The following is a 445,276-nucleotide window of genomic DNA, read 5'->3' on the forward strand; positions in this document are numbered from 1 at the left end:
TCCCCGAGCCCCTGCCCCTTGCGGCGCACTCCTTGCCCGCGGCCCGGCGGGGGCTCGTCGCACCGTTCTCCCCCAGCGCTTCGACTGGGGGTACCCCACGCGCCCCTGGGTGGGTGCCTCTTGCTGTTCCGTTGACAGTTGCGGTCCGCTGTGGCTTGTCGCGCAGTTCCCCGCGCCCCTTTTGGCCTGCGTCCTCCTGCGTCCGGGCGTTTGCCCCTGGCAGGGGCTGGGCCTCTGCGCAGAGGGCACGCGTTTTCCAGGGGCGCGGGGAACTGCGCGAGCAACCCACCACCTGGCCGCAGGCAGGCAACCCCACCGCGAGGGGCAATCACCCAGGGGCGCGTGGGGGTACCCCCAGGCGAAGCGCTGGGGGAGAACGGAGCGAAGGGGGCCGGGGCGGAGCCCGGGGGATCAGAAGCCGCGACGTACGTACGTCTGGCGCGCCTCGTCGAGGCGCCTCGCCCGGCGCCGCCGCTCCGCGGCAAGCTCGTCGACGGCGTGCCGCACCCCGGTGAGGACCGTGGCGACCGGCCCGGGTCGCGGCTCGGGCACGGGCGGCGGTCCTGAGATGCCGATCGTGGAGGCCAGCGCGAGCAGCGTCGGATCGTCGGCGGCCCAGCGGTGGGCCGCCCGCCGCCGCCCGGGGGAGTCGGCGAGCACCATCCGGCTGGTGCGCAGCACGAGGAAGCGGCGCCGCTCCTCCCGCCCGAGCAGCCCGTCGGCCTCAAGGGCGGCGAGATACGTGTCGGAGAGCCCCCGGCCCCTGCGCCACAGCCAGTCCTCGACGGTCTCGCCGTCGGCGACGGGGGCGAGCGCCGCCACGGCCAGGTCGAGCTGCGGGTCGCCGGCGTCCTGCCGTCCGGTGGGCAGCACGAAGTCACCGTCGAGGGTGGCCGCGCCGAGGCCGAGCAGGTCGATCAGCTCGGCCCCGGCCAGCGCCAGCGACAGGTCGCCGCGCTCCAGCGACCGGGTCGACGGCATGTCCATGGCCACGAAAAGCAGGTCTCGTGCGGTGGTCATCCGGGGGCGCTCCACAAAGCGTCAGTCCACTGGGGGCTTCGGTCCACAGGGCGTGAGCCCACGGGTGTCAGTGCAGGCGGCTCTGCCAGTCGCCGGGCACCCGCTCGGCGGGGCCGGGGGTGGACTGGGACACCGGGTGGCTCAGCGGCGGCGCCAGGTCGGGGCCGTCCTCGACGTAGCTCTCGGTGGCGTAGTTCCAGAACCAGTTCTCGCCGGGTTCGTACGACCTGATCACCGGGTGGCCGCTGGCGGCGGCGTGCGCGGCGGCGTGCTGCGAGGGGGAGCTGTCGCAGCAGCCGACGTGCCCGCAGCCGGCGCACCTGCGCAGGTGGAGCCACCAGCCGCCCGCCTTGTCGCAGTCCGCGCAGCCTTCGCCGCTCGGCGGGACGGACGGGTCGATCCCGGGGGATTCGTGGGTGCTCATTCGGCGGCCTCCTCGGCGTCGGGGTTGCTTGCGGTGAGCGGCAGCCTGACCCGGAATCGGGTGTTGCCCGGCTGCGACTCGACGTCCAGATCGCCGTGGTGCTTGTTGACCACGATCCGCCAGGAGATGTCGAGCCCGAGCCCGGTGCCCTGGCCCACCGGCTTGGTGGTGAAGAACGGCTCGAAGATCCGCTGCCGGATCTCCGCCGGGACCCCGGGACCGGTGTCCTGGAAGTCCACCACCAGCCTGCCGTGGTCCCGCGAGGTGCGCACGGTGAGTGTGCCCACCCCGTCCATCGCCGACACCGCGTTGTCGATCAGGTTGGTCCACACCTGGTTCAGCTCGCCCGGGTAGGCGGGGATGCGGGGCAGCGTGTGGTCGAACTCCTTGACCACCGTCACCTCGGACCCGATCTTCCCGGCCAGCATCTGCAGGGTGCTGTCGAGCAGCTCGTGGATGTCGACCACCTGGAAGGGCGCGCGGTCCAGCTGCGAATACTGCCGCGCGGCGTTGACCAGGCCGGACACCCGGGAGGTGGAGTCCTCGATCTCGTTCATCAGCAGCTCGGTCTCGACGGTGTAGTTCAGCCACCGCACCGCGCTCTCCAGCATCTCGGTCTCCACCGCCGCCGCGACCTGCTCCAGCCACTCCTCGTCCAGGCCCGCCTGGACGAAGGCCGGTGCGAGGTCCCAGCCGCCGGCGATGCCGTGGCCGTCCAGCCAGTCGGCGACCGCGTCCTCCTGGTCGGCGGCCTCCATCGGGCTGAGCTCCTGCGCCTTGGCGATCCGCTCGACGGCCCGCTCCTGCACCCCGATGAGGGTGTCCAGGTCGGCCTGCCGCAGACGCCCGCCGGCCAGCACCTTGAGCTTGTGGCGCATGCCGGCCACCCGGTCGCGCAGCGCCGAGGTGGCGCGCAGCGCGGCGGCGGCCGGGTTGTTCAGCTCGTGCGTCAGACCCGCCGACAGCGAGCCCAGCGCGAGCAGCCGCTCGCGCTGGCTGACGACCTGCTGGAAGGTCTGGTTGCCGAAGAACAGCCCTTCGAGCAGGTGCACGGCCATCGGGAACCAGTCCCGCATGATCCGCGCGAAGTCGTCGGCGGCCAGGACGAAGAAGCGGGACGGCTCGGTGACCCGCAGCGAGTTGGTGTAGAGCTGCGGGACCTGGTCGCCCAGATACGCCTGGAAGGCCCCGGCGTAGACGCCCCGCTGCGAGGTCCTGTTGACCTCGATGTCATCGGTGCCGACCCGCCGCGAGGTCACGACGGTGCCTTCGAGCAGCACGTAGAAGCAGGCCGCGGCCTCGCCCTCGGCGTAGACCGGGCCGGCCTCCACGGCCTCGATCCGGCCGGAGCCGCACAGCCGGCCCAGCTGCTCGGGTGTCAGGTGCTCGAACAGGAACAGCGACCGCAGTTCCTCCGGGTTGCACGGCAGCGTCGAGGCGGTCACGGTCCCTCCAGACGTGAGGTGCTCACAGCCCCTCCAGATAGCGGTGTACGAGCATGACGGCCATCGCGCCCTCGCCGACCGCGGACGCCACCCGCTTGGCGGACTCCGAGCGGACGTCGCCGGCCGCGAAGACCCCGGGCACGCTGGTCTCCAGGTGGTAGGGCGGCCGGTCGGGCTCCCAGCCGGCCGGGCGCTCGCCCTCGCCGGCCAGGTCCGGCCCGGTCAGCACGAAGCCGTGCCCGTCCCTGCGGACCACGCCTTCCAGCCAGTCGGTTCGCGGCGCGGCCCCGATGAACACGAACAACCGCTGGGCGTCGACCATTTCCTCGGCGCCGCTCGCGGACTCCCGCAGCGTCAGGCTCTCCAGGTGGTCCTCGCCGTGCGCGCCCGAGACGACCGTGCCGGTGCGGACGCTGATGGTGGGGATCGCGGCGATCTGCTGGATCAGGTAGTGCGACATGGACGCCTCCAGCGACGCCCCGCGTACCAGCAGCGTCACCGACTTGGCGCCCCGCGACAGGTAGACCGCGGCCTGCCCGGCGGAATTCGCCCCGCCGACGATGTAGACGTCCTGGCCCTCGCAGCCCGCGGCCTCGGTCAGCGCCGAGCCGTAGTAGATGCCGCGGCCGGTCAGCTCGGCGAGCCCCGGCACGTCCAGCAGCCGGTAGGCCACCCCGGTGGTGAGGATGATGCTCTGCGCCGAGACCGAGCTGCCGTCGGCGAACCGTACGGTACGGGCAGGGCCGCTGACCTCCAGGCCGGTGACCTCGCAGGCGGTGAGCAGCTCGGCGCCGAAACGGGTCGCCTGGCGGCGGGCCCGGTCGGTGAGCTGGGCGCCGGAGACGCCGTCGGGGAAGCCGAGGTAGTTCTCGATCCTGGCGCTCTGCCCGGCCTGGCCGCCGGTCGCGGTGCGCTCGACCAGGACGGTGTTCAGCCCCTCGGAGGCGCCGTAGACGGCCGCGCCGAGCCCGGCGGGTCCCGCGCCGATCACCACCAGGTCGTAGAACTCCTCCGCCGGGGTGGTCGCCAGACCCACCTGGGCGGCCAGATCCTGGTCCGACGGCTCGACCAGCACCTCGCCGCCGGGGGCGATCACCAGCGGCAGCCGCATCCCGTCGTGCCCGGCGGCGTCCAGCAGCCGCCGGCCCTCGGACTGGTCGGACAGGTACCAGCGGTAAGGGACCTGGTTGCGGGCCAGGAATTCCCTGACCTTGGACGACCGGGCCGACCAGCGGTGACCGATGACCTTGGTCTCCGGCACCGGGCGGTGGTCGGAGGCCAGCCAGCTCTCCAGCAGGTCGTCGACGACCGGGTAGAGCTTCTCCTCCGGCGGGTCCCACGGCTTGAGCAGGTAGTGGTCCAGGTCGACCACGTTGATCGCGTCGATCGCCGCACCGGTGTCGGCGTAGGCGGTGAGCAGGATCCGCCGGGCGCCCGGATAGACGTCCATGGCCTGCTCGAGGAATTCGATGCCGTTCATCTGCGGCATCCGGTAGTCCGCGAGGATCACCGCGACCAGGTCGCCGCGCAGCTTCATCTGCCGCAGCGCGTCGAGCGCCGAGTCGCCGGACTCGGCGCGCACCACCCGGTAGCGCTCGCCGTACCGCCGCCGCAGGTCGCGGGCGACGGCGCGGGAGACTCCCGGGTCGTCGTCGACGGTCAGGAGCACGGCCCGCCGTGTGCTGTCCGATGCTGTCATGGGCATCCCCGTCCCCATCCGCTGCCTGCCCGTTTCGCTCCGTGCAGGTCCGCCGTTCAGCCTAGTGGCCCGATGCGGCGTCCGCAGTTCGCAGCGTGCCCGGTGTGCGCGATGATCGCGCAAGGCGTAGCGAAAACGCGCTGCGGCACGGGGTCCGACGCGGCGGGGACGGGTGGAGCGCGGCGACTTGCGTTGGAGCGCACTTCAGCTCCTAGCCTCGACAGCATGACCACGCCACAGACACCACAGAAACCGATCGGCTCGGGCTTCGGCGCCCACAGCACCGCGGACGACGTGCTGCGCGGCATCGACCTGTCGGGAAAGCTCGCGCTCGTCACCGGCGGCTACTCCGGTATCGGCCTGGAGACCACCCGGGCACTGGCCAAGGCCGGCGCCCACGTGGTGGTGCCGGCCCGCCGCCCCGAGACCGCCGCCGATGCGCTCGCCGGTATCGAGGGCGTCGAGGTGGAGCAGCTGGACCTGGCCGACCTCGACAGCGTCCGCGACTTCGCCGACCGCTTCCTCGCCACCGGCCGCGACATCGACATCGTCATCAACAGCGCCGGCGTCATGGCCTGTCCCGAGACCCGGGTCGGACCCGGCTGGGAGGCGCAGTTCGCCACCAACCACCTCGGCCACTACGCCCTGGTCAACCGGCTCTGGCCGGCGATCGAGCGGGGCGGCGCCCGGGTGGTGGCGGTGTCCTCCGGCGGCCACCACAACTCGCCGATCCGCTGGGACGACATCCAGTTCGAGCACGGCTACGACAAGTGGCAGGCCTACGGGCAGGCCAAGACCGCCAATGTGCTCTTCGCCCGGCAGCTCGACGCGCTCGCCCGCGACCGTGGCGTACGCGCCTTCGCGCTGCACCCCGGCGGCATCCTCACCCCGCTCCAGCGGCACCTTCCCAAGGCCGAGATGGTCGAGCGCGGCTGGATCGACGAGGACGGCAAGCCGCTGAACCCGGCCGGCTTCAAGTCCACCCAGGAGGGCGCGGCCACCCAGGTCTGGGCGGCGACCGCGCCCGCGCTCGACGGCCTCGGCGGTGTCTACCTGGAGGACTGCGAGATCGCCGAGCCCGGCTCCGCCGACGGCACCCGCAGCGGAGTGCGCGACTACGCGATCGACCCCGACCAGGCGTCCCGCCTGTGGTCCCTGTCGGCGCGGCTCACCGGCGTCGACGCCTTCGCGGCCTGAAACCGCGGCCGCGGCCGCGCGTGAGAGACCGGCGCCCCGGGGCCGCGACCCCGGGGCGCTGGCGCGATCGGGTGAAGGGCGCGCAGGTCGGCCCGGCCGGTGGCCGGTGCGGCGGGCGGGGCGGCGGATGCTGGGGAGGACAGACGTCCGCGCCCGGCCGCGGACCCTCACGCGCCCGGCGCCGCCTTCCGCGGCACGGTGCCACGACGCCACCGGAGGCCCACCCTGCTGGTGCTCTGCGTGATCTTCGCGCTCCTCGGGGCGGCGAGCAACGCGACCGGTACGGTGCTGCAGCGCAAGGCCGCGCTGACCGTGCCGGCCAAGGACGCGCTCAAGGTGCGGCTGGTGATGGACCTGGTCAAGCAGCCGGTGTGGCTGCTGGGCATCTGCGGCGTGGCGGGCGCGGCGCTCTTCCAGGCCCTGGCCCTGGTGACCGGCCCGCTGGCGCTGGCACAGCCCGTCTTCATCCTGGAGCTGCCCTTCGCGCTGCTGATCGCCCTCCCCGTGCTGCACCGCAGCCTGCCCACGTCGGGCTGGTACGCGGTCGGCTGCATGGTGGCGGGCCTGGTGCTCGCGCTGGCCAGCGCCGCGCCCACCGGGGGCTCCTCGCAGGCGTCGATGGCCCGCTGGATCCCGGCGGTGGTGGCCTGCGTCGCGGGGACCGCCGTCGCGGTCGGTCTGGCCAGGCACCGGCCGTCGGGCGCGGTACGGGCGGCGCTGCTCGGGTCGGCCGCCGCCGTGGCCAACGCGCTGACCGCCGCCTTGCTGAAGTCGGCCGCCGACACCTTCTCCGACAAGGGCTTCGGCGCCTTCCTGGCCACCTGGCAGACGTACGGCTTCGTGGTGGCCGGGGTGACGGCGGTCTTCCTGCTGGAGAACGCGCTGCAGGCCGGACCCATCGCGGCCTCGCAACCGGCGCTGACCCTCGGTGACGCGACCGTCAGCCTGCTGCTGGGCGTCGCCGTCTACGACGAGCACATCCGCACCGGCTGGTGGCTCGTGCCGGAGCTGGCCGGGATCGGGCTGATCATCAGCGGCACCCTCTACCTGTCCCGGGCGGTGCCGCTGACCCGCGAGCTGGGCAACTGAGCGGGGCCGCCCGCGCGCGGGCGGGGGCGGAGCAGATCCGCGGGCACCGCCGGACCCCTCCGACCGGCGATGCCCGCGCGCTCGCGCGGCGGTCGGCTCAGCCCGCCCCACTGAGGATCTGGAAGGGCCGCAGCGCCAGCCGCACCACGGAACCTGCCACCTCGTCCGCTGCCGTCGTCCGGCACCGGACGCCCCAGCAGGTCGGTCACCGCGCCGCCCGGCTAACCCGGGAGTGAGAACCGCCCGCACCCGGCGGCCGTGGGCCTCGTAGGGGCGTACCACCACGTCGCCCGAGCGGTCGTCGGCCGGCCTGACCGCCGAGACCACCGCCCCGCGGGGAGACGACCGCTGCCGCTCCGTCGCGGTCGCGCTGTCCGTGCCCGGCGGGAGCGGCGTGGCCCGGGTCGACGCGGACCGGCTCGCGGACACCGCGGGCGAGCTGCGCGCGGGCTTCGAGGCCGTGGCGGCCGGCCGCCTCGACGACGCCGGCGAGGCGCTCAACGCCCTGCTGCCGGCGAACGGCGCCAGGCCCCAGCTGGACCGGGGGCCGGACGGCCGCCGGCAGGTCCACTTCCACGGCCGCGAGGACTCCTTCGCGGTGGGCTGGGGCGCCGCCTGCGCCACCGGCCTGGCCATGCTCCTCGGCGGCGACCTCGCCGACCGCCTCGGTGTCTGCTCGGCCCCGGCCTGCGACCGTGTCTACGTCGACACCTCGCGCAGCGCCGCCCGCCGGTTCTGCTCGACGGCCTGCCAGAACCGCACCAAGGCGGCCGCCTTCAGGGCGCGGCACCCTCGCTGAGGGCCGCGCCCGGGGCGGGCGGGGTCAGGACGGGGTGACCTCGTCGCGGGACTCGGTCGCCCAGAGCGTGTGGAAGGTGCCGGGGCGGTCGGCGCGGAGGTAGGTGTGGGCGCCGAAGTAGTCGCGCTGGCCCTGGATGAGCGCGGCGGGCAGGCGCTCCGCGCGCAGGCTGTCGTAGTAGGCGAGCGCGGCGGCGAAACCCGGGGTGGGGATGCCCAGCTCCGCCGCCGTGCTGACGACGCGGCGCCAGGCGCTCTGCGCGCTCAGCAGCGCCTCGCTGAAGTGCTCGTCGATGAGCAGCGTCGGCAGGTCGCCCCTGGCGTCGAAGGCCGCCCTGATGCGGTCGAGGAAAGCGGCCCTGATGATGCAGCCGGCCCGCCAGATCGCCGCGACGCGGCCCTGGTCGACATCCCAGCCGTATTCGGCGCTGCCGGCCGCGATCTGGTGGAAGCCCTGCGCGTAGGCGACGATCTTCGACGCGTAGAGCGCCTGCTCGACGTCCTCGGCGAAGCGGTCGTAGGCCGCGCTGTCCAGCACGGTCGGTGTCGGGCCCGGCAGGCCGCGCGCGGCCTCCCGCAGGTCGGCGTGCCCGGAGACGGCCCGCGCGAAGACCGCCTCGGCGATGCCGCTGACCGGCACCCCGAGGTCGAGCGCGGTCTGCACCGTCCAGCGCCCGGTGCCCTTCTGCTCGGCCTGGTCGAGCACGATGTCCACGAACGGCTTGCCGGTGTCCGCGTCGGTGTGCGCGAGCACCTGCGCGGTGATCTCGATCAGGTACGAGTCGAGGCGCCCCTGGTTCCAGCCGCGGAAGACCTCCGCGATCCGCTCGGGCGGCAGGTCGAGCGCGTGCCGCAGCAGGTCGTAGGACTCGGCGATGAGCTGCATGTCGGCGTATTCGATGCCGTTGTGCACCATCTTGACGAAGTGCCCGGCGCCGTCGGGGCCGATGTGGGTCACGCACGGCGAGCCGTCGTCGGCCTTGGCCGCGATGGCCTCCAGCATCGGCGCGAGGGCCTGGTAGGACTCCGCCGAGCCGCCCGGCATGATGCTCGGGCCGTGCAGCGCCCCCTCCTCGCCGCCGGACACGCCGGCGCCGACGAAGTGGATGCCGCGCTCGCGCAGCTCCTTCTCCCTGCGCCGGGTGTCGGCGAAGTGCGCGTTGCCCGCGTCCACGATGATGTCGCCGGGCTCCAGCAGCGGCGCGAACTCCGAGATCACCGCGTCGGTCGGATCGCCCGCCTTGACCATGACGATGATCCGCCGCGGCCGCTCCAGCGACGCGACGAAGTCCTCGGCGCTCTCTGACGGCACGAAGGTGCCCTCGCTCCCGAACTCCTCGACCAGCGCGCGGGTGCGGGCCGCCGTGCGGTTGTGGACCGCGGTGGCGTAGCCGTGCCTGGCCAGGTTGCGGGCGAGGTTGCGGCCCATCACCGCGAGACCGGTCACCCCGATCTGCGCCTTGCCGGGCGGCGTCCCGCCACCCGGTCCCTTGCTGTTCTGCGCCGCCTGGTCTGCGGAGGCCATGGGTCCACCCTTTGTCGTGTCGCCGGATGCGTGCCGCGGAGGTGTTGCAGACTGCTCCCTGCCCACGATTATGGCGGACAAATCACCGCGAAACGGAAAGGCTCGGCGCGGCGCCCCCGGCGTACCGCTCAGCGCGCGGCGATCAGCAGCGTCTGCAGGATCCGCCCGCACTCGCCCGCCGGATCGTGCAGCTCGCCCTGCGCCAGGCCCGAGCCGCCCGCCGCCGCTGCGGTCGCCGACCGCAGGCACATCCACTCGCCGACCGGGTCGCGGTGCAGCACCAGCGTCACGTCGGTGTTGATGACGAGGTCCCCGCGGTGGTCCAGCTCGAAGCCCACCGCCCAGCTGCTGTCCGCCAGAGTCAGCGCCCGGGTCAGCGGCGTGTCCTCCTCGCCCGCCACCAGCGGGATCCGCTGCCGCGCCCAGGCCGTGCCCGGCCCCGGAGTGTCGAAGCCCGGCTCGGCGGCACCGGGCGCACCCGGCGGGAAGCGCCACTCCATCGCGGACACGTAGCCGTCCAGATGGGCCCCGGCCATCGCCTGCGGCGGCTGCGGACCGGGCAGCGGCGGTACGGGCGCCAGCGGGCTCAGCGCCGGGGTGTGGTCGGGGGCCGCCACAAGACGCCACGCCCTGGCCAGCAGCACCGTCCTGCCGCCCGAGGTGATCCGTCCTTCGAGCAGTTCGGTGCGCCCGCCGGCGCGTATCGTCTCGACCTCCACGTGGAGGTCGCCGACCGGCACCGGGCGCGGCAGGTCGATCGTCACCCGGGCGATCCGCGTCCCTGGCCTGGCCCCGTGGCGTTCCATCACCCGGCCGACCAGCGCGGACGGCGGGCCCGCGTGCTGCGCCTCGGAACTCCACGGCCCCGCGGTCGCCGGGCCGCTCTCGTACCGCCCGCCGCCCAGACTCCGGTAGAACGCCTCACTGGTCACGCGCGCCTCCGCGGCCGGGGATGGTAGGGCGCGCCGATCGTAGCGAGCCGCCCAGGCGGTACGGCGCGCGGTGCGGTCCGAGCGGACCGTTCCGGTAGGCGGGCGTCCGCCCACCGCGGTACGGGCCCGGCGTGCCCCGGCCGGGGAGCCCACCGCGCTACTCGGCCGGGCGCGTCAAGCGGTCGCCTCCGCCCGTGCGGCCAGCGCCAGGACGCGCTGGGCGCCGGCCACCACCGCCGGGTCGACGAAGCGGCCGTCGGGCAGCGCCAGCGCGCCCGGGGACGCGTCGGCCGCCGCCACCGTCTCCCGGGCCGCAGCGATCTCCGGCGCCGACGGCAGATACGCCCGCTCGATCACCGGGAGCTGGCGCGGGTGGATCGCGGCCCGGCCGAGGAAGCCCAGGGAGCGGCCGCGCCGGCAGGACGCGGCGAGCCCCGGCAGGTCGCGGACGTCGGGGTAGACCGACTGGGCCGGCGGCGCGAGCCCCGCGGCCCGCGCCGCGACCACCGTACGGACCCGGGGCCACACCAGCGCCTCCTCGTCCGCGAGCCCCAGGTCGGCCCGCAGGTCGGCCTCGCCCAGCGCGATACCCTCGACGGCCGGGTCGGCGGACGCGATCGCGAAGGCGTTCTCCACCCCGAGCGCGGACTCCAGCAGCGGATACAGCCCGGGTACGTCCCCTGCCTCGCGCAGCATCCGCACCACCCGGGCGACGTCCCCCGGCGAGCAGACCTTCGGCAGCCGCAGCCCGCCGAGGCCCGGCAGCCCGGCGAGCGCCGCCAGGTCAGCGGCGAACAGCGGGCCGTCCAGGGCGTTCACCCGGACATGCACCGCCGCCGGGCCCGCGACCGGATCGGCGAGCAGCTCGGCGGTCGCGGCCCTCGCGTAGTCCTTGCGGTCGGGGCCGACCGCGTCCTCCAGGTCGACCAGCACGACGTCCGCCCCGGACCGCAGCGCCTTGGCCACCACGTCGGGCCGGTCGCCCGGCGCGTACAGCCAGGTCAAGGCGATGGGAGCGACCGGGGGGCGGCGCCGGAGGCCCGCGTCCGGGCCGCTCCCCGGCGCGGGCACGGCGGCGCGGACCTGGCGGCTCACAGCGCGCCCTCCTCGCGCAGCGCGGCGATCTGCGGTGCGGTCAGGCCGAGTTCGGCCAGCACCTCCGCGGTGTCGGCGCCGTGCGGGCGGCCCGTCCAGCGGATCGCACCGGGGGTGGCCGACAGCCGGAAGAGCACGTTCTGCATCCGCAACTGCCCCAGGTCCTCGTCCTCGACCCGCGCCACCGTGCCCAGCGCGCGGAACTGCGGGTCGGCCACCACGTCGCGCACGTCGTAGACCGGAGCGACGGCGGCCTGCGCCGACTCGAAGGCGGCCACCACCTCCTCCCGGTCGTGCCGGCCGATCCAGTCGCCCACCACCTTGTCGATCTCCTCGGCGTGCGCCGCGCGCCCGGTGCCGGTCGCGAACCACGGCTCGTCGGTGAATTCCGGGTGCCCGACGAGCCGCAGCACCCGCTCGGCCACCGACTGCGCCGACGACGACACCGCGAGCCAGCAGCCGTCGGCGGTGCGATAGGTGTTGCGGGGAGCGTTGTTGGCCGAGCGGTTGCCCATCCTGGGCTGGACGTAGCCGAGTTGGTCGTACCAGAGCAGCTGCGGGCCGAGCACCGCGAGCATCGGCTCGATGATCGCCATGTCCACCACCTGCCCGGCGCCGGTGCGGTCGCGGCCGGCGAGCGCCGCCATCACCGCGTAGGCCGTCGCCAGCCCCGCCACCGCGTCGGCCAGGCCGAACGGCGGCAGCGTCGGCGGCCCGTCCGGCTCGCCGGTCGTCGCGGCGAAGCCGCTCATCGCCTCGGCGAGGGTGCCGAAACCCGGGCGGTCGGCATACGGCCCGAACTGTCCGAAGGCGGTGACCCGGGCCAGCACCAGCCGCGGGTTGGCGGCGGACAGCTCCGGCCAGCCGAGGCCCCACTTCTCCAGGGTGCCGGGGCGGAAGTTCTCGATGACCACGTCGGCGGACGCGGCCAGCTTGAGCAGCACGTCGCGCCCGCCGGGCGTGGACAGGTCGACGGTGACATTGCGCTTGTTGCGGCCGAGGTGCTTCCACCACAGGCCGACGCCGTTCTTCCCCGGGCCGTGGCCGCGGGACGGGTCGGGCTTGCGCGGGTGCTCGACCTTGATCACGTCGGCACCGAAGTCGCCGAGCAGGGTGGCGGCGCCGGGCCCGGCGAAGAGCGTGGCCAGGTCGAGCACCCGCATACCGGCCAGCGGGCCGGACGGCGGATCGGCGGCATCTGACGGGGCGGAGGGTGCCGCGTCCTGCGGATGCGGATGGTGCATGGGACCTACCTCTGTTCCGATGTGCGTGAGGGTCGTCTTTTCTACGGTTTCGGGTGCGCGGCGGCCGCGCGGGCGTCGATGGCCGCGCGGTCCGGCATCGAGGAGGAGGCACCGGGGCGCTCCACGGACAGCGCCGACGCGGCGGTCGCCCAGCCGAGCGCGTCGGCGGTCGCCCGGCCCTCGCCGAGCGCCACCGCCAGCGCCCCGACGAAGGTGTCGCCCGCCGCGGTGGTGTCCACCACGTCCGCCGCGAGCGCGGGCACGGCGAGCGGCTCCCGGCCGCGCGCCGCGTGCAGGCAGCCCGCCGCGCCCAGCGTGATCACCACCTCGGGCACTGCGTCGAGCAGCGCGCGGGCCGCCGCACGCGGATCGCGCTCGCCGCTGAGCGCGGCGGCCTCGTGCTCGTTCGGCACCAACAGGTCGGTGACAGCCAGCAGTTCGTCCGGCAGCGGCTGCGCGGGGGCGGGCGTGAGGACGGTCCGCACGCCCTGGGCCCTGGCCGACCGCGCCCCGGCGAGCACGCCCGCCAGCGGGAGTTCGAGCTGCAGCAGCAGCGCACCGGCGGCGCCGATCACCGCCTCGTCCTCCGGTGTCAGTGCCGTCACCGTGCCGTTGGCGCCGGGCACCACCACGATCGCGTTGTGCCCTTCGCCGTCCACCACGATCTGCGCGATGCCGCTGGGTCCCGGCGCGGTACGCAACTGGCCGGTGCCGACGCCCGCGTCCGCCAGCGCGGCACGCAGCCGCCCGCCGAAGTCGTCGTCGCCGACCGCGCCGATCATCGCGACGGCGCCGCCCGCCCGCGCGGCGGCGATGGCCTGGTTGGCGCCCTTGCCGCCGGCGACCGTGCGGAAGGACTCCCCGGTCACGGTCTCCCCGCGGGCCGGCGCGACCTTCACATAGGCGACCAGGTCCATGTTGGCGCTGCCCAGGACCGCGATCCCGGCCGGTCGTGGGGGCGGTGCTGTCATGAGCTGCCTTCCTGCGGGAGGACCGCGAGCGCGGCGGTGCGCCGGGCGAGCGTGTCGAAGCCGATGCCGTCGAGGCCGCCGACCGTGGTCGACAGCCGGTTCTTCAGCGGGTCGGTCCACCGGCCCGGCAGCGCCGCGGGCGAGCCCGCGAGCAGCCCGGCGACGGAGCCGGCCGTCGCGCCGTTCGAGTCGGTGTCCCAACCCCCCGACACCGCGCGGGTGATGGAGCCCGTGAAGTCGCCGTCCGCGTGGGTGAGGGCGGCGGCGAGCAGGCTCGCGTTCGGCAGGACGTGCACCCAGTGGTGGTCGCCGTAGGCGGAATGCAGCGCGTCCACCACGTCCGCGAAGCCCTCGGCCTCACCGGTCGGCTCCGCACGGGCCGCCGCCACCCCGAACCGCACCGCCCGCGCCAGCCGCGACCCCGCGGGCACCACGTCGAGCCCGGCGGCCAGGCACGCGTGGACGTCGGCGCCGCCGCCCGCCGCCCCGGCGATCACCGCGGCGGCGAACATCGCCCCGTAGACGCCGTTCGAGGTGTGCGTCAGCGCCGCGTCCCGCCACACCTGGTCCGCGGCGGCGGCCGGATCGCCGGGATGCGTCCAGCCGTGGACGTCGGCCCTGATGAGCGCGCCGATCCACTCGCGGAAGGGATTGCGCCGGGTGGCGGTCAGCGGCGGCTCGACCCCGTCCAGCAGATTGCGGTAGGCGACCCGCTCGGCGGTGAAGGTCCGCCCGGCGGGCAGCTCGTCCAGCCACAGCCGCGCCACGTCGGCGGTGCGGAAGCCGTGGCCGTGCCGCTCCAGCAACAGCAGCCCGAGCAGCGGGTAGTTGAGGTCGTCGTCCTCCGGCATCCCGCTGATGTTCTCGGCCAGCGAGGTGCCCGCGCTGCGGCGGTTCCACGGATGCCGCCCGGAGACGGCCGGGTCGAGCCCGACTCCGGTGAACCAGCCGTCCAGCGGCCAATTCCCGGTCCCGCGCGCGATCTCCCTGATCCCGCCGAGCGTCAGCTTCTCCACCGGCTTCCCGAGCAGGCACCCGGCGGCCCGCCCGAGCCACCCGGCTTCCAGCCGGTCGGCCAGCACATTTTGGTTGCCGCGTGCGGTCGTCTGAGCCACCGCTCCCGCTGCCGCGGTGTGCCCGCCACCCCGAGTCCCGGGACCGGTGGGCGGCGCCCCCGCGTGCGACCCCTTCGACGCCGAACCGTCCGGCTCGGGCCGGACGGCGTGCTCCACCGCAGGCAGGGGCGTCGCGTCCGGTCCTCCGGTGCCGCCCGGTCGGGCCGACCACGCCGGGGCGAGCGCGTGGATCGCCGTCAGCTCCGTCGGCTCGGCCGTGTCCAACAGGCCCGGCATCAAGGCCAGTTCGTCAAGCAGCCGCTCGGCCAGTGCGCGCAGCGCCGGAGCGGTCGGGCCGGGGGAGGCGCCCGCGCGGGGCGGGGCGAGGTGGCCGCCCGCGGACAGCCACCGGCGGCGCACCTCGGCCGGGTCGCGGCCGTCCTCCGCCGCCTGGCGCAATTCGTGGCCGAGCAGGTCCTCCGGCTGGACCCAGGTCAGCCGTACGTCCCCGGCGGGCAGCGTCATCGCACCCCCGCCAGGGCCGTGAACGCCGTCTCATGGGCCCGGCGCCGCTCGGTGTCCCGGGCGAAGACCTCCCGGGTGACGGCGGTCAACTCCGCGGCGGGGGCGTGGAGATCGAGGCGGCTGGCCCGGCCCACCTCGGCGCTCCACCCCGCGGGCACCGACCCGGTGCCGCCGAGCACTCCGGCGATCGCCCCGCTCATGGTGGCGATCGAGTCGCAGTCCCGCCCGTAGTTCACCGAGCCGAGCACCGCGGCCTCGTAGTCGCCGCCGCCGACCAGCAACATGCCCAGCGCGACGGGGAGTTCCTCGATGGCGTGCAGCCGCGACGGGCGCCGGGCACCGAGCGAGGGCTCGCGGTAGCGCGGCCCCACCGTGTCGAAGGGCGCGACCGCCTCCCGCAGCGGCCCGAGCGCCCCCTCCCAGTCGTCGCAGGACGCGGCCCGCTCGCACACCGCCTCGATCGCCGCCCGCGTACCGTCCTTGGCCAGCGCCAGCGCCGCGTCCACCACGCTCGACGCGGTCGCGTCCGGCACGAAGGCCGCCGCCACGGCCGCGGCGAAGACACCCGCCGCCTCGCGCCCGTAGGACGACTGGTGCGGCGCCGCCACCTCCAGCGCCTCCGCGTAAGCCGCCGCGGGGTTGCCGGCGTTGACCACGCCGACCGGCGCCATGTACATCGCCGCACCGCAGTTGACGATGTTGCCGACACCCGCCTCCCGCGGGTCCACGTGCCCGTAGTGCAGCCGGGCCACGATCCACTTCTCGGCCAGGAAGATCCGCTGCAAGGGCAGCGCCTCCGCCTCCAGCTCAGGTATCCACCGGGGCGTGCCGATCAGGTCGGGCACCAGGTGCTCGGCGATGCTGTACGCGTCCAGGTGGTCGCGCACCTTCGCGTAGACCCTGACCAGCGCGTGCGTCATCAGGGTGTCGTCGGTGACGTGGCCGTCGCCCTTGTGGTAGGGAGCGATGGGCCGCGCGGTGCGCCAGTCCTCGTGGAAGGGGCCGACGATGCCGCGCACCCGGCCGCCGTGCCGTTCGGCGATCTGCTCCGGCGTCCAGCCCTCGACCGGGCCGCCCAGCGCGTCCCCGACGGCGGCGCCGGCGAGGCAGCCCGCGACGCGGTCCTCAAGCGTCAGTTTCATGGATTCCGAGTCCTCCTGGTCGTTCCTGGGCGGTGAAGGACGGCTCCACGGCGGTCAGCCGTCCGGCCAGCTCCACGAGATCGAGCCCGGCCAGCCGCGGCAGCGCGCAGCCGGCCAGGGTCCTGCACGCGGCCCGCCAGGAGGCGGGCAGGGAGCGCGCGCCGCCGAGCGCGCCGGCCAGCGCGCCCGCCAGCGCGGGCGCGGAGTCCGCGACCCGCGACAGGCACGCGGCGGCGGGCACCGCCTCGTCCACGGCGCCGTCACTGGCCAGGACCAGCGCGAGGGCGACCGGCACGGTGTCGGCGGCGGCGATGCCGTAGCTGTAGACGTGGTCGATGATCTGGTGTTCCAGCAGCGGGACCAGGCCGAACGCCCGCCCGTGGACGCCGTCGCCCGCCGCACCGGCCGTCCGGGCCAGGGCCACCGCGTGCTGCGCATTGCGCGCGATCTCCGAGCCGGGCGGCAACTGGCCCAGGGCCGCGGCCACGCAGTCCTGCGTCGGGGCGCCGGCCAGTGCGAGCGCGACGGCGGCGGCCATCGCGCGGGCGCCGTGCACCCCGTCCTCGTCCTGGGTGTAGCGCGCGTCGTATTCGGCGAGGTCCGCGGCCGCAGCCGGGTCGCCGGGGTGGACGACGGCGAGCACGCAGGCCCGCCCGCAGGCGGCGTCGTCGAAGAAGTGCGGGTTGTCGTGCCCGGTGGCGGGCGGGCGCAGGCCGGTGGCGAGATTGCCGAGCCCCGCGCGTACCGAGATCCTGGCCCGCAGCGGGATCACCGCTGACTCGACCTCGGGCGCGCGGGCGGCCGCCGTGGAGATCTCGGCGGCCAGCGACATCCAGGCCAGGTCCACCGCGGCGCGCACCCGCCGGTCGCGGCTCAGGTCGCTGAGCGGCGCCCCGCGCGAGGCGAGCACCGCCTCCGCGGTGAAGGCCGCCCACTCGGCGTCGTCGGAAGGGCCGAGCCGCAGCGGCTCGGGGGGCTGGTTGAGGGCGATCGGCACGGGCAGCGTGGTCGTCTCGTTCTGCTCGGCGAAGGTGTCCAGCTCACGCGTCAGCCGCCGTGTCCACTCGGGCATCCGCGCCGCCCGGTGCCGTGCCGCCGGCCATCCGGCGGCATCCCCGGCGGCGAGCCCCAGCAGCAGCCCTTCGACCCGTGACCGTGCCTCGCCGTCTCCCGGCCGCCCTGCGCGGCCGCTCAGCAGGCCGGCGGCCGCTCGCCCCACGGCGGGGTGCCGCGGCGGCGGCGCTTCGGTGGTGCGCGGGGCCGGGGCGGGGCGGCGGGGCGCCACCGGGCCGCTCGGGGGCTGGGTTGGTGTCGCGTCGGCGGTACAGGGTTGCTGGGTCATGAGGCGGCCCGCCCCGCTGTGGCGTGGCCGGGCTCGGCGGGGGAGAGCAGGTCGGCGATGTCGTGGACGTGATAGCCGGCCATAGCGGGAAGGCAGCTGCCGCGGACCGCTCTGACGGCCCGTGACCAGCGGTGCGGGATGGCCGAGCAGCCGCCGAGCGTACCGGCGAGTGCGCCCGCGACCGCGGCCGTGGTGTCGGCGTCCCTGCCCATGTTCACCGCCGTGAGCACCGAGCCGGTGAAGTCGCCCCCGGCCAGGGCGAAGGCGCCGAAGGCCAGGCCCACCGCCTCGGGCGCCAGGTCGGTCCACGGGTAGCCGCCGATGACGACCGCGGCACGCAGCGCCCGCTCCCGGTCGAGCACCGTCAGGCCGGGGTCGAGCCTGACCCGGCGGGCCACCGTCACCGCCCGCCGCAGCGAGCGGGCGGTCCAGGAGTCCTCGGGCACCACGGACAGCGCCGCGGTGATCACCGCGGCGCAGTCCCCGCCGCCCATCGCCGCCGCGACGCCTGCCGCGACGGCCTGCCCGCCGTAGATCCCCTCTCCCTCATGGCTGACCGTGCCGTCGATGGCCACCAGCCGTGCGGCCTCGGCGGGCCGCCCGGCGGCGAAGACCCCGCAGGGCGCGGCCCGCATCGCGAGCCCGTCGCTCCACGCGTGCCGGTGCTGTGCGGTGATCGGCGAGGCCAGGCCCCGGCGGAGGTTCTCCAGGGTGCCGCGCTCGCTGAAGCCCGCGCCCTTGAAGGGGCCTTCGTCGCGGTCGGCGATCCACACGTGCCAGGCCGTCTCGACGTCGCCCGTGGTCAGGGCGGAGCCGTGCCGGGCCAGCAGCAGGCCGGACAGGATCGCGTATTCGGTGTCGTCGGTGCCCGCCGGGTCGTCGGTGACGAAGTCCTCGATACGGCCCCAGCGCTTGCGGATCGCCGACGGTTTCATGTTCTCGGCTGGCGCCCCCAGCGCGTCACCGACGGCGAGGCCGGTCAGTGCGCCGCGCGCGTGGTCGCGCGGTGAGCCGGGTGCGGGGGCGGGTCGGCGGGCGCCGTGGGGCGGGGGCGACGGGGTCAGATATGGGCCGGAGGTGTCGGGTGAGGCGGGAGTTGTGCTCATGCCGTGCCATTTCCTGGTGAGTCCTGCTGTGTGGTGCGTGCGTCCGCCGTGTTCCTGCGCGACCGGGGGGGCGGTCGCGGCAGCAGGCGGTACGCGGCTGCTGGCATGTCGTCGGCTCCTTGTCGTGGCTGCGGGATCGGGGGCGGGCGGCTGCGCCGGTGGCGCCTCAGGTGCGGTAGCGGTCGAAGACCCGGTTGCCGTCGCGCACCAGCTTCTTGCGCAGCGAGTCCAGGCCGATGCCGCCGCTGAAGAACTGCTGCAGGGCGGGGGTGGCGACCTTGTCCGACCACTCGGGATAGCCGCGCCTGCCCAGCGCGGGGGAGGCCACCAGATGCGCGGCCACCGACATGCCCGTGCTCCAGCCGAGCTTGTCCGTGGTCAGCGACGGATCGCGCAGCGCCTCGGTGGCGGTCGGGGCCATCCAGTCGCCCCTGGCCAGCTCCACCAGCGGGCCGGTCTGCGTCATGAAGTCGATGAAGGCCGCGGCCTCCGCCTTGTGCCCGCAGTCCTTGGACACCGACAGCGTCTGCGGGCTGACGCCCTGCGCGCGCCCGCCGTCCGGGGCGCCGGCGCCGACGGGCAGCGGCAGGGTGACCCAGTCGAAGCGGGCGGGCGCCTGCTGCTGTATCTGCTGCCGGTAGGACAGGTTGAGCGGCAGCATCGCGTAGCGCCCCGCGAAGAAGCCGGGCAGCGTGTCGCCGCCGCTCATGCCCAGCGCGCTTGCCGGCGCCGACCTGTCCGTGCCGACCTGGCGGCGTACCAGCTCGGCGAAGGCCGAGTCCGCCTGGTCCAGGCGGACTTCGGTGCCCCCGTCGTCCTTGCGGTAGAGGATCCTGCCGCCGGTGGTCAGCGAGAGATTCAGCGTCACGCTGACCGGTGAACTCATCGGCCAGGCCACGCCGTAGCGCTCGCCGGCTCCGCCGGGGCGCGACAGCTCCTTGGCGATGTCCTCGAACTCGTCCCACGTCCACGGCTTCGCGGCGTCCGGCAGTTCGATGCCCGCCTCGGCCAGGAGCGTGCGGTTGGCGATCAGCACCCGCGGCTCCTGCAGGAAGGGCACGCCGTACAGCCCCCCGTCGAAGCGGGCCATGTCCCAGGCGGCGGACGGGATACGGCTCTGTGCCGCCGCGGGCAGCAGGCGCGTCAGGTCGGCGAGGTAGCCGCCGGAACCGAAGTCGGTGAGGTCGTTGCCCTCGTCGTGGATGATGTCGGGCGCCGCGCCGCCCTCGAAGGACGTGAGCAGCTGGTCGTGGACGTCGTCCCAACTGCCCTGCACATAGCGGACCCGCACCTCGGGGTGCGCGGAATTCCACTGCGCCACCAGCGCCTTGTTGGCCTTGACCGACTCCTCCTGCCAGGCCAGCGACAGGAAGTCCAGGGTGGGCGCACCGGAGGCGGCCGACGAGCCGCAGCCGGACAGCAGGGCGGCGGAACCAGCGGCGGCGGCGGTCGCGGCGGCGCCGGTGAGCAGGCCGCGGCGGCGCATCAGCCCTTCACCGCCCCGGACAGCATCCCGCTGACCAGGCGCTTTTGCAGCAGCGCGAAGAAGACCAGGCTGGGGATGGTGGCGAGCAGCGACGCGGCGGCCAGCGGGCCGAGGTCCGCGGCGCCCTCGGCACCGGTGAAATGGGTGAGGATCACGGACATCGTCTGCTTCTCCGGCGACTTGAGCAGGACCAGGGCGAAGAAGAACTCGTTCCAGGCGGTGACGAAGGCGAACATCAGGGTCGCGATCAGCCCGGGAGCCAGCAGCGGAAGGACCACGCTGCGCAGCGTCCGCAGCCGCCCGCAGCCGTCGATCGCGGCGGCCTCCTCCAGCGACACGGGTACCGCTCTGACGTAGCTCTGCAGCATCCACAGCACGAAGGGGAGCGTCCACACCACGTAAACGACGACCAGACCGGGGCGGGAGTCGATCAGGTGCAGATTTTTGAGCACCATGAACAACGGGATGATGATCAGCACCAGCGGGAACATCTGGCTGACCAGGATCCAGCCGGTGCCGGCCCGGCTGACCGCGCCCTTGAACCGCACCATCGCGTAGGCGGCGGGCACCGCGACCGCCACCGAGACGATCGCGGCGGCCCCGGCCACCAGCAGGCTGTTGAGCGCCGCGTGCAGCAGCGGCTGCTCGTCGAGCGCGGTACGGAAATTGCCCAGCGTCGGATGCCGCGGCAGCCAGGTCGGGTCGACGGAGCCCAGCTCCCTGGGCGACTTGAAGGCGGTGGAGATCAGCCACAGCAGCGGGAAGGCCAGGAAGACGAGATAGCACAGCAGCGCCGCGTACTGCCCGGTCCGGCCCGCGCGGCGGCGCAATGCCCGCCGGACGGGGCTCGGTCGGGGCAGGGGGACGGGCCGCGGGGCGGCCTGCTCGGAGGCGGGTACGGCGGAGCTCACTGGTCGGCCTCCTTGAGACGGTTGCGCAGGAAGACGGTGAGCAGCACGGCGATCACCGCGACCATCACCAGGCCCATGGCCGCCGCATAGCCGAACTGCCCGTAGCGGAAGGCCTCCTCGTAGGCGAAGAGGGTCGGCAGCCGGGTCTTGCCGCCGGGGCCGCCGCTGGTCAGCACGTACACCAGGCCGAAGGAGTTGAAATTCCAGATGAAGTTGAGCGCGGTGATGGACAGCACCACCGGCTTGAGCGTCGGCCAGGTCACGGTGGTGAAGCGGCGCCAGGCCCCTGCTCCGTCGATGGCGGCCGCCTCGTGCAATTCCAGCGGTACGTTCTGCAGGCCGGCCAGCAGCACCACGGTGGTCTGCGGCATGCCGAACCACACGCCCACCACGATCACCGCGGGCAGCGCGAGCGACAGGCCGGACAGCCAGTCGGTGTGCCCGGACGACAGGTGCAGGTGCCGCAGCGTGTTGTTGAGGATGCCCGCGTCCGGGTTGTAGACCAGCCGCCACATGATGCCGACCACGACCTCCGGCATCGCCCACGGCACCAGCGCCAGGGTGCGGGCCAGCCAGCGGAAGCGCAGGTTCTGGTCGAGCAGCAGCGCCAGGCCCAGCGCCAGCAGCAGTTGCAGGGCGGTCACGCAGACCGCCCAGATCAGGCCGATCCTGAACGAGTCCCAGAACAGCGAGTCGAGCCGCAGGTCCGCGAAATTGCGCACGCCGGTGAAGGACGTGGAGCGGGTGACGCCCGACTGGGCGTCGGTGAAGGCCAGCGAGATGCCGTAGAGCAGCGGTCCGACGCTCAGCACCAGCACGGGTATCAGCGCGGGCAGCAGCAGGAACCAGGCGTCCCGGTCCAGGCCGAGCATCCGGCGGCGGGCGGCCGCCGTACGCGGCGGGGGAGTGCCGGCGCCCGGCCGGGGCTGGGCCGCCGTGGCGGCGGTCATGACGCGCCCGCCGCGACAGCGGCGCCCGCGGACCTGATCCGCGCGCCGGTGGTCGACTCGCGAACCACGAGCCGGGGTGCGACCGTCTCGCAGCGCACCTCGTGGTCGCCGCCGTCGAGCCGGGCGACCAGCATCTCGGCGGCGAGCCTGCCCCTTTCCGCCGACCCCAGGTCCACGCTGGTCAGCGCCGGATGGCCGGCCCTGGCCAGCTCGCTGTCGTCCATCCCCACCACCGCCAGGTCGTCGGGTATGCGCAGGTCCCGGTCGTGCGCGGCATGGGCGGCGCCCAGCGCCAGCTGGTCGTTGGCGCAGAAGACGCTGTCGATGCCCGGGTGCGCGTCCAGCAGCCGGTGGGCGGCCAGCGCGCCGGCCTCGATGCCGAAGTCGGTGGTCACGGTGAGCGCCGGGTCGGGTACGAGGCCGGCCTCGCGCAGCGCCGTCTCGTAGCCGATCCTGCGGTTGCGCCCGGGGACGGTGTCCGACGGGCCGTTGATGAAGGCGATCCGCCGCCGGCCGCGCTCCATCAGGTGCCGCACCGCGAGCAGGGTGCCCGACACAGAGTCGGCCCGCACGCTGTCGACCGCGGCCGCGCCGGGCAGCGACCCGATGACCACCACCGGGCGGGCGGCGCGCGCCAGCACCTCCAGATGCGCGTCGGTCACCCGTATCGGACACAGGATCAGCCCGTCGCTGGTCCTGTCGGCGAGGCTGCGCACGACGTCCAGCTCGTCCTCGGCGACGGCGTCGGTGGAGTGCAGCAGCAGCCGGTATCCCAGCGGCTTGGTGACGGCCTGTATCTGCCGGACCATCGAGACATAGGCCGGGTTGCCCACGTCGGGCATGGCGAAGGTCAGCTGCCGTGTACGCCCGCCCTTGAGGGACCTGGCCACCCCGTTGGGCACGTAGCCCAGTTCGGCCGCGGCCTGCTCGACCCGCCGGACAGTGTTGGGACGAGCCCCGTGACCATTGAGAACGCGCGAGACCGAGGCGATCGACACTCCCGCCCGCACGGCGATCGTCTCCACGGTGGGCGGTCCGCCCGAAGTCGTCATGGTGGTCCCCTTGCTGGCCGGCGGCAAACTGTAAACGTTTACAGAACGATCCTTTTCCCGCCCCTCACGGGAGCAGCAGTTTCCGCAATGTTGCGCGGACGTTTCACTGACGGTCAATCAATTGTGACCTAGATCACCACCCGGAGGGAAGCGTTCGGGGAAATCTTGTCCGGAGCGCGATCTTCGGAGCGCCTCGGCCGAGCCTGTCCGCGGCGCGATGTGCGCCGCGGACGACGGGGGTCACCGGACCGGGGCGAGGCCTGCGGCGGCGACCAGGCCGGCGACCGCCCGCGACTCGGCGTCCGTCAGCGGCAGCAACGGCGCCTGGGTGTGGGCGTGCCTGATCACCCCGCGGGCGACCAGCGCGGCCTTGAAGGCGCCGAGCGCGCCCGACATCCGGCCCACCCGGCCGCGGTCGGCGACCTCGATGATGCCGAACAGCTCGGTCAGCCGCCGCTGTTCGGCCCGCGCGGCAGCGGCGTCACCGGACCGCGCGGCCTCGTAGAGCCTCACGTAGCCGTGCGGGTCGACATTGCCCAGGCCGGGCACGATGCCGTCGGCGCCGCGCACCATCGCCAGGTCCGCCAGCGTCTCGGAGCCGGTGAGGCAGCCCGCGCCGCTGCCCGCCGTCAGGTCCAACACCCGCTGGAAGGACTCCAGGTCGCCCGAGGAGTCCTTGACCGCCGCGATCACCTCGGCCTGCGCCAGCTCGCCGAGCAGCGCGGGCGGGAGCTTGTAGCCGACGTTCGACGGGATGTCGTAGGCCACGACGGGCAGTTCGAGCGCCGCGTGCAGCAGCTCGTAGTGCGCCCTGACCTCGGCCTCGCCGACCCCGACGTAGAAGGGCGCGGTCACCACCACCGCGTCGGCCCCCAGCGCCTGGGCGCGCCGGGCGTGTTCGAGCACCCGCCGGGTGCCGGTGTCGATCGCGCCGGCCAGCACCGGGACCTGCCCGGCGGCGGTGGCGACGACCGTACGCAGCGCGGTGTCCCGCGCCGTGTCGGTGAGTTGGGCGATCTCCCCGGTCGATCCGCCGACGAAGAGGCCGTGCACCCCGGCGTCGAGCAGGAAGCCGGCGAGGCGTTCGAGCGAGGCGGTGTCCACCTCCCCGTCCTCGGTCAGCGGGGTGCACAGGGGAGGGACGACTCCGTGGAACATCCAGACCTTCTCACTCGCCGGGGACGCGGTCGCTGCGGATTTTCCGGGAACTGTAGAGGCGCCCACCTCTCCGCCGCGCCCTGCGCGCGGGCGGCACGTCGAAGCCGGTCCGCAGCCGCGGCCGCGGACCGGGTCTTACGCACGCGGGCCGGTATTCCGACGCGGGGCGCGGTCGAGACCCGGCTCCCGGGTATGTACCGCGGCTCGTGATAGCCCCGGTCGTCCGCCGAGCCGCGGCAGTCCGGGCCCGCGGTGACCGGGTGGTGGATCACCGGTCCACCACGAGCCCCCACCCGCGATACTCGACGCCAGCGGTGTGCCGGGGAAGCCCGGGTGCCGCGCCCGGCCGACCGGAGGAGCGCCCCGCATGGACACCCCGACCCGTGACCCGAGCGGCGCCCGCCGCGCGCTACGGGCACTGCCGGCCAGGCTGCGGGCCAAGGACCCGGGGCTGGCCGCCACCCGCAGGGCCGCCCGCGGCGCCATCGTGATGCCCGCGCTGTTCGCGCTGTGCAGCGAGGGCATCGGCTCGCCCGCCATGGCCGGCTTCGCCGCCTTCGGCGCCTTCTCGATGCTGCTGCTCGTCGACTTCAGCGGGCCCGTGGTGCAGCGGCTGCGCGCCCACGCCGCCCTCGCCGTCGCCTGGGCGGGGATGATCTGCCTGGGCACCGCGGTCTCCCGGGTGACCTGGCTGAGCGTGGCCATCATGGTCGTGATCGGCTTCCTGGTGCTCTTCTCCGGCATCGTCAGCTCCGTGCTGGCCGGCGCCACGACCGCGCTGCTGCTCGGCTTCATCCTGCCGGTGTCGCTGGCCGCCCCGATGTCCGCGCTGCCCGACCGGCTTGCGGGCGCCGGACTCGCCGCCGCCGCCTCGATGCTCGCCGTCACCCTGCTGTGGCCGCGCCCCTCCACCGACCCGCTGAGCGCGCCCGCCGCCGCCGTCTGCAGGGCGGTCGCCCTACGGCTGCGCGTGGACGCCGCCCTGGTGCTCGGCCCGGACGTACCCACCGCCGAGGACTGCGAGGCCGCGACCGCGGGCGCCGCCGGCGCCGCGGAACGGCTCCGCCGCGCCTTCGACTCCACGCCCTACCGCCCCACCGGCCTGTCCACCGGGGCCCGCGCCCTGGTCCGGCTGGTCGACGAGCTGACCTGGCTGACCGCGATCGTCGCCCACAGCGGCACCCCGCAGGACACCGCCCGCGGCCACGTGGCCGCGCCCTGCCTGGCCAAGCGGGCCGCCGCGCACGCCCTGGACGAGGCCGCCGACCTGCTGGAGGGCCGGCACACCGACCCCGCACCGCTGCGCGCCGCCGTCGAGGAGCTGCGCAAGGCGCTGGACGCCACGGAGCACGACGCCACCACCCGGCTGCCGGGCGGGCACGCCGTGCCCGACGGCGACCAGGAGGTCACCGACTTCCTCAGCTCGCTCGACGTCTCCTTCCGCGCCCAGGAACTGGGCTTCGCCGTCCTGCAGATCGCCGCCAACGTCGACCTCGCCGCCGCCGCCGACCGCCGCGGCTGGGCCGACCGGCTGCTCGGCCGCGAGCCCGGCGGCCTGGCCCACCCGCTCGCCGCCGCCCGCGAGCGCGCCGCCGCGCACGTCGACCCGCACTCGGTGTGGCTGCACAACAGCGTCCGCGGCGCCGTCGGCCTCGGCCTCGCGATTGCCCTCACCGACGTGACCACCGTCCAGCACTCCTTCTGGGTGGTGCTCGGCGCCCTGTCCGTACTGCGCTCCAACGCCCTGAACACCGGCCAGAACGCGATAAGGGGGCTGGCCGGCACGGTCGCCGGCTCGATCGTCGGAGCGGCGCTGCTCCAACTCATCGGCCACAACAGCGTCCTGCTCTGGTTCCTGCTGCCGCTCGCCGTCCTGATCGCCGGTGTCGCACCGGCCGCGATCTCCTTCGCCGCGGGCCAGGCCGCCTTCACCGTCACCCTGGTGATCCTCTTCAACATCGGCCAGATCCCCGACTGGCACGTCGGCCTCTTCCGCGTCGAGGACATCGCGCTCGGCTGCGCGGTCAGCATCGTGGTCGGCCTCTTCTTCTGGCCGCGCGGCGCCTCCGCGGCAGTGGGCAAGGCCCTGGCGGAGGCGTACGCCGACAGCGCCGACTACCTGGCAGGAGCCGTCGACTACGCGGTCGGCTGCTGCACCGCGGGCCCGGAACCGGCCGCGGTCCCGCTGGCCGCCGGGCGGCAGGCCGCCGCCGCGGCCCGGCGGCTCGACGACGCCTTCCGCAGCTACCTTGCCGAGCGCGGACCCAAGCCCGTACCGCTCGCGGAGATGACCACGCTCGTCACCGGCGTCGTGGGCCTGCGGCTCGCCGCGGACGCGGTGCTCGGCATGTGGCAGCGGGCGGGCGACGCCCACAGCGATTCCGAGCGGGCCGCGGCACGCTCCGAACTGCTGTCCGGCGCCGACCGCGTCTCGGCCTGGTACCACGGCCTCGCCGACGGCCTCGACGGCCGCCACCCGGTCCCCGCCCCCCTCCCGCAGGACCTCGCGGCCGACGGCCGCCTCGTCGAGGCGGTCCACCGCGACCTGCGCGACGAACGCGGCCGGGCGACCGCGACAGCCGTCCGCATCATATGGACCGGCGACCACCTCGACGCGGCCCGCCGCCTCCAGACCTCCCTGGCGACGGCAGCCCACGCCCTGCCCTGAACGACCGCCTCCGACAGCCCGCCGGTTCACGCGGCCCGCACCGCACGCCTGAACGGTCGCCTCCCGGGCCGTCGTGGCCGGGGCGGCGGGCTCCGGCCCTGCGGCCGGTCCTGGCCAGACGTCGGGCTGCCCGGGGCATGGCGCCGGCCGTGGGCTTCGGCGCGGCTGACTGTGCTGGGGACGGCCCACGGCCTTGACCCGAACGGCCGGCCCAGGCCCGGCCGGGGCCCGTCATGGCTCGGGCGGGCCGCCCCGGTGCGCCTGCCCGGCGCGGTGCGACGCGCCCGCGGAGGGCGGCGCGGGGGACGGTCCCGGCGGTCGGTCCCGGTCGGCGGGACTTTCCCTCCCGTCCTTACGCCGTGTCGAGTGGTCCCGGCCCCGCCCGTGCGGCGAGAGTCGACCGTGGCGGGCCGTTCCCGCCGCCGTACCGCCGCTGCGAGCTGCGAGGTCGCCGATGTCCGACAGGCTCCGAGTACGGGTCCGCCCGCTGCCCGCCGGGACCGCCACGGGCGCGGCCGCCCGGCCCGGCGCACTCGGCTGGGTGGTGGCGGTCTGCGCCGCCTTCGTCGTCGCCCAGCTGGTGCTCGCCGTGCCCGGCTCGGGGCTGGGCTGGGACGAGACCGTCTACACCAGCCAGGTCTCCGCCCACGTACCCGCCGCGTTCTTCAGCGCGCCCAGAGCCCGCGGCATCTCCCTGCTCGCCGCACCCGTCGCGGCACTGACCTCCTCCACCGCCGCCCTGCGCGTCTACCTCGCCCTGCTGTCCGGCGCCGGACTCCTCGTCGCGCTGCGCGTGTGGCGCCCGCTGCTGCCCGCCCGGACGCTCGCGCTCGCCGGCGGCCTGCTCGCCGGGCTGTGGATCACCCTGCTCTACGGGTCCCAGGTGATGCCCAACCTCTGGAGCGCCTACGGAGGCCTGGCCGCCGTAGGCTGCATGCTGCGCGCGGCCCGCGACCGCACCGACCGCGCCGCCCTCGTCGGGCTGGCGGCCGGGGTGGCACTGGTCGGCCTGATGAGGCCGCCGGACGCGGTGTGGCTGGTGCTGCCGCTGGCCGGCGCCGCCCTGACCGTCCGGTGCTGGCGCCGTCCCGCGCTGCTCGCGGTGCTGGCGGCGGGCCTGCTCGCGGGCTGCGCGGAGTGGGTGGCCGAGGCGTACGTACGCTACGGCGGCCCCGCCGCCAGGCTGCACCGCTCCAGCGCGATCGAGGGCGGCCTCGGCCTGCACTTCGCCGTGGACGACCATGTCCGCGCGCTGGACGGCCGCACACTGTGCCGCCCGTGCGACGTCCCGTGGCGGCACCGCGCGACCGCCGCGTGGTGGTTCGCGCTTCCCCTGCTCGCCGCAGGCGGCGCCGCGGCGGCCTGGCGCGGCCGCCGGGCCACGGTCTGGCTGCCGCTGCTGACCGCGGCCTTCCTCGCCGCCCCGTATCTCTTCACGGTGGGCTACGCCGCTCCCCGGTTCCTGCTGCCCGCCTACGCGCTGCTGGCGATCCCGGTGGCCGAGTGCCTGTGGTGGGCGGCCGGCCGCGATACGGGCCGGCTGCGTCCCGCCGTGACCGCCGTCATCGCCGTCGCCCTGTGCGGCCACCTCGCGATCCAGGGAAGCGTCCTGCTCACCGCGGTCGACAGCAACCGGCGCGCGCGGGGTGGATACGACGCCGTCGCCGCCGGGCTGCACGCGAACGGTGTGCGGCCGCCGTGCGTGCTCTCCGGGGACTCGGCGATTCCCGCCGCCTTCTACACCGGCTGCGCCTCCCGCGAGACGGCGGGCGCCGACCGCAGCATCACGGCGGCCGGACTGCTGGCGGCCGCCCGCCACCGGCCGGTCGCGGTCCTGGTCGCGCCAGGCGGCCGCCCGCCCGCTTTCGCCCGGCACTGGCGCTCGGCGGCACTGCCCGGCTTCCGCGCCTACTTCGCCCGGTGACCCCGGCCGCTCGGCGCACGACCCGGCTCCGTACCGCCCCACCGGTGGCCGACGGCGGCGCGGCCTGGTTCGCTGGTAGCCAGGGCACCCACGCATGGAGCGAGGCCAGGCCATGACAACGACAGACGAATCGCGCCGGCACATCCGGCAGCTCCGCGCCCAGGCGGACAAGCTCACCGAGGACGCCGAGCACGCGGCCAACACCGCGGAGCGCACCCGACTCGAGCGGAGAGCGGAGCAGTTGGAGTCGGACAGCGACCAGGAGAGCATGATGGCGGCCGGGGACATCTACCCTGCGCAATAACCACGCCCGCCTGCCCGATCGCGAGGACGACGCCTGATGAGCGACCGCCTGATGAGCGACCAGCCGCCACCGCACCTGCCCACCGCGTTCGGGAACTACCAGAACGACATCTATCTGCGCGCCCTCGGCGGCGTCCTGCCGGATCTGCCGATGACGTTCGCCGAGCTGGAGGCCCGCGCGGCCGAGGCGATGCCGCCGTCGCTGGTGTCGTACGTCGCGGGCGGAGCGGGCGACGAGGCCACGCAGCGGGCGAATACCGACGCCTTCGCCCGCTGGGGCCTCTACCCGCGGATGTTCGTCGGCGCCCGGGAGCGCGACCTGTCCGTCGAGCTTTTCGGTACGACCTGGCCGTCGCCCCTCTTCATGGCGCCGGTCGGGGTGATCGGGCTGTGCGCGCAGGACGGCCACGGCGACCTCGCCACGGCACGGGCCGCGGCCAGGACCGGCGTGCCGATGATCGCCTCGACGCTGACCGTCGACCCGCTGGAGGACGTGGCCGCGGAGCTGGGCGGCACCCCCGGCTTCTTCCAGCTCTACACGCCGACCGACCGCGACCTGGCGGAGAGCCTGGTCCACCGGGCCGAGCGCGCGGGCTACACGGCGATCGTCGTCACCCTCGACACCTGGGTCACCGGCTGGCGCCCGCGCGACCTGGCCACCGGCAACTTCCCCCAGCTGCGCGGCCACTGCCTGGCCAACTACTTCACCGACCCGGTCTTCCGCCGCCTGCTCGGCAAGGACCCGGCGGACGACCCGCAGGGCGCCGTACTCCTCTGGACACAGCTGTTCGGCAATCCCCTGACCTGGGACGACCTCAGCTGGCTGCGGTCGGTGACGAAGCTGCCGCTGATCGTCAAGGGCATCTGCCACCCCGACGACGCCCGCCGCGCCAAGGACGGCGGCGTCGACGGCGTCTACTGCTCCAACCACGGCGGGCGCCAGGCCAACGGCGGCCTGCCGGCCCTGACCGTGCTGCCCGACATCGTCGCCGCGGCGGACGGGCTGCCGGTGTTCTTCGACTCCGGCGTGCGGTCGGGCGCCGACCTGGTCAAGGCGCTCGCGCTGGGGGCGACCGCCGTGGGTATCGGCCGCCCGTACGCGTACGGCTGCGCGCTCGGCGGCACCGACGGCGTCGTCCACGTACTGAAGACCGTGCTGGCCGAGGCCGACCTGATCATGGCCGTCGACGGCTACCCGACCCGCGCCGACCTCACTCCGGCCGCCCTGCGCCCGCTGCCGTGAGGCACCCGCGGCCGTCGCGGGGGGATTGTCAGTGCCGGATGCGACGCTGATCGACATGACCACCTGGAATCTGCTGGACCTCGACCGGGCCCTGCGCGCGTCCTGGGCCGCCGACACCTGCTCGCCCGACGACGTGCGCCGGGAGCAGTGGCGCCCGGACAACCCCTCGCGGGGCCACTGCGACATCAGCACGCTGCTCGTCCACGACCTCTTCGGCGGCGACCTGATGGTCGGCGAGGTCCACCTCGACGGTGAGCAGCACGGCTTCCACTGGTGGAACACGCTGCCCAGCGGCATAGAACTCGACGTGACCGCGGAGCAGTTCCGGCACGGCCAGCGGGTGACCGGCGCCAGGGCCGTCACCCGCCCGCAGGGGCCGCTGCGGCACCGCTGGGAGGAGTATCTGCTGCTGCGCGAGCGCGTCGCCCTGCACCTCGGCCCGCTGCCCGCACCCGGCGCCATGGTCCACCCGGCGGGCGAAGCGACCGGGCAGATGTCGATTGCCGGTCCTTCCCGTTCGTCGGAAAGCTGACGGGGGCCGCACCGCGCCCCCGCGGACCACCGAGGAAGGACAGACGGCCATGGCGCGCTATCTGCTGCTCATCCATGACAACGAGGCCGACTACGAGGCGGCCGACGACACCGCCCGCCGGGCACTCGACGAGGCGCACGCGGCCTTCAGCCGCGAGCACAAGGACGTGGTCGTGGCCGCCGAGCACCTCCAGCAGACGTCGACGGCGACAGTGGTGCGCGAGGACGGCGCGGGCGGCCACCTCGTGACGGACGGCCCCTACGCCGAGACCAAGGAGGCACTGGGCGGCTACTACATCATCGACGTGTCCGACCTCGACGCCGCGCTCGCCGTCGCGAAGCGGCTGCCGTACTTCGGCAGGACGGGAGAGGCGGCGGTGGAGGTCCGGCCGCTGCACTGACCCGGACCGCCCTTCGTGGGGCGTGCCCCGAGCCCGGCGGCGGCTCGCGTCGCCGTCCGTGAAGGGTGAAAGGAGGCCTGCCCGTGTCCGCCGACCCGTCGCCCCGCGGCCCCGGGCAGGCCGCCGCGGCCCGAGCCGTCGCCGACGCGCACCGCGGCCAGTGGGCCTTCGTGCTGGCCGCGACGGTCCGGGTCACCCGTGACCTGGACCTCGCCGAGGAGTGCGTGCAGGACGCCTATGCCAAGGCCCTGGTGGCATGGGCGTCCAGCGGCATCCCGGCCCGGCCGGGCGCCTGGCTGACCACCACGGCCCGCAACCGCGCGGTGGACGTCATCCGCCGCGACGCCTTCTTCCGTACGGCGCTGCCGCTGCTCGCCGACGACGACGAGACGGTGACCGGCCCGGCCGACGGCGAGGACATCCCCGACGAGCGGCTGCGGCTGATCTTCACCTGCTGCCACCCCGCCCTCGCCCCGCAGGACCGGGTGGCGCTGACGCTGCGGCTGGTCTGCGGGCTGACGACCGCGGAGACCGCGCGTGCGTTCCTGGTCGGCGAGACCGCCATGGCGGCCAGGATCACCCGGGCGAAGAAGAAGATCACCGCGGCCCGTATCCCGTACCGCATCCCGGACTCGGGGGATCTTCCCGAGCGGATCGACGCGGTGCTGACCGTGGTCGACCTGCTCTTCACCACCGGCCATGTCGCCCCCGACGGGCCGGAACTGCTGCGCACCGACCTGATCGCCAGGGCCGCCGGACTGGCCAGGATGCTCGGCGACCTCCTGCCCGGCGACGCCGAAGTCGCCGGCCTGCGCGCCCTGATCCTGCTCACCGACGCGCGCCGGCCGGCCCGGATCGACGCGGAGGGCGCCCCGGTGCTGCTGGCCGACCAGGACCGCGGCCGGTGGGACCGCGCGGCCATCGCCGAAGGCCTGGTGCTGGTCCGCCGGGCGCTGCGCCGCCGCCCGCCGGGCCCGTTCGCGCTGCGGGCGGCGATAGCGGCGGTCCACGCGGAGGCGCCCTCCTGGGAGGCGACGGACTGGCCGGAGATCGTCGGACTGTACGACCTGCTGCTGCGCCGCCGCCCCACCCCCGTCGCCGCCCTGAACCGCGCGGTCGCCATCGGCTTCGCCCACGGCCCCGCGGCGGGCCTCGCCGCCCTGTCCGACCTCGCCGAGGAGCCGCGGCTGGCCGGCTACCCCTACGCGTCCGTCGCCCGCGCCGAATTCCTGCACCGCCTCGGCTGCCGGGCAGCCGCCGCCGGCGCCTACCGGGAGGCGCTCCAGCACACGTCGAACACGGTCGAGCGGGACTTCCTGCTCACCAGGATCACGGCGCTGGAGGCCGAGCAACCGGGCTGAGCCTGTGCCGGCCCGCTCAGCGGCTCAGTCCGCGACCTGCCGCGCGAAGCGGTCCTGCGCCGCCTCACCGCTGGTGCTGAACGCCCGGCCGATCGCCTCCCACGACACCAGCCCCCTGCGCGCGGCCCTGGCCGCCCCCGCGCTGTACTGCGGCGCCGCGCTCTCGACCCGCGCCGCGATACGCAGCGCGGTGACCGGCTGACGCTCCGACAGCTCCTCGATCCGCCGCTGAAGCGCACCCAGCAACTGCTCCACGTCATAGGGCACCAGCCCCTCGGCCGCCGTGGCATGCCGCTCCCAGTCCGCGAAGGGACCGGTCTCCGCCTCGTACCCCTCGGTCGCCTCGTCGTCCCCGAAGTCGACAGGATGCGTCACACCCCCACGCCACCCGCACTCACAGGCCCCCCTGACCCCCACCGCCCGCGGCCCGTCCGCCCCGTTGTACCCCCACCACGGCATACGCCCCCCACCCCGCGCCGCAGGCTCCCCACCATCCGCGAGCACCGCCCCCACATACCCCTCATGCCGCCCACTCTCGTCGACCCAGCTCATGCCTCAGCCCTTCGCCGCCGGAACGTGCGTCCACCCTCCCCAACACACCGTCAGGACGTCAAGGAAAACCTGACAAATCCGATCGAACGTGGATGCTGTCCGCGTTCATCTCTTCGACCCGTGTGCCGGCGCCGGCCCGAGGAGCCGTGACGTCACGTGGTGCAGCGACCCGCCCGTTCGTACGGTGAAGGTCGTGGGCGGCACACTGCGCGTGGTGTTGAGCAGTGCGAAGAAGGCCGAAGCGTAGAGCGACGGGTCGGTGCCCGGGAGGCGGGCAGTTCTGCTCGCAGGCCGCCGCGGTGCACCACCACGCAGGTGTGCGGCGCGGTGGCGTAGACAGCCGGCGAGCAGCCGGGGCGGCGGTCGAGCACTTCCGCCGCCCAGTAGGCAGGCGGTCCCAGCCGCGGGTCGGCGGGGTCGCCGTGCCGCCGGACGATGTCGGCGAGGTCGAGGGTGCGCGGGTGGACGGCGGTGGCCTTCACCGGCGGCTCGGGGAGCCTCTACGGCGCCGCACTCGGCGCGCTGCTGCTGACGTCCGTCAACAGCGTGCTGCCCTCGATCGGCGTCAGCTCCGTATGGGTCCAGGCCATCGACGGCACCCTGCTGCTGCTCGCCATCGCCGTGGACCGGGTCGTCGCACTGCGGTCGCCGCGGTGCGCCCCCGGGCAGACCTGCACGGCCGGTGACATGGGCACCTTCATGATCGGCCAGGACAGCTCCGTGGTCCTCGGCAAACCGACCGTCTTCGACAAGTCCAACATCGGCCGGTTCACTTTCTGACCCGGCCGCCCAGGAAAGGAACGTTGATGAAACGCGTCTGCTTTCTGCTCAAGATCCGACAGGAACCCCTTGCCGAGTACCGCGAACGGCATGCGGAGGTCTGGCCGGAGATGCGGGCCGCACCGACTGCGACAGGTTGGCACAATTACTCCCTCTTCCTGCGGGACGACGGCTTGCTGGTCGGCTATCTGGAGACCGAGGATTCGAGCAGGCGCGGGCCGCGATGGACCGCACCGAGGCCAATGCCCGCTGGCAGGCGGAAATGGCGGACTTCTTCGAAGAATTGGACGGGGCCGCGCCCGATGCGGCTATGGTTCCGCTCAGCGAGGTCTTCCACCTCGCCTGAACAAGGGCGCCTCAACAACCGCGCCTGAACGGCTCCGCCTGAACGACCCCCGCTCGATCGGCCCGCCTGGACGGACCTCGCCTGATCGAGGTGAAGCGATTCATTCCCCGATTCTAGGGGCCTGCCGAGATGGTGCCCTGTTCTGCGGTGCAGGGGCGGGCCCGTATGATTGAATAGATTCAATTTCCAGTCGGGGGAGCGGGGACGGAGCGTGGCATCCATGGTGGGTATCAAAGACGTGGCGCGGCAGGCCGGCGTCTCGGTGGGCACCGTCTCCAATGTGATCAACCGGCCCGATCTGGTGGCCGAGGAGACCAGGACGCGGGTGCAGTCGGTCATCGCCAGGCTCGGCTACGTCCGCAGCGAGTCCGCCCGCCAGCTCAGAGCCGGCGCGAGCCGCATCATGGCGCTGCTGGTCCTCGACATGGGCAACCCCTTCTTCGTGGCCGTCGCCAGCGGCGCCGAGCGCACCGCGCGGGCGGCCGGCCTCGGCGTGATGGTCTGCAACAGCGCGCAGAGCGTCAGCGAGGAGCTGGAATACCTCTCGCTCTTCGCCGAGCAGCGGGTCCGCGGCGTCCTGGTCACCCCCGCCGACCCGACCGGCCGCAGCCTCGACGGCCTGCGCAGCCAGGGCATCCCCTTCGTGCTGGTCGACCGCGTCTCGGCCGACCCGTCGGTCTGCTCGGTGTCGGTGGACGACGTGGCCGGCGGTCGGCTCGCCGTGCAGCACCTCATCACGGCCGGCCACCGGTCGATCGTCTACGTCGGCGGCCCGCCCGAGGTCACCCAGGTCCACGACCGCAAGGCCGGCGCGCTCGCCGCCCTCGCGGAGGCCGGACTCCCCGCCTCCTCGCTGACCGAAATCTCCGCCGAGCGCCTCGACGTCGCCGCCGGGCGGGACGCCGGATCGCGCCTGCTGGGCCTCGGCCACCGCCCCACCGCGGTCTTCTGCGCGAACGACCTGCTGGCGCTCGGCGTCCTCCAGGCGATGTTCGCGGCCCGGATCAGCGTCCCCGACGAGATGGCGATCGTCGGCTACGACGACATCGAATTCGCCGCGGCCGCCGCCGTCCCCCTCACCTCGGTACGCCAGCCCGCCGTCTCCATGGGCCGCCTCGCCGCCGAGATGCTGCTGGAGGAGACGGTCGGCGACCCGGCCGACCACCACCACCGCCAGACCGTCCTGCAGCCGGAACTGGTCGTCCGCGGCTCCAGCCTCCCCAGCCGCTGACAGGCCCGTCTGTACGGGCGTCACCGCAGGGACAGGTCCTCGGGGACCCCTGCGGCCCGCGGCTCGTTGCGCCGCAGCGCCACGACGGCCATGTCGTCGTTCAGGCCCGCCGACGCGTAGGCCCTGAGGTCGGCGGTCACCGCGTCCACCAACCGCTCCGGGCGGTGGTCTGCCCACGCGGCGGCGCGTTCCAGCAGCGGGTAGAAGTCACCCTTGCCGTCGCGGGCCTCGGTGACCCCGTCGGTGTACAGCAGCAGCCGGTCGCCCGGTGCGAAGTCGAACGTGGTCGGGGTGTAGCCGCCGTCGGCGAGCGCCCCCAGCCCCAGCGGCGGCGCGGGCTCCGCGGTGTCCAGAGCGGTGACCGCGCCCTGGTGGAAGAGCAGCGGCGGCAGGTGGCCGCAGCTGACCACGCGCACGTACGGCTCGTCGTCGGGGATCTCGATGACGGCCGCGGTCACGAACCGCTCCGCGGTCTCGGGTGAGGCGGCGGCGTCCCACCCCTCGTTCATGCCCCAGCGGACGCTGCCCTCCAGTGACGCGACCAGCTCCGGCAGCGGCGACTGGCGGTGCGCGGCGGCGCGGAAGGCCCCAAGGACCAGCTCGGTGTCGCCGACCGACCCCATGCCCTTGCCGCGCACGTCGCCGATGAGCAGCCGCGTGGAGTCCGCGGTGCGGGCCACCGCGTAGAGGTCCCCGCCGACCGGTGTCCCGACGTCGGCGGCCCGGTAGGCGGACGCGATCGACACCGGCCCCGCCCGCCGCGGCAGCGGACGCAGCACGGCCTCCGACACCCGTCTCAGCCCGGCCACCTCATGGCGCCGCCGCTCCAGCAGCCGGCTGATCATGATCAGCAGTACCGAGAGCCCCACCAGGCTGCACAGCTCCAGCAGCACGTTCTCGGTGGTGAGGGACATCCGCTCGGCCCCGGCCGCGATCAGCGCCAGCACCGCGAGCCCGGCCGTCAGCGTCGCCCGCCGGGCCCCGAGGAAGACGGCCGCCAGCGCGACCGGGAGCACCAGGGCGTGCGCGAGGTGGATGTTCGGCGGCACGAGCGCGTCCACGACCGGCACCAGCACGATCAGCACGGCGGCCAACGCGGTCCAGACGCGATCACGCGTGCTCGCGTTCTTCCACAGCGTCTGATGCCAGTGCCCGGCGTGCATGGGACCCCCTTCGGTGCCCTTGCCTCAATTGCGCTGGTCAGCGTTACAACCATCATAAAATATTCCAAACCGGTCACCTCTATGGTGCGCGGGCGATCCGCCCGGGGGGATCGAAGCGCACTCCGCGATCCGATCGGCGCGCCATGCCGCGACTGCCGCGGAGAAGGATGCCGCACCCCTTGTCGTTCGGCATTGCCGGGCGCGAAAGCGCCGGCCGGAATGTCCCGAGAGGGCGACGACTCCTCCGCGGCCGGCCGGAAGCGCGGGAAACGCCGATATGCTTCCGGTCCGAGGACGGGACACCCGGGTGAGGGGTGGGGGATGCAGATCAACCCGCGCCAGCAGCTGCTGGATATCTGGCAGGCGATTTCACGCCACTCATTCGAGGGTGGCGAATGGGACTGGGGTGAGTGGGGAGGTCGCAGCAGTGTCGCGGACGCCGAGCGACTGCTGTGCCTGATGTATCCGGCCACGGAAATCCCCGACTTCCGGCTCGACGACCCGGACACCACCCAACGCGATGTGCAGACCGCGCTGAAGGGCGCCGGCGGCCGGGTGGAGATCCCCGCGAAGCTGGTGCGCATCCTCGCCGAGTTCATGCGCACCTACACCGCGGAGGACAAGCGGCCCAGCTTCGCGGGCGGATATTACTTCGAGGCGTGCGACCCCGATGAGGAGCTCACCGAGGAGCAGCGCCAACTGGGCGTCGTCGACTCGTTCTCGATGTCGATCACCCTGTGCCTGGCCACCCTCGGCTTCCTCAAGGTCTACCAGGGCAAGACCCGGCGCGGCGAGGTGCGAACGCTCATCGAAGACCTCAGGGCCGCCACCGAGACCCGGCTCACCGCGGCGATGGTGAGCCTGCTGCGCTCCTTCACCGTCAACGTCTTCGACCCGGACGAACCGCAGGGGCGCGTCCTGTGCGGCATGCTCGGTGAGGGACGGATCTCCGAACGCGTCGTCGCGGCGCGCTTCCAGCGCCGTTTCGAGGCGCTGCGCGCCACTATCGTCGAGAGCCTGGTGCTCGGCGTCGACATCGCGGACCGCCTCAAGGACGAGAACCTGCTCTTCGAGTGCGGATGGGCCTGGAGCCTGGTGGAGGATTCCCCGCCGGTCGACACCACCGACCCCATCGGCCCGCAGCCCGCCGGCGTCGCCCGGCCGACCCCGTACCTCCACTTCACCGTCGTCGCCCTCGACGGCATCCAGGACCTGTTCTCCGACCGCACCCTCACTCTCGGCCTGCTCACCCCTGAACAGCTGCGGCTCGCCGAGGCGTTACGCCTGCGGTGGGAGATCACCCAGCAGTACTGGTCCGGCATCGCCCGCTTCGCCGACACCGCCTGGCCGCTTGAGGACATCCCCTGGCGCACCACCGGCCAGCGCCTGGAGTCCGAGTACTTCTCCCTCTCGGTGGCCTCCATCCTGGTCCACGACCTGGTCCGCCGCCGCGCCACCGACGACGACCTCACCCGTACCGTCGCGGTGATGGAACGGCTCGCCGAGCGCGGCCGGATCATCAGCCGGATGACCGGCGAGGACAGAGCGGTCGCCCTGCATGTTCCGGGCCTGCGGTTGCCGCTCCAGGGCAGCAGCGACACCGGCCCCCCGATGCAGTGGACGGTGGCCGACTTCTCCGCCCAGTTGCTCAAGCGGAGCATCCAACTCTGCGCGCTGTCACGGAACATGTCCTCCCACGACCGGCTGCTCATGCTGGCCGAGCGCATTCTGGACCACGTGTGGAAGCGGCGTATCCGCGACGGCGAGGGCGTCGGCCTCTGGGACAACGTCCAGGCCGTCTACCCGGACGTGCCGGCCAGGCAGGGACCGCTGTCCTGGAACGTCACTGAACGCGTCGTCGAGTGCATGGTGGCGGGCCGCCGGCTCTATGCCCAGCCGCCCATCCGCAGCGCCGAACTGGCCGCGCACGCCTCCTCGCTGCTCAGCGAGGCGACCCACCTGCTGGGCAACGAACACCTCGAACCCACCTCGAGCCAGGACACGTCCCGCGCTCTGGCCCTCAGATCGGTCGAGGTCAGGCTCTCCCGGGCACGTGAGATCGCCGACCGGCAGCCCGGCACGGCGGTGGCACTCACCATGGAGGTTCTCCGTGAGCTGGACAGCCTGGCGCTCGCCAGGCACACCGCCTCCTGGGGAGGGTGAGTGGTGCTCGTCTTCGCCGCCTCGGACAAGGGCGGCACCGGCCGTTCGGTCACCAGCGCCAACATCGCCTTCCGCCGCGCGCTGGCGGGGGACGACGTCTGCTATCTGGACTTCGACTTCGGCTCGTCGACCGCCGCGGCCGTCTTCGACCTGGCGGGTGTCATCGGCGGCGTCGACCAGGGCGGGCTGCACTCCTACCTCCAGGGGGCGGTGAACGAGCCGGTCCGGCTCGACATCTGGGCGCACACCGAGCGCCAGGTGCTCCGCACCCGGCCGGCGGGCTCCGGCAGCTGCGTCTTCCTCCCCGGCGACCGCGGCGGCGGTGAGTTCGCCGTCGTCAAGGAGACCGTGAGCCGCTGCGTCGACCTCTTCCTGCGGCTCAACAGCGAGTTCGACGTCGTGATGGTCGACCTCAGCGCCGGCCGCAGCTACGCCGTCGACATGGTGCTGGAGGCCACCGCACGGCCCGAACTGCGAGGCGTCGACGTCCGGTGGCTCGTCCATCACCGCTGGACCCGGCAGCACGTTATCGCGGCCTCCGGGCTTGTCTTCGGCCCGCGCGGCATCCTCGCCGGCGGCGTCGCCCGCGGCCTCGACGAGGAGGACCTGAGGGGCAGCATTCGCTTCGTGCGGGCCGCGGTGCCCGACCCCGAGACGCCGCCGTGGTCGTCGATGCCCGTCGCCCAGTCCGCGTGGATGCGCAAGTGCGACCAGGACCTCGACCGGCTCGCCGCCGACCGCGGCGTCGGCCGCACGGCGATCATCGGCTCGATACCGCTCGAACCCGTCCTGCAGTGGCGTGAACAGCTCATCACCGACGAGGACGTGCTTTCCAGCCGGATAGCCAACCCGGAGACCTTACAGGCATTCCAGGATCTGGCCGAGAAGCTCACCGAAGACAGCGCGTGGGGGGTGTCGTGACCAAAACCGGCACCGGCGCCGTCTTCAGGGAGACGACCGCGGAAGCCCGCACCCAGGCAGTGCCGCTCGCCCATATGTCGCTGGAGGTCGGCCACTTCTACATGGAGGACTTCGAGGTCGGCCCCGAGCGGCTGCGCGAGCACTTCGCGCAGGTGCGGCCGTGGACCGACGCCGTGCGCGCCCTCGCCAAGGCCGGCGGGCGCAAACCCCGGTTGAGCACCTGCGTCCTGGTGGACGACTACTCCTCCCGCTTCTCCACCCCCGCCGAGCTCCTTCCCCTCCTGCTCGCCGAGGCCGAACGGGCCGGGGTCGTCATCGACTACCTGGCCCGCGAGTCCGGCTGCGCCGTCGCCGACGGCGTCCCCGTCGCCGAGGAGGTCCAGGCCCGCCTCGTCGAGTCGCCGCCACCGGGCAGTGACGGCTCCCGGCCGCCGGTCGGCCAGACCGGCTGGCTCGCCAACGGCCGCCGAACCCCTGATACGCAGACCACGGAGGCGATGGCCGGCGCCGCCGTCTGGCAGCCGCCTGCCGAGACGGCCGCCCGCCGGCACTCGGTCTTCCTCGACGCCGAACTGTGGGACGAGCGCGACGGCGTGCGCGTCTGGTCGTGTCCTTTCCTGGCCGTCGTCTGGCAGCTGGCCCGGCTCGGCCTGCTTCGCCACTTCGGCGGGCCCGTGCTCCAGCCTCTGCCCTGGCCGGGCGGTGCGGACTTCCCGCGGGACTGGGACTCGCTGCCACCGCTGATCCGGCTCAACCCCTTCGCCGCGCCCTTCTCGGCCTATCGCACCTGCTCCGTCCTGCCGTCCCGTCTCCTGCCCGTCGAGCATGCGGTACGCGTCGTCCTCGACCAGGTGGACGCCGACCCGCAGGCTCTCGCCCAAGTCGCCGTGCGCGCGTTGGGGGAGGGCCTCCCGGTACCCGAGGAGATCGCCGACCGCATCTCCTACGTCTTCTACCCGGCGCCCTGACGTGGCCGTGCCCGCGGACCCCGGACAGCCCACCGGGGAGAGCACGGAGCCGGCACTGATCTGCGGAGAGGTGCGCACCTGCCTGCTGCAGCACTCCCAGGCGCTGCCCGGACGCGGAGCCGCCGATCTCCTGGGGCTACGGGCGGGCGAGCGCGTTCTGCGCTCCGAGCGGCCCAACGCGTACGCCCAGTCACCCGACCTGCTGACCGGCGTGGACTGCCACCTGCCCGCCGCCTCCGGCGCCAAGGTGCGGGCCGTCGGCACCGTCACCGCCCGCGCCATGCTCACCGGGGGTCGGCTGCTCCAGGCCGACGCCTTCTGCGCGGCCGTCGCCGACGGCCCCGACCAGCGCCGCCCCTGGGGCCGTTACCTCAGCCGCCCCGGCGTCGTCGAGCCCTTCGGCAAGCTGCCCGAGCGGGACGTCACCGAGGGCTGCCTCAGCGGCGCCCGCCGCCCCGGCGACCTCGACCTGGGAGCGATTGCCGACCGCACGCTCAGCCTGGTGCTACGGGACCCGGCACTCGACAAGCGGGCGCCTTTCAAGGCCCAGGTCACCTGGCTGCGCTGGGTGGCGCTACGGGCGCCGGCGGGCGAGGGCCCGTCCCTGGAGAGCTTCACCGTGGCCGAGAACGGACTGCGGACGGTGGAGCTTCGGCTGCCGCCGGGAATGTCCGCAGCCGCCGCAGCGAGGTTCTGCGAGAACCTCAGCCTGCACGACTGGCTGCTCACGACCCTCATCAGGATGGTCGAGCGCAGCCGGCTGGGTTCGGTCGACGGGCGGGACGCCCTGGCGGCGCTGCGACCTGCCGTCGACCACCTGATACATCTGTGGATGCCGGCAGCACGTGTCGACCAGGCCCTCTGCCCGCTGTGGGAGACGTTGGAACGGGAACCGGGATTCACCAGGCAGTGGCACATACTGGTGCAACGGGTCAGGGACCAGCTGGCCGTGCAGGCCGCCGCCCAAATCTCGGCCCGGACCGTCCGCTGAGGGGGCGTGGTATGCAACAGGGAGCGGTGCGGCACGCGGCTGAGGACGATCTGGCGGCTGTCGCGGACCTTGAGGCGCGTGCCTTCCCCGGCCTGAACTATCCCTACTTCGCGCTGCGTGAGATGTTCGATGTCCACGGCCACCACATGCTCGTCGCCGGCGATCCCGGAGTGCTGCACGGCTACGCGCTCCTGGCCAGCGGTCGCAACGGCCAGTCGTGGCTGCTCTCGCTCGCGGTCGATCTCGCCCACAGGCGCCAGGGCCACGGGCGGCGGCTGCTCGACGCGGTGCTGAGCCTCGCGGACGACGGCGGACTCGGTGCCGTTCGGCTGACCGTGGCACCGGACAACCACCCCGCTCTGCGCCTGTATCACGAGTCGGGCTTCTGTCTCGCCGAGCGCCGCCGTGACTACCTCGGTCCGGGCCACGACCGTCTGGTGATGGTCCGCGCGGCGCCCGGCAGGCCCTAGACCACCGGCTCATTCAGCCGGCAGCCGGGCAGTCACCGCGGCACCCAGCGCCCGCGCCCGGGCGTCGGTGTAACCCCGCAGAAGGCCGACGGCCTCACGCCGGTGCGACGCCGCAGCGAGCGCATTGCCGGTCCGGTCCAGAGCGGCGGCCAGATTCTCCAGTGCACCTGCCACCCGCCAGTCGTCACCCAACTCCCGGAACCCCGCGATCGCGAGGCGGTGGAAGTCCACTGCCTCCTGCGGCCGGTCCATCGCCTGGTAGGCCAGCCCGGTCGTGTCGAGCGCCGCCCCCTCCATCGTCCGGTCACCCAGTAGCCGTCCGATCGACGCGGCGCGCTGGAGCGCGGCCAGCCCCTCCTCCGCCCGGCCCGCCGCGAGGCAGATCCGCCCGAATTCCGTCTCGCACTGGCCTTGGTAGATGACGTTGCGTGTCTCTACGCCATGTGCAGCGCTTGGCCGATGTGCTCTTCCGCGTCGGTCAGGCGATCTGTCTCCCGGTCGATCGTCGCCTCGACCCAGAGGCACTCCGAACGGGCTCCGGGGCTCTCGTTCTCGAGCAGTTCCTGCAGGGTGGCAGCGATGCACTCACGGGCCTCACTGTGGAAGCCGGATTCGAGCAGCGCCTCGGCGCGGCCGATGAGTCCCCACACGATCCACAGGCGCAGCCGCAGCCCTCGGGCGATGTCCAAGGCTTCCTGGTAGGACTCCAGGGCTTCGTCGAGTCGGCGCCCCTGCCGCAGGGCGTGCCCGAGCATCACCAGGGCGGCGATCGTCTGCCACGCGTCGCCGGCCTGCCGCGCGGCTGCCAGCGCGGCACGGCTCTGCTCGACGGCCTCCGCGAGACGGTAGGCCTGCCGGTGGGCGATGCTCATGCCGGTGAGGGTCACGGCCTGGCCGAGCAGGTCCCCGGACCGTTGGGCGGACAGCAGCGCTTGGTCGGCCATCGGCAGCCAGCCCTGCACGGGATGCCGGTCCAGGAAAGGCGTGCGCAACAGGGCCGGCAACTTCCACGCGACCTCGTGGAGGCCGGCCTCGGCCGCTGTCCTGCTGACCGCCACCATGTTGTCGGTCTCCACGGTGAACCAGGTCATGGCCCGGTCGTAGTCCGAGACGTCCGGAATCCCCGGCAGGTCGCCCCGCGCCGCATGCACGTGCCAGTCGTCGGCATATTGTGCGTCGTGCACCGCGGCGGCGGCCGCCATCGTCTCCAGATACCACTCGCACAGACGCCGTACCGCGGCTTCTCGGTTTTCCGGCGTCTCGTCGTTCACCGCCTGCTCGAAGGCGAAGGCCCTGAGCAGGTCGTGGAATTGAAAGCGGTCGTAGGCGGACGCGGAGATCAGGTGCGCGCCGGCCAGCGAGTCGAGCAGCCGCCGCGCGGCGACGGTGGAGACGCCTGCCAGCGCGGTAGCGGCGTGGACCGAGAAATCCGCCCCGGGGTGCAGCCCGAGCAGCCGGAACATGCGGGCGGCGTCGGCGCTCAAGGCGCGGTAGGACCAGGCGAACACGGTGTGCACCGCGTCGGCGTCGTCCTCGTCGTCCGCCGACAGGGCCAGCCAGAGGGAGGACTCGTCCTGCAGATCGCTGATCAGCTCGCTGAGCGGCATGTGCGGCCGGGCCGCCGCCCGCTCGGCTGCGATGCGCAGCGCCAGCGGAAGGCAGGAGCACAAGCGGGCGAGTTGGACCAGTTCGGTCTCGGGGTCCGGCCCGCGGTGCCCCCCGGTACTGTCGCGGAGCAGCTGAACGGCCTCGTCCTCCGCGAGGACGTCGAGGTCCAGCCGTTGGGCACCGTCACGGGCCACCAGCCCGGACAGGCGGTCCCGGCTGGTCACCAGCACCATGCAGGAAGGGGTACCGGGCAGCAGAAGGCGCACCTGGCGAACAGCCGCGGCGTTGTCCAGCACGATGAGCATGCGTCGGCCGGCGAGCAGCGACCGGTAGATCGCGGCCTTGTCCTCCGGGTCGTCGGGGATCGCTCCCGGAGCGACCTCCAGTGCGCGCAGGAAACGCTCCAGCGCCTGGTCGGCCGTGACGGGCGGCCCCGCGTCGTAGCCCCGTAAGTTCACGTAGAGCTGGCCGTCGGGGAAGCGGTCCCTGACCTGGTGAGCCCAGTGCGTCGCCAGCGCGGTCTTGCCGACGCCGGCGGTGCCGGCGATGGTCGAGATCACCACGGTCTGCGACCCGTCGGTCCGGCGGGCCAGGATGGCGTCGAGGCTGTCCAGGGAGGCCTCCCTCCCGACGAACCCCCTCACGTCTGCCGGCAGTTGCTGTGGGTGGGACTCGTGCGCCGGGTTCGCGTGGTGGAAGTGGATGCCGCCGGTGATGTCGCGCGCTTGGACCACGTCCCAGGCGTTCCCTGACAACTCGGAGTGGGTCGTTCCTGAGCGGTCGAGGTTCTGTTCGTCCCTCCCCTCGGGGCCCTCCATCGGCACGGCCTCCCGGTCGCGATTAGCTGCCCACCGCCCATACGGCGCATCCCCCGGTCGATCAGCTGCCGCACCCATCAGCGGCAGGGCCCATGGTAATTGACGGAGCGTCCGACCGCCCGGGATCCGGGTGACTAAGCTGAAGCGGTGGCTTTCTCGGTGGATCCTGAGGTCATCGTTGTCGGGTGCGGGGTGTCGGGCCTGACGACCGCACTGGTGCTGTCGGAGGCGGGACGAGCGGTCACCGTGGTATCCGACCGCGAGCCTCGGCGTACGACCTCGGCGGTTGCCGGGGCCCTGTGGGGGCCGTACGTCTTCGATGACGCCCGGGTCCTGGACTGGAGCCTGGGCAGCCTGCCTGACCTGGCCGAGATCGCCGTCGACCCGCGCTCTGGCGTGCGTTTCACCCAGGGGATCGAGGCGTCGCGCGAGCCGGCGGAAGCCCCCGCCTGGCTGCGTTCGATGAGCGGATTCGCCACGTGCGGCCCCCCTGAACTGCCCCCCGGCTTCGGATGGGGGTGGACGTACCGGGCTCCGGTCTTCGACATGCCGCTCTACCTGGACTACCTGATGGGCCGGCTGGCGGACTCCGGGGCCACCGTCCATGTGCTCGACAGTCCGTTGCGCCACCTGGACCAGGTGCTGGACACCGCTCCGATAGTGGTCAACTGCGCCGGGCTGGGGGCCAGGGACCTGGTCGGCGACCAGGAGGTGACGCCCAACTGGGGCCAGTTGGTGATCACGGACAATCCCGGGGTCGAGGGTTTCTTCTCGGACTTTCCGGAAAGCGAGGACCCCACCTACTGGATCGCACACCCCGACCACGTCGTCCTGGGCGGGATCGTCAGACAGGGCAGAAGCGACCTGCGGCCGGACCCGGAGGCCGCCGAGCGGATCGTGGCGCGGTGCGCCGCTGTCCTGCCCGCGCTCGGCCGCGCCCAGGTCAGGGGGATCCGGGTCGGGCTACGACCGGTACGGCCGCGCGTGCGGTTGGAAAGCGGCAGCCACAACGGCGCTCTAGTGGTGCACAACTACGGCCACGGAGGCTCGGGCGTCACGCTGTCATGGGGTTGTGCGCGGCAGGTCCAGTCCCTGATCGGCTGACGAGAGGAACGCCATGCCCTTGTCCTTGCCACTGGACGCCGAGCGCTACCACCCGGATCCGCGGGAGCCCGTCGACCGCTGGTTCCAGACGGCCAGCGCCTCCAACGTCCGCACCACGACGGCTGTTGTCGCCGACCTCGTCAGCCCCCCGTGCAGCGCCCTCGTGGACCCGTTCGCCGGCGGGGGGAGTTCGGCGATGGCGGCCCGGCTGATGAATCTGCCGTTCTTCGGTATCGAGATCGACCCTGTCCTGGCCTGTGTCGCCTTGGCGAAGAGCCGGGCCACCGTGCGCCATGCGCGGTTGCTGCGGCACCTGCCGCCCGTCCACGACCTCGACAGCCTGCTCTCGGTGCTGGAGGCACTGCCCGGGTGCGGCACCGCCGACGACGTGGCCGTCGCGTCCTGCCTGGCGGTCGTGATGGGACTGCGTGCCTCGCGTGGCAGTCCGCTCGGACACGCCGAGGTCACCGGCGATCTCGTGCGCCACCAGCCCCCCGCCGCGAGCGGCCGGCTGCTGTGCGCGGACGCGACAGCGCCTTCCGGCTGGCTCGATCTGCCGATACCGGAAGAGGGCGCCGTGCTCTACACCTCTCCGCAGTTCGGGCAGCGGTCCCCGCTGCTCGACGCCCCGCCGCGGCTGGTCACAGCCGCCCGTGGCGCTCTCGCCGCAGCCGGGGCCGACCGCGGGCCGGCCGCGGCTCAGCCGGACGCGGGCTTCGCCGAGACCACTGTGGCCATGCTGAGCCGGGCGGCCGCGAAGGTGCGTCGGGCGACGGTGGTCATCGAGCACGAGCCTGACGACGACGGGCGTGACGCGACCGGGGAGGTTCTGGAACACGCCGCTGCGGCCATCCCAGGACGGGTGCACGACGCGCGAGTCATCGTCTGCGGACAGTTCACCTGGCGCGGACCGCTGTCCCTCATCGTCTTCGACCTGCGGTGAGGACGCGATCACATCAACGGCGGGCAGCGATCCGCCGTGCCGGCGCCGCACGCCACAGGAGGACATATGAAGGAAAAGCTCACGGTCCTGGTCACGGGAACCGCCGCAGTGCCGCCGGAAGCTCGTACCCTGATCGCCGACCGCGGGTTCACACTGCGGGAGGTCACCGGCAACCACCTGGACGCCGACGACCTGCACGCGGCGCTCGACGGAGTCTCCGGTTATCTGATCGGCGGATACGAGGAGCCGGCGCCCGGACACTTCGAACGGGCGGCGGCACTGCAAGCCGTGGCGTTCGTCGGCACGGACTTCGTAAGCTACGTGCCGGGCTGGCGCAAGGCGTACGAACTGGGGATAGCCTTCGCGAACACGCCCGGGGAAAATGCCGCCTCGGTCGCCGAGTTCACCGTCCTGCTCGCGCTCACTTTGGCCCGCCCGTTCACCGACGCCATCGTGCGCGTCCCGCACGCCGCAGCCGAACCGACAGCCGGGGGCTCCCCTTCCGAGGGCCGTGAACTGGGTGGGCGCACGCTGGGCGTGGTCGGAGCGGGAAGGATCGGCGCACGAGTCGCCAGGATCGCCCAGGGCCTCGGCATGCGCGTCCTGTACACGTCCCCGCGGCGCAACCAGGCGCTCGAGGCCGCCACGGGCATCGAGTACACAGGCCTCGACGGTCTCCTCTCCCGGTCCGACGTGGTCAGCCTGCACCGGCCGGGACCCGCTGCCGGTGAACCGCCGCTGCTCGGCAGGCAGGAGTTGGCAAGGTGCAAGGACGGCGCCCTGCTGGTGAACACGGGCCATCACGATCTCATCGACCCCGTGGCGCTCGCGTGGGCGATCGAGCACAAGGGCCTCCGCGCCGCAGCCGACGGCCTCGGCCCCGGCGATGCCTGGGCCGCGCTCACCGCGCTCGGTCCGGAAAGCTTCCTGGCCGTCCCCCAGATGGGCTTCCTCACCCGGGACGCGGGGCTGCGGGCCGGCCTGCGCGCGGCCACCGCGGTGTGCGACGTGCTGTCAGGGATCGGTTCTCCTGACGTCACCAATCCCGACTTCCGCGAACGCCGGCAAGCCGTGGAACGCGGCGACTGATCCCGGGCGGATCACCGGAACCGGCGGAGCGACCGGACTCAGCAGGGCGCGAACGGCAGGACCTGATACGGAGCGCCCGCCCCCGCACCCGTGGAACGCTCCGGCAGGGACATGGCGTACATCCTGTGCAGCCATCTGTCGTGGCCGTCCCAGCGCGGCGCGAAGGCCGTGCGACCGTGGACGACCCGCGCGTTGTCCAGGACCAGCAGGTCACCGGGACGCAGCCGCACCGTTTCTGTGACCTCGTCCAACGCCCCCGACAGGGCCCGCAGGGCCCGGAGCGCCGAAGGGCCGTCAGGCTCCAGAAGGTCGCGATCGTAGGCGAGCCGGGGATCGGCGGGAGGACCGTCGACGACCAGCACGCGCGCCTGCGGGCCGGATCCGTCCGGGTGCCGGAAGGCCAGGTCCGTGCCACACGCGAGGCGGTTCTCGCGGAGGAATTCCTGCGCGGCGGCCTCGACCAGCGGCAGGGCGGCGTTGGCCGCGGCCACGGTCGTCCCCGCGGCGCCGTCATGATCCGCGCGTGAGCACGCGAGCAGCAGGAAGTCGGGCCGCCACCGGTGGTAGGCCATCTCCGTGTGCACGGTCAGTGGAGTCGTCGAGCTCTGTGACGACAGCGGACGGGCGCCCGGCGACGGACAGATGTCCTGAAGCAGGCTGCCCGAGTACAGCTCGCTGTAGGCGGTGGGCAAGCCCATCCTCGCGCATATCGCCAGGAGCCAGCCCTCCATGGCCAGCAGGGGGCGGTCGGCCGGAGCGGGCGTGCTTCGCGGTGTACCCGGCAGCAGGCCGGGCGTGAAGGGAAGATCCGTCAGGTGAAGGTAACCGCGGCCGTCCCGTCCCGCGCTCAGCGCGTCCAGACGCTCCAGAAGCGGGCCCGGCAGCTCGGCGGCCACCATCGCCGCGGCGTGGACGGCCTCCGCGAGGTCGCGACGCGGCATGGTGGGCAGCGTCGCGTGCAGGTCTTCGAGCCTGCCGCGCCATCTCCGGCACGACATACGCACAGAACGCCCGGTGTCCATCCCCGCTCCCACGCCGCCTGTCCGATGTGGGCCGGGATCAGGCTTTTGCGGCCTGGGCTGTCAGGGAGTCGTAGAAGAGGCAGCGGGCGTCGAGCGCCGCACTGACGCCGTACTCGATGTCCGCTCTGTTCGACTCGTCTTCGGCACCAATGTCGATCAGTGACTCGAGGAGCTCGGTGTGCCGAGTGTCGGCTTTCATGTTCTCGGCGAAGTACGAGAGGTCGGCCGACGGGAAAGCAGTACGGACGGCGGCTTCGAGCGGGCGGAATTCGGCAAGCGACAGGTACTCGTTCGCGTAGCAGAAGGCTCCGACACCCCGCCAGACGCTCGATGTCGTCAGTTCCCGCTGCGTCGTGAGGAACGCGGTCGTTCCCTCGGTCGGGAGGCTGTCGAGCTGGTCCCTGCCGACCCCCATCGATCCGAGCAGGTTGTCGAGCAGCACGGCGTGGGCCCGGTCGGAATCGCCCTCACCGAACTCCTCCCAGAGATTCTCGGCGAGCACCGTCCTCATCCGGAAGTCATCGGCGTAGGAGATCAGCAATCCGATGGACCTGGGGAAGGCATAGGACACGTGGCGCTCCTGGAGTCCCCAAGCCACGAGGTGCTCGCGATCGGCCCCGCCGGCGGCCACTCGCGCGAGGAAGGGATGCTGGAGCACCCGGTGCTTATCTACGAATCGCCGCAGGTTTTCCGACGCTGCGCGCATGAATGCCCTCGCTTCTGCTTGATTGGCGTCAGTTCGCATCGCCCCGGTGAGGCAGTCATCAGCTCAACCTTGCGTCGACCGGGACCGGCCCTCGACGTCGGGCGGAGGAGGAGGGGAGGCGGTGGTGAAGGACAAGCCGGAGAAGTCCCGGCCCAGCAACACCTGCCCGTACTGGTTGCCGCCGCTTATCACGTTGTGGACGTCACCATCACCGGTGCGCACCAGCTTCGCCTGCTGATGCCACAGCCGCAGCTCGGAGGAGAATTCCGGATCCACTGCGGCACGCACCGCCAACGCGGTGCTCAGTATGTGCGCACGCTCCAGGTCCCCGGGCGCTTCCTGCAGGCGGACCACTTCCGCCTCTCCGGTGCTGACCGCCGGCGCCTGGGCGGATCCGTCCTGCCCGCGCCTGAACGGTCGACGTACCAGTGTGGTCAGCCCGACCCATGCCTGGCGCCCCAGCTCACCGCCGGCGCCACCCGCCAGCGCCGCGAGCAATGCCACCGAAACCGGATCCACGCGCCCACCGTCCTCGGTGTCCGATGCGTCACCACGACTGACCACTGTACGGGCCTGGCGAACCCCCGTAGGCGGGAATAGCCGAACTTCCGCGTATTTGCGGGCCCGCGATTCCGGGGGACCCGGCGGGAGCCGTTGCCGGGGAGGGCCCGGGGGGCCGGGCCTCAGGCGTCGTTGCCGACGCCGCGGCCGGGGGCGCTCATGTCGCCCGTCGCGGGCGTGCCGTCCGCGAGGCCGTAGCGCAGGTGGACCGTGCCGTTCTTGCCGGCTGCCGGCGGTTCGAGGAGGGTGAGGTTCGCGGGCACCGCGCCGGCCAGGTCCGGGCCGAGCTGGTGGGATCCGGCCCACGACAGGTCGGGTTTGCCGCGGGAGGCCACGTATTTCGGGACGCTGTTGAAGAGCGTGGCGATCCCGCCGTCCTCCGCGGGTGGTTCCGCTCAGCCCTTCCCCGCGGGGGGATCGGCGTAGGTGCCGTGGAGCATCCCGGTGGCCTGGCCGACCTCGATGAGGTAGCCGTCCGGGTCGCGGAGGTAGCACCGCACTTCGGCCTTGCGGTCGATGGGCGGGGTCAGGAAGCGGGCGCCTTTTGCGCTCCACTCCTCGTAGCAGGCCTGGATGTCGGCGACGCGGAGGTTGAGGAAGCTGGTGGCGGTCGAGGGGTCGGTGGGCGGGTGGAGGGTGACGTCGGGCTTGTCGGGGGTGGGGCCGCCGCCGGGGTTCATGATGATCCACCCGTTGGCGAGCTTGACGATGCAGGGATTCTCGGCGAGTACGACCTCGCCGCCGAGCACGTCGGTGTAGAAGGCCCGCGCGCGGGCCACGTCGGCCACCGTCAGGAAGTGGGTGAGGACCAGCCCGGTTTCAGGGGCCGGAAGGTCGTCATGGGGCATGGCGCTCCTCCGAACGAGCGGGGGCGGATGGGTGGGCCGAGCGGGGCGGACGGATGGGCACGGCTCCAGGCCTGCCGGGCGGACCCCGTTCAGGGTGTGCCGCCCAGCAGCCGCTGCATGGAGGCCAGGTCCTCGTCCACCTCCTCGCGTCGCGCCCGCGGGCCGCACGCGCGCAGCAGGCGCGAGAAGTCGTCGGCCGCGTCGATGATGCGCTCTCCCAGGGAGGATCCCGACTCGTGGCCGAAGTCGCCGGTGGCGGCGTAGACCGCCCGCGGGGAGACGATCGCGTGCAGGTAGGTGAACATCGGGCGCAGCGCGTGTTCGAGGACCAGCGAGTGCCGCTCGGTCCCGCCGGTGGCGCCGATGAGGACGGGCATGTCCGAGAGCGTGTGCTCCGGCAGGACGTCGAAGAAGGACTTGAACAGTCCGCTGAAGGAGGCGTTGAAGGCGGGGGTGACGGCGATGACGCCGTCGGCGCCGGCGACGGCGTCGAAGGCGGACTCCAGTTCCTCCCGGGTGAAGCCGGTCAGCATCGCGTCCATGACGGGGTGGCCCAGGGGGCGCAGCTCCACGAACGTCGTGTCCGCCTGCTGCCCCTCCTGCCGGAGGTCGCCGGCCACCGCTGTCGCCAGCCGGTCCGCGAGGAGCCGTGTCGAGGACGGCTCGCGCAGACCGCCCGTGATGATCGTCAGCTTCATCCGGCTTTCGCACCCTCTTCCCTGTCGGACTGCGGCTGCTGGTCGGCCCCGCGGGCACGCAGCAGGGATTCGTGGGTCGGCGCCGGCGGGACGTCGGCCGGCCTGCCGACGGCGAATTCCCTGCGCAGGACCGGGACCACCTCCTCGCCCAGCAGGTCGAGTTGTTCGAGCACCGTCTTGAGGGGGAGGCCGGCGTGGTCGACGAGGAAGAGCTGGCGCTGGTAGTCGCCGACGTAGTCGCGGAAGCCCAGCGTCTTCTCGATGACCTGGGCCGGCGACCCGACCGTCAGCGGTGTCAGCGACGTGAAGTCCTCCAGCGACGGGCCGTGTCCGTAGACCGGGGCGTTGTCGAAATACGGGCGGAACTCGCTGACCGCGTCCTGGCTGTTGCGCCGCATGAAGACCTGCCCGCCCAGGCCCACGATGGCCTGCTCGGGCCTGCCGTGGCCGTAGTGCTCGAACCGCTTGCGGTACAGCTCGACCATCGACTGCGTGTGGGAGGGGGGCCAGAAGATGTGGTTGGCGAAGAAGCCGTCCCCGAAGTGGGCCGCCAGCTCCGCCACCTCCGGGGTGCGGATGGCCGCGTGCCAGACGAAGGGCGGGACGTCGTCCAGCGGCCGCGGCACGAGCGTGAAGCCCTGGAGGGAGGACCGCAGCTTGCCTTCGTAGTCCACCACCTCCTCGCGCCACAGGCGGCGCAGCAGGCCGTAGTGGGCCACGGTCAGCGGGACGGCCTGGCGGATGTCCTGCCCGAACCACGGGTAGACGGGGCCGGTGTTGCCGCGGCCGAGCATGATGTCGGTGCGGCCGCCCGACAGGTGCTGCAGGACGCTGAAGTCCTCGGCGATCTTGACCGGGTCGTTGGTGGTGATCAGCGTGGTCGACGTGGACAGGACCAGGCGTTCGGTCTGCGCGGCGATGTAGCCGAGCAGCGTGGTCGGCGAGGACGGTACGAAGGGCGGGTTGTGGTGCTCGCCGGTGGCGAAGACGTCGAGGCCGACCTCCTCCGCCTTGCGCGCGATCGCGACGGTGGCCTGGATGCGCTCCGCCTCTGTGGGGGTCGCCCCCGTCGTCGGGTCGGGTGTGACGTCACCGACGGTGAAGATCCCGAACTGCATTCCCACTTCGGACGAGTCCATGAAGAACTCCCTGTGGCTCTGGTGCGGGCTCAGCCAATTTTCTCATCCGCCCGCGCAATGCGCAGAAGGCACTCACCTCACCCGGGCCCTCACAGGAGGTGACCGGGGACACGCTCAGCGGGCCGCCGTGATCGGCAGGTAGACCGGCCGCCACATCGCGGCCCTGACGCGGTTCTCGATGCCCTCGTCGACCGCCGTGCGGGCGACACCGTCCCGGGCGGCGGCGCGGGCCACGGCGACGGCCACCGAGACGGAGGTCTCGTGCAGCTGGTCGATGAGCGGGAGGATCGAGGCTCCCGCGGCGGCGGTGTCGGTCTGCTCCGCGACGGCGTGCGCGGCCGCCGCGAGCATGCCGTCGGTGACCCGCAGGGCGCCGGCGACGATGGCGCCCAGGCCCAGGCCGGGGAAGACGAGCGCGTTGTTGGCCTGGCCGATCCGGAAGGTGACGCCGTCGTGCTCGACCGGGCCGAACGGGCTGCCGGTGGCGATCAGGGCGCGGCCGCCCGTCCAGGCCAGCAGGTCGGCGGGGACGGCCTCGGCCAGCCGCGTCGGGTTGGACATGGGCAGGATGATCGGGCGCGGTGCGTGCGCGGCCATCGTCCGTACGATCTCCTCGGTGAAGGCGCCGCCCTGCCCCGAGGTGCCGATCAGGATCGTGGGGCGCACCCGGCGTACGGTCTCGGCCAGCGGGATGCCGCCGATACGCCCGTCCTGCTGCCAGCCGGCGACCTCGGCGGCGCGGCGGGCGTAGCCGAGCTGGAAGTCGCGCAGACCGCTCTGGCCCTCGGTGAGCAGGCCGTGGCGGTCGACGGCCCAGATGCGCTCCGTGGCCCGCGGCCGGGTCAGCCCCTCGGCCACCAGGGCGTCCCTCAACTGGTCGGCGACGCCGATGCCGGCCGTGCCGGCGCCGAAGACCACGACGCGGTGTTCGGGCAGCGGCACACCGCCGGCTGCGACGCCGGACAGGACGGCGGCGAGGTTGACCGCCCCGGTGCCCTGGATGTCGTCGTTGAAGGTGAAGACCTCGTCGCGGTAGCGCTCCAGGACGCGGCGGGCGTTGGCCGGGCCGAAGTCCTCCCAGTGCAGCAGGGCACCGGGGAAGAGCTTCGTCGCGGCGGTGACGTAGGCGTCGATGAAGGCGTCGTACGTGGCCACGTCGACGCGCTCGTGCCGGTTGCCCAGGTAGAGGGGGTCGTGCAGCAGCTCCGTACGGCCGGTGCCGACGTCCAGCATCACCGGCAGGGTGCGGCGCGGGTCGATGCCCGCGGCGGCGGTGTAGACCGCGAGCTTGCCCACCGCGATGTCGATACCGCCCACACCCCAGTCGCCGATGCCGAGGATCGCCTCGCCGTCGGTGGCGACGATCAGGTCCACGTCGCCGGCCCCCAGACCGGACGCGCGCAGCGAGCGTTCGATGACCTCGGGGGCGTCCACCGACAGGTAGACGCCGCGGGGCCGCCGGTATTCGTAGCTGTAGCGCTCGATCGCCTCGCCGACCGTCGGGGTGTAGACGATCGGCAGCATCTCCGCCAGGTGGTCCCCGATCAGCCGGTAGAAGAGGACGCTGTTCCGGTCGTGCAGCGCGGTCAGGTAGACGTTCTTCGCCAGGTCGCTCGGCTGGGCGCCGTACTGCTGGTAGGCGCGGTCCACCTGCTGGTCCAGCGTCAGCACCTGCGGCGGCACCAGTCCCACCAGGTCCAGGTCCCTGCGCTCCTGGTGGGTGAAGGCGGTGCCGCGGTTCAGCAGCGGATTGCTCAGCACCGCCCGCCGCCGCGCGGTGGTCTCGATACGGTCCTGCGCCGGGTCCGGCTGGTTCGCCACGATGGGCTCCTCTCGGGTGGGCCCCGACTCGCCCGCGCCGTCCGCACTCCGCGACGCGGGCCAGATCCCCCGAGGACCCGGCGGCTGCTGCGCACGCCGACCTGACCTGGCGCTACGAGGAGGGCGGTGTCAGGACGGAGTCGATGAGGTAGACCGTCGCATTGCGGGTCTTGATGTTGCCGCAGACGATGTTCGCGGTGTTGTTGACCTTGAAGGTGGTCCCCGACCCGGACGTGGTGAGGTTGGCGCCCTCCAGCGTCTTGAAGGAGCCGTGGGGCAGTTCCGCGGGTGTGATCCGCTTGCCGTTCACCACGTGGTAGCCGAGGACCTTCTTCAGCTGGGACGTGTTGGTGAGCAGCGACGCCAGCTTGGAGGCCGACAGCTTCTTGAACGCCGCATTCGTCGGCGCGAAGACCGTGGCGTCCTTCGCCGAGTTGAGGGTGTCGAACAGGCCGGCCCGTTTGAGCCCCGCGACCAGGGTGGCCAGCTGCGGGTTCGTGGCCGCGGCCGTGGCCACGTCGGCCTGGGCCATCACCGCCGCGCTGCCGGAGCAGCCGCTGCCGAAGGTCCCGTCGGAGGTGGTGGGGCTCGGCGAGGCGGCCCCCGGGCCGGAAGCGGCAGGAGCGGCGGTGGCGGTGGCGATCCCGCTCAGCGACAGGGGTACGGCGACGGCGGCCGCGGTCAGCACCACGGCGACTCGGCGGGGGATGCGGGTCTGCGTCATGTCGATTCCTCATTTCCGCTGTGGGACTGCGGGCACGCGGCAATCGGGAGGCAGGGCTGTCGGGGAGCCGGCCCGGGGGAGAGGTCCGGGGCCGGACGGGAAGGGGGGAGTGGGGAGGCCGGCGGAGGGCGCCGGCTCACGTGATCCCTTCGAGAGTGGCAGCGCCCTGCTGAGCACGCACCTTTTGCCCGGGTCATATTCGTACACAGGTTCGATAACATGGCGGGGCAGGCGCCTGGGCGCCCCCCGGCCGACGGCTCGCACAGGGCGCGCAGGGCGTCCACGGCGATGCGGGCGGCCGTGCCGACGGCGGCGGGAAGCGTGGCGGCGGTGTCGGGGGTGCGGGTGAAGACCGCGACGGCGTAGCGGCCGCCGTCGGGATACTCCACGACGCCGACCTCGTGGCGCAGCGTCGGCAAGGTGCCGGTCTTGCCCGCGCCGCGGACGTCGTCGAAGGGGAAACCGGAGGCCAGCCGGTGCGGCCAGACCTGGAGGGCCAGCAGGCGGCGGATGGCGGCACCGTGCTCCGGCGCGCACGCCTCGTCGCGCCACACGGCGCCCAGCAGGGCGGTCATCTCCCCGGGGGTGCTCCCATTGGGGCCGGCCGGGTCGAGCGCCCACAGGCGGTTGACGACACGCGGGTCCGCGAGCGCCTGGGCGCCGCCGGGGCCGGCGTCCTCGCGGATGGAGGTGAGGATCTCGCCGAAGGTGTGGACCGCGCGGGTGCGGGTCAGCCCCAGGCGGGCGGTGCCGTGGTTGACGGCTTCCAGGCCGACGCGCGCCAGCAGCACGTCCGCGGCGGCGTTGTCGCTGACCGCCGCCATCAGGTACGCGATGTCGAGCAGGGACATACGGACCGGGTCGAGCATGGCCGCAAGCCCGGTGGGCCCCGGGGTGCGGCCGGCCGGCGGGCACTCGGTCTGCTCTGCCAGGTCGAGGCGGCCGCCGGCGGACGCCTGGTGGAGGGCGACCGGCAGGCAGAGTTTGTGGACGCTGCCGGTGCACACCTCCTGGTCGCCGCCGGCGTCGGCCTGCGGGCCGGAGTCGATGTCGCGGGAGTGCAGCCAGCCGGTGACGGCGGCGTCGGCGAAGGCGGCCCGGATACGTTGGCAGGGGGTCGGTCGCCGCCAACCCCGCCGACCCCTCCTGACGCCGGCGGGCCGTGGCGCCCGCCCGCCGGGGCGAGGGCTTCGAGGAGTGCCGGAAGGCGACCGAGGGCTCAACGCGCAGGCGGGCGGCTCCGCGCGGCCGCGGCCGCCCTCCCTGCCGGCGCCGGGCCGCCACGACCGCCCCGCGCGGGGTTCGCTAGCGTGGCGGGATGACACGACGTGGGGGGAGGCTCGCGGCTGCCGCGGGCATCGTGGGCTGTACGGCGATGCTGCTGGCCGGCTGCGGGACGGCGACCGCCTCGGGCGGCGACACGAGCGCGACCCGGCTCGGCTACACCGAGCACGCGGGGGCCGTGGAATTCGCGGCGCAGGACTACGGCAGCACCAAGGGCTACGTGGCTCCCGGCCAGGGCCTGCGGCAGCTCGTACCGCTCGGCGACTGCGCCCTGGGCGTGGGGACGTTCAACAACGGCTACCGCTACGCGAACGTCAACTGGACCGGCTCGGACGGCTGCACCACCTTCTCGATCACCCCGCCCCCGGGAACCGCCGAGGAGAGCGACAAGCCCTACTCGATGCGCACCGGCTGGACCGGCGGCGGCCTCCAGGCGGACGTGGCCGTGCCGTGGCCGGACGGCTCGCTGATCGGCGTCGGCGGCGGGCTGACCCGCCGCAAGCCCGACGGCGAACTGGTCCCGCTCGCCGAGCTGCCGCTGACCTTCAACACCCACCCCGAGCACGAGACCGACGACGACGCCTCGGTGAATGCCGCGATCCGGGTCGGCGACCGGCTGCTGGTCGGCGGCGGCGAATACGTCGCCAGGGTCGAGTCGCCGTACGTCTTCGCGTCCGACGACCAGGGCGCCACCGTCCACCGCGTGCCGCTCCCCGCCGCGGGCGAGCCCGCGCACACCCCCGTCGGCGGCTTCGCCGCCCACGGCACCGACGTCGTCGCCTTCGGCGCCGCCGCCACCAATTCCTACGACTTCCACACCTCCGACGGCACCCTGCCCTTCTGGCACAGCACGGACGGCGGCACGCACTGGACCGCGGGCACCGTCACCGCGACCCCGCCCGGCACGCAGGTGCACAGCGTGCTGTACGCCGCCGGCCGGTGGTACGCGGTGGGCGGCTACGCGCGGACCGGCGACGTCTACGACTCCCTGCCGCTGGTGCTGACCAGCACCGACGGCGCCCGCTGGACGCGCGCCGACACCGCGGCGATGGGCGCGGGCGAGATCGTCGCGGCGACGGTGGACGGCGCGGGCCGCCCGGTGCTGGTCGGCACGGCCGCGCAGCACAAGGCGAAGCCGGAGTCCCCGACGGTGAGATGCGGTGCGATGTGGGTCGGCGACGGCACCGCGTCGACCGCGCACTGGAAGCGCGGCGGCCTCGGCTGCGGCGAGGACTGGCCGACCACCGCCGCCACGCTGGCCGACGGCCGCGTGCTGATCGCGGGCAACCGCGACCTGTGGGTCTCCGCCGGCCCGCACGCGAAGTCCGCGGCCGGCTGAAGGCCCTCCGCGGCGGGGATCCCCGGCCGCGCGTGCGACCCGGCGGTTCAGTCCAGCGTCGCGTAGACGATGAGGTTGTCCACCGGGTGGCCGTGGGCGTCGAAGGCACCGTCGCAGGTGATCAGCCGCAGGGCGTGGTCAGCGGTGGGGCCGTAGACCTCCTGCGTCGGGAAGGACTTCTTGCTGACGCTCTCGACGGCCGTGACGGTGAAGTGCGCCGCCTGCCCGCCGGCGTTGGTGACGGCGATGTCGGCGCCCTTGGCGATGTCCTTCAGGTCGTGGAAGACGGCCTTGCCGAAGCGCGTGGAATTGTGGCCGACGATGACGGCAGGCCCGGCTTCACCCGGCACCGGGCCGCCGGTGTACCAGCCGGCGGTCATCCCCTTGTCGGGCGGCGGGACTTCGAGGGTGCCGTCCGCCTGGAGACCGAGCTTCATCAGGGGCGCGGAGATCCCGATCGAGGGGATGGCGACCTTGACGGGTGCCGGGGGCTGCCGGACCGGAGCGGTGGTCGCGGCTCTGCCCGCGGCGACGGCGGCGGCAGTGGAGGGCGGTGCCGGCGGGGCCGTCGGAGCGGTCGTGCCGGAGGGCGCCGACGAGCAGCCGGCGAGCACGGTGAGGACCGCGAGGGCGAGGCCTGCGGCGGCCGGCCGGGCGAGCGGGCGCCGTACCTGAGGCGGAGCGGAGGACACAACGGGCTCCAGAACTGGGCGGGTTGGGGACGCGGTGGCGCCGCCCTGCCGAGGGCGGCGCCACTGTCGTGCCGGGGTGGACGCCGTGTCAGCCCTGACGCCGGTCGGCGGAGCGGCGGCGCAGGACGACGGTGCCGGCGCCCGCGAGCAGGAGCGCGCCGGCCGCGGCCGTCACGAGGGTGCTGACATCGCTGCCGCTGTTCGCGGCCGGCGCCTCGCCCGCGGCGACGGCGCCTCGCGGGACCGCCTTGGCTGCCCTGGCCGCCGCGTCGTCCTTGGCCTTCTGCACGGCGGCCTGGTCGCGCGACGTCGCGGGCGCCGCGGACTGCGCCTTGGCCTTGGCGGCCCTGGCCTTGTCCGCGGCGGCCTTGTCACGCGCCGTCGGCGCCGAGGCCGAAGGAGTCGGCGCGGGCGAGGCGATCGCCGCGGCCGCGGGGACGAGGAGCGCGCCGGACGCGACGGCGGTCAGGACCGCGACGCGCAGGCGGAGGTGGTGGGGCATGTGCGACTCCAGTTCCAGCCCGGCGAGTGGTGGGCGGATGCCGGACGGCACCCGCTTCCGGGCGTGGCCCCACACTGGCAACCGGGTGTGAGGAAGTTGTCAGGAAGTCATGCTGATCGCATCAGGGCCGCCGGCCGGCCGCCGGCAGCCGTACGGTGAAGACCGAGCCCTGCCCCGCGACGCTCACCACACTCGCCGTGCCGCCGTGGGCCTCGGCGAGCTTGAGGACGATCGCCAGGCCGAGGCCGCTGCCCCCGGTGCTGCGGGTGCGCGACTTCTCCGCCCGCCAGAAGCGGTCGAAGACGTGCGGGACGTCCTGCTCCGGGATGCCGCTGCCGGTGTCGGCCACCTCCACGGCCACCACCTTCCCCTCGATTTTGCGCGGACGGTCCGCCTCCTTCACTTCGTCCGCGGAATCGGTGACGTACGCCCGCAGCGTCACCGTGCCGCCGGGCGGTGTGTGGCGTACGGCGTTGGAGACCAGATTGCTCACGGCCTGGCGCAGCCGGACCGGGTCGGCGTCGAAAAGCGGCGGCCGCGGCTCCCCGGGCGCCCCCGCGGAGACCGCGAGCGAGACGCCCGCCGCCTCGGCCCGCGCCTGGTGCGCCGCTGCGACCTGGCCGAGGAGGTCGTCGATGAGTACGGCTTCCGGGTGCAGGCGCAGCGTGCCCGCGTCGGCCGCCGCCAGGTCCTGCAGGTCGTCGATGATGTGCTGCAACTGCACCGCCTCCTCCAGCAGCGACGCGACGAACGCCGGGTCCGGCTCGGCCAGGCCGTCCTGCGCCGCCTCCAGCCAGCCGCGGATGTTGCTCAGCGGGGTGCGCAGCTCGTGGGCGATGTCGCTGACCATGGCCTTGCGCTGCTCTTCGAGGCGGGAGCGGTGCAGGGCCATGTCGTTGAAGGTCGCCGCCAGCCGTCCTATCTCGTTGTCGGCCCCGACGGGCACGGGCGCCGACTCCAGCCCCTGCCGCATCCGCTGGGCGGCGCCGGTGAGCGCGTGCAGGGGGCGTACCAGCCGGACACCGGCGATCACCGAGACCCCGATGGTGAGCAGCAGCACGAGCGCGGTGGCCCCCGCGATCCGGGCGGTGTTCGACGGCGACAGGTCGAACCCGGGCACGCTGACCGCGGCGGGGGAGTCGATGAACAGCAGCGCGGGCGCCGCGACATAGGCGGTGAGCTGTTCGCGGCGCGCGCTGTCGACACAGGAGGCGATGGCCCGGTCGTCCGCGCTGGCATGGGCGGCGGGTACGGGCTCCGCGAGCGGTCCCGCGCGCCCGTCGGAGTCGCCCGCCGCTCTCGCCTTGGCCGCCCTCGCGGTTGCCGCCTGCTGGTCCGCGGCCCTCTTCTTCACCAGGTCCGCTCGGGCATCGGATGCGGGCACCGCGCTCGGCTGCCCGCCGGTGGCGGGCTGCCCGTATCCCCGGTCCCAGGACAGGTCGGGGTTCAGCTTCAGCGTCACGCCCGTACGGCCCTGGCGCTTCATGCAGGCGTCGGCGAGCAGGCCGAGGGAGAGCAGGGCCTTCTTCTCGGTCGCCGTGGGTGCGTCCGTCGCGGAATTCCGGCACTTGTCGGCCTGGACGGCGTCGGCGGAGTCGCTGACGAAGCTGATACGGGGACGCCCGCTCGCGCCCTGGACGATGTCCGCCGCGATGCCCATGCGGCTCAGGCAGTCCACGCTCTCCGCGGCGGTCCGCCGCAGTTGGGCGCGTTCCTTCGCGGGGAGCAGGAACGGGCCGACCGCGCGCGGATCGACGCGGTCCGCGCCGGTCGAGTCCGCGTCGGGCACCAGCGCGGTGTCGACGGACAGCGGGTCGACGACCGCGGAGGACTGCGCAGGCAAGGGGACGGCCGTGGAACCGCCGGAGCGGCCGGCGGCCGAGTCGAAGAGCGGACGCCGGTCCTGGGTGGTCAGCGCGATCCGGCGCTGCGACTGCCGGGCCAGCGCCAGGACCGTGTCGCCGACGCCGTCCCAGCCGGGGTGGGTGGCCGCGTATCCCAGCAGGACGTTGTAGATGTTGGCGTCGGCACTGAGGCTCTGGCTCTCCTCCTGGCGGATCGCGCCGGAGGTCGTCTGCACGGCGAGCCACGCGGTGGCGGCGACCGAGCACAGGGCCACCAGGGCCGAGACGGTCAGCAGCCGGCCGAGCAGGCTCCTGCGCAGCGGCAGCCGCACCCGCGCCCGCGTGTCACGACGACGCACGGGGCACGTTCCTGGCGGGGTCCGTCAGCTTGTAGCCGACGCCGAAGACGGTGAGCAGCCGCGCCGGCCGCCGCGGTACGGGCTCGATCTTCTTGCGCAGATGCATGATGTGCACATCGACGCTGCGGTCGCTGATGTACTTCTCGAAGCCGTGCAGTTCCTCCAGCAGGCGCTGCCTGCTGAAGACCCGGTCGGGCTCGGCCGCCATCGCGGCGAGGATCCGGAATTCGCCGGGCGTGCAGTCGACCGGGGCGCCGCCCACCGACACCTCGTGCCGGACCGGATCGACTCTCAGCGCGCCGACCGACAGTGCCTCGTCCTCGGCGGCGGCGGGCGCGGGTCCGGCGGACCCGCGGTGGCGGCGCAGCAGCGTACGGACCCTGGCCATCAGCTCGCGGGGGCTGAACGGCTTGGTCATGTAGTCGTCGGCGCCGAGGTCGAGGCCGAGCAGCAGGTCGTCCTCGGTGCTGCGGGCGGTGAGGATCAGCACCGGCACCTCCCGGCGCTCGGCGCGCAGGATCCGCACGACGTCGAGACCGTCTGCCCTGGGCATCATCACATCGAGCAGGAGCAGGTCGGGCTCCCTGCGCCGGAGCCCGTCGAGAGCGGCCCTGCCGTCCTCGACGACGGTGACCGCGTGCCCCTCGTACTCGAGGTACCGGCGTATCAGTTCGGCCTGCTTCGCGTCGTCCTCGGCCACCATGATGTCTGCGCACACGCGGTCGAGGGTAGCCGCGCGCACGGCCGTGCCCGGCGGCGGCGGGCATCGCCCTCCGGCGTCAGCCCCGGCCGTCGGCCCGGTAGCGGCCCGGGGTCGTGCCGATGATGTCGGTGAAGGCCGCGATGAAACTGCTGGGGTTGGCCCATCCGCACGCGGAGGCGGTCCGGGTGGTGTCGTGGCCTTCGGCGAGGAGCACGAGCGCGTGGTGGACGCGCAGTTGCGTGCGCCACTCGTAGAAGGTCATGCCGAGTTCGTCGCGGAAGAGCCGGCTGAGGGTGCGGCTGCCGGCGCCGATCGCCTTCCCGAGCTCGGCCAGGGTGGAGTTGTCCGCCGGCGACCCGTACAGCATCCGGGCGACGGCCCGCAGCCGGTCGTCCCGCGGCTCCGGCAGGTGCAGCGGCTGCTCGTGCGCCTCGCGGAGCTCGTCGACGAGGACCCGGAGGAGGCGGGTGCGCGCGGAGCGGCTGTAACCGGGGTCGGCGCCCTCGTGGTTGCGGGGGCCGGTCAGGGCGAGCAGGACCTCGCGGGCGAGGCCGGAGGCCAGGAAGACGGCGGGGTGGTCGGGTACGAGCCGGGCGAGGGACGGCGCGAGGAAGACGATGCGCATGTCGGTGTCGCCGTGGGCGCGGTGGTGGTGCGTGAACCCGGCGGGCGTCCAGGCGACCCGGTTGGCGGGGACGATCGATGTGCCGCGCTCGGTGCGGACCGCCAGGACACCGGCGGCCGCGTAGACCAGGTGTCCCCGCGCGTGCGACTGCGCCGCGCTCGCTCCGCCGGACTGCCACAGGTGACGGCCGCCGGACGGCCACACATATGACGTCGGACCGGCGGCCGGGCGAGGTTGGCGGGGAAAAGGCATCAGTTGGCATTCTAGCGGTAGCACGCCACACCCCGGTCCGGTGAGACTTTCCCCGTACGGAGCGGTCCCCGGCCGCGCGAAGCGCCCGACCGCACCGCATGCCGTGGAGGCGCCCGCCTCCACGACGCGGCTCGGGAGAAGCCGAGACAAGGAGAGACACATGGCGACGTTCGTCCTCGTGCCCGGTGCGTGGAAGGGCTCCTGGTCCTACGAGGCGGTGGTCCCGCTGCTGGAGCGTGCCGGCCACACCGTCCACGCCCTGACCCTGACCGGTCTGCGGCCGGACGACGACAGCGCGGCGGTCGCGACCGCCAACCTCGACACGCACGCGGGCGACGTCCTGCGGCACCTCGACCGCCACCGCGTCACCGGCGCGACGCTGGTCGGACACAGCTACGCCGGGATGGTGATCGCCGCCGCCGCGGACCGCGCCGGCGGCCGGATCACGCGGCTGGTGCATCTCGACGCCTACGTACCGCGCGACGGCGAATCGTGCTGGTCGTCGACGAACGAGCACTTCCGGGAGGTCTTCGCGACCGGCGCCGCGGCCACCGGCTACGCCGTCAGGCCGCCGGACGGCGGCGATCCCCGCCGCCGTCCCCACCCGCTGGCCGCGTTCCTGCAGACGATCCGGCTCACGGGCGCGGTCGCCCGGGTCCCGCGCCGGGAGTTCGTCCACTGCTCGGGATGGGAGGACCGGACGCCGTTCGCCGCACTGCGCAAGCGGCTTGAGGCCGATCCCGAGTGGCTGGTCCACGACCTCCCGACCGGCCACGACGCGATGCACGAGGCCCCGGAGGCGGTCGCCGCGATTCTGCTGGGCGAATGAGCCGCGAACGGTGGGCCCCCACCGGCCGACCGAGGCGTCAGCGTTCACGCCTTGGTGAAGTCCGTGGCCGGGTCCGCCGCGTCGATCGGCCGCGCAGGCCGGACGGTCACAGGGGTCACAGGGGCATGTCACGCAGTGTCTGCCGCGCCACCTGCTGCGCCGCGGGCGCGATCTCGGCGTCGATCGCCGCCGCCTGCGCCGCGTCGAGGGTGACCGAGGGGGCGATACCGCTCGCGGTCCCCAGCAGCAGCGCGCGGCGAAGATGCGTGGGCGGATGGGTCGCGTCGGTGCTGTGGCCGCGCAGTTCGGCGACCCGGCGCAGCCGCTCCCGCTCACGCGCGGGGATATTCCGCGCGTGGTCGGCGAGGCGGACCCACAAGCCCGCCGCCACGGCCTGCGGATCGCTGCCGCGGGTCCTGGTACGGGCCAGCACCGCCTGGCGGCGCAACTCCCGGTCGACCGAGTCGGCCAGCAGCAGTTCGTCGGTGGACTCCGCCGCCGCGGCGCCCGATCCGACCTGGGCGCCGATCAAGTCGGCCCGGTATTCGGCACGTTGGGACGCCCGCAGGGTGAAGTGGTCGAGCAGGTAGAGCAGTCCGAGCACGAGAAGCCACGGCGGGATCATGATCAGGTCGGCGATGACCTGAACGACGGGGCGGCCGCGCTGTCCGCTCGGCCGCAGTACGTGGTGCCAGGTGCCGAGGGTGGCGAGCGCGGTGCCGACGACCAGGCCGCGGCGCTGGTCGCCGTTGGCGTAGTGCCCGAACTCGTGCCCGAGCAGGGCGACGCGCTGCTGCGGTCCGAGCATGTGCCACAGCGGCAGGCCGAGCACCAGGAGCCGGCGCCGGCGCAGCCCGTATTCGGTCACGCCCGCGTTCACGGCGGCGTCAAGCACCACGACGTCCACCGGGCGGGTACCGGCCTCCGCGGCGATCCGGTCGAGCAGCGCGTAAAGTCCGGGCGCCCCGGTCCGGTCGAGCGTGACGGCGTCCTTCGGCAGCCGCCCGAGCCGTGGCCGCAGCGACACGACCACCAGCAGCAGAACGGCGCCCAGCAGCACCTGGAGGGCGAAGGCCCCGCCCGTCATGATCAGCAGGGCCCCGGCGACCGCGACGGCGACGGTACTCAGATGCACCGCCCAGGCCAGGGCGTGCGCGGCGATCCCGGAGGCGTCCAGGCGCGGGGCGCCCGGCCCGCTGCGGGCCAGTTCGGCGTACAGCTGCTCGCCGTAGCGGGTGGCGATCCGGTGCCGACGGCCCTGGAGTCGGCCCTGCGGCGGGTCGGGCGGCAGCGGGTCGGTGTTCCAGCCGCAAGCCGCGCACCACACCACGAACCGCGGATCGGCGGGCGTCACCCGGCCGCATCCGGGGCACTCCCGTTCCGGTACGCCCGGTCTGTCCGCCCGTGCGACTGCGGCGTCTTGGCTCATGCGCCCCCCCAGGGCCGATGTTCCCCAGTGCCCGACAAGGCCCGCGGATCGCCGCAGCCTACCGCCCGGCCCGGGAGCCGCCGGCGCCGCTCCGGACGGACGCCCTGGCGCATGTGAGACGTGGCGCTTTCGTGCCGGCGGGACGCCATTCCCTTCGGCCGCCGTCGGCCGGTAGGACCGGCGCATGACCTCCCCCATACCTCCCCGCAGACCTGGTCGGCGGGCAGCCACGACAACGGCCGCCGCCCTCTTCGCCGTTCTCGCGACGCTGACCGGGCCCGCCGGACCGGCGACGGCCGACACCACCCGGGCAGCCCCGGCGTCCGCGGCCCCCGCGGCGGGCACCCAGCACACCGTCACCCTGCTCACCGGCGACGTTGTCCAAGTGTCCGACCCCGGCAAGGGTCACCGGACCGTCGACATCACCCGCTCGCACGGCGCCACCGGAGGCGTAAGGACCGATACAGCTCGGCTGGATCGCCGCCCGCGAGGGCCGGGCCTGAGGCGCCCCCGGCTTTTGCGTCTTGTCGCCGGGAGGGCCGCGCCATAAAGTGTGGCCGCAGTCATATGATCTTGTTCGGACCCCGCCTCGTTCCAGGAGTGCACAATGCTCGCTGCCCGCGCAGAGGTTTCCGCCGCCCGCCCGAGCCGGAGGTCCGCCCGCACCAGAATCCTGGGCACCGCGGTGGCGTTCCTCGCGGTGACCTCCTTCGCTCTGACGACCGAGAACACCGCCGCTGCCGCGCCCGCGTCCACGGGCGGCCACGGCGCCGCGGGCCAGGGCGACCCGTACTTCCCGCTCGCGGGGAACGGCGGCTACACCACCCGGCACTACGACCTGGGCCTCGCCTACGACCCGGCCACGAAGCGGCTGGACGGCACCGAGAAGATCACCGCACGCGCCACCCGGCAGCTCACGAGGTTCGACCTCGACCTGTCAGGGCTGACGGTGCGCGGCGTGCGGGTGAACGGGCGGACGGCCCGGTGGGCGCGTGCGGGACAGGAACTCGTCATCACACCCGCGAAGCGGCTCAGGAAGGGGGAGAGCTTCACGGTCGACGTCTCCTACGGCGGGATACCCGAGGACGTCACGGACCCGGACGGCTCCCCCGACGGCTGGATCGCGACCGACGACGGCGCCTTCGTCGCGGGTGAGCCGCAGGGCGCCATGTCCTGGTTCGCCGCCGACAACCACCCGCTGGACAAGGCGTCGTACACCTTCGACATCACCGTGCCGGCCGGATACACCGCCGTCGCCAACGGCGTGCTGACGTCACAGCGGACCAAGGGCGGCAGGACCACCTTCCACTGGTCCGAGGCCCAGCCCATGGCCGCCTACCTCGCCACCGCCACCATCGGGAAATTCGACGTCCAGCGGTACACCACCGCCTCGGGCATCCCCGTCTACAACGCGGTGGACCCCCGCGAGGCGGCCGACGCCGCACCGGCACTCGCCCGCATCCCGGCGATCCTCGACTGGGAGAGCAAGCTCTTCGGCCCCTACCCCTTCTCGGCGGCCGGCGCGATCGTCGACCACGCCCCGGACGTGGGCTACGCCCTGGAGACGCAGACCCGGCCCCTCTACGACAGCGCGCCGGACGTCGACACGATCGTCCACGAGGACGCGCACCAGTGGTTCGGCGACTCCGTGAGCCTGACCAGCTGGCAGGACATCTGGCTCAACGAGGGCTTCGCCACCTACGCGGAATGGCTGTGGGAGGAGCAGCACGGCGGCGAGACCGCCCAGGCGACCTTCGACGGCTACTACGCCCGCCCGGCCACCAGCAGCCTGTGGGCCTTCCCGACCGCGGACCCCGGCGAGGGCGCGAACATCTTCGCCTCGCCCGTCTACACGCGCGGCGCGATGACCCTGCAGAAGCTGCGTACGGCCGTCGGCGACGCCCACTTCTTCACCATCCTGAAGGCCTGGGCCGGCAGCCACCGCTACGGCAACGGAACCACCGCCCAGTTCACGGCCCTCAGCGAGAAGGTCTCCGGCAAGAACCTCGCCCCCCTCTTCCACACCTGGCTCTTCACGGCGGGCAAGCCCACCCAGCCCTGACCGCGGTCGACCCGCCGATCGCCGGCCCGGCCCGAGTCCCTCGCGCCGCGGCCGGCGATCGGTGGAGGGCGACCTGGCGTAGCAGCTCGGGGATCACCTCCGCGTGGCGGCCGAGGCTCTGTTCTTGCGGCCCGCCCAGGGGAGCGGCAACGCCTTCGACGCGCATTTCGAAGGGACCGAGCAGGAGGAATTCCGTCAGAACAGTCATACGCGCTCTTCCTTGCCGCCTGCGCTGACCGCCTGAATGCCGCTCCGATCCGGCGGGCCGGACGCGATGTCCTGATGGAACGTCAACCGCGTGTGAACACAGGGTTGTTCACCGGTCCGGGCACCGGTCGCGACCACTACAATCGCGCCGTGACCATTCGCCTGTACGACACCAGCGCACGCCGGATTCGCGACTTCGTCCCGCTCACCCCGGGCTGTGTCTCGATCTACCTGTGTGGCGCCACCGTGCAGGCGGCGCCACACATCGGGCACATCAGGTCGGGGCTGAATTTCGACATTCTGCGCCGGTGGCTGGCCTATCGCGGCAACGAGGTGACGCTCATTCACAACGTCACCGACATCGACGACAAAATCATCATCAAATCGGCAGCGCAGGAGCGCCCCTGGTGGGCGATCGGGTACGAGAACGAGCGCGCGTTCGCCGACAGCTACGCGGTCCTCGGCTGCCTGCCGCCGTCGAACGCGCCGCGGGCGACAGCCCATGTGCCCGAGATGGTCGAGATGATGCGCGTCCTGATCGAGCGGGGCCACGCCTATGTCGCCGAGGGCAACGTCTACTTCGACGTGCGGTCCTTCCCCGGCTACCTGGAGCTGTCCAACCAGGAGATGGACAACCTGCGCCAGCCCGGGAGCGACGGCGAGGCCGGCAAGCGGAACTCCCGCGACTTCGCGATGTGGAAGGCCGTCAAGCCGGGCGAGCCGTCCTGGGAGACGCCGTGGGGGCGCGGGCGGCCCGGCTGGCACCTGGAGTGCTCGGTCATGGCGCACAAGTACCTGGGCCGCGCCTTCGACATCCACGGCGGCGGCATCGAGCTGGTCTTCCCGCACCACGAGAACGAGATCGCCCAGTCGAAGGCCTACGGCGACGACTTCGCCAACTACTGGGTCCACCACGGCTGGGTCACCATGAGCGGCGAGAAGATGAGCAAGTCGATCGGCAATTCCGTGCTGGTCTCGGAGATGGTGCAGCGCTGGCGCCCGATCGTGCTGCGCTACTACCTGGGCACCCCGCACTACCGGTCGATGATCGAGTACAGCGGGCAGGCCCTGGGCGAGGCCGAGGCGGCCTTCTCGCGGATCGAGGGCTTCCTGCAGCGGGCCGTCGAGAAGGCCGGGCCCGTGGAGCCCGCGGCGGAGGTGCCGCCGGCCTTCGCCGAGGCGATGGACGACGACCTGGGCGTCCCGCAGGCGCTCGCCGTGGTGCACACCGCCGTCCGGCAGGGCAACAGCGCGCTCACCGCCGGCGACAAGGAGGCCGCGGCCGCGCGGGCGTCCGAGGTCCGGGCGATGCTCGGAGTGCTCGGCCTGGACCCGCTCGACCCGCGCTGGGCCCTGGAGGACCGCGGCGGCGACGTCTACCCGGTGGTGGACTCGCTCGTCGGACTGGCGCTCGAACAGCGGCAGGCCGCGCGGGCCCGCAAGGACTACGCGACGGCCGACGCGATCCGCGACCAGCTCCTCCAGGCGGGCCTGGAGATCGAGGACACGCCCACCGGCTCCCGCTGGACCCGGCGCGGCTGACCGCACGGGAAGGGCCTTCGCATGGTCACGCCGACCGGCGGCCTCCGTAGGAGGCGACCAGCGCGTCCGCCACGGCCGCCGCGTCCGCGTCGGCCACGTCCGCGGGGTATTCCGGCAGCAGGTCGTCCCACACGACCATCCACGACCCGAACAGCTGGGACTGCCCCTCGGGGCGGGCGAAGAACCAGACGTGCAGGTGGGCGCCACCGTCCCCGATGCGGTAGACGTGGGCCCGCGCGACGTGCGGCAGCGCCTGCACATGGCGGGCGAGGTGGGTGGTGAGCACCCCCAGTTCCGCGGCCAGTTCGTCGGGCAGGTCCGCCAGGTCGAAGTGGTCGCGCGGATGCAGCATCAGCACCAGCGGCACACCGACCCCGGTGATCCGGGTGAGCCGCCAGCGGTCGTCGAACCAGATCCCCTCGTCCCGGCCGCGGCAGGAGGCGCAGTCCGACGGGTCCTCGCCGTGCCGCGCGGCTTCGGGCAGCACCGGCGGGCGCAGCGGCGCGACACGCAGCCCGTCCGCCTCGAAGGGACTGATGTCCCACCCCGCCATGCGGGCCAGCGGAAGCCGTCCCTCACCGTCCGCGGCGTTCCGTGCGTGGGCGTAGAACTCGTCAGGTCGCAAAGCCATGGCCGAACCCTACTGGCACGTGACGGCACCGCCGCGGGCGGTGCGTCCCCGGTCGTCGCGCCGGCCGTCGGGGCGTCGCCCGCGGGGTCAGGGCACGAGGACGATCTTGCCGCGGGTGTGGCGGCGTGCCAGCTCCCGGTAGGCGTCCTTGACCCGCTCCAGCGGATACGTCGCCGCGATCGGGATCGTCAGCCGGCCCGAGACGACGAGGTCGGCCAGTTCGCCGAGCACCTCCGTCGAGGTGGCGGCGCTGCTGCCCTCGGTCTTGGCGCCGTATTTCCTGGCGGCGTCGACGGCGATGACCGTGTCGATCCGCTCGGGCGCGACGCCGAGGGCGACGGCGAGTTCGACGTATTCAGGGCCGAACAGGTCGATGAAGGCGTCGATCCCGCCGGGCGCGGCCGCGCGCAGCCGGTCCTCCAGGCCGTCGCCGTAGGCGACCGGGGTGGCGCCCAGCGACCTGAGGTGGTCGCCGCTCGCGGCCGAGCCGATGCCGAGGACGGTGGCGTCCTTGAGGCGCAGCAGCTGCGTCGTCACCGTGCCGACCCCGCCGGCCGCCGCCGACACCGCGACGGTGTCGCCGGGGCCCGCGCCGACGGCCCGGACGGCGGCGTAGGCGGTGCAGCCGACGACGTAGAGGGACCCGGCCACCTCCCAGCTCATCGCGCCCGGTTTGCGGATCAGCTGCCCGGCGGGGACCGCGATGTGGTCGGCGTGGCTGGCGCGGTCGTCGGACCACCCCAGCACCTCGTCGCCCACGGCGAAGTCCGTCACACCGGGGCCGACGTCGCTGACCACGCCGGCCAGGTCGCTGCCCTCCCCGGAGGGGAAGGTGGCGGGGAACACATCCGCCAGTGCGCCGGTCCGGATCGCCATCTCGCCGGGGTTGACGGACGCCGCCCGCATCCGGACCACGACCTCGCCCTCGGCGGGCGTCGGGACATCGACCTCCGCGACGTAAAGGACGTCGAGGTCGCCGTAGCCGTCGAAGCGGACGGCCCGCGAGCGCCGGGAGCCCGCCTGCGCGCCGCTCACGACCGCACCGGCGTCGGAATGTGGGTCATCGTGCCCTCCTGGGCGCTCCGGCTGCGGAACCTGGTCGGCGTCGGCCGGCGCCCGTCCGCGATCCTCCGCGTCGGCGCCGCTCCTCCACCGTCACCCCCGCGATGCCGGGTTGCCACCGCGACCCGGCCAATCGGCGCAGCGGGTTCAGCGCGGCGGGGTCGTCACCCGTTCGGCGGCAGCGGCTCGGCTACCGCCGGCTCGTCCTCGGCGCGTACGCCACGGCGACCAGGACCGCGCCCACGGCGAGCAGCAGGACCGAGTGGATCCGCCAGCTGGCGACGACCAGCACACCGCCGGCCCCCCAGACCCTGGGGTGCCGCACCCTGCGTCCGCGCCACTGGGACGGCACACGTCCGAGGACCAGCGCGTGGAGCCCGAGGAGGGCCACGGCGACGGCCGTGACGAACATCCCGACGTGCACGGCCACGACCACCGCGTCGCCCATCGCCCGCCCCTCCCCGCCTCGATCCGCCACCGGGCCCGCATCGGGTCGTCCGACGAGGGAGTCCGAGGGCAGGGTCAGCGTACTGGCGCACCGCGCCCGCCGGTTGCCCGCCCCACAGGTCGGCGGCCGGCTCCCGCACCGGGGGCGGCTCCCGCGATCACGCTGATTCCCGCCGGCATGATCACGAGGGCCGCGCTGTCCACCGGACGACCGGTTCCGGCGAGCCGGACCCGAGGACCCGCGGGGGTCGTCAGGGCGTCGGCTTGTCGATCCCGAAGCCGTCGAGGGTCGCGTACCGGCCCGAGAGCGTGCCCACCACGATCGTGTGCAGGCCCGCCGGGAGCGTGGCGCTGGTACGTGCCGCGGCCTGCGGGGTGCCGACGTGGACCGCCACGCCTGCGGAGGGCTTCGACGTGGCTCCGTCCTTGTCGGACCGCGTGGCGGTCAGCGTGTGCCGGCCGGGCGCGAGGGGCTCACGGGCGGTCGGATCGAAGCCTCGCCGACGCGCGCGGTGCGGGGGCGGAGGACCATGAGCGAGTCCTCCGCGGCGGCCACCATGGCGAAGGGGAAGCGGTCGAGTTCGAGGCAGAGGGCGACGTCGTCGGGATGGGCTCCCCGGCGTACGCCCGTCGCCAGCTCGGCCGCGGCGCGCGACCCGCGGGCGCGGCGGAGGAAGTCCGCTGCGTCGGTCGCCGGTTCGGTGGTCCTCCGGGCGATGTACTGGGCGCACGCCAGGTCCTCGTCGGCGCGTCCGTCCTCTCCGGTGACCACGAAGGTGACGCTGTCCGAGCCGCGCGCCCGCAGGAGCCGAGCCGTCGCCTCCGCCACCACGAAGCCGGCGCACAGCACCAGCGACGCCTCCTTGACCGCCAGGGCGCCGACCGTCCCCGAGGTGGTCTTCTGCACGACGGTCCGCCCGCCGAGGTCGGCGGACCGCAGCAGGCCGGGCGAGTTGACGGCGTCGAACCCGGGCGCGGGCGGACCGTCCTTGAGCGCCGCCCAACCCGGGTGGCGGGCCTTGAGCGCGAGGGCTTCGTCCAGCGACTCGGCGAGGACGATCTTCTCCGCCCCCTGGGCGAAGCACCAGGCGGCCACCGTGAAGGCACGCATGACGTCGACCACGACCGCCACGGACGGGGCTTCGGCCAGCTCGGGGATACCGAGGAATCGGGCGTCCATCCGACCATGATCGCGCACGCCCGCCCCGAGGACGGAGCCGGTCACCCCCTCACGTGGACGGCTCGGAGGGCCGCACCGCCGCGACTACGAGGCCTGGCCTTCGCTGTCCTCGGGGGTGTGGTCGGACAGGCTGCCCCGGCCCTCGCGGCTGACGGCGGTGCCCGGCCGGGCGGCGATCTCGGGGTATCCCCGGAGGGCGCCCCGGCCGCCGCGCGGCAGCGCTCACGCGCTGCTCGCCTCGGCCGGTAGGGGCGCGACCGGTGCGGGTGCGGGGCGGCGCGACCAGCGGGTCGCGATCACCGCGCAGACCGCGAGCTGCATCTGGTGGAAGAGCATCAGCGGCAGGATCGCCAGGCCCGCCCGCGGGCCGAAGAGGGCTGCGGCCATGGGCAGTCCGGTCGCCAGGCTCTTCTTCGAGCCGCAGAAGACGATCGCGATGCGGTCCTCCTCGGCGAAGCGGAGCCGCCGTGCGGCGGTGGAGGTGGCGGTGAGCGCGAGCGCCAGCATGCCGGCCTCCAGGAACAGCAGGACGGCGAGCCGCGGCACGGTGACCTGGTGCCAGATGCCCTCGGCCATGCCCTTGCTGAAGGCCGTGTAGACCACCAGCAGGATCGACAGCCGGTCGAGCCGGCCCAGGACCTTCTTGTGCCGGCTGATGAAGCCGATGGTCCAGCGGCGCAGCAACTGCCCGGCGAGGAAGGGCGCGACCAGCTGGGTGCCGAGCGCCGCCAGCCCGTCGGCGGAGAAGCGCACGGTGGAGCCGATCAGCCACGCCGCGAGCAGCGGGGTGAGCAGCATGCCGAGCAGGCTGGAGTACGTGCCCGCGCAGATGGCCGCGGCGATGTTGCCGCGTGCGGTGGACGTGAACGCGATCGACGACTGGACGGTCGAGGGCACCACGCACAGGAACAGCAGCCCGGTGCAGAGCTGCGGGGTGAGCAGGCCGGCCGCCCCCACCGCCAGGCCGAGCAGCGGGAAGAGGACGAAGGTCGCGGCGACGACCACCAGGTGCAGCCGCCACCCGCGCAGCCCGTCCAGTGCCTCGCGGGCCGACAGCCGGCTGCCGTAGAGGAAGAAGAGCAGGCCGATGGCGATGTCGGCGGCGTCGCCCGCCGCGACGGCCGCGCCGCCCTCGGCGGGCAGCAGCGCGGCCAGCCCGACCGTCGCGGCGAGCGCTACGACGTACGGATCGACGACCCGCCCGACCGCCCGCAACCCGCGCCGGAATGCGCCGGCCGGTGGCGGACCCGCACCCGGCGGTCCACCGCGCGGACCCGAACTCCCGCTCGCCGCTGTGGGACTCGCCGCCCGCGCGGCGGAAATCCGGCTCCTCGCGCCCGGGTTCTCAGCCCGTCGGCTCGAACTCCCGCCCCGCGGGCCGGGTTCCCCGGTCCGCGGGGTCGGGCTCTCGCCCTGGTCGGGGCGGTGCGGTGGCAGGTCGGGGTGCGGGTCTGCCACCGGCCGTTCGCCCGCGGGCGCCGGGGTGGGGGCGGCCGGGTGGGGCCGGGCGCGGAGCCGCAGCCGCGGCCGGGGCCGCCCGTACGGCGACCGGGGCGTTACGGACACCTCAGTCGTCTCCTTCCGATGTCGTCTGCTGCGCCGCGTCCGCCGGGGGAGCGGACGGTTCGCGGGTGACGTCGACGTCGCCGCCGTCACCGTCGTGGTCACTGCCGGCCGTCCCCTGGCTGCCCAGCTGCGTGTTGAGGGTGCGGTCCACTTCGAGCCAGGAGTCGGCGTTGGAGTTGTCGATGATCACCAGCCCGTTGTTCGAGCCGTGCGACGGCGCCGGCGGCTCCGCCTCCCCCTGGTCGCCGCAGCCGCAGCCGGCCGCCGTCTCCGCGACCGCGGCCTGAAGGCTGCCGCAGCCGGCCAGCACGCCGGCGGCCAGCACCGCCGCGACGCCCACCCGGCGGACCGCCGTGAGCCCGTACGGCCTCTCATACGCTCCCGGCCGCCGGACATGCCTGCCCATGGCGCTGTACGCCCGGCTCAGACGGCGACGGGTCGGCGGTCGGGCGCCGGCGAGGTGTGCGGTACGGAACCGTGGTGGTGCCGGCTGATGTTGCGCTCCAGCAGCTGCGTGGAGCTGGCCACGCCGACCGCGCCCGTGCCGCGCACCTCGGGCAGCCGGCCGTCGGCGTCCTTGAGGTCGGTCAGCGCGCTGTCGATCGCGGTGTGCGCTGCGAAAAGGCACGGCGTGCTGTAAATGGCGACGTCCACACCGAGGTCGGTCAGCTCGGACAGCGACAGCCGCGGCGACTTGCCGCCGGCGATCTGGTTGAAGAGCAGCGGCTTGTCGCCGATGACCTTGCGGATCCGGTGCACCCATTCCACGCTGCGCACGCCGTCGACCAGCACGACGTCGGCGTCCGTCTCGGCCAGCGCGGCGGCCCTGCGCAGGATCTCCTCGTCCTCGGTCGCGTCGGTACGCGCCACCACGACCAGGTCCGTGCGGCTGGCGAGCACCAGCTCCAGCTTCTCCAGATACTCGTCGAGCGGCAGCGTGAGCTTGCCGTCGGCGTGCCCGCAGCGCCGGGGCCGCTTCTGGTCCTCCAGGATCACGCCCGAGGCGCCGGCCCGCTCCAGCCGCTGCACGACGTGGCAGGCGACCTCCGGGTCCACGTAGCCGTCGTCGATGTCGACCAGCATGTGGTGGGTGGGAAATGCCAGCCGCAGCCGCTCGGCAAAGGCGACCATGTCGGGCCAGGCGATGAAGCCGATGTCGGGAAGTCCGTAGTAGGACGCGGCGAAGCCGAATCCGGAGACGAAGAAGCCGTTGTAGTGCTGGGCGGCGATGGAGGCCGAATACATGTCGTAGATCCCGATGAGCGGGGTGGTCTCCGCTGACGTGATCTCGTTCCGCAGCGCGGTTCCGTACTGCACGCGTTCTCCCTGGTGAAGGCAAGGCATGGCAAGGGCATGGGCGCACGGCATATGCCGACGCTTTGCCTAGCTTTGCCGAAACTTGGCTGCCAGGACAACTTCACATGGGTGTCTCAGCCCATTCGGACTATTCCTCGATGCCAGGCGCGCGTCGCATCCGATCATCACAATTCCGATGGTCGGAAACTCGACCCCCCGGGCGGGTCTGAGAATTTCGCGGCGATTTCGCCGTCGTGAATTCCGCCGTCCGGCGGGACTACTCCGTCGTCCGGGACGGGACAGCCTGGTCCCGCCGGCCGGCTCTCCGGCGGGGCGCACCGGTGAGGGCGTCGATCGCGTCCCCGATCGCCGACCGCAGGTCGTCGACGTCGGCTGATGCCAGCGGCTCGACGGGGGCCATGGAGCGCAGCGCGATCACGCCGCTGAAAAGGGCGAGCACCAGTTGGGCGCGCATCCGGGCGTCGCGCCCGGGTTCCCTCGCCTTCTCGCCGGGCGCGGCCCCGCCGGCCGCGATGATCCGGGCGACCGCGTTGTCCATGGCCTGGGTGCGCAGGCCCTGGATCTCCTTGTCGGCGCTGCTGTCCCGCAGCAGCAGGAGCATGGGGTGGCCGCCGAACTCGGGCCACGCGTCGGGGCGGAGGCCGTCGAGGAAGTCCTCGACGATGTCGCCCCGGGCGGGCCGGCTGTCGGCCACCGGGTCCGGTGACGCGGCCACGACCGCTTGGAAGAGGCCCTGCTTGCCGCCGAAGTAGCGGTTGATCAGCATGAGGTTGACACCAGCGTCGTCGGCGACGTCGCGCGTGGTCGTGCGGTCGTAGCCCAGGGCGGCGAAGCGCCGTCGGGCCGCCTGCAGCAGGGCCTGGCGCGTTGCCTCGGCGTTCCGCGGACGCGGGGTGGCAGACGGGGGCGTGTCCATGCGACCATCTTGCCTTATGTAATCGGGCGATTGACTGCCCCTGCCCGTCCGTTCGCAGGCTCCGAACGCACATGCTCCGAACGCACATGCTCCGAACGCAATCAGATGACTGCCTCACTGGGGACCGCAGGAGGACTGATGACCGAGACGCCGGCCCACCCGGAAAGCCGTTCGCCGGGCGACCACGGCGACGAGGAGGGCGCGGGACTGGGGACGAACCTCCAGATCGTCGCGGTGGGGCTGGGGGCTCTTGCCGCCGCCCTGGCCCAGACGCTCATCATCCCGGTCCTTCCCGAGTTGACGACCTCCCTGCACACATCCACCGGAAACGCGCAGTGGCTGCTGACCTCGACGCTGCTCGTCGCCGCGGTCTCGGTGCCGGTGATGGGCCGGCTGGCCGACATGTTCGGCCGCCGCCTGGTGCTGCTGCTCAGCCTCGGCGGACTCGCCGTCGGGTCGGTCATCGACGCACTGACGTCGAACCTCGGGGTGATGCTCGCCGGCCGGGCGGTGGCCGGCCTGTCCGCCGCGGCGATCCCGCTCGGCATCAGCCTGCTCGCCGTCGTGCTGCCGAAGAATCGCCGCGGCTCGGCGACGGCGCTGGTGAGCGCGATGCTCGGCATCGGCAGTGCGCTCGGCCTGCCGCTGGCCGGCCTGATCGGCGACAACGCGGACTACCACATCCTGTACTGGATCGGAGCCGGCGGCGCGGTGATCAGCGGTGTCCTGATCTTCGCCCTGGTCACCGAGCCGGTGAGCGCGCGTGAGCGGCGGATCGACTGGGCGGGCATCACCCTGCTCACGGCGGGCCTGGGCTGCCTGGTCCTGGGCATCTCCCAGGGCAGCGCCTGGGGATGGAGCTCGGCCCGCGTCCTCACCTTGTTCGCCGCCGCCGTCGTGGCGCTCACCGCCCTGACCCGCGTGGAGCCCCGGGTGGCCAACCCGCTGATCGACATGTCCGCGCTCCGGCGCCCGGCCATCGCGCTGACGAACGTCGCCGCGCTGTTCGTGGGCTTCGCGCTGTTCGCCAGCTTCGTGGGCACCACTTTGTATGTGCAGGCTCCGAAGGCCACCGGCTACGGCTTCGGCTCGTCGATCCTCACGGCCGGACTGTGCCTGCTGCCCAGCGGGGTCCTCATGCTGCTGCTGGCACCGCTGGCGGCGAAAGTCATCAGCCAGTGGGGGCCGGCCCGCGTGCTGGCCCTCGGCGCACTGGTGATCGCCGCCGGGCTGGTCTACCGCATCATCGCGGTCGACGCCCTGTGGCAGGTGGTCGTCGGCAGCTCGATCGTCGGAGCGGGCACCGGGGTCGGATACGCCGCCCTGCCCGCACTGATCAACGCCCACACCCCGACGGCGCAACTCGCCGCCGCCAACGGCATCAACGCCCTCGCCCGGAGCCTGGGCAGCTCCCTCGCCAGCGCGGTGGGCGGGGCCCTGCTGTCCGCCATCACCATGAACGTCGGCGGGCACGACCTACCCTCCCTCACCGGCTACCGCGTCCTGTTCGCCGTCTGCGCGGCAGCGGCGGCCGCCGCTGCGTTGATCGGGCTCGTGGTCTCGACCGGCTCCTCCCCTTCTCCCACCCGTCCCGCCGGTAAGAACCTGCCGGAGGTCGGTGCCACCGTGGGAGGTTCCCGGCCGGCCGAGTGAGGGCGGCGCACCGGTCCGCTCGGCCGCGCCCGCGGTCGAAGGAGCGGGCTGCCCGGCGACCCGCTGACCGATTCATGAACCCGGACATGTCCAGGGAGTACAACAACCCCTACGCGAACTGGCGCGAGGACGGCGCGCGGGACATCCACGCGAAGATGGCCGCGCTGCCGGACGTCCGGGGAACCGGCACGCAGCTCGCGCCGTACCTGACGGACGGGTCCGGTCGGCTGCACGTCTTCGGCATCGGGCTGGACAGCGACCAGACCGGCTCCTGAGCCGGGCCCGTCGAATCGCCGTCCACCCGCGCCTCGCGCGCGGACGGCTTTCCGCCGAGCCGAACAGGGAAGCATCGGAAGGTGGACGATTTCGAGAACCCACCGCTTGCGGCCGACGACCGCGGCAACGCCTTGCTCTCCTTCACACGGGGGAGCGAGGGAAAACCGCCAGGCGACGCCCCGCTGCCGGCAGCGCTCGTCGCCCTCTGGCACGCCGGTCGGGTCCTCATGGTCTTCGACCGCTACCGCCAGACCTGGGAGCTTCCCGGCGGGCGCATCGAAGAGGGCGAGTCCCTCCGCCAGGCGGCCGCACGCGAACTGTTCGAGGAGAGCGGGCACGAGCCTGACGGGCCGTTGCGGTTCGTCGGCTACGCGAAGTCCGTGCTGGCGCCCGACCGGCGAACCGAGTACGCGGCGCTGTTCACAGGGCACTGCGCCGGGGTCCGTGACTTCCGGGCCAACGAGGAGATCGCAGCCATCCACTGGTGGGATCTCCTCGAACCGCTTCCCGGACGCCTCCAGCCCATGGACGCCTGTCTCGCCGAACTCACACGCTGAACTCAGGTGTTTCCCGCGCGCCCCAGCGCCGTGTGGCGTTGGTGCAGGACACGGCCGAGGACCGCGCCGCCGTAGACGACGAAGCCGACGCCGGTGAGCCAGGACTGGACGACCAGGATCGTGCCCACCGGCCCGTAGCTCACGGCGTTCGAGGCGATCAGCGGGGAGAAGACGAGGCCGGAGAAGATCCGCAGACCGATCAGGCCCACTGTCGTGGCGAGTGCCCCCGGCAGCAGGGCCCGCCAGCTCACGCGTCCGACGAGCAGGAATCGCTGGGACCACCAGAAGAAGGCCAGGGAGACGGCGATGCTGGCCACGACCCCGGCGGCCTGCTCGTCACCGGACGTGCCGTGTCCGAGCGCCGCGACCGCGACCAGCAGGAAGCCGACGAATGCCGCGAGCCAGATGACATGGCGCCACAGGGAGTGCCAGTGGGCCGCCTTGAGGCCCCACGCCTTCTCGTATCCCGTCTGGAGCGCCGTCCCGAAGGTGAGGCCGAACGCGGCGAGCACGGCGAGGCCGAACGCCGTGGTGCGGCGCAGCGCCTGCACGGGATTGACGACCACCTCGGCGACGAGTGCCTGCGACGAGGGCGACAGGCCCAGGACGCGCCCCAGGAATTTTCCCGCTCCCAGGCCGCTCTGGGGGTCGACCGCCCCGACCAGGGTCACCAGGGGCAGCAGCGTGAGCAGACTGAGGGCGGCGAAGCTCAGCGCCCGGGACATCAGCTCCATCTCGACGCCTCGCCGCACCACCAGCGCGGCGGAGGACGAGTCCCAGCGCCTCTTCCACCGGCGCCATCGGCGTCCTCGTCCGGATGTGGCTTCGTCCTCGTGGCTCACCCCCTCTTCCTATCCCGTTGCCCGTCCCCGTTCCCCCCGTCGACACGACGACCCGACCGCGGAATTCACCGACGCGGTCCTTGCCGCCCGCCCTGTCCCGTCCGCCGGCGTCGGCTGACCGCCGCGGCCACCATGGGCCGGGCGGCGGCGGGAGGCCGCTCGGGCCATCCGAGCACGTCGCACGCGAGGCGGCCCGCCTGCTCTACCGCGGCACGGCGGGGACCGGCCGCTCGACCACCGCTCGGGCCCGCCGCCGGGCCGACGTCCACCAGTGGGGTCGGGCCGCGGCCTTCTCCCGTACGGGCATGGGCTCCGGCACCGTACGGACCGCCGCCGGCGGCGCCGCGGCCAGGGCAGCCGACGCGCACCAGGACGCCGCCTGCGCGGCCGGCGGGCGCTGCTCCGGGTCCTTGGCCAGCATCGCCAGCAGGCAGCGCTCGACGCCGGGCGGAGTTCCCGGGCGCAGGGCGCTCGGCGGGACCGGCGGGGTCTCGACATGCCGGCGCAGCGCCGCCACCGCACTGTGCTCGTCGAAAGGCGGCCGCCCGGTGAGGAGTTCGTAGAGGACGCAGCCGAGCGCGTAGACGTCGCTCGCGGGCCCGGCCGCCTGCCCGCGGGCGCGTTCCGGGGCGAGGTAGAGGCTGGTGCCGAGGACCTGGCCGGTCAGGGTCAGGGGGACCGCGGACTCGTCCAGCAGCCGCGCTATGCCGAAGTCGGCGATCTTGACGGTGCCGTCCTCCGCCAGGAGGAGGTTGGACGGCTTGATGTCCCGGTGGACGACACCGTGCAGGTGGGCGGCGGCCAGCCCGCCGGCCACCTGCGCTCCGATGCCGAGCACCCGGGCGGGGTCCATCGGGCCGTGGGCGGCGAGTTCCTCCCCCAGGTCGGGGCCGTCCACCAGTTCCATGATCAGGTAGGCCGCGTCGCCGTCGACCTCGTAGTCGTAGATGGTGACGGCATGCGGGTCCTCCACCCGGGCGGCCGCCCGGGCCTCGACGCGGAAGCGCTCGCGGGCCACCTCGTCGGACGCCGCGAACGGCAGGATCTTCACCGCGAGGCTGCGGTGCAGGAGCTCGTCATGGGCCCGGTAGACCTGCCCCATCCCGCCGCGCCCCAGCGGGGCTTCCAACCGGTACCGTTCCGCGAGCAACACAGAGGTCCCTCCTCCGCCGCCTCAGATGCCGGCGCAAGTGGGGCCGGCGCTGCACGTATGCCCATCCCGTGCCGCCGGCCGAGCGCCCGTCCCATGGCGGGTACCCCGAAGGCGGGCACGTATGGGCTGTACTTCTGGAGCGCCCGTTCGGGCGCTCGCCCCGGGCGCCGGAGCTTGCCGGGTCACCCGTCCGGGCTCTCCGCCGCCTCCGTCCGGCGACGGACCCCGCGTCCCGCCGCCGGGCGGCTCCTTCGTCGCGGAACAAGTCGCCCGGTGCGGTCCGTTATTAGGCTGTGTGAAGCGATTTGTCACCGATCCTGGAGTCCTCATGGCGAAGAAGTCCTCCGTGCCCCCCTTCAACCGCGAAAGCGCCGCCGAGAAAGTACGTGAGGCGGAGGACGGCTGGAATTCCCGCGATCCCGCGAGGGTGTCCCTCGTCTACACGCCGGACAGCCGCTGGCGCAACAGGCACGAATTCATCAACGGCCGCGCGGAGATCGTCGACTTCCTCACCCGCAAGTGGGCCACGGAGCTGGACTACCGCCTCATCAAGGAACTCTGGGCTTTCGACGGCAACCGCATCGCGGTGCGGTTCGCGTACGAGTGGCACGACGCGCAGGGCAACTGGTTCCGGAGCTACGGCAACGAGAACTGGGAATTCGACGCCGAGGGGCAGATGCGGCGGCGCATCGCCTCGATCAACGATCTCCCCATCGAGGAGGCCGAGCGCAAATACCACTGGCCCCTCGGAACGCGCCCCGCGGGGCACCCAGGCCTGTCCGACCTCGGCCTGTGACGGGATTCCCTCGCGTCAGCCCACCACGAAGGGAAAGCCGTCGGTGCGCTGCCCCTGGGTGACTGACGGCTTGAGCCCGGACTGCACCGCCATGTTGGTGACGAGGGACATCATCACCTCCGGTGCGTTGTCAGCCATGGTGCGCCCGTTGCGGGCGGCGAAGCCGAAGGTGGCGGGAGTGCCGACGACGTAGGACAGCACGTCGGGGAAGAGCTGCCGGGCCACGATCCGGCCGTACCCTTCGGGATCGGCGGACGTCCCGGTGGCCGCCACGACGGCGGCGACCTGGCCGGCGACGGTCTGGCCCGCGGCGGCCAGGTCCTCGGAGGGGTGCCGGGTGTTGGCGGGATTGGAGAAGTCGGTGTCGCCCGGCCAGAAGATCGGCCACATCATCGGGTGACCACCGCGGTTGATCTGCCGCCACCCACCCGCGTCGGTGGCCAGCTTGGTCGTGCACCACACACCCGTGCGGGCGCCGGGACGCAGCTGCGGGTGCTCGTGCGGGATCTCCAGCACGATGGTTTCCACGGAGGTGCCGGCGAAGGTGTTCTCCGCCTTCCGCGGCTGCCACTGCGAGAGATCCACCGCGGTGCCCTTCGCCACCGCCCCGTTGACGATGGCGAGCAGGGACAGGTCGACGTAGAAGGAGTCCGCGACCCGCCCGGCCCACAGACGCATGCCTCCCGCACCGGCCGTCTCACCCGTGCGCCCTCGCAGCACCAGCTCGCCGTCGGCGGAGTCGTCCCGCGCGGAGTCGCCGGTCAGGGAGTGCAGACGCAGGTCCTGCCGTCCGTCCGCGGCCGGTCCGCTGAAGGACACCCGGTAGGTCAGGGCCTCGAAGTCCGCGCCGTCGAAGTGCACCTTGAACTCGTAGCGCGCCTCCGGGTGGAAGCCCGGCTCGGCGTAGACGCCGGTGATGTTCGAGTTGACGTCCATGATGAGGACCGTGCTGCCCTCGCCGGGAAAGACATACAGGTCGTCGATGTACAGCTGGCCGTTGCGCGCCGCCAGGGGAGTGTCGAGGTGATGCGACACGAGTGATCCTTTCTGTCCTGTCTCGGGTCCACGAGGGACGGCTCCGCGCGATGCGCTGCGCGGCTTCCGGGTCGGACGGCATGCCGCCCGACCGGGGCCGTTCCGTCGCGGGCCTGTCTGCGCTCAGTGAGAGCATCTCCGATTTGCCAGCGTTTCGCCCCTTGGGCTTCGCGTGCTCAGACGGCCTTCGGCACGGTGCCGGCGCCCTTGTGGCCGCCGTTCGCCGGCCGCGACGGATGCGGCTCCACCGCGCCAGGGCGCCGGGCCGCCGATAAAGTGGGGACCACGTGTTTCGCCTCGGCGCGGACGCCCTGAGCGGCGCCCGGCGCTCCGATGGGGAGAGGTGGCGGCGGCCATGGCCGGACAGTTCAGCTACCGGCGGATCTATGAGGACCCCTCGTCGCAGGGCGGCAAGCGCGTCCTCGTGGACCGGGTGTGGCCACGGGGGATGAGCAAGGAACGGGCCCACCTGGACGAGTGGCTCCGCGACGTCGCACCGTCGACGGACCTGCGCCGCTGGTATCACCACGACCCCGAGCTCTTCCCGGACTTCCGCGACCGCTACATCGCCGAGCTGAAAGCCGCCGATCGCCGGCCGGCCGTGGAGCACCTGCGTGACCTCGCCGCCGAGGACAAGGTCACCCTGCTCACCGCCACGAAAGACGTGGACCGCAGTGAGGCCGCCGTCCTCGCCGAGTGGCTGGACACCGCCGGGACCGCGAGCCGCTGAGCCCGGCAAGGGGCCCCCGCCGGGTGGCCGGCGCGGACATCGCGAGCTCCGGGAGAGGAGTGGCGGGATGAAGGCGGTAGGAGTTTTCGAGTACGGCGGCCCCGAGGCGCTGCAGGCTCCAGCCGTCGCGGCGTGGCACTGAGCATCCGCTGGGCGATGGGGCCGCACAGGCGGCGCAGCTCGTTGAAGCCGCGCGCGTGGTGTCGGTGAGCTGGCGGATCACGACACGGACCACTTGTCGCCGACGCGTTCGAGCAGGCTGCGGATGAGGTCACGGCCCTGCTCGCACAGAGCGGCGTCCGTGGTGCCCGGTTCCGTGAGCGGCTGCGTCATGCCTACTACGTATACGGGAGTAACCGGGTACGACACGGACAAGGCGCCCACCCGCCGGGCGGCCCAGGGGTTCCCCTGGCGATACCTGCGCTCGGCAAAGTGCCTTTTGCCGCTTTACTCCGGCGGCACCGGAGCCCGTGTCTGAACACGATGTATGGTTGCTCGCGTACGAAGCCTTGGCGGAAGCGGCGCGAGGGACGTCGGCGGCCAAGAAGACCCCTTTGAAGGCAGGACACAGCTATGACGCTGACAACCACGTCGTTCGGCACGCGCGCCACCGCCGCGGAGGTGCTCGACGGAGTCGACCTGAGCGGACGCCGGATGATCGTCACCGGAGGCGCCTCCGGCCTCGGCACCGAGACGGTGCGCGCACTCGCCGGTGCGGGAGCGCAGGTGACCGTCGCCACCCGGAATCCCGCTGCCGCGGATCCGCTCGTCGAGGAATTCCCGGGCACGAGGGCCGTCGCACTCGACCTCGCCGACCTGGCTTCGGTCCGTGCCTTCTGCGACGCCTGGAGCGGCCCGGTCGACGGGCTCATCGCCAATGCCGGCGTGATGATGCTCCCGACCCGTCAGGTCAACGCGCAGGGCTGGGAGATGCAGCTCGCCACCAACTACCTCGGCCACTTCGCCCTGGCCGTGGGCCTGCGCACCGCGCTTCAGGCGGCCGAGAAGCCGCGCGTGGTCGTGGTCAGCTCCGGCGCCCAGCTGCGGGTGGGGTTCGACTTCGACGACCCGCAGTTCGAGCGACGCGCCTACGACCCGTTCGTCGCCTACGCTCAGTCGAAGACCGCCGGGGTGCTGCTCACCGTCGGGATAAGCCGCCGGTGGGCCGAGCACGGCATCACCGCCAACGCCTGCACGCCGGGCTGGATCCACACCAACCTGGCACGCCACGTCGCCCCGGCGACCATGCAGGCCCTCGGCGTCATGGACGCGGACGGCGAGCTCGTCACCCCCGACTACTACAAGACCCCCGCCCAGGGTGCCGCCACCACGGTGCTGCTCGCCGCGTCGCCGCTGCTCGACGGCGTGACCGGCCGCTATTTCGACGACAACCAGGAATCGGAGGTCGTCGACGGGGGCCCCGACGCGACCGCGGGCGTCGCGAAGTGGTCGGTCGACCCCGCCACCGCGGACCGGCTGTGGGAGTACGCCCTCCCCGTGGTGGCCTGACCTGGCGAAGCCGGTGCACAATCGCCGGGCGGGCGGATGTCCGGCGGAGGTCGGGCGGAGATCCGGTCCGTGCACACAGACGAGCTGGAAGGTGCCTGATGAGACCCGTCACCCGACGCCAGGCCGACCATCATGCCGCGCGTTCGGCGGCGACCCGGGCGCAGGTACTGGCCGCCCTTGAGCGGCTGCTCGATTCCGGCGAGGCCTTCTCCGAGATCAGCGTCGCGCAGATCCTGCAGGAGGCCGACGTGTCACGGGCCACGTTCTACGCGCACTTCCAGAGCAAGTCGGACGTCCTGGTGCGGCTCACCGGCGATCTGCGGGAGTCACTGCTGGCGCTGGCACAGCAGTGGGACCCGGCCGCCGAGCAGGACGGGGCCGACCGCTTCGCCCGGCTCTTCGGAGAGATGATCACCTTCCACCGGGCCCACCAAGGCGTGCTCACCGCGGTCCGGGAGGCGGCGTCCTACGACTCCGCGGTGAGCGATTTCTACACCGCCGACCTCGAAGGCTTCGACGAGTCGGTGCTGCGGACCCTGCTCTCGGAGCAGGCCGCCGGCTCGACCGCGGCCGACCTCGACCCGGTGTCCGCGAGCCGGATCATCGTCTGGGGAGGCGCCCAGGCGATGGCCCACCACATCCGTGTCGACGACGGCAGCGGTGACGCCGCTTTCGCCCAGGAGCTCGCCCGGATCTGGTGGTACGGCGCCTACCGTCGCCCCACCGGGGCCTGACACAGCATTTCCTCGGCCGTGGCTGTTGAAGCCGGCAGACGTGCCGTACCGGTGGTCCTCCCGCAGCCGCCGACCGGAGAGCGGCGCAATCGGGTGAGGCCGGACGACACGGAAAGCCGTTTCGGTTGACGGGGCAATCGGGTTCATAGGCTGCCCTTCTGCAATTCCGAGCACAGGAGCCGGCCCATGGCAGGACTCGCCTACTCCGTCTATGTCGCACCGTCCAAGCCGGCGGTCTCGGACGACCTTCCGCCCGGTGAGGACCAGAGGATGTGGTCTCCCACCGCGTCCACGCTCATCTACGGTGAGCGGGACGCGGTGTTGGTGGACCCTCTGATGACCATCGACGAGTCCCGCCTGCTCGCCGACTGGGTCGTCGAACAGCGCAGGAACGTGACAGCCGTCTTCGTCACCCACGCGCACGGGGACCATTTCTTCGGTGCGCCGTCGATCCTCGAACGCTTTCCGCAGGCCAAACTCGTGGCGGCGAAAGGCGTGGCCGAATTCATGGGCGCCCAGTGGGGCCCCAAGTGGTTCGACGCCTTCTGGGGACCGCGTTTCCCCGGCCAGATCTCCGACCGGCACGTCGTCGCCGAGCCGCTCGAGGACGGAACCATCGACCTCGAAGGCGAGCAGCTTCGGGCCATCGAACTCGGCCACACCGACACCGACGGCACCAGCGCACTGCACGTCCCGTCACTCGGCCTGGTGGTGGCAGGCGACGCCGTCTACGGCCAGGTCCACATGTACCTCGCCGAGTCCAAGGGCGCCGGACGCGACAGCTGGCTCAAGGCGTTGGACACGATCGCCGCACTCGACCCGACGTCCGTGGTGTCGGGCCACAAGCGGGACGGAGACCCGGACAGCCCGGAGGACGTCGAGCTGACCCGCCGCTACATCCTGGACTTCGCGTCCGCGGCCGAGAAGGCGAAGGATTTCAACGAGCTGTACGACACGATGCTCAGCCTCTACCCCGACCGCGTGAACCGCGGCGTGCTGTGGAACTCGGCGAAGGGCGCGCTGGCCTGACCCCACCGGCCGCCGGCCGTCCGGTTCAGAGCAGCGAGCCGAGCTGGTGGTCGTCGAGCCGGTGCAGCGTGGCGGCTATGGCGGGGAAGTCCGGGACCGTCCACGTGTCGTACGTCGACAGCACCAGCACGACGCCGTCCCGGCGTTCGGCACAGCCGCTGAAGGAGCCACCGTCCGCCGGCTCGGTGAGCGTCCACGCGTCCTTCCCGGCCGGGCTGCAGAGCGCGTTCCACCGCGGCGAAGCAGACCTTCGTCCGCATATGGTGGAAGCATGCCGCCGCCAGGGGAGCCGCCGATCAGCGATTCCGTTCCCGGGCGCGTCCCCGTCGAGGATCTCGTCCCCATGACACTGCTGCCCGCCCGCACCTGGAGCCACGAGGAGTGGACGCGCATAGGAACGGGTTTCCTGGGGCGGACCACTGACGACAAGTGGGACGTCCTCGTCGACGGGCTGGTCGCCATCGTGCGTCGGGCGGGGCACGTCTTCTACCGGGCGGCGTTCGAGCCCGTCGACGGCGGCCGCTGGAGGATCGGCTCGGCTTGGGCCGCCGCCGCCGACGACCGGCGCGACCGCGGCCCCGGCGCCGCGTACGCGATCGACCAGTACAACGGTGTGATGCTGGAGTGGCTGATCACCGGCATCGTGCTCCGCGAGGCCGACGAGGGGCTGTACCGCCGCCTGGAGACCGTCATCGATCAGGGCCACCGGCTGGTCCTGCACACCACGCTCGGTCTGCGCAGCACCCTCTGACGAGGCGCCGCCGTGCCTCTTCCCTACGGCGTCCACCGGTGCTCAAGTCCGGTGCCGCACAGGGTCGTCGGTCGTTGTCCCCCTGTATCCGTCAGCCTGGTCATGGGCGTCGAGCAGCAGCCTTCGCCGGAGAAATGGCCGCGCCTGTAGCGCTGTGCACGGGGGAAGAGGAAGTCGTCGACGGTCGCGCAGCATCTGGCCGCGCGTCCGCGACCTCCTTGCGCGCACGGCGCCGGCCGACGAAAACCGTGGTCAGGCGCAGGCTACGAGGTTGGCATTCGCCGGGTGGCGGCGGTTATCCTGCACCGCTGCCGTCGGGCGCAGCTTCATTCCTGGGGGGGAATCATCTAGTGCGACGCTTTCATGCTTTTTCGGGTGCGCTCGTAGTGCTGGCGGGTTGTGCGGGGTGCGGGGGCTGGTCGGACGACGCCCTGCCGCCCGAGGCAACAGCCCCGCCGGTGTCGGCCGCCTACCAGGACGCTGTCCGCTCTGCGGTTGCCGCGAGCAGGAAGACCAGCGAGCGGATCACCGAGACCATCGTGATCACCGGCAACGGTTCCACCTACACCCTCAGCGTCACCGGCAGCTTCGACATGGCCGCGGACAAGGGCGCCATCACCGTGCGCCTGCCCGGTGGGGGCATCGACCACATGGACGAGGTGTTCGACGGCCCCTCCGTCTACCTGCGGGGCTTGTCGAACGTGCGCCAGAAGTGGGTCAAGACCGCGCGCGGCGAGGCGCTGGCCCACTACCTGCTGCGCGCGCCGCTCAACGACCCGGAGTTCGTACTCCAGCAGATCGCCGCGATGAGCCAGGTGTCGAAGGGAGCCCCGGCCACGATCGAGGGCGCCGCCACCACGCACTACTCCGGCATGCTCGGCCAGGCCCCGCTGACACTGCGCATCGCGCCGACCATACGGGAGGACGTGACCGCGATGAGCGGCGACCTCGGGGGGACGGACGCGGACGTCTGGATCGATCCGTCCGGCCGCGTGGTCCGCACCCGTACGTTCATCAACCTGGAGAACACGAGCGTGACCGTCACGATGACCCTGTCCGACATAGGACGCCCGGTGACGGTGGCCGTGCCCACAGCCGAGGTAGCCGCTCCCGCCACATCGATCAGCGGCATCCTCCCGGGATGAAAGGCACGTGGGCGAAGCTCGTTCCGCTCCACGCGCCCAACGGTGGCCGCGCCGTTGCTCCAGCCGGTTGAAGCGGGTCACGGCGCCGTGCCCGTACGCGGCGCGGGGTCAGGTCTTCCGGTCGGATGTCCCCTCGGCGGCGGGCTGCCGCACGTTGGGCGGACCCGTGGTGACGTCGACGAGCGCGACCACGAGGGCGAGCGCGGCCAGACCGGCCGAGGTGATCAGGCCGGCCTCGAGCCCGGCGGCCCAGTCGGGGCGGGCACCGCCGACCTTGGAGAAGAAGACGGAGCCGACAGCGGCGATGCCCGCCGCAGAACCGATCCGCTGGGCCGTCTGGAGGACGCCGCCGGCGCTGCCGGCCCGCTCCACCGGGACCTCGCTGAGCGTCAGCGTCTGGTTCGGCGAGATCACCAGGCCGCTGCCGACACCGGCGAACAGCAGCGGCAGCGCGGTGACCAGGCCCACGGACCGGCCGCTGTCCTGGTGGACGGCCACCACCGTGCCGACCAGTCCGATGACCACCATGCCCAGTCCCACCGCGACCAGCGGGCGGCCGATCCGCGTCACGACGCGCCCGCCGATCGCGGCCGCGGCGCCCGAGCCCAGGGCGAAGGGCGTGATGGCCGCGCCTGCCTCCAGCGCGGAGTACCTCATCCCGTTCTGGAGGAAGAGCGTCATGACGAAGAAGATCGAGGTGAAGCCGGCGAAGTACAGGAGGGAGAGCAGGGTGCCGAGGCCGTACGAGCGCCGGCGGAACAGCGCCAGGTTCACCAGCGGCTCGTGCCGGCGGCCGTAGCGCCGCTCCCAGGCCGCGAAGCCGCCAAGGACGGCCAGGGCCAGGGGAATCAGGGCCCACTTCTGCGGACCCGGCCACTCCTGTTGCTGGACGAACGGCAGGAGCAGCACCACGGTCCCGAGGCCCAGCAGCACCACGCCGACCGGATCGAGATCGCTGCGGGCGCGTTCGGCGTCGTCCCGCTGCGGCGGGCCCGGGAGCAGCCGGTGGGCCGGCGGCAGCAGCACGAGGCCGATCGGCAGATTCACGTAGAAGACCCAGCGCCAGCCCTCGTGTGCCCCGAACAGCTGGATCAGCAGCCCGCCGAGCAGCGGCCCCACGGCGGTGGACACCCCGATCGTGGCGCCGAGCAGTCCGAACGCCCGCCCGCGTTCCGCGCCGCGGAACATCTGCTGGATGAACCCGGAGACCTGCGGTACGAGGATGCCGCCTGCCACCCCCTGGACGAGCCGCGCGGCCACCAGCCACGCCTCGTTCTGTGCCGCGCCGGCCAGCGAGCTGGCCACGGTGAACACCACGAGTCCCACCATGAACACGCTCCGCCGCCCGCGGACGTCGCCGAGCCGTCCGGCCGGCACCAGCGCCAGACCGAACGTGAGGGCGTAGCCGGAGAGCACCCACTGCAGGCCGCTCTGTGACGCACCGATGCCGGTGCGGATCGACGGCAGTGCCACATTGACGATGCTCACGTCCAGCAGCGTCATGAAACTCGCGGTGAGGCAGACCGCCAGGGCACGCCATCGCGCGGACGCGTCCTGCACGGCCGAGTCACGCTGCGGAGACGTACGAGCCAGGCGCACGGATGCATGTCCTTTCCCCGGGCGAAGGACGGTCCATCACGATTGCACGGCCACGCCCCCTCCGCCCGCAGGCACGCGTCCGACCAGGGCTCGGGTGCCCGGTCGGGCGGCGATCACGCGTCGCGAGGGTGCGGGCGCCGCCTCGTGCGGCGCCACTGTCGCCGTCCGGTCGCCTGCCGAGGGACGTCGGGTCCGGCGGTTCCGTTCTCCTGGGCTTCGCGGGAGTTCCAGCGCGGATGCGCACGGCGCGTCGTCCAGCGCACGGAAGCAGACGATGTCCTGCGGCCTGCTCGGCTCGCCGACCGGCAGCACAGGGCCGAGCACCAACGCCCCATCCCCGGCGAGTCCTTATGTCGGCATGGATGCGTAAATGCGACCAGGAACTCGACCGACCGGCGGCCGACCAGAATGTGGGGTACTCCGTCGTTGTCGGTTCCGTGCCCCTGGAACCCGTGTTGCAATGGGACGAGCAGCTCATCACCCATGAGGACGTGATGTCCGGCCAGGTCGCCAAGCCGAACGGGTCGGGCTCGCCGTCGACTACCCAGTCCTGACCGCTTACGGACGGGCGTACACGCGCACCGTTCCACCGGGGGAGATGACGACACGTGGCCGGATCGCACGACCCGACGGTTTCCACGGCATCCACCGTTCTGCCGCGTGTACCACGGATCTTACCCAAGACGCTGATCACCGCGCTGGTCGGGGGAGCCAGCTACCTGGTCGCCGGCGTCACCGACCAGCCCGAGGCCAGGAAGCTGACCGCCTCGATCCTCCTCGGCGGCGCGGCACTGGTCATCCAGTACATGGCGGACTTCGAAAGCCGGCTCGGTTCCGTCGAGCGGACGCTCGCGTCGCACAACCTCGAGATGAAGGAACTGGTCGCCGACACCTTCGCGCGCATCAACGAGGCCACCGAACTCTTCGACCTGGTTGACCGATCGGCGCTGCCGCCCGACGGAGTGGGCCGACTGGTCCGCAACGCCACCCACGTCGGTTCGGACGCACCGGCGATCATGCGGGCATTCGCCCGCGAGAAGATCAGCAGACTCACCGACCTGATGGAGAACCTCAACCAGAGACTTGTCGACTACGAGGGCGAGGACCACGACTGGATCCTTGCCCTCACAGGGTGCGCCGCCACGACCATCGATGCCGTCAGCACCTCGAACGACCGAGACTTCTGGCCCAGCGAATCCGGCCAGCGCTACCTGCGGGCGCAGCGGGACGCGATCAACCACCAGGGGGTACGTATCCGGCGGCTGTTCATCATCGATGAACCGGAGGACAACACTCCCGAACTCGGCCAGCTCTGTGATGACCAGCAGAGCCTCGGTATCGAAGTTCGGGTGCTGGCGCTGTCCGAACTGTCACCCATCGCCCGGATGGACGAGACGAACGACTTCATCGTCTTCGACGAGTCCGTCTCCTACGAGTCCGTCTCCTACGAGGTAGGTTCCGACCTTCGCGGACCCAATACCAGGACGGTCATGGACCTGCGCTCCGACCGTGTCGCCAAACGGGTGCAGCGATTCAGGACGCTCTGGGAGGCCGGCCAGTAGCGTCCGCTCCACCGACTCGCCTGGACGCAGCCGACACGTCAAATCTACTGCCGGGTCGGCACACCATCGAGGAAACGCCGCGGCGAACACCGCGAGCACTCGCGTTGGCTGATGGCTCACCACGAGCAGGCAGCGCAAGCCGGCGGGAAGGGAGTTGACGTCGACCTGCGGCGCCGAGTAAAGGCTGCGGACCGGTCTTGCGTCACCGGCCGCCAGCGGCACGGGACCCCCGACGCACGCGGGGCCGCTGGGGCAGTTGGACCTGGCGTGCGCCGGAGTGCGCCCCCAGCGCTTCGCCAACTGCCCCGAACACAAGGGCGGATAGGCGCCTGATCCCTATCATTGGGGAATGAATCTCTGGCCCGCCGAGACGCCGACGCCAGAAGACGCTCATGGCCACGGCGCGCGTCACGCGGACATCGACGGGAACACCTTCGACCCCGAAGCGCACGTGGGCTACAACTACTCGTCCCTGCGCCAGGACGACGCGACGATCGTCGGCACCGTGCGGGACCACTTCATCCAGCACTTCCACGGAAACCGCAGTGCTCAGTCGGCTGGAATCGACGTGGGTACCGGCGCCGGCCTCTACCCGGCGCCGGTCCTGCACCACCGCTGGGCCCGGCAACACCTCTTGCCGGCAGCGGAGTTGGTCTGCGGCGGCAGTCGCGGCATCCCGGCCGGCGGCGTCGCCCGTGGCCTGGACGGTGAACGGCTGCGCGGAGCGCTGCGCTTGCCGCGGGTGGCGGTGCCCGATCCCGAGTCGCCGCCGTGGGCGCTGCTGCCGACGGGGCAGGCGGCCTGGACGCGCGACCGCATCGCGAACTTCGCGCGGGTGCGGCCGTGGGCCGACGCGGCAAGGGCGGCGGCGGTCGCGGCCGGATCGGGTGAGCGCGCAGATTCTGCCTCGGACAAGCGCGCGGGCGGTTCGGGCGGAGGGCGGCCGAGGATCAGCACCTGCTTACTCATTGACGACTACTTCGGTCGACTGGGGGCTCCGGCGGAACTGGTGCCGCAGCTGATTGCCGAGGCTGCGAGGGCCGGGTTCACCATCGACTACCCGGCCCGTGAATCCGGCCGCGTGGTGGCGGAGGGGAACGACCACGCCGAAGGGCTGATGCGGCGGCTAGTCGACGCACCGCCGCCGTACGCGGCCGGCGCGGGCCCCCGGCCGCCGGCCCGCGAGACGGGCCGGCTCAGCAACGGCGAGTACCCGGCCGCCGTCGAGGTCAGGGAGGCGATGACTCCCGTGCGTCGGCGGCAGCCGCCCACCGAGACCGAGGCACATCGACATTCGGTGTTCCTGGACGTCGAGCTTTGGGACGACGGGTTCGGGGACGGCGGCCGGGGCGGCGGCGGCGACCGTGGTGCAGGCACACACCATGAACGCCCCTGCGGCGAAGGGGACTCCCGGGCCTGGCCCTGCTCCTTCCTCGCCGCCGCCCGGCAGTTGACCCGGCTCGGGCTGCTGCGCGACCACGGACGTGGCCGCCGTGTACGACGCCTCCGCGCCCGACGAGGACCGAAACGCGAGCTGGGACACAGACCGAGACGTGGCTGGGGGCACGGAACCAGGAGTGGGCCAAGCCGTGGCACCGGCGCTGCTCCGCGGCGAGGTGCACACCCGGCTGCTGCCCTCTTCCCGTCCGCCTGTAGCCGCCGCCGGACTGCTCGCGCTGCGACCGGACGAGAGGGTTCGACTGTCGGAACGCCCCATCCGCTACGCGGCCTCGCCGGACGTCCTGACCGGCGTCGACGTCCGGCCGCCCGCCGACGAAACTTCGTACGTACGGGCTGTCGGCACGTTGGCGGCCCGTGCCGTCCTCACCGGAGGACGGGTGCTCCAGACCTCTGCCCGCTTCGGTTGCCCGGCGGCCGGCCCTGGCCGCCGCCAACCGTGGGACCACTACCCGACGCGGCCCGGCATCGTCGAACCGCTCAGTCCGCTGTGGCCGGTGCTGGAACGCAGCCCCGGTTTCAGTCGGCAGTGGCAGATCCTCGTCCAGCGGCTCAGGGACCAGTCGGCGCTCGACGCCATCCGGGACGGGACGCGCCGAGCCCACCGGCCCGAACATAGGCACGCCCATCGAACCGCCCCTGGGCACGCCCACGCAAGAACCCGTCGACGAGCCCACCGTCACGCACATCGAGGGAGCCATGAGTCGCACACGTCCGATACCCGCGGTCCTGCTGAAAGTCCTGGTCACGGTCAGCCTCGGCGTCGTGTCCTATGTGCTCACCAATCTCGCCGACCAGCCCGAGATATGGCAGATCACCATCTCTGTCCTGATCGGCGGAGCCAGCCTGATCGTGCAGTATCTCGCCGACTTCGAACGGCAGCTGACCGACCACACGCAGGAAGTGAAAACTCTCGTCGGGGACGGACTGACCGGTTTCAACGACGCCACGAGGTTGTTCGCCAAGTTGGAGGAGTCGCCGATCGGTTCCGCGGAGGTCAGGCAACTTGTCGCCACAGTAGGCGAGTTCGGCTCCGGTCAGCCGGACCTCGTCTACAAGTTCGGCCAGGCGGAGATCGCCAGGCTCACTGCCTTCCTGGTCGGCCTGAAGGCGAATCACGCCGACTACCCGGGCGAGGACCGCGACTGGCTGCTCAACCTGACGCGCTGCGCCGCCATCTCCGTCGACGCCGTGAGCACATCGGTGGACCGCGACTTCTGGGACACCGATCTCGGCCGGCACTACGAGTCCGCACAGGAGGCCGCGGTCCGGCGCGGAGTGCCTGTCCGGCGGCTGTTCATCGTCAAGACGCCAGTGGAGATCGACGCCGCGCTCACTGAGGTGCGGGACCGGCAGAAGTCCATCGGCATCGACGTACGCGTCCTGGTGCTGACGGCCGCCGAGCGGCGCGACTCGCTGAAGAATTTCATCGTCTTCGACGGCGCGATCGGCTACGAGTCCTCGATGGAGGACGGCGACCAGCCGCGGATCTACGAGACCAGCCTGGCGGTCGGCGACCGCGCGGGGGAGCGGGTGCGGAGGTTCGAGGTGCTCTGGGCGAAGGGGGAGTAGTGCCGGGTAAGCCGCGGGTGGACGACCACGCGGTCACGCTCTGGGCCGCCGCGCTCGGCGGGGGCGGGACGGTCGCCGGCTCCCTGGTCGGGCATGACGCGTACGCCAGCTTCCCGGCCAGGTCGAGATCGTGCGCGTCGTGCTCACGTACGCCCACCTGGCCGCCGAGCGGACGCTGGATCGCGCGACCTTCCGTTCCGCCGCCCGCGCCGGTCTCCACCCCCGCCCTGACCGGGAGATGCATAAAGAATTAATATAAAACTGCTATACTCCAGTCATGAGTCGCCGAGACGCCGCGCACGGCGCTTCCGATGCCATCGGGTCAGCCCTCTACGGTCTGGCCACCAGGGCCGTGAGACGCCTTCCCCGCGACATGAGCCTGACGTCCGCCGCCACCTTGGCCACCCTGGACAAGACCGGCCCGCGACGGATCACCGATCTGGCGGTGGCCGAGGGCGTCACCCAGCCCGCGATGACCGTCCTGGTCCGGGTGATGGAGGAATCCGGGCTGGTCGAGCGGAAGGGCGATCCGTCCGACAAACGGGTCACACTGGTGTGCCTGACCGAGTCCGGCGCGTCGTACGTCCAGGCGCGACGCCAGGCGGGCGTCGCCGCGTACGCGCGGTTGATCGACGAACTCACCGGTGACGAGGCCGAGGCCTTGGCGGCAGCCCTCCCGGCGCTGCTGCATCTGGCGGAGCTCGAAAGCCACGCCCGAGAGACGTCGGACCGGTGACCGCGGCCGAGGCCCACGACCAGCCCGCGAGCACTGCCTTGACACGTTACGAGGCACGCCTGCTGGTCCCCGCCCTGATGTTCATCGCCCTGGTCGTGGCGGCGGTCGCCAGCCTCGGGACACCGCTCATCACCAGCGTGGCGACCACCTTCCACGTCTCCCTCGACAGCGCCCAGTGGACGCTGACCATCGCCCTGCTCAGCGGCGCCGTCGCCACACCCGTCCTCGGCAGGCTCGGAGCCGGTCCGCACCGGCGGGCCACGATTCTCGCCACGCTGGCGATCGTCGTCGTCGGCAGCGCGCTCACCGTGCTGCCGCTGCCGTTCGCCTGGCTGCTCGTGGGCAGAGCTGCCCAAGGCGTCGGACTCGGCCTCACGCCGCTGATGATGGGCGTGGCCCGCGACCATCTTCCCGAGGAGCGCAGCGCGGCCACGATCGCCCTGATCTCCGTGGTCTCCATCATCGGAGCCGGCGTCGGCTACCCGCTGGCCGCGCTGCTCGCCGAGTTCGGCGGACTGCGGGCCGCCTACGGCCTCGGCCTGCTCGTCACCGCCATCGCCTTCGTGACCGCGTGGCGCTCCATGCCGGCATCTCCCGAAGGCCGCTCCGCTCACGTGAACGTGGCCGGTGCGCTCGTCCTGGCGGGCGGACTGCTCCTCGTCCTGTTCCTGGCCGGCGAGAGGGGCCTGTGGAGCCGACACCTCGCTGTGGCGGTGACCCTTGCCGTCGCCGCCGTACTCCTGCTCTGCGTCTGGACCGTTTCCGAACTGCGAACCAAGACGCCCCTGGTCGACGTCCGGGCGGTACGGCACCCGGCGGTCGCCGGGGCGAACATCGCCATGTTCGTCGGCGGGAGCGGTATGTACCTCCTGCTCACGCTCATCACCCGCTACGCGCAGACGCCGCACAGCGCCGGCTACGGCTTCGGACTGACCACCTTCGTGGCGGGGCTGGTCCTCATTCCTTTCTCCGCGCTGGGGTTCCTCGCAGGCAAGCTCACGCCGCGGATCCGGATGCGGATCGACGGCCCCCTGCTCCTGGCCGGCAGCGCCGCCATCGTCGGCGGCGGGTTCGTCCTGTTCGCCACCGCCCGGTCCAACCTGGCCGAACTGCTCGCGGCCATGGGCGTGCTGGGGTTCGGCGTCGGCAGCTTCTCGGCCGCCATGCCCGGCGTCATCCTGGCCGTCACCCCCAAGAGCGAGACGTCGAGCGCCATGAGCTTCAACTACGTCGTCCGCAGCGTCGGGTACTCCCTGGGCAGCGCCATCGGCGGTCTGGTCCTGGCCGCCGGCACCGCCACGGGCCGCCTCTTCCCGAACGACGACGCCTACACGACGGCGGCGCTGGTCGGCGTCGCCGCGATGGCGGTCACGACGATGGCCGCCCTCGCCCTCGCCCGCCGACGCTCACCCGAGACCAATCCGATCACCGCCCCAGTCGGTGTGCCGGGCCCGGGTCGGTCGAGTCGAACGGGAAGCTGAGGATCGAAACCGTCCGACTTCGACGCCGTCTCCGTCGGCTCGCTGACCCACAGCGCGCCGGCCATCGATCTGAGCATGCTTCCGAGCAACAAGTCCGAACACAGGAGGTACCGTGGCCAAGGGCTATTGGGTCAGCGCCTACCGCACCATCGTGGACCCCGAGAAGCTGGCTGCCTACAACAAGCTGGCAGGTCCAGCTGTCGAGGCCGCCGGCGGGCGGCTGCTCGCCCGCGGCAGCCGGGTCGTCGCACACGACGCCGGAATCGCCGAGCGCACCGTCCTGATCGAGTTCGACAGCTTCGACCAAGCGGTCGCCGCACACGCGAGTGCGGCCTACCAGGAGGCGCTGGCCGCACTCGCTGACGGCGTCGAGCGCGACTTCCGCATCATCGAAGGCCTCGACTGACGATCGAGGCTGCGTCGGCGACGAACACGGTGCCGACCCCGGGGATCACCCCGGCTCGTCTTCGCGCCGCACCGCCGCGAACAGCGCCAGGCCAGTGGCATTGATGTCCAGTCCGGCGACGGTCCCCGGCGGCGCGGCGGCGCGGCGGCACGGCGGCAGGGACGTCGGCCTCGTGTCGCCGGGGGTGCGTGCGACGAGGTTCCAGCGGCCGACGTGGGTCAGGGGGCGGCGTAGCGGTTCGGGGTCGCGATCTGGGCGGTCCCAACAGTGGGCGGAGTTAACGGACGGCGTCGGTGACGGTGTCGCTGCGGTCTCGCGTCTGCTGGGGGCGGTCACCACGCACACGCCACAGGCCGGCGCCGTAGGCGGGTCTGTCCAGCGACTGGTGTAACTGGGTTTGTGTGGGTTAGCGGCGGCCGATGTATTCCGGTGGTCTTCGCAGGCACAAGGCTTAAGAACCGAACGAAAGCTCCGCACTTGTAGGAGCGCTATAGCTCCGTACGGCGTGTCGGAACCGGGCAGGTGGGCGCCGGCCTCGGCAGTCGGTGTGGCGCCCAAGGGGCGGGCCGAGTGCGCCGCCGCTGTCAGCCGTGGGGCGGCAGCTGCCCGAGCTGGTGGTCGGCGACGCTCAGAGCCTCGTCGACCAAGCGGCGGATGTGGCCGTGACGGAGGGCGTAGACGACGTGCCGGCCGTCCTTGCGGGTGGCCACCAGACCGGCCAAGCGAAGGCGGGCCAGATGCTGGCTCACCGAGGTCCTGGTCGCACCGCCCGCGGCCTCCGTCAGCGTTGTCACGTCCGCTTCGCCCTCACCGAGGCGGCCGAGCAGCAGCAGCCGGGTGCGGTCGGCCAGCAGCCCGAGCACCTCAACTGCGACACCGAGGCGGTCGCTTTCATCGAGCTGTTGCGCATCATGCGCACCTGAAAACTGCATGCGTGCATCCATATGCACATGATGGTTGAATGGGCGGTGGGAGTCCAGTCCTACCCGCACTGCAGCTGAAAGGGGACGCCGTGAGCGATGACCCGCACAGCCACGACCACCCTCATGGCCACGCCCACGCGAACGGTCGTGGTGACGGCGCCGGAAGCCGGTCTACGCACAGCCACGGCGCCCACCCGCACGGAGGGCATGCCCGCGAGGACCACGGGCATGACCACGGCCACGGCGCGGGCCGGTGGTCCCGCCTGCGCCACCAGGTCTCGCACTTCGTGACGCCGCACAGCCACGAGGCGATGGACAAGGTCGACTCCGCCTTGGAGACCTCCCGCGAGGGCCTGCGCACTCTGTGGCTCTCGCTCGGCATCCTCGGGCTGACCACCGTCGTCCAGGCCGTCGTCGTCGCCGTCTCCGGCTCCGTGGCACTGCTGGGCGACACCATCCACAACGCCGCCGACGCCCTGACGGCCGTCCCGCTCGGCGTCGCCTTCCTGCTCGGCCGCAAGGCCGCGACCCGCCGCTACACCTACGGCTACGGCCGGGCGGAGGACCTGGCCGGCATCGCCATCGTGCTGACCATCGCGGCCTCCTCCGCCCTGGCCGCCTATGAAGCGGTCGACAGGCTCCTGCATCCCCGCGACGTCACCCATTTGTGGGCTGTGGCCATCGCCGCCGTCGTCGGATTCATCGGCAACGAATGGGTCGCCCGGTACCGCATCCGCACCGGACGGAGGATCGGTTCGGCCGCGCTGGTCGCCGACGGCCTGCACGCCCGCACCGACGGCTTCACCTCCCTGGCGGTGCTCTTCGGCGCGGGCGGGGTCGCGATCGGCTGGCGCTGGGCCGACCCCGTGATCGGCCTGTTCATCACCGCGGCGATCGTGATGGTCCTCAAGGACGCCGCACGCGAGGTCTACCGGCGGCTCATGGACTCCGTCGACCCCGAACTCGTCGAGTCCGCGGAGAAGGCGCTGCGCCACGTGGAAGGCGTACGGGACGTCGGGCAGGTCCGCATGCGCTGGATCGGCCACGCGCTGCGGGCCGAGACCGACATCGCCGTCGACCCGCGGCTGACCGTGGAGGCGGCCCACGCCATCGCCGCCGAGGCTGAGCACGCGCTGATCCACGCCATCCCGCGGCTGACCGCTGCGACCGTGCACACCGACCCGTCCGCTGTCGGCGGCGCGCACGCCGTCCTCGCTCACCACGACGGCCGGTGACCGGCCGGGCGGCTCCGGCCTGAGTACGGCGCACAGGGTGTCGGGCCCGGCTCAGGGCAGGGAGGGCTCCGCGTCCCAGGTCGCGGTTCCGGCTCCGGCCGGGGTGTCGACATCGCCGAGGCGGAGGTGCTCGATGTGGTGGACGGCCTGATCGAGCAGAGCGGCGACGTGGTCGTCGTGGAGTGCGTAGACGACGGAGCGGCCCTGGCGGGTGCCGGTGACCAGGCCGAGGTTGCGCAGCAGGCGCAGCTGGTGGGAGCAAGCGGACTGCTCCTGGCCGACGGCGGCGGCCAGTTCGGTGGCGGCGCAGGGGCCTTCGCGCAGCCGGGCCAGGATCAGCAGCCGCGAGGGTGTCGACAGCGCCTGGAGCGTGGTGGCGACCTGGGCGGCGTTCGCCGTCGTCAGGCGGGTGCGCGGCGGCTCGCCGCTGTCGGGGGTGCTCGCTCCGTGGCCCATGGCACCATCCTACGAAATGAACGCATGAACGACTCTTCAAGTGATCCTGTTACGGTGGATCGGTTGCCCCCTCCGCTGTGAAGGAACCGCTGCCGCCATGTCTTATCCCGCCACTCGGCTTCTCCCGCAGGCGTCGAGCCGTACGCCTGCCGCGGCCCCGCGCCGCCGTACCCGGGTCCTCGCGCTGGCCGAGGCCCGCTGGGCCGCCGCGGCGCTGGTGCTGTTCCTGGTCGCGCTGCCGCTGCAGCTGACCGGCGCCCCGGCGTGGGCCTGGGGGCCGCTGTACGCGCTCGCGTACGCCACCGGGGGATGGGAGCCGGGCTGGGCAGGACTCCAGGCGCTGAAGGACAGGACCTTGGACGTGGACCTGCTGATGATCGTCGCCGCGCTCGGCGCCGCGGCGATCGGGCAGGTCATGGACGGCGCCCTGCTGATCGTCATCTTCGCCACCTCCGGCGCGCTGGAGGCGCTGGCCACCGCCCGCACCCAGGACGCCGTACGCGGCCTGCTGGACCTCGCGCCCGCCACCGCCACCCGCCTGGCGGACGACGGTACCGAGCAGGCCGTCGAGACCGCCCGGCTCGCGGTCGGCGACACCCTCCTGGTCCGCCCCGGGGAGCGCGTCGGCGCCGACGGCCGCGTCCTGGACGGTGCGAGCGAGGTTGACCAGGCCACCATCACCGGTGAGCCCCTGCCCGTGGCCAAGCAGCCCGGCGACGAGGTCTTCGCCGGCACCCTCAACGGCACCGGGGCGCTGCGGATCAAGGTGGAACGGGACCCGTCGGACTCGGTCATCGCCCGGATCGTGGCCATGGTCGAGGAAGCCTCGCAGACCAAGGCGCCCACGCAGCTGTTCATCGAGAAGGTCGAGCAGCGCTACAGCCTCGGCATGATCGCCGCCACCCTCGCGGTCTTCCTCGTCCCGCTCGCGTTCGGCGCGGGCGTGACCGGGGCGCTACTGCGCGCGATGACGTTCATGATCGTCGCATCGCCGTGCGCGGTGGTCCTCGCGACCATGCCGCCGCTGCTGTCCGCGATCGCCAACGCCGGACGGCACGGAGTGCTGATCAAGTCCGCCGTGGTCATGGAGCGGCTCGGGCAGGTCGACGCCGTCGCGTTGGACAAGACCGGCACCCTCACCGAGGGCACCCCTCGCCTGGCCGCGATCCGCCCGCTGGCCGGGAGCGGCCTGGACGAGGACGAACTGCTGGCGCTTGCCGCGGCTGCCGAGCACTCCAGCGAGCACCCGCTGGCCCGCGCCGTCGTGGCCGCCGCCCGCGAGCGCGGTCTCGCCGTGCCGGCGGCACGCGACTTCGCCTCCACCCCCGGCGTGGGCGTGACCGCCACCGTCGACGGCCGCACCGTCGTGGTCGGTACTCCGGCCCGGCTTCCGGCAGCGTCCGACGCTGACGGCGCCCGCGCTGCGGCCGTCGCAGGTGAATTGGAGGGCGGCGGGCACACCGCTGTCCTCGTCCGGCGCGACGGCCGCTTCCTCGGCGTGCTCGGGCTCGCCGACCGTCTGCGGCCCGACGCCGCCGACACCGTCACCGCGCTCGGCCGGCTCGCCGATGCCCCTCCGATGCTGCTGACCGGCGACAACCCGCGGGCGGCCGCCCGGCTCGCCGCCGAGGTCGGCATCACGGACGTACGCGCCGGGCTGCTCCCGCAGGACAAGGTCACAGCGGTACGGGAGCTGGAACTGGCCGGCCGCAAGGTGCTCGTCGTCGGCGACGGTGTCAACGACGCCCCCGCCCTGGCTGCCGCCCACACCGGCATCGCCATGGGCCGCACCGGCTCCGATCTGGCACTGGAGACCGCCGACGCCGTCGTCGTCCGCGACGAGCTCGCCACCGTTCCCACCGCCATCGCCCTCTCCCGGCGGGCTCGCGGCCTCGTCGTCCAGAACCTCGTGATCGCGGGCCTGTTCATCTCCGGACTCGTCATCTGGGACCTCGCCGGGCACCTGCCGCTGCCGCTGGGTGTCGCAGGCCATGAGGGCTCCACCGTCATCGTCGGCCTCAACGGGCTGCGCCTGCTCGCCGACGGCGCCTGGCGCCGCGCCCACGCCGGCATCAGCCGCTGAGCCGGGTCAGCGCGGGACGATGCCGTTCTCATAGGCGTAGATGACCGCCTGGATGCGGTCGCGCAGCCCCAGCTTCGCCAGCACGCGCTTGACGTGGGTGCGGATGGTCGATTCCTCGATGGTCAGCGCCGCGGCGATCTCGCGGTTGGACAACCCCTGCGCGAGGAGGTGGAGCACTTCGCGCTCGCGCGGGGTGAGGTCGACCAGCGGCGCTGTCGAAGACAGGTCCTGGGCGGGTTGGGCGGCGAGGCGTTCGATGACGCGGCGGGTCACGGACGGCGAGAGCAGGCAGTCGCCGTCGGCGACGGTGTGGACGGCGGCGATGAGTTCCTCGGGGCGGGCGCGTTTGAGCAGGAAGCCGGACGCGCCGGCACGCAGCGCTCCGAAGACGTAGTCGTCCTGCTCGAAGGTGGTGAGCATCAGCACCTTCGTCTCCGGGGCGGTGCCGACGAGTTCGCGGGTCGCCGTGATGCCGTCGGTGTCGGGCATGCGGACGTCCATGAGGATGACATCCGGGTCCAGGCGGCGTGCCTCGGTGACGGCTTCGCGCCCTGTGGCGGCCTGACCGACGACGGTGATGGTGCCGTCCACGGTGAGCAGTTCGATCAGGCCTGCGCGCATCAGGTGGTCGTCGTCGGCGACGAGGACACGGGTCACCACGGGCGGCCGGTGTACGGGAGGAGGGCGGACAGAACGTACACGCGGCCGGTCGCGCGGGTGCTCAGCTTCCCGCCCAGGGACTGAGCCGCTCGCGCATGCCGATCAGCCCGTGGCCGCCGCCGGGTGTCGTTCGGGCCGCTGCCGGCGCGACGGCGTTGCTGACGGTCAGGTGGAGCGCGTCGTCGAGGTAGGCCAGTTCGATGCGGATGGCGCCGGTGCCGTAGCGGGTGGCGTTGGTGAGCGCCTCCTGGACGATGCGGTAGGTGCCGTGCTCGACCGGTACGGCCAGCGGCTGCCGCTGCCTGGTGCGGGTCATCTCGATCGTGTGGCCGCCGGCGCGGTGCTGGGCGACCAGCGCGTCCAGGGCGGCCAGGCCGGGCGGTGCCTCCACGGCGGTGCCGTCCGAGCGCAGCGCGCCGACGAAGTGGTCGATGTCGGCCACGGTCTGGCGGGCGAGTTCCTCGATCGCGACGAGCGCGGCGAGGTCGCGGTCGGGGTCCCGGTCGCGGCGCAGCCGGGCGGCGCCGGCGCGTACGGTGATCACGTTCAGCGCGTGCGCGGCCGAGTCGTGGAGGTCGCGGGCTATGCGGGCCCGCTCCTCGGCGACGGCCAGCTCCCGCTCCCGTACGGCCGCCTGTTCGGCGCGGGCGGCGCGGTCGGCGAACTCGGCCAGTTGCGCGCGGCGCAGGCGGGTGCGCTCGCCGGCGAACCAGGCGACGGTGAAGGCGAGCGTGGCGTGGAAGAGGTCGGCGTAGTTGAACGTGGCCGCCGCGGTGGCGGCGAGGTAGGCGGTCAGCAGGCTCGCGACGGCGGTCATGCCCGCAGGGGTCCACGCCGGTGATCCACGGTTGTCGCCGCGTCGGCTGACCAGGACGTAGAGCGCCGCTGCCAGGCCGACCGGGAGCCAGACCGTCACGCCCCACACGGCGAAGGCGACGCTGGCGGCGGCGGACGCGAGGAAAACGGCCCAGGGACTTCGGCGCCGGGCGGCCAGCGGTGCCGCCGTGGCGCAGGCCAGCACAGCGCGGGGTAGGTCGAGCGGCTGCCGGGCGGCCTCCGCCGGGTCCAGGCCGCTCAGGGTGAGCGCCAGCAGCGCCCCCGCGACCGCGACCGCCACAGCGATGTCGGCCACCTCGGCCCGCGGGAACGCACCCGTGCGCGACGTGGCAGCGGACCGGGCCCGCGCCCGGGTGCGGGGTGCGCTGATCGACATGACCACGAGGCGAGACTATCCCCGCCGCGCCGTCGGAGAGTCCCCCCGGCGGGGGAGAAGGGTCCTCGAAACGTCCACGGTGGATCTCGTCCTGGCAGGTGTTTCGCGGGTGCCGGACCCCGCCTAGCGTCAGGGGACGTGCTGACACCCACTATTTCACCGCTTGCGGCGTCCGAGATGACCAAGCCGGTGCACCTGATCTTCATCGGCGTCCTCGTCCTGGCCGTCGCGGTCTGGGCCCTTGTCTCCTGGCTCCGCCGCGATCGGGACCAGGACGGGCGATGACCGAGTACCGCGACACCGCAGCCCACACCGATCCGGTCACGGTCCGCGGACTGACCAAACGCTACCGGTCGACGACGGCCGTGGACGATGTCTCGTTCACCCTTGCCGCCGGGACGGTCACCGGCTTCCTCGGGCCCAACGGCGCCGGAAAGTCGACGACCTTGCGGATACTGCTCGGCCTCGCGACGCCGACGTCCGGCACCGCGCTGGTCTTCGGACGGCCGTACGCCCAACTCACCTCGCCGACTGAGACGGTGGGCGCCGTCCTGGAGTCGAACGACTTCCACCCGGCGCGCAGCGGCCGAACCCACCTGCGCACGCTGGCGCTTGCCGCCGGGATCGGCTGGGACCAAGTCGACGACGTGCTCGCCCGCGTGGAGCTGACCGCCGCCGCGACCCGCCCGGTCGGCGGCTACTCCCTCGGCATGCGGCAGCGGCTCGGCCTGGCCGCGGCCCTGCTCGGCGAGCCGCGGCTGCTCGTCCTGGACGAGCCGATCAACGGCTTGGACCCGGCAGGGGTGCGCTGGCTGCGCACCGTGCTGCGGGACTTCGCCGCCGACGGCGGCACCGTCCTCGTCTCCAGCCACGTCCTGGCAGAGGTCGGGCAGAGCGTCGACCGCGTCCTGATCATCGCGGGCGGCCGGCTGCTGGCCGACGCCCCCGTCGAGGAGATCGCGGGCGCCGAAGGCCGGACCCTCGAAGACGCCTACCTGCGGCTCACCGAGGGAGTCACGTCATGAAGAACCAACTCCGTTCCGAGGCGTACAAGATGGCCACCACCCGCGGCAACGCCGGATTGGCCGCAGCCATGCTCGGCCTGGTCGGGCTCGCCATCCTGGTGCACGTCCTCAGCCTGTCCGCCCAGGACCTGGCCACCCGTTCACAGCAGCTCAGCCTCTTCATCGACGTCGGTGTCAACCTCGCAGCCCTGTTCGCCGCGCTCGTCGGCGCGCTGGCCGTCACCGGCGAATACCGCACCCGCACCATCCGCCCGACCCTGCTCGCGCAACCGCGGCGCGCGACCGTCATCACCGCCAAGGCCGCCTGCGTGCTGGTCGCGGGAGCGGTGACCGGCCTGCTCAGCGCCGGCGCCGCCGCGGGCATCGGCAGCATCGCGCTCGCCGGCCGCGGCTTCACCAACCGCCTCACCGCCGCAGACATCACCCAGCTCCTCACCGGTGCCGCGGGCGGCGGCGCGCTGTGGGCGGCGATCGGGCTCGGCGTCGGCGCGGCCATCCGCGCGCAAGTCCCCGCGGTGGTCGGCCTGTTCGCCTGGGTGCTCTTCGTCGAGAACACCCTCGTCGAGATCCCCCGTGTCGAACGCTTCGCCCCCGGAGCCCTCGCCAAGTCCCTCGCCGGCCAGACCGACGACGGCATCCTCGCCTCCGGTGCTCTCGCCGCCCTCCTGCTCCTCGCCTACGCGGCTGTCGCGACCGGCATCGCACTGCGGTCCACAGCACGCCGCGACCTCGCCTGAGGCGGCGACCTCCCCTCCCGTCAGGCGGGGACCCACTGACGGCGGGGGGGCGATTGCGGGCACGCGTCGGCCGCGCTTCTGCGACCGATTCGGTACCCACCACGGGACGAATCACGCGTCCGAGTACCTTTCCTCGTCGCCCCCGTGCTCGCTCCGCCCCGGTAGGCGCCACGGCCACCTGGCGGGGCCACTCGGACGCGGCGGCACAGTCGGCAGAAGTGTCTGCTCGGGCTGCAGCCGGCGGGACAACCTTCGGCCTCCACCCGAGCAACTTGGGAGAGCCGCGAGGGAGGTCGAGCGTGCCAGCATCTGAGCCGACAGAAGGCAAGCTTGAACGCAACAAGCACCGTCCTTTACCAAGGCGTGCGGGTTTACGGCGCGGTCGACCCCGTAGGCCGCAACCCCAGTGCGTGAATTATCCGAGGCATACGAGTAAGTCGGGTCGATCCACCAGCGAGCAGATTTACTCCCTTTCCCCACTTCGAAAGCGTGGATTCAGTGAGCATTCGCAAATTCGTTTCCGCCCGCAGCGCCGCCGTCGTCGCCGCGGCCGCGATGGCATCCATCGCCGCGACGGCTCTTCCGGCCTCCGCCCACGAAGCGGTCATGCTCACCGCGCAGGACCGCCTCCCGTGGGTGGCGCCCCTGGTGCTCCAGGGCACGGACCCTATGGGCCTGTATGGCACGGTGGACGTCTCCGGCGACGTGCGCTCCGCGCAGCTGCACTTCACCGCAGGCGAGGAGGTCAGCATCGCCCTGGTCATCCCGGACGAGGCGCCCGAGAACACCCTCACCAAGAGCCAGCTGCCCACCATCACGCTGATAGACCCGCAGCTGCACGTCACCGAGATCACCCCCGAACTGCGCATCCCGATCGTCGACGACGACAGCGGCAACAACTTCATCATCCTGGCCAGCTACGACACCACTGCGGTCACCGGCACCTACTCGGTGGTCGTGTCCGCCCACGCCCCGGAGCGCTTCGCGCTGTCCACCGGCATCGAGGACACCGGCTTCCACGGCCTCGCCCGCGCCACCGTCGCCGACGAGGACGCGGTCCAGGAGTGGTACGACACCCCGGCTGTCGCCCCGCACCACCACGGCTGACAGCGGGTAACGAGCGGCCACCGGTCGCCGGACCCCGACGTACGGCCGCGCCGCGGTCCGCAATCCGCCAAATGGATGCGGACCGCGGGGTGCTCACCATCGCTTCCGAGCAGTAACTGATCGTTTCAGAATGAGATCCCGTGACAGAGCAGGCCGAACATTGGCACGGGAGGTCGATGGCCACTAGGTTCGCGTCGTCGAAGGTAAAGCGGCTGGATTTCGGGAGCAGTGCGTGTCCTCGTTGCATGAGTTGCAGGCCCTGCTCGGCGAGCCCGGCCGCCGCCAATCGACCCCGGACGGCTGGAACGATGTCGAGCAACACGTAGGCTCCGCTCTGCCCGGTGACTTCAAAGCATTCCTGGACGCCTACGGCAGCGGGGTCATCTCCGGCGAGCTCGTCGTCTTCCACCCACGTGGGTCAAGCCCGTTGCTGGAGCGCATGCTCAAGACCCACAAGCGCTTCACGGAGCGCCGGGCCAGGAGTCTCGACCGGGGCGACTTCGAGCATGTCCCGTACCCCTTCCACCCCGAGGCCGGCGGACTGATCTCGTGGGGATACGACTACAGCGGCGACGAGCACTTCTTCCTCCCCTGCGATCGGGATCCGGATCGATGGAAGATCGTCACGATGGCCCACGAAGAGGGTTGCGAGACGTTCGACGGCCCGTTCGCGAGCTTCGTCCTCGCGTTCGTGCGGCGGCTGCTCGATGTCGACCAGCACCACGGCATCGAACCAGAGGCCTTGGAGTTCCTGGAGCCGGAAGACCTGAAGGAACTGGCTGCGGCCGGGGAGATCGGCCCCGTTCAGCCGAGCTTCGAGCCGTTCTGACCTTGCGCGCTGCTCAAGGCGGAGTGATGTCACTCAGTCTTTGCTGCCCCGGCGGCACAATGAACTATTGAGGCGTCTGAGGCAGATGATGCAGCATGCGAGTTCAAGCAGGGCCTGGTGGAGGTCCGCCCTACGTTCTTAGCGGGTCCGGAGTCGTTTGAACTGGTGGAGCCAGGCGAAGGTGCGCTCGACGACCCAGCGGGTTTTGCCCAGGCCGGAACCATGGGCGACGCCGCGTCGGGCGATGAGGGGTTTGATGCCACGTTTCCACAGCAGGCGGCGGTACTTGTCGTAGTCGTAGCCCCGGTCGGCGAAGAGCCGTTTCGGTCTGTTGCGGGGGCGACCCCGCTTTCTCCGTATCGGCGGGACGGCGTCCAGAAGCGGTATGAGCTGGGTGACGTCGTGCCGGTTGCCGCTGGTCACCGAGACGGCGATCGGGGTGCCGTGCCGGTCGACGATCACATGGTGCTTGGACCCGGGACGGCCGCGGTCGACGGGCGAGGGCCCGACGTGATCCCCCCTTTGAGTGCCCGGATATGGGAGCCGTCGATCGCGCAATCGTCCATCTCCAGCTGCCCCCGCTGCGCAGCTCGGCAAGCAGCGTCCGGTGCAGAGTCGGCCAGACGCCCGCTTCGGTCCAGTCACGCAGCCGGCGCCAGCTGGTCACTCCCGAACAGCCCACCACCTGGGCCGGGACATCACGCCAGGCCACACCCTTGTGCAGTACGTAGACGATGCCAGCCAAAGCCACCCGGTCGGACACCCGCAGCCGCCCGGGATGGCGATGCCTGCGCGTCGGTGCTGACGGCAGCAACGGCGCTATGCGCTCCCAGAGTTCATCCGGCACGAGATCAGCAGCCACCCACCAGAGGGTGCCGACGCAGGTCGCCCCATGCGAGCCGACACGCCGATCTCATTCTGAAACGATCAGTAAATGCCGGGCGAAAGCGCCTCGATGGCCACGCCGCAGGAGCGTGACAACAACGTCTGGCGTGACCCTTCTCCGAGATGGCCATGCACGGGCCGGAGTGCGGCCGGACGCCTTCGGACGACGACGCAGGCCGCAGACGGCGAGTCGTGGACCGGTGCCCATGCGGAACCTGTCCGCGTGGGGTGCCGGCCTCATAGCGATGGTGGGGGGATGCTGTCCCTATGCGGCGGCGCTCTTGGCCGGGCCGTGGTTCAACGGCTCAATTGCCCGCAGTCATCCGGATGACAGCCCCCTTGTCGGAGGACGACAATCCTGACGCGCGAAGCATTTGGCGCCTCCGGTGGCCAGCCGGTGGCCGGACGCCTTTGGACGGCGTAACACGGGGCAGCATAGGTCAACAAGCCGCACCTGCTCTGATCAGGCAGAACAGCACCCGGCGCCACGACCTGGCACCATTTAACACGAAGGCTCACGGTCTCATAATGCGTAGGTCTCGGGTTCGAATCCCGAAGGCGGCTCCACGGTGAACCCCAGGTCAGGCCTCTGACCTGGGGTTTTTTCTATTCCTTGACCGTGGGAAGTTGGTGCGAGGGGGCCTTTCGACCTACGCATTACGGTGCGTTGGTTGCTCCTTTGCCTGTGGGGACGACTGAGGGAAACTCGTGGATGCCCCGGCTCTGTGACCTGCGCCTTCTTCGTGTTGTGCTGCTCCTGGCGATACGGGAGGTAACGCGTGAGTCGGCCAGGGGAGCGCATCGGGACATGGCAGGGACAGGGGTGAACCCTGTTGGGCATTGCCGGGTGTTGTCAGGGGAGTTGTGTCGACGGTGGGGGAGCGGTGGTCGGCTGCTCCCCTTCGGTTCTCGGACGGGAGGGTAGTGCCTTCCCCGGCCGGTTCAGCGGAGAGAGTCTCCACCCCGCCGGTTCGTCGGAATGTGACAAGAGAGCCGAAGCGGGTGCGTCGCTGCCATGTGATGGCGGTCGGATGAGGTGAGGCGTGCGGTCATGCGCTGGTCGCGGCGGCGACGGCACCCGACACGGCGGATACGGTCGCGGCGGCTGATGTCAGGTCGGTGCTGCCGGGTACGCCTGTCGGCCGGTCGGAGACCACGACGTAGTGGGGACTGTCAGCTGCCGCGTTTCGGCCTGCGGGCCGCAGGCTGTTGCCGACGGTGATGATTACGGTGCAGCGCATCTGCGCCAGTGAGCCTTTTCCAACCTGCTGACGTGGCTGCGCACTTGGGGTGACAACGAAGCGAAGCCCCTGGTAGATGGGTTGTCGACCAAGAGAACCGTGTCCACCAGAGGCTTCGCATGCTTGTCTACCCGTCCGGCGTGGACGTGTCCAGTTCCGCCCTCCGCTTCCTTGCAGATCAGTTGCGGCGGCACCGCCGTGCCATCAACTCCCGCTGGCGACGGCTGACCGCCGGCCGCCAAGCCCTTCTCACCCTCGCCCACCTGCGCGTCGGACACACCTACGCCCAGCTCGCCACCGGGTTCGGCGTGGGGACCACGACGGCATACCGCTATGTCGCCGAGGCCGTCGACCTCCTGGCCGTCCTCGCTCCCACCCTGGCCGATGCCGTCCGCACCGCCTCGACGAAGGCGTTCGTGCTCCTGGACGGCACGCTCCTGCCGATCGACCGCACCGCCGCGGACCGGCCCTTCTACTCCGGGAAACACAAGAAACACGGCATGAACGTGCAGGTCCTCACCGATCCGTTCGGCCGACTGCTATGGGCCTCGCCGGCCCTGCCCGGAGCCGTCCACGACATCCGAGCGGCCCGCGAGCACGGCATCATCGACGCCCTCGATCGGGCCCACGTCACCTGCTGGGCCGACAAGGGCTACCGCGGCGCCGGCGGCACGGTCCGCATCCCGTACTGGGGGCGATGGGAGACACTCTCCCCGGGACAGAAGGCGGTGAACCGCTCCCACGCGAAGATCCGTGCCCTCGTCGAGCAGGCCATGGCGACCCTCAAGAGCTGGCGGCTCCTGCGCAAACTCCGGTGCTCCACCACCCGGATCACCGCCCTCATCCAGGCCGTCCTCGCCCTGCATCTGGCCAGCTCAGACCGATGATGGAAAAGGCTCAGTGTCCCGAGGTAGGCCTCGGCCGTGACCCCGGTGGGCAGGGTGAACCGCTGCGCTGTCAGGCGTCTGTTCCGCCCGGCGGCTTTGCGTACACCCGCCCAGACGCGGTCGGCTGTCACGGTGTCCCTGGTGTTCCCGGTGAGCAGGCATGCCCGCGGCTGTACGTCGATGGTGGACACCGCCTGGGGCGCCTGCCCGTGGGCGTCGTCCGCGCCCGTGGTGACGATCGCGAGTGCGCCGGCACCCGCGACGGCAAGGCAGCTTGTGGCTATCGCCATGGGCCACCGGCCGGGTCGTCTCATTGTTCGCCTTTCATGGATTCATTGTGGCTGATTGGTGTTAACCGTCAGTTTCCCTGTGAGTCATATCGGTTTGGGAAATCGCTGTTTCTGTCGGGCGGTCAGATTTTCGCTGTCGTGAAGATATTGTGATGGGACTTTCGCAGAGGTTACATTGCACCGCCTCGTATGCCGCCCTGCCTGGCCGCGCGTGGCCCTTTTGTTGATGTGCGTTCCGGTAAGGGTGGGGTGGGGTCGTGCGGCGGGTTGTGCGCTGGCATTGTTGGGCTGTCGTGGTGTCCGTGGTGCTCGCTTTCTGGGCTCAGGACGGGATGGCCTTCGCTGCGTCCCAGCAGACCGAGTCGGTGGGTACCGGGCTGTCCCGCCTGTTCACATGGCTGGGTGGGGCGGACGGTTCCGGTCCGGGCTCGGCAACAGGGTCGGCTGACCGCGTCCATCGTGCGCCGCAGACCGCCGGGCACCCGAGCGGTAAGGCTGCAGGCCGTTCCAATGGTGAACTTGCTGCTTCCACCGACCTGCACACCTCTGCGGACACCGGCCCATCCGGCACGACCTGGCGCGGCTTCGACGCACGCACGTCCAAGCGGGCGGCGGCGAAATCCGGTGCGAGCTTCGACTACTTCGACAACGCGGATGGCACATACACCCGTCGTGTGTCGCAGGGCGTGGTCAATTACCAGGATGCTGTGGGCCATTGGCAGCCGACAGACACGACCCTGAAAGCCGCCAGCGACGGGCGTCTCCAGGAGGGGGCGAACTCCCTCGGAGTGTCCTTCGCGTCGCAAGTGGTCGGTGGCGCGGACCGATTCTCCGCAACAACCCTTTCCGCGGCGACCGCATCTGTCGAAGCGCAGGCCGACACCGGGCCCGACGCTCCGCTCGCGACGATGACCATCCCGTCGGCACCGGTGCCGGAGTCCGTGTCGTGGTCGCTGTCGGGGGCGAGCAGCGTCAGCGCGTCGGTATCGGGTTCGACGGCAGAGTACGACGGGATTTTGCCGGATACGAACGTCCTCTTGGAGGCGAACGGCGACGGCATCAAGGAGTCGCTGGTCCTGAATTCGGCTGCGGCGCCCACGACCTGGGTGTTCCCGATGACGCTGACCGGTCTTTCGCTGTCGACGGCGGCCGACGGCACGGTGGAGCTGGTGGATGACGCCGGCACCGTGGTGGCCTCGCTGCCCAAGGCGTACGCTTTCGACGCGTCGGTGGACCCGGTCTCCGGTGAGCACCGTGAGAACTGGTCGGTGAGCTACGAGATCATCACCGTGGCCGGCGCTCCTGCGATACGGATGACCCTGGACCCGGCTTGGCTGCACGACCCGGCTTTGAAGTTCCCGGTGACGGTGGACCCGACGTTGACGTTGTCGACGTCCGGTCAGACGGACACCACATATGTGGAATACCCGTACGACGAGGACTTCTCCTCGGCGTCGGTCCTGAAAGTGGGGACTTACGACGGCGGTGCGCACATCGGGCAGTCGTTCATCAAGGTCCCTGGCCTGCCGGTGAACAACGGGTACCACATCACCGCGGCGAAGCTGGCGCTGTTCGACATCTGGGCGGCCACCTGCGGGTCGAGTACGTCCTACCAGGTGTTCCCGGTCGCCTCTTCCTGGAGTGTGACGGGCAGTAAGTCGTGGTCCGACCGACCGCCCACGGCGGCGGCGATCGGCACCTGGACCGGGACCGCGTCGTCCACCGTGTGCGCCAACAGCTCCCTGGATTCCGGCACCGGCCAGTGGCAGTACGTACAGATGTCGACCGGTTACTTCCAGAACATCGCGATGGGGCAGACCCCGAACAACGGGCTGTCGGTCTTCGCCTCGGGCACCGACTCGACCAGTTGGAAGCAGTTCGACTCCGACCACGTTTCCGGCTACGCCCCCATCGTCGAGCTCACCTATGCGCCGGACAAGGCGGCGGACATCTCCCGTATGTATCCGGTGACCGGCTTCACCTCCTCGACACTCACCCCACAGCTCCAGGCCCGTGTCACCGACTCCGACAGCTGGCCCGCCGCGTCGCCCACCGTCAACTTCGCGCTGTACGACGCAGCGGGCACCCAACTGGCGTCGTCCGGCTACACCTCGTCCCAGCACTGGGATGTTCCGGTGGGAACGTTGAACTGGGATACGTCGTACTACTGGACGGTGTCGGCGTACGACGGCTGGACGACGAAGACCAGCAGTACGCAGACGTTCTCCACCGCCGTCGCCCAACCCCTGGTGGCCTCCCGACTCGCGCAGAACTCCGGCCACGGCTACGACGAGGAGGCGGGCAACTTCACCACCAGCGCCACCGATGCCAAGGTCGCCACTGTGGGTCCGCCGCTTCAGGTGGACCGGGCCTACAACTCGCTGGACGTTCGTACCTCCGGCGCGTTCGGAGCGGGCTGGTCATCGCTGGCCGATATGCGCGTCCAGCCTGACGACGACGGCTCAGGAGGCGTCGTCGTAACGGGTGCCGACGGCCGCCAGCAGCGTTTCGGCCGCAACAGCTCGGAGCTGCACCAGATCGCAGGTGTGGGTGACCAGACCGGTGACGGTGTGGACGACGCGGTCGCCGTCGACCAGACGACGGGAAAGCTGTGGCTGTACAAGGGCCCCGACTACTCGGCGCTGACCCGGGGGCTGATCGGCAGCGGCGGCTGGAACGGCATGAAGTGGCTGACCGGCGGTGACATCACGGGAGACGGCATCGGCGACGTGATCGCGGCGCGCACCTCGGACGGCACCTTGTGGCTGTACCCGGGCAAGGCAGGCGGTGGTCTGAACACCGCCGTGAAGATCGGCAGCGGCGGCTGGAACGGCATGGCCAACCTCGCGCTGACCGCGCCGCTGAAGGGCGACGGCAGGAAGGACCTGGTCGCCGCCGAGACGTCCAGCAGCAAGCTGTACGCGTATCCGGTCCTGGGCGGCGGCACGCTCGACACCCGGCTCGAGATCGGCGACGGCGGCTGGAACGGCATGGCCGAGCTGATGGGCGGAGACTTCAACGGCGACGGTCGCGGTGACGTCGCCGCCGTCGAGATATCCACCGGCCTGCTCTGGCTCTACCCCGGTACGGGGTCGGGCGCGCTGGCCGCCCGGGTGCAGCTCGGCCCCGGCTGGAACAGCATGGTGGACCTGGCGCCGGTCGACGGCATCAGCGGCGACGCCACCACGGACTTCCTGGCCACGCAGAAGTCCAGCGGTATCCGGTTCCTTTACCACTCGGGTGCCTCGTTCAGCGCCGGCCATTCGTACAACACGAAGACCGCGACGGGAATGGCCGTCTACACCGCGGCCGCGGGGGAGTTCGGGACGTTCGGCCCGCTGCCGGGCAGCAACGCGGGCTGGGCGCTGCTGGACACGTCGGGCACGACCTACACTTTCGGACAGGCCTCGGGCACGTCCTGGAAGCCCACCAAGGTCAGCGACAGGTACGGTCGCAGCCTGACTCTGGCGTACGACAGCTCCGCTGAGCTGAAGCAGGTCCAGAGCTCGGTGTCGCATCGCTCCTTGTACTTCACGTGGACGACTCCGCCTCAGGCTTCGCACCCGCATGTGGCCACGGTGACCACCGACGCCGCCACTGGCGGCGACGCGGCTACTGCGGCACTGTGGACCTACGGCTACACCCGGGACGACCTGACGTCGGTGTGCCCGCCGTCCGCCACGGCCCCCGCGACCGCCTCGGACGACTGCTACGCCTACACCTACGCTGCTGGATCGAACTACCCCGCTGCCGCCCTCGACGCCGGCCCGCGCTCGTACTGGCGGCTGGACGACCCGGCAGGCAGCGGTACCACAGCGTCTTCGGTGCTGGCCAACGAGCAGACCGACGCCGGTGTCGGCACCAAGGTGACGCTCGGCGGTCAGACCGGCCCGCTGACAGGTTCGTCGGCCACCGCGGCGACTTTTGCCGGTGCGGGCTACGTCACGGTGCCTGCGGCCCCCTTGCACGCCAGCACCAGCCGTGCGGTGTCCCTGTGGTTCAAGACGTCGGGCAAGGGCGTCCTCATCGGTGACCAGGAGGTTTCGACCGCGGGCGCGACCGTGGCCACCCACACCTATGCGCCAGTGCTGTACGTGGGATCGGACGGGAAACTGCACGGACACTGGTGGAGCGCCGCCAGTTCGGGCACCGCAGACTTCGGATCGGTCTCCACCGTCAACAACAACACCTGGCACCACGCGGTGCTGTCATCGGACGGCAGCGTCCAGGCGCTGTACCTGGACGGCACGCAGCAGGACACCCTCGCCGGCGCCCCGGACGACCAGCGCAACGCGATCACCTACATTGGCGCAGGTTTCGCCCAGGGATGGCTGAACGCCCCTGCGGACGTCAGCTATTTCACCGGCTCGATCTCGGACGTCGCCTTCTACGACCACCCGCTGACCGCCACCCAGGTCACCGACCTGCGCACCAGCGGAACGAGCAGCGCATCGTTCCTGACCCGGGCGGCCAACCCGTCAGGGCGGGTCACCGCCGAAGTGACCTACGACACGGCCGCGGACCGGCTGACGTCGGTCACCGATGAGAACGGCGGTACGTACACGCTGGGCCGCCCCGTCGTCACCGGCTCCAGCGCGGTCTTCCGCTCCGCCGTTCTCGGCGCCGACCCGGTCGGGTACTGGCCGCTAGGTGACGACCCAGGTTCCTCGGACGCCGACGACGACGTCAACGGCGGTGACGGGGCCTACGACGACACCACGCTGGGGGTCGCGGGACCCTTCTCCGCAGGCGACGCCACCGCGCCGACCGCCGCCACCTTCAACGGAGTCGACTCCTCGGTGCTGCTCCCGCAGGACCTGGGCTCCGCGGCCGCGGCCACCGCTGAGATGTGGTTCAAGACCACCAAGCCGAACGGCATCCTGCTGGGCTCCGCCTCCGAGCCGCTGGGCAGCGACACGCTCGGCGAACCGCTGCTGTGGATCGGCAGCGACGGGAAACTGTACGGAGGCTGGTTCACCAGCGCCGGCACCCCGCAACTGGCAACCACCTCCACCGTGACCAACGGCGCCTGGCACCACGTCGTCCTGACCGGCACAGCGACCAAGCAGGCCCTCTACCTCGACGGGACACTGGTCAAGAGCGCCGACTTCGCCGGCACCCTCGGCGTACTCGACTACCAATACCTCGGCGCCGGCCGAACCGGCACCGGCTTCCACGCGCTGCCGGACCGCACCGACGTGTACTTCTCCGGCCAGCTCGCCCAGGCCGCCCTCTACGCCACAGCTCTGACGTCGGCCCAGGTCACCGACCAGTGGAAGGCCTACCACGCCTCCTCAGGCACCATCGCGACCGAGACGGTCCAGGTGACCGGTCCGGGCACGGGCATCGAGTCCAGCCAGTACGACCTGTCCCACGGCGGACGGATACTCTCCAGCACCGACGGCGACGACGGCACCACTTCGTACGGCTACGACACCGGCGGCTTCGTGCACACCGTCACCGACCCGCAAGGGGATGTGACCACGACCGGACACGACTCCCGGGGCAACGCGGTCTCCCGGACCACCTGCCAGGACAAGTCCGCAGCCAAGTGCTCGACGTCCTTCTTCACCTACTACCTCAACACGACGTCCGCCGACGATCCCCGCAACGACGAGATGCTGACCTCGTCGGACGGCCGCTCGGCGGACGCCGGGGACACGACCTACCGCACGACGTACACCTACGACGCAGGCGGCAACAAGCTCACCGAGAAGACTCCCGCTGTCGCGGGGCACACCGACGGCCTGATATCCCATCGGACGTACACCACGAGCAGCACCGCCGGTTACCTGCCGGGGACCACCGCCCCGGCCGGACTGCTGGCCACCACCACGACCCCGGGCGGTGCGCAGACCTCGTACGTCTACTACGCCAACGGCGACCTCGCCCAGGTGACCTCACCGTCAGGGCTGCGGACGGCGTACGTCTACGACCAGCTCGGCCGCGCCCTGACCACGACCGTCACCGGCACCGGCGTCGACAACGTCACCAGCGACACCTACGACGCCTCCGGCAGGGTGCTGACGCAGACCGCCCCACCCGTCACCGACCAGGTCAACGGTGCCGTCGTGCACACGCAGCAGACCACGTACACCTACGACCCGGACGGCAACACCCTCACCACGACCGTGTCGGACACCACCGGCGGTGACACCGCCCGTACGGCGACCAACACGTACAACGCGCACGGGCAGCTGGACACCGCGACCGACCCGATGGGTCACGTGACCCGCTACACCTACGACGCCTACGGCAACCAGGCCACCAAGACCGAACCCGGCGGTCGACACTACACGTTCACCTACGACGCGGAAGCGCGGTTGCTGACCACCACCCTGGACAACTACACGGGCTCGGCTGCGACACCTGCCACTCCGGCGGCGCAACTGCTGGAGCAGCGCACCTACCGCCCCGACGGCCGACTCGACACCGTCACCGACGCCATCGGCGTCACCACCACCTACGACTACTACGACAACGGCCTGACCAAGCAGATCACCGACATCGGTGCGTCCGGCACGGCATACGTCGACGAGCAGGACACCTACGACGCGGCCGGGAACCTCACGGAACAGCTGTCGAAGAACGGCACGCTGACGACGCGGCACACCGTCGACGCCGCCAACCGCCTGCTGACCGAGACCGCGGACCCCTCCGGCACCGGGCGCACCACCGCCTACACCTACGACGCGGACTCCCACCTACTCACCGAGGCGACCACCGATGCCGCCGGTGACCCGCCCCAGCAGTGGACCTACACCTACGACACCGCGGGCGACAAGCTCACCGCGGCCCAGCGGGCCGACGCCACCACGACCCTGACCACCACGTGGACGTACGACCAACGCGGTCTGGCCACCACGATGACCGACCCGCGGCAGAACACCTACACCTACACCTACGACGAGGCCGGCCGACCCGCGCAGACCGTCGCGCCCGCGATCACTGTCACCTCACCCGTCGACGGCAGCACCAGCACCGCCGCGCCGACCACCCTGACCGGCTACGACACCTTCGGCGAACAGACCGAGACCGAGGACGCCCGCGGCAACATCACCGTGACCGCCTACGACGCCGACGGCCGCAAGACCGCCACCACGCTGCCCTCGTACACTCCGGCCGGCGCCACGGACCCCCTGCCGGCGACCACCACCTGGACCTGGGACAGCGACGGGAACCTGACCGCCCAGACCGACGCAGCAGGCCACACCACCGACTACGCCTACGACCAGCTCGGCGACCAGGTCTCCCAGACCAACCCCGCCATCCCCGTCGCCGGGACCATGACCCGCGGCACCTGGACCAGCACCTACGACCTGGCGGGAAACCAGCTCACCCAGCAATCGCCGTACGGGGCCGTCACCCACGCCACTTACGACGACCTCGGCCGCTCCCAGAGCACCTGGAGCTACGTCTACCTCTCGCAGGACGCCGCCACCAAGGTGCAGTCCACCACCTCGTACAGCCCGGCCGGTGAGATCGCCGCCACCACCTCGGCCACCGGTCTGACGCAGTCCGCCACCTACGACGCCCTCGGCCGGACACTCTCGACCGCCGACACCAGCGGCCACACCACCCGCTACACCTACGACCTGAACGACAACACGCTCTCGACGGCTCTGCCCGACGGCAGCGGGCAGCGTACGGCCTACGACGCCGCGGGACGCAAGACCGCCACCGCGGACCTTGACACCGACGGCACCGTGCTCCGCACCACCAGCGCCACCTACGACGCCGACAGCAACCTGCTGAGCACCACCAACGCCCTGCACACCACCGAGACCTACACCTATGACGCCCTCGGTGACCTGCTCACCCAGACCGAACCGGTCGCCGCCGGGCACGCGATCACCACCGGCTACGGCTACGACGCGGCCGGCGAGAAGACCGCCTACACCAACGGCAACGGCAACACGACGTACTACACATACACCCCCTGGGGACTGCCCGATGCCAAGGTCGTCCCGGCCACCAGCACCTACACCAGCCCGGCGGACCGGACCACCACCCAGGCCTACGACGCTCTCGGCCAGGTGACGTCCAGCACATTGCCCGGCGGGGTGACCCTCACCACCACCTACGACGCACTCGGCGACGTCACCGGCCAGAGCGGTACCGGCGCCGACGCCCCCACCGCGGCGCGTACCTTCAGCTACTCCCTCGACCAGAACCTGGTCGCCACGACAGCCGGCTCCGCGCAGGAGACCTACGACACCAACGCACTCGGCCAACTGCTCGGCGCCGCGGGCCAGGCCGGCGCCAGCTCCTTCACCTACAACCCCGACGGCGCCATGCTCAGCCGCACCGACGCCGCGGGCACCAGCACCTACACCTACGACACCGACGGCCGCCAGGCCACCACCGCAGACCCGGCCACCGGCGCCACCCTCGCCTACCACTACAACAGCCTTTCCCAGCCCACCAGCGTCACCCTGGGCAGCGGACGCGACACCCGCACCTTCGGCTACGACACCCTGCACCGGTTGAAGTCCGACACCCTGAGCGGCCCCACCGGCACGCAGGTCGCCGCCGTCAGCTACGGCTACGACGACGCCGACCAGCTCACCACCCGCACCACTTCCGGTTTCGCGGGCGCCGGCACCAGCAGCTACGGCTACGACCAAGCCGGCCGCCTCACCTCCTGGACCAGCACACCCACCGGAGGAACCGCGACCACCACGCCGTACCGCTACGACGACGACGGCAACCGCACCACCGCGGGGACGAGCACCTTCACCTACGACGCCCGCGACCAGCTCACCTTCGACGGCACCACCAGCTATGGCTACACCGCACGCGGCACGATGACCGGCTCGACGGTCACCACGACGGGCTTCACCACGACCTCGACATTCGACGCGTACGGTCAGCAGGCAACCGTGGGTAGCACCGCGTACGCCTACGACGCCCTGGGCCGCACCACCACCGCCGCCGGTACGCCGCTGGCCTACTCCGGCCAGGACAACACCCTCGCCGCCGACTCCACAAGCACCTACACCCACGACTCCGCCGGCGCCCTCACTGCCGTCGCAGGCACCGCCACCCCCGCGACCCTGGCCTTCACCGATGTCCACACCGACTTGGTCGGCCAATACGCCCCCGACGGCACGACGCTGACCGGCTCCGCGGCCTACGACCCCTGGGGTGCTCCGATCGCGGCCAGCACCCTGACCGGCAGCGTCGGCTACCAGAGCGAACACACCGACCCGACCACCGGCCAGGTCAACATGCACGCCCGCTGGTACACCCCCACCACCGGCACCTTCACCTCCACCGACACCATCGACAACCCCGCCACCGGCACCTCCGTCAACGCCAACCCCTTCACCTACGGCAACGACAGCCCCCTCATAGGTACCGACCCCTCGGGACACGGCATCAACTGGGGGGACCTGGGGAAGTTCGCAGTGTTGGAGAACCCCTGGGCCGACGCCGCCGAGGTCTTCTGGAACGCCTGGACCGCCGGCTCGAACAGCATCAAGAGCTCCGACTGCACCGGATACGGGGCCGCGTTCTGCGCCATGAACTCGTCAGCGGTCACGCACAACCCCATCTACACGAACCCGGTCTACTACAACCCCGACGAAGGCGATTCCACCCATCACGGTGGCGGGGGCAGGCCCACCCACCACGGTGGTGGCGGCAGCCCCTCCCACCACCACGGCGGCGGTGGGCCCAGCGCCGCTGAGCGAGCAGCAGCAGCGGCTCGCGCGGCCGAACGCGCAGCCGCGGAGGCACGCGCCCGCGCAGAGGCCATCCGACGGCACGCCGTCGCCCTCACCGCATCCATCGGCAAGTCCACCCTCACCGCCACCTCCGCAGCCGTCGCCCAAGCACCGGCCGCAGCGATCAACATCGCCGGCGCCAGCACCTTCCTCAACAACGCCGCCTTCGCCGTCGCGGCGGGAGCAACCACAGCCGCGGTCTGCGCGACCATCGGGTGCAAACTCCCGAAGGACTCCCTCAACCAGAACTGTTCTGCCGGAACCAGTGAAGGTTGGCAGTTTCCCCTACCGCTTGATGCGCAAGATCGCGCGACCGGCGTGCTGGCCTGTGTCACCGGTAAGAGTCTCCGACCTTCGGGAACATCTCCGGTGACAGGATCCGCGAGGGCAACGCTTTCGGGATACAGTAAATCTCAGGATTACGTTGATAATGTGATGGGTCTCGACCCGGCTAAGGTGGTGAACGCTTGCCATTTGCTCGCGGACACGCTTGGGGGGTCGGGTACAGATCAGAGAAATCTGGCAACGTGCTTCAGGGGCGTGAATACTAACGACCGAAGCGCAGGCAGTCACGGGGGCAACAACATGGTAACCATGGAAAAGAGAGTGAAAAAGGCGGCGCTTGCTGGGCAGAGTGTTACCTATTTGGTAGTGCCACTGTACCGCAATGCGTCCAGTAAGGTACCTTACCGCTTCCTTCTTTCCGCGCGCGGCTACTATTCGAGCGGTGTCCCCGGGTTGCGTTCGACGATGAAGATCGACAATACGTACGGTCCGACGGGTGTAAATATGGGTTACGTCATAAAGTAGAAGGGTGAATTCTGGCATGAAAGACCGTGCTGCGGCTTCTGGGTGTTCCCCGGAATTGACGGAGCTGATGAGGCTGGTTACCCCGCCAGCTTCTGGCGGAATCCGATTGGATTGGGGTCGGGCCGTGCGAGAGTATGGTCACGGATTTCCTCGTGACTATATGGATTTTATGAGTGTGTACGGGGAGGGAGTCTTCGATGACTTCGTGTCGGTGAATGCTCCCTTCCCGGACGCCTACCCCGACGACCCCGACTCCAGTGTCCGAGGCGCAACGGCGAACGCCCGACTCATGGGAGAGGAGGATGAGTATGACGCTTCAGAGTTGCTGGTCGGGTGGGCGGACACGGTGGATGCAAATGTGCTGTGTTGGCGGATGACCGGCCCGGATCCGGATCGATGGACCACGGTGATCTTCGGCGCCGGTGATCCGTGGACCGAATTGGACTGCGGCATGGTCGAATTGCTCTGTCGTTGGGCCACCAATCGCATTCCATATTTCGGGGTTGCCCAGATGGAACTTCCATACCAAGGCAGTCGATTCCTGCGCAGCCGCGACATTAAAAGTCTTCGCCGTCAGGGTGTTGATGCGTGGGGGGGCGATCCGGCGACCTAAAAATGATCTGCTGGGCGTTACGTTTCCGTCGCGCAAGAAGGAGTGCGAGTGGTTTTGAAAAATTTGCTCCAGCTTGTCGCACCGCCAACCGCCACTAATTATGCGGTCGACTGGAGACGAGTAGCCCATGAATATAGGCATGGCTTCCCGAGGGATTATGTCGAATACGCTGACCGATATGGTGAAGGCGTCTTTGATGGATTCCTCAATGTGTTTCTCCCGTTTTCTGAGACGTACTTGAACGACCCTTCGAGTGAAGTTCGCGGAATAACAGCCGATGTGCGGCTGTCCTGCCTGATCGCGCGGCTCACGGGGGAGGTCGCGGGTGTGCGCAGTGGCGTGCGGGATGTGTACTGCGAGCCGGATGAGCTGGTCGGGTGGGGGCTCACGGTGGAGTCCGATGTGCTGTGCTGGCGGATGACGGACAGTGATCCGGACCGGTGGACCACAGTTGTCTGGAGGAGGCAGGTGCCCCCGCCGGCTTCGTGGATCGAGCTGGACTTCGGCATGGGGGAGCTGCTGTCTTGTTGGGCCGGCGATGACATTCCTGGCTTCGGGGTGTCCCAGTTGGGCCGGCCGTACCGTGGCAGCCGGTTTCTGCGGTTCGGTGATGAGCGCCGGATGCGTGCCCAGGGTATGGATCCGTGGGGTCCGGATCCCGTGGGCTGAGAGCGGGGCCGGGGGCGTCGTATCCATGAGCGTGAGGGTGCTCGTCGAGTTGGGGCGAGTGGGAGGTGGAGTGGCGTGAGCGGCCACAAGGGGCGGCTGGCGGGGGTATTTTCGGCGGCCGGTGGGGTGGCGGTCGTGCTGGTGGCGTTCCAGCAGGACGGGTCGGGGGCGGTGCTGCTCGGGATCCTGGGCGGGTTGGCGGTGATGGTCGCCGTGCAGCCGGTGGGGGCGCTGGTCGGACTGGCGGTTGTGGTGGCGGGTGGTGGTCGGGTGGGGCGGGTGGTGGTGGGGTCAGGTCCTCGGGTCGGGGCTGTGGTGGTGGGGCGGGCAGTGGTGGATGTGCGGTGGGTGCCGGTCGTCGTGGGGTTTCGGCTGCGTCGGGCGTCGGCCGGTCGCGTGGGGCTGGGGTTTCGTAGGTTCGCCGCGGTGTCGGGGCCGGTTGTGGCGGCGATGGTGCTGGTCTTGGTCGTACCGGCTCCGTACGGCTGGGCGGTCGGGGTCGGGGGCGGATTCGCACTGCTGGCACTGCTGTTCACTCCGGGGGCGGCCCCTCGAGGGTACGCATCTGCAGCGTGAGGGGTCAGAGGAAGATGCCGGTGCAGCCGAGGGAATAGCTGCCCGGCCGGGGGCAGAAGGCCAGGCCGTGGGGGGTTGGCGCAATGCACACGGGTAGGGCGCTCCAGGGTTGGCAGAGGCTACGTATGGTTGGGATGGCAGATTTCTGGTGCGGTGTTTGTCCGCTTGCTACAGCCGCGTTGCCAGGGGAATCGGTGTCAGCGGCTGGCGTACTCGTGGAGCGAGCAGTCGTCCCTCGGTCCGCGGGTGTCGGATGGCCTGGCCGACTCGACGCTGGTTCTATGACGTTGCTGCCGGTGCTCCGAGAACGCTGCAAGGGGAGCGCGAGGGGAGCGCGGACGCCTTTGGACGCGGCAGTATGAGACGGCATCAGGGGATCGGGCACGTGTCTCTTGACCAGCCAAAACAGGATCCGGCGGCACTCCGTGGCATGGTGCGTCACGAACGCTCGCGTACTCGTAATGCGTAGGTCTCGGGTTCGAATCCCGAAGGCGGCTCACCAAAACCCCAGGTGTGAAAGCGCGCAAGACCTGAGCGACTGACGGCGGCGGAGCCGCCCCGCTTCCCACCCCACGACGAGAGGGGCAGCACCCCCAAAGGTGCCCCTTCGCGTCACCCCCGGCCCGAGAGCGTTGGCGACAGCTTCCAGCCCAAGGACATTCGCGTCCTTGACCAGTTACGACATCGTGCGGCTCGATCAGCTCGTTCGCCAACTCGGTTGCGTCCGAGCCTGTGAGAACGCGGTGGATCACAAGGCTCGGGTCCGATTGCGGTGCTTCGCTCAGTGCGTCCGCGCCTTCTCCGCCAACGATGATCAGGTGGAACAGTCCGGCCTTGGCAGCGGCTTTGCCGACCTGCTGATGCCGGTACAAGGCTTCTGGTCCCCGTTCCGCCATGCGTTCGAGGACCGCCAGCCTTCGATGACCGACGCCGATGTCGGCCAGCCACTTCTTGCCCAGTCCGGGATGCCGCCCATGCCGGCCACGACGTCGACGACAAGCTGCTCGGACCACCCCCGCCTGCGCGGGGAGAACGGTAGCGCGCCGACTTGATGACGGCCATGGTGCTTCAGCTCACTCATCGGGCTGTCCAGATGTCGCAAAAACGGCCGTGCGGCTCGCAGCCCCGAGACAGCGTGGACCTATGGAATCGATCCTTGGGACACTCATCGCGGTAATCGGAACGCTCGCGGGCGCCGTTGTATCGACGCTTGTCCAGTCCCGCCAGAACAGGGCATCTGACGAGCGGGCCTCCTCTCAGCAGGTCCGACAGGAGCGGCTCGCCGCCTACAGCGGATTCGCGACGGCCATCGCCACCCTCCGAGGTGCAGAGATCCAGCGGTGGATAGCCAAACACGACCATGGCGCCGACTCTGCGGCGTACGCGGAGGCCAAGGCAGAGAACTTCCGAGCTCGTACGGCGGCACGCAGTGCTCTCACCCAGGTACAACTGCTGATAGAGGATGAAGAATTGCTCGCCGCGGGCCGCCGCACGCTGGGGGTGACCATCATCATCCACGAAGGGAGCGAGGTCGCCCTCATGCAGGAAGACGCCGACGCGTCACGGCACGGACTTGATGTCTTCCTTTCCCTTGCGTCTCGTAAAGGGGGGATCTTGCGGCCAGCACCTATGCCCATGGCCGGATAGTGATCACGTGCCGGTGAGTGCGAGTACCCAGTCCCTGTCGTGGCGCAGGCCACCGCCGGTCTACTGCCGCAACCGCTGCTCACCAATGCCGCGCTGCTGTCCGCGCTCGCCCGCCTCGATCCCGGCGCCGGCGTCGACCAGCTGGCGTACGCGGCCCGCCGAGTGTTCCTCACCCGCGCCGCTGGAGGGACGTCACGAGCGCCGACCGCAGTGTCGCGGCGTGGGTGACGGTGTCAGCCGCTGGGACCCGGGTGGAGACGCTAACGGTCGGCGGCCGGGTCCACGTCGACGTCCGGGCGCCGCTCGGAGAGCTGGAGCCGGAAGACGAGTTCGACGACTACAAACCGGTCTGCGACTGCCCCAGGGTTCCGAGCGACTGGTGTCAGGCGTGCGCTGGTTGCGCGGCCTGCGGGAGTGCACCCACCGCCAGGGCCGGGCGTAACGCTGACGGAGAGTGAGCGTTACACCAGCCCGAGAGCCAGGCGCCGCGCGTTTTTCACATCGCCCAACACCTGACATCGAACAAACAGCAGATCAGCGCGGCTCTCGTTACACCACCACCGCGCCGACGTAGTGGCCAGGAAGTGTCCGCTTCTCGTGCTGATCTGGCTCCCAGAAGGCCGATTAGGCTCCATCCGTGCAGAACGTGCCAGTGTCACGTCCCGTTGATCTCACCGAATGTGAGCACCTGAGTCACCTTGTCGGGGCAGACCTGGGCGGCCGTCATGCCGCTCTGCGGCCGCCATTCCTGATATCGGGTTGGTGGTACTACCCAAGTCGATGCTGGACCTCAGCCATCCCGCTCTGACACGTTTTTGAAGTCGCCCCGCGAGGTGCGGCCGACTCCTCCTCCAAGGGAGAGTCGCGCCGTCTTGCTGTCCGATGGCGCCCGACTCCCCGGAAGGGGTGGAGGTCCCCGCGACCACGCGACGGGCCTGGACACCGGGGCCCGGCTGGGCCTCCTTGAGCCGAAGGGCCGGCGATGACCGGACAGATAGACCTCGCCTTCCTCGTCTTCCTGATGCTGAGCGGCGCCGCGGTGTACGGGGCGTACCGCAATGAACGGCTGGGAGCCGCCCTGATGGTCGGCATGGGCGTCATGACACTGCTGTACCTGGTGGTGGCCAACTCCAGCCCGGCCCCCCAGCCGGTTGCACCCCCTTCCCCAGCCATCACCACAGACCACCCCCGCCTGCGCGGGGAGAACTCGACACCGGCTGCCGTGCCGAGTGCGATCTGCGGACCACCCCCGCCTGCGCGGGGAGAACCCGTGGGTGGTGACGATGTTGACGCCGACGACCGGACCACCCCCGCCTGCGCGGGGAGAACCTCGGCGGTCACTCCCTGGCCGTGAACGCGTACGGACCACCCCCCGCTGCGCGGGGAGAACGACGAGGACGTGCAGGAACTCGTCAGCATGATCGGACCACCCCCGCCTGCGCGGGGAGAACGAGGAGTCGTGGACGATTCCGCACTCCTGGGACGGACCACCCCCGCCTGCGCGGGGAGAACGCGATGGTCTCGACATTGACGTGGTCGGTCTGCGGACCACCCCCGCCTGCGCGGGGAGAACCAGTCCACCTTCTTCGCCGCAGCGGTGGTCGGCGGACCACCCGCCTGCGCGGGGAGAACGCCGACGCGCCACAGCGCTCGCCCGACGTGAGCGGACCACCCCCGCCTGCGCGGGGAGAACTCGGCGGTCTGGTTGCGGTAGGCCCACAGATCCGGACCACCCCCGCCTGCGCGGGGAGAACGCCGTCGTCCAGCGGGCTGGCAGTGCCGGATCCGGACCACCCCCGCCTGCGCGGGGAGAACACCCCGGACCGTGGCGCGGTCGCGGGGTACTCCGGACCACCCCCGCCTGCGCGGGGAGAACCGGCCGCCCTGCTGCTCTTGGCCGCCGCAGGCCGGACCACCCCGCCTGCGCGGGGAGAACTGAAGTCGCCGTGGGGCACCAAGACGATCAGCCGGACCACCCCCGCCTGCGCGGGGAGAACCCCTCTACCACCTGCGGGTTTAGAGAGGGTTTGCAATCCCTTGACTCGGCAACCGCAGGCTCATGAGATGAGTCTGGCAGAAGCCGGAGCACATACGTTGAGGGGGCAGTACGGGGAGGGCCTGAGGGGTGTGCGCGGTGTTGCTGTTGCCACTGAATGACCGTCGAGTCTCCAGCCCCGAACGGCTCCCGCGGAAGGCTCGGGCTCGCTGGAGCGTCGTGTCAGGGACGGTGCCGGCGCCGGCTTTCGCCAGGGACTTTTCAGGGACTTTCAGCTCTGTCGGAGGGACTTCCGAGGGACTTTTTGCTCCACAAGCCTGGGAGGCTCCGACAGAGCTGAAAGACGAGAAGGGGTCTGGTGCAGGGCTGCGGGATCAGCACTCGATGACGTTGATCGCGAGGCCGCCGCGGGCGGTCTCCTTGTATTTGACCTTCAAGGGGTCGCGGAGCCACGGGTCACCTCAGCTCGAGCTGAAGTGCCCCGTCGCGGCGCTGCGAACGGGGAGCAGAGGCAGTGGTCTTTGCGCGAGCGGAGATTGCCCGTCATGCGTAGAAGCCGGTCGACGGTTGGCGCTGGTGCTCTCTGGGCGAGTGGAGGCGGTCCAGTGATTGTTCCGGGAAGGGCCCAGCGTGGTTTTGTGCGAGTGTGCGACCTTCAGTCCCCCTGACAGTTGGCTGTGCGCCGGGTGCTCGGTGACCGTCATCCCTGCGGATCTGCGGCCCTTTATCGGGATTCGGCGGCTCGTCCAAATCCGCTGTGAAGATGCACGGTGCTGGCCATCCGGGCGGATCTGCTTGGAGCGGGTCGACGAAGTAGGGGAGATGCTCATGCCGACGGCGCAGTTTATGGACGCCAAAGAGACGGCCGAGTACTTGAACATGTCGGTCCAGTGGGTGTATCGCGAGGCGCCGCGGGTGGGGTTGGTGCCGTACAAGTTCGGGAGGGGGATGAATGCGAAGATCCAGTTCAAGGTTTCCGAGGTACAGGCATGGGTCAGGCAGCGGCGGACTGCCGGCTGATCTCGTGGTGCCGACGGGCCCTCTTTCCTTGGCTAGGGCAGGAGGGCCCGCCCTTGGTTATGCGGCCAGGCCGAGGTCCAGGATCTTGGCGGCCTTGTTGATCGAGCCGGGCATCAGGTGGCGGTAGATCCTGAAGGTGATGTCGAGGCTCCGGTGGCCCATCCACTCGGCGACGTCGGTGATGGGTATGCCGTGGGAGAGGCAGTTCGAGGCGAAGAAGTGGCGGAAGCCGTAGAGGGTCATGCCGTCAGGAACCTCGACGGCTCCGGACTTCTTGATGCGCTGCCACTGGTTGGACAGGCAATAGTACGGATACGGCTGGCCGGAGTCGCGCGGGTGGCGCAGCAGGTACCCGTCTACGGTGCTGTGGGTGTCCGCGTACTGCTGGATGGATTTGCGGACCCTGGCGGGCAGGGGGACGTCCCGGTACTCGCCCGTCTTGCGGTGCTTGAGCCTGGCGTAGGTGTTGGTGGTCTGGTTGACCTGCTCGCGGACGCGGTAGGTGGCGTCGGCGACGATGTTGTCGAGGTGGACCGCGGCTGCTTCGCCGTTGCGCAGGCCGCAGCCGCTCATAAGCTCGGCGATCAGGCCGAAGGCGTCATCGCCTACCGTGCGCAGACCATCGAGCTGGGCCAGGGACGGGATCACCGCACGGCTCGGGTCGTATTGCGGGGGCTGGACGCCGTCCAGTGGGCTGTCGTCGTAGAGGCCGAGCCGGTGGGCGTCGAGAAGGATCGCCTTGAGCTTGTCGAAGGTGTTGGACTGTGTCGCCAGACCTACGCCGCTTCGCTCCATGGACTGGATGAAGGCGTCGACGACTTTGTGGTCGAAGCTGCTCATCCGGCGGCTCGCGAACGCCGGCAGCAGGTGGTGTTTGAGGAGGGAGTCCAGGTGCCGAAGTGAGCCGTCGGCGAGGTGGCGCTGACCAGCGCGCCACTCGGCCGCGAAGTCGGCGAACTGCATGGGGCCGTACTTGCGGATGCGTTCTGCCTTGCTCCGGTTGTGGGTCTGCGACTTCTTGGCGCGGAAGATGTCGGTGAGCCGCTCGATGGCGGCGTCCTGGCTGGTGAAGCCGGATTCCTCGACCTGTTTGCCGGAGGCGTCGCGGCACCTGATCTTGTAGGTGTGGGGGCACTTCGACCAGCGCGAGGCGGGGTGCTCGCACTCCTTGAAGAACGCGCCCATTCCATGGGGCAGTGCCTTGGTGGCCATCTCTGTTCGACTCCTCGGCGTCCAGTGCTGACGTTTTGCTGACCGCCGAGGGTGGTTCACCCTCCTGAGCTGGGAAGAGTCCCCAACTGTGTGGTATGTGGTGGAACTTCATAGGGAGATCCGCGCCCTTTATCAGAATTCCGCGGTGGGCCCAAACCGCGGGTGATCCCCCATGGTGCGTGTTCAACACTGCTACTTGGGGAGGTCAATGTGGAGCGTCGCGGGGCAGCGGATTCCATGAGTTCGGCGGGTACACGCACGTCACAGGTGGCGGAAGAGGTGCCGGTGTGCAACTCCGCTGGCAGTTCTGGTGATGCCGAATGGATTGACGGGTTTCTCAGTTGTGCCCCTGATCTCGAGGACGTGGAGGTGGCGCAGTTGCGTTGGATGATCTATCGCTTGGCGTCCTGAGGCCGCCTGGTGGCCCCCTGCGCCAGGGGGCCACCAGGGGGTCAGGCCGCGATTTCCTGCGGGCTCCTCCAGGTGGGGTGCAGGCGTTCGCGGAGGCGCTGGGTGCGGGTACTTCCGGGGGTATTGGCTGGTGGCAGGACGGTCACTGCGTGGAGGTAGCGGCGCAGGAGGGCGCGGCGCTGGTTGACCGTGCCTTTGCGCCAATCCGATGCTTCGACAGTGTGTGTGCTCGGGCGGCGAGAGGAATCGGCTGCTGCCAGGGCGTCCTGGAGGCCGGATATCTTCCGGTTGATTGCGGCGACCAGGTGGAAGAAGTCCTCTTCGGTCAGACCGGTCTCGGCGAGGTTGCCGGTTGTCCAGCGGTCGACCAGGTTCTGCTTGCGGGTGAGCTCACCGGCCAGGGTGGCTTGGAGGTCGGTGAGGATGTCGGCGTGTGCGGGGGCGCTGTCCTGTGGTGCGGGACTGGTCAGGAGCTGGGTGAAGTAGGCGGTCATGGCCTCTTCGACGGCCTTCTCGGCGGGTTCGGCGCTGATGGAGGTGCTCGCGCATCCGCCGTGTGCGGAGGGCGGGCAGCGGTAGGTGCGGCGGTTCTCCCTGGGGGAGCGGTGGCCGACCAGGCCGCGTTGGCATTTGCCGCAGCGCAGGATGCCTGAGAGCAGGTACTTGGCGGAGACGGCGGGCCGATTGCTTCCGGCTGGGATGCCGGCGTTCTGGCGGCGCAGTTGCAGCTCGAACTGGACCTGGGACCACTGGCGGGGGTCGATGATGCGGTCCCAGCTGCCGAGGAGCGGGTGGCCGTTGTCGTCGAACAGGACGCGGGACCAGCCGTCCCAGTCGGTGGCGGGGTCGACGCGGTGCTTGCCGCCGTAGGAGACCATGCCGGCGCAGCGGGGGTTGCGCAACATCTTGTTGATCATGGTCGAAGACCAGGTGCGAGCCTCGGGCGGTGGGACATCACGCCGGTTGAGGTCGGTGGCCATGCTGTAAGCGGTCTCGCCCAGGAGGCAGCCCGCAAAGATGCCCTCGACGACGGCCGCCTCCACGTCGAGCAGCCTGCCCTTGTTCACCCCCCCCTGCGGATCCAGCCGTAGGCGATGCGGCCCTGGATCCTGCCCTGCTGGGCCGCGGCCAGGTGCATGCGGGCGACACGGCGGGAAGTGTCCTCGGAGGATTTCAGGGCCATCACGCACATCATGCGGGCCATGTGCCGGTCGTTGTCGTTGATCAGATTCATTCGGCCGCCGGTGGCACCGATCGCGGGCCGCTGGACGTATTCGATGATGTCGATCAGGTCTTCGAGGTCGCGTGGCTGGCGGACCAGGCGGTCCAGGTCGTAGAAGACGACCCCGTCGATGACCCCGGCTGCCAGGTCGGCCAGCAGTTGGCGGAACTTGGGCCGGATGACCACCCAGTCGATCGAGCCGTCGGGACGGACGACCTTGCGTTTCTTGAACGCCGAGGTGTCGTTCTCCCGGTAGACCTTCGCGAACCGGCTCCACCGCAAGCGATGCCGGGTGTCCTCGGCGTCGTCGCTCTGCCGGTCGACACCTGCCTCCAGGCCGAAGCGGTTCGAGGAGATCCGCACGTACGCCCCGGGCCGCTTGGGAACGTAGGCGGACAGCTGGTCGAACAGGTTGAGGGTGACGCCGCGGCCTCGTGTCTGCGGCGGGATCGCCAGGTCGTCCCACGGGGACAGGATCGTGGTCATGAGTTCAGCTCCGGGTACTCGTGCCGTCCGGCGCCGGGCAGGCTTTCCGCGGGCGCGGGGTTCGGCGGTGCCGCGATCCGCTGTGGGGCTTCGCGGGGCCGTGTGGATACTGGGGCCATGCGAATCGATTTCGACCCGGCCGAGCTGGACCGCAACACCTTCTACCGGCTGCTCACCGCGACGGTCGTGCCGCGGCCGATCGCCTGGGTGTCCACGACCTCGGCGGCGGGGACCGACAACCTCGCCCCGCACAGCTTCTTCTCGGTGTCCTGCGTGAGTCCGCCGGTGGTGCAGTTCACCTCGGTGGGGCGGAAGGACTCGGTGCGCAATGTCGAGGAGACCGGGCAGTTCGTGGTCAACCTCGCGCCCGAGCACCTGTTCGAGGAGATCAACGCGACCGGGACCGAATTCCCGCACGGGGTCAGCGAGTTCGACGAGGTCGGGATCGCCAGGGAGCCGAGCCTGCGGGTCAAGCCGCCGCGGGTCGCCGCGTCGCCGGTCGCGTTGGAGTGCGAACTGCACAGCACGGTCAGGCTGGGGGACTCCACCGTCGTCTTCGGGCGGGTCGTCCACGCGGCCGTGTCCGAGGCCGTGCTGACCGACGGGCACCCGGATGTGCACAAGCTGCGGCCGCTGGCCCGGCTGGGCAAGGACGAGTGGAGCACCCTCGGCGAGGTGCTGGAGATCAAGCGGATCTCCGTGCAGGAGTGGCAGGAAGGCCGTCGTCGCTGACCTCGGGGGCCGGCGCGGTCGCGTCGGCCGCGGTACGGGAACGGGCGCGCGCGCCGCGGGCGACCACCGCCGCGGCCACGCCCGTCACCCCCAGGAAGCCCAGCGCCAGCAGGAAGACCGGTGAGGTCGGGGAGGCGGCGCGGCTGCCGGCCACCACGTAGGCGGCGGTGTTCGCGGCGCTGCCCGCCGCTGTCGCGGTGAGGAAGGGCAGCAGCCGGATACGGGAGACCGCCGCCGCGTAGTTCGCGGCGGCGAAGGGCACGCCGGGGAAGAGCCGCAGCGCGAGCGTGCTGCGGAAGCCGTGCCGGCTCAACTGCCGGTCCAGCGACAGCGCGACCCGGCCGCGCAGCAGCGGGCGCAGCGCGTCCCGGCCGAGGAAGCGTCCGAGCAGGAAGGCCAGGCCGGCGCCGAGCACCGTGCCGCCGATCGCGGCGGGCAGCCCGGCGTGGATGCCGTAGAGGGCCCCGGCCGCGGCATTGAGCAGCGGGCGGGGCACGAAGGCGACGGTGCACAGGCCGTACGCGACGGCGAAAAGCAGCACCGCCGTACCGCCCGAGGTGTGCGGCTGCCAGCCGTGCGCGGTCATCAGCCGCTGCGGGTGCCAGGCCAGCACCGCCGCTCCGGCCGCCGCAAGCAGCAGCACGAGCACCGCGAACCTGGCCCACGGCGACAGCAGGGCGCGTGAGCAGCGGACGGCGAAGGCTACGCGGTGCGGCACCCCGGGAGCCTAACGCGATCCGACGCGCGAAGGTGCCGCGGGAGCCCCGAGGGCCGGCCGCCCGCGCCGTCACGGCCGGGCTGCGTCCGCACCGCGATCGACCGCCGGTGCTCGTACGGTGGCGCTGCCACGTGCCGCCGGCGCCCTACGCCCCCTCCGCCGTCGCCGACTCCCGCCCCTCGACCGGAACCGGCTGCGGAACCGGCTGCGGAACCGGCTGCGGAACGGAAACCGGCGCCGCGGCCACCGCACCGGACGGCGTACCCCGGTCCAGGACCCCCGCCGTGATCGCCACCGCCAGTCCCACCACCGTGAGCACCGCGCCGACCAGCGCGGGGGAGGTCCAGCCCCAGCCGGCGGAGATGGCGGCGCCGCCGAGCCAGGCGCCGCCGGCGTTCGCGAGGTTGAAGGCGGAGTGGTTGGAGGCGGAGGCGAGGGTGGGAGCGCGGCGGGCCTTGTTCATCACCAGCATCTGGAGCGGGGTGGTGGTCATGAAGCCGACGGCGCCCAGCACCAGGACGGCGACAGGGGCGGTCACCTTGGACTGGGCGGCGTAGTGGAAGCCGACCAGGACGACGGCGAGCGCGGCCAGCGAGCCGTAGAGGGTGGGTCGCAGGGCCCGGTCGGTGAGGGGGCCGGCGGCGAGCGCGCCGAGGGTCATGCCGATGCCGAACAGCGCGAGCAGGATCGTCACGGTGGCGTCGGAGTAACCGGTGACCTCGGTCATCATCGAGGCGAGGTAGCTGTAGACGGCGAAGACCCCGGCGAAGCCGAACACCGCGGTCAGCAGGCCGAGCAGCACCTGCGGTTCGCGCAGCGCCCGCAGTTCCCTGACGAGCCCGGGCGGCTCCTCCTCCGCCTGCCGCGGCACCAGCAGGGCGAGCGCGGCCAGCGAGAGCAGGCCGATCACGGTCACCACCAGGAAGGTGGCCCGCCAGCCCAGGTGCTGGCCGAGCAGGGTGGCGGCGGGCACGCCGACGATGTTCGCGATCGTCAGGCCGAGGAACATCGCGGCGACCGCCCGCGCCCTGCGGTCCTCCGCGACCAGCCGGGACGCCACGACCGCGCCGACGCCGAAGAAGGCGCCGTGCGGCAGCCCGGCGAGGAAGCGACCGGCCAGCAGCGTGCCGTAGCCGGGGGCGACGGCGGAGGCGGCGTTGCCGACGGTGAAGAGCGCCATCAGCAGCAGGAGCATCCGCTTGCGCGGGATCCGCGCGCCGAGCCCGGTGAGCAGCGGGGCGCCGACGACGACGCCGATCGCGTACGCGGACACCAGATAGCCTGCGGTGGGTACCGACGTGCCGAGGTCGTCGGCGACGTCGGGCAGCAGGCCCATCATCATGAATTCCGTGGTGCCGATACCGAAGGCGCTCACCGCGAGGGCGAGGATGGCCAGGGGCATGGAGCTTCCTTCGAACGGGTCGGGCTGCGGGTGGGGCTGCGGCGGGCGGGGCCCGAGACGGACGGGGACGGGACGGCGGGCCGCCGCTCGGGCGGGCGTCTAAGTTCACCGACGGAACAAATCCTCTCACCTCGCGGAACCCCCCACGTCACCGGCAGGTGACGACCACCCGACATCCGGGCGTCGCCCGTATCGCAGAAGTCCGCATGCGCGACGACGGGCCCGTCCAACCGCCCCGGCCCCTAAAACCCTTCGACGCGGCCCGGCCCGCCCGCCATGATCGGGGCATGTTCCGGCTCGCCTTCCTCGCAGACGCCACCGCAGCAGCGGTCGCGTCGAAGGCTGCCTGCGCCGCCCCGGCCGCATCCGCCGCCCAGGCGCTCCGGAACGCATCCTTCGACGGCGCCCGACGCTGACCCTCCCCGGACCGACGTCCGATGGGACCCCGCACGGGGAGGGTCGGCCAGGCCCAGGGGTCCACGACAGAACTCGGCGTCCCAGGAGGAGACACCGTCATGTCCAAGCAGGCGTACGTCCGCAGCAAGCCGCATCTGAACATCGGCACCATGGGTCATGTCGACCACGGCAAGACCACCCTCACGGCGGCCATCACCAAGGTCCTCGCCGACCGGGGCAGAGGCACCTTCGTGCCGTTCGACCGGATCGACCGGGCGCCTGAGGAGGCGGCCCGCGGCATCACCATCAGCATCGCGCACGTCGAGTACGAGACCGCCACCCGGCACTACGCCCACGTGGACATGCCGGGCCACGCCGACTACGTCAAGAACATGATCATCGGTGCGGCCCAGCTGGACGGCGCGATCCTGGTCGTCTCGGCGCTCGACGGCGTCATGCCGCAGACCGCGGAGCATGTGCTGCTCGCCCGGCAGATCGGGGTGCGGCACATCGTCGTGGCGCTGAACAAGGCGGACGCCGGCGACCCCGAGCTGACCGACCTGGTGGAGCTGGAGGTGCGCGAGCTGCTCACCGCGCACGGCTACCCCGGCGAGGAGCTGCCGGTCGTGCGGGTCTCCGGGCTGCGCGCGCTGGAGGGCGACCCGCGCTGGACGGCCGCGACCGGCGAGCTGCTGGACGCGATCGACGCCTACGTGCCGGTGCCGGTGCGCTACACGCGGGCGCCGTTCCTGGTGTCGGTGGAGAACGTCATGACCATCACCGGGCGCGGCACCGTCGTGACCGGCGCGGTCGAGCGCGGGACGGTGGCGCCCGGCGACCGGGTGCAGCTGCACACGGCCGCGGGGGAGGTGCTGACCAGCGTGGTCACCGGACTTGAGACCTTCGGCAGGCCGATGGACTCGGCGCAGGCCGGTGACAACGTGGCGCTGCTGCTGCGCGGTGTGCAGCGCGGCCAGGTGCGGCGCGGCGACATCGTCGCGGCGCCGGACAGCGTCGCACCGCACCGCCGCTTCACCGCGCGCGTCTACATCGTGCCCGCGGCGGAGGGCGGCCGGCACACCCCGGTCGCCACCGGCTACCGGCCGCAGTTCTACATCCGCACCGCGGACGTGGTCGGCGACGTCGACCTCGGCCCGGCCGGGATGGCGCTGCCCGGTGACACGGCCGACGTCACCGTCGACCTCGGCCGCGCGCTGCCGCTGGAGCCGGGGCTCGGCTTCGCCATCCGCGAGGGCGGGCGCACGGTCGGCGCGGGCACGGTGACCGCGCTGCTCTGAGCCCTGCCGCTGCCCGGTACGTTGTCACGTACCGGGCAGCGGCAGGCCGATCACGCGGGCGGGCGACAATGGCCCGGTGAACGAGGACGAGGACCGGCCGGAGCCGGACGACGAGCGGGTGCCGGTGGTGCGGAACGTCGACTTCGGGACGGCCAGGCTGCTGCCCGACGTCGACCGCGACCGGGCCTGGCTGCTCACCGTCGACGGCGCGCCGCAGTCGTACGTGGACCTCGACGCCCCGCGGCACCTGGAGTTCGAGTACGTGCGGCGTATCGCTTACGCCGTCGAGGCCGCCTTCGGCCCGGGGGAGCCGCTGGACGCGGTGCACCTCGGCGGCGGGGCGATGACGCTGGCGCGCTGGCTCGCCGTCGAGCGGCCCGGCTCGCGCCAGCAGGTCGTCGAGGCGGACCGGCGGCTGGCCGCGCTGGTCGCGGAGGTCCTGCCCTTGCCCGACCCCGCGGTGACCGTGGACGTCGCCGACGCGCGGGCCTGGCTGGCGGACGCGGGCGCCGCGGGTGCGGACCTCGTGGTGGCCGACGTCTTCGGCGGCTCCCGGGTGCCCGCCGCGCTGACGTCGGTGGAATTCGTACGCGACGCGCTGCGCGTGCTGCGCCCGGACGGCGTCTACCTGGCCAACATCGCCGACGCCGCGCCCTTCGCCTTCCTGCGCTCGCAACTGGCCACCGTACGGGCGGCGCTGGCGGAAGGCGGCGACCTGTGCCTGATGGCGGAACCCGGGGTGCTGCGCGGCCGCCGCTACGGCAACGCGGTGCTGGTCGCGAGCCGCCGCCCGCTGCCGGTCGAGGAGCTGTCCCGGCTGTGCGCCGGCGACGCCTTCCCGGCCCGCGTCGTCCACGGCTCCGACCTGTCCCGCATGACCGGCGGCGCCCGCCCGGTCGACGACGCCTCTGCGACGGCCTCACCCCCGCCGCCGGAGGGCGCCTTCACGGTCGGCTGACCGGCCTCGGAACGTAGGGTGCCTGCGGACCTGGCGTCATGCCGCCGGGTCGGCCGCCACCGGGGTACGCACCTCCGGCGCGGCCGCCCGGTGCGGCCTGCGTTCCATCCGGCGGACGTCGGGCAGCAGCAGGACCGCGGCCGTCAGCAGGACGATCAGGCCCGCCGAGCCCCACAGCGCCCGGGTGCGGCCGAAGAGCGAGGCGGCCGGGCCTGCCAGGGCCAGGGCGACCGGGGTCAGCCCGACCGAGCCCATCCAGTCGAAGCCCGCGACCCGGGACATCAGGTCCTCGGGGATCTCCTGGTGCATGGCGAGCATCCAGTTGACCGCGAAGACCTCGATCGCCACCCCGCAGGCGAACATCACCGCGGCCAGCGCCCAGGCCGGCAGCACCAGCGCCAGCGCGACCGCGGGCAGGGCCGCCGGGAAGACGCAGAGCGTGCCCACGAGCAGGATGCGGCGCGGCCGCCAGCGCATCATCAGCACCGCGCCCACCGCCGTGCCCGCCCCGGCCGCGGCCAGCGCCAGGCCCCAGGGTCCGGCGCCGCCGAGGCGGTCCCTGGAGACCAGCGGCCCGTAGACCGCCTCGACCGCGGTGAACATGCCGTTCACGACGGCGAACTGCACCACGATGCTCCACAGCCAGGACGTGGACGCCACCACCTGCCAGCCCTCGCGCAGTTCACGCAGCATGCCGCCGGCCTTCGGCTCCCTGGGGGTGTGCGCGACGTCGATGCGGGACCGCATCGCCGCGGCCACGGCGAAGCCCGCCGCGTCGACCGCCAGCACCCAGCCGGCCCCGAACGCGGCGACCAGCGCGCCGCCCAGCGCGGCGCCGCCGATCCCCGCCGCGTTCGTCGCCAGCCGGTAGACGGAGATGGCCGGGCCCGCGCTCGCCGGCTCGACGGTGGACAGGACCAGGCCCTGGGCGGCGGGGGTGAAGAAGGCCACCGCGCCGCCGCCGACCGCGGTCAGCGCGGCCATCTGCCACAGCGTGGCGTGCCCGGTCAGCACGAGGACGGCGAAGAGCGCCTGCGAGCCGGCGTTGACCGCGTTGGAGACGGCCATCACGCGCTGCCGCGGCAGCCGGTCCGCGACCGCGCCGCCGACCAGCAGCAGCACCACCATCGCCAGGGTGCGGGCGGCGGCCACCAGGCCGACGTCGGTGGCGCTGCCGCCGGACTCGATGACCGCGAAGGCCGCGGCGATGGTGGCGCCGGAATTGCCGATGCCGGTGACGAACGACGCCCCCACCAGCAACCGGAAATTCCGCCCCGCCCAGGGCGGAAGGCGCAGCGGGCGGGCGTGGTCGTGTTCTGCCATCAGGGGACTATCGCCGACGCCCGGCGGACTGCCAAGCGGATTAGGCGGCGGCCGAAGAGCGCAAGGCCGCCGCCGCAGACCGTACGGCCGCCGCCGTCTACTTGCTCATCGGGCGGATGGAACTCTTGATCCTGTCGATCACGGCCTGCGTGATCTGGTCGGGCACGCCCTGCCGGGCCCACAGCACCCACACCACGGGCGTCGGCTTGGCCTGCGCCGGGTCGAGCCAGGCCACGGTGTAGGCGATGCCGTCCGAGGCGCACTTCTCGGTCTTGGGCACCGAGGTCATGGTGGCCTGCGCCTGCCAGCCGGTGATGCCGTAGGCATTGTGGAAGGCCTTGCTGTTCAGCGGCTTGGAGACGGTGCCCTTGCCCTTCTCCTGGAAGGCCCACTTCGCCCAGGCCCTGGCCTCGTTCTCGGCGGCGGCCTGGAGGCTCGACGCCCCGGCGCCGCCCTTGGTGCCGGAGCCGGCGTCGGCGACGTCGTTGTCGCCGACCTTGCAGGCGGTCTCCTTGTAGTACGCGGGCGCGCCGACGGCGACCTGCACCTTGCCGGAGTCGTCGGCGAAGCCGACGGTCATGCTCTCGCTGCCCACCGTCCAGTCCGGCGGCACGTCGAAGACCGAGTTGCGCTCCTGGCGCTTGACCGCCTGCCAGCCGGGGACGACCGGCGAGACGTCGGTCGAGCCCTGCGGGCCGCGCGGGTCGTCGCCGCCGGTGGCCCCCGGTTCCTGGGTGCCGGTCGCGGTCGGCGTGGGATCGGCCGTCGGGGACGCGGGCGAGGTGGCCGTGGCGGGCGGGGTGGTGGTGTCCTGCGCGTCGGTCTTCTTGTCGCCGCCGGAGACCAGGACCACCGTGACCGCGGCGGCGGCTGTCACCGCGAGGGCCGCGCCGATGGCGACCCAGACGGTCGTCTTGCCGCGGCCGCCGGGCGGGCGGGCGCCGTCGGGACCGCCGGGCACCGGGGGACCCCAGTTCTGCGGGGCGGGGTAGCCGGTGGGCGGCCGGCCGGACGCCTGGTAGCCAGGCTGACCGTACGGTGCGGGCTGACCGTACGGCGACGGCTGCCCGTAGCCCTGCGCGGGGGGGCCGGGCGGCTGGGCCGGCGGCTGCTGCCCGGGTTGGGGATAGCCGTAGCCGGGCTGCTGATATCCGGGCTGTTGATAACCGGGCTGGGCGTACGGATTGGGCGGCTGCCCGTAAGGTCCCTGCGGTTGCTGAGGCGTATTGCCCGATGGATTCTGCTGTGCCCCGGACTGTCCCCCGGGCTGCTGCTCTCCTGGCCACATGGCTGGAAACACTAGGGGAGCGGTGCGGCAGGTTCCATGCCGGACCGTCCTACTGACTGGTAACATGCGGGCATGTCCGAGACTCTGCCCTCGATCGGCGAACTCCTGACGGCCACCGTGCCGATGGTCCGCACCCTGCGTCTGGAATACCTGGAGACCACGGCGGAGCGTGCGGTGCTCGCGCTGCCCGACGACCCCGATTACCACAACCATGTCGCGGGGCCGCACGCCGGCGCGATGTTCACCCTCGCCGAGTCCGCCAGCGGCGCCGTCGTGCTCGCCGCCTTCGGCGACCAGCTCGGCAGGGCCGTGCCCCTGCCGGTGCGCGCGGAGATCGGCTGGACCAAGCTGGCCAAGGGCGGCCTCACCGCCACCGCCGTGCTGGGCCGCCCGGCCGCCGAGGTCGTCGCGGAGCTGGACGCGGGCATCCGGCCGGAATTCCCCGTCGAGGTGTCCGTGCGGCGCGCGGACGGCGCCGAGACCTCGCACATGACGATCGTCTGGACACTGCGCCCCAACAGCTGAAGGACCGCCGCGGCCGGGCCGCCCGGCGGCCACGACGGGCCGGAATGCATTGTCCGGCCCGTCGGTTAGTCTTCCTGGGTGGTGCGCCGTGTGCGCGCCACCAGACCGCTGTTGTGGGGAGGGACCGGCTGTGCACGTCCAGGACTGGCTCAACGACATCCCACCGGTCGCCGTGTACCTGATAGTGGGTCTGGTGATCGGCCTGGAGAGCCTGGGCATCCCGCTGCCCGGCGAGATCGTGCTCATGACGGCCGCCCTGATGTCCTCGCAGGGGCACGCCAACCCCTGGCTGGTCGCGGTGTGCGCGATCGTCGGCGCCGTCGGCGGCGACTCCATCGGCTATGCCATCGGCCGCAAGGGCGGCAAGCCGCTGCTGGACAAGCTCGGCAGACGCTTCCCCTCGCACTTCTCACCCGGCCACGTGGCCACCGCCGAGCGCTCCTTCCAGCGCTGGGGCATGTGGGCGGTCTTCTTCGGCCGCTTCGTCGCCCTGCTGCGGATCTTCGCCGGGCCGCTGGCCGGCGTGCTGAAGATGCCCTACGGCCGGTTCCTGACCGCCAACGCGCTCGGCGGCATCGTCTGGGCCGGCGGAATAACCGCCGTCATCTACTACGTCGGCCAGGTCGCGGAGCCCTGGCTCAAGCGGTTCGGCTACGTCGGACTCGGCATCGCGGTGGTCTTCGGCATCGGCTCCCTGGTGCTCGTCAAGCGCCGCGCGGCCAAGATGCAGGCCGAGATGGAAGAAGCCCCGGCGGAGGACGTCGAAGTGGCGGTCGCGCAGGGCGAGTGACCTGGCCCACAACCGCCGCCGTCAGCCCCGCCTACCGCCGACCCGCCGCATCGGTCACGCCTCCACGCCGGTCCGCCGCTGTCCTCCGGCACCGTATACGGTGACTGTGTGCCCAGGAATGAGAACGTGTTCCTCTCGACGGCCGCCGCTGTGACCGCGGCCGCGAGCTCCGCCACGGCCTGGCGGCGGCGGTCGGCCTCGCGTCTGGTGCACCGGGCCCGGCGCTGGGCGCAGAACGCGGGCGCGGTCACCGCGGAGCGCCCCGGGCTGCTGCACTTCGGCCGGATCGGCCCCGGCACCCGGCTCGCCCACCCGCTGGGCACCGTCTTCGGTGAGCGCTGGATCCACCTCGGCGACTACTGCATCATCGGCGAGCAGGTCACCCTCACCGTCGGCCTGATGCCCACCGACGCCCTGCCGGACGACGACCCCGGCACCGGCTTCGGCCCGGACCCGGTGCTGCGGCTCGGTGACGGCGTCGTGCTCGGCCGCGGCAGCCATGTGGTGGCGCTCGCCCCGATCGTGCTCGGCGAGAAGGTCTACTGCGGCCCGTACGTCTATCTGACCAGCATCAACCACTCCTACGACGACATCGCCCGGCCGATCGGCGAGCAGTGGCCGCGCACCGCGCCGGTCGAGATCGGCGCGGGCAGCTGGCTCGGGGCGGGCTGCGTGGTCCTGCCCGGCGCCCGCCTCGGCAGGAACGTGGTGGTCGCGGCCGGCGCCGTCGTGCGTGGTGACGTCCCGGACTTCGCGGTGGTCGCGGGCGCGCCGGCCAGGATCGTACGCCGCTGGGACGAGGACACGTCGGACTGGCAGCCGCCGCTGCGCACCCCGGCGCCCATCCCCTTCCCGGCCGAGGCCTCTCCCGAACAGCTGCTGGACACCGGGGAGTTCGAACAGCAGGCCTGACGGCTGGTACGAGACGGGCCGCCCGGTTTGTTAGATTCGGCGCATGCGCGCCCCGATCGGACACTTCGACGACGCCCTGCCCGCCACCGAGCGCCGGGACCTGCTGCCGCCACCCGTGGCCGCGGCGGTCACCGCCGAGATGATCCACGTGGACACCGACCCGGCGAAGGCCGACACCGCTGTCTTCGTGGAGGCCTACGGCGAGGACCTGCTGCGGCACTCCGCGAACTGCGTGGTCGTGGCCGGCAAGCGCGGACAGGACACCACCCTCGCCGCCTGCGTGGTGCTGTCCACCACCCGCGTCGACGTCAACGGCGCGGTGCGCCGCCACCTCGGCGCCCGCAAGGCGTCCTTCGCCTCGATGGACGCGGCCGTCGGCGGCACCGGCATGGAATACGGCGGCATCACCCCGGTCGGCCTGCCCGCGGACTGGCCGCTGCTCGTGGACCCGGCGGTGGTGGACACCCCGTGGGTGCTGGTCGGCAGCGGCGCCCGCCGCGGCAAACTCATCATGCCCGGCAAGGCGCTGGCCGCACTGCCGGGCGTGGTCGTGCTCGAAGGCCTCGGGATCTGAGCGGGGTCCCGCCGCCGGGTCAGCCCAGCCGGGGGATCTCGATCGCGGGGCAGCGGTCCATCACCATGTCCAGGCCCGCGTCCCGTGTGCGCTCGTACGCCGCCTCGTCGACCACGCCGAGCTGGAACCACACCGCCTTCGCACCCGCCGCGACCGCCTCGTCGGCGACCGCGCCCGCGAGGTGGGAGTTGACGAAGACGTCCACCACGTCCACCGGGAAGGGGATGTCGGCGAGCGAGGCGTAGCCCTGCTCGCCGTGCACCGCCTCCGCCTTCGGGTGGACCGGCACGACCCGTTTGCCGAACCGCTGGAGCACCGCGGCGACGCCGTACGCCGCCCGCGAGGTGTTGTTGGACAGGCCGACCACCGCCCAGGTGTCGCCCGTGTGGAGCAGGATCTTCCGCACTGCCGCCGCGTCGCCGTACACGCCGTCCTCCGCACTCTCGTCCTGCCACGCCTTTTCTGAGCAAACCGGCGGACGGCCGCCGCCATTCCCCCAGCCCTTAGGGTGGAACGATGGTCGACCGGTATCTGGCGGTGGCGCGCGCGGGCGTCCACGAGAGCGAGATCAAGCGCTCCCGCTTCCTGTGCACCCTCGCCCCTGCCGCCGACGAGGCGGCCGCGCAGGCCGTCATCCGCGACGTACGCCGGGCGCACCCCGCGGCGACGCACAACTGCTTCGCGTACGTCATCGGCCCCGACGGGCGGCTGCACCGGGCGAGCGACGACGGCGAGCCGGGCGGCACCGCGGGCACCCCGATGCTCCAGGTGCTGCTCGGCCGGGAGGTGCGCGACACCGTCGCCGTCGTCACCCGCTACTACGGCGGCGTCCAGCTCGGCGCGGGCGGCCTGGCCCGCGCCTACGGCGGGGCGGTGTCGGCCGCGCTGGACGAGATCGGCACCGTGGAGAGGCGCCGCCTCACCCTGCTGACCGTCACCGTCGACCACGCGCGGGCCGGGCGGCTGGAGAACGACCTGCGTTCGGCGGGCCACGTCCTGCGCGATGTCGGCTACGGCGCCCGGGTGACCCTCGCCCTCGGTGTGCCGGAGGGCGAGGTCGCCGCCTTCAGGTCCTGGCTGGCCGACGTGACCTCGGGGGCCGCGGCCTGCGAGACCGGCGGCAGCGCCTACGTGGACGCGTGAGCGCCACGGGGCCCCGCCGTCACCAGCGCGGCGACTTCCGCTCGTACGCCGGGTCGATCCGCCGCATGTAGCCGGTGTCGTCCCGCTCGCGCAGCCCGCAGCGGACGTAGCTCTCGTGCAGCCGGCCCAGCGCGTCGCGGTCCAGCTCCACGCCGAGGCCCGGCGCGGTCGGCACCCGCACCGCGCCGCCGGTGAACTCCAGCGCGCCGGGCACCACGACCTCCTCGGACTTCCACGGCCAGTGGGTGTCGCAGGCGTAGGTCAGGTTCGGGGTGGCGGCGGCCAGATGCGTCATCGCGGCCAGGCTGACACCCAGATGGGAGTTGGAGTGCATGGAAAGGCCCAGGTCGAACGTCCGGCAGATGCCGGCGAGCAGCAGTGAGCGCTGCAGGCCGCCCCAGTAGTGGTGGTCGGACAGCACGACCTGCACCGATTCGCGCGCCACCGCGGAGGACAGCTCGTCGAAGGCGACCACGCACATGTTGGTCGCCAGCGGCATCGGCGCCCGGCGGGCCACCTCCGCCATGGCCTGCTGGCCGGGTGTCGGGTCCTCCAGGTACTCCAGGACGCCGTCCAGCTCGCCGGCGACCTTGACCGAGGTCTCCACCGTCCAGGCCGCGTTGGGGTCCAGCCGCAGCGGCACCCCGGGGAAGGCCTTGTGCAGCGCCCGTATCGCCTCGACCTCCTCCTCGGGCGGCATCACGCCGCCTTTGAGCTTGATCGCGCCGAAGCCGTACTCCTCGGTCATCCGCCGCGCCTGCGCCACGATCGCGTCCGGGTCGAGCGCCTCGCCCCACTCGTCGGGCTCGGCGCCGGGGTGGCCGGCCCACTTGTAGAACAGATACGCGCTGAAGGGCACACTGTCGCGCACCGCGCCGCCGAGCAGGTCGCTGACCGGCAGCCCGGCGGCCTTGCCCTGGATGTCCAGGCAGGCGACCTCGAAGGGGGCGAAGACCCGGTCGGCGGTGCTGCTGCCGGTGATCATCCCGGTCAGGCCGTGGCCGTCGGCGCCGGTGTCGCCGTTCAGCGCCTCGGAGATCCTGCGGTGCATCCCGCCGAGGGTGTGCACGTCCATGCCGGTGACGATCTCGACGGCCGCCCGCAGCCGCCGCAGGTGCCCCTCGTCGGCGTAGGTCTCGCCGAGGCCGGCGATGCCCTGGTCGGTGTGGACCTCGACGATCGCCCGCAGCGCGTACGGCTCGTGGACGCCGACCGCGTTGAGCAGCGCCGGGTCGCGGAAGGCGACCGGGGTGATGTCGGCCCCGGTGATACGGATGCCGCCGCTCATCGGTCGGCCTCCGCGGCGCAGATCGCCCGGCCCGCCGCGACGATCCTGGCCAGCTCCGCCAGATCCGCCGGTGTCGGGTCGGTCAGGGGCGGCCGTACGCCGCCGACGTCCAGGCCGCCCTGCCGCACCGCCGCCTTGACCAGGGCGATCGCGTAGCCCGGTGTGCGCTCCCGCAGCGCGATCAGCGGGTGGAAGAATCCGGCGAGCAGCCGCTGCACGGCCTTGTCGTCGCCGGTCGCCACCGCCTTGTGGAAGGCCAGCGAGATGTCCGGGGCGAAGCAGAAGACCGCGGAGGAGTAGAGCTCCACGCCGATGCCGCGGTAGGCGGGCACGGTCCCCTCGGCGGTGGGCATGCCGTTGAAGAACTGGAAGTCCTTGCCGCTCGCCGCCGTCTCGGCGCGGACCGCGGTCACGATCCGTGACAGCAGGTCGAGGTCGCCGAGGCCGTCCTTGAAGCCGACCACCCGCGGCAGCCGCGCCACTTCGAGGGCCGACGCCACGTCGAAGCGGGCGCCGTCGCGCTGGTAGACGATCACCGGCAGCCCGGTGGCCCCGGCCACCCGCGTCACGTACGCCACCAGGCCGGCCGGCGGGCCCTGCACCAGATACGGCGGCATGAGCAGCAGCCCGTCGGCCCCGGCGTCCGCGGCGGCCTTCGCGAACTGCCGGGCGAGCGGCAGCGGTCCGCCGGCCCCGGCGAAGACCGGCACCAGGCCGCCGGCGGCGGCGACCGCTGTGCGCACCACGCCGGCGTACTCCCGCGGCTCCAGCGCGTGGAATTCGCCGGTCCCGCACGCGACGAAGACACCGCCGGCCCCGGCGGCGACTCCCTGCCGTACGTGTTCCGAAAGAATCGGAAGATCAACCGAATCTTCTGCGGTGAACGGGGTCACCGGGAAGAAGAGCACGCCGTCGAGCACGGAAGCCTCACATGTCCATGTACATGAACGCACATCATGAATGCGAATACCCCTGGACTGTAGGGCGCACCCGCTAACCGGTCAATGGCCAGGCGGGATCGGCGCCGCCATCCGCCCGCGGGGCCGGAGGCGGCGTCGCGGACCGAATGCGGCCGCGAGCGGCGGGACATCGGAGCGACGGTCGTCCAAAGGGCCGTCGAATCCGGTGATTCGCGCGGAATGCGCGTCGAGTTGGCGGCAAGGGGGAGCGGCAATTTTCGATACCTCCGACGAAAGGTTCGACACCGCCGATATGCCGGGCCCCGGCCCGGCAGGACACCGCCACCGCCTACAATCCGGATCACCGCGGACATCGGGAGCGCCGGGGAGCGGCACCGGGGAACGTCGGGGAAACGGCATCGAGGAACGGCGAGGACGAGCGTGCACGTCGGGGCGGCCGAGTGAGACTGCTGCACACGTCGGACTGGCACCTGGGCCGGTCCTTCCACCGGGTGAGCCTGCTCGACGCCCAGCGCGCCTTCCTCGACCACCTGGTCACGACCGTCCGCGACCAGGACGTCGACGCCGTCCTGGTCGCAGGCGACATCTACGACCGGGCCGTACCGCCGCTGGCCGCCGTCGAGCTGTACGACAGCGCGCTGCACGCCCTCGCCGATCTCGGCGTGCCCACCGTGATGATCTCCGGCAACCACGACTCGGCCCGCCGGCTCGGCGTCGGCGCCGGCCTGATGGACCGGGCCGGCATCCACCTGCGCACCGCCCCGGCCGGCTGCGACCGGCCCGTCGTCCTGCACGACACGCACGGCGACGTGGCCGTCTACGGGCTGCCGTACCTCGAACCCACCCTGGTCCGCGACGAGTTCGGCGCCGACCGGGCCGACCACAGCGCGGTCCTGGGCGCCGCGGCCGACCGGATCCGCGCCGACCTCGCGGCCCGGCCCGCGGGCACCCGCAGCGTCGTCCTCGCCCACGCCTTCGTCACCGGCGCCGCCCCCTGCGACAGCGAGCGCGACATCACCGCGGGCGGCGTCGCCTCCGTGCCCGCGGCGCTCTTCGACGGCATCGACTACACCGCGCTCGGCCATCTGCACGGCTGCCAGACCGTCACGGAGCGTATCCGCTACTCGGGCTCGCCGCTCGCCTACTCCTTCTCCGAGCAGCACCACCGCAAGAGCATGTGGCTGATCGACCTCGGAGCGGGCGGCGAGATCGCCGCCGAGCGCGTCGACACGCCCGTCCCGCGCCGGCTCGCCCGGCTGCGCGGACGGCTCGACGACCTGCTCGCCGACCCCGCGCACGAACCGCACACCGACGCCTGGGTCGAGGCCACCCTCACCGATCCCGTACGCCCCTACGAGCCGATGGCCGCGCTCGCGAAGCGCTTCCCGCACATCCTCAGCCTCGGCTTCGACCCCGAGGACCGCGGCGACGACCCCGCGGCCTCCTACGCCCGCCGGCTCGCCGGGCGCGCCGACCAGCAGATCGCCGAGGACTTCGTCGCCCACGTCCGCGGCAGCGAACCCGACCCGCACGAGCGGCTGGTACTGCGCGAGGCCTTCGACGCGGTGCGCGCCGCCGCGGTCACGGCGGAACGCGACTGATGCGGCTGCACCGGCTCCGGCTCACCGCCTTCGGCCCCTTCGCCGCCGAGCAGGACGTCGACTTCGACGCGCTGTCCGCCGCCGGCCTGTTCCTGCTGCACGGCCCCACCGGCGGCGGCAAGACCTCCGTCCTCGACGCGGTCTGCTTCGCCCTCTACGGCCAGGTGCCCGGCGCTCGGCCCGCGACCCGGCTGCGCAGCGACCACGCGGCACCCGGCACGGCGACCGAGGTGGTGCTCGAACTCACCCTCGCCGGGCGGCGCCTGGAGATCACCCGGCGGCCCGAGCAGCCGCGGGCCAAGAAGCGCGGCACCGGGGTGACCACCGAGAAGGCCGTCACCCTGCTGCGCGAGCGGCGCGACGGGCAGTGGCACGCCATGTCCAAGTCCCACCAGGAGATCGGCGAGGAGATCAGGCAGCTGGTCGGGATGAGCTGCGAGCAGTTCTGCCAGGTGGTGCTGCTGCCGCAGGGCGAGTTCGCCACCTTCCTGCGGGCCGGCGCCACCGAGCGCGCCGCGCTGCTCGGCCGGCTCTTCGACACCCGCCGCTTCAAATCGGTCGAGCACCGGCTGCGGGACCGCAAGCAGGAGGCCGCACAGCGACTCGTCGCGGGCGACCGGGAGATCGAGGGGCTCGCCGCCCGTATGCGCCAGGCCGCCGGCGACACCGGTACGGACGCGGCACCCGCACAGCCCGCGGAATTCCTGGCGTACGCCGCCGTGCTGCGCTGCACCGCCCGCGAGCAGTACGACATCGCCCGCACGGCTGTCGACCGGGCCGAGATGTCCCACGCGACCGCGGAAGCCGCCGCCGCACAGGCCCGCGAGCTGTACGCGCTCCAGCAGCGCCATGCCCAGGCCACCGCCCGCGCCGCCACCCTCGCCGCCGAGCGCCCCAGCCGCACCGCGGCCCGCACCACCTTGTCCCGCGCCCAACGCGCCACCACGGTCGACCCGGCCCTCACCCACCGCGACAAGGCAGCCACCCACCACGAGGACTCCCTGTCCCTGGAAGGCGAGGCCGCGGCGGCTCTGGCCGCAGCGGGCGAGCCTCTCCTGGACCTGCGGCCGTCCGACGCGGCCGGCGCCGCCATGCCGGTGTCCTGGCCGACCGGCGGGGTCACGACGGCGGGTTCCGTCCCTGCGCAGGCGGCAGGCGCCGCGGACGCGCGGGTCCGGCCGAGGTCGGCGGCCTCGGAGCGCGGCGGTTCGGCGGGCACGACGGGCGCGCTGGAGTCCGGCGCCGGGGCCGTACCTGCGCAGGCGGCAGGCAACGCGGGGGAGCGGCCGACTTCGGCCGACTCGCAGCGCAGGCCTTCAGCCGGTGCGGCGGACCCGCTGGAGCCCGGGGCCGTCATCGGGCGCTCCGCGCCCTCGCAGGCGGCCGTACCGGCGCAAGGGGCGGGCGCCGCGGTGTCGCGGTCCGAGGCGCAAGGGCAGGCTCGGGTCGAGGTGCTGGTCGGGCGGGCCGGGGAATTGCGGGAGGTGGTCGGGGGGCTCGTGGCCGCGGAGGAGGTCGAGGCGCGGGTGCGGGAGGTCGGGGCGCGCAGGGAGCTGCTGGAGCGCGAGGAGCGGGCCGACGACGAGGCCGTACGGGACGCGGGCGGCTGGCTGGGCGAATGGCCGCGGATGCGGGCCGGGTTGCAGGCGCGGCTCGACACCGCGCTGGAGGCCGCCGCACGTGCCGGTGAGCTGGCCGGCGAGTCGGAACGGGCTCGGGCGCGGCGGGACGCGGCCGTCCAACGGGACGCCCTGGTGCAGGAGTTGGCGCAGGCGGAGCAGACCTCCAGGGACGCGCGGGACCGGGCGGGGGACGCGCGCGAGGCGTGGCAGGACCTCAGGGAGAGCCGGATCTCCGGTATCGCGGCCGAGTTGGCCGCCGAGCTGGCCGACGGCGAGCCCTGCCGGGTGTGCGGTTCCGCCGCGCACCCGGCGCCCGCCCGCCCCGCAGAGGACCGCGTCACCCGCGCCGACGAGGACGCCGCCTACGCCGACTTCCAGCGCCGGTCCGCCGACCACGACGCGGCGCGCGAGGCGGTCACCCGGCTGCGTACCGGACTTGACGCGGCCACCGCCACCGCGGGCGACACCCCTCGGGACGAACTGGCCGCCGCCCACCGCGTGGCGGAGGCGGCACACGCCGAAGCCGCACGCGCGGCGGCGACCGTACCCGAGGCCAGGGCCGCGCTGGCACGCGCCGAGGAGGAGCGCGACCGGCGCACCGCACAGCAGCAGGACGCGCTCCACCGCACTGCCGCCCGCACCTCGCGCCGCGAGGAACTCGACCAGCAGTACGAGCAGTTGAGCGGCGAACTGACCAGGGCGCGGGACGGCCACCCCAGCGTCGCCGCCCGCAGGCACCGGCTGACCGCCGCCATCGCGCTGCTGGACCGCGCGGCCCACGTGGTCAGGGAGCGCATCGACAGCGAACAGCGCCTCGCCGAGGCCGAGTCGGCGCTCGCCGCGGCCGCCGCCCGCGCCGGCTTCGACTCGGCGGAGGAGGCCGCGGCCGCCCTGCTGCCGCCGCCCCGGCTGTGGGAGGCCGAACGCCAGGTGGCGGCCTGGGACAAGGAGGAGGCCGCGGCCGAGGCCGACCTCGCGGCGCCGCAGCCCGCGGCGGCCGCGGCGCTGCCCGCCGCGGACCCGGCCGCCGCACAGGCCGCGCTGGACGCCGCCAACCAGCGGCTGCGCCAGGCGTCCGCCGCCGAGTCCGCCGCCGCCACCCGCCGCGCCGAACTCGACCGGCTGGGCGGCGAGGCGACCGCCGCCGTACGCGAACTCGCCCCGGCCCGCGCCGCGTACGACCGGATCGCCCGGCTGTCCGATCTGGCCTCGGCCACCTCCGCCGAGAACCAGTACCGCATGGAGCTGGAGACCTACGTCCTGGCCGCCCGCCTCGAAGAGGTCGCCGCGGCGGCCGGGTTGCGGTTGCAGCGCATGTCGGGCGGCCGCTACACCCTCGTCCACAGCGACGCCCGCGGCGGCGGCAGGACCAAGTCGGGCCTCGGCCTGATGGTGGTCGACGCCTGGACCGGCACCGAGCGGGACACCTCCACGCTGTCCGGCGGCGAGACCTTCTTCGCCTCGCTCGCGCTCGCCCTGGGCCTCGCCGACGTCGTCACCGACGAGGCGGGCGGCATGCGCCTGGACACCCTCTTCATCGACGAGGGCTTCGGCAGCCTCGACGAGCAGACCCTCGACGAGGTCCTCGACGTCCTCGACGGGCTGCGCGAACGCGACCGCGCGGTCGGCATCGTGAGCCACGTGGGCGACCTGCGGGACCGCATCCCCGCCCAACTCCACATCACCAAGGGCCGGGACGGCTCCGCCGTGCGGCAGCGCACCGGCTGAGCGCCGCAGCAGCGAAGGCACCTCAAGGAACGAGCACCTCACAGCACCAGCGGACGGCGCTCCAGCGGCGAGGAGTAGACGATGCTGGTGGTGACCGCGCCGAGCCCGGAGATCCGGCCGGTCGTCTCCTCCAGATGCCGCATCGAGCGCGCGGCGACCTTCATCACGAAGCAGTCGTCCCCGGTGACGTGATGCGCTTCGAGCACCTCGGGCGTGCTCGCCAACAGGTCGTGGAAGGGCTTGTAGTTGCCGGTCGGATAGCGCAGCCGCACCATCGCCAGGATCGGCAGCCCGATGCGCTCGTGGTCGATCACTGCCGAATAGCCGGTGATCACCCCCGCCTCCTCCAGCCGCCGCACCCGCTCGGTGACGGCGCTCGGCGACATCGCGACCGTACGCGCCAGCTCGGCGAAACTGGCGCGGCCGTCCCTCTGCAGGGCTTCCAGCAGCCGCCAGTCGGTGGCGTCCAGGGAATAAGCGGTCATCCTCGATGGATACCAGGGGAAAGCCCGGCGGATCAAGCCGGAGCCCGGGGAATCCCACTTCCCGGCCGCATCCGGCGACCATAGATTCTCAGCCATGACCACACACCACCCCGCACCCGCCGTGACCAGCGCGAACCCCGTCCTGCGGGTGCCGCCGGCCGCCCCCGCCGACGCAGCCGCCTACTTCACGGCGAGCCTCGCCTTCCACACCGACGTCTCCGACGTCGCCGCCGCCCTCGAAGCGGCGGAAGGCGGCGGCGACCCCGGGTTCGTCCTGGTCGACACCCGCAGCACGGAGGCATGGGACCAGGGCCGCATCCCCGGCGCCGTCCACCTGCCCACCGCCCGGATCCCGCAGCTCGCCGGCGTCTTCCTCGACCACGCCGTCCCCGTCGTCGTCCACTGCTGGGGCCCCGGCTGCAACGGCGCCACGCGCGCGGCCGCCGCACTGGCCGGGCTCGGCTACCAGGTCAAGGAGATGCTCGGCGGGATCGAATACTGGATCCGCGAGGGCTTCGGCTACCGGACGGCCGAAGGTCCGGCCCGCCGCGACCCCGACGCCCTGACCGCGCCGCTCGCCGCCGACGCGTGCGGCTGCTGACGGCGGGCGTACGCGGACGCCCCCCGGGCCGGACCGCGCGCGGCGCGGCCCGGGGGGCCGATCGCGCTGCGGGTCAGGCCGACAGCCGCCGCAGCTCGTACGCCCACAATTCGCCGCGGTCGGCGACCCGTTGGAAGCCGATGCGGGTCAGCACCGCCTGGGACGCGGCATTCCCGGGCTCCGTCGTGGCCCGCACGAGGTCCACCTCGGGCTGGCCCAGGGCCCATTGGCACAGCGCGCGCGCCGCGTCGGTGGCCCACCCGGCGCCGCGGCCCGAGGCGGACAGGTCGTAGCCGATCTCGACCGTGCCGCCGTCCGGCGGCCCGTGGAAGCCGGCGCCGCCGAGCGCCGTGCCGTCGACGGTGCGCTGGATCGCGAAGACCCCCCAGCCGGGCCGGTAGAGGCCCGCTGTGGCCGCCGCGACCGTCATCGAGGCCGCACCGATCGTGCCCTCGCCCGGTACCCCGTCGATCCAGGTCAGCCCGGCCGGTTTGCCGTCGGCCAACTGCGCCGCGTCCTGCGGCAACTGCTCGCGCAGCGTCAGCCTGCCCTGGGTCAGGACCAGCCGGCCGCCGTCGAGGGAAGCGTGCAGGGTCATCTGGCTGTACCGCCTTGTCGGGGGAGTTCAGGTGGGGGACGGGTGGCGCCGCGCCCGGGCGGGGCGCGGCGCGGGCGTGACCCGGGCTACAGCGCGGAAATCTCGTCGACCAGGTCGTCCAGGCCGAGCGAGCCGAGCGACAGCGCCGCCATGTGCCACGCCTTCGCGTCGAAGGCGTCGCCGTGCGCGGCGCGCGCCGCCTCCCGGCCCACCAGCCAGGCCCTCTCGCCGAGCTTGTAGCCGATCGCCTGGGCGGGAATGCCCAGGTAGCGGATGATCTCGCTCTCGATGAACGCGGGCTGCCTGCCGCTGTGCCGGCCGAAGAACTCCTGCGCCAGCTCCGGCGTCCAGGTCTCACCCGGGTGGAAGGGCGACTCCGCGGGGATCTCCAGGCCGACGTGCATGCCGATGTCGATGATCACCCGCACCGCGCGCATCATCTGCGCGTCCAGGTAGCCCAGCCGCCGCTCCGGGTCGGAGAGGAAGCCCAGCTCGTCCATCAGCCGCTCGGCATACAGCGCCCAGCCCTCGGCATTGGAGCTGACCAGGCCGACGCTGGCCTGGTAGCGGGAGAGGTCGCCCGCCACGTGCGCCCACTGGGCGAGCTGTAGGTGATGCCCGGGTACCCCCTCGTGATACCAGGTCGACACCAGGTCGAAGACCGGGAAGCGGGTGCGGCCCATCGTCGGCAGCCAGGTGCGGCCCGGCCGGGAGAAGTCCTCGGAGGGCGAGGTGTAATACGGCGCCGCCGCGCCACCGGGCGGCGCGATGCGCGCCTCGACCACCTTGACCCGGTCCGCCAGGTCGAAGTGCGTGCCGTCGAGCGCCTCGATCGCCTCGTCCATCAGGTCCTGCAACCAGGCCCGCACCTCCTCCACGCCCTCGATGGCCTGGCCGTGCTCGTCGAGGTGGGCCAGCACCTCCCAGGGGTCCTTCCCCGGCAGGATCTTCGCCGCCTCGCCGAGCATCTCCGCGTGCAGCCGGTGGTATTCCGACCAGCCGTACGCGTAGGCCTCGTCCAGGTCCAGGTCGGTGCCGTTCCACATCCGCGACCAGGTCGCGTACCGCTCGCGGCCCACCGTCTCCGGAGCGCCCTCGGCCGCGGGGGCGTAGGTGTCGCGCAGCCAGTCGCGCAGTTCGAGATAGGCGGCGGTCGCCTCGGCGGCGGCCGCGTCCAGCTCGGCGCGCTGCTCCCGCGGTCCGTCCGCGACCAGGCTCGCGAACCAGCTGCCCGAGCCGTCCTCGCCCGCCCACTCGGCGAACTGCGTGAGCATCGTCGCGACCTGCCGCGGCCCGCCGTACAGCTTGCGCGCCAGGCCCTCGGCCAGCGAGGCACGGTAGCCGGCCAGCGCGCCCGGCACCGCCCGCAGCCGGGCGGCCAGGTCCGCGAAGTGCTCCGGGGTCTCGGTCGGCATCAGCGCGAAGACCTCGCGGATGTGGTGCGCGGGGGTGTTGATGTTGCTCACCGACCGCAGGTGCTCGTCCGCCGCGTGCACCGCCAGCTCGGCCGTCAGGCGCTCGCGCAGCAGCCGCGCGCAGCGCCGCTCGGCGTCGCTGTCGCCCCCGGGCACCGACTCGGACTCCGCGAGCCGGTCCAGGGTGGTACGGGCCAGCGCGGCGAGCGCGTCAGCGCCGGCCGGCGAGAAGTCGGGCAGCCGCCGGGCCGTACCGGGCACACCGAGGTAGGTGCCGAGCGTCGGGTCGAGAGCGACGAGGTCGTCGACGTAGGCGTCGGCGACCTGGCGGGGCAGGGAGGAAGCGGTGAGAGTGGACATGCGGCCATCCTCGTACGAGACCGGGCGCCGCGTCACCATCATTGTGACGTTCGCCCCTGACATCGGCGTGTCGCCGGACGGCCGGCGCTCGGCCCGTTCTCAGCCGGGCGGCAGCAGCGGGCCGCAGTCCCACTCCTGGAAGATCAGCCGGGTCTCCACCCGCGCCACCTCGGGCCGCGCGGTGAACTCGTCCACCACCAGCCGCTGGAGGTCGCCGGTCCCGGTCACCGCGACCTGCACCAGGAAGTCGTCGGGACCGGTCAGGTGGAACAGCGCGCGGGTCTCGGGCAGCCCGCGGATCCGCTCGACGAAAGGGTCGATGAGGTCCCTGCGGTGCGGCCGCACCTGAACCAGCAGCAGCGCCTCAAGGCCGCGCCCCAGCTTCGCCGGGTCGAGCCGCAGCCGCTGCCCCAGGATGACCCCGCTGCGGCGCAGCCTGGCCACCCGGTCGAGACACGTCGACGGCGCCACACCGACCGCCGCCGCCAGGTCGCGGTAGGTCGTCCGGGCGTCGTTCTGCAGCAGCCGGAGTATGTGCAGGTCGACCGGATCGAGTACGACGGAATCGGACATCGGCCGAACGTAGCACGGGGGTCGGCCTCCGTGGACCGGCGGCCGTTCAGGCTGGACGGCATGGAGACCACACAGCGCAGGGCGCTGGCCACAGAAGCGGTGCACGCAGGCCGCGACGACCTCGCGGCGCTCGGAGTGCACGCCGTGCCGCTCGACCTGTCCACCACCTACCCCTCCTACGACAGCAGGGACGAGGCCCGGCGCATCGACGCCTTCGCCGCCACCGGCGCCCGCCTCGACGGACCGCCGGTCTACGCCCGGGTCGACAATCCCACCACCGCCCGCTTCGAGACCGCCCTCGCCCGCCTGGAGGGCACGCAGACCGCGGTCGCCTTCGCCAGCGGCATGGCCGCGCTCACCGCCTGCCTGCTCGCCAGGTCGGCCCTCGGGCTGCGGCATGTCGTCGCGGTACGCCCGCTGTACGGCTCAAGCGACCACCTGCTCAGCAGCGGCCTGCTGGGCACGGAGGTGACCTGGACCGACCCCGCCGGCATCGCTGAGGCGATCCGCCCCGACACCGGCCTGGTGGTCGTCGAGACCCCGGCCAACCCGACGCTCGCGGAGGTCGACCTGCGGGCGGTCGCCCACGAATGCGGCTCGGTGCCGCTGCTGGCCGACAACACCTTCGCCACCCCGGTGCTCCAGCGCCCCGCCGAATCCGGCGCCCGCATCGTGCTGCACAGCGCCACGAAGTATCTCGGCGGCCACGGTGACGTCCTCGGCGGCGCCGTGGCCTGCGACGAGGAATTCGCCGGCGCCCTGCGCCAAGTCCGGTTCGCCACCGGCGCGGTGCTGCACCCGCTGGCCGGATACCTCCTGCTGCGCGGCCTGTCCACGCTGCCGATACGTATGCGCGCCGCGTCCGCGACCGCGGCGACGCTGGCCGCCAGGCTGGCCGCCGACCCCCGCGTGAGCGCGGTGCACTACCCGCGGATCGGCGGCGCGATGGTGTCCTTCGAGGTACGCGGCGACCCGCACGAGGTGATCGCCGGGGTCCGGCTGATCACCCCGGCCGTCAGCCTCGGCAGCGTCGACACGCTGATCCAGCACCCCGCCTCGATCAGCCACCGCGTGGTCCCGGCCCCCGACCGCGCCAGCGCCGGCGTCTCCGACCGCCTCCTCCGCCTCTCGGTAGGCCTCGAAGACCCCGACGACCTCTGGCACGACCTCTCCACCGCCCTCCCCGCCGCGGTCAGCGGCGGGCAGCAGTCCACGGAAGCGCGGCCGTCGACGGCAAGGTCGCGGTGACGACGAGGGTGCCGTCCTCGACCTGGTAGTCGAGCGGGAGCCCCAGCTCCCGCATCGTCGCCACCATCCCCGTATTGGTCGACCGGGTCACCGCGTAGACGCTCTCGCGCCCCGCCTCCGCCGCCAGCTCCACCAGCTTGCGCAGCAGTACCCCTCCGATGCCGCGACGCTGCCACCCGTCCTCGACCAGCAGCGCGACCTCGTTCTCGTCGCCGTCCCACAGCAGGTGGCCCAGGGCCACCAGGCGGCCGGATGCGGTCTCGACGGCCAGCGACCGGCCGAAACGCGGGCTGAGCAGGTGGGCGAGGTAGCGGTCGGCGTCCTCGGCGGGGCCGTGGTAGCGCAGCGCCAGCGTGTCGGGGGAGCAGCGGTCGTGCATCGCCAGCGCGGCCGTACGGTCCTCGGGACCGGCCCGGCGCACCGTCAGCTCGTTGCCTTCCGGCAGTGTCACGGCGTGGCGGCTGCCGGGCACCCGTACGCCGAGCCTGGCGTCCAGCTCCACCAGGGCGCGGGCCCTGGCGAATTCGGTCGGGGTGAAGGGCAGGTGGTCGCGCTGCACGGTGATCGTGCCGCCCGACGGGTCGGCCAGCCGCATGACGGTGTCCTCCAGGGTGTCCTGCACCGGCTCCCCGCCGGCTGCTGCCGGGGTGGACCTGATGGTGCAACGCCCGAACAACTGCCGCAGTGCCAGCGGAAGTTCCGCCGCGTCCAGGGCGGTGCGGGTGGCGAGGGTCAGCATCCGGGTCGGGGTGTCGACCAGGTCGTGCGCGTCGGCGCGCTCCAGCCAGGTGTCGGTGCCGCCCGCGTCGGCGACGGTCAGCACCAGTGCCGCGGCCGGCAGCGCCGCCGGCGCCCGCAGCAGGAACTCGTCGACGGTGCCCTCGGCCAGCGGGTGGGTCTGCAGCGTGACGATGTCGACGCGGCTGCCGGCCAGCGCCGTGCACACCGCCCCGAGGCTGCCCGGGGTGTCCCGCACGGTGGTGCGCAGCCGCCACAGCGTCGGCTCCGCGTCTTCCGGCCGACCGGTGTCCTCGGCGGGCACCCCCGGTGCGGCGGCGGCCGCGGCGCGGTGGCCGGAACGCCGGCTCCACCACACGTGCGCGGCGGCCGCGGCGAGCAGCGCCGCCGCCGACGTCATGAGCAGCAGACCGCCGTCCGGGCCGTGGTTCACCAGGTCGGCGATGAGGTCGGCCGTGGCCATCGCGGCGAAGAGCGCGGCCACTTCGGCGAGGTCGCGGCCCCAGTGACGGCGCCGGGTTGCGGCCCGAACAGGAGGCGCGGGAGTCGTATGAGGCATACGCCTACAATGGCGAACTCGTGTTGCGTGATCACGAACATGCCGTGACCAGACGGTAAAGGGCGGATCTTCTCGGTTACCTTACCTTTTCAACGTCTTTGGCGTCCGTTGCCGGTACGAAACCGACCGCCACGCCCGTGCGGCCCGTCTGCTTCAGGCCGCGCAGACGTGGATGTGCCCCGCCTGGGGGAATTTCGGCGGGTGCGGCTCCAGGTCGCCCCACAGCGTGAAGCCGGACTTCTCCGCGACCCGGCAGGACGCCGTGTTGAGCACCGCGTGCAGCAGTTCCAGGCGGGTCAGCGCCGGCCCGCCCGCGTCACCGCCGAGCGCCCAGCGGGTCACCGCGCCCACCGCCAGGGGCGCGATGCCCCGGCCGCGTACGGCAGCCGCCGTCCAGTAGCCGATCTCCGCGGACGGAGCCCCCTCGAACTTCCGCTTGACCGTCACATGCCCGACCGGCCGCTCACCGTCCTGCTCGACCACCGCGAAGCTGTAGCGCAGCCCGGTCTCCCAGGCCTGCGCCTGCTGGTCGATCCACTCGCCGGCCGCCGCCGTGCTGTCGAGGGTGGTCATCAGCCAGCGCCGCATACCGGGATCCTGGTGCTCGGCCGCCAGCGCCTCCGCGTCCTGCGCGGCCCACGCGCGCAGCAGCAGTCCCGGCCTGCCCCCTTGCGCGGGGACGGTGAGTTCGACGGTCATCTGTGGCCTCCCATGTCTCGTCCGCCAATCTACGTGCATCGCGCACCGGTCATCGCACCAGGAGGCGTACCGCACGGGTGATCGCCTCCGGCGTCAGGTGCGCGTAACCCACCACAAGACGGACCCGGCCGTCGCCCTCGCCGGGCGGCCGCGGGGACGTGCGGTAGTGCGACAGCGGCCGGACGGCGACGCCGGCGCGGGCAGCGGCGGCGAGGAAGGCCGGCTCGGGCCCGTAGCGCTCGGGGAGGGTGACGATCGCGTGCAGCCCGGCCGCGATGCCGCTCACCTCGGCGCCGGGTGCGCAGCGCGCGAGCGCGCCGACCAGCGCGTCCCTGCGCGCCCGGTAGAGCCGCTGGCAGCGCCGCAGTTGGCGGTCGTACGCGCCGGAGGCCAGGAAGTCGGCGAGCGCCGCCTGCTCGGTCACCGAGTGCCCGAGGTCCATCGTCCGCTTGCGCTCCGCCGCCTCCGCGACGATGTCCCGCGGCCCGACCAGCCAGCCCAGTCGCAACCCGGGCGCCAGCGACTTGCTCGCGGAGCCGGTGTAGACGACATGTCCGGGCGCGAGCCCCTGGAGGGCGCCCACGGGCTGCCGGTCGTAGCGGAAGTCGCCGTCGTAGTCGTCCTCGACGACCACCCCGCCGCAGTCCCGCGCCCAGTCGGCGAGCGCGGCCCGCCGGGCGGCGGAGTAGGCCACGCCGGACGGGAACTGGTGGCAGGGCGTGACCACCGCGGACCGCACGCCGGTGGCGGCCAGCGCCGTGACCGACAGCCCCTCCGCGTCCACCGGGACCGCTACCGCGGTCAGCCCGGTCGCGGCCAGCAGCGCGGTGTGCTCGGGGCTGCCGGGGTCCTCGACGGCGGTCGTCCGCTGCCCGCGGGCGTGCAGGACATGCCCGAGCAGGGTGTGCGCCTGGGCCACCCCGGCGGTGACCACCACCTGGTCGGGCTCGGCGGCCACGCCGCGCCGCCGCCCGAGCAGCGCGGCGAGCGCCGCCCGCAGTTCGGGCAGGCCGCGCGGGTCGGGATAGCCGAAGGCGCGGTGCGGGAGCGCGGTCATCACCCGCCGGTGCGCCGCCGACCAGGCGGCCCGCGGGAAGAGCGCGAGGTCCGGCAGCCCCGGCCGCAGGTCGTCGGGGCCGCCCCGGTCGTCGGCGGCGAAGGCGCCGGCGGGCGGCGACACCGGCCCCTGCCGCACGTCGGCCACCCAGGTGCCCGCGCCCTGCCGGCTGGTCAGATACCCCTCGGCGGTGAGCTGCGCGTATGCGTCGGTGACCATCCCCCTGGACACCCCGAGGTCGGCTGCCAGCTCCCGGCTCGACGGCAACTGCGTCCCGGCGCCCAACCGCCCCACCCGCACGGCTTCCCGCAGCCCGGCCTGCAGGACCCGCCCCCGCCCCCGCCCGACCCCGAGATCGACCAGCACCTCCCAGGCGGGCCCCGACCCGCCCCCGCCCGCGTGCCGCGGCGCCGGAGCCGCTTCCGCACCTTCCACCCGCGCCGCAGGGCGTACCGTCGCCGTACTGGTCCGCTTCACTCCCATGGGATTGGACCTTAAACCGGACCACTCCCGCTCCCTAGCGTTGCCGCATGACGTCCTCCTCCTCGCATCGGGCCGGGATCGGTCTCGCCGCACTCGCCTGTGTCCTTGTCGGCGCGTCCTTCACCGCGGGCGCCGCGCTCGTCGGGTATCCGCATGCCGGCGGGCAGGCCGTCCGCTACGGCGTGGCGTGTGCGCTGCTGGCGTGGCCCGCACGGCGGGCCGGGGCGCGGGTGCGGCTCGGGGGGCTGCGGGGGAGGCAGTGGGCGCTGGCGGCGGCGGTCGCCGGCGTCGGCATGGTCGGGTTCAACCTGTCGGTGCTGGCCGCCGAGCGCACCGCCCAACCCGCCGTGCCCGGGGTGCTCGTGGGGTGCGCCCCGGTCGTCGTGGCGGTGCTGGTGCCGCTCGCGGCGGGGCGGCGGCCGACGTCCGCGGGCGCGGCGGGGGCGGTGATGGTCGCGGGCGGCGCCTTCGTCGTCCAGGGGTGGGGCGGGACGGACGCGTCCGGGCTGCTGTGGTCGGTGGCCGCGCTCGGCGGCGAAGTGGGCTTCGCGCTGCTCGCCGCGCCCCTGGTGGCCCCGCTGGGGCCGCTGGTCCTGTCCGCGTGCGTGTGCGGGCTGGCCGCCGCCGAGGCGGCGGCGCTCGGCGTGGCCCTGGAAGGCACGGCGGCGCTGCGCGTGCCGACCGGGGCGGAGGCGGCGGCGCTCGGGTGGCAGGCGGTCGTGGCCACCGTCATCGGGTTCGTGTGCTGGTACGCCGGCATGCAGCGGCTCGGCGCGGAACGCGCCACCCTCTTCTCCGGCCTGATCCCGGTGTCGGCGGCGCTGACCGCCCCGCTGGTCGCGCTCGGCACCTTCGGCGCGGCCCAGCTCGCCGGCAGCGCCCTGGTCGCGGCGGGCGTCGTGGTCGGCGTCGCAGGCCGTGCGAGCCGGCGTGCGAGCCGCCGCCCGGGGCCGCCGCGGGAGCCGGTCGCGGGGCCGGCCGAGCGTGCGGCCCGACCGGCCCCCGCGCGCCGCTGAGGCCGGCTCGGGGGAACTGTCCGGCGGCGGGAACTCCGGCGGGATGGGGGGAGTTGTGACAGTACGGGCCGGTGCGCGGCACTGGCCCGGCCAACTGCCCCGACCGGGCGCCCCCGTCCCGGTCGGGGCGCCCGCTCCCCTCCTCAGGCGAAGGCGGCGCGGGCGGCCCTGGACGCGCGCAGGGCACGGGCCGCCGGCGTCCGTGCCCTACTTCACGCCCAGCACCTGCTGCAGCGGGTCGATGGCGAAGTAGGCCAGGAAGCACACCGACACACCCCACACCAGCGGATGCACCTCCCGGACCTTGCCGAGCGCCACCTTGATGACGACGAAGGACAGGAAGCCCGCCCCGATGCCGTTGGTGATGCTGTAGGTGAAGGGCATCGCGGCGATCGTCAGGAAGGCCGGGATCGCGATGTCGTACTGCGTCCAGTCGATGTTGCGCACCTGCGCCATCAGCAGGAAGCCGACCGCGACCAGCGCGGGCGCCGCCGCCTGCGAGGGCACCACGGCGGCCAGCGGTGACAGGAAGAGCGCCACCGCGAAGAGCGCCCCTGTCACGACGCTGGCGAGCCCGGTACGCGCACCCTCGCCGACGCCCGCCGCGGACTCGACGTAGGCGGTGGCGGACGAGGCGGACGCCCCGCCGCCGGCGACGGCGGCGGCGCCGTCTATGAAGAGCACCCGGCCGATGTTCGGCACCCTGCCCTTGTCGTCGAGCAGCCCGGCCTCGCTGGATATGCCGACGATCGTGCCCATGGCGTCGAAGAAGTCGGAAAGCACCAGCGTGAAGACGAACAGCGACGCGGTGACCACCCCCGCCTCCGAGAAGCCGCCGAAGAGGCTGAAGTGGCCGATCAGCCCGAAGTCCGGGGTGGCGACGATGTCGTCCGGCACCTTGGGCGCGGTCAGCCCCCACGCGCCGGCCGGCAGGTCGGCGACCTTGTTGACGATGATCGCCACGATCGTCATCACCACGATGCTGATCAGGATCGCGCCCCTGACCCGGCGGGCGACCAGGGCGACCGTCAGCAGCACACCCAGGCAGAACACCAGCACCGGCCAGCCGGTGAGCGTGCCGGTGCCGCCGAGCTGCACCGGCACGGTGGTCTTGGCCGCGTCCGGGATGCGGCTGGCGAAACCGGCGTCGATGAAGCCGATGAAGGCGATGAAGAGGCCGATGCCGACACTGATCGCCTGCTTGATCGGCAACGGGATGGCGTTCATGATCGCCTCGCGCAGCCCGGTGGCGACCAGGACGCAGATCAGCAGGCCTTCGAGCACCACCAGGCCCATCGCGTCCGGCCAGCTCATCTTCGGCGCGAGCTGGAAGGCGACCACGGCGTTCAGCCCGAGCCCGGCCGCCACGGCGAGCGGCAGATTGCCGCCGACGCCCATGATCGCGGTCATCACCGCGGCCACCAGCGCGGTGGCGGTGACCAGTTGGGTGGTCGACAGGTGGTGCCCGAACTTGTCCGTCGCGCCGGACAGGATGATCGGATTGAGCACGAGGATGTACGCCATCGTGAAGAAGGTGGCGAAACCTCCGCGTATCTCCCGTCCCGGTGTCGAACCGCGCTCCGATATACGGAAGTAGCGGTCCAGCGCGTTGCCTCCGGGTGGCGGTGCGGACACCGGCTTGTCGGTGTCCACGACGGGTCCTGGCATGGTGCTCCTCTGGTGGTGCGTATCAGGCGTGACGAGTCGGGCGTTGCGTGTCGGGTGCTGCGGATCCGGTGCCGTGGACCCGTGTGCGAAGCGGTCCCGCGGCGGTGCCGCGTACGTGCTCCCGCGGGCTGGGCACACGGATTGTCCTCGCCCGCGGGCCCGAGCGGGTTTCCGTGGCGTTACCCGGTATCACCGTCGGGTTTCAGCCATGCTCAGGTCAACACTTGCGACACGCCCGTCCGCGAGACACGCCCGTCTCGCGGCTACAGGCCGCCGGCGATCCGCAGCACCGCGCCCGTCGTGTACGACGCCTCCGCCGACAGCAGCCAGGCCACCGCGCCCGCGATCTCCTCGGGCTGGCCGGGGCGCCGCATCGGCACCCGCTCGGGATTGCGCCACGGCCGCTGCGGGTCGCCCATGGAGGCGTGGATGTCGGTGACCACCATCCCCGGCTGCACCGAGTTGACGCGCACCCCGTCGGGGCCCAGCTCCTTGGACAGCCCCACCGTCAGCGCGTCCACCGCCGACTTGCTCGCCGCGTAGTGCACGTACTCGCCGGGGCTGCCCAGGGTGGCGCCGCCCGAGGAGATGTTCACGATCGCGCCGCCGTCGCCGCCGTAACGGGTCGACATCTCCAGCGCCGCCCGCCGGGCGCACAGCAGCGCGCCCATCAGGTTGACGTCCACCACCCGGCGCATCACCTCGACCGGCGTCTCGGTGAAGCGGCCCAGCGGCCCGGTGATCCCGGCGTTGTTCACCAGCCCGGTGACCGGGCCCAGTTGCTCCTTGACCGCGTCGAAATAGGCGTCGACCTGGTCCGCGTCGCTGGTGTCGACCTGGAAGAGCAGGCACTCGCCGCCCTGTTCGCGGATCCGCCGGGCGACGTCCTCGGCCGCGTCCTTGGCGCGCTCGTAGCCGATGCCGACCCGGTGACCCGCGGCGGCCAGCCGCAGCGACACCGCCGCCCCGATGCCGCGACTGCCGCCGGTGACCAGCGTGACCTCGCCCATCGACCATCCGCTCCTTCGTGCCTGACGTGCCGTGCAGTGGCGTCGGGGTGCCGACGGCCGCTGCCGCTGCGGCCGTCCGCGGCCGCCCCCCGATGATCACGAACGCTATCGCAGCAGTCCGTCACCATCGCGTGAACGGCACACGTATCCGCTTCCTGCGGGCCTGCGCGGTTTGAGGATTGGTCTTGACCAAGCTCGGCGCCCGGCTCTATCGTCCCTAGTAGTGCAAGGACCTTTAATAAAGACTGGTTAGGAAACAAGGCTGAACAAGCCTTGAGCCGATTGTGAGGACAGGGTGGGGACCACGCAGCTCGAATCGGTGCCTGAGCCGAAGTACTGGCACCTCAAGACCGTGCTGAACGACGCCCTCGACTCCGAGTTCGAGGTCGGTGAGATCCTGCCGAACGAGCGGGACCTGGCCGCCCGCTTCGGTGTCGCGCGGGCGACGCTCCGGCAGGCGCTGGAGCAGTTGGAGCTGGAAGGCCGGCTGCAGCGCCGCCGCGGTGTCGGCACCACCGTGGCTCCGCCGCGGATGGGTGTCTCCGTCGGCCCGTCGGCCAACAGCTGGCCCGGCGCGGGCCCCGACGCCTGGGAGACCGTCGGCTGCGTCGAGGCCGTCGCGCCCGCCGCGGTCGCGGCCCTGCTCGGCACCGGCCCCGACGAGGCCGTGCACACCATCCGCCGGGCCCGCGTGATGCGCGGCCAGCCGGTGGCCGCCGAGCTGCTGTACGTCCCGCCGGCGTCCGTGCCCGGCCTGCCCGGCGACCTGTCGCCGGCGGCCCACGCGCCCGCCGTGCTGCGCGAGCTGCACACCCTGGAGCTGGAGGGCGAGGACCGCGCCGTCGAGCTGGGCTCGGCCCGCGCGGACGACGCCAAGCAGCTGGACCGGCTGCCGGGCGCCCCCGTGCTCGTCGTCACCTCGCGCTACTACGCCGGGGGACGGGTCGCCGCCGCGTCGGTGTCCACCTACCGCGCCGACACCTGCCGGCTGACCTTCGGCGACGCCGGCGCGTTCGAGGTCACGCACCACCAGCGGGAGACGCGCCGGGCCTCCTGACCCGGCACCGCACGTCAGAAGAAGGCCCGCCCCGTGAGGGGACGGGCCTTCTTCCGTCGAACCGTACGCGCGTACGTCCTACGGCCGGCGCCGCGCCATCGACGTCTGCTCCACCGCGAAGAGCTGCTGCTCGACGTGGTCCAGCGCCAACCGCAGCGCGCCCGTGGCGATCGCCTCCTGGCCCAGCGCCGACAGCGTCACCTTCGGCGGGCGCAGGCAGTAGCGGGTCAGCTCGGCCCGCAGCGGTTCCAGCACGCCGTCCAGGCCCGCCGCCCAGCCGCCGATCACCACCAGCTCCGGGTCGATCGCCAGCACCAGCGCCGCCACGTCGTGCACCAGCCGCCCCAGGAACCGCTCGACGGCATCCTTGGCCTGCGCGTCGCCCCGCTTGGCCAGCGCGAAGACCCGCTCGACGGCGGGCTCGTCCAGCGGGTGCAGCGGCTCGTCGGTGGTGGACAGCAGATGCTCGGGGGTGACCTCGCGGCCCAGCAGGTGCAGCGCGCCGATCTCGCCCGCGGCGCCGCCGAAACCGCGGTGCAGCCGCCCGCCGATCAGCGAGCCGGCCCCCGGGCTGAGCCCGGCCAGCACGAAGACCACGTCGTCGGTGCCGACCGCCACACCCTTCCAGTGCTCGGCCACCGCCGCGACGTTCGCGTCGTTCTCCACCAGCACCGGACAGCGGAAGGAGCGCTGCAACCGCTCGCCCAGCGGCAGCCCGGTCCAGCCGGGCAGCGCCGTGCCCAGCCGCACCTCGCCGTGGGCCTCCACGATCCCGGGGCTGCCGACCCCGACGGCCCACAGGGTGCTGCGCGCCACCCCTGCCTTGCGCAGCAGTTCCGCGACCGTGCCGCGGACCCGGTCGAGCCGGTCGTCGGCGGACGCCGCCTCGTCCACGTCCCGCCCGTGCGAACCCAGCACCTGGCCGCTCAGGTCGGACAGCACCACCCGCACCTGGTGCGCGCCGATCTCGATGCCCAGCAGGTGCCCCGCCTCGGCGTGGAAGCGGAAGCGCCGGGCCGGCCGGCCCTGCTTGCGCGCGTCACCGGCCTCCGGGCCGACCTCGACCACCAGGTCGGACTCGGTCAGCCCCTCGATGACGCCCTCGACGGTGGGACGGGACAGGCCGGTGCTGTGGACCAGCTCGGTGAGGGTGGGAGTCTGCGCCCCGCGCAGGGCATCGAGGACGACCGCGGAGTTGATCCGCCTGAGCAGGGACGGATCCCCGCCGGTGAGTCGCCCCACGTATGTCCTCCCAGACTGTGCCTGTGTGTGGCGGATCGTACCCGGCGCGGGGGCTCGCGGCGAGTGCGGTCCCGTTACGTTTGTGCTGCGCCGGCGCGGTCCCCGCCGGCCGGCCGCCACCGGCCGTACAGACGTGCTGTCAGCCGCCCTGCCTGGGCGGTCCGAAGGCGGCCGAGCGCAGCCTGCCGAATTCCTCGGCGAGCGCCGCGGGCGTCCAGTGGGCGTTGAGGCCGCTGGGGCTGGGCAGCGCCCAGATCCTGGTCGCGCCGAGCGTGCGCTGCTGCGGGCCGACCTGCGCGTGCTTGTCCGCGAAGGCCACCCGGTAGGCGGTCACGCCGAGGATCGCCAGCCACGCGGGCCGGTGCAGGGCGATCTTCGCGGTGAGCAGCCGGCCGCCCTCGACCAGCTCCTCGGTGCTCAGCTCGTCGGCCCGTGCGGTGGCCCGCGCGGCCACGTTGGTCACCCCCAGCCCGAGGCCCAGCAGCTGCTCCTGCTCGGCCGGTGCGAAGCGCCGCGGGGTGAAGCCCGAGACGTGCAGCGCCGGCCAGAACCGGTTGCCGGGACGGGCGAAGTGATGGCCCGTCCACGCCGACATCAGGCCCGGGTTGATCCCGCAGAAGACCACCCGCAGGCCGCCCGTGAGCAGGTCGTCGAGCCTGCGGTCACGGGCCGCCGTCAGCTGTTCGGGCGTCAGAGGATCGCCCCCGGGCGGTACGCGGCCGCCTGCGGGTGCGCCTTGGCGACGTCCTCGATCCGCCGCACCACCTCGACGACCTGCCCGGCCGCGGCGCCGGTGAAGGACAGCCGGTCGGCCATCAGCGCGTCCAGCTGCGCGCGGTCCAGCGGGATCCGCTCGTCGGCCGCGAGCCGGTCGAGCAGCTCGTTGCGCTCGGTGCCCTGCTCGCGCATCGCCAGCGCGGACGCCACCGCGTTCTCCTTGATCGCCTCGTGGGCGATCTCCCGGCCGACCCCGGCGCGCACCGCGCCCATCAGCACCTTCGTCGTCGCCAGGAACGGCAGGTAGCGGTCCAGCTCGCGCGCCACGACCGCGGGGAAGGCGCCGAATTCGTCCAGCACCGTCAGGAAGGTCTCCAGCAGGCCGTCGAAGGCGAAGAAGGCGTCGGGCAGCGCGACCCTGCGCACCACCGAGCACGACACGTCGCCCTCGTTCCACTGGTCGCCGGCGAGCTCGCCGGTCATCGAGGCGTAGCCGCGCAGGATGACCATCAGCCCGTTGACCCGCTCGCAGGAGCGGGTGTTCATCTTGTGCGGCATCGCCGACGAGCCGACCTGGCCCGGTTTGAAGCCCTCGGTGACCAGCTCGTGCCCGGCCATCAGCCGGATCGTCTTGGCCAGCGACGACGGGGCCGCCGCGAGCTGCACCAGCGCGGTCACCACGTCGTAGTCCAGCGAGCGGGGGTAGACCTGGCCGACCGAGGTGAAGGCCCGCGAGAAGCCCAGGTGCGCGGCGATCCGCTGCTCAAGCTCGGCGAGCTTGTCGCTGTCGCCGCCCAGCAGGTCCAGCATGTCCTGCGCGGTGCCGACCGGGCCCTTGATGCCGCGCAGCGGATAGCGGCCCAGCAGGTCCTCGACCCGCTCGTACGCCACCAGCAGCTCGTCGGCCGCCGTCGCGAACCGCTTGCCCAGTGTGGTGGCCTGCGCCGCCACATTGTGCGAGCGCCCGGCCATCACCAGCTCGGCATACTGCCCCGCCAGCTGCCCCAGCCGGGCCAGAACGGCGACCGTGCGGTCCCGCACGTGGTCGAGCGAGAGCCGGATCTGCAGCTGCTCGACATTCTCGGTCAGGTCGCGGGAGGTCATGCCCTTGTGGATCTGCTCGTGCCCGGCGAGCGCGTTGAACTCCTCGATCCTGGCCTTCACATCGTGCCGGGTGACCTTCTCGCGCTCAGCGATCGAGGCCAGGTCGACCTCTTCGAGGACCCGCTCGTAGTCGGCGACGGCCTGCTCGGGCACGTCGATCCCGAGGTCCTTCTGCGCCCGCAGCACCGCCAGCCACAGCCGGCGTTCCAGCACCACCTTCTGCTCGGGGGACCACAGGGCGGCCAGCTCGGTGGAGGCATAGCGACCGGCGAGGACGTTCGGGATACGCGGCTTGGATGTCACGTGTGCAGATCTTACCGGGCGTCCACGGGGGTCCGTGGCGTCCGCACCGCACGCGGGAGCCCTGGTCAGGGGCCGGGCGCCCGACCTCACGCCACGCGGTCCGTGGGACGCCTGCGAGTGGCGGTACGACGACTGCCGGGCAAGGGGGATGGCGGTGGTCGCGCCGGGTCAGCCGCCCACCTCGTAGGGCACCGGGTCCGCTTCGTAGGGCAGCAGGTCCGGGCGTTTGGCCGGGCGGCCGTCGCCCGAGGAGCGGCCGGTCAGCCTGCGGCCGATCCACGGCAGCAGGTGGCGGCGGGTGAAGCGCAGGTCGGCGGTGCGGCGGGCGGCCCAGCCGGGGAGGACCGCGGGCGGCAGCGGGAGCGCCCAGTCCGCCTCCGCGGGCAGGCCGAGCGCCTGCCAGACCGCCTCGGCGACCCGCTCGTGGCCTTCCGCGGTCAGGTGCAGCCGGTCGTCGGCCCACATCCGCCGGTCGCCGAGCACCTCGGCGCCGTAGAGGTCCACCACGATCGCGCCGTGCCGCTCCGCCAGGTCGTCGAGATGAGCGAACAGCTGCTCCATACGCGGCAGGAACCGCGTCGCGACCGGGCCGCGGCGGGCCGGGCTGCGCATCAGCACCAGCTGCCGGCAGGACGGCGCCAGGCGGGCCGCAGCGCTCTCCAGGTGCGCGCACACCGCGTCCACGTCGCAGCCGGGCCGCAGCACGTCGTTGAGGCCGCCGACCAGCGTGACCAGGTCCGCGCCCATGGCCGCGGCGGCGTCCACCTGGTCCTCGGCGATCTGCCGGATCAGCTTGCCGCGCACCGCGAGGTTCGCGTACCTGAAGCCGTCCCCCGAGCCGGGCAGCGCGGCCAGCCGCGCGGCGAGCAGATCGGCCCATCCGCGGTAGCTGCCGTCGGCCAGCAGGTCCGACATTCCCTCGGTGAAGGAGTCGCCGACGGCGACGAAACTGGTGTAGGTGAGATCGTTCTCCATCGCCCGGCGATCCTATCCGCAGGCCTGCCGGCGCCGGGCGGGCACGCCCTAACCGACGAGCGTCTGGGTGCCGAGCACGCCGAGCAGCGCCAGCCGCTCGGCGTCCTGGGTGCCGGGCTCCGCCGTGTAGACCATGATCCGCAGATCGCTGCCCTCGACGTGCAGCAGGTCGCAGTCCAGGGTCAGCACACCCAGCTGCGGGTGGTCGACCGTCTTGTGCGACCCGTCGTGCTCGGAGACCGCACGGGAGTCCCACAGCCGCGCGAACAGCTCGCTGCCCGCCCGCAGCTCCGCGATCAGCCGCCGCAGCCGCTGGTCCGCCGGATAGCGCGCGGCGGTCGCGCGCAGCCCGGCGACCTGCGAGATCCGCAGTGAGGCGAGGGTCTCGTCCGTGTGGACGGTACGGGTGGACGAGCCGAGGAAGGTACGCCACACCGCGTTGCGCTCCCTGCCGTGGAACTCGCCCATCAGCGCCGTGAACAGCGGATTGGCCAGCAGCAGCGTCCAGGCCGCGTCCGAGACCGCGACCGGCGTCCCCGACAGCCGGTCCAGCAGGCGCTGCACGCTCGCCGGGATGAAGGCGGGCACCGTGCCCCGGCCCGGCGGCACGAGGCCGGCGGCGTGGAAGAGCTGCTCGCGCTCGGCCCCCGACAGCCGCAGCGCCCGGCCCAGCGCCTCCACGACCTGCTCCGAGGGATTGGCCGAGCGGCCCTGTTCGAGCCGGGTGATGTAGTCCACCGAGATCCCGGCGAGCAGCGCCAGCTCCTCGCGGCGCAGCCCGGCCGCGCGCCGGTGGCCGCCGACCGTCAGCCCCGCCGTCTCCGGCGCGACCCGGTCCCGCCAGCGTCGCAGCATGTGCCCGAAATCCGTGGTCGCCATGACACCACTCTCGCACCGCCGCCTGCCGCCCGTCCTGGTACTGCCGGTCCCAGGAAGCCCAGGGGCCTGGCCGCCCGCAGACGGCGGCGCCAGCCTGGAGGCATGACAACGACACTGATCACCGGAGCGAACAAGGGCCTCGGCCACGAGACCGCCCGCCGCCTGGTGGCCGCGGGCCACACCGTCTACCTCGGCAGCCGGGACGCAGAGCGCGGCCGGCTGGCCGCCGAGCGGCTGGGTGCGCGGGCGGTCCTGCTCGACGTCACCGACGACGCGTCGGTGGCGGCCGCGGCGAAGGCGATCGAGGCGGACGGCGGCCTCGACGTACTGGTCAACAACGCCGGCATCCAGCGCGAGATGGCCGCCGACGGCACCGTGGCCGGCGCTGCGGACCTGACGGCCGACATGATGCGCGCGACCTTCGAGACGAACGTCTTCGGCACGGTCCGCGTCACCCACGCCTTCCTGCCGCTGCTGCGGCGCTCCGCGGCCCCCGTCGTGGTCAACGTCAGCAGCGGCCTGGCCTCGCTCACCCTGCTCTCCGCCCCCGGCACCCACGCGTACGACTACCCGGGCGTCGCCTACCCGGCGTCCAAGACCGCGGTGAACATGCTCACCGTGCAATACGCCAAGGCCTTCCCCGGCTTCCGGATCAACGCGGTGGAGCCCGGCTTCACCAGGACCGACCTGAACGGCAACACCGGCGTCCAGACCGTCGAGGAGGGCGCCGAGATCATCGTACGGATGGCGCAGCTCGGCCCCGAAGGACCGACCGGCGGCTACTTCACCGCCGAGGGCGCCCTGCCCTGGTGACCCGCCCTACGCGGGGCCGGGCCCGACCAGCTGCTTGAGCACGTCCTCCATGGTGACCAGGCCCACCCCGCGCCCGTCGGCGTCCACCACCGCCGCCAGATGCGCGCTGGCCGCCCGCATCGCGGTGAGGACGTCGTCCAGCGGGGTCGCCGCGCCGACCCGGGTGACGGGCCGCAGCGCCGTACGGGGGAAGGCGGCCTCGCGCGGCTCCGCGTCCAGGGCGTCCTTCACGTGCAGATAGCCCAGCACGCGCCCGTCCCCGTCCGCCACCGGGAAGCGCGAGAAACCCGAGCTGGCCGCCAGCGCCTCAAGGCCCCCCGGGGTGATGCCCAGCGGGGCGCGTACGACCCGGTCGGCCGGCAGCACGATCTCGCCGACCGGGCGGCGGCCCAGCTCCAGCGCGTCCCGCAGCCGCTCGGCGGCCCGCTCGTCGAGCAGCCCGGCGGCGCCGGCGTCCCCGACCATCCGCGCCAGCTCGTCGTCGGAGAAGACCGCGGCCACCTCGGTGCGCGGCTCGACCCGCAGCAGCCGCAGCAGCCCGTTCGCCAGCGCGTTGATCCCGAAGATCACCGGCTTCAGCGCCCGGGTGAAGGCCACCAGCGGCGGCCCCAGCAGCAGCGCGAAGCGCACCGGGTCGGCCAGCGCGACGTTCTTCGGCACCATCTCGCCGAAGAGCATGTGCAGATACGTCGCCAGCGCCAGCGACACCACGAAAGCGATCACATGGATCGCCCCGTCGGGCAGGCCCACCCCGTGCAGCACCGGCTCCAGCAGATGGGCGATGGCCGGCTCCGCGACGATGCCGAGCACCAGGGTGCAGGCGGTGATGCCGAGCTGGGCCGCGGCCAGCAGCGGCGCCAGGTGCTCAAGGCCCCACAGCACCCGCCCGGCCCGGTGGTCGCCCGCCTCCGCTCCCGCCTCGACCTGGCCGCGCCGCACCGAGATCATCGCGAATTCGGCGCCGACGAAGAAGGCGTTCACCACCAGGGTGAGCAGCCCGACGAGCAACTGGACCACGGTCATGCGTGCGGCTCCCGCCGCCCGGCCGGCGGCGACACCAGCCGCACCCGCGCCGCCCGGTGCCCCGCGTCGTCGGTGACCTCGACCAGCCAGCCCGCGAGCCGCACGGCGTCGCCGGTCACCGGGATCCGGCCGAGCCGCTCAGCGATCAGCCCCGCCAGCGTCTCGTACGGCCCGTCGGGCACCTGCAGGCCGATCCGCCGCAGCTGGTCCTCGGTACGGGTCGCGCCGTCCGCGTCGTAGAACCGCCGGCCGTCCGGCTCCTCCCTCACGAAGAGCAGGTCGGGCGGCTGCTGCGGGTCGTGCTCGTCGGTGACCTCGCCGACGACCTCCTCGACGATGTCCTCCAGCGTCGCCACACCCGCCGTACCGCCGTATTCGTCGATGACCACCGCCATCGACCGCGACTCCGACAGCTGGTCGAGCAGCCGGTCCACCGTCAGCGACTCGGGCACCAGCAGCGCGTCCCGCAGCAGTCGCGTCACGGGGGTGCGGGCGCGCCGGTCGGCAGGCACCGCCAGCACGTCCTTGATGTGCACGGTGCCGATCACCGCGTCGAGGGTGCCGCGGTAGACCGGGAAGCGGGACAGTCCGGTGGCCCGGGTGGCGTTCGCCACGTCGGCGGCGGTCGCCAGCGCCTCCAGCGCGGTCACCTGGACCCGGGGCGTCATCACGTTCTCCGCGGTCAGGTCGGCCAGGCTCAGGGTGCGGACGAACAGTTCCGCGGAGTCCGGCTCCAGGGTGCCGGCCTGCGCCGAATGCCGGGCCATCGCCGCCAGCTCCTGCGGGCCGCGGGCCGACGCCAGCTCCTCGGCCGGCTCCAGGCCCATGCGCCGCAGCACCCGGTTCGCGGTGTTGTTCAGATGGTGGATCAGCGGCCCGAAGGCCGCGGTGAAGGTGCGCTGCGGCGCCGCGACGGCCTTGGCGACCGGCAGCGGCCGGGAGATCGCCCAGTTCTTCGGCACCAGCTCGCCGACCACCATCAGCACGACCGTGGACAGCCCCGTACCCAGCACCAGCGCGAGCGGCGACACCGTGGACGACGGCACTCCTGCCGAGCGCAGCGGCCCGCGCAGCAGTTCGGCGATCGACCCGCGGGACAGCATGCCGATGATCAGCCCGGTCACCGTGATGCCCAGCTGCGCGCCCGACAGCTGGATCGTCAGCGACCGCACCCCGGCCAGCGCCGCCGCGGCCCCCCGCTCACCGCGCTCGGCGGCCCGCTCCAGCTCACCGCGCTCGATCGTGGTCAGCGAGAACTCCGCCGCGACGAAGACGCCGCAGGCGAGACTGAGGAGCAGGGCCACGAGCAGGAGCAGCGCTTCGGTCATCGGACACCTCGGTCCCATGTTCCGTCAGCCGCCGTCCACCCGCACGCAGTACGCGCCATCGTCGGCCATACGGAATCCGATCAGCCCCGGGCACCCGGGCCCAAGGGCCGTCCGGCGATGCCCGCCGGGCCTCAGCGCAGCGGCTTCGTCCAGCGCCGCCACTGCGGCTCGGGCGCGTAACCCGCGGCCCGCCAGGCGTGCTGCGCCCGCTCGTTGCGCTCCAGCACCATCGCGTCGCCCCGGCGGCCGCCCAGCACGGCGAAACGCGCCTCCGCCGCGTCCAGCAGCGCCCGCGCCACACCCTGGCGCCGGGCGCCGGGGTGCACGGCCAGCCGGTAGAGGTGGCACCGCCAGCCGTCGAAGCCGGCGATCACCGTGCCCACCAGCTCGCCGTCGCGCTCGGCGAGCAGCAGCGCACCCGGGTCCGTGCCGACCAGCCGGGCGAAGCCGGCCTCGTCGTCGCTGATGCTGGTGCCCTCGGCGGCCACCCGCCAGAAGGCCAGGACGGCGGCGGCGTCGGCGGGCCCCGCCGCCCTGATGGGAGGACTGGTCATGCCCGCATCCCACCACCGCCCCGCCGCCCGCAGCCCGGAATTCCGCGATACGAGACGGCCGGACGCTCCGCCCGCGGGCAGCGCCCTTGCCGCTACTAGCGGATCGGCGCTAGCTTGGAGGCATGGCGAAGACCCAGTTGAACGTGCGGGTGGACGAAGCCACCGCCGAGACCGCACGGGAGCGCGCCTCGCAGCGCGGCATCAGCGTGAACCGCTACATCGAGGAACTGGTCCAGCGGGACGAAGGCGAGAACGGTCGGGCCTTCGTCCAGGCCGCGGCCGACTTCATGAGGCAGTACGAGGAGGTCTTCGCCGAGGAATTCGGCACCCGGGAGGAAAACCGGGGTGAAGGCACCCGTTGAGCCTGCGCATCGATCTGGCCTGGCTGCTCATGGTCGCCGAGCACAACACCCCCGGCGACCCCCAGGTCACCGACTGGGGCGCCCTGGTGGCCGCGGTCGCCCGGCACGACGCCGAGATATTCGGCCTGCCCGTCTACGCCGACGACCACACCCGCGCCGCCGCCCTGCTCCAGCTGCTGCTGCACGTCCCCGCCCTGGAGCGCTCCAACGCGCTCTTCGCCAGTGCCGTCGCCTACGCCTACCTGGTGGCCGGCGGCCTGTACGTCACCACCACACCCGAACAGGTCCGCGACCTGGCCCGGCTGGTCAAGGACGGCACGGTGAGCGTCCACCGCATCGCCGAGGAGCTGCGCGCCTGGACCGTCACCGCCTGACCCGCGGCCGGCAGCCGCCACCAGGACCCGTAGCCAGGCCGGGACCTACCCGCCGTACGCCGGCGGTGCGTAGGCCGCCGCGAAGGCCGCCGCGTCCCACGTACCGCCCAGCTGCGGCGCCAGCCAGTCCGGCGCCGTGGCACGGAAGGCGGCCGGGGACAGCGCCGCCACCGCCTGCGGCAGCGCGCCGAGCAGCGGCGCCCCCACGATCTCCGGCAGGTCGGTGATGTTGCAGCGCTCCGCGAGGTCGGGGTCGCCGCGCCAGCTGCCGAAGATCACCCCGGCGCAGCTGATCTTCCGGCTCTCCAGCGCCTCCGCCGTCAGCGCCCCGCCGTTGAGCGTGCCCAGCCCCGGCGGCGCCACCAGCAGCACCCTGGCCCGCAGCATCCGGGCCGCGTCCGCCAGCGTCGAGCCCTTCGCGTCGTAGCGCACCAGCAGCCCGCCCGCGCCCTCCACCAGCACCACGTCGTGGACCGCCGCGAGCTTCGCGGCGGCCTCGGCGATCTCGTCCGGGCCGAGCGTCGGCAGCCCGGACCGCGCGGCGGCGGTGGCCGGCGCCAGCGGCTCGGGATAGCGGGCCAGCTCCACCGCCGTCACCGGGCCGGCCAGCCGGGCCACCTCGGCCGCGTCACCCGGCTCGCCCTCGGCGACCCCGGTCTGCGCGGGCTTGAGCACCGCCACGCTCAGCCCCTGCGCCAGGGACGCGGCGGCCACCGCGGCGGTCGCCATCGTCTTGCCGACCTCGGTGCCCGTACCGGTGATGACCACGATGGCCATAGGTGTCGCTCCGTTCCTCGTCGTCGTGCGTGCCCGCCGCGCAGGGCGCCCCGGGAACCATGCCCATCCCTGCCGCGCTCACGCAGCCAGCGCGGCGTCCCTGACGCCGGCGCAGATCCGCGCCAGGTCCTCGTCCCCGGTCACATACGGCGGCATCGTGTAGACCAGGTCGCGGAAGGGCCGCAGCCACACCCCGGCCCGCACCGCGGCCGCGGTCGCCGCCGCCATGTCCACGGGGCGGTCGAGCTGGACCACGCCGATCGCGCCGAGCACCCGCACGTCGCGCACCCCCGGAAGCGGGGCGACCTCCGCCAGGCCGTCCCGCAGCCCGGCCTCGATCCGCTTGACCTCCAGAGCCCAGTCCTGGCCGAGCAGCACGTCGAGCGACGCGTTGGCGACGGCCGCGGCCAGCGGATTGCCCATGAAGGTCGGCCCGTGCGCGAGCACCGGCACCTCGCCGCGGGAGATCCCCTCGGCGACCCGGCTGGTGCACAGCGCGGCCGCCATCGTCAGATACCCGCCGGTCAGCGCCTTGCCGACACACATCACATCCGGGCTGACCCCGGCGTGCCCGGCCGCGAACAGCTCGCCCGTACGCCCGAAGCCGGTGGCGATCTCGTCGAAGACCAGCAGCACGTCGTGCTCGTCGCACGCCTCCCGCAGCACCCGCAGATACCCGGGGGAGTGGAAGGACATACCGCCCGCGCCCTGCACGACCGGCTCCACGACCACCGCGGCCAGCTCGGCGGCGTGCCGGCCGATCAGCTCCCGCAGATGCGCCGCGTACCGCGGGTCGGGGTCGGCGTCGAAGCCGGGCGGCGGCGCGTCGGCGAAGACCTGTTCAGGCAGCACCCCCGACCACAGCTGGTGCATGCCGCCGTCCGGGTCGCACACCGACATCGGCTGCCAGGTGTCGCCGTGGTAGCCGCCGCGCCAGGTCAGCAGCCGCCGCTTGGCCGGCCGGCCGAGCGAGCGCCAGAACTGCAGGCACATCTTGACCGCGACCTCCACCGACACCGAACCCGAGTCGGCCAGGAAGACATGCCGCAGCGGCTCCGGCGTGATCTCCACCAGCCGGGCCGCCAGGCGGACGGCCGGCTCGTGCGTCAGCCCGCCGAACATCACATGGCTCATCCGGCCCAGCTGGTCGCGCGCCGCCGCGTCCAGCACCGGGTGCCGGTAGCCGTGGATCGCGGACCACCACGACGACATCCCGTCGACCAGCTCGGTACGCCCCTGCGCCGGCGCCGCCAGCCGCAGCCGCACCCCCGACGCCGACTCGACCACCAGCGGCTCCTGGCGGCCGGGCATCGGGCCGTACGGATGCCAGACGTGCTGCCGGTCGAGGCCGAGCAGCACGTCCGGCGGCAGCGGGGCGGCCGCCGCGTAGGGCTCAGGCATTGGGCGGCAGATCCGTTCCCGCACCGCGGCGGCGCACCGCGACCAGGTCCGTACGCGCGACCTGGTCCGTACGCGCCGCCGGTACGGCCCCGGTGTCCGCGTCGTCGTGGCAGGCGCCCCCGCCGCCGCAACCGCCCCCGTCCGTACCGCACACCCCGGCCCCCCGGTGCGCCGGCAGCGTCACTGTGTCCGCGCCCTCCACCTCGAAGCCCGCGTCCGCGATCATGTCGAGGTCGGCCTGGCCCGCCTGGCCCTCGCTGGTCAGGTAGTCGCCCAGGAAGATCGAGTTGGCCAGGTGCAGCGCCAGCGGCTGCATCGTCCGCAGGTGCACCTCGCGGCCGCCCGCGAGCCGCACCTCCACGTCCGGGCAGACGAACCTGACCATCGCCAGGATCCGCAGGCACCGCTGCGGGGTGAGATTCCACTCCTTCGCCAGCGGGGTGCCCTCGAAGGGGATCAGGAAATTCACCGGCACCGAGTCGGGGTCCAGCCCGCGCAGCCCGAAGACCACGTCCACCAGGTCCTCGTCGGTCTCACCCATGCCCGCGATCAGCCCGGAGCACGCGGAAAGACCCGCCGCCTGCGCCTGCTGCACGGTGTCCACCCGATCGGCGTACGTATGGGTGGTGGTGATCGAACCGTAGGTGCCCTCCGAGGTGTTGAGGTTGTGGTTGTACGCGTCCGCGCCCGCCGCCCGCAGCCGGTCGGCCTGGCCGCCGGACAGCAGCCCCAGGCACGCGCACACCTCGACGCCCTCGTTCTGGTCCTTGATCGCCGCGATGGTCTCCGAGACCCGGTCCACGTCCCGGTCGGTCGGGCCGCGCCCGCTGGCCACCAGGCAGACCCGCTTGGCGCCGCCCGCCACCCCGGCGCTCGCCGCGGCGGCCGCCTGGTCGGGCTTGAGCCACGTGTACTTCAGGATGCCCGCCTGCGACCCGAGCCGCTGCGAGCAGTAGGAGCAGTCCTCGGGACACAGCCCCGACTTGAGATTGACCAGGTAGTTCAACTTCACCCTGCGGCCGAACCAGTGGCGGCGCACGCGGCCCGCCGCGGCCACCACGTCCAGCAGGTCATCGTCGGAGCTCGCCAGTACGGCCAGCGCCTCTTCACGGCTGGGCAGCTCGCGCCGCAGCCCCTTGTCCACCAGTGCGGTCAGCAGATCCATGGAGGGATCCTCGCCTACCGGACGCCCCGCGGCCAATGACGGACCGCACAACAGCGGTGGCCCGTGGTGTGTGCATCACCACACCCTGTGCACGATTGCGGGCCTATACGTTGCAGGTGGACGCGGTCGGCCCGCCCGCCGCCCGACCGCCACGACCCCCGGGGACCGCAGTGAACAGCACACCGCCCGCCGCACCGCACGACCCCTTCGGGTGGATCGCGGAGCACACCGCCGTACGCGCCGCCGCCGGACTGCACCGCGAACTGCGCCCCAGGCCCGCGCAGTCGCCGCTGACCGACCTCGCGGGCAACGACTACCTCGGCCTGAGCCGCCACCCCGAGGTCACCAGGGCCGGCGCCGACGCGTGCCTGATCTGGGGCGCCGGCGCCACCGGCTCCCGGCTGGTCACCGGCAGCACCGCGCTGCACGCCGAACTCGAAGCGGAGATCGCCGACTTCACCGGCTTCGAAGCCGCACTGGTGATGGCGTCCGGCTACGCCGCCAACCTCGCGGCCGTCACCGCGCTCACCGCCCAGGGCACCCTGCTGGTCTCCGACGCCGCCAACCACGCCTCGCTCATCGACGGCTGCCGGCTGTCGAGGGCCCGCACCGAGGTCGTGCCGCACGCCGACCCCGAGGCCGTGCGCAAGGCGCTCGCCGGGCACACCGGACGGGCGGTCGTCGTCAGCGACTCGGTCTTCTCCGTCGACGGCGACGCGGCCCCGCTCGCCGAACTCGCCGCCGCCGCCCGCGACAGCGGCGCCGCACTCCTGGTCGACGACGCCCACGGCCTCGGCGTCCTCGGCGACGGCGGCCGCGGCGCCCTGCACGCGGCCGGCCTCGCCGGGGCGCCCGACGTGGTGTGCACGGCGACCCTCTCCAAGTCGCTCGGCGCCCAGGGCGGTGTCGTCCTCGGCCCGGCCGCGGTCATCGACCACCTGGTCAACGCGGCCCGCACCTTCATCTTCGACACCGGCCTGGCCCCCGCCGCGGCCGGCGCCGCTCTGGGCGCACTGCGCCTCCTGCGCCGCGACCCCGGCCGGCCGGCCCGCGCCCTCGCCGCGGCCCGCACCTTCCACCGGCTGTTCACCGAGGCCGGCCTCGACGCGACCGCGCCCGACGCCTGCGTCGTCTCCGTCCGCGCCCCGTCGCCCGCCGCGGCAGTCGCCTGGGCCGCCGCGTGCCGCTCCGCGGGCCTGGCCGTCGGCTGCTTCCGCCCCCCGTCCGTCCCGGACGGCATCTCCCGCCTCCGCGTGACCGCCAACGCCAACCTGACCGACGGGCAGATCGCCGCGTCGGCGGCCACGATCATCGCCTCCGCCCCACGCCCGACCTAGCACCCCCCGGGCGCCCCGGGGCGCTGCCCCCTGCGGTGCGTTGCCTGCCTGCGGCCCGGTGGGGGCTTGTCGCGCAGTTCCCCGCGCCCCTTTGGGCCCGCGTCCTCCTGGGCCCAGGGCGTTGGCCCCTGGCAGGGGCTGGGCTCTGCGCAGGGGGCACGCGTTTTTCAGGGGCGCGGGGAACGGCGCGCTCAGTCCCCACGCGGCCGCAGGCAGGCAGCGCACCGCAAGGGGCAGGGCATCAGGGGCGCGGGGAACTGCGCGAAAAGCCCACCACCGGGCCGCGGGTGAGCAACGCCACCGCAAGTGGCACCCACCCAGGGGCGCGGGGAACTGCGCGGCCGGCCACCCACACAGCGCACGTGTGGAGTCCGTAACAGCACCCCGCAGGGAGTGGCGGGGAACTGCGCGACCCACCCCACCGGGGGAGGGTCCCGCAGCTCGCCGGCAGGGCAAGGCAGGGGAGGGGGAACCCCTCAGAGGGATCGCAGGGCTCCGTCCGCGAGGGCGTGGACGAAGGAGGTCCACGCGGCCGTGGGGAAGAGCAGCGCGGGACCCGCGACGTCCTTGGAGTCGCGAACCGCGACCCGCCCGGAGGGCAACGCGGCGGCCTCCACACAGTTGTTCGCCGCGGTGCTGTGGCTACTGCGCAGCCAGGCCACGCCCACGAGCGTCGTACTGGATGAAATGTGCCGGGACGGCGACGGGGACGGGGACAGCGCGGTCATAGTGCCTCCTTCTTGGGCCGCGGCATCCGCGAGAACTCGGAACCGATTCCAGCGATCATCGCAGCCGATTCCGCACAGGGAAGCGCACGATCACGCAATCGGGCGAACGCGGCGGCGTAAGCGGTGATGTCCTCTTTCCGATCGACACAGAGACTACTCGTCAGATGGTCAAGAACAACCACATCCAGATCAGCAATGCGCGGAAAGGAGAAGATGATGAAAGACCCGGTCACCCCTATGTGCCCGCCCGCGGCAAATGGCAGCACATGCAGGGACACCTGCGGGAGCTCGGCGGCCTCGGCCAGGCTCCGCAGCTGACCGGCCATCACCTCGGCGCCGCCGACCTCGCGGCGCAGCACCGCCTCATCGAGCACCGCGGTCAGTTCCAGCGGCGGGTCCTGGTGCAGCACCGCCTGCCGGGCGATGCGCACGTCCACCAACGCGTCCACCTCGCGCCGCCCGAGGTGCGGCATGACGTCCACGGTCAGCGCGTGCGCGTAGGCCGGGGTCTGGAGCAACCCTGGCACCACGCTGGTCTCCATGGACCTGGCCCGGCACGCCCCTGTCTCCAGGCTGATGAAGTCGCGGTATTCGACCGGCAGCACCTCGCGGAAGTCGTGCCACCAGCCGCGCTGGTGGCCGTAGCCCGCCAGCGTGCGCAGCAGGTCGCGGACGTCGCGGTCGCGTACCGCGTAGACGTCGAGCAGCAGGTTGACGTCCTCGGCCCGCACGCTGCTGCGGCCGGTCTCGATCCGGCTGACCTTCGACTGGTTCCAGCCGGCCCGGTCCGCGGCCTCGCCGCTGGTCAGTCCGGCGAGATCACGCAGCCGGCGCAGCTCGGCCCCGAGTCTGCGCCTGCGTACGGCAGGCACTCTTTCCATCGTTTCTCGCTCCTCCTCGGTGTTCGGCATGCCGCCCCGCACGCCGCCCTATTCACCCGATACGACAGTGTGCCGACCAAATGCGCTCTCACGTAGCAGAGTTCACCGTTTTGAGCGACAGATATATGCAGACACCTGTGGAACGCCCGTATTGGCGGCACGATGAGTGTCATTCTGGCGCGAACCCGACGTAAGCGCGGCGGCCCAATTCCCGGCCGTCCCGCTCCGGCGCAGGTGCGCACCGGAGCCAGGTCACGGCGGGAAAGGGAAGCGTCGCCATGGCAGATCTTCAGGAAGCATCCGTCACCCTGCCGAGCGACCCGGCGTCGGTGACGACGGCCAGGCGCTATGTGTGCGGTGTGCTCGCCGAGTGGGGGCTGCCGGCCGGGGCGCCGGCCGTCGACGCCGTACGCCTCATCGTGTCGGAGCTGGCCACCAACGCGGTCCTGCACACCTCGGGGCTGTCGCCGACCTTCACCGTCGACGTACGGCTCGAACGGTCCGAGCAGCTGCACATCGGCGTCACCGACAGCCACCCGCGCTGGCCGCGGCAGGAGGTCGCGGCGGTGCAGCAGGACAACGGCCGCGGGATGGTGATCGTCCGGCACCTCGCCGCGGAGTCCGGCGGCAGCCTCCAGGTCACGCCGACCGACGACGGGGGCAAGACCGTGTGGATCATGCTGCCGTGGGCGGTCCCGGTCGGCTGAGCAGCGGGCCTGGCGGCCGGACGGCGGGCGGGTGGCGCCGGTCGGCGGCCGTCGCAGGGCGGTCCGGAGGCCGGTCTGGGATGGGCCGTACGCGGAAACAGGAAGCCTTCACGGAATCCTCACACTCGAACGCGGTGCAGGTCGGCGGGTGTCCGGGCGGCAGGAGTCGACGGCCAGGCCGTTCACGTCACTTCACCAACTGTTGACACATCCGTAGTGGGGGCGGAACATCCGAGCGCGGGAGAGCGCTCTCCCGAATCCCTCAGGAGGGCCGGGGCCGCGCATCCCGGCGTGTGGGCTGTCATGCCCATTACATCCCCCACCGCGCACAGAGGAGGTTTCCATGCCACGGAGGCCGAGAAAGATCCCCGGGCTGCTCGTCGCCCTCGCGCTGGTCACGGTCGGCGGCGGCGCGCTGCTGACCGCGAACGCGTCGGCGAACACGCCGGCTGCCGCGGTCCCGCGGAAGGCGCCGGCGGCGGCCGGGCAGGCGATGGCGGAGATGCCGGGCATGGCGGTGTCGAACCAGACGTCCGGCGACGATCCGGACGGTGACGGCTACATCATGGCCAACCCGCCGGTGACCGGCGTGACGCCCTCGACGTACGACCCGCCGCACGCGTACTTCCACGAGTTCCAGGCCAAGTGCGCGCCGGACCACACCGCCCCCGACGACCCGATCGTCTACCCGGGCCAGCCCGGCAAGTCCCACGACCACACCTTCATGGGCAACACCAGCACCAACGCCGGCTCCACGACGGCCTCGCTGGACGCGGCCGGCGGGACGGCGTGCCTGGCGCCGGGCGACAAGTCGGCCTACTGGATGCCGAGTCTGCTCAACGGCACCCAGAAGATCCTGCCCGTCGGACCGCAGACGATCTACTACAAGTCGTCGGTCAACGACTACACCTCGGTGCGGCCGTTCCCCAAGGGCCTGCGGTTCGTGGTCGGCAGCCCGGTGCAGACCCAGGACGAGTTCAAGAACCTCAAGGGCACCGTCGAGGGTTGGGAGTGTGGGACCAGCTACCACAACTGGGACATCCCGGTGAGCTGCCCCAACACCCCCGACACGCAGCTGAACATCCGCCTCCAGGCGCCCAGTTGCTGGGACGGCATCCACCTGGACACCCCTGACCACAAGAGCCACATGGCCTACCCGGTCGCCACAGGGGCGAACCAGAACGTCTGCCCGGCCGACCACCCGGTCGCGCTGCCGATGATCGAGTTCAAGATGGCCTGGCCGGTCAACGGCAACACGTCGCAGGTGCACCTGTCCAGCGGCGCGGGCTTCTCCTTCCACTACGACTTCTTCGCCGACTGGGACACCGCGACCCAGGCCGCGATGGTCGCCCACTGCGTCAACGGCGGCCTGCAGTGCGACGCGCACGGCTACGACCAGTCGCAGCCCGGCAAGGGTGCCGTACTCGACAGCAACTACCAGCTCGTCCACTGACCCGCCCTGGGCGCTCTCCCGGGCGGGTTCTCTCGACCCCTCTGGGAGAGCGCTCTCCCAGGTCATCCGGTGCGCGCGCCCGCCTTCGCCTCGGGCCGCGCACCGGCGCATCGGCGCAGGGGGGCACCGGCGCGCCGGCCGGGGTCACACCCGGCCGTACCACACACTCCTGGTCCAGATGTGCTCCAGCCTGACCCGCGCGCCGGTCCTCGGCGCGTGCCAGATCTCGCCGCCGCCCGCGTAGATCCCCACGTGGTAGACCGAGGACCTCGACGAACCGGAGTGGAAGAACACCAGGTCGCCCACCCGGCGTGCGGACGCCGTGATGTGCATGGTGCTGCCGTACTGGGCCGCGGCGGTGCGCGGCAGCTTCCTTCCCGCCTGCCCGAACGAATACAGCGTCAGGCCCGAGCAGTCGAAGCGGTTGGGGCCGGTCGCGCCCCACTGGTAGGGCGAACCCTGCTTGGAGGCCGCCACACCGAGGGCCTTCGCGGCCAGTGTGGTGGCGGCTCCCGCCTGCTGTGCGGCGCCCGGCAGCAGCACCGGTGCGGTCACTGCCGCGGCGGTGAGCACGGACGCGGCCCCGATCCGGGACAGCCGTGCGGACAATGCGATAGGCGCGGTCATGCGCAACCCTTCGTCGTCAGCCTGCGAAGGATGACCTGTCGGGTTCGAGCAGGCGAAGATGCCCGGCCGCATGCAGCGGCTTCACCCCAAGAGGCGGCCCGTACGTGCTCCGGGTCCGTCCCGTCGTGCCTGGGTCCTCCGCTCCCGCCGTTGCACTCGTGTCGACCTGGCATCCGCACGCCGACGGGATTCGGCTTCCGCGCGGACCGCCCAGCCACGGCGGCGGGGGCTTGTCGTCACCACGGATCGTGACGCACGCCGCACGCCGGCACCTGCCGGGAAACGCCAGGTGTGAGTCTCGTCACATTGCTACCGGCCGGGTGACGGCGCTGGGCCTTTCGGGTGGTTCGCGCTTTCGGCAGCCCTTGTGACCTGCGCGCTTGCCGACCGGCGGCAAACGGGCACGCAACCGCGCCGCCGGTCGGCGCCGGGTTGCCGATCCGCCAACGGGCTGAACCGATGTTCGGCCGAATCGGGGTCGGCCGCACCGCTGAGTGACGAGAACGGCCGCCGGCCCCGTCCGGCCGACCCCGCTCGATCACCGCGCGGCCGGCGGCGTCCCCGGCTCGGGCGGCACCGCCGCCAGCGACGACCGGCGTTCGCCGTCGAGCACCCGCAGTGCCCGCCCCAGCGTGGCGTGGTGAAGATCCGTCTCGCCGCGCATATGCATCACCGTCAGCGCCTCCCGCAGCGCCACCGCCCTGCCCACCAGCGCCTGGGCGGCCCGCAGGGCCGCGTAGGTGTCCGTCGTGCGCGACGGGTTGATCCGGCCGAGCAGGTCAACGACCTCCAGATAGCAGTCGATCAGCTCGCCCTCGGAGCGGGTGAGCGCCGGCAGCGGCGGAATCTCCGGCACCACGGGGCCTCACCGCAGGCCGTAGGCGGGGCCGTTGGCCTTGCGGCTGGTGGTCAGCCGGTCCACCAGGCCGTAGGCGACGGCGGATTCGGCGTCGAAGACCTTGTCGCGTTCGATGTCGGTGCGGATCCGGTCGACGTCCTGGCCGGTGTGGCGGGTCAGCAGCGTCTCCAACCGCTCGCGGGTGCGGAGGAGTTCGTTGGCCTGGATCTCCAGGTCGGACACGTCGCCCTGCACCACGTCGCCCAGCGACGGCTGGTGGATCAGGATCCGCGCCCCCGGGGTGATCATGCGCTTGCCCGGGGCGCCCGCCGCCAGCAGCACCGCGGCCGCCGACGCCGCCTGCCCGATGCACACGGTCGCGACGTCGCAGGTGACGAACTGCATCGTGTCGTAGATCGCGGTCATCGCGGAGAAGGAGCCGCCGGGGGAGTTGACGTACAGGTGGATGTCCTGGTCCGGGGAAGCGCTCTCCAAGTGGATGAGCTGGGCCATCACGTCGTTGGCCGAGGTGTCGTCGATCGGGGTGCCCAGGAAGACGATCCGCTCCTGGAGCAGCTTGGAGTACGGATCCATGGTGCGGACGCCGTTGCTGCTGCGCTCGGTGAACTCCGGCAGCACGTAGCGGGCGGTCGGTCGGAACATGGCAAGCACCTCCTTACGTTCAAAATGTACAGGACGTACATCTCGTTATGATGGGGAGCATGACCCATGACGTCCCGGTGACACAAGCGCGTGCGGAGCTCGCCGACCTCATCAACCGCGTGGTCTACGGCGGCGAACAGGTGGTGCTGACCCGGCACGGCAAGCCGCTCGTCGCCCTGGTCTCCGCCGCTGACCTGCAACGACTGCGCCAGCTCGACGAGCAGGCCGAGGAGCAGGTGGTCAGCACGGTGTCCACCGTGGGCACCCGGGCGTCCGCCACGGGCGAACGCCGCAGGTTCGGCATCGCCGCCGAGCACCGCGGGCCGGACGCGGGCGACCGCCGCCGGTGACGGCCCTTCCGGCGCAGCGCGACCGACGCCCGTAACAGCCGTTAACGCGGGCGAAACGCCGCCGAACTAATCTCACGGCCCAGGCACGAGACTGTGAGGTGCGGCTGTGCGATTGACCCCCCATGAGCAGGAACGCCTGCTCATCCATGTCGCGGCAGACGTGGCAGAGCGGCGGCGCGCCCGCGGCCTGCGGCTGAACCACCCCGAGTCCGTCGCGCTGATCACCGCCCACATCCTGGAGGGCGCCCGCGACGGCCGCAGCGTCGCCGAGCTCATGGAGTCCGGCCGCGGCGTCCTGACCCGCGACGACGTCATGGAGGGCATCCCCGAGATGATCCACGACGTCCAGGTCGAGGCGACTTTTCCCGACGGCACCAAGCTCGTCACCGTCCACGAGCCGATCGTCTGAGGGGGCGGCATGATTCCCGGAGAAATCGTCCACGCCGACGCGCCGGTCGTACTCAACACCGGCCGTCCGGTGACCACGATCGCGGTGGTCAACACCGCCGACCGCCCGGTGCAGGTCGGCTCCCATTACCACTTCGCCGAAGCCAACCCCGGCCTGAGCTTCGACCGCGCCGCCGCCCGCGGGCAGCGGCTGAACATCGCCGCGGGCACCGCCGTACGCTTCGAGCCCGGCATCCCCGCGGAAGTCGAACTGGTGCCGATCGCCGGCGCCCGGGTGGTCGCGGGCCTGCGCGGCGAGACCGGGGGAGCCCTCGATGGCTGAGCTGACCCGCCCCGTCTACGCCGACCTGTACGGCCCCACCACCGGCGACCGCATCCGGCTCGCCGACACCGACCTGCTGATCGAGGTCGAACGCGACCTCGCGGGCGGCCCGGACCTCGCCGGGGACGAAGCCGTCTTCGGCGGCGGCAAGGTCATCCGCGAGTCCATGGGCCAGGGCCGCGCCACCCGCGCCGAGGGCGCGCCCGACACAGTGATCACCGGGGCGGTCGTCCTGGACCACTGGGGCATCGTCAAGGCCGACGTCGGCCTGCGGGACGGCCGGATCACCGCGCTGGGCAAGGCCGGCAATCCCGACACCATGGACGGCGTCCACCCCGACCTGGTCATCGGCCCGGAGACCGAGGTCATCGCCGGCAACGGCAGGATCCTCACCGCGGGGACCATCGACGCCCACGTCCACTTCATCTCGCCGACGCTGATGGACGAGGCCCTGGCCTCCGGCGTGACCACCGTGCTCGGCGGCGGCACGGGCCCCGCCGAGGGCACCAAGGCCACCACCATCACGCCGGGCGGCTGGCACCTGGCGCGGATGTTCGCCGCGCTGGAGGCGTATCCGGTCAATGTCGGGCTGCTCGGCAAGGGCAACACCGTCAACCCGGCCGCCCTGCACGCCCAGTTGCGGGCCGGGGCACTCGGCTTCAAGATCCACGAGGACTGGGGCGCGACGCCCGCCGCGATCGACGCGTGCCTCACGGTGTGCGAGCAGACCGGGGCGCAACTCGCCCTGCACACCGACACGCTGAACGAAGCGGGCTTCGTCGAGGACACCCTGGCCGCCATCGCGGGCCGCGGCGTCCACGCCTACCACACCGAAGGCGCGGGCGGCGGGCACGCGCCCGACATCATCAGCGTCGTCTCGCACCCCAACGTGCTGCCGTCGTCCACCAACCCCACCCGGCCGCACACCGTCAACACCGTCGAGGAGCACCTCGACATGCTGATGGTCTGCCACCACCTCAACCCGGCCGTACCTGAAGACCTCGCCTTCGCCGAGTCCCGCATCCGGCCGTCCACCATCGCCGCCGAGGACGTCCTGCACGACCTCGGCGCGATCAGCATCATCAGCTCCGACTCGCAGGCCATGGGCCGGATAGGCGAGATCGCGCTGCGCACCTGGCAGACCGCTCACGTGATGAAGCGCCGCCGCGGCGCACTGCCCGGCGACGGCGCCGCCGACAACCACCGGGCGCGGCGGTACGTCGCGAAATACACCATCAACCCGGCCGTCGCCCAGGGCCTCGACCACGAGATCGGCTCCGTCGAGCCGGGCAAACTCGCGGACCTCGTCCTGTGGAACCCCGCCTTCTTCGGCGTCAAGCCCGACCTCGTCCTCAAGGGCGGCCAGATCGCCTACGCCCAGATGGGCGACGCGAACGCCTCCATCCCCACCCCCCAACCCGTCCTTCCGCGACCGATGTTCGGCGCCATCGGCGCCGCGCCCGCCGCGAACTCCCTCAACTTCGTGAGCCCGTCGGCCCTCGAAGCCGACCTGCCCGAACGCCTCGGCCTCGGCAAGCACTTCACCGCGGCGGGCGACACCCGGGCGGTCACGAAGGCCGACATGCGGGAGAACACCGCCCTGCCCGACGTCAAGGTCGACCCCGACACCTTCACGGTCCGCATCGACGGCGAGGTCGTGGAACCGGCCCCGGCGGCCGAACTGCCCATGGCCCAGCGGTACTTCCTCTTCTGAGGGCCCGGACGATGACGGATCTCACCGAACGCGTCCTCGACGCCGGCCACTTCGGCGCCGGTCCGGACGCCGGGCCGAGCACGGCCGCGGCTGCCCGTGACTGCGGGACGGGCGCCGGCGCGGACGAGGCGCCCGCGGCCGGCTCCGGGGCGCTGGCCGCCCTCCTGCTGCTGTCGGACGGGCGCTTCCCTGCCGGGGGGCACGCGCACTCCGGGGGAGCCGAGGCGGCCGTCGCGGACGGAAGGGTCCGTGACGCGGCGGGGCTCGCGGACTTCTGCCGCGGGCGGCTGCACACCGCAGGACTGGTCGCCGCCGCACTGGCCGCGGCGGCGACCGCCGGGCTCGACCCGCTCGTGCTCGACGACGCCGCGGACGCCCGCACGCCCTCGGCGGCCTTGCGCACGGTCTCCCGGCGGCTCGGGCGGCAGCTCGTGCGGGCGGCACGCGCCACCTGGCCGTCCGACGAGATCGACCGGCTCGCCGCCGCCCGGCCGCGCGGCGCCCACCAGCCGGTCGTGCTCGGCCTGACCGCGCGGGCCGCGGGCCTGCGGCCACTGGACGCCGCCTACGCGGCCGCGTACGAATCCGTCGCGGGACCGGCCACCGCCGCGGTCCGGCTGCTCAGCCTCGACCCCTTCCACGCCGCCGCGGTCCTCGCCCGGCTCGCCCCGCAGATCGACACCACCGCCCGCGCCGCCGCCGATGCCGCCGCCGACGCCCTGACCCACGGCCCCACCGCCCTGCCCGCCGCCTCCGCCCCGCTGCTCGACATCAGCGCGGAGCACCACGCGGCATGGCCGGTACGGCTGTTCGCCTCCTGACCGACGGAGCCCGACATGCACCGTGACCACCCCGAGGTCTTCCCCGAGCGCTATGCGCACTCCTCCGCCGAGGTGCGCCCCGACGGCCGCCGCCGGGCCCTGCGGATCGGACTCGGCGGACCCGTCGGCTCCGGCAAGACCGCCACGGTCGCCGCGCTGTGCCGGACGCTGCGCGACCGGCTCGCCATCGGGGTGGTCACCAACGACATCTACACCCGCGAGGACGCCGAATTCCTGCTGCGCAACGCGGTGCTGCCGCCCGAGCGGATCATCGGCGTCGAGACCGGTGCCTGCCCGCACACCGCGATCCGCGACGACATCTCCGCGAACCTCGAAGCCGTCGAGGACCTGGAGGACGCCGTCGGGCCGCTCGACCTCGTGCTCGTCGAGTCCGGCGGCGACAACCTCACCGCGACCTTCTCCAAGGGGCTGGTCGACGCGCAGATCTTCGTGATCGACGTGGCCGGCGGCGACGACATCCCCCGCAAGGGCGGCCCCGGCGTCACCACCGCCGACCTGCTGGTCGTCAACAAGACCGACCTGGCGCCGCACGTCGGCGCCGACCTCGAAAGGATGGCGCGCGACGCCGCCGCCCAGCGCGGATCCCTGCCGGTGGTCTTCACCTCCGTCACCCGCGGCGACGGCATCGCGCCCGTCGCCGCGTGGATCGGCGAGCGCCTGACGGCCTGGACCGCATGACGGTCACCGCGGCCGCCCGCATCGGGGCGGTACGCGACCGCGCCGGCCGTACGGTCCTCCCGGTGCTGGCGGGCGCGGGCCCGCTCGCCCTGCGCAGGACCCGCGCCGCACGCGAGGGCTGGGCCCGCGTCACCGTCGTCGGCGCCATGAGCGCGCCGCTCGGCGGTGACCGGCTGCGTATCGACGTCGACGTCGCCGCCGGGGCCCGGCTCACCGTCGGCTCGGCCGCCGCCACCGTCTCGCTCCCGGACCACGCGGGGCGTCCCGCCTTCTACGACGTCCGGCTGACCGTCGCGGACGGGGCGGAGCTGTGCTGGCTGCCCGAACCGGTGATCGCCGCGTGCGGCAGCGACCTGCGCATGCACACGCGGGTCCGGCTGGGCGCCGGGGCGCGGCTGGTGCTGCGGGAGGAGCTGGTGCTCGGGCGGCACGGTGAGGCCCCCGGGGGTCTTTCGAGTCGGCTCACCGTCGAGCACGACGGTCGTACGCTGCTCGACCAGGAGCTTGCCTTCGGGCCCGGGGCCGCGCCGGGTTGGGACGGGCCGGCCGTTCTCGGCCGGCACCGCACCCTGAGCCAGCTCCTCCTCGTCCCCCCGCCCGACCTCCCCCCCGCCCTCCCCCTCCCCCCGCTGACCTCCCTCACCCCCCTGGCAGGCCCCGCCCTCCTCCTGACCTCCACATCCCCCCGCCCGACCTTCACCCAAACGACCCGTGCGCTCTGCGAGGTGCCGTAACGGCCTCCACGGTGCGGCTGCCCGCGCCCCTGAAAAACGCGTGCCCTCGTGCGCAGAGGCGAGCCCCTGCCAGGGGCGAGCGCCGGGCGTAGGAGGACGCAGGCCACAAGGGGCGCGGGGAACTGCGCGCCCGGCCGAAGAGGTGGGAAAGATGCGAACGCCACCGCAAGTGGCACCCACCCAGGGGCGCGGGGAACTGCGCGCACAGGCCCCACCGGGCCGCAGGCAAGGGACGTACCGCGAGGGGCAGGGCCCCAGGGGCGCGGGGAACTGCGCGACAAGCCCCCGCCGGGCCGCAGGTGGGAGCGGAAACCTCAGCGGCGCGCCCCGGGCGCGAAGGCCGCCGCCAGGCTCGTGGCGGCCCCGGTGGCGACAAGCTCCACCCGGTGGACAGCAGGCGGCTCGGTGAGCGCCACCGCGAGGGACCCGGCGGCGGAGAAGGACCCCAGCCGGGCGACCGCGGTGAAGGTGCGCAGCAGATGCGGGTCCACGACGATCAGTATCGCTGATGTGGTGACCAGAATGAATCGTTGGACGTGATGTCGGCGCCAGGGTCACGATGAGCGCCATGACGACGAAGCCCCGTACCGCCACCGCCAGTATCGCGCTGGTGGGCGACCGCTCACCGGCCGTCCGCGCCCACCAGCGCGTGCCCGGCCTGCTCGCGGCGCTCAGGCGCCGCCACGGGCTGCCGCTCGACGCGTACTGGATTCCCACCGAGGACGCCCGATCACCGGGCGCCGTCCGGGGTTTCGACGCGGTGTGGCTGCTGCCCGGCAGCCCGTACCACAGCGAGGCGGGCGCGCTCGAAGCGGTGCGCACGGCCCGCGAGACCGGTATCCCCTTCCTCGGCACCTGCGGCGGCTTCCAGCACGCGCTGCTGGAATTCGCCCGCACCGTCTGCGGTCTGACGGCCGCCCGCCACGCGGAGGCGGATCCGCGGAGCGGTCCCGGGGAGGCCGACGACCTGCTGATCGCGCCGCTGGCCTGCTCCCTCGCCGGCCACGAGGGCCGGCTGACCACCCTGCCCGGCAGCCTCGCGGAGCGGCTGCTCGGCAGCCGGGAGACCATCGAGCGCTTCCAGTGCGCCTACGGTCCCGTCCCCGCGCTGCTGCCGCGGCTGGCCGAGTCCGGGCTGCGCTTCACCGGGCACGACGACGAGGGGGCGCCCAGGATCGCCGAGCTGCCCGGCCACCCCTTCTACCTGGCCACGCTCTTCCAGCCGGAGCTGGCGGGGGACGGCACGGACCCGCATCCGTTCATCACGGCGCTCGCCGAGGCCGCCGTCACCCATGCGGGCGAGGCCAACTTCCCGGCGAAATCACGCTTTGATGAAGAATCACCCGCGTGGCCTGTTCACAGCAGCCACACAGGGGAAAGGATTCGCACCTCATCACTGTGACAACCGTGGTCACAAGCCACGGTCCAGAGGGGGAGGTTCGACGTGAGACGCACGATCGTGCTCGTCTCCACCGGCGCCCTGATCGCGGGCGCCATCGCCGCGGCACCGGTCGCCACCGCGGGGGCCGCCGGCGCGCACCACCCGAGGGCGGTGACCGTGCCGGAGGCCGTCGGCGAGGCCATCGCCGCGGTCAACGCCCGGCGCACCGGCATCCAGTGGGACGCGTGTCCCGCCGGCTGGGGCCTGGCGGCACCGGTCCAGTGCGGCTGGGTGACCGTACCCGTCGACTACCGCAAACCGTACGGCGCCACCATCAAGCTCGCCGTGGACCGCGCCGCAAGCACCGGTACGGCCCAGGAGCGGCAGGGCGCGCTGGTCTACAACCCGGGCGGCCCCGGCGGCTCCGGCCTGCGCTTCCCGGTGCGCAGCACCACCGCGGCCCCGCTGTGGACGAAGACCGCCAAGGCGTACGACTTCATCGGCTTCGACCCGCGCGGTGTCGGCCACTCGGCGCCGATCTCCTGCGAGGACCCGACCGCGTACGTCTCCGCGCCGAAGGCCGACCCGGTGCCTGACACCGACGCGGACAAGCGGGCGCAGCGCAAGCTGGCCGCCGAATACGCCCAGGGCTGCCTGGAGCGCACCGGCGCCGCGATGCTCTCCCAGATGACGACCCCCAACACCGCCCGCGACCTGGACGTCATCAGGGCGGCGCTGCGCGAGGACCGGCTCAACTACCTGGGCGTGTCCTACGGCACCTACCTCGGCTCGGTCTATGCCACGCTCTTCCCGACCCGCGTCCGGCGGATGATCATCGACAGCGTGGTCGACCCGTCGCGCGACCAGGTCTGGTACCAGAACAACCTCGACCAGGACGTGGCCTTCCAGGCCCGCTGGGCGGACTGGGAGGCCTGGGTCGCGAAGTACGACTCCGTCTACCACCTGGGCAGCACCGTCGCCCAGGTCCAGGCGAAGTGGGTGGCCCTGCGGGCGGCGACCAAGGCGCATCCGATCGGCGGCGTCGTCGGCCCCAACGAGCTGCTGAACTTCTTCACCAACGCCCCCTACTACGACTCCACCTGGGCCACCGTCGCCGGCGTGTGGAGCAGGTACGCGGCAGGTGACACCCAGGCGATGCTGGACGCGGCGGCCCCCGACCTGTCCGACACCGCGGGCAACGCCACCGCGGAGAACGGCACCGCGGTCTACACGGCGGTGGAGTGCACCGACGCGAAGTGGCCCACCAGCTGGCAGAAGTGGGACCGCGACAACACCAGGCTGAACGCGGACTACCCGCTGCTGACCTGGTCCAACGCCTGGCTGAACCTGCCGTGCGCCACCTGGCCGGTGCGGCAGCAGACCCCGGTGGACGTCCGCTCGCACCACGGCCTGCCCGGTGTGCTGATCGTGCAGAGCACCAACGACGCGGCGACCCCGTATCCCGGCGCGCTGGAGACCCACCGCCGGCTGGCCGGCTCCCGGCTGATCACCGAGCAGGGCGCGGGCTCGCACGGCGTCACCAACCTGGTGAACCCGTGCATCAACTCCCGTGTGGACGACTACCTGCTGCACGGCACGCTCGACCGGCACGACGTGGTCTGCGGACCGCACGCCACCCCCGTGCCGTAGCCGCACGCGTCTGACGTACGACGGGCCGCCGCCCGCACCCGATCCACGGGTGCGGGCGGCGGCGTCGTGCCGGGGACGGGACAGTGGCGGCGTGGGGCTACTTGCGGCGCAGCCGCGCCGCCACGCCCTTCTGCTGGACCTGCTCGGCCTTCACGTCACCGGCGTAGCGGTCCACGTACTCCTGGCCCGACATCGCCAGCAGCTCGTACATGATCTCGTCGGTCACCGCCCGCACCACCTCCCGCCGGTCCTCCATGCCGTAGAAGCGGCTGAAGTCCAGCGGGGCGCCGAAGCGGATGGTGACGCGGCCGATCCGCGGGATCTTCCGGCCGGGCGGCTGCAGCTCGAAAGTGCCGAGCATCGCGCACGGCACGACCGGCGCGTGCGCCCGCAGCGCCATCACCGCCACGCCCGTCCTGCCGCGGTAGAGGCGCCCGTCGTGCGAGCGGGTGCCCTCGGGGTAGATGCCCAGCAGCTCACCGCGGCCCAGGACGCCCAGCGCCGCGTCGATCGCCGACTGCGAGGCCTTGCCGCCCGAGCGGTCCACCGGGATCTGGCCCACCCCGCGGAAGAAGGCGGCGGTCAGCCGACCCTTGAGCCCGGGGCCCGTGAAGTATTCGGCCTTCGCCAGGAAGGTGATCCGGCGGGGCAGGATCGCCGGCATCACGAAGTGGTCGGAGAAGGACAGGTGGTTGCCGGCGATGATGGCCGCGCCGGTCTCCGGGATGTTCTCGATGCCCTCGATCCGCGGCCGGAAGAACAGCCGGAGCAAAGGCCCGAGAATCACGTACTTGAGCACCCGGTAGAACACGGGCCGCCTCCCCCTCGACAGGTCCCGGTGCGCCCGGGCCGCGCTGCGCCGGTCCACCCGCGCCCCGGCAGAGTAGTGCCCGCCCACCGGCCGCGACCAGCGCGCGGCGGTCACGGCGGGGACGGGCAACCCGTGCGGGGGATCTCAGCCGCGGCCGCGGGCTTCGAGGGAGGCCAGATACGCGTTGTAGGCCACGAGTTCCGCGTCGCCGTCCCGATCGGCGGCCCGGTCCTGGCGGCGGGCCTGCCGCTGCTCGGAGGTGTACCACTGGAAGAGCAGTGCCACGAGCACGATCACCGACGGGATCTCGCTGAAGGCCCAGGCGATACCGCCCGCCGCGGTCTGGTCGTTCAGCGCGTCGACGCCCAGCGACGCCGCCGGGTGCTTGAAGGTGGTCACCAGCGGCTCGCTGGCCATCATCACCGCGATGCCGAAGAAGGCGTGGAAGGGCATGCCGGCGAAGAGCTCCAGCATCCGCATCACGTAGCCGGGCCGGTGCGGGCCCGGGTCGACGCCCATGATCGGCCAGAAGAAGAGCAGGCCCACCGCGAGGAAGTGCACCATCATCGCCAGGTGCCCGGCCTCGCTGCGCATCAGGAAGTCGAAGAGCGGCGAGAAGTACAGCGCGTACAGGCTGGCGATGAACAGCGGGATGGTGAAGGCCGGATGCGTGACGATCCGCAGGTACCTGCTGTGCAGCAGCTTCACCAGCAGCTCGCGCGGCCCGGTCCTGCCCCGGCCGGCCGTCGGCAGGGCCCGCAGCGCCAGCGTCACCGGGGCGCCGAGCAGCAGCAGGATCGGCGAGAGCATGCTGAGGATCATGTGCTGCACCATGTGCACGCTGAAGAGGACCATGCCGTAGTCGTTGAGCCGGGTGCACATCGTCACGCCGATGGTCAGCACCCCGAGCGCGAACGCCGCCGTACGCCCCACCGGCCAGCGGTCGCCGCGCCGGTGCAGCCGCAGCACGGCCACGCCGTAGAGCACGAGCAGCAGCACACAGCCGACCAGGAAGAACGGGTCGCCGGTGCTGAAGGCCAGGCCCCGGCCGAGGGTGAACGGCGGCAGGTCCATGTGCATGCCGCCACCGCCGTGGTCCATCAGTCACTCCTCGCTCGCGTCGACCGGCAGCAGGCCGATTCGACCGTTGTGCCCGCTCCAGAGTAGGACCGCCCCCGTCCGGCGGTCCGGGCGGGGGCGGCTGCGTGCCCGGCGGGGCGGCGCTGTCGAGGTCAGCGGCTCACAGGACGCACTCGGCCTCGGTGTAGCGGTCGGCCGGGACGGTCTTGAGGTGCTGCACCGCGTCGGCGAGCGGCACCAGGGTGATGTCGGTGCCGCGCAGCGCGGTCATCATGCCGAACCGGCCGTGGTGGACGGCCTCGACGGCGTGCCAGCCGAAGCGGGTGGCCAGCACCCGGTCGTACGCGGTGGGTGTGCCGCCGCGCTGCACATGGCCGAGGATCACCGGGCGGGCCTCCTTGCCCAGGCGCTCCTCCAGCTCGACCGACAGCTGGTTGGCGACACCGCTGAAGCGCTCGTGGCCGTAGACGTCGGTGGCGCCGGAGGAGAACTCCATGGTGCCCTCGCGCGGCTTGGCGCCCTCGGACACCACCACTATGGCGAACTTCTTGCCCGCCTCGAAGCGCTTGCCGACCAGTGCGGCCAGCTCGGCGACGTCGAAGGGCCGCTCGGGCACCACGATGGCGTGCGCGCCCGCGGCCATGCCCGAGTGGAGCGCGATCCATCCGGTGTGCCGCCCCATGACCTCCACGATCAGCACCCGCTGGTGCGACTCCGCGGTGGTCTTGAGCCGGTCGAGCGCCTCGGTGGCGACCGTCACGGCGGTGTCGAAGCCGAAGGTGACGTCGGTGGAGGAGATGTCGTTGTCGATGGTCTTGGGCACCCCGACGATCGGCAGGCCCGCGTCCGACAGCAGCCGGGCCGCCTTGAGGGTGCCCTCACCGCCGATCGGGATGATCGCGTCGAGGCCCAGGTCCGCGACATGGCCCTTGGCCTGCTCCACGCCGCCGCGCAGATGCGCGGGCTGGACCCGGGACGAGCCGAGGATGGTGCCGCCGCGGGCCAGGATGCCGCTCACCGCGTCCAGGTCGAGCTTGCGGTAGTCGCATTCGAGCAGCCCCTTCCATCCGTCGTGGAAGCCGATGACCTCGTCATTGTGGTCCACGACGGCGCGGTGCACCACGGACCGGATGACGGCGTTCAGCCCGGGGCAGTCGCCGCCGCTGGTCAGTACACCAATACGCATGCTCTCGCTACTCCCGCAACTCGACCGGACGGCCGGACCCCGTCGTCCGGATGGATCTCCGCAAGCTTACCGAGCCGCGAGGGCACGCCTCCACGCCGACCGCACTGCGGACACCTGACGATTACCCGAATTCCGTGCGACGGACGCGCAGCGTGACGCCCGGCCGCTCAGGCGGGCTGTACGGCGGCCGAGATCCGCTCGGCCCGCAGCGCGTCGTACCACTGGTCGTCCACCGGCGGCAGCGCGTTCACATCGAGCGCCAGCTTGATCAGCAGGTCCGCGATGTGCGGATTGCGGGCCATCACCGGGCCGTGCATGTACGTGCCGAAGACGGTGTCGTTGAACGCGCCCTCGGTGCCGTCACCGGTGCCGTTGCCCCTGCCGACCCGCAGCCGGGCCAGCGGCCGGGCGGTCGGGCCGAGGTGGGTGATGCCCTGGTGGTTCTCGAATCCGGTCAGCGGCGGCAGGCCGAGCTGCGGGTCGATGTCGGCGAGCACGTCGCCGACGCACCGGTCGCCCTCGCCCCGGGTGCTGACCACGTCCAGCAGGCCGAGGCCCGGCTCGGGGCGGCCGAGGTCGTTGATGAACTCGTGGCCGAGGATCTGGTAGCCGGCGCACACCGAGAAGACGATCGCGCCGTTGGCGACCGCCCGGTTCAACCCGCCGTCGCGGCGCAGCCGTTCGGCCGCCAGCCGCTGCGGGCGGTCCTCGCCGCCGCCGATCAGGTAGATGTCGCCCGAGGTCGGGATGGCGTGGTCGGAGCGGACGTCCACCCGGGTCACCGGCACCCGGCGCTGCGTCGCCCTGCGCTCCACCACCAGCGCGTTGCCCTGGTCGCCGTAGGTGCTCAGCAGGTCGGGGTAGACCCACACCAGGCGCAGGCTGGACTCACTCATACGTGCTTCTCCTTGTCGGTCGGCAGCGGCGGGGGCTGCGGGCGTACGGTCGCCCGCGGGGTGCCCGGGGTCAGTTGCCGACGCGGCGGCGCAGGTCCTGGAAGGCGGTGTAGTTGGCGATCGCCTCGATCCGGCCGGGCGGCGCGGACCGTACCGCCTCGTCGAGGTTGGCGCAGACCTTGAACTGCAGGCCGGCCACCTCCAGCCGGACCGCCAGGTCGAGCTTGCGGTCGCCGATCACCATGATCGGGTGCCCGGCCAGCCGAGGGTAGTCCACGTCCCACAGCCAGGAGGTGTCGGTGCCGTCGGCGCCGCGCGCGTTCACCGAGAGGATCACCGGGGTGGGCGGGCCGTCGATCAGCGAGAAGGTCTCCAGCCAGCCCGCCGGGTTCTTCGCCAGCAGCAGCCGCAGGTCGCGCTGCAGGAAGGACACCACGTCGTAGCGCCCGGCGACCGCCTGCACCTTGAACATCCGCTCCAGCGCGACCTTGGGGTCGATGCCGAAGGCGGCGGCCACCGCGGCGGACACGGCCGCGTTGGACTTGTTGGCCCGGCCGGGCAGTTGGAGGTGGATCGGCCAGGCGACGCCGTAGGGGTCGATGACGTGGTCGCCGGACAGCGCCCAGGTCGGGGTGGGGCGGCGGAAGCCGCACTCGCCGCAGTACCAGTCGTCGTCCGGGCGCTGCAGCACACCGCCGCAGGACGGGCAGGACCAGGCGTCGTCCTTCCACGACTGGCCGGCCGCCACCCACACCACGGTGGGGCTGGAGGAGGCGGCCCAGGTGATGAGCGGGTCGTCCGCGTTGGCGATGATGATCGCCTCGGAGCCGGCCAGGCCCTCGCGCCACTTCTCGGCGAGCATCCTGGTCTCCGCGGCCCGGTCGAGCTGGTCGCGCGACAGGTTCAGCAGCGCGATGGCCTTGGGGGCGACGTCCCTGGCGACACCGGCCAGGTACTTCTCGTCCACCTCGATCACGCCGAAGCGGGCGTCGGAGCCGCCGGCCAGCGCGGAGGTGATACCGGCGGGCATGTTGGCACCGAGCGCGTTGGAGACCACCGGGCCGCCGGCCCGCAGCGCCTCGGCGAGCAGCCGGGTGGTGGTCGTCTTGCCGTTGGTGGCGGACACCAGCACCACGTCGAGGTGCCGGGCGAGCCTGGCCAGCAGGTCGGGGTCGAAGCGCAGCGCGACCTTGCCGCCGATCACCGACCCGCTGCCCTTGCCCGCCGCGCGGGAAACCGCCGCCGCCGCCCTGCCCGCCGTCACGGCCAGCTTCGCCCGTGGCGACAGCGGCTCCGAATTGCCTGCCATCGTCTGCTTCCTCCTCGACTCCGGCCGCGATGCCGCCTGCGGCGGCCGGGTTTTCCGTCCCCCGGGCGGCCGCTGCGGCGGCCGGCAAGTTCCGGTCGAGGTCAGCCTATCGACTCCGGGCCGCGGAAGGGCACCGCGGCGCCTGCCGGCGCCCCGGTGGCCACCCTGCCCGGCCGCCCGCCGCGGCCCGCGGTCACAGCCCCCGGCTGCCCGCCCGGTCGCCGGTCTCGGCGAGGCGTCCCCACAGCAGGTCGGCGAGGTGGCGTACCAGCAGGTCCCGCGACAGCGGGCGCTCGCCGAGCCACCAGTCGCCGGCCGCGTACATCATCCCGACGATGCCGTGCCCCCAGACCCGGGCCACCTGGCGGGTGTCGGGGCCGAGGTCGAGGCGCTCGGCTATCACCTCGCCGAGGTCCTCGCCCATCCGGCGGAGCAGCGGTACGGAGTGCCGTCCGACGTCGAAGCCCTTCTCGTCGGAGGGGGTCTCGGCGGGGTGCATCAGGAAGCGGTAGACCTGCGGGCGGGTCTCGATGGCCGAGAGGTAGGCGTGCAGCGTCGCCTCGACCCGGTCCCTGCGGTCGCCGGGGGAGTCCAGTGCGGTGCGCAGGGTGGCCAGCAGGGCGTCGGTGTGCCGCTTGGCCAGCGCCCGGTACAGGCCGCTCTTGTCGCCGAAGTGCCGGTAGAGGATGGGCTTGGTGATCCCGGCCTCGGCCGCGATGGCGTTCATCGACGCCTCGGGGCCGTCCCGCAGCACCACGCGCTCGGCGGCTTCGAGCAGTTCGGTACGCCGCCGCTGCGTGGCCGCCCGCTGGTCCTCGCGCTGGCCGGTCTCCACCGCGCCTCCCGCTTGTTCGATTGCCGGTGGTCTGCGCAACGTAACACCCCCGGCTCGGGCGCTCACGCGGAGTTTGGCGAGTTGACATCGCTTACCCGACGGTAACAGACTGCTGTTACCGCAAGTAACTAGCATGTGGAGGGGACGATGGGCGACTTCACGCTCGATCTCAACGATGACCAGCGGTCGGTGCGCGACTGGATCCACGGCTTCGCCGCCGACGTGATGCGCCCGGCCGCGGCCGAATGGGACGAACGCGAGGAGACCCCGTGGCCCATCATCCAGGAGGCGGCCAAGATCGGCCTGTACTCGCTGGACTTCTACGCCCAGCAGTTCTTCGACCCGACCGGTCTCGGCATCCCCGTGACGATGGAGGAGCTGTTCTGGGGTGACGCCGGCATCGCCCTGTCCATCGTCGGCACCGGCCTGGCCGCGGTCGGCGTGCTGGCCAACGGGACCGAGGAGCAGATCGGCACCTGGGTCCCGCAGATGTACGGCGACGCCGACGACGTCAAGCTCGCCGCCTTCTGCTCCTCCGAGCCCGACGCCGGCTCCGACGTGGGCGCCATGCGCACCCGCGCGGTCCATGACGAGGCCACCGGGGAGTGGGTGCTCAACGGCACCAAGACCTGGGCCACCAACGGCGGTATCGCGAACGTGCACGTCGTCGTCGCGGTGGTCGACCCCGACCTCGGCACCCGGGGCCACGCGTCCTTCATCGTGCCGCCCGGCACCCCGGGCCTGTCGCAGGGCCAGAAGTTCAAGAAGCACGGCATCCGCGCCTCGCACACCGCCGAGGTGGTCCTGGAGGACGTCCGGATCCCCGGTGACTGCCTGCTCGGCGGCAAGGACAAGCTCGACGAGCGGCTGGCCCGGGTCCGCGAGCGCGCGGCGGCCGGCGGCGGCGTGGGGGAATCCCCGGCCGAAGGCCGGGGGAGGGTGAAGAACGCGGCGATGGCCACCTTCGAGGCCTCCCGGCCCGCGGTCGGCGCGATGGCGGTGGGCACCGCCAGGGCCGCCTACGAGTACGCCCTCGAATACGCCACCGGGCGCGAGCAGTTCGGCCGCCCGATCATCGACAACCAGGGCGTCGCCTTCCAGCTCGCCGACATGCGCACGCAGATCGACGCGGCCCGGCTGCTGGTGTGGCGGGCGTCCTGGATGGCGACCGCGGGCAAGCCCTTCACCTCCGCCGAGGGGTCGATGTCCAAGCTCTTCGCCAGCGAGACCGCCAAGAAGGTCACCGCCCAGGCCGTCCAGATCCTCGGCGGCAACGGCTACACCCGCGAATACCCGGTCGAGCGCATGCACCGCGACAGCGCCATCTACACGATCTTCGAGGGCACCAGCGAGATCCAGCGGCTGGTGATCGCCAGGACGCTGTCCGGCGTCCCGATCCGCTGACCCCGGCGCGGCCCGCCGGCGCCCCGGCCGGGTGCGGCGGGCCGCGCGGCCGTCACTTGTCGTTGCCGTAGCCGCGCAGCAGGAACCAGGCCATGAGCGCCACACCGACCACCGTGGCGACGATGACCGTACGCATCACCGGCCCCGGTCCCGCCGAGTCCGACATCGCCAGGTTCGTCACGTCATGGATCGCGCCGATGTGCATGGGAAGGCTCCTTCTGGTCCGGCCCACCACCCTAGACCCCCGCCCCGGCCGCCGGCCGGGGGCACCCCCGTGCCGCGCCGACTATCGCGGCGCGGGCCCCGCCGCGCCGTCCGCCGGGTGGCGCCGGCCCGCCGACCTGGGGCGCAGCGCCTCGGCCAGCTCGTCCAGCGTGTCGACGAGCAGCTCGGCGCCGCGGCGTACGACCCGGTCGCCCGCCGGGTCCGACGGCCAGCCGCCCAGCTCGGCGCGCAGCGCCTTCCAGTCCGGCGCCCTGCGCGCCCTGACCTCGCCGGCCGCCGCCTCGGTGGTCTTCCGCAGCGCCGCCGCGAAGACCGCCGCCTCCGGCACCGGCGCCGCGTCCTTGGACGGCTGGTGCGCCTCCATCACCAGTCCCACCCGGCCCACCGCCGACAGCGCTGCGTCCGCGTCCCGCACGGCGCTGCGCGACAGGCCGCGGTGCCGCACCGGCTCCGCGTCGGCCCTGGTCACGGCCTGGTCCCAGGCGGCGCCGGCGGCCCGCAGGTCGAGCAGCGCCCGGCGCACCGCACCGGGACGCCGCCGCGACGGATCGGCGTGCGCCTCCATCACCGCCGCCGCATAGCCGGCCGTCGCCTCGATCCACTCCGCCAGCCGGTCCCGCAGCCGCGGCGTCTCCCACGCCGGGAAGACCGCGTAGGCCGCCATCGCCAGCAGCCCGCCCAGCAGCGTCAGCAGCACCCGGTCGCGCACCGTCTGCTCCAGCTGTGTACCGCCCATGCCGAGCAGGAAGACCACATAGGCGCCCACGCAGGCCTGCGCGACCACGTAACCGCTGCGCATCAGCAGATACATCAGCCCGATGCTGACCACCGCGAGCGCCGCGAAGGCATCGGTGCCGGGGTGCGCGACCTGGGTGATCGCGGTGGCCAGCGCGACACCCACCAGCGACCCGGCGAAGCGCGCCACCCCGCGCTCGTAGGTCTGCGTGAAGTCCGGCCGCATCACCATCACCGCCGCCAGCGGCGCCCAGTAGCCGTGCCCCAGCGGCAGCGCGGTGCCCAGCAGATAGCCGACCGCGGACACCGCGGAGACCCGCAGCGCGTGCCGGAAGACCGGCGCGTCCCAGCGCACCTGGCGGCGTACCGTACGCACCGCGGTCGGCAGCAGCTCGCCCACCGACGGGCGCAGCAGCAGCGCGGTGCCCGTCGCGTCGGAGGGCCCCGAGCCCTCCGCCCGCTCCACGGCCGCGCTCAGCAGCGACACCAGCCGGGTCGCCGACCTGCGGGCGGCGCCGGTCAGGTCCGCGCCCGGAGCGTCGGCCCGCAGCAGCGAGTCGGCCCGCTCCGGCACCCTTACCGCGTCGCCGTTCCTGATGGCCCTGGCCACCGCGTCCAGCACGGTCGCCGCCACCGCGAGCACCTCGCGCGCCCGGTCGCGCTCCGGGCCCTCGGCCGCGGCGCCCACCGTCGGGTCGGCCAGCGACGCGAGCACCGGGCGGATCCGCTCGGCCAGCACCCGGTTTCCGTGCAGCTCCTCGGGCCGCCGCCTGGCCTGCCGCGCGGTCACCACGGCCGCGCTGCGGGCGGCCATCAGCGCCGCGGCGTCGAAGGGCGCCGTCGGGTCCTGCCGCAGCCGCCGTGCGTAGTCCGCCTCGGCCGCGAAGGCGTCGGCCAGCGCGTCGCGCTGCGCGCCCCAGCGGCGGATCGGGAAGACCACGATCAGGGCCGCCTGGACCAGTGCGCCGAGCCCGACGAGCGCCGCGTGGTGCAACGCGCTGAGCATCGAGGTCGGCAGAGTGACCGTCACCAGCATCACCGCGACCGTCAGCGAGGCGACCATCCCGGTGGTCGGGCCGAGCGCCCACGCCATCCCCGCGGCGAAGGCCCACACCGTGAGCAGCACGACGAAGAGCACCAGGTGCGACACGGCCAGATATCCCAGGAAGGTGCTCACCGCCAGCCCCGCGCCGGCGGCCAGTGCCAGCACCGGGCGCGGCCGCCAGCTGCGCTGGAAGGTCGCCACCCCGGCGGCGAAGGCCCCGAAGGCCGAGGAGGCCGCGACCGGCGGCGACCACAGCCACAGCGCCAGCGCGACCACGATCGCCACCCCGCCGGCCGCGCGCAGCGCCACCAGCGGCTCAAGACGGGTCCGCTCCACCCGCAGGCCGGACCTCGCGGTCTCCCGCAGCGCACGCAACCACGTCATGGTGCAGAGAATAGGCAGAAGGACGAACCGCGGGGCGGCTGCGAAATGCCTCGGACCAGCAGATACGGGACACGCCCAGGCCGTGGGGTGACGAGGCGCACTCCCGGGCCCGCCCCGACCCTCACACCACGAGGCCGCCGTCTGCTTCAATGGGGGACATGGCCAGCACTACTGACACCGGGACAGGTCGCAGCGACCTCGAGCCCTTCTGGCCGTCCCGGCAGGAGCACCACTTCGACCGCTGGTGTTGCCGCGCGATCCCCGCGCGGACCTGCGTCACTCGCTGACCTGCCGGCAGCCCGTCGCCCCCTCGGGGCGCTCTGCGGCGGCAACCGGTCCCGCGCACAACGGAGTCCCACGACCCTTCGCGCGAAAGAGCCGACCATGTCGAACCTGCCTTCCGTCACCGCCCTGCCCGCACACTCCGCGGCCGCCGCCCACCGGCAGCGGTTGCGCGCGGTACGCCCCGACGAGGTGCCGCCCGCCCCTGACTTCCTGCCGCCCGGCGCCACCTGGCTGCCCGCGCCCGGCCACGTGCTGCCCGCGGTCGCCGGGGGCGCCCCGATGGTCGGCTACCTGGTGCTGGTGCCCGCGGAGCCCGGCGCGTCGGTGCCGCCGCCCGCCGTCGACCTGCCCCCGGCCCCCGCCGCCGGGGTGCGGATCGACGAGGACCGGCGCACCGCCGCGGTCGACGACCGCCAGCTCGACCTGACCTACCTGGAGTTCGAACTGCTGGCCCATCTGGTGGCCCACCCGCACCGGGTGCACTCCCGCGACCAACTGGTCACCACCGTCTGGGGGTACGGCCACGTCGGGGACGGCCGCACCGTCGACGTGCACATCGCCCGGCTGCGCCGCAAGCTCGGCGCCGACCACCGCGGCAGCATCGTGACCGTGCGCAGGGTCGGCTACAAGTACGCCCCCGCGCAGGGCGACCGGTCGCAGCAGGGGGCTACGGCACGACGGTGACGGGCCATTTGCCCGCCTTCACCAGCCGGACGGCCACCGAGCCCACCAGCCGGTGGCCGGCCCGCTCCGAGGAGCCGACCACGACCGCGTCCGCGGTCAGCTGGTCGGCCGCCGCGGCGAGCCCGCCGTAGGGGTCGCCGCGGAAGGTGTGGAATTCCCAGCGCACCTGGAAGGTCCCGCGCAGCCGCTCCACCGAGGCGCGGATCTCGGCCACCAGCTGCGCGGCGATCCCGGTGTCGACCTCGGAGACCGGGACGCCGAGCGCGGCGCCGCCGGGCAGGTACGGCTGCACGTAGACCAGGGCGAGCAGCGCGTTCTGCCGACGCGCCAGCCCCGCGGCATACGCGGCGGCGCGCCAGGACGAGTCGGAGCCGTCCACGCCGGCCACGATCACCTTCGGACCGTCCGTACCGCGTTCGAACCGCGTAGGGGATTTCTGCTCGTCCACCCGGTCAGGCTATCGGCCCGCGGCCTGCGGTTTCACCCCTGAACACCCAGCGTGCTCACCCCAATGGGTGTATTGCCACGACATGGGCACCTTTGCGGGGCACGCTTTCCGGGAGGAGTGAAACAGGCAGCGTCCCCGTCGCCCGGCTCGCGCACCACGGTCAGGTCCGCGCCCGTGCTCCGGCCCGCCGCCCACGCCGCTACCGGGGAGGTTTGTGATGCCGAGCGTGTCCACGAGCGTGTTCGTGTCGAGGCCGGACACCGAGGTCTTCGACTTTCTCGCCGACGCCCGTAATCTCGCCCTGTGGAGCTCCGGGGTGACCTCCGTCGACGCCGACGCCGTGGTTCCCGGCCGCGACGCCGCGTACCGCTACCGCTACCCGGGCCGGCGCCGGCCGCACCGGCTGGTGTGCGACCACTTCGAACCCTGCCGCCGCATAGTCTTCCGCGGGCAGCGCATGTGGAGCCCGCTGGGCACCCAGGTGCCTGTCTACGGCTTCGAGCTGATCCCGCACGGCGACGGCACGCTGGTCCGGCTGTCGGTCACCAGCTGCCTCAGCGCCGCACTGCTGCTCCTCGCCCCGGTCGTCGCGATGGCGTGGCGGCGCGACCTGCCCGCCGACGCCCGCAAGTTCTGCGACCTGCTCGGCGGCCCCGTGCCCGCGACGGCCCCGCTGCACGGTCCGCCGGCGCCCGCGTCGGGCATTTCCGGCGGTGACACCGAAGTGCCGGCCGCGACGCCGCTGCGTACCTCACCTGCGCCGGGTGGCTTCGACTACGCTCATTGAGTGTTAAACTAACAATGTGGCGCGGCGCCCCCGAGCCCGCCATGCGTGACTGCCCCGGCCTGGTCCCCCCGTCCCGGCCGGGGCTCCCGCATGTCCGGGCCCCCTCCCGCGCCCGGCCGCCGTCCTGCGCGCCCGCGCCGCCCGTGGCAGGCTGACGACGACCCTCCGTCACCGCCCCGACCAGGAGCCGACGTTGCGCACCCCCACCGCCGTCGCGGCCGCCGCCCTCGCGCTGGCCACCGCCCTCGGCACCGCCGGCGGCGCCGCGGCCGGCACACCCGCACCGCCGGCCCTCGCCGACACCGGCGGCGGCAGCCAGCTGCTCATCGCCACCGCGCCCACCGCGGCGGCCACCTCCGGCACGCTCACCTGGTGGCAGCGCGACCACGGCACCTGGCGCGAGGCCGGCGCCGCCGCCGCCCGCTTCGGCAGCCACGGCCTGACCGAAGGCGCCACCCGCACCCAGGGCACCGGCACCACGCCGACCGGCCTGTACGGGCTCCCGTTCGCCTTCGGCACCGCCGCCGCACCCGCCGGCAGCACCCTGCCCTACCGGGCCGTCACCGCGTCCTCCTGGTGGTGCGAGGACGCCGCCTCGGCCTCGTACAACCGCTGGGCCGGCCCGCTGCCCGCGGACTGCCGGGCCGGCGAGTCGGAGCACCTGGCCGACTACCCGACGCAGTACGCGAACGCGGTGGTCATCGACTTCAACTACACCGCGCCGGTCGAAGGCCGCGGCGCCGGGATCTTCCTGCACGTCAACGGCCGCGCCGCGACCGCCGGTTGCGTGTCGCTGCCGGCGGACGCGTTGACCCGGGTCCTGGCCTGGCTCAGGCCCGCCGCCCACCCGCACATCGCCATCGGCACCGCCGGCGGCGCGCTGGACGTCGGCCGCTACTGAGCCGTCACCGCCCGCCCTCCGCCGCGTCGTGCGGGGCGACCCCGGACAGCTTGTCCGGGTTGGTGACCAGGTAGACGTCGGTGATCCTGTCGTCGGCCGCGTCCAGCTCCACGACCATCACCGCGGTGGGGGAGCCGTCGCTCAGGACCACCACCGACGGGTCGCCGTTGACCTGCCGGTAGCGGATGTCGACCGACGCCGGCAACCGGTTGGCCGCGTAGCCGCTGATCACCTTCGCCACCCTCTCCCGGCCGGACACCGGCCGCAGCGCGGCGCTCGCCTTGCCGCCGCCGTCGGTCCACAGCGTCACGTCGGGGGCGAGCAGGCTCATCAGATCCGCCAGATCCCCGCCCAGCGCGGCCGCGATGAAGCGCTCGGTCACCCGCCGCTGCAACTGCCGGTCGGCCTGGTGGCGCGGCCGTCGCGCCTGCACATGCTCACGGGCCCGGTGCGCCAGCTGCCTGACCGCCGACGGGCTGCGCTCCAGGATCTCGGCGATCTCGGTGTGCGGATAGCCGAACACCTCGTGCAGGACGAACACCGCCCGCTCCAGCGGCGTCAGCGTCTCCAGCACCACCAGCATCGCCATCGACACCGACTCGTTGCGCAGCACGGACTCCGCGACATCGGCCGCCCGCGCCGCCTGCGGCAGGTCCGCGGCCTCCGGCGCCCCGGTGGCCAGCGGCTCGGGGAGCCACGGGCCGATGTACGTCTCGCGGCGGCGGCTGATGCTGGCCTGCCGCGCGAGCGCCTGGTTGGCCGCGATCCTCACCAGGTAGGCGCGCGGGTTCTCGATGTCGTCGCCCAGCGTGCCGGCGCTGCGGCGCGACCACGCGAGCCAGGTCTCCTGCAGGACGTCCTCGGTGTCGGAGACGCTGCCGAGCATGTTGTAGACCACCGAGAACAGCAGCTCGCGGTGGCCGGCGAACACCGCGGTCGCGCGGTCGCCCGCCGCCGCGGAATGCCGGGTCTTGGTGTCGGACACGATTGGGCCTCCCGTGGTGCGTTTCCCCGTTGGCACTAAGAGGGCAGACTCCTCTCCAGCGTGACATCAGATGGCCGAAATGTGATGTGCGTCTCGTCACGTGATCGAATTGCACCTGCTAAGACGGTTATGCCCGACTGTTTCGACGCTCTGCTGCGGCGCCGCTGTCACATCGGGGGCCGCACGGATGCTCTGTGTTGCGTGGGGCGCGACGACGGCCCGGCGGCAGCCCGGAAAACGGGTGCTGGAGGGGAGCCGCCGGTCCGTCGCCGCGCCCGCCGCCGCCCCGCCCGGGGCGGCCGGACCCCAACGACGTGCCGAAGGATGTAGTCCGCCGTGGCCGATACACAGCAGGACATCGATTTCACCATCATGTACGCGACCCACCGCGCCTTCCGTCGCGACCTGCGCCGGCTGGCCGCCGCCGTGGAGGCGGGGCAGGCCGGCACGCCCCAGGTCCTGGCAGGCTGGGAGAACTTCAGCCACCAGCTCCACAACCACCACTCCGTCGAGGACGCCGCCCTGTGGCCGCAGGTCGAGGCCAAGATCAAGGACCGGCCCGCCGACCTGCGGCTGATGGAGACCATGGAGGCCGAGCACGCGGAGCTGGGCCCGCGGATCGACGCGGTCGACACCGCGCTCAAGGCCGGCTCCGACGACCTGGGGGCCAGGACCCAGGACCTCTACGAGGTGATGGACCACCACTTCACCCACGAGGAGAACAGCGCGCTGCCACTGATCCAGGACGTGCTGACAGTCGCGGAATGGAAGAAGTTCGGCCTCGCCAACGCCAAGAATCTCGGCATCAAGGGCGTCTCCGTCTACATCCCGTGGGTGGCCGACGGCGCCTCCCCGCAGGAGCAGCGCGAATTCCTGGGCGCGTTTCCGCCTCCGGTGAAGGTGGCGAACAAGCTGCTGTGGCAGCGTGCGTACCGCAAGAAGGGCCTCTGGAACATCTGAGGCGCCCCGCCCGGCTCCGACGCGAGGTGACCGCATGTGCTGGTCCGCCACGGCCGATCTCGCGGCCGGGTCGGTGATCTGCGCACTCGGCGCGGCCTGCGTCGCGCGGACCCGGCGGGTCCGCGACCTGCCCCTGGCCGCGCTGCCGCTGCTCCTCGGGGCGCACCAGCTCATCGAGGCCGCGGTCTGGCACGGTGGTGGCGGCACCGGCGCCGCCACCACCGCCTGGGCGGTGATCGCCCTGCCGCTGCTCCCCGCGTGGGTGCCGCTCGCGGTCCTGTCCGCGTCCCCGGGCGCCCGCGCCCGCCGGCGCCTCGCCGCGCCGGTGGCCGTCGGCGTCGTCACGGCGGTGCTCCTCGCCCTGTGCCTCGCGGAGCAGGCGCCGTCCGCGCGCATCCACCGCCATACGGTCGACTACGCCGTGCACGTCCCCCACGCCCCGTGGCTCATCGCCGGATACCTCTTCGCCACCCTCGGCGCGCTCCTCCTGGCCCCCGACCCCACCCTGCGCCTCCTCGGCGCCACCACCGCGGCCGGCGCGGTCCTCTGCGCCGTCCTGTGGCGCTTCTCCTTCATCTCCACCTGGTGCGCGGTGGCCGCCGTCGCCAGCCTCATCCTCCTCTCCCGCCCAGCGTCCCCACACGCCCCCGGGTGATCGCCACGCCCACCCTCCAGGGGCGAACGCCGGGCACAGGAGGACGCAGTCCCAAAGGGGCGCGTGGGACGGAGCGCCCCGCCGGAGAGGCGGGAAAGAAGGCAACGCCACCGCAAGTGGCAACCACCCAGGGGCGCGGGGAACTGCGCGACCAGCCACGACGGCGCCGCGGCCGAGCAGCGCACCGCAAGGAGCAGCGACCCGCCCGCGGAGCGGGGCGAGCCCGGGGGCAGCCCGACCGGGGCTGAACGGGAGGACGAAGCGCACCCGACTGAGTCAGTAGCGCAGGACCGCCGCCACATGCCCGACGTCAGCCAACTCACCGTCGGGGACAAACCGCACCCTCGCCCCGGTATCGAGCGCCTGCTCGGCGATCTCGTCGACGATGTCGTCCCGCGCCCCCCGGTCGCCGGAGGCGGCCGGGACCAGGTGGTCGCCGTCGTCGCGCACCGTCGTGCGGTAACCGTCCTCGATCGCGACCAGCGCGACCCGTGCCTCCGCGACCGACTGCCACACCTCGTCCACGCCGCCCGCGAAGGCCTTGCGGCCGCGGGCCTCGTCCAGTTCGGACAGCACGCCCGCGACCTCCTCCTGGGCCCGCCGGCCCGCAGCGGCGGCGAGCGCCTGGCGCAGGGCCTCCGCCGGGCCCTCGGCGAGCCCGCCCTGGACGATCCGCCCGGCGGACTCCTTCACCAGCTTGCCCGCCTCGTCGAGCGCCGCCAGGGCCTCCGCCTCGCCGACGACGTACACCGGCCGCGGGTCGGCCGCGACGACCACCCCCGCGCTCTCGCTCACCTCGCGCAGGAACTGCCGGGTCCGCTCGTCGGTGAAGGTGCTCGGCGTGTCGCCGACACGCTCCTCGCGCTCGGGGTCGAAGTCCTCGGGCACCCGCCGCACCGGAAAAGTGCCCGTGACCTGCTCAGGCGCCCGCCCCTTGGACCCGCTCCACAGGGTCGCGACGTCCGCGGACACCGCGAGCACCCAGAACGGGCGGTTGGCGACGTGCGCCGCCACCAGGTTGCGGGTCAGGAACGTCTGGGCCAGCAGCACCCGGGCCGGAACGGTCCGCCCCAGCGTCCACACCTGGTGCTCGCCGGGCGCGGCGAAGATCGCGAGCCCGTCCTCGGCATGCACCAGGTCGACCTCGCCGAGCGCCTGGTCGAGCTGGCCGATCACGTCGATCCGGTCGGCCCGCGACACCTCGGGGTCGTTGTGCACCGCGTCCTTGGCCTCTTCCAGCAGATTGCGCAGCCTTACCGCGTCCTGCGCGTTGTCCGGTTCGCGGCGGTGGGTCGGCAGCAGCACGGAGACGGCCGGGTAAGGCCGCGGGCGGCGGAGGTCGGCGAGGATGTCGGGGCTGATCGGCGCATGCATGGCGGTGCCCTTTCGGCGGCGGCATCGTGTGCCGGTGGCGTCCCCCGCAGCGTCCCTTTGTCTCTTCATGGATATATCAATGTGCCGCCCCCCGCAGCTTGTGCGAGGTCGCCCCGGCCGGCCGCCGGCCACATCATCCCTGGTCAGCGCCCTGGTCCTCCTCTCGGCGGGCGCGACGCGCCTCCGGTCTCGGGCCCGGCGCGGAGGCCCGGGGCGCCAGGGCCCAGCGCTTCCGTCTCGACGGCCGCCGCGCAAGCGGAATGCCCGAGCCCAGGGGCTGCTGCTGACAGCCGGTGACCGGTGTGCTTAGCTGCCGACCGCGACGAGGGGAGGCGGCGGTGGACGAGCACGACGCCACAGCCAGGGCGCGACAGGCGGGCGGGCACGAGAAGGACGCACCCCCGGCAGCGGGGCCACGGGGTGGCGGGGGCAGGGCGGGCGCGGCGGGCAGGGCGCTGGCCCTCGTCGCCGTCGCGGGCACCGCGCTGGGCGCCGTGACGCTGCGCCCCGGCCGGTCGCTGTTCGCCGACAGCGGCGGGCCGCTGGACAATTCCGCCGCCGTCATCCTGATCGCCCTCGCCTGCCTGGGCGCGGGAATACTGCTCAGCAGCCGCTACCGCGCCCGCCTGGGCTACGAGCAGAACCTGCCGCCCTTCGAGCAGCGGCTCGCCGACGCGGTGCGGGTGACGCTGATCACGGCCGCACTGGCGATCCCCCTTCTGCTGCTCGCCATGCACCGGTTCCCGCAGGGCGGCAGCACCCCGACCGTCGAGCGGACCGGCAGCGACTGGATACCGCGGAGCAAGCGCCCGCCGGCGCCGCCGGGCCACATCGGCAAGCCCAGCCACGCCCCCCAGATCACCCTGCCGCACATCCTGGTGGTCATCGGCATCGCCCTGCTGGTGGTCGTCCTGCTGGTCGCCGGCTACCGGCTGTGGCGCCAACTGCGGGACACCGCCGAGCAGCCGGACCCGGGCCCGTACCTCCCGGCCGAGCACGACGTACTCGCCGACGCCGTCGACTCCGGGCGCCGCGCACTGCTCGACGGCACCGACGCCCGCGCCGCCGTCATCGCCTGCTATGCCGCCATGGAGACCTCGCTGGCCGAGTCCGGCGTCGCCCGCCGCGCCTCCGACAGCCCCCAGGACCTGCTGGAGCGGGCCGCCGGCAGCGGCCTGCTGACCGGCCCGCACGCCACCGACCTGACCGTGCTGTTCCGCGAGGCCCGCTACTCCACCCACCCCATGGACCACACCCACCGCGACCGGGCCGCCGACGCGCTCGACGCCATCGCCGCGCAGCTCGCGGAACGCGCCGCCGCGGACGCCGGGCCCGGCGAGGGCACACAGGGGCCGCAACCGACCGCGGGAGCCCACCGGTGACCGAACCGCGGCCCCCCGAGCCGGGCGTACCCGGTTCCGTACGCCACTCGCTGACCCTGCTGGCCGCGGTCGGCGCCGCGGCCGTCGTCCTGCCGGGCCTCGTGGAAGGCCTGCCGGGCGCCGCCACCGGACTCGCCGTATGCACGGTCGCCGGCCTCGCCATCGCCCGCTACGTCACCGGCGCCGGCGCCCAGGACAGCGGCTTCCGCCGCTCGGTGCGGCTGCTCGGCAGCCGCGCGCCCGCACTCGGCGAATGGCAGCGCATCGTCGACAAATCGATCGGCGACCGCAGCGACGTGCACTTCACCGCCACCCTCCGGCCGCAACTGCAACGGCTGTTCGCCGCCCGGCTCGCCGAGCGGCACGGCGTCGACATGCACCGCAGCCCGAAGCGGGCCGAGGCCCTCGTCGGCGCCGACCTGTGGCCCTGGATCGACCCCGCGCACCGCCCCGCGCACCGGCCCGACGACCCGGAGCAGGTGCTCCGCGCCCTGCTCGACCGGTTGGAGGCGCTGGACGGGGCCCCCCGACCGGCCGCCGCCCGTACCACCACCAGGCACAGTGAGGATCCGCAGTGACCAGCCAAGACCGCACAGCCGACCACGACGCCCTGACCCCCCGACAGGCCGGTGAGCGGGCCGCGGAAGTCCTGGCCGAGATCCGTACGGCCGTCGTCGGCAAGCCCCGGCCGCTCGACATGGTCATGCTCGGCATCCTGGCCGGCGGCCACGTCCTGATCGAGGACCTGCCGGGCCTCGGCAAGACCCTGCTCGCCCGGTCCTTCGCCACCGTGCTCGGCCTGGACTTCCGGCGTATCCAGTTCACCCCCGACCTGCTGCCCTCCGATGTGACCGGCGCCCCCTTCTACGACCAGCGCACCGCCGAGATGGTCTTCCGGCCGGGCCCCGTCTTCACCCACCTGCTGCTCGCCGACGAGATCAACCGCACCCCGCCCAAGACCCAGGCCTCGCTGCTCGAAGCGATGGCCGAGTCGCAGGTGTCCATCGACGGCAGCACCCGCCCGCTGCCCGACCCCTTCGTCGTGGTCGCCACCGCGAACCCCATCGAGTACGAGGGCACCTACTCGCTGCCCGAAGCCCAGCTCGACCGCTTCCTGCTCCGGGTACGGATGGGCTATCTGACCGCGCCCGAGGAGACCGGGATGCTGCGCGCCCGGATCGCCCGCGCGGCGCCCGAGGCGGTGCTGCGCACCCTGAGCGGCCCCGCGGAGGTGCTGGCGATGCGCGCCGCGGTCGAACAGGTCGAGGTCGAGGACGACCTGCTCGACTACGTCGTCTCCCTGGTCGGGGCCACCCGCGGCCACCAGCACATCCAGGTCGGCGCCTCACCGCGCGGCGGCCTCGCCCTGGTCCAGCTCGCCCGTGCCCGCGCGGTCCTCGACCTGCGCGACTACGCCACCCCCGAGGACGTCAAGGACGTCGCCGTCGCGGCCCTCGCCCACCGGATCACCCTCAAGCCCGAGCTGTGGGTCCGGCAGATCGACGCGGACGACGTGGTCGCCGAGATCGTCAGGTCCGTCGCCGCCCCGCAGACCGTGCCCCGCAGCCCCGTCGCGTCATGACGGAACGACCCGCCGCACTCGACCGGGCACTGGGCGGCGTGACGGGCGCGCCCACCGAGCCGCCGCCGGCGGCGCCGCCCGGCTGGCGGGCCGGCGAGCGCACCCTGCGCTACGGCACGGTCGCCGCGGTCGCGGTGGCCGCCGCCCTCCTCACCGGCCACGCGTGGCTGCTGGCCGCGGCCGCCGCCCCGCTCGCCCTGCTGGCCCTGGCGCTGCCGGCCGGCCGCAGGCCGCGGCACCTCACGCCCGCGGTCGACGTCCAGCCGCGGCGCTGCTTCGAGGGCGAGCGCGTCACCGCCACCGTCACCCTCGCGCACGACGGCGCGGCCGGGCGCCTCGACCCCGGCGTCACCCTCGGGCCCGGTGTACGGCTCGACGACCTCGACGTCACCGGCGGGCGCGTCACGCTGACCTTCACCGCGCAGCGCTGGGGCCGCTGGACCGTCGGCACGGTCGACCTCGACGTCTACGACACCGGCGGCGCCGCCCGCCGCACCCTGCGCGTCGACCTCGGCGAGGTCGCGGTCTTCCCGGTCCCCACCGCGACCGGCGTCACCCCCATCCCGGTACGGCTGCCGCAGCGGCTCGGCGAGCACACCTCATCGCAGCGCGGCGAGGGCGTCGAGGTCACCGGCATCCACCCCTACGTACGCGGCGACCGCCAGCGCCGCATCCACTGGCCCGCGACCACCCGCCGCGGGGAACTGCAACTCCACCAGTTCGCCGCGGAGAGGGCCTCGGACACCGTGGTCCTGCTCGACGTCCTCGCCGACGTCCGCGACCCGGTGAGCGGTACGTCCTCGCTCGACGAGACCTTCCGCGCCGCGGCCGGCCTGGTCCGCGCCTACCTGCGCACCCACGACCGGATCGGCGTCGTCTCGGTCGGCGGCGCCACCCGCTGGCTGCAACCCGGCAGCGGCCAGAGCTACTTCTACCGGATCGTGGAGAGCGTCCTCGACGTCCGCAAGGACCTCGGCTACCGCACGGCCGGGCTGCACAGGCTGCCGCCGCCCGCCCTGCCGGAGAGCGCCCTGGTCTACGTCCTCACGCCGCTCACCGACCAGCGCATCCTCGATGTGCTCGACCAGGTCAGGTCGCGGGCCAATCCGCTGGTCGTGGTGGAGATCCCCACCGGCGACCCGACGGTCGAGCCCGGCGACCGCACCGCGGAGCTTGCCCTGCGCCTGTGGCGGGCCGACCGCGACGCGATGCGCTTCGCCCTGACCGAACGCGGCATCGCCGTCATCACCCACCATCCCGGCGAAACCCTCGACCTGGCCCTCGCCCCCCTGCTGCGCACCCGCATCCGCGGAGGCCGCCGATGAGCCGCGCGCCCGGCCCCCGCCGATCGACCGCCCGCACCGACGGAGGCCGCCGATGAGCCGCACCACGGATGTCCACCGGCTGACCGCCCGGCTGCTCGGCGTCGCCCTGGCTGTCGCCGCCTGCAACCCGCCCCGCACCCTCGACGGCCCTGTCGCCGGCTGGGCCCTCGTCCTCGCGGCCTGCGGTGCCGCGTGGTGGGCGGCGCCGATGGTCGACGCGCGCCCGGTGGTCACCTCGATGCGGTGGACCGCGGTGGCGGCGCACCGGCGCAACACGCTGCTGCCCGCCGGCGCGGTCGCCCTGGCCGCGCTGACCGCCCCCGGGGTCTGGCTGGCGGCCTGCGTCACCGGCCTGCTGGTCGCCTACCTCCTGGTCACCGACGGCTGGACGATGGGTTCCACCGCCCCCGCGGGCACCGACCGCGCCACCCCGGCGCTCGCCGCCACCGCGGCGGCCGCGGTGGTCTTCGCCGCCTCCACCGCCCCGGTCGCCCACACCACCTGGTCCCGCCTCCCGGCGGCCCTCGCCATCGCGGCCACGACCGCCTGCGTGGCCTTGGCCCTGCGCCACCGCCGCACCGGTTGACGCACCCCGCGGAGTCCTGGGAAGAGTCAGCTGTATCGGTTCAGTAAACGCGGCACCCACTTACCAAAACCATGCTTCCCATCTGCACTTGCCGTGCTTTACCGTTTAATGACCCGGCCCGCCCAGGGGCCGAGGGAGCAGCCGACGCGCCGCAGGCATGAGGGAGTAGCGATGAAGGACGTCACGCCGCTGGTCGACGGCTGGACCCTCCGCCTGCCGGGCGACGGCAGAGCGGGCGGCACCCCGGAGCGCAGGCTCCACGCCACCGTGCCCGGGTGCGTCCACACCGACCTGCTCGCCGCGGGCGAGATCGCCGACCCCTTCCTGGACAGGAACGAGCACGACGCCGCCTGGGTCGGCCGCGCCGACTGGACGTACGAGACGGTGCTGCCCGCGCGGACCACGGCCCACGAGCGCAGCGACCTCGTCTTCGACGGCCTCGACACCGTCGCCGAGATCACCCTCGGCGGCCGCCGGCTGGGCGCGACGCGCAACATGCACCGGAGCCACCGCTTCGACGTCACCGCCGACCGCGGGACCGGAGGCGGCGGCACACCGCTGACCGTGGCCTTCACCTCGGCCTACACCGAAGCGGAACGCGTACGCGCGCTCGTCGGGGACCGGCCGAACTCGTATCCGGAGCCCTTCCAGTACATCCGCAAGATGGCCTGCTCCTTCGGCTGGGACTGGGGGCCGACGCTGGTCACCGCCGGGATATGGAAGCCGGTGCGGCTCGAACACTGGTCGACCGCCCGGCTGGCGCGGGTCACCCCGCTGGTGACCGTCACCGACCGCACCGGACGGGTCGAGGTCCGGGTCGAGATCGAGCGCACCGCGACAGGCGCCGACCGGCCGCTGACGGTAAGGCTGCGGGTGGGGGAGACCGTCTCGGAGACCACTGTCCCGGCCGGCGCGGACCGCGTCACCGCGCTCGCCGAGGTCCCCGCCCCCGACCTGTGGTGGCCGCACGGCTACGGCGAACAGCCGCTGTACGACTGCGAGGTCACCCTCGCGGACCAGGGCGCCGCGCTGGACGGCTGGCAGCGGCGTATCGGCTTCCGCACCGTCACCCTGGACACCTCGCCCGACGAGCACGGCACGGCCTTCACCCTGGTCGTCAACGGCACCCCGGTCTTCGCCCGCGGCGTCAACTGGATCCCCGACGACGTCCTGCCCACCAGGGTCGACGCCGCCCGCTACCGGCGCCGGCTGCGGCAGGCCGTGGACGCCGGGGTGGACCTGATCCGGGTGTGGGGCGGCGGGATCTACGAGAGCGACGACTTCTACGACGCCTGCGACGAGCTGGGCCTGCTGGTCTGGCAGGACTTCCTCTTCGCCTGCGCCGCCTACCCCGAGGAGCAGCCGCTGCGCTCCGAGATCGAGGCCGAGGCCAGGGAGAACGTCGGCCGGCTCGCTCCGCACCCGAGCCTGGCACTGTGGAACGGCAACAACGAGAACCTGTGGGGCTTCCGCGACTGGGACTGGGAGGACGCGCTGGCCGGCGACTCCTGGGGAGAGGGCTACTATCTGGGCCTGCTGGCCAGGGTCGTCGCCGAGACCGACCCGACCCGGCCCTACTGGGCCGGCAGCCCCTGGTCGGGCTCCTGGGACCACCACCCCAACGATCCCCGGCACGGCACCGCCCACTCCTGGGAGGTGTGGAACCGCGTCGACTACACCGACTACCGCGACAGCGTCCCGCGCTTCGTCGCCGAGTTCGGCTGGCAGGCGCCGCCCGCTTATGCCACCGCCCGCCGCGCGCTGTCCGACGACCCGCTGACCCCCGACTCGCCCGGCATGCTGCACCACCAGAAGGCCGGGGACGGCAACGGCAAGCTCGCCCGCGGCCTGGCCCGGCACTTCCCGGTGCCCGCCGACTTCGACACCTGGCACTACCTGACCCAGGTCAACCAGGCACGGGCCGTCGCCACCGGCATCGAGCACTGGCGCTCGCACTGGCCGGTGTGCGCCGGCACCGTCGTGTGGCAGCTCAACGACTGCTGGCCGGTGACCTCCTGGGCCGCCGTCGACGGCGACGAGCGCCCCAAGCCGCTCTACCACGAGCTGAAGCGGCTCTACGCGGACCGGCTGATCACCGTACAACCGCGCCCCGGCGGCCTCGTCGCGGCGCTGGTCAACCAGGCCGCGCGGGACTGGTCGGGCACGGCGGTCCTGCGCCGGGTCGCGGTGGACGGCGCCGTGCTCGCCGAGGTGCGGCTGCCGTTCACCGCGGCGCCCAGGACCGTCGCCGAGATCGCGCTGCCGCCCGAGGTGCTGCCCGCGGCGGACAGCGGCAAGGAGCTGCTGACCGTACGGGTCGGGGAGCTGCGGGCCTGCTGGTTCCCGGTCCGCGACAAGGACTTCGGCTACCCGGAGCCCAGCTGGGACGTCGCGGTCGCCGTGCACCCCGACGGCGCCGCCGCCGTCACCGTCACCGCCCGCACCCTGCTGCGCGACCTGCTGCTGCAGGCCGACCGGCTCGGCCCCGCGGCCACCGCGGACCGCGGCCTGACCACCCTGCTGCCCGGCGAGAGCGTGACGATCACCGTACGCGGCTGGGACCACCCGTCGCCCGACGCCGCCGCGGCCGTGCTCTTCTGCGTCAACGCGGCCGTGAAGCCGCCGGCTCCGCCCGCTACTTGGTCGCCCCGCGGGTGAAACCGTTGTAGACGAACCGCTGGAGGAGCAGGAAGACGACCGGCGTAGGTGCTGGCGGTAGTCGGGCTTGCCGGTTGCAGACGAAGCCCTGCACGTTGGCGAAGTTCGCGATGCCGTAGACCTTGCCGCCGACGGAGGTCTTCTCGGTGAAGGTGTACTTCCTGCCCAACTCGCCGGCGCTGCCCAACGAGGCGAAGAACTACGGGTGGTCCGCGGTCTTGACGGCCGCGGGGATCATGACCACGTCGCCGTGGTTCGACGTGCTCGTCCGGATCTTGACCTCGCCCTCGTCGTCCGTGACGCCCTCGAAGGCCACGTGCGCCTTCGGGTGGAGCTTGCCGAATTCGGCGGCGTACTCCTTCACCGTCACACAGCGGTTCAGCGCGATCCGCCGCACCGTGGTGGGGTAAGTTGGGCGCCGACCGGCAGCACACCGCGACCAGCCGAGGAGGTGGGAACGATCACCGCCAGTTCGTACCGCGCGCTCCCGCCGCACGGCCTCGCGAGGCCCGCGGCCTCCTGACGGGAGCGCCGACCGGCTTCCCGAGAGGTTCACATGTCGGACTCCGTCACACCGTTGCCCGAAGCCGCACCGCAGCACGCCGCACCGCAGGACGCCGTCGTCGCCCGGCTCAGGGCTGCGGGCTGCGTCTTCGCCGAGGACGAGGCGCGGATCATCCTCGCCACCGCCACCACACCTGACGAGCTGGACGCGATGGTCGTCCGGCGGGCCGGCGGGCTGCCGCTGGAACACGTCGTCGGCTGGGCCGAATTCTGCGGCCTGCGCATCGCCGTCGACCCCGGGGTCTTCGTGCCCAGGCGGCGCACCGAACTCCTGGTGCGCGAGGCCGTCGCGCTCGCCCGCGCGGCCCGCGCCGAAGGCGGGACCGTCGTCGACCTGTGCTGCGGCACCGGCGCGGTCGGCGCCGCGCTGGCCGCCGCCCTGGCCCCTACGGAACTGCACGCCGCCGACCTCGACCCGGCGGCCGTCGCCTGCGCCGCCCGCAACCTCGCCGGGGTCGGCGGGCGGGTCCACCGCGGCGACCTCTTCGCGGCGCTGCCCGCCGCGCTGCGCGGCACGGTCGACCTGCTGGCCGCCAACGTGCCCTACGTGCCCAGCGGCGCCGTCGGCCTGCTGCCGGCCGAGGCCCGCGACCACGAGGCGCTGATCGCCCTCGACGGCGGGCACGACGGCCTCGACGTGATGCGCAGGGTCGCGGCCAGTGCCGCGGACTGGCTCGCCCCCGGGGGCTCGCTGCTGGTGGAGGCCGGTGAGAGACAGGCACAGACCGCCGCCGGCATCCTGGCCGGCGGCGGCCTGCGACCGCGTCTCGCGACCGACGACGACCTCGGGGCGACCGTGGTCATCGGCACCCGCCCGTAGCGGCGTGCCGTCGCCCCGGCCCGTGCCGGGGCGACGGTCAGTCCTGCTGCTCGGCGGGCCGCAGCCCGGACGTCCACTTCTCCTCGATGTTCCCGAACTTCCACACCGCCATCGCCACCGCCCAGGTGAGGAAGAACAGCCCGACGATGACGTAGCCGACGATGTTCAGGTCCAGGCCGCCCGCCCAGTCCCAGAACGCCCCGTGCAGGCCTGCCTTGTCGCTGACCAGGCCGAGGAGTTCGACCGTGCCGATGATCAGCGCGACCGCGACCGACAGGCCGGTGATGGTCAGGTTGTAGTAGACCTTGCGCACCGGCTTGGAGAAGGCCCACTCGTAGGCGAAGTTCATGAACGAGCCGTCGATGGTGTCCAGCAGGCACATCCCCGCCGCGAACAGCACCGGCAGGCACAGGATCGCGTACCAGGGCAGGCCGGAGGCCGCGCCGGAGCCGGCGAGCACCAGCAGCGCGATCTCGGTGGCGGTGTCGAAGCCCAGGCCGAACAGCAGCCCCAGCGGGTACATCTGCCAGGGCTTCGTGATCGACTTCATCACCCGGCCGAGCAGCCGGTTCATGAACCCGCGGTTGTTCAGGTGCTCTTCGAGCGCGGCCTCGTCGAAGTGGCCGCCGCGCATCTGCCGGAAGACCTTCCAGATCCCGGCCAGGATCAGCAGGTTGATGAAGGCGATGACGTAGAGGAAGGTGCCGGAGACGGTGGTGCCCACCCAGCCCGTGACATTGTGCAGCTGCGAGTCGTCGTTCTCGACCGGGTCGGCGAGCGACCTGACGCCCAGCGACAGCAGGAACGCCAGGGCGAAGACGATGCTGGAGTGCCCCAGCGAGAACCAGAAGCCCACCGACAGCGGCCGCTTGCCCTCGTGCATCAGCTTGCGGGTGGTGTTGTCGATCGCCGCGATGTGGTCGGCGTCGAAGGCGTGCCGCATGCCCAGGGTGTACGCCGTCACACCCATGCCGATGCCGAACGACTTGGTGCCCAGGCTGTAGTGCTCGGGCGCCACGATCGCCACCAGCGTGAACCACCCGATGACGTGCAGGGCCACGATGAAAGCGGCCATCCCGCCCAGCCGGGTCCACTCCGCCCGGGTCATCGAACCGCGTATTCGGCGCCAGCGGGACCCCGCGGGGACGGCGGCCTCGGTGGTGGTGGTCATACGTTCGTCCTCCGTCGGAGCGGCTGGGGGAGCACTACCGCAACAGACTACTTGTTGCGAATCATTCGCAATAGCCTGCCCCTGCCCTGCTCCGCTCACACCCACCCGAGGTCAGCGTGCCGCGCCGGCAAGATCACCCTGGCCCGCCTCGCACCGCCCTGGCCGTGGCACACCGCCTGTCGCAGCTGGTCGCAGGACACCGGCACCGCCGGAGAGTCCGGTCACACCTGCCGGGAAAGCGCCGCCGACGCCCGTTCGTCCTGATTGACGCATGACAGAAGGGAGCCCTACGCTCCTTCTGTAGTGATGACGTGGGGAAGCTGGTGGAAATCCAGCACGGTCGCGCCACTGTGATCCCGCCGCCGCACCCGGCGATACGGGGAGTCAGACAGCCGCTCATCACGACGCCCATGGAACAGGGACGCACGATCCCCTAAGGAGGGCTCACCTTGAGCAGCATTTCCGCACCCCGCCCGGCAGTCACGCCGGTCGTCCTGCCGGTCTCGAAGGCCGTGATGTGGCTGGTCGGCACCGCGATCCTCGCGCTCGCCGCCTACTACTTCATCGGCGTCGACCAGGGCGCCGTCTCGGTCTTCGGCAAGGACATGCACATCCACGAGTTCGTCCACGACGCACGCCACTTCCTCGGTTTCCCCTGCCACTGACACCGCCGGAACCGACGTACGGACAACTCGACATGGAAAAGAAGCTCATACTGCGCGGCATCCTGGCCGGCGCAGCAGCCGGGCTGCTCGCGTTCCTCTTCGCCCGCGTCTTCGCCGAGCCGCAGATCGGCAGGGCGATCGACTACGAGAGCGGCAGGGACGCGGCCCAGACGGCACTCGACAAGGCCGCCGGACTGCCGGCCGAGGCGGCGGACCCCGACCTGTTCAGCCGCACCATCCAGGCCGACGTCGGCATGGGCGTCGGGATGATCGTCTTCGGCATGGCGATGGGCGCGCTCTTCGCCGTCGCCTACACCGTCTGCCTCGGCCGGGTCGGCGGGCTGCGCGCCCGCAGCCTGGCCCTGGTCGTCGCCGGCGGCGGATTCCTCGGCATGTACCTGGTGCCGTTCCTGAAATACCCGGCGAACCCGCCCGCCATCGGCCACGAGGACACCATCAGGGCCCGCAGCGGCCTCTACCTGCTCATGGTGGTGTGCTCGGTGGCGTTCCTGATCGCCGCGGCCTGGCTGGGCAGGCGGCTGCAACCCAGGCTCGGCAACTGGAATGCCACGCTGCTCGCGGCCGGCGCCTTCGTCGTCGCCATCGGCGTCGTCATGCTGATCCTGCCCCCGCTGGGTCATCTCGCGTACAACAAGCAGCACTTCGGCGACCACGCCACCGAGACACCGCTGCCGCTCACCGACGGACACGGCCGCATCGTCTACCCGGGCTTCCCTGCCGACGTGCTGTTCTCCTTCCGCTTCTACTCCGTCGCGGCCCAACTGCTGCTCTGGTCGGCCATCGGCCTGGTCTTCGCGCCGCTGGCCGAACGCCTGCTGCAGCCCCGCCCCGAGCCCGCCGCCCGAGGGGCGGCACCCGTACCGGCATGACGCACCACCCGCACGGCACGGCGGAACCGGGCGCGGTGATCGAGGAGATCACCGCGCTCGGGCCGTTCTTCGCCGTCACCACCCACCCGGCCGCCGCACCGCCCGCCGAGCCGTGGCAGCCGCTGAGCGGGCCGCTGCTCGCCGAGCGGGCCGACGCCGTACGGGCGTATCTGGCCGCGGCCGGCGGCCGGTCGGCGGAGGCGGTCGAACCCCGGGTCGCCGCCTCGGTCGCCCATCTCGGCCTGGCCGCACGGCTGCTGTCACCCGCGCTGGCCGCGGCCGTCCTGCACGGGCGGCTGCTCGGCTACGACCTCGGCGCGGCGCGCTGGCAGCCCGCGCTGGGCGGCCCGGTCCCGCTCTCGCTGCCCGACGACGCGCTGCACCCGCCCGCACCGGCCGAGAACCAACTCGCCGACACCGTCGCCGACCAGCTGCTGGACGGCCCGCTCACCGAACTGGCCCGCCACTTCGCCGCGCTGGGCGTCTCCGCACACATCCTGCTGGGCAACACCGCCTCCGCCGTCAACGGCGCCGCGACCGCGCTGGCCGCCGCCCGCCCCGAACTGGCCGCCCGCGCCCACGCGTTCACCACCCTGCTGCTGGAAAGGCCGCCGCTGCGCCCGCAGAGCGCCCGTACGCCCTCCGGTGCCTTCCGCCGGCGCAGCTGCTGCCTGATCTACCGCGCCGCCCCCGACCGCAGGGGCGCCCTGTGCGGCGACTGCGTCCTCCAGGGGACGGCCGGCCGAACCGCCGCCGACCTGTGAGCGGCCCTCAACCGGTCACCGGCGGGCGGTCCTTGGCCGAGGGGCGCCAAGGGCTCGGCGACGGCGTCCCCGGAACCGGCCGGCAGCCCCGGGCGTGGGTGCGCCTTCCCGAGGGCGGGCGGGTGGTCGCCGCTCATGTCCCGGCAGCCCTCGACCACCGTGGCCCGCGTCACCCGCCGGGCCGCCGCCCTGCCCGCAGGGCACGCTGTGCCACACTCCAGCGCGTGAAGCACATCTACGTCATCGGCATCGGCGCGGGTGACCCCGAGCAGCTCACCCTGCAGGCGGTCAGGGCCCTGGGACGCACCGAGGTGTTCTTCCTGCTCGACAAGGGCGAGGACAAGGCGGGCCTGGTGCGGCTGCGCGAGGAGATCCTGGAGCAACACGCGCCCCGCCCGCACCGGGTGGTCGTCGCCACCGACCCGGACCGCGACCGCGGCGCCGCCGGAGGGGCGTACGCACCGGCCGTCGACGACTGGCGGCGCCGCCGCGGCGACATCTACCAGCGGCTGATCGCCGAGGAGTTGGCCGACGACGGCTGCGGGGCCTTCCTGGTCTGGGGCGACCCCGCCCTCTACGACAGCACCCTGGCGATCCTGGAGGACGTGCACGCCCGCGGCGGCACCGACTTCGACTGGACGGTGGTGCCCGGCATCAGCAGCGTCGCGACCCTGGCCGCCCGGCACCGCACCGGGCTCAACCAGGTGGGCCGTCCGGTCCAGATCACCACCGGCCGGCGGCTCTCCGACGCGGGCGGGCTGCCCGACGGCGTGGACGACGTCGTCGTGATGCTCGACGCCCGCCAGGCCTTCGGCGCCCTCACCGGCCAGGGCCTGCAGATCTACTGGGGCGCCTACCTCGGCACCCCCGACGAGATCCTGCTGGCCGGCCCGCTGGACGACGCCCTGGCCGACCGCATCCGCACCACCCGCGCCGAGGCCCGCGCGCGCATGGGCTGGATCATGGACACGTACCTGCTGCGCAGGACGCAGCCGCCCACCCCGCAAGGGCCCGCCGACCCGGCCGGCGGTCCGCGATGACGCCGACTCCCCGCCGGGGGACGTACACCCGGCGGACGCCGGTGATCCCCGGCGCCGCGGACGCTCGCGAGCGGTGGCACCAGGCGTGAGGACGCGGCGGGTCCTGATCCTCGGCGGCACCGCCGAGGCCCGGGCCCTCGCCGACCTGCTCGCCGGTGAGCCGGGCCTGGACGTGACGTCGTCGCTCGCGGGCCGCACCCCCGACCCGCGGCTGCCCGCCGGCCAGGTCAGGATCGGCGGGTTCGGCGGCGCGGAAGGGCTGGCCGCGTGGCTGCGCGAGCAGCGGGTCGACGCGGTGGTCGACGCCACCCACCCCTTCGCCGGGGCGATCAGCCGGCACGCGGCGCACGCCGCCGGCGCCACCGGCGTACGGCTGCTGGCACTGCGCAGGCCCGGCTGGAGCCCGGGGGAGGGGGACCGCTGGCACTGGGCGGGCACCATCGCCGAGGCCGCCGCCCTGCTCCCGCACCTGGGGCAGCGCCCCTTCCTCGCCATCGGCCGCCAGGATCTGGCGGCCTTCGCCGGGCTCCCGCTCCACTTCCTGGCCCGCTCGGTCGCCCCGCCGCCACCGCCGCTGCCCGCACACTGCCGCGTCCTGCTCGACCGAGGCCCCTTCACCCTCGACGGCGAGCGCGCCCTGCTCCACGAGCACCGCGTCGACGTCCTGGTCACCAAGGACAGCGGCGGCCCGGCCACCTCACCCAAACTCACCGCCGCCCGCGAGTCCGCCCTCCCCGTACTGATCGTCCGCCGCCCGCCGCCGCCCCCCGGCGTGCCCGCCGTCGCCACCCCCGCCGCAGCGGCGGCCTGGCTGCGCGCGCTGCGGGAGTAGGACGGCGCCGCCAGCCTCGATCCGTACGGATCCACTCCCCACCGGACCGCCCCGCATCAACCGATCGGTTGACCCCGGCATCCACCACCTGCCCGCGCACCGCACCCCGGTGGCCGATCCGCGGGCGCCCGGCCGCGCGGGATTCTCGGTCCAGGCGGCGGAGCGCCGCCGCGAGGCCACGGGAAAGGGCCACGGCAATGACGGTCATCGAGGTCGAGCACCTGCACAAGCGCTACGGGGACGGCGTGGCGGTGCACGACGTGTCCTTCACGGTCGGCGAGGGCGAGGTCTTCGGCATCGTCGGCCCGAACGGCGCGGGCAAGACCACCACCGTGGAATGCCTGTCCGGGCTGCGGCCCGCGGACGGCGGGCGCCTGCGCGTCCTCGGCCTCGACCCGCGAGCCGACCGCGCGGCCGTACGCCGCCTGCTCGGCGTGCAGCTCCAGGAGAGCGGCCTGCCGGACAAGCTGCGGGTGCGCGAGGCCCTCGACCTCTTCGCGTCCTTCCACCCCGCCCCCGCCGACGTCCCCGCGCTGCTCGACCGCCTCGGCCTGGCCGACAAGGCACTCGCCCCGTACAAGACGCTCTCCGGCGGCCAGAAGCAGCGCCTGGCGATCGCCCTGGCCGTGGTCGGCCGCCCCCGGGTGGTGGTGCTCGACGAGCTGACCACCGGCCTCGACCCGCACGCCCGGCGTGCCACCTGGCAGCTCGTGGAGCAGATCCGCGACGAGGGCGTCACCGTCCTGCTGGTCACCCACTTCATGGAAGAGGCAGAGCGGCTGTGCGACCGGGTCGCGCTGATCGACTCGGGCCGCGTCGTCGCCGTCGACACCCCGGCGGGACTGGCAGGGCGGGCAGGGCAGGAGCAGCGGATGCGCTTCCGGCCGTCCGCGCCGCTGGACGAGGACGTGCTGCGGGCACTGCCCGAGGTCACCACCCTGGCCTGGCACGGCCCGCAGATCGAACTGACCGGCAGCGGCAACCTCGTCGGCGCCGTCACCGCCCTGCTGGCCAGGCGTCAGATCATCGCCGCCGACCTGCGGGTCGACCAGGCCACCCTCGACGACGCCTTCATCGCCCTGACCGGCCACGGGCCCGCACCGGCCGGCCTCGCCGACCCCCGCTGACCCCAGTAGACCAGCACCCCGGAAGACCAGCAGAGGACACCCCCGTGACCACCTTCGCCGCGCCCCGCGCCCGTATGACCGCCCAGGGCTTCCGCACCCTGACCGCCACCCAGGCCAGGCTGCTGCTGCGCGCACCCGCCGCCCTGATCTGGCTCGCCTTCCCGCTGCTGATGCTGATCGCCTTCGGCAGCATCCCCGGCTTCCGCACCGCCGACGCCGACCTCGGCGGCAGAAGCGTCCTCGACGTCTACGTGCCCACCATCGCCGCCATGGTGCCGCTGTTCCTGGGCTGCACCGCCCTGCCGATGACCATGGCCGACCACCGTGAGAAGGGCTTCCTGCGGCGGCTGTCTGTCAGCCCGGTCCCCGCGGAAGGGATGCTCGCCGCGCTGCTGGCCGTCATCGCCGTCCTGGCCGCGGCCGGCGTCGGCGTGATCACCGCGGTCGGCGGCCTCGCCTACCACGTCAAGGCACCGGCCGACCCCGGCGCCGTCGCCGCCGCCTTCCTGCTGGGCACCACCGCCGTGCTCTCCCTCGGCCTGGTCGCCGCCGCCCTGGCCCGCACCTCGGCGGCCGCCGCGGGCATGGGCGTCCCGCTGATGGTGCTGAACTTCTTCTTCAGCGGCCTGTACGTCCCGCTGTCCGAACTGCCGCGCGCCCTGCGGCAGATCAGCGAGTACGTCCCCTTCGGCGCCGTCATGGCCGCGTGGGACGGCCGCGGCGCCCTGTGGCAGCACCTCGCGGTGCTCGCGGCGTACACCGTGGTCGGCAGCCTGCTCGCCGCCCGTCTCTTCCGTTGGGAATGATGGACGGGTGAAGGCACCTCAAGGCGATGCCGCCGACGTGCGGTTCCAGCAGCTCCAGCACTACCTGCCCTACACCGGGCTGGCGGTCTCCCTGGTGCTGGCGCTCGCGCTCGGCCCGCGCACGGCGGGGTTCGCGGCGCTGGCCTGCGGATTGTCCGCGGCGGCCGCACTGTGGCTGCGCTTCATGGACGTGCCCTACCCGGCTCCCGCGGGGCAGCGCGGCCGGGCGATCCTCTTCTTCGCCGTCCTGCTGGTCCTCATCGCCGCGCTGATCGCCCTCAGCCCCTTCTTCGGCTTCTTCGGCTTCACCGGCTATCTCCAGGTGGCGCTGCTGCCCCGGGCCCTGTGGACGCCGGCCATCGCGCTCAACGCGGCACTCATGGCGACCACCCAGGTCGGCGGGGTCGGCAATCTGCACGGCGGCACCCTCGGCGTCTACGCGGGCCTGGTCGTGGTCAACATGGTCTTCGCCGGCGTCATCACCTACCAGGGCATCGAGGAGGACCAGCGCAGCAGGCGGCGGGCCGAGATGATCGGGGAACTCGCCGAGGCCAACCGCCGGTTGCGCGAGACGATGCAGGAGAACGCCGGACTGCACGCCCAGCTGGTCACGCAGGCCCGCGAGGCCGGCATCCTCGACGAGCGGCAGCGGATGGCCGGCGAGATCCACGACACCCTCGCCCAGGGCCTCACCGGCATCGTCACCCAGCTGGAGGCCGCCGAGCGCTTCGACGCCGACCCGGCACGCCGCGCCCGGCACCGCGAACTGGCCAGGACCCTGGCCAGGGACAGCCTCGCCGAGGCCCGCCGCTCGGTGCGTGCCCTGCGCCCCGGCCCGCTGGACGAGGCGCCCCACCTGCCGGGCGCCCTGGACGACCTGGCGCGGCGCTGGTCGCAGACCTCCGGCGTCGCGGTCAGGGTCGAGGTCACCGGCAGCCCCGTACCGCTGCAGCCGCCGGTGGAGGTGGCGCTCTTCCGCACCGCCCAGGAGGGCCTGGCCAACATCGCCAAGCACGCCGCCGCCTCCCGCGCAGGCCTCACGCTGTCCTACACCCACGAGGTGGTGATGCTCGACGTGCTGGACGACGGCGCCGGCTTCGACACCGCGCCCGTCGGCGACAGCTACGGCCTCACCGCGATGCGGCAGCGGCTGCGCCAGGTCGGCGGGACCCTGGAGGTCGAGAGCAGCCCGGGTGACGGCACCGCGCTGAGCGCCAGCGTCCCCGCAACCGCAACCGCAACCGCAACCGCAACCGCAACCGCAACCGCAACCGCGACCGTGCCCCCGCAACCGGGCCCGCCCCTCGGGCCCGCCCCGGCCGCGAGGGACAATGCGGTGTGACCGTTCGCCTGCTCATCGTCGATGACCACCCCATCGTCCGCGACGGCCTGCGCGCCGTCTTCGAGGGCGACCCGGACTTCACGGTCGCCGGCGAGGCCGCGGACGGCGCCGAGGGCGTCGACCGGGCGGTGGCACTGGCCGTGGACGTCGTCCTGATGGACCTGCGGATGCCGCGCATGGGCGGCGTCGAGGCGATCCGGCTGCTCGCCGAGCGCGCCCCCGGGATCCGCGTCCTCGTCCTCACCACCTACGACACCGACGCCGACGTGCTGCCCGCGATCGAGGCGGGCGCGACCGGCTACCTCCTCAAGGACGCCCCCCGCGAGGAACTGGTCCGCGCGGTGCACGCCGCCCACCGCGGCGAGGCCGTCCTGGCCCCGACCGTCGCGCGCAGGATCCTCGGCCACGTCCGCACCCCGGCCGCCGCCCCCGCGGCGCCGGAGTCGGTCCCCACAGAGCGCGAGCTGGAGATCCTCCGCCTGGTCGCCGCCGGCACCACGAACAGGGAGGCCGCCCGCCGCCTGTTCATCAGCGAGGCCACCGTCAAGACCCACCTGCTGCACCTGTACGCCAAGCTCGGCGTACGCGACCGCGCCGCCGCCGTGGCAGCCGCGTACAAAGCGGGCCTGCTCACCTGAGAGGCGCTTTCACCGGATCCGGGGGATGATGGAGGCGACCTGCAGCCCAGGCCGGGAGGCAGCATGGACTACCCGGAAACGTACGAGCTGGTGTTCCACGCCGCCGCGGTCGAGGACGACGCGGTGCTGGTCCACCGGACCGACCGGGCCGGCGCCGGCGGCTACCCCATCTACCAGGACGAGACCGGTATCGTCCGCGCCGAGATCAGTGCGGACGGCGAAGTCCGCATGGTCGCCAGCGGCGGCCACCAGACCCCCGACACCCCGCTCACCGTACGCTGCGTGCGGCCCTGACACCGGGCGAGCCCCGGCACACGCGCGCTGACCCCGGGCAGCCCCGGCTCAGCGCGCCGTGCCGGGGCTCGCGCCGTCGATCAGCACTGCGCGGTCCCGTGCGGCGACCACCGCGGCGGACAGGCTCTCGATGTCGTACGCCCCCTGGTGCCGCCGCCCGTTGATGAAGAAGGTCGGCGTGCCCGACACCCCGCTCAGGTCCGCCGACTCCACGTCGCGCTCGACCCGTGCCGCGCCCTTGCGGCCGCGCAGCGCCTCGTGGAAGGCGCCCACGTCCAGGGACAGGTCCTTGGCGTGCGCCAGCAGATCCTTGACCTGCAACTTGTCCTGGTGCTCGAAGAGCCGGTCGCGCATCGGCCAGAAGGCGTCCTGGAGCCCGGCGACCTCGGCGGCCTCCGCCGCGAGCTGGGCGTGCGGGTGCACATCGGTCAGCGGCAGATGCCGCCACACGTACCTGACGTCGCCGAAGTCCGCGAGCAGCTCGCGCACCACCGACTCGGCCTGCCCGCAGTAGGGGCACTCGAAGTCGCCGTACTCCACCACCGTCACCGGCGCGTCCATCGGCCCGCGCACATGGTCGTGCTCGGGATCCACCGGCTCGGCGAGGTCGACCACCGCCTGCGCGGTGCCCAGCAGCGCCCGCGCCTTGCGCTCCTTCGGCAGCCGGGAGGTCACCAGTGCCACCACCGAGGTGGTGAGCATCGCGAAGACCACCGCGCTGAGCACGCCGATCTTCGCCTGGTCCAGCTGCCGCCCGCCGAAGGCCAGTGTCGCGATCAGCAGCGACACGGTGAAGCCGATACCCGCGATGGTCCCGCCGCCGGCCACCGCCGCCCAGCCCACCGGCGGCCGCATCCGGCCGCCGCTCAGCCGGGTGGCGAGCGCCGTGGCCCCCACGATGCCGATCGGCTTGCCCAGCCCGTAGCCGAGCAGGATGCCCAGCGTGATCGGCGAGGTGAAGGCGCTGGACAGCAGCGACCCGTTGATCTCGATCCCGGCGTTGGCCAGCGCGAACAACGGCACGATCACATAGCTGGTCCACGGGTGGTAGAGCCGCTGCAAGCGGTCGTTGGGCGACAGCGCCGAGGCGATGCCCTGCCGGGCCTCCCGCTCCAGGTCCGCCGTCGGCTGCTCCCGGAAGGACCGGAAGAGGCCGCTGGCCCGCTCCAGCGCGTCCCGCGGCGCCGGGTAGGCGTAGGACATCAGGCCCATGATCAGACCCACCACCACCGGGTCCACCCCGGACTGCAGGAAGGCCGCCCAGGCGACGATCGCCAGCACCGCGTAGACAGGACCGCGCCGCATCCCCGTCCTGCGTGCGAGGCCCGCCACCACCAGCACTCCGACACCGATCAGCAGCGGCGTCCACGACAGGTGCTCGCTGTAGGCCACCGCGATCACCGCGAGCGCCAGGAAGTCGTCCACCACGGCCACGGTGAGGATGAAGGTGTGCAGCCGGCGCGGGAAACGCGACCCGAGCAGCGCCAGCATGCCCAGCGCGAACGCGGTGTCGGTGGACATCGCGGCACCCCAGCCGTGCCCGGACGACCGGCCGGAGTTCACCGCCAGGTAGATCGCCACCGGGACGATCATGCCGCTGATCCCGGCCAGCAGCGGCAGCGGGATCCGCCGCCGGTCCCGCAGCTCCCCCATGTCGAACTCGCGCCGCGCCTCAAGCCCCACGACCAGGAAGAACAGCGACATCAGCCCGCTGTTCACCCATTCCCGCAGGTCCATGTCGATGGCGTGCGACCCCAGCCGCACCGACAGATGCGTGTCCCACACCGACGCGTAGCTGCCCGGTGCGATGTTCACCCACGCGAGCGCGGCCAGTGTCGCGCCGAGCAGCACCGCCGCACTGCCGGTCTCGGTGCGGATGTACGCCCACGGCGACGAGACACCTGAGCTGTCCCGCTCGGTCCGACCCGTCAAGGGCGTGCTAAAGCCCCGGAACATCCAGCCTCCCGCAGTTCATGTATGCCACACCCTGGCACGAGCCGGCCCCCTGTGGCGTGCCGACCCGGTAGGTGGACTCTGCCGTGCCTGCCCGCTGCCCCCCGCGCGACACCCGGCTGAACCCCGACCGGACGGCGTACGAACAAGGTGGTGACCGCAGGCATCCGCGGACCGGCCCAGGTGGGAGGATGGTCGCGGCCGGACATTTGGACGACGACGAGGGGCGGCCGGTGGTGGCGCGGGACGATGCCGTGATCGGCTGTACCGGGGAGCTGCTGGTCGGCACCCGCGGCGGCCAAGGGCCCGGAGAGGTCCTGGTGCGGATCAGGGGCGGCACCGAGGCCTTCCTCGCCTGGTCCGACGATCCGCTGCCGAAGGGCGCCACGGTGCTCGTGGTGGATTCCCGCGGCACGCGCCAGGTCGACGTGATCGAGTGGGCCGACCCGCTGGACGCCCCGGCCGGCTGAGCCGCGCAGACGAAGGAGAGTCAAGGATGTTCGGTTATCGCGTACCCGCACCCGACGAGGCGATGCTGATCTCGGGCGGTCGCCGCGGGCTGGGCGGTGCGCCCTTCCGAGTGGTCACCGGGCACGGCAAGTTCGTCCTGCCGGTCTTCCGCAAGACCCGGTTCCTGACCCTGGCGATGTGCGAGTCCGAGGTCGCCGAGACCTGCGTGACCCGGCAGGGCATCGCACTGACGGTGAAGGCCGTCATCGCCTTCAAGGTCGGCAACGACCACGAGAGCATCGTCAACGCCGGGCAGCGCTTCCTGTCCGACCAGGACCAGATGTCGATCCTCACCGGCCGCATCTTCGCCGGCCACCTGCGGTCCATCATCGGCTCGATGACCGTCGAGGAGATCGTCACCGAGCGGCAGAAGCTCGCCACCGAGGTGCTGGAGACCTCCAAGACGGAGATGGCCAAGATCGGCCTGACCGTCGACTCGCTGCAGATCCAGTCCATCGACGACGGCGAGACCGGCTACATCGAAGCGATGTCCGCCCCGCACAAGGCCGCCATCCAGCGGCAGGCGCAGATCGCCCAGGCCCAGGCCACCCAGGCGTCCGTGGAGGCCCAGCAGGTCGCGGCCCGCAACCAGGCCGAATACGCCCGGCAGACCGCCGTGGTGCAGGCCGAATACAGCGCCCAGGTGGACCGCGCCCAGGCGCAGGCCGCCCAGGCGGGCCCGCTCGCCCAGGCCCACGCCCAGCAGGAGGTCCTCGCCGCGCAGACCGAGCTGGCGCTGCGGGCCGCCGAGCTGCGCCAGCAGCAGCTGGTCGCCGAGATCGTCAAACCCGCCGAGGCGGAGGCCGAGCGGATCAGGGTGCTGGCCGTCGCCGACGCCGAGCGGATGCGGATCCAGGCCGCCGCGGCCGCCTCCCACGACCGGGTCGCCCTGGACCGGATGCTCATCGACCAGCTCCCGCAGATCGTCAAGGAGGCCGCCGCCGGCCTGTCCGGTGCGCACGTCAACGTCCTCAACGGCGCCGACGGCCTCAGCGAGATCGCCGCCGGCCTGGTCAGCCAGGGACTGACCATCCTGGACTCGGTCCGCAAGAACCTGGGCCCCGACGGCTCCCCGGCCGCCGCGCCGTCCAGCGCCGTCGAGGTCCGCGGCCGCGGCAAGGACGGCCAGGTCGGCATCGACTGACGCCGCCCGCACCACCGCGGCGGCGCCGCCGAGCCCCCCCGGGCCCGGCGGCGCCGCCGTGTACGGGCCGGGGCCGCGCCACCCCGCGAAGTGGCGCCCCCGCACCACCGGCCGCACAGTGGAACGAGAGGGCCGAACCCCGAGTCCGCGCAGGACGCCCGCCCGCCGGGCGTCCGCCCGCGCCAGGCCCGAGAGGTACCGCCGTGCGACCGAACGGGCCGGCAGGTACGACGATCCACCCTTCCCAGCTAAGGGGTATCCCATGGCGAACGAGAACGAGTCCAGGTCCGTCTCCAGCCGCCGCAGCGACATCGCCGGCAAGACCACCATCGCCGACTCCGTGGTGGCGGTCATCGCCGGCATCGCCGCCCGTGAGGTCGACGGCGTCCACACCATGGGCGGCGGCGCCTCCCGCGCGGTGGGGGCCGTACGCGACACGATGTCGCGCTCCACGGACTTCACCCGCGGTGTGAAGGTCGAGGTCGGCGAGAAGCAGGCCGCCGTCGACCTGGACATCGTCGTCCTCTACGGCACCGAGATAGCCGACGCCGCCGCCCAGATCCGCTCCCACGTCGCGAACGCGGTGGAGCGCATGACCGGCCTCGAAGTCGTCGAGATCAACGTCAACGTCCGCGACGTCTACGTCCCCGGCGAGGACAACGACGACGAGTCCGAGTCCCGCGTCCGCTGACCCGCGACCGGCTGCCGCCCGTACCCCTGAGGACACACGCCGCGTCACCGGTCCGCCGCCGGTGACGCGGCGGCAGGTTCGACTGCACCGGCCCGGCACCGGGATCTCCCGCCGGTCCCGGTGGCCGGGCGCCCGCCTGGGGAACGCCCTTGACTCTCGCCCTGCCCGAGACTCCACCCTGAACCCCGTGGACACCAACGACCTGCTGCCAATAGGGCAGTTCGCCCAGGCCACCGGCTTGTCGGTGACAACCCTGCGGCACTACGACACCACCGGCGTGCTGCCACCCGCGGCCACCGACCCCGGCACCGGCTACCGCTACTACGCCCGCGACCAGGTCGGCCGCGCCCAACTGGTCCGAGCCCTGCGCCAACTCGACGTCCCCGTCGAGCAGATCCGCACCCTGCTCGACCGCCACGCCGCCGGCGCCGACATCGTCCCCGACCTCGACGCCCGCGTCGGCGCCGCCGCCCGCCGGGTCGGCGACCAGCACGTCATCCTGCGCGGCCTGGCCGCGGCCCTCACCGATGGAGCCGCCATGACCCCCGACATCACCCTCGTCCGCCGAGGCCCGATCCACGCCCTGGCCTACCGCGGCACCATCGGCGCTGCCGGCCTCGACACCTTCGCCCGGTCCGCCTACCGCGCGCTCTACGCCGAAGCGGGCAAGGGCCCGCTCGCCCTGCCGGCACCGGCCTTCATCCGCTACCACGCACCCCTGACCGACGACGCCACGGCCGAGGTCGAGGCCTGCCTGCCGTACGCCCCGGACGCCACCCCGCCCGGCGAACCGTCCGACGGCATCCACCTCGTACAGCAGGACGAGACGGCCTTCGCCGGCACGGTGGTCGAAGGCGACGACGCCGCGTACCCCCGGATCATGTCGGCCTACGACGCCGTCGCCGCCTGGATCTCCGCCCACGGCTTCGCCTTCGACGGCCCGGCCCAGGAGATATACCACCGCTGGTGCGGCACCCCGGGGCACCCGCGCAACCGGCTCGAAGTCGGCTGGGCGGTCCGCGACACGCCGGCCTGACGCCCTGCCCAACGCCCCCCGACCCCGCCAGGGGCCGGGGGGCGCAACTCTGTCCGCCGCGAGGCTTCTACGTGATCCAGCCCGCCTCGTGGGCGATCCGGATCGCGTCGATGCGGTTGCGTGCCGAGAGTTTGGTGACGCTGGTGGTGAGGTAATTGCGGACGGTGCCGGGGGAGAGGCACATGATGTCGGATATCTCATGCGGCTCGGCCCCGGTCGCGGCCATGCGCAGGACATTGAGTTCGCGGTCGGTGAGGGGACACTCCCCGGCGTCCCAGGCGGCGAGGGCGAGTTCGGGGTCGATGGTGCGCTGGCCGGCCGCGACCCGGCGGATGGTCTCGGCGAGCTGGTGCGGCGGGGCGTCCTTCAGGAGGAAGCCGGTGACGCGGGCGTCGAGTGCGCGGCGCAGGGTCCCGGGCCGGCCCAGGCTGGTGAGGATGAGGCATCGGCAGGTGGGCAGCTTCTCGTTGAGCAGGGTGACGGCCGTGAGGCCGTCGAGCCCGGGCAGGTCGATGTCGATGACGGCGACATCGGGTGTGTGGAGGAGCGCGGTGTCGAGGATCTCGTCACCGCGGCCGACGTCGGCGACGATGCTGAGATCGTCCTCGAGTTCGAGAAGGGCGACGAGTGCCCCGCGGACCATCTGTACGTCTTCGGCTAATAGGATCTTGAGTTTCCTCATGCCGCCCCCATAGATCGACAGTTGTTCCGGTCAGATGCTTAGCTGACGGGCTGCTCGGGCGATCTCCGCAAGCAGCTCCTGGGCCGTGCCGCAGGTCCGGCGCCGGCAGGTCGGTCAGCCGCCGGGCGCCGTGCGTTGTCGAGCAGGGCCGAGACGACCAGGTGGAACCGGCCGTCGTCGACCATCTCCATACGGATCGAGCCGCCGGTGTCGACGGCGGCCGGCAGCGCCCGCGCGGAGGCGGTCTCCGTCGCCGGCGACCTGACACGGTAACCCCGTGCGAGGGAACGGATGTCGGACATCGCCTCCCGTGAGATGCCCAGGAGCGACAGGCGCGTCGTACCGTGGACGGCCGAGCCGGCGAGGAAGGTCGCCCCGGTGCGCCCGGCGGCGGTCCGCCAGGTCGCGTGGGTGCGCGGGCAGTTGGGGCGGACCAGCGCGGCGGGGACCGGGGACAGCGCCCAAGCGGTGGTGCCGGCGAACAGCAGCAGGCAGGATCCGGCCCGGAACCCCGCATCCGCCCCCCAACTATGTCCGAAAAAAGCGCACGGCAGGACGACGCACAGCCCTTGCGCGGACAGCGTCGCGACCCGGTGCGTGCGTGGCGGGTGCGGTGCGTCCGGTGCGGTGCGCAGATACCCGGTGGTGAACACGCCGGCAACGAAAAGGGCCTCGACGCTGAAGTCGAGGCCCCACGGCCGCCGCCCCGGGCAGGCGCTGAGCAGGGCGATGAGCAGGTAGCAGGCGAGCATCATCGACATGATCGAGCGGACCGGGTGGGTGAGCGGCGTTCCCAGAGGTCCGCTCCGGCCATGTGCGGGGTCGCCGTCAGGATCGGCTGCGATGACCACCACAAACCTCCGGGGAGCGAGTGAATCGGACTCGGAAGTGGAGCGACCCGTAGCCGGACGACGGGTCTTGGACCGGGGCTTCTCGCTGATCTGGTACGACAACAGGTCCGGCTCCCGGCCGTGCGGGCTACGGACACCGGGCCCCGGCCCGGGGCACGGCTGGGGCGCAGATGGTGGCCCGGGCAGACGGGGCGGCCGGCGGGACACAGGTGGCACACGAGCGACCAGTGCCGCGTCGCCCGCCCCCGCCGCTGTGGCGCGGCGGGCCGGGCTGCGGGCGATCGGCTCGCCCGCTGTCGCGGCCTTCCGGGACGACGGTTCTGTCGAGGTTCGATTCACCGCAGTATGCGTGAGCCGCCGGTCCAGCGGTAGTCGGGGTCTCACATGGCGGCGGTCGCCGGGACCGGTTCCGCGCCCCCCGCGGCGGGGCGGTCGCGTGCGACGAGGCAGGTCAGAATGCCGCGGCCCGACCGGCAGTGAACAGGCGCTAACCTGCGAGGAATTCCTCCTGGATTGCGGCGAACCCGTCCCACCGGGCGCGTCCGGGGCAGTGCGGGCGCCGCCGGTGGCGCCGGTGGCGGTGCCCGGGGAGCGCTGCCGGCGGCACTCCCCGCGGTGCTCCGGCGTACCGGACGCGGTCACCTCGCCCGTCCGGGCGCGGCCGGTGGTCCGATGGGCCGGCGGTGGCTGGTGGGCCCACCGGGATGAGGGTGATCAGGCCGTTGTGCCCTCCACGGATGGCGGGCGGGGCCGCACGGGTTTTGTTACGGCCGAAGTCGAGAAAAACCCTGTTATCACGATGCCGACGCAGTCCCCGGGTCTGCTAAACAGTGTCTCCTCTCGCCGCGGTGGCCGCCGAGCCTGATTTAGGGAGCAGCCATGACTACTGGCCCGATCCTCGATCCGCGGGTCCTCGGTAGAGCCGAGACGGCCCACCGGGCGCTGCTGGACGCCGTCCTGGGGGAGGCCGGCGCCTCGCACCAGCAGTGGATCGCACTCAACATCAGCACGCTGAGCCCGACACAACTGGACCGGGACCGGCTGGTCGCCCGGCTGGCGATCGCGACGAAGGTGGACCGGCATTCGGCCGCCGCCGTGGTCGGCGAACTGCTGGCGGCGGGACTGCTGGCGATCGTGCCCGGCGGGGGCTGCCCGGTCCGTGCCACCGCCGAGGGGCTGGAGTTCCAGCGCCGCATCCGGGGCGTGTTCGACGAGGCCATCACCCGGCTCTACCTCGGCATTCCGGCGGAGGACCTGACGGTCACCAGCCGCACCCTGGTGGAGATGACCGCCCGGATCGACGCCGAGCTGCTGGAGCGTCCGCCGGCCCGGCGCACCGGCTGGCGGGTCCCGCCGGCGGCACCCGGCGCAGCGGTGTGAGACCGGTTCCCGCGCACCGCCGGGGAGCGGGGATTGACGCCGGCTCAGGGCACGTGTCACGATAACGGCCAACGGCAGATTTGTGCCCCGATCCGAATCCGCCGTCCTCCTGAACAGCCCCGCACGATGCGGCCGGACCTGCGGTTCCGTGCGATGACGTAGTTCGGTAACCGGCGGCGCCTCCTGCGCCGCTTTTTTCGTGCCCCCGACTCCCGCCAGGTTCCCGCAGGCGTCGCCCGCGCGGCGCCACGCTGCTTCCGCGGCCGGGCCCTGCCCGTAGAGCGGCCTCCCCGCGCGGATCCGCCCGGCCGCGGATTCCCCAGCCCCACCGCCGGCCCTGTCGCCGCTCCCGCGTATTGCCGCCCGCGGGCGGTGACGGGCCGGTCGATCGCGGTCCGGCCCGTCACTTCCCACCCGCGCCGCCGCCTGGTTCGTATCCGGATCGGGGCGGGCGGGTCTTTCCTGTCCTTCCTCCCGCTGAAGGGAAGTCGCTGTGAGCTCGATTGCTGGAACGTGGGATGTGACCGTGAAGTCCCCGGTGGGTGATCTGGCGGTGGTCTACACCTTCACCGATGCCGCCGGCCTGGTGGCGGGCACCGCCGCCAGTGACGCCGAGACGGTGTCGCTGGCGAATGTGGTCAGCAAGGAGACCCCGGAGGGCCGCCAGGTGACCTGGCGCCAGTCGGTGACCAAGCCCGCGAAGCTGAACCTCGAATTCGACGTCACCTTCGCCGGTGACACCCTGTCCGGCTATTCCAAGGTCAGCCGGCTGCTGCCGAAGATCGGCGTCACGGGATCGCGTCGGGCCTGACGGCTGCCGGCTGCTCGGACCGGGCGGCGGCCCTTGGCGGCCCCGGCCGCCGGAGCGTGGGCGAAGGCCCCGATCCCTTCGGGCGGCCCCTTCGAGCGACCTCTTTGAGCGATTCCTTCAAGTGATCCCTTCGATCGATCCCTTCAAGACAGGGCGGTATGGGCGTGGACACGGCGGACAGTGCGGTTGCAGACGTGGATACGGACGTTGTCGTGGTGGGTGCGGGTCCCGTCGGTCTGATGCTCGCTTGCGAGCTGCGGCTGGGCGGGGCACGGGTGATCGTCCTGGAGAGCCTGGTCTCACCGACCACCGAGTCGCGCGCGTCGACGCTGCACGCGCGGACGTTGGAGTTCTTCGATCAGCGCGGCCTGCTGGATCAGCTCGGCTCGCCGCCGGTCCAGTCGTCCGGGCACTTCGGCGGGATCCCGCTGGACTTCAGCGGGCTGCCGACCCGCTTCCCCGGGCAGTACAAGGTGCTGCAGGCGCGGGTGGAGGAAGTGCTGGCGCGGCGCGCGACCGACCTGGGCGCCGACATCCGGCGCGAGCACGAGGTGTGCGGCCTGGAGGCCGGCGCCGACGCGGTCCGGGTGCGTGCGCGGACCCCGGCCGGTCCGGTCGGGCTGGCGGCGCGCTACGTGGTCGGCTGTGACGGCGAAGACAGCACCGTGCGGGTGCTGGCCGGCATCGACTTCCCCGGCACGGCCGGTACGCACGAGCTGCTGCGCGCGGACATCACCGGCATCGAGATCGCGGATCGCCGGTTCGAGCGGCTGCCCGACGGTCTCGCGATCGCCTCGGGACTGCCGAACGGTGCCACGCGCGTGATGGTCTCGGCCTTCGGCCGCCCGGTCGTGTCGCGCATGGGGGCGCCGGAGTTCGACGAGATCTGCGCGGTCTGGCAGCAGGTCACCGGCGACGACATCGCGCACGGCACGCCGATCTGGCGCAACGCCTTCGACGACACCAGCCGGCTGGCCGGGCGCCTGCGCTCCGGCCGGGTCCTGCTGGCCGGCGACGCCGCGCACGTCCAGATGCCCTCCGGCGGCCAGGCGATCAACCTGGGTCTCCAGGACGCCGCGAACCTGGGCTGGAAGCTGGCGGCGGTGTCCACCGGCGCCGCGCCCGAGGAACTCCTGGAGACCTACCACGAGGAGCGGCACGAGGTCGCCCGCCGCGTGCTGGGCAACATCCGGGCCCAGGGAATGCTGCTGCTCGGCGGCCCCGAGGTCGACGCGACACGCACCGTGCTGCGCGAACTGATCGGCTACCGGGAGGTCAACGACCGACTGGCGGCGATGATCGCCGGCGTCGACGTCCGCTACGCCATCGGCGACGGCGCCGCTTCCGGCGAGGGCGCCGACCGGCAGCCTTCGCCGGCCGGTGCGGCGGTCCCGCACGCCGATCTGACCGTCACCAGCACCACCGCTGCTGCTGGTGCGCCCGGGACGGTCCCGGTGACCACGGCGGCGCTGCTGCGGTCGGGCCGGGGCGTACTGCTGGACCTGGCCGACTGCGCGGGTCGCCACGAGTGGCTGACCGGTCGTCTGGCGCCGTTCGCGGCGCGGGTCGACCTGGTGGCCGCCACCTTGCCGGCAGCTGATGTCGGTGGCCTTTTCGGCGGGTGGGAAACGCTGTTGGTGCGCCCGGACGGATATGTGGCGTGGGTGGGTGACCGCTATTCCGACCCCGGACCGGCCGTGGATTCCTGGTTCGGTTCCGCGGCGGGTGACGGGGTCGCTGGTTCGGTATCTGGTGTCGTTCCTGTTCGAGTCGGTTCTCTGTGAGGGGAGTTGTGTGATGGTGGGTGTTGGTGGGGTGCGGGTGTGTGATGTGTTTGTGTTGGGTTCGGGGTTGGCGGGGTCGACGGTTGCGACGGTGTTGGCGTCGCAGGGTGTGAGTGTGGTGTTGGTGGATGCGGGGTCGCATCCGCGGATGGCGATCGGTGAGTCGCAGACGCCGCAGTTGGCGGAGTGGTTGCATATTCTGGCGGAGCGGTATGGGGTGCCGGAGTTGGCGTCGTTGGCGAAGGTGGGGGTGACGAATCGTGTGGTGGGGCCTTCGCATGGGGTGAAGGTGCATTTTGGTTTTCAGCGGCATGTGGTGGGTGTGGAGCCGGATCCGGCGGAGTCGACGCAGTTCGCGATTCCGCGGGTGTTGGCGCAGAATTCGCATATGTTCCGGCAGGACACGGATTCGTGGATGTTCCATACGGCGGTGCGGTATGGGGTGGAGGTTCGTCAGCAGTGGCGGGCTGAGGATCTGGAGTTCGATGCGGATGGTGTGACGGTGACGGGGGCGAATGGTGAGGTGTTCCGGGCGAGGTATCTGATCGATGCTTCGGGGTTCCGTTCGTTGTTGGCGGAGAAGTTTGATCTGCGGGAGAAGCCGGCGCGGTTCAAGCATCATTCGCGGTCGTTGTTCAATCATTACATCGGGATCAAGCCGTACGATGATGTGGTGGATGTTCCGCGGGAGCATCGTCCGCCGATCAAGTGGCACAAGGGGACGATGCATCACATGATCGACCGGGGGTGGTTGTGGATCATCCCGTTCAACAACTACAAGAAGTCGAAGAATCCGTTGGTGAGTGTGGGTCTGCAGTTGGACGAGCGGGTGTATCCGAAGCCGGAGGGTGTGACGCCGCAGGAGGAGTTCGATTCGTTCCTGGAGAAGTATCCGGCGATCAAGCGGCAGTTCGAGGGTGCGCGGCCGGTGCGTGAGTGGGTGTCGACGGGGCGGTTGCAGTATTCGTCGCGGAAGTCGGTGGGTTACCGGTGGTGTTTGATGTCGCATGCGGCGGGGTTCATCGACCCGTTGTTCTCGCGTGGGCTGTCGAACACGATGGAGGTCGTGGACGCTCTGGCGTCGCGGGTGTTGCAGGCGTTGAAGGACGATGACTTCTCCGAGGAGCGGTTCGAGTATGTGGAGAAGCTCGAGGCGGGTCTGCTGGACTTCAACGACGATCTGGTGAACAGTGCGTTGATCTCGTTCTCGCACTTCCGGTTGTGGAATGCGGTGTTCCGGGTGTGGGGGTGTTTCATCACTCCGGGTGTGATGCGGTTGACCGGTGCGCGGCTGCGGTATGTGGTGGACGGGGACAACAAGCATTTCCAGGCGTTGGAGAAGACGGAGAATCCGGGGTTGTGGTGGCCGGAGAGTACGACGTTCCAGCGTATTCTCGAGGTGACGGCGGAGACGTGTGAGAAGTACGAGGTCGGTGAGCTGACCGGTGACGAGGCTGCGGACATCATCTTGAAGGTGGTGCAGGACAGCCCGGAGGTGAATCCGACGTTCGGGTGGAAGGATCCGGCGACGCGGTTCGTCGCGCCGAACACGCTGCATGTGGCGCGGTTCGTGCGGTGGGGGTTGTTCTCGGCGGGTCCGGATATGCGGAAGCTGACCCGTTTCGTGGTGTCCGGCGGGGTCAAGGCCGGTCCGCGTGCGCGGAAGCTGCTCTAGTGGTGTCCGGGGCGGGGCCGGGCGCTTCCGCGGCCGGCGCTCCCGCGTCCGCTCCCGCGTCGGCCTCCGCGCCGGCGCCGGCGGGGGCGTCCGTGCCGGTGGGTGCGGGTGTGGGTGCGGACGGGGTGGTCGAGGCGGCGCATCATGTGTTTCCCGCGGACGGGCGGTCGTTGCGGCGGGTGTGCGGGATGTTCGTCACGGGGGTGACGGTGATCTCGGCGGGTGAGGGCGAGGACGGTGACGGGACGACGGTGAACTCGTTCACGTCGGTGTCGTTGGATCCGCCGCTGGTGTTGTTCTGTATCCATCGTGAGTCGCGGCTGCGCGGGGAGTTGACGCGTGGCGGGCGGTTCGCGGTGAATCTGCTGGCGCGTCGTCATGAGCAGTTGGCGCAGGTCTTCGCAGGGAGGCAGGCGCCGGCTGCGGGGCGGGTGTTCTCGGCGTGGAGTGCGCGGGGGGTGCCGGTGCTGGGTGAGTCGCTGGCGTATATGGATTGTGATGTCCGTGCGGAGTATCCGGGCGGTGATCACATGATCGTGGTGGGCGAGGTCGTGGAGTTGGGTGTGCACCGGCGCCGGCAGGAGCCGCTGACGTTCTTCGAGGGGTCTTTCGGCCGCTTGGAGGAGGAGTTGCGCGCGGCGTACGCCAGGTGGGACGGCTGACCCACCCCCACCCGACCCCCCCGGCCCGACCCCCCCGGCCCGACCCCCCCGGCCCCGACCCCCCCGGTCCCCGGCCCGGGGTGCTCCCGGGCCGCCGGGTTCCCGGGGTGTCCCTCGCCGGGTGCCCCGGCCCTTCGGGGCGGGGTGCGCGCCCGTTCCCGGGTTCCCGGCCCTCGGGGCGGGGTTCCGCCCGGTTCGCGGGGCGCCCGCCCCGGGCCCCGTTCGCCGGGGCCCTGGGCCGTAGGCTGGGCCCGGGGCGGTGCCGACTGAGCGTCGCGGTGCCCGCTGGGACCTGGCGGGTGCCTGCCGGGTCCTGGCGGGTGCCTGCCGGGTCCTGGCGGGTGCCTGCCGGGTCCTGGCGGTGTCGGCCGGGTCCTGGTGGTTTCTGCGGGCTGGCGGTGGCTGCCGTGTCTTGGTGCTGCCGGCCGTTTCGTGATGTCCACCGGAACCTGGTGGTGCCCGCGGTGGGCGGTGCGTGCCGGGGTGTGGTGGTGCCGGGTGAGCGTGTCGGTGCCGACTGAGCGTCGCGGTGCCCGCTGGGTCCTGGCGGGTGCCTGCCGGGTCCTGGCGGTGTCGGCCGGGTCCTGGTGGTTTCTGCGGGCTGGCGGTGTCGGCCGGGTGCTGGTGCTTCTTGCGGGCTGCCGTGTGGCTGTTGCGGTGTTGCCGTGCTCGTCCGGGGTGTCGCGGTGCTCGCAGTGTGGGGTTGCGGGCCGGGCCGGGCCGGGCCGGGGCGGGGCGTGGCGTGGTGTTGGGCGCTGTGGTGTGGCGGGTGTGTGTCGTGGCGTCTGGCGGGGCCGGCCGGTGGTGCGTGTCGCGGCCTGTGGGGCTTTGCGAGGCGTGTGGGAGCCTGGCGCGTGTCGTGGTGCCGGCCGAGTGGCCTGGTGGTACGTGCTGAGCCTGGCGGTGGTGTCTGGCGGGTCCTGGTGTTGGTTGCCCTGCAACCTGGCGTGTGCCCGCTGAAGCCGGTGGTATCCGCAGGTTCGCGATGTCTGCCGGAACCTGCCGGAACCTGCCGGTGTCGGGGTGTCTGCCGGAGTCTGTTGTCCGGTGTGTGTGGCTGTTGTGGCTGTTGTGGTGTTGCCGTGCTCGTCGGGGTGTTGCGGTGTGTGTGGCGTGGCGTGGCGGTGCGGGGGTGGTGTCGGTCGGGGTGGGTTCGCTTGTGGTGGGGTTGCTGGGTGTCTGGCTGCCGGTCCGGCTGTCTGGCCGGCTGGTGTGGTGGTTGTTCGGTGTGGTCTTGTGGGTTGGGTCCCTTGGGGGTTGTGGGGGGCTGACGTTTTGATGCCTGTGCGTTCTGCCCGGGGGTTGTGGGGTGGGGGTGGGGGTGTCTTCGGGTGAGGAGTACCCCTGTTATGACTTTGGGTCGTGGTTGGGCGCGGTTCAACAAGGCGTTGGGTAATCGTGTCGCGGGTCCGTTGTTCGGGCGGATGCCGGGTTTTGGGCTGGTGGTGCATCGGGGGCGGGTGTCGGGGCGGGAGTACCGGACGCCGGTGAAGGTTTTCCGGCATCAGGGTGCGTATGTGGTGACGTTGCCGTACGGGTCGGGGACGGACTGGGTCAAGAACGTGCGGGCGGCGGGTGGTTGCGAGTTGGTGGTGCGTCGCCGCCGGGTGGCTCTGGTGGATCCGGTGCTGGCGGCTGATGACGGGACGGTGCGTATCCGGCGGAGTCTGCGGTTGGCGTTGAAGGTGCTGCGGGTCACGGAGTTCTTGACCCTGTCTCCGGCGCCGGCGGCCCCGGACGGCGCGGCGGGTTTTGAGGGTGGGGCGGGGCGTTCCCGCAGCGGGGACCCGACCGGGTCCCGGCGCTAGGGTCTGCCGTCCGGGTCTCCGCGGCGTCGCGGTGTCCGGCACGCGCGTCTTCCTCCTGCCTTCGGCGGGAGGTGGCCCCAGCGTTGTCGTCGGTCGACGACTCGCCCCGGCCCGAGGGCCGGGGGGTGCCCCCTCCGCGTCGCCTCCTTCCTCCGCCTTGCCGCCGCACGCACCGGACACCGCTCGTTCCTCCACGGAGATCCGAACGACAGGCCCTGGCCCGCGCCTCGGGGCCCCTCGGGGTTTCCCGGCCGGTTTCCCGGCCGGTTTCCCGGCCGGTTTCCCGGCCGGGTTCCCGGCGGGGGCCTGGGCGGTGGGCGGCCGATCCGGCCGTGCGGCTCGCGACCGGGCCCCGGCGCCAGCCCGCCCCCCTCGCGGCCCCGGGGGTTGCCGGACGGGGCTCCTGGCGGTGGGTGCGGCCTGCCCGGCCGGGGGTTCCCGGCGGGGTTGCCCTGGCGGTGGGTGCGGCCTGCCCGGCCGGGGGTTGCCTGACGGGGCTCCTGGCGGTGGGTGCGGCCTGCCCGGCCGGGGGTTCCCGGCGGGGTTGCCCTGGTGGGGGGTGTGGTTGTCCGGCCGTGGCCTGCCCGGCCGGGGGTTGCCTGACGGGGGTCCTGGCGGTGGGTGCGGGCTGTCCGCCGTGCGGGGGCTCCCGGTCGGGGTTGCCGGCCGGGGTTGTGCATGAGGTGGGCGATTGCGGTCGGCGGGTGTCCGGTTGCTGTGCCCGGGATGCGCGACCACCTCGGGTGTCGGCCAGGTCGCCTCTGCCCGGGGCGGTCGGTTGCTGTGCCGTGGGTTTCTGGCCGGGGTTGCTGCCCGGGGTTTCTGGTGGTGGGTGTGGTTCGTCTGGCCGTGGGTGTGGGCGGTGGGCGGGCGTTTTGTGGGTAAGGGCTGTCCCGCAATCCGCGGTGGGTCGGTGCGCGGTGCTGGTTGCCGTGTGTCGCTGCCGGGGTTTGCGGGGCAGCTCTTGGTCAAGGGTTTTTTCATGTGCAGGTAACCAGGGAAGGGAAGTTGTCATGCCGGCACTCGGCGGGATTCACCATGTGAAGTTCGCGGTCAGCGACATCCAGCGTTCGATCGACTGGTACGGCCGTGTCTTTGGTTTTGCCACGACGATGGAGTTCAAGGACGACGAGGGGATCGTCCGGGGTTCGGTGGGCAAGCTCACCGGTCTGGACAACACCCTGCTGGCGTTCCGTGAGAACAAGGAGCTGTCGGACTCGCTGTCCGGGTTCGACCCGGTCAGTTTCGCGGTCCAGGGCAAGGCCGAGGTGCAGTCCTGGGTCGATCACCTCAACGCGGAGGGTGTGGAGAACTCCGGTCTGCGGATCGCGGCGATCGGCTACATCGTGTTCTTCCACGACCCGGACGGCATCAAGCTGCACGTGTACTCCTTCGACACCCCCGCGCCGGACGAGATCGAGGCCTGAGAAGAGGCGGGGTGCCGCCCCGGCCCCGCCTCCTGCCCCCCTGTTGGGGGGCGTGGTGCGCGGGGCCGGGGGCGGGCCCCGGTTCGGGCGGCCGGCGGCGCGTATCCGGGGGCCGGTGCTCCGTGAAGGGGAGCCACCGCCACCGGACTTGCGGGCCGCCGGGCCGGGGCCCGCTCCGGGCCTGTCCGGTGGCCGGCAGACCCGGAGCGGGCAACAACCACCCGGCACCACCCGGCACCACCCGGCACCACCCGGCACCGCGCCCCGACCCCGGGGCACCCGGTGGCCGGGGTTGTGCACGAGGTGGGCGATTGCGGTCGGCGGGTGCCCGGTTGCTGTGCCCGGATGCGCGACCACCCCGGGTGCCGGCCCGGTCGCCTCTGCCCGGGGCGGTCGGTTGCTGTGCCGTGGGTCTGTCCGGGGTGGTCTGCCACCCCGATCGGACGCCCGGTCGCCCCTGCCCGGGGGTGGGCTACGGCCCCGAGACCTGTCCGGGTGCCGCGCCCCGGCCCCGGGTGGCTACCGCCGGTTGCCGCCCTCCAGTTCGGGGGGCCGAGTACCCAGTACCTGCTCGGGACGGCCCGCCCCGAGCGTCTACTCGGCTGTCCCACTGCGACCCCGGGGGGCCGATCGCCTCATCCGACCGCGGGGCGGGTGGCTGCCGCCGGCTGTCCGCCCTGTTCCGGGGCGGGTGACTGCCCCTGGCGGGGGTGTGGTTGTTGTGCCTGCCGGGTGACTGCCCGGTACGGCGGCCCGACTGCCGTGCGGTGTGTCCTTCTGCCAGGGGGTGGCCAACTGCGCCCGACGGTGGGCTGGTTGCCGCTTTTGCGGTGGCCAACTGCGCGGTGAGTTCACCCGGTTGCCGTGCCCTGCCCCGGTGGGGTGCGGCCTGCACCGCCCGGCCCGCACCGCCTGGCCCGTACCGCTTGGCCGGTACCGCGTGGCCTGTACCGCGTGGCCGGTACCGCTTGGCCGGTACCGCTTGGCCGGTACCGCGTGGCCGGTACCGCGTGGCCGGTACCGCGTGGCCGGTACCGCTCGGCCCGCACTGCCTGGTCGGCACCGCTTGGCCGGCGCTGCCCGGCCTGTACTGCGTGGCCGGCGCCGCTTGGCCCGCACTGCCTGGCCGGTACCGCTTGGTCGGCGCTGCTTAGCCGGTACCGCGTGGCCGGTACCGCTCGGCCCGTACCGCGTGGCCCGTACCGCTTGGCCCGCACTGCGTCGTCGGTACCGCTTGGTCGGCGCTGCCCGGCCTGTACCGCTTGGCCGGCGCTGCCTGGCCGGCGCTGCCCGGCCCGCATCGCCCGGTGCCCGGCCTGTACCGCGTGGCCCGTACCGCGTGGCCCGTACCGCTTGGCCCGCACTGCGTCGTCGGTACCGCTTGGCCGGCGCCGCCCGGCCCGCACCGCGTGGTCGGTACCGCGTGGCCTGTACCGCTCGGCCGGTACCGCTTGGTCGGCGCTGCGCGGCCCGCATCGCCCGGTGCGTGGCCGGTTGTTGCTTGGTGGGTGCTGTCTGGTGGGTGGTCCGGTGTGTGGGGGTGTTCGTCGGCCTGTCCGCGGGGCGGGGTGCGGGGTGTGGGGTGTGTCCTTGGTCTCCCGGTGGGGGTTTGTTATCCGTCTTGATCGTTAAGGGTTTGTGCTGTTCGGGGCGTCATTAGTTGTAGGCGTTGATGGTTGCCGTTGTATCCGGTAGCGTGGTGTGTGGAGAGAGGAGCTGGACATGACTGGCGGCGAGTACAAGCTGGACATGACGATGATGCTGACCATCCATGATGCGTTCCGGCGTGAGCTGGACCGTATTGCGAAGGTCGCTGAGGGTGTCAGCGATGACCCGCGGACGGTCATGCGGACCGCGTTGGGGTGGAAGCTGTTCAAGACGTATCTGGGTATCCACCACACCACCGAGGACGACACGGTGTGGGGTCTGATGGAGCAGCGGCTGGCCGGTGGTCAGGATATTGCGCTGCTGCACGCGATGGAGGCCGAGCACGCGCAGATCGATCCGCTGCTGGCGGGGATGGACGCGGCGCTGGTCGATGCCGAGAACGGTCCGGCGCGGCTGGGTGAGCTGGTCGCGGAGCTGAACACCTCGTTGCGCGGGCATCTGCAGCACGAGGAGGCCGAGGGGTTGGCCCTGGTCGATTCGACGCTGACGCAGGAGGAGTGGTCGCACTTCGCTGCGGTGCATCTGAAGAAGGTCGGCGAGGACGTGGGTACGTACATGCCCTGGCTGCTGGACGATGCCGCCGCGGACTGGGTCGAGACCGTGCTGGGCCGGCTTCCCGGTTGGGGCCGTACCAAGTACGAGGGTGAGTGGAAGGCCGCCTACGACCGGCTCTCTCTCTGGACGCCTGCAGCCGGCACCACCGGCTGATCTTCGAGCCCCCCGGAGGAATCCCCGCATGTCACAGTACGAAGGAGCCACGACGGACCCGCCCGTGGCCGTTGTGGATCCGCCCGCCGACGGGCGCCGGCTCGGTGTGGCGACCTGGGTGATCGCTTTGGCGCGGTTCATGGTCGTCCTGGACGGCACGATCATGATCGTGGCGCTGCCGAGGATCCAGAACGCGCTGCACATCTCGTTGTCGAACCTGAACTGGGTGATCAACGCGTACTCGCTGACGTTCGGCGGGCTGCTGCTGGTCGCCGGGCGGGTCGGTGACGTCTATGGTCGTAAGAGGGTCTTCAGTGCCGGGCTGGTGCTGTTCGGTGCGGCGTCGCTGGCCGGGGGGCTGGCGCCCAACGGCGGCACGCTGATCACTTTCCGGGCGATCCAGGGTGTCGGTGCGGCGGTCGCCACGCCGGGTGCGCTGTCGCTGCTGATCGCGACGTTCCCCGAGGGCAAGCCCCGTACCAAGGCGCTGGGCCTGTACGGGGGGGTGACGGGTCTGGCGTCGGTGCTGGGCCTGGTGCTGGGCGGTGTGCTGACCACCTACGCGTCCTGGCGGTGGGTGCTGCTGGTCAACGTGCCCGTCGTGATCGGTGTCCTGGCGGGCGTCAACGCTTTGAGCGAGGGCGAGCCGGCCAAGCGGACCCGGATCGACATCCCCGGGGCGGTCGCGGCGACGCTGGGGGCCGGTTCGCTGGTCTTCGCCGTGGACCGGGTCGCCGAGCACGGGTGGAGCGATCCGGTCGTGGTGACCGGGCTGATCGCCGCCGCGGTGCTGCTGGGCGCGTTCGCGGTGATCCAGCGCACGAGCGAGCTGCCGATGATCCCGCGTGAGGTCCTCTCCGACCGGGGCCGTACGGGGGCGAACATCGTGACGCTGCTGATGTCGACGGGCAGCTTCGCGACGTACTTCTTCCTGACGCTGTACATGCAGCAGGTCCTCGGCTACTCCGCGCTGCGCACGGGGCTGATGTACCTGCCGCTGGCGATCGGGTTCGGTATCGCGGCCGGCGGGGTCGGGCCGGTGCTGCTGGCGCGTACCCCGGAGCGGGTCGCGCTGTCGCTGGCACTGCTGATCGCGGCGGCGGGCTCGGGGTGGTTCGCGTTCCTGAGCGTGGGCTCCAGCGTCTACGGGATGGTCCTGCCCGCTTCGCTGGTCACCGGGCTGGGCCTGGGTGCGACGGTCGTGGTCGCCACCGGGATCGGGGTGCGCGGTATCGACAGCTCCGAGGCCGGTATCGGCTCCTCGCTGCTGACCGCGAGCAGCCAGATCGGCGGTGCGCTGGGCCTGGCGGGCCTGGCGACGGTCGCCGCGACCACCACCCAGCACGCCGCGAAGGGCACCGCGCTTCCCGATGCCCTGGTCGACGGCTACACCGCGGGGTTCAAGGTCGCTGTCGGCCTGTACCTGGTGGGCATCGTGGTCGCCTGGCTGACCATCACCCCCTTCGCCGACACCCCGCAGGGCAGGGCGCAGGCCGAGGCCCGGGCCGGCGCCGACACCGGGGCGGAGGCGCAGACGGCCTAGAAGAGACGACAGGGGGGCCGGCCGGCCCCCCGGCCCGGGATGGCACCGGTACACCATCGGCGCTGGGAGCTGACGAGACGATGACCGCACTGACGTACACCGATGCCATGGGCGGCGCTCTGGAGCGGCTGCGCTCGGTCGGCTACGAGCACGGCACCATGCTCGTCAACCACGCGCCGATGGCGGCCGAGGCCATGGCCACCCTGGGCTACGCCGACGACGTCGCGACCTGGGTCGAGGGCAACCTCGCCCACCGCCGCTACAAGGACCTGCCCACCCCGCGTTTCCCGCTGACCGCCGCGGACGAGACGGACTGGCGCTCCGCGCTGGGCGACTTCGACCGCGTCACCGACTGGTGGGACCTGTTCGACCGGGAGCTGGAACTGCACCCCTGGCAGGAGGTCCTGGCCAGGTGGTGGCCCCGCCTGGTGCCGGGCATGTCGGGAGTGATGACGCACGGCGTGATCCGCACCGCGCACGCGGTACGGGCCATCGCCCACGCCGACACCACCGACACCGGCAGTACGGGCGGCAGTACGGATGGCGGTGCGGCCGGTGAGCTCTACCGGCGTGAGCTGGCGCACGGGCTGGGCTACTGGGCGGCCCGCTACTCGGTCCGCGACGCGGCCGCGCTGCAGGCGGCCGAGCCGCTCCCTCCCGCCGCCGGCGACAGCGGCGGGGACGAGGGCGGTGAGGACGGTGGGCGGGGTGCGGCGCTGGCCGCGCTGGACGACCTGGTCGCCGACGCGTGCGGGCACTACGCGGCGACCCGGGCGGGGCATCCGGTGCCGCTGATCCACGCGATCACCGGTCCGGCGGCCGTCCGGCTGGTCCTGCCCCACCTGCCGGCCGACCAGCAGTGGTCCTCCTATCTGGCCGCGCGGCACTGCAGTTTCGGTATCCGCGGCTACTACGGCCCCCCCGCACCCTCCACATCCCCCGGTGGCGGTGTTGCGGGGGGCGCCGGGGTGCCTTCCGCCGAGCAGTTGGTGGCCGACGCGGTCGAGCTGGGCGACGAGCACGCGATCAAGCTGGCCGAGGTCGCGGTGCGGCACCAGGCGCTGCTGCCCGACGAGCGGTACGCCGCGGCGGCGAACGCCGCGACGCAGCGGCTGCGGGGATTCCTCAGTTCGCACTCGTTCTATGATTGACAGCAGGGCCCGCAACAGGCCAGGAGGAGGCGTTGGACGATGGCGGACCCGGATTCGCACGGGGGTACCGCCGCTGAGCTGGCCGGCGCCCCGCTGGCACCGGAGCTGACCCGGTTCCTGCCGTATCTGATGCGCCGGGCGTTCGCGCATGTCTCCTCCACCGCCGACCGCAGTACGCAGGCCCGCGACTACGCGGTCCTGGCCGGTCTCGCCGACGGGCACGGCACCTCGCAGCAGGCGCTGGCCGAGCGGCTGGAGATCAACCGGACGATCATGGTCAAGCTGATCGACCGCCTGCAGGCGGCCGGCTATGTCACCCGTACCCGCAATCCGGACAACCGGCGCTCCTACGTGCTGTCGCTGACCGAGGCCGGGCACGCGGCGCTGGCCGGGATGCAGTCGCAGGTCCTCGAGCGCGACCGGCTGGTGACGGCGAACCTGACCGCCCCCGAGCGCGACCGGCTCAACGAGCTGCTGCGCACGGTGCTGGGCGAGCCGGACCGCACTCCGAGCACGGTCAGTACCGAGTACCTGATCACGCAGGTGTTCTACCTGCTGCGGCGGCGCGGTGACGCGCTGGTGGCCGACGCGGGGATGCGGGTGCGGGACTTCGGCGCGCTCTCGGCGATCGGCCGGCTCGGGCCGTGCCCGCAGCAGCAGTTCGCCCGGTATCTGGCGCTGACCGAGCCGGCCGCGGCGCTGATCGTCGACGAGCTGGCGGGCAAGGGCCTGGTGACCCGGGGCCAGGACCCCGACGACCGCCGCCGCTACGCGCTGGAGCTGACCGGGCTGGGCCGGGAGCGGCTGGCGTATCTGACCGGTGCGGTCGAGGGCCTGCAGGCCGAGATCGTGGAGATGTTCGGCGGCCCGCAGGCCGAGGCCGAGCTGCACACCCTGATCCACAAGGTGATCGCCGCCCCGGTGGCGGCCCCCACCGCCCACTGACCACCCCGCCCCGCCCCTGACTCGGCCCCCCCGGGGGCCGGCCCCCCAGGCGCGGGCGTGGTGCGGGCGGTGCCTGCTCCTGCCCGCTGCTCCTGCCTGATGTTCCTGCCCGATGTTCCTGCCTGATGTTCCTGCCCGATGTTCCTGTTCCTGTTCTTGTTCCTGTGTGTGAAAAGCGGTCCTCCCCGTCCTTGTTCTTGCCCGGCCGGGGGTGGGCCGTTTCGCGCGTGTGCCCGCGCCCACCCATCGACACCTGCAGAAAGTGGGGAAGTCATGTCCCAAGTCGTCGACCAGCTGGTCGGCCTGTGGGCCGGTTCGGTTTCGTACGGCACCACGGTCGAGAAGTTCACCATCGCTCTGGATGCCGATGGGTCGGCCCATCTGAACACCGCGGAGACCGGTGGCCACGGGGAGTGGCGGATGACGGGTGAGGACACGTTCGTCTTCACCATCACCGAGCGGCTGCACGAGGGCGATTCGGGTGTGTCGGGTGATACCGAGGTGACCGGTATCGATCATCTGATCATCAACATCGACGCGAAGCTGTTCGGTACGGCGTTCGTGGGCACCGGCACCGCGGAGGTCTTCGACGCGGAGGGCGCGGTGATCTTCTCGATCGCCGCTGAGACCACTGCCCAGCTGGCGCCGGCCCAGTGATCCGGACCGCGGTGCGCGGCGGATCCTCCCTGTCCTCAATCCCGGTTGCCCATTGTGACGAGAGGTACCCATGAATACGGATGTGATCGTGGTCGGCGCCGGTCCGGCGGGGATGATGCTGGCCGGTGAGCTGCGGTTGGCCGGTGTCGAGGTGACGGTGCTGGAGAAGCTGGCGGCGCCGACCGGTGAGTCGCGGGGTCTGGGGTTCACCGCCCGGACGATGGAGGTCTTCGACCAGCGCGGGCTGCTGCCGCGGCTGCCGCCTTTCGAGGTGAGCAACGTCGGTCATTTCGGTGGGCTGCCGTTGGACTTCGGGATGCTGGAGGGGGCGCATTTCGCGGGCAAGACGCTGCCGCAGTCGCAGACCGAGGCGATGCTGGCGGGTTGGACCGCCGATATCGGGGTGGATTTCCGGCGCGGGTACGAGTGCGTGGGGGTCCTGGCCGACCAGGACGGGGTGACCGCGCAGATCGGCGGGCCCGGGGGGTTCGAGGAGCTGCGGGCGAAGTACCTGGTGGGGTGTGACGGCGGGCGCAGCATGATCCGCAAGGCGATGGGGTTCGACTTCCCCGGCACGGGGGCGTCGATGGAGATGTTCCTGGCCGATCTGCGGGGCACGAACGTGCGTCCGCGGATGATCGGGGAGTCGTATCCGGGCGGGATGGTGATGGCGACCCCGCCGACCGACGGGGTGCAGCGGTTCATCGTGTGCGAGCGGGGCACGCCGCCCAGGCGGCGGACGTCGCCGATCGAGTTCGCGGAGATTTCCGATGCGTGGAAGCGGCTGACGGGGGAGGACATCAGCCATGCCGAGCCGGTGTGGCTGAGCTCGTTCGGTAACGCGACGCGGCAGGCGACGGAGTACCGGCGCGGGCGGGTGCTGCTGGCCGGGGACGCGGCGCACATCCACCTGCCGGCCGGCGGGCTGGGGATGAACACCAGCATCCAGGACGCGGTGAACCTGGGGTGGAAGCTGGCCGCGCAGGTCCACGGCTGGGCGCCCGAGGGGCTGCTGGACACCTACCACGCCGAGCGGCACGCGATCGGCCGTCGGCTGCTGATGAACACCCAGGCGCAGGGGCTGCTGTTCTTGTCCGGTGACGAGGTCCAGCCGATGCGGGACCTGTTCACCGAGCTGCTGGGCTACGACGTGGTCGCCAAGCACCTGATCGCGATGGTCTCCGGGCTGGAGATCCGCTACGACGTCGGCGCGGGCGACAGCCCCGTGCTGGGCAAGCGGCTGCCGAACCGGGACCTGGCGACGTCGGCGGGCACCGGGCCGGTCTTCGAGCTGCTGCGCACCGCGCGGGGCCTGCTGCTGGACCTGGCCGACGACGAGGGGCTGCGGGCGGCCGCCGCCCCGTGGGGCGACCGGGTCGACGTGGTCACCGGGACGCTGCCCGGCCTTGCCGGGGACGACCCGCTGGCCGCGGCGCGGGCGGTGCTGGTGCGCCCCGACGGGTACATCGCCTGGATCGACCCGGGCACCGCGGGCGGCCTGGACGAGGCCCTGCGCGGCTGGTTCGGGGCGCCGCGCGAGGCGGGGGCGGGCCGGCCGTGACGGCCGTGGAGCTGCCGGCCGGGCACGAGGTGCCGGCCGGGCACGAGGTGCCGGCCGGGCGCGGGGCGGGGGCCGCCTTCGACGTGGCCGCCGCGGTGCGGCGGCTGTCGGACCGGGCGGACCTGGCCGACCTGGCCGACCGCTACCTGCGGGCCCTGGACGAGGGGGCCTTCGACGAGCGGTGGGCGCGCTCGGTGTTCACCGACGGCGTGGAGCTGGACTTCCCGCCCGGCTCCCACAGCGGGATCGCCGGGGTGGAGGACTTCACCCGGGGCTTCATGGGGCACTGGGAGCGGACCCACCACAACGTGTCGCACTACGCGATCGAGGTGGACGGCGATGCCGCGTCCCTGGCCTGGAACGTGGTGGCCATCCACGTGCACCACGGGTCGCTGCCGCCGCCGGCGTCGGCGGCGCACTTCTATCTCGGCGGCCGGTTCGAGGGTACGGCGCGCCGTACCGGGGCGGGCTGGCGGCTGCACCGGCTGGCCTTGCGGGTGGTGTGGACCACCGGTCCGGGCATCCGTTCGATCGCCCGGGTCATGACCGGTACAGACGGAGAACAGGCAATCACCACATGGAAGGAAGGGACAGCATGACCAAGGACGTTCCCAGTGTCGAGCGGCAGCGGGAGATCATCGACATCGTCTACAACAAGGGCCTCAACGACGGGGACCTGAGTGTCGCGGACCGGTATCTGACCGCGGACTACCAGAGCCACGGCAGCTACGACGACTCGGTGCGCGGCCCGGCGTCGTTCAAGATGACCATCGAGATGCAGCACCGGTCGTTCAGCGACATCAAGTACGAGGTGCTTGACGTGGTCTCCGAGGGCGACCGCTCGGCGATCCGGTGGGTGATGAAGGGCAAGCACACCGGCCCGTTCCTGGGTATCCCGGCCACCGATATGGATGTCGAGCACCACGCGCTGCTGATCCTGCGCTTCGAGGACGACCGGATCGCCGAGCGGTGGGGCCTGGTCGACAACTTCACGCTGATGCGGACCCTGCAGGCCGTCTCCGGCGGCGGCCGCCCCGGCGGCCCCGGCGGCCCGGGCGGCGGCCCCGGCGGTCCCGGGGGGCCTGGCGGTCCTGGCGGGCGTCCGATGGGCGGTCCGCCGGCGGGTGGTCCGCCGGCCGGCGGGCGTCCGCAGCCGGCGAACTCCTCTTCCTGACCGTCACGCGACGCCGACCGTGACACCCCCTCCGCCCCACCCCCCCTTTTTTTTCTTGTGTCTGCGGGGGGCGGGGCGGGGGGGTGTGCTGTGCGGGTTGTGCCCGGGCCGCTGGTGCGCCCCGGGCCTCATTTTTTTCTTTTTCCGACCGGTGGCAAGGCGGCTCCCGCCCCCGGGCCCGGCCCCCCGCACCCCCGCCCACCCCCCCCTTTTTTGTTCGGGTTCTGTCCCCGCCGGTCGGGGGCGGAACCCCGGGGGGTGTGTCCGGGGGCTTGGGGGGGTGGGCCCGGGCGGGGCGGGGGCGGGAGGCGATGGGAGGGGATTGGGGTGTCCACCGAACCGATCCGGGTGGTCGTCGTCGTGGGCTCGGTCCGCGCGGGGCGTCTGGCGCCGCAGGTGGCGCAGTGGTTCACCGGGCAGGCCGGGCAGCGCGGCGACCTGGTGGCCGAGGTGGTCGACCTGGTCGACCACCGGCTGCCCGACGACCTGGACCCGGCCGCACCCGAGGTGGCCGCGTTGCGGCCGGTGCTGGCCGCGGCTGACGCGTTCGTGTTCGTCGTGCCGGAGTACAACCGGGGTATCCCCGGGCCTTTGAAGACGCTGATCGACCATTACAACGCCGAGTGGGAAGCCAAGCCGGTGGGGTTCGTGACCTACGGGCTGAGCATGGCCGGCGGTGTGCGCGCGGTGGAGCACCTGCGGCAGGTCCTGGGGGAGTTCCACTGCGTGGCCATGAAGGATATCGCGATCTTCCCCCGGATCCTGAGCCATTTCGATACCGCCGGTGCGTTCGCCCCCGATGCGCAGGGGTGCAACGAGGCGGCGAAGGTCATGCTCGACCAGCTCGTCTGGTGGGCCGACGCGCTGCGGGCCGCCAAGGCCAAGCGCCCTTACCGCACCTGAGCGGACCCGAACAGCCACACCGTGGAGGGAAGAATCATGGGAGACAACGGCAAGGCGCCGGCCGACGACCAGACCTATGACGTGGCGATCCTGGGCGCGGGCATGGCCGGCGGGATGCTCGGCGCGGTCCTGGCCCGCAACGGCGTCAAGGTGCTGCTGATGGACGCCGGCACGCATCCGCGGTTCGCCGTGGGGGAGTCGACGATCCCCTACACCTCGTCGATGACGAAGATCATCGCCGAGCGGTACGGGGTTCCCGAGATCGAGCCGCTGGCCAGTTTCCGGGGCGTCAACGACAAGGTCAGCCCGATGTCGGGCAGGAAGTCGAACTTCGGTTTCGTCTACCACGTCGAGGGCCAGCCGCAGCGCCCGGAGCAGATCAACCAGCTGGTGATCCCCGAGTGGCAGCGCACCGAGTGCCACCTGTTCCGGCAGGACTCCGACGCGTACCTGTTCAACCTGGCGGTGGACTGCGGGGCCGACCCGTGTCTGGACACCCGCATCACCTCGATCGACATCGACCCGGACTCCGGGGTGGTGCTGCGCTCCGCGCAGGGCGCCCAGTTCCGGGCCAGGTACCTCGTCGACGGGGCCGGCTACCGCTCGCCGACGGCCGACGCGTTCAACCTGCGCGACGACCCGCCGCGGGCCCGGCACCACTCGCGGAGCCTGTTCACGCACATGGTGGGGGTCACCCCCTTCGATGACGCCTCGGCGGCGCAGGCCCACAAGAACCCCAGCCCCTGGCACCACGGCACGCTGCACCACGTCTTCGACGGCGGGTGGCTGTGGGTGATCCCGTTCGACAACCACGAGGGCGCCCTGAGCACGCTGTGCAGTGTGGGGCTGACCCTGGACGAGCGGGTGCACCCCAAGCCCGAGGGCAGCGCGCAGGAGGAGTTCGACGCCTTTCTGCAGCGGTTCCCGCAGATCGCCGAGCAGTTCACCGGCGCGCGGGCGGTACGGCCGTGGATCAGCACCGGGCGCCTGCAGTACTCGGCGTCCAACACCGTCGGCGAGCGCTACACGCTGACCTCGCACGCGGCGGGCTTCATCGACGCCCTGTACTCGCGCGGCCTGACCAACACCCTTGAGGTCGTCAACTCCCTGGCGTGGCGGCTGATCGCCGCGTCCCGGGACGGCGACTGGTCCACCGAGCGGTTCGCGTACATCGACGACCTCCAGCAGGGCCTCTACGACGTCCACGACGACCTGGTCTACTGCTCGTTCGTGGGCTTCCGCCACTACGAGCTGTGGAACGCGGTCACCCGGGTGTGGAAGACCACGAGCATCCTGCCGACGATGCGGATCGAGAACGCGCTGCGGGACTTCAAGGCCACCGGTGACGAGCAGGTGCTGCTGGAGCTGGAGAAGACCGACACGCCCGGCCTGCCCGCCCCGGTCGGCAAGGACATCAGCGCCCTCCTGGCCTTCACCCGGCAGACCTGCCAGGCCGTCGAGGCCGGCGAGCTGGAACCCGCGGCAGGCGCGGAGCGGATCTTCGCCTACCTGCGCGACACCCCGTTCGTGCCGGCTCCGCTGGAGCTGGGCGAGCCCGACAACCGCTACTTCGAGGCGACGCCGGAGCTGCTGGAGCGCCTCGGCCAGTGGGGGCGCAACCGCTCCCCGCAGCACATGCGGTCGCTGTTCGCCTGACCTTGCCCCTTCCCCACCCCTACCGGGTCCTCGGGCAGGCACCAGGACCGGGCCGGACCGAAATGAGGGTAGTGATATGCACAGCAGCTTGATCGTCGCCCGGATCGAACCCGGCGGCGACGGCGACGTGGCCCGGCTGTTCGCGGAGTTCGACCGCACCGAGATGCCGCACCTGATGGGGACGCGGCGCCGGCAGCTGTTCCAGTTCCGCGGCCTGTACTTCCACGTCCAGGACTTCGACGACACCGACGGCGGCGAGCGGATCGAGCAGGCCAAGGTCGACCCGCGCTTCATGAAGATCAGCGACGACCTCAAGCCGTTCATCCAGCCCTACGACCCGGCCACCTGGCGCTCGCCGGCCGACGCTCTGGCGACGCGGTTCTACAGCTGGGAGGGCTAAGACGTGTCCACCCGACGAGTCGTCATCACGGGGGTGGGCGTGCTGGCCCCCGGCGGCATCGGCGTCAAGAACTTCTGGAGCCTGCTGTCCGAGGGCCGCACCGCGACCCGCCGGGTCAGCTTCTTCGACCCGACGCCGTTCCGCTCCCAGGTCGCCGCCGAGATCGACTTCGATCCCGAGCTGTTCGGCCTGAGCCCGCAGGAGATCCGCCGGATGGACCGCTCGGCGCAGCTGGCGGTCGTCGCGACCGCCGAGGCGGTCGCCGACTCCGGCCTGGACGTCCAGGCCATGGACCCCTACCGGGTCGGCGTCGCCCTGGGCAGCGCGGTCGGCGCGACGATGGGCCTGGACCAGGAGTACCGCGTCGTCAGCGACGGCGGCCGGCACGACCTGGTCGACCACGAGTACGCCGTACCGCACCTGTACAACTACCTGGTGCCCTCCTCCAGCGCCGCCGAGGTGGCCTGGAAGGTCGGCGCGCAGGGCCCCACCACGGTGGTCTCCACCGGCTGCACCTCGGGCATCGACGCGGTCGGCTACGCGGTGGAGGTGATCAGGGAGGGCTCGGCCGAGGTGATGATCACCGGTGCGACCGACGCGCCGATCTCACCGATCACCCTGGCGTGCTTCGACGCGATCAAGGCCACCACGCCCCGCAACGACGACCCCGAGCACGCCTCGCGGCCCTTCGACGGGACCCGCAACGGCTTCGTGCTGGGGGAGGGCTCGGCGATCTTCGTCCTGGAGGAACTGGACAGCGCCCGGCGGCGCGGCGCGCACATCTACGCCGAGATCGCCGGCTACACCTCCCGCTGCAACGCCTTCCACATGACCGGGCTGCGCCCGGACGGCCTGGAGATGGCCGAGGCGATCTCGGTGGCCCTGGACCAGGCCCGGATGAACGCCACCGACATCGACTACATCAACGCGCACGGCTCGGGCACCAAGCAGAACGACCGGCACGAGACCGCGGCGTTCAAGCTGAGTTTGGGCGAGCACGCCCGCAAGGTCCCGGTCAGCTCCATCAAGTCGATGGTCGGCCACTCCCTGGGCGCGATCGGGTCGATCGAGATCGCCGCCTCGGTACTGGCGATGGCGCAGAACGTGGTGCCGCCGACGGCGAACCTGCACACCCCCGACCCCGAATGCGACCTGGACTACGTGCCGCTGACCGCACGGGACTGGCACACCGACACCGTGCTGACCGTCGGCAGCGGCTTCGGCGGCTTCCAGAGCGCGATGGTCCTCACCCGTCCCGAGCGGAGGCCGGTATGACGGCGACGACCGTGGTCACCGGCCTGGGGGTGGTCTCGCCCAACGGGCTGGGCGCCGCCCCCTACTGGGACGCCACCCGCGCCGGGAAATCCGGCATCGGGCGGGTCACCCGCTTCGACCCCTCGCAGTACCCGGCACGCCTGGCCGGCGAGGTCCAGGGCTTCGTCGCCGAGGACCATCTGACGGGCCGGATGATCGTACAGACCGACCACATGACGCGGATGGCGCTGGTCGCCGCCGACTGGGCGCTGGCCGACGCGGCGATCGAACCGCGCGGCCTGGACGGCTACCACATGGGCGTGGTCACCGCCAGCTCCGCCGGCGGCTTCGAGTTCGGCCAGGGCGAGCTGCGCAAACTGTGGAGCAGGGGCAGCCAGCACGTCAGCGCCTACCAGTCCTTCGCCTGGTTCTACGCCGTCAACAGCGGCCAGATCTCCATCCGGCACGGCATGAAGGGCCCCAGCGGCGTCGTCGTCAGCGACCAGGCCGGCGGCCTGGACGCACTGGCCCAGGCCCGCCGGCAGATCCGCGCCGGCACCCGCCTGATGGTCTCCGGCGCCGTCGACGCGACGATCTGCCCGTGGGGCTGGGTCGCGCAGCTGGCAGCGGGCCGGATGAGCACCAGCGACCAGCCGGCCCGCGCCTACCTGCCCTTCGACGCCGACGCCCGCGGCCACGTCCCCGGCGAGGGCGGCGCGATCCTGGTCCTGGAGGAGGCCGACGCCGCCGCCCTGCGCGGCGCCCGCATCTACGGCGAGATCGCCGGCTACGGCTCCACCTTCGACCCCCGCGACGCCACCGGCGGCGCGGGCCTGCGCAAGGCGATCGAAGTCGCCCTGGACGACGCCGGGGTCCGCCCCGCACAGGTCGACGTGGTCTTCGCCGACGCGGCCGGCATCCCCGAACTGGACCGCGCCGAGGCCGACGCGATCGGCGCGGTCTTCGGGCCGCGCGGCGTGCCGGTCACCGCACCCAAGACGATGACCGGCCGCCTGTCGTGCGGGGCGGGCGCCCTGGACACCGCGACCGCGCTGCTGGCCATCCGCGACTCGGTCATCCCGCCCACCGTCAACATCGAACCGGCCGCCGACTACGACCTGGACCTGGTCACCGGCCGCGGCCGCCCCACCCCGGTACGCACCGCTCTGGTGCTGGCCCGCGGATACGGCGGCTTCAACTCCGCGCTGGTGGTCCGGGCCCGCACCGCCCACGCCGCCGGGCCGCAGGCCGGGCCGGACCACACAGAAAGGACACGCTGATGACCGCTCGGCAGTTCACCCTGGACGACCTCAAGCGCATCCTGATCGAATGCGCCGGCGCCGACGAGGCCGTCGACCTCGACGGCGACATCCTCGACGAGGGCTTCGAGGCGATCGGCTACGAATCACTGGCGATCCTGGAGACCGGCGGCCGCATCGAGACCGAGTACGAGGTCGCCCTGGACGAGTCGGTCCTCTCCGTCCACGCCACCCCCCGCGAACTGATCGCCGCGGTCAACGAACTGCTGACGGTGGCGGCATGAGCACCCCGGGCGGGCCGCTGGCCCTGGTCTCCGGCGCCACCAGCGGCATCGGCCTGGCCGTCGCCCGGCTGCTGGCCACCCAGGGCCACCGGGTCTTCATCGGCGCCCGCGACGCGGCCGGCATCGAGGCCACCGTCAAGGAACTGCGCGCCGAGGGCCACGACGTCGCCGGCCGCACCCTGGACGTCCGCGAGGACACCTCGGTACGCGACTTCGTCGCCGCCGCCGTCGACCACATGGGCACCGTCGAGGTCCTGGTCAACAACGCCGGCCGCAGCGGCGGCGGAGTGACCGCCGACATCCCCGACGAACTGTGGCACGACGTGATCAACACCAACCTCAACAGCGTCTTCCGCCTGACCCGCGAGGTCCTGACCACCGGCGGGATGCGGCACAAGACCCGCGGGCGGATCATCAACATCGCCTCCACCGCCGGCAAGCAGGGCGTCGTCCTGGGCGCCCCCTACTCGGCGTCCAAACACGGCGTCGTCGGCTTCACCAAGGCACTCGGCAACGAACTCGCGCCGACCGGCATCACCGTCAACGCGGTCTGCCCGGGCTATGTGGAGACCCCCATGGCCCAGCGCGTCCGCGAAGGCTACGCGGTGGCCTACGACACCACCGAGGAGGCGATCCTGGAGCGCTTCACCGCGAAGATCCCCCTCGGCCGGTACTCCACGCCGCAGGAGGTCGCCGGCCTGGTCGGCTACCTGGCCTCGGACGCGGCCGCCTCCATCACCGCCCAGGCGCTGAACGTCTGCGGCGGCCTGGGCAACTTCTGAACCCAGCCAGGGAGGAACGAGCAATGGACACCCCCGTCGTCCGCGAGGTGGAGCACGAGATCACCGTCGCCGCCCCGGCCCGCGAGGTCTACCGGCTGATCGCCGAGGTGGAGAACTGGCCGCGGATCTTCCCGCCGACCATCCACGTCGACCAAGCAGGCCACGGCCCCGGCCACGAACGCATCCGGGTCTGGGCCACCGCCAACGGCGCCCCCAAGAACTGGACCTCACAGCGCGCCCTGCACCCCGACACCCTGCGCATCGACTTCCGCCAGGAGGTCTCCACCCCCCCGGTCGCCGCGATGGGCGGCGCCTGGATCATCGAACCGCTCTCCGCGGAGTCCTCCCGGGTCAGGCTCCTGCACGACTACCGGGCCATCGGCGACGACCCCGAGGGCCTGGCCTGGATCGAGCAGGCCGTGGACGGCAACTCCCGCTCGGAGCTGGCCGCGCTGCGCACCAACCTCGAACTGGTGGTCGGCTCGGAGAAGCTGACCTGGTCCTTCGCCGACACCGTCCACATCCAAGGCGACCCCAAGGACGTCTACGACTTCATCAACGAAGCCGACCTGTGGTCGCAGCGCCTGCCGCACGTGGTCCGGGTCAACCTCGGCGAGAGCGAACCGGGCCTGCAGGAACTGGAGATGGACACCATGTCCCCCAACGGGTCGGTGCACACCACCAAGTCCTACCGGGTCTGCTTCCCCCACGACCGGATCGTCTACAAGCAGACCACCCTGCCGGCCCTGATGGACCTGCACACCGGCTGCTGGACCTTCCAGCCCACCGCCACCGGCGTCGCGGCCACCTCCCAGCACACCGTCGTCCTCAAGGCCGAGAACGTCACCGCCTACCTGGGACCCGACGCCGGCGTCGCGGAAGGCAAGGCCCACGTCCAGGACGCACTGAGCACCAACAGCCGCGCCACCCTCGGACACGCCAAGACCTACGCCGAATCCCGCCGCTGACCACCGGGTTCGGCGCCGACCGCTGAACCGCCGGCGTTCGGCGCGTTTCTTCTTCAGGGCCGGGCCGCCGGATCGGGCTCCGGGGCCGGGCACCGGCCGCCACGAGGTCCGCGGCGGCCCCCCCCTTTTTTCGACGACACTTCGAGGAGGACCACATGGGCAAGCTCTCGGGCAAGACCGCGCTCGTCACCGGCGCCAGCCGCAACATGGGCCGCGCCATGGCGCTGCGCCTGGCCGCCGACGGCGCGCTGGTCGCGGTGCACTACAACAGCGGCAAGGACGAGGCCGAAGCGGTCGTGGAGACGATCCGCCAGGCCGGCGGGAAGGCCTTCGCGGTGGGCGCCGAACTCGGCGTGCCCGGCGACGTCGCCGACCTGTTCGCCGCCCTGGAGGCGGGGCTGAGCGAGCACGCCGGGGCCACCACGCTGAACATCCTGGTCAACAACGCCGGCGTGCTGGGCGGGATCTCCCCGGAGGAGACCACCTCCGAGCAGTTCGACCGGATCTACGCGGTCAACGCCAAGGCGCCGTTCTTCCTGATCCAGCGGGCCCTGCAGAACATGGCCGACGGCGGCCGCATCGTCAACATCTCCTCCGGCCTGACCCGCACCTCCAACCCCGACGAGATCGCCTACGCGATGTCCAAGGGCGCGGTGGAGATGCTCGCGCTGCACTTCGCCAAGCACCTCGGCCCGCGCGGGATCACCGTCAACAGCGTCGCCCCGGGCATCACCCGCAACGACAACCCGGTCTTCTCCATGCCCGAGGTCGTCACCGCGATGGCCTCGATGTCGGCGTTCAACCGGGTCGGCGAACCCGAGGACGTCGCCGACGTGGTGGCGTTCCTGTGCTCCGAGGACGCCCGGTGGATCACCGGCGCGTTCATCGACGCCAGCGGCGGCACCCTGCTGTGACCCCGCTGGCCGGGCCGGCCGCCGACGCCGCCCGCCGCCCCCGCCCGGCGGGGGCCGGCCGCCGACGTCGACGACCGGCCCGGCCCCACCCCCGACACCAGCCGCCCACCAGCCGCCTGCCGGTCCGTCACCGGCCGGCCGCCGATCGCTGACCTCGACCCGCGGGAGCCGGATGATGAAGACCGCCAAGTACCCGGCCGCCGGGCCCGCGGCCCGCCCGCCGGCCGGGGACCCCGCCCCGCGGTGGGGCCTGCTGGCCGTGCTGGCCGGCAACATGCTCATCGACTCCCTGGAGGTCTCGGCGACGCTCGTCGCGCTGCCGGCGGTGGGGGCCGGCTTCCACCTCGCCCCGAGCACCGCCCAGTGGGCGATGACCGCCTTCGCGATCGGCTTCGGCGGCCTGATGCTCTTCGGCGCCCGGGTGGTGGCCATCCACGGCGCACGCCGCGCGTACCTGCTGGCCCTGCTGGCCTTCGCGGCCGCCTCGCTGCTGGCCGGTGTGACCGGGAGCTTCGCGGTCCTGGTGGCCTGCCGGGTCGTCAAGGGCTTCTGCGCGGCACTGACCGCGCCGACCGGCCTCGCGATCATCCTCAACACCTTCCCCGAGGGACCCCCGCGCAGCAGGGCGATCTCGGTGTACACCGTCTTCGGCGCCGGCGGGTTCACCGGCGGGCTGCTGCTGTCCGGCCTGCTGACCGACATCAGCTGGCGGTGGACGTTCGCCGCCCCGGCGCCCGCGGCACTGCTGCTGTTCCTGCTGGGACTGCGCATGATCCCGGCCGCCGCCCCGGCCGCGGGCCCGCGCCGCCGCTACGACCTGGCCGGCGCGGCCACCGCGACAGGGGCACTGGTCTGCCTGGACCTGGCGATCGCCTCGTCGGCCGGCCACGGCGTCTCCAGCGTGCGCGTCTGGGGCGGCCTTGCCGGCTTCGCCGCCCTGGGCGCACTGTTCGCCGCCGTCGAGCGCGCCGCGGCCGACCCGCTGCTGCGCCTGCCCCCGCGCACCGGCAGGGCCGGCATGCTGCGCTCGGCACTGGGCGCGGGATCACTGAACGGCTCCTACCTGGCGCTGCTGGTCGTCATCACCTTCCAGTTCCAGACCAGCCAGGGCTGGTCGCCGCTGAGGACGGCGCTGGCGATCCTGCCGGCCAGCGTCCCGCTGGCCCTGCTCGCCCTGCGCTCCGGGCGGATGATCGCCCGCTTCGGGACCAGGCGGCTGATCGCCTACGGCGCCCTGCCACCGGTGGCGGGCTACCTGCTCTACGTGCGGCTGCCGGCGCACCCGGACTACCTCACCGCGGTACTGCCGACGATGCTGCTGGTCGGCGCCGGCTTCGTCCTGTCCTTCGCGGCGCTGAACACCCAGGCCACCGCCGACCTGCCGCCGGCCGAACGCGGCGGGGCCGCGGCCCTCTACCAGAGCGCCGTGCAGATCGCCGCGGTGGTCGCCCCCGCCGCGGCCGCGGCACTGTTCCAGTCCGGCCTGGCCGACGGCCCCGGGCACAGCTCCGCACTGCGGCCGGCGATATGGCTGGTGGTCGGGATCGGGGCGGTCGGGATGGTGGCGGCACTGACCGCACCGCGCCGCCGCCCCGCCCCGCTGCCGCGCCCCGCCCAGGCAGGAGCCGGCGCCAAGCAGCCCTGACCCCCGCACCCTTGCCGCACCGGCCCGACCCGCACCCCCCGCCCGGTCAGCCCAGGCTGCCCGGTCCGCCAGGTCCGGCCCCTCCCTCCACAGGCGAAGGTTGACTCCACCCATGACGACTGTCGCGAGCTCCGAGACCCCGCACGCCCAGCCCGGCGGGGAGCGTTCCGGGCCCCGGTCCCAGCGGGAGCGGCTGGCCGAACTCGGCATGATCAAGGAGCGGGCCCGCGCCGGGACCGGCGCCGCGGCCACCGAGCGCCAGCACGCCCGCGGCAAGCTCACCCCCCACGAGCGCATCGGCCTGCTGCTCGACCCGGGCTCGTTCACCGAGGTCGAAGGACTGCGCCGGCACCGCGCGACCGGATTCGGCCTGGAGGCCAAGCGGTACCACGGCGACGGCGTCGTCACCGGCTGGGGCACCGTCGAGGGCCGCACCGTGTTCGTCTACGCCCACGACTTCCGGATCTTCGGCGGCGCCCTCGGCGAGGCCCACGCCGCGAAGATCCACAAGATCATGGACATGGCCCTGGCGGCCGGCGCGCCGATCGTCTCGCTCAACGACGGCGCCGGCGCCCGCATCCAGGAAGGCGTCTCGGCGCTCGCCGGCTACGGCGGGATCTTCCAGCGCAACACCCGCGCCTCCGGCGTCATCCCGCAGATCAGCGTGATGCTCGGCCCGTGCGCGGGCGGCGCGGCCTACTCGCCGGCGCTGACGGACTTCGTGTTCATGGTCCGCGGGACCTCCCAGATGTTCATCACCGGCCCCGACGTGGTCCGCGCGGTCACCGGCGAGGAGATCACCCAGGACGGCCTGGGCGGCGCCGACGTGCACTCCGCCGTCTCGGGCGTGTCGCACTTCGTCTACGACGACGAGGCCACCTGCCTGCAGGACGTGCGCCACCTGCTGTCCTACCTGCCCTCCAACAACCGGCAGCTGCCCCCCGGCGCGCCCACCGACGACCCGGCAGAGCGCGCCAACCCCGCCCTGCTGGACCTGGTGCCGGCCGACCCCGCCCGGGTCTACGACATCCACCACGTCCTGGAAGAGCTCGCCGACGACGGCGAGTTCTTCGAGGTGCACACCGCCTGGGCGCCGAACGTGGTGTGCGCACTGGCACGCCTGGGCGGCGAGGTCGCCGGCGTGGTCGCCAGCCAGCCCGCCGCCTCGGCCGGCGTGCTGGACATAGACGCCAGCGAGAAGGCGGCACGCTTCGTGCAGTTCTGCGACGCCTTCAACATCGCGCTGGTCACCCTGGTCGACGTGCCCGGCTTCCTGCCGGGAGTCGACCAGGAGCACCACGGCATCATCCGCCGCGGCGCGAAACTGCTCTACGCGTACTGCAACGCCACCGTGCCGCGGATCTCACTGGTGCTCCGCAAGGCCTACGGCGGGGCCTACATCGTCATGGACTCCCGCTCGATCGGCACCGACCTGGCGCTGGCCTGGCCCACCAACGAGATCGCCGTGATGGGCGCCGAGGGCGCCGCGAACGTCATCTTCCGCCGGGAGATCAGCGCCGCCCCGGACCCCGAGGCAGCCCGCCAGTACCGGATCAAGGAGTACAAGGCCGAGCTGATGCACCCCTACTACGCCGCCGAGCGCGGCCTGGTGGACGACGTCATCGACCCGGCCGACACCCGCAAGGTCCTGATCCGCGCACTGGCGATGCTGCGCGGCAAACACGCCGAGCTGCCCCACCGCAAGCACGGCAACCCCCCGCAGTAGCAAGGGGGGCCCCAGCCCCACACCCCTTTCGGGGTGCTCTTCGACGGGCGAGGCGATCGGTGGCGGCAGCAGCCGGCACCACCACGACCGCTTCCAATCCCCAAGAGCACCACCAACCGAAAGGAGTCACCCGTGGTCACACAGGCACCGCCTCAGCAACCCACGCCGTCGCTGCCGCAGACCTCCAGACCCGCACCCCGCAACCGCCTGCACTCCCTGACCGGGATGCGCGCGGTCGCCGCGGCGATGGTCTTCGTCTTCCACACCACCCAGCCGCAGATCAGCCCGTTCACCGGCGCCACCGCCGGGAGGGCGGCACGCTGGTTCACCTGCTTCGGCCCGATCGGGGTGTCGTTCTTCTTCATCCTCAGCGGCTTCGTCCTGACCTGGGCCGCCCGCAAGGGCGACACCCCCGGCCGGTTCTACCGCCGCCGCCTGGTACGCATCTACCCCAACCACGTCGTGACCTTCGCCGCGGCGATGGTGCTGTTCGCCTCGGTGGGCTTCATGACCGGCACCAAGGCCACCGCACCGCGGCTGTGGCTGCCCAACCTGCTGCTGCTGCACGCCTGGACACCGCACCTGGACGTCCAGCTGGGGGTGAACCCGCCGAGCTGGTCACTGTCCTGCGAGGCGCTGTTCTACCTGTGCTTCCCGCTGCTGTACGCCCTGATCCGCAAGATCCCCCCGCGCGCCCTGTGGGCCGCGGCCGGTATCACCGCGGGCCTGGTCGTGGCGGTCCCGGCACTGGTCTACGCCCTCCTGCCGGGAGTCCACGGCGCCGCAGGCCCCATGGGACTGCCGGTGACACCCGACCAGATGTGGCTGGTCTACGCCTTCCCGCCGGTCAGGCTGCTGGAGTTCGCCCTGGGCATGCTGATGGCCCGGATCGTGCTGACCGGCCGGTGGATCCCGGTCCCGACCACCGCCGCCGCGCTCCTGGCGGTCGGCGGGTTCTTCCTGACGTTCTCCCTGCCCTTCCTCTACCGTTTCGACGCGGCCACCGTGGTGCCGCTGGCCCTGCTGATCCCGGCGGCCGCAGCGGCGGAGGGCCGCGGCCGCCGATCGATCATGAGCAGCCGGCCCATGGTCCGCCTCGGCGACCTGTCCTTCGCGTTCTTCATGATCCACGCCGTCATGCTCGTCACCCTCACCCGCCTGTTCGCCGGCCACCAGCGGTGGTCCGACGGCCAGGCCTACGGGGCGATCGCCGCATACGCCACGCTGTGCCTGGCGGCGGCCTGGGTGCTGAACACCTTCGTGGAACGCCCGATGGTGCGGTACTTCAGCCAGTCGCGAGCCGCGCGAGCCGAGCGCGCCTCCGCCTGACCGGTACCGCCTTACGCCCGGCCCGGCCGGAGCGCTCCCGCGCCCCGGCCGGGCCGGGCCCACCGACCTACCGCACCCGCGTGTTACTGCCGTATCGATCGCCGTTCTTCCTGCCGATTTGTCTTGCCGTGCCGTGCCGGTGCCGGGATGCCCGGACGCCGGCGCCATCCCCGCGTCGATCACGAACCCGCTGCCACGGCCGGTGCCGGGCGGCGCACTTTTTGGAGGACAGCCATGGACGAGGTCAGCATCTGGGTGGGCGCCGCCCCGGAGGCGGTGTGGGCGGTCGTGGCCGACCCCACCCGCTACGGCGAGTGGAGCCCGGAGAACCAAGGCGGCCGCTGGCAGAGCGGGGCCGAGCCCGGACCCGGCGCGGTCTTCAAGGGCACCAACAAGCGCGGCGTCGTGCGCTGGACGACGACCTGCACGGTACTGGAGTACGACGCGCCCAAGCGCTTCGCCTTCGAGGTCGCCGAATCGCGGATGCGCTGGGGCTACCGCCTGGAGCCGCAGGCCGGCGGCACCCTGGTCACCGAGTGGCGCGAGCACGCCGGACCGCTGCCGATACCGGCGCGCATCATCACCGCCAGCAGGCTCCTGGGCAGGGACCGCGAGCAGCTGATGGTCGACGGCATGCAGGCCACACTGGAGCGCGTCAAACGCGCGGTCGAAACCGACCGGCGGTAACCGGCCATGCGCGGCCTGAGCCGGTACGAGAACACCGTCGTCCTGCGGTACGGGACCGCGGACACCGCCGCCTTCACCCGGCAGGCGCACCGGATCCTGCAGACCCGGATCGGCGGCTACCGCGGCTACGGCGTCACCGGATCACTGATCGTGCCGGTGGCACTGGACCTGGCCGACGCAGGCGACCCGACGAGGCTGGGACTGCGGATCAGCGCCGAACCGCACGCCGGCACCGGCAGCGCACCACTGGACCTGGACGCGGTCATCGAACCCGACCCGTACGCCGGACTGCGCCTGGCCGGCCTCGGCCCGGTGCCGCTGCCGCTGCGCCGGGGCACCGTCGACGCGGTGCGCTGCGCGACGCTCGTCTTCGGCCTCGGAGACATCGACAGCGAGGGCCCGACCGCCGAGTTCGGCCTGACCGTGCGCTCGGAGGCCGGCCTGCAGTGCGCCTACGCCTGCGGCACCCTGCACGAGCCCTACGCCCCGCGGTGGGAGGCCTCGGTCCGCTCGGCCGCCGTCGCGGCCCGCGACCGCGGCCTGCCCGCGTCCGCCGCGGTCGGCCAGATCGCCGCACACTGCCTGGCCTGACAGCCGCCGGGCCCCGGCAGAACAAGGAGGCGGCGCCCATGCCCGCACCGCTGCGCTGGGCCCTCCTCTTCCTCCTGCGGTGCCTGCGGGACTTCGGATACCTGATGGTCTGCATCCCCCACCCGCCCCGGCACCCGCCCGCGCCCCCCCGGCCCGCGGCGCCGGGCCACCCCGAGCAGGTCACCCCGCTCTCCGCACTGCCCCCCCAGGAGCGGCGCCGCTGGAAGGACCTGGAAAAACAACTCCGCTGACCTGCCGGGCCGCCGGGCCCGACGGCCCGGCAGGTCAGCCGGCGCTCGCCCCGGCGGGGCGGAAGGCGTCGGTGGCCGCCAGCACGGCGGCCCTGGTGGCGTCCCCCGACAGCCCGTGCCCCTCGCGGTCGACCAGCACCAGGCGCGCGTCGGCCCACACCTGCGCCAGCTGCCAGGCGATGTCCGGCGGCCCGCTGATGTCCATCCGCCCGTGGACCATCACCCCGGGGATCCCGGCGAGCCTTCCCGCACCGCGCAGCAGCTCCCCGTCGCCGAGGAAGCCGGCGTGCCGCCAGTAGTGCGTGACCAGGCGGGCGAAGCGCAGCCGGAAGCGCGGGTCGAGGTAGCGGGGATCGGGCCGGTGGCCGCCGTGGGTGGCCACGTGCACGTCCTCCCACCGGCACCACTCGGCCGCCGCCCGCTCGCGCACCCGCGGATCGGGGTCGGCGAGCATCACCGCGTACGCCTCGGCCAGGTCGCCCCCGCGCGCCGCCTGCGGCACCGCGTCGCGGAAGCGGGCCCACTGCTCGGGGAAGACCCGCCCCATGTCCCGCGTGATCCACTCCACCTCGCGGCGGGTGGTGCTGGTGACGCTGAAGAGCACCAGCTCCGAGACGCGCGAGGGATGCCGCTCGGCATAGGCCAGCGCCAGCGTCACCCCCCAGGAGCCCCCCAGCACCAGCCACTCGCCGACGCCCAGGTGCCCGCGCAGCAGCTCGATGTCGGCGACCAGGTGCGCGGTGGTGTTCGCCGCCAGCGAGGTCCCCCACTGCGCCGCGTCCGGCGTGCTGCGCCCGCACCCGCGCTGGTCGAACAGCACGACACGGTAGGCCGCCGGGTCGAACAGCCGGCGCCAGAACGCCCCCGCCCCCGACCCGGGCCCGCCGTGCAGGACCACCGCCGGCTTGCCCGCAGGATTCCCGCAGGCCTCCCAGTACACGCGGTTCCCGTCGCCGACGTCGAGCACCCCGTGCTCGTACGGCTCGACGGGGGGATAGAGCCCGGCCATGTGCGACGCACCCCCCTGCTCCGATCTGACAGCACTGTTACATTATCAGGGTGAGGAACCCCCCCGACCCGGCGGCCGTCGGCACCCTGCTGCGCCACGTCCTGGAACTGCTCGACGGCGACGTGGCCGGGGTCTACCGGGAGCAGGGCCTGCCCGACTACCGGCCCCGCTTCTCCCCGGTCGTCCGCGCCCTGCTGGCCCACGGCCCGCTGCCGGTCCGCGACCTGGCCGCCGCACTGGGCGTCACCCACTCCGCCGCCAGCCAGACCGCCGCCCAGATGGCCCGCGCGGGCCTGGTCACCCACACCGCCGACCCCCGTGACGCCCGCCGCCGCCTGGTCGAGCTGACCGACAGGGCCCACGCCCTGCTGCCCCGGATCCAGGCCGAGTGGAACGCGACAGCGGCGGCGATGAGGGAACTCGACGCGGAGCTGCCGATGCCGCTGGCCGACCTGCTGACCCAGGTGTCCCGGGCGATCGAACGCCGCCCGTTCGGCCTGCGCATCGCGGACGCCCGCCAGCGGTAGGCCCGCACGGCCCCGGGCGCCGGCGGCGCGGCCCGTTACCTTCCGCGCCCCCGGACGCGGGCACCCCTAGGACGCGTGTTCGCCGCCGCGGCCGCCGCCGGGCGCGTCGTGTGCCGGTAGCCGCAGGCGTGTCGCGCGGCCGGCCCGCGGCGGCGCGCCCGGCCGGCACCGTCCGTGCCCGCCGCATCCAACAGTTACCGATATGTCCGGAATTCGTAACGTCGTCCCGGTGATCCTCCGGCCGGGCCGGTATCCGGGCCACAGTGGTGCATCTCGGCACCGGCCGGGAGTAATAGCACCATTGGTACGGCTCCGGCCGTGCCCGCACGAAAGGGGACCAAGTGTCCCGTATCGCCTTCCGCTTGACCGCGACCGCCCTGGTGGCCGGCTCCGCCCTCGCCGCCGCGGCCCTGCCCGCGGCGGCCGCCGACCACGGCCGGCGTCACGAGCAGCGCCCGCAGGTGGTCCTCGGCGAGGTCCAGCACGCGGCCCCGGGCCGCTCCCACCGGTCGCCGAACGAGCAGTGGGTCACCGTCACCAACACCTCCGGCCGCCCGGTGAGCCTGGACCGCTGGACCCTCAGCGACTCCGACCACCACACCTACTGGTTCGGCCACGTCACGCTGCGCGGGCACCAGTCGGTGCGCGTCCACGCCGGCAACGGCCGCGACACCGGCCGCGACCTGTACCAGGGCAGCCGCATCGCGGTGTGGGACGCCTCCGACACCGCGACGCTGCGCGACAGCCGCGGACACGTCGTCGACACCGAGTCGTGGGGACGCCGCCACCACCACCACCGCTGACCCGGCCCCCGGGCCGGTGGACCCGCGCCCGGCCGCCCGCAGGGGCGGCCGGGCGCGCCGGCGTGTGCCCGGCCGGGCGGGTACGGGCGGGCGACGGCCTGCGCGGCGACGGCGTGCGCACCGGGCGCCCTCCGGCGCCTCGGGCGCGCACGCCTGGGCCCCGTCGGCCGGGCGGGTGTCACTTCGCCCGGCGGCGTGCCGCCCGCGCGGAGTGGTGGACCTCGCTCTGCTGCGGCTCGTGCCACGACCCGGCGCGCGGCTGCGGCGCCCGCCCTGCCCCGCGCCGGCGCGCGACCGCCTTGGCCCCCCACCAGAAGGCGAGTATCAGCACCCCCACGATGATGATGCCGAAGATCACAGCCCACGCCACGACGCCCGAAGACGCCAGCTCGGTGGTCTGCCGCACCGCTGTGTCCATGGGGATCCGCCTTTCCGCATACGCCTGCCCCGGGGCGCCTGCCCGCGACCGGAAGGGGCCCGTGGCGAAGCCGCCCTCCCGCTGCGGCTGCCCGACCAGCCCGCCGCGAAACAGCCCGCCCCGGGCGCCCCTGCCGGCAGCCGCCCGCCTGAGGAACAAGCACCCACCTCGATACGCGGCGGCAGCGCAGAGCCGGCCTCGCGCCGTACGGCGCCGGCACGGTCGCCGCCAGGTCCGCCCCCGCCGCGCACGGCCCGGTCGGCCACGGCTCCCCGCCGCCTCGCGTGCCGGACCGCGTGCCGGGTGCGGGTCAGCCCTTGCAGGCGGGGTCGGCCAGTACGACGGGCGCGGCCTCGCGCGTGGTGACGAACGCGCGGTAACCCGGGGCCCCGGCGACGCACTTGGTCGCGATGTTCGCGAACCCGTCGGGGAAGTTGGTGACGTCGGCCGGAGTGTCGTCCCCGCGGTGGCCGGAGACCGGCGAATCCCCCAGCCCCCGCCGGTCGCTGGAGCATCCGGACAGTGCCGACACCACGATGACAGCGGACACCGCCGCAACCAGACATCTCGTCATACGCCGCTTCATCGCATCCCCCACCTCGACCCGCACGCCCCCTCCGGGGCGGACGCCATGAAGGACACCCCGCGAGCCCACCCGGTTCCCCCGCCCCCCGGCCCGCGCCGCCCAGGTCGGCCCGGCCGCGAGGCGGGCCCGTCCCCGCACGACCGGGTCCGCCCGGCTCGTGGCGTGCCGCGCACGCCCGGGGGCGTCCGCGCGCCCCGGCAGCGGCGGGTGACACCCCTCCCAGGTGCGCGATTCGCACGCTATCCGATGTGCGATTCGAGATAGGGTCGGGGCCTGGAGGTGTGCGGTATGCCCACGGAGGACGAGCTGTTCGGCGCGGTCGACGAGCTGCTGGAGCGGGTGGCCGCCGCGGAGGCCCTGCCGCCGCCGGCGGAGCGCAGGCGGCTGCGGGAGGCCGCCGGGCTGAGCCAGGCGCAGGTCGCCAAGGCGGTCGATACGCGCAGGGAGGCCGTGGGGAACTGGGAGTCCGGCCGTACGGAGCCGCGCCCGCCGCAGCGCGCCGCCTACGCCCGGCTCCTGGAGGGCCTGGCCGCACGCTTCCCCGCCCCGCAGGCCCCGGCCGCCCCGGTACCCGGACCGCAGCCGGCCGCCGCCGTACCGCAGACGCCCGCCGTCCCCGCACCCCCGGCGCCGCAGGCCGGGCCCGCGCCGCGGCGTCCGCAAGCCGCCGCGCCCGCGCCGCGCCGGCCTGCCGCCGGTGCAACCCCCGCCGCCGCGGATCCGCGGTTCGCGCACGGGCCGCTGGGCGTGCTGGACGGCGACGGCCTGCTGTACTGCGCGGGCGGCCTGGTGCTGGAGTGCCCGGCCGCGACGGTGCCGGAGCTGGTGGAGTGGACGCTCGCGCAGGGCAGGCTCGGGGCGGTGCGGCTTCACCCGTGGGGGAGGGACTCCGACCCGCTGGTCGTGGTGACGGCGGCCGGCGCGGCCCGGCTGGGGCTGCCGGAGGCTCTGGAGGACCGGCGTGCGCTGCGGCTGCCGGAGGACCACGCGGCCGTACGCCAGATCGCGAAGGCGAAGTGGCAGCTGACCCAGCGCGGCTTCGGCCCGTGGGCCCGGATCTACCGGCCCGCGCAGGGGCGGCAGCGGCAGTGCGTGCAGCTGGCCGTGCTGCCGTGGGGCGCCCTGGACTCCCGGGCCTGGGCGGCCGCCGACCGGCTGCCGCCGGCGGAGCTCGCCCGCGTGCTGTCCCTCTACGCCGCCCGGGTGCTGACCCCGCGCGGCTCCACCGCGGTGGCCGGGCTGGAGCTGATGACCGCGCTGCGCCCGCCCACCCGGGCGGTCAGGGACGATACGGCCGGCACCTGGGCCCCGGGGCCGGTGCCCGGCTCGCTGACCGCAGCGGTCGACCCGGCGCCGCCGGAGGCCCCGGACGAACACCCCGTGGTGGCCGCGTCGTTCCCGCGCGGGCAGCAGCGCACGCAGGCCGACGTCCTGGACGAGGAGGCGTTCGACTGGGCCCGCGACCCGCAGGCGCTCACCGACGCCGAGTGCGCGAAGCAGTTCGCGGTCGGCGTCGATGTGAACACCGCGTTCCTCGCGGCCGCGAACCGCCTGCCGGTCGGCCTGTCGGGGCCGGAGCACGTGAAGGCGCCGCGGTTCGACAAGACCGTCCCGGGGTCGTGGCTGGTGGACCTGTCCGGTATCGGCATGGACCCCCGGCTGCCCAACCCGTTCACCCCGCACGGCCACCGCCCCGACGGCCCGGCCTGGTACGCCACCCCGACCGTCGCCTACGCCGCCGAGCTGATCGACACCTACGGCCTGCCGCTGGCCGTCGCGCCGATCGAGGCGTACGTGCGCAGGGACGCGGGCCCCTACCTCGACCCCTGGTACAAGCACCTGTCCGCGGCGTACAAGCAGACGATGGCCGACCTGGGGGTGACCGCCGATCTGAGCGCGGGGCAGTTCCTCGCGGCGATGGCGGCCCACCGGCAGGCCGACCCCGGTCTTGCCGCGGTGCTCTCCGCGATCAAGTCGACGGTCAAGGGCGGCATCGGGAAGCTGCGCGAGCGCCCGCAGGGCGCCGCCTACCGGCCGGGGGAGCGGTGGCCGGCGCTGGAGCGCCCCACCTGGCGCCCCGACATCCGCGCGGCCGTCGTGGCCGCGGCCCGGGTGAACATGCACAGGAAGCTCCTCAAGGTCGCGGCCGCCACCGGCGGTATGCGCCCGGCGGCCCGGGTCGGCGGGGTGTGGACGGTGCTGCCCGGCCCGGGCGCGCTGACGCCGATCGCGGTGCTCTCGGACTGCGCGCTCTACCCGTCGGCGGGCCCGTCGCCGCTGGACGTGCTGCCCTACGACGCGGCGGGCAAGCCGGCCCCCGGCACCTTCCGCCTCGGCGTCTCGCCCGGCATGGTCAAGCACGAGGGCACGCGGCCGCTGTACTGGGCGGTGGAGCTGCTGGAGCAGGAGACCAACCCGGCCCGGCACATCAAGGCCGACGAGCCGTAGGCACCGGGCACCCGCAAGCGTCCGCCCCCGACGCCTTCGACCCGGCCGCTCTGCGGTGCCACCGGGAGCGCCTGCCGCCCCTGCCGGGCCCTACCCCGGGCCGCGGCCCTGAACGTCCCGGGGGCTGCGGGGTCCCTATCCTGAACGGGCCGTCCCGGCATCCGCGAACGGCCCGGGGCGGCCCGGCAGGGAGGCGCGATGATCCACAGGAACGGGCAGCGGGGCCCCGCTGCCCCGCACGGCACCCCGGGCGGGGGGGAGTAGGGCGTGGGCAAGCTGCAGGACAGCCTGGAGCGGGCGAGCGCGGCCGCCGCGACCCGCCCGGTGCCGAAGTCGGCGCAGGCGCGGATGCGGTTCCTGCTCAAGCAGGCCAAGGGCTCCACCCGGGTCGTGGCCGACCGCCTGGGGGTCTCCCAGCGCACGGTGGAGCGGTATCTCAAGGGCACGCTGCGCCGGCCCCGCAAGGACCTGGCCGCCCGCCTGGAGCGGGAGGTACGCCGCGACTGGCAGCCGCGGGTGAAGGCCCGCGCCCGCAGGCACGCCGCGACGTCGGGCGGCATCACGGTCGAGACGCGAGCGCAGCTCGGCTACACCGGCGCCCCCGGGTCGAGCGACCAGGACCGGACCCGGCTGCTGACCCAGCACCTCCCGCCGGCCTACGCCGCCCGCCTGTTCGACGCGCAGGCCGCCGGGGCGGGCGAGACCGACCTGCAGGCGATCGTCGCCGAGGGCCTGCGCGACCTCTACTTCCGCGACCGCGGCCGCCGCGCCCGCTCCCTGGAAGAGGTGCGGATCAACCACATCGACTACATCGAGATCGGCTTCTGACCAGGCACGCGGGGGCGTAGGGCCGTCGCCCGGGTGAAGCTCAGCACTCCCGCTGTCCCTGCCGGCCCGGTCCCGTTCACGGGCACGCCTGTTCCCGCCCCTACCATTTGGGCTGATCTTTTGCCCCCGGCGTCGCGTGGCCCACTGCGACTGTGCCAGGCTTAACCGACAACAGTTCGAAATGGGGAGCGCCCGTGGACTCTTTCGCTGATGCCGCTCCGCAGGACGGACCGCAGCTGTCGGTCTCCTGTGCGCTGGGGTCTCCCAGCGTGGTCACCGTGCGCGGGGAGGCGGACCTGGACACGGTCGGCCTGCTGCAGGAGGCGGTGGACCGGGCGCTGGGTCACCATCCCCACCTGGTCTTCGACCTCGCCGGTGTGACGTTCGCGGACTCCACCTTCCTCACGGTGCTCCTGCAGGCCCGCCAGACCGCGCTGGGCCAGGGCGGGAGCATCCTGCTGGCCGCGCCCAGCAGCAGCGTCCAGCGCCTCCTGGGCGTGATCGGGGCCGCCGACCTGTTCCCGGTCTCCACCACCGGACAGCTCAAGCACTCCTGAGGACGGCCCGCGGCACCCACCAGGCGGCCGGCGGCCGGCAGGGGAGCCGGCGGGGGAGCGGGCGCGGTGCCGGGGGCGGTGAAATCGGCCCAGACCTGCTTGCCGCCGCTGTGCGGGACCGCGCCCCACGACCGGGCCAGCCGGTCGACGATCACCAGCCCCCACCCGCCCGCGGGAGGCGGCCGCAGCACCGGCAGGGCCGGCGAGCCGTCGCTGACCACGACCCGCACCCGCCGCGCGTCGAAGACCAGCAGCAGCCCCGCCGGCCCGCCCGCGTACCGCAGCGCGTTCGTCACCAGCTCCGACACCGCCAGGGCCAGCACCCCGACGTCGGGGTGCCAGCGGGTCGGCCAGGCGAACTCCTCCACCTGCCGCTGCGCCCACCGGCGCACCCGGGCCACCTCACCGGGAGCACCCCAGACCGCGACGAACCGCTCAGCCATCACCGATCATCGCCAGCACACCTTCCACCGCCCGCCGCGCACGGCCCGGTGCGGCCACCGGGCGGTCACACCACCCGCCTGCCCCGGCCGGCGATCCCCACCGCGCACGACCGCGTGCTGCCCGCCCCGCGGGCGCTGCTCGCGGACCCGGGTGTTCACGGCCGGGTGCGCGTCGTCGCCGTCCGCGTACAGGCCGCGCTGGGCCTCCTGGAGGAAGAGGTGCCGTGCGGTGTCCGGGCCCGGTATCGGCCGGCCGAACAGGAGCCCGGCCAGGAGGTTCCCGGCGAGCACGTCGAGCCGGTGGCCCATGATCGGCGCGGGCGCGCCGGCGACCAGGTCCAGGACGCGCAGCAGCTCCGGCCGGACCGGCCCGCCCGGCGCCTTCGCGCGGCGGCGGCGCTGCCGGGCGAGCCGGTGGAGGTGCCCGCGTTCGGTCTCGTCCAGGCCCAGGGCGCGGGGCGAGCGCCAGGAAGCCCGCAAGATCGTCCACGCCCCCGATCACGGGCACGGCACGGCCCGCGAGGGGTGGTCCTGCCTTTGCCAGGAAGTCCCCTCCGACGGACAAAGGCGCCCCTGTACGACGCGGTCCGGGCGGGCCGGGCATCGGTGGCGACACACCCCGTCGAAGGCCACAGCCATGAAGGCGCTCATCGTCTGCGCCCACCCCGAACCGCGCTCGCTCAACGGCTCGCTGAAGGACCTCGCGGTCTCCACCCTCCAGGCGGCCGGGCACCAGGTGCGGGTGAGCGACCTGTACGCGATGGGCCGGAAGGCCGCGGCGGGCGGGGTCCCGCGGCGGGGCGCGTACGCGGGCCGGCCTGCCGTCAGTTCGGTGCGCTGTGGGCGCGGTGTCTCCGCCACCGGCGCTTGGCCAGCGTCCACAGCCCCGCGACGGCGGCCAGCACGAGCCCGCCGAGCCAGGACTGGCCCCAGGGATGCCCGTGGCCGGTACGGCCGCCGAAGTGCCACACCAGTACCCCGGCCGCGTACATGCCGACCGCGATTCCCGCACCCCGTAGCCGTCCCATGCCCACCGGCTACCCGAAGTCCCCCGCCGGACACCGGACATCGGCGCCGGCCGGGCCCGCCGTCACCGGTCGACGTGGACCCGGACAGCCCCGCCGAAGGGGGCCGGCCCGCCGCCGGCGGTCAGCAGCACGTCGAAGGGCTGCCGCACCCTGCGACGCGTCAGGCGCCAGACCCCGTCCCTGCGGCGGTACTCGTCTTCGTAGCTGCCTCCTCCGACCACCCAGTGGCGGTCGGGAAGCTGCGCCAGGACCACGACGTCGGAGCGGCCCGTCGCCGCGTCCCCGCTGACGGCCACCGTATGGTTCGCGGTGGCGTGCTGCATGACCGGGAAGGTCCGCCACTGCTGCTCGACCGCGGCGCAGATGGCCTCCAGCCCGATGAAGACGCGGTTGGGCCCGGTCTCCCATATCGCGTCCAGTGCCCATACCGCCTCCCAGCGGAGCCGGTCGCGACGGTCGGCGCCCACGCAGTAGTCATGGGCTAAACGGTGCAGCGCCAGCTCCGCCTCGATCGCGTCGAGGCGGGCGGCCAGAGCTTCCAGCGTAGTCATGCCGGGCACGCTACCCAGCGCCGGAGCAGCCCGGCAGGGGTCCGCCGGCCACCCCTGCCGCCTACGTGAGACAGGGACGGGCTCCGTCGTGGCCGCGGAGCGCGTCCGCGCGCGCCGGGCCGATGACCGAGCTGCCGGGCCGGCGCCACGCGGCGCGCGGGACCTCGCTGCCGGCGCGCGTGCGGGGGCCGGCCGCCGCTGCTGCACCGCCGGCCGACCGGCGCGGCCCGGCGGTCGACACGGCGCCTCGCCCGTCCTTGCGGGCGCAGCCTGGGGGGCCGTGCGGCACCCGCATCCGGGTTTCCGTGGTCGTCGACGAAGCGCACGCTCCCGCCCCGTCGCGTGCCACCGAAGTCGGACCGGCACGGATCCAAACGGTTTCCGCTCACGTCCTAAGGAGTGGGGCGCCCCGGGTGGCGCCGGAGACGCGGCGAGACGCGGAACCGGGGCCGGACCCGCCGGTGACGAGGCGATCACGAGGGGGACCATGCGCCGAACCGTGGGGGAAGCGGCAGGCGGCCGGCAGCGGCCGCCGGCCCACTGGCAGGCGGGCACCGGAATGCTCGTGGCCGTCGGACTCCTGGACCTCTTCCTCGTCGGCGGCGCCGCCGTCGCGATCGTCGGCGATCCCTCGTGGTGGCGCGACCCGCTCTACGCCCTTGCCTTCATCCCCTGGGCGGCGGCCAACCTCCGCAGCCTGCGCTGGCGGATCACCGCGGTCCCACAGGGCCTGCGCGTCCGGCTGTGGGGCACGACCTCACTCCTGCAATGGGATTCCCTGCACAGCGTGGTGTCCGCCAGGGGCGGTGTGCTGGCCGTCATCGGGAGGCACACCGACGTGGTCGTCACCATCCGTTTCGCGGGGCCCTTCGCCGCGAAACGGATCGCCGCGGAGATCGACGCCATGATCGCGGACCCGGCGCTGCGGCCGCCCGCCCGGTAGGAGGCACCCGGCCGGCTGCCCGCTGCCCCCTCCCGGGTGCCACCGGGCAGCCGCTGCCACGCAACGCCGCCGGCCGTGGGCGGACCCTGCGGTCGGGCTCGAGCCGATCCCCCGCGGCACGGGGGCCCTGCGGGGAGGAACACATGACCGTACTGCACCATTGCGTCTCCGTCGTCGCCGTGACACCCGAACAGTTCGGGCAGCTCGCCGAGTCGGTCCTGGACTTCGCGCAGTCCACCCGGAGCCGGGGGGAGGCGATCGCCGTGGAGGACGGGCGGACGGTCCCGGACGTGCGGCTGGTGAAGGGGCGCCACCTACGGCCCGGCGCACGGTACGACCTCTCGCACGCCGGCGGCACGGGCACGGCGGTCCTGGCCATACAGCAGTGGCAGCGCGGCAGGTCGATCGCCGTCGAGCAGGTGGTGACGTCGGACGAGGGGACGACGCGGACGGCTGTGCGACTGCGCGCCCCCGACCGTCCGCGGCTGCTGGAGGCCGACATACGGGTGCGGGGCTCCCAACCGCTGCGGCGGGTGGCGGGGAAGGGCCAGGTGGATCTGGCCGCTTGGTGGACGGCTGCCGCGCTCACGCCCGGGACGCCGCCGACCGCGCACGCCCCGGCGACGGCACGGCTGAGCCACCCGCTGGGCCGCGCGCGGCTGCACCTGCGGCCGCGGCGCGCGCGGGACGGCCGGTGGGAGGTGGGCGTCACCGTCGCCGTGAACGGGCGCTGGCTGCTGCGGCCCCTGGCCGCCTTCGCCCTCATGGTGGCCGGGCGGCCGGTGCGACGGGAGTTCCGGTCCGCGGTGGAGCAGGCCGCGGGCGCATGGGATCAGGCGATCGGCGAACTGCTGGCACTCAGTCCGGACGAGCTGCGGGCCCGCCTGACAAGGCTCGCCACCGAACGAACCGAGCACGAGCCGCCCGCCCCTTGAGCGGGCCGTGCCGGTCAGCCGATCGAGATCCTGGAGCGCGACCATCTCAAGGAGGCGACGCGCTCGCTGCAGCGCCGCCGGCGCGAGGTGCTGGTGCCGCGCTGCCTCGCGGACACGACCGGGACGCAGGGCGCCGAAACCCTGGGCCTGTCCGTGGGCTCGGGCATGCGGTTCCCGCGGCATCGCGGCCCTGCGCGCGGCGATGGGACGCACACCGCCCAGCTGACCGGGAGGGCCGGAACAGGACGTCGGCGCTCACCGCGGACCCGCCGGCCGACGGGGCCCCGGCGGTTGCCGGGACCCCGTGAGCTGTGCGCAGAACGGTCAGAAGCCGGTGCCGTCCTGCCGTGCGACGGTGGCGGTGTCGTTGCCCCGGTCGGCGTCGGTGATGCCCGGGGGCAGGGAGGTGACCGTCGCGACCGCCGCCACGCGGTGCCAGGGCGCGTAGTGGCCGACGGTCCAGCGGTAGGTGACGGCTTCGCCGGGGGCCAGGCCCCTGGTGGTGATGATCTCCCACGGGGACACGGCGTTGTCGATGACAGGGGCGGGCACCGCGGTGGTGCCGTCCCCGCCGAGGACACCGACGGCGTGGACCTCGTTGCACATCCGGCTGGAATCGCCGTGCGCGCAGATGAAGGGGGGTACGGCGAGGTTGCGAACGGTGAAGAACACCCTGACGCCTGCCGGGATGGCGGTATCGCCGGTGTTCGTGATCCAGCCGCGCCCGGACCCCCCGAGGACGCTGTTCGGCTCTCCGGGCCGCGGCGAGTCCAGGGTCAGGGAGACGGCGACGTCGGGTCCCGCCGCGGCGGACGCCGGCCCGCCGGCGAGCAGGGTTCCCAGGACCGCGGTCGCTGAGGCCAGGGCGGCGATCCGGCTACGGTGCCGTGCCAGGCGCCTGGCGCCCGCCAGCGTGTGGTGTGCCATGGGCTTCCTCTTCTGTAGGGGTGTGCCGAGGGGGAGGATCCTGGCGCACCGGGACGACGTCACGAAGGGAGGGAATCGCGGATCGGGGGAACACGACCCGCACGGGTGACACCCGGCCTTGGCCACCTGGCGGATCGACCGCGGGCCGAGCCGCACCTGGGGGTGCGGCGCCGTGGTGCCCGCGTCCGGAAGCGACCGCCGGGGGCCCCACGCAGATCCGCTCGGCCAGAAACGTGTCCGGGACCGAGGGATTCCTGTCCCGGATCGTGGATGGCGGACGACCGGCGGCCAGCGAGACTCGAAGAGAGCCGCCAGGCGCCCGAACACGAACCGCAGCAGCCCGACGAGCAGGAGAGCGCAGATGCCCGAGACCGTCGCGGGAATCGAGATCCCCGACAGCGGCCTGGTCCGCGCCGCGACCGAGGTGACCCGGCAGGCGGCCGACGACCCCGCCGACGGGGACACGCTGTACCACCACTGCCGGCGCGTGTTCCTGTGGGGGATGCTGAAGTCCCGGGCACGGGGCATCGAGGTCGACCCCGAACTCGCCTACGTCGGCGGCATGTTCCACGATCTCGGTCTGACCCGCAGGTACCGCACCGGCGGGCAGCGCTTCGAGATCGACGGCGCGGACGCCGCCGAGGCGTTCCTGCGCGAACACGGCAGGAGCCGGGCCGACGCCCGCGACGTGTGGCTCGCCATCGCCCTGCACACCACCCCCGAGGTGCCGCTGCGCCTGGCCCCGGAGACCGCGGTGGTCACCCTCGGGGTCGAGACCGACGTCCTGGGCCTGGACCTGGACCAGATCAGCGACACCGACAAGCGCGCCGTCCTTCTGGCCCATCCGCGCCCCGATTTCAAGCGCCGGATCCTCCACGCCTTCTACGAGGGCATGGCCGAGCGGCCCGACACCACCTTCGGAACCATGAACGACGACGTCCTGGCCTACTTCGACCCGTCCTTCAAGCGGACGAACTTCGTCGACACCATCTTGCGCAACGCCTGGCCGGAGTAGGCCCGCCCCGGCCGCCCTGCCGTGGGCCCGCGAACCACGGGAGGCGACTGCCGGCCCGCGGATCCGCGGGAGAGAGCCAAGCCGACCTTCACCGCGCCCGTCGGGAGCGCAGCCGGGCGCGTGTCCCAGCCCGCTTCCCTCTCCCGGACCCGGAGCGCCCGGCCGGGTGCCCGAAGCCGCGGGGACGGGCGGAGGCGTCCCGGTGGTCGCTGCGGCTTCAACGCCGGCGGAAGAGCAGCAGCCGGAGGGTTTTGCGGGCGTCGCGGCGCCGGTCGGGGCGACGGGCGAGCAGGGAGGTCAGGGCGGCCGTGACGACGGCGGCGCCGTGCAGGGCGCCGGTGGCGATGGGCAGCAGGACGATCGCGTGCGGCAGCATGGGCGTGCCTTCCGGTACCGGGGTTGCGGTGTGCGGGTCGCGGGACACCCCGGTTCTCCGCCGTCCGGAGGGTTTCCGGCAACGCCCCCTGGCCGGCGGCGTCGCCATATAGCCTGGTGAGACCCGTAAAAGGGAGTTTCCTGAGGCTTTCGCAGGAGTGCGCATGACGGTGATGGGTCGTGAGGCGACGGCGTTACTGGTCCGGTTGCGCGAGCTGTACGAGTCGGCGGAACATCCGAAGCAGGATGCTCTGGTACGGCGGTTGAAGGCGATGGATGCGACCGTCAGCACCACGTCGGTCAACCAGTGGCTGCTCGGGAAGGCCCTCCCCTCCAACCCTTCGGTCTTCCTCGCCCTGGTCGCCCATCTGCGCGGCCTGGCGAAAGCACACGGGAACACCGACACGCCCGCTGACGGCTGGTGGGCGGAGCAACTGCGGCTGGCGCACGAGGAGCACGGCGCCCGGCGCGGCGGGAGACCCCGTACCCAGGCACCTTCGCCGCGCGGACCTCGGTGGAGCCTGCCGGACATCGCGCAGGACTTCACCGGACGCGGAGCCGACCTCGACACCGTGCTGGACGCCCTCTCTCCCGGCTCGTCGAAGGAGGGCGTCGTGGTGATCGCCGGCATGCCCGGTGTCGGCAAGACGGCCCTGGCGATCCGGGCGGCCCACCGCGCCTACGGCCGGGGCTGGTTCCACGGAGTGGTCTTCGTCGACCTGCACGGCTTCAGCCCAGCCCGGGAGCTGACGACGGGTGAGGCCGCCGCGGTGATCCTGCGCGAGCTGGGCCACAGCGTGCCGTCCGCACCGGAGAGGCGCATCAGCGGTCTGCACGAAGCGCTCGCCGGCGAAAGCCCTCTGCTCATCGTGCTGGACAACGCTGCCTCCGCCGGGCCGCTCCAGCAGCTGGTGCCGCGCCAGGGCGCCGGGCCGGTACGGCACCGGCTGCTGGTCACCTCACGCGACACGCTCCCCGCTTTTCCGGCCGGACGCCCGCTGACCGTGGAGCCGATGTCCGCCGAGGAGTCGGTGCTGCTGCTGGGGCGTGCCCTTCACGACGGCCGAGCGGCTGCGGAACCCGCCGCCGCCACCCGGCTCGCCGGCCTGTGCGGCTGCCTCCCGCTGGCGCTGCTGATCACCGCAGCCCAGCTGCGGGAGGACCCGTCGCAGTCGCTCGCCGCCCAGGCGGCGGGTCTGGAGGAGACCCACCGACGGCTCGGCCGCCTCAGCGTCGACGACACCGACGCGGAGAACCGCCCACTGGCCGTGCGCGCCGCCTTCGAGCTGTCGTTCACCCCGCTCGCCGAGGAGTACCAGCGCGCTTTCCGGTTGCTCGGCATCGCGCCCGGCCCGGACACCGGCGCGGAGCTGGCCTCGGTCGTACTCGGCCGGGACAACATCGACACCCAAGCACTGCTGCGGAACCTGACACGCCGGCACCTCGTACGGCGCCTGCGGCACGACCGCTGGGACATGCACGATCTGCTGCGCCTGTACGCCGTCGAGACCGCCGTGCCTCAGGAGCGGGACACCGCACACGCCCGGGTGCTCCGCCACTACCTCAAACGGGTACTCCCGACCTGCACCAAAGCGGTGTCCGGCCGGCCCGGGGAGCGCCGGGAAGCGCTGGCCTGGATGGACGCGGAGCACCGCTGCGTCACCGGCGCGCTGGTCGAGGCAGCCAGGCACGGCCAGGTCCGCGAAGCCCTGCGGCTGACCGAACACATGTCGTACTACTGGGAGCTGCGCTGGGAGGTCCAGGAGTGGATCACCGCGGCCCGGGCGGTGCTGGACGCGGGCCCCGGCACCGGCCGGGACGTGAGCTCGGCGTCCCGGGAGCTGGGAAGCGCCTACCGGGTGGCCCACCGCTACGACGAGGCGCGCCCCCACCTGGAACGCGCCCTGGACACCGCCCCGGACCAGGCCACCCGGGGGCTCGCACTGCACGGCCTCGGCCTCGTCGAACTCCGGCAGGGCCGTTACCAGCGGGCCGCCGCCCACCACCGCCAGGCCAAGAACATCCACTCCGCGCTCGGTGACGTCGCAAGCGCAGCCCTGGCCACCATCGCCCTCGGGGACGCGGAACGGATGTCCGGCGACCCCAAGGGCGCGGCCCGAACACTGTCCCAGGCGATCACGCTCCTGGAGAGCCTGTCGGGGAAGCCGTACAACGCCGCGCGGGGGATCCTGGAGACAGCGCACGGCAACCTGGCGCTCGCCCTGATGGGCTGGGACCCCTTCGCCTACGGGCTCTGCGCCGTCTACCACTTCTGCCGCGCCCTGCGCATCGCCGTGGAACTCGACGACCGGCCCGACCTGTTGCTGTGCCTGACCAACCTCGCCGCCCTCTATCTGGAGATGTGTCCGGCCTGCCTCGCCGGGGTGGCGGCCGAGTGCGCGGGCCGGGTGCTGGCCGACGCACGGCCGACCGACGACCCCCTCCTCATCGCCCGCGCGCAGCTGAACGCCGGCAGAGCCCAGGTGGCACTCGGCGACGAGGGCGGCGGCCGGGCGACGATGCTGCCGGCGTGGGAGGTGCTCGCGCCCGGCAGCGTCGCCGAGGACCCGGACATGGAGAAGTGGGTCCCCTCCAGCGCGGGCCTCCACGCCCCGCGATGCACCGGCCTTTCCGGCTCGATGCTCTGGACGAGGCCCCTGCACCGGTCGGTGCTCGCCGGCGACTTCACGGACCTGGAACAGACCACCTTCTACGGAGACTTCCGGACGGTTTCCTTCGGCCTTGGACCCCGCTCCCGCCCCGGTTCCTGAAACCGCGCCAGCCGCCGCGGTGCACGACGCGGGCCGGGCCCCGCCCACGCCGAGGCGAGCGTGACCGGCCGCCAGGCAGACTCGTGCCGTTCGGCCTTCGAGGACCGCCTGCGAAAGGCGCTGGGCTTCGTGGCGGCGGAACCCCGACGCGCCAGGGCCTGCCACCCACCGGTCAGCGAAGACGCGGGCGTCCGCCCTCGACCCCACCGGTCCGACGCAGGTCGACACCGCCGCCTCCTCGGAGCCGGAAGGCCTGCCTGGTGCGCCCGGTGCGGCACCGGCGGTCCTCCCGCGAATCCCTCGCGCTGCGAGGAGTCTCTTGTCCCCTCCACCGTTTTCCATCCAACGGACCACGGGTTCACGCCAACTGGCGGACCTGGCCGCGCGCGCCGCCGGCCGGCGCCGGCGCCGTCACCGTCCGGGCGCCCGGAGCACCTCTTCGCGCAGGTCAGATCGCATCGCACTGCGCGTGGGGCGCGGTGGTCCGGTGCACCCGGCGGTGTCACCGGCTCCCCGTCGCCGGTGATCGCAGCGGGACGCCGGCCCTACCGCTTCCAGGCCGTCCCACCAGCAAGGACACCCGTCTCAGGCACCGCGGGCAACAGGTTGTCGCGAAGCGTCGCGGTCACGTGACGTCGCCTGGAGGCTGTCGGGGAAGGTCCCTATGGTGGAAGGGGCGATGTCGCCGGGCGCCGGCCGGGCGCGGTGACACCGGCTGCCGTCCCCCCGCATGCGGAGTACGCGGTTCACGATATTGCGGAGCGATCCCATGGGAAATCGCCAGTTCGCGGAGATGCTGATGCGCGCGAGATTGCGCTCCGGCATCACCCAGCAGCAACTCGCCGACCTGTCCACGGTGAGTTCGCGTGCTATAAGGAACCTGGAGAAGGGCCATGTCAGCCATCCCCGTAGAGAGACCGTCCAACTGCTCGCCGAGGCGCTGCGGATAGAGGACGCCACTCTTCAGCGACTGCTGCAGAGCGCCGCCTACGAGGATGCCCAGAATTTTCGCACAGGATTCGGCCGGGGTGACCCGTGCGCACCGGACTTCGGCTTGCTGGAGGACAATCGAGATCCTTTCCGCCGCCGGGACGGGGGGATCTCCGCACCCGGCCGCGGGCATCTGCCCCCCGCTGCCGCCGGACCGTCCCCGACGCCGCCCCTGCCCGGACCGCAGTACGAGTACAAGGCCGTGCCGCTGCCCGAGGGCGCGGGACGCGCCCGGGTCACCGGCGTGCTCAACGAGGAGGGCCGCGCCGGCTGGCGACTGGCCGCCGTCGACGGGGACTCCGTATATCTGGAACGCCGTACGGATTGACGCCGTACGGATTGAGCGGTCCCGGATTGACGCCGTGCGGGCCGCGCTTTCATCCCCGCGCCGCCCGGTCCTGGCGGCCTGTTCGGAAGGCGCGCATTCCGTTTCGGTTCCCGGCCCCGCGGATTCCCCGGATGCCGGTCAGATTCCGGCGGAAGATGCCGGATCCGCTGCCGGATTCTCCTAGCATCGATCGGGCGGACTTCTTCTCCTGAAAGCCTCGGAGAGCCTTCGATAACCAGGGAGCCTGAGAATGTCAACGCCTGTGGTGACGACCGGCACGGAGCTTCCACCCGGACCGAGAGAACACCTCACCTCCGACAGCACCCGCCGCATCCTCCGCCTGCAGAACTCCTTCCTGTGGCACGCCCGGGACTTCCTTCGCGACGCAGGGTTCATGGAACTCCTGCCGCCCGTCATCGGCCCGGTCACGGACCCGGGCATCCGCGGCGCCAAGCAGGTCGACGTGGATTTCTACGGTCACCGCTACAAGCTGATGACGAGCGCCTTCGTCTACAAGCAGACCGCGCTGCTCGCGCACGACCGGATCTTCTACGTCGCTCCGAACGTGCGCATGGAGCCGCTGGAGACCTGCTCCACGCAGCGTCACCTGGCGGAGTTCCACCAACTGGACATCGAGATGGCGAACACCAGCCGTGAAGAGGCCATGGACCTGGCCGAGGGCGTCATCGTCAGCGCCACGCGCGCCCTGATCGCCGAGTCGGAGGGCGAACTGGTCGCCCTGGGGCGCGACATGGACGCCCTGCGGGCGATGGCGGCCGCCCCGTTCGAGCGGCTGCCCCACGCGGACGCGGTGGCCCGGCTCGTCGAGGGCGGCCACGCCCAGAGCGCCGCCGCCGAGATCGACTGGGAGGGCGAGCGCATCTTGTCCGAGGGCAGCGCCCGGCCGGTGTTCCTGACCGACTACCCCAAGGGCTCACGGGTCTTCCTGGAGCGCGAGGACAGCGAACGGCCCCGCATACTGCGCACGTTCGACCTGCTCATGCCCGAGGGGTACGGCGAGGTCATCAGCGGCGGCGAACGGGAGTCGGACTACCGGCGCCTGATCACCCGGATGCGCGAGACGGGGGAGAACCCCTCCAAGTACGGCTGGTATCTGGAGGAGGTGAAGAAGGGGATACCGCCGAGCGCCGGCTTCGGCCTGGGCATCCAGCGCTTCACGCGCTACCTGGTGGGTGCCGATTACGTGTGGCAGGCCACCGCCTTCCCCAAACTGCCCGGCGTCGTCTCGCCCTGACCAAGGAGATGCTGACATGCCCCATGTCGCGCCCCCGAACGGTTCCGCCGGGCACCTGCACGGCACCGGTACCGTCCTGCCCGAGTCCTGCTCCGCCGCCCCCTACGCTCCCGGCCCGAACGTCGGGAGCCCCTACGCGCCCGGTCTGTCCGTGCCGGGTCCGCGCACGCCGGGCCGCGAGCCGGGGGACCCCGGCGGCTCCCTGCCGGGCGCCGCGGTCCCCGCCACCGCACTGCTCGACACCGGCCCGAGCCGGCCGCCGCGCCCCGCCGGCCTCGCGCCGACCGTGACCGTGACCGCGGCCGCCGCCGCCCCCGTACCGTTGCCGCGCGGGGCGTGGCAGGCGCCGGCACTGTCCTGCGCACCGCCCCGGGTCCTGCTGCTCGACGGAGACCCCGTCTCCCGCCAGGTCTTCGGCTGCACCCTCGACGACGACGACCAGGTGAGCCTGGTCGCCACCGGCGACAGCCGGCAGCCGCTTGCCGACTGGCCGCTGCACCGGGCCGATCTGACGATCCTGGTCTCCGGCCCGCTGGAGAACCATGTCCTGAAGGCCCAGGACGTGGCGCGCCGCGGGGGCAGGTCGCTCCTGGTGGGCGTCGATTGGACCAAGCACCGGCTGGACGCCGCGCTGTCGTCGGGGGTGTCGGGCTGCCTGAGCAAGGACTGGGCGCTGTGCCACCTGCCGCAGGCGGCAGCCGCCGCCGCGACCGGACACGTCGTCCTCTCGCCCGACCTGGTCGGGCTGTGCGTCTCGATGCAGCCGGCGGACGCCGGGCGCGGCCTGGCACGCCGCCTGCGCTGCCTGACGTGCAGGGAGCGCGAGGTGCTCACTTTGCTGGCGGAGGGGATGTCCACGGGCGAGGTCGCGGGCACTCTCGTGGTCTCCCCGGCCACCGTCAAGAGCCACGTCTCCCACGCCCTGACCAAGCTGTGCGTACGCAACCGCCTTGAGGCCGTCCTGCTCATGCAGGCCGCCCTGGGCTGCGGTGTCCAGCACGGTGACTTCCACCCCGGAGGGATCTGAGGGCACCCCCCCTGCCCGGACACGTCCCGGTGGGCCGCGGCCGCGACCTGTCGCGCACCCTCGACGGTTCTAGGAGCGCCCCAGCTGCTGCGCCAGCCCCGCCACGGTCGGGCGGCGCAGCAGTGTCCGCAGGCGCACCTCCTGCCCGAAGTCCGCCTTGATCCGGCCCAGGAGCCGCAGCGCCAGCATGGAGTGGCCGCCCAGGTCGAAGAAGTCGTCCTCGACACCGACCCGTTCCACACCCAGGACGTCCGCGAACAGCGCGCACAGGCGCTCCTGCACAGGGCCGCCCGGGGCGTCGCGGGACCCGGTGGCGGCCGCGGCCGCGGCCGCGTATACGGGTGCGGGCAGGGCCCGGCGGTCCAGCTTGCCGTTCGCGGTGGTGGGGAACCGGTCCACCGTCACGTATGCCACCGGCCGCAGATGCTCGGGCAGCTCGGCCTGCGCCTGCGCGCGCAGCTCCCGTGCCGCGGGAGCCGCTCCCGGGCGGGGCAGCACGTAGGCGACGAGCCGCTGGTCGCCGGGGCCTTCGGCGCGTACCAGGACGCGGACGCCGGCCACGTCCGGGTGACGGGCGAGCGCCGCCTCCACCTCGGCGGGCTCGATGCGGAAGCCGCGCAGTTTCAGCTGGTCGTCCCGTCGCCCCAGGTACTCCACGGTTCCGTCGGCACGCCAGCGGGCCAGGTCTCCCGAGCGGTACATGCGGGACCCGGGCGGGCCGTAGGGGTCGGCCACGAACCGCTCGGCGGTCAGGCGGGCCGCGCCCAGGTAGCCGTGGGCCTCGCCCACTCCGCCGAGGTACACCTCGCCGGCCGTGCCCGGGGGCAGCACGCGCAGCCGGTCGTCCAGGACGTAGAAGTGCTTGTTGGCGACGGGGCCGCCCAGCGGTACGGATCCCTCGAGGCAGTCGCGCAGGGTGACGGGCCGCCACACGGCGACCATCATGCATTCGAGCGGCGAATAGGCGTTGACCAGCCGCAGTGCGGGGCGGCGGCGCAGCAGCCGCTCCAGGTGGCCCGGTGAGGCGGCCTCGCCGCCGGTCAGCAGCAGCCGGACGGTGTCGAAGGCCGAGGGGTGCTGGTCGATGAGGAAGTTGAGCAGGCTGGCGGAGAAGTGGGCCACCGTGACGCGGTGTTCGGACATGAGGCGCACCGCGACCTCCGGCTCGGGTGTCCCGCCGGGCTGCAGTACGCACGTGGCGCCCGCGAACAGCGCCGACAGCAGCTCGAAGGCGAACGCGTCCCAGGACATCGGGGAGCACTGGAGGACCACGTCCGACGGGGTCACGCGGGCGAACTCCTGCCCCACCAGGCTGCCGACGACCGCCCGGTGCGACGCCACCACCCCCTTGGGCGTGCCCTGCGAACCCGAGGTGAACAGCACACAGGCGGGGTCCTCGCCGCCGGCCGCCACTGCCGGGTCGGTGTCCGGCAGGCCGTGCAGGAGGGCCGGATCGTCGGTCCGGACGGTGTGCGGGCCGTCCGGGCCGCAGGCCGCGGCCGGCAGGGGGCGGTCGCTCACCACGACCCGGCAGCCGGTCGCCCGGATGCACTCGGCGGTTCGGGCGTCGGGGAACGCCGGGTCCAGCAGCACATGGCCCGCACCGGACTTGAGCGCGGCGAGCAGCGCGACGACCAGCTGCGGGCCGCGCTCCAGGCGCACGCCCACCCAGTCGCCCCTGCGGACGCCGAGTCCGGTCAGACGGTGCGCCAGCTGGTTGGCGCGCCGGTCCAGCTCGCCGTACGAGACGCGCTCGTCGCCGAAGACGAGCGCGGTGGCCTGCGGGTCGCGTGCCGCCCGGTCGGAGAACACGGTGTGCACGCAGGGCCTGTGGGGGAGCGGGAAGCGGACGCCGCGCCCCGCGGCCAGCATCCGGTCGCGCTGTTCGGGGCCGCACGGTGCCACGTCCGCGGGCCGGGTCGCCGGGTTCTCCGCGAAGGCCTCCAGGACGCGTGCCAGGTCGGCGGCCAGCGCATGGGCCAGCGGTTCGGGGACGCGGGACGCGTCGTGGTGCAGCCGTACCTCCAGGTGCTCGCGGGGCGTCACCACCACGGTCACGGGATAGTGGGCCGTCTCCGTGCAGCTGATGTCGCCGACCCGGATCCCGGCGAACTCCGCCGCAGCGGACAGGCCTTCGGGCTGCACCTCCACGGTCACCGTCGTGTCCAGCAGCGGTCCCGCGATTCCCGCGGCCCGGGCGGTGTCGCCCAGGCCCAGGTGGTCGTGCGGGTGCAGGGCCAGGCGGTGGGTGTGCACGTCGGCCAGCAGGCCGGCCAGGCTCGTGCCCGCGCCCGTCCGCACCCGGACCGGCACCGTGTTGACCAGCATGCCCACCATGTCCTGGACCCCGTGGAGTTCGGCCGGGCGGCCGCTGAGGACGGAGCCGAACACGACGTCCTCGCGCCCGGTCCGCCGCGCGAGCACCAACGCCCACGCGGCCTGCACCGCGGTGGTGAGCGTCACGCCCTGGCTCCGTGTCCGGGCGAGCAGAGCCGCTGTCCGGGGCGCGGGCAGTGTGTGGAGTGCCGTCGACCAGCGCGGTGCCGTGCCGCCGGAGCCCGGCGCCAGCAGCGTCGGGGTGGCGCCGGCCAGCTCCCGCCCCCAGGCCCGTTCCGCGGCGGCCCGGTCGCGGCCGGCGAGCCAGCTGAGGAAACGCCGGTAGGGCACCGCCGGCGCCAGGTCCTCCTCCGCGTACCCGGCGAAGATCTCGCGCAGCAGCACATGGGCGCTCCAGCCGTCCAGCACGCAGTGGTGCGCGGTGACCGCGAGGCGGTGCCGCCCGGCGTCCTCGGCCACCAGGTCGAACCGCAGGAGCGGGCCGCCGCGGACGGTGACGCCGGCGGTCCGCGCGGTCCGCAGCGCCGCGTCCCCGTCGCGGCCGGCCGCCACCGACCAGTGCGGCTCCGCGGCGTGCGGGACCACCTGCACCGGCTGTCCGTTGGCGCGGTAGTGGATGCGTGCCCGCAGGTTGGGGTGGCGCACCAGCACCCGGCGTACCGCCGCGCGCAGCCGCTCCGCGTCCAGGGGGCCGTCCAGCGGCACGGTGTACTGGGCGACGTACACGCCGTGCTGCCCGTCCTGCGCCAAGGTGTGGAACAGCAGGCCCTCCTGCAGCGCGGTGAGGGGGAGTATCTCGTCGATGACGGGGGCGGACATGGGCCTCCTCCACTTCGGGACGGTCGGGACGGTCGGGACGGTCGGGACAGCGGTCAGCCGCGCGGCAGTTGCGCCGCCAGGGACGCGTACTCCCCTGGGGCCAGATCGGGCAGCAGCTCCGGCTCCGCACCCGGGTCGTGCGCCGTGGCCTGGCAGGCGGCGGCGGAGGAGGCCAGTTCGGCCAGCGAGTCACCCCCGATGACATCGGCCACCGTGATCACGATGCCGCGGGCACGCGCCCGGTTCACCAGCCGCATGGCCGCCAGGCTGTCGCCGCCGAGACCGATGAAGGAGCGGTCCGGCGCCGCGTCCCCGGCGGCCAGGCGCAGCACCTCCTCGGCCGTCGCACACAGCCACGCCTCCAGCCCTCCCTCGACCGGCCGCGCCTGCGGTGCCCGACCGCCGGGCCGGGTCGCCGGGCCGGGCCGGGGCGGGGCGGGCAGCGCGGCCAGGTCGAGCTTGCCGTTGCCCGTCAGCGGAACCTGCTCGAGGACGGCCCACGCGGTGGGCACCATCGACTCCGGCAGCGAACCGCGCAGATGCTCGCCCAGCGCCTGCCCGCCGGGCACGGGCTCGCCGGGCGCGGGCACCACGAAGCAGGCCAGCCAGCGATCGCCGCCCGGCGGCCCGGCACACACCACCGCCGCCTGCGCGACGGCCGGATGAGCGGACAGCACCGCCTCGATCTCGCCGAGTTCGATGCGCTGGCCGCGCAGCTTCACCTGGCGGTCCGACCGGCCGGCGTACTCCAGCACACCGTCGTCCCGCCGCCGGGCCAGGTCCCCGGTGCGGTACAGCCGGGATCCGGGCGGTCCCAGGGGACTGGCCACGAACCGCTCCGCGGTCAGCCCCGGCCGGGCGAGGTAGCCCTCGGCCAGCTGCACGCCCGACAGGTACAACTCGCCTGTCACGCCGGGGGGCAGCGGGGCGAGCCGCCTGTCCAGGACGTGCGCGCCGGTGCCGCTCACCGGGACGCCGATCGGCACGCTGTCCGGGTCCGCGCCCGGACGGCAGTGCCAGGCGGTGGCGGCCACCGTCACCTCGGTCGGCCCGTACAGGTTGTGCAACTCGGCGTCCAGCATGCGCAGGCAGCGGTCGCGCAGGGACACCGGCAGCGCCTCGCCGATGCAGAGGATCCGCCGCAGCGAACGGCAGCGGTCGGTGACCTGCGCGTCCAGGAAGAGCCGCAGCATGGAGGGCACGAACTGCACGGTGGTCACGGCCCGGTGTGCGATGAGGTCGGCCAGCCCGTGCGGTTCCCGCTCCAGGCCCGGCGGCGCGACGACGACCGCGGCGCCGTGGAGCAGGGGCCACAGGTACTCGTAGGCGGACGCGTCGAAATTGACCGGCGTCTTGACCAGCACCCGGTCGTCGGCCTCCAGCGGCACCGCCTGCTGCATCCACCGCAGATGGCTGACGATGGCCTCGTGCCGCACCACGACGCCCTTGGGGCGCCCGGTCGACCCGGAGGTGTAGATGACGTAGGCGGGGTCCTGGGCGCGGGCCGGCCGTATCGGCTCCCCCCGGTCGTCGTCCCCGGAGGCGTGCGGCGCGGGCAGTGCGGTGAGTACCCGGTCCGGGGCCGCCTCGTCGAGGATCAGCGCGGCGCGGCGCGGCGGAGTGTTCGCGTCGAGCGGCAGGTAGGCCGCGCCGGCGCTCAGCACGCCCAGCAGGGCGACGACCAGGTCGGGGGAGCGGTCCATGCGGACCGCCACCACGCTGCCCGGCCCGATGCCGTCGCGGCGCAGCGCGCCGGCCACCTCCCGCGTCCGGCGGGCCAGCGTCGCGTAGTCGAGGGTGGTCCGGTCCGCGATCACGGCCGCGGCGTGCGGGGTGCGCTGCGCCTGGCCGGCGACGAGGTCGGCGAGGGTCGTCACCGGGCTCACCTCGCCGGGGAGGGTGCCGGCTCGCCCGCACGGGCCGCGACCACGGTGAAGTGGCGGTCCACGAACTCCAGGCACGCCGCCCGGTCGCGCCGTGTCAGCACCACCCGCCAGCCGTCCGGGACGGCGAGCTGCGCGGGCCACAGCGAGTAGCGCTCCTGGTCGTTGGCGAGCACCAGGTAGGGGGCCGAGTCATCCTCGAACGGATGCGTCATGGGATACCTCTTCCTTGTGTACGGTCGGCAGCGGACCGACGTCGTCCCTGTTCACCGTGGTCGTGTCGTACTTGCCGAGGGCGCTGATGAGCATGCGCACCTCCAGGTCGAGACAGGCCGCCAGGCGCAGCAGTCCCCGCTGCGGATCCTCGTCGGCGGCGACGAGGGCCGCCCGGCCCAGGCCCACCGCACGGGCTCCCAGGGCCAGACACTTCACCGCCCGCGTCCCCTCCCACACGCGCCCGCCCGCCAGCAGGCACCCGGGCCCCCGGCCGGCCGCGAGCAGGCAGTCGAACAGCGGCAGTCCCACGTGGTCGAGGAAAGCGCCGGGCGCCCAGCCGGTGCCTCCTTCGGCGCCGTCCACCGTGACGCTGTCCGCGCCGGCCTCCCAGGCCACGCGCGCGGCGGCGCCGACGTCCCGGCCGGGGTGGAGCTTCACCCACACCCGGGCGCGGGGGTAGTTGTTGCGCATCAGGTTGATCTGCTGGCGCAGGATCTCCTCGGTGTACGTGCCCGGACTGGAGGCGCGCAGCATCCGGCCGTCGCCGGGCATCGCCAGCAGCGCGTACTGCTCCTCGACCGCCGCTGCCGCGGCGGTGCCCAGCAGCGTCATCCCGCCCAGGCCCGGCTTCGCGCCCTGCCCGGTCTTCAGCTCGAAGGCCAGCCGGCCCTCCTCCAGGAACGGACGGGCCGCCGGATCGCTGTAGACCAGGTTCCACACCTCGGCGTCGGCGTCCTCGGTGCTCTGCTGCACCACGATCCCCCCGTGCCGCCCGTCGCTCTCCTGCCCGTATGCCTCGATCCGCGCCAGCAGCGCCTTCGCGGGCCGGCCGCCCAGGCGCCCGTAGCCGATGACCGGCACCACGTTCTCGCCGACGACCAGGGGGATCCCCAGCCGGCCCGCCTGCCTGCCCAGCGAGGTGCCCAGGTCGCCGCGGGCGGCCGCGGTCGACCCGAACGCCGAGACGTAGAAGGGGAGCCGGGAGGGGAAGCCGCCGATGACGGTCTCCAGGTCCACGTCCGACGGCATCGGCTCGCGCCCCAGGTCGATCAGCTTCTCCAGGCGCTGCTCCATGAACACCGGCGGAAGCAGCCGCAGCCGCTCCAGCGGGTCGTCGCCGCGCGCCGGCCCCGTCCAGCCGCTGCCGTAGAGCGTGCTGCCGTAGCCGTCCAGCGGGGGAAAGGCCGCCTCGATACCGGTGCGGGCGCGCTCGCGCACAGCGGCCTCCGGAAATCCTGGCGCGCGCAGCATGCCGTTCATCGGGGGCCTCCCGTAATGGAATGCGAGATCCCGTCGCATCGGGTGGCACCAACGTAGCCCGGGGGCGGGCGGCGCCCGGAGCATCCGGCCGCAACTTCCTCTGAAAGAGGCCCAGGTGTCTCCCGCGGTGGTCTTTCTCCCCTCCGGGTGGAAGGAGTTGCACGCGAGAATGATTGACCGGAACTCCGCATCCATGGGTCGATGAGGGCATCTGGAAGGCCGCGAAAGGGGCTACCGATGGAAGAACGTCGAGTTTCGATTTTCGACACCACTTTGAGGGACGGTGAGCAGGCGCCGCGCAATTCCATGACCCCGCAGCAGAAACTGGAACTCGCGCTGCGGATCGAAGCCCTCGGAGTGGATGTCGTCGAGGCCGGATTCCCCGCCTCCTCGCCCTCGGAGGCCGAAGCGACGCGCCTCATCTCCCGCAACCTCACACGCGCTTGGTTCACCACCTTCTGCCGCGCCGTGCGCGCCGACATCGACTGCGCCGTGGCCGCGGGCGGCACCCGCCGGCACGAGGTGCAGATCCTCGCCACCTCGAGCGAACTGCACCTGGAGCGGAAGCGCCGCATCTCCCGCAAGGAGTCGATCGACGAGATCACCGAATCCGTGCGGCACGCCCGCGGCTTGGGCGTGCCCCGCGTCTCGCTCGGCCTCGAAGACTCCTCGCGCGGCTCGGACAGCCTGCTGCGCGCCCAGATCGAGGCGGGCGCGGACGCGGGCATCACCTGCGTCGTGGCGGCCGACACCTCGGGCTGCATGACGCCGCAGGAGTACGGCGAGATGATCGGCAAGGTCCGCTCCTGGGCCCCGCCGCACGTGAGCGTGTTCACCCACTGCCACGAGGACTTCGGGCTCTCCACCGCCAACACCCTGGCCGGGCTGCAGGCCGGGGCCGACGGCGTGCAGACCACGCTCGGCGGCATCGGGGAGCGGGCCGGCAACGCGGCACTGGAGGAACTGGTCGCCATCCTGGCCTACAAGCACGCCTCGCTCGGCCTGTACACGGACATCGACACCAGCGCCATGTACGCCGCCTACACGGCGCTGCGCCGCGTCATCGGACTCGACCAGCCGCGCAACAAGGCGATCTTCGGCGCATACGCCTTCGGCAGCGCCGCCGGGATCCACCAGGCCGGGATCCTGCGGGACCCGTCCACCTACGAGTTCGTGGAGCCAGGGCGCTTCGGCCGGGAGCGCTCCATGCTCATCGCCCGCCACTCGGGCCGCGCGGTGCTGCGGCACCTGCTCGACACGATGGGCGTCGACCTCGGCGAGGACCAGGTGGAGGACCTGTACCGGCGGCACATCAGCGAGCGCACCGGGGGCGACTGCGAGGACATCTCCGTGCTGAGGCGGCGGCTCGCCGAGGAGTTGCTCACCGTCGGGGCGGGCCGCTGAGGCGGGCTCCGCCGCCTGCGGGAAGGGGCGGTGGGAAGCGGACGTGGCGGTCCGCTTCCCACCGCCCCCTCTGCCGCCCGACGGCGTCGGCCACCGCGGCGGTCAGTCGTCGATCAGGCCCCGCACCCCGTCCTTCCAGCGGTCGGCGTAGCGGTCGGCCGCCGCGCGGTCGCGGAAGGCGTACGTCTTCAGCAGCCAGCGCGTGGCCGCCCGTTCGGCGTCGAGGATCTCGATGCGGTCCCTGCTGTGCAGACCGTCCTGGTTGGCGAACAGCAGCAGGTCCCCGTCGCGCATCCGGTGGCGCTGCTTGTCGGCGACCACCAGTGCGTTCTTCAGCGCCAGCAGCGCGTCCTTGGCCACGCCCGGTGCCTCGGGGACCACCGACGTCGTCGTCTCCAGGTAGCGGATCGAGTGGTCGCCCTCCAGGATCGGGTGTGCGCCGGAAGAGCGCTGGCTGCTGTTGGTGTCGCGTGAGAAGACGTCGAAGGACGTCGTGAAGTACGGCCGGCGCAGGATCCGCTGGTCCTGTTCCGACAGGTTGCGCAGCAGTTCGCGGCAGCCGACGAACGTCGTGTAGATGACCTCGTCCTGCGGGCAGCGCATGCCGAGCAGGGCGATGTGGTCCGCACGCGCCCAGTGCGCGGTGCGGTCGTTGTGGAAGGGCAGCTCGCTGTCGCTGAATCCCGTCTTCATGCCGCTGTACTTGTTGATCGCGATGACGTCGGTGAAGAAGTCGCCGTTGTTCCGGCTGCCGTACGCCATCAGCGGGGTGCCGGTCAGCCGGGCGATCAGGGCGAGGAACGCCTCACCGACGAAGGTCGTCTTCTTGCGGTACTTGTCCGCCACCGGATCGTCGAGGTCGAGTTCGGGCACGTGCGGGTCGACGGGGCAGTTCCGTATCACGTGTGCTTCGCTGCGCCCGCTGTGCCGGTCCTGCCGGATACGCGTGCACACCTCCACCAGGAACGGCGGAGCGGCCACCTGTGCCACGCCGGCGACGAATTCCTCGTGGTTCCGGTACGGATTTCCCGGTACGGCCCCGAGCACGGCGAGGAGTTCGCCGTGCTGGGCCGGGGTGAGTACATGAATGGGTTCCATTCCCTCATCGTCCGCCGGTGTTCCGCGCGAATCATCGGTCGACCGGCCGAGCGGACTCCACCCGGGGGCGAGTGAGTTCATCACGGCTGTCGATTCCGGTGCGCGCCCGGGGTGTTTCGATGAGTCGCAGCAAGCGACCGGGTGCCTCCTGCGCCGGAGGCACCGGGCGGGAACGCGCCGGACGAAGAGATCACGGATGCGGAGGTATCCGCCGTGGCACCCCAGACACTGGCCGCGAAGGTGTGGCGCGAGCACGTCGTGCGCCGTACCGGGGCCGGCAACGACCTCCTCTACATCGACCTCCACCTGCTGCACGAGGTGAACACCCCGCAGGCCTTCGCCGGGCTGCGGGCCGCCGGCCGCACGGTGCGCAGGCCCGACCTGACCGTGGGCACCGAGGACCACACCACCCCCACGACCGCGGTCGACCGGGTCGACCCCGACGCCGCGCGGCGCCACCAGCGCCGCCTCATGGCACGCAACTGCGCGCAGTTCCGGATCCCGCTGCACCGGCTCGGCACCGCCTCGCAGGGCATCGTCCACGTCATCGGGCCCGAACTCGGCCTGGTGAGGCCCGGGATGACCGCCGTGTGCTGCGACTCGCACACCACCACCCTCGGCGCGTTCGGCGCCCTGGCCCTGGGGATCGGCACCAGCCAGGTGGAGCACGTCCTGGCCACCCAGACGCTGCCGCTGGCCCGGCCCCGGGACATGGCGGTGACCGTGACCGGCACCCTGCCCGCGGGCAGCACCGCCAAGGACCTCGCACTGGCGGTGGTCAACCGGGTGGGCACCGGCGGCGCCCAGGGCCACATCGTGGAGTTCCGCGGGCCCGGCGTGCGGGCGCTGTCCATGGAGGGCCGGATGACGCTGTGCAACATGGCCGTCGAGATGAGCGCCAGGGCCGGGCTCGTCGCCCCCGACGAGGTCACGCGCGACTACCTGGCGCACACCGTGCCGCGCGACGCCGGGCGCTACGACGGCCTGGCGCTGCACGGCGACGACGGCGCGGTCTTCGACCGCGAGATCGAGATCGACGGCACGCGCGTGCTGCCGCGGGTGTCGTGGGGCACCAACCCGGCGCAGAGCGTGCCGATGGACGGCCGGGTGCCCGACCCGTGCGACCTGTCCGACGAGGCCGAGGCCGCCGCCGCGCGCCGGGCACTGGACTACATGGGCCTCGCCCCGGGCACCGCCGTGCGGGACATCGCGGTCGACACCGTGTTCATCGGGTCCTGCACCAACAGCCGCATCGAGGACCTGCGGGCCGCCGCCGTCGTCCTTGAGGGCCGCAGGGTCCGGGTCGACACCGTCGTCGTACCCGGCTCGGCACGCGTGCGCGAGGCGGCCGTGGCCGAGGGCCTGGACCGGGTCTTCGCCCTGGCCGGGGCCGACTTCCGTGCGGCGCCGGGCTGTTCGATGTGTGTCGGCCTGGGCGAGGACCGCCTCGGCGCCGGGGTGAGGTCCGCCTCCACCACCAACCGCAACTTCGAGGGCCGCCAGGGCGCCGGATCGCGTACCCACCTGGTCTCGCCGGCCGTCGCCGCGGCCACGGCCGTGCGCGGCCGGATCGCGGCACCCGGCGACCTGTGAGGGCCGTGCCGCCCCCCGCCCACTGCCCCGCCCACTGCCCCGCCGCCGCAGACGACGATTGAGAGGAGACGCCCGTGACCGCGTCCGCGCCCCCTGCCCCCCGGTCCCCGGTCCCCGCGTCCGGCCCGTGCCCGCCCGCCACCGCCCACACCGGGACGGCGGTCCCTGTGCGCATCCGCGACGTGGACACCGACCAGATCATTCCCGCGCGGTTCTGCACGAACACCGAGCGGACCGGCTTCGCCCGGGGCCTGTTCGCCGACCGGCGGGCCGAACCCGGCTTCGCCCTGGACGACCCCCGCCACCGCGGCGCCACCGTCCTGGTCGCCGCCGAGAACTTCGGCACCGGCTCCTCGCGCGAGGCCGCCGTCTGGGCGCTCGCCGACCACGGGATCCGCGCCGTCCTCTCGCCCCGCTTCGGCGACATCTTCCGCGCCAACGCCTGGCTCAACGGCCTGTACGCCGTCACCGTGCCGCAGGGCTTCGTGGACGCCCTGTGGCACGCCCTCGACGAGGACCCGGCCACCGAGGTCCGCATCGACCTGGGCGACCTCACCGTCACCGCCGCCGGGCTCGTCCAGCCCTTCGCCCTCGACGCCGACACCCGGATCCGGCTGCTGCGCGGCCAGGACGCCATCGGCGCCACCCTGCACCACGAGAACGACGTCCGCGCGTACGAGGAGCGCCGGGCGCCCACCCCGACGACCGCGGTGTGCTTGCCCGCCGCCGGTCCCCGCGGCGCGCGGCGCCGCCGTCGCGCCCAGGAGGAGACCGTGTCACCCGAGGAAGCCGTGCACGCCATGTACCGCCGCATCGACGAGGGCGACTTCGCCGGCTTCGCCGAACTGTTCGACGAGAACGCCGTCTACCACCGGCCCGGCGGCCCGCCCCTGGCCGGCCGCGACGCCATCGAGTCGTACTACCGCGAGAAGCGCACCATCGCCGACGGCACCCACACCCTGGCCCGGGTGCTCCTCAGCGACGGCGCCGTCGCCGTCGACGGCACTTTCAGCGGCCACCTCGCCGACGGCCGCGAACAGGCCCACCGCTTCGCGGAGATCTTCGAGCTCGCCCCCGGGGGGCTGTTCACCCGCCGGGACTCCTTCCTGTTCGTCTGCGACTTCTGACCGCCACCGCCCGCGGCTGCCCCGTCACCGAGCACGTGAGGACACCCACATGACCGTCAGCACCGCCGCACCCGCCACCGTGAGGGGCGAGGCCGGCATCGAGAAGGCAGAGATCGGCGACTTCACACCGCACATGGTGACCCTGCTGTGGACCGAGGACAACGGCTGGACCGGGCCCGCGCTCGGCCCGCACCAGAACCTGTCGGTGTCCCCCGCGAGCGCCGTGCTGCACTACGGCCAGTCGATCATCGAGGGCCTCAAGGCGCACCGCCAGCCCGACGGCTCCTTCGCGATCTTCCGGCCCCGCGACCACGCCCGCCGCTTCCGCGGCTCCGCCCGCCGCCTGTCCATGCCGGAGCTGCCGGAGGACCTCTTCGTCGACGCCCTGGAGCAACTGGTCGAGGCCAACCGCGAGGCCGTGCCCGACCGGCCCGGACACAGCCTGTACCTGCGGCCTTTCATGTTCGCCTCGGAGGCCAACCTGGTGCCGCGCCCCGCCCGCGCCTACACCGTGGTCCTCATCTCCTTCCTCATGGGCAGCTACCTCGGCCAGGACGCCGACGCGGTGACCGCGTGGATCTGCCGCGACTACCCCCGCGCCTTCCCCGGCGGCACCGGAAGCGCCAAGACCCCCGGCAACTACGCCCCCACCATGCCCGCCCAGCTCGCCGCGGGGCGGGCCGGCGCCCAGCAGGTCGTCTGGCTGGACGCCAGGGAGAGCCGGTGGGTCGAGGAGATGGGCAGCGCCAACCTGTTCTTCGTACGCGGCCACGGCGCCGACCGCACCGTCGTCACCCCGCCGCTGAGCGGGACCTTCCTTCCCGGCATCACCCGCGACTCGGTCATCGCCGTCGCCACCGAGCTCGGCCACAGGGTCGTCCAGGAGCCCGTCGCGATCGACCGGTGGCGCGCCGGCTGCGAGTCGGGCCTGATCACCGAGACCTTCGGCTGCGGCACCGCCGCCGTCGTCACCGCCGTCGGCGGTGTCCGCGACGGCGGCGAGGAATGGCGCATCGGCGACGGCACCCCCGGGCCGGTCGCCCGGGGCATCCGCGAGCGCCTGCGCGCCCACCAGCACGGGCTGGTCCCCGACATCCACCGCTGGCGGCACCCGGTGGGGGAGGGACGGCGAGGATGACCACGACGACCGCACCGCTGCTGCCCGCACGCGTCGACGCCGGCCGGCTGCTGGCGAACCTGGAACGGCTGCGTGCCATCGGCGCCACCGGCCAGGGCGGCGTCACGCGCCGCGCGTTCAGCCGCGAGGACGTCAAAGGCCAGGAGCTCGTGGCCGGGCTCATGCGGGAGGCCGGCCTCGACGTGCACATCGACGCCGCCGCCAACCTGGTCGGCACCCGGCGCGGGCGCGACGGGACGGGGCGGCCCCTGGTCCTCGGCTCGCACCTGGACACCGTGCCCGGCGGCGGCGCCTACGACGGCGCCTACGGGGTGCTCGCGGCCGTCGAGGTCGCCCACACCCTGCACGAGCACGGCACAGTGCTGGACCGCCCGCTGTGCGTGATGGCGTTCAGCAACGAGGAGGGCACCACCGGCACCCCCGCCATGTTCGGCTCCCGCGCGGTCGCGGGCTGCCTGCGACCGGGCGAGCTGGACCTGGAGGTCGCCGGGCAGGACCGCTCGCTGGCCCAGGTCCTGGACGCGGCGGGGGGCGACAGCAGGCGCATCGCCGATGTGCGCCGGGACCCCGGCTCGGTGGCCGCCTACCTCGAACTGCACATCGAGCAGGGCCCGGTACTGGCCGGCTCCGGAACCGACATCGGGATCGTGGAGGGCATCTCAGGCCGCCTCACCGCCGAGGTCACCGTCCGGGGGCAGGCCAACCACGCGGGCACCACCCCCATGGCGGACCGCCACGACGCGCTCCTGGCCGCCGCCCGCCTGACCGTCGCCGTCCCCTCGCTGACCGGACCCGGCGGCGCCGTCCGCGTGGCCACCGTCGGCGACTGCCAGGTCTGGCCCGGGGCGTGGAACGTCGTCCCCGGCCGGGCCCGCCTGATCGTCGACCTGCGCGACATGTCCGAGGACAGCCTGCAGACCGGTCTCGACCGGCTGCGGGCCGAGGCGCGGGAGGTGGGGAGCACGACCGGCACCACCCTCGACGTCACCGAGGTCCAGCGGGTGAGCCCCACCCTGTGCGACCCGGACCGGCGGGCCGCCGTGCGCCGGGCGGCCGACGCCCTCGGCCTGTCCAGCGTCACCCTGCCCAGCGGCGCGGGCCACGACGCCCAGTGGATGGCACGTGTCGCCCCGACCGGAATGATCTTCGTGCCCAGCAAGGACGGCGCGAGCCACGCCCCCGACGAACACACCGCGCCCGCCGACCTCGTCCGCGGCGCGGGCGTGCTGCTCGGCTGCACCCTGCTGGAGGGAACCACGACATGACCACCGCCACCCGCGTGCCCGCCCTCCCCATCCAACGGGGCATGTGGCTCGCCTCCCAACTCGACCCGATCGGGTCGGAGTTCACCGTCTCCACCGCGACACGCCTCACCGGCCCGCTGGACCCCGCGGCACTGGACCAGGCACTGCGGGACGTGACCGACCGGCAGCCCCTGCTGCGGTCGCGGTTCGCCCGCTACGGCCGAAGCGGCCTGTCCCTGGTCGTCGACCCCGACCTGACGGCCACCCCGACACAGACCGACCTCGCCGGCCTGCCCACCGCCCAGGCCGAGACGACCGCCCGCGACCTCGTCGCCGAGACCGCACGCGTCCCCTTCGACCTGGAGCGGGGCCCCCTGCTGCGCGCCATGCTGCTGCGCCTGGCACCCGAGGACCACATCGTCGCACTCCACCTGCACCACGCCGTGTGCGACGGCGACTCCGTGCGGCTCCTGTACGACGCCTGGAGCCGCGCCTACGCGCGGCGCACGGCCGCGGGCGGCGCCCACGATCCCGTCCCCGCGGAGCGGGGCACGCACGACGACACCCCGGACTACCACCGGCACGCCGCCGTCACCGAGGCCGAACACGCCGAGGGCCTGGCCTACTGGAGCCGCCGCCTCGACGGCGTGACCCCGCCGGCCCTGCCGCTGACCGGACACCCCGGACGCACCGGCCGGGACGGCGCCGGCCACACCTTCCCGGTCCCCCCCGCCCTGCTGCGGCGCGTCGACGCCTTCGCCCGCCAAGCGGGCACCACCCGCTACACCGTGCTGCTGACAGCGTTCTCCGCGCTGCTGGGACGTCTGTGCCGCACCGAGGAGGTCACCGTCGGCACCACGGCCTCCACCCGGCTGGCCGAAGACTCCCAGCACGTGGTCGGCCCGCTGTTCAACACCCTCGCGCTGCGCACCGCCACCCCCGCCGGCACCGCCTTCCGGGACGCCGTCGACACGGCGACCGACACCGTCCTGGACGCCTTCGAGCACGTGCGGGTGCCGTTCGAGGACGTCCTGGACACCGTGCGCACCGCCTCCTCCTCCGGGCTGCGCAACCCGCTGTTCAACGTCTTCTTCGAACTCGACCACGCTCCCGCGCCCGCCCTGCGCCTGCCGGGCTGCGCGGCGGCGCCCTTCCGCTTCCCCGACCACGCCCCCAAGACCGACCTCATGCTCGCCCTCAGGCCCGACGGCGACGGACTCACCGGCGAGTTCACCTACCGCACCACCGCCTGCGACGACACGGGCGTCCGCGCCCTCGCCGACGGGTTCACCGCCCTGCTCGACGCCGCACTCCACGCGCCCGGCACCGCGCTGGACGACCTGCCCGTCATGTCGCCGGCCCGCCGCGACGACGTCCTGCACGCCTTCGCCGACGGCGGCCGCACGGCCCCCGCCGACACCTGCGTGCACCGCCTCTTCGAACAGCAGGCGCGGTCCACCCCCGACGCCGTCGCGGTACGCGAACTGGGCGGCGACAGGCGGACGCTGAGCTACCAGGAGCTGAACGGGCGGGCCAACCGGCTGGCCCGCTACCTGCGCGCCCGGGGCGTGACCCCGCACGACCGGATCGCGCTGCTGCTGCACCGCTCACCGGATCTGGTGGTGGCCTGCCTTGCCGCGTGGAAGGCCGGAGCCGCCTACGTGCCCCTGGACGCGGCCTTCCCCGACCCCCGCCTGGAGTTCGTCACCCAGGACAGCGGGGCGCGCCTGGTCGTCACCGAGTCCGCCCTGGCCGGACGGGCCGCCGCCCTCGGCGTCGGCGTCGTCGTCCTCGACGAGGCAGCGGCCGCCGTCGCCGCCCACCCCGGCACCGACCTGCCCGACGGACCGGGCCCGGACGCGCTCGCCTACGTCATCCACACCTCCGGCTCCACCGGCAAGCCCAAGGGCGTCCTGGTGGAGCACCGCGGGCTCGCGAACTTCCTCAACTGGTGCGTGCGCCGCTACGCCGCCGAAGGCGACGGCGGGGCACCGCTGTTCTCGTCCATGGCCTTCGACATGGTGGTGCCCAACCTGTACACCCCGCTGCTCACCGGCCAGGCCGTCGCGCTCGCCCCCGACGGCCTGCCACCGGACCGCCTCGGCGAGGTGCTGGCCGCCGGAGCCCCCTACAGCTTCGTCAAACTCACCCCCGGCCACCTGGAACTGCTCACCGCCCAGCTCACCCCCGGCCAGGCCCGCGGCCTGGCCCGGCTGCTCGTCGTCGGAGCCGACGCCTTCCCGCCCGCGGCGCTGACCGCCTGGCGCGCGCTCGCCCCCGACCTGCCCCTGCTGAACGAGTACGGGCCGACCGAGGCGACCGTCGCCAACAGCGCGTACGAGATTCCGCCCCCCGCCGCCCCGGGCACGCGCGAGAGCGACGAGCCCGCCACCCTGCCCATCGGCAGGCCCATCCCCAACACCACCATGTACGTCCTCGACGACGACCGCCGGCCCGTGCCACCCGGCGTCACCGGCGAGATCCACATCGGCGGCACCTGCGTGGCCCGCGGCTACGCCAACCGGCCGCAGACCACCGCCGAACGGTTCGTCGACGACCCCTTCGGCCCGCCCGGCGCCCGCCTCTACCGCACCGGCGACCTGGGCCGCTGGCTGCCCGACGGACAGGCGCAGTTCCTCGGCAGGTCCGACCACCAGGTCAAGATCAACGGCTACCGCATCGAACCCGGCGAGGTCGAGGCCGCCCTGGCCGCCGTCCCCGGCGTACGCCAGGCCCTCGTAACCACCGCCGGCACCCCCTCAGGACCCCGGGCCCTGGTCGCCCACGTCGTACCCGACCCCGGCACCGCGTTCGACGCCGACGCCCTGCGCGCGGAACTCGCCCACACCCTGCCCGCACACCTGGTGCCCGCCCGGTTCCTGGAACTCGCCCGCGTCCCGCTCAACGCCAACGGCAAGGTCGACCGGTCCAGGCTCCCGCAGCCCACCTGGGGCACCAGCGGCCCCGCCGCGCCCCGCGGGGCGCGCACCCCCGCCGAGGAAGCGGTCAGCCGTGCCTGGGCCGAGGTCCTCGGCCTGGCCCCCGACGCCTTCGGACCCGACGACAACTTCTTCGGGCTCGGCGGCAACTCCCTGCTCGTCCTGACCGTCGTGGCCCGGCTGCGCGGCCTGCTCGGCGCCGACCTCACCTTCGCCCGCTTCCTGCAGGACCCCACCGTCGCCGGGGTCGCCGCCGCCGTCACCGACGGGGCACGCCCGGCCGGCGGCCACAGCCTGTCCCAGCTCGCCCCCGGCGGCGACGGCACACCCACCGTGTTCGTCCACCCGCTGGGCGGGACCGTCTTCTGCTACCGCCACCTCGTCGAGATGCTCAGCGGCCAGGCCCCCCTCTACGGGCTCACCCTCGGCGCCCTGCGCGGCGAGAGCCCCGACGGCGACGACCGGCTGGAGGACACCGCCGCCCGCTACGCCGCCGAGATCCGCGAAGCCGTGCCAGGACCGGTCAACGTCGTCGGCTGGTCGGCGGGCGGCGTCATCGCCTTCGAGACCGCCCGCCGGCTGCGCGCGCTGGGCGGCCAGGTCAGCCACCTGGTCCTCCTGGACCCCAGCCCGCCGCAGGAGAACACCCGCTGGCGCCAGTACGTACGCCAACTGCGGCGCATCCGCTCCCGGCTGGGCCTGGCCGGGGACGAGGAACGGGAGGAGGAGTTCCAGGCCGTGCTGCGCGGCGACCTGTTCCAGGCCATGGGCATCGACCCGTCCACCTGCCGCGACTACTCCCTCTTCCCCCAGGACGTGCTGTACATCTGGCAGCGCCAGCTGGAGACCCTCGGCGGCTACGAAGTCGGCTCCTACGAGGGCCCGATGACGGTCCTCACCTCACAGGAACGCGACGGGGACGACCAGATCCTGCTCGTCGCCAAGTGGCAGGAGCACGCCGGCGGACCCGTCAAGCACATCCAGGTGGGCGGCGACCACCTCGGCATGATGCGGCTGCCCGCCGCCGCCTCCTCGGCCGCGGCACTGCGGGAACTGATCACCGGGGACGGGGAGGGCACGGCATGACCGCGCACGCCGACGCCGAACAGACCATCGGCGAGTTCTACTCCGAGTTCCCCTACCCCTGGCACGCCACCCGGCTCACCGCACCCGACGACCCCGGCCTCCACCCGGCGCTCCTGGCCCAGGAACTGGGCGACTTCACCCACCGCCGGATGCCGCGCGACGCGCGGATCTGGGTACCGGGCTGCGGAGTCAACCAGGCACTCATCGTCGCCCTGCGCTTCCCCGGCGCCGAGGTCGTCGGCAGCGACGTCTCCACCGACTCCCTGAACCTGTGCCGAACCGCCCGCGACCAGCTCGGCACACCCAACCTGACCCTGCGCGAGGAGGGCATCAGCGAGGCCGGGTACCGCCAGGAGTTCGACTACGTCGTGTGCACCGGGGTCATCCACCACCACCCCGACCCCGGACTGCTCCTGGACCGCCTCGCCGCGGCACTCAAGCCCGCCGGCGTACTGGAACTGATGGTCTACAACACCTACCACAGGCGAGAGATCACCGCGTTCCAGGAGGCCATGCGGCTGCTCGGCCGCGAACAGGACCTGTGGTTCGCCCGCCGGGCCGCCGGCTCCCTCACCCGGGACAGCGAACTGACCCGCCGGCTGCGCGCGGACCTCGGCGAGCCGGAGGAGCAGTTCGCCGACAGCTGGCTCAACCCCTGCGAGCGCAACTTCACCGTCCGCAGCCTCCACGAGACGGCCCGCGCGGCCGGCCTCGCCCTGGAGGCGCCCTGCGCCAGCCCGCTGGCCACCGGACTCGACCTGTACGACTGGCGGGTACCCTGCGCGGACGGCCAACTGCTGCGCCGGAGCGAGGCACTGGACGACGTGACGCGCTGGCAGGTCACCCAGGCGCTCAGCGTCGACCGCAGCCCGCTGCTGTGGTTCTACCTGCGCCGCACGGACAACCCGCTCCCCGCCCTGCGCGAGGCCGACCGCGACGAGGCGTTCCTCGACGCCGTGTTCGCCCCGGTGACCGCGAGCGAGCGGGTGTGGGTGATGGGCCGCTCCGGTGGCTACCGGCCCCTGGACGCACCGCAGCCCCTGGTCACCGGCCCGCCGCCGGTCGCGCCATGGCTGGCGGCGGAGGCGGACGGCACGCGCCCGCTGCGCGAGCTGCTGGCCGCCCGCGGCGGCCCGCCGGCCCGCGACGAGCTCCGCGACCTGCGCATCCGCCTCACCACGCCCTCCTTCCCGCACCTCAGAGCGGTGACCCACCCCGGGTGAGGCGGACGGCCGTGCGGCCGGCGCGGGTGCGCGCCGGCCGGCCGCGGCGCGAGACGCTCCCGGCGGGCTCTCAGGCGGGCACCATCGGCTCAGCGGACGCCGGGCGGGGCAGGCCCAGCAGGTCCAGGGCCGCGTCCGCACCGTCCGCGGCCCGGACGATGGACCGCTCCCGGGCCGTGAAGAACCCTTCCTCCTCCATCCGGTCGAGCATCGATATCAGCGGCTGAAAGAATTCCCCCACATTGACAAGCACGACCGGCTTCCGGTGATAACCCAGCTGGTTCCAGGTCGCCACCTCCATCAATTCGTCCAGGGTGCCGAATCCACCGGGCAACACCAGGAAAGCATCCGAGAGCCGGTACATCAGTGCCTTGCGCTCGTGCATGCTGGACACCACGAAGACCTCGCCGCAGGCCTCGACGGCCCGCTCCCGCTCGTGCAGGGCGTGCGGGATCACCCCGGTCACCCTCGCACCGGCCCGGTACGCGGCCTGCGACACGGCGCCCATGACACCCGAGCCGCCCGCCCCGTACACCAGGTCGGCGCCCCGCCGCCCGAGCGCGTCGCCGAGCGCGGCGGCGGCCTCCACATAGAGCGGGGTCCGCCCGCCGCGCGATCCGCACAGCACGCCGACACGGCGCGCACCCGAGGGTGAGAAAGCCATATCGAAACCCTTTCCTCTTCGTCTTCCAGGGGTCCTTTCCGGCAGGCTAGCCAATCCACGCGGACATCTCGGCGGAGCGGAACGGATTTCCACCGCGGGAGGAAGAGCGGGGAGCGGCGGGGGAGGAGCCGACACGCCGACCCCGCACGGGGCGCCCGCCCGAACCCCTCGGACCCCGACACATGAAACACATATTTCACAACCCGCCTCCCCCTCCGCGGAAGGAAACGCACCTCCACGCAGGCCTCCGGGAAACGGCCTGCTCAAGCACCCCGTGCCGCGCGGCACGCTTGCGGAGCCGAGGACACCGGCGCACTATTGAAAGATGTCTTTCATACCGCAGGCGGACCCCGGAACCGGACCCGGCCGGGTATCGATCACCGACGTGCGCGTCCTGGGCGCCTTCGCCCACCCCCTGCGCCTGCGCCTGCTCCACCACCTGATGCGGACGGGACCGGCCACCGCGAGCCGGTGCGCCGAGGCGACGGGCGACTCCGCCTCCAACTGCAGCTACCACCTGCGCCTCCTCCACCGGTACGGACTCGTGGAGCGGGCCGAGGCCGAACAGGGCGCGGACGCACGCGACCGGCCCTGGCGCGCCGTGGCCACCGGCTTCGACTTCCTGCCGGACGGCGACGGGCCCGAGGCGCTCGCCGCCCACTCCGCGGTCATCGGCGCCGAACTGGGCGAACTCACCCGCCTGGCCAGGTCCTTCCTCGCGAGCTTCGGCTCCCTGGACGAACCCTGGCAGCGAGCAGCGGTGTTCGACACCTACGCGCTCACGCTCACCCCGGACGAACTGGTCCACCTCGTCTCGGTCATCGACCTGCTCGTGCGGCCGTACATCGTCACCAACCGCGAGCAGGCCCCGCCCCAGGCATCCGAGATCAGCTTCAGCCTCCAGGCCTTCCACCGCCCCGAGGAGCCCAGGTGAGCGCGACACCCCGCAGGCACAAGCCCCCCGACCGCACCGGGACCGCCCGCAACTCCCCGATACGCCACCCGCGCTTCCGGGCACTGTGGGCGGCCGGGCTCATCGACGACACGATCGACTGGATGCTCGTCACCGCCATCCCGATCTTCGTCTACCGCATGACCGGCTCGGCGGGGACGACCTCCCTGGCCTTCCTGATCGAACTCACCCCCGGCATCCTGGTCGGCTCCCTCGCCGGAGTCGCCGCCGACCGCTACGACCGCAAAAACCTGCTCCTCGGCTGCACCCTGCTCCACGCGGCCCTGGTCGCCCTGCTGCTCCTCGTCTCCCCCGGCCACCTGCTCTGGCTCGTCTACACCGTGATCGCCGGCCGCGCCGTCTGCGCGCAGTTCGTCCTCACCTCCAAGAACGCCCTGCTGCCGGACCTGGTCGACCCCGGACAGAGCGTGGCGGCCAGCAACCTCGTCGTCCTCAACTCCAACCTCGGGCGGCTGGGCGGCAGCCTGCTGGGCGGCATCATGGTCGCCGGAGGGCTCCGGCCGGTCGCCGCGGCCTCGGTCGCCGGCCTGCTCCTGGCAGCCGCGGTCGTCAGCCGCATCCGCCGGCCCGAGACCACCCCCGCCACCGCACCCGCGCGGCCGGCACCGCCCGACCCCTCCACCGCGACCCGCCGACCGGGCACCTCACGCCTGCGCCAGGTCGCCCGGCACTGGCGGGAGGGCGTCGCGGTCATCCTGGACGACCGCCGGCTGCGCTTCTCCTTCCTGTCCGCGATCCTCTGCGCCATCGGCCAGGGCCTGTTCGTGGTCCTGTTCGTCGTCTTCGTCGCCAAGACGCTGCACGGCAGCGACGCCCAGATCGGCGTGCTGCGCAGCGTCCAGGGCATCGGCGGCATCACGGGCGGCCTGGCACTGGGCGTCCTGGGCACCCGCGTCCACCCCAAACCGCTCATCACCTGGGGCGCCCTCAGCTTCTCCGTCCTCGCCCTGCTGATCTGGAACGCACCCACCACCACCGCGTTCGGCGTCTACATCGGCCTGTTCGCCGTGGTCGGCCTGCCCGGAGGCATCTACTACGCCGGCATCCTGGGCATGGTCCAGCAACGCGTCCCACCCGGACACCTCGGCCGCGCACTCGGCTCCTTCTACACCGCCTTCAACGGCGCCCAGGCCATCGGCATGGCCCTCGCGGGCCTCCTGGCCGACCGCCTGGGCCCCGTCCCCCTGCTCAACGCCCAAGCCCTCCTCTACCTGGCAGCCGGCCTCACCACCCTGCTGGTCCTGGGCACCCGCAACACCCCCGAAGACCGCACAGCGCACACCCCACCCCCCCAATCCCCACCCCCCGCCACCGACTCGGCACCCGCCACCACCCCCCGCTGACGGCGCGCCCCTGCCCTCCTGGGATCCGACGGCTCCCGCCGGAGCAGCACAAGCGGTGCACTGCCGGCAACGCGCACGCGACGGAGGGGGACGTGGCATCGCCCGTAGGAGGCGGGCAGGATCGATCCGGGCCCGTAGGAGGCGGGCAGGACCGATCCGGCCCGGCCCGCTCGCGCGGGGGCGTCGGCGCTGGTGGCGCCTGCGCCGGCGGGCGGAAGCGGAAGGGGGCGTGGCCGGGGCGCGGTACGCGCGGCCGGGCCGGGCCTGGCCGCCGGATTGGCCGGCGGTCCGGTTCCGCCACCCGGAGCAATGCCCGCACCGTTCACAACGGGCACCTCCCGCGTCGATGAGAACGGGGACACCGCGCCGTCCGGGGGTGCGCGGCCCGTGCCGCGCGCCCGCCGCGTCGGCTGTGGGAATCCGCATGCGGTCGCCCGGGGCACAGTGGTAGACATCCGGCGTGCGAAACACTCTGGACTTCCCCGACCTGCTGCGACTCATCGACGAACGGTCGGCCGCCTTCCGCGCCGCGGTCGCCGCCGCCCCGAGCCTGGATGTGCGGGTGCCGACCTGTCCCGAGTGGACGCTGTTCGATCTGGTGCAGCACCTGGGCGAGGGGCGCCGCGCCTGGGCCGCGACCATCGCCGCGGGACCTGACGCCGCGGCCAAGTCCGCCCCGCGGGGCGACGCGTCCGCGCCTCGGGAACGCCAGGCCCTGCCGGCCTGGTTGACCGCATCGACGCAGGAACTGCTGGACGCGCTGCGGGAGGCCGGCCCGGACCGCGGTTGCTGGACGTGGTGGGGCAGGTCGCAGTCGCCGCGGACCTGCGGCGCCGTCGCCCGGCACCAGCTCCAGGAGATCGCGGTGCACACCTACGACGCCCAGCTCACCGTGGGCGCCCCGCAGCCGCTGCCGGACGAGGTGGCACTCGACGGTGTCGAGGAGTTCCTGTCGACCATCTGCACGACGACGGTCGCCTGGCCGCACGAGCCCGCCCGTGTCGATTACCACGCCGCCGAGGGCCGCTCCTGGCGCAACCGGCTCTCCGGCGACGGCGCGCGGCTCGACCGCCTGCCCGGATCCGGCACCGGGCCCACCGCCGGCGAGGAGCCGGACGCGGCCGACGCCTCCGCCCGAGGCACGGCCAATGAGCTGGTCCTCGGCTTCTACGGCCGTATTCCGCTCAACTCCCTGAAGCTGGAGGGCAACGAGCGTATCTTCGACCAGCTGGTGGCCTGGGACCCGGAGCAGTAGTCCGCACCGCCACCGCCCCCACAGCACGACCCCCCCGTGCCCCGCCCGCCCACGCGGCCGGGGGGCACTGCTCGCTGCTGCTGGCGGGGACAGGGGCGGCCGGTGGGCGCAGGAGGCGCTGTACTGCCTTCAGTTTCCCCAGCCTCGCCGCGTACGAGGAGTACCGCACCCTGTTCGGCCGCGACCCCGACTTCATCGAAGCCGACCGCATCAGGGACGACAGCGGCTGTGTCCTGCGCTACGAACGCACTTTCATGCGCCCCCTGCTCCCCGAGGCCCCTGACCGCCGCGCGCATCAGAGGCAGCCGCTGCGCCGGTAGCCGGCGCTGCCCCTGCGGTCCCGTCGCTCAGGGGCAGGAGCTGACGCCCAGTCCTGAGCGACCGGCGCGACGTGAGGAACTGCATCGCCGGACCGGTGCGTCGGCGCCGCTTCTTCTGCGGGCCCAACTGCGCGCGAGCGCCTACCGGCTGCGCCGCCGGCGCGAGCGGGCCCACACGCTGGTGACGATCCTGGTCGACAGACGCCCCGGCGGGGGAGTTCCCGCGCACCACCACCGGCCGCCAGGACCGGCTGCCGGCCTGGCAGAGGTTCGTACCGGTGGCGATGAGGCGCACGGCCACCGGTTCGGTCCGCAGAGGTGCGTTGCCCCCCTTTTCCGACGCCGCCGGGCAGGAGAACCCGGCGCGCCTCACCCCCGCTCGTGTGTTCTGCTTTCTGCTTTCTGCTGCTTCTGCGCGGATGTCGGCCGACAGATGGCTTCTCCTTTGCACTCCCATGCGTTGTCATGAGCATGTTGGTCAGGTGCTCCACCCTCCCGAGAGGAGCTCATCAGCGTGAGAAGCCCGAAAACCGCAGCAGCGATCTTCGCCGCCGGCGCGGCCCTGGTCCTGGGCGGCGGCCTCGGCACCGCCGCCGCGAGTTCTCCGGACGCCGCGGGCCTCGGCCCGGCGGCGGTCGGCGTCTGCAGTTCGACCGCGGTGTCCGGTCAGTCGGTCCGGGGCGCCCTGTCCCAGGACGAGGTGCACCGGCTGCTCTCCCCCCTGACGTCGCAGCACCGCGCGCAGTACGGGATCCCCGACAAGGGCCCGCTCGGCGCCGGAGCCGGCGGCGCCGCCGTCCGGCCGCTGGTCAGCATCCACCCGGCGCAGGGCACCGCCTTCAAGTCGGCGTCCGGCTCGGACGGCTCCTGCGCCACGCAGTCGGTCTCCACCCAGCTCACTGTCAGGAACAGCGCCACCACCATCTACACCCCGACCATGTACCCGCCCGGCGGCTCCTGCGTCGAACTGGTCACGGTCTACACGCCGACTGTCCGCTCCGTATCCGCCTGGGACTGGTGCCGGAGCGTCAACTTCGCGGCCTCGGTGCCCATCAACAGCTCTTTCCTGAGCACCTACACGAACGGCAGCGGTGCCTACACCGGACGGGTCGTCAAGACCCCGGCCTCCGGCAACACCTGGACCGCGGCGCTCTACAACTACGCGGCCGGCCGGTGGGACACCCTCTTCACGCAGTCCGGGACCAACCAGTCCGGGCGCACCGACGGCTGGGACATCGAGGAGCTGTACTCCTCGGTCGGCACATCCGGACGAGCGTACTCCTGCGACGACATGGCCGGCCTGACCTTCGAGTCCAGCAACATCGCGGTACGCAAGAACGGCACCTGGTCCACCGCGACCTCCGCGAACTCCGACACTCACTACGACCAGCCGAACAGCGCCTTCTACTGCCCGACCCGCAGCTATCAGATGATCAGCACCTACGACCACTGGAAAGCCGTGGGCTGACCGCTCCCCGCTCCCGGTGCGCCCCGAAACCCGGGGCCCACCGGGAGGCCGGCCGTCCTCTCCCGGCGGGCAACTGCCGGCGGCCCCGGCTTCGGGGCCGGAGCCGGGCAGCCGGACCGCTGACGCGGGCGAAAGGCGCGGGTCGGACGCAAGCCCGGTGCCGTACATCCTCGTTGCCGTCTCGGCTGAACCTCTCCACCGGCTCGGGCGTGGACTCGGGGTCGTCCAAGCTCACGGTCGGCCTGGCTTCTCCCGCGACGACCGAGCGCCACGCAGCCAGGACCCGCACGCCCCGAGTCTCTTGTGACCGCCTCGGCAACGGTCGGAGCGAGCAGGGCGTCACGGTCTGCGTCGGCCCCGGCCGCCCTGCGACTGGTGGCAGGCGTCGACGTCGCGGCCTGCCGGCGGGTCGACGGCGGCAGCGGGCTGCTGCCCGCCGGCGGGGGCGAGGGAGGCCGGCAGGTGGAGCTTCTCGGCGGCGTCGCTGTCCTGGTCCGGGTAGTAGAGCACGAGCAGCAGGTCTCCGACGGCGAGCTTCTCGCGGTTGAGGCGCGGTTCGCCCACGACCGGATGGTTGACGGTGCTGGTGCAGCCGAGCGCTTTGATGTCGTGCCGTGCCCACAGGGTGCGGAAGCGGTTGCTGGCCAGGGACAGCTCGCCGACGAGTTCGACCGACCGGTTCCCGGCCCGGCCACCGATGGCTACCCCCGGCAACGGACGATCGATTGTCGGCTTCGTCCAAGGCGTCGGCGCCGGAGGCGCCACCGCGGCGCGTCGTCCGCGCTGATCGACTTCGCGCCGGAGAACCCCGGTCGTGGCGAGTTCGCCGGCACGTCCATCCCCGGCTTCGCGCTGGGCGCCGAGCGCGTCCTACCTCGCGCCGGGCCCGAAACCCACCGCCACCCTCGGGTGCCGGAACCAGCCGATGACCGGGAGGTGCGTTGACATGGCTAACGCCACTAGCTTATGGTTAATGCAGTTAGCCAATCCAGTGGAGGAAGTCATGACCGAGCACCTGACCATCGGCGACAACACCATCGCCTACGACCTGATCGGTGAGGGCCCTCTCGTCGTTCTGGCACACGGCCTGGGCGACAGCCGGCACTCCTACCGTTTCGTCGCTCCGGCCCTGGCCGCGGCCGGCTACCGGGTTGCGAACGTCGACGTGCGTGGCTGCGGCGACTCCAGCCTCGGCTGGGACGGTTACAGCCGCTCCGACATCGCCGGCGACCTGGTCGCCCTGGTGCGCCTCCTCGGCGGCCCGGCCGTCATCATCGGCCAGTCGATGAGCGGCGGAGCCGCGACCATCGCGGCCGCCACCGCGCCCGACCTGATCGCCGGCGTCATCGAACTGGCACCGTTCACCCGCAAACAGCTGAACGACCTCGGCGGACTAATGCGGGTGAAGCGCTACCGGTCCGGTGCCACCCGGATGGCGCGGGTCGCCCTGCTGGGAAGCCTGCCGGCCTGGAAGAAGTACCTCGACCTGGCGTACCCGGCCAAGCCCGCCGACTGGGACGGCGAACTGGCCCGCATCGAGGCCAAGATGAGCGAGCCCGGCCGGATGAAGGCTCTGCAGGCCATGTGCCAGTCCGCCGCCGACGCCGGCGCGCAGTTGCCCAACGTCGCCTGCCCGGTCCTGGTGATCGAGGGCAGCGCCGACCCCGACTGGGCCGACCCGCGCGCCGAGGGCGAGCGGATCATCGCCGACCTGCCCCAGGGCCTCGGCGAACTGGCGGTCATCGAGGGCGCCGGCCACTACATGCACGCCCAGACACCCGAGAAGGTCGTCGCGCTGGCCCTGCCCTTCCTGGCCAGGACGCTGACCCTTGCCTAGGGCCGGACTGTCCCCGGCGTCGATCACCGAGGCCGGCGCCACGCTGGTCGACGAGATCGGGTTCGCCCAGCTCAGCATGGGCCTGGTCGCCGAACGGCTCGGGGTCAAGACCCCCTCGCTCTACAAGCACATCACCGGTCAGGCCGACCTCGCCCACCGGATCGCCGTCCTGGCCGCGACCGAACTCGGCGACGCCATCCGCGACGCGACACAGGGCCGCGCCGGCGGCGACGCCCTCGCCGCCGCCGCGCAGGCCATGCGCGCATATGTGCGAGAACATCCCGGCCGGTACACGGCAGTCAACAGCGCACGCCCGGACGGGCCCGACGACCCGTTCGTCCCCGCCGGCAACCGGGCGCTCAGCTCCCTCTCGGCCGTGCTGCGCGGATACCACCTGGACCCCGCCCAGGAGGTCCACGCCCTGCGGATGCTGCGCAGCATGCTGCACGGGTTCTCGACCCTCGAAGTCGCAGGCGGCTTCCAGTACGACACAGACGCCGACGACAGCTTCACCTGGATGATCACCTTCATCGACCAGGGACTCCAGGCCACCACGCCAACCCCCGGGCCCGCAGCGCCCACCCGCTGACGAACGACAGGCGGCCACTCCTGTGATCGACAAGAATCCGTCCCGGAACGACTATGCCCGAGGGGCACTGCGATTCCTCACCGAACTCATCGCGTGGGTGGGCGCTCCCTGGGCCCTGTGGCCGCACTCGACAGCCCTGGCGATAGGCGCCGTGGCGATACTGATCGGGCTGCCCGCGCTCTTCAGCACGCCGGGCGACAGGCCCGGCGGCGGCACACCCGTACCGGTGCCCGGTATCGTGACGATCCTCCTGGTGCTGATGCAGCTCGCAGCCGCCACAGCGGCAACGTGGGCGCTCTGGCCCTGGTGGGCCGCCACCGCGGCGACCGTGCTGTGCCTGACCGTGACAGTCACCGAACAACCGCGCTGGCGCCGGCTGCTCAGCGCGCCGGGCAGCCCCACCGGAGCGCGACCTGGAAGGTCGTCATGACCGACTCCCCGTCCGCAGCCGCACCGTCGACCTGGGGCCGTAGGGCGGACAGCCGCGCTTCTCGGTGCAGTCAGCCAGGACCGGCGTAAGGTCCGGCACATCGTCGACCAGGGCGACGAACCGGGCCAGGTGGTCCTGGGGCAGCCGGTCGTCCGGCGACGGGGGATCAGCAGAACCTGGGCGGGTCGAACCGGTACCGGGGGAGGGGAGGGCCCGAGCGATCCGTCATGCGTGAGGCGGGCTTCGCCGGGCAGAGTTCGTGAGCCGTTCGGCGAGAGCTTCGACGAGGCCGCGGAGCTCATCTGGGCGTTCGACGATGAAGGGCCGGTCCAGCGAGGCGAGGACAGCCGGCAGCCAGTCGAGCCGTTCCACCCGGAGTCCGACGCGGGACCAGCGCACGGCCTGCGGATCTGCGCCGCTCGGGGAAGGGAGTTCCTCCACGATCGCGATGCCGGCGGGAAGCCGGGTGTGGATCTGCTCGGCCGTCCCCTGGATCCGCAGGGCCACCTCATGCCGGTACGGAGCTGTGGCGAGCCCGGTCAGTACGCGCTCCGCCGGGTCGAGTCCGGCGGGCGGTTCGAACGAGCCGGGTAGGGTCCTCACCCCGGCGATGCGATCCAGCCGAAACGTCCGGTCCTCGCCGGCCGTGAGATCCGCAGCCGTGACGTACCACCGGCCCGAGTGGGCGACGACCCCGTGCGGGTGAAGTGTGCGTTCGCTGCGCCGGCCGTCGGCGGCTGTGTACCGGATCGAGATCGGCCGGTGATGGTCGACCGCGTCGGCGATCGCGAGCAGGACCGTGGATTCGGGGGCGACCGCCCCGCCGGGCCGATCCGTGAAGGCAAGGGAGCCGAGCACGGCGTCGAGTCTGCGGCTCAGCCGCTCGGGCAGCACTCGTCGGATCTTGGCCGCCGCCGTCTCACTCGCCGTGTCCGTGGCCAAGCCGGCTCGCCGACCCGCGACCAGGCCGAGCAGCACGGCGAGCGCTTCGTCGTCGCTCAGCATGAGCGGAGGCATGCGGTAACCGGGGGCGAGGCGGTAGCCGCCGTAGCGGCCGCGCACCGACTCGACGGGCACATCGAGGTCGACGAGGTGACCGGCGTATCGCCGCACGGTGCGCTCATCGACGTCGAGCCGATCGGCGAGTTCGGTCACGGTCCGGATGCCGCCCGACTGCAGGAGTTCCAGCAGGGCGAGCACGCGGGCAACGGGGCGAGGCATGCCCCGAAGTCTCCCGCATATACCGGGCGGGTTCCGCCCGGTATTCGTCGTAGCTTGCGATCAGAAGCACCGACGGACCAGGAGAAGACCATGGACTTTGCCTCTATCCGCATCATCACGGGCGACGTCGCCCGCCTCGTCAACTTCTACGAGTGCGCCACCGGAGTATCTGCCGACTGGTCCAACGAGGACTTCGCGGAGCTCAGGACCACCTCGGCCACCCTCGCGATCGGCAGCACCCGCACCGTCCCCCTGTTCGCGCCCGGCTCCGCCCGCCCGGCCGACAACCACAGTGTCATCCTCGAATTCCTCGTCGACGACGTGGACGGCGTGCACAAGAACCTGACCGGCTTCGTGGAGGACTTCGTCAACGAACCCACCACGATGCCCTGGGGCAACCGTTCGCTCCTGTTCCGCGACCCCGACGGCAACCTCGTCAACTTCTTCACCCCCCTCACCCCGGCTGCCATCGAGAAGTTCGCTCGCTGAGCGACAACACCGCCGCCCGGCCTGCATGGTTACGGTCCGGCAAGGATGGCGTCCGCACCCGGGACGAGCGGGCACCGGGTGACGTGAGCGGGGACGGAGTCTGACAGTGGGCGATCGTGGTACGGAGTTCGCGCGGGTGCCGGGGAGCCGGCCGGCGGTCGGCCACTTCCTGCGGTTGCGTCGGGACCCGCTGGGCTTCCTGGACTCGCTGCCGGAGTACGGGGACCTGGTGCAGGTGCGGCTCGGCCCCTGGCGGGCGTTCGTGGCCTGCCACCCGGACGTGGCCCACGAGGTGCTGACCGACTTCCGGCGCTTCGACCGCACCGGCCCCGTCTACGACAAAGTGCGCCAGGCCATGGGCGCGGGTCTCGCGACCGCCAAATACCACGATCACCGCCGGCAGCGACTGGTGATGCAACCGGCCTTCCGGCACGAGCACCTGCGCGGCTACGTCGAGGTGATGCGCGACCAGGTGACCGCGGCCACCTCCGACTGGCGGGACAGCCAGGTACTCGACCTCACCGAGGCCATGTTCGACCTCACCACCAGGGTGGCACTCGCCACGCTGTTCTCGTCCCGACTGGACGGACAGCAGGCGCGAGAACTGCGGAACGCCTTCGACGTCTTCCTCAGCGGCCTCACCTCCCGGGCGGCACTGCCCGGCATCGGCCGGTTGCCGACGCCGGGCAACCGCCGCTACGCACGGGCCCTCGCACACTGGCAGGCCCAGGTGCGCCGGCTCATCGCGGGCTACGGCGAGCCGGGCACCGGACAGGACGACCTGATGTCGCGGCTGCTGGCAGCCCGGGACGAGGAGGGCCGCGCACTGTCGCACCAAGAGCTCTCCGACCAGGTCGCCGTGCTGCTGCTGGCCGGCGGGGAGACGACGTCGTCGGCTGTGGTGTGGGCCGTCCACCTGCTGTCGGGCCGCCCGGACGTCCTCGCCGCGGTACGGGCCGAGGCGGACGAGGTGCTCGCCGGGCGGGCGGCGGGCTTCGCGGACCTGCCACGACTGAAGCTGATCGGCCGGGTCGTGAAGGAGACCCTGCGGCTCTACCCGCCGGGCTGGCTGACACTGCGGACCGCCACACGCGACACCACACTGGGCGGCCACCGACTGGCGGCAGGCAGCATGGTGCTGGTCAGCCCCTACCTCCTGCACCGCCGGGAGGAATTCCACCACGATGCCGCCCACTTCGAACCGGACCGCTGGCTCGCAGGCACACCGCCCACGCGCGGCGCCTACCTGCCCTTCGGCGCGGGCGCCACCAAATGCATCGGGGAGGAATTCGGTCAGGCGGAGGCGACCGTGATCCTGGCGTCCCTGCTGGGCCGGTGGGAGCTGACGCCGATCGGAGGGCCGGTCACATGCTCGGCCCGGCTTGTCCTCTCGCCGGCGTCATTCCCGGTGCGGCTCATCGCACGGTCTGCCACCGGCTGAGCGGACAGGACCCAGCCCCGACGACTGCGCCCACCACCAGTGCCCCGGGCGGCCCGGGTACCGCCTTGCAGCCCGACCCCGGACCGCCGGCAGCGGGCCCGACGGGAAGAACCGGTCCGCGGCCACTCCCCATCACCGCTCGCCCCAGCCGCCGGTTTGCCGAATCCGCCCAGGGGCACGCGGCCACCATGACCGACGAGACGACCGAAATACCCGCCGAAGAACACCTGCTCCTCAGTGCCGACACCAACGGCGATGGAAGACCCGACGTCTGGATGAGCGACACCACCGGCGACGGCAAGGCCGACCTGTACCAGTTCGACACCACCGGAGACGGCACCGTGGACGTCACCATCGTCGAGGACACCAGTCACGGCGAAGCCGAGCGCACCGTCATAGAGGGCGACGGAGGCCACCCCCTCCCGGCTTGACCGCCCCTGCCCGCCTCCCCCTCTTCCGGTTGCCGGGGCAGAGTGCGGCTCGTGAACTCGGCACAGGGTCACGCTGTCGGTGCCGCCGTGAGGTTGCTCCGCCTTTGACGGAGCAACAGGCGGTGCATCCCCAGGATGCGGGCACGGTCCGGCCGATCGCTGCGAGGCCGAAGGCCTGGCGCAGCAGGGGGGCTTCCGGCCGCACCGTCCCCCGCAAGGCGTAGCGGACCTCCGCGAGCACCCGCCGGCTGTGCTGGGTCCACTGGGACATCCGCCCCAGGCAGGCCCGCAGCGCCTGCAGCACCGCGCAGTCGGTCCCCGCCGTCGCGCACGCCGCGGCCCGTATCCCGCTCGATCCGCTTCCGCGTGGGAGGACCACAACGCGTCGCTGTCCGGGTTCGGGTTCAGCGCCACCGGCGCGAGGATCATCCGCTCGCCGAGGTCGGAGGCGCTGCCCGGGGTGACGGGCATGGCGACCAGGGCGGGACCGGCGTCGAAGCCGCGGTGGCCGCGCACAGGTCCAGGGGACGGCCGTCACCGGCGACACCGAACACCGACCGACCGTGCCCGACAACGGTGATGATCTGGACCCGTACGCCGTCGGAGCGGCCCGGACCCGCGCGGCGCGGCAACCATTCGCAAGAGTGGGATACGGCGATCTGCTGTGGCGGCCGAGCGGTGTGTATGCGGCGTCGGATGGTGGATATTGTTGAGGGATTCCAGCTGGTTCCCCTATGTCACGGAGTGAAACAGCCTCACCCCTGGAATACCTCAATGTCTGTCGTGTGGTGACCAAGCCGCTGCTGCTTTCTGGCCGGCATGCGGTTGAGCGGCTGCCGTAGGCGCGGCCGGCTCTGTTCACGAGACGTGAACAGAGCCGGCCCGCAACGCTTCCTCCATCTCGGACCGCGCCTGCTGCTCGGCAGCGCGGGAAGCGGCGACTACGCCGCGGCTTCTTTGCCTGACGATGTCGAGCGTGAGGCGGCGGGGTCTGTCGCGGGCCCAGCCGGTGAGCGGGCCGGTGCAGCCGCCGTCTGCCCAGACCAGGCGGATCGTGCGGTGTGCGGCCCGCGGTCGTTCCAGGAGTGGCGCGGCGGCCGCCGGTGTTCGCCGCGGTGGCCGCGACGACCGGCAACAGGCCGAGGCGGTCCGTGACCATGCCGCTTGCGGCCCGGGACCTTCTTCCCGCCGTCGTAGCCCCGGGTGGCGGCCGGCACCCGGGGATGCTGCCCTCGCGGACCGGGAGTCGATGATCCCGGCGGTCGGCTCGGCGGGCCCGTCGGCCGTCCATCAGCCGCTCCGCTGGATTCCTCACCCCTGATGGTACCTGTCAGGTACCATCAGGGGTATGCCAGCTTTGAACATCACCTTCACCGACGAGGAGCTCGAGGCGGTGCGCGCCGCGGCCGCCGCCGAGGGCAAGAGCCTCAAGCAGTACCTCCACGACCTCGCGCTGCGCGAGCAGCAGCGGGCCCTCTTCGTCCGCTACGCCGCGCACTTCGGCGACCGGCACCGGCGGGAGTTCGACGAGGCCTTCCCCGACGAGGTCCCGCCGGCCGCCGCCCGCCGGAGCGAAGCTGCCTGATGCCGCCGGTGCTCCACATCGACGTGCCCTGGCTGCTGGACGTCCAGGAGCAGGCGCTGCCCGAGGACGTGACGGTGGCCGACTACTCCGCGCTGGTCGCGGCCGTCGCGCGCCACAAGACGAAGATCCCCCGGCATGACGCCTCCACCCCCGACCCGGCCTGGCGGGCAGCCGCGCTCCTGCACACCCTGGTACGCCTGGAGCCCCTGCCGTACCGCAACTCCCTGTACGCCTGCCAGGTCGCCGCCGCCTACATGCACGCCTCCGGCGAAGGCATCGACCCCCCCTACGGCGCCCTGGTGGACCTGGTCCGCGACATCCAGTCCCGAAAAGCCGACCTCTTCGCCGCCGCCGACCGCATCCGCACCTGGCGGATCTGACCCACCCACCGCCCGCTGGTAAATCTGCTAGCGATCACTGGGTGAGTAGCGCGCTGACTTGGGGATCCGGTGGACGTTCCAGGATTTTTGCTGTGATCTGGTGTGCCTCTGCGCCGGGGTTCTTGTGAAGCTTCGGAAGCCGGAGAGGCTCTGAGGCGCAAGTTCAGTGATCGTCTCGGAATGCAGTGATCGGCATGGGATTTTCTTGTACCTGCATAGTTGAGGTGGGTCAGTTGGGGCTGGTGCAGGGTCGGATGACACCTTGACCTGTCACCCGCCCCTGCACCAGCCCCATGCTGTCGGGTGGGGTTGTCGCGGAGAGGCCCGGAAGCGGTGACCTGGTGATCACGGGTGGCTTGTTCCTGGTGGGGCAGGGAGGTGTAGCCGCCGTCGACCAGGTGCTCGGCGGGCAGCAGTCCGCGACGCGCGAGGCGGGTGTGGATGCCGGGCAGGACCTTGCTGTCGTGCGTGGTGGCTGCCGTGGTGGCCACGTCCGTGATCACGTTGGGGCTGTCGGGGGCACACGTCTCGGTCAGATGAGCCGAGAAGCCCTTCCAGGTGATGATGTGTCGGTGGCGGGCTTAGTGGGCCGAGATGTCGTAGGGCGAGACGATCGCCCGGGCCCGCCTTCGCGCTCGGCGGTGCGCCAGCGCAGGCGGCTCGCAGCGTCGTGGTGGTAGTTCTGCAGCATGATCTGGCGCAGGGCCTGGACGCAGGGGCCGAACGCCCGATTCGCTCACACCGCTCACACCGCCTACACCGCCACTTGGCACCCGCCGCTGACGGCTCGCGCAGACCGCTTCGAGCCGGTGGAGGGCGCTGTGCCGCAGCTGAGCGTCCACGCCCGGGCGGGTGGCCACCAGCATCCGCCTCAAGGCACTCCTGCGGGCCTCCAGGGCCCCGGCCGGACCCGTCCAACCGGCCCGCGCCGCACGCGGGGGAAGCCGTCGCCGACCGACCAGGCGACCGCCGCGGCGCCGTACGAGCGGCTGCAGTTCGCCGACCCGCCGCCGACGGCCAGGAGGCCCAGGAGGACCAGGAGCAGCAGCTGGCGCTGAGCCCGGAGCGGCTGGCCCGGCTCGAGGAACTGCAACGCCGGATCGACGGGATCGCCCGCGAGACACCGAAGCCCAAGCCGAGCGAGCACCGCGGCGAGACCGCGGCACCGCCGCGCCGACCGGACTACCGGCGGCACTTCTGAGGCCGTCACCTCACGCGGCGCTGCAGCGCGGGCCCACGCGGCCAAGCAGACGACGGTACGCCCTGACCTGAAAACGGAATAAGACCGTTCTGTCGTCTACGGGCGGCTTCGTCAATGAGTGCAGGGGCTGGCGTAGGTCGTGGGTATATTTCGACGTTCGAATATGTTCGTCCTGTTGGGTTGTTATGTTCCCGGCGGTGGGTGCGGCTGCGCTGCCGCACGCTGTGCGTTCGGGGCTGAGCCGGATGTTGCGCCCACTGTCGAGATGTCATCCGTTGAGCGAGCACGCGGGGTTCTGTGTGCCCGCGTGCGGAGGGGCGTTGCGTATGTGGCTTTCCAGGAGAACCCGCGGCAGGCGAGCGTGGGGCAGTACGGCCCTGGTCATGGTGGTGGCGCTGGGGTTAGGCGCCGGTTCGGTGGGCGCGGCCGCGGCCGCGCCGCAAAGGTCGAGCGTGGCGGCGCAGGCGCTGCAGGCCCCGATGGTCGACTCGGTGCAGCCGTTCGCCTCCGGCACGGTGCATGTGACCGTGACCGCGGGCGACACCGCACAGGAAGCGGTCGCCCGCGTCGACGTCCACGCCTACGCGCTGGACGACAACGGTGATCCCACCGGGGCGCCGGTGGCCAGCGGGCACGTGCTCAACCCGGACCCGGCCAACCCGCCGGTGGTCAAGGTCGCGGGCCTGACCAACGACGTCAACTACGCCTTCGAGGCCACCGAGACCACCGCCGGCGGGGCGCTGTCGGGCGTCTCGACGCCGTTCGTCGGCGGCCCGCAGACCCCGAAGCCGCCGCTGGCACCGACGCTGGCCACCGTCCTGGGACGGGACACCAAGCTGCTGGTCGTGTGGAACCCGGCCAACCCCAACGGCTCGCCGGTGACCTCCTACACGGTCACCGCGACACCCAACGGCCCCGGTACCAGCGTGACCGCGAACGTGGACGGCACCGCGATCCACACCACCTTGACCGGGCTGGTCAACGGCAAGTACTACTCCGTGGCGGTCACCGCCACCAACGCGGCCGGCACCTCGCCGGCCGGCAAGTCCGACAGCCAGACCGTCGGTGCCGAGGCGAACGGCACGGTCGCCGCCCGCCCCGCGTACACCTCCAGCGCCCCGCAGGACGTCTCCGCCGGACCGCCCCCGCCCGGCGCCGACGGCAGCCAGCCCGCCCCCAACTCCCTCCAGGTCAGCTGGGATCCGCCGCTGGACGACGGCGGCCACACCATCACCGCCTACACCGTGGACGCGGCCGCACCCGGCCAGCCGCCGATCGTGGCGACCGTGCCTGCCACCACCACCAGCACGACGCTGACCGGCCTGGCCCCGGACGTCGAGTACAAGATCACCGTCACCGGCACCCAGCACAACGGGCAGCTCAGTGCCACCAGCACCCCGGTGACCGCGGCACCCCACCCGATCCTGGCTCCGGGAACGGTGGTCCTGTCCGACGCGTCCGTCGCGGCCATCACCCAGGTGACCGACACCACCGTGGTCTTCACCGATCCGCCCGCCCAGGTCACCGCACTGGCGGTGAAGAACATCATCGCCGTCGGCGGGAGCACCAACCCGCTGGCCCACTCCGGCCTGCTGCGCGTCGTGGACAAGATCAGCGTCTCGGGCGGCACGGTCACCCTCACCACCAGCCAGGCCGCACTGCAACAAGCCTTCCGGTCGCTGGACTTCACCGCCCACGGCAACCAGGCGACCTCCGGCGCCCAGGGCTACCAGATCCAGATGCTCAACCCGAACTTCCAGGCATCGGTGGCGCCGCAGGTGGCGATCCCCATCGCCAACAAGACCTTCACCCTGGACCTGGCCGAGAAGCTCGCGAACGACCCCAAGGGCAAGGAGCGGCTGGGCAACCCCAAGGTCACCGCCAAACTGACCGCCGCACTGAGCCTGACCACCAACTGGGAGGCCAACGCCAGCTTCCAGGACGACCCGAACGGCTCGTGGTACTCCACCAAGACCTTCACCTACGACTTCTCCGCCACCGCGACCGCGAAGGCGTCGATCAAAGGCGAGCTGGGCATCGTCTACAAGCACGAGACGCAGCGCGAGGAGCTGCTGAGGCTCAAGCCGGCCGGTACCGGCTGTGTGATCGTCTACGCGATCGCGTTCTGCCCCTCGCTGACGATCTACACCCAGACCTCGATCGACGGCTCGATCACGTTCACCTTCGACGCCACCTACGAGCGGACCATGGGCGGCAAGGTCCACCGCGACAGCAGCGGGAACACGCACAAGACCGACCTGACCAAGGACGCGGTCACCACGTTCAACTACGACCTGAACGCCGCGGCGAAGGTCACCTTCGCGTTCCCCGTGTCGCTCAAGATCCTCATCTACGACGTCGCCGGGCCCGAGCTGGAGGTCACACCCTCCATCGACATCGCGGCGGACACCGCAGCCAACCCGTGGCTGAAGGTGACCGCGCCACTGAAAGTCTCGGTGTTCTTCCTCCTGGACTTCAAACTCACCACGTTCTCCTTCGGCGGCGTCGTCTACAACACGACGTTCCCGCTCTACCAGTCCGCCGGGGCGTTCCCGATCCCGTCCCTGTCCAGCGCTCCCGCGGCCGCCGCCGAGAGCCCGCGCACCGCGGCCAAGTCCGCCGGCTCGACGGTGGTCGCGGCCGCCGCGGCAGCCGCCAGGCAGTACGCCGTCACCTGGCCGGCGACCTGCGACCCCGCGCAGGGCGTCGTCTGGTCGATGGCGGCCGGCTCGCTGGGCACGGTGAGCCAGAGCGGCCTTTACACCCCGCCCGCCAACCCCGGAAGCAACTTCACCGACCTGATCAACGCCACCACCGCCGGCACGGCCGGCTGCCCCTCCGTCGTCACCCAGGCCGCCTACCACCACGGGGCGAGCCTGCCCGCCGCCCCGCACTCCGCGGCGATCAGCGCGGACGGCTCCACCGTGACCTGGACCGCTCCCGCCGACGGCGGCAGCCCCATCCAGGAGTACCTGGTCACCGTCGTGAACAACCCCGGCGACCCGGCCGGCTCCGAGACCGTCCTGGGTACCGCGCCCGGCACCGCCACCTCGCTGGCGATCCCCGCCGACCGCATCCCGCAGATCGAGGCCGGACACGCCAGCGTCCAGGTCACCGCGGTCAACAGCCGCGGCCAGGGCCCCGCCTCCGCCCTTTCACCGCCGGCTCCCGCCACCAACCCGCTGCCCGTCCTGACCACCTCGACGGCGACCGCGGGCGGCGGCAGCATCACCGTGACACCCGACGTCTACAACCTCGGTGGCAGCGATGCCACCAACGTCTCCTACCGGCTCACCTACCCGGCCGTCTTCACCAACCCCACCGCCCCCTCCTCGTGCACGGTCAACACCGCGAGCCGCACCCTCACCTGCGACACGGGAGCCATCCCCGCCGGCACCGACAAGATCACCCCGCTGATCTCCTTCACGGTGGGCGCCATGACACCCGGCACGAGCCACCCCCTCACCCTCACCCGCACCGCCGCCAGCCCCTACCCCAGCGACCCCAACAACGGCGTCGACACGCTCACCTGCAAAGCCGACACCGCACTGAAGGTCACCTGCTCCTGACACTCCTCCGCACCAGCCGGCCGAACCCGCCGGAGACGGACACCTAGCAACACGCTGGGAGCGACCAACAAGCCGGCCCCACCGCCGCACGGCGGTGGGGCCGGTGGGGCCGGTGGCAAGGGAACACAGCTCAGCGTGATGCGACCCTTGTCTCCAGGTCGCTACGGCACGACTCCTTAGGCCATGTCGCTGCGCCTACGGGCGATATGCATCCCAGGCGATATCCCGTTGTCCGGATCGGGAGCCGCCTCCGCCGCCAGCGAGCCGCCCCCGCAGCGGTCCCCGCCGCTGTCCACCCGCGGGGACCGCCCCGGGGCGGGGAGGACGCCGTGCCGCAGTCGAGCGTTCACGACCGGGCGGTGCCACCGGCATCAGCCTGCAGGCCCTTGTGCGGGCCTCCAGGACCCCGGCCGGACTCGTCCAAACCGGCCCGTGCGGCGCGCGTCGGTAAGCCGTCGCCGACGGACCAGGCGAGCGCCGCGGTGCTGTGCGAGCAGTTGCAGTTCGCCGATCCGGCCGGGCGGACGACGACGGCCAGGAGGACCAGGAGCGGCAGTTGGTGCTCTCCCCGGAGCGGCTGGCCTGGCTCGAGGAACTGCAACGCGGATCGGCGGGCTCACCCGCGAGACACCGAAGCCCAAGCCGGGCATGCGCCGCAGCGAGACCGCTACCCCGCCGCCCCAACCCGGCTACAGGCGGCCCGGCTGAGGCCGGCGCCTCACGCGGCGGTGCGCAGGGGCCGGTCGGGGCGGCACAGCGGGCAGGGGGCTGCGTCGTCGCGTGTCAGGACGGCGCGGGCCTGCTCGGTGCTGGCGGGCCGGGCGAGGTCGCGGGCCGCGTGGCATTCGCCGCGGTGCACGATGCGGGCCGGCCCGCGCTCGGGCCCGGAGTACACCTTCTCTTCGACTTTCCAGGCCGGGGTGGTGCCGGGCCGCTCGGTGGGCACCTGGTCGTAGGGCTGGCCGTCGACCGGCTCGCACAGGGCGGCCGGTGCGCGGAAGTCGACCGGGGCGGGCAGGACCAGGAGCCGGCCCCGGTCGCTGCCCTGGCTGGGCAGGTGGATCTGCAGGTCGTACCACCAGCCGTCGGGTTCCCTGCGCCGGGATTTCACCACGGCGTACAGGTGCTGCCCGTCCGGGAGGGTGACGTCGACCAGCGGCCCGTCGCCCTGCGGCAGCGCGGCCGGCTGCCTTTCGCCGTGCTCCTGGTCCCGGTCGTCGCTCACCTCTCCAACCTAGTTCGATTCTCCGTTCGATTCCATGTGTGGAACGCTCCCCGCCGCCGCACCCGGGCCGCGTTCCACGGACATCACTACCGCAGGTCACAGCCGTGGAACGGTGGAGCGGCGACCCGGATCAGCAGGTGGGCAACCCGGGCGGCTACCCACCTGCTGGTCCCGTGGAACGCCACGCAAGGGCGGGTAACTCCATATAACGGTGGGGAACGGGGCAATCGCGGCGTCATGGAACTCCGCCGACCGTGCGGGCGGGCTACCGGCGGGCGTTCGCCGCCGGCCGCCGCGGCCGCGGTGGCGGGTGGGGGCGTGGTGGCGGGTGGGGGCGTGGGTCGGCCGGGGACGGCTGGCCCACACCTCGGGTGCTACGGGGTGAAGTTGGCGTCGATGACCTGGTAGAAGGCGTGGCCGGTGTCGGCGACCTCCCACACGCCGAGGATGACGTGGTATCCGGAGCGGTGCGGCAGCGTGATCGTGTGCGGCTTGTCGAGGTTCGGGTCGTTCTCAGCGGGGGGCATCTCGTGGTGGGGGATGTCGCCGTAGGGCTTGTGCGTCGCGAACGGCTCGCTTTCGAACTGCGCGCGGCTCAGGGGGGCGTTGGGGTCCCAGCCTTCCCTGGTGATGAAGTAGTTGAAGCGGCGCGTCCTGTGCTTCATTTTGAAGTTCCACTGGAAGGGGGCGTCGGCGCCCGACTGCAGGTCGACCTTCGGCCAGTCCCTGACCTCGTCGAGCGCGACGGCCGCCGGTTCGCTGCCGCTGCTGGCGATCCGGCCGTCCGGGGGTACCGGCTTGGGACCGCTGGGGTTGTCCGTCGGCACGTCCGGGTCGGACAGCCCGACCTGGTTCACCGGAAAGAACTTGCCGCCTTCCAGCCCGCTGGACGGCCAGCCTCCGTCGAACTCGATGTCCGCGCGGGAGCGCGGGTGTGTCATCCACCCGTGTCGGGGGGCGGCTTCTACGCGATCTTGTGTGGTCATGTCTTCTCTCTGCTCCCCGCCGATGCGCTGGGCGCCGGTGGTGTCCGTTTCGTGCGGGGGCGAAGCGGGCGGCATGGGCCGGCCGCTCTGCTCGCCGCGGAGTAACGAAGGTCACTGTAAGTTACCTTAAGTGGCTGCGATTTCTACGGAGCGTCACTCGAATGAGGCGAGTCCAGGGACGTGAAGCCGGAGAGCGCGGCCATCCCGGCCGGTGTATGCCGAGCGCTCCGGCCCGGGACGGGTGGTTCGTCCGTCCCGGGCCGACCCGTGCTAGCTAGGCGGCATGCCGCCCCTTGACCAACCCCTTGACCACGCTGTGCCATGGTCGGCCGGTCCTTGCGTTTCTCCTGGACAGCGGGGGTTGCCCGGTGGGAACAGACCGCGGACAAGGGGTGCCCGTGCAGGCTGCGGTCCGGCTCGTCGGCGATGGGCACCGGCGGGCGGAAGGGAGTCGCGGTGGCAGGCGCAGAATCGAGCGCGAGGCAGGTGCCCGCGCGGCTGGCGCGGGGTGCATCCCGGAGGGACCCGCAGAGCGGCAGCCGAGTGCACTGCTGGGGCGCGGCAAAGTACATGGAAGCGGCGCGGGGCAGGGTTCGGGCAGGTCAGCAGGTTGGGCAAAGTGCACTGCTGTCGGTGCGAATGGCATGGCGGGCACCGGCTGGTGGTCGCCGGCGGGGTTTCTGCGCGCTGTCGGCCGGTCCCGGGGCAGGCCTCACGGGGTCGGCTACCGCCGCTTCCCCGAGGGTGTCCCCGAGCCAGCACCCAAGGGTGCACCCGACCGCCTCGCGCACGGCCGGAGCGTTCTTCCTGGTCAGGCCCCTTGTCCCGAGGTCACCGGGGATGCCGACAACCCCTTTGCCCTCCACCCTCCTTGGCCGTACCTGGGGAAGGGGACGGTGCGGCGTAGGCGGGCGGCAGGGTGCGAGGGGTCCAGGGCCGGTTTCGGCCTGCGGCGGGCCCGGGCCGGGCCGCTGGCTGCCGCTGATGCGCCGGCCGAAAGGGGGCCGGGGCGGGTTGTCGGCGGCTCAGGCGACCATGGAAGGCCTCCACAGCAGAACGTCGCAGGGGAGGCGCAAGTGGCGGACACGGCAGGCTCGGTGACACCGGGGGAGCAGAAGGCGCGGCGGCCGCGGTCGGCGGTCCGCGACCGGGAGGACGTGCTGCGGGTGCTGGGGGTGCTGAAGGTGGCGACCGCGACGCAGATCATGGAGCTGGTACGCCCGCACCTGTCCGACAACAAGGCGATCCGCAAACGCGCTGCTGGCGCTCCGGGCCGACAGGCTGGTGCTTTCGGAGGGCAGCACTGCGGGGCCTGCGGGGAAGTTCGGTGCACCGGACCGGCGCGGCGAGCCGTCGCAGAAGCTGTGGGGCCTGACGAAGGCCGGCCTGGACTCCGCCGCGATCAAGCTGAAGCGAGAGCCCGACGTGATGGGCGGCCGTGCCCGCGGCGCCGGTACGGGGGGCGCTCCGCACGCGATGGCCGTCAATTCCACGGCCGTTGCCTTCATCCGCGGCGGCAGGCTCCCCGGCGCCTCGGCCGGGATCGGCGGTATCGACTCCTGGCGCACCGAGGCCGCGCACCCGCTGTCGTCCTCGGGCAAGCGCAACGTCCGCGCGGACGCGGTGTTCCAGGACAAGGACGCATGTGTGCCGCTGCTGATGGTGGAGGTCGACCGCTCCACCGAGCCCGCGCACGTCCTGGCGGACAAGGTCGCCTCCTACGCCGACTTCTACGCCCGCCGGGTGCGGCCCCCGGGACTTCCTCCCAGCACCGGCCACGGCACGATCGGCGACCTGAACACGGTGCCGTTCTGGGAGACGCTCTACCGCCGCACCGGCCTTGCGGGTCTGCCGCCGCTGGCGATCGTGCTCACCGGGGCCGGCCCCACCGCGCTGGAGGGCCGCATGCGCGCGGTCGGCCGGCTGTCCCGCGAGTTCTGGGCCGGGCAGGAGCACGCCGAGTACAGCTACGGGACGAGCGACGACGGCGACGGCGGCTTCTACCTCGGCTTCACCGGCAAGGTCCCGCTGGTGATGACGACCCTGGACCGCCTGCAGCAGCACGGCCCGATGGGGCCGGTGTGGTTCCGCGTCGCGCAGGAGCGCGGCCGGGAGCCCGAGCCGCTGCTGAAGGCGCTCACCGACACCCGCACGGCAGCCGAGTACCGCCAGCGCAGGAAGCAGCGCGAGCGCGCGGCCCCTGCACTCTCCAGCCTTCGCGTCCGCTCGGGGAGGGCCAGGGCCTGGTGCGTAGCGGGGGTGTCAAGGGCCTCCAGGTCTGATGGCAGCCCCGGCGGCTACGCGCTGGCGGGCTGCGGCTTGGTAAGGCCTCTGCGACCCGGCGCGCCATTTGTGTGAAGTGCGGGGACATGAAGCTGACCAGGGAGTCCAGCGTCGCTCGAGCATGCGCGACGCCCGTGCAGGCAGGCCTGCGTCCGCAAGCGTGAGGGGGCTTCGTCGCCGTCTCCCGGCAGAGGGTCATGACGGATCGGCGTCGGCATTTCCGGTTCGACCGTGGGCGTCCGGTGCGCTCAGCAGGTGTTGCGCACGGGAGGGAACCGCGGTCCCTGTCGGGCCCGTGTCCCTGGACGAAAGGGAGAGATGGCCGGGCCGAATCGGCGGGGGGCTCTCATGCAGATCATCGACGTGTCGGAGTACGACATTCGATCGGCTGTCATCACGATGCGGCGTAGGGGGACGCCGCTTGAGTTCGTGATCTTCCCTATGGTGCATGCGGCGCCGCCGACGTTCTTCGCGCAGGTCCGCAGGAGGCTCCGGGAATGCGATCTCATAGTCGTGGAGGGAATCCGGGGGAAGTCCGCCGTGGTGAGTACCCTCACGCTCGCATACCGGCTGGCCGCGTGGCGGCGGCGCAACGGACTGCAGGAGCAGCGGGACGAGTTGCTGCTTCCCGAGGGTGTTCCGGTCATCAGGCTGGAGACGACCGCGGCGGACGCGGCGGCAGACCTCAGGGCACTGCCGTGGTGGACCCTCCTCTTTCTCATGGTTCTGGCTCCCGTGGGGGGCTTGGTGATCGCGCTGTGGGGTCCGCGTGCCCTTCTCCACAAAGCCATGGCTGTCGAGTACCTGGCGACGAGCGAGGAGGCGGAGCCGGCGGCCGACGACGATGCCGTCCACCACGCGTTGGCCTATCGGCGTGACCGACGAGTGCTCGACGCGCTCGCCGAGATCCACGAGCAGCGCGCCGGCGAGCCGATCCGGGTGGCCGTCGTCTACGGGGCCGGCCACGTCCCCGCGATCGTGTCGGGGCTCCTCGAGCGTTACGGATACCGGCCCCGTGGTGCGGAGTGGCTCACCGTCTATGCCGCGGCGTGAGATCGCCCGAGGGGTGTCCCGGCTTCCAGGACGGCCTCACCGGCGCGTCGGGCGGGTCTCTGGTGGCCCCGCTCCGCCGGCCTCGTTGAGGCCGGGCGCAGCCTGTAGGCGCGCTGCCAGGCGACCGGCCAGGCTGGGCACCAGCTCGGGTCGATGGCCTCGGGTGCGTCGCGGCGTGCTTCGGTCAGCGCGCCGAGGGTGGAGCCGACGGGCAGGCCGGTCGCCTGGCAGCGCGCCTCGCCCGTCGACCGGCAGTCCTCAAATTCTTCAGCCAGACCCCCACCGGGTGCCCGTTCCAGACCGCTGTCGTGGGTGCCAGGAGGCTGCCGCGTTCGGCCGCCCACCCCTCCCGCGCTGACAGCCCCTCGGCGAAGGCGACTGTTGCGTTGGCCGTCCTCGTGGATGGAGAAGCGTTTCGTTCTGCGTGGGGTTGTGGTTCAGGGTGGGCATATGCGGTTGGGTGTCGGTCCGGGTAGGTACATGGATCGTTCTTGTGCGGTGAGGTCGCGGTTGATGGCCCGGCAGATCTGGGTGGCTGTTCCGGCCGGGTCGGGCAGGGTGGCGTCCCACAGCCGTACTGTGCCGTCCCAGCTGCTGGTGGCGAGTGTGCGGCCATTGGGGCTGTATGCCACCGACGTGACGCCGCTTAGTGTGGTGAGAGTGGCCCGGGTGTAGCCGGTGGCCGTATCCCACAGTCGTACTGTGCCGTCCCAGCTGCTGGTGGCGAGGGTGTGGCCGTCGGGGCTGTATGCCACCGACGTGACGCCACTGGTGTGGCCCTTGAGGGTGGCCCGGGTGCGGCCGGTGGCCACGTCCCACAGCCGTACGGTGTCGTCGTTGCTGCTCTGGGTGGCCACGGTGTGGCCGTCGGGGCTGAATGCCGCCGATATCGTGATAAGGCTTGGGTACTTGAGGAGGGCCGTGGTGCGGTGGCCGCCCAGATTCCACAGCCGCGTCTCGGCGAGAGGCCAGTTGGTGGCCATATCCATACTTCTGCCCTGACCGGTGATGGCGAGGGTGGTGGCGTCCGGACTGAATGCCACCGATTCGACGATGCCCACGTGGCCGTCGACAGTGGTCCCGGCACGGCGGGTGGCCAGGTTCCACAGCTGGACCGTGCCGTCGTGCCTGCCGACGGCGAGGGTGCTGCCGTCGGGGCTGAAGGCCACTGATGTTGTGGGGTCGGAGCCTCCGTTGAGGGTGGTCCTGGCGTGGTGGGCGGTGGTCAGGTCCCACAGTTCCACGCTGCTCGTCTGGTCCGCGACGGCGAGGGTGGTGCCGTCTGGGCTGATGGCCACCGACGATGCCTTGATGGTGTCTGTCGTGAGAGTGGCCCGGATGCGGCGGGCGGCTGCGTTCCACAGCTTCACCCCATCGCGGTCGCCGGTGGCGAGAGTGCGGCCGTCCGGGGCGAACGCCACCCACGCCGCCATGCTCAGGTGAACCGGGAGAGCGGCCCGGGCGCGGGTGGTGTTCCACACCCGTACGGTGTCGTCGGCGCCGCCGGTCGCCAGGGTACGGCTGTCCGGGCTGAAGGCGAGCGACGTGACAGGGCCGGATTGTCCGGTGAGCGTGGCCTGGACGCGGCCGTCGATGGGATACCCGGGGTGCGCGGGGAGTCCGCTGACGGCGTCTTGGGCGTGGTCGCCGACCAGGGGCCAGAGCTGCACGGTGCCGTGTCCGCTGCCGGTGGCCAGGATGGTGCCGTCGGGGCTGAAGGCCACTGACTGCACACCGTTGGTGTAGCCGGTCAGGGTCGCGCGGTTGCGGCGGGTGGCGATGTCCCACACCCGGGCTGTGCCGTCGTCGTTGCCGGTGGCGAGAGTGCGGCCGTTGGGGCTGAAGGCCACGGACGTCACGGAGGCCGGGCTGTGGAGGACTGCTCGGCGGTGGCCGGTGCTCGTGTCCCACAGTTGTGCTGTGTTGTCGCCGTAGTAGTCGTTGCCGGTGGCGAGAGTGCGGCCGTCGGGGCTGAAGGCCACGGACGTTGTACCGGTGGCATGCGGGGAACGCCGTGTGTGGCCGGTGTCCACGTCCCACAGCAGTAATGTGCCGTCGCCGCCGATGGTGGCCAGGGTGGTGCCGTCCGGGCTGAACGCCATCGACATCACGTCGGTGTCGAGGTGAAGAGTGTGCAGGACCCGACGGGTGGCCACGTCCCACACCTTCACCGTACGGTTCCCGGTGGCTGCCAGGGCGCGGTTGTCCGCACGGAAGCCTACCGAGATCCGGTTGTCGCCCAAACCGGTCAGTGTGGTTTTGGTGCGGCCGGTGGCTGCGTCCCACACGCGCACGGTGTTTTTGTACGCGGTGGCGACGGCAGTGCCGTCCGGACTGAAGGAAACGGACTGCGCACCGCCGGTGTGGCCGGTGAGCCGGCGCTGGAGGGGGACGGCGCCGGCGGCGTAGAGGCTGGTGAGGGCCTCACGGGTGGGGCTGATGCGGTACGCCGCCACGGCCAGGAGGGAAGCCAGGTCGGAGTCGGTGTTCAGTAAGGCCGTGGACTGGGCGGCGACCTGCCGGGACTGGGCTTGCTGTTCGGCGGTGAGGGCGCTTCGGCGTTCGTCCAGTGCCAGGTCGGCGTTGGACTGGGCTTGCTGTTCGGCGGTGAGGGCGCTTCGGCGTTCGTCCAGTGCCAGGGCGGCGGTCGTGACAGCGACGATGAGCAGGAGTGTGAGAACGGCTGCCAGCGTACGCAGTCGCCGGGTGGCGTGGACCGCTGTGCGCTGCTCACGGTGGCGGGTGTCGAGGCTGGTGGTGAGGAAGGACCGTTCCACCGGGGTGAGGTGTTCGCGGTCTTCGGCGGCGAAGGCCTCTTCTGCTCTGGTCAGGCGGCTGCCGCGGTAGAGGGCGCCGGGGTCACGGTCGAGTTGGTCCCAGGATGCTGCGGCTTCGGTGAGTTGTCGTTGCTGGCTGAGGAGTTCGCGGTTCTGGTCGATCCAGGCGTGCAGTCGGGGCCATGAGGTGATCAGGGCTTCGTGGGCGAGGTCGACGCTGTCGTGGTCGAGGGTGACCAGGCGCGCGCGGGCCAGGTGGTCGAGGACCAGTGTGGTGTCGGCGGGGCTGCAGGCGGTGAGTTCGGCACGGGCGGCGGGGCGGCGGGTGTCCTGAGCCCCCGAACCTGGTGTGATCAGCCGCAGGAGCAGGCGGCGGGCGAGAACGGCCTGCTCGGGGGAGAGCTGGGTGTACACCTCTTCCGCGGTACGGGCGATGGAGCCGTGGACGCCGCCGGCGGCCTCGTAGCCTTCCAGGGTCAGGGTCCGGGCGTGGCGGCGGCGCCAGGTCTCCAGCAGCGCGTGGGACATCAGGGGCAGGCCGCCGGGCTGGTCGACGACATCGGTGATGACCCGGGCGGTCAGGGCGCGTTCCAGGATCAGGCCCCCGGCGGCAGCGGGTTTGACGATCGCCTCCCGCAGTTCCTGTGGGCTCATCGGGCCGACGAGCAGGTTTGCGGCGCGCAGGGCGTCCGCCAGCCCGCGGTGTTCGGAGCAGCGGCCGTAGAAGTCAGCCCGCACAGCGATCACCACGCGCAGGCGGCTGCCCGGCGCGAGGGCGGTCAGCAGCAGGTCGATGAACCGGTTGCGCTGGCCGGTGTCCTGGCAGAGTGTGAAGACCTCCTCGAACTGGTCCACCATCACCCAGGTGTCCGACTTCGACTCTGCGCCCACGGGAACCAGAGCGCCTGCATGGACGCTTGCCGGATGCTCCCCTGGGGTGAGGATCCGGATCACCGCCGGACGGCCCTCGGGCGGGGCGCCTTGCAGGGCCGGAACCAACCCGGCCCGCAGCAGCGAGGATTTCCCACTGCCGGAGGTACCGACCAGACCCGCGAACCGGTGCTGTCCTGTCAGCCGCACCAGATCGGTGATCAGCTGGTCCCGGCCGAAAAAACGGCCCTGGTCACCGGGCTCAAAACGCGCCAGGCCCCGGTAGGGAGCCAGCGTTCCGTCGTCAGCCGCCGGCAGCGCCGCCTCCGCGCGAGAGGCCTGCCACCAGCGCCTCTCCCACTCGGCGGCATCCCCGCCACAGGCACCCACGTAAGCCAGGGTCACGGGCAGGGAAGGCAGCCGCCCACCGGCGGCAGCCTCGGACAGTGTGGCGGCCGCGTACCCGGCGCTCTCGGCCATGGCACGGTAGGCGACCCCGCCGGCCTCCTGGCGTAGCAGGCGCAGGTCGTGGGCGAAACGCTGGACCGGCCCGGCCTCGGGATCCAGTTGGCTCTCCCGGCGTCCCATGGCTCATTCCCCCTTCCTTCCGTGCTGGACGGCGTCTCATCGACCCTCGAGCCGGCCCCCAGCGTGCGACTGCGCAGAGGCTTTGGAGACCAACCGTGCAGGAACGCGCTGTCCCGCGCCAGCATGCGTCCGACCCTCTCCCGGGGGCAGGCGCGGCTGGGCGGTCACGGTGCCCGCTCTCGTGCGCCGGAGCCCGGCGCCGTGAGTGTGCGCCGGCGAACGGATCGACGTGACGGACTCGGCCGTCCGAACCGTCCGCGGGTGACGGCCTTCGCGCGGGTTCCGCGCGAAGGCCGGTGGAAAAGGAGGGTCAGCAGTTGACGATCTGCGTCACGGGTGACCAGTTCACGCCGGCGGACGCGTAGTAGTAGGCGCCGGGCATCCGCCAGGTCGACCCGTCCGTGAAGTAGGCCGTGGGAACGGTGCCACGGGTCTGGTTGTTCTCCCACGAACCCGTGGTGAACCAGGGGATGGGATATGCGCCGCATGAATACATGCCGATGTTGTCGCCGCCCCGGTACGCGTTCTGGTAAGCGCAGAACCAGTAGTAGTCCGCGGTGGGCGAGCACTGGGCGGCGTTGTCCACGGCGGGCCTCACGGCGCCCAGTTGACGCGGCCGGCCCTCCCCGGGTACCGCGACGTTGAGGACCGCTCCTTTCAGGTCGATCTGGTTGGGGGAGACCTGGGTGCCCTTCCCGGCCAGCTTGGTCAGGTAGGTGTCCACCTTGCTCTGCAGGCCGGTGGCCTGCTTGGTGCTCAGCCCGGCCTCGCGGGCCTCGGCCACGAACCCCGCACGGCCGCTGGCCGCGGCGCTCGCCGTGCCGCTCCCGGCGATCGTGGCGAGCGCCATCATCGTGAGGAGGATGATGCCCGCCAGGCTTGCCCTTGTCTTCTTGTACACGGTGTTCCTTCCGTCGTCAGATGCTCACGGACGGGCCGGACACGGGGCTCACACGGTCCCCCGTGTCCGCCTCCCCCGGGAGGCAGTGGCCCCGAGCCCGACTTCGCCGTCAGCCTCACGGTCGCGGTCCCCTCCTTGCGGGTTCCGCTAGAACGATTGGAGCGTCCGCGAAATTGATTGGCAGCCCTGTTCGGCCGTGCCTGTCAACTGCTGCCCCGAGGACGGTTGCCCGTGCCTCCGGCTACCAGCGCATCCCCAACTCGGCCAGCTCCTGGTGCCGCTCCGCCGTCAGTTTGTCGGCCCGTCTGCGGGCGTTGTCCACGAACATGCCGAGCTTGTGTTCGACTCCGTCCACGACCTCGACATGCTTCCTGGGCACCTGGAGGCTGCCTTCGCGGGTGTGGAACTGTCGGGCGGCCAGGATGTTCGCCGCCCATTTGTCGGCCTGCGTACGGGGCGCCTGCGACCTCTCCTCAGGCTCCGCCGGGGACAGGTGGAGCATGTGCTCCAGCATCCACGCCTGAGCAGGCAGCAGGGCATCCCAGCCCAACCGCTGCGCCTGGACCCACGCCCCCAAATCCTCGCCCTGCAGCGTCATCTGCCCAGGGGCGGTGGGCAGTTCGGTGCCGGCCTCGCTGAGGTTGCGGCACAGCTTGTAGCAGCGCTGCCAAGCGACCGGCCAGGCCGGACGCCATGACGGGTCGATGTTCTCGAGCGCGTCGCGGCGCTCTTCGGTCAGCGCCCCGGCGGTGGAGCCGACCGGCAGGCCGGCTTCGCGCCGCGCCTCGATCTCCGCCGCCTTCCTGCCTGCCGTCCTCAGATTCTTGGCCCACACTGCGTGTCCTCGCCCGACTGTCGCGATGTTTCCTCGGTGGGATGTCACAGCCCGCGTTATGCGGAGCGGCGATCTGACCTGCGGTTTCGACGCAGTGGTTGAACCGCAGAGCTGACGCTGATGTGACGACTTCTTCTGACGCCGGGCGAGGAATCCCGGGACATTGTCATGAGGAATCCACTGGGGAAAGGCGGGCTGACCTGCAGGTTTATTCTAGCGCGAGGAGGTGTTGAGTACGCAGCGCCGCTGGCCGATGTTGAGGGCGACGAGTCGGCCCCACGCGTGTGGGGCGGAGCGAGCCTACTCGGCAACGGCCACCGCTTTGATCGAGTCATCCCCACAGCTGTGGGGTGGAAGACCTCGGGGAACCCTCTCTGTCAGCCTTGGGTGAGACGTCCCGCTTCGTCGGGTTAGCTTGAGAGGGCACGACAGGAGAGCCACCCCCTCATGACCAGCACCACGCCTGCCGGACCCGACCCGGCCGCGCGGCCGAAGCGCCGCACCCTCAGCCCCGAGTACAAGCTGCGGATCGTGGCCGAGTGCGACGCCGCACCCGACAACGAGAAGGGTGCGGTCCTGCGCCGAGAACGCCTGTACCACTCGCGCGTCAAGGAATGGCGGGCCGCGCGGGACGCCGGGGCCCTGGAGAAGCTGGTCGACAAGCGCACCAGCCCGGTGAGGCCGAAGAGGTCGGCTGCCGGGGCGGAGAACGAGAGGCTGCGCCGCCAGGTGGAACGGCTGGAGAAGGAACCGGCCCGGAACAAGGCTGCGCTGGAGGTCATGGGAAAAGCTTCCGCGCTCTTGGAAACGATCTCCGAGAGCGCGGACTGAACGCTGCCGCCGAACCGGTGGTCGACGACGCGTTCACCGGCATCGGTGACAAGCCCGGTGCCACGGCGGCCTGCCGGCTGACCGGCCGCTCCCGGACCACCCACTACCGCCGGCTGCGGCCCCCGCCCGAGCGAAAGCCCAGCAAACCGCAGGCCCAGCCCTCGGCCCTCACACCGAAGGAACGGGCAGCGGTCCTGGAGCTGATGAACTCGGGCGAGTACGCCGAGCTGCCACCCGCGCAGACATGGGCCCGCGAGCTGGATGCCGGGCGCTACCACTGCTCCGTCTCCACGATGTACCGCATCCTGCGCGAGAAGGGCCAGTCCGGCGAACGCCGCCGCCAGGCCACCCACCCGGCGAAAACGGTGCCCGAACTGGTCGCCACCGGGCCCTCCCAGGTGTTCACCCGGGACATCACGAAGGCGGCCGGGCCGGCCGAGGGCGTCTGGTACCACGCCTACGTCATCATCGACATCGTCAGCCGCTACATCGTCGGCCATACCGTCGAGGCCGCCCAAACAGCGGTGCGGGCCGAGGAGCTGATCCGGGAGACCATCGTCGGCAACGGCATCGTGCCCGAGACCGTGCACGCCGACCGCGGCACGTCGACGACCTCCAGGAAGGTCTCCCAGCTGCTGATCGACCTCGGGGTGACGAGGTCGCACTCGAGGCCCGGGGTCTCCAACGACAACCCCTACATCGAGGCCCACTTCAAGACCGTGAAGTACATGTCCGACCACCCCGAGCGGTTCGATTCGCTGGCCCACGCCCGCGAGTGGTTCGAGGCGTTCATCGCGTACTACAACCACGAGCACCGGCATTCGGGCATCGGCTGGCACACGCCCGCCAGCATGCACTTCGGCACCGCCGAGGAGGTCCGAGACCACCGGGCCGTCACCCTCGCCGACGCATACCGCCCGCAGCAGCACGGCCCGATGGGGCCGGTGTGGTTCCGCGTCGCGCAGGAGCGTGGCCGGGAGCCCGAGCCGCTGCTCCAGGCGCTCACCGACACCCGCACGGCAGCCGAGTACCGCCAGCGCCGCAAGCAGCGCGAGCGCGCGGCGGAGGCTGCCGAAGCCGAGAGGCAGCGCCGTGAAGCGGCCGAGCAGCAGCGTCTGGGTGAGGAGTGGGGGCGCTCGGAGTGGTTCGAGAAGCGGAAGAGGAAGGTGAAGAAGCTCGCCCGCCTGTGGAATGAGCCCAAGGCCGAAGACGAGCGGTGAAGCCCTGGCCCGCGCATCTCACGCCGGTGACAGTGGCCGGGGCCGGATGCGTCACCGCTGCGACAGTGCCGCTGCGCTGCTCGCTCCAGCCTTCGCGTCCGTTCGGGGGAGGCCCTGGAGCGTAGGCGCCTGGGCAGGGGAGCACCGTGATGCGATTGGCTCCGCAGCGAAAACGGCTGTTGGCGCCGACCTGCTCGGGGGCCGACGCCAACATGTTCGTACGTCAGGATGAGACGGTCGCGTAGAAGCAACGGTCCTGGACGCCGTTCTTCTGATCCAGACCGTCATCGTGTAGGTGTGGTCTTCGGGCAGGTTCGGACCCACCCACCCGCTCCAGTACGGGGAGTTGTGTCCGCTGGTGGTCGCCACCCGGCCGTCGCTGAGGTATGCGTAGATGGCGTAGCCGTCAGCCAGCCCGTCGTACGCCCTCAGGGCATCCCCCGGGTTCCCGTCCTGGGGGTCCTGGCTCCACTGGCCCATGCCCATCTCCTGGCCGTTGAAGTTGTAGATCACCAGGTCCGTGTAGTTCCCCGCCGTGGTCTGGACGACCCGCAGTTGCTGCGCGGCCGGCGCGGCGGCATCGGCCGCACCCGCACCGGTCACGAGCACCCCGCCGGTCAGTACGGTGACAGCAGCTGCTAAGCCGGCCATCTTGATACGCATAGTTGTTCCCCCTTCTGCCAAGACCCTACGCATGGCCCTGCTACCTGCAGGCCTGGACGCCCGGGTGACGGCTGCCAGGGTGTGCTGGGTCTGGCTGGTCGTCTGCGCGAGGCTGCGACCGGCCTGTCCGGCAGCATCCGTCGCTTCGGTCTCCGCCGGCCGGTTCTGCAAGGCGGCAAGCGATGTGATGAACCTGCTCAATTTCTTCTTCAAAGGTTTGCCCTTCTGACGGAGGCGCCGGCGTGCCGACCGTTGGTGTGCCGAGTCCATCGGCGGCGGGATTGTCTGGCAGCCCGCTGTGACCAGGTGGAACAACCCCGGACGGCTGGACGGCGCCGGGAGTCTGGTTCCGTCCGAGGGGCTGATAGCGCCCTTGTGGGGTGTGAAGAGGGGTGCGTAGTGTGCGACGGGTTCCGCCCGTGGACGGTGGGGGAAGACGGGATGGTGTGCGGGTGGTAGGGCGTCCTGAAGGGCCGTTAGATCCCGGTGCGGGTCCGATCCAGCTGTTAGCGGCTGAGTTGCGGAGGCTGCGGGCAGAGGCGGGCAGTCCGACCTATCGGGAGATGGCCCGCAGGACGAGCAATGCTCAAGACCTGTGGATCGGTCCCGGGAGGGCACGCGGAGGGCGTACCTTCCCGAATGATCCTTAAGGTCTCCGAGTAGGCCCGCGTCACAGCGCGGGTCGGGAAGGCACGCCCAGCGCTCAGCGTAGTCACCGATGACGGCTCCACCCAGTCCGGTTCCCTGATCGACGAGATCGTCCGCGAGGGCGCCCGGCGGATGCTGGCTGCCGCCCTGGAGGCGGAAGTCAACCAGTACATAGCCGAGTTGGTTGCTGAGACCGACGAGCAGGGGCATCGCCTGGTGGTCCGCAACGGCCGCCACCGGCCCCGGACGGTGGCCACGGCAGCTGGGGCGATCGAGGTTCCGCGCCCCGGGTGAACGACCGCCGCGTCGACGAGTCCACGGGAGAGCGCAAGCGGCGCTGGGACAGCCCTGGCGCCCGGACGCCCTCCTCGACTCATCCAACTGGCTGCAGCTCAAAGCAGCCACCGCGTAGAACACCGACGCGGCCAGACTCCTCGCCGAGCGCGGCCGCACCAAACGGATCCGCAACGCCGCCAAGACCAACATCCAGCGGCACAACTCGCACTGAGCCGCAGGTCAACTCATCCACAAGTCTTGACTATTGCTCCGCCAACCCGTAATCGGCTTGGATCCGCAGTCCGATGCTCATCTCGGATCGCTTCACATACAGCCACGAGGATGCCGCGGTGCATGGGCAAAGGACCAGGACCGCGATCGTCGCCCATACCAGTGTCGGGCGGTCGCCGCGGATGTCGGGAAGATCGGGGATGACGAGTATCCCTCCCACCCACGTCAGCGCTGCCACCCTCAACCCGCCACGAAGTAACTGACGAGCAATCATCGCTCTGCCCCCAGGAATGACTGCCGCCCCACGCTGAGGACCCAACGGGCCCATGATGCAGACTCATGGCACCGTCCGTGGGTTGTACGAGCATCTGCTGGCCGGCCGGGTTCTTGTGCAACCAGCGGGTGCGGGAGAGGCCTGCTGGGACCGGGCGAAGTCGGCCCGAGCGGATCGCCTGTGGTGCTCCTTCATCGTGATCGGCAGTCCTGGGTGTGGAGATCCCTGACGGGGTCGGGCGTTGACCCGGCTGCGCCGTGCGGGGTCCGCTGAGGGTGTCGGGTCAGTTGGGGCAGATGGGCTGTTTGGGCTGGTCGGGGAGGTAGAGGGCGTGTTCGTCGGGGGTGAGGTCGCGGTGGACTGCGTGGCAGATCCGGTCGATGGACTGGGTGGGGGTGGGTAGCGCGACGTCCCATGTGCGTACGGTCCCGTCGGCCGCGGCGGTGATGAGGGTGTGGCCGTCGGGGCCGAAGGTGGCCGTGCGGACCGGTGATGCGGGGCCGGTGAATGTGCCCCGGACGCGGCGGGTGGAGGGGTCCCACAGTTGGACGGTTCCGCTTCGTCCTCCGACGGCCAGTGTGCGCCCGTCGGGGCTGAATGCCAGGGCTTGCACGGGGTCGGTCTGTTCGGTGGTCAGGATCCGGGAGTGTCGGCTTGCGGTGTCTACCAGCCGAACCACGCCGTCTGCCGTGCCGAGGGCCAGTGTGTGCCCGTCGGGCCTGTAGGCGAGGGCGGCATGTCCGATCCCGGTAATGGACGCCCCGGAGGCATCGGGGACGATGACCGCGCGTCCTTTATCCGTGTTGCACAGGTACACAGCACCGGTTGACGCGTTTACTGCCACGGTCTTGCCGTCAGGGCTGAACACTGCGGTGCACATCCCGGGGACGTTGCAAGACAAAGGCAAGGTGTCGCGGACACGGCCGGTCGTCACGTCCGTGATCTGATGGCTTCCATTGTGGCCGTCAATGATCACGGTGCCCCCGTCCGGGCTGAACACAGGTGGCCCCACGCTCTCGTCGCGCAGGCGTGTGGTGCGTCCGCTGACGGTGTCTTTGAGTAGTACCTCTTCCGGGCGCACGATGGCCAGCAGGCGGCCGTCGGGGCTGAGGGCAAGGGCTGTGGCGGAGGTGGCGCCGTCGATTTGTTGCGTGCGTCCGGTGGTGAGGTCGTGGAGCTGCACGTGCCCGTGGCCGTCGCCCAGTGCGATGGTGCGGCCGTCCGGGCTCACTGCGGTCAGTCCGCTGTGAGCGGTGAACTGGGCGCGGAAGGGGACGGTGTCCCACAGCCGTACGGTGCCGTCCTCGTCGGCGGCGGCCAGAGTGCCCCCGTCCGGGCTGAAGGCGAGGTTTAAGGCGTGGGTCGTGCCGGAGGGCAGGGTCCGCTGGCGGCCGGACCGTGCGTCCCACAGGCGGACAGTGAGGACGTCGGTGGCGGCAAGGGTCTGGCCGTCGGGGCTGACGGCCAGGCCGCCGACAAGGCTGCCCCAGCGGATGTTCATGACGGGCAGTTGGTGCCCGGTGCGCAGGTCCCACGTGCGGATGTCTTGTCCGTCTCCTTCCACAGCGGCCAGGGTCTGCCCGTTGCCGCTGAGTGCAATGTCCGCGATGCTTTCCCGTACGGTGAAACGGTTCCGTACCCGGCTGGATGTGGTGTCGAGCTCCATCACCTGGCTGCCGACGCTGACAGCCATGGTGCGTCCGTCCGCTGACACCGCCAGCAACGCATTCGCGTAGCCCGCGTGGGAGACGAAGCGGTCGCGCTGACGTCCGGAGGGTATGTCGGTGATCCGGATGTCACCGAGGCCTTTGGTGTCGACCAGGACCCGCCCGTCGGCGCTGAGGATCCCGCTGCACTCCCTCCCCGGGGCGTCGATGACGGTGCGCACCACCGAGGTTCGTGTGCTGTGCGATTCGACCTTGCCGTCACAGCGGCTGAGCAGCACAGCGCGGCTGTCGGCGCTGAACGCCACCGAGGTGACAGGCCCGCCGGAGCGGCTGAGGGCAGTGGGGGCCCGGCCGGACTGCAGGTCCCACAGGAGCGCCGGGCCGTACCTGCTGCCCGCGGCCAGGGACTGCCCATCGGGGCTGAACGCCATGGACGTCATGTCCGGGAGCTGGCCGGGGAGTCGGCTGCGGAGCGGTTGGGCGGCGGCCGTCTGCAGGGAGGCGGTGGCTTCTGCGGTGGGCGAGGTGCGGTAGGCCTGGACGGCGAGCAGTGAGGCCAGATCGGGGTCGGTGGCGGCCAGCGCGTCGGCGCGGGCGGCGAACTGCCGGGACTGCGCGACCTGCTGGGCGGCGACGGCCTGGCGTCTGGCCTGGTCGCTGTTGCGGCTTTGTGCTACGGCGGTGATGCCCGCGGTGATGGCCAGGATGAGGAGGATCGACAGGGTTGCGGTGAGGGTGCGCAGGCGGCGGGTGGTGCGTGCGGCGGTCTGCTGCTCATGGCGGTGTGCCTGCGTGCTCGCGGTGAGGAACGCGGTTTCGGTGGTGGTGAGTTCCTGTTTTCGGCAGGGCGGGGGGAATGCTTCTTCGGCTGCCGCGAGGCGGGTGCCGCGGTAGAGGGCACCGGGTTCGCGGTCGAGGTCGTGCCAGACCGTGGCGGCTTCGGTGAGCTGCCGCTGGATCCGCATGCGTGCGCGTTCCTCGTTGATCCATGTCTGGTAGCGGGGCCACGCGGCGATGACGGCTTCGTGTGCGAGGTCGATGGTGTTGTTGTCCAGAGTGAGCAGCCTGGCCCGGGCGAGTTGCTCCAGTACACGGCTGGTCTCGGCCGATCCGGCGCCGGGTTCGCCGGGTTCGCCGGGTTCGCCGGGTTCGCCGAGTCCGCCGAGTTCGCCGTGCGTGGTGGGGCGGCGGGTGTCGGGGGTGCCGTCGCCGGGGGTGACCAGGCGCAGCAGGATCCTGCGGGCGGTGTCGGCCTCGTGCGGGCCCAGTCTGCTGTACAGGTCCTCGGCTGTTGCGGCGATCGCGCCGTGGATGCCGCCGGCCGCCTCGTACATCGTCTCGGTGAGTACCCGGCCGCGTCGACGGCGCCAGGTTTCCAGCAGCGCGTGGGAGACCATCGGCAGGCAGTTGGGCTCCGCCGATGCCTCCCGCACGATCCGCGCGGTCAGCGACCGCTCCACTATCAGCCCGGCGGCCGCGGCCGGCCTGACGATCGCCTCCCGCAGTTCGGCCGGGTTCATCGGGGGGACCAGGATGGTGGTGTCCCGCAGGGCCTGGGCGAGGCCGTCGTGTTCGGCGCAGCGGGCGTAGAAGTCCGCCCGGACCGCGATCACCACGCGCAGCCGGCCGCCGCGGGCCGCTGCAAGGACCAGGTTCAGGAAACCCGTCCGCTGGGTCTCATCCGCGACGAGGGTGAACAGCTCCTCGAACTGGTCGATGACGACCACGGTGTCGCCCTCGCCCTCGCCTTGGCCGGGGGCCAGGGCGGCCGCGTGCACGGACAGCGGTCTGGGGCCGGGGGTGAGGATGCGGATGACCGCCGGGCGGGCGACCGGGCCGCTGCCGTTCTGCAGCGCGGGCACCAGCCCGGCGCGCAGGAGCGAGGACTTGCCGCTGCCGGAGGCGCCGACCAGGGCCACTAACCGGTGGGCGCGCACCTGCGCCGTCAGATGGGAGACGAGCTCGCCGCGGCCGAAGAACAGGTCGCGGTCACCGGGCTCGAACCGCTCCAGCCCCCGATACGGCGCAACGGTCTCCGGATCGAGCGGCACCTCCTCCTCGTCCACCTCCGAGGCCGCCTGGTACCACCGCTCCTCCCACTGCTCGGCTACGCCGCCGCACGCCTGAACGTAGGCCAGCAGGACCGGCAGGGTGGGCAGCCGCTCGCCGGCGGCGGCGTAGGACAGGGTGCTCGCACCGCACCCCGTACGCCGGGCCATCTCGCGGTAGCTGGGGCTGCCCGCCTCCTCCCGCAGCTTGCGCAGTTCACACGCCAGCCGCTGTACCGGTCCTGCGTCCGGATCCAGCGGACGCTCAGGACGCCCCGCCACCAGCCACCACCCCTCCCCTGTACCGGTCAGCCCAACTGGCCGGTCGTCAATTAACCGGTGCCCAGTGTGCAGGGTGCGCGCATTGACCCAAGTGACGGAAGCAGCCTGCCGGTCAATCCGACGGTTGATGGACTCGGAATGTGCCCGCCGCCCGGCAGGCACCCACAGGAAGGTGCTCCGCGACGAAGGGTCGTGGGCAACAAGGGGAGGGGATCAAGATGAAGGTTGCGTTACGAACGAAACTGGCGGTGGCGGCCGCCGCACTCGCCCTACCGGCTACGCTCCTGATCGGGGCGGGGACGTCCTCGGCCGCCAGCGCTCCCAGAGGCGTCAGCACCGAGGTGCATCCGATGAACTGGACCAGCTCCATCTCCATGGTGCGGGCCAACAACGGGTGGCAGTCGCGCCGGTGGAGCGACGTGTCGTACACCCAGATCATCTTCAAGGGCTGCGTTTCGACGCACAACCAGAGCGTCACGATCGAACTGCGCCAGGACATCAGCGGCGCCCCTGACAAGTCCTATGGCACCCACGTACTGACCAACTGCTTCCACGGCAAGGACAGTTCAGGCACGTGGGACGGTCTGCCCTCGGGAAACTACTTCTTCCAGATCGACGCCGTCGACGACTCCGGGGCCTCCGACGACCCGGTGTCCGTGTCAACCGTCATCCAGGACACCACCAAGGCCGACGGCTAGCTACGGCCGCCTGTCGGCAGGCCGCCGCCGCCCGCCGACGGCCCGCGATCCACAACCGGCGGTAGGGTGCGGTCACCGCCTGTAACCGCCTGAACGGTGGTCCGTACTGGTGCAAGCAGGCCGGTCATGTCCCACCCCGCCGCCGGATCATCCGGGGGCGGGGCGGGGCCGTATGCGGATCGGTACCGGGCCAGGGCTGCGATGCCGACTGTGAGGGGCGTGCTGGTGGCAGCGCTTGTGCGCCAGCCTTGTTCGGCTGGTGACTGCCTGGTCATGGGTGTGTGGGTGCCGGTTGGCCTGCTGTCAGGGGGTGACCAAGCGGCTGCCGTTCAGCGGCGGGGATGGGGCGGATCGGCTGTCGTGGGTGTGGCTGCTCCCACTTCCACACGGGGGCCTCGAACGTTGGCGACGGTCGGGGTGTTCGTTGTGGTGAAGGGCCGGCAGCGGGGGGCAGGACCCGGTGGTGGCTGGAGTGCAACCTTCTGGGCACGGGGCTTGTCATGCTCATGGACGCGTCAATCGTGGTCTGGAGCAACTCTTCTGGGGGGAAGTAGATTTGATGAATAGATGTATCCCGCGCCGTGTGGTGGCGTTATCCGTAGCCGCGCTGACCGTGGCTGCCCTGGGCGTGCTGTCCGGCGGCACGCCGGCCGCCGCCGACACCACCGCACCCGTTATCACCCTGCAGCACCCCGCGACGGTCGCCGTACCGACCGCCGTGGCCACCGGCGTGGCCACGACCGCCCAGGCGTACCTGGTGTACACGACCGATTCGGGCGTGCTGACCGGCGCCACCATCACCGTCGACGCGCGGAAGCTGGCGAGGATCGCCGACGTGAGCTTCCCCGACGAATGCACGGTGAGCAACGCGATCGCCACCTGCTCGGAGTTCTTCTCCGCCGGCGGCCCGGGCGAATTGATCGCCGGCCCGCAGTTCACGATGACGGCCCATGCCGGCGTCGCGCCCGGCACCACCGCCTCGTACAAGATCACCGGGATGGCGGACTCGGCGACCTTCGTGGGCGCCACCGGCTCCGTACAGATCGGCGGGCCGGCCTTCAACCAGGTCCAGCCGCCTGAGCACACCGGGCTCGCGGTCGGCTCGACGGTGAGCGAGCCGGTGGAGTTCACCAACACCGGCGACCGGCCGGCCGCTGCCGCGCAGGCGTTGCTGATCGCCTCGCCCGGCCTGACCTTCGCCCAGCACTACGCCAACTGCCGGTACAGCTCCGTACCGGACGATCGCGAGGCCGAGAAGGCGCTGTGCACCTTCGACCAGCCGATCCTGATCGGTGAACGGGCGGCGCTGGCCACACCGGTGGACCTGAACGTCACTGCGACCGCCCTGTACACCTACCTCGACACCATCACCGCTCCGAAGGGCGACCCGCTCCTGAAATCGGAGCTGGCCGGCCGCACCTGGACGCGGGGCACGGGCACCACGCTCAAGCTCCAGGTGCTGGACCCGGGGCAGCCGAGCACTGCGCCGGTCGGCAAGGTCTCGCTCCCGTTCGCCGACCCCAACAGCGACGACCGGATGACCGCGCTCCAGGCCGACAACACAGCGGACTTCTCGGTCAGTGGTGCCACCGCGCAGGCGGCCCAGGGCGACACCGTCCCGCTCGACGTCAGCATGACCAACAACGGTCCGGCGACCTTGTTCGACCGCAGCATTTCGGACTTCGGGGTCATGGTCACCCTGCCACCGGGCACCACCGTGGTCGGCTCGTCCGCGAACTGCCACCCGGAGACCGACGACGACCCGCAGGCGGCGGCGCACGGTCCGTATGACTGCGTCGACAGCTACCTCGAACCGGCCGGGCATACAGCCGCCTTCACCGTGACCGTCCGGGTCGACCAGGTGATCGCGGGCGCGCAGGGCTCAGTGGCCGTCCTCTGGGGTGTGGACGGCGGCGGACGCCCGACGTACGACCCGGACGTGGCGGACGACAGCGCGGTGCTCGCCCTCAACTAGCGTGTCCAGAGCGGTCGTCGGCCGCGAACGAGCGAAGCCCCCGGCATGGGAATCGGGGGCTTCGCCGTATGCGGGGTGACGTCTGTCGCGGTCAACAGATCTGAGCGGTACGTAGAGGCCTGCCTTCGATCGTTCTGGCTCGCCTACCAGCGCATCCCGAGCGCGTCGAGTTCCGCCCGCCGCTCCGACGTGAGCTTGTCGGCCCGGCGCCGGCAGTTGCCGATGAACAGTCCCAGCTTCACGGTGGTCTGCCTCCCGTCCGGCTCGCTGAGCTGGACGACAGCCTTGCGGGGAACCGTCTGGAGGCTTCCCTCGCGGGCGTGGAACTCCTTGGCCGCCCCGGATATGTTCAGCGCCCATTCGTCGTTCTGTGTGCGGGCCGCTGACGGCCGCTCCGACCCCGCCGGGGACAGGGGGAGCATGTTCTCCAGCATCCAGGCCCGCGCGGGCAGCAGCTGGTCCCAGCCGAGGCGCTGCGCCTGGACCCACGCCCCGAGATCCTCGCCCTGGAGCGTGATCTGTCCGGGGTCGGTGGGCAGCTCGGTGCCGGCCTCGATGAGGCCCCGGCACAGCCGGTAGCGGCGCTGCCAGGCCACCGGCCAGGCCGGGCACCAGCTCGGTCGATGGCTTCCAAGGCATCGCGTAGATCCGAGCCAGGGTTCGTTTGCCCCCTGGTGAGGGTGGATCAGCCGTGGTGGCCGCCGCCGTCGAAGCCGCCGTGGTGGCCACCACTGTGGCTGGAGCCGCCGTGGTGGCCACCACCGTGGCTGGAGCCGTCGTGGTGGCCGGTGAGCCAGCTTGAACTGTGGCTGTGGTTGTTGTGGTGGCGGTCGTAGTGACCGGCGTCGCTGACGGGGACGGCTGTGGCGGAGTCGTCGATGGTGTTTCTGCTGCCGGAGGACGGACCGCGCCAGGGGCCGTGCCCGAGCCTTCGTGTCAGCCTTCTGGCGATGCCTGCCGCCAGGAGGATGGCGACCAATCCGACGATCCAGATGATCACAGGTGCGGTGGAAATCATTGTGCTCCCATCTCGCCGTGCTGAGTCTCAAGGATCGGGTCGGCTACGTGCGATGTCACGGGACTTGATGCACTTCAGAGCTTGGAGGGTCCCGGGAGCACTTTGGGTTCACTGGTGGAGCGTCGGAACCGGGCGAGCGCAGCCGCCACCATGGCTGGGCAGCATGGCCCCGTGCCCTGGTCCTTCGCGGCGTGCTGCTACCAGCGCATGCCCAGCTCGGCCAGCTCCTGGTGCCGCTCCGCCGTCAGTTTGTCGGCCCGTCTGCGGGCGTTGTCCACGAACATGCCGAGCTTGTGTTCGACTCCGTCCACGACCTCGACATGCTTCCTGGGCACCTGGAGGCTGCCTTCGCGGGTGTGGAACTGTCGGGCGGCCAGGATGTTCGCCGCCCATTTGTCGGCTTGTGTACGGGGCGCCTGGGACCTCTCGTCTGGCTCTTCGGGGGTGTCGTCTGTCCGTGCAGTTGCGACACGAGCATGAGCCGTTTCCAACTTGGCGGAGCGGCAGGTCAGTTGGCGTCGGCGTGGCGTTGAGGAAGTAGTGAAGCTCCTGGTAGATGGGTTGTCGACCAAGATCAACCTGTCCGCCCGGAGCTTCACGTGCTTGTCTACCCATCGGGATCGATCTGTCCAGCGCAACCCTGCGGTACCTGTCCGGTCTGCTGGCCACCCGGCGCCGCGAGCGCGGGACGCGGTGGCGCCGGCTCAGTACGGACCGGCAGGCCCTGCTGGTCCTGGCCCACATGCGCTGCGGCCACACCTACGCCCAGCTCGCCGCCGGGTTCGGCGTCGGGATCGCCACCGTCTACCGGTACATCGGCGAGGCCGTCGAAGTCCTGGCAGCCCTCGCCCCCGGCCTCACCACGGCCGTCCGGACCGCGGCCCGCAAGGCGTTCGTGATCCTGGACGGCACACTCCTGCCGATCGACCGGATCGCCGCCGACCGCCCCTTCTGCTCGGGAAAACACAAGAAGCACGGGATGAACGTGCAGGTCATCGCCGACCCTTTCGGCCGGCTGCTGTGGGCCTCGCCCGCCCTGCCCGGAGCAGTCCACGACATCAAGGCCGCCCGCACCCACGGCATCATCGACGCCTTGGCCGGCGCCGGCGTGCCCTGCTGGGCCGACAAGGGATATCAAGGGGCCGGCGGCACGGTCCGCGTCCCTTACCGGGGCCGCTGGGACACGCTCTCCGCAGGCCAGCAGGCAGTCAACGTCTCCCACGCCAGGATCCGCGCCCTGGGCGAGCAGGCGATGGCCACGCTCAAAACCTGGCGGCTGCCGCGCAAGCTCCGCTGCAGCACGACCCGCATCACCAACCTGGTCAAAGCCGTCCTCACGCTTCACCTGGCGACGTCAAGCTGAGGTTGGAAAAGGCTCAATGGCTCCATCACAGCTTGCTGGGGCAGCACGCTCATCCCGTAAGTCACACAATAGTCTGGGGCGTCCTGAAGCCAAGGAGGAGCGCTGCGGCGGCACCAGCCTCGATCTTTCGTGACGGTTCGTCGGCTTCCCTTCGGCGCGTTTGCGGTCGTAGTAGCGGCGTGGTTCGTCGCAGCTGCGGATGCTGATCAGTGCGGAGGTGTAGAAGACGCGTTGGAGGCCTCGGCTGTACCGCTTCGGTCGGCGGAGGTTGCCGCTGATCCTGCCCGAGTCACGGGGAGCTGGTGCCACCCCGCCGAATCCCGCCAGGCGGTTGGGCGTGCCGAAGGCGCTCATGTCCCCGCCGGTGGAGGCCAGGAACTCGGCGCCGAGCAACGGGCCGATACCCGGCATGCTGCTGATCACCTCGGCGTCCTTGTGGTCATGGAATCGCGCCGCGATGAGCTTGTCGGTGTCCGCGATAAGTCCGTTGAGGCGCATGACCTCCTTGACCACTGAGTGGACAAGGAGGGCGGCCGGCTTCTCTCCAGCAACGCTGGTCAGCTGCCTACCGGCGGCGTCGGTAGCCGTTGCGGCCAGCTGAGCGGAACCGCGGACCTTCCGGTTGCGCAGCCAGGTTTCCAGGCGGCGGGCACCGATGCGACGTATCGCCGCTGGCGTCTGGTAGCCCGTGAGCAGCACCAGCGGACCGGCGTTGGTCAGGTCGAAGGCTCGTTCCAGGGCCGGGAAGATGCCGGTGGGGTGCCCTCGCAGCCGGTTGATCACGCGGGTGCGGTCCTCGACCAGGTCACGGCGGTGGCGCGTGAGGACCTTGAGCTCGGTGACGAGCGGGTCGCTGGGCCGCCCAGCCGTCCGCACCGGACGCAGCCCCGTCGACGGTCGGGTCGACCAGGTGCCCGGCCGTCGACGGAGCGTCGTACCGCCGCGCCGGGGGAGGCAGCGCGCGCCCTCCGAGGCCCGTCAGGGGTATGCCGTGCGCAGCCGGGCACGGCCGGGTGTTCCTTGTCACGCCCCCTGCATGTTTGCCGAGATCAGAGGCCGTTTTGCCGGGGGGTTTTGCACAGCAGAAGGCGTCTATGGACGTGGGTCGGCCCACCGGCTCCCAGGACAGTCGATGGGGGCAACTTTGCCCTCGCTTTGCCATCGAAAACGGGGTCCCGCTGAACGCCTTACGCGGCACGTCCCGGCCGTGTGAGGATCCCCCGGCTACTGACTGCGAAGCGGCTGAGCCGCTTCTGAGGAGGCATGGTGGAAATCACGTGGGGGGGTGCCCGGCGCCGCGGCCCGGGCAATCCGAAGAGGACGTCACGATGGCTGAGACGGGTGTCGGCGCTGGCGGTACTGGCCATGGCTGTCGAGACGGCGACCGTCGCGGCCAACTCGGGGGTGGCGTTCGCCGCACCGCGAACGGTGCACGAGGGAGCGGTGACAGCGACTCCTACGCCGACGCTGGGAGCGGCGCAGGCCCAGGACGTGCCGTCGGCTCGCCTGATGGCGCGTCTGCAGCACCGGCGCATCGAGGCTCTGAGCGAGCGTACGGACGCGTCGCAGACGTTCCTGAACCCGGACGGTTCGGTGACCTACGCCGTCTCCGCGCAGCCGGTGCGGGTCAGGCGCGGCGGTGGATGGACTGACCTGGACGCCACGCTGCAGCTCGGCGCGGACGGGAAGGTCGCACCGGTGGCGACGGAGTCGGCGTTGTCGCTGTCGGGGGTGGTGGGGGTCCGCTGGCGACGATGGTCGTGGACGGCAGGAGCGTGTCGCTGTCGTGGCCGTCGAAGCTGGCGATGCCGGTGCTGTCCGGTGACACCGCGACGTACGCGAACGTGCTGGACGGAGTGGACCTGCAGGTCACCGCTTCGGTGACAGGCGGTGTGGAGGAGACGCTGGTGGTCAGGACCGCCGCTGCCGCCGCCGATCCGGCCCTGGCTGATCTCGTGCAGGGTGTGGCGACCGGCAGCGGCACCAGCGCCGCCACGGACGCCGGCGGCAACCTGACGGTCAAGGGTGCCCGCGGCCGGCTGCTGGTCACCTCCCCGGCGCCGGTGATGTGGGACTCGGCCACCAGCGCCGAGACCGCTGCCCCATCCGCCGGCGCGAACACCGCCGGCTCGGCGCCGTCCCCAGCCCGCACGCGGACGGCCGCCGGAACCCGTTCCAGCGCCCGGGGCCCGGGCTCGCGTTCCCACCAGGCACGCGTCACCGCGCGGCTGAAGGACCACACACTGCACCTGGCCGCCGACCACCGGCTGCTGACGGCGAAGTCCACGGTCTTCCCGGTCTACATCGACCCGGCGTACGTGCCGCACCCGGCGTCGGGCTCGACGCTGCACTACGACGAGGTGCAGCAGGCCTACCCCACGACCTCGAACTGGGGCGTGACGCCCAGCGGCGGCCTGGCCGTCGGCTACCAGGGCTTCTCCTCGCCCACCGGCATCGAGCGCACCTACTACAACCTCAGCATCCCCAGCTCGATCTGGGGCGCGGTCATCCAGTCCGCGAAGCTGAACACCAAAGTCAGTAGCGCCTCGGCGTCGGGAACCAACACGGACACGGTCAACGCCTTCTCCACGTGCGCCATCAGTTCGACGACGACGTGGAACAAGCAGCCGTGCAAGGACACCGCGGCAAACCCCAACTACCCCTCCCCCAGCGCGTCGACGACGTTCACCACCACCAGCAGCAGCCCCAACCTGCCGGTGACCTTCGACGTCACCTCGGGCATGCAGAAGATCGCCGACCTGCACAACACCAACTGGACGATGGGGCTGTTCAACGCCACCGAGACCAACGACCTGGACCGGGTGAAGTTCGCCAACAACCCGACGTTCTCGATCACCTACAACCACCGGCCGTCCAAGCCAACGCAGGTCGCGCCGGTCACGGGTGCCAGCGTCAACGACGCCACGCCGGCCCTGCAGGCATCGGCGACCGACGCCGACAGCGACACGGTCAAGGAGCTTTTCCAGGTCGACAAGACCGACGGCACCACCGTGGTCGCCTCGGGCTACTCCGCCTACGTCAACTCCGGTGCCACGGCGACCTGGTCGCCGACCACCGCACTGGCGGACGGCACCTACGAATGGCACGCCTCCTCCTACGACGGCCAGAACTGGTGGAGCCCGAACAGCGACTGGACCGCCTGGCGCACGCTGACCGTCGACACCAGGGCACCGGCCACCACGTCCGTGTCGTCGGGTGACTTCCCGGCGGGAACCTGGTCCGGCACCGCGGACGCCTCGGGCGACTTCGCCGGCTCCTTCACCTTCACCCCGCCGACCACCGACACCGCCTCGGTGGTGTGGACGCTCGACGGCGGCACCGCCCACACCCACACCACCACCGGCACCGCCGTCTCCGACACCCTGACGTTCCGGGCCGGCAAGCACGTGGTGAGCGCCACGACGCACGACAAGGCCGGCAACGTCTCCACGGCCACCACCTACACCTTCTACGCGGGCGCCGGAGCAGCCCTGCTCTCGCCCGCCCAGGGTGACCGTCCGGCCCGCCGGATGGAGCTGGCCGGGCAGGGGAAGTCCACCGAGACCGGCGTGACCTACCAGTACCGGATCGGTGAGACCGACACCTGGCACACCGTGCCCACCGCGGACGTCCGCGCACTTGACGGCTCCGCCGCGGGTGCCTGGCCCGTGGCCGCACCCGGTGGCGTACCGGCCGCACTGACCTGGAACGTCACCGACACCCTGGCCCAGGACGGGCCGGTGGACGTCCGTGCGGCCTTCACCGACGGCACCAGCGCCGACAACTCCCCGGCCAACACGGTCACGGTGGACCGCAACGCCGGCTCCGCCCCGTCGCTGACGGCCGGTCCGGCGTCAGTGAACGCCCTGACCGGGGACGCGGCGATCAGCGCCACCGACGCCTCCGGATTCGACCTGTCCGTCACCCGCAGTGCCACCTCGCGCCGTCCCGCCAACGGGTCCGCGCAGGAGGGGCAGGTGGCCGTCTTCGGTCCGCAGTGGACCTCCGGCACCACCGCGGAGACCACCAACTCCGACTGGTCCTACCTCCACGCCACCTCCGCCACCTCGGTGGCCCTGGTCGACGCAGGCGGGAACCCGACCGGTTTCACCGCCACCACCGGCGGCGGATGGAAGCCCGAACCCGGCTCCGAGGACCTGGCGCTGACCGGAACGCTCACCGGTACCTTCACGCTGAAGGACAGCGACGGCACGACCACCACCTTCGCCAAGGTCGATCCCGCCGCCACGGCGTGGCAGGTCAGCTCGACGTTCCTGCCCACCACCGACTCCACCACGCAGGTGGTCTCGGAGAAGGTCACCGTGGGCAGCACGGTGCTGGCACGTCCGAAGTACGTGGTGGCTCCGACCTCCGCGGTCACCCAGGCCACCTGCGCCGCCACGCCGGCGACCAAGGGATGCCGGGTCCTGCAGTACGTCTACGCCACCGCCACCACGGCCGGCGCCTCGACCTTCGGCGACTACGCCGGCCAGGTCTCCCAGATCAAGCTGTGGGCAACCGACCCGGGCGGTTCCGCGGCCACCGCGTCGACGGTGGCCCAGTACGCGTACGACACCGCCGGCAGGCTCCGCCAGGAGTGGGACCCGCGGATCAGTCCCGCGTTGAAGACGGCCTACGACTACGACAGCGCCGGCCGCATCACCACTCTCACCCCGGCCGGTGAACTGCCGTGGACGTTCGCCTACGGCAACGTGGGCAACACCGCCACCGCGAGCGACGGCATGCTGCTGTCGGCCTCCCGGGCGACCCTGACGCCGGGCAGTGCCACCCAGACCAACGGCACCGCGACCACCAGCGTGGTCTACGACGTTCCGCTGAACGGCACCGGCGCGCCCTACGCCATGGGCAGCAGCGACGTCGCCGCATGGGGGCAGGGCGACGTGCCCTCGGACGCCACCGCGGTCTTCCCCCCGGATGCCGTCCCCGCCTCGCACGACGGTGCGTCGCTGGCCGACGACGCATACCGGCGCGCCAGCGTCACCTACACCGACCCCTCGGGCCGGGAGGTCAACACCGCCGGCCCCGGCGGGCACCTCACCACTACCGAGTACGACCAGTTCGGCAACACCGTGCGCGAACTGACCGCCGCCGACAGGGAGCTGGCGCTGGCCACGGCCGGCGACGGCCTGGCCAAACAGCAGCGACTGGGCATCGACGGCCTCGCCACGGCCGACCGGGCGCGACTGCTGTCGACCCTGTCGGTCTACAACAGCATGAGCGTGGCGGCGGACGCCGGCACCGACAAGGACACCGACCCGGCCAACGCCGGCCAACGCGAGCTGGAGACGTTCGGGCCGCTGCACATGGTGACCCTCGTCTCGCCCCTGCACGCGGCCGACGGCGGCACCGACCTCCCGGCCGGATCGTTCGTGCCGGCGCGACAGCACACCGTGACCGCCTTCGACCAGGGGCGCCCGACCGACGGCACCGCCACGGTGGCCGACCAGCCGACGACCGTCGTCGTGGGCGCGGCGGTGCTGGCCGGTGACACCTACTCCGGCGACGGCGACGTGCAGACCAGTACGACCGGCTACGACTGGGTCATGGGCCTGGCCAACCGCTCGGTCACCGATCCGGCCGGACTGGACGTGGTCAGGACCACCGGCTTCGACGCGCAGGGCCGCGTCATCAGGACCGCACTGCCCAGGTCCACCGGGTCCGACGCCGGTGCGACGGTGACGACCTACTGGTCGGCCACCGGCACCGGAACGTGCAACGGCCGACCCGAATGGGCCGACCTTGTCTGCTCCGTCGGCCCGGCCGGCGCGATCACCGGCGGCGGCAGCAACCCGGCGCAACTGCCCACCAGGACCACCACCTACGACCGCTGGGGTGACACGGCCACCGTCACCGACACCGCGAACGGCATCGCCCGCACCACCACCACCACTTACGACGGCGCGGGACGCAGAACTGGAACCTCGGTGACCGGCGGCGTGGGCACCGCTGTACCGGACGTCACCTTCTCCTACGATCCGGCCACCGGCCAGCAGACCACCACCAGCACCGCGAGCCAGACGACCTCCACCGGCTACGACGCCCTGGGCCGGCAGGTGTCCTACGCCGACGGCACCGGCAACACCACCACCACCTGGTACGACACGCTGGACCGGCCGACGAGGGTCACAGACTCGGCGCCCTCGACCACCACCTACACCTACGACACCGCCATCGACCCCCGGGGGCTGGAGACCTCCCGTTCCGACTCGGTGGCCGGAACGTTCACTGCCACCTACGATGCCGACGGCGACCTGGCCGGCGAGACCCTGCCCGGGGGCTTCACCCTGGCCCTCACGCGTGACGAGAGCGGCACGCAGACGTCGCGCACGTACACACGTGACAGCGACGGGCTGATCCTGGCGACCGATGCGGTCACCCAGACCGTGCAGGGCCAGCAGGCCAGCCACACCACCGACACCGGTGCCCAGGTCTACGCCTACGACGCGGCCGACCGCCTCACCCGCGTCGACGACACCCAGCAGGGCACCACCACCCACCGGGCCTACGCCTTCGACGGCGACTCCGACAGGACCGGCCTGATCACCACCGTCGACAACCCCGACGGCACCGCGGGCACCCCGGTGTCCACCGCCTACACCTACGACAGTGCCGACCGCCTGCAGACCCAGGGTGGGAACGGCGGCATCGTCTACGACGCCTTCGGGCGTACCACGGCCCAGTCCTCGGGCGCCGTCATCGGCTACTACACCGACGACCTCGTCCGCCAGCAGACGTCCGCCGACGGCGCCAGCCGCCAGACGTGGACGCTCGACCCCGCCGAGCGTCTGGCCTCCTGGACGACCGAGACGAACACCGCCGGCACCTGGAACCAGACGGGCGCCAGGACCAACCACTACGGCGACGGCACGGACAGTCCGAGCTGGACCGCGGAGGACACCAGCGGCACCCTGACCCGCAACGTGCGGGGCATCAGCGGAGACCTCGACGCCGTCACCGCCGGCGGCGGCACGGTGCTGCAGCTCACCGATCTGCACAGCAACGTCACCGTCCAACTGCCGCTGGACACCGCGACCGCGCCCACCGCACTCGCGTACGACGAGTACGGCAACCCGCTCACGGGAGCGGCGGTCCGCTACGGCTGGCTCGGCGGCAAACTCCGCTCGGCGGAGACGGTCACCGGCGCCACGCTGATGGGGGTGCGCCTGTACGACCCGACCACCGGCCGCTTCCTGTCCACCGACCCGCTCCCCACTGTCGGTGCCAACGCGTACGACTACGCCACGCAGAATCCGGTGACCCGTTCGGATCTGACCGGCATGTACTGGTTGTTCGACTTCTACCACTGGAAGGGGCACATCGGTTTCGGTTTCACCGTCCAGCAGGCCCGTATGATGTACCAGGGCTACCTCTGGGGCGCCGCGGGCCTCATCGGCGGGCTGTGCTCCTGGGCGCTGGGCGGCATCGGGGCGGCCATCTGCCTGGGCGTCGTCGGGGTCATCGTCGGCGTCATGTCTCAGGCCGTCAGTGCCTGGGGAACCTACAGGTACCGGGAAGTGGTCTTCTCCTACGGCTGGCACTGGAGCTGGTACGGAGGACACCCGTACTTCCATCACTCCGCAACTCACACCTGGTGGTAGGCGAGAACATGGCGACGAACATCGTCAAACGCACCGCACTGCTGGTCTCTGTCGCCGTGGTCGCCTTCGTCGTGGGGTGGCTCGTCAGCGGCAGGCGGTTCCCTCCCGCGTGGGAGCTGGTGACCTGGCTGTGCATCTGCACCGTGGCGGTCGCCACCGGCCTGTGGCTGCGTGAGCGGCGCTCGACGCGGCCCTGAGCCGACAGGGCGGGCCCGTTCCCCGGTCCGAGTGGACCGGGGAACGGGCCCGCCGCGTATCAGTGGTGCGGGCCCGGCCGGGGCGAGGCGGGGAGCGGCTCGGCCGCCACGGCCGGGGCGGGCGGGCCCAGCCGGGCGAGCAGCAGGGCGACGACGGCGGCGAGTTCGGCCGCGCTGCGCGACTACGCGGACGAGATCGACGGGGTACGCGTCATCTACTTCGTCACCGCCCTGCGGAACCTGTCAAAGCGATTGAGGCAGGTAGTTCGTTCTAACGCTGCGTCGGGATCGGTGGGTCGTCCTTCGGTTTGTTGATCCAGACGGTGCCTGGGAGTTTGGGTGGTTCGAGTGGCCTGCGGACGAAGCGTTCGGGGTGGCGTTCGTAGACGGCCTGGAGGATGTCCGCGCGCATGTCGCGGAGCCGTTCGGCGAGGCCGAAGTGCACGTGGTAGGGGGTGTGGAGACCGATCCCGGAGTGCCGATGCTCCTCGTTGTACCAGTGGAAGAAGCGGGTGCACCATGCCTTGGCGTCCTCGAGGGAGCCGAAGCGCTCGGGGAAGTCGTGCCGGTATTTCAGGGTCTTGTACTGGCTCTCGCTGAAGGGGTTGTCGTTTGACGTCTTGGGCCTGGAGTGGGACTTGGTGACACCGAGGCCGGCCGGCATCTGGGCGACGTTCTGCGCGACCATCGGCGACCCGCGGTCCGAGTGGATGGTCAACCGCCCGCGGTCGAGGCGGTACTTGGCGACGGTCTCGGACAGGAAGCGTTCGGCGAGATCCTTGTTCTCACGGTCGGCGACCATCCAGCCGACGGTGTAGCGACTGAAGATGTCGATGATCGTGTAGAGGCAGTAGTAGACGCCCTTCACCGGCCCCCTCAGCTTGGTTATGTCCCACGTCCAGACGCGGCCTGGGCCCTCGGCGACGAGCTCGGGGATCTTGCGGGGCGGGTGGACGGCCTGCCGCCGGCGTTCACGGACCTCACCGTGGCGGCGCAGGAGCCGGTACATCGTCGATTCCGAACACAGGTAGACGCCCCGGTCCAGCAGGACCGCGTATATCTCGGCGGGCGCCATGTCGGCGAACTCGGGCGAGTGCAGCACGTCCAGAGCAATTGTCAAATCCTGTGTATCGGTGAGTTTGGTCGGACTTCCCAGGTCGGGCTTTGAAGTTGATCGTTGTGCACGATGATGTCTGCGTGGTCGGTCGGACGGGCTGTGGCGAAGTAGAGCTGCTGGGCAGGGATATAGCGGTTGCGCCAGGACCTTTCGATCTCGGCTGTGTCGGCGATGGATGATCCGGCCAGCGCTGCATCTCGGTCTTTGGCGCGATCTATCGTCTGCTCGAATGGGACGGACACGAAGATGCTCAGGTCCCACCGGTCGATGAGTTCTGGGCGCAGGAGGAAGACGCCGTCGAAGAGCAGTACGGCGTCTTCGGGGGCGGTCGTGGCCGGCGGGGACGAAGGGGTGTCGGTGTCGGCGTCGTAGACCGTGTGCTGGAACCTTCGGTTTCCGCCCGGGCCGAGCGGATCGAGCAGGACTCGGCACAGCGCGGCGTGGTCGTGGGCGTCGAAGTAGCAGCCTTCGGCGGAGTACTGGCCGCGCCGGTAGCGCTGTGCACGGGGGAAGAGGAAGTCGTCGATGGTCGCGCGGATGACGTCGTGGTCCTGCGCGCGCAGGACGACAGCGAGCTCGTCGGCCAGCGTGGTCTTGCCGGAGGCGGGCGGCCCGTCGATGGCGACCCGGAGCGGGTGCGCGGTCGTGATGGACGTGATCACCTCGGTCAGTCTGCGGATGAGTTCCCCGCGGGTGCCTTGGTCCACTGCTGCCTCTCTTACGGTGTCTCGGTTTAGCACCCCATGTCAGGCTGCGGTCGCTGGCTCGCGTTCGACCAGGATGCCGCGTTCGAAGCGGGCGCCGGCTCGGACGAGGGCGACGAGGTGGGGTGCGGTGATCGCGCGCCAGCGGGCCTGGGCGGACTCGGCGAGCTCGTCCTGGACACCGCTGACGGCGTCCCCAAGGTCCCCAGCCCGGGGATCGTCATCATCGACGAGATCGACGCACACCTGCACGTCTCGTGGCAGAAGCGAATCGGCGGCTGGCTCAAGACGCACTTCCCGAACATCCAGTTCATCGTCACCACTCACAGCCCCTACATCTGCCAGGCGGCCGACCCGGGCGGCCTGATCAGGCTCCCAGGCCCCGACGAGGACAGCCCAGTGGAGACGGTGCCCCAGCATCTGTACGACCGGGTCATCTTCGGAAGCGGAGACGACGCCGTACTCTCCGACCTCTTCGGGCTCGACACCCCCTACTCGGAACAGGCAGAGCAGAAGAGGGAAGAGCTCGTAGCCCTGGAACTGGACGTTGTACGCGGCAACGCCACAGAGCAAGAGAAAGCCCACTACCGTGACCTCAAACGCAAGCTGACCAGCTCCCCGGCAACCCGTGTCGACGAGATCGCAGCCCGGCTCCACTCCCGCACCCGGCGGGAACCATGATCCGCATCACCCGGGTGCCGCTCCCGCAGACGGCCCTGACGAAAATGGTCGGATACACAAGCGACATAGGACAGGCATCCGTTCCCCGGCAGCGGGCACGGGAGTTATGGAAGCACACCACCGTCCGGAAGCACATACACCCGGTGCTGAAAAGCACCCTCGCGGAGATGGCGCCCGGGCTGGAACGCTGCATGTACTGCGGGGACAGCCAGGGCACAGACATCGATCATTTTGAGCCCCTCCGGGTCAACCCGCTCAGGACCTTCGACTGGAACAACCACCTGCTGGCGTGCTCCCTGTGCAACAGCCACCTGAAGCGTGACCAATTCCCGACTGCCGACGACGGAACGCCCTTACTGATAGACCCCAGTCGCGAGGATCCTGCCGCGCACCTACACCTCTCACTTGCTGCAGGTGTATATCTGGACCTCTCGGACAGAGGCAAGGAAACGATCACCATATTCGGTCTCAACCGGAGGATTCTTGTTGAGGGGCGCCTCCGTGCCTACCGACTCACTCCGCTTTTACTGGAGCGTTGGCGCGATGCCTTCGAGCTCGGCGATGTGGAGCGTGCGACGCGTTGGGCGGGCGACATCTGGGAACAGCCGACCGCCGATGTCGTCCACGCCATGTTCCACCACGCAGTCACACCAGGAGCCGAAGACGTCTTCGCGGACGAGCCCGAGACTCTTGCCTTACTGCGCGACCCGGTAGTCCGTACGGCCCTGCTCCCCACTGGCTGAGCTTGCCACAGCGCCTTCACGGCCCGGGCTGGTACCAACGTTCACTGTCGAGCAGAACGGGGAGAAGACACGGTCTCTCCCTCGGCTGCACGCCGGTGCGCCGGCTCTGGAGGGAGCGTCCTGGCCGTTGCCGGGATGCGGCCGGTGCTGTGGAGGGCAGCGGCGAGGACAGGGGCCAAGGCATGCGCCGCGTCCTGCGGTGACAGCCGTACGTCGATCCCTGCTACGTGCAGTTCGGCGAGCTGTCCGCGCGGTGCTTTTACGCGAAGACGGCGGTGGATGGCACCAGATGGGGAGGGGTGCACGACCACGGCTGCGCCGGCCCCCTCGGGGGAGTATCCGGCGGTGTAGGTGAGCATCTGGTGGATGTCACCGGCTGAGATGGACCTGTTGTCGTAGCGCTTGTACTTGGCATCCACGGCCAGGAACGTCGGCGGCGTGTTCGCGAAGCACAGCAGGACGTCGGGGCGGAAGGGGGAGTGGGATGAGCGGTCACCGGACACCTTGATCGCCGAGCCGCCGGAGGACGGCACCGGGCGCCCGTGCATCCCGACGGCTACCTCGGCTGCCATCCGTCTCACGACCGCCTCCCACAGAACCTCCATACGCAGTAGCAGGGAATCGGCGGTGTGCCCGGCATCGACCAGTAGGTCGTCGATGCCGCCTCCGTCGAGGAGCAGCCGGGCCCAGGCGTGAGCCGGGCGGTACCGTGCGTTGAGTCGCGTGTACCTGGCTCTCGCAAGCATCTGCACAGCCGCGGCGGGGGTAGTGGGCTGAGGGAAGAGAGCGGCAGTGTCGGCTGCCGCCCGCGCCGGCTCCCGGCGGTCGGCGAGTCGCGCTGCACGGTACAGGGCGGCGCCGCATACTTCGTTCTCCCAGATGGCGGCGTCCCGTTCGAAGGCGCGGAGGTGGAGCCGGTCGAGCTGGCCGTACCGACGGGAGACCTGGGCGGCGAGGTCCAGACGTCCCCGCAGCACCGACTCGACCAGATCGCGGCGGACGTAGTCTCGGCGCAGGCCGCCGAGGAGGAGCGCGCGGCACTCCGCGACGAGGGCAGAGATGACCAGGTCCGTGAACCCGGCGCGGTCGGTCTGCCATCCGCGGGGAGTCGCCGCGTGCCGGACCGGCAGATGGAGGGCATAGCACAGCCAGCTGACCAGCCGGCTGCCGTCCACCGCGGTCTTGGGCTCGATGACCAGCCGGATGCGGTCGAGTACCAGCACACCCACCGTCGACAGTGCCTCGATGCGCCAGCCGTACCGTGTCTCGGAGACCCTCAGGCACCGCTGCTCGGTGAGCGACCGCAGGCGGCTCAGATCCGCGTCTGTCAGCTGTTCCCCCCGCACTTCACGGTACTCGTACTCTCCCAGGCGGACCTCCTGAAGTCGGCCGCGAGGATCACCCATCGAGCGCCTCGTCGACGCCTGCGGCGGTGAACTCTGCGGCGAGCGCGGCGGCCAGCTCGTCCGCGGGTATCAGCGCGAGGCGTCCGGTCTGCGGATCGACCAGCCCGCCGAGCAGGTCCCGAAGCAGGTCAGCGCTGCCGAGGGTGTAGTCCTCCAGCAGTGGGACGATGTCGTCGTGGAAGGCGGCGGCGAGGTGCGTGTCGCTGATGAGCGGCTCGCCGTCGCGCAGAAAGAAGGCGTGGCCGAGCTGGTGGTCGGCGTCCAGGAACCGGACGATCCTGGAGTTGAGATCTTCGAAGAACGCGGCCAGGTCCAGCGGCCCCACTGATCCGGAGACCACGTCCGCGTCAGGACCCACTTCGATGAAGGCGAACCGGCGCCGGATCGCTGCGTCCAGGTGGCCGACGCTGCGGTCTGCCGTGTTCATCGTCCCGATGAGGCGCACATTCGGCGGCACGGAGAACGATCGGCCGCTGACGGGCAGGACCACTGGCATGTCGCGCTTGTCGGGCTCGAGGAGGGTGACCAGCTCGCCGAAGATGCGCGGCAGGTCACCACGGTTGATCTCGTCGATGATCAGCAGAAAGATGCGGTCGGGTTCCTCGGCCGCGGTGGTGCAGAGGTCGAAGAAGACACCGTCAGTGAGCCGTAGCGACAGCCCGCTGCCCGCACCGGCCGGAGCGGGCTTGAAACCCTCCACGAAGTCCTCGTAGCCGTAGGAGGGGTGGAAGGTCACGAGGCTGACCGTAGGCCGGGCCGATCCGGCGCCGTCCTCCCCCTCGTCCTGGTCGAGGATCCGCTCGGCCTCGCGCGGCGTCAGCCGGAACGCGGTGCCCTGCATGCGGTGCACCTTCGGCTCGCTGAGGCTCAGGATCGGATCGGTGTTGAACTCCTCCCAGGTAGGGCCGTCAAGCCGACGGACCCACTCCACGCTCACGCACTCGTCCTCGTTGGACAGGTCGATGCCGGTGATGCGTCCCAGGGCGACGGCCTTCTTCGTGGGTTTGCTTTCGTATCCGACCACCAGGTCGCCGGGCTGCATCTGCTCGTAGTTGCGGGTAAGCCGGCCCTTCCAGAGGGTGGCACTGCCTTCCTTCTCCAGGTCGTCCCAGCGCCAGTTGCTCTTGTTCCGGCTTGTGACGAACAGCCATACCGCGGGCCGCTCCGCCGATCGGACGGTCGGCGACATCATCGCCTTCACGGCATCTTGGCGCTCCGGTACGGGCGCGTCGATCCGGTCCGCCATACCGGTTATGGCCATGGCAGCGCTCAGCGCGAGCCGGGTCTTCCCGGTGCCGGGCGGCCCGTAGAGGATGACCTGCCCCTTGCGTTCCAGCGCGTCGACGACCCGGGTGACCTGGGAAGTAAGCGCCACGTCCGGGGCCTCGCCGGAATCCGGGCGGCCGGATTCTTCCCCGGACGAGGAACCAGCCGGTGCCGAATCCGCCTGCCGCTGTGCCTGCACCTGCTTCCACAGCTTCTGACTGACCGGGCCGAACGTCTGCCGCCATCCGTTCTGCGGCGATTCAAGGACCTGCGCGTACGAGGTGTCCCACGAGACACCGACCAGATGCGGTGCTTCGGGCGACAGCGCATCGTCGTAGGCGTAGCCGGTGTCCGTCACCGTCCCCACGGCCAGCACCTCAGACAGGCCACGGTTCGCGACGATGCGGTCGCCCGGCTTGAGATCGCGGTACGCCAGCAGCCGGCGGGCAAGGGCCAGATGCCCACCTGCCTTCTTCGGCCAGTGCTCGGTGAGCGCTTCTCGCAGCTCGGTGTCGCTGCCGTACTCGGCGAGGTTGCCCACTTCCCCCCAGGCCACGCAGATGTGGCCGTCGCGCAGGCATGCCTCCCAGTACGCGGCATGCTGCCCGGGGGCGACCTTCAGGAGCCTCGGGGACTGCGGCCGCGGGTCGAACGCCTTGTACAGCAGACGAACGACCTCATGCGGGCTCAAGTTCTCCAACTCAGGACGGGCCAGCACCAGCTCGCGCAGCCGCCGGTTCAACCGCCAGGCCGGGGCACCGGAGACAGACCCGCCGAGGAGACCGATGAAGTGCCGCAAGTGATCGCTGGAGTAGACCGGCAGGAACTCGTCCGGGAAGTACGTGGCGAGGGACTTCGTCACCAGCGCAGGGCCGTAGGCGAGTACCTCCAGGTCGTCCACCCGGTCGAAGGCACCCGCTCCTGCCGTCTCGAACGCCGCTACGAACTCTTTGCGCAGTCGCTGCCACGCTTCCTCGGGGTTCATTCCCTTCAGCGGCGCGGACAGCCTCCACTCTCCGCTGCGGTGGCGGAACATGATGTGCTTGCCGGCGGCGCCGCCCCTGATACTGCCGAGGGCATCGGTATGGAACTCCATCCGGGTACAGAAGGGCGGACCCCACTTCTGCCGCTCGGCGAACCCCAACGCATACCGCTCGAGCGGCAACTCAGGCCAACCTTCCAGAGGAAACTCACGAAGTATCTGCTGCCTCTGCTCCTCGGCCTTCGCCAACTCCTTGGCGTACGAGGCACGGTTGAACGCAGCCACAGCGGCTGCCAGAGCGTCCTGTTCCATGCTGTCACTATGGCGCACTACGGCGCCGTGTACCGGAGATCGTCAGCCAAGGGCTGGGGATCCTGTTGCCTGAGCCCCCTATGCGGTGGAACAGCAGCGTTACGGTACGCGCACGGGTTATGGATTGTACGCGCCCAATGATCATGGTCGCTCTGAAGGGCTGTGGGCTGAGCTGATCATGTAGTTGGTTCGGTTGCCTTTGCTGTGGGGTGGGCTGAGGATCGGCGTTGGCGTGTGGGTGCAGTGGTATCTGATCTGCGTGTTTTGGGTTCTGATCAGATTCATTGACTGGACGCTCATGATCATCGGGTGGCTGGAAGCGTGGACCGACCCGTCTGCTCGCGGGGGTGGACTGTCATGGTCAGCGGGGTCTGCCTGTGGCTAGGGCAGGAGTCGGTAGATGGCTCCGGCTCCGAAGTCGGCGACGTAGGTTTCGCCAGCGGCGGTGGTGGCGAGTTGGCCAGGGTTGGTAAAGGTGTGCTGGTGTCGGCGAGCGGGATGCTCCAGAGCCTGTTGTAATCCTCTCCGGTCGCACGCCCTGGTGACGATGCACAGAGAACGTGAACTGAATCTGGGTTGGTGGCTATCGCGACTGGTGTTCCCTGGACGCGGGTGAGTTCTGTTGCTGTGCCGTCCATTTCCACTCGGTGCAGTGCGCCGTCGTGCACGGCGATGAGCAGGGCTTCGTTGTCCCATGCGAAGGCCATGGGTACGCCTTCTGCCTCTGGATCTACGATTTCGCTGCTTTGGTAGTCGTTGCTGTGGTGCAGCACCAGAATGCGGCGGTCCCCGAGGAGACGGACGGCGAGTTCTCCGTCGTCTCGTGCGGCGATCGTGTCCGTCCCTCGGTCGTGGGCGGAGATCAGGGGCACTGCGGTGACCATCCGGTATGCCCCGTCGCTCGTGTCCACTCGCCAGATGTGGCGGCCGCGTGTACTGACGACGAGGCCCTTGGGGGTGCAGGCGATACCGCTGACCGGTGGGAGGCCCAGGGCTCAGTCGTTCTCGCGGTGGGCCCGATACAGCGGATATGGTCCTGATGCCCCAGCTTCGCCGTGTTGGTGATTCGTGATGGAACGACAGGCAGATGTGGCTCGCAGTGCTACTTGGCCAGCCGCAGTGCTACTTGGCCACATGACTGACTGGTTGGGGGCACTCACGACATGGCCGTCGTGCCTGTCCCTGCGGGTACCAGTAACAGCAGGATCTGGAACCGGGCGGTCGTGCACGGTGATCCTGTCGTCATGGCACACGTACTCGTTACTGGTGGGACCGGCTTCCTGGGCTCCCACACGATCGCGCGGCTCTTGGCGTCGGGGCACAAGGTCACGACCACGCTGCGCTCACTGAAGCGGCAACCTGACGTCGAAAAGATGCTCTCCGTGGCTGAGGCGCCGGGGCGGGAGGGAGTCTCCTACGTCGAGGCGGACCTGGCCTCCGACGCGGGCTGGGACAGGGCCGCAGCGGGGGCTGACTATGTTCTGCACATCGCTTCGCCGTTCCCCGCCTCCCGTCCGAAGGACGAGAACGAATTGATTGTCCCGGCGCGCGACGGTGCGCTGCGGGTGCTGCGGGCCGCGCGGGACGCCGACGTCAGGCGGGTGGTCCTGACGTCCTCGTTCGCCGCGGTCGGCTACGGCCACGGCCCGACGGACCGGGTCTTCTCGGAAGCCGACTGGACGAGCCTGGACGGGCCCGGCGTGACCCCGTACGTCAAGTCGAAGACTGTCGCCGAGCGCGCGGCGTGGGATTTCATCGCCGCCGAGGGCAACGGTCTGGAACTCACCACGATCAACCCGGTCGGGATCTTCGGTCCGGTACTCGGTTCCGACTACTCCAGCTCGATCCGCATCATCCACGCGATGCTCACCGGTGCCATGCGTGCCGCGCCGCCGATCTGGACCAATACCGTCGACGTCCGGGACGTCGCCGACCTGCACATCAAGGCGATGACCTCGCCGGCTGCCGCCGGGCAGCGGTACCTGGCACTGGCAGGCGAGCCGATCTCCTTCGAGCAGATCGCGCTCGTCCTTCGCTCCCAGCTGGGCGAAGCGGCTGCGAAGGCCCCCACCCGGTCGGCCCCCGCCTGGCTGCTGCGGCTGCTGTCCACGGTCAGCCCGCAGCTGCGCGAGACGGTGCCGCAGCTGGGCGTGGTCCGCCGGGCCAGCAACGCCAAGGCCCGTGAGCAGCTGGGCGGGGCACCGCGCTCGAACGAGGAGAGTGTTGTCGCGAGTGCACGCAGTCTGGTGCGGCTCGGCCTGCTCGCCGACTAACGTCGAAGGATGCACGACATGGCGGACACCCTCGGCCACTTCCTGCGGGCCCGGCGGGAACAGCTCAGCCCCCAGGAGGCCGGCCTGGCCGCCGGAGAGCGCCGCCGTGTCCCGGGGCTGCGCCGGGAGGAGGTTGCCCACCTCGCCGGCATCAGCCCCGAGTACTACCTGCGCCTGGAGCAGGGCCGCAACCAGCACCCCTCCGACCAGATCCTCGAAAGCCTGGCCGCGGCGCTGCAACTCGACGACGACGCCGTCGCCTACCTGCACCGCCTCGCCCACCCCACGCCCCCGGCCCGGCGACGCCGTCCCCGCTCCCAGACGGGCCAAGCCGACCTCCAGCCCCTGCTCGACGGCTGGCCCCTCACACCCGCCTACGCCCAGGCGACATCCGGCCGCGTCGTCGCCGCCAACCGCCTGGCTGTGGCCTTGTGCCCGTTCTTCGCCGTGGGGAGCAACCCCCTGCGAGCCGTGTTCCTCGAGCCCGAGATGCGCAGCCTCTACCCCCAGTGGGACGACGTGACCGCCAAAGCCGTCTCCGGACTGCGCGCGACCCTCAGCATCGACGACGCCGATCCCGAACTCCTGGAGACCATCGGCGAGCTGACGGTCGCCAGCGAACGCTTCCGCACGCTGTGGGCCAGACGGGAGGTCCGCCGCCGCGCCGCCGGGTACACGCGGTTCAACCATCCCTTGGTCGGGCAGCTGGAACTGCGCTACGAGAAGCTCCTCAGGCCAGAGGCACAGCAACTCCTCGTCGTCTACCACGCCGACCAGGGCTCACCCAGCGCCGAGCGCCTGCAACTGCTCACCAGCCTCTGACCCCGGGCACTGACAGCACGCCTCGCCCGGACTCGGCACCGAAGCCGAGACCGCGGTGGTCAACTGCCGCTGAAGGTCACAGCAGACGCGCAGGCACGGATCCCGGTGAACATGGAGTGTCGAATTCACTGATCACCACAACGGAAGACCGTTGCCTGCCGCGTCATCATCGCCCATCCCCGCCGGGCTGGGCCAACTCGCCGGTTCCGATCCGGCCCGTCCCGATGACCTGCCCGGCCTGCTGGACCGGCTGCGTCGCCTGCCCGACCCGCGCCGCCTGAGGGGCCGACGCCACCCGCTGTCGTACGTCCTGGCCCTGGCCGCCTGCGCGGTCCTGGCCGGAGCGAGTCCCTCAGCGCCATCGCAGAGTGGGCCGCTGACGCCCCTGACCAGCTCCTTCTCCACTGCGGGGCCGCGCTGCGCGATCCGGACCGGCCCTACCGGGCCCCCAGTGAGACGACCGTGCGCCGGGTACTGCAACGCGTCGACGGCGACGCCCTCGACGCAGCGATCGGCGGCTGACTCACCGCCCGTGCGGACGCCTCCCGCGCCGCCGACGAGGACAAATACCCGCCGTCTGGCCCGGTGCGGACAGCGGTCGCGGTGGACGGCAAGTCCCTGCGCGGCGCGACCCGCGCCGACGGCCGCCGTGTCCATCTGCTGCCCGCCTGCGCGCTTGCGCAGCGACTCCAGCGCATCCCCCGACTACGCGGATACCATTCGCGTTCATGCGTGCACGCCAAGCCACTGACACCTGAGGCGCCGTGAGGCGCAGCCGGGCATTGACGACCCACCGCTGCCTAACCGCCAGCGAGATGCGGGCCACCCAGCGAGCAACTGCCCAGGATGGCCTTCGCGGACGTGGAGCTGCTCCGCGCCCCGGAAGCGCGGCAGAGCAGCGCGGACCTCTTCGCTGCCGAAGACGCAAGGTCAGTCTGGCGGCCCGGAGCCTCGGTGCGCAGCCCGAATGGAGTGGCAGCGGGCGGGGTGCTGTCGACCCGGCATACGGTTGCTCCTTTGCGCCGTACGACTGGTGGGCGCGCCGGGTTTGTTGGGGCCCCGCGGGTCGCTTCGCTGCTGCCTTGGTGGCGTCGGAGAATGCGGGGCCGGAGCGGCATACCCGGCAACTGGGGCGAGCGAGGACAGGCCATGGCAAGCGCGAGCGGACGAGAAGGACAGCCCGTTCACGGGGGGAAGGTCGTGGGCTGGCTGTCGAAGGTGTTCGAGCTCACCCCCGCTGGGCTCAACTGGCCGCGAGGGGTGTTGTTCCTGGACATGGCGCTGGTGCCGCTGGTCGTCTTCTGGGCGATCGGGCATGAGCAGTACCTTCTGAGCGCCTTGTTCGGCCTGCTGTTCTCGTGGCTGGCTGACCCGGGAGGCGGCTTGGGACACCGTGCGTGGCATGTCGCCGTCTTCGCGGCCATCGGCGCCGGGCTGACCGCGCTGGGATTCGGCATCGGGGGAGAGGCGTGGGGGTGGCTGGTGCTGGCGACGTTCGCGGTCACGCTGGTGGCCGGCCTTTCGATCGCGTTCGGGGTGCACCGGTTCGTCAGCGCGACGCTTCTCAACCTGTGGTTCGTCATCGCCTTCGCGTCCGGGTTCAGCCTTCACCATGCGGCCCGCATCACCAGCTACACCTGGGCTCAGGTGGTTGCCTGGGCGGGCGGGGCGGGACTGTGGATCGTGTTGACGTTCCTTTGGTGGCTCGTCAGCGGGCGTCAGGAGCGGCCCCAGCCGGTCGAGGAGATCCCTGGTGACATCTCGCGGCGGAAGCTGACCGCGCCGCTGATCATGTTCACGGTGATCCGGGCCCTGGTCATGGCCGGCACCGTCGCGCTGGCCTTCGGACTCAACCTGTCGCACGGCTACTGGATGACGATCGCGGCCATGATCGCGATGAAGCCGACCCTGTCGCAGGCCATGCTCGTATCCGCCCAGCGCCTGACCGGCGCGGCCATCGGCGCCGTCGCGGCCGGCCTGCTGCTGCTGATTCCTGCCAGTGAAACCGGACTCAAGCTTTTCGCGGTGACGCGCGGACTCGAGGTGGTCGCGCTCGTCCTGCTGATGCACGGGGTGGCGATGAAATTCTGGAACTACGCGCTCTACTCCGCGGCCATCGCCGCCGGAGTGCTCATCCTGGTGGACCTTCCGCAGCCCTCCGACTACGCCGCCGAAGGCTACCGGGTGCTGTGGACGCTCTGCGGTGTAGCGATCGCTCTGCTCGTCATACTGCTCGCAGGCCTGCTCGCCAAGCACACCGCCAAAACGCCGCCACAACCCGCCTGAACGCTTTTCGAGATCCGTCGACGGCTTGGTGCGCGCCGTGCCGCCAGGCCGGTGACCGCCCCCGTGTCCTGCTGCAGGAGACGACGACCGCCCAGGAGAGTGAGTCCCTGGTCAGCGGGTGACGAGGACAGTCACGGGCATCGGTTCCGGGCAAAGGGAGGGACGCCATGGAGACGAAGAGCGACCGCCTGTCCATGCTGCTGGCCGCCCTGCGATCCCTGGTGTCAACGGGTCTGCTCGTCACCGCTTACTACGTGCTTCCCCTGGCATCGCCCGTCAGCCCCGCCACCGTCTTCGCGTTCATCGGCGGCACGGCAGCGGTGGCAGTCCTGCTGTCCTGGCAGATCGGCGTGATCAGGCGCTCCGCTCGGCCCACGCTGCGGGCGGTCGAGGCACTGGCGACGACCCTCCCACTCTTCCTGTCGCTCTACGCGGCCGCCTACTACCTGCTGCAGCGCAGCGCGCCACAGAGTTTCGGCGGACCGCTGTCGCGGACCGACGCCCTGTACTTCACGCTGACCGTATTCAGCACAGTCGGTTTCGGGGACATCACCCCACACAGCCAGGCGGCACGGATTCTGGCCATGGGGCAGATGACGCTCGATCTCCTGTGAACTTCGGTCTCGGCGTCCAGGCGTTCCTGACGGCCTGTCGCCTATTCTCTAACGACATGTCCGGGCTCTAGAGGCTATGGGCGCAGCTCAGGCGTATGTTTCTTCCCAACAGTTGATCTCCGAGCCAGTTGGGCTCTGCGGTTGGAGTTCCAATAGACGTAGCGTTAGCTGTCGTCCCCGGTGTAAATGGAGCAGGCTGACCGGGAGGGTGACGGTGCGCACGACGTTCAGTAGCGCCCGCGCGGTACCCCCGTGAGTAGAGGGAGCAGAGCGACGAGCGTGGCCAAAGTCGAGCCCGGCGTGCGGTACCCCCGCGTGTAGGGGGGAGCAGTTCCGCCACCACCGTGAACTCGCCCCGATGCCCGCGTTACCCACGCGGCGGCTGGGGGAGCAGATGCCGAGCGGGTGCCGGGACTATCCGCCGAGCGCGGTACCCCATTCGTAGGGGGAGCAGGCCGCAGGACTCGGCACCGCCACCGGCTACGGCGCGGTACCCCCATGTGTAGGGGGAGCAGTACGCGCAGGCGGGCCACATCACGCGGCCGGCCGCGGTACCCCCATGTGCAGGGGGAGCAGGACGCAGCTGTTGACTGGTGGCGTGGGCAGACCGCGGTACCCCCTCGCGCCGGGGGAGCAGGTCAAGGTACTGGCGGGCGCCGTGCAGGAGGGCGCGGTACCCCCTCGCGCCGGGGGAGCAGCTTCTTCCCGCCTGGTGGGAAAGACCCCTGGCCGCGGTACCCCCTCGCGCCGGGGGAGCAGGCTTTCTGACCTGGGCTGTTGTGTGGGCTTGGTTTTTTCTTTACTTGGTTTCTGGGTTCGTTGTCGCTGTGCTTGGTGGGTTTTGCGTCCTGTGCTGTTCATGGTGTGGTTTTTGCGGGCATGTTGTCCAGCGGTTCGCGGCGGGGGCGTTGGGGTCGGTCGGATGCATGCGGATCTATGACCTTGAGTGGTCTGTTGTGGTCGTTTCCCAGTGTTTTTCTGTCGATGGTGTTTCGGCGAGGACGCTTCGTTGAGCGGGGCTTCATCGTGGTCGTGGTCGTGGTCGTGGTCGTGGTCGTGGTCGTGGTCGTGGTCGCGGTCGTGGTGATGGCTGTGGAGGTGGGTGCTGGTGGGTGTGGTGGAAGATGCAGGGCGCGGGGGAATCTCGTTGGGTCCCTGGGGGAAGTTCGACAGCGCTACGGGGGAGTCGTATGCATTGTTGTTTCATTTGCTGGATGCGGGTGCGGTGGGGGAGGTGTTGTGGCGATGGTTTTTGACGGCGCGGCAGCGGCGGCTCATCGCTGATGGTTTGGGGGTGCCGCTGAAGCAGGCGGGCCAGCTGGTGGCGTTTTTTGCGGCCTGTCATGACATCGGGAAGGCGAGTGCTTTTCAGGCGTGTGAGCCGGTGGCGTGGGCGCGTGTGGGGGAGGCGCTGCGGGCTGATGCGGGTGGGTGGGTGTGGATGCCGCACGGTCGGGCGTCGATGGTGGCGCTGTTGCCGGTGCTGGTGGAGTTGGGCTTCGAGGTGGCGGGCAACGAGAGCGCCGGTGTGCGGGTGGCGCAGGTCGCCGGTGGCCATCATGGCGGGTACCTGGCGTTGGACGTGGCGGGCGAGCTGAAGCAGGACGGCAGGCTGGGCGGCCCGCTGTGGGCGGACCTGCGGCGTCGGTATGTGCTGGTCGTGCACCATCTGCTGGGTGTGGACGCGGTGCCGTCACGGATGTCGGCGCAGGCGGCTGTGCTGATCACGGGTGTGGTGATGCTCGCGGACCGGTTGGTGAGCCAGCGCGGGTACTGGACTCGGCGGGCGTCGGCGCCCGCAGTAGGTGCGGCCGAGCACATGGCCGGTTCTCGGGCGCAGGCCCCGCGGCTGGTGGACCGTGCGGGGCTGACCCGGGTGGTACTGCCTGAAATGCCGTTCGCCCGGGCGCACGGCCTGCCGGAGCCCAATGCGATGCAGGCGTCGCTGATGACGGGTCTGGGGCAGGCGGGGCTGGGCGGTAGGGGTGCGATTGTGCTGGTGACGGATGGTACAGGCGGTGGTAAGTCCGCGGCGGGTCTGGAAGCGGCGCGGTTGCTGAACGCGGCCTGTGGGACGGCGGGCTGGTGCTGGCTGCTGCCGACGACGGCGACGGCGGATGCCGCCTACGACGTTGCGGCGAGGTATGTGGAGGCGCACGGCGCGGACAGGTCGCCGCTGGGCCTGGTGCACCACCACCCGTGGCTGAACCGGGCCTATACCGACCAGCGGATCGCGGCGGACCTTCACGGCTCGACGCGGGACGCCCCGTGGAACGACACGGTGTGGGACGAGGGCGACGGGGAGGAGCGGGAGCGTCCCCGGGAGGCGGTCACGGTCCCGGACCGGTGGCTGCGCGGGTGGGACAGGGCGCTGCTGGCGCAGTTCACGGTGGCCACGGTGGACCAGGCACTGATGGCGGCCTTGCCGGTGCGGCACAGCCCGTTGCGGATGCTGGCCCTGTCGGGGAAGACGGTGATCATCGACGAGGCGCACGTCCTGGACACCTTCACCTTCCGCCAGTTGGAGCGGCTGCTGGTGTGGCTGGGCGGGTTCGGCACGCCGGTGGTGGTGCTGTCCGCGACGCTGCCTTCCCGGGCGGGGGAGCGGCTGGTTGCCGCCTACCTGCGGGGGGCCGGCACCGCCACTCAGGCCGGGCCGCTGGTCGCCCCGTATCCGGGGTGGCTGATCGCGGACGCCGGTACGGGCGCCACCGTGGTGATGGCGGCTGCCGACCGTGAACGGCACCGCGGGCGGCAGCGCCGCAGCGTCATGATCGGCCGGGCGGACGTGGTGTACCGGCCGCTGGGGCCGCTGCCGCGGCAGGTTCAGGCCGGGGAGCGCCTGGCGGTGATCGGAGAGCTGGTCGCCCCGGTGGCGGCCGGCGGGGGATATGCGGCGGTGATGGCCGCGACCGTCACCGACGCGCAGGAGACTTACCGGTACCTGCGCGACACCCTGGATTTCGGTGGGCAGCCCGCTGATCTGGTGTTGCTGCACGCCCGGTTCCCCGGCCGGCAGCGCGAGCGCCTGATGCGCCGGGTACGGCAGGCCCTCGGCCGCAACCGGCCCTATCCCGGGCGGATGGTCGTGGTCACCACGAGCGTCCTGGACGTCAGCCTCGACATCGACGTCGACGTGATGATCAGCGACCTGGTCCCGATCGGCTGGCTGCTGCAGCGCCTGGGCCGGCTGTGGCGGTTCCAGCACGCCTGGACCGGGCAGGAACGGCGGCCTGCGTGGGTGCGGGAGACCGGCGCGTGCCTGACGGTGTGCCACCCCGTCGGCCCGGACGGCGCACTGGACGTGCCCAAGCACTGGTCACACATCCCCGCGTTCACCCTCCACGCCACCGCCGCGGTCCTCGCCGCGCGCACCGCCGGGCAGCCCCTCCTCCTGCCCGACGCCGTGCCCGCCTTGGTGGAAGAAGTACAGGCCCTCCTGGACACCGAGAAGGGCGCCGCCGTCGACGCCGAACTGCACCGCGCTTACACCGCATTGGTGAGGGCGCAGGAGCACCTCAGCTCCGCCCAGCTGATCCCGCCGCCGCACCGCGTGGCGTCTCTGTTCGACCTGCACCGCCAGCCGCTGACCGCTGCGACGGCCGCCACCCGCCTGGGGATGCTGCCCCGCCCGCTGCTGCCCTGCTATCGCACGCCGCACGGACGGCTGGCCTTGGACGCGGCCGGCCGTTTCGAACTACCCGAAGGGAATCTGCGGCCCGCGCACGTACGGGCCCTCCTCGGCCGGAGCGTGCCGGTGCCCGCGGCGTGGGTGGCCCGCCCGGGCGCCGACCACCCGCGGCCGCCCAGCGCCTGGAGGGGCCACCCTCTGCTGGGCGACCTGGTCCTGCTGCCCCTGACCGCCGACCGGGCGCCGACAGCGTTCGGTGACCACCTGCTGCACCTCGACCCCGAACTCGGCCTGGTGCATCAGCACACCCCCGCCGTCTGACCGCGCGCCGCCGCACAGTGGCCCCCTACGGGCTCCGCTGCGCGGCGCCTTCGGCCGGGCGCCGGGCGCCGGGCGCCGGGCGCCGGGCGCCCCCCACGATGGGTGCTTTTAGCAGACCAGGGGAGAAGAATTCTCATTTATACAGTGATTCACGGGGATCTGTACGGATGCGGCTAACGTGACAGGGCGTGACTTTCGGCTCTGCTGTCGCACTGGCCACGCCTGAACCACCGCCTCTTGGGCTGCAGTTCGGGAGCGGTCGGGTTTGCGACGCCCGGGCCGTCGGGTCGCGCACCGGTTCTCGCATGACGGAGGTGACCTATTCCTCCCCGCCCTTCAGCCTCCGCCGACCGCCCCCGATATCCCGTCGACACCCGCCCGTGGGTGCCGGTTCGCACCGGCAAGCACATAGAGCCTGTGGGATTGCGGGAACTGTTCTGCCGCGCCCACCAGATCCATGATCTTGCGCTTCCCCTCGCCGCGGCCATTGCAGGCTTGCAGCGGATCCTCGTCGCGATCCTTGCCCGCCTGACCGGGTTGGACCAGCCCGGCACCAGCGTGCAGGAGTGGAACCAGCGTCGCACCGACCTGCTCAACACCCGCGGCGGCTTGGACCCGGCCGGTATCGACGCCTACTTCGACCGGTACACCTGGGACGCTTTCGACGTTGAGCGGCCCTGGATGCAGGACGCCTCGCTGGCCGACCATTGCCGGGTCCCTTCCGGGATCAACGCGCTGATCATGGGGCGGCCCTCGGGTGACAGCCTGTGCTGGTTCGAACCGGACACCGACACCGACCCTGCACCGGCTCCCACCGACCAGGCCCTGTGGCACCTGCTGATCAACCACTACTACGGCAACCCGGGCCGCCTGACACCACGCACCGCGGGCGGCACCGCGAGCGGCCAGGGCTCGGCCGGGCCGCTGCGCGGCACCCTGTCCTTCCACCCGCTGGGCCGCACTCTTCTGGAGACCCTGGCGCTGGGCCTGCCGCCGCTGACCGACGACGAGAACACCGCCGCCGACGCCTGCCCCTGGGAAGAGCCGGCTCCCCCCGAGCCGCTGGCACCGCTGCCACCGGTGACCTGGCCCGGCAGGCTGCTGACCGGCCGCTCCCGGCACGCTGTCCTGCTGGTACCGGGACCTGACGGCACGACCGTCACCGACGCCTACCTGACCTGGGCCACCCAGCAGCCACGGCTGGAAGCAACCGACCCCTACCTGGCCTACCGCACCGACCCCAAGGCACCGGTCGAAACGCGCCGCGTCCCGCGCATGGCGGAGACCGGCCGCTCGGTCTGGCGCGACCTGGATGCGCTGCTCCTGGCCGGCGAGGAGAACTCCGCCAGCCCCCGCCCGACCGCCTTCACCACCCTCAACGACCTGCCCGCAGGCGTCCGGGACGCCCTGCGGGTCCGCGTAATCGGCTTCGACCAGGACGTCGTCCTGGTCAAAAACCGCCTGTGGTACAGCGCGCTGACCCCGCCGATCTGGAACTGGGCCCAGGAACACGACCCGGACACCGCCCGCAGGATCCGCGACTGCTGCACCACCGCCGAGCAACTCGGCCACCTCCTGGGCAAGGTCGCCGGCCGCGCCTGGAAAGAGATCACCTCACCACCGGCCGCCACCGCCCGCCCCCACAAGCCCGGCGCGAAGAACCCCGCGTGGTCCGCACGCGCCCGCGCCGCCTACTGGCCGCAGGCCGAAGCCACGTTCTGGCGCCTGATCCACGACACCCCCGACACCCCCGTCCGACCCGCGTTCGCTGCCGACGCGGTGCGCGCCCTGCGCACCGTGTCCACCGCGAGCCTGCCCCAACACGCCCGCGCCGGCGAGGTCCTCGCCGCCGCCATCGCAACCCTGCTGCGGGACCCCACAACCCCCGCGCCTCCCGGCGACCCCACAAGGCCCCCGTATGACGACAGCTGCTGAACGCCACGCCGACCACGACCTGTTCATCGACACCGTCCGTGGCCTGTGCCAGGACCCCGGTGCCCGCAGGGCGATCAGCCGCAGCCGCGGCCGCGGCCTGAGCCACTGCGCCGACGCCCACTCCTACCTGGCCGAGCACGTCTTCCGGCACCCCATCCGCAAGTACGCACCGCGCGCTCACTACACGGTGGCCGCCCTCATCGCCGCCACCAGCACCCCGCACACGCCTGACCAACCGCCCCCCAACACCCCCCTGCACGCCGAGACCGCCGCAGGCACACCACCACCGCTCACCCCGGCGTCACCACCGGGCGCCGACCCGCACCCCCGCACCCCCACAGGCGCCGCCGGCGGCCCGGCAGACGCCACCGCCGGCACCACTGCTTCCGGACCGGCCGGTGGTACCACCAGCGGGCCCGAGGCAGCCCGCGCCGCATGGGATGCCTGGCACCGCCGCCCCGACCTGGGCCGCACCCTCGCCGAGGCCGTCCTGCGCCGCGCCCTCGCACACGACAGCGCCACCCGCCGGCTGAGGGCCCTGGGAAAGCTCAGCACCGACCTGCTCCACCCGCGCCTGCCAGCCCTGGCCAAGCTCCTCGACCAGGCCGGACTCGACACCGACTTCGCCGTCCTGCTCGACGACCTGGTCTGGTGGGACACCGACCGGGCCCGCATCACCAGCGCCTGGACGCTGTCGTTCCACCTCGCCGTGGGCGGCGACACCCCAGCCCCCACCGACCTTGCGGAGACATGATGGCCTCCCGCTTCCTCGAACTGCACATCCTGCACAACGTGCCCGCCTCCCGCCTCAACAGCGACCAGGACGGCGAACCCAAATCCCTGACGTACGGGAACGTCGTGCGCGCGTGCGTGTCCTCCCAGTGCTGGAAACACGCCGTGCGCCACACCATCGAAGAGCAGGCCCAGGAGTACGCCACCCGCACCCGCAACCTGCCCTACCGCCTCACCGAGCGCCTGATCGGCGACGGCTGGCCGTCGGACCTCGCGGCCTTCGCCGCCGCGGAAGTCGCGCGCTGCGCCGGACCGAAAGGCCTCTCCCCAGGCAAAGAACTGCAGACCACCGCAAACATGCTCTACCTTCCCGCCGACGTCCTGACCGGCCTTGCCGCCCTGTGCCAGACCCACCGCGAGGTTCTGACCCAGGCCGCGAAGAAAGCCGCCGACCGCGCCCCGCAGGCGGCCCCCGACACGCCCCCGCCTACCGCCCGCAAACCAGCCGGTAAGAAGCGCCGCACCATCCCGGACACGCGCCTGCTGCCCACCGCCGACGTCAACGCACTGCTGACCGACCGCACCGGCACCATCAACCTGCTCGGGCGGATGCTCACCGACATCCCCGGCGGCACCGTGTCCGGCGCCGTCGACATCGCACCGGCCTTCAGCGTCCACGCCGCCGACTCGCAACCCGACTGGTTCACCACCGTAGAGGACTGGCCCCGCCCCGACACACCCGGCAGCGCCCACATGGACACCGCCTACTTCACCACCGCGACCCTCTACCGCTACGCCTGCCTGAACATCACCGACCTGCAGCGCAACACCGGCGACCTCGACCGCGCCCGCCGCCTGACCGCGCTGTTCACCGAGGCGTTCATCCTCAGCATGCCGCAGGCCAAACGCACCAGCACAGCCCCCCACACCCTGCCCCACCTGGTCCACTACACCATCCGTGACCGCCGCCCCGTCTCCTACGCACCCGCCTTCGAACAGCCCGTCAAAGCCCCCCACGCCGGCGGCTACACCACCACCGCCATCCAGACCCTGTGCGCCTACGCCGCCGCCACCGACCGGCTCCTGGGCACCGCCCACCGCCACACCCACGGCTACACCACCCTCGACGACGGCGACCTGCCGCTCGGCACCGCACACCGCGGCTACGACGACCTCATCACAGCCTGCACCGCCGCCGCCTTTACCCCCACCACTCCGCCGGCCGCAGGCAGCCTCGACACCGCCCTGCTGCCCGCACAGGCAGCCGCCGCATCGTGAGCACACTGCTGCTGCGGCTTGCCGGACCGCTCAGTTCCTACGGCAGCGCATCCTCCTTCCACCACCGACGCGGCACCCACCCCCATCCCACCCGCTCCGCCCTGATCGGCATGTTCGCCGCCGCCCAGGGCAGGCCTCGCCAGCACGCCCTGACCCCACACCACGACCTGCCGGACGAGCCCAGCTACCACGACCTGACCTTCACCATCCGCATCGACCGTCCAGGCACTCTCCTCACCGACTTCCACACTGTCGGCGGCGGCCTCCCCCACGGCGAAGGCCTGCGCATGAGCAAAGGCGGCTACCGCAGCGCTGCCCGCTCCACCCTGGTCACCCGACGCGACTACCTCGCCGACGCGGTCTTCACCGTCGCCGTTCAAGGCCCCGAACCTCTGGTGGAGCGGATCGCCACCACCCTGGAACACCCCGTCTGGGCCCCCTACCTCGGGCGCCGATGCTGCATCCCCGACGAGCCCCTCCTCTTGGCCGCCTCGGTCCCTGACCCCGTCACAGCCCTGCGCGCCGCCGTGCCCCTCTGCCTGACCGCACCCCCGCCGCCAGGGGCGGCCACCACGCCCGTCGACTTCATCTGGGAACAGCAGCCGGACACCACCGTCGCCTGCCGCCACTACGAACTGCCCCACAGCCCCATCGACTTCACCCCCGGTCAGCGCACCTACACCACCTACTCGGTGTGGTCCACCACCGAACCCCTGCCGACCGACCTGTACGCAGGCCCCCAGCCCCTGCACGCCCTGACGGCCTACCGGCACGCCCACCACCGCGCCGACCACACACCCGACCACCTGCTCGACCAGGAGCCGCCATGCCGCCCGCCGTCCTCGACGCCGGCCCCCTGACCGCCGCCCTCACCCACATCCGCCTGCGCCGCAGCAACCCCGACGCCCGCCGCGACCTGCTCGACACCGTCGCCCTCCACAAGACCGTCATGCGCCTGGCCCCCGACAACCTCGGACCCCACCCCCGCCAAACTGCCGGCCTGCTCTTCCGCCTCGAGCCCGGCCCCGCCCCCACGCTCATCGTCCAGACCACCCACCCCCCGCTGCTGCACCACCTGCCGGACGGCTACGGAACCGCCCGCGTCCACGACCTCAGCCCGATCCTGCGCCTGCTGACCGGCGGCATGACCGTCCGCTACCGCATCACCGCCAACCCCATCACCATGCAGTCCCACCCCACCGACCCCGACAAGCCACGCCGCCGCATCGCCCTCAACGGAACCGACGCCACCGCCTGGTGGACCCGGCGGGCCGCCCGCGCAGGACTGGTCATCCACACCACCGATGCCACCATCCGCGCCTTCCACCGCCGCGATCCCGCCGGCCCCTGCCACTCCCTCATCCAGTTCGACGGCCACGCCACCATCACCGACGCCGACCAGCTGCGCCACACCCTGACCCGGGGCATCGGCAAAGCCAAGGCCTACGGCGCCGGCCTGCTCACCCTCGCCCCCGCCTGACAACGCCCGCCCCTGGCCCAGCCCGCGCAGGAGCTACCCCGCATGCCCGCACACATCCCCGCGCAGGACATCGAACTGCGCACCGAATCCGTCCGGCACCTGCTGGAACTGGAACAGCAGAACATCGACACCACACCCCACCGCAAGATCGTCGCCAAGGCCTACGGCGTCGACGAAAAGACCGTGAAACGGTGGATGGACAACGCCCGCGCCCACGGCGGCACCTACACCCCCGCCCAGCGCAAACGCTTCACCCTCACCGCCAACATGATCGACGAAGTCGCCATCCAGCGCGGAAACATCAACGCCACCTGGCAGCGCCTGACCACCCACCCCCACAAAGGTGACCCTCCGCTGCCGTGCCTGGCCACCTTCTACAGCGCCGTCAACGCCGCCCTCGACAAAGCATTCCTCGAGGGACTGCGCCACGGCGAGTGCGCGGCACGCCGCTACACCGTCCACGGCCAGGAGATCTTCGACCACCGCAACCAGGTCTGGGAAGGCGACCACGTCCAGGCGAGCGTGTGGGTCAACGTCGACGGACAGCCCGCCAAGCCGTGGATCACCTGGTTCATCGACGGCTCCACCAAGGTAGTTCCCGGTAAATCCATCACCCCGGGGTTTCCCAACAGCGGCTCGATCATGGCCGCCGCACGTGCCGCCCTGGCCCGCGGCGGCCCCTACGGCCCCTTCGGAGGCCGGCCCCAGACCGTCCGCATCGACCGCGGCGCGGACTTCCTCAGCACTGCCGTCAGCCAGGCCTTCGGCAACCTCGGTGTTCCCCTGCACCCGCTGCCACCCCGCAGACCCGACCGCAAGGGAACCGTCGAGGGCCTCAACAGTGCCGTCAAGTCGAACCTCTTCCAGGGCCTGCCCGGCTTTGTCGAAGACGCCCCGCCCAGCAAGCAGCCCCGAGCCCGGCCCAGCGGATCGAAGAAGCCCGCCAGCACCGACGGCCTGATGTCTTTCAAGGACTTCGTGGCCAAGGTGGAGCGATGGATCGACGAATGGAACCACCGGTGGCCCAAACCCCACCTGGGCGACCGCACACCGGCACAGGCATGGGACGACGACCTCACCGTCATCTTCGACATCGACGCAGAAGCCCTCCACACCTACACCCTCGCCGGTCCCGACAAGCCACGGAAGATCACGAACAAGGGCGTCAGCTGGAAAAACAACCGCTACATCGCGCCCTGGATGAACGACGACGGGTTGGCCGGCACGCTGGTCATGCTGCGGCACATGCCCAACCAGGACCGTGAAGTCGAACTGTACGACGCGACCACCGGCAAGCACCTCGGCTCCGCCATCGCCACCAACCAGGCAACCCCGCAACAGCGCCTCGAGGTACGCCAGGCCGCCGACCGCAAAGCCACACAGATCCGCCGCAAGCGTGACCGCGCCGAGAAACTCCGCGTCGAGCGCCACGCCCCCGTCACCGACCCCCAGCACCCCCAGTACGCCCAGGCGATGTCCCACGACCAGGCCAAGCAGCACCTGCACGAACTCGGCGAACCCGAACCCACAGCCGGCCCCGCCCCGCAGGACGACCTTCTGCCACTTCCCGTCCCGACGCCGATCTGGGCCACCGCCGCACCGACCGGACAGGCACCGAAGCCGCCGCGGCAGTACCCGGCCGAGCCTTTCCTGCCCCTGCCGCCCCCGACCGTCTCCTGGGGCGCAACGTCCGAGCCGCCCGCAGCCGACCCAGAGAGCGACCACTGATGCCCGAAGCCCCCGCCGCACCATCTTTCGACCTGGCGGCCTACCTGAAAGTCCCCGGCGCCAGCCTCGTGCCCACCCAGGCCACCCTCCGCACTCAAAAAGACCTGACCACAGCCATCCAAGGGCACAAAGTCATGTGCGTATACGGCGACTACGGCACCGGCAAGACACTCACCGTCGGCGTCACCCTGCACGACCTCGCCCCAGACGCCACCGTGCCCGTCCAACCCCTGGGCACTGGCATCAAAGCCTTCCGGCACGCCCTCGCCACCGGCCTCAACGTCCCCGGCGACCTGACCAGCGACGCCGCCCGCGACGCAGCCATCCTCGCCGTCCTCGCCCAACGGCCCCACACCCTGCTGTGCGATGAGGCCCAGCGACTCGACAACCGCAGCCTGGACTACCTGCGCGCCCTGTACGACAGACGGGACCTCCACCTGTCCATCGTCCTGGTCGGCGCTCACGACTTCCGCCGAAAGATGCTCGCCCGGGCCGCCTGGAAGAGCCGCATCAAGCTGTGGACCAAGTTCACCCCCCTCACACCTGGCGAAGTCCTCGAGGCCGTGTACAAGTTCCACCCCGTCTGGGGCGCGGCCCCTGCCGCGGACATCCCGGTGATCGACGACGCCGGCTGCCACGGCAACTTCCGGGCATGGGCCGGGCTCACCGACGAACTCAAACGGGCGCTGGAGGAAAACCCCGAACTCACCTACAGCCTCGAGCTAGTGCTCTGGCTCCTGCGCAAGATGAACGGCTTCGACGGGCCGGAGTAGAGCTGCTGTGGCCACAACGCCGGCTCACGCCTTCGCCAGGCTTGCTCATCGATTCGGCTACCCGACGGGTGCAGGCGCGATCTGAAACAATTCCCGGTGACTGAGGAGGGGACATCACGGGAGCACGACCGTCCAACGCCGGTGACGACTACCACTTCTGGTGGGCCTCTAGGCGGGCCCTGGCCCTGATCGACCCGGCGAGCACGCTACGCGTGCTTACGGTCGAGGGCTTGGTGCACGTCGATGATCCCGATGACACCTATGAGGCAGCCGATGTCGCCGAGTACTTCGGCGGCGAGGACGCCACGACGGCCACCGCGCTCGTCATCTCCCAGCTCAAGCACAGCACCACCCGCCCCGACAAAGCGTGGACGGCGTCGCGGCTGTGCCAAATCAAGCAACGCACCAGCTCGGTGACCGGCAAACCGACCGGCACCGCCCGCGCGATCATTCGCGACCTCGCCGACGTCTGGACCAAGTTCGCCAAGGCCCACGGCCGAGACTACGCACTGCGTGTCCTGACCATCCAGCTGGTCAGTAACCAACCGGTCGACGCCCGGCTGGCGCGGGCGGTCGAAGCAGCCAAGAAGGCCATCGCCGCCACCCGGGGGACCCTCCGGGCGGCTGCTCTGCTCAGCGCGCTCACCGACCAGGACCGCACGGTCATCAACACGCTCTACCAGAGCCTGAAGGGCGACCTGGGCAGCGGCGGCTTCTGCGACTTCCTGACGGTGCTGGACCTCTCGGACTGCGGACAGCAGGGCCGCGTAAGCCTTGAGCTCGCTGTCCGCGCCGCGATGTCCGCCCACTCCCCGGACCAGCCAGACACCTCCGCGCTGAAGCTGTTCGACCTCATCCGGCGGCACGCCCTTCCTGACCTCGCCCACCGGCCCGGCATCCGCCGCGCGGACGTCCTGGCCGCCCTCGGCGTCCCCGGAGCCCAGACCCTCTACCCGGCCCCGCCGATGCTGGCCGAGGTCGACGACCCGCTGCCCGCGCCCAGCGCCCACGAGATCGCAGCCGCGGCCCTCGCCGCACCCGGCGCGCGGGTCCTCGTCCACGGCGGCGCCGGAGCCGGCAAGTCCACCACCATGACCCAGCTCCAGGACAGCCTGCCGCCCGGCTCGGTCGTTGTGATGTACGACTGTTTCGGCGCCGGCGGCTACCTCCAGTCCGGGCAGGGCCGCCACAGCCCGCGCAGGTTCATCACCCAGGTCACTAACGACCTGGCGAAAACCTGCGGAACCCCGCTGCTCCTGGAAGCACCCCGCGATGAGGAAGACCTGTGGGAGCAGTTCACCCGCACGCTCCAGCAGGCCGTCGACACGCTCCCCGAGACCGGTCGTCTCGTCCTGGTCGTCGATGCCGTGGACAACGCCGCCACCGCCGCCGAACGTAAGCGGGAGCGAGGCTTCCTGCCGGGGCTGCGCGACCTGGGCCTGCCCGACCGGACGAGCCTGATCCTCACCGCCCGCTCGCACCGCATCTCCCAACTCGCCGAAGGCACCACCGCGACCGTCACGCTGCGCCCCTTCGACCTCTCCCTGTCCGGCGCGCACCTGCGCCGCTATGCGCCCGGCGCCACCGACGCCGAAGCGGCGCTCTTCCACGGGGCGACCGCAGGAAATCCCCGGACCCAGTTCTACGCGCTCAGCGTTGCTACGGCCCAAGGCGACGGGATCCCCGGCATCCTCGCCCAGTGCCGCACCACTCCGGATCACCTCTTCGAAGACCTGGTCAATTCGGCACTCCAGACCACGGGCACCGACGCGGGCGGCCTCCGATGGCTCGCGCTCCTGGCTGCCCTGTCCCGCCCCGTGCGGATCGAACCGCTCGCGCAGGCCCTTAACGTCACCACCGCCCAGATCACCGCCTTCGCCTACGGCCTGCAGCCCGGTGTCACCCTCGAGGGCGAAACCATTGCCTTCCGGGACGAGGACTTCGAGGCGTACGTCATGGGCGTGCTCACCGACGACGACCTTCGCGAGGCCCACCACCGCCTCGCCGACCTGTTCCTGGCAACGCGCGCCACAGATCCCGACGCGGCCACGCACGTTGCAGACCACCTCTACGACGCCGGCCGCGGGGACGAAACCATCGACCTCGTCCTCGACGAGCCCGCGCCCGCCGGCATCCCGGACGGTTTCGACCGCCTCGATGTCCGCGACCGCCGTCTCGACCTCGCCCTGCGGGCAGCAGCCGACAACAGCACTGGCGTACAGGCTGCACGGCTTGTCATCCGAGCCTGCACGGCCACGTTCTCCACCACCGCGCTGACGGAACTGCTGCGCACCCGGCCAGGTCTCGCCGCTCGCTACAGTAACCGCCCGACCCTCGCACGCCGCCTGGTACGCGACACCTCGCAGCCGTGGCTCGGCCCGGCCCACATGCGCGCCGCAGTCGTTCTCGCCCACGACAACGCCACGCACGCGCAGGCCCGCGAACACCTGCGCAACGCCGAAGCATGGCTGCAGCGCCGAACGGACCTGCCCTCCCACGAAACCTGGGGCTGGTCCCTGGAACCCGAAGACCTCGCCGCCGGCGCGTACGCCCACTACCTGCTGTCAGGCCCCGGGGCTGCGGCCCACTGGCTCAGGCGTTGGACCAGCCCCGCCGACCTGCTCGACACCGTGGCAGCCCTCGCCCTCACGACCGCCCCTTCCACCACTCCGCGGCAGGCACGGGTCGACCTCGCATCCCTGAACATCCCGCCGCTTTACCACGCCCCCTTCATCGCGCATCTGAGCGACCGACTCGACGCCTCGGACAGGGCCTGGATCGACGGATGCGTCCAGGCATGCCTGGACAGACCAGCTGCAGAGGCCTCCGCCTGGCAGGTCCAACTGTGCGAGAGCGCCGCCCAGCACGGCGACCGCACCCTTGCCCGGCGCCTCACCGAGCACTGGCTCCGTCCCACCTACGACTTTCCGTCCGAAATGCGGCATTCGGAGGCGGGCACCGTTCTGGCACTGCGCCAGCACGCCCTGCTCGCTGTCCTCGACGGCCGCGACCCGGACATCACCGCCTGTCTGCCCAGTCACCTCCGAACGGACCCCAATGACCGCACCGGCAGCGACCGCCACTCCTACAACCGGCGGCAATGGCTGGACCACGCCACCCCGCTGCTGCGCATGTGCATGCTCCGGGCACAGGCGCTCCTCGCCGAGGGCGCCGACGCCCTCCCGTCCGCCATTGCGGAGGAACTCCGGCGGCAGGACGACAGCGTCGCCCACCGCTGGTTCCGCGGCGCGAAGACGTACCGGGCGTGGGCACTGCTGGCCACCGAGGCGATCCTCGCAGCCGGCACGCACACCAGCGACCCCGGTTTGCTCCACGACCTCGCCGACCGCGGCCCGGTCCTCGTCCACGGCCAAGCCCCCTGGCTGTGGCTCGACATGGCCGCCACCCTGAACAGCCGCAACACCGACCCGGCCCTCGCCGCAGACCTGTGCGAACGGGCAGCCATCCACGCCCAGGAACACCAGCACACCGCGGTGGGCCGCGTCGACCTCCTCGCCACTTGCGCCCAGTATGCCGGGCAGGTGTCACCGCACCTCGGTGAGATGTACTTCGCCCGTGCGACGGAAGCCGCCGCAGGGATCGACGACAACGGTGCCCGCCTGCTGAGCGCACACGCCCGCCTTGCGGTCCGAGGCACCCCTGCTTGCTCCGAGCAGCAGGCGACCGACCTCGCCGAGCGACTCCTCGTGGCAGGGGAGGCCGCAGCCGACCATGCCGCGGACGAGGACGCCGTCCCCTATCAGAACCTGCTGCACGCAGCCGCCGCCCTCAGCCCGGCCACCGCCTTCGCGGCCGCGAGCCGCTGGGACGACGAAACGCGCCACGCCCTTGCGGACGCCGTCACCCCGCTGATCACCGCATCCGTCGCCACCGGATTCCTCACCCCCCAGGACGCCTCTTACCTGCAGCACCTGATCGACGACCCCGAACAGCGGACCGCAACAACCCTGACCCTTCTCGACGCCCTGCCCAGGGACGCCCAGCGGATCAGCTTGGCCCGCAGGGAACTGCGACGCACCGCCCGATGGCTGCGCTCCAGCGTGCCCGCGGTGCAACAGCCCGGCCTCGCCCAGGACCTGCTCGACTGGGCGCAGGACAACCGCGTCACCGACAGCGAACTGCACGCCATGCTCGATCCGGTCATGCCGTTCCGGACCGATGACGAGTTTTCCCAGCGCCGCCGGCAGGCCTTCGCGAGCCGCATGCGCCAGGCCAAGGCACCCGCCGTCGGCGCACCCGCATGGAGGCGGCTCGCCGACAGCGCCTTTCTCGACGGTCTCCTCCAGACCTACCCCGACCGCCAGGAACTGGCGGAGCTCATCGCCGCAACCGTGCACAACACCCCACCCCAGGAGCGCCTCCAAGCCCTCGACGCCACGCTCGCCCTGATGGGCAACCACGAGATCGACGCCTGCGCCGTCCTGATGGCGATCGCCGAACTCATCCGCACCTGGCAGGCAGGGGCCGGCGTGCGGACCTGGGCCGCCCAGGCACTGCCCGGCATCCTGAACCGCCACCTGCCGGAGCTCACCCACGGCGCCGTACCGGGCCTATTGCTGGCAGCGCTCAACGCCTTCGCCACGACACAGACCCTCCGCGGCGACCTCCTGGCCGCGATCCACGAGCACCGGCCACACCTCACGGCCGAACACATGCTCAACCTGGCCCTGGTCTTCGCCGAACTCGCCGAACCGCACGAGGCGGCCGACGCCGCCGCCCGTGAACTCCGCACCTTGGTCCCCGCCGCAACGCCACCCGGCCCGAGCCTGCCGCCGACGACCACGCCGGCCGACGTCATCGGCTCGCTGCTGTGGAGCGCGTTCGGACATCAACGCAAGGCTGTCCGCTGGCAGGCCGCCCACGCCGCCCGCGGCCTGCTTCTCGACACCCACAGCCCCCTGTCCCCGGCCCTCGCCGACCGCTTGGCCCCATGCCTGCACAGCACCACCGCCGGAGCCTTCCGCAGCCACGATCTTCGCTTCTACTGGCTGTCGGCCCGTGTGTGGCTGCTCACCGTCCTACAACGAGTGGCCGACGACAACCCTGCCGTTCTGGCTCGCCACCTGCCGTTGATCGCCGCGACCGCCACCGATCGCACCCTCCCGCACGCCCAGATCAGGGAACTCGCCCGGACCACCGCGCTCACCCTCGCCGCAGCTACCCCCGGATACGACACCGGCGACCTCGCCTGGGCGAACCGCCCCACCGCCTGCCACACACCCCGAGGCCGACACCGCCCCCTCGGAGACGAGAACCGCAACCGGCCCGGCGCCCGCTACGCCTTCGATGCCACCGACACGCTGCCGTACTGGTTCACGCCCCTGGCCCGGGTCTTCGGCGTGGACATCGCGGAGGTTAGCGAACGGGCCGAACGGTGGATCGTCGAGGAGTGGCAGCTCTCCAGGGACGACTGGATGGCCGACATCCGGGAACTGCGCGACGAGGAGACCGCCGGACGCATGATGCACCGTCACGGGTCCATCCCGCCGGAGGAGAGCCTCCACCTCTACATGGAGTACCACGCCATGATGCTCGCCGCTGGCGAACTGGTGGACTGCGCAACCCCGGTGAGTATGGGCAGGTACGACGAGGACGAGCACGACCCGTGGATGTACTGGCTCTCCGGGCATCTCCCCGTGTCCGCCACCGCCTGGCGCGCCGACCTGCGCTCCTCGATCCCGGCAGAGCCCGCCCTGTTCGGCACCCGGCCGCTAGACAAGTGGCCCGGCACCCGGCCCGCCGACTTCGACGCCCTGCTCGGCCTGACAGAAGGCGCCCTTGCGGAACACGTGTGCGTCGCGGCGAGCACCGACGTCGCCCATCCCGACGAACGCGGCACCGTCTCGATCAGATCGGCACTCGTCGGCCCGGCCCACGCACGAGCGCTCCAGCGAGCCCTCCAGGCCGCGAAGGACATCTGGTCGTGGAGACTGCCGATGCAGAGTGACACGGAAGCCGAGGTCGACCACGGGCCGTTCCGGCTGCGCGGCTGGCTTGCCGCGGGCACCTACGAGCGCGAGAGCCTTGACGGGCTCGATCACCAAGCCCGCGGACTGGCCTGGGAACTCCCCCTGCCAGGCGACGAGTTCCGGCAGTGGGCCGCGTGCACCGTCGCCTCCACCGGAGACACCCTGCTCGATCCGACGGGACGCCGCCTGGCACGGACCACGCTGTGGTCCGACGAGGACTTCGACGCGCGCCACCGTATCCAGCGAGTCCAGTCCTCGGGCTACCGCACCACCGTCGTCCGCCAGCACCTGCTCGGATTCCTCGCCGCCACCGGCGTGCAGCTCATCGTGGAGGTACAGATTGACCTCAGACCGGACGGCCCCGCAAAGGCACGGACCCAGCGAAGCAGGCTCTACCTCGTCGACGGAGCCGGGCGGGTCGATACTCTCCAACACCGACCTGATGAAGCTCGGCGAGAAGATCCTCCACGAAATGGACGCCACCGCAACCAGTGACACCCTCACAAGGTGGCTCGCCCACCACATCGCCGACCTCATCACCACGGCCGACCATGCACAGACGGCCGGAACGGCAGAGGAGGCCGCCCACGCGGCCGAGCAGTGCCGCCGTGCCATCCTCGACCTGTGGGCGCACCGCACCGCCTGGCCGAACGGGTGGCCGCCGCCGGGAGCTAGGCGAATGGCGGAGATCCTGAACAACATCGACGAACCTGCTTTCGGATTCCAGCAAGGCAGCAGGCTCTCTGCACTTCAGCGACTCCACCACCAAGTCCTTGCGGCACTGGCCGACGAGGGGACTGCAGGCGAACCAGTCGACGCCGAACAGGACTGGCTCAAGTCCTACGGACAGCTGCTCGACGTCGACGAGCACGCGCTGCTGGCGCTCTATGCGGGCCGTGACGACCGCGCAGGCGCCTCCGCCGAAGCACCCAGGACGAAGCAACCTGCCGACGCGGACCCCCGCCCGGACGGGCCGACCGGTCCGGTACCACAGGTCCATCGCGCCGTGGACCTGGCGGACAGATATCGCGAGACTGTCAGCTCACTGCTCGCGGATGACGCCAAGGACACGCCGACCAAGCCGCATTTGTGACGGAGTAGCGATCTTGAGGGGTTTGGTGGCTCTGGTCTGGTGTCCCAGGTGGGCTTTTTTGGGGGACAGAGGGGTCTGTCAGCGAGTGGCTCTGTTCCGTAGTCGGTGGTGACGGTTGGTGACGGGCGTCGTTGACGTTGTATGCGAGATGCCAACTCCCCTGTAGCAATGGTGTTTTCAGGGCTTTCTGCTCTGGTCATCGAGGATGTGGCGGATGACGATGAGGTGATCCGGGTCGTCGCACGGACCCCGAATGTTCCCTTCCCCTGCCCGATGTGTGGGGGTCCCGACGGGCAAGGTGCACGGCTACCACGGCCGGACGGTTGCAGATTTGCCGGTCGACGGCCGGCAGGTCGTCATCGATGTCCAGGTGCGACGCCTGGTCTGTCCAGTCCTGGGCTGCCGTCGGCAGACCTTCCGCGAGCAGGTCCCTGGGCTGCTGGAGCGTCTGCAGCGCCGCACCACGCGTCTGACCGGCCAGGTCTCGGAGGTGGTCAAGGAGTTATGCGGCCGGGCGGCTTCGCGCCTAGCGCGGTTCCTGGCCACGCCGGTGTCCTATGCCACCGCCTTGCGGCTGCTTCGAGGCATCCCGCCGCCGACAGTGCGCGTCCCACGGGTGATCGGGGTCGACGACTTCGCCCTGCGCCGCCGCCACCGATACGCCACGGTCATCATCGACGCTGAGACCGGGGAGCGCGTCGATGTCCTGCCCGACCGCGAGGCCGCCGCCACATTGGAGGCATGGCTCCGTGGGAAGTACGAGGTCGAGGCCGTGTGCCGGGACGGCTCGGCCACCTACGCCGAGGCGATCCGCCGGGCACTACCGAATGCGGTGCAGGTCAGCGACCGATGGCACCAGTGGAAAAACCTGTGCGACAAGATCCTGGCCGAAGTCCGTGCCCACGCCCCTTGCTGGGCCACCGTCAACCCGCCCCGTCCCGGCGGCGTCCGCGAGCAGACCACCCGCGAGCGCCGGCACAAAGTCCACGCCCTCCTCGGCCAGGGCGTCGGCCTGCTCGAATGCGCCCGCAGACTGGGCATCGCCCTGAACACCGTCAAGCGATACGCCCGCAGCCCCGAACCGTCCGCCGACCACATCGCCCCCCGCTACCGACCAACCCTGGTCGACCCCTACCGCGACCACCTGCGCCGACGCCGGTCCGAGACCCCGGCCGTCCCCGTCACCCACCTCCTCCACGAGATCAGGGAGCTGGGCTACACCGGCAGCGCCAACCTGCTGGTCCGCTACCTCAACCAAGGCCGCGCCGAAGGCGACCGCCCCGTGACAACCCCCCGCACCTCGCCCGGCTCCTGCTCACCCACCCCGAACACCTGTGGACCAAGGACACCGACCTGCTCGCCCTCCTCACGGCGGCCTGCCCCGAGATGACCCAGCTCACCGCCCTCATCCGCGAATTCGCCGCCCTCCTGACACCCGCCCGAGGGCAACGACTCCAAGCTCACCGGATGGATCGCCCAAGCCCGCGGCGCCAACCTGCCCCACCTGCACAGCTTCTGCAACGGCCTCGAACTCGACCGCGCCGCCGTCAACGCCGGCCTCACCCTGCCCTGGAACAACGGCCGCACCGAAGGCCTCAACACCCGAACAAAGAAGATCATGCGGCAGATGCACGGCCGAGCAGGATTCGACCTCCTCCGTCACCGCATCCTGCTCCAATGACTGCCACCGACCGTCACCACCGACTACGGAACAGAGCCACTCGCTGGACAGACCCCCACAGGGCAGTACACCTACTCGGCCTCCAGGTGGCCTGCCGTGATCACGCCGTCGTCGACGGTGTAGGTGCCGTGGTACTCGTGCGTGCTGCCGTCTTTGTCCTGAGTGCTCAGCTGCACGGCGACGACGTGACCTGTGACGGACTGGACGGTGACGGAGGTTGTCGCTGTGGTTGCGAAGCCTGCGATGAAGCTGCTGTAGCTCGGGTCGAGGTTGCGGCCGCCCAGGTCCCAGGCTGTCCGGTAGTCCTTGGCGTTGATTGCCTGGAAGTACCGCTGGACTGTCTGCTGAGGTTCGAGGGTCGCGGTGGGCGACGGACGTGGCCCGGTCGGCGCCGAGACCTCGCCGGGATGCAGCGTCGTCAGCGCGAAGCCGCCCGCGGCCAGGAGAAACGCGGCGACGAGCCCGACGAGGGACGGCATGATCCTGGCGGACCGCATGCGGCTGGTGGCGAGGGAGGCGGCCTGGACCTGACTCCAGCGCGACGGGTCGACCGTCACGAGAGGATCGGCTACCGGGACCGCATGGGGCGCATCGGACGTAGTGGCGGCCTCGGCCCCCTCCGGGCGGCGCGTGCCCGGCAATGCCGCCCGCACGGCCCAGGCCAGGCCGGTCCGTTCGCCTGCAGGCGGCTGGAACGCTGGAGCACGGCGCGAGACGATGGCCACGACCCGGCCGGCCAGGGATTCAGCGCGCACGGCCGTCACTCCCCCTGGCCTTCACCGTCGGACACATTGCTCTGGCCGTCCGGGGGCGTCATGCCGGGGCGGCCGTTCTCAGTGGAGCTAGGGTCCGGGGGCCGGACGAGGAATGCGGCCTGGGCGCTCTCTCCCAGGCGCGGGGTGGTGGCGGTGAGCGCGGTGACGCTGGCCTGAACGGCCAAGGGGATGAACGCTGTCACTCTTTCCAGCAGCGAAGGCGTCCCGGCCCCGACGATCATCGCTACCCAGGCGGTGGCACTGTGCCCGGATGTGCGCGCTGCGACCGCCACACCGGTCCCGACGACGAGCCGCAGGGCGGTGGCGGTGGCGTAGGCCAGGGGTCCCAGCGTCGGCCCGCCACCCGGATTCTCCCAAGGCCACAGGTGATGGCGGCGTACGGCCGTCCAGAATTCCAGCGCCTCGACGGCGAAGCCACCGAACAGCCCCCACCACGCCGCGCCCACCCAGGTCATGCCTCGATGCTAGGCACGGCGTCACGAGCATGAGGCCAACTCGCACATTTCCCCCCGTCAGCGCCGGCTCCAGCCGCGAAGCGCAGGCGCTTCTGCCCTCGCTGCGCAGCGGTCGGCCCGGCCAGCACGCCTGGCACACCGATCGTCGACGGCGCGGCCAGCCCTGCAGGCGCCCGATGGCGTCGGCGCTGGTGTTCCAGCACGCGGACAGCACCTGTTCGGCTTACACGCCGGACGCCACGCGGGCGTCGAGGGCGCCGGTCAGCTCACCGGTCTGGCGCAGGTGCGCGCGGTGCATCGTCCACTGCGCGCGTTTCACGGCGGCCTTTCGGCCGGGAAGATTCCCAGTCCCACTGCGGTGTCGCCGACAGTGCCCCTGCCCTGGCCCGCTCGGTCTTGAACAGCAACCGCATGCCGGTGAGCTGCTTCTTGGTGCCGAACGTCACCCGAGCGGTGATGGGAGCGGTGCCTTCCTCGGTCACGCGCTCATCATCCCGTGCCGCCCGTGCCGCCCGTGTCGCCTGCTGCCGGATCATCTGCCGGAAGGGGTGTGGGGTGTTCGTGGGGGAGGGGAGGCTGTGTCGGGCCGGCGGGTTCGCGGCTTCGGCGGCGCAGCCACTCGCGCCACAATTCCAGGCGATCCCGGCTGTCCTGCGGAATCACCGTGCTCAGGAGCAGAGTCAGGGCGCCGGGAGCGGAGGCGAGCAGCAGGCTCCACCGCGTCGACCACAGGCTGGCACCCGAAATACCTCATCAAAGCGCCGCTGACGGCACGACGGCAGACCGTAGGAATTGTGCGACGGTACGACGGCGCACCAAGGCGACCCCGCCCGCGTCGCCGGAACGGTCGCCGGGTGGAGAAGTCCGAGATCCTGCGCAGCCTCATCCAGACCGCCTTCACCAGTCCGCCCACCACCGAGCCTCTGGCAACGCCCTGGACCACCGGACCCGCGACTGACGAGGGTGCTGTGCGCCAGTCGACTGGCGCACAGCACCCTCGTACCGATTGAAGTACCTGGTCGTTGGCGATCGGGTCTGGTGCACGATCGGGTGACGTCTTGACCTGCCCCACCTCTCAGGATCCTGTGAGCTGCTCGGTCTCGGCGGTCGCAGCTTCGCGGCCTCGATACGGGCGCACTGCTCAGCCACAGTGATTTCGAGCAGGTGCGTTCCCCACAGGCTCAGGCTGGGGAGCTTCTCCCAATGGCGGATTCTTCAGCGCTCGTGTCGCTGGCTAGTGGGTTGGGTGGTGCAGCCATTGGCGCGGGTGCTGCCATCTGGGTGGCGATGGTTCAGCGTCGGCACCAGAGGGAGGAAGCGTCTTGGTCTCGCGCGGAGCTGATCAGCAACACGGTGATCACTCAGCTGATGTCTCTGCGCACCACGGGATGGGCTCGGATGGACGTGCTGCTCCGTACTCAGCAGAGCCTCAGCGCCGGGGTTGAAGTCCAACTCGAAGCGTTCGACCAAGAGGCTAGCCAGGCAACCCTGAAGAACGTGGAGGTGAGCTACGCCGTGATGGCGGATGTGGGCGAGGAGGTGAACCGCCTCTCCGCCCAGATCTTCGACGAGCTTCTGGACGCCCAGCAGAAGATCCGCCAACAGATCCTCAACCACTCGGCTGGCGTTCCGTGCGTCGCCGAAGACGAGTCAGCCATCAACCACCAGTTGGAGCAGGTCAAGCAGCTCCGCACCGCGCTCAACGCAGCGCTTCTTGAACGCATTGCTTTGGTGGCTGAAACGCTGCGCGGGAGCCGTCGGCCCCGGAGTCGAGTGAGCCCACGGGGCCCGTCTGGTCCTCCGCCTTCGTGAAAGCTGATCGTTCTTCGTGCGGCCAACTGAGACGCTCACTGGCCAACTGAGGCGCTCAGTCACAGAAGAAGAGGAAGACGACCCCGGCTACCGGCACGTCGGCGTTGAGATCGTCTGCACGCCGGAAGTCGCTGATGCCATCGCGCAGCAGTTGCCGGACGCGAGCAATGCTCAGGACTTGTGGATCAGCCCGAGAGGGTATGCGGAGGGCGTACCTTCCCGATGATCCTGTGATGGTCTCCGAGTAGGCCCGCGTTCGTAGCGCGGGTCGGGAAGGCATGCCCGTGCTGAGCGTAGTCACCGACGAGGGCTCCACCCAATCCGGCTCCCTGATCGACGAGATCGTCCGCGAGGGCGCCCGCCGCATGCTGGCCGCCGCGCTGGAAGCGGAAGTCAACCAGTACATAGCCGAGTTGGCCGCCGAGACCGACGATCACGGGCGGCGCCTGGTGGTCCGCAACGGCCATCACCGGCCCCGCACCGTGGTCACCGCGGCAGGTCCGGTCGAGGTCACCGCGCCCCGGGTGAACGACCGCCGCGTGGACGAGGCCACCGGCGAGCGCAAGCGGTTCTCGTCGAAGATCCTGGCGCCGTGGTGCCGCAAGTCCCCGAAGATCTCGGAGGTGCTGCCCCTGCTCTATCTGCACGGGCTGTCGTCCGGAGACTTCGTGCCCGCGCTGGAGCAGTTCCTCGGCGGCGCTGCCGGTCTGTCGCCGGCGACCGTCACCAGGCTGACGAAACAGTGGGGCGAGGACCACGCCGCCTTCCAGGACCGGGACTTGTCCGACCGGGACTTCGTCTACGTGTGGGCCGACGGGGTGCACCCGAAGGTCCGTCTCGGCCAGACGCACTCGTGCGTCCTGGTCCTGCTCGGGGTGCGCCTGGACGGCACCAAGGAGCTGATCGCGCTGGCAGAGGGCCTACGCGAGTCCACCGAGTCGTGGGCCGACCTGCTGCGCCACTGCCGGCGACGCGGAATGCGTGACCCCGAGCTGGTGGTCGGCGACGGTGCCATGGGCTTGTGGCGGGCACTGGCCGAGGTGTTTCCCGCTGCCCGGCAGCAAAGATGTTGGGTTCACAAAGCCCGCAACGTCACGAACTGCCTGCCGAAGTCCGCACAGCCGGGCGCCACGAAGGCGATGCAGGAGATCTACAACGCCGAGAGCCGCACCCACGCGGAGAAGGCGATCGAGGCGTTCGCGAAGACCTACGGCGCCAAGTTCCCCAAGGCCCTCGCGAAGATCACCGATGACCAGGACGAGCTGCTGGCGTTCTACGACTTCCCGGCCGAGCACTGGATCCACCTTCGGACCACGAACCCGATCGAGTCGACGTTCTCGACGGTCAAGCTCCGCACGAAGGTCACTCGCGGCGCGGGCAGCCCGGCCGCAGCCCTGGCGATGGTGTTCAAGCTGGTGGAGTCGGCCCAGGCTCGCTGGCGGGCGATCACCGGGGCTCAGCTTGTTGCTCTGGTCCGCTCCGGGGCGAGGTGCGAGAACGGTGTCCTGGTCGAGTGCGAGGAGGTCAACGCTGCCTGAAACCGGTGGCGCGAACGGAAGCCGTCCGAGAACATCCAACCGTGTCCCAAGAAGAGTCAGGACGTTACCGAGCAGGTCAGACCGCCTTGCTTGCCACGGTGGCGGAAGCCGAACCACTGGTTGAGAACTGGCGTCGGCGATTCGACGCCTCCGCAGCGGCCGGGATTCCCGCCCACGTGACGGTGCTCTTCCCGTTCCTCGACGTCGATCTCATCAGTGCCGCGGTCATCGGTGATCTCACGACCCTGATCGCCGGGCATGACTCCTTCACGGTCCGGTTCGACGAGTCTGGCCGCTTCCCTGACGTGCTCTACCTGGCGCCGACCCCAGACCAGCCGCTTCGCGCGCTGACCGAGTCCATTACCACACGATGGCCGGAGGCGCCGCCCTACGGGGGACAGTTTGCCGAGGTCATCCCGCACCTGACCGTCGCCCATGGGCAGCCATCCCGGATCTTCGGCGAGGTGGAGGCGGAACTGGCCGACCGGTTGCCCGTCACCGCGACGATTTCGTCGGTGAGCCTGTTCGTGAGCGACGGTCAATGCTGGCGGTGTCACGCGAACTTTCCGATGCTCGGCGCATCGAGCAATACCCCACCTCGCCAACCCGGCAGCGTGTCAATCCACAACTCTTGACAATTGCTCCGACCGGCGGCAGACACCACGCTCCGGCATAGAGCAGAAACGCCTTTGAACCAATGCGGTCAGAGCACGGGGCTGCGGTTCGCCAGGCCGGTTGGGTCGGCAGACGGTGCCGGGGCGGGGCCGGGGGTGCGGTGCGGGCCGGGCCACACTGGGCTCCAAAGTACGCCCCTTCGATCTTGCAGGCTGGGGTGACGTCGTACTGCTCGGTGGGCACCTGGTCGTAGGGCTGGCCGTCGACGGGCTCGCAGAGGGCGGCTGGGGCGCGGAAGCCGACGGCAGCGGGCAGGACCTGGAGCCGGCCTTGCTGACTGTTCTAGCTGTGTAGGCGGATCTGCACGTGGGTACGGCCTGCTTCGCTAGCGTGGCCGGGTGAAATCCTTCAACCGTGTTCATCCGCCGGACAGGCGGCCCGCGTGACCTCTACTGCTTCCCTGTTCGCCTGCCGCGCTGACGATGTGACGCTGGAGCGTGTGCGTGAGCTGGTCGCCATCGGCCAGCCGGAGAGCTTGACCTTGGAGTACAAGGAGAGCTACGCCCAGAAGATCCCCGACTCGGTCGCGGCGATGGCCAACAGCTACGGCGGGCTCATCCTGGTCGGCGTTACCGAACGCAACGTGCCCGACCGGATCACGGGCGTCCCGGAGCCGACGATCGTCCAGATCGTCAACGCCTGCCACCAGAAACTGGAACCGCCGTGGGAGCCGGAGATCATCCCCGTCGCCCTGCCCGGCACTGACGGCCTGATGGTCCTGGTCGTCCGCGTCGACCCCGCCAAAGCGCCGCGCCCGCTGCTGATCAGTGGGGCGGCCCCGATCCGCCTTCACGGACGCAACGCGGTCGCGGACCTGTCGCGCTTGACGCAGCTGGTCAACGAGGCCGCACCCCAGACGGTGGCCACCGGAATGCGGCTTCCGCCGGCGGAGCTTCCCCGCGGTGACGACGGGCAGGAGGCAGCCGACTTCGTCGTGCGTACGGGCATGTTCGTGCCGGTCGACGCCTCCGCCACCTGGAGCCCGCTGTCCGAGCGCGGTGTGCAGGCACTTGCTGATGCCCTGAACTCCTCTCCCCTGCACCGGGCCATGCTCCACTGGTGCTCATCAATGGGAGACGGGGGCCTGAACCCGTTCCACCGCTCCGGCTTTAACCGGGCCCGCAACGTTCGCCTGCTGTGGCAGGGCGGCCCGGGGGGAGGGGCGCCCTTCCCGCTGGAGGCCATAGCCAAGGTCGACCTGCCGGCTGCCTACGGCGCTGCCGTCTCGCACCTGCAGGTCACCCTGGAGGTCTTCGTACGCATCAGCCACACGACCTCGAGTCAGCCGGGTAGCCTGCGCCTTTCCGTGGCCCAACTGTACGAACTGGTCGACGCCCTGGCAGCCTCGCTGGTCGACGAACCAGCCACCGCCGCGCTCGCCGTCCTCGCGGGGATCGACCCCTTGGTAGTGCCCCAGCCGATTGGCCTGGACTTCAAAAGCAGCACGGACGTGCCCAAGCTGCTCGCGGGCAACGGCCTGACCTCGATCCTGGACGCAGGCACCTCTCGCGGGGCGAGCCTGCTGGCCGACCCCGGCGTCGACCAGCGAGACCCGGCGGAGCGCCAGGCCCTCATCGACAGCTGGCTCCAGCAGATCAGCCTGGACGCCGGGCTGCTCGGTATGGAGAAGATCCTGGAGCAGCTCCACTCCGTCCCAGCAAACCCGTTGGGCGCATAAGGCCACCAAGCCCGGAGCAGTTATGCGGCGGTGGTGCCCAGCGGCCGGTCGGGTCGGCAGATGGCGCAGGGCGCGGACTCGGGGCGTTTTCGCGCCCGCCTGGTGCGTGCTCTCTAGAACGCCTGGACCGCCTGGAGGCCGCGCCTGCCGACCGGGTCACCTGAGCTGGCCGGGCGCCGCAGCAGTCCGACCGCCCCCGGCAGGCCGACCGGCAGCCGGCGGCCGGTGCGGCCGGAGTTTCCCGGACTTTTGCCCGGTGCCGTTCGGTAACCGGCTGGGCAACGGACTGTGCAACTAGGCGCGGAACCGAGTAGGCAACGGCCTGGGCACACCGTTCTGTCAAGGGCCGCTTCGAAAAGGGTCCCTGACCTGGGGTAGCGATGTCTATACCGCCGCTTCGGGGCGCTGACATCCCCTCTGTGCCCTCTCCTTGTCCTCAGCCCTTGGTGATGGAGGGTGTGATCAGGACTGCGGACAGGGCGCCTCGGGGAAGCGGCACCAGTTCGCGTCGTGGCGGCCTGCCCCGCAGCCCGCCGTAGTGGACCCCGCGCACCCTCGGGCAGGCGGCGCGGGACTGGGCTGCGACGGTGGTGGACCGGCCCGGACACCCTGCAGAGGTGCGACGGCGGAGTTAGCGCTCCTGCCGACCAGGCACGCCCGCGCGGTCGCCACCGTCGTCCGGCGCCTCGCTGCCAACCAGCTGTCGGCCGACAGCGGCCAGCAGGCGCCTGTCGACGTCATCCTGCGAGACGGCCGCTCTACTGTCCACGGCGCTCGAAGGCGCCCTGCGCTGGGCCCAGGATCGCGTCCGTTTGCTCCGCGTTCCTACGAACGGCTGGACCGCCTGGACGCCGCGCCTCTCACCCACATGGGTGAACAATGAGTTCTCCGGTCTTCACGCTGAGCGAGTCGAGATGATAGGACTTGCGTGATCTTGCGGGATGGTTCGGTGCCGGGGGCGGTGAAGTGTGGCGGGGGAGCTCGAGCCCGGCTGTGATGGCGCGAGACCGGTCTTCGAAGGCATTTCAGAGCCGGCCTCGCCTCCGGTGGTCGTCACGGTTCCACAGGGCGCTCCGGCGTTCACCCCGCAGCAACTCTTGGCCCACGTCTACAAGGCCGATGACTGGGAGGACTTCACCGTCGAGTGGGTCCGGGCCTTCGGCACGTGGAACGGGCGTTCGTACCTTCGAGTGAAGAGGATGGGCGGTGCGGGCGATCGAGGAGCAGACGTCGCAGCGTGCCTCACCGTGCAGGGTGTGGCCGGCGAGTGGCACTGCTACCAGTGCAAGCACTACACCAAGGCGCTGACGCAGAGCGATGCATGGCCTGAGATGGTCAAGATCTTCACGGCGAAGGTGCTGGGCGAGTACGAGCTGCCCACGCGGTACGTCTTCGTCGCGCCGAAGATCGGGCCGATCCTTGATCGCCGCCTCCTCAACCCTCCAAAGTTGAGGCAGGACTTCCTCGACGCCTGGGACAAGGCCGACTCTAAACTCGGGGCTGATCTTGACCCGGCCGTGCGGCTAGCAGTCGGAGACCTCGCCCGCCAGACGGACTTCTCGATGTTCGAGGCCGCGGACATCGAGAACATCCTCGAGCTGCATGCGACGACCCCGCACCATGTTCGTCGCTTCCCGAAGCCGCTCCCGCCCCGACCGGCCGCCGCCCCGGCGCCGGCCGAGCAGAGGGCCGATGAAGCCGTTTACGTGCAAAAACTTCTGGACGTCTACAACCAGACGTACGGCCTCAGCCTACAAACACTTGTCCAGGTCCGCGATCACCAAGCGGTCAACCGGAAGATGGCCCGCCACCGGGAGGCGTTCTTCCACGCGGAGTCGCTGCGGGTCTTCGCCCGCGAGAGCGTCCCCGAGGAGACCTACAAGGCGATCGAGAAGGACCTGTACGACGCCGTGGTCGACATCGAAGACCGCGACTACGCCAGCGGACAGCACCGCCTGGACGCCGTCATGGACGCCGCCGCAGCCCACAAGCCCAACCCCCACAACATCCTCAGCTCCGTCGTGAAAGTCATCGACCTCAAAGGCCTGTGCCACCATCTGGCGAACGAGAACGACGACAAGCTGACGCTGACCTGGTGCAAAGAGGAGTCCACATGAATCCTCTGAACAGCTCCCTGGAGGTCGGCATCCGGGCCCTGGTTCTGCTGTCCGAGACCTTCCCCCGCCGCCTGGACGTCGCCCAGCTCGTCTACCTCGACCACGCCATGCTCCACAGCGGAGACCTCGCGGACGGTCCGCCCAGCCTCCACCCCGACTTGCCCATCGGCCCCGGCGAGCTCGGAATGCGCCGGCGCCTCATCGAACAAGGACTGGTCGTCCTCATGCGGGCCGGCCTGGCCGACATGACCGCCACCAGCGATGGCTTCCTCTACGGGGCCACCGAAGAGGCCGCCAGTTTCCTCCACGTCCTGGAAGCCCCGTACCTCGGGCTGCTGACAGAGCGCGCCGCCTGGCTGGTCAGCACCTACATGCACGAAGAATCGGACGTCCGCGACGGCATGAAGCAGATCACCCAGCGCTGGTTCGACAGCCTCGCCGCAGACACCCCTCAGACAGCCGAAAGGGACGTGCCGTGAACAGACTGACGCTGGTACACCTGACGTTCCTCGGCATGGGGAAGACGCCAGCGGCCGTGGAGTTCGACCCGGGCCTGACAGTCGTCTACGGCGGTTCCGACACGGGTAAGTCGTATATCGAGAAGTCCGTGGACTACATGCTCGGTGCCGGTGAACTCAAGCCCATCCCGGAGAGCAAGGGCTACAGCCGGATCCTGCTCGGCCTGCGCGTCGACGACGGCCGGGTCATGACCCTCTCCCGGGGTCTCGAAGACAGCACTATCGACGTGTACAACCACGATGTGCGCACGCTTACCGCAGGGCCAGCCGACGCCACCCTCAGTTTCAAGCACAACCCCAATTCTCAGGGCAATATCTCCCGCTACCTCCTCAAGACGCTGGGCATCGACGGACTTAAGATCCTCCGGAACTCGCTCGGGAAAGTGCGGCTACTCAGCTACCGAGATCTGGTCCGACTGTCCGTCATCGACGTCACCCGGATGGGCGCCGAGCGCCCCCCGACTCTCACCACGGGCATGCCACAGAACGAGACCGGTGAGAAGTCCGTCCTCAAGCTCCTGCTCACCGGGACGGACGAACCAGCCGGCCCCACCGCGCCCACCCGCGAGGAAAAGAAGATCGGCAAAGGCCAGGTCGCGATCCTCGACCGCCTGATCAATGACAACCGCAGCAAGCTCACCATCGCCGCGAACCAGTCCGAGCTGCGCGAACAGCTGACCCGCCTGCAATCGTCTCTGGACGCCGTCACGTCGCGAACCAGTCAGCTCATCACGTCCCGTTCCACGCTCGTGCGCCGCCGCCGAGACCTGGAAGCCAGCGGTAGCGCTGCCCAGCAGCGCGCGAGTGAAGTGCGCGAGCTGCTGGCCCGGTTCACGCTGCTACGCCAGCAGTACGAATCCGACCTCGAACGCCTGCGGATGGTCGGAGAGGCCGGGAACCTCCTCGGCTACTTCCAGACCGGGACCTGCGTCTTCTGCGGAGCAGAGCCAGAACATCAGCACCCGGGTCATCACCTGGCCGAGACGACGCAACTGGCAGCAGCAGTCGCCGCCGAACAGCGCAAGACCACAGAGCTGCACCGCGACCTCCTCAGCACGACCGGAGACCTTGAGGCTCAAGCCGCCGACCTGAACGCGGAAAGCGCCGCCCACGCTGAGCAACTCACGCATATCGACAGTGAACTGTGCGCGCTCGAAGAGCAGCTGGAGCCACTCGCTACGGACACCAGCGAGGTCATCGCGGCACGATCACGGCTGGAGCAGGAGCTGGCCATTCATGCGCAGATCGAGCAGATGGAAGACATGAAGGCATCCCTCTCCGATGCCGTGCCAGCCCCGCCGCCAGCTAGAGCCGACGGCATCCCGGCCGCCGACATCGCAGACTTCGAGCAGGCGATCCACCAGACGCTCCAGGCATGGGATGTCCCCGGAGAGAACCGCGTCACCTACAACCCGACCACCGCAGAGGTCTCAGTCGACGGAAGGCCCCGCGGGAGCCGGGGCCAGGGCATGCGCTCCATCATCCACGCGGCCTTCACCGTTTCCCTGGCACGCCGCAACACAACACGCGGCCTGATCCACCCCGGATTCATCATGCTCGACTCACCCGTGGTCACCTACCGCCAGCCTGAAAACCGCGAAGCCAACCCAGAGCTGATGACCCACGACGTCGTTGAGCACTTCTACCAAGACCTGATCGACAACCCCCCCGGCCAAGTCATCATCATCGAAAACGGCACACCGCCCGCTGCCATCGCCGAACAGGCAAGGATCTACGCCTTCAGCGCCGACGACTCAGAGCGGCTCGGCTTCTTCCCGCCCCAAGAGCAGACGCCTACGGACTGAATCTCAGCAGTGCGGCAGGCCCCCCAGCGGATCGGCAGTGAAACGGGGGTGCAACGCGGATTCCGCGTTTCACCTCTGACCTGCCAGAATGCCCTTCCCAGCGGGAACTGGCGTGCGTTACACCTTCGCGTTACAGCCCTCGCGGGCGCCCGGGTGAGAACAGCTGGCCCGCCGGCAGCACGAGACCCCGGGCCTGAGCAGGCCCGGGGTCCGTCGTGCGGGGGAGCGGTCAGAGATTGTCCGGCACAAGGGCAGTTCACCGAAGGACCGGCGGACCGCCCCATCGGGGGGACAGCTGTCCTTGTCACGCCGGGGGCGGCGTGACAAGGCGCGTTGCCCGCGCATCGACGTCGGGGGCACAGACCAGGGTCGGCAGGTCGTAGTCAGGGAGACCGTTCATCGCGATCGCGGCCTGGCTGAGAAGATGCGCTGCCTCGACCGATTGGCCGTCGGCGATGGCGGCGTAGAAGCGGGCGGCGTACGTCATCGCGTCAACATCGCCGATCGAGTCGGACATGCCGATCGCGAAAGGGACGGTGCCGATCAGCTTCTCGGCCTGCGGGGCGGAACGGCAGGAGTTCAGCAGGACCAGCAGCGGCGGCTCGTCTACGGCCCCGATCGCCCGAGCAAATGCGCCGCTGGTGACGATGGCGCCCTTGTGGTGCTCCTCCACGTCCTGCTCGAATGCGATGAGGTCAGCCGAGCTGTGGCCGGAGAAGTGGACGACGTGCGGGTGGAACTGGGTGAGCCCGTTCAGAAGGACATCCGCGGTCGCGGCCGGGTGCACCTCCAGCTTCACCAGATCCCGGTGCGTCGCGCTGCGCACGGCTGCGTGAATCCGCTCCTGCTCCCGGCCCACCCGCAGATCACCCTCGGACGATGCGCCCAGTAGCAGCACCCGAAGCGGCTCCGGTTTCGGCGCTCGCAGATCCCTCAACGCCGTTCGCACCTGGCTCTCCGTCGTCGACAGACGGCTCTCGAAACTCCGCCGCTCAGCTGCCGCACGCCGTTCGGCCTGCTCCTGCTCCCTCCTACGGATCTTCTCCACAGCGTCACGCTCGCTCTGCTCGGCCTTCGCGAGCTTCACCTGCAAATCCGCTGCCTCCTTGCTGTACTTGGCCGCCGTGGTGCTCCAAGCGCCAGCCTCCTTAGCCGCCTTGTTGGCGTCGTCCTCGTACCGGGCAGCAGCACTCAGCCTGCTCTTGGCGGTCGTCGGACTGCTGGCCTTCGCGGAGGCTGCCCGCTCGCTGGTGGCCTTTGTCCGCTTGGCGGCCTCTTTGGTGCGGAACTCGCCGACCTTCTTTTCCGCATCAGCTCGCGCTTTGGTTTTGCGTTCGAGCTGGGATCGGATGGAACTCGCGCTCATCTCTTGCCTCTCCACGTACCTGTGCTCAACGCTACGACCCACCTCGGACATCCCTTTTCAGCAAGGGAAGCCAAAAGGAGAAGCGGAGTGCTCCGCCAAGATCGGCAGGGCACTCCGTCGACCGATCTTTTCGGCATGGCCGCGCGAGACCGGATGCTGTCTGCCCACCTTCGACGTTTTGCGTGAGGGTGATCAGGCGCTCGGAGTGGCCGGGCCCTCACCGAGTTCTACGCCCATTCGACGCCAAGCTCAGCGAGCGCTGCCCGCTGCTCCGTAGTGAGCCTGTCGCGGCGGCTTTTGGTGTTGGAGATCCACACCCCGAGCTTGATGATCACTGGTTCTGTCGCGCCGTCGACTGCGATCTGTTCACCGTGTCCGCGAGGTACGGGCCGGTCGGTGCCTTCCCGCTCCACCCATTGCGTGAGGGCCGCTAGGCCGTGTCTGATAATGATCTTGTGACGGGTCGAGGCGAGCTGACGGATACGGCGTGGGAGCGGATAGAGCCGCTGCTTCCGGGTGCGGACGGGTGTGGGCGCCCGTGGCGGGATCACCGGCAGGTGGTCAACGGGGTGCTGTGGCGACTGCGGACGGGTGCGCCGTGGCGTGATCTGCCCGAGCGGTATGGGCCGTGGCAGACGGTCTACGAGCGGTTTGCCCGCTGGGATGCGGACGGTACATGGGCGAAGTTGCTGGAGCATGTTCAGGTCCGTGATGACGCGGTGGGCGCGGTGGAGTGGACGGTTTCGGTGGACTCCACGATCAACCGCGCCCATCAGCACGCCGCCGGCGCCCGCAAAAGGGGGAGGCCGACGGGGACAAACTGGAAGATCCGGAACGTACGGCGGCGTCGCAGGCCCTCGGCCGGTCCCGGGGCGGCCTGACCACCAAGGTTCACCTGGCGGTCGATGGCCGCGGCCTGCCGCTGTCGCTCGTGCTCACACCCGGCAACGTCAACGACTCCACCATGTTTGAGGCGGTACTTGACGCTGTCCGTGTCCCGCGTACCGGGCGGGGACGGCCACGTACCCGCCCGGACCGGGTCCTGGCGGACAAGGCTTATTCGTCCCGGGGGATCCGTGCCTGGTGCAGGCGTCATGGCATCGCCGTTACGATCCCTGAACGCTCTGACCAGGTCGCCAACCGGCTCCGTCGGGGTTCCCGGGGCGGTCGACCACCCGCCTTCGACGCGGAAGCGTACAAGCACCGCAACGTTGTCGAGAGGTGCTTCAATCGGCTCAAGCAGTTCCGCGCGGTAGCGACCCGGTTCGACAAGCTCGCGGACCGCTACCAGGCCGGACTCCGCCTTGCCTCGCTGATCTTGTGGCTCCGCGAGCCCGGGTCGGCAGGCGCTTAGCGCCCGGACGCCAGGACGGTGAGCACACCAGATGGGATCCCCAGCAGACCCAGTCGGGACAGAAGTGCCGCTTCCTGTTCCTGTGTGACCTCAATCCACAGGGCGGTTCCCGAGTCGCTGGCACTGAAGACCAGCCGACCATCCCGCCAGCCTTCGGCGTTGATTGTGTAAGGAGCCAAGTCCGACAGCACTTCGAACTGTCCGTCGTCTCGGACATCAATGTCGATGCCCATCCCAGGATCGGAGCGCCTGGAGCGGTTACCGCGCACGACCTCCTCCCGAGCCAATGACAAGGCACGCTCATATGAGTCCAGGACCTCGGGCGGCCAGAAGTCACCGCTGTAGGCATCGATGTGGGCTGCGTCGATGCTCGAACGCAGCACGTGAAGTGCTTCGCGATGAACACGCACAACGTCCGCCGGGCGAACTCCGTCCATGAGTACGAGCTCGCGGACCCGGACACCATCCTGACTGATCACATGCAGGACCCTCCCACAGGCAGCCAGCGGACTCCACAGAGAGAAGCCGCCGCAACGTGATCATTATCAGACACGGCCTAGGGCGGGGGCGCCTTGCGGTTAGCCATGAGGATATGGGGCTCGGCCGTCACCCGGCCGTTCTGTCAGAGGTGCGACCGCACTGGACGGGCGGCCGCTTCTCCCAGGACACGCCGGTATCTGGGCCCCAGCGCCGAAAGCTCCACGACCCAAGGACGAAGCTGTGGGCGTACTGATCGCGGCAGTACGGGGTCATGACCGGACAGGGCGAGCACATCCTCAGCTCCCTGACCAGCTTGCATACCTTGGCGTTGGAGTCCTCGAAAGAAGTCCTCGCCGAACTTGTCGCCGTTGTTCCATTTGCGGCAGCAACAGGTCAATGAACTTGAACTCCGCCGTGTCGTCCACCTTCGAGACCGGGACTTCAGAGCGCAGGTTCAGTACCGCAGTGTCGTCGGCCGCCGCGAGCAACCGCACCGGCACGGATGCCGCACGCGTAATGAGCGAACACCACCTGCGTAGTGGTCAGGACATACAGGCCGAAGCGATCGGCGCGCACTGCGTCGACATCACCCCGTCCCCGGTGGAGGGCCGCCGGCCGCGGCCGCCCGGGCACACCGCCTACACCGCCACCTGGCACCGGCTGCTGCCCGCCAGGCGAGACCGCCCCGAGCCGGCGGAGGACGCCGTGCCCCAGCTGAGCGTCCACGCCCGGGCGGTGGCCACCAGCATCAGCCTCCAGGCTCTTGTGCGGGCCTCCAGGACCCCGGCCGGACCCGTCCAACCCGACCGCGTCACACGTGCGGGCAAGCCGTCGCCGACCGACCAGGCGACCGCCGCGGCCCTGTGCGAGCAGCTGCAGTTCGCCGACCCTGCCGACGTGGACGATGACGGCCAGGAGGACCAGGAGCAGCAGCTGGTGCTCTCCCCGGAGCGGCTGGCCTGGCTCGAGGAAGTGCAGCGCCGGATCGGGGAACTCGCCCGCGAGGCGCCGAATGCGAAGAAGCGCCGCGGTGGAACCGCGGCGCCGCCGCACCAGTCGGCCGACCCAGCACGGCAACCCAACGACTCCTACCAGCCCCCAGGAAGAACGCCATGACGCCGATCATCACCGAGCAGCCCGCCGGGGAGCGGCCGCACCTGGTACGCCAGCTGGAGCGGATCGCGTCGACGAACGGCGCCGAGCAGCCGTGCATCTGTCCCACCTGCCCCGGCCCCCGGCCGGCCGGATCGGCACCGCCGCAGCCCGCCCGATTCCCGCGCCCTGACCCGGCCGCGGTCCTCCGGTGGCGCGGGGGAGTATGTGTGTATGGAGCCAGAGCAGGACCTGCAGGAATCCCGTGCCCGCTACTTCGGCAGGTGCGCAGCGATGATGTACCGCGCGCTGCAGGAGCATCCGGGCGATCCGAGGGCACCTGTGGAGTCGCTGGACCTCACCGCCGCAGAGCCCGGGCACGAGGGGCTTTTTGACCAGGCCCTGTCGAACGGCCTGGCAGCGATCGTCGCGACGCACTGGCCGGGGGAGGAAGCGAGGCCGAACGGCCACGTCTACTTCGCGCGGGATCTGCTGAAAGTGATCGCCGGGAGGGCTGCCGAGGACGGGTCGCCCGGCGTGCATCTCATCGAGGACCCGGCGCCGGTTGAGCCGCTGCCGCCGGGACCGGCGGGCACCATCTTCGACGTTCCGCGGATTGTTCCGGAACCGGTGATCACGCGTGTCGACGTGGCACTGTTGACCGAGGCCATTGACCTGAGCGGGAACGCCCGGCACGGCCGCGGCAACGGGGGGCTGCAGCGGTGCCACATCGAGGCGCTGCTCGCTCTCGACGACCACCCGGCCCTGGGGACCTTGACCGAGGAGATTACAGACCAGGACGGGACCCGCGCACGGGAGGAGAGCCGGCTATCAGTCGCGCAGGCCCAGTCCCTGCTGGAACTGATCGGCGGCGACGAAGCGGGACGCCGCGCGGAGGCGGCCGTAAACCCCAACGGTTACGACCCCAAGACCAATCCCGAGGGGATCGAGGCCCGCGACTGCCCCGTCTGCGGGTTCGAGACGTTCTTCGGGCTGGGGTACGACATCTGGGGCTGGGTGGCCTATGGCCAGTGCGCGGTGTGCTCCTACCAGCGCAGCCAGCGGATGGCAGACGAAGAGGGCGCTCGCCGGCAGATCGAACACCTCCTCAACGAGGACGACTGAGCCCCTTGCTGCGGGGCACGTTCCGGGCGAAAGTCGGCGGGACGTGCTCGGCCTGCGGGAGCGCGAGCGCGGCCGGGGCGAGCCGATTCGGAAAGTCGGGCAGGCCGGCAGGCGCTGCCACAAGCCGAACTGCATGCCGAGCGCCGTCTCGGCCTGGCCCACCGCGTTGGCGATCGTCGTGTCGGCAAGCAGGGGGCGAAGGCGTGCCCGGCTTGGATCAGGCAGCGGGTGGAGTCGACCAGGTGGGCGTAGGTGTCCGTGACGGCTGTGGTGGATAGCTGGCCGGTCTCCGGCACCAGGTACGCCATGGCGCCTGTGTAGCTGGGATGGGCGTTGCTGGAGGTCAGCTTGTATGGCACGTACAGCTGAGGGCCGCCGTCGTAGAGCTTGCACATGTCCTTGAAGTTCTCGAAGTCGTTCGCCAGCCGGCCCTTCTTAGGCGGAGGTGTTCCGGCCGGCATCGCCAGACCGGCCGGGACTGGCCACCTGGTGTCCACGACTTCCTTGATCAGGGCGCGCATCTGGCGGTGCTCAGCGTCTTCAACTGCGCCAGCAGCTGGTTCTCCGGCTTCGACGAGCCACTGGAGGGCGAGGGTGTGCTGCAGGATCAAGCGCGCGTTGGCCGCACATTCGTGGCGCAGCCCGTGCTGGTGCGCCAGTGCGATCAGCTGGCTGTTTCGGACGATTGCGGCGAACCAGCCGTAGGCGATGGGGAAGACGCGCGCTGACACATCCGGTGCCGTGACCGGTCCGCTCATGCGGCCTATGGCGTCCAACGCGGCGACCATGATCTGGATTGCCTCGGAGGCACGCCTTGCGGTCTCCGCGTCGTCCGCGAACTCGTCTGCAGGGGAGGGGCTTCCGACTGTCATGAAAGCGGATCGTTGCAGCAAATGCGGACCCGTGGGAGCCGACCACGAAGTAGCACGCGGCCCCGTGCTCTTGGCTGCGCGGCGGTGCGCAGTGGCCGGTCCGGTTGGCAGATGTCGTACGGGGCGGCGTCGGGTCCGCGCTGGCATCGACACCGGCGCCGGGAGCGGCGGTGGTGCGCGGAGCGAATACTTCTCGTCATTATGACGAGATTGATGGTAGGGTCGATTCCGGTAGCCCCGGTGGTGGTTTCGCCGCCAGGGGTGAAATGCCGGGCTGGAAGTGAGGTGGGGGCCGTGGCGAGCGCGGTGGCGGTGCCGGGGACGGGTGCGGTGCTGGACGCGCGGATGGCGCTGGCGCTGAACGTGCACACCTGTCCGGGCGTGTACGCGGTGCTGCTCGGGCGGGCATCTCGATCGCCTCGGGGGTGAAGACCGGCTGGGGCATCGTGCAGGACCTGGTGGCCAAGGTCGCCGCCGTGCACGAGCCGGACGACCCCGACGCTGGCGCCCGGGCTGCGGCTGACCCGGAATCCTGGTGGGAGGCCCGGTTCGGCGAGCCGCTCGGGTACTCCCGCCTACTGGCTGAGGCCGCACCGACCCCGGCCGCCCGGCAGGCCCTGCTGGCCGGCTACTTCGAACCCGCCGACGGTGAGGACGCCGGCAAGCAGCCCACCGCCGCGCACCGCGCCCTCGCCCGGCTGGTCAAGCGCGGCAGCATCAAGGTCATCCTCACCACGAACTTCGACTGCGGGGGTGCCGCCGGACCCCGGGTTCTTGACGTCGGTCATTCAGGGTCTGGGGTTGGTCGCAAGCCAGTCTTGCAGTTCCCGGTGCCGGAACTGGTAGGCGATGCCGGAGATCCGTAGCAGGCCCGCTTCGTAAGCCCAGTTCAAGAAGGCGCCGAGGCGCCAGGGCAGGAGTTGGCCCCGGCACACACACAAGAACACCAGGTAGCGCCGTACCGCAGACCGCGACCACGGCCAGAAGCCGATCACCAGGACGAGGCCCAGTCCGGCGATCACTCCCGTTCCTGGTTGCAGGGTGATTCCGATGGCTGTTCCCAGCGTGATGCCGAAAGCCGCGCCGCTCGCGAACCCGACGATCAGGTCGTCCCTGAGCGGATGGCGGGGGTCTGTGGGCACGATGTACCCCCATCCGATTGCGGTGATGATCGTTGGGCTGCCCAGGACGATCACTGCAGCGAGCCCCATCCCGAACAGCATCTTTAACAGGGGCTCGACCACCACGCCGAGTCCACCCCACTTGCCTCCCCAGCCTCCTGCCAGCCCCATATCCAGCCCGAGTGCCAGCGCGGTGGCCAGGAAGACCGCGATCTCCCCGGTGAGCCCGCGCCTGCGAGCCGGATGGCCCAGGCTGCGGGCGCTCCTGGGGGGCCGCACTGTATTAAGGGTGACCGACCACGCCGAGCAGATCGTAAACAGCACCACTCCCGGCAGTGGGACCAGGGAGAATCCTGACGGGCTCTGGCCCATCAGAGCCGCATCAAAAGCCAGGGCGAGCAAGGCCGTGGCAGCCGCATCGAGTGTACGGACGCGGCGGGGACCTGCGAGGGTCCACAGCTGATGCAGGAGCAGGTCGGTTCGGGGCTCGGCTCCAGCCGAGCCCGCCAAATGGGTGGCCAGGACGCTTAACCACCGGTGCACCTGGCGAGGAGTGTAGGGGCCCGGGTGCTGAGCGGTGGCGGCCTGGAGGTGGCGGGCGAGCAGGTGGTCGCGGACCGCGGCCGGGGAGGTCAGAGCCAGCAGGTCAGCCGGGTCGCGGACGTACGCGTGCGTCTCCGGATCGCGTTGCTCGTACACGGTGACGGCCAGGTTCAGGCGCCACGGGGTGTCCAGGGCACGGGCCAGGACCCCGGCAGGATCGGTGGCCAGGGCGGTCAGTACGGTCGCCCAGCGGGCAGGGGCGGCGGCGCGGCCAGTGAGGTAGGCCGTGGCCTGGGGCGGGGTGACGGGACGGATCTGGACCCGGGCGGAGTCCCGCATGTGCACATCCGCACTGGCCAGTTCCTCGTACTGTTCTGCCCGGCAGGTCAGCACCAGGGGAGCACTGCCCCGCGTGTCCTGGTAGTCATTGAGGAGAACTATGGCGGCTATCGCACGCCGGCGGCCGAGAGGCGTGGTGCTGTCATCCATCTCGTCCAGGCCGTCGAGGACCGGCAGGATTCGCCGCTGGTCGACCAACGCCTGCGCGACGTCGGTCGTAGTGCCGTAGCGCTGGTGGATTTGCTCAGCCAGCCATTGGGCCAGCGGCTGCAGCGTGTCCCAACTCGCGAGGGAGAAACGCACCGGAACCGGATCAGCGTCGCCGCGATCGGGGTCGTCCAGGATGTCGATGAGCAATTGCAGGACAAGCAGCGTTTTGCCCGCCCCCGGTGCTCCAGTGATCAGCAGCCGGGCAGGGCGCAGGCTGCGGTAGTAGGCGAGCACGTCCGCGAGATGTCCACGTGTGGCTGTACGGACCGCGTCGTTCCCCGTGGCGTGCAGGTACTCGAAATTCACGTCGATGCGTCGGCCACCCGCGCCCAACAGACTGGCGACCTGGTCCCGTTCCGAGACCCTGACCGCCGCCGCCAGGGCCCGTGACTTGAGGTCCAGGTCCGCCGATGCCTCGGCCCGGTCGTCCCGGTACGCCGCCCAGGCGAGGAACGCACCGGGAAGCGTCGGCACCAGCGCCACGACTACAGCGCTCGCGCTGCCAAGGTGATACCGGCGGTTCAGCCACAACACGATCAGCAAGGTCGCCACCTGACCAATCGCGTACACCAGGCCCACCTGCCTGACCCGCGTCCCCCCCATCCTTGAAGCGTCCCGCACCCCCGCACGGTCCAAGTACCGGCGTCAAGTCTGGTATCTGACTGTGACCAAGGTTGAGGAGGGCGAAGCCTGCTCGACTGCCGCCGGGAAGCCTGCTGCTGGGCGGGGCGCGCGAGTCCCGGCAAGGTGGCTGCCCGCCGCGCCGCGGGCCGACGCGACCACCGACGGCGCCCCGGACGATCCGGTACCGCCAGGGCAGACGGCAGCCGCCGGCCATGTCCCGGCCGCTGGCGAGCCCGAGGCCGCATTGGCGTCGGTGTCGACTGCCGTCGGGGTCTCCGCCGTATCGGCGAGTACTTCGAGGCCGAGCGGCCACTGCTCGCACCGCTGCCGGAGGAGCCGTTCGAGACGGGCCGGCACTTCACCCTGAGAGTCGACCGCTACAGCCAGATCAGCGTCCGGACCAACCGCTACTCGGTGCCAGTGCGGCTGATCGGCCGGAGTGTCCGCGCGATGCTGCACGCGTCTGAATTGATCGTCTACGAAGGCCGCGAGGAGGTCGCCCGGCACGAGCGGCTCATCGCCAAGGGCGGCACCCGGCTTGAGTTGGACCACTACCTGGAGGCCCTCGTGCGCAAGCCCGGCGCCCTGCCCGGCGCAACCGCGCTCGACCAGGCCCGCTCCGCAGGCAGATTCACTCCAGTCCACGACGCCTGGTGGGCGGCGGCCGTCAAGGCCCACGGCGAACGCGACGGCACCCGCGCGCTCATCGAAGTCCTCCTTCTGGGCCGCCACCTGCCTCACGAGCACCTGGTCACCGGCCTCGCAGCGGCCTTGAACACGGGCGCTCTGACGGCTGACGCCGTCGCGCTTGAGGCCCGCAAGGCTGCGGAAGAGGACAGCAACACCCTCGCAGAACACGTGCCGCCAACGGCCGACCGGTCGAAGGTCACTTCCTTGGCTTCCCGTCGCCTGGCCCACCTGCCTCCCGACAAGCGGCCGCTGCCCTCGGTCGCCCACTACGACCAGCTGCTACGACTGCGCCGACCGGACCGCCCCACCCCCTGAAGGAGACCGACTGTGACCATTCCCCGCCAGCGAGGACTCACCGAGCAGGCCGCCACCGCGGCAGTCGACCAGGCATGCCGGATGCTGCGACTGCCAACCATCCGGTCCCAGTTCCCCGAACTCGCCGAGACCGCCGGCCGCGAGCAGATGTCCTACCTGGGCTTCCTCTCCGAACTGCTGCTGGCCGAGTGCGACGACCGGGCCCGGCGCCGCTCGGAACGACGGATCAAGGACGCCGGGTTTCCCCGCGACAAGTCACTTCGCAAGTTCGACTTCGACGCCAACCCGAACATCGACGCGGCCTTGATCCACACCCTCGCCAAGTGTGAATGGATCAAGAAGAGTCTGCCGCTCTGCCTCATCGGCGACTCCGGCACCGGCAAGTCCCACCTGCTGATCGCACTCGGCACCGAAGCCGCGATGGCCGGCTACCGGGTCAAGTACGTCCTGGCCACCAAGCTCGTCAACGAGCTCGTCGAGGCCGCCGACGAGAAACAGCTGACCAAGACCATCGCCCGCTACGGCCGCGTTGATCTTTTGTGCATCGACGAGCTCGGCTACATGGAACTCGACCGCCACGGCGACGAACTCCTCTTCCAGGTCCTGACGGAACGCGAGGAAAAGAACAGCGTCGCCATCGCCTCCAACGAGTCCTTCGGCAATGGGGACAGGGGTTCGGCGACGAAGTCCTGGCCACCGCCATCCTCGACCGCCTCCTGCACCACTGCGACGTGATCTCCATCAACGGCCCCAGCTACCGGCTCAAAAACCGCCTCGCCGCCATCGAACGGGAAACCGACGTCGCCTGAGCGCTTGACCAGTCGTCTCAACAAACTGCAGCTGTTGCCTGAGCGTCGAACGGCTTCAGGCTCTCACTGGAACACAGAGGCCGCATCATCGCTCTGTGCCTGGTAAACGGTCACGGTCGCGGCCACAGCATCGACTTCGATCGGTCCCGCGATCCTCAGCCAGACCAGTTCGGGCAGGCCCTCGGAGCGATCGAGTCGGCCGACCGCCTCGGTGGGCCAGGGCAACGGCAGCTTCGGCAGATGGACGAGGGAGATCCCATCGATGAAGGAGAAACCCAGTGCGGGTTCCCACGGGCGAACCGAGTAGAGATTGGACAGCGAGACCACCACATCGGGCTTCCGCGGCCCCTCGCGCAGCCATACGTCCAGTGTGTTGTCCTTGCGGTCCTCGTTGGACTCGTCCAACGAGACGCGCTCGATGAAGTAGCTGATGCAGGACTCCAACGTCCGCGCCGCATTCGTGCATCGGTTCTTGAAGGCGTCAGTCGCCCCATGCTCGTCGGCCACGACACGAGAATACGGCGAGTGGAACGGTCCATGAGAGCGGCTTCGCTGAGACCAATCAGTGGTGCACACAACTCCGTACGCGCTGGAGCACTCGGATAAGTACGCGGACACTTGCCCCTACTGCCAGACCGGGTTCACCACCGACGCCAGCCCCCGCCGGATCTTCTGCTCCAAAACCTGCCGGGACCTCTCGCGCACCAGCGAAGCCGCGCTGGAAGATCGCACCTGCCCGATCTGCGACAACACCTTCCGCGCGGCCAAAACCGTCCGGCAGGTCTACTGCTCGCCCACCTGCCGCCGCGATGCCGAACGCCAACGCGACCAGGCACGTGACGCAGACCGGGCCCGCCGCCTCGGAGAAAACCCGCTCCCGCAGCGCACCGCACCGCCGGCGCTGCCCGAACTGACGGAACCCTCCATCATGACCAGACCCCCCAACCGCCCGCTACTGCGGCCTCAAGCCCCCGAACGCGACCCCCTGGAACCCACCGCCACCCGCGACTGCCCCCACTGCCACCAGCCCGTCACCATCGTCGCGCTGCTGGCGACACCCGAAGCCGCACGACCCACCGTTCACACCACCATCCCCGACATCGTCCCTCTGCGACGGGCCCCCTGACGGACACACGATCCACCTGCCAGTGCTGGCTTCTGAAGGCCAGCACTGGCACCATCGATCAGGCGAGCAGGTCCATCAATCGAGCGGCTTGCCGATCTGCTGTCCCCGGCGGATTCCTTGGCGCGTCGGCGTCGTCAAAGGCGAGCAGGAACAGCCAGACGAGGGCGAGGAGGCGGCGGCAGTGCGTCAATCGCACCGCTTCGGCCGCCGTGAGGTCGAAGTGCCGCAGGAAGAGCGTGGAATCCAGAGGATGCTTCACCCAGCTGGCCACGTGCTCCGTGATCTCTGCCAGTTCAAAAGCACGATCGCTGCGACCTGAGTCCTCGAAGTCGACCACCTGAACTCGCAGCCCGTCCCAGAGGTAGTTCGCGAGATTCCCGTCCCCGGGCCCGAAGACACTCAGAAGATCCTTCTGGCAGCTGGTGTCCAGTCCGGACCGGTCCAGCCAGTCCATACCTTCATCCATAGCCCGACCTAGCAGGCTACTGACCCGAGGGCGGGCTTGAGGGAACCACGAACGGATGTGTCCGATCAGCTCCCCTTGATGCCCAGGCCGCAGCGGAACTCCAGCCAGAACGTCCGACGGCACCGCTTCATGCACCCTCTTTACGGCCGCAGCAAGCGCCTCGACCTGATCGTCGTCAAGCAGCAAACCCCGCAGCGGTTCACCGGCCAGCCTGGACATCACCACAGTGGGCTCCGCTGCGGCAAGATCCGCCCCCAACGGCGTTGGAGCCAGTCCGGGCGCATACCGAGCAAGCAACCCCAATGCGCGCCACTCACGCCGACCACGCTCACGATCTTCGCCACGGAACCGCTTGGTCACGCTGTTGGATCCCAAAACGATGGTGTGAGTGCTCCACCGATCAGAAGTCATGACGACAGATAGTGCCAGGCGAAACCCCGCTCATCGCTCCCCACCCTCCCCATATCTTCCAAGTCCCAACGAAATGAGGAGGAAGAGCACCACCGGCCGATTTCAAGGCTGTGGCGGAAATTTCGTGAAGCACCTGATGGCGGTGGGGCCGACAGCTGAGTCATGCTTGATCGCTAGCGCCGGGGCGCGGGGTCCGGCATGGCTCTTGGGGGTCCGCGGTGGTAGTCAGTGAGCTGGTGCGCGCAGAACTGCGACGGGTCGATTGGGCTTCGTTGGAGTGCGGCTGCGGCGATTCTGCGGACCATGTGCCTCTTCTGATCGAGACGATCATCACCGCTGAGACGCCCCGGGACATGATCGGATACACCCTCGATGGTCACGTTGAGGAGAGCACGATCATCTTCGAGTGCACTCCGCCGGCGGTCGGCGTGATCATGGCCGCGCTTGCGGGCGACCTCTCGACACTGGCCCGAGACGTGCTGCTGCAGACGTTGTCGTTCGTAGCCGCAGGCTCCGGCGACTATGAGCCGGATACAGAAGGTGCGGGTCTGGGCGACGGATGCCGGACCCACGCTCAGGAGGGGTTCTGGGGGCTCGTCCAGCTCGGGCTCACGGGTACTGCGGAAGTCGCCGAAACGGTCGCCGACATCTGTGAGTACTTCGAGCTGGGCGGTGACAAAGCCGCCTTCTACCAGGCCGAGCTTCGCGAACGTATGCGCGCGAAGACCAAGCGCGGGCGACGCGTCTGACGGTGAAGATCACGGTGGTTGGGCGAGGACGAGGGTTCGCAAGAGGGCGAAGGAAGCACGGCCGTATGACCGGCGTTTGATCAGTTTGATGCGTGTGACCTGTCCCTCGACGGCACCGGAGCTCCAGTGGAGTGTCAGGCCGTTGACGACGGCATCCCAATCGTTCTGGAGGAAAGCCGCGAAGCCCTGGACCGGTTGTGGCCCCTGGTCGAGAGCACGGGCCATCCAGTGCGTGAGGTCGTGACCTCGGCGTTCGCGGGCAATGGCACTGAACTCGTGAGCGAGGTCACGGGCGGTGGCCAGATCAGGACAGGCATCCAAGATGCGGTCGAGCTGTTCGCGCTGGCTGTCGGTCAAGCTCTCCGGGCGCCGCATGATCCAGGTCGTGATGCGGCGGGGACTGGGAACAGGCTGGCGTGGTTCCGGGGCGGCGGTGCCGGCACGGAGGGTCGCGATGTACTTGGTGACCACGACGCGGCTGCCGCGGTAGCCGCGTTCGCGGATCTCGCGGAAGAGGGCTGCGGCGTTGGTGGCGCCGCCGCGGAAGCGTTGTTGCAGGTAGGGCTTGAAGCGGTTGATGTGTCCGTTGGGGCGGCGCTCTCGGGCCGAGGCGAGGATCTGGTCGAGGTCGGTCGTGAGGTAGTGGCGCACCGTCTTGCGGTCGCGGCCCAGGCGGTCGGCGATCGCGCTAATCGTCCAGCCGCGTTCGCGCAGCTGGTGGATGTCCGTGTGCCACTGGCGGACTCGGGCCAGGAGCTGGCTGTCGGGTGCGTCGTTCGGCTCCGGCGGTCCGATCAGTGCCGCCAGGGCGGCTGAGTCCGACGGCTCCTCGGTGTGGTCCAAATTGCCGGTCTCGGCGCCTTTGCGCAGGCAGGCACGGTGTTGGTGAGCGGTGCGTTCGACTGCTCGGGCAAGCGAGTGGAGTAAATGCCAGCGATCTGCGACCTGGATCGCGTCGGGGGCCGCACGGGCGGCGGCCTGGCTGAAGGTGCTGCACCGGTCCCGGCAGATCACCTTGATCTCGGGGTGGTCGGCGAGCCAGGTGGCCACTTCGTCCGCGGTGCGGTCGGGTAGCAGGTCGATCGGCCGCCGTGTTTCGACGTCGATCAGCACGGTGCCGTAGGTGGCGCCCTTGCGGAACGCGAACTCGTCGATGCCCAGGACCGTGACCTGGCTGGACGGCGGGTCCGGGAGCCGTCGGAGTTCCCCCAGGATCATGTCCCGGCTCGCTCGCACTGGCAGATAGCTGGCGAGCCGGGCGCCGGCCCGGCCACCGACGGCCAGCCCGATCGCCTGCACCATCCGGGCGAGCGCCTGGGTGCGGCGCCGGTACGGGTTGGTCAGGCACGACACCTGTTCCGCCATGGTCCGGCGGGAGCACAGGCCGTTGTCGCACAAGAACCGCCGGACCCGCAGGCGGAGCAGCACCCGCTGGCCCCCCAGCGGACGGTCAGCCAGCCTCCGCATGTACGTGCTGTGCACACGCGAGGCCAAGACATCGCACGAAGGGCACTTCACCGTCGGCTGCCTGGCGTGCAGATCGATCCACACGACGTTTCCGACGACGTCCACCGCATCGACGATCAGTCCCTCGACGTCAGGCCACACGAGATCCCAGAAGTGCTGTTCGTCCCCCACGGTCAACATGCTGGACAACGGACATCACGGGCCATGACGGATGTTTAGAACTGGCCGTCACGAAATTTCCGCCACAGCCGATTTCAAAGATCCCCATCACCGGCGCTACGTTCGCGCCCGGATCGGCGATTCGGGGCGCGGAACGGCGAGTGCGTCGGAGCCCACTGACGTAGGTGCGGCCGGAACGGCGCCTACACCACGGCGGTGCGCAGCGGCCGGTCGGGTCGGCACAGCGGGCAGAGTGCGGCGTCGGGTCGCTCGAGGACGGTCCGGGCCTGCTCGGTGCTGGCGGGCCGGGTGAGGTCGCGGGCGGCGCGGCAGTCGCCGCGGTGCACGACGCGGGCCGGGCCCCGATCGGGTCCGAAGTAGACCGACTCTTCGACCTTCCAGGCCGGGGTAATGCCGGGTCGCTCGGTGGGGACCTGGTCGTAGGGCTGGCCGTCGACCGGCCGGCACAGGGCGGCGGGGGCGCGGAAGTCGACTGCGGCGGGCAGGGCCAGGAGCCGGCCCCGCTCGCTGCTCTGACTGGGCAGGTGGATCTGCAGGTCGTACCACCAGCCGTCAGGCTCCCTGCATCGGGACTTCACCACGGCGAACAGGTGCTGCCCGTCCGGGAGGGTCACGTCGACCAGCGGCCCGTCGGCCTGCGGCAGGGCAGCCGACTGCCCCACGCCGTGCTCCTGGTCCTGGTCGTCGCTCACCCCTCAAACCTAGTTCGATTCCCCGTTCGAATTCACGGTGGAACGCTCCCCGCCGCCGCACCCGGGCCGCTGTGCCGTGCCACTGATTCCTAATGTCGTTTGTCAAGTTCGGTGCCCGGCCGGGATGCCTCATAACGGTTCATAGTCGGCATATGGAGATGGGTAGTTGAGGTCGCGGACTGTGAGTTCAGGATTCCGGTACCTCGCCGAGAGTCGGTCGACCGTCTCCCGGATCACCGCATCCAGCCTGGCCAACGTCAGCGCGCTGCCCCATTGCTCGTAGGTGAGTAGCTTGAGGATGTTCATCCAGTGGGAGCGGGCGGCGTCCGGTGCGACCGCGTTGAAGCCGACGAAGAGTTCGTAGTCCCGCCGCGGCTCGGAGACCACGCCGGCGAGGGGAACTCCGGCCAGGTCGTCGCCGGTCAGGGGATGCCCAGTGGTGACGGCGGCGTCGTTGGACAACGCGTAAAATCTCAGGGCCAGCAGCGTCCTGCTCATACCGTCGGCTGCCGGAGCGGGCATCCGCCAGACGGCATAGCCGTCCAGTCGGCGATCCCGTTGCCAGGACACCTGGTCGTGGACCTCGAACACCGTGTCGCCGTATGCAGCACAGGCGTCCCAGATCTCCTGCGGGGTTTCGACCGGATCCGGCATGGTTCCAATCCTTCCGCACGTGCCGGGATTCGGATACCGGTTGTGCGGAGGGACGCATAGCCGCAGGGGAGTCATGCGGCGACCGGTTCCGGTGGTGCGGGCTGGTAGCAGCGTTCGTCGCGGAGGAGCGCCCACAAGACGTTGACGCGGCGGCGGGCGAGGGCGAGGACGGCCTGGGTGTGGCGCTTGCCCTCGGCCCGTTTGCGGTCGTAGAACCGGCGGGACTCATCGCACTTTCGGATGCTGAACAGTGCGGAGGTGTAGAAGACGCGCTGGAGCTTGCGGCTGTATCGCTGGGGGCGCCGCAGGTTCCCGCTGATCTTGCCGGAGTCACGTGGGACCGGCGCGACTCCTCCAAAGCCGGCAAGCCGGTCAGAGGTGCCGAAGACGGTCATGTCACCGCCGGTTGCGGCCAGGAACTCGGCGCCGAGGATGATGCCCAGGCCGGGCATGCTGGTGATTACTTCGAAGTGGTGGTGGTTGCGGAACCGGGCCTCGATGAGCTTGTCGAGCTGGGCAACCTGCTGGTTGAAGGCCATCACCTCCTTCGCAAGCGTGTGCACCATCTGCGCAGTCAGCTTCTCGCCGGGCAGGCTGGTGTGCTGACGTTCGGCGGCCTGGGCGGCCGTCTCAGCGAGGTGATCGGCGTTGCGGACGCTGCGGTTGCGAAGCCAGGTCTCCAGTCGCTTGCTGCCGAGCCGGCGAAGGGCAGCCGGGGTCTGGTAGCCGGTCAGCAGGATGAGGGGGCCGGTGTTGGTGACGTCGAGTGCCCGCTCCAGGCCGGGGAAGATGCCGGACAGTTGGGCCCGGAGCCGGTTGACGGTGCGGGTGCGGTCGGCGACCAGGTCCATGCGGCGGACGGTGAGGATTTTGAGGTCGGTGACGGTTTCGTCGCCGGTACGTATGGGGTGCAGGTCACGTCGGATGCGGACTTGGTCGGCGATGACTGCGGCGTCCTTCGCGTCGGTCTTGCCCTCGCCGCGGTAGCTCTCGGAGGCACGGTGAATGGCCCGGCCGGAGATGTAGTGGACGGCCTGGTCGTGGTTGAACAGGATGGCGATGACCAGGGCGGCTCCGCCGTCGGCCAGGTCGATGCCCCAGGTCACCTCGTCGCCCAAGGCTAGGACGTCGGCCAGGAGTTCAAGGAGTTCGGGCTCGTCGTTGGCGACGCGTCGCGACAGCAGCCGACGGCCGCCCTCATCGATCGCGACACAGTGGTGGTGGGTCTTGCCTGCGTCGATGCCGGCCCAGATCGCGGTCATCGTGCCTCCGTAACGTGCGGTGTGCTGGTGCCTCCCGACGGACGACATCGCTGTCGATTCCCTACGGAGCGATCGAGTCGCAATTCCTAATTGGCAGCCGAGTCGTCGTGGGGCGTCGGGCGGCCAATCAGTGGAAGCCACAAGCGGCAGAAGTTTGAAAGCCACACCCGACGCCCCTGGGTGGGCCAACCATACGAAGGGCTCGCCCGTCCCGGTCAACAACGTAGGGAAGCTTGACCGATTGCCATCGAACCTTGACGGAAGGGAGTTTGTGTCACCGAAGATTGATCACGCAGGTCGGAGGATCGGGCGAGCGTCGACCCGTCAGGCCAGGTGTGCTTGGAAGATCGCGCGATTGACCGAGGTGTAGGCGTGCTCACGCTCGGACCACCGGATACGTTCGGCGATCTCGTGGTCATCAGCGACGTGCGGCGGCGGGCTGGCGAGGTGGCTGCGCCACCAATGGGCGTTTCGGGTCTGGCGGTCGAGCGTGGCGTCGATGAGGCGGGAGCGGGCGGCGGAGTGGAGCCCGTACGCGTCGGCGAGGACGCGCACCTGCGCCGCCTGCGCGGGTGTGGGCGGAGCGTCGGATTTGGAGGAGATGCACCAGGTCCACGCCATGTATCCGAGGTCCTCAAGGGGATTGCCGGGGGCGGCGGTGTCGAAGTCGATGAAGGCGACCGGGACGTCGTTCGTGAAGACCGTGTTGTTCGGCCCCGGGTCGTGGTGACAGACCACGGGGTGCCGGCCGGCCAGGCGGCTGCCACGGGTGGCGTCGTGGAAGGCGCGGAGCAGGGCGCCCGCGGCGGCCACCTGGGGGTCGCTCCAGCGTTGGAAGCGGGCCGGCACCCAGCCGGGAAGGTAACTGAGGACCTGCCGGCCGGCCGCGTCGAACCCGAGGTGACGTGGAGCGCCGGTGAAGCCCTGTTGCCAGAGGCCACCGAGCAGCTCGACGACGAACGCGGACGACGCCGCGACCGGACGCCGGACCGTGTCGCTGACCCTGACTACACCAGGGGTGATGCGCCCGCCGGACAACGGCACTTCGCTCTCCATAGCTCCATCCTGCATGTCACCTGGACGCTCCACCGACCGCTACCCGCGCAGGGCCGTCGGTCAAGGTTCCCTACCTTGTTGGCACGGGATCGGGCGAGCCCTTCGTATGGTTGGCCCACCCGGGGTGTCGGGTATGGCTTTCAAGGTTCTGCCGCTCGTGGCTTCCACTGATTGGCCGCCCGACGCCCAACGACGACTCGGCTGCCAATTAGGAATTGCGACTCGATCGCTCCGTAGGGAATCGACAGCGACGTCGTCCGTGGCACGAACGCACTGTCCGACGCACGGAGGAACCGAGTGGCCGCCATCTGGGCCGGTATCGACGCAGGTAAGACCCATCACCACTGCGTGGTGATCGACGAGACCGGGGGTCGGCTGCTGTCGCGACGCGTCGCTAACGACGAGCCGGAACTGCTCCAACTGCTCGCCGACGTCTTGGCTCTGGGCGACGAGGTGACCTGGGGCATCGACCTCGCCGACGGCGGTGCCGCCCTGGCCATCGCCTTGCTCCTCAACCACGGCCAACGCACCTACTACATCTCTGGGCGAGCCATCCACCGCGCCTCCGAGGGCTACCGCGGCGAAGGCAAGACTGACGCCAAGGACGCGGCCGTCATCGCCGACCAGGCCCGCATCCGCCGCGACCTGCACCTCTTGCGGACTGGTGACGAGATCGCTACCGACCTGAAGCTGCTCACCGTCCACCGCTCGGACCTGGTCGCCGACCGCACCCGCACCGTCAACAGGCTCCGCGCCCACCTCACCGGTATTTTTCCGGCCTTGGACCGGGCACTGGACCTCACCAACACCGGACCACTGACCCTGCTGACCGGCTACCAGACCCCCGCCGCGCTTCGACGCCTCGGCCCCCGGCGGCTGGAGACCTGGCTGCGAAACCGCAAGGTTCGCGGCGCGGGCCAGATAGCTGAATCGGCGCTGGAGGCCGCTGGGAATCAGCACACCAGCCTCCCGGGCGAGAAGATGGCCGCACGGATGGTCCGCACCCTGGCCAGCCAGGTAATAGCGCTCAACCAGCAGATCGCTGAGATGGACAAGCTCATCGGCGCCCGATTTCGCGAGCACGGCCACGCCGAGATCCTCGCGAGCCTGCCGGGTCTGGGCCCCATCCTCGGTGCCGAGTTCCTGGCCGCCACCGGCGGCGACATGGACGCCTTCGGTAGTCCGGACCGGCTCGCCGGCTTCGCCGGCGTCGCACCCGCGCCTCGCGATTCGGGCAAGATCAGCGGCAACCTCCGCCGTCCGCAACGCTACAACCGCAAGCTCCAGCGGGTCTTCTACACCTCCGCGCTGATCAGCATCCGCTGCTGCGAGGAATCACGGCGCTTCTACGACCGCAAGCGCGCCGAGGGCAAGCGCCACACCCAGGCCGTCCTCGCCCTGGCGCGACGACGCGTCAACGTCATCTGGGCACTCCTGCGCGACCAACGCTGCTACCAGCCAGCACGGCCAGGGACGCCCGCACCTGCTGGGACGAGTTGAGCCTCGGTCAATTACTCCTTGGACTCGCCCGCACGGTTTCGATCTACGGCATGCTCTTTGCGATCTCGAATCCGGACATCTCATCCCAAGGAGTTGCGCTCCAGAGGTGGAGCAAGGCCTTCCAGATACGGTTGGCGAGCGGCCAGTCAGGAGTGTCCCCGGTGAGAGTGACCGTTGCGAGCAGGTCACAGCCCCAGATGCCCTGTTCGTCTCCAGGCGATGCAGCGATCACCGACTCCGCGATCCTCTCCACTCCTACGTGCAACTCAAGGGCCAGCCAGTCAGCCGTGGGATCCCCGGCAGGCCCCCTGGTCGCCAGCGAGCACACGGCAACCTCGTCCACGAACGGACCAGACCGTTGCGCCACTAGGAGATCACCAGCTGGCAGGAGTTCGTCCAGAAGGCGGCTGACCGCTGCCTGCCCGTTCTCCTCGTCCGACCGACAGAAGAACGTGAGTTGGTATGCCACGGTCGGATCCCGCCTCCCCCAACGACTCGTCCCGATCATGATAGAGGCCGTCGTTCCATACCCCTGGGACGCCAGGGCGGCGCTCGGCGTGGCCAGTGGGGCTTGACATACGGCATTAGGAATCGGTGGCAATCGGTCAAGGTTCGATGACACAGGACACGCGTTCCACGGACATCACTACCGCAGGTCACAGCCCTGGAACGGTGGAAAGCGGCGACCCGGGCGTGCGGTTGGCAACCGCCCCGGCTGCTCACCCGCCCGTCCTTGGGCTGCGCGGATCGGTCTGGAACGGTGGGGAACGGTGGGTATGGGCGGGGAATTGGGCAATCCGGGCGCGATGGAACAGCGCGGCTACCGGCGGGCGCCCGGCCGCCGGTGGGCACGGCGGCCGCGGCCGCGCTGGAGCTCCCGCAGGGTCGCGCGGATCTGGGGTGCGGTCGGTGCGGGGCGGCCGTGCGCGGCCAGGCCGTCGAGCAGGTTGTCCACCAGGCGGGCCAGGTGGTCGATGCGGTGGCTGGTCCGGGGGCTGCGCCTCATGGCCGTCTCCTTCGGTCGGGTAGCGGGGGCTGGTGCTGCCCCGCCCATAGGCCGCTCGTGACAGAAGCCGGCGCTTCCCGGCAATGAACAAAATTGAGGCGGGTGTGACGGGTGTGACTTTCGGGTGGGGCCGTGCCGCGCCACCTACGCGGCACGCCACCCGGATCCGACCCCTTGACCACCCCCTTGTCCACGCCGCGGCGCGGTCGGCCGGCCCTCGCGTTTCTCCTGGACAGCAGCGGTTTCCCGGCAGGAACAGACTGCGGACAAGGGGTGCGCCTGCAGGCTGCCGTCCGGATCGCAGGCGATAGGCGTCGGCGGCCGGAAGGGAGTGGCAGTGACAGGCGCGAGAGCGGGTGTGCGGGCGTGGCCGGCGGGGTCAACGCAGAGTGCATGCTGGACAGATGGGGTCTGCCGGACAGGTGGGCCGCCGGGTGGTGCAACCGGCCGGGCCGGGGCTGGCAGGCCACTCGGTTGGGCACTTGAGATGCCACTGCGGAACCCACTTCCGTGCCGGACATCTGCATGTACTTTGTTTCCGCAGGTCAGCGCTTGTTTCCGCAGGCTGCGCGGCTCGTCACTACCCTCTTCTCCCCCCTGTGATGACAGACGGCGGGGGGATCATCGGGTTCCCGGGAGCACCCGGGACCCCTCCCCAGCCCCGGGGCCCCTCGGGCCGGGGTGGGCCTGGCCGCCCGACCGTTGGTCGGCCGGCGACTTGGCGGGAGTGGTGAACCGAGGCGGGGAGGCAGGGCTGATGGCAGGCACACCGATCACACAGCCGGGCGAGCAGACCAAGCGGCGCAGGCGGGCCGGCAACCCGGCCGGGTCGACGAACGCCCTGCGCGAGGACGTGCTGAAGGTGCTGGGGGTGATGAAGGTCGCCACCGCCGACCAGATCCAGCGCACGGCCGCCCCGCACCTGACCTACCGGCACACGGCCAAGCCGACGGCGGCTAAGCGGAAGGAGGCCCGCACGGCCGCTCACCGTGGGGCGCTGGCGGACCTGCGCGCCTCGGGGCAGGTGCTGTTCGGCGGCCACACCCGTACCGGGGAGGGCCTGCGGCTGCTCACCCAGCTGGGGCTGGACTCCGCGACGGGTCCGCTGGGCCGGCCGAAGAACGAGATCGGGGGCGCCGCCCGGGGCGCGGGCCGCTCGGGCGCGCAGCACGCGATGTCGGTCAACGAGACGATCCTGGCCCTGCTCAGCCCGAAGCCGGACCTGGCCCTGCTGGCCGGTGAACCCCCGGAGGCGGTGGAAGCGGCCCGCGCCGCCGCCGCGCAGCCGGGACTGGGCTCGCTCGGCTCGTACGTCACCGAGGTGCACCTGCCCTACACCGGGACCTGGTCGACGCAGGGCAAGAGCGGCGTCCAGGCCGACATCGTCGTTGCGGTACCGGACGGCAGGGTGCCGCTGCTGTTCGTGGAGGTCGACAACTGCTTTGAGGAAGCCGCCGTGCTGGCGGCCAAGTTCGACAAGTACGCCCGCTTCTTCGCCCGGCAGATCACCGACACCAACGGGGAGGACCTGCCAATGTGGCGCCAGAAGTGGAGCGCCACGCCCACCGGCTACGGCGACGCGCCGCACCCACCGGTGCTGCTGGTCTTCAACCAGATCGGGCCCCGCAACGCGAAGGCGACCATGAAGCAAGTCGCGGGACGCACCCTTCACCACTGGCAGGGCGAGCGCCACCGGCAGCACAGCACCTACGACGGGTGCATCCCGATCGTGGCGACCACGCTGGAGCGCTTGCGCGAGCACGGCCCGGCCGGGCCTGCGTTCTGGCGCTTCGGCCGCTCCGGCTTCCAGCCGCTGGACGACGCGGTGGGCAACCCTCGCAAAGTCGCCGCCGACGCGGCTTACCGGGCCGCCGAGGCCCGCCGGGTAGAGCAGCTCCGGGCCAAGGAGGCCGCCGAGCGTGAGGCCCGCCGGCCGAAGTGCACCCGCTGCGGCACGAAATTCACCGACCAGCGGTGGAAGGAGTCCGAAGAGGACGCTTGGGGTACCCCGACCGACAGCCACCCCAAGCTGTGCGGGGACTGCAAACTGCTCGCGCTCGAGGTGGAGCGGATCCGCAAGGCCGCGAAGAAGGAAGCTGACCGCAAGCGCCGCGAGGCGGCCAAGGCCGCGAAGGAGGCAGCCGAAGCCGAAGCCGCCCGCAAGGCGAGCGGGATTCTGGGGCGCTTCCGCCGCTGACAGTGGGGGTTCGCTCCAGCCTCGCGTTCGCTCGGGAAAGGGCCTGGAGCGTAGTGCGGGTCTCAAGGCCCGTCCAGGCCTGCGGCAGTGTCCTCTGCGGGGCGACCTTGCACATTCCAGCTCTACCTTGCGTGGGACATTGCACAAGGCAGTTGGATCTTGCATACGGCTGGCGCTTCGGGGCTCCCACCTCGCTGAAGGTTGATCGACACGAAGGCGAGGTCGGCCAGGTAGGTGTCGGGCCTTCCCCGTGAAGGTGGGCACGCGGTTATTGATCACGCGGCGAGTGTGAGTTTAGCGGTGTGGTGTCGGTGTTCGTATTCGTTGGGGCTGAGGTGGCCGTTGGCGGAGTGCCGGCGGCGGGTGTTGTAGCGGGTCAGCCAGGCGAAGACGGTTCTGCGGCAGGTGTCGGAGTCGCCGTAGTCGGTGGCGCCCTGGAGGGTCTCGTGTTTGAGGGAGGCGTGGAAGCTTTCGCAGGCCGCGTTGTCGGCGCTGGTGCCGATCGCGCCCATCGAGCGGGTGACCCCGAGCTGGTCGCAGAGGCCGGCGTAGGCCCGGGATCCGTATTGCGCTCCGTGGTCGCAGTGGAACACTGCGCCGTCCAGGCGGCCGCGGGTCGAGGCTGCCATCCGCAGTGCGTCGGTGACCAGGCCGGTGCGCATGTGGTCGGCGATGGACCAGCCGACGACCTTGCGGCTGAAGCAGTCCAGCACGGTCGCGAGATAGAGGAACTCCCCGCCTGCGAGCGGGAGATACGTGATGTCGCCCATGTATTTGCGACCCGGCTCGGTGGCGGTGAAGTCCCGCTGGAACAGGTCCGGGACCGGTGAGGCTGCCGGGTCCGGGACGGTGGTGCGCACGCGTCTGCGCAGGCGGATGCCGGTGATGGAGAACGTTCGCATGACCCGGGCGATCCTCTTTTCGTTGACCCGCCGCCCTTTCTCGCGGAGCTCGGCCGTGATTCGCGGGGAGCCGTAGGCGCCGCCGGACTCGCCGTGGACCTGACGGATCTCCTCGGCCAGGACCCGGTCCTCCCGCTGCCGGGTGGCCCGGGCCTCGGCGCCGGCGAGCCACTTGTAGTAGCTGGACCGGTTCACATCCAGGACCTGGCAGAGCCGCTTCACCTCGTAGGTGTCCCGGTGGTCGTCAACGAACTGGAAGCGGCTCCTCACCAGTTCGTCTCTCCGGCGAAATACTTGGCCGCCTTGCGGAGGATGTCCCGCTCGGTGGCGAGCTTGCGCTCACTTGCCTCCAACTCGGCCACCCGGGCCTCCAGCTGTCGGACCCGCTCGTGCGGATCAGCGGACGGCACGGCCTCCCGGGGCTGGGCGCCCGGCTTCGCAGCCGCGGCGGTGATGCCACGGCGTTCGCGGTCCCGCAGCACCCACTCCCGCAGGGTCGCCCTGTTGACGCCCAGGTCAGCGGCGATGCTCTTGTAGATCGCCCCGGGTGTGGACTCGTACAGGGCCACGGCATCGGCCTTGAACTCGTCCGAGTAGTCCTTCATCGCCATCGGCGGTCTTCTCGCTTCCTCCGGATCAAGCAGATCCAGTATCAGCGTGTCCACCACTCAGGGGGAGGACCCTTCCTCCAACTCCCCGTCCCACAGCCCGTACAGCAGCTGGCGCGCGTTCTCCATCCGCTCGTAGACCACCAGGCCCTCGGGCTGCCCGACCAGGGCGTAGCGACCGTACGTGGCCGGGGCGCTACCGGGCCCGTAGACGCGCAAGAGGTCGGCCAGAGGCTCGCGGTGTCGGTGGTCGCCCGTAGGATTTTCCGCAATGGGGACAGGAGGGCGATATGGCGAATGACGGTATTGATCGCCGGGCGATCGAGCGGCACGTCAAGGAGATCAACAAGGTGTACCAGCAGGTCGCCAAGAAGTACCCGGTCACTGTGCCGGTTCAGGGCCGGGGATTCGCCATGTCTGCTGGCGTTGTCGGCGGAGGCATCGAGCATGACCCGGAGCTTGTTCGCCTTCTGATGGTGTTCGGCGAGGAGACAGCGAACTACGTTGGTCCGGAGGCCTTCGTCGAACTGTTCGGGAAGTCGGTGGAGGACGTCGACGTCCTTGCGCACGCCCTGGAGCGGGACGGATTGATCCAGTCCTCGAACACCTTCGGCGGCAGTCGGTACAGGATCACTGACGATGGCCGCGTGGAACTGCGGCGTCTTGGTCAGCTACGCGAGGATCCCGCGGCACGACATCGCTATGCCACCGACGCTTTCCTGCGCTGGCTCTACACCACGGCCCACGACCAGCGTCCTGTTGACCCTGCGAGATTCCTCACCGCCGTGGAGGCCGCCTTCGCCGGAAGTGATCTGACAGGCACCGAGCTGCACTACGCCCTGGCGCGCCTGACCCACTCCGGCCTTGTCAACGAAATCGGCACCGAGCCCAAGACCGTCGCAATCACCATCGACGGCATCGACTGCGTACTGTCTGGAGCGTCCGTGAGTGACTACCTGAATCGCACTCGTCCCGGGGACTACTACAGCATCAACGGAACGAATGTTGTCGCGGGCTCGCAAGGTAGCGTCGTGCAGAACAACCACAACGGCTTCGATGTGAGCGCCCTTCGCAACTTCGCCGCCATGGTTCAGCAGTTCGCGCCCAGCCTCGGTGCGGAACCGGATCAGCAAGAACAACTGGTCCGCGACGCACAACTCCTCACGGAGGAAGCCGACAACCCTGAGCCAGGGCGTATCCGGACAGCCTACGAGCGCGTGATGACCGGGTTGCGGGGCATCACCACCGCCTCCGCAGGCGTGGTCGCGGTCATCAGCCAGGGTGAGGAGGCGTACCGGGTCTTCACCGGGGGTTGAGATACGGGGTAGTGAAGGTGGCAGGGGCAGGATTTTACCGAGGGTTGACCCCTGTCACCTTCACCAGCGCATGCCGAGTGCGTCGAGTTCCTGGCGCCGTTCCGCGCTCAGCTTGTCGGCCCGGCGCCTGCAGTTGTCGACGAACAGCCCCAGTTTCACGGCGATCTGCGACCCGTCCAGTTCGCTGAGCTGGACGACCGCCTTGCGGGGAACAGCCTGGAGGCTGCCCTCGCGGGCGTGGAACTCCTTGGCCGCCCGTGGGGAGTGACCCGGACCGCCCCGGCAGGGGCGCTGTACGCCCGTGTGGCGGGCTGATGTCAGCAGCCGGTTCCCGTTCATCCCGCGTCAGCGAGGTGCACATGGCGGCGAACTAGGGTCGTGCCCGGCCTCTCGGTGGGTCCGGGCCCGGCCCTTGTTCGCGCGGCTCTACCAGCGCATGCCCAGCTCGGTCCGACCAGCGAACGATCCCGGCGTTCATAGGCCGGAGGACGTCTGGGGCTGGCAGGCTGCCGGGCATGGATGCAAGCTGGCCCGAGCGGCGGGTGTACGGGGCGGACCATGACGACTTGGAGCCGGGCCCCGAGGAAGGGTCGCGAATACGTCGAACTGGTGGGCGGCCCCTTGGACGGGCTCAATGCTGAGGTGACGCGCGGGGAGGGGAGCCGGCGGAATGAATTCTGAGCGAGCCGGGCACGTGAGCGACGCGGGAGTGCGGCTCCGGCATGTCGAGGAAGTCCCCGAGGGGGAACTCACCGGATACGCCCACATCGTGGTGGTGCCGCCCGCGCCGGAACTCGCGCACGCCCCGCTCCTGCGACTGGTGACCCCGCGGTCCTCCGCGATCGTGTCGATGCATCGCGTATTGGGCGGACCCGGTGCGGCGCTCACAGTGGCGGAACCGGCCCGGGAGGAGATCACCCCCCGGGGGCGGTCCGCGCATCAGCGCATACTCGACTACGCGCTGCCGCCCGGCCCCGCCGACGGCCCGCTCCTGTACCGCGTGGCGTGGGATGTCTCCGGAATCGACCCGCGCATGGGACAGGCCCGCGCGGAGGTCCTGCTCGCCCGCGTCCAACTCGCCGTTCCTGCCGACGGCGGTGACCGGGTCCTCAGCCAACGGATGCTGCGACTTGAGTGGTACACCCCCGGCCCGGGTCAGGAGATCGACCGCCTGAGCCGGCTGGCCGCTGACGACACCCTGCCCGCCTCGCTCACCGATGCCCTGGCGAACCTGATCGAGGCCGACGCGAAATCGGTGCCGGCCTGTCCGTACTGCTCCCTGCGCTGGGAGATCGACCTGCTGGACGTGGCCGACCGCCTGTGGGAGGAGGCCGACCGCCACGGCAGTACCCGGATCACCGCCGTCCTGCTGCCCTGGACTCCCACGACCGAGCACCGCGACGAGCACTGGCCGTGTTCCTGCCCCCGCGGCCGCCCGCAAGTGCGCTATCCGCAAGGCACTCAGCACGTCCCCCAGCGCCGCCCGACGCCCCCGCTTCCCTCGCAGGACGAGGTACGGCAACGACTGGCCGCCGCCCGCGCCCGCCACCGATCCCGGCGTGAGGCCCACGTCGACCCGGCACGCTGAGCTTGTGCTTTAACCAACGGTCACATTCCCCGCCCGCCCCGGGCCGTTCGGCCCCGCTCCGCCGGAGGGTAGGTTCGCTTCTGTCAGCGACAGGCTGACCGAATCAGCAGCGCGAAGGGCCCGATGTGACGCACGAGATGGACATTCAGATCGGGACTGACGTGCGGATTACAGGAGGACCGTTCACGGACTTCACGAGCCCCGTCGTGGCTGTCGACCATGTTCGGGGCCGTGTCGAGTTGACGGTGGACATCTTCGGCGACGCCACCAGGATCGATATCCCTTTGTCGGATGTCGTGAGAGTTGTCTGAGCTTTTCTCTTATGGTCTGATCCGGTCGCGTTCGGCGATGGTCTCGGGGCGCCGGACGGTTTTGCCCACGTCGTAGCGGGTGGCGGGTTGCTGGTTCTTCGAGCCGAGCGGTCTGCCGGGGCCAGGTCGGGTCGGTTTGGGAACCCGGGCCGGGCAGGGCAGCGTCGGGCGGAGGTTCCTGAACCCCCGGCGGACCCGGGCCGGGGTGAGCCTGTTCGGTTGGACCGGTCTCTCCCAGGGGCGGCGGACGTCCTCGGCGAGTGGCCGGGCAAGACGGAGCTGGGTGTGGGCGACGATGATCAGCCACGTCCACCGGTCCGCCGCCTCTGGTGTGCGGAGCTTGGGTCGGGTCCAGCCGAGGGTTTGCTTGATCATCCGGAACGTGTGCTCCAGGTCGAATCTCCGCAGGAACGCTTGCCAGCGAAGATCGACATCGGTGCCGGTCATGCCGATGGCAGAGGACCACAGCCACAGCGGCAGCGGCTGCCCGCCACCGGGCAGCTTGTCGACCTGCAGGCGGATCAGTGTCCCCTCGATGATGGGCAGTTCGCCGTCGTGGTCGATCCACGCGGAGCGGGTGGTGAGGCGGGGGTGGAGACGGTCCCAGGCCATCGCCCGTGCGGCACCGTAACGGTCAGTGACCTGGACGGTCGCCGTGTCTGGTTCGCCCCAAGTCTCGGACCTGGCGAAGCGGAACTCCTTGCCGTGCTTCGGCGGCCGCCCTCCCTGGGGATAGGCCAGGGCGTACTCCAGCGGTGTGGGTGTCGGCCGGCGCATGACACGGTCCGAGCGCATCCGGCCCAGGATCTCGACGGGCAGCCCGCCGAGAAGGTGGGCCATGCGCGGGGCGTCGTAGCCGGCGTCGAAGATGACCAGGATGTCCTGACCGCCCTCGCGCCAGCGTCCGCCGGCGATGAGGTCCTCGACCACGCGGCGGACCTGGCGGGCGGTGACCTTGGCGACGTCGTCCTCGGGGCCGAGTCGGACGGCGTCCAGCAGCTGGCACCAAGACGTGCGGCCGGCCTCCAGCGCAGCGACGAACGAGTACGGCCAGCCCGGGATCATCAGGTGCTGGTCCCGGCCGCGGCCGAAGGTGTGGCAGAAGAGCCTGTCCGCGCTGCACTCGGCGTCCGGCCGCAGCCAGTTGCTCACGTCCACAGCCAGGACGAGCCGGTTGTCGGCCGCCTTCGGCTGGGGCAGCGCGGCCAACGTCCGCCGCAACCTGTCGGCGTCGAGACGGCCCCGGTTGAGCGCGTCGTACAGCGCGCCGTGCCCACGCCGGTGCTCGGCCAGGAGCGTCAGATCCACCGGCGACGTCACCGGCCCGTCCGCACATAGCAGCGCGTCCGCGAGCTCGAACAGTTCGTCACGCCGCGCGGTCAGACAGGCGAAGAAGTCCTCCCGGAAGCGTGACGCTTCCGCGAACTGCTCCGGCCGGACATCGTGGTGCAGCAGACTCATTCCCCCACGGCCTTCGTCGAGTTCAAGTGCATCCTTGGTCGGGGCACATGATCAGATGAAGGCCGTGTCCACCTCCGGCAAACTCCCGAACGAGTGATCCCGTTCGAGGCGCCGTTCCGGCCCAGTGGATAAAGCACAAGCTGAGCTTGGTGTTTAACCTCGCCCGTCACCCGACCTGCTGATCTTGGTTTCTTCGTGAGACAGCAGGGCGACCGTTCTTCACGCTTCGAGGTGTCAAGCAACGTCGCGTGAAGGAACGGCCGCTGGTGAAGAGTCTGGCCCCTGCAGGTCCCGCTGATGCTGCGCTGGACGTGCTGTCCCACTTTCGTGTCCAGTTCTACGATTGCCTCTACACCAGGGCGGATGCGCTATTCGAGCTCACCGACGCGGTCCTCTGCGCGGACGGCCCGGTGAAGTCCCTGGTCGAGTTGACCCTCACGGCCGAGCACCGGCGCGGGCACGGAGCAATGTACGACGCGGTCAACCATGGCTGGGTGGAACCACGTCGCCTGCGCAGGCTGCTGGCTTCCACGCCGCTGCCCCGTGCTGCCGACGGGCGGATCGTGCTGGCAGTCGATGTGAGTAACTGGCTGCGGCCCGACGCCCCGACCAGCTCGGACCTGCTCTTCTGCCATGTCTACGGGCGGGGCCGCAGTGCCGACCAGTTCATCCCCGGCTGGCCCTACTCCTTTGTCGCCGCCCTGGAAACCGGGCGCACATCGTGGACCGCCATGCTGGACGCGATCCGGCTGGGCCCGGCCGACGACGCCACCGCGGTGACCGCCGCCCAGCTCCGCGACGTCTTCACCCGCCTCCTGCGAGCCGGGCAATGGAAGGTCGGTGACCCGGACATCCTGATCGTCATGGACGCCGGCTACGACATCACCCGCCTCGCCCATGTTCTGGCCGACCTTCCGGTGGAGCTGGTCGGCCGGCTGCGCTCGGACCGGGTGATGCTCCGCGACGCCGGACCCCGCCGCTCCACACCGCGCGGCGGGCAGCCCCGCAAGCACGGCGGTGTCCTCACTTTCGCCAAGCCCGACTCCTGGCACACCCCCGACCAGGCCACTTCCTGCGACACCACCCGCTACGGCACGGCAGAAACCCTCGCCTGGGACCGGATGCACCCCCGCCTGACCGCCCGCGGCCCGTGGCTCGACCACCGCGGCGAACTCCCCCTGATCCACGGCACATTGATCCGCCTGAAGGTCGAGCACCTGCCCGGCGACCGCGACCCGAAACCGGTCTGGCTCTGGTCCTCACGCACCTCGATGACCAGCGAAGACATCGACCTGCGCTGGCAGGCATTCCTCCGCAGATTCGACCTGGAACACACCTTCCGACTGTTCAAACAGACCCTCGGCTGGACCGTCCCCAAGATCCGCGACCCGCACACCGCCGACCTGTGGACCTGGCTGATCATCACCGCCCACACCCAACTCCGCCTCGCCCGCCCCCTCGCCGAAGACCTCCGACGCCCCTGGGAACGACCGGCCCAGCCGCGCCGGCTCACCCCCGCACGTGTCCGCCGAGGGTTCCGCCACCTCCGTGCGAAGACCACCCGCCCCGCAGCCGTGCCCCAACCCACCCGACCAGGCCCCGGACGCCCACCCGGCTCACAAAATCGCAGGCCAGCACCACGATATGAGCCCGGGAAAACCGTCAAACGCGTCGCAACCCTCACCGAACACGTCCGCCTGAAACAGCAGCAGGGATAAACGCCAAGCTGAGTGCCTGTTTTCAATCCAAGGGTGAGCGTTCTCTCAGCTCAGGAATCGAACGGTGGTGGTTTGACCCTCTCGGTCGACCTCAGGAGGGCGGGGAGGCGGGACAGCGTGGGGGTGAGAGTAGAGACGGTGGCCGCCGTCTCCAAGACGATCGGTCCGGCTGGGCTTCGAGATCCCGAGTGGCGGGAGCTGTGTCCTGATGAGAGAAACAGATCATGTCGGAGGAGGAGAAGGCACGTCATGCGCTGGTGGAGGAGATGGGCCACCAGTTGGAGGAGTCCCCCGGGGATGAGGACCGCAGGCTGGGCCGGCTGGTGGAGAGCGTCCTTGCAATGGGTGCGGACCTGGAGATGGCGACGGTGCTGCAGCGCGTGGTGGAGGCGGCGACCCGGGCGGTCGATGCCCGCTACGGAGCCCTGGGCGTGACGGACGAGCACGGCACCTTCACGGACCTGTTCACCACTGGCGCCGACCCGGGCCTGCGCGCGGCGGTGGGTCGTCTGCCACACGGCGAGGGCATCCTGGGCGACCTGGTGCGCGAGCCGGTGCCGATCCGGGTGGCGGACCTGGCCGCCGACCCGCGCAGCACCGGATTCCCCCCCGGTCACCCGGTGATGCACAGCCTGCTCGGCACCCCCATCCGGATCCGGGACACCGTCTACGGCAACCTCTACCTCACTGACCACCGGGACGGACAGCCGTTCAGTGAGGACGACGAGAACCTCCTGACCGCGCTGGCCCGCGTCGCCGCCGGGGTGATCGAGACCGCCCGCTACCACGAGCGTCTGAAGACCGCAGCCGAGGAACTTCAGCGCCACCTGCTGCCCGATCTGCCCGACCTCGGGCCACTGCAGATCCACGCCCGGTACCACCCCGCCCACGCCACCCCCCAGGTCGGAGGCGACTGGTACCAGGCATTCCCCGGCCCCGAAGGCGCCTGTTCTATCGTCGTCGGCGACGTCATGGGCCACGACACAAGCTCCGCCTTGACCATGCACCTGCTCGCCAGCATGCTGTACGCCCTGACCCTCGACCAGCCCCACGCCCCGGCCCAGATCGTGCAGCGCCTGGACCAGGCACTGCACCGCAGCGGCTCCGACACCATGGCCACCCTCATCCTGGCCACCCTCCACCCCCAGCCCGACGGCTCCTGGCGACTGCGCTGGACTAACGCCGGCCACCCGCCGCCGCTCATGCTCACCCCCGCGGGGCACGTGACCTACCTCGCCTCCGACGAAGCCCAGGGCATCATGATTGGCGTCGACTCCACCCAAGCCCAGCCCGAACACACCCACCCCCTCGAACCCGGCACCACCCTCCTGCTCTACACCGACGGACTCGTCGAAGACCCCCGCCAGCCCATGGCCGACTGCCTGCACTCACTCGCGCGCCTGACGGAGTCGCTGGCCAGCGCCCCCCTCGACCAACTGTGCGACAAGATCATGGCCGCTCGGCCCGACCGTGACGACGCCGCCCTCCTGGTCCTCCGCGTCCCCACCACCTGAGCCCGGACACCGTCGACACACCCCCCAGTGCCTGAACGGAAAATTCCCCAGGTTGCGGACATGCTGGCGCGTTCGTTGGCCAGGGATTCAGTGAGTCCGCAGGTCAGGCGGCGGTCGTGGGATGCGAGAATGGGCCGACGCGAGGCCCGGTGGGCTCTTGGTGGCGCTGGTGACCACCGGCGCCACGATGATCAATCGCGGTGGGCTTCGCGGGAGGCCGGTTGTCCGCTGCGGCGGGAGGACCGGCGGGTGATGCGCCTGGTCATGAGGGTGATCGCGGCCCAGGTGATGAGCGATTCGGAGTGCTGGATGAGGCGTTCGTAGTCGCGGGCGTGTCGGCGGGCGTGCATGACCCAGGCGTGGGAGCGTTCGACGACCCAGCGGCGGGGCAGGACGACGAAGCCGGGGGTGTTCTTCGGGCGGCTGACGGTCTTTATGGTCAGGTTCAGGTAGGTCTTTGCCCAGGTCACGAGCTGTCCGGCGTAGGCGGAGTCGGCCCAGACGATGGTGATTTCGGGGTGCATCAGCCGCAGCCGGAACAGGACTTCCTTGGCCGCGTTGCGGTCGGTCATGTCGGCGGGGGTGACCATGACGAAAAGCGGCAGGCCCTTGGTGTCCACGACCAGGTGCCGTTTGCGGCCGTTGATTTTCTTGCCGGCGTCGTAGCCGCGGGAGTCCTTGCCGACGGTGTCGGCGGCCTTGATGGACTGGGAGTCGATGACGGTGGCCACCGCGCCGGGCGCCTTGCCCATCTCGCGGCGGATGCGTTTGCGCAAGCTGTCACGGATCTGGCCGATGACGCCGGCGGCGGCCCAGCGGGCCATGAAGCCGTAGCAGGTGCGCCAGGGAGGGAAGTCCTTCGGCAGCGCCCGCCACTTGCAGCCGGTATCGACCACGTAGCGGATGGCGTCCACAATCTCCCGCCGCGGATGCTTCTCCGGCCGGCCGCCGGCCGGGGTGTCGCAGGCCGGGACCGGCAGCAGGGGTTCGATCAGCGCCCATTCGTCGTCCCAGGTGTCGGAGGGGTAGCAGCGTGGCCGCGGCACGACTTCCCTCCCTCCAGCACCGGGTCCGGACTGCCGCGCCCCCAGGCGGGCGGCAGTCCGGACGGCTCATGCGTCGGTGAAATCGGCGATGACGTCGAGCGTGGACTCCACGGAGTTGAGCTGGGTATTCAGGGTCAGCGATGAGCGCGTCATCCGGGTGGGGGCGGCTCAGGCGGGGAGGGGCTGATCGACGTCTTCTCCGATCTGATCGAGGAGGTGATCGAGGATGCGGTGTGCCTGGGCGAGGCGTTGCGTGGCGCTGTCGAGGGTGTCGAGGGCGTCGTCGAGGAGCACGGCCTGGGGGTCGGCGGCGGGGCTTTGCAGTGTCTCCGCGATGGTGGTCCAGGCCGCGTTGACGCAATCGTGGATGTCGTTGAATGCCTTGGTGTTCTGCGTCCTCGTGAGCGTCCTGCCTTGTGCTTCGGTGATGAGCCGCGAGATGAGCAGCTGAGCGTGGGTCAGCTTGGATCGTGCGGTTTCCAGGGAGGACGGGCCGTCGTTCGTCATGCTCACAAGGCCGTGGAACTGGTCGCTGGTGTGTTGCAGGAGATCGAGGGCTTCCTGCAATTGCTGGTTTTCATCGATGTGGGCGCCTTCGCCAAGACGCCCGGTGACGCGGCGGCCTGGACAGTGCAAGGCACCCCTGGCCTGGCTGTCTGCCGGCCGTGGCCGTTCGGGGTAGGCAGGAAGGGAAGCGAGGTGCCGAAGACCGCCCTTGAGATCGAGGGCGTCGTCGAGACGCTGGGAAAGCTCTTCGTCAGCAGCTGCGAGAAGCTGATCCAGACGTGTATCGGCAGCCGTGGGGCGGCCCTCTACCGCGACGCTGTCACCATTGGGGACTTGCGTCTCCTGGGATACGGTGTGCTCACTCATCGCGGTCCCCTGTCTCCTCAGCGAGAGTCTGCTGCAGTCGACGCCGGGCGCGGCTCCGGTTCTTCCGCACGGCGTCTTCCCGTATATCAAGCGCTTGGGCGATTTCCCGGTCGGTGAAGCCGTCCTGGGACCACGCCATGACGTGCCGCTGCAGCGGCGGCAGCTGGGCCAGTGCGTTCAGGACCCGCTGATTTCCCTCCTTGAGGGTCACGTGGGCGATGGGACAGGTCCCGCCCGGGCGATCGGGCAACGGGTCGTATGGCCTGTCGCGATGGCCGGTCTGACGCAGATAGCAGCGGTGAGCGACCTTGCGCAGCCACGCCCGCGGTTCCCGGATGCTGTCCCATTTCTCGATGGCTATGGTGAATGCCTCATGGGCGGCGTCGGCAGCCTCGTAGGGGGTCGCGCCGACACGGACCAGGAACCGTGTCAGCTGCGGCATCTCGACGCGGTAGAGGTCCTCAAGACTGCTGGTCGTTAACGCGGGCGACGCCCCGTCGGTGTGTGGAGGTGCCGGTGCCGTCCTCCTCGCCACGGGCGAGGAAGACTCAGCCACGGCGTATCCCCGTCGGCTGCGTTCCCGTTACAACCTCGACGCTGCCGGGCCGTTCCAGCAGACGGCTGCCGGGCGGCAGATGCCGCACCCGCTCACTGAGGCATTGCTGCTGCATCTCGATTCTGCGTAGTTCGGTACGGCTGGCCACCCAAATATGCAGCAACCGACACAACCAGCCACACACCGTCAGCAGCCCTCCCCCGAGCACCGGATCCATCACCGTCTGCCTTCCCCGGCGGTGACCCGTTCACCTGCCGACACTATGTAGTGCACGCACCTCCGCCCTTTGTGACCTCGCCGCGCGTGATATACACCTCACAGCCCCGTCCGGCTCGACCAGCTGCTCAACCGTCTTGCGAGGAACCGTCTGCAGGCTGTCCTCGCGGGCGTGGAACTGCCGGTCGGCTGGCCATGTTCGCCGCCCACTTATCGGTCTGTGTGCGGGGCGCTGGAGGCCGCTCAGACGCCTCTGCGGGGGACAGGTGGAGCATGTGCTCGAGCATCCACTGCTGCGCGGGTAGCAGCTGCTCCCAGTCCAGGCGCTGCGCCAGCGCCCACGCCCCGAGGTCTTCGCCCTGCACCGTGGCCTCGCTCGGCGCGGGCAGTGGGGCGCCGGCCTCGATGAGGTTGCGGCAGAGCTTGTAGCAGCGTTGCCAGGCGACGGGCCAGGCCGGGCACCAGCTCGGGTCGATCTGCTCTAGGGCGTCGCGGCGTTCTTCGGTCAGTGCCCCGGCGGTGGATCCGACGGGGAGGCCGGCCTCGCGCCGTGCCTGGATCTCCGCCGCCTTCCGACCTGCGGTCCTGTTGTTCTTCATCCAGACGCCGATGGGGTAGCCGCGGTAGGTGGCGGTGGTGGGCGGGAGGAGGTGGCCCGCTTCTGCCGCCCACGCGGCTGCTGCAGACAGTCCCTCCTGGAAAGCGACGTCCCAGTGCGACCAGATCATGCCCAGTTCCTCGAGTGCGCCACCCCGGCGCCGCCCCTGGCTCGGGGGAGGGACTGGGGATGGGTGCTTCAGTGGGCGAGCATCTTCTGAATGGCCTGGCGCGTCACCTCAAGTTGGACCAGCAGACCGACGGTCCCGGCGCCCGTCGGTGCACACCGAAGGCCGGCTCGGTTCTGGCCCGTCCGCCTGTGAGGCCGCTCGCGGGGTGCTCCGGCGACTCCGGCAACCGCTGAGGATTCCACCGTCGGGCCCGTGCTCTTTCGTTCACATGCAGACCCCGGTGCGGAAAATCCGCCCGGATAAATTACGCAACTCGTACATAAATGCCCGTTAGGGGACAGGCGTCAAAGGTTGTACTCCCGTCCACTCCTTTTCCTGAATGTCTCATGCCATTCTTCCTAGTACTCGACCTGCTTACGGGCAGGTTCAGCATTGAGCATGGGGAGGGGCTCATGAACAAGAGATTCCGCATTGTCCTCGGAGCGGCCATCGTGGCAGGCCTGATGGCGGTCGCACCCTCGGCCTCCGCGTACAGCACTGCGAAGCTGGAGAGGTCCCAGCCCATCGCCGTCTATCCGGCGCCGGACGCGAATACATGCCAGACGCGCACCATTACGCTGGCCGGATACTGGTACGAATGGCGTAACTTCATGCAGGGCCAGACGATCAACTACAACGGGCAGTCGCCGCGCGACATCTATCTGGTCGGCGACACGTACACCTGGAAGGTCTGCCTGTACTACGGCGGCACCAAAGGCGTATACGACGAATTCTCCTATCTGGACCGTGGGAATTCCAACGTGGCCACGCTCGACGACCCCGATGTGTTCTTCGACAACGTGCCCGAGGGCGCGACCGCACTGACCGTCGACTGGGGGAGCCAACTGGTCCCGCTGCACGCGTAGAGCGTGTTCCGGCACCGCTGCTGCGGTGCCGCAGGACCGGATCGAGCCGCCGATGCCGCCCGATCCGGTCCTGCGCTCGCGGCCGCCGACCGTCACCCGATCGGTGGCCACGTCGAAGAGCTCATTTCACTCACCCAGGGCGGTGCGGCCGACCGCCCGCCGCCGGGTCCACGGGCACGCGGTCAGCCGCCGATGCTGTCGAGTTCGGTGATCGCGTCGGCCGTGTCGCCTACCAGCGCATCCCGAGCGCGTCGAGTTCTGCGCGTCGCTGCTCGCCCAGCTTGTCTGCCCGGCGCCGGCAGTTGTCGACGAACAGCCCTAGCTTCACGTCCGTCACCGTCCCGTCCGGCTCGCTGAGGTGGACGACGGCCTTGCGGGGAACGGTCTGGAGGCTGCCTTGGCGGGCGTGGAACTCTTTGGCGGCCTGGATGTTCAGCGCCCACTTGTCGGCTTGTGTGCGGGGCGCTGGAGGCCGCTCAGACGCCTCTGCGGGGGACAGGTGGAGCATGTGCTCGAGCATCCACTGCTGCGCGGGTAGCAGCTGCTCCCAGTCCAGGCGCTGCGCCAGCGCCCACGCCCCGAGGTCTTCGCCCTGCACCGTGGCCTCGCTCGGCGCGGGCAGTGGGGCGCCGGCCTCGATGAGGTTGCGGCAGAGCTTGTAGCAGCGTTGCCAGGCGACGGGCCAGGCCGGGCACCAGCTCGGGTCGATCTGCTCTAGGGCGTCGCGGCGTTCTTCGGTCAGTGCCCCGGCGGTGGAGCCGACTGGCAGGCCGGCCTCACGCCGCGCCTCGATCTCCACCGCCCGCCGACCCGCGGTCCTCAAATTCTTTGCCCATACCCCTACAGGGTGTCCGTTCCAGGTGGCCGTGGTGGGCGGGAGGAAGTGCCCGTGTTCGGCCGCCCACCCCTGCGCTGCTGACAGTCCCTCCTGAAAAGCGACGTCCCAGTGCGACCACACCATCTGCAACTCTTCGAGTTCCTTGGCGCGTGCGGGCTTCATCTGGCCCGCGTTGTAGAACCGCCGCTGATCGGCAATCCATGTTCCAAGTGGAAAATCAGCGGGTTGCCAGTCCTCAGGCGTGGTGAATGAGTAGGGGACTTTCAGATCCCCGTTCTCCTTCACGTACCGGGTCGCGGCCTGGATTCCCTGACGCCAGTACGCATTTTCCGGCTGGAGAATACGGAGCTTCATGAACTGCGCCAACACGGCCGGATCACGCGGAGTGGAGAAGGAAAGCAGACTCTGCGCGGGAGCCGAGGTGGCGCCCTCTTCGCCCCGTCCGGCGGCCTTGATCTCCGCCACCGTGGGTTTCCGGTGGCGGGTGTTGGCCTGCTGCTCTGCCAGCGCTTCGATGGTGTCCGCGTCGTGACTACGGAGCGCAGCCAAAATTCGGGCCAATCCGTTGTACCCCTTGGACGTCAGCATGGCGTCCGGGTCCTCGTCCTTGCCGAGAAAAACCGGCACTACCAGGCTCGCTACCTTGCCTTCTCCCGGCTTCATGCGCAGTGCCCGGCCGACGATCTGGAGGATGTCGACCGCCGATCCGCGCACATCTCCGAAGAACACAGCGTCACAACCCTTGGTGTCGACGCCTTCCCCGAGAATGCGAACACTGGACAGCAGCCGCAGCCGCATGGGGACCAGGTCGCTGTCGACGCGCTCGCCGACCGGATCGGCGAACTTCTCCAGGGTCGCCTTGCGGTGGTCGGGCTTGTGCTCCCCGCACAGCCACGACGCCCACACCCGATCCGGCTCCGGATACGTCTCCGGGTCGTCCTCCCACAGCCTCTGCGCGACCGCCGGCACCCCGGCCGCCATCGCTTCGGCCTCGCTGGTCCGGTAGTGGAACGTGAGCATGCGCCGCAGACCCTGCTCCGCCGACGTCTTCACCGCGGCGGTCTGCAACGCGGCGAGCCGACTCCCGCGCACGTTGTCCGACCGGGCCTCGATCCCCAGCAGCGCGGCCGCCTGGAGCTCCGGGTCGGTCACGTCGACACACACCACCTGCCACGCCGCGACCAAGCCCAGATTGCGGGCCTGCGAGAGCGTCAACTTGTACGCCACGCTGCCGAACAGCCCGTCCGGGTCGTCTTCCATGCTCGCGACCAGCACGGGCGCGCTGCTGCCGCCCTCTTCGGTCTCCGGCGCCTCCCACACGCGCGGGGTGGCGGTCATGTAGAGCCGCCGGTCAGCCGGAATCTTGGCGTTGTCGTGAATCGCGGCCCACGGCTTCGAGCCGCGTCCACTGACCCGGTGGGCTTCGTCCACGACCACCAGCGACCAGGGCGCCAACCCCGCCTCATGCGCCCGCTGGAGCGTCCCCAGACCCACACTGGCGTACGTGGCGAAGACCGTCACCTGCTCCAGGCCGCGCGTCCACGCCACCAGCTCGTCCACGTCTGTCGTGCACGCCGCCAACCCCTGCGCATCCTCCGCCCGCAGCGAGCAGATCCCGTAGAACGGCCCCGTACGCCCGCCGGCCCGCCAAGCGGCCGCCATCTGCGTTAGCAGATCCAAGGTCGGCACGAGCACCAGTACCCGGCCCGCCCGCAATTTCCGCGCAGTCAAAACCGCCATGAAAGTCTTTCCCGAACCGGTCGCCGCGATGACCTGCGCCCGCAGACCCTGCGCGGGCATTTCCTGACCCGGCTGCAATTCGAGTTTCCGCACCGCCGCATCGGACCCCTCGATCTGATGCGGGAACGGGTCCATCTCTACGACCGTGTTTTCTGCTTCGGCAGTGACTACCGCCACCATGGTTTTGACGCCCTTCCATCCCGGGACGATGCGTGCCCCGGACGGGTGAACTCCGGGGGTGGTGCCCGAGTCCAGAGTCTAGCGGCTAAGAGAAGTTGACGCACTGCATCCCGCTACTTGCGGCCGAGAGGAGAGTTCACACCCGGTGAGGTCCCCTCCTCTGTATCGTCCGGACCATGAAGACGCGTCACAAAGCGCACGCCATACTCCTCACGGACGCCGGCCAGCTCCTTTTCCTCCAGCGCGGCTGGCCGGGCGGCACGCCCTACTGCACTGCCGTCGGAGGGACCATCGAGCCCGACGACACTGACCTGACAGCGGGCCTTCGTCGCGAAGTCATGGAAGAAGTCGGAGCCGAGATCGGCCCGCCCACACCGATACTCACCCTCACCGAACCCGGCCCCCCGATTGCCGTGATCCACCACTACTTCACAGCTCAAGTGCTCAGCCTGGACCCTGCTCGACGTCATGGCCCGGAGCTCGACAACCCTGATGTCGGCACCTTCGATCCCATACAGATCCCAGCCACCGCTGACGCCCTCACAGCTCTCAACCTCCGCCCGCCAGAGCTTGCGGCATACGCCCTCACCCACCTGGTGACACCGCGAACCGAACCCCCTCCCTCCTAACCAGCTTGCTTGTTGCCCGCCCTGCACGGCCCGCACCGAACGGCTGTTCCCGCACCGATTGCGGGGCGCGGAGCGCTCCGCCGGGACCCGAGCGGAGCGAGGGGCCCCGGCCCGCCTGGAGGCGGGCGGAGCCCGCCGGTTGGCGGGCCGTCAACCCTGGAGCGAAGCGGAGGGGTTGGCCCGGCTACGCCGGGCAGACCGCGCGGAGCGCGGTCACGCAGAGCGAAGCGAGGCGTGACGCTTGCACAGCGCGCAGCGCTGTGGTACC

At 71.7% G+C, this 445,276-nt stretch carries 380 protein-coding genes, 21 pseudogenes, 1 CRISPR repeat array and 2 riboswitches; of the genes and pseudogenes, 232 read left to right on the top strand and 169 right to left on the bottom strand.

Annotated elements, in window-relative coordinates; genetic code table 11:
* Positions 1 to 411 precede the first annotated feature (411 nt).
* From OG900_36980 to OG900_36995, 4 genes are all read right to left on the bottom strand, one after another.
* Positions 412 to 1,020, bottom strand: coding sequence for a GPP34 family phosphoprotein (locus OG900_36980; protein ID WUH95205.1), 609 nt, complete (start codon positions 1,018 to 1,020; stop codon positions 412 to 414).
* Positions 1,021 to 1,087: 67 nt separating this feature from the next.
* Complete coding sequence (locus OG900_36985) at positions 1,088 to 1,444, bottom strand: UBP-type zinc finger domain-containing protein (GenBank protein WUH95206.1); 357 nt, start codon at positions 1,442 to 1,444, stop codon at positions 1,088 to 1,090.
* A complete protein-coding gene (locus OG900_36990) occupies positions 1,441 to 2,889 on the bottom strand; it encodes an ATP-binding protein (GenBank protein WUH95207.1) in 1,449 nt (482 codons plus the stop codon). The genes OG900_36985 and OG900_36990 overlap by 4 nt, the downstream gene beginning before the upstream one ends.
* 22 nt (positions 2,890 to 2,911) lie before the next feature.
* Positions 2,912 to 4,588, bottom strand: coding sequence for an FAD-dependent oxidoreductase (locus OG900_36995; protein ID WUH95208.1), 1,677 nt, complete (start codon positions 4,586 to 4,588; stop codon positions 2,912 to 2,914).
* 225 nt (positions 4,589 to 4,813) lie between these two features.
* On the opposite strand from OG900_36995, the gene OG900_37000 reads away from it, so the two are divergent.
* From OG900_37000 to OG900_37010, 3 genes are all read left to right on the top strand, one after another.
* Complete coding sequence (locus OG900_37000) at positions 4,814 to 5,785, top strand: SDR family NAD(P)-dependent oxidoreductase (GenBank protein ID WUH95209.1); 972 nt, start codon at positions 4,814 to 4,816, stop codon at positions 5,783 to 5,785.
* A gap of 225 nt (positions 5,786 to 6,010) precedes the next feature.
* Complete coding sequence (locus OG900_37005; GenBank protein ID WUH96063.1) at positions 6,011 to 6,874, top strand: DMT family transporter; 864 nt, start codon at positions 6,011 to 6,013, stop codon at positions 6,872 to 6,874.
* Between the two features lie 394 nt (positions 6,875 to 7,268).
* Positions 7,269 to 7,673 (top strand): CGNR zinc finger domain-containing protein, encoded by a 405-nt coding sequence (locus OG900_37010; protein ID WUH95210.1) that lies wholly within the window; start codon positions 7,269 to 7,271, stop codon positions 7,671 to 7,673.
* A 24-nt stretch (positions 7,674 to 7,697) separates the two neighbouring features.
* Here OG900_37010 and gndA read toward each other — a convergent pair whose 3' ends face one another.
* From gndA to OG900_37080, 14 genes are all read right to left on the bottom strand, one after another.
* Positions 7,698 to 9,197: an NADP-dependent phosphogluconate dehydrogenase gene (gene gndA / locus OG900_37015; protein ID WUH95211.1), complete on the bottom strand. Its 1,500-nt coding sequence runs from the start codon at positions 9,195 to 9,197 to the stop codon at positions 7,698 to 7,700.
* Positions 9,198 to 9,325: 128 nt separating this feature from the next.
* Positions 9,326 to 10,129: a thioesterase family protein gene (locus tag OG900_37020; GenBank protein WUH95212.1), complete on the bottom strand. Its 804-nt coding sequence runs from the start codon at positions 10,127 to 10,129 to the stop codon at positions 9,326 to 9,328.
* 174 nt (positions 10,130 to 10,303) lie between these two features.
* Entirely contained in the window at positions 10,304 to 11,140 is an 837-nt protein-coding gene (locus OG900_37025) for an aldolase/citrate lyase family protein (GenBank protein WUH96064.1), read from the bottom strand.
* An 80-nt stretch (positions 11,141 to 11,220) separates the two neighbouring features.
* Positions 11,221 to 12,387, bottom strand: coding sequence for a CoA transferase (locus OG900_37030; protein WUH96065.1), 1,167 nt, complete (start codon positions 12,385 to 12,387; stop codon positions 11,221 to 11,223).
* A 122-nt stretch (positions 12,388 to 12,509) separates the two neighbouring features.
* Positions 12,510 to 13,439 carry a ribokinase gene (locus OG900_37035; GenBank protein ID WUH95213.1) on the bottom strand — a complete coding sequence of 310 codons (930 nt, stop codon included), beginning with the start codon at positions 13,437 to 13,439 and terminating at the stop codon, positions 12,510 to 12,512.
* Positions 13,436 to 15,019, bottom strand: coding sequence for an ADP-ribosylglycohydrolase family protein (locus tag OG900_37040; protein ID WUH95214.1), 1,584 nt, complete (start codon positions 15,017 to 15,019; stop codon positions 13,436 to 13,438). Before OG900_37040 ends, OG900_37035 begins: the two co-directional genes overlap by 4 nt.
* Positions 15,016 to 16,161 carry an ADP-ribosylglycohydrolase family protein gene (locus tag OG900_37045; GenBank protein ID WUH95215.1) on the bottom strand — a complete coding sequence of 382 codons (1,146 nt, stop codon included), beginning with the start codon at positions 16,159 to 16,161 and terminating at the stop codon, positions 15,016 to 15,018. Before OG900_37045 ends, OG900_37040 begins: the two co-directional genes overlap by 4 nt.
* Positions 16,145 to 17,503: an ADP-ribosylglycohydrolase family protein gene (locus OG900_37050; protein ID WUH95216.1), complete on the bottom strand. Its 1,359-nt coding sequence runs from the start codon at positions 17,501 to 17,503 to the stop codon at positions 16,145 to 16,147. Before OG900_37050 ends, OG900_37045 begins: the two co-directional genes overlap by 17 nt.
* Positions 17,500 to 18,609 (bottom strand): ADP-ribosylglycohydrolase family protein, encoded by a 1,110-nt coding sequence (locus tag OG900_37055; GenBank protein ID WUH95217.1) that lies wholly within the window; start codon positions 18,607 to 18,609, stop codon positions 17,500 to 17,502. The genes OG900_37050 and OG900_37055 overlap by 4 nt, the downstream gene beginning before the upstream one ends.
* Positions 18,610 to 18,775: 166 nt before the next feature.
* Positions 18,776 to 20,095, bottom strand: a complete 1,320-nt coding sequence (locus OG900_37060) for a sugar ABC transporter substrate-binding protein (GenBank protein ID WUH95218.1) — start codon at positions 20,093 to 20,095, stop codon at positions 18,776 to 18,778.
* Positions 20,095 to 20,925 (bottom strand): carbohydrate ABC transporter permease, encoded by an 831-nt coding sequence (locus OG900_37065; protein WUH96066.1) that lies wholly within the window; start codon positions 20,923 to 20,925, stop codon positions 20,095 to 20,097. The genes OG900_37060 and OG900_37065 overlap by 1 nt, the downstream gene beginning before the upstream one ends.
* Positions 20,926 to 21,002: 77 nt before the next feature.
* Positions 21,003 to 21,956, bottom strand: a complete 954-nt coding sequence (locus tag OG900_37070) for a sugar ABC transporter permease (GenBank protein WUH95219.1) — start codon at positions 21,954 to 21,956, stop codon at positions 21,003 to 21,005.
* Entirely contained in the window at positions 21,953 to 23,008 is a 1,056-nt protein-coding gene (locus OG900_37075; protein ID WUH95220.1) for a LacI family transcriptional regulator, read from the bottom strand. The genes OG900_37070 and OG900_37075 overlap by 4 nt, the downstream gene beginning before the upstream one ends.
* A gap of 240 nt (positions 23,009 to 23,248) precedes the next feature.
* Positions 23,249 to 24,166 carry a dihydrodipicolinate synthase family protein gene (locus OG900_37080; GenBank protein ID WUH95221.1) on the bottom strand — a complete coding sequence of 306 codons (918 nt, stop codon included), beginning with the start codon at positions 24,164 to 24,166 and terminating at the stop codon, positions 23,249 to 23,251.
* 367 nt (positions 24,167 to 24,533) lie between these two features.
* On the opposite strand from OG900_37080, the gene OG900_37085 reads away from it, so the two are divergent.
* The 7 genes from OG900_37085 (at position 24,534) to OG900_37115 (ending at position 32,597) form a co-directional block, all read left to right on the top strand.
* Positions 24,534 to 26,834, top strand: a complete 2,301-nt coding sequence (locus tag OG900_37085) for an FUSC family protein (protein ID WUH95222.1) — start codon at positions 24,534 to 24,536, stop codon at positions 26,832 to 26,834.
* Between the two features lie 454 nt (positions 26,835 to 27,288).
* Positions 27,289 to 28,758, top strand: a complete 1,470-nt coding sequence (locus OG900_37090; GenBank protein WUH95223.1) for a hypothetical protein — start codon at positions 27,289 to 27,291, stop codon at positions 28,756 to 28,758.
* 112 nt (positions 28,759 to 28,870) lie between these two features.
* Complete coding sequence (locus OG900_37095) at positions 28,871 to 29,062, top strand: DUF6381 family protein (GenBank protein WUH95224.1); 192 nt, start codon at positions 28,871 to 28,873, stop codon at positions 29,060 to 29,062.
* 36 nt (positions 29,063 to 29,098) lie between these two features.
* Positions 29,099 to 30,304 carry an alpha-hydroxy-acid oxidizing protein gene (locus OG900_37100; protein WUH95225.1) on the top strand — a complete coding sequence of 402 codons (1,206 nt, stop codon included), beginning with the start codon at positions 29,099 to 29,101 and terminating at the stop codon, positions 30,302 to 30,304.
* A 31-nt stretch (positions 30,305 to 30,335) separates the two neighbouring features.
* Positions 30,336 to 30,836 (top strand): hypothetical protein, encoded by a 501-nt coding sequence (locus OG900_37105; protein WUH95226.1) that lies wholly within the window; start codon positions 30,336 to 30,338, stop codon positions 30,834 to 30,836.
* A gap of 49 nt (positions 30,837 to 30,885) precedes the next feature.
* Positions 30,886 to 31,236, top strand: a complete 351-nt coding sequence (locus OG900_37110) for a YciI family protein (protein WUH95227.1) — start codon at positions 30,886 to 30,888, stop codon at positions 31,234 to 31,236.
* Positions 31,237 to 31,319: 83 nt separating this feature from the next.
* Entirely contained in the window at positions 31,320 to 32,597 is a 1,278-nt protein-coding gene (locus OG900_37115; protein WUH95228.1) for an RNA polymerase sigma factor, read from the top strand.
* Between the two features lie 24 nt (positions 32,598 to 32,621).
* Here OG900_37115 and OG900_37120 read toward each other — a convergent pair whose 3' ends face one another.
* Positions 32,622 to 32,972: a hypothetical protein gene (locus OG900_37120; protein WUH95229.1), complete on the bottom strand. Its 351-nt coding sequence runs from the start codon at positions 32,970 to 32,972 to the stop codon at positions 32,622 to 32,624.
* 654 nt (positions 32,973 to 33,626) lie between these two features.
* Here OG900_37120 and OG900_37125 point away from each other — a divergent pair.
* The 3 genes and pseudogenes from OG900_37125 (at position 33,627) to OG900_37135 (ending at position 35,506) form a co-directional block, all read left to right on the top strand.
* Positions 33,627 to 33,929, top strand: a pseudogene (locus OG900_37125) (hypothetical protein).
* 26 nt (positions 33,930 to 33,955) lie between these two features.
* Positions 33,956 to 34,275 (top strand): annotated as a pseudogene (locus tag OG900_37130) (L-rhamnose mutarotase).
* A gap of 211 nt (positions 34,276 to 34,486) precedes the next feature.
* Positions 34,487 to 35,506, top strand: a complete 1,020-nt coding sequence (locus OG900_37135; protein WUH95230.1) for a LacI family transcriptional regulator — start codon at positions 34,487 to 34,489, stop codon at positions 35,504 to 35,506.
* Positions 35,507 to 35,526: 20 nt separating this feature from the next.
* On the opposite strand, the gene OG900_37140 is transcribed toward OG900_37135, so the two are convergent.
* The gene (locus OG900_37140; protein WUH95231.1) at positions 35,527 to 36,669 is read right to left on the bottom strand and encodes a serine/threonine-protein phosphatase; all 1,143 of its coding nucleotides are present in this window, start codon (positions 36,667 to 36,669) and stop codon (positions 35,527 to 35,529) included.
* Positions 36,670 to 36,990: 321 nt separating this feature from the next.
* On the opposite strand from OG900_37140, the gene OG900_37145 reads away from it, so the two are divergent.
* From OG900_37145 to OG900_37165, 5 genes are read left to right on the top strand one after another with little or no spacing between them, the layout of a single operon-like run.
* Positions 36,991 to 38,832 carry an SCO2524 family protein gene (locus tag OG900_37145; protein WUH95232.1) on the top strand — a complete coding sequence of 614 codons (1,842 nt, stop codon included), beginning with the start codon at positions 36,991 to 36,993 and terminating at the stop codon, positions 38,830 to 38,832.
* Positions 38,833 to 38,835: 3 nt separating this feature from the next.
* Positions 38,836 to 39,753 carry an SCO2523 family variant P-loop protein gene (locus OG900_37150; protein WUH96067.1) on the top strand — a complete coding sequence of 306 codons (918 nt, stop codon included), beginning with the start codon at positions 38,836 to 38,838 and terminating at the stop codon, positions 39,751 to 39,753.
* Positions 39,750 to 40,721, top strand: coding sequence for an SCO2522 family protein (locus OG900_37155; GenBank protein ID WUH95233.1), 972 nt, complete (start codon positions 39,750 to 39,752; stop codon positions 40,719 to 40,721). The genes OG900_37150 and OG900_37155 overlap by 4 nt, the downstream gene beginning before the upstream one ends.
* 1 nt (position 40,722) lies before the next feature.
* On the top strand, positions 40,723 to 41,712 hold the full coding sequence (locus tag OG900_37160; GenBank protein ID WUH95234.1) for an SCO2521 family protein: 990 nt from the start codon (positions 40,723 to 40,725) through the stop codon (positions 41,710 to 41,712).
* A gap of 11 nt (positions 41,713 to 41,723) precedes the next feature.
* Complete coding sequence (locus OG900_37165) at positions 41,724 to 42,182, top strand: GNAT family N-acetyltransferase (GenBank protein WUH95235.1); 459 nt, start codon at positions 41,724 to 41,726, stop codon at positions 42,180 to 42,182.
* A gap of 9 nt (positions 42,183 to 42,191) precedes the next feature.
* Here OG900_37165 and OG900_37170 read toward each other — a convergent pair whose 3' ends face one another.
* A complete protein-coding gene (locus OG900_37170; protein WUH95236.1) occupies positions 42,192 to 42,707 on the bottom strand; it encodes a tetratricopeptide repeat protein in 516 nt (171 codons plus the stop codon).
* A complete protein-coding gene (locus OG900_37175; protein WUH95237.1) occupies positions 42,617 to 44,608 on the bottom strand; it encodes an NB-ARC domain-containing protein in 1,992 nt (663 codons plus the stop codon). Before OG900_37175 ends, OG900_37170 begins: the two co-directional genes overlap by 91 nt.
* A gap of 147 nt (positions 44,609 to 44,755) precedes the next feature.
* Here OG900_37175 and OG900_37180 point away from each other — a divergent pair, with 147 nt between their 5' ends.
* The 3 genes from OG900_37180 (at position 44,756) to OG900_37190 (ending at position 47,744) form a co-directional block, all read left to right on the top strand.
* Complete coding sequence (locus OG900_37180) at positions 44,756 to 45,712, top strand: FAD-binding oxidoreductase (GenBank protein ID WUH95238.1); 957 nt, start codon at positions 44,756 to 44,758, stop codon at positions 45,710 to 45,712.
* Between the two features lie 19 nt (positions 45,713 to 45,731).
* The gene (locus OG900_37185; GenBank protein WUH95239.1) at positions 45,732 to 46,655 is read left to right on the top strand and encodes a site-specific DNA-methyltransferase; all 924 of its coding nucleotides are present in this window, start codon (positions 45,732 to 45,734) and stop codon (positions 46,653 to 46,655) included.
* 66 nt (positions 46,656 to 46,721) lie between these two features.
* A complete protein-coding gene (locus OG900_37190; GenBank protein ID WUH95240.1) occupies positions 46,722 to 47,744 on the top strand; it encodes a hypothetical protein in 1,023 nt (340 codons plus the stop codon).
* Positions 47,745 to 47,782: 38 nt separating this feature from the next.
* On the opposite strand, the gene OG900_37195 is transcribed toward OG900_37190, so the two are convergent.
* From OG900_37195 to OG900_37240, 10 genes and pseudogenes are all read right to left on the bottom strand, one after another.
* Positions 47,783 to 48,685, bottom strand: coding sequence for a TauD/TfdA family dioxygenase (locus OG900_37195; protein WUH95241.1), 903 nt, complete (start codon positions 48,683 to 48,685; stop codon positions 47,783 to 47,785).
* A gap of 118 nt (positions 48,686 to 48,803) precedes the next feature.
* Positions 48,804 to 49,472: an iron-containing redox enzyme family protein gene (locus OG900_37200; protein WUH95242.1), complete on the bottom strand. Its 669-nt coding sequence runs from the start codon at positions 49,470 to 49,472 to the stop codon at positions 48,804 to 48,806.
* Positions 49,473 to 49,535: 63 nt separating this feature from the next.
* The gene (locus tag OG900_37205; protein WUH95243.1) at positions 49,536 to 49,991 is read right to left on the bottom strand and encodes a hypothetical protein; all 456 of its coding nucleotides are present in this window, start codon (positions 49,989 to 49,991) and stop codon (positions 49,536 to 49,538) included.
* A gap of 164 nt (positions 49,992 to 50,155) precedes the next feature.
* Positions 50,156 to 50,368: a hypothetical protein gene (locus OG900_37210; protein WUH95244.1), complete on the bottom strand. Its 213-nt coding sequence runs from the start codon at positions 50,366 to 50,368 to the stop codon at positions 50,156 to 50,158.
* A gap of 60 nt (positions 50,369 to 50,428) precedes the next feature.
* Complete coding sequence (locus OG900_37215) at positions 50,429 to 50,881, bottom strand: VOC family protein (GenBank protein ID WUH95245.1); 453 nt, start codon at positions 50,879 to 50,881, stop codon at positions 50,429 to 50,431.
* Positions 50,882 to 50,970: 89 nt separating this feature from the next.
* The gene (locus OG900_37220; protein WUH95246.1) at positions 50,971 to 51,579 is read right to left on the bottom strand and encodes an NAD(P)H-dependent oxidoreductase; all 609 of its coding nucleotides are present in this window, start codon (positions 51,577 to 51,579) and stop codon (positions 50,971 to 50,973) included.
* Positions 51,576 to 52,697, bottom strand: a complete 1,122-nt coding sequence (locus OG900_37225; protein WUH96068.1) for an LLM class flavin-dependent oxidoreductase — start codon at positions 52,695 to 52,697, stop codon at positions 51,576 to 51,578. Before OG900_37225 ends, OG900_37220 begins: the two co-directional genes overlap by 4 nt.
* Before the next feature lie 135 nt (positions 52,698 to 52,832).
* Complete coding sequence (locus OG900_37230; protein ID WUH95247.1) at positions 52,833 to 54,539, bottom strand: NAD-dependent malic enzyme; 1,707 nt, start codon at positions 54,537 to 54,539, stop codon at positions 52,833 to 52,835.
* A gap of 112 nt (positions 54,540 to 54,651) precedes the next feature.
* A complete protein-coding gene (locus tag OG900_37235; protein WUH95248.1) occupies positions 54,652 to 55,263 on the bottom strand; it encodes a fasciclin domain-containing protein in 612 nt (203 codons plus the stop codon).
* Positions 55,264 to 55,529: 266 nt separating this feature from the next.
* A pseudogene (locus OG900_37240) lies at positions 55,530 to 56,366 on the bottom strand (class A beta-lactamase-related serine hydrolase).
* A gap of 215 nt (positions 56,367 to 56,581) precedes the next feature.
* Here OG900_37240 and OG900_37245 point away from each other — a divergent pair.
* Positions 56,582 to 57,886: a hypothetical protein gene (locus OG900_37245; protein ID WUH95249.1), complete on the top strand. Its 1,305-nt coding sequence runs from the start codon at positions 56,582 to 56,584 to the stop codon at positions 57,884 to 57,886.
* A 47-nt stretch (positions 57,887 to 57,933) separates the two neighbouring features.
* Here the strand turns inward: OG900_37245 and OG900_37250 are convergent, their stop codons facing one another.
* The 5 genes from OG900_37250 to OG900_37270 form a co-directional block, all read right to left on the bottom strand.
* Positions 57,934 to 58,578 carry a class F sortase gene (locus OG900_37250; protein ID WUH95250.1) on the bottom strand — a complete coding sequence of 215 codons (645 nt, stop codon included), beginning with the start codon at positions 58,576 to 58,578 and terminating at the stop codon, positions 57,934 to 57,936.
* Between the two features lie 88 nt (positions 58,579 to 58,666).
* Positions 58,667 to 59,080, bottom strand: coding sequence for a hypothetical protein (locus tag OG900_37255; GenBank protein ID WUH95251.1), 414 nt, complete (start codon positions 59,078 to 59,080; stop codon positions 58,667 to 58,669).
* Positions 59,081 to 59,201: 121 nt separating this feature from the next.
* Entirely contained in the window at positions 59,202 to 61,283 is a 2,082-nt protein-coding gene (locus OG900_37260; GenBank protein ID WUH95252.1) for a HAMP domain-containing histidine kinase, read from the bottom strand.
* Positions 61,270 to 62,001 carry a response regulator transcription factor gene (locus OG900_37265; protein ID WUH95253.1) on the bottom strand — a complete coding sequence of 244 codons (732 nt, stop codon included), beginning with the start codon at positions 61,999 to 62,001 and terminating at the stop codon, positions 61,270 to 61,272. Before OG900_37265 ends, OG900_37260 begins: the two co-directional genes overlap by 14 nt.
* A gap of 61 nt (positions 62,002 to 62,062) precedes the next feature.
* Complete coding sequence (locus tag OG900_37270; protein WUH95254.1) at positions 62,063 to 62,863, bottom strand: helix-turn-helix transcriptional regulator; 801 nt, start codon at positions 62,861 to 62,863, stop codon at positions 62,063 to 62,065.
* A 160-nt stretch (positions 62,864 to 63,023) separates the two neighbouring features.
* Here OG900_37270 and OG900_37275 point away from each other — a divergent pair, with 160 nt between their 5' ends.
* Entirely contained in the window at positions 63,024 to 63,692 is a 669-nt protein-coding gene (locus OG900_37275) for an alpha/beta hydrolase (protein WUH95255.1), read from the top strand.
* Positions 63,693 to 63,807: 115 nt separating this feature from the next.
* Here the strand turns inward: OG900_37275 and OG900_37280 are convergent, their stop codons facing one another.
* Positions 63,808 to 65,046: a M48 family metallopeptidase gene (locus OG900_37280; protein WUH95256.1), complete on the bottom strand. Its 1,239-nt coding sequence runs from the start codon at positions 65,044 to 65,046 to the stop codon at positions 63,808 to 63,810.
* Positions 65,047 to 65,728: 682 nt separating this feature from the next.
* Between OG900_37280 and OG900_37285 the strand changes: the two genes are divergently transcribed.
* Together OG900_37285 and cysS are read left to right on the top strand one after the other, a co-directional pair.
* Positions 65,729 to 67,183: a M1 family metallopeptidase gene (locus OG900_37285; protein WUH95257.1), complete on the top strand. Its 1,455-nt coding sequence runs from the start codon at positions 65,729 to 65,731 to the stop codon at positions 67,181 to 67,183.
* A gap of 357 nt (positions 67,184 to 67,540) precedes the next feature.
* Positions 67,541 to 68,932 carry a cysteine--tRNA ligase gene (gene cysS, locus OG900_37290; GenBank protein ID WUH95258.1) on the top strand — a complete coding sequence of 464 codons (1,392 nt, stop codon included), beginning with the start codon at positions 67,541 to 67,543 and terminating at the stop codon, positions 68,930 to 68,932.
* Between the two features lie 25 nt (positions 68,933 to 68,957).
* Here cysS and OG900_37295 read toward each other — a convergent pair whose 3' ends face one another.
* The 9 genes from OG900_37295 to OG900_37335 all read right to left on the bottom strand — a co-directional run bounded on the left by OG900_37295 (position 68,958) and on the right by OG900_37335 (position 76,051).
* Positions 68,958 to 69,563, bottom strand: a complete 606-nt coding sequence (locus tag OG900_37295; GenBank protein ID WUH95259.1) for a hypothetical protein — start codon at positions 69,561 to 69,563, stop codon at positions 68,958 to 68,960.
* A gap of 87 nt (positions 69,564 to 69,650) precedes the next feature.
* Positions 69,651 to 70,598 (bottom strand): NADP-dependent oxidoreductase, encoded by a 948-nt coding sequence (locus OG900_37300; protein ID WUH95260.1) that lies wholly within the window; start codon positions 70,596 to 70,598, stop codon positions 69,651 to 69,653.
* Between the two features lie 217 nt (positions 70,599 to 70,815).
* Complete coding sequence (locus tag OG900_37305; GenBank protein ID WUH95261.1) at positions 70,816 to 71,073, bottom strand: hypothetical protein; 258 nt, start codon at positions 71,071 to 71,073, stop codon at positions 70,816 to 70,818.
* A gap of 250 nt (positions 71,074 to 71,323) precedes the next feature.
* Positions 71,324 to 71,467: a hypothetical protein gene (locus OG900_37310; protein WUH95262.1), complete on the bottom strand. Its 144-nt coding sequence runs from the start codon at positions 71,465 to 71,467 to the stop codon at positions 71,324 to 71,326.
* Positions 71,468 to 71,517: 50 nt separating this feature from the next.
* Positions 71,518 to 72,252, bottom strand: a complete 735-nt coding sequence (locus tag OG900_37315) for a 2-phosphosulfolactate phosphatase (GenBank protein ID WUH95263.1) — start codon at positions 72,250 to 72,252, stop codon at positions 71,518 to 71,520.
* A 222-nt stretch (positions 72,253 to 72,474) separates the two neighbouring features.
* Positions 72,475 to 73,467, bottom strand: coding sequence for a bile acid:sodium symporter (locus OG900_37320; protein ID WUH95264.1), 993 nt, complete (start codon positions 73,465 to 73,467; stop codon positions 72,475 to 72,477).
* A gap of 352 nt (positions 73,468 to 73,819) precedes the next feature.
* Entirely contained in the window at positions 73,820 to 74,158 is a 339-nt protein-coding gene (locus tag OG900_37325) for a hypothetical protein (protein ID WUH95265.1), read from the bottom strand.
* 83 nt (positions 74,159 to 74,241) lie between these two features.
* Positions 74,242 to 75,135, bottom strand: coding sequence for an isocitrate lyase/PEP mutase family protein (locus tag OG900_37330; protein ID WUH95266.1), 894 nt, complete (start codon positions 75,133 to 75,135; stop codon positions 74,242 to 74,244).
* Positions 75,136 to 75,391: 256 nt separating this feature from the next.
* Entirely contained in the window at positions 75,392 to 76,051 is a 660-nt protein-coding gene (locus tag OG900_37335; GenBank protein WUH95267.1) for a TetR family transcriptional regulator, read from the bottom strand.
* Between the two features lie 138 nt (positions 76,052 to 76,189).
* Between OG900_37335 and OG900_37340 the strand changes: the two genes are divergently transcribed.
* The 3 genes from OG900_37340 (at position 76,190) to OG900_37350 (ending at position 78,537) form a co-directional block, all read left to right on the top strand.
* Positions 76,190 to 77,704: an MFS transporter gene (locus tag OG900_37340; protein WUH95268.1), complete on the top strand. Its 1,515-nt coding sequence runs from the start codon at positions 76,190 to 76,192 to the stop codon at positions 77,702 to 77,704.
* A gap of 86 nt (positions 77,705 to 77,790) precedes the next feature.
* Positions 77,791 to 77,979 carry a hypothetical protein gene (locus OG900_37345; GenBank protein ID WUH95269.1) on the top strand — a complete coding sequence of 63 codons (189 nt, stop codon included), beginning with the start codon at positions 77,791 to 77,793 and terminating at the stop codon, positions 77,977 to 77,979.
* An 81-nt stretch (positions 77,980 to 78,060) separates the two neighbouring features.
* Positions 78,061 to 78,537 carry an NUDIX hydrolase gene (locus OG900_37350; protein ID WUH95270.1) on the top strand — a complete coding sequence of 159 codons (477 nt, stop codon included), beginning with the start codon at positions 78,061 to 78,063 and terminating at the stop codon, positions 78,535 to 78,537.
* 2 nt (positions 78,538 to 78,539) lie between these two features.
* Here OG900_37350 and OG900_37355 read toward each other — a convergent pair whose 3' ends face one another.
* Both OG900_37355 and OG900_37360 read right to left on the bottom strand, forming a co-directional pair.
* Positions 78,540 to 79,379 (bottom strand): YihY/virulence factor BrkB family protein, encoded by an 840-nt coding sequence (locus OG900_37355; protein WUH95271.1) that lies wholly within the window; start codon positions 79,377 to 79,379, stop codon positions 78,540 to 78,542.
* A gap of 202 nt (positions 79,380 to 79,581) precedes the next feature.
* The gene (locus OG900_37360) at positions 79,582 to 80,529 is read right to left on the bottom strand and encodes a serine/threonine protein kinase (GenBank protein WUH95272.1); all 948 of its coding nucleotides are present in this window, start codon (positions 80,527 to 80,529) and stop codon (positions 79,582 to 79,584) included.
* Between the two features lie 331 nt (positions 80,530 to 80,860).
* Here OG900_37360 and OG900_37365 point away from each other — a divergent pair, with 331 nt between their 5' ends.
* On the top strand, positions 80,861 to 81,328 hold the full coding sequence (locus OG900_37365) for a nuclear transport factor 2 family protein (GenBank protein ID WUH95273.1): 468 nt from the start codon (positions 80,861 to 80,863) through the stop codon (positions 81,326 to 81,328).
* 15 nt (positions 81,329 to 81,343) lie between these two features.
* On the opposite strand, the gene OG900_37370 is transcribed toward OG900_37365, so the two are convergent.
* A complete protein-coding gene (locus OG900_37370; protein WUH95274.1) occupies positions 81,344 to 82,363 on the bottom strand; it encodes a DUF4331 domain-containing protein in 1,020 nt (339 codons plus the stop codon).
* Between the two features lie 355 nt (positions 82,364 to 82,718).
* Between OG900_37370 and OG900_37375 the strand changes: the two genes are divergently transcribed.
* The 6 genes from OG900_37375 (at position 82,719) to OG900_37400 (ending at position 88,261) form a co-directional block, all read left to right on the top strand.
* Positions 82,719 to 83,093: a DUF488 family protein gene (locus OG900_37375; GenBank protein ID WUH95275.1), complete on the top strand. Its 375-nt coding sequence runs from the start codon at positions 82,719 to 82,721 to the stop codon at positions 83,091 to 83,093.
* A gap of 573 nt (positions 83,094 to 83,666) precedes the next feature.
* On the top strand, positions 83,667 to 84,602 hold the full coding sequence (locus OG900_37380; GenBank protein ID WUH95276.1) for an SDR family NAD(P)-dependent oxidoreductase: 936 nt from the start codon (positions 83,667 to 83,669) through the stop codon (positions 84,600 to 84,602).
* A 98-nt stretch (positions 84,603 to 84,700) separates the two neighbouring features.
* Positions 84,701 to 85,336: a TetR family transcriptional regulator gene (locus OG900_37385; GenBank protein WUH95277.1), complete on the top strand. Its 636-nt coding sequence runs from the start codon at positions 84,701 to 84,703 to the stop codon at positions 85,334 to 85,336.
* A 186-nt stretch (positions 85,337 to 85,522) separates the two neighbouring features.
* Positions 85,523 to 86,365, top strand: coding sequence for an MBL fold metallo-hydrolase (locus tag OG900_37390; GenBank protein WUH95278.1), 843 nt, complete (start codon positions 85,523 to 85,525; stop codon positions 86,363 to 86,365).
* A gap of 343 nt (positions 86,366 to 86,708) precedes the next feature.
* Positions 86,709 to 87,116 (top strand): hypothetical protein, encoded by a 408-nt coding sequence (locus tag OG900_37395; protein ID WUH95279.1) that lies wholly within the window; start codon positions 86,709 to 86,711, stop codon positions 87,114 to 87,116.
* 458 nt (positions 87,117 to 87,574) lie between these two features.
* Positions 87,575 to 88,261, top strand: coding sequence for a hypothetical protein (locus OG900_37400; protein ID WUH95280.1), 687 nt, complete (start codon positions 87,575 to 87,577; stop codon positions 88,259 to 88,261).
* Positions 88,262 to 88,369: 108 nt separating this feature from the next.
* Here the strand turns inward: OG900_37400 and OG900_37405 are convergent, their stop codons facing one another.
* A complete protein-coding gene (locus OG900_37405) occupies positions 88,370 to 89,860 on the bottom strand; it encodes an MFS transporter (GenBank protein ID WUH95281.1) in 1,491 nt (496 codons plus the stop codon).
* Between the two features lie 353 nt (positions 89,861 to 90,213).
* Here OG900_37405 and OG900_37410 point away from each other — a divergent pair.
* The 7 genes and pseudogenes from OG900_37410 (at position 90,214) to OG900_37440 (ending at position 97,075) form a co-directional block, all read left to right on the top strand.
* Positions 90,214 to 90,372, top strand: a pseudogene (locus OG900_37410) (ParA family protein).
* Positions 90,373 to 90,468: 96 nt separating this feature from the next.
* A complete protein-coding gene (locus OG900_37415; protein WUH95282.1) occupies positions 90,469 to 91,422 on the top strand; it encodes a hypothetical protein in 954 nt (317 codons plus the stop codon).
* A 1,553-nt stretch (positions 91,423 to 92,975) separates the two neighbouring features.
* Positions 92,976 to 93,362 (top strand): annotated as a pseudogene (locus OG900_37420) (hypothetical protein).
* A gap of 217 nt (positions 93,363 to 93,579) precedes the next feature.
* A complete protein-coding gene (locus OG900_37425) occupies positions 93,580 to 94,452 on the top strand; it encodes a hypothetical protein (GenBank protein WUH95283.1) in 873 nt (290 codons plus the stop codon).
* A gap of 277 nt (positions 94,453 to 94,729) precedes the next feature.
* Positions 94,730 to 95,188 carry a MarR family transcriptional regulator gene (locus OG900_37430; protein WUH95284.1) on the top strand — a complete coding sequence of 153 codons (459 nt, stop codon included), beginning with the start codon at positions 94,730 to 94,732 and terminating at the stop codon, positions 95,186 to 95,188.
* Between the two features lie 38 nt (positions 95,189 to 95,226).
* A complete protein-coding gene (locus OG900_37435) occupies positions 95,227 to 96,669 on the top strand; it encodes an MFS transporter (protein WUH95285.1) in 1,443 nt (480 codons plus the stop codon).
* A gap of 112 nt (positions 96,670 to 96,781) precedes the next feature.
* The gene (locus OG900_37440; protein ID WUH95286.1) at positions 96,782 to 97,075 is read left to right on the top strand and encodes a DUF1330 domain-containing protein; all 294 of its coding nucleotides are present in this window, start codon (positions 96,782 to 96,784) and stop codon (positions 97,073 to 97,075) included.
* Between the two features lie 584 nt (positions 97,076 to 97,659).
* Here OG900_37440 and OG900_37445 read toward each other — a convergent pair.
* Complete coding sequence (locus OG900_37445) at positions 97,660 to 98,019, bottom strand: helix-turn-helix domain-containing protein (protein WUH95287.1); 360 nt, start codon at positions 98,017 to 98,019, stop codon at positions 97,660 to 97,662.
* 68 nt (positions 98,020 to 98,087) lie between these two features.
* Between OG900_37445 and OG900_37450 the strand changes: the two genes are divergently transcribed.
* Positions 98,088 to 99,233 carry a cation diffusion facilitator family transporter gene (locus OG900_37450; GenBank protein WUH95288.1) on the top strand — a complete coding sequence of 382 codons (1,146 nt, stop codon included), beginning with the start codon at positions 98,088 to 98,090 and terminating at the stop codon, positions 99,231 to 99,233.
* A gap of 51 nt (positions 99,234 to 99,284) precedes the next feature.
* Here OG900_37450 and OG900_37455 read toward each other — a convergent pair whose 3' ends face one another.
* Positions 99,285 to 99,689, bottom strand: a complete 405-nt coding sequence (locus tag OG900_37455) for a metalloregulator ArsR/SmtB family transcription factor (GenBank protein ID WUH95289.1) — start codon at positions 99,687 to 99,689, stop codon at positions 99,285 to 99,287.
* 97 nt (positions 99,690 to 99,786) lie between these two features.
* Here OG900_37455 and OG900_37460 point away from each other — a divergent pair, with 97 nt between their 5' ends.
* Positions 99,787 to 101,772 (top strand): heavy metal translocating P-type ATPase, encoded by a 1,986-nt coding sequence (locus tag OG900_37460; protein ID WUH95290.1) that lies wholly within the window; start codon positions 99,787 to 99,789, stop codon positions 101,770 to 101,772.
* A 6-nt stretch (positions 101,773 to 101,778) separates the two neighbouring features.
* On the opposite strand, the gene OG900_37465 is transcribed toward OG900_37460, so the two are convergent.
* Together OG900_37465 and OG900_37470 are read right to left on the bottom strand one after the other, a co-directional pair.
* Positions 101,779 to 102,432, bottom strand: coding sequence for a response regulator transcription factor (locus tag OG900_37465; protein WUH95291.1), 654 nt, complete (start codon positions 102,430 to 102,432; stop codon positions 101,779 to 101,781).
* Between the two features lie 61 nt (positions 102,433 to 102,493).
* Entirely contained in the window at positions 102,494 to 103,645 is a 1,152-nt protein-coding gene (locus OG900_37470; protein ID WUH95292.1) for a histidine kinase, read from the bottom strand.
* Positions 103,646 to 103,783: 138 nt separating this feature from the next.
* Between OG900_37470 and OG900_37475 the strand changes: the two genes are divergently transcribed.
* The 5 genes from OG900_37475 to OG900_37495 all read left to right on the top strand — a co-directional run bounded on the left by OG900_37475 (position 103,784) and on the right by OG900_37495 (position 107,343).
* On the top strand, positions 103,784 to 103,930 hold the full coding sequence (locus OG900_37475; GenBank protein ID WUH95293.1) for a hypothetical protein: 147 nt from the start codon (positions 103,784 to 103,786) through the stop codon (positions 103,928 to 103,930).
* Complete coding sequence (locus OG900_37480) at positions 103,927 to 104,670, top strand: ATP-binding cassette domain-containing protein (GenBank protein WUH95294.1); 744 nt, start codon at positions 103,927 to 103,929, stop codon at positions 104,668 to 104,670. Before OG900_37475 ends, OG900_37480 begins: the two co-directional genes overlap by 4 nt.
* Positions 104,667 to 105,407 carry an ABC transporter permease subunit gene (locus OG900_37485; protein WUH95295.1) on the top strand — a complete coding sequence of 247 codons (741 nt, stop codon included), beginning with the start codon at positions 104,667 to 104,669 and terminating at the stop codon, positions 105,405 to 105,407. Before OG900_37480 ends, OG900_37485 begins: the two co-directional genes overlap by 4 nt.
* Before the next feature lie 498 nt (positions 105,408 to 105,905).
* On the top strand, positions 105,906 to 106,514 hold the full coding sequence (locus OG900_37490; protein WUH95296.1) for a hypothetical protein: 609 nt from the start codon (positions 105,906 to 105,908) through the stop codon (positions 106,512 to 106,514).
* 232 nt (positions 106,515 to 106,746) lie between these two features.
* Positions 106,747 to 107,343: a hypothetical protein gene (locus OG900_37495; protein ID WUH95297.1), complete on the top strand. Its 597-nt coding sequence runs from the start codon at positions 106,747 to 106,749 to the stop codon at positions 107,341 to 107,343.
* Between the two features lie 33 nt (positions 107,344 to 107,376).
* On the opposite strand, the pseudogene OG900_37500 reads toward OG900_37495, so the two are convergent.
* Both OG900_37500 and OG900_37505 read right to left on the bottom strand, forming a co-directional pair.
* Positions 107,377 to 108,205 (bottom strand): annotated as a pseudogene (locus OG900_37500) (IS5 family transposase).
* Positions 108,206 to 109,277: 1,072 nt separating this feature from the next.
* Positions 109,278 to 109,469 carry a hypothetical protein gene (locus OG900_37505; GenBank protein WUH95298.1) on the bottom strand — a complete coding sequence of 64 codons (192 nt, stop codon included), beginning with the start codon at positions 109,467 to 109,469 and terminating at the stop codon, positions 109,278 to 109,280.
* Positions 109,470 to 109,588: 119 nt separating this feature from the next.
* Here OG900_37505 and OG900_37510 point away from each other — a divergent pair, with 119 nt between their 5' ends.
* The 9 genes from OG900_37510 to OG900_37550 all read left to right on the top strand — a co-directional run bounded on the left by OG900_37510 (position 109,589) and on the right by OG900_37550 (position 127,705).
* On the top strand, positions 109,589 to 110,356 hold the full coding sequence (locus OG900_37510) for a transposase (protein ID WUH95299.1): 768 nt from the start codon (positions 109,589 to 109,591) through the stop codon (positions 110,354 to 110,356).
* Between the two features lie 1,198 nt (positions 110,357 to 111,554).
* On the top strand, positions 111,555 to 121,184 hold the full coding sequence (locus OG900_37515) for a DUF6531 domain-containing protein (protein WUH95300.1): 9,630 nt from the start codon (positions 111,555 to 111,557) through the stop codon (positions 121,182 to 121,184).
* Between the two features lie 169 nt (positions 121,185 to 121,353).
* Positions 121,354 to 121,797: a hypothetical protein gene (locus tag OG900_37520; GenBank protein ID WUH95301.1), complete on the top strand. Its 444-nt coding sequence runs from the start codon at positions 121,354 to 121,356 to the stop codon at positions 121,795 to 121,797.
* A 48-nt stretch (positions 121,798 to 121,845) separates the two neighbouring features.
* Complete coding sequence (locus tag OG900_37525; protein WUH95302.1) at positions 121,846 to 122,466, top strand: hypothetical protein; 621 nt, start codon at positions 121,846 to 121,848, stop codon at positions 122,464 to 122,466.
* 75 nt (positions 122,467 to 122,541) lie between these two features.
* Positions 122,542 to 123,042 carry a hypothetical protein gene (locus OG900_37530; protein ID WUH95303.1) on the top strand — a complete coding sequence of 167 codons (501 nt, stop codon included), beginning with the start codon at positions 122,542 to 122,544 and terminating at the stop codon, positions 123,040 to 123,042.
* A gap of 668 nt (positions 123,043 to 123,710) precedes the next feature.
* Positions 123,711 to 124,094 (top strand): hypothetical protein, encoded by a 384-nt coding sequence (locus OG900_37535; protein ID WUH95304.1) that lies wholly within the window; start codon positions 123,711 to 123,713, stop codon positions 124,092 to 124,094.
* A gap of 91 nt (positions 124,095 to 124,185) precedes the next feature.
* Entirely contained in the window at positions 124,186 to 124,689 is a 504-nt protein-coding gene (locus OG900_37540) for a hypothetical protein (protein WUH95305.1), read from the top strand.
* Positions 124,690 to 124,728: 39 nt separating this feature from the next.
* Positions 124,729 to 124,917, top strand: coding sequence for a hypothetical protein (locus OG900_37545; protein ID WUH95306.1), 189 nt, complete (start codon positions 124,729 to 124,731; stop codon positions 124,915 to 124,917).
* A 952-nt stretch (positions 124,918 to 125,869) separates the two neighbouring features.
* Positions 125,870 to 126,686: a CRISPR direct-repeat array (repeat unit 21 nt; unit sequence CCCCGCCTGCGCGGGGAGAAC).
* 827 nt (positions 126,687 to 127,513) lie between these two features.
* Positions 127,514 to 127,705 (top strand): helix-turn-helix domain-containing protein, encoded by a 192-nt coding sequence (locus tag OG900_37550; protein ID WUH95307.1) that lies wholly within the window; start codon positions 127,514 to 127,516, stop codon positions 127,703 to 127,705.
* A gap of 57 nt (positions 127,706 to 127,762) precedes the next feature.
* On the opposite strand, the gene OG900_37555 is transcribed toward OG900_37550, so the two are convergent.
* The 3 genes from OG900_37555 to OG900_37565 form a co-directional block, all read right to left on the bottom strand.
* Positions 127,763 to 128,917 (bottom strand): tyrosine-type recombinase/integrase, encoded by a 1,155-nt coding sequence (locus OG900_37555; protein ID WUH95308.1) that lies wholly within the window; start codon positions 128,915 to 128,917, stop codon positions 127,763 to 127,765.
* A 452-nt stretch (positions 128,918 to 129,369) separates the two neighbouring features.
* The gene (locus tag OG900_37560; GenBank protein ID WUH95309.1) at positions 129,370 to 130,395 is read right to left on the bottom strand and encodes a recombinase family protein; all 1,026 of its coding nucleotides are present in this window, start codon (positions 130,393 to 130,395) and stop codon (positions 129,370 to 129,372) included.
* Positions 130,392 to 131,036, bottom strand: a complete 645-nt coding sequence (locus tag OG900_37565; protein ID WUH95310.1) for a recombinase family protein — start codon at positions 131,034 to 131,036, stop codon at positions 130,392 to 130,394. The genes OG900_37560 and OG900_37565 overlap by 4 nt, the downstream gene beginning before the upstream one ends.
* Positions 131,037 to 131,153: 117 nt before the next feature.
* On the opposite strand from OG900_37565, the gene OG900_37570 reads away from it, so the two are divergent.
* A complete protein-coding gene (locus OG900_37570; protein ID WUH95311.1) occupies positions 131,154 to 131,768 on the top strand; it encodes a flavin reductase family protein in 615 nt (204 codons plus the stop codon).
* On the opposite strand, the gene OG900_37575 is transcribed toward OG900_37570, so the two are convergent.
* Entirely contained in the window at positions 131,722 to 132,486 is a 765-nt protein-coding gene (locus tag OG900_37575) for a VTT domain-containing protein (GenBank protein ID WUH95312.1), read from the bottom strand. The genes OG900_37570 and OG900_37575 overlap by 47 nt on opposite strands.
* A 145-nt stretch (positions 132,487 to 132,631) precedes the next feature.
* A complete protein-coding gene (locus OG900_37580; GenBank protein WUH95313.1) occupies positions 132,632 to 133,888 on the bottom strand; it encodes an MFS transporter in 1,257 nt (418 codons plus the stop codon).
* A 515-nt stretch (positions 133,889 to 134,403) separates the two neighbouring features.
* On the opposite strand from OG900_37580, the gene tuf reads away from it, so the two are divergent.
* Positions 134,404 to 135,582 (top strand): elongation factor Tu, encoded by a 1,179-nt coding sequence (gene tuf / locus OG900_37585; GenBank protein WUH95314.1) that lies wholly within the window; start codon positions 134,404 to 134,406, stop codon positions 135,580 to 135,582.
* Between the two features lie 76 nt (positions 135,583 to 135,658).
* Positions 135,659 to 136,540, top strand: coding sequence for a fused MFS/spermidine synthase (locus OG900_37590; protein WUH95315.1), 882 nt, complete (start codon positions 135,659 to 135,661; stop codon positions 136,538 to 136,540).
* A 36-nt stretch (positions 136,541 to 136,576) separates the two neighbouring features.
* Here the strand turns inward: OG900_37590 and OG900_37595 are convergent, their stop codons facing one another.
* Positions 136,577 to 137,863 carry an MFS transporter gene (locus OG900_37595; GenBank protein WUH95316.1) on the bottom strand — a complete coding sequence of 429 codons (1,287 nt, stop codon included), beginning with the start codon at positions 137,861 to 137,863 and terminating at the stop codon, positions 136,577 to 136,579.
* 97 nt (positions 137,864 to 137,960) lie between these two features.
* Positions 137,961 to 138,824 carry a hypothetical protein gene (locus OG900_37600; GenBank protein ID WUH95317.1) on the bottom strand — a complete coding sequence of 288 codons (864 nt, stop codon included), beginning with the start codon at positions 138,822 to 138,824 and terminating at the stop codon, positions 137,961 to 137,963.
* A gap of 399 nt (positions 138,825 to 139,223) precedes the next feature.
* Here OG900_37600 and OG900_37605 point away from each other — a divergent pair, with 399 nt between their 5' ends.
* The 4 genes from OG900_37605 to OG900_37620 all read left to right on the top strand — a co-directional run bounded on the left by OG900_37605 (position 139,224) and on the right by OG900_37620 (position 141,952).
* Positions 139,224 to 139,676 (top strand): DUF4442 domain-containing protein, encoded by a 453-nt coding sequence (locus OG900_37605; protein WUH95318.1) that lies wholly within the window; start codon positions 139,224 to 139,226, stop codon positions 139,674 to 139,676.
* 130 nt (positions 139,677 to 139,806) lie between these two features.
* On the top strand, positions 139,807 to 140,466 hold the full coding sequence (locus OG900_37610; GenBank protein ID WUH95319.1) for a DedA family protein: 660 nt from the start codon (positions 139,807 to 139,809) through the stop codon (positions 140,464 to 140,466).
* Positions 140,467 to 140,616: 150 nt separating this feature from the next.
* Positions 140,617 to 141,378, top strand: a complete 762-nt coding sequence (locus tag OG900_37615) for an acyltransferase (GenBank protein ID WUH96069.1) — start codon at positions 140,617 to 140,619, stop codon at positions 141,376 to 141,378.
* A gap of 43 nt (positions 141,379 to 141,421) precedes the next feature.
* Positions 141,422 to 141,952: a YbaK/EbsC family protein gene (locus OG900_37620; protein WUH95320.1), complete on the top strand. Its 531-nt coding sequence runs from the start codon at positions 141,422 to 141,424 to the stop codon at positions 141,950 to 141,952.
* Positions 141,953 to 141,971: 19 nt separating this feature from the next.
* Here OG900_37620 and OG900_37625 read toward each other — a convergent pair whose 3' ends face one another.
* Entirely contained in the window at positions 141,972 to 142,379 is a 408-nt protein-coding gene (locus tag OG900_37625) for a CoA-binding protein (protein ID WUH95321.1), read from the bottom strand.
* Positions 142,380 to 142,468: 89 nt separating this feature from the next.
* On the opposite strand from OG900_37625, the gene OG900_37630 reads away from it, so the two are divergent.
* Positions 142,469 to 143,095: a YigZ family protein gene (locus OG900_37630; GenBank protein ID WUH95322.1), complete on the top strand. Its 627-nt coding sequence runs from the start codon at positions 142,469 to 142,471 to the stop codon at positions 143,093 to 143,095.
* Positions 143,096 to 143,114: 19 nt separating this feature from the next.
* Here the strand turns inward: OG900_37630 and OG900_37635 are convergent, their stop codons facing one another.
* Positions 143,115 to 144,383 (bottom strand): glucarate dehydratase family protein, encoded by a 1,269-nt coding sequence (locus OG900_37635; protein WUH95323.1) that lies wholly within the window; start codon positions 144,381 to 144,383, stop codon positions 143,115 to 143,117.
* The gene (locus tag OG900_37640) at positions 144,380 to 145,303 is read right to left on the bottom strand and encodes a 5-dehydro-4-deoxyglucarate dehydratase (protein WUH95324.1); all 924 of its coding nucleotides are present in this window, start codon (positions 145,301 to 145,303) and stop codon (positions 144,380 to 144,382) included. Before OG900_37640 ends, OG900_37635 begins: the two co-directional genes overlap by 4 nt.
* Positions 145,304 to 145,743: 440 nt before the next feature.
* Here OG900_37640 and OG900_37645 point away from each other — a divergent pair, with 440 nt between their 5' ends.
* Both OG900_37645 and OG900_37650 read left to right on the top strand, forming a co-directional pair.
* Positions 145,744 to 146,904, top strand: coding sequence for an exonuclease SbcCD subunit D (locus OG900_37645; GenBank protein ID WUH95325.1), 1,161 nt, complete (start codon positions 145,744 to 145,746; stop codon positions 146,902 to 146,904).
* Positions 146,904 to 150,254, top strand: coding sequence for an AAA family ATPase (locus OG900_37650; GenBank protein ID WUH95326.1), 3,351 nt, complete (start codon positions 146,904 to 146,906; stop codon positions 150,252 to 150,254). The genes OG900_37645 and OG900_37650 overlap by 1 nt, the downstream gene beginning before the upstream one ends.
* Positions 150,255 to 150,292: 38 nt before the next feature.
* Here the strand turns inward: OG900_37650 and OG900_37655 are convergent, their stop codons facing one another.
* Entirely contained in the window at positions 150,293 to 150,739 is a 447-nt protein-coding gene (locus tag OG900_37655; protein ID WUH95327.1) for an Lrp/AsnC family transcriptional regulator, read from the bottom strand.
* Positions 150,740 to 150,833: 94 nt separating this feature from the next.
* On the opposite strand from OG900_37655, the gene OG900_37660 reads away from it, so the two are divergent.
* Positions 150,834 to 151,340, top strand: coding sequence for a rhodanese-like domain-containing protein (locus OG900_37660; GenBank protein ID WUH95328.1), 507 nt, complete (start codon positions 150,834 to 150,836; stop codon positions 151,338 to 151,340).
* Between the two features lie 73 nt (positions 151,341 to 151,413).
* On the opposite strand, the gene OG900_37665 is transcribed toward OG900_37660, so the two are convergent.
* From OG900_37665 to OG900_37675, 3 genes are all read right to left on the bottom strand, one after another.
* On the bottom strand, positions 151,414 to 151,938 hold the full coding sequence (locus OG900_37665; GenBank protein ID WUH95329.1) for a GNAT family N-acetyltransferase: 525 nt from the start codon (positions 151,936 to 151,938) through the stop codon (positions 151,414 to 151,416).
* 86 nt (positions 151,939 to 152,024) lie between these two features.
* Positions 152,025 to 153,713, bottom strand: coding sequence for a DUF885 domain-containing protein (locus OG900_37670; protein WUH95330.1), 1,689 nt, complete (start codon positions 153,711 to 153,713; stop codon positions 152,025 to 152,027).
* 99 nt (positions 153,714 to 153,812) lie between these two features.
* Entirely contained in the window at positions 153,813 to 154,286 is a 474-nt protein-coding gene (locus OG900_37675; protein WUH95331.1) for an Lrp/AsnC family transcriptional regulator, read from the bottom strand.
* A 60-nt stretch (positions 154,287 to 154,346) separates the two neighbouring features.
* On the opposite strand from OG900_37675, the gene OG900_37680 reads away from it, so the two are divergent.
* Positions 154,347 to 155,534: a PLP-dependent transferase gene (locus tag OG900_37680; protein ID WUH95332.1), complete on the top strand. Its 1,188-nt coding sequence runs from the start codon at positions 154,347 to 154,349 to the stop codon at positions 155,532 to 155,534.
* Here the strand turns inward: OG900_37680 and OG900_37685 are convergent.
* From OG900_37685 to OG900_37695, 3 genes are all read right to left on the bottom strand, one after another.
* Positions 155,479 to 156,831: a GNAT family N-acetyltransferase gene (locus OG900_37685; GenBank protein ID WUH95333.1), complete on the bottom strand. Its 1,353-nt coding sequence runs from the start codon at positions 156,829 to 156,831 to the stop codon at positions 155,479 to 155,481. The genes OG900_37680 and OG900_37685 overlap by 56 nt on opposite strands.
* Before the next feature lie 153 nt (positions 156,832 to 156,984).
* On the bottom strand, positions 156,985 to 157,530 hold the full coding sequence (locus OG900_37690; protein WUH95334.1) for a GNAT family N-acetyltransferase: 546 nt from the start codon (positions 157,528 to 157,530) through the stop codon (positions 156,985 to 156,987).
* A 49-nt stretch (positions 157,531 to 157,579) separates the two neighbouring features.
* Positions 157,580 to 159,070: a PLP-dependent aminotransferase family protein gene (locus OG900_37695; GenBank protein WUH95335.1), complete on the bottom strand. Its 1,491-nt coding sequence runs from the start codon at positions 159,068 to 159,070 to the stop codon at positions 157,580 to 157,582.
* 47 nt (positions 159,071 to 159,117) lie between these two features.
* Here OG900_37695 and OG900_37700 point away from each other — a divergent pair, with 47 nt between their 5' ends.
* The gene (locus OG900_37700; protein WUH95336.1) at positions 159,118 to 160,086 is read left to right on the top strand and encodes a DMT family transporter; all 969 of its coding nucleotides are present in this window, start codon (positions 159,118 to 159,120) and stop codon (positions 160,084 to 160,086) included.
* A gap of 207 nt (positions 160,087 to 160,293) precedes the next feature.
* Here OG900_37700 and OG900_37705 read toward each other — a convergent pair whose 3' ends face one another.
* Both OG900_37705 and OG900_37710 read right to left on the bottom strand, forming a co-directional pair.
* Positions 160,294 to 161,754, bottom strand: a complete 1,461-nt coding sequence (locus tag OG900_37705) for an NCS2 family permease (protein ID WUH95337.1) — start codon at positions 161,752 to 161,754, stop codon at positions 160,294 to 160,296.
* A gap of 263 nt (positions 161,755 to 162,017) precedes the next feature.
* Positions 162,018 to 162,764, bottom strand: a complete 747-nt coding sequence (locus tag OG900_37710) for an SDR family oxidoreductase (protein WUH95338.1) — start codon at positions 162,762 to 162,764, stop codon at positions 162,018 to 162,020.
* Positions 162,765 to 163,059: 295 nt separating this feature from the next.
* On the opposite strand from OG900_37710, the gene OG900_37715 reads away from it, so the two are divergent.
* Positions 163,060 to 163,821, top strand: a complete 762-nt coding sequence (locus OG900_37715) for a GntR family transcriptional regulator (protein WUH95339.1) — start codon at positions 163,060 to 163,062, stop codon at positions 163,819 to 163,821.
* 78 nt (positions 163,822 to 163,899) lie between these two features.
* Here the strand turns inward: OG900_37715 and OG900_37720 are convergent, their stop codons facing one another.
* From OG900_37720 to OG900_37740, 5 genes are all read right to left on the bottom strand, one after another.
* On the bottom strand, positions 163,900 to 165,063 hold the full coding sequence (locus tag OG900_37720) for an ROK family protein (GenBank protein WUH95340.1): 1,164 nt from the start codon (positions 165,061 to 165,063) through the stop codon (positions 163,900 to 163,902).
* A gap of 139 nt (positions 165,064 to 165,202) precedes the next feature.
* The gene (gene mug, locus OG900_37725) at positions 165,203 to 165,757 is read right to left on the bottom strand and encodes a G/U mismatch-specific DNA glycosylase (protein ID WUH96070.1); all 555 of its coding nucleotides are present in this window, start codon (positions 165,755 to 165,757) and stop codon (positions 165,203 to 165,205) included.
* A complete protein-coding gene (purB, locus tag OG900_37730) occupies positions 165,754 to 167,187 on the bottom strand; it encodes an adenylosuccinate lyase (GenBank protein WUH95341.1) in 1,434 nt (477 codons plus the stop codon). Before purB ends, mug begins: the two co-directional genes overlap by 4 nt.
* 168 nt (positions 167,188 to 167,355) lie before the next feature.
* Entirely contained in the window at positions 167,356 to 168,162 is an 807-nt protein-coding gene (locus OG900_37735) for an SGNH/GDSL hydrolase family protein (GenBank protein ID WUH95342.1), read from the bottom strand.
* 48 nt (positions 168,163 to 168,210) lie between these two features.
* Entirely contained in the window at positions 168,211 to 169,041 is an 831-nt protein-coding gene (locus OG900_37740) for a helix-turn-helix transcriptional regulator (GenBank protein WUH95343.1), read from the bottom strand.
* 102 nt (positions 169,042 to 169,143) lie between these two features.
* Here OG900_37740 and OG900_37745 point away from each other — a divergent pair, with 102 nt between their 5' ends.
* Entirely contained in the window at positions 169,144 to 169,854 is a 711-nt protein-coding gene (locus OG900_37745; protein ID WUH95344.1) for an SDR family NAD(P)-dependent oxidoreductase, read from the top strand.
* A gap of 6 nt (positions 169,855 to 169,860) precedes the next feature.
* Here the strand turns inward: OG900_37745 and OG900_37750 are convergent, their stop codons facing one another.
* The 3 genes from OG900_37750 to OG900_37760 all read right to left on the bottom strand — a co-directional run bounded on the left by OG900_37750 (position 169,861) and on the right by OG900_37760 (position 172,759).
* Positions 169,861 to 170,877, bottom strand: a complete 1,017-nt coding sequence (locus OG900_37750; GenBank protein ID WUH95345.1) for a hemolysin family protein — start codon at positions 170,875 to 170,877, stop codon at positions 169,861 to 169,863.
* Complete coding sequence (locus tag OG900_37755) at positions 170,874 to 172,205, bottom strand: hemolysin family protein (GenBank protein WUH95346.1); 1,332 nt, start codon at positions 172,203 to 172,205, stop codon at positions 170,874 to 170,876. Before OG900_37755 ends, OG900_37750 begins: the two co-directional genes overlap by 4 nt.
* Before the next feature lie 131 nt (positions 172,206 to 172,336).
* Positions 172,337 to 172,759, bottom strand: a complete 423-nt coding sequence (locus tag OG900_37760) for a GNAT family N-acetyltransferase (protein WUH95347.1) — start codon at positions 172,757 to 172,759, stop codon at positions 172,337 to 172,339.
* Between the two features lie 122 nt (positions 172,760 to 172,881).
* Between OG900_37760 and OG900_37765 the strand changes: the two genes are divergently transcribed.
* Together OG900_37765 and OG900_37770 are read left to right on the top strand one after the other, a co-directional pair.
* Positions 172,882 to 173,121, top strand: a complete 240-nt coding sequence (locus OG900_37765; protein ID WUH95348.1) for an antitoxin — start codon at positions 172,882 to 172,884, stop codon at positions 173,119 to 173,121.
* Positions 173,118 to 173,495, top strand: coding sequence for a fic family toxin-antitoxin system, toxin component (locus OG900_37770; protein WUH95349.1), 378 nt, complete (start codon positions 173,118 to 173,120; stop codon positions 173,493 to 173,495). Before OG900_37765 ends, OG900_37770 begins: the two co-directional genes overlap by 4 nt.
* 45 nt (positions 173,496 to 173,540) lie before the next feature.
* Here OG900_37770 and bioD read toward each other — a convergent pair.
* The 3 genes and pseudogenes from bioD to bioB all read right to left on the bottom strand — a co-directional run bounded on the left by bioD (position 173,541) and on the right by bioB (position 176,838).
* Positions 173,541 to 174,275 (bottom strand): annotated as a pseudogene (gene bioD, locus OG900_37775) (dethiobiotin synthase).
* Positions 174,276 to 174,350: 75 nt separating this feature from the next.
* Positions 174,351 to 175,673, bottom strand: a complete 1,323-nt coding sequence (locus tag OG900_37780) for an adenosylmethionine--8-amino-7-oxononanoate transaminase (protein ID WUH95350.1) — start codon at positions 175,671 to 175,673, stop codon at positions 174,351 to 174,353.
* Positions 175,666 to 176,838 (bottom strand): biotin synthase BioB, encoded by a 1,173-nt coding sequence (gene bioB, locus OG900_37785; protein WUH95351.1) that lies wholly within the window; start codon positions 176,836 to 176,838, stop codon positions 175,666 to 175,668. Before bioB ends, OG900_37780 begins: the two co-directional genes overlap by 8 nt.
* A 170-nt stretch (positions 176,839 to 177,008) precedes the next feature.
* Between bioB and OG900_37790 the strand changes: the two genes are divergently transcribed.
* On the top strand, positions 177,009 to 178,175 hold the full coding sequence (locus tag OG900_37790) for an aminotransferase class I/II-fold pyridoxal phosphate-dependent enzyme (protein ID WUH95352.1): 1,167 nt from the start codon (positions 177,009 to 177,011) through the stop codon (positions 178,173 to 178,175).
* Positions 178,176 to 178,651: 476 nt separating this feature from the next.
* Here OG900_37790 and OG900_37795 read toward each other — a convergent pair whose 3' ends face one another.
* Together OG900_37795 and OG900_37800 are read right to left on the bottom strand one after the other, a co-directional pair.
* On the bottom strand, positions 178,652 to 178,903 hold the full coding sequence (locus tag OG900_37795) for a DUF397 domain-containing protein (protein ID WUH95353.1): 252 nt from the start codon (positions 178,901 to 178,903) through the stop codon (positions 178,652 to 178,654).
* The gene (locus OG900_37800) at positions 178,900 to 179,784 is read right to left on the bottom strand and encodes a helix-turn-helix domain-containing protein (protein ID WUH95354.1); all 885 of its coding nucleotides are present in this window, start codon (positions 179,782 to 179,784) and stop codon (positions 178,900 to 178,902) included. Before OG900_37800 ends, OG900_37795 begins: the two co-directional genes overlap by 4 nt.
* Positions 179,785 to 180,062: 278 nt before the next feature.
* Between OG900_37800 and OG900_37805 the strand changes: the two genes are divergently transcribed.
* Together OG900_37805 and OG900_37810 are read left to right on the top strand one after the other, a co-directional pair.
* Positions 180,063 to 180,491: an ATP-binding protein gene (locus tag OG900_37805; protein ID WUH95355.1), complete on the top strand. Its 429-nt coding sequence runs from the start codon at positions 180,063 to 180,065 to the stop codon at positions 180,489 to 180,491.
* A gap of 343 nt (positions 180,492 to 180,834) precedes the next feature.
* A complete protein-coding gene (locus OG900_37810) occupies positions 180,835 to 181,944 on the top strand; it encodes a DUF1996 domain-containing protein (GenBank protein ID WUH95356.1) in 1,110 nt (369 codons plus the stop codon).
* Positions 181,945 to 182,088: 144 nt separating this feature from the next.
* On the opposite strand, the gene OG900_37815 is transcribed toward OG900_37810, so the two are convergent.
* The 3 genes from OG900_37815 to OG900_37825 all read right to left on the bottom strand — a co-directional run bounded on the left by OG900_37815 (position 182,089) and on the right by OG900_37825 (position 184,072).
* On the bottom strand, positions 182,089 to 182,571 hold the full coding sequence (locus OG900_37815) for an NlpC/P60 family protein (GenBank protein WUH95357.1): 483 nt from the start codon (positions 182,569 to 182,571) through the stop codon (positions 182,089 to 182,091).
* A 3-nt stretch (positions 182,572 to 182,574) separates the two neighbouring features.
* A riboswitch (cyclic di-AMP (ydaO/yuaA leader) is annotated at positions 182,575 to 182,777 on the bottom strand.
* A 332-nt stretch (positions 182,778 to 183,109) separates the two neighbouring features.
* Positions 183,110 to 183,430, bottom strand: a complete 321-nt coding sequence (locus tag OG900_37820; GenBank protein ID WUH95358.1) for a hypothetical protein — start codon at positions 183,428 to 183,430, stop codon at positions 183,110 to 183,112.
* Positions 183,431 to 183,436: 6 nt separating this feature from the next.
* Positions 183,437 to 184,072, bottom strand: a complete 636-nt coding sequence (locus tag OG900_37825) for an ATP-dependent Clp protease proteolytic subunit (protein WUH95359.1) — start codon at positions 184,070 to 184,072, stop codon at positions 183,437 to 183,439.
* 59 nt (positions 184,073 to 184,131) lie between these two features.
* Between OG900_37825 and OG900_37830 the strand changes: the two genes are divergently transcribed.
* The 7 genes from OG900_37830 (at position 184,132) to OG900_37860 (ending at position 189,120) form a co-directional block, all read left to right on the top strand.
* Positions 184,132 to 184,422 carry a type II toxin-antitoxin system Phd/YefM family antitoxin gene (locus OG900_37830; protein ID WUH95360.1) on the top strand — a complete coding sequence of 97 codons (291 nt, stop codon included), beginning with the start codon at positions 184,132 to 184,134 and terminating at the stop codon, positions 184,420 to 184,422.
* Between the two features lie 106 nt (positions 184,423 to 184,528).
* Positions 184,529 to 184,831 carry an urease subunit gamma gene (locus tag OG900_37835; GenBank protein ID WUH95361.1) on the top strand — a complete coding sequence of 101 codons (303 nt, stop codon included), beginning with the start codon at positions 184,529 to 184,531 and terminating at the stop codon, positions 184,829 to 184,831.
* Positions 184,832 to 184,840: 9 nt separating this feature from the next.
* Positions 184,841 to 185,152 carry an urease subunit beta gene (locus tag OG900_37840; GenBank protein WUH95362.1) on the top strand — a complete coding sequence of 104 codons (312 nt, stop codon included), beginning with the start codon at positions 184,841 to 184,843 and terminating at the stop codon, positions 185,150 to 185,152.
* Positions 185,145 to 186,866: an urease subunit alpha gene (locus OG900_37845; protein ID WUH95363.1), complete on the top strand. Its 1,722-nt coding sequence runs from the start codon at positions 185,145 to 185,147 to the stop codon at positions 186,864 to 186,866. The genes OG900_37840 and OG900_37845 overlap by 8 nt, the downstream gene beginning before the upstream one ends.
* Before the next feature lie 11 nt (positions 186,867 to 186,877).
* Positions 186,878 to 187,687: an urease accessory protein UreF gene (locus tag OG900_37850; GenBank protein WUH95364.1), complete on the top strand. Its 810-nt coding sequence runs from the start codon at positions 186,878 to 186,880 to the stop codon at positions 187,685 to 187,687.
* 15 nt (positions 187,688 to 187,702) lie between these two features.
* Complete coding sequence (gene ureG, locus OG900_37855) at positions 187,703 to 188,386, top strand: urease accessory protein UreG (GenBank protein WUH95365.1); 684 nt, start codon at positions 187,703 to 187,705, stop codon at positions 188,384 to 188,386.
* Complete coding sequence (locus OG900_37860; GenBank protein ID WUH95366.1) at positions 188,383 to 189,120, top strand: urease accessory protein UreD; 738 nt, start codon at positions 188,383 to 188,385, stop codon at positions 189,118 to 189,120. Before ureG ends, OG900_37860 begins: the two co-directional genes overlap by 4 nt.
* A gap of 314 nt (positions 189,121 to 189,434) precedes the next feature.
* Here OG900_37860 and OG900_37865 read toward each other — a convergent pair whose 3' ends face one another.
* Complete coding sequence (locus tag OG900_37865; GenBank protein ID WUH95367.1) at positions 189,435 to 189,611, bottom strand: hypothetical protein; 177 nt, start codon at positions 189,609 to 189,611, stop codon at positions 189,435 to 189,437.
* Positions 189,612 to 189,679: 68 nt separating this feature from the next.
* On the opposite strand from OG900_37865, the gene OG900_37870 reads away from it, so the two are divergent.
* Positions 189,680 to 190,522, top strand: a complete 843-nt coding sequence (locus tag OG900_37870) for a hypothetical protein (GenBank protein WUH95368.1) — start codon at positions 189,680 to 189,682, stop codon at positions 190,520 to 190,522.
* Positions 190,523 to 190,564: 42 nt separating this feature from the next.
* Positions 190,565 to 192,151 carry an alpha/beta fold hydrolase gene (locus OG900_37875; protein ID WUH95369.1) on the top strand — a complete coding sequence of 529 codons (1,587 nt, stop codon included), beginning with the start codon at positions 190,565 to 190,567 and terminating at the stop codon, positions 192,149 to 192,151.
* Positions 192,152 to 192,248: 97 nt separating this feature from the next.
* Here the strand turns inward: OG900_37875 and OG900_37880 are convergent, their stop codons facing one another.
* The 6 genes from OG900_37880 to OG900_37905 all read right to left on the bottom strand — a co-directional run bounded on the left by OG900_37880 (position 192,249) and on the right by OG900_37905 (position 198,268).
* On the bottom strand, positions 192,249 to 192,962 hold the full coding sequence (locus OG900_37880) for a 1-acyl-sn-glycerol-3-phosphate acyltransferase (GenBank protein ID WUH95370.1): 714 nt from the start codon (positions 192,960 to 192,962) through the stop codon (positions 192,249 to 192,251).
* Between the two features lie 144 nt (positions 192,963 to 193,106).
* On the bottom strand, positions 193,107 to 194,063 hold the full coding sequence (locus OG900_37885) for a cytochrome c oxidase assembly protein (GenBank protein WUH95371.1): 957 nt from the start codon (positions 194,061 to 194,063) through the stop codon (positions 193,107 to 193,109).
* Positions 194,064 to 194,202: 139 nt separating this feature from the next.
* Positions 194,203 to 195,228, bottom strand: a complete 1,026-nt coding sequence (locus tag OG900_37890) for a 6-phosphofructokinase (protein WUH95372.1) — start codon at positions 195,226 to 195,228, stop codon at positions 194,203 to 194,205.
* A gap of 167 nt (positions 195,229 to 195,395) precedes the next feature.
* Positions 195,396 to 196,124: a glutamine amidotransferase gene (locus tag OG900_37895; protein WUH95373.1), complete on the bottom strand. Its 729-nt coding sequence runs from the start codon at positions 196,122 to 196,124 to the stop codon at positions 195,396 to 195,398.
* A gap of 70 nt (positions 196,125 to 196,194) precedes the next feature.
* Positions 196,195 to 197,433 (bottom strand): MurT ligase domain-containing protein, encoded by a 1,239-nt coding sequence (locus OG900_37900; protein WUH95374.1) that lies wholly within the window; start codon positions 197,431 to 197,433, stop codon positions 196,195 to 196,197.
* 193 nt (positions 197,434 to 197,626) lie between these two features.
* On the bottom strand, positions 197,627 to 198,268 hold the full coding sequence (locus OG900_37905; GenBank protein ID WUH95375.1) for a TetR/AcrR family transcriptional regulator: 642 nt from the start codon (positions 198,266 to 198,268) through the stop codon (positions 197,627 to 197,629).
* Positions 198,269 to 198,415: 147 nt separating this feature from the next.
* On the opposite strand from OG900_37905, the gene OG900_37910 reads away from it, so the two are divergent.
* The gene (locus OG900_37910) at positions 198,416 to 199,672 is read left to right on the top strand and encodes an acyl-CoA dehydrogenase family protein (protein WUH95376.1); all 1,257 of its coding nucleotides are present in this window, start codon (positions 198,416 to 198,418) and stop codon (positions 199,670 to 199,672) included.
* A 52-nt stretch (positions 199,673 to 199,724) separates the two neighbouring features.
* On the opposite strand, the gene OG900_37915 is transcribed toward OG900_37910, so the two are convergent.
* Positions 199,725 to 199,877 carry a hypothetical protein gene (locus tag OG900_37915; protein ID WUH96099.1) on the bottom strand — a complete coding sequence of 51 codons (153 nt, stop codon included), beginning with the start codon at positions 199,875 to 199,877 and terminating at the stop codon, positions 199,725 to 199,727.
* Positions 199,878 to 199,958: 81 nt separating this feature from the next.
* Positions 199,959 to 202,061 (bottom strand): FUSC family protein, encoded by a 2,103-nt coding sequence (locus OG900_37920; protein WUH95377.1) that lies wholly within the window; start codon positions 202,059 to 202,061, stop codon positions 199,959 to 199,961.
* Between the two features lie 384 nt (positions 202,062 to 202,445).
* Between OG900_37920 and OG900_37925 the strand changes: the two genes are divergently transcribed.
* On the top strand, positions 202,446 to 203,030 hold the full coding sequence (locus OG900_37925) for a winged helix-turn-helix domain-containing protein (GenBank protein WUH95378.1): 585 nt from the start codon (positions 202,446 to 202,448) through the stop codon (positions 203,028 to 203,030).
* Here OG900_37925 and OG900_37930 read toward each other — a convergent pair.
* Positions 203,014 to 203,478, bottom strand: coding sequence for a universal stress protein (locus tag OG900_37930; GenBank protein ID WUH95379.1), 465 nt, complete (start codon positions 203,476 to 203,478; stop codon positions 203,014 to 203,016). The genes OG900_37925 and OG900_37930 overlap by 17 nt on opposite strands.
* Before the next feature lie 226 nt (positions 203,479 to 203,704).
* Between OG900_37930 and OG900_37935 the strand changes: the two genes are divergently transcribed.
* Complete coding sequence (locus OG900_37935) at positions 203,705 to 204,265, top strand: SRPBCC family protein (protein ID WUH95380.1); 561 nt, start codon at positions 203,705 to 203,707, stop codon at positions 204,263 to 204,265.
* Between the two features lie 232 nt (positions 204,266 to 204,497).
* Positions 204,498 to 205,166, top strand: coding sequence for a hypothetical protein (locus OG900_37940; protein WUH96071.1), 669 nt, complete (start codon positions 204,498 to 204,500; stop codon positions 205,164 to 205,166).
* A 4-nt stretch (positions 205,167 to 205,170) separates the two neighbouring features.
* On the opposite strand, the gene sigJ is transcribed toward OG900_37940, so the two are convergent.
* Complete coding sequence (gene sigJ / locus OG900_37945; protein ID WUH95381.1) at positions 205,171 to 206,151, bottom strand: RNA polymerase sigma factor SigJ; 981 nt, start codon at positions 206,149 to 206,151, stop codon at positions 205,171 to 205,173.
* 336 nt (positions 206,152 to 206,487) lie between these two features.
* Here sigJ and OG900_37950 point away from each other — a divergent pair, with 336 nt between their 5' ends.
* Complete coding sequence (locus OG900_37950) at positions 206,488 to 207,111, top strand: hemerythrin domain-containing protein (GenBank protein ID WUH95382.1); 624 nt, start codon at positions 206,488 to 206,490, stop codon at positions 207,109 to 207,111.
* A 34-nt stretch (positions 207,112 to 207,145) separates the two neighbouring features.
* The gene (locus tag OG900_37955) at positions 207,146 to 207,766 is read left to right on the top strand and encodes a hypothetical protein (protein WUH95383.1); all 621 of its coding nucleotides are present in this window, start codon (positions 207,146 to 207,148) and stop codon (positions 207,764 to 207,766) included.
* Between the two features lie 276 nt (positions 207,767 to 208,042).
* Here OG900_37955 and OG900_37960 read toward each other — a convergent pair whose 3' ends face one another.
* Positions 208,043 to 209,140, bottom strand: a complete 1,098-nt coding sequence (locus OG900_37960; protein ID WUH95384.1) for a chemotaxis protein — start codon at positions 209,138 to 209,140, stop codon at positions 208,043 to 208,045.
* A 338-nt stretch (positions 209,141 to 209,478) separates the two neighbouring features.
* Here OG900_37960 and OG900_37965 point away from each other — a divergent pair, with 338 nt between their 5' ends.
* From OG900_37965 to OG900_37990, 6 genes are all read left to right on the top strand, one after another.
* Positions 209,479 to 210,522 (top strand): DUF4129 domain-containing protein, encoded by a 1,044-nt coding sequence (locus tag OG900_37965; GenBank protein ID WUH95385.1) that lies wholly within the window; start codon positions 209,479 to 209,481, stop codon positions 210,520 to 210,522.
* Positions 210,519 to 211,100, top strand: coding sequence for a hypothetical protein (locus OG900_37970; protein ID WUH95386.1), 582 nt, complete (start codon positions 210,519 to 210,521; stop codon positions 211,098 to 211,100). Before OG900_37965 ends, OG900_37970 begins: the two co-directional genes overlap by 4 nt.
* Positions 211,097 to 212,104 (top strand): MoxR family ATPase, encoded by a 1,008-nt coding sequence (locus OG900_37975; protein ID WUH95387.1) that lies wholly within the window; start codon positions 211,097 to 211,099, stop codon positions 212,102 to 212,104. The genes OG900_37970 and OG900_37975 overlap by 4 nt, the downstream gene beginning before the upstream one ends.
* Positions 212,101 to 213,429: a DUF58 domain-containing protein gene (locus OG900_37980; protein ID WUH95388.1), complete on the top strand. Its 1,329-nt coding sequence runs from the start codon at positions 212,101 to 212,103 to the stop codon at positions 213,427 to 213,429. The genes OG900_37975 and OG900_37980 overlap by 4 nt, the downstream gene beginning before the upstream one ends.
* Positions 213,430 to 213,481: 52 nt before the next feature.
* Entirely contained in the window at positions 213,482 to 214,015 is a 534-nt protein-coding gene (locus OG900_37985) for a hypothetical protein (protein WUH95389.1), read from the top strand.
* A gap of 171 nt (positions 214,016 to 214,186) precedes the next feature.
* Positions 214,187 to 216,673: a glycoside hydrolase family 2 protein gene (locus tag OG900_37990; GenBank protein WUH95390.1), complete on the top strand. Its 2,487-nt coding sequence runs from the start codon at positions 214,187 to 214,189 to the stop codon at positions 216,671 to 216,673.
* Here OG900_37990 and OG900_37995 read toward each other — a convergent pair.
* Both OG900_37995 and OG900_38000 read right to left on the bottom strand, forming a co-directional pair.
* Positions 216,651 to 216,860, bottom strand: coding sequence for a hypothetical protein (locus OG900_37995; GenBank protein WUH95391.1), 210 nt, complete (start codon positions 216,858 to 216,860; stop codon positions 216,651 to 216,653). The genes OG900_37990 and OG900_37995 overlap by 23 nt on opposite strands.
* Positions 216,861 to 216,872: 12 nt before the next feature.
* On the bottom strand, positions 216,873 to 217,070 hold the full coding sequence (locus tag OG900_38000; protein ID WUH95392.1) for a hypothetical protein: 198 nt from the start codon (positions 217,068 to 217,070) through the stop codon (positions 216,873 to 216,875).
* Between the two features lie 159 nt (positions 217,071 to 217,229).
* On the opposite strand from OG900_38000, the gene OG900_38005 reads away from it, so the two are divergent.
* Positions 217,230 to 218,057 (top strand): putative protein N(5)-glutamine methyltransferase, encoded by an 828-nt coding sequence (locus tag OG900_38005; protein WUH95393.1) that lies wholly within the window; start codon positions 217,230 to 217,232, stop codon positions 218,055 to 218,057.
* 37 nt (positions 218,058 to 218,094) lie between these two features.
* Here OG900_38005 and OG900_38010 read toward each other — a convergent pair whose 3' ends face one another.
* Positions 218,095 to 219,228, bottom strand: coding sequence for a HoxN/HupN/NixA family nickel/cobalt transporter (locus OG900_38010; GenBank protein ID WUH95394.1), 1,134 nt, complete (start codon positions 219,226 to 219,228; stop codon positions 218,095 to 218,097).
* Positions 219,229 to 219,542: 314 nt separating this feature from the next.
* Positions 219,543 to 219,622, top strand: a riboswitch (cobalamin riboswitch).
* Between the two features lie 118 nt (positions 219,623 to 219,740).
* Between OG900_38010 and OG900_38015 the strand changes: the two genes are divergently transcribed.
* From OG900_38015 to OG900_38060, 10 genes are all read left to right on the top strand, one after another.
* A complete protein-coding gene (locus tag OG900_38015; protein WUH96072.1) occupies positions 219,741 to 219,893 on the top strand; it encodes a CbtB-domain containing protein in 153 nt (50 codons plus the stop codon).
* Positions 219,894 to 219,925: 32 nt separating this feature from the next.
* On the top strand, positions 219,926 to 220,783 hold the full coding sequence (locus OG900_38020; GenBank protein ID WUH95395.1) for a CbtA family protein: 858 nt from the start codon (positions 219,926 to 219,928) through the stop codon (positions 220,781 to 220,783).
* Positions 220,780 to 221,547 (top strand): (2Fe-2S)-binding protein, encoded by a 768-nt coding sequence (locus OG900_38025; protein ID WUH95396.1) that lies wholly within the window; start codon positions 220,780 to 220,782, stop codon positions 221,545 to 221,547. Before OG900_38020 ends, OG900_38025 begins: the two co-directional genes overlap by 4 nt.
* 224 nt (positions 221,548 to 221,771) lie before the next feature.
* Positions 221,772 to 222,587 carry a precorrin-6A synthase (deacetylating) gene (gene cobF / locus OG900_38030; GenBank protein WUH95397.1) on the top strand — a complete coding sequence of 272 codons (816 nt, stop codon included), beginning with the start codon at positions 221,772 to 221,774 and terminating at the stop codon, positions 222,585 to 222,587.
* Positions 222,588 to 222,672: 85 nt separating this feature from the next.
* The gene (locus tag OG900_38035) at positions 222,673 to 223,419 is read left to right on the top strand and encodes a cobalt-precorrin-6A reductase (GenBank protein ID WUH95398.1); all 747 of its coding nucleotides are present in this window, start codon (positions 222,673 to 222,675) and stop codon (positions 223,417 to 223,419) included.
* 197 nt (positions 223,420 to 223,616) lie between these two features.
* Positions 223,617 to 224,546 (top strand): ABC transporter ATP-binding protein, encoded by a 930-nt coding sequence (locus OG900_38040; GenBank protein ID WUH95399.1) that lies wholly within the window; start codon positions 223,617 to 223,619, stop codon positions 224,544 to 224,546.
* 44 nt (positions 224,547 to 224,590) lie between these two features.
* Positions 224,591 to 225,352, top strand: a complete 762-nt coding sequence (locus OG900_38045; GenBank protein WUH95400.1) for an ABC transporter permease — start codon at positions 224,591 to 224,593, stop codon at positions 225,350 to 225,352.
* Positions 225,353 to 225,359: 7 nt separating this feature from the next.
* Positions 225,360 to 226,694 (top strand): sensor histidine kinase, encoded by a 1,335-nt coding sequence (locus OG900_38050; GenBank protein ID WUH95401.1) that lies wholly within the window; start codon positions 225,360 to 225,362, stop codon positions 226,692 to 226,694.
* Positions 226,691 to 227,332, top strand: coding sequence for a response regulator transcription factor (locus tag OG900_38055; protein ID WUH95402.1), 642 nt, complete (start codon positions 226,691 to 226,693; stop codon positions 227,330 to 227,332). Before OG900_38050 ends, OG900_38055 begins: the two co-directional genes overlap by 4 nt.
* Before the next feature lie 63 nt (positions 227,333 to 227,395).
* Complete coding sequence (locus tag OG900_38060; protein WUH95403.1) at positions 227,396 to 227,626, top strand: DUF6296 family protein; 231 nt, start codon at positions 227,396 to 227,398, stop codon at positions 227,624 to 227,626.
* Positions 227,627 to 227,674: 48 nt separating this feature from the next.
* On the opposite strand, the gene nhaA is transcribed toward OG900_38060, so the two are convergent.
* Positions 227,675 to 229,558 (bottom strand): Na+/H+ antiporter NhaA, encoded by a 1,884-nt coding sequence (gene nhaA, locus OG900_38065; protein WUH95404.1) that lies wholly within the window; start codon positions 229,556 to 229,558, stop codon positions 227,675 to 227,677.
* Between the two features lie 257 nt (positions 229,559 to 229,815).
* On the opposite strand from nhaA, the gene OG900_38070 reads away from it, so the two are divergent.
* The 4 genes from OG900_38070 (at position 229,816) to OG900_38085 (ending at position 232,960) form a co-directional block, all read left to right on the top strand.
* Positions 229,816 to 230,049 (top strand): hypothetical protein, encoded by a 234-nt coding sequence (locus tag OG900_38070; protein WUH96073.1) that lies wholly within the window; start codon positions 229,816 to 229,818, stop codon positions 230,047 to 230,049.
* 26 nt (positions 230,050 to 230,075) lie between these two features.
* Positions 230,076 to 231,233 carry an SPFH domain-containing protein gene (locus OG900_38075; GenBank protein WUH95405.1) on the top strand — a complete coding sequence of 386 codons (1,158 nt, stop codon included), beginning with the start codon at positions 230,076 to 230,078 and terminating at the stop codon, positions 231,231 to 231,233.
* Between the two features lie 262 nt (positions 231,234 to 231,495).
* Positions 231,496 to 231,924, top strand: coding sequence for an Asp23/Gls24 family envelope stress response protein (locus OG900_38080; GenBank protein WUH95406.1), 429 nt, complete (start codon positions 231,496 to 231,498; stop codon positions 231,922 to 231,924).
* Between the two features lie 187 nt (positions 231,925 to 232,111).
* Positions 232,112 to 232,960: a MerR family transcriptional regulator gene (locus tag OG900_38085; protein WUH95407.1), complete on the top strand. Its 849-nt coding sequence runs from the start codon at positions 232,112 to 232,114 to the stop codon at positions 232,958 to 232,960.
* A 67-nt stretch (positions 232,961 to 233,027) separates the two neighbouring features.
* Here OG900_38085 and OG900_38090 read toward each other — a convergent pair whose 3' ends face one another.
* A complete protein-coding gene (locus OG900_38090; protein ID WUH95408.1) occupies positions 233,028 to 233,642 on the bottom strand; it encodes a response regulator transcription factor in 615 nt (204 codons plus the stop codon).
* Between the two features lie 38 nt (positions 233,643 to 233,680).
* The gene (locus tag OG900_38095) at positions 233,681 to 234,496 is read right to left on the bottom strand and encodes a hypothetical protein (GenBank protein WUH95409.1); all 816 of its coding nucleotides are present in this window, start codon (positions 234,494 to 234,496) and stop codon (positions 233,681 to 233,683) included.
* 876 nt (positions 234,497 to 235,372) lie between these two features.
* On the opposite strand from OG900_38095, the gene OG900_38100 reads away from it, so the two are divergent.
* The 30 genes from OG900_38100 (at position 235,373) to OG900_38245 (ending at position 268,096) form a co-directional block, all read left to right on the top strand.
* Positions 235,373 to 235,873 carry a MarR family transcriptional regulator gene (locus OG900_38100; GenBank protein WUH95410.1) on the top strand — a complete coding sequence of 167 codons (501 nt, stop codon included), beginning with the start codon at positions 235,373 to 235,375 and terminating at the stop codon, positions 235,871 to 235,873.
* 493 nt (positions 235,874 to 236,366) lie between these two features.
* A complete protein-coding gene (locus OG900_38105) occupies positions 236,367 to 236,684 on the top strand; it encodes a hypothetical protein (GenBank protein WUH95411.1) in 318 nt (105 codons plus the stop codon).
* Positions 236,685 to 236,878: 194 nt separating this feature from the next.
* On the top strand, positions 236,879 to 238,468 hold the full coding sequence (locus OG900_38110) for an FAD-dependent monooxygenase (GenBank protein WUH95412.1): 1,590 nt from the start codon (positions 236,879 to 236,881) through the stop codon (positions 238,466 to 238,468).
* Positions 238,469 to 238,481: 13 nt separating this feature from the next.
* Entirely contained in the window at positions 238,482 to 240,143 is a 1,662-nt protein-coding gene (locus OG900_38115) for an NAD(P)/FAD-dependent oxidoreductase (protein ID WUH96074.1), read from the top strand.
* Between the two features lie 110 nt (positions 240,144 to 240,253).
* Positions 240,254 to 240,805: a flavin reductase family protein gene (locus OG900_38120; protein ID WUH95413.1), complete on the top strand. Its 552-nt coding sequence runs from the start codon at positions 240,254 to 240,256 to the stop codon at positions 240,803 to 240,805.
* A 1,349-nt stretch (positions 240,806 to 242,154) separates the two neighbouring features.
* A complete protein-coding gene (locus OG900_38125) occupies positions 242,155 to 242,613 on the top strand; it encodes a nitroreductase family deazaflavin-dependent oxidoreductase (protein ID WUH95414.1) in 459 nt (152 codons plus the stop codon).
* A gap of 1,013 nt (positions 242,614 to 243,626) precedes the next feature.
* Positions 243,627 to 244,040, top strand: a complete 414-nt coding sequence (locus OG900_38130; GenBank protein ID WUH95415.1) for a VOC family protein — start codon at positions 243,627 to 243,629, stop codon at positions 244,038 to 244,040.
* Positions 244,041 to 245,762: 1,722 nt separating this feature from the next.
* On the top strand, positions 245,763 to 246,416 hold the full coding sequence (locus OG900_38135) for a hemerythrin domain-containing protein (GenBank protein ID WUH95416.1): 654 nt from the start codon (positions 245,763 to 245,765) through the stop codon (positions 246,414 to 246,416).
* 28 nt (positions 246,417 to 246,444) lie between these two features.
* Positions 246,445 to 247,959 (top strand): MFS transporter, encoded by a 1,515-nt coding sequence (locus tag OG900_38140; protein ID WUH95417.1) that lies wholly within the window; start codon positions 246,445 to 246,447, stop codon positions 247,957 to 247,959.
* An 80-nt stretch (positions 247,960 to 248,039) separates the two neighbouring features.
* Entirely contained in the window at positions 248,040 to 249,110 is a 1,071-nt protein-coding gene (locus tag OG900_38145; protein ID WUH95418.1) for a hypothetical protein, read from the top strand.
* 39 nt (positions 249,111 to 249,149) lie between these two features.
* The gene (locus OG900_38150; GenBank protein ID WUH95419.1) at positions 249,150 to 250,055 is read left to right on the top strand and encodes a MarR family transcriptional regulator; all 906 of its coding nucleotides are present in this window, start codon (positions 249,150 to 249,152) and stop codon (positions 250,053 to 250,055) included.
* A gap of 273 nt (positions 250,056 to 250,328) precedes the next feature.
* Positions 250,329 to 250,712 carry a hypothetical protein gene (locus tag OG900_38155; protein ID WUH95420.1) on the top strand — a complete coding sequence of 128 codons (384 nt, stop codon included), beginning with the start codon at positions 250,329 to 250,331 and terminating at the stop codon, positions 250,710 to 250,712.
* Positions 250,713 to 250,782: 70 nt separating this feature from the next.
* A complete protein-coding gene (locus OG900_38160) occupies positions 250,783 to 252,273 on the top strand; it encodes an FAD-dependent monooxygenase (protein ID WUH95421.1) in 1,491 nt (496 codons plus the stop codon).
* Positions 252,270 to 252,872 (top strand): nuclear transport factor 2 family protein, encoded by a 603-nt coding sequence (locus OG900_38165; protein ID WUH95422.1) that lies wholly within the window; start codon positions 252,270 to 252,272, stop codon positions 252,870 to 252,872. The genes OG900_38160 and OG900_38165 overlap by 4 nt, the downstream gene beginning before the upstream one ends.
* A complete protein-coding gene (locus OG900_38170) occupies positions 252,869 to 253,447 on the top strand; it encodes an ester cyclase (protein WUH95423.1) in 579 nt (192 codons plus the stop codon). The genes OG900_38165 and OG900_38170 overlap by 4 nt, the downstream gene beginning before the upstream one ends.
* 327 nt (positions 253,448 to 253,774) lie before the next feature.
* On the top strand, positions 253,775 to 254,350 hold the full coding sequence (locus OG900_38175) for an NAD(P)H-dependent oxidoreductase (protein WUH95424.1): 576 nt from the start codon (positions 253,775 to 253,777) through the stop codon (positions 254,348 to 254,350).
* A gap of 36 nt (positions 254,351 to 254,386) precedes the next feature.
* The gene (locus tag OG900_38180; protein ID WUH95425.1) at positions 254,387 to 256,006 is read left to right on the top strand and encodes a tryptophan 7-halogenase; all 1,620 of its coding nucleotides are present in this window, start codon (positions 254,387 to 254,389) and stop codon (positions 256,004 to 256,006) included.
* 76 nt (positions 256,007 to 256,082) lie between these two features.
* Positions 256,083 to 256,406, top strand: coding sequence for a TcmI family type II polyketide cyclase (locus tag OG900_38185; protein ID WUH95426.1), 324 nt, complete (start codon positions 256,083 to 256,085; stop codon positions 256,404 to 256,406).
* 3 nt (positions 256,407 to 256,409) lie between these two features.
* Positions 256,410 to 257,681 carry a beta-ketoacyl-[acyl-carrier-protein] synthase family protein gene (locus tag OG900_38190; protein WUH95427.1) on the top strand — a complete coding sequence of 424 codons (1,272 nt, stop codon included), beginning with the start codon at positions 256,410 to 256,412 and terminating at the stop codon, positions 257,679 to 257,681.
* The gene (locus OG900_38195; protein ID WUH95428.1) at positions 257,678 to 258,940 is read left to right on the top strand and encodes a ketosynthase chain-length factor; all 1,263 of its coding nucleotides are present in this window, start codon (positions 257,678 to 257,680) and stop codon (positions 258,938 to 258,940) included. The genes OG900_38190 and OG900_38195 overlap by 4 nt, the downstream gene beginning before the upstream one ends.
* The gene (locus OG900_38200; protein ID WUH95429.1) at positions 258,940 to 259,203 is read left to right on the top strand and encodes a phosphopantetheine-binding protein; all 264 of its coding nucleotides are present in this window, start codon (positions 258,940 to 258,942) and stop codon (positions 259,201 to 259,203) included. Before OG900_38195 ends, OG900_38200 begins: the two co-directional genes overlap by 1 nt.
* Positions 259,200 to 259,985 carry a 3-oxoacyl-ACP reductase FabG gene (gene fabG / locus OG900_38205; protein ID WUH95430.1) on the top strand — a complete coding sequence of 262 codons (786 nt, stop codon included), beginning with the start codon at positions 259,200 to 259,202 and terminating at the stop codon, positions 259,983 to 259,985. The genes OG900_38200 and fabG overlap by 4 nt, the downstream gene beginning before the upstream one ends.
* 23 nt (positions 259,986 to 260,008) lie before the next feature.
* The gene (locus tag OG900_38210) at positions 260,009 to 260,953 is read left to right on the top strand and encodes an aromatase/cyclase (protein WUH95431.1); all 945 of its coding nucleotides are present in this window, start codon (positions 260,009 to 260,011) and stop codon (positions 260,951 to 260,953) included.
* A gap of 155 nt (positions 260,954 to 261,108) precedes the next feature.
* A complete protein-coding gene (locus OG900_38215) occupies positions 261,109 to 261,867 on the top strand; it encodes an SDR family oxidoreductase (protein WUH95432.1) in 759 nt (252 codons plus the stop codon).
* Positions 261,868 to 262,042: 175 nt separating this feature from the next.
* Positions 262,043 to 263,512, top strand: coding sequence for an MFS transporter (locus OG900_38220; protein ID WUH95433.1), 1,470 nt, complete (start codon positions 262,043 to 262,045; stop codon positions 263,510 to 263,512).
* 208 nt (positions 263,513 to 263,720) lie between these two features.
* The gene (locus OG900_38225; protein WUH96075.1) at positions 263,721 to 265,238 is read left to right on the top strand and encodes an acyl-CoA carboxylase subunit beta; all 1,518 of its coding nucleotides are present in this window, start codon (positions 263,721 to 263,723) and stop codon (positions 265,236 to 265,238) included.
* Positions 265,239 to 265,370: 132 nt separating this feature from the next.
* Complete coding sequence (locus OG900_38230; GenBank protein ID WUH95434.1) at positions 265,371 to 266,567, top strand: acyltransferase; 1,197 nt, start codon at positions 265,371 to 265,373, stop codon at positions 266,565 to 266,567.
* Positions 266,568 to 266,801: 234 nt separating this feature from the next.
* Entirely contained in the window at positions 266,802 to 267,254 is a 453-nt protein-coding gene (locus tag OG900_38235) for an SRPBCC family protein (GenBank protein ID WUH95435.1), read from the top strand.
* A 6-nt stretch (positions 267,255 to 267,260) separates the two neighbouring features.
* Positions 267,261 to 267,845: a hypothetical protein gene (locus OG900_38240; GenBank protein WUH95436.1), complete on the top strand. Its 585-nt coding sequence runs from the start codon at positions 267,261 to 267,263 to the stop codon at positions 267,843 to 267,845.
* Between the two features lie 38 nt (positions 267,846 to 267,883).
* Entirely contained in the window at positions 267,884 to 268,096 is a 213-nt protein-coding gene (locus tag OG900_38245) for a hypothetical protein (GenBank protein WUH95437.1), read from the top strand.
* A gap of 34 nt (positions 268,097 to 268,130) precedes the next feature.
* Here OG900_38245 and pip read toward each other — a convergent pair whose 3' ends face one another.
* On the bottom strand, positions 268,131 to 269,105 hold the full coding sequence (gene pip / locus OG900_38250; GenBank protein WUH95438.1) for a prolyl aminopeptidase: 975 nt from the start codon (positions 269,103 to 269,105) through the stop codon (positions 268,131 to 268,133).
* A gap of 50 nt (positions 269,106 to 269,155) precedes the next feature.
* On the opposite strand from pip, the gene OG900_38255 reads away from it, so the two are divergent.
* Complete coding sequence (locus OG900_38255) at positions 269,156 to 269,632, top strand: MarR family transcriptional regulator (protein ID WUH95439.1); 477 nt, start codon at positions 269,156 to 269,158, stop codon at positions 269,630 to 269,632.
* A gap of 341 nt (positions 269,633 to 269,973) precedes the next feature.
* Positions 269,974 to 270,435, top strand: a complete 462-nt coding sequence (locus OG900_38260; GenBank protein WUH95440.1) for a lamin tail domain-containing protein — start codon at positions 269,974 to 269,976, stop codon at positions 270,433 to 270,435.
* A 178-nt stretch (positions 270,436 to 270,613) separates the two neighbouring features.
* On the opposite strand, the gene OG900_38265 is transcribed toward OG900_38260, so the two are convergent.
* Together OG900_38265 and OG900_38270 are read right to left on the bottom strand one after the other, a co-directional pair.
* A complete protein-coding gene (locus OG900_38265) occupies positions 270,614 to 270,853 on the bottom strand; it encodes a DUF6479 family protein (GenBank protein WUH95441.1) in 240 nt (79 codons plus the stop codon).
* 310 nt (positions 270,854 to 271,163) lie between these two features.
* On the bottom strand, positions 271,164 to 271,427 hold the full coding sequence (locus tag OG900_38270) for a hypothetical protein (protein WUH95442.1): 264 nt from the start codon (positions 271,425 to 271,427) through the stop codon (positions 271,164 to 271,166).
* Between the two features lie 300 nt (positions 271,428 to 271,727).
* Here OG900_38270 and OG900_38275 point away from each other — a divergent pair, with 300 nt between their 5' ends.
* Both OG900_38275 and OG900_38280 read left to right on the top strand, forming a co-directional pair.
* A complete protein-coding gene (locus tag OG900_38275; GenBank protein WUH95443.1) occupies positions 271,728 to 273,887 on the top strand; it encodes a helix-turn-helix transcriptional regulator in 2,160 nt (719 codons plus the stop codon).
* Positions 273,888 to 274,154: 267 nt separating this feature from the next.
* Positions 274,155 to 274,715: a helix-turn-helix domain-containing protein gene (locus tag OG900_38280; GenBank protein WUH95444.1), complete on the top strand. Its 561-nt coding sequence runs from the start codon at positions 274,155 to 274,157 to the stop codon at positions 274,713 to 274,715.
* 343 nt (positions 274,716 to 275,058) lie between these two features.
* Here OG900_38280 and OG900_38285 read toward each other — a convergent pair whose 3' ends face one another.
* Both OG900_38285 and OG900_38290 read right to left on the bottom strand, forming a co-directional pair.
* On the bottom strand, positions 275,059 to 275,715 hold the full coding sequence (locus OG900_38285; GenBank protein WUH95445.1) for an ATP-binding protein: 657 nt from the start codon (positions 275,713 to 275,715) through the stop codon (positions 275,059 to 275,061).
* Positions 275,716 to 275,721: 6 nt separating this feature from the next.
* Positions 275,722 to 276,171, bottom strand: a pseudogene (locus OG900_38290) (hypothetical protein).
* Positions 276,172 to 276,352: 181 nt separating this feature from the next.
* Here OG900_38290 and OG900_38295 point away from each other — a divergent pair.
* Positions 276,353 to 276,490 (top strand): annotated as a pseudogene (locus OG900_38295) (NAD(P)H-dependent oxidoreductase).
* Positions 276,491 to 276,539: 49 nt separating this feature from the next.
* Here the strand turns inward: OG900_38295 and OG900_38300 are convergent.
* Positions 276,540 to 276,743, bottom strand: coding sequence for a hypothetical protein (locus OG900_38300; GenBank protein ID WUH95446.1), 204 nt, complete (start codon positions 276,741 to 276,743; stop codon positions 276,540 to 276,542).
* Between the two features lie 62 nt (positions 276,744 to 276,805).
* Complete coding sequence (locus OG900_38305) at positions 276,806 to 277,294, bottom strand: nuclear transport factor 2 family protein (protein ID WUH95447.1); 489 nt, start codon at positions 277,292 to 277,294, stop codon at positions 276,806 to 276,808.
* Between the two features lie 487 nt (positions 277,295 to 277,781).
* On the opposite strand from OG900_38305, the gene OG900_38310 reads away from it, so the two are divergent.
* The 3 genes and pseudogenes from OG900_38310 (at position 277,782) to OG900_38320 (ending at position 279,398) form a co-directional block, all read left to right on the top strand.
* A complete protein-coding gene (locus OG900_38310) occupies positions 277,782 to 278,237 on the top strand; it encodes a hypothetical protein (protein ID WUH95448.1) in 456 nt (151 codons plus the stop codon).
* A gap of 143 nt (positions 278,238 to 278,380) precedes the next feature.
* Positions 278,381 to 279,172 carry a hypothetical protein gene (locus OG900_38315; protein WUH95449.1) on the top strand — a complete coding sequence of 264 codons (792 nt, stop codon included), beginning with the start codon at positions 278,381 to 278,383 and terminating at the stop codon, positions 279,170 to 279,172.
* Between the two features lie 24 nt (positions 279,173 to 279,196).
* Positions 279,197 to 279,398 (top strand): annotated as a pseudogene (locus OG900_38320) (SigE family RNA polymerase sigma factor).
* A 98-nt stretch (positions 279,399 to 279,496) separates the two neighbouring features.
* On the opposite strand, the gene OG900_38325 reads toward OG900_38320, so the two are convergent.
* Positions 279,497 to 280,099, bottom strand: a complete 603-nt coding sequence (locus OG900_38325) for a hypothetical protein (protein ID WUH95450.1) — start codon at positions 280,097 to 280,099, stop codon at positions 279,497 to 279,499.
* 361 nt (positions 280,100 to 280,460) lie between these two features.
* Between OG900_38325 and OG900_38330 the strand changes: the two genes are divergently transcribed.
* Positions 280,461 to 281,114, top strand: a complete 654-nt coding sequence (locus tag OG900_38330; protein WUH95451.1) for an HD domain-containing protein — start codon at positions 280,461 to 280,463, stop codon at positions 281,112 to 281,114.
* A gap of 217 nt (positions 281,115 to 281,331) precedes the next feature.
* Here OG900_38330 and OG900_38335 read toward each other — a convergent pair whose 3' ends face one another.
* The gene (locus OG900_38335) at positions 281,332 to 281,490 is read right to left on the bottom strand and encodes a hypothetical protein (protein ID WUH95452.1); all 159 of its coding nucleotides are present in this window, start codon (positions 281,488 to 281,490) and stop codon (positions 281,332 to 281,334) included.
* 163 nt (positions 281,491 to 281,653) lie between these two features.
* Between OG900_38335 and OG900_38340 the strand changes: the two genes are divergently transcribed.
* The 4 genes from OG900_38340 (at position 281,654) to OG900_38355 (ending at position 287,860) form a co-directional block, all read left to right on the top strand.
* Positions 281,654 to 284,260: a tetratricopeptide repeat protein gene (locus OG900_38340; protein ID WUH95453.1), complete on the top strand. Its 2,607-nt coding sequence runs from the start codon at positions 281,654 to 281,656 to the stop codon at positions 284,258 to 284,260.
* A 769-nt stretch (positions 284,261 to 285,029) separates the two neighbouring features.
* The gene (locus tag OG900_38345; GenBank protein WUH95454.1) at positions 285,030 to 285,578 is read left to right on the top strand and encodes a helix-turn-helix domain-containing protein; all 549 of its coding nucleotides are present in this window, start codon (positions 285,030 to 285,032) and stop codon (positions 285,576 to 285,578) included.
* Between the two features lie 250 nt (positions 285,579 to 285,828).
* Positions 285,829 to 286,833 carry an asparagine synthetase A gene (locus OG900_38350; GenBank protein ID WUH95455.1) on the top strand — a complete coding sequence of 335 codons (1,005 nt, stop codon included), beginning with the start codon at positions 285,829 to 285,831 and terminating at the stop codon, positions 286,831 to 286,833.
* A gap of 16 nt (positions 286,834 to 286,849) precedes the next feature.
* Complete coding sequence (locus OG900_38355; GenBank protein WUH95456.1) at positions 286,850 to 287,860, top strand: LuxR C-terminal-related transcriptional regulator; 1,011 nt, start codon at positions 286,850 to 286,852, stop codon at positions 287,858 to 287,860.
* 69 nt (positions 287,861 to 287,929) lie between these two features.
* On the opposite strand, the gene OG900_38360 is transcribed toward OG900_38355, so the two are convergent.
* From OG900_38360 to OG900_38375, 4 genes are read right to left on the bottom strand one after another with little or no spacing between them, the layout of a single operon-like run.
* Positions 287,930 to 291,016, bottom strand: a complete 3,087-nt coding sequence (locus OG900_38360) for an amino acid adenylation domain-containing protein (protein WUH95457.1) — start codon at positions 291,014 to 291,016, stop codon at positions 287,930 to 287,932.
* A gap of 53 nt (positions 291,017 to 291,069) precedes the next feature.
* Positions 291,070 to 292,893 (bottom strand): non-ribosomal peptide synthetase, encoded by a 1,824-nt coding sequence (locus tag OG900_38365; protein ID WUH95458.1) that lies wholly within the window; start codon positions 292,891 to 292,893, stop codon positions 291,070 to 291,072.
* Between the two features lie 5 nt (positions 292,894 to 292,898).
* Positions 292,899 to 293,114, bottom strand: coding sequence for an MbtH family protein (locus tag OG900_38370; GenBank protein WUH95459.1), 216 nt, complete (start codon positions 293,112 to 293,114; stop codon positions 292,899 to 292,901).
* Entirely contained in the window at positions 293,092 to 294,375 is a 1,284-nt protein-coding gene (locus OG900_38375; GenBank protein WUH95460.1) for a glutamate synthase-related protein, read from the bottom strand. Before OG900_38375 ends, OG900_38370 begins: the two co-directional genes overlap by 23 nt.
* 237 nt (positions 294,376 to 294,612) lie before the next feature.
* Between OG900_38375 and OG900_38380 the strand changes: the two genes are divergently transcribed.
* Entirely contained in the window at positions 294,613 to 295,779 is a 1,167-nt protein-coding gene (locus OG900_38380) for a pyruvate carboxyltransferase (protein WUH95461.1), read from the top strand.
* A gap of 102 nt (positions 295,780 to 295,881) precedes the next feature.
* Here the strand turns inward: OG900_38380 and OG900_38385 are convergent, their stop codons facing one another.
* Positions 295,882 to 296,877, bottom strand: coding sequence for a TauD/TfdA family dioxygenase (locus OG900_38385; GenBank protein ID WUH95462.1), 996 nt, complete (start codon positions 296,875 to 296,877; stop codon positions 295,882 to 295,884).
* 213 nt (positions 296,878 to 297,090) lie between these two features.
* On the opposite strand from OG900_38385, the gene leuC reads away from it, so the two are divergent.
* The 7 genes and pseudogenes from leuC (at position 297,091) to OG900_38420 (ending at position 307,227) form a co-directional block, all read left to right on the top strand.
* Positions 297,091 to 298,470 carry a 3-isopropylmalate dehydratase large subunit gene (leuC, locus tag OG900_38390; GenBank protein ID WUH95463.1) on the top strand — a complete coding sequence of 460 codons (1,380 nt, stop codon included), beginning with the start codon at positions 297,091 to 297,093 and terminating at the stop codon, positions 298,468 to 298,470.
* 74 nt (positions 298,471 to 298,544) lie between these two features.
* A pseudogene (leuD, locus tag OG900_38395) lies at positions 298,545 to 299,159 on the top strand (3-isopropylmalate dehydratase small subunit).
* 111 nt (positions 299,160 to 299,270) lie between these two features.
* Positions 299,271 to 299,597, top strand: coding sequence for a nuclear transport factor 2 family protein (locus OG900_38400; GenBank protein WUH96076.1), 327 nt, complete (start codon positions 299,271 to 299,273; stop codon positions 299,595 to 299,597).
* Between the two features lie 49 nt (positions 299,598 to 299,646).
* Positions 299,647 to 300,735 carry a branched-chain amino acid aminotransferase gene (locus OG900_38405; GenBank protein WUH95464.1) on the top strand — a complete coding sequence of 363 codons (1,089 nt, stop codon included), beginning with the start codon at positions 299,647 to 299,649 and terminating at the stop codon, positions 300,733 to 300,735.
* Positions 300,732 to 302,000, top strand: a complete 1,269-nt coding sequence (locus OG900_38410; GenBank protein WUH95465.1) for a M20 family metallo-hydrolase — start codon at positions 300,732 to 300,734, stop codon at positions 301,998 to 302,000. Before OG900_38405 ends, OG900_38410 begins: the two co-directional genes overlap by 4 nt.
* On the top strand, positions 301,997 to 306,004 hold the full coding sequence (locus tag OG900_38415; protein ID WUH95466.1) for an amino acid adenylation domain-containing protein: 4,008 nt from the start codon (positions 301,997 to 301,999) through the stop codon (positions 306,002 to 306,004). The genes OG900_38410 and OG900_38415 overlap by 4 nt, the downstream gene beginning before the upstream one ends.
* Positions 306,001 to 307,227: a class I SAM-dependent methyltransferase gene (locus OG900_38420; GenBank protein ID WUH95467.1), complete on the top strand. Its 1,227-nt coding sequence runs from the start codon at positions 306,001 to 306,003 to the stop codon at positions 307,225 to 307,227. The genes OG900_38415 and OG900_38420 overlap by 4 nt, the downstream gene beginning before the upstream one ends.
* Before the next feature lie 70 nt (positions 307,228 to 307,297).
* On the opposite strand, the gene OG900_38425 is transcribed toward OG900_38420, so the two are convergent.
* On the bottom strand, positions 307,298 to 307,891 hold the full coding sequence (locus OG900_38425; protein WUH95468.1) for a TIGR00730 family Rossman fold protein: 594 nt from the start codon (positions 307,889 to 307,891) through the stop codon (positions 307,298 to 307,300).
* 325 nt (positions 307,892 to 308,216) lie between these two features.
* On the opposite strand from OG900_38425, the gene OG900_38430 reads away from it, so the two are divergent.
* The 5 genes and pseudogenes from OG900_38430 (at position 308,217) to OG900_38450 (ending at position 313,250) form a co-directional block, all read left to right on the top strand.
* The gene (locus OG900_38430) at positions 308,217 to 308,825 is read left to right on the top strand and encodes a helix-turn-helix domain-containing protein (GenBank protein WUH95469.1); all 609 of its coding nucleotides are present in this window, start codon (positions 308,217 to 308,219) and stop codon (positions 308,823 to 308,825) included.
* Positions 308,822 to 310,207, top strand: a complete 1,386-nt coding sequence (locus OG900_38435; protein WUH95470.1) for an MFS transporter — start codon at positions 308,822 to 308,824, stop codon at positions 310,205 to 310,207. The genes OG900_38430 and OG900_38435 overlap by 4 nt, the downstream gene beginning before the upstream one ends.
* A 460-nt stretch (positions 310,208 to 310,667) precedes the next feature.
* Positions 310,668 to 311,462, top strand: coding sequence for a maleylpyruvate isomerase N-terminal domain-containing protein (locus OG900_38440; protein WUH95471.1), 795 nt, complete (start codon positions 310,668 to 310,670; stop codon positions 311,460 to 311,462).
* A 128-nt stretch (positions 311,463 to 311,590) separates the two neighbouring features.
* Positions 311,591 to 311,782: pseudogene (locus OG900_38445) on the top strand (NIPSNAP family protein).
* A gap of 514 nt (positions 311,783 to 312,296) precedes the next feature.
* Entirely contained in the window at positions 312,297 to 313,250 is a 954-nt protein-coding gene (locus tag OG900_38450; protein ID WUH95472.1) for a hypothetical protein, read from the top strand.
* Positions 313,251 to 313,589: 339 nt separating this feature from the next.
* Here the strand turns inward: OG900_38450 and OG900_38455 are convergent.
* Positions 313,590 to 313,931: pseudogene (locus tag OG900_38455) on the bottom strand (transcriptional regulator).
* A 322-nt stretch (positions 313,932 to 314,253) separates the two neighbouring features.
* Here OG900_38455 and OG900_38460 point away from each other — a divergent pair.
* The 3 genes from OG900_38460 to OG900_38470 are packed head-to-tail and all read left to right on the top strand — an operon-like array spanning position 314,254 to position 316,106.
* Positions 314,254 to 315,087 carry an alpha/beta hydrolase gene (locus OG900_38460; GenBank protein WUH95473.1) on the top strand — a complete coding sequence of 278 codons (834 nt, stop codon included), beginning with the start codon at positions 314,254 to 314,256 and terminating at the stop codon, positions 315,085 to 315,087.
* 22 nt (positions 315,088 to 315,109) lie between these two features.
* Entirely contained in the window at positions 315,110 to 315,676 is a 567-nt protein-coding gene (locus tag OG900_38465) for a TetR/AcrR family transcriptional regulator (protein ID WUH96077.1), read from the top strand.
* Positions 315,677 to 315,698: 22 nt separating this feature from the next.
* Entirely contained in the window at positions 315,699 to 316,106 is a 408-nt protein-coding gene (locus tag OG900_38470) for a hypothetical protein (protein ID WUH95474.1), read from the top strand.
* Positions 316,107 to 316,121: 15 nt separating this feature from the next.
* Here OG900_38470 and OG900_38475 read toward each other — a convergent pair.
* Both OG900_38475 and OG900_38480 read right to left on the bottom strand, forming a co-directional pair.
* Positions 316,122 to 316,291 (bottom strand): annotated as a pseudogene (locus OG900_38475) (IS1182 family transposase).
* A 40-nt stretch (positions 316,292 to 316,331) separates the two neighbouring features.
* Complete coding sequence (locus OG900_38480; GenBank protein WUH95475.1) at positions 316,332 to 317,327, bottom strand: YafY family transcriptional regulator; 996 nt, start codon at positions 317,325 to 317,327, stop codon at positions 316,332 to 316,334.
* Positions 317,328 to 317,417: 90 nt separating this feature from the next.
* Here OG900_38480 and OG900_38485 point away from each other — a divergent pair, with 90 nt between their 5' ends.
* From OG900_38485 to OG900_38510, 6 genes are all read left to right on the top strand, one after another.
* A complete protein-coding gene (locus OG900_38485) occupies positions 317,418 to 317,816 on the top strand; it encodes a VOC family protein (protein WUH95476.1) in 399 nt (132 codons plus the stop codon).
* Positions 317,817 to 317,922: 106 nt separating this feature from the next.
* The gene (locus OG900_38490; GenBank protein ID WUH95477.1) at positions 317,923 to 319,257 is read left to right on the top strand and encodes a cytochrome P450; all 1,335 of its coding nucleotides are present in this window, start codon (positions 317,923 to 317,925) and stop codon (positions 319,255 to 319,257) included.
* Positions 319,258 to 319,445: 188 nt separating this feature from the next.
* Positions 319,446 to 319,688: a hypothetical protein gene (locus tag OG900_38495; protein ID WUH95478.1), complete on the top strand. Its 243-nt coding sequence runs from the start codon at positions 319,446 to 319,448 to the stop codon at positions 319,686 to 319,688.
* A 1,348-nt stretch (positions 319,689 to 321,036) separates the two neighbouring features.
* Complete coding sequence (locus tag OG900_38500; protein WUH95479.1) at positions 321,037 to 321,273, top strand: hypothetical protein; 237 nt, start codon at positions 321,037 to 321,039, stop codon at positions 321,271 to 321,273.
* Positions 321,273 to 321,653 (top strand): toxin Doc, encoded by a 381-nt coding sequence (locus OG900_38505; protein ID WUH95480.1) that lies wholly within the window; start codon positions 321,273 to 321,275, stop codon positions 321,651 to 321,653. Before OG900_38500 ends, OG900_38505 begins: the two co-directional genes overlap by 1 nt.
* Positions 321,654 to 323,237: 1,584 nt before the next feature.
* The gene (locus OG900_38510; protein ID WUH95481.1) at positions 323,238 to 326,423 is read left to right on the top strand and encodes a fibronectin type III domain-containing protein; all 3,186 of its coding nucleotides are present in this window, start codon (positions 323,238 to 323,240) and stop codon (positions 326,421 to 326,423) included.
* A 718-nt stretch (positions 326,424 to 327,141) separates the two neighbouring features.
* Here the strand turns inward: OG900_38510 and OG900_38515 are convergent.
* Together OG900_38515 and OG900_38520 are read right to left on the bottom strand one after the other, a co-directional pair.
* Positions 327,142 to 327,648 carry a DUF6233 domain-containing protein gene (locus OG900_38515; GenBank protein WUH95482.1) on the bottom strand — a complete coding sequence of 169 codons (507 nt, stop codon included), beginning with the start codon at positions 327,646 to 327,648 and terminating at the stop codon, positions 327,142 to 327,144.
* A 374-nt stretch (positions 327,649 to 328,022) separates the two neighbouring features.
* Entirely contained in the window at positions 328,023 to 328,589 is a 567-nt protein-coding gene (locus OG900_38520) for a lytic polysaccharide monooxygenase (protein ID WUH95483.1), read from the bottom strand.
* Positions 328,590 to 329,918: 1,329 nt separating this feature from the next.
* On the opposite strand from OG900_38520, the gene OG900_38525 reads away from it, so the two are divergent.
* Positions 329,919 to 330,992, top strand: coding sequence for a replication-relaxation family protein (locus OG900_38525; GenBank protein ID WUH95484.1), 1,074 nt, complete (start codon positions 329,919 to 329,921; stop codon positions 330,990 to 330,992).
* Positions 330,993 to 331,265: 273 nt separating this feature from the next.
* Entirely contained in the window at positions 331,266 to 331,970 is a 705-nt protein-coding gene (locus OG900_38530; protein WUH95485.1) for a hypothetical protein, read from the top strand.
* Positions 331,971 to 332,407: 437 nt separating this feature from the next.
* On the opposite strand, the gene OG900_38535 is transcribed toward OG900_38530, so the two are convergent.
* From OG900_38535 to OG900_38545, 3 genes are all read right to left on the bottom strand, one after another.
* Positions 332,408 to 336,205 carry a hypothetical protein gene (locus OG900_38535; protein WUH95486.1) on the bottom strand — a complete coding sequence of 1,266 codons (3,798 nt, stop codon included), beginning with the start codon at positions 336,203 to 336,205 and terminating at the stop codon, positions 332,408 to 332,410.
* 310 nt (positions 336,206 to 336,515) lie between these two features.
* Positions 336,516 to 337,106: a hypothetical protein gene (locus OG900_38540; GenBank protein ID WUH95487.1), complete on the bottom strand. Its 591-nt coding sequence runs from the start codon at positions 337,104 to 337,106 to the stop codon at positions 336,516 to 336,518.
* Between the two features lie 241 nt (positions 337,107 to 337,347).
* Entirely contained in the window at positions 337,348 to 337,941 is a 594-nt protein-coding gene (locus tag OG900_38545) for a helicase associated domain-containing protein (protein WUH95488.1), read from the bottom strand.
* A gap of 447 nt (positions 337,942 to 338,388) precedes the next feature.
* On the opposite strand from OG900_38545, the gene OG900_38550 reads away from it, so the two are divergent.
* Positions 338,389 to 338,772: a hypothetical protein gene (locus OG900_38550; GenBank protein ID WUH95489.1), complete on the top strand. Its 384-nt coding sequence runs from the start codon at positions 338,389 to 338,391 to the stop codon at positions 338,770 to 338,772.
* Positions 338,773 to 338,789: 17 nt separating this feature from the next.
* Positions 338,790 to 339,992: an integrase core domain-containing protein gene (locus OG900_38555; protein ID WUH95490.1), complete on the top strand. Its 1,203-nt coding sequence runs from the start codon at positions 338,790 to 338,792 to the stop codon at positions 339,990 to 339,992.
* 51 nt (positions 339,993 to 340,043) lie between these two features.
* Here OG900_38555 and OG900_38560 read toward each other — a convergent pair whose 3' ends face one another.
* Positions 340,044 to 340,655: a hypothetical protein gene (locus tag OG900_38560; protein ID WUH95491.1), complete on the bottom strand. Its 612-nt coding sequence runs from the start codon at positions 340,653 to 340,655 to the stop codon at positions 340,044 to 340,046.
* Positions 340,656 to 340,686: 31 nt separating this feature from the next.
* Between OG900_38560 and OG900_38565 the strand changes: the two genes are divergently transcribed.
* Positions 340,687 to 340,884 (top strand): hypothetical protein, encoded by a 198-nt coding sequence (locus OG900_38565; protein WUH95492.1) that lies wholly within the window; start codon positions 340,687 to 340,689, stop codon positions 340,882 to 340,884.
* Positions 340,885 to 341,399: 515 nt separating this feature from the next.
* Positions 341,400 to 341,635: pseudogene (locus OG900_38570) on the top strand (transposase).
* A 732-nt stretch (positions 341,636 to 342,367) separates the two neighbouring features.
* Here the strand turns inward: OG900_38570 and OG900_38575 are convergent.
* Positions 342,368 to 346,081 (bottom strand): helix-turn-helix domain-containing protein, encoded by a 3,714-nt coding sequence (locus tag OG900_38575; protein ID WUH95493.1) that lies wholly within the window; start codon positions 346,079 to 346,081, stop codon positions 342,368 to 342,370.
* 350 nt (positions 346,082 to 346,431) lie between these two features.
* Here OG900_38575 and OG900_38580 point away from each other — a divergent pair, with 350 nt between their 5' ends.
* Both OG900_38580 and OG900_38585 read left to right on the top strand, forming a co-directional pair.
* On the top strand, positions 346,432 to 346,779 hold the full coding sequence (locus OG900_38580; protein ID WUH95494.1) for a hypothetical protein: 348 nt from the start codon (positions 346,432 to 346,434) through the stop codon (positions 346,777 to 346,779).
* A 586-nt stretch (positions 346,780 to 347,365) separates the two neighbouring features.
* Positions 347,366 to 348,754 carry a hypothetical protein gene (locus OG900_38585; protein WUH95495.1) on the top strand — a complete coding sequence of 463 codons (1,389 nt, stop codon included), beginning with the start codon at positions 347,366 to 347,368 and terminating at the stop codon, positions 348,752 to 348,754.
* Positions 348,755 to 348,897: 143 nt separating this feature from the next.
* Here the strand turns inward: OG900_38585 and OG900_38590 are convergent, their stop codons facing one another.
* The 3 genes from OG900_38590 to OG900_38600 form a co-directional block, all read right to left on the bottom strand.
* Entirely contained in the window at positions 348,898 to 349,350 is a 453-nt protein-coding gene (locus OG900_38590) for a helicase associated domain-containing protein (GenBank protein WUH95496.1), read from the bottom strand.
* Positions 349,351 to 349,439: 89 nt separating this feature from the next.
* Complete coding sequence (locus tag OG900_38595) at positions 349,440 to 349,772, bottom strand: hypothetical protein (GenBank protein WUH95497.1); 333 nt, start codon at positions 349,770 to 349,772, stop codon at positions 349,440 to 349,442.
* Positions 349,773 to 349,969: 197 nt separating this feature from the next.
* Positions 349,970 to 350,371, bottom strand: coding sequence for a helicase associated domain-containing protein (locus OG900_38600; protein WUH95498.1), 402 nt, complete (start codon positions 350,369 to 350,371; stop codon positions 349,970 to 349,972).
* Here OG900_38600 and OG900_38605 point away from each other — a divergent pair.
* Positions 350,329 to 351,135 (top strand): transposase family protein, encoded by an 807-nt coding sequence (locus OG900_38605; GenBank protein WUH95499.1) that lies wholly within the window; start codon positions 350,329 to 350,331, stop codon positions 351,133 to 351,135. The genes OG900_38600 and OG900_38605 overlap by 43 nt on opposite strands.
* Here OG900_38605 and OG900_38610 read toward each other — a convergent pair.
* Positions 351,127 to 351,975, bottom strand: a pseudogene (locus OG900_38610) (transposase). The gene OG900_38605 and the pseudogene OG900_38610 sit on opposite strands and share 9 nt — an antisense overlap.
* Positions 351,976 to 352,895: 920 nt before the next feature.
* Here OG900_38610 and OG900_38615 point away from each other — a divergent pair.
* Positions 352,896 to 358,754 (top strand): hypothetical protein, encoded by a 5,859-nt coding sequence (locus tag OG900_38615; protein WUH95500.1) that lies wholly within the window; start codon positions 352,896 to 352,898, stop codon positions 358,752 to 358,754.
* An 8-nt stretch (positions 358,755 to 358,762) separates the two neighbouring features.
* Positions 358,763 to 358,951, top strand: a complete 189-nt coding sequence (locus tag OG900_38620; protein ID WUH95501.1) for a hypothetical protein — start codon at positions 358,763 to 358,765, stop codon at positions 358,949 to 358,951.
* A gap of 271 nt (positions 358,952 to 359,222) precedes the next feature.
* Here the strand turns inward: OG900_38620 and OG900_38625 are convergent.
* Positions 359,223 to 360,059: pseudogene (locus OG900_38625) on the bottom strand (DDE-type integrase/transposase/recombinase).
* Positions 360,060 to 360,067: 8 nt separating this feature from the next.
* Complete coding sequence (locus tag OG900_38630) at positions 360,068 to 360,775, bottom strand: cytidylate kinase family protein (GenBank protein WUH95502.1); 708 nt, start codon at positions 360,773 to 360,775, stop codon at positions 360,068 to 360,070.
* A gap of 36 nt (positions 360,776 to 360,811) precedes the next feature.
* On the opposite strand from OG900_38630, the gene OG900_38635 reads away from it, so the two are divergent.
* Together OG900_38635 and OG900_38640 are read left to right on the top strand one after the other, a co-directional pair.
* On the top strand, positions 360,812 to 361,453 hold the full coding sequence (locus tag OG900_38635; GenBank protein ID WUH95503.1) for an AAA family ATPase: 642 nt from the start codon (positions 360,812 to 360,814) through the stop codon (positions 361,451 to 361,453).
* Positions 361,450 to 362,196 carry an HNH endonuclease gene (locus tag OG900_38640; GenBank protein WUH95504.1) on the top strand — a complete coding sequence of 249 codons (747 nt, stop codon included), beginning with the start codon at positions 361,450 to 361,452 and terminating at the stop codon, positions 362,194 to 362,196. The genes OG900_38635 and OG900_38640 overlap by 4 nt, the downstream gene beginning before the upstream one ends.
* Before the next feature lie 41 nt (positions 362,197 to 362,237).
* Here the strand turns inward: OG900_38640 and OG900_38645 are convergent, their stop codons facing one another.
* Positions 362,238 to 363,602, bottom strand: a complete 1,365-nt coding sequence (locus OG900_38645; GenBank protein ID WUH95505.1) for an McrC family protein — start codon at positions 363,600 to 363,602, stop codon at positions 362,238 to 362,240.
* Positions 363,595 to 366,162 (bottom strand): EVE domain-containing protein, encoded by a 2,568-nt coding sequence (locus OG900_38650; GenBank protein WUH95506.1) that lies wholly within the window; start codon positions 366,160 to 366,162, stop codon positions 363,595 to 363,597. The genes OG900_38645 and OG900_38650 overlap by 8 nt, the downstream gene beginning before the upstream one ends.
* Positions 366,163 to 367,406: 1,244 nt before the next feature.
* Here OG900_38650 and OG900_38655 point away from each other — a divergent pair.
* From OG900_38655 to OG900_38725, 15 genes and pseudogenes are all read left to right on the top strand, one after another.
* Entirely contained in the window at positions 367,407 to 368,435 is a 1,029-nt protein-coding gene (locus tag OG900_38655) for an aldehyde reductase (GenBank protein WUH95507.1), read from the top strand.
* A gap of 9 nt (positions 368,436 to 368,444) precedes the next feature.
* Positions 368,445 to 369,257, top strand: coding sequence for a helix-turn-helix transcriptional regulator (locus OG900_38660; GenBank protein ID WUH95508.1), 813 nt, complete (start codon positions 368,445 to 368,447; stop codon positions 369,255 to 369,257).
* A gap of 1,200 nt (positions 369,258 to 370,457) precedes the next feature.
* Positions 370,458 to 371,543, top strand: a complete 1,086-nt coding sequence (locus OG900_38665; protein WUH95509.1) for an FUSC family protein — start codon at positions 370,458 to 370,460, stop codon at positions 371,541 to 371,543.
* A 167-nt stretch (positions 371,544 to 371,710) separates the two neighbouring features.
* The gene (locus OG900_38670; GenBank protein WUH95510.1) at positions 371,711 to 372,157 is read left to right on the top strand and encodes a potassium channel family protein; all 447 of its coding nucleotides are present in this window, start codon (positions 371,711 to 371,713) and stop codon (positions 372,155 to 372,157) included.
* Positions 372,158 to 373,274: 1,117 nt separating this feature from the next.
* Entirely contained in the window at positions 373,275 to 376,109 is a 2,835-nt protein-coding gene (locus tag OG900_38675) for an HD domain-containing protein (GenBank protein WUH95511.1), read from the top strand.
* Between the two features lie 384 nt (positions 376,110 to 376,493).
* On the top strand, positions 376,494 to 378,044 hold the full coding sequence (gene casA / locus OG900_38680; GenBank protein WUH95512.1) for a type I-E CRISPR-associated protein Cse1/CasA: 1,551 nt from the start codon (positions 376,494 to 376,496) through the stop codon (positions 378,042 to 378,044).
* Positions 378,028 to 378,798, top strand: a complete 771-nt coding sequence (locus OG900_38685; protein WUH95513.1) for a type I-E CRISPR-associated protein Cse2/CasB — start codon at positions 378,028 to 378,030, stop codon at positions 378,796 to 378,798. The genes casA and OG900_38685 overlap by 17 nt, the downstream gene beginning before the upstream one ends.
* On the top strand, positions 378,795 to 380,054 hold the full coding sequence (gene cas7e / locus OG900_38690; protein ID WUH95514.1) for a type I-E CRISPR-associated protein Cas7/Cse4/CasC: 1,260 nt from the start codon (positions 378,795 to 378,797) through the stop codon (positions 380,052 to 380,054). The genes OG900_38685 and cas7e overlap by 4 nt, the downstream gene beginning before the upstream one ends.
* Positions 380,051 to 380,914, top strand: coding sequence for a type I-E CRISPR-associated protein Cas5/CasD (gene cas5e / locus OG900_38695; protein ID WUH95515.1), 864 nt, complete (start codon positions 380,051 to 380,053; stop codon positions 380,912 to 380,914). The genes cas7e and cas5e overlap by 4 nt, the downstream gene beginning before the upstream one ends.
* Positions 380,881 to 381,534: a type I-E CRISPR-associated protein Cas6/Cse3/CasE gene (gene cas6e / locus OG900_38700; GenBank protein WUH95516.1), complete on the top strand. Its 654-nt coding sequence runs from the start codon at positions 380,881 to 380,883 to the stop codon at positions 381,532 to 381,534. The genes cas5e and cas6e overlap by 34 nt, the downstream gene beginning before the upstream one ends.
* 42 nt (positions 381,535 to 381,576) lie before the next feature.
* Positions 381,577 to 383,262, top strand: a complete 1,686-nt coding sequence (locus tag OG900_38705) for a Mu transposase C-terminal domain-containing protein (protein ID WUH95517.1) — start codon at positions 381,577 to 381,579, stop codon at positions 383,260 to 383,262.
* The gene (locus tag OG900_38710; GenBank protein WUH95518.1) at positions 383,262 to 384,035 is read left to right on the top strand and encodes an ATP-binding protein; all 774 of its coding nucleotides are present in this window, start codon (positions 383,262 to 383,264) and stop codon (positions 384,033 to 384,035) included. Before OG900_38705 ends, OG900_38710 begins: the two co-directional genes overlap by 1 nt.
* Before the next feature lie 230 nt (positions 384,036 to 384,265).
* Positions 384,266 to 390,520, top strand: a complete 6,255-nt coding sequence (locus OG900_38715) for an ATP-binding protein (protein ID WUH95519.1) — start codon at positions 384,266 to 384,268, stop codon at positions 390,518 to 390,520.
* Entirely contained in the window at positions 390,468 to 391,118 is a 651-nt protein-coding gene (locus OG900_38720; GenBank protein WUH95520.1) for a hypothetical protein, read from the top strand. The genes OG900_38715 and OG900_38720 overlap by 53 nt, the downstream gene beginning before the upstream one ends.
* A gap of 171 nt (positions 391,119 to 391,289) precedes the next feature.
* Positions 391,290 to 392,799 (top strand): annotated as a pseudogene (locus tag OG900_38725) (ISL3 family transposase).
* Positions 392,800 to 392,870: 71 nt separating this feature from the next.
* Here the strand turns inward: OG900_38725 and OG900_38730 are convergent.
* The 3 genes from OG900_38730 to OG900_38740 all read right to left on the bottom strand — a co-directional run bounded on the left by OG900_38730 (position 392,871) and on the right by OG900_38740 (position 394,512).
* Complete coding sequence (locus OG900_38730; protein ID WUH95521.1) at positions 392,871 to 393,554, bottom strand: hypothetical protein; 684 nt, start codon at positions 393,552 to 393,554, stop codon at positions 392,871 to 392,873.
* Positions 393,555 to 393,559: 5 nt separating this feature from the next.
* The gene (locus OG900_38735; protein ID WUH95522.1) at positions 393,560 to 394,030 is read right to left on the bottom strand and encodes a hypothetical protein; all 471 of its coding nucleotides are present in this window, start codon (positions 394,028 to 394,030) and stop codon (positions 393,560 to 393,562) included.
* A gap of 266 nt (positions 394,031 to 394,296) precedes the next feature.
* Entirely contained in the window at positions 394,297 to 394,512 is a 216-nt protein-coding gene (locus OG900_38740; protein ID WUH95523.1) for a hypothetical protein, read from the bottom strand.
* 916 nt (positions 394,513 to 395,428) lie between these two features.
* Between OG900_38740 and OG900_38745 the strand changes: the two genes are divergently transcribed.
* From OG900_38745 to OG900_38775, 7 genes are all read left to right on the top strand, one after another.
* On the top strand, positions 395,429 to 395,842 hold the full coding sequence (locus OG900_38745; GenBank protein ID WUH95524.1) for a hypothetical protein: 414 nt from the start codon (positions 395,429 to 395,431) through the stop codon (positions 395,840 to 395,842).
* A 284-nt stretch (positions 395,843 to 396,126) separates the two neighbouring features.
* On the top strand, positions 396,127 to 397,380 hold the full coding sequence (locus tag OG900_38750) for an IS256 family transposase (GenBank protein WUH95525.1): 1,254 nt from the start codon (positions 396,127 to 396,129) through the stop codon (positions 397,378 to 397,380).
* 41 nt (positions 397,381 to 397,421) lie between these two features.
* Positions 397,422 to 398,015 (top strand): 2'-5' RNA ligase family protein, encoded by a 594-nt coding sequence (locus OG900_38755; protein ID WUH95526.1) that lies wholly within the window; start codon positions 397,422 to 397,424, stop codon positions 398,013 to 398,015.
* Between the two features lie 479 nt (positions 398,016 to 398,494).
* A complete protein-coding gene (locus tag OG900_38760) occupies positions 398,495 to 399,733 on the top strand; it encodes an ATP-binding protein (GenBank protein ID WUH95527.1) in 1,239 nt (412 codons plus the stop codon).
* Between the two features lie 968 nt (positions 399,734 to 400,701).
* Complete coding sequence (locus tag OG900_38765) at positions 400,702 to 401,850, top strand: hypothetical protein (GenBank protein WUH95528.1); 1,149 nt, start codon at positions 400,702 to 400,704, stop codon at positions 401,848 to 401,850.
* Positions 401,847 to 402,329: a threonine transporter gene (locus OG900_38770; protein ID WUH95529.1), complete on the top strand. Its 483-nt coding sequence runs from the start codon at positions 401,847 to 401,849 to the stop codon at positions 402,327 to 402,329. Before OG900_38765 ends, OG900_38770 begins: the two co-directional genes overlap by 4 nt.
* Positions 402,326 to 404,173, top strand: a complete 1,848-nt coding sequence (locus OG900_38775) for a hypothetical protein (protein ID WUH95530.1) — start codon at positions 402,326 to 402,328, stop codon at positions 404,171 to 404,173. Before OG900_38770 ends, OG900_38775 begins: the two co-directional genes overlap by 4 nt.
* A 304-nt stretch (positions 404,174 to 404,477) precedes the next feature.
* Here OG900_38775 and OG900_38780 read toward each other — a convergent pair whose 3' ends face one another.
* Both OG900_38780 and OG900_38785 read right to left on the bottom strand, forming a co-directional pair.
* Positions 404,478 to 405,539, bottom strand: coding sequence for a hypothetical protein (locus OG900_38780; GenBank protein ID WUH95531.1), 1,062 nt, complete (start codon positions 405,537 to 405,539; stop codon positions 404,478 to 404,480).
* A gap of 227 nt (positions 405,540 to 405,766) precedes the next feature.
* Positions 405,767 to 405,982 (bottom strand): annotated as a pseudogene (locus tag OG900_38785) (helicase associated domain-containing protein).
* Between the two features lie 12 nt (positions 405,983 to 405,994).
* Between OG900_38785 and OG900_38790 the strand changes: the two are divergent.
* Positions 405,995 to 406,893, top strand: a protein-coding gene (locus tag OG900_38790; protein WUH95532.1) for an IS5 family transposase whose coding sequence is annotated in 2 segments (ribosomal slippage) — positions 405,995 to 406,343 and positions 406,343 to 406,893 — 900 coding nt in all. Because the reading frame shifts where the segments join, the coding sequence is not laid out codon by codon here.
* Here OG900_38790 and OG900_38795 read toward each other — a convergent pair.
* The gene (locus OG900_38795; protein ID WUH95533.1) at positions 406,890 to 407,372 is read right to left on the bottom strand and encodes a hypothetical protein; all 483 of its coding nucleotides are present in this window, start codon (positions 407,370 to 407,372) and stop codon (positions 406,890 to 406,892) included. The two genes, OG900_38790 and OG900_38795, sit on opposite strands and share 4 nt — an antisense overlap.
* 517 nt (positions 407,373 to 407,889) lie before the next feature.
* Between OG900_38795 and OG900_38800 the strand changes: the two genes are divergently transcribed.
* From OG900_38800 to OG900_38820, 5 genes are all read left to right on the top strand, one after another.
* Positions 407,890 to 408,489, top strand: a complete 600-nt coding sequence (locus OG900_38800) for a hypothetical protein (protein WUH95534.1) — start codon at positions 407,890 to 407,892, stop codon at positions 408,487 to 408,489.
* 210 nt (positions 408,490 to 408,699) lie between these two features.
* Positions 408,700 to 409,590, top strand: a complete 891-nt coding sequence (locus tag OG900_38805; GenBank protein ID WUH95535.1) for a hypothetical protein — start codon at positions 408,700 to 408,702, stop codon at positions 409,588 to 409,590.
* A gap of 527 nt (positions 409,591 to 410,117) precedes the next feature.
* Entirely contained in the window at positions 410,118 to 410,318 is a 201-nt protein-coding gene (locus OG900_38810; protein WUH95536.1) for a hypothetical protein, read from the top strand.
* A 438-nt stretch (positions 410,319 to 410,756) separates the two neighbouring features.
* Positions 410,757 to 410,891, top strand: a complete 135-nt coding sequence (locus OG900_38815) for a hypothetical protein (GenBank protein ID WUH95537.1) — start codon at positions 410,757 to 410,759, stop codon at positions 410,889 to 410,891.
* Positions 410,888 to 411,328: a hypothetical protein gene (locus tag OG900_38820; GenBank protein WUH95538.1), complete on the top strand. Its 441-nt coding sequence runs from the start codon at positions 410,888 to 410,890 to the stop codon at positions 411,326 to 411,328. The genes OG900_38815 and OG900_38820 overlap by 4 nt, the downstream gene beginning before the upstream one ends.
* Here OG900_38820 and OG900_38825 read toward each other — a convergent pair.
* Positions 411,251 to 413,245 (bottom strand): NACHT domain-containing protein, encoded by a 1,995-nt coding sequence (locus OG900_38825; GenBank protein WUH95539.1) that lies wholly within the window; start codon positions 413,243 to 413,245, stop codon positions 411,251 to 411,253. The two genes, OG900_38820 and OG900_38825, sit on opposite strands and share 78 nt — an antisense overlap.
* A 504-nt stretch (positions 413,246 to 413,749) precedes the next feature.
* Here OG900_38825 and OG900_38830 point away from each other — a divergent pair.
* Together OG900_38830 and istB are read left to right on the top strand one after the other, a co-directional pair.
* Entirely contained in the window at positions 413,750 to 414,304 is a 555-nt protein-coding gene (locus tag OG900_38830; protein ID WUH95540.1) for a hypothetical protein, read from the top strand.
* A gap of 12 nt (positions 414,305 to 414,316) precedes the next feature.
* A pseudogene (gene istB / locus OG900_38835) lies at positions 414,317 to 415,113 on the top strand (IS21-like element helper ATPase IstB).
* 63 nt (positions 415,114 to 415,176) lie between these two features.
* On the opposite strand, the gene OG900_38840 reads toward istB, so the two are convergent.
* Positions 415,177 to 415,620, bottom strand: a complete 444-nt coding sequence (locus OG900_38840; GenBank protein ID WUH95541.1) for a hypothetical protein — start codon at positions 415,618 to 415,620, stop codon at positions 415,177 to 415,179.
* 61 nt (positions 415,621 to 415,681) lie between these two features.
* Between OG900_38840 and OG900_38845 the strand changes: the two genes are divergently transcribed.
* Positions 415,682 to 416,239 carry a hypothetical protein gene (locus OG900_38845; GenBank protein WUH95542.1) on the top strand — a complete coding sequence of 186 codons (558 nt, stop codon included), beginning with the start codon at positions 415,682 to 415,684 and terminating at the stop codon, positions 416,237 to 416,239.
* 58 nt (positions 416,240 to 416,297) lie between these two features.
* Here OG900_38845 and OG900_38850 read toward each other — a convergent pair whose 3' ends face one another.
* Positions 416,298 to 417,065: a phosphotransferase gene (locus OG900_38850; GenBank protein ID WUH95543.1), complete on the bottom strand. Its 768-nt coding sequence runs from the start codon at positions 417,063 to 417,065 to the stop codon at positions 416,298 to 416,300.
* 287 nt (positions 417,066 to 417,352) lie between these two features.
* Between OG900_38850 and OG900_38855 the strand changes: the two genes are divergently transcribed.
* A complete protein-coding gene (locus OG900_38855) occupies positions 417,353 to 417,865 on the top strand; it encodes a hypothetical protein (GenBank protein ID WUH95544.1) in 513 nt (170 codons plus the stop codon).
* A 9-nt stretch (positions 417,866 to 417,874) separates the two neighbouring features.
* On the opposite strand, the gene OG900_38860 is transcribed toward OG900_38855, so the two are convergent.
* The 5 genes from OG900_38860 to OG900_38880 form a co-directional block, all read right to left on the bottom strand.
* On the bottom strand, positions 417,875 to 419,503 hold the full coding sequence (locus OG900_38860; GenBank protein ID WUH95545.1) for an ISL3 family transposase: 1,629 nt from the start codon (positions 419,501 to 419,503) through the stop codon (positions 417,875 to 417,877).
* A gap of 191 nt (positions 419,504 to 419,694) precedes the next feature.
* Positions 419,695 to 420,204, bottom strand: a complete 510-nt coding sequence (locus OG900_38865) for a DUF6233 domain-containing protein (GenBank protein ID WUH95546.1) — start codon at positions 420,202 to 420,204, stop codon at positions 419,695 to 419,697.
* A 129-nt stretch (positions 420,205 to 420,333) separates the two neighbouring features.
* Positions 420,334 to 420,858, bottom strand: a complete 525-nt coding sequence (locus OG900_38870) for a hypothetical protein (GenBank protein ID WUH95547.1) — start codon at positions 420,856 to 420,858, stop codon at positions 420,334 to 420,336.
* A gap of 71 nt (positions 420,859 to 420,929) precedes the next feature.
* The gene (locus tag OG900_38875) at positions 420,930 to 422,120 is read right to left on the bottom strand and encodes an IS110 family transposase (protein WUH95548.1); all 1,191 of its coding nucleotides are present in this window, start codon (positions 422,118 to 422,120) and stop codon (positions 420,930 to 420,932) included.
* 324 nt (positions 422,121 to 422,444) lie between these two features.
* Positions 422,445 to 423,176: a phosphotransferase gene (locus OG900_38880; GenBank protein WUH95549.1), complete on the bottom strand. Its 732-nt coding sequence runs from the start codon at positions 423,174 to 423,176 to the stop codon at positions 422,445 to 422,447.
* A 297-nt stretch (positions 423,177 to 423,473) separates the two neighbouring features.
* Between OG900_38880 and OG900_38885 the strand changes: the two genes are divergently transcribed.
* The gene (locus tag OG900_38885) at positions 423,474 to 424,676 is read left to right on the top strand and encodes an IS110 family transposase (protein WUH95550.1); all 1,203 of its coding nucleotides are present in this window, start codon (positions 423,474 to 423,476) and stop codon (positions 424,674 to 424,676) included.
* A 43-nt stretch (positions 424,677 to 424,719) separates the two neighbouring features.
* Here the strand turns inward: OG900_38885 and OG900_38890 are convergent, their stop codons facing one another.
* Positions 424,720 to 425,145 carry a hypothetical protein gene (locus OG900_38890; protein WUH95551.1) on the bottom strand — a complete coding sequence of 142 codons (426 nt, stop codon included), beginning with the start codon at positions 425,143 to 425,145 and terminating at the stop codon, positions 424,720 to 424,722.
* Between the two features lie 351 nt (positions 425,146 to 425,496).
* Complete coding sequence (locus tag OG900_38895; GenBank protein WUH95552.1) at positions 425,497 to 425,682, bottom strand: hypothetical protein; 186 nt, start codon at positions 425,680 to 425,682, stop codon at positions 425,497 to 425,499.
* 757 nt (positions 425,683 to 426,439) lie between these two features.
* On the opposite strand from OG900_38895, the gene OG900_38900 reads away from it, so the two are divergent.
* On the top strand, positions 426,440 to 427,879 hold the full coding sequence (locus OG900_38900) for a replication-relaxation family protein (protein WUH95553.1): 1,440 nt from the start codon (positions 426,440 to 426,442) through the stop codon (positions 427,877 to 427,879).
* Between the two features lie 275 nt (positions 427,880 to 428,154).
* Here OG900_38900 and OG900_38905 read toward each other — a convergent pair.
* Together OG900_38905 and OG900_38910 are read right to left on the bottom strand one after the other, a co-directional pair.
* Positions 428,155 to 429,392, bottom strand: a protein-coding gene (locus OG900_38905) for an IS3 family transposase (GenBank protein WUH95554.1) whose coding sequence is annotated in 2 segments (ribosomal slippage) — positions 428,155 to 429,066 and positions 429,069 to 429,392 — 1,236 coding nt in all. Because the reading frame shifts where the segments join, the coding sequence is not laid out codon by codon here.
* Positions 429,393 to 429,449: 57 nt separating this feature from the next.
* Positions 429,450 to 429,608 carry a hypothetical protein gene (locus OG900_38910; protein ID WUH95555.1) on the bottom strand — a complete coding sequence of 53 codons (159 nt, stop codon included), beginning with the start codon at positions 429,606 to 429,608 and terminating at the stop codon, positions 429,450 to 429,452.
* Positions 429,609 to 429,679: 71 nt separating this feature from the next.
* On the opposite strand from OG900_38910, the gene OG900_38915 reads away from it, so the two are divergent.
* Positions 429,680 to 430,705: a hypothetical protein gene (locus tag OG900_38915; GenBank protein WUH95556.1), complete on the top strand. Its 1,026-nt coding sequence runs from the start codon at positions 429,680 to 429,682 to the stop codon at positions 430,703 to 430,705.
* Positions 430,706 to 430,765: 60 nt separating this feature from the next.
* On the opposite strand, the gene OG900_38920 is transcribed toward OG900_38915, so the two are convergent.
* Positions 430,766 to 431,044, bottom strand: a complete 279-nt coding sequence (locus OG900_38920; protein ID WUH95557.1) for a helicase associated domain-containing protein — start codon at positions 431,042 to 431,044, stop codon at positions 430,766 to 430,768.
* A 331-nt stretch (positions 431,045 to 431,375) separates the two neighbouring features.
* On the opposite strand from OG900_38920, the gene OG900_38925 reads away from it, so the two are divergent.
* Positions 431,376 to 432,293, top strand: coding sequence for a hypothetical protein (locus OG900_38925; protein WUH95558.1), 918 nt, complete (start codon positions 431,376 to 431,378; stop codon positions 432,291 to 432,293).
* A 320-nt stretch (positions 432,294 to 432,613) separates the two neighbouring features.
* Here the strand turns inward: OG900_38925 and OG900_38930 are convergent, their stop codons facing one another.
* The gene (locus tag OG900_38930) at positions 432,614 to 434,065 is read right to left on the bottom strand and encodes a transposase (protein WUH95559.1); all 1,452 of its coding nucleotides are present in this window, start codon (positions 434,063 to 434,065) and stop codon (positions 432,614 to 432,616) included.
* Positions 434,066 to 434,331: 266 nt separating this feature from the next.
* On the opposite strand from OG900_38930, the gene OG900_38935 reads away from it, so the two are divergent.
* Positions 434,332 to 435,783, top strand: coding sequence for a transposase (locus tag OG900_38935; GenBank protein WUH95560.1), 1,452 nt, complete (start codon positions 434,332 to 434,334; stop codon positions 435,781 to 435,783).
* A 224-nt stretch (positions 435,784 to 436,007) separates the two neighbouring features.
* Entirely contained in the window at positions 436,008 to 437,297 is a 1,290-nt protein-coding gene (locus tag OG900_38940) for a SpoIIE family protein phosphatase (protein ID WUH95561.1), read from the top strand.
* A gap of 245 nt (positions 437,298 to 437,542) precedes the next feature.
* Here the strand turns inward: OG900_38940 and OG900_38945 are convergent.
* From OG900_38945 to OG900_38965, 5 genes and pseudogenes are all read right to left on the bottom strand, one after another.
* A pseudogene (locus OG900_38945) lies at positions 437,543 to 438,343 on the bottom strand (IS5 family transposase).
* 168 nt (positions 438,344 to 438,511) lie between these two features.
* Positions 438,512 to 439,216, bottom strand: coding sequence for a hypothetical protein (locus OG900_38950; GenBank protein WUH95562.1), 705 nt, complete (start codon positions 439,214 to 439,216; stop codon positions 438,512 to 438,514).
* Positions 439,209 to 439,751, bottom strand: a complete 543-nt coding sequence (locus OG900_38955; GenBank protein WUH96078.1) for a sigma-70 family RNA polymerase sigma factor — start codon at positions 439,749 to 439,751, stop codon at positions 439,209 to 439,211. Before OG900_38955 ends, OG900_38950 begins: the two co-directional genes overlap by 8 nt.
* A gap of 13 nt (positions 439,752 to 439,764) precedes the next feature.
* On the bottom strand, positions 439,765 to 439,989 hold the full coding sequence (locus OG900_38960; GenBank protein ID WUH95563.1) for a hypothetical protein: 225 nt from the start codon (positions 439,987 to 439,989) through the stop codon (positions 439,765 to 439,767).
* Between the two features lie 127 nt (positions 439,990 to 440,116).
* Positions 440,117 to 440,716 carry a helicase associated domain-containing protein gene (locus OG900_38965; protein ID WUH95564.1) on the bottom strand — a complete coding sequence of 200 codons (600 nt, stop codon included), beginning with the start codon at positions 440,714 to 440,716 and terminating at the stop codon, positions 440,117 to 440,119.
* A 452-nt stretch (positions 440,717 to 441,168) separates the two neighbouring features.
* Here OG900_38965 and OG900_38970 point away from each other — a divergent pair, with 452 nt between their 5' ends.
* Positions 441,169 to 441,621, top strand: a complete 453-nt coding sequence (locus OG900_38970) for a hypothetical protein (GenBank protein WUH95565.1) — start codon at positions 441,169 to 441,171, stop codon at positions 441,619 to 441,621.
* A 229-nt stretch (positions 441,622 to 441,850) separates the two neighbouring features.
* Here OG900_38970 and OG900_38975 read toward each other — a convergent pair whose 3' ends face one another.
* Complete coding sequence (locus tag OG900_38975) at positions 441,851 to 444,379, bottom strand: Helicase associated domain protein (GenBank protein WUH95566.1); 2,529 nt, start codon at positions 444,377 to 444,379, stop codon at positions 441,851 to 441,853.
* 176 nt (positions 444,380 to 444,555) lie between these two features.
* Between OG900_38975 and OG900_38980 the strand changes: the two genes are divergently transcribed.
* Complete coding sequence (locus OG900_38980) at positions 444,556 to 445,008, top strand: NUDIX hydrolase (GenBank protein WUH95567.1); 453 nt, start codon at positions 444,556 to 444,558, stop codon at positions 445,006 to 445,008.
* Positions 445,009 to 445,276: the final 268 nt, after the last annotated feature.

This window comes from Streptomyces sp. NBC_00433 (assembly GCA_036015235.1).
Classification (GTDB): domain Bacteria; phylum Actinomycetota; class Actinomycetes; order Streptomycetales; family Streptomycetaceae; genus Actinacidiphila.

Coding starts and splice junctions, on each gene's coding strand:
- OG900_36980 (WUH95205.1), bottom strand. CDS start 1,020: ATGACCACCGCACGAGACCTGCTTTTCGTGGCCATGGACATGCCGTCG.
- OG900_36985 (WUH95206.1), bottom strand. CDS start 1,444: ATGAGCACCCACGAATCCCCCGGGATCGACCCGTCCGTCCCGCCGAGC.
- OG900_36995 (WUH95208.1), bottom strand. CDS start 4,588: ATGACAGCATCGGACAGCACACGGCGGGCCGTGCTCCTGACCGTCGAC.
- OG900_37000 (WUH95209.1), top strand. CDS start 4,814: ATGACCACGCCACAGACACCACAGAAACCGATCGGCTCGGGCTTCGGC.
- gndA (WUH95211.1), bottom strand. CDS start 9,197: ATGGCCTCCGCAGACCAGGCGGCGCAGAACAGCAAGGGACCGGGTGGC.
- OG900_37030 (WUH96065.1), bottom strand. CDS start 12,387: ATGCGGGTGCTCGACCTGGCCACGCTCTTCGCCGGGCCCGGCGCCGCC.
- OG900_37035 (WUH95213.1), bottom strand. CDS start 13,439: ATGACAGCACCGCCCCCACGACCGGCCGGGATCGCGGTCCTGGGCAGC.
- OG900_37040 (WUH95214.1), bottom strand. CDS start 15,019: ATGACGCTGCCCGCCGGGGACGTACGGCTGACCTGGGTCCAGCCGGAG.
- OG900_37045 (WUH95215.1), bottom strand. CDS start 16,161: ATGAAACTGACGCTTGAGGACCGCGTCGCGGGCTGCCTCGCCGGCGCC.
- OG900_37050 (WUH95216.1), bottom strand. CDS start 17,503: ATGACCCAGCAACCCTGTACCGCCGACGCGACACCAACCCAGCCCCCG.
- OG900_37055 (WUH95217.1), bottom strand. CDS start 18,609: ATGAGCACAACTCCCGCCTCACCCGACACCTCCGGCCCATATCTGACC.
- OG900_37060 (WUH95218.1), bottom strand. CDS start 20,095: ATGCGCCGCCGCGGCCTGCTCACCGGCGCCGCCGCGACCGCCGCCGCC.
- OG900_37070 (WUH95219.1), bottom strand. CDS start 21,956: ATGACCGCCGCCACGGCGGCCCAGCCCCGGCCGGGCGCCGGCACTCCC.
- OG900_37075 (WUH95220.1), bottom strand. CDS start 23,008: ATGACGACTTCGGGCGGACCGCCCACCGTGGAGACGATCGCCGTGCGG.
- OG900_37080 (WUH95221.1), bottom strand. CDS start 24,166: ATGTTCCACGGAGTCGTCCCTCCCCTGTGCACCCCGCTGACCGAGGAC.
- OG900_37085 (WUH95222.1), top strand. CDS start 24,534: ATGGACACCCCGACCCGTGACCCGAGCGGCGCCCGCCGCGCGCTACGG.
- OG900_37090 (WUH95223.1), top strand. CDS start 27,289: ATGTCCGACAGGCTCCGAGTACGGGTCCGCCCGCTGCCCGCCGGGACC.
- OG900_37095 (WUH95224.1), top strand. CDS start 28,871: ATGACAACGACAGACGAATCGCGCCGGCACATCCGGCAGCTCCGCGCC.
- OG900_37100 (WUH95225.1), top strand. CDS start 29,099: ATGAGCGACCGCCTGATGAGCGACCAGCCGCCACCGCACCTGCCCACC.
- OG900_37110 (WUH95227.1), top strand. CDS start 30,886: ATGGCGCGCTATCTGCTGCTCATCCATGACAACGAGGCCGACTACGAG.
- OG900_37140 (WUH95231.1), bottom strand. CDS start 36,669: ATGCACGCCGGGCACTGGCATCAGACGCTGTGGAAGAACGCGAGCACG.
- OG900_37145 (WUH95232.1), top strand. CDS start 36,991: ATGCAGATCAACCCGCGCCAGCAGCTGCTGGATATCTGGCAGGCGATT.
- OG900_37165 (WUH95235.1), top strand. CDS start 41,724: ATGCAACAGGGAGCGGTGCGGCACGCGGCTGAGGACGATCTGGCGGCT.
- OG900_37175 (WUH95237.1), bottom strand. CDS start 44,608: ATGGAGGGCCCCGAGGGGAGGGACGAACAGAACCTCGACCGCTCAGGA.
- OG900_37190 (WUH95240.1), top strand. CDS start 46,722: ATGAAGGAAAAGCTCACGGTCCTGGTCACGGGAACCGCCGCAGTGCCG.
- OG900_37195 (WUH95241.1), bottom strand. CDS start 48,685: ATGCCGCGTCGCGACCTCGCGGAGGCCGTCCACGCCGCGGCGATGGTG.
- OG900_37200 (WUH95242.1), bottom strand. CDS start 49,472: ATGCGCGCAGCGTCGGAAAACCTGCGGCGATTCGTAGATAAGCACCGG.
- OG900_37215 (WUH95245.1), bottom strand. CDS start 50,881: ATGCCCCATGACGACCTTCCGGCCCCTGAAACCGGGCTGGTCCTCACC.
- OG900_37220 (WUH95246.1), bottom strand. CDS start 51,579: ATGAAGCTGACGATCATCACGGGCGGTCTGCGCGAGCCGTCCTCGACA.
- OG900_37225 (WUH96068.1), bottom strand. CDS start 52,697: ATGCAGTTCGGGATCTTCACCGTCGGTGACGTCACACCCGACCCGACG.
- OG900_37235 (WUH95248.1), bottom strand. CDS start 55,263: ATGACGCAGACCCGCATCCCCCGCCGAGTCGCCGTGGTGCTGACCGCG.
- OG900_37245 (WUH95249.1), top strand. CDS start 56,582: ATGACACGACGTGGGGGGAGGCTCGCGGCTGCCGCGGGCATCGTGGGC.
- OG900_37255 (WUH95251.1), bottom strand. CDS start 59,080: ATGCCCCACCACCTCCGCCTGCGCGTCGCGGTCCTGACCGCCGTCGCG.
- OG900_37270 (WUH95254.1), bottom strand. CDS start 62,863: ATGCCTTTTCCCCGCCAACCTCGCCCGGCCGCCGGTCCGACGTCATAT.
- OG900_37275 (WUH95255.1), top strand. CDS start 63,024: ATGGCGACGTTCGTCCTCGTGCCCGGTGCGTGGAAGGGCTCCTGGTCC.
- OG900_37285 (WUH95257.1), top strand. CDS start 65,729: ATGCTCGCTGCCCGCGCAGAGGTTTCCGCCGCCCGCCCGAGCCGGAGG.
- OG900_37295 (WUH95259.1), bottom strand. CDS start 69,563: ATGGCTTTGCGACCTGACGAGTTCTACGCCCACGCACGGAACGCCGCG.
- OG900_37305 (WUH95261.1), bottom strand. CDS start 71,073: ATGGGCGACGCGGTGGTCGTGGCCGTGCACGTCGGGATGTTCGTCACG.
- OG900_37315 (WUH95263.1), bottom strand. CDS start 72,252: ATGGACGCCCGATTCCTCGGTATCCCCGAGCTGGCCGAAGCCCCGTCC.
- OG900_37335 (WUH95267.1), bottom strand. CDS start 76,051: ATGGACACGCCCCCGTCTGCCACCCCGCGTCCGCGGAACGCCGAGGCA.
- OG900_37340 (WUH95268.1), top strand. CDS start 76,190: ATGACCGAGACGCCGGCCCACCCGGAAAGCCGTTCGCCGGGCGACCAC.
- OG900_37345 (WUH95269.1), top strand. CDS start 77,791: ATGTCCAGGGAGTACAACAACCCCTACGCGAACTGGCGCGAGGACGGC.
- OG900_37365 (WUH95273.1), top strand. CDS start 80,861: ATGGCGAAGAAGTCCTCCGTGCCCCCCTTCAACCGCGAAAGCGCCGCC.
- OG900_37375 (WUH95275.1), top strand. CDS start 82,719: ATGGCCGGACAGTTCAGCTACCGGCGGATCTATGAGGACCCCTCGTCG.
- OG900_37380 (WUH95276.1), top strand. CDS start 83,667: ATGACGCTGACAACCACGTCGTTCGGCACGCGCGCCACCGCCGCGGAG.
- OG900_37385 (WUH95277.1), top strand. CDS start 84,701: ATGAGACCCGTCACCCGACGCCAGGCCGACCATCATGCCGCGCGTTCG.
- OG900_37390 (WUH95278.1), top strand. CDS start 85,523: ATGGCAGGACTCGCCTACTCCGTCTATGTCGCACCGTCCAAGCCGGCG.
- OG900_37395 (WUH95279.1), top strand. CDS start 86,709: ATGACACTGCTGCCCGCCCGCACCTGGAGCCACGAGGAGTGGACGCGC.
- OG900_37425 (WUH95283.1), top strand. CDS start 93,580: ATGAGTCGCACACGTCCGATACCCGCGGTCCTGCTGAAAGTCCTGGTC.
- OG900_37430 (WUH95284.1), top strand. CDS start 94,730: ATGAGTCGCCGAGACGCCGCGCACGGCGCTTCCGATGCCATCGGGTCA.
- OG900_37445 (WUH95287.1), bottom strand. CDS start 98,019: ATGGATGCACGCATGCAGTTTTCAGGTGCGCATGATGCGCAACAGCTC.
- OG900_37455 (WUH95289.1), bottom strand. CDS start 99,689: ATGGGCCACGGAGCGAGCACCCCCGACAGCGGCGAGCCGCCGCGCACC.
- OG900_37460 (WUH95290.1), top strand. CDS start 99,787: ATGTCTTATCCCGCCACTCGGCTTCTCCCGCAGGCGTCGAGCCGTACG.
- OG900_37470 (WUH95292.1), bottom strand. CDS start 103,645: ATGTCGATCAGCGCACCCCGCACCCGGGCGCGGGCCCGGTCCGCTGCC.
- OG900_37480 (WUH95294.1), top strand. CDS start 103,927: ATGACCGAGTACCGCGACACCGCAGCCCACACCGATCCGGTCACGGTC.
- OG900_37485 (WUH95295.1), top strand. CDS start 104,667: ATGAAGAACCAACTCCGTTCCGAGGCGTACAAGATGGCCACCACCCGC.
- OG900_37505 (WUH95298.1), bottom strand. CDS start 109,469: ATGCGCTGCACCGTAATCATCACCGTCGGCAACAGCCTGCGGCCCGCA.
- OG900_37510 (WUH95299.1), top strand. CDS start 109,589: ATGCTTGTCTACCCGTCCGGCGTGGACGTGTCCAGTTCCGCCCTCCGC.
- OG900_37515 (WUH95300.1), top strand. CDS start 111,555: ATGACCATCCCGTCGGCACCGGTGCCGGAGTCCGTGTCGTGGTCGCTG.
- OG900_37520 (WUH95301.1), top strand. CDS start 121,354: ATGAGTGTGTACGGGGAGGGAGTCTTCGATGACTTCGTGTCGGTGAAT.
- OG900_37540 (WUH95305.1), top strand. CDS start 124,186: ATGGAATCGATCCTTGGGACACTCATCGCGGTAATCGGAACGCTCGCG.
- OG900_37550 (WUH95307.1), top strand. CDS start 127,514: ATGCCGACGGCGCAGTTTATGGACGCCAAAGAGACGGCCGAGTACTTG.
- OG900_37555 (WUH95308.1), bottom strand. CDS start 128,917: ATGGCCACCAAGGCACTGCCCCATGGAATGGGCGCGTTCTTCAAGGAG.
- OG900_37565 (WUH95310.1), bottom strand. CDS start 131,036: ATGACCACGATCCTGTCCCCGTGGGACGACCTGGCGATCCCGCCGCAG.
- OG900_37570 (WUH95311.1), top strand. CDS start 131,154: ATGCGAATCGATTTCGACCCGGCCGAGCTGGACCGCAACACCTTCTAC.
- OG900_37580 (WUH95313.1), bottom strand. CDS start 133,888: ATGCCCCTGGCCATCCTCGCCCTCGCGGTGAGCGCCTTCGGTATCGGC.
- tuf (WUH95314.1), top strand. CDS start 134,404: ATGTCCAAGCAGGCGTACGTCCGCAGCAAGCCGCATCTGAACATCGGC.
- OG900_37595 (WUH95316.1), bottom strand. CDS start 137,863: ATGGCAGAACACGACCACGCCCGCCCGCTGCGCCTTCCGCCCTGGGCG.
- OG900_37605 (WUH95318.1), top strand. CDS start 139,224: ATGTCCGAGACTCTGCCCTCGATCGGCGAACTCCTGACGGCCACCGTG.
- OG900_37620 (WUH95320.1), top strand. CDS start 141,422: ATGCGCGCCCCGATCGGACACTTCGACGACGCCCTGCCCGCCACCGAG.
- OG900_37630 (WUH95322.1), top strand. CDS start 142,469: ATGGTCGACCGGTATCTGGCGGTGGCGCGCGCGGGCGTCCACGAGAGC.
- OG900_37635 (WUH95323.1), bottom strand. CDS start 144,383: ATGAGCGGCGGCATCCGTATCACCGGGGCCGACATCACCCCGGTCGCC.
- OG900_37650 (WUH95326.1), top strand. CDS start 146,904: ATGCGGCTGCACCGGCTCCGGCTCACCGCCTTCGGCCCCTTCGCCGCC.
- OG900_37655 (WUH95327.1), bottom strand. CDS start 150,739: ATGACCGCTTATTCCCTGGACGCCACCGACTGGCGGCTGCTGGAAGCC.
- OG900_37660 (WUH95328.1), top strand. CDS start 150,834: ATGACCACACACCACCCCGCACCCGCCGTGACCAGCGCGAACCCCGTC.
- OG900_37665 (WUH95329.1), bottom strand. CDS start 151,938: ATGACCCTGCACGCTTCCCTCGACGGCGGCCGGCTGGTCCTGACCCAG.
- OG900_37670 (WUH95330.1), bottom strand. CDS start 153,713: ATGTCCACTCTCACCGCTTCCTCCCTGCCCCGCCAGGTCGCCGACGCC.
- OG900_37675 (WUH95331.1), bottom strand. CDS start 154,286: ATGTCCGATTCCGTCGTACTCGATCCGGTCGACCTGCACATACTCCGG.
- OG900_37680 (WUH95332.1), top strand. CDS start 154,347: ATGGAGACCACACAGCGCAGGGCGCTGGCCACAGAAGCGGTGCACGCA.
- OG900_37685 (WUH95333.1), bottom strand. CDS start 156,831: ATGCCTCATACGACTCCCGCGCCTCCTGTTCGGGCCGCAACCCGGCGC.
- OG900_37690 (WUH95334.1), bottom strand. CDS start 157,530: ATGACCGTCGAACTCACCGTCCCCGCGCAAGGGGGCAGGCCGGGACTG.
- OG900_37695 (WUH95335.1), bottom strand. CDS start 159,070: ATGGGAGTGAAGCGGACCAGTACGGCGACGGTACGCCCTGCGGCGCGG.
- OG900_37700 (WUH95336.1), top strand. CDS start 159,118: ATGACGTCCTCCTCCTCGCATCGGGCCGGGATCGGTCTCGCCGCACTC.
- OG900_37705 (WUH95337.1), bottom strand. CDS start 161,754: ATGCCAGGACCCGTCGTGGACACCGACAAGCCGGTGTCCGCACCGCCA.
- OG900_37710 (WUH95338.1), bottom strand. CDS start 162,764: ATGGGCGAGGTCACGCTGGTCACCGGCGGCAGTCGCGGCATCGGGGCG.
- OG900_37735 (WUH95342.1), bottom strand. CDS start 168,162: ATGGAGAACGATCTCACCTACACCAGTTTCGTCGCCGTCGGCGACTCC.
- OG900_37740 (WUH95343.1), bottom strand. CDS start 169,041: ATGGCGACCACGGATTTCGGGCACATGCTGCGACGCTGGCGGGACCGG.
- OG900_37745 (WUH95344.1), top strand. CDS start 169,144: ATGACAACGACACTGATCACCGGAGCGAACAAGGGCCTCGGCCACGAG.
- OG900_37750 (WUH95345.1), bottom strand. CDS start 170,877: ATGACCGTGGTCCAGTTGCTCGTCGGGCTGCTCACCCTGGTGGTGAAC.
- OG900_37755 (WUH95346.1), bottom strand. CDS start 172,205: ATGACCGAAGCGCTGCTCCTGCTCGTGGCCCTGCTCCTCAGTCTCGCC.
- OG900_37760 (WUH95347.1), bottom strand. CDS start 172,759: ATGACCAGTCCTCCCATCAGGGCGGCGGGGCCCGCCGACGCCGCCGCC.
- OG900_37765 (WUH95348.1), top strand. CDS start 172,882: ATGGCGAAGACCCAGTTGAACGTGCGGGTGGACGAAGCCACCGCCGAG.
- OG900_37780 (WUH95350.1), bottom strand. CDS start 175,673: ATGCCTGAGCCCTACGCGGCGGCCGCCCCGCTGCCGCCGGACGTGCTG.
- bioB (WUH95351.1), bottom strand. CDS start 176,838: ATGGATCTGCTGACCGCACTGGTGGACAAGGGGCTGCGGCGCGAGCTG.
- OG900_37795 (WUH95353.1), bottom strand. CDS start 178,903: ATGACCGCGCTGTCCCCGTCCCCGTCGCCGTCCCGGCACATTTCATCC.
- OG900_37800 (WUH95354.1), bottom strand. CDS start 179,784: ATGGAAAGAGTGCCTGCCGTACGCAGGCGCAGACTCGGGGCCGAGCTG.
- OG900_37805 (WUH95355.1), top strand. CDS start 180,063: ATGGCAGATCTTCAGGAAGCATCCGTCACCCTGCCGAGCGACCCGGCG.
- OG900_37810 (WUH95356.1), top strand. CDS start 180,835: ATGCCACGGAGGCCGAGAAAGATCCCCGGGCTGCTCGTCGCCCTCGCG.
- OG900_37815 (WUH95357.1), bottom strand. CDS start 182,571: ATGACCGCGCCTATCGCATTGTCCGCACGGCTGTCCCGGATCGGGGCC.
- OG900_37825 (WUH95359.1), bottom strand. CDS start 184,072: ATGTTCCGACCGACCGCCCGCTACGTGCTGCCGGAGTTCACCGAGCGC.
- OG900_37830 (WUH95360.1), top strand. CDS start 184,132: ATGACCCATGACGTCCCGGTGACACAAGCGCGTGCGGAGCTCGCCGAC.
- OG900_37840 (WUH95362.1), top strand. CDS start 184,841: ATGATTCCCGGAGAAATCGTCCACGCCGACGCGCCGGTCGTACTCAAC.
- OG900_37845 (WUH95363.1), top strand. CDS start 185,145: ATGGCTGAGCTGACCCGCCCCGTCTACGCCGACCTGTACGGCCCCACC.
- OG900_37850 (WUH95364.1), top strand. CDS start 186,878: ATGACGGATCTCACCGAACGCGTCCTCGACGCCGGCCACTTCGGCGCC.
- ureG (WUH95365.1), top strand. CDS start 187,703: ATGCACCGTGACCACCCCGAGGTCTTCCCCGAGCGCTATGCGCACTCC.
- OG900_37860 (WUH95366.1), top strand. CDS start 188,383: ATGACGGTCACCGCGGCCGCCCGCATCGGGGCGGTACGCGACCGCGCC.
- OG900_37870 (WUH95368.1), top strand. CDS start 189,680: ATGAGCGCCATGACGACGAAGCCCCGTACCGCCACCGCCAGTATCGCG.
- OG900_37885 (WUH95371.1), bottom strand. CDS start 194,063: ATGGACCACGGCGGTGGCGGCATGCACATGGACCTGCCGCCGTTCACC.
- OG900_37890 (WUH95372.1), bottom strand. CDS start 195,228: ATGCGTATTGGTGTACTGACCAGCGGCGGCGACTGCCCCGGGCTGAAC.
- OG900_37895 (WUH95373.1), bottom strand. CDS start 196,124: ATGAGTGAGTCCAGCCTGCGCCTGGTGTGGGTCTACCCCGACCTGCTG.
- OG900_37900 (WUH95374.1), bottom strand. CDS start 197,433: ATGGCAGGCAATTCGGAGCCGCTGTCGCCACGGGCGAAGCTGGCCGTG.
- OG900_37910 (WUH95376.1), top strand. CDS start 198,416: ATGGGCGACTTCACGCTCGATCTCAACGATGACCAGCGGTCGGTGCGC.
- OG900_37915 (WUH96099.1), bottom strand. CDS start 199,877: ATGCACATCGGCGCGATCCATGACGTGACGAACCTGGCGATGTCGGAC.
- OG900_37920 (WUH95377.1), bottom strand. CDS start 202,061: ATGACGTGGTTGCGTGCGCTGCGGGAGACCGCGAGGTCCGGCCTGCGG.
- OG900_37925 (WUH95378.1), top strand. CDS start 202,446: ATGTCGAACCTGCCTTCCGTCACCGCCCTGCCCGCACACTCCGCGGCC.
- OG900_37955 (WUH95383.1), top strand. CDS start 207,146: ATGTGCTGGTCCGCCACGGCCGATCTCGCGGCCGGGTCGGTGATCTGC.
- OG900_37960 (WUH95384.1), bottom strand. CDS start 209,140: ATGCATGCGCCGATCAGCCCCGACATCCTCGCCGACCTCCGCCGCCCG.
- OG900_37980 (WUH95388.1), top strand. CDS start 212,101: ATGACGGAACGACCCGCCGCACTCGACCGGGCACTGGGCGGCGTGACG.
- OG900_37985 (WUH95389.1), top strand. CDS start 213,482: ATGAGCCGCACCACGGATGTCCACCGGCTGACCGCCCGGCTGCTCGGC.
- OG900_37990 (WUH95390.1), top strand. CDS start 214,187: ATGAAGGACGTCACGCCGCTGGTCGACGGCTGGACCCTCCGCCTGCCG.
- OG900_38005 (WUH95393.1), top strand. CDS start 217,230: ATGTCGGACTCCGTCACACCGTTGCCCGAAGCCGCACCGCAGCACGCC.
- OG900_38010 (WUH95394.1), bottom strand. CDS start 219,228: ATGACCACCACCACCGAGGCCGCCGTCCCCGCGGGGTCCCGCTGGCGC.
- OG900_38020 (WUH95395.1), top strand. CDS start 219,926: ATGGAAAAGAAGCTCATACTGCGCGGCATCCTGGCCGGCGCAGCAGCC.
- OG900_38025 (WUH95396.1), top strand. CDS start 220,780: ATGACGCACCACCCGCACGGCACGGCGGAACCGGGCGCGGTGATCGAG.
- OG900_38040 (WUH95399.1), top strand. CDS start 223,617: ATGACGGTCATCGAGGTCGAGCACCTGCACAAGCGCTACGGGGACGGC.
- OG900_38060 (WUH95403.1), top strand. CDS start 227,396: ATGGACTACCCGGAAACGTACGAGCTGGTGTTCCACGCCGCCGCGGTC.
- OG900_38075 (WUH95405.1), top strand. CDS start 230,076: ATGTTCGGTTATCGCGTACCCGCACCCGACGAGGCGATGCTGATCTCG.
- OG900_38080 (WUH95406.1), top strand. CDS start 231,496: ATGGCGAACGAGAACGAGTCCAGGTCCGTCTCCAGCCGCCGCAGCGAC.
- OG900_38090 (WUH95408.1), bottom strand. CDS start 233,642: ATGAGGAAACTCAAGATCCTATTAGCCGAAGACGTACAGATGGTCCGC.
- OG900_38100 (WUH95410.1), top strand. CDS start 235,373: ATGACTACTGGCCCGATCCTCGATCCGCGGGTCCTCGGTAGAGCCGAG.
- OG900_38115 (WUH96074.1), top strand. CDS start 238,482: ATGGTGGGTGTTGGTGGGGTGCGGGTGTGTGATGTGTTTGTGTTGGGT.
- OG900_38125 (WUH95414.1), top strand. CDS start 242,155: ATGACTTTGGGTCGTGGTTGGGCGCGGTTCAACAAGGCGTTGGGTAAT.
- OG900_38130 (WUH95415.1), top strand. CDS start 243,627: ATGCCGGCACTCGGCGGGATTCACCATGTGAAGTTCGCGGTCAGCGAC.
- OG900_38135 (WUH95416.1), top strand. CDS start 245,763: ATGACTGGCGGCGAGTACAAGCTGGACATGACGATGATGCTGACCATC.
- OG900_38140 (WUH95417.1), top strand. CDS start 246,445: ATGTCACAGTACGAAGGAGCCACGACGGACCCGCCCGTGGCCGTTGTG.
- OG900_38145 (WUH95418.1), top strand. CDS start 248,040: ATGACCGCACTGACGTACACCGATGCCATGGGCGGCGCTCTGGAGCGG.
- OG900_38150 (WUH95419.1), top strand. CDS start 249,150: ATGGCGGACCCGGATTCGCACGGGGGTACCGCCGCTGAGCTGGCCGGC.
- OG900_38155 (WUH95420.1), top strand. CDS start 250,329: ATGTCCCAAGTCGTCGACCAGCTGGTCGGCCTGTGGGCCGGTTCGGTT.
- OG900_38160 (WUH95421.1), top strand. CDS start 250,783: ATGAATACGGATGTGATCGTGGTCGGCGCCGGTCCGGCGGGGATGATG.
- OG900_38170 (WUH95423.1), top strand. CDS start 252,869: ATGACCAAGGACGTTCCCAGTGTCGAGCGGCAGCGGGAGATCATCGAC.
- OG900_38180 (WUH95425.1), top strand. CDS start 254,387: ATGGGAGACAACGGCAAGGCGCCGGCCGACGACCAGACCTATGACGTG.
- OG900_38185 (WUH95426.1), top strand. CDS start 256,083: ATGCACAGCAGCTTGATCGTCGCCCGGATCGAACCCGGCGGCGACGGC.
- OG900_38195 (WUH95428.1), top strand. CDS start 257,678: ATGACGGCGACGACCGTGGTCACCGGCCTGGGGGTGGTCTCGCCCAAC.
- OG900_38200 (WUH95429.1), top strand. CDS start 258,940: ATGACCGCTCGGCAGTTCACCCTGGACGACCTCAAGCGCATCCTGATC.
- fabG (WUH95430.1), top strand. CDS start 259,200: ATGAGCACCCCGGGCGGGCCGCTGGCCCTGGTCTCCGGCGCCACCAGC.
- OG900_38210 (WUH95431.1), top strand. CDS start 260,009: ATGGACACCCCCGTCGTCCGCGAGGTGGAGCACGAGATCACCGTCGCC.
- OG900_38215 (WUH95432.1), top strand. CDS start 261,109: ATGGGCAAGCTCTCGGGCAAGACCGCGCTCGTCACCGGCGCCAGCCGC.
- OG900_38220 (WUH95433.1), top strand. CDS start 262,043: ATGAAGACCGCCAAGTACCCGGCCGCCGGGCCCGCGGCCCGCCCGCCG.
- OG900_38225 (WUH96075.1), top strand. CDS start 263,721: ATGATCAAGGAGCGGGCCCGCGCCGGGACCGGCGCCGCGGCCACCGAG.
- OG900_38235 (WUH95435.1), top strand. CDS start 266,802: ATGGACGAGGTCAGCATCTGGGTGGGCGCCGCCCCGGAGGCGGTGTGG.
- OG900_38240 (WUH95436.1), top strand. CDS start 267,261: ATGCGCGGCCTGAGCCGGTACGAGAACACCGTCGTCCTGCGGTACGGG.
- OG900_38245 (WUH95437.1), top strand. CDS start 267,884: ATGCCCGCACCGCTGCGCTGGGCCCTCCTCTTCCTCCTGCGGTGCCTG.
- pip (WUH95438.1), bottom strand. CDS start 269,105: ATGGCCGGGCTCTATCCCCCCGTCGAGCCGTACGAGCACGGGGTGCTC.
- OG900_38265 (WUH95441.1), bottom strand. CDS start 270,853: ATGGACACAGCGGTGCGGCAGACCACCGAGCTGGCGTCTTCGGGCGTC.
- OG900_38270 (WUH95442.1), bottom strand. CDS start 271,427: ATGACGAGATGTCTGGTTGCGGCGGTGTCCGCTGTCATCGTGGTGTCG.
- OG900_38275 (WUH95443.1), top strand. CDS start 271,728: ATGCCCACGGAGGACGAGCTGTTCGGCGCGGTCGACGAGCTGCTGGAG.
- OG900_38285 (WUH95445.1), bottom strand. CDS start 275,715: ATGGCTGAGCGGTTCGTCGCGGTCTGGGGTGCTCCCGGTGAGGTGGCC.
- OG900_38300 (WUH95446.1), bottom strand. CDS start 276,743: ATGGGACGGCTACGGGGTGCGGGAATCGCGGTCGGCATGTACGCGGCC.
- OG900_38305 (WUH95447.1), bottom strand. CDS start 277,294: ATGACTACGCTGGAAGCTCTGGCCGCCCGCCTCGACGCGATCGAGGCG.
- OG900_38310 (WUH95448.1), top strand. CDS start 277,782: ATGCGCCGAACCGTGGGGGAAGCGGCAGGCGGCCGGCAGCGGCCGCCG.
- OG900_38315 (WUH95449.1), top strand. CDS start 278,381: ATGACCGTACTGCACCATTGCGTCTCCGTCGTCGCCGTGACACCCGAA.
- OG900_38325 (WUH95450.1), bottom strand. CDS start 280,099: ATGGCACACCACACGCTGGCGGGCGCCAGGCGCCTGGCACGGCACCGT.
- OG900_38330 (WUH95451.1), top strand. CDS start 280,461: ATGCCCGAGACCGTCGCGGGAATCGAGATCCCCGACAGCGGCCTGGTC.
- OG900_38335 (WUH95452.1), bottom strand. CDS start 281,490: ATGCTGCCGCACGCGATCGTCCTGCTGCCCATCGCCACCGGCGCCCTG.
- OG900_38340 (WUH95453.1), top strand. CDS start 281,654: ATGACGGTGATGGGTCGTGAGGCGACGGCGTTACTGGTCCGGTTGCGC.
- OG900_38345 (WUH95454.1), top strand. CDS start 285,030: ATGGGAAATCGCCAGTTCGCGGAGATGCTGATGCGCGCGAGATTGCGC.
- OG900_38350 (WUH95455.1), top strand. CDS start 285,829: ATGTCAACGCCTGTGGTGACGACCGGCACGGAGCTTCCACCCGGACCG.
- OG900_38355 (WUH95456.1), top strand. CDS start 286,850: ATGCCCCATGTCGCGCCCCCGAACGGTTCCGCCGGGCACCTGCACGGC.
- OG900_38360 (WUH95457.1), bottom strand. CDS start 291,016: ATGTCCGCCCCCGTCATCGACGAGATACTCCCCCTCACCGCGCTGCAG.
- OG900_38370 (WUH95459.1), bottom strand. CDS start 293,114: ATGACGCATCCGTTCGAGGATGACTCGGCCCCCTACCTGGTGCTCGCC.
- OG900_38375 (WUH95460.1), bottom strand. CDS start 294,375: ATGAACGGCATGCTGCGCGCGCCAGGATTTCCGGAGGCCGCTGTGCGC.
- OG900_38380 (WUH95461.1), top strand. CDS start 294,613: ATGGAAGAACGTCGAGTTTCGATTTTCGACACCACTTTGAGGGACGGT.
- OG900_38385 (WUH95462.1), bottom strand. CDS start 296,877: ATGGAACCCATTCATGTACTCACCCCGGCCCAGCACGGCGAACTCCTC.
- OG900_38400 (WUH96076.1), top strand. CDS start 299,271: ATGTACCGCCGCATCGACGAGGGCGACTTCGCCGGCTTCGCCGAACTG.
- OG900_38405 (WUH95464.1), top strand. CDS start 299,647: ATGACCGTCAGCACCGCCGCACCCGCCACCGTGAGGGGCGAGGCCGGC.
- OG900_38410 (WUH95465.1), top strand. CDS start 300,732: ATGACCACGACGACCGCACCGCTGCTGCCCGCACGCGTCGACGCCGGC.
- OG900_38415 (WUH95466.1), top strand. CDS start 301,997: ATGACCACCGCCACCCGCGTGCCCGCCCTCCCCATCCAACGGGGCATG.
- OG900_38420 (WUH95467.1), top strand. CDS start 306,001: ATGACCGCGCACGCCGACGCCGAACAGACCATCGGCGAGTTCTACTCC.
- OG900_38425 (WUH95468.1), bottom strand. CDS start 307,891: ATGGCTTTCTCACCCTCGGGTGCGCGCCGTGTCGGCGTGCTGTGCGGA.
- OG900_38430 (WUH95469.1), top strand. CDS start 308,217: ATGTCTTTCATACCGCAGGCGGACCCCGGAACCGGACCCGGCCGGGTA.
- OG900_38460 (WUH95473.1), top strand. CDS start 314,254: ATGACCGAGCACCTGACCATCGGCGACAACACCATCGCCTACGACCTG.
- OG900_38480 (WUH95475.1), bottom strand. CDS start 317,327: ATGCCTCGCCCCGTTGCCCGCGTGCTCGCCCTGCTGGAACTCCTGCAG.
- OG900_38485 (WUH95476.1), top strand. CDS start 317,418: ATGGACTTTGCCTCTATCCGCATCATCACGGGCGACGTCGCCCGCCTC.
- OG900_38495 (WUH95478.1), top strand. CDS start 319,446: ATGACCGACGAGACGACCGAAATACCCGCCGAAGAACACCTGCTCCTC.
- OG900_38500 (WUH95479.1), top strand. CDS start 321,037: ATGCCAGCTTTGAACATCACCTTCACCGACGAGGAGCTCGAGGCGGTG.
- OG900_38505 (WUH95480.1), top strand. CDS start 321,273: ATGCCGCCGGTGCTCCACATCGACGTGCCCTGGCTGCTGGACGTCCAG.
- OG900_38510 (WUH95481.1), top strand. CDS start 323,238: ATGGTGGTGGCGCTGGGGTTAGGCGCCGGTTCGGTGGGCGCGGCCGCG.
- OG900_38520 (WUH95483.1), bottom strand. CDS start 328,589: ATGACACACCCGCGCTCCCGCGCGGACATCGAGTTCGACGGAGGCTGG.
- OG900_38530 (WUH95485.1), top strand. CDS start 331,266: ATGCAGATCATCGACGTGTCGGAGTACGACATTCGATCGGCTGTCATC.
- OG900_38535 (WUH95486.1), bottom strand. CDS start 336,205: ATGGGACGCCGGGAGAGCCAACTGGATCCCGAGGCCGGGCCGGTCCAG.
- OG900_38550 (WUH95489.1), top strand. CDS start 338,389: ATGACCAGCACCACGCCTGCCGGACCCGACCCGGCCGCGCGGCCGAAG.
- OG900_38560 (WUH95491.1), bottom strand. CDS start 340,655: ATGCGTATCAAGATGGCCGGCTTAGCAGCTGCTGTCACCGTACTGACC.
- OG900_38565 (WUH95492.1), top strand. CDS start 340,687: ATGGCCCTGCTACCTGCAGGCCTGGACGCCCGGGTGACGGCTGCCAGG.
- OG900_38580 (WUH95494.1), top strand. CDS start 346,432: ATGAACTGGACCAGCTCCATCTCCATGGTGCGGGCCAACAACGGGTGG.
- OG900_38595 (WUH95497.1), bottom strand. CDS start 349,772: ATGATTTCCACCGCACCTGTGATCATCTGGATCGTCGGATTGGTCGCC.
- OG900_38605 (WUH95499.1), top strand. CDS start 350,329: ATGGGTTGTCGACCAAGATCAACCTGTCCGCCCGGAGCTTCACGTGCT.
- OG900_38620 (WUH95501.1), top strand. CDS start 358,763: ATGGCGACGAACATCGTCAAACGCACCGCACTGCTGGTCTCTGTCGCC.
- OG900_38635 (WUH95503.1), top strand. CDS start 360,812: ATGTCAGGCTGCGGTCGCTGGCTCGCGTTCGACCAGGATGCCGCGTTC.
- OG900_38640 (WUH95504.1), top strand. CDS start 361,450: ATGATCCGCATCACCCGGGTGCCGCTCCCGCAGACGGCCCTGACGAAA.
- OG900_38645 (WUH95505.1), bottom strand. CDS start 363,602: ATGGGTGATCCTCGCGGCCGACTTCAGGAGGTCCGCCTGGGAGAGTAC.
- OG900_38650 (WUH95506.1), bottom strand. CDS start 366,162: ATGGAACAGGACGCTCTGGCAGCCGCTGTGGCTGCGTTCAACCGTGCC.
- OG900_38655 (WUH95507.1), top strand. CDS start 367,407: ATGGCACACGTACTCGTTACTGGTGGGACCGGCTTCCTGGGCTCCCAC.
- OG900_38660 (WUH95508.1), top strand. CDS start 368,445: ATGCACGACATGGCGGACACCCTCGGCCACTTCCTGCGGGCCCGGCGG.
- OG900_38670 (WUH95510.1), top strand. CDS start 371,711: ATGGAGACGAAGAGCGACCGCCTGTCCATGCTGCTGGCCGCCCTGCGA.
- OG900_38685 (WUH95513.1), top strand. CDS start 378,028: ATGACGACAGCTGCTGAACGCCACGCCGACCACGACCTGTTCATCGAC.
- cas7e (WUH95514.1), top strand. CDS start 378,795: ATGATGGCCTCCCGCTTCCTCGAACTGCACATCCTGCACAACGTGCCC.
- cas6e (WUH95516.1), top strand. CDS start 380,881: ATGCCGCCCGCCGTCCTCGACGCCGGCCCCCTGACCGCCGCCCTCACC.
- OG900_38705 (WUH95517.1), top strand. CDS start 381,577: ATGCCCGCACACATCCCCGCGCAGGACATCGAACTGCGCACCGAATCC.
- OG900_38710 (WUH95518.1), top strand. CDS start 383,262: ATGCCCGAAGCCCCCGCCGCACCATCTTTCGACCTGGCGGCCTACCTG.
- OG900_38720 (WUH95520.1), top strand. CDS start 390,468: ATGAAGCTCGGCGAGAAGATCCTCCACGAAATGGACGCCACCGCAACC.
- OG900_38735 (WUH95522.1), bottom strand. CDS start 394,030: ATGACCTGGGTGGGCGCGGCGTGGTGGGGGCTGTTCGGTGGCTTCGCC.
- OG900_38745 (WUH95524.1), top strand. CDS start 395,429: ATGGACGTGCTGCTCCGTACTCAGCAGAGCCTCAGCGCCGGGGTTGAA.
- OG900_38770 (WUH95529.1), top strand. CDS start 401,847: ATGAATCCTCTGAACAGCTCCCTGGAGGTCGGCATCCGGGCCCTGGTT.
- OG900_38780 (WUH95531.1), bottom strand. CDS start 405,539: ATGAGCGCGAGTTCCATCCGATCCCAGCTCGAACGCAAAACCAAAGCG.
- OG900_38800 (WUH95534.1), top strand. CDS start 407,890: ATGAGCGAACACCACCTGCGTAGTGGTCAGGACATACAGGCCGAAGCG.
- OG900_38805 (WUH95535.1), top strand. CDS start 408,700: ATGGAGCCAGAGCAGGACCTGCAGGAATCCCGTGCCCGCTACTTCGGC.
- OG900_38830 (WUH95540.1), top strand. CDS start 413,750: ATGCTGCACGCGTCTGAATTGATCGTCTACGAAGGCCGCGAGGAGGTC.
- OG900_38870 (WUH95547.1), bottom strand. CDS start 420,858: ATGCCGGATCCGGTCGAAACCCCGCAGGAGATCTGGGACGCCTGTGCT.
- OG900_38875 (WUH95548.1), bottom strand. CDS start 422,120: ATGACCGCGATCTGGGCCGGCATCGACGCAGGCAAGACCCACCACCAC.
- OG900_38880 (WUH95549.1), bottom strand. CDS start 423,176: ATGGAGAGCGAAGTGCCGTTGTCCGGCGGGCGCATCACCCCTGGTGTA.
- OG900_38895 (WUH95552.1), bottom strand. CDS start 425,682: ATGAGGCGCAGCCCCCGGACCAGCCACCGCATCGACCACCTGGCCCGC.
- OG900_38900 (WUH95553.1), top strand. CDS start 426,440: ATGGCAGGCACACCGATCACACAGCCGGGCGAGCAGACCAAGCGGCGC.
- OG900_38915 (WUH95556.1), top strand. CDS start 429,680: ATGGCGAATGACGGTATTGATCGCCGGGCGATCGAGCGGCACGTCAAG.
- OG900_38920 (WUH95557.1), bottom strand. CDS start 431,044: ATGAACGGGAACCGGCTGCTGACATCAGCCCGCCACACGGGCGTACAG.
- OG900_38925 (WUH95558.1), top strand. CDS start 431,376: ATGAATTCTGAGCGAGCCGGGCACGTGAGCGACGCGGGAGTGCGGCTC.
- OG900_38930 (WUH95559.1), bottom strand. CDS start 434,065: ATGAGTCTGCTGCACCACGATGTCCGGCCGGAGCAGTTCGCGGAAGCG.
- OG900_38940 (WUH95561.1), top strand. CDS start 436,008: ATGTCGGAGGAGGAGAAGGCACGTCATGCGCTGGTGGAGGAGATGGGC.
- OG900_38950 (WUH95562.1), bottom strand. CDS start 439,216: ATGAGTGAGCACACCGTATCCCAGGAGACGCAAGTCCCCAATGGTGAC.
- OG900_38960 (WUH95563.1), bottom strand. CDS start 439,989: ATGGATCCGGTGCTCGGGGGAGGGCTGCTGACGGTGTGTGGCTGGTTG.
- OG900_38965 (WUH95564.1), bottom strand. CDS start 440,716: ATGATCTGGTCGCACTGGGACGTCGCTTTCCAGGAGGGACTGTCTGCA.
- OG900_38970 (WUH95565.1), top strand. CDS start 441,169: ATGAACAAGAGATTCCGCATTGTCCTCGGAGCGGCCATCGTGGCAGGC.
- OG900_38975 (WUH95566.1), bottom strand. CDS start 444,379: ATGGTGGCGGTAGTCACTGCCGAAGCAGAAAACACGGTCGTAGAGATG.
- OG900_38980 (WUH95567.1), top strand. CDS start 444,556: ATGAAGACGCGTCACAAAGCGCACGCCATACTCCTCACGGACGCCGGC.